Consider the following 461373-nt stretch of genomic DNA (forward strand, 5'->3'; position numbering starts at 1 on the left):
AATGGGTAATGGTCATGGCTGAAGGAACAAAAATCGGCTTTTATGAATCCGATAATCTAAAGGACTGGCGTTACACAGGCGGATTCTTCCCAGAGCAGGCGGGCATGGTGGAATGTCCCGACCTCTACATGATGCGGGCAAGCGACGGAACGAATAAGTGGGTTCTCGGCGCCAGTGCGAATGGCAAACCGTGGGGCAAACCAAATACGTATGCCTACTGGACCGGAAACTTCGACGGAAAAACATTTACGGCGGATCAGACTGAAGCCCAATGGCTTGACTATGGCTTTGACTGGTACGGAGGCGTCACATTTGAAGACGGCAATAGCACAGATCCATTAGAAAAGCGTTATGCACTTGCCTGGATGAACAATTGGGATTATGCCAACAACACACCGACACTAAAACATGGCTTTAACGGGACAGATTCTGTCATACGCGAATTACGGCTGCAAGAGCAGGACGGCATATACAGCCTCATCTCACAGCCGACCGAAGCTTTGGATCAACTGACTGTTTCAACTGATAAAGCAGAGAATCAAGATGTGAACGGGTCAAAAACACTTCCCATTACAGGTGATACGTACCAGCTTGATTTGGACCTTTCTTGGTCAGAGCTAAAGAATGCAGGGGTCAGACTGAGAGAGTCAGAAGACAAAAAAAGTCACATCGATGTCGGCATTTTTGCTGAAGGCGGCTATGCATATGTCAACAGATCAGCTACAAATCAGCCTGACAAAAGCAATACCTATGTCGAAAGCAAGGCTCCTTATGATGTGGATAAACAGCAGGTGCATTTAAAAATCCTCGTCGATAAAACAACGATAGAAGTATTTATCGGCGACGGGAAAGCTGTTTTTTCAAATGAAGTGTTTCCAAAACCTGATGATAAAGGAATGTCTCTTTTTTCAGAAGGCGGCACAGCCACATTTAAAAATATAACGGTGAAGCATTTAGATTCGATTCATGAATAAAAAAGAGGTGCAGCGCGGGCTGCACCTCTTTTTTATTAGAGCGGTATTCTCTTTTACATATTGGGCATTGTAAGGAAGGTAGGACTGGTTTCTAAGGAGGAATCGAATGTCTAAACAAGGAAATTTTCAAAAATCAATGTCGCTGTTTGATCTGATTTTGATTGGGATGGGAGCCATTTTTGGATCAGCATGGCTGTTCGCTGTCAGTAATGTCGCTTCAAAAGCAGGTCCATCGGGCGCTTTTTCCTGGATCATCGGCGGAGCCATTATTCTGTTAATCGGACTCGTATACGCGGAGCTTGGAGCCGCTCTCCCCCGTACCGGAGGCATCATTCGATACCCTGTGTATTCCCATGGCCATCTTGTCGGCTATTTAATTTCATTTGTCACGATTGTCGCTTACACAAGCTTGATTTCAATTGAAGTGACAGCTGTTCGTCAATATGTGGCCTATTGGTTTCCCGGGCTGACCATAAAAGGTTCTGATTCGCCGACCATAGCAGGATGGATCTTACAGTTTGCATTGCTATGCATGTTTTTCCTGCTGAATTATTGGAGCGTCAAAACCTTCGCTAAAGCGAATTTCATCATATCGATTTTTAAATATATTGTACCGATTACCATCATCATCGTGCTCATCTTCCATTTTCATCCGGAGAATTTATCTGTTCAAGGATTTGCACCATTTGGTTTTACAGGTATTCAAGCTGCGATTTCCACAGGCGGCGTCATGTTTGCCTATCTTGGCCTGCACCCGATTGTCGCCGTCGCAGGTGAAGTGCAAAATCCAAAACGCAACATCCCGATTGCTTTAATCATTTGTATCATCGTTTCAACCATTATTTATACAATTCTGCAGGTTACCTTTATTGGGGCCATTCCGACAGAAACGCTAAAACATGGCTGGCCGGCTATCGGGCAGGAATTTTCATTGCCGTTTAAAGATATTGCGATTATGCTCGGTTTGGGATGGCTTGCAACGCTTGTCATTTTAGATGCCATTCTGTCTCCCGGAGGAAACGGGAATATTTTCATGAATACGACATCCCGCCTCGTTTACGCCTGGGCGCGGAACGGCACATTATTCGGCATATTTTCAAAGGTCAATAAAGAAACCGGAACGCCCCGCGCTTCACTCTGGCTTTCGTTTGCCATGTCGATATTTTGGACGCTTCCCTTCCCTTCGTGGAACGCGCTCGTCAATGTCTGTTCTGTCGCGCTCATCCTTTCCTATGCGATTGCCCCGATTTGTTCAGCAGCGCTTAGGGTTAATGCGAAGGACTTGAACAGGCCGTTTTATTTAAAAGGAATGAGCATCATCGGACCGCTCTCCTTTATTTTCACAGCGTTTATTGTGTACTGGTCAGGCTGGAAAACTGTTTCCTGGCTGCTCGGTTCACAGCTCGTGATGTTTTTGATCTATCTCTGTTTCAGAAAATATGCGCCTCAAGAGGATGTCAGCCTTGCCCAACAGTTAAAATCATCATGGTGGCTTGTCGGGTTTTATATCATGATGCTGATCTTTTCCTATATCAGTTCATTCGGAAATGGCGTAGGCATCATCAGCAATCCCGTCGATCTCATTTTAGTCGCTATCGGGTCACTTGCGATTTTCTACTGGGCAAAGTATACCGGGCTTCCGAAAGCCGCTATTGATTATGATAAATAAAGAAGCAAGAGATTTTCTTGCTTCTTTATTCTTTACAAAATAGACATACCGGCGATAAAATGAATGATAGTCAGTCATTACAGGAGGTGTTCCTCTCATGCCAAAACAAACATCAGGCAAATATGAGAAAATACTGCAGGCTGCCATAGAAGTGATTTCTGAAAAAGGTCTCGACAAGGCCTCTATTTCTGATATTGTCAAAAAGGCCGGCACTGCCCAAGGAACGTTCTATTTGTATTTCTCATCTAAAAACGCCCTCATTCCGGCAATAGCAGAAAATCTTCTCACCCATACACTGGATCAAATCAAAGGAAGACTTCAAGGGGATGAGGATTTTTGGGCTGTTTTAGATATATTGATTGATGAGACATTTCTCATTACTGAACGCCATAAGGATATTATCATCCTCTGTTACTCTGGACTCGCGATTGACCACTCCATGGAAAAATGGGAGACGATTTACCAGCCTTATTATTCTTGGCTGGAAAAAATCATTAATAAAGCGATTGCAAACCATGAGGTAACGGAAGGAATCAATGCAAAATGGACGGCCAGAACGATTATCAACTTGGTCGAAAATACCGCAGAGCGATTCTATATTGGATTTGAACAAGATGAAAATATCGAAGTGTATAAAAAAGAAATCTTTACTTTCTTAAAACGGAGTTTAGATACAGCTTAAAAAATGGCTGGGTAACACCACTCATTTTTTAACGGCTCAAAAATGACTGACGTTCATTCATAAATTAGTGAGGTGTTTGATTTGAATTGGGTGCTCGTTTTCATTGCAGGGCTTTTAGAAGTGGTTTGGGCCTCTTCCCTTAAACATGCCGATTCGCTTTTGGATTGGGTGATCATTTTTATTTTAATCGCAATCAGCTTTATCTTGTTGATCCGCTCTTATCAAAAAATCCCGATGGCTGCTGCATACACTGTGTTTGTCGGAATTGGAACCATCGGAACATATCTTACTGGAATTATGTTAGGCGAAGCCTTCTCAGCAGCGCAAATGTTCTTTTTAGCTTTATTGCTGGCCGGTATTTTAGGAATGAAGCGATTCACGAAAGAAACTAAATCGAATCCGGAAGGTGAAAAATAATGGCATGGTTTTTATTAGTGGTTGCCGGCATAGAAGAAATTATCGCGGCAATCGCCATGAAATATATAGACGGAACAAGAAAAAAATGGCCGATTATCGTGATGACTGCTGGATTTGGCTTATCCTTTTACTGCCTCTCCCAAGCGATGCTGGTCCTTCCTGCAGGAGTCGCTTATGCCGTCTGGACCGGCATTGGCAGCACTGGCGTTTCGGCAGTCGGATTTATCTGGTTTAAGGAGCGATTTCAGCTGCCGCAGGTGATTTCCCTTGGCCTTATCCTAGCGGGCGTTATCGGTCTGCGTCTGACGGCTGCCTCATAAGATAAGGGCACATACAGCTGTATATGCCCTTGCCATTAAGCGTCTTGATGTTTTTGAAGATGAAGCGGCGGCGGGATCAGCCAGCCTTTGTTTTTTAGCAGTTTTAAGTATTTCGCGCCGGTTGCCGCTTTCGATATATGAAATTGCCCAAATATCATGGCGATGTCCTCACGAATCGACTGCCCCATTATTTTGCTGCATGTCACAAGGCCTGCAGCATTTTCTGCTGCCGCAGAGGCCGCCACATCCGGATCAAGAAACCGCGCACCCGGCGGGATATCGTTCAGATCTGCTGACGGCGGTTCAGGAGAAGCCGGCGGGAGCGCCACCCCATTTTCCTTCAAGATTGTGCTGACCTGTTTTATTTCATCCTGACCCTTCTCAATCGATTCACGAAGCAGCTTCTTTAGATCATCATCACCGACATGATTCAATAGCATCTGGTAATTGCCGATCATTTTATTGCCCGCCAGCACATAACTCCATAAGCTGAATACCTCACCGTAATGCATCGGTTCATCTTGCGGATTTCCGCTTAAAATACCCATGTTCATCCTCCTTGCAAAATTCAATGTCACACATACCATAACGTGCCCAAGAGGAGGAACAAGTATGTTCCGTTGAGAAAGATTTTTGAAATAAAACAAAAAAAGACAAGAGCGGCATAATGCCAAACCCTTGTCTTTTCTGTTGTTGTATCGGACGCGTACGGAGGACGTATAATATACCTCTCTAAACGTTGATATATAAGTTTTTTTAAGAATACTTGTGTGAAATTTGTGTAAATGTTTATGTAACCCCGATTAGCAAGAAAATGAAAGAATCCGCCTCTTCCCGAACTAAAAAGAAAGATTGGGAAAAGCAAACAAGAAATACGTGAGTCCACAAAAAGCCTGATCCGAAAAGGCGTGCTTTCTTGGGATAAAGAAAAGATAGATTATTTCAAGCCCGCCTTATGAGACGGGCTTTCATTAGTCCTTGTTGGTTACACTGTTTTACAGTTGTTGGTTTTGGGCTGTAATAAGATGGTCAGGGCTATACCTGATGCCAGAGTTAAAAAATAGCCACATACCATAAAATAGGGAGCGATTTCATTTTTGAGAAAATAAAGCCCAAAGAGAATAACGGCTGTACCGATAGTGAAATAAATCGGCTTTTTACTTTTCAAAGTCAAACGGCTTGATTGAGTAAACTTTTTGTAGATTAAAGGCAAACCGGTATAAACCCCTATGAAAAATGTAAATAAAATAGACCAAAGGAAACCGATTGGCGAGAAATAGCTCTCGGAAAATATTCCGTCGAAAGCCCAATTGCTCAACACAACGAAGCCAAATAGATATACAAATGCCAATATGAACTTGACCATGATATCCCTCCTCTACAATCCAATATACACGTGATATAAGGTTGTTTAAATGGGTAAAACCATTCATTTACTTTTCAATATTCCCGCTCCTTCAAAGCCTAATACTTTAATCAATAGCACCATTTGTTACTTTCGTCTCGTTTACCAATATTATACATTGAGATAAGATGGGGACGAAAACATTAAGGAGGGATAAAATGAAAAAGTTACTTGTGGGTGTGGTTTTTGCCCTAGCTTTGAGTTTTTCATCTCTGTTTAGTCTTCAAAGTGCAAATGCTGTCGAAAAAGTGGACAAGAATCCTGATCTGATTATTGATAAGGCGACCTTTCACGAGATAACAAAACAAAAAAACTTGAGAACCTTTTCATCCGAGAAAATCCCAACTGTTAAAGAAGTGAATAAGGCTTTAAACAGTATGCATGTCAGCAAGGATCATCCATATCAAGAAATTGATCTCGGTAATGGTTTCACTGTGGAAATGGGCGTCAGTACAGATATGGGAATGGAAAAGATAAAAACACAGGCCACCCAAAATAAAACTGCAAGTGGCTATTACGCTGTAAAGTTTACAGGGATAAAATTATATGATATTCGAGTAAGTGACAACTATTCATACGAATATGGAAAGAAAATAACAAAGTGGGAAAGTCCGCCAAGTGCATCCGCTTCAGGTTTTGTTGGCTGGAATGGTAAAATCACTTCCAAAAAAATTGCAAACATTGACAAAACTGCTAAAGATGCAATCGCCAATTCTGATTATACGTTTGTAAAGTATGGTGGAAACCGCCACGGCCATATGGAATTACGATTCACAGCAACGGGAAACTGGTACACACATCATGTTTCTATTAAATAAGCAAAGATTCGAGCTTCGCGAAGAAGATACACAAAACACACGCTTGTTTTTTCAACAAATGCTCTCTCTTGAAAAAAACAAGCGTGTAAAAAAAACCGTGTGCAAAATTTGTGTAAAACAATGAAATAGTAACTTTTTTATCGCTTTCTCGGGCTCCCAATAAATCCATCAAAACAAAGAAAAACCCTTGCTCGGCAAGGGTTTTCAACTTCTTTAGGCTTTATTAATCTAAACCTATCTAATGCTCATGACGCGCTCGGAGGGATTCGAACCCCCGACAGACGTGGTACCGGAAACCACCGCTCTATCCAACTGAGCTACGAGCGCATATTCACTGTGTTATAAGAACGTCAGCACAAATCATTATACGATAATTCCATTCAAATAACAACCCTCTATTTCAAGAGCGACCTTTTTAAAAACAGATACATCATCTGATTTGGCAATCTGGCATATGATGGTTTGAACCTCTGTATTTTTGGGGAAAATGGGAAAAAGAGACGACTTTGCATATCCAGCCAGCTTTTTGTTTGACCTTTATTGACCAAAAATGTATCATGTAACTACATACTTACCTAAAAGGTGAAGGAGGAGCATTATGAATTTAATACCTACAGTCATTGAACAAACGAACCGCGGGGAAAGAGCGTATGACATTTACTCCCGTCTATTGAAAGACCGTATCATCATGCTTGGATCTGCGATTGATGACAACGTTGCGAACTCCATCGTGTCACAGCTTTTATTCTTAGAAGCGGAAGATCCTGAAAAAGATATTTCTATTTACATCAACAGCCCGGGCGGCTCTATCACAGCTGGTATGGCGATCTATGATACTATGCAGTTTATTAAGCCGAAGGTATCTACCATTTGTATCGGTATGGCTGCATCAATGGGCGCGTTCCTGCTTGCTGCCGGCGAAAAAGGCAAACGCTATGCGCTTCCAAACAGTGAAGTTATGATTCACCAGCCTCTTGGCGGTGCGCAAGGTCAGGCGACAGAAATTGAAATTGCTGCGAAACGCATTCTCTTGCTTCGCGACAAATTAAACAAAGTTCTTGCTGAACGTACTGGCCAGCCGCTTGAAGTGATCGAACGCGACACAGACCGCGATAACTTCAAGTCTGCTGAAGAAGCGCTTGAATACGGTCTGATTGACAAAGTCATGACTCGTAACACAGAAGAGCAAAAATAATACTGTAACCTGCAAGGGCTATGTCTCTTGCAGGTTTTTTTCATGATAAACCTTTTATTCTGTACTGTTCCCATTCCTCCTTCAACAGCCCAAACGTCAAATCACACGTTTGCCGCACAATGAGGTCAGCACCACACATTGACTGTTCATGACCGACTCCAACCGCAAACATCCCCGCAGATTTGATTGCGCAAATGCCTGCTTCAGCGTCTTCTATTGCCGCGCAATCAGCCGGGGAAACACCGAGAAGCAATGCAGCTGTTAAAAAGATTTCAGGATCAGGTTTCCCGTTTGTGAGAGCAGCCGGGTCAACAATAGCATGAAAAACATCAATGATCTCCAAACGTTTTAAAATCGCGGAAGCATTGCGGCTGGAAGATGCTAACCCGATTTTTATATGCTGACTTTTCAATTCACAAAGAAGCCCGCCGATTCCCGGCAAAAGATCTTCCGGCGTTAATTTGCTGATCAATGTTTGATAATAGTGATTTTTTTGATATAAAAGTTCTTTTTTCTCTGCATTTGTATACCTTGTTTCCGCACCGCCAAAGATAAGCAGGCGTTCAAGTGACTCTTCTCTGCTGATTCCTTTTAGGCTTTCATTCACACTTCTGTCAAAGGGAATATCGATTTGTTCTGCGATATGCTTCCAAGCGAGAAAGTGGTATTCCGCAGTATCTGTTATCACTCCGTCTAAATCAAAAATGACCGCTTTCATGTGCTGATGCCCATCATAGCTTCATAAGGCTCGAGGCAAATGCTCTTCAAGTCGGCCCGCCCCTGCGGATAGTTTGAAATTAACACTTTCCATTGCTTATGAAGCAATTCTTGAGGCATCTCGAACAGAGCTTTAACTGCCGACAAGTTCACAATGACGAGCAGCTTTTGCCCTTGATATTCACGAAGGTAAGAAAAGATTTGCGGATCGTTCTCGTGAAGCAGCTGAAAATCTCCATATATTATAATCTTGTATTGCTTTCGTAATTGAATGAGCTTCCGGTAGTAATAAAAAATTGAATCTTGGTCTGCCAAGGACTCTTTCACATTGATATCGTGATAACGGGAATTTACCGCTATCCAAGGGTTTCCGGCTGTGAATCCCGCATGTTCTCCGTCATCCCATTGCATCGGTGTTCTCGCATGATCCCGTCCTTTTTTTGCCGCGGCTTTTAGAAATTCTTCATCTGACATCGTTTTGTTTTCAATAACCAGCTCACGATACGCATTTTTGATTTCAAGATCGTCATACATCTCCAGCGGCATATCACTGTTAACCATGCCGATTTCTTCTCCCTGGTAAATAAACGGTGTTCCCTTCATACCGTGGAGAACCGTTGCAAATGCCTTTGCACACAGTTTTCTCAGCTTTCCATCATTGCCCCAGCGGGAAATAACCCTCGGCTGGTCATGGTTTTCGAAATACAGGGTATTCCAGCCGGTGTTCATTAACCCGGTCTGCCACCTTGTCATCGTCTTTTTTAAAGCAATCAAATCAAACGGCTTAATCTGCCATTTCCCGTTTGGCGAGTTTTGTTCTGTATCAATATCCATATGTTCAAATGTAAAGATCATATTCAGCTCTTGCCGGCTTGCATCTGTGTACTTTTTCGCCTCTTCAATATCAGAGCCGTTTGCCTCTCCGACCGTCATGCAATCGTAATGAGAAAGCACTTCTCTGTTCATCTCCCGAATAAATTCATGAAGGCGAGGGCCATTGGAATGATAACGGCCGACGATATAGTTTTTGCTGTTATCTGTTTCATAGTCCGGAAAATCGGTGTGCTTGGAAATGGAGCCGATCACATCCATCCGCCAGCCGTCAACGCCTTGATCCATCCAAAATCTCATCACATCATAAACTTCTCGGCGCACGGCTTCATTTTCCCAATTTAAATCAGGCTGTTTTTTCGAAAAATAGTGCAAATAATACTGTCCTGTCCCTTCATCAAACGTCCACGCCGAACCCGAAAAAATCGATCCCCAATTATTCGGCTCTGAGCCATCCGATTTCGGATCTTTCCAAAAATAATAATTCCGGTAAGGATTGTCCTTTGACTTGCGGCTTTCTGCAAACCAAGCATGCTCATCTGACGTGTGGTTCACAACCAAATCCATGACGATTTTCATTCCGCGCTGATGCACTTCATCGATTAACTGAAACATATCTTCATTTGTCCCAAATTTTTCGTACATATTTCTGTAGTCGCTGATGTCATAACCGTTGTCATCCTGCGGGGAATCAAACACCGGCGAGAGCCAAATCACATCTGCCCCGAGATGTTTGATGTAATCCAGCTTTTGAATCACACCTTGCAAATCCCCGAATCCATCTCCATTGGCATCGTAAAAACTGCGCGGGTATATTTGATAAACGACAGCTTCTTTCCACCATTCACTCATCAGGCGTTCTCCTTTCACATTGTCCATTTAAGACAACCGGTTCCTCATACACTTTCATGCGAAGCGGCTCACCTTTTACAAGCTCAAAGACGGCGCTCATTCTGTCAACCGCAACACTGATTAATCGGTTTCGATAATTGATGTTGAACGAATATCCATCCCATTCTTTCGGCATAAACGGAGCGAATGACAGCGTCTCATTCGTGATCCGCATGCCTGCAAAGCCCTGAACGATCGCAAGCCAGCTTCCCGTCATTGATGTGATGTGCAAACCTTCTTCCGTGTCATGATTGTAATTGTCAAGATCAAGCCTAGCTGTACGCTTACATAATTCGAGCGCTTTCTTTTCCATCTTGAGCTCGGCTGCGAGTACCGCATGGACAGAAGGCGACAGACTTGATTCATGAACAGTCATCGGTTCATAAAACTCAAAGTTTCGCCGCTTTTCTTCCATTGTAAAACGGTCATGAAACAGATAAATGCCTTGAAGCACATCTGCCTGCTTAATAAAATTAGAGCGGAGAATTTTGTCCCATGACCAATTTTGATAAAGCGGCCTCTCAGCTGGATCTAACTCGTCCGCAGATTGCAGATCTTTGTCCAAGAATGTATCATGCTGAATAAAAATTTCCAGCTCTTCACTATACGGGTAATACATATGCTGAATGATGTCTCTCCAGGCTTCCAGTTCTTCTTCCCGCACATCAAGCAGGCGGCGTTTTTCCGCTGAAATCCTTTCGAGATTTTCTAATGTATACTCCAATGTCCAAGCTGCCATGACATTTGTATACCAATTGTTGTTGACATTGTTTTCGTATTCATTCGGCCCTGTGACGCCGTGAATCATATATTTATTTATCCGTTTCGAGAAATGAACGCGGTCCGCCCAAAACCTGCTGACTTCCACAAGTACATCTATCCCGTATTCTTTCATATAATCATGATCGCCTGTATATTGGACGTAATGCCAGATCGCATAGCAAATGGCGCCATTGCGGTGAATTTCTTCGAAGGTGATTTCCCATTCGTTGTGGCATTCATCCCCTGTGAATGTCACCATCGGGTAAAGCGCCCCTTTCATCCCCAGTTTGGCAGCATTCCGTTTAGCAGCCTCCAAATGGTGATAGCGGTACAAAAGCAGGTTTTTCGTCACCGCCGGCTCGGCTGTCGCCACATACATCGGAACAGCGTACGCCTCCGTATCCCAATAGGCGGCCCCTCCGTATTTTTCGCCAGTAAATCCTTTCGGCCCGATATTCAAACGGGCATCGGCTCCGTAATACGTCGAAAATAACTGAAAGATATTGTAGCGGATTCCTTGCTGAAGTTCCTCATCTCCTGTAATTTCTATATCCGCTTTTGACCACCTTTCCTTCCATTGCTCGGTGTGCCTCCGTTTTGCTTCCTCATAGCCGTTCTCAAGAACACCCGCCAAAAGCTTCTTGGCTGTCGATAAAAGCTCTGTTTCCCGAACATCACGAGAAGTCGTGACGATAATAAACTTTTTCAATGAAGCCTTTGTTTGGTAGCTGTAGCGATTCTCGACATACATCGCGGCTGTTTGAGAGCTTTCATTAATAAAATCTTCTGTCACGTTAGCCATTGCGGCTGAAACTGTAAAGCGCGGTGTTCCAAACGGATTTTCGATCGTTTTTGTGACCAAATGGCCGTGGTGAGTATCAGCCCCCCTTGCTTCTTCCTGCCAAAACTGTTCCTCGTAATTAGAATCTTCATTTGCGACATGTCCGTCCAGATAAGGCACAAGCGTAATAACAGCATCTTCTGTCAGGCATTCCGCTTCATAATGAATGGCGCAAAGCTCTTTTACGGCAAGGCTAAGAAATCGCTCTGACTTGATTTTGACGACCTTATCCTGAATACGGACAACAGCGCTTCGCCGCAGAATTCCCTCTTTCATATTGAGCTCCAACTTAAATGATTCGATTTGATTTTGATAAAGATCGACTTTTTCACCGTCAACATATAAGCCAATGCCAATAAAGTTCATCGCATTAATCACTTTTCCGAAGTATTCCGGATACCCGTTTTTCCACCAGCCTACTCGTGTTTTGTCAGGAAACCACACGCCTGCAATATATGTGCCTTGATGGCTGTCACCTGAATAGCCCTCTTCAAAATTCCCTCTCACTCCCATATAACCGTTAGCAAGAGAAGTCAGGCTTTCCTGCAGTCTTGTATGCTCCTTTTGAAATGTATGTGTTTTGATTTTCCATTCATCAATCTCAAATAATCGCTGATTTATCATGATTTCCTCCCGAATGTAAGTTTCCATTATAATGGCGGATTTTGGTCAAATATTTAAATACAAAAGAGATCATCAAAGTGACGCCGCACGAATGAATCATCAATACAGTAATCAGGTCAAAATGAACCATACCGACAGCAGCTGCCGTAAATGCCGGCAGTGCTGATGCGCAAACCGCCATAGATGCCGCTTCCTTGATCGACGCAATAGAGATCATGTTTGATTTTTTTGTGATCCAGATGCCTCCCGCAAGAACAGCCGTTACAAAAATCTGAATCATAAACATCACTGCATATGCCAGCACCATGATCATCGGCTTATACTGTGCCAGCCACAATGTATTGATCAACACCTCTATATCATGAACGTTCGGTTCCTTAAGCTCAGTGTCCATTTTTGCATAACCAACAGAAAATCCCGCTCCGTTTTGATCGGTGATCACTAGTTGATCAGATTGAAATACGACGGCATTATCATACCCATTTACTTTCAAGCGGCCATTTTCCCCGCTTGTCTGATATTTATGCCTTTTATCAATCGCCAGCAAATTCCGCCCCTCTTCAACCCGCTCAGAGTTCTTCCCGCCTGTCAGTTTTCCATTTCTGATGTGAAAACCTTGTAATTGATCAGCAAATTGATTATTAACCTGTTGAATCGCTGATGGCATAAAGGATGTAACCCTGTAGTGATCCATTTTCATAAACGAGACCGTTAACGGCGCCATCAAACAGGCTGTTATAAACATAAACAGAAAGAAAAGCTTCAGCCAGCTGAATGTATTCCTGTAACGGCAAACACCTGACGGGCAGAAAATCGCTTTCAAGAAGCAGATAATAAAGCTTTCATTTTGCAGATCATTTTTCATGTCATTACCCCTTTGTTCCGCCGGCTGTCAGCCCGGACACAAAGTTCTTTTGGAGAAAAAAGAACAAAACGCATATTGGCAGAGCGGCAAGTATAGCACCGGCTGCAAACAGGGCGACCTTTTGTTGCTGGGGATTTGAAATGAAAGACTGCAATCCTACAGCGATGGTCAGCCTTTCCGGTGAGCGAAGCAAAAACTTTGCCAGCAAATAGTCGCCGAACGGCGCCATAAACGCCCAAAGCGCTTGTACCGCAAGCATTGGCTTAACAAGCGGCAAAACAATTGAAGCGAAAATCCTCAGATGGCCCGCTCCATCAATGCGCGCGGCTTCATCAATTTCTCTCGGCACAGTGTCAAAATAACCTTTCATCAGCCACGTGTTCATCGGGATTCCGCCGCCAATATAGATCGCAGTCAAAAACCAGTATTGATCGAGTGCGCCTATCAGCATTGCCAGAACATAAAAAGCAGTCAGCGCTGCCATCGTCGGCACCATTTGAATGATGAGAAAGAAGACTAGGCTCTTTTTTCGGCCCGCAAACCGATAACGGCTGTACGTATAACCGGCAAGCGTCACGATCGTCACCTGCAAGACCATGACCGATAGTGCGATGACAAGTGTATTGCTGTACCAATGAAGATAAAGTGTTTCATCAAATAGCCGCTTAAAATGATCCAAAGTCCAAGATCCCGAAAAATCGAGCTGAAATGCCGCTGCATTCCCCACACGAAAAGCGGATGAGGCCGTAATCAGCAACGGATAGATAATGGCAATGCTTAAGAGCGTCAAAAATAAATAGGTGCAGATTCGATTAAGCATTTTGGCCGTTCTCGCGTTCACCTACATCACCTCCTCATTGCCAAAAGCATTTGATTTTTTGAAAGCAATCAGGGAAATTCCAATGACAATGAAGGAAATTAACAGTGTAATAGCCGCGGCCACAGAATATTGCGGTGATGTGCCTGTTGTCAGTTTATAAATCCAAGAAATTAAGATATCGGTCGACCCGGCCCCAGCTCCCGCACTGCCCGGCCCTCCCTCATTAAATAAGTAAATAATCGAGAAATTATTGAAATTAAATGTATACTGGGTAATCATCACTGGTGCTGTCGCAAATAAAATCATCGGGAATGTAATACGTCGAAAACGCTGAATAAAAGTGGCCCCGTCAATCTTTGCCGCTTCATACAATTCACTTGGAATCGCCTGAAGCACTCCGGTTACCATGACATAAATATAGGGAAAGCCGAGCCAGGTCTGAATCATAATGAGGGCTGTTTTTGTCCAGAATGGATCAGTTTTCCACGAGATCGCCGGCAGCTCAACAAACGGCAGATGATTCAATAATGGAATCACCTGTGCATTCACCGCCCCTATGCTGTCGTTAAACATGTTGGAAAAACTCATAATTGTAATAAAGGCCGGAACAGCCCATGGAAATAAGAAAATCATTCGAAATATCCGCTTTCCCCTTATAAAATCCTGATTGACGAAAAGCGCCGTCACGATCCCCAATATGATTTGCAGCGTTGTTGCACAGATGGTCCAGATGACTGTCCAGCCCAGTACATTCACAAACGTCTCACGATAGGAGCCGAGGAAAAATATATTTAAGAAGTTTTTAAAACCGACCCAGTCAATCAGACTATTAGGCGGAATATGATAAAAATCATAGTTTGTACATGCAACAAACAGAGTCACTAAAACCGGAAAAATAATCACAAACACCATCATGATATATGCCGGCAGTGTAAATAAATAGGGAAACCCTTTATCACCCGCATGACGGATCATATCCTTGGCCGTTGCATTGACCTCCATACCCGCCGCTTTCATAGCAGCGATCTTACGTGCATCATGAATGTTAAAGATGTAGAACATAAGGAAAATTACCGTTACGATCAATTGCAGCGTGCCTTCAATCAGCATAAACAGTGAATGGTCTTCACCGGGGACACTTCCCAATGTCATCAATCCGGTGAGCGCCGGAATGCCGAAAACGCTTAATTCAACAGCAAACAAGCTGGTGACGGCAAGAAACAAGAGCCCCTTTGAAACCTGCTGATTTATGATCTGTCCAAGCCCGGGTATGATCGATAAAAGCCCGGCCTTTCGTTTTTGCTTTGCAAGTGTGTGGTGTGTCTTCATTTTTTCGCCCTCTATTCTTCAGGACGCTGTCCCGCCGTTTTATTTCACATACTTTTCTTTGATATTTTCTTTTATGACGTTTACAGCATCATCCGCTGATGTTTGTGCCGATTTCTTTCCTGAAGCTGCATCAAAAATCAAGCTTTCCGCTCCTGTCCATACTTCAGCCATTTCCGGAATATTCGGAGTCGGTGTCGCTGTTTCATATTGTTTTATCACAGCTGATGTCAGCTCATGTTGTTGCTCATCCGCTTTCTTCCTTGCTGCTGTGTTAGCTGGAACTTCGTTTGTATTTTCATAAAAAGTGTAAGCATTGGCATCATCCGCAGCATACTCAAGCCATTTTTCAGCAAGTTCAGGTTCTTTGGTATATGTGGATGCAACCCAGCCCTTCCCTCCGGCAAAAGGGGCATATTCTTCACCGTTTGGCAATGTCGGAATAGGGGCCGCTCCGTAGTCCAATTTCGCCTCATTATAGTTGGCAGCTGACCACGGACCGCCAATGATCGCAGCCGCTTTTCCATCTAAAAACATCTGCTGAATAAAGTCGTCTGCGCTTGAATTGTCTTGCATGCCTTTTGGCCAATATGTGTTAAACCATTTCTCCGCATATTTCACCGCTTCAACAGCCTCTTTATTGTTCAGGCCGATATCATCGGCGTCTGTGCCGTTTTTGCCAAATACATAGCCGCCGTAACCTGCCAATAAACCGTACGACATATAAAAGTCAGTCCATTTCGCTAAAAATCCGGTTGATTTTCCTTTTTCCGAAGCAAACGCAAATCGGGGATCCTCCGTTACTTTTTCAAGATCTTTAAATGTTTTTGGCGCTGTTTGTAAGAGAGCTTTGTTGTAATACAAAACAAGTGTCTCAATGACTAGCGGCATTCCGTACACCTTGCCGTCAATGGTTACCTGCTGCATCTCTTTATCTCCAAAGCTTTTTGTGTGAGATGGCTTAATGTTAAGCAAATGTCCTTGCTGTCCCAAACTGCCGATTCGGTCATAGGCTGCAAGCATAACATCAGGTGCGTTACCGGCTGGGCCATCGAGAGGAAGCGCTTCCAAATGTTCGAACATTTGTTTTTCAACAATTTTTATCGTGACCTTATGCTCTTTTTCGAATGTTGGTCTAATGCTTTCAATGTATTTTTTATAGTTTTCTTCGACAGACACAGTCAATACTTTCTTGCCGTCAGAGCTTGCCGGATCTTTTGAATGAGAACAAGCGGCAAGGCTAATTGCCAGAACTGATGCGGCCAATAAGGCGAACCCCCTTTTAAAAAGGATCATCTCTTTTCCCCCTTCTATTTATGAATCTATTACAATGGTATGATTTCAGAGAAAGCGATTACAACTTCTTTTGAGTTGTTACCGATAACAGAATTTAAACAGGAGCGGAGGCACCCAAAATAAAAAATTCTCCCGGCTGAACAGCAATCACATCGCTAAGTTGAAGGGGCTGCTCTGTCCATACATCGCAGATTCTCTTATTCCTTTCAATATTCAAATCTCGCAAACTGACATGTCGAGTCTCGCCTCCTTGATTAAAGAAGTAAATCAATGTTTTTTCATCAAGAGTCCGCGAAAAGCTAATAAAGTCATTTTGGTCATCCAGCAGATTCCACTCAAGACTTCCCTCAGTCAATAAAGTGTGTTCCTGTTTGCGTAAAGCAATGATCCGTTTCATAAATCGCAGCAAGTCTTGATTCTGCTTTTCTTTTTCCCAGACCATACATTTTCGGCATAAAGGATCATTTTCGCCGTCCAGGCCGATTTCCGTTCCGTAATAGATGCATGGTGAACCTGTCTGGGCAAACATAAAGGCCAGCAAAGCGCGTGCTTTTTTCTCATCATGTTCGCATCTGGTTAAAAGCCGTTTTGTATCATGGCTGTCCAGTAAATTAAACATCACCTCATTAGCCTGCTTCATCCCATTCATCAAATGCGCATTCATACGGCGGGCCATACGAGAGGCCGGAATCGTCCGGTCAGCAAAGTATTCCATCATTGGCTCAGTAAAAGGATAGTTCATCACCGCGTGAAATTCATCACCTCTAAGCCACGGTTCGGCAGAATGCCAGATCTCACCTAAAATATAGACGTCAGGCTTTTCTGCTGTGACGGCTTGCCTGAATAACTTCCAAAAAGTATGATCCACTTCATTGGCCACATCCAAACGCCAGCCGTCAATGTCAAATTCCCGAATCCAGTACAAAGCAATATCAAGCAAATATCTCTGCACCTCGGGATTTGCCGTATTCAGCTTCGGCATATTAGGTGTAAAGGCAAACCTGTCATAATTGTCTTCTTTGACAGGAAAGGAGTGAATATAGAACCAATCTTTATAACGGGATTGTGCACCGTATTTTACGACATCCTGCCACTGCGGAGAAGCGCTGCCAATATGATTAAAAACAGCATCAAGCATAATCCTCATTCCCCTCTCATGAAGCTGGCTGACTAATGTGCGGAAAAGATCGGGATCTCCAAAATGAGGATCAATGGAATAGTAATCCAGCGTGTCGTATTTATGATTAGAAGGCGCGGAAAAGATCGGCGTCAAATAAATTCCGTTCACCCCTAAATCTTCTATATAATCAAGCTTATCAACAATCCCTTGCAAATCCCCTCCAAAAAAATCATTCACGTCCGGGTCCTTGCTCCCCCACGGCAATGCATTCTCCGGTGACAAGTCTTCTCTGCCATTTGCAAAACGCTCCGGGAAAATTTGATACCAGACGGTTGATTTCACCCACTCAGGCGCTTGAAATGTATCAGCCTCGTGAACAAATGGAAGCTTAAAATAATAATGAATTGTCTCCAGTGTTTTTTTGTTATAAGGGCATACACCAGAACTCCCGAAAAAGATGTCTTCATGATGGTCAGTGACAACAAACGCATATTGCAAGCGCCTGAATGGGGGCACCACTTCAGCAAACCAATGATCATGCATGTCTGTTTCAGCTATTTTCCTCATCAGCTGCTCGTTTGCCGACCACCTGCCGTCGTTGTATTCATAAGGATCACCCCAGATTAATGAGATCTGCTCTGCATCACCTTTTTTTGTCCGAATCTTGATATGCACTTTCTGCCCGTCATAAGAATAAGCATCAGAACTGAACGGCTGATGATGTATCGCTGCATACTCCACCCTGTCTCCTCCTTGGACCTCCGTTTTATTAAGGTCGGCTTTTAGTTTGAAAGTATCATGATGAAATAGCAGGAACAATCCTTTTTACCTTGTTATCGATAACAAAATAAGGCCTTACATCGTTGATTCACGTACAATTAACTCCGGCTCAAAAAATAGATTTCCTTGAGCGGCTCCATCTTCATTCATTTTTTTCAATAACATTTTCGCACAGGCTTCCCCCATCTCAACGACAGGCTGTCTGACCGTAGTCAGCCGGGGCGAGGAGATGCGATCAAGAAAAACACCATCATTCCCAGTCACCGCGACGTCTGTCGGAATTCGTTTTCCAAGCGATTGTGCTGCACGAATAACACCGAGCGCGATTCGATCAGAGGCGCAGACAAATGCAGTCTGATGATTCAAGGATGTCAGCACTTCCCTTGCAAGGCATTCACTTTTCTTAGAACTATTGTCAATCCGAAACAGCTTCGTTTTTCTACATCTTTCATTCATCGCCTTCATATATCCCTGTTCTCTGGAACGTTCGAAAGGCTCATCTAAATCAATGCCAATAAAGACAACTTCCCGCTCCCCCAGACTCATCACATGGCGGGTTGCCATAAAAGTGCCTTTCTCGTTATTCACATCGATAAAGTCATAGCCCATTTCATTTTGGCCAAATACGACTAGCGGCTTTTCAAAAGCTTTGATCACCCCCTCAAAATCGCTCTTTCTTAAGCCAGTGGCAATAATACCGTCGCATTGCCCGATATTGAGAGAGTTTCTTGTTACAAGCTGGAGCGCATAATGATTGCGATCGAGTTCCCGGCTGATTCCAGTCAGCAGGTTCATGTAATATGGTTCAGTCGTATCCATTTCCTCAAGAATTAACAGCTTAACAACCTGTGTTCTGTTTTGCACAAGCGCTCTTGCTGCATAATTAGGGAAGTAATTCAGTTCTTTCATCGCAGAATGAACAAGCTTTTTCAATTCATCTGTCACCGTCTCAGGATGATTGATCACTCGTGATACCGTCATTTTCGAAACATTTGCCTTTTTCGCCACATCTGACAATGTCGCCATTTTCATTCCCTCCTTACTGTGCTTATTATCCAAACTAGTGAAAAAGTCCTTTATTACAACTGAATATATGATGCAGCTAAACATAAAAAAAGAGATTTCCTTTAGGAAATCTCACACGTTAAAAAATATAATATTCAGCTGACCTCGCACCCGGCAATACGCTATGATCTTCTTTTCACGAGAAAACCTTTTTAGATTTCTGTCCACTTTTTCTCTAAAATAGGATAAGAGTAGCTTTGCATTTGCTCAATTAACTCAGCCGGCCGTGAAGAGCTGTGGATCAGCTTGAGATGCGAATCATTTGAAAACCCTTCCTGAATGCTGTATTTGATCATTTTCAGCATCGGTTCAAAATATCCGTTCACATTGTACAGTCCGATCGGCTTTTGGTGGATGCCGATCTGCGCCCAGCAAAGCACTTCAAATAATTCTTCATATGTACCGAAGCCGCCCGGCATAGCGATAAAGCCGTCTGCCAGCTCGCTCATTTTGGCTTTACGTTCATGCATTCCGTTTACTTCAATCAGATCAGTCAGATTTTGATGAACAACCTCTCCGCTGAACAAACCGCTCGGCATGACTCCGATTGCACTTCCACCGTTTTCCATTATGGCGTCAGCAATCGCGCCCATCAAACCTAAGCGGGACCCGCCATAAACAAGGCCGATTCCCTGCTCAGCCATGCAGGCGCCAAGCTCTTCCGCTTTTCGTTTATAGTCTTCATTTCCCCCCGGGTTGGACCCCGCAAATACGCAAATTGTTTTCATCTTGTCATCTCCACATCTATATATCGTGTTGATCATTAAAAAATACACTATATATTGTCCCATCATCATGTGATAATATCAATACGAAATACATAAAGAATACAGGAGTGATGATGTTGCAGCTGACTGAGGCAGAAAAATGGATGAAGGATTTTTATGAAAAAAGAGGCTGGACAGACTACGGACCGTTTATTCGAATCGGCTTCTTAATGGAGGAAGCAGGAGAATTGGCACGGGCTGTCAGAGCATATGAAATCGGCAGAGACCGGCCGGATGAGAAAGAATCAACAAGAGCTGAGCAAAAACAGGAATTGATTGAAGAAATGGGAGATGTCATCGGAAATATCGCCATTCTTGCTGATATGTACGGTGTCTCTTTAGAAGACGTGATGAAAGCCCACAAAGAAAAACTGACAAAACGATTTGAGCATGCATAAAAAAGCGGCCGGAATGGCCGCTTTCTTTACCCTGTGATTTCATCATGGTGATCAAAGAAATGCTGTTTTCCTATTTTGTGAAAAAGACCTGTTTTATGCAGCAGCTCCTTCGGCTGTGATTGCAATCCCACAATCATCAGCTTTCCGTTGTGGCGTTTAATCCTGTTCATAATGTTCCCCAGCACGGCTTCAGCCGACGTATCCATGTAGTGCACCTTATTCATGAGCAGAATAAGAGTTTTCGGCTTTTTCTGTACATGCTCCAGCAGTGAAGATTCAAGTGAATCAATTGACCCGAAAAACAGCGGCCCTTCTATGGCATACATGCTGACAGACGGGTCTTTTCTCTTCGCCAGAACAGGATGCGATTCCTGATTGTGGACACGGGTCGCTTCACTCATTCTTCTGATAAAGAACACAAATGCGAGCAGCAATCCGGTTGCCACACCAATGATTAAGTCAAACAGAATCGTAAGGACAAAAGTCGCCGCCAAAATAATGGAATCAGCGTTTTTCAGCCTCAGCATGTTTGCGACTTCCTTGCGCTCACTCATGTTCCATGCGACAACCATGAGAATGGGCGCCATGCTGGCAAGCGGCACATGAGACGCATAAGGTGCGAATACGAGCAGGACAAGAAGAACGACTACACCATGAACGACGCCGGACACGGGGGAAACCGCCCCGTTTTTAATATTGGTTGCCGTTCTGGCGATCGCTCCTGTTGCCGGAATTCCGCCGAACAGCGGCGCAGCTATATTCGCAATCCCTTGGCCGACAAGCTCTTTGTTGCTGTCATGCTTTGAGCCCTTCATGTTATCAGCGACCATCGCGGACAGAATAGACTCAAGGCCGCCAAGAAGCGCGATAACAAGCGCTGCCGGAAAAAGCATAACCATTTTATCCAATGTAAGGTCCGGGAACTGAAATTCCGGCAAATGGCGGGGAATATCTCCATATGTTGACCCGATTGTCGCCATGCGGTCAGGGAAAAAGACAACCGCAACCAGTGTGGAAATAAGAAGCGCCAATAAAGCACCCGGTACTTTAGGCATCACTTTGGCGGATACAAGCAAAATGACGAGCCCGATGACTGCTGTCAAAATGGCATACATGTTAAAGGTACCGAGCTTCTGTGCAATTTCAAACATGTTGTGATGAAAATTCTCATGTTTTTCAACATTTTTCAAACCGAAAAAATTAGCGATTTGCTCAGTAAAGATCAATACGGCAATTCCGGCTGTAAAACCGACGATAACGGGTTTCGGCACAAACTTCATAATTTTTCCGAGCTTAAACAGCCCGAACAGCACTAGCATTATCCCTGCCATAAACCCTGCGATCAGAAGGTTCTCCAAGCCGTACTGCATGATAATACCGAATAGAATGGGGACAAAGGCGCCAGTCGGACCGCCGATTTGATATTTGGATCCTCCAAACAAAGAAATACAAATCCCTGCCACTACAACAGTGTACAGCCCGTATTCAGGCTCGACTCCCGAGGCAATGGCAAACGCCATCCCTAAAGGAATTGCCACGACACCTACTACAATACCTGCGATCAAGTCTTTCTGAAATTTCTGTAAATTATACCCCTTGAATCTCCCTGAGAATCGCATATTTTGCTATAACCTCCCTTATGGATGTGTGTTTATAAGCTCAGTTTCATAACCGTTAATGATCACATCAAGTTTTCCTGTTTCAGGATGAATGACAAGTCCGTGCACCGGCACCTTCTTCGGCAGAAGCGGATGGTTCTTGATCAGCTTCACACTGTGGGAAACGCTTTCTTCCACACTGTGAAAACCGGTCAGCCACGTTTTCAAATCAAGTCCTGCGCTGGTCAGCAAATTCAGGCAATTTTCTTCCACGCCGCGTTCCTTTGCTTTCTCGAGAATCGAAGACGCATTTAATCCGGACATCCCGCATTCATGGTGGCCGACAATGCACACCGCTTCAGCCTGCAATTCATAAATCGCCACCAGTATGCTTCGCATCACACTTCCAAATGGGTGAGAAACGATGGCTCCCGCATTTTTTACAATTTTAGCATCGCCGTTTTTAAGCCCCATTGCTTGCGGAAGAAGTTCTGTGAGCCTTGTATCCATACAGGTGACAATAACGAGCCTTTTTGAAGGGAATTTTGTCGTTTTGTACGGTTCATACTTCTTCTCTCTGACAAACCGCTGATTGTGTTCCAAAATTGATGTTAAAGAAACCATTTGATTCATCCCCATCCATATGATTTTGCAAGCCTTCTTTCCTAGCTTACAGTAAGGAATTATAGCATAGGAACACACCGCGAAAAGGCTTTCAAAAAAAGACACTATAAATGGACAGTAAAATCAAAACATACACATTTATATCTTTCAAAGATAATAAAATTTACATTTATTGAATCCCATAATCTGGTTCTCTCTCGCATACTGATGATTTGTCTGACAAAAAATATAGGTGAATTCAGATAATTAAAAAACTTATTTAAGCGGATTGAGCTGTTTATTCAATTTCAATAGACATTTTAAGTTCAAAAGAACCAGAAATTAAAAAGAACGCAGCTATATTTTTAACATCTAATTATTTCCGATATAATAAAAGAGACAACAGCCATAAAGGGGGAGCCTCGTTGAAACCATTTGTATTGATCACAAAACCGATTCCCGAAGAGATTGAAGCATTCATTGGTGAACATTGCCGTTATGAAATATGGCAGGAGGATACACTTCCAAATGATGTGCTATTTGAGAAAATAAAAGAGGCAGAAGGGCTTTTAACATCAGGAACAGCCGGACCGTCCATCAATCGCAAATTGCTGGAGCATGCGCCGAATCTCAAAGTGGTCAGCAACCAATCTGTAGGCTATGATAACTTTGATATAGAAGCCATGAAAGAAAGAGGAGTGGTCGGGACGCACACACCTTATACACTGGATGACACAGTCGCGGATCTTGCCTTTTCTCTGATTCTGTCTTCCGCCAGACGGGTTGCCGAACTGGACCGTTTCGTCAGGGCTGGAAAATGGGGAACCGTTGAAGAAGAAGCGCTTTTCGGCATAGATGTTCATCACCAAACGTTAGGTATCATTGGTATGGGCCGTATCGGCGAACAAGCAGCGAGGCGCGCCAAACTCGGCTTCGATATGGAAGTGCTCTACCATAACCGCCATCGCAAACAAGAAATGGAAGACAGCATTGGCGTCATGTATGCTGAGCTTGATACATTGCTCGAGCAGTCTGATTTTATTCTTCTCATTACGCCGCTGACTGATGAAACCTATCACATGATAGGCGAAAGAGAATTTAAGCTGATGAAGGATTCAGCAATTTTCGTCAATATTTCCCGGGGAAAGACGGTTGATGAAAAGGCATTGATTCGTGCCCTTCAAGAAGGCTGGATTCGCGGTGCGGGCTTAGACGTGTACGAAGAAGAACCTATCGCAAAAGACAATCCTCTCTTGCAGCTGGATCAAGTGACGTTACTCCCGCATATCGGCTCGGCAACAGCGAAAGTACGCTTTAATATGTGTAAACAGGCGGCTGAAAACATGATCGCAGCCATTGAAGGCCAAACACCAAAAAACCTCACAAGAGAATTTCAATAAACAAAAATCCGGTCTGGATCAGACCGGATTTCCTACTATATATGCTGAAGAACAGCACGCTTATAAATATGACGAGTGACGATATAATAAACAGCCTGAAACACAAAATAAATGAAGAAAACAATTACACCTTCAAGAAACAAGTTGGAATTCAGCATGTTACTTAGCGCCGCATACGCAAAACCGGCGTGAATAGCACCCGCGATAAATGGAATGAAAAACAAAAATCTAATTTGCTTCCCGAGGATAGAGTGAACCTCTTTGTCCGTAATCCCCATTCTCTTTAATGCTAAAACTTGCACTCTCGTATCTTCTATTTCCGTAAACATCCGCAAATACAGCATGCTTCCTTGCACGATAAAAAACAGTACGCTGACAAACAGACCGATAAACAGCATTAATGCGACTCCCTGCTTTACAATTTGAAAACTAGGGGCACGTGTTTGAAAATCAGATGTATGTTCTTTCGGCACCATATTTCCAAGCTTTTCAGAGACATCTACCGTCTCCTGCCAATGCTCAAGCTCATAACCTACCACTCTCATCTGGTTGTTCAGCGGCACATCCCGCGTCAGACTGTCAAAGCTTTTTTCGCTGACAACCAATAAACGGCTGACTTCTCCGACTGACATCAATATCCCTTTGTTTTGCTGCTTTTTCATGACATAGGAAAGTGTTTTTCCTGATTTCATGTGAAAGGCTGCTGTTTCCCCTTCACCAAATGTATCTTTTACCATCATTTGAAACGTAACATTAATAAACGCTTCATTTTCTTGTAAATGAATAACAGGGAAACCTTTTTCCTTTGCCACTTGATTATAAATTTTCTCTGAAATCAGCAAAGCCTCCGCTTCCGCTTTCCTGTTTTCATACGGCAAGTCTGATTGAAAAGTGACAGGAATCCCTGTGGCATCCACCTTATATTTGATATCAGCATCAGCTTTTTTCAATATATTCTCTGCATTTTCAGGCTCCATTACTTGAAAATGAGAAGCGTCTTTTTCCACCCAGGAAACAGATTGAGGAATGCTTTGCTCCTCCTGTCTTTCTAAATCAGCATAAAACATATAGATAACACCAGTAGCGGTTAAAATGACCGCTGTAATGATAGAGGTTAAAAACAGCATGCGTGCATGATCTTTCAGCCTAAATATCATGTTGGAGCGGACAATCATATTCGTACCTTTATAAAAGCTATGTTTCTTTTTGTAAAGCATACGGAAGAACGCCACACTGCTTTGGGTGAAAAAGAAATACGTTCCGATTAACACTAAAATTAAAATGGGAAATACACGAAATACCATATCAATCGCATTCGCTGTGGCAGACAGATAATAACCGCCAGCAAGACACAATAAAGACAGCACAGTGAGCCATTTTGAATAAGCCGGCAAGCTTTTTGGCTTTTGGGCCGACTTCATCAGCTCAATAATTTCCAGCTTGCGAATTCGTGCCAGCGATAAAAGGAGCAGCGTTTGAAACAGGATGAAAAAGCCCGCAGCCGTCATCACAAACGCTTTCGGCACAATGACAAACGAAATCGGCACCTTCACGCTGAGCATCCATGTCATGACCATAAAAAACAGCTTTGAACATAACAGCCCTGTTCCAATGCCGGCCGCAATCGCCGCTAAAGAAATAAGAGACTGTTCATAATAAATCATCTTGCGCAGCTGCTGCTTTGATGTACCAAATAGCGTCAGCAGCCCAAACTCTTTTTTTCTCGCCTGCAAAAACGCAGAGTTTGAATAGGAGATGAAAAAGATACAAAACACAATGATAACGATAAGGGCTGCACCCAAGCATGTTTTGACAAGGCTTCCGCCATATACATTATCTTCGTTGACATCTGGGTGAAAAATAAAAGATGTGAAGACAAAAAACACCGAAACAGCAAACACACAGCTTAAAAAATAGGCGACATATCGTTGCAGATTGCCAAGAATGTTTTTACGGGCGATGGTTCTCAAATTCATGAAAATCGCCTCCCAACACACTCAAGGTATCCAATATACTCTGATAAAACACCTGCCGATTTGTCCCTCTGCGAATCTCTGAAAAGAAACGGCCGTCTTTAATAAAAATAATCCGTTTACAGAAGCTTGCCGCTGTGGCATCATGTGTAACCAACAGAATCGTCGCTTCCTTTTCTTCATTCAGCTGGGCCAGCGTGTTCATCACTTGCTTTGCCGACTTTGAATCAAGGTTTCCTGTCGGTTCATCGGCAAGAATGAGCGCCGGATGGTGAATAATCGCTCTGGCGCAGGCTGCACGCTGCTGCTGTCCGCCCGACACCTCATATGTCCGGTGGTCAAGAATATGCTTGATTTGCAGTGTATCCGCCAATTCTTCCAAGCGGACTTCCATGTCTCTCAGCTTTACCTTATCCAAGGCGAGCGGGAGTAAAATATTTTCCCGAATCGTCAGCGTATCAAGCAGATTAAAATCCTGAAAGACGAAGCCGAGTTCTCTTCGGCGAAACAAAGCCAGGTCTTGATCCTTTAACATTTTCGGCTGAATGCCGTTGATCATCATCTCACCCTGGGTCGGCTTATCAATGGTCGCCAGCAAATTTAGGAGCGTGGTTTTTCCGCTTCCCGATGGCCCCATAATCCCTACAAATTCTCCTTTTTCCACACTGAGGTCAAAGTCGCTGAGCGCTTGGTATGATATCGTTCCTTTATTTGAATAGTATGTCTTTGATAGGTTCGTTGTCTGTAACACGTTCATGTTGTGCTCCTCCTTTTTCTTTATTATAAAAAGGAAGTCAGCATCCTCCCATCGAACTTTCTTGCAATTCCGCTCCCCAGCCTTACAATGCTGTCACATTCACGAGGGTGTCACTTGAAAACACGATCGTCATCACAGTGCCAGCCCCTTCTTTTGATTCCGCATACAGCTTATGGCCAAGCCGGCTGCACACCTGTTTTGCCAAATAAAGGCCCATTCCCGTCGCCTCTGTCATGCTTCGCCCGTTTTCTCCGGTAAAAAAAGCGTCAAAAATCCGCGGCAGATCCTGCGACGGTATGCCGATCCCTTCATCTGAAACCGATAAGCGTGTCTCATGCCCCTCAGTCCCAATTCGGATTGTAATAGAGTCTCCCACACCTTGCTTTGAATATTTTAAGGCGTTGAAGAGGATTTGCTCAACAACAAAGGAAAGCCATTTTTGATCACTGGAAATCTGAACGGCAGTTGGCGGCGCATGTAATTTTGGAAAAAGGCGCCGTTTAATAAACTGCCGTTTTTCCTGATTGATGAGTGATCGGACCAGCTCTGCCAAATCCAAGGTTTGCGGCTTAACATCGAACGCAAATCTCTCCAGTCTGGCTGTTTGCAGCATCATATCAAGTCCATGGCGGAATCTCTCATTTTCATCCTCCAACTCCTCTAAAAATGTCGAAAAAGAGGATGAGGTTCCGTTTTTTCCTTCTTGTATCATGAGAGAAATGACAGATACCGGTGTTTTCATATGATGAACCCATTGATTGGTGAAGGTATAATGCTGTTTTTGCTGATTCAGGTATTGTAAGAGCCTGCTGTCGTATTGCTGCCCAAGTGCATTGATTATTTTCGTCCAAAGCGCTTGCTCTCGTGTTCTTGGCTGTCGGGCTTTCAAAGACTGCCCGATGTCATTTGAAAAAGACGCTTGTTCTGCAAGCTTTTTGACATAAGCCAAAAAGGAAAATTGCCGAATGCAATCAGCTGCAATACCCACAACTAAAAGAACACCGGGCAATACCCATATGTACATCATATTTTCTGCGGGAGGTTCTGCGCCGCTCTCTATGATGCTTAAATACGCAATCAGCATGGCAGTTCCTATCCCTAATAATGAAAATAAAATAATAGCGAAGCGGTCGATGAGATAAGTCTTTAACACTCCAGTTCATCCTTCCGATTGACTTGAAATTGATAGCCTTGTCCTCTTATCGTTGAAATACAATCTTTCAGTCCGGCATTCTCCAGTTTTCTCCGCAGCCGATTGACATTGACCGTCAGCGTATTATCATCAACAAAATCGATGTCATCCCATAAAGTCTCCAGCAATTCATCACGGGAGACGATTTTTTTATGCTTTCTCACGAAAATCGATAGGAGCTGAAATTCTTTTTGTGAAAACAAGATGCGGGTGCTGTTCCACTCGGCCTCATTCTGCTCAGGATAAACCGTTAGCCCGCCAAGCTCCACTATTCTTGATTCCTGTGGCAAAGAGGGTGAATATTCACCATATGTGCGGCGTAGGACGCTTTTAATTTTGGCCATCACTACCTCTAAATGAAATGGCTTCGTGATATAATCATCCCCGCCATTTTCAATCGCCATCACCTGATTCATCTCATCGGTCCGTGCTGATATAAAAATAATCGGCGCATTGGAAATGGTGCGAATTTGCCTGCACCAATAAAACCCATCAAAAAAAGGCAGGTTGATATCAAGCAGCACCAGATCGGGCTTCATTTCTGTAAATTCCAATTTTATATCATTCAGCTGTTCAGCCATTTTCACTTCATATCCGTATTTTTGAAGATGACCGCCCAGCAAAGAAGCAATCCGCTCGTCATCTTCCACAAGCAAAATCCGATACACGTTTATCCCCCTTACTGTACTTCGAGATCATTTTTCTAGAAGATTCCAAAATTATTATAGCATGTGTGGAACAGGGCATACGGTACGGCTTATCAGAAACCACTTTTATTTGTTATGTGATTTAAAATAAAAAAGCTTGTGACTAAACCCAAGCTAATGGATATAATCAACAAGCCAAAATGTTTATTAAATATTCTAACTAGATAAAATTCAAAACTATTTTCCTGTAGTACCGTTTGTAGCTACTAATTTTTTATTTACGATCCTTACTAGACTACCTTGTTTAACCATACTTCTTAAAACACTGCTATATTTTACACTACTATATGTATAATAGTTTTCCATAGCAAGAAATCTCCCAGTTTCATTATTAATAAGATCCATTTCTTTATCTATACCTGAAGATTTTGATTCATGTGCGTTAGCCCATACCTTTGCTCTGTTATACCCATGGCTCGGTCCTCCGCCAAATGATTGGACTAAACGCGCATTCCAATAAGCATGGCGAAATGCGTCTCCATTCCCTTGGTAAAGTTGGCTCTTACCATAATATTTCTGCGCTTCCGTCTTAGCTTCTTGGGCAGCATTTCCATATTTCACAAACTCCATCGGATTGCTTTGGGCTAAACGAATTTCTGCGTCAGTTAATTCTCCAAAACCTGGAATGCTATAACCCATGGTTGAAAAGGAATTTGATTTATTTCTAATTGCTTTTTGAATTTCATTAGCTGTTATTTTATTGAGTTCTTCTTCCGTATAATTTTTGTTGGCTGTCTTTTTTTTCAATTCTTCATAAACTTTGCTTAACATATTAAAATCACTATTTTTAATTTCTTGTTCAGTTAAATAAGTTACACTCTTTTTTGTTCCGTCAGCCTTTGAATTTGTTTTATCTACTGGATACTCTTGAGCTGAAGCTGTTGTTGAAGTGAAAATTGTTGCTGAAAGTGCGATACTTGATAAAAGAATTAAACTTTTTCTCACGATTTTACCTCCAGATTATGTAATAACATGTAAAATATTATCATAATATTAGCGTGTGATCAATAGTAATTTTCTTTATAACCTTTTTTTGTTATAATTGAGGTATTCTATTAAGTGGGTGGTAAACTTGAAAAAACTATTAATATTAATTTCAGTTCTTTCTATTATTTCCGCGTGTGAAAAAAACTACACTGGTGAATACATTCAGTGGGGAGATACACCAACGGAAAACGCCAAAAAATGCCTAAAAGATAATCGTATTCCATATAAGACTGAAAACAGTAAAATTTACATTCCAGAGGATGCTTTTGATAAATCTATTAATGTTTGTTCTTAAAGAAGAATTATAGATTTTAGCTTAATGTTCATGATTACTCCTTAAACAATTGTTAAATTAATAAGATATTTTTTAGTCGGGAAAATTCAAACTGAATATGTTGTGAATTCTTCATTACAACAATAAAAAGCTTGCAGACAGCCTGCAAGCTTTTCATATTACAAAAAATGAGTATTTAATTTCTCTTCAAATTCTGAAGGTGCAATGTCACTTTTTTGACCTTCTCCTCCGTTTTCATGAATGGTGAAATGGCGGTCTGACATGACCATCCGACCTTTTGGTGTCAGCTTTGAGGCGAGCGGTGATTTGTTAAAAGGAGATTTTTCATGAGAGTGTATCATGTCCTTCATGTCATCTAAATCACCCGGATCGCTCTCTTCAAGGGTAAAGGCGTAACCGATTTGCCAGCCTTCCCCTTTATCCATCAACAGAACATGGCTGCCCATTTCTGTCTCTTCTTCTTTCACTCGAAATGACCCGACAGGTGACTGTACCGTTTCTCCAGAAAGCGGTATCGGCTGGAGCGCCAGATTGATGCCGAAGCCGGTATCAACGATGTAATCGCCTTTTTCCGCTGACAGCCATACAGCAGCATGTGATCCTTCTAACGCCCAATCTTCTAGATGTCCTGCATAAACTGTGCCTCGAATGAGCTTTACATGGAACCCGGCCTCACGCAGGATAAAATAAAGCAAACCATTTAAATCGTAGCAAAGACCGCCATGCTGATCTTTGACCAGGCGGCGCCATAGCTCTTTTTTTGTTACCTTATAATTCTCTTTTGCAAGTACGGCACGGTTTTCAAAGGGAAAACGGTAAGCCATTGCTTGGAGAAAAAGAGGGAGATCATTGAAGCTGACATAGTCTTTCTTCCAGTCGATTTTCCGGAAGCAGTCTTTTAGAAAGTCACTCATTTTATCACCTACACTTCCTCTTGAACATAAGCAGCCAGCTGTTCCAGCGCTTCTTGTTCGTCTTCTCCTTCGGCCATCAAGGTAACTTCAGTACCTGTGCTTACCGCAAGGCTCATCAGCCCCATGATGCTTTTTGCGTTTACTTTTTTTCCATCCTTTTCAAGAAACACATCTGACATAAATCGGTTTGCCTCTTGTACAAACAAAGCAGCAGGACGCGCCTGCAGTCCTGTCTTTAAACGAACTTCCACTTTCTGCTGAACCATAAGATTTCCCCTTTTCTTTACGGTTATTTTAAAGTGACGGTTTGCCCTGTCCGCAGCTGTTCTGCGATTTCATCAAGTTTTCTGAGCCTGTGGTTAATCCCTGATTTGCTGATTTTTCCGCTTGTCACCATTTCTCCGAGCTCTTTCAACGTCACTTCCTGATAATCAACCCGAAGCTGTGCGATTTCCCGGAGTTTTTCAGGAAGCGCATCCAGACCGATTCTTTCATCAATGTATTTAATATTTTCTACCTGTCTGAGCGAAGCACCGATCGTTTTGTTTAAGTTGGCAGTTTCACAATTGACGAGACGATTGACTGAGTTTCTCATATCCCTGACAATCCGGACATCCTCAAATCGCAAAAGCGAGTTGTGGGCGCCGATCACATTCAGAAACTCAGTAATCTTTTCCGCCTCTTTTAAATAGGTGATATAGCCTTTTTTTCGTTCGAGCGTTTTGCTGTTTAGCTGAAACTCATTTAACAGGTCGCATAATGAATCATTATGCTCCTTATAAAGAGAGAAAATTTCTAAATGATAAGAGGAGGTTTCCGGGTTATTGACCGAACCTCCCGCCAAAAATGCCCCTCGCATATAAGAACGCTTGCAGCATCTCTTTTTGACCAGCTCTTTCGAAATACTTCGTTCAAACACAAAATTCTCCCCGAGTATTTTTAAATCCTCTAAGATCTCTTTTGCCTTTTCTGAAAAACGCACAATATAGACGTTATTTTTTTTCAGCCGCATTTTCTTTCTGACCAGCAGCTCGACAGATACATCATATTGTTTTTTCAGTAATGTATAGATGCGGCGGGCAATCGCCGCATTTTCGGTTTGAACATCAAGTACGAGATGGCGGTTTGTAAATGATAAAGCTCCATTCATCCGGATAAGCGCAGACAGTTCTGCGTTAATACAGCAGTCTTTCACTTCCAGATTGGTTAATTCTTTTTTTGTTTCTGATGCAAATGACATATAGCCACCTCATTTCTGGCTTCATTCTTTCAGTAGATCGATAAGAAGAGAGGCCACTTTATGTGTATCGTGACGGATTACGTCATTTTTATACGTTGCGATTTGATCTCTGATGACTTCAAGCCCCATTGCTTTCAGCTCTTCAATATCAAACTCAACAGGGCGCGCCGATTCCATTTCGTACTTATGTTTTATTTCGTCAGGAATATCTTCACTGTTCACTAATATCGTATCAATAAAACCGCAGCCCATATGCTGATTGAGCGCTTTCACATGGTCGGCAGCGGTGTAATGGAGTGTCTCGCCAGGCTGAGTCATTACGTTGCAAATGTATACTTTTTTCGCAGACGCCTTCACGACCTCTTCCCCGATTTTTGGGACGAGTATATTGGGAAGAATACTTGTATAAAGGCTTCCCGGTCCAATAATAATCAAATCCGCTTCTCTGATCACGTCAATCGTTTCCGGCAGCGGATCAATATGTTCAGGCGTGAGAAAAACACGCTTAATGCGCTGTCCGTATGCTGGAATCGTGGACTCGCCTGAGATCACGCGGCCGTCTTCCATCTCTGCATGCAGAACGACACTGGTATTGGCAGCTGGCAATACCTTTCCTCTTACATTCAGCACCTTGCTCATTTCTGTGACAGCATGAAAAAAATCACCGGTTATATTTGTCATTGCTGCCAAAATCAAATTCCCGAGAGAGTGGCCTGTTAAGTCATTCCCCTTATTGAAGCGATGCTGAAAAAGATCTTCAACAAGCGGCTCCACATCAGATAAAGCGGCAAGCACATTTCTGATGTCTCCGGGAGGGGGGATTTTTAATTCATTCCGCAGACGGCCAGAGCTTCCCCCGTCATCGGCAACTGTCACAATGGCCGTAATATCAACAGGTTTATGCTTTAAGCCCCGAAGCAGTACAGAAAGCCCCGTACCGCCGCCAAAGATTGCGATTTTCGGCTTTTGATCCATCTTATTTCCGGCTTCTCTTTTCAATGTCCCGGTGAGTAACATGAGTATAGTAATCCTTTTTGAAATAATCAGCTAAATTCTCGGCTAATGTCACAGAACGGTGCTGGCCCCCTGTGCAGCCGATTGCAATGACAACCTGGCTTTTTCCTTCTCTTTTGTAAGATGGAAGCATAAAGCTCAGCAAATCAATTAATTTCTCATTGAATTTTTGCGTTTCATTCCACTTCATGACATAAGAAGAAACCTCTTTATCCTTTCCAGTCAGCGGCCGCATACTTTCGATATAGTATGGATTCGGCAAAAATCTGACATCAAAGACGAGATCTGCATCAATTGGAATACCGTATTTGAAACCAAATGACATGACATTTACGGTAAAAGTCTCCCCTTGATTTGTCGCAAAGTGTTTTACGATTTTTTCGCGCAAATCACGCGGCTTCATGTCTGACGTATCATAAATGATTTGTGAGCGGCCTTTTAATTCCTCAAGCAATTCACGTTCCAGCGCGATCCCTTCAAGCGGCAGACCTGTCACTGCGAGCGGATGCGAACGTCTTGTTTCTTTATATCTGGTGACGAGAATGGAGTCCTTCGCGTCCAAAAATAAAATACGCGGTGTAATCCACGGATTCTCCGCCATATCATCAAGCGCTTCAATCAACCGGTCAAAAAACTCACGGCCGCGCAAATCCATAACGAGAGCGACCTTGCTCATTTTCGAATTGGATTCCTTCATCAGTTCTAAAAATTTCGGAAGCAATGAAGGCGGAAGATTATCGACACAAAAATAGCCGAGATCTTCAAAGCTTTGAATGGCGACAGTTTTCCCCGCTCCCGACATTCCGGTTATAATGACAAGCTGAATATCATGTGATTCACTCATGCTTCTCCCCCCTGACTTGTCTATTTATTTAATATGCTGCGGATCTAAACGATAACTGAGCAGCTCAAAATCCGGTGTATACGTAAATGTTCCGTGCAGCAGCCCTTTTCCCTTCATCATAAAATCAAGGATATGGCCGTCTCCCGGAGCCATCGGCAGGTTTTGAATGTCATTGACATCGTGCCACTGCAGTTTACCTTCCTCTGATTCAGATACATTTTGACCGGTATAAGAATCAGCGATAAACGTAAACATCATCCATTCAGAGACAACTTGGTCACCGTCTTTAATAATAAAGGTAAAAACACCTTTTAACTGAGGGTTTATGATATAGATACCTGTCTCTTCTCTGTACTCTCTAATGACGGAGTCTCTAACTGACTCCCCGCTTTCCATCTTGCCTCCCGGCGCAACCCACCAGCCGCGTCTCGGTTTTTGAAGCAGCAGAACTTTGTCATCCGTCTTGAGCACACAATTTGTCACTCTTTGCAAGTACGTTCACCTAACCTTCTCGTCCTGTCATGGTCTCTTTATTATACCGTTTCAAGATGCCTCTCACAATGAAGAGACATTGACAATCTTTTCTTCTATATTACAGCATATCCATCTCTATGTTCAGATGTTTTGCTGTAACAGGCATCAAGCTTTTATATGTAAACAAAAAAAGGGCACGGATAACTGGAGAATCCGTGCCAAAAAGTGTATTCATTATAAAAAGGGGGTCAATTACTTTATTAATCATACCCGAAAAGCATTACACAACTGTTACAGCTGAATTAAAACCCAGTAACGTAATATGAAACTCGTATGACAGCCCTTTTTTATTTTAACGTTTTCAGCGTCTCTTTGAGCTCTTCGACGTAATGCTGTACGCTTTGTGCCGCAATACTTCCGTCTCCTGTAGCCGTTACGATTTGGCGCAGTGATTTTTCGCGAATGTCTCCAGCAGCGAAAATCCCTTCAACCTTTGTTTCCATGCGGTCGTTTGTTTCGATGTAGCCTTCCTCATTCGTAATGCCTAAATTCTCAAACGGTTTAGACAGAGGAAGCATGCCAACGTAAATGAAGACGCCGTCTGTTTTGAATTCACTTTCTTCTCCAGTTACCGTATCAAGAAGCGTTATATTGCTGACTTTGCCGTTTTCCTCATGAATTTCCTTCACCGTTTTGTTCCATAGGAAGTCAACTTTGTCATTATCAAATGCTCTCGCTTGAAGAATGCTTTGCGCACGAAGTTTATCACGTCTGTGCACAATCGTGACTTTGGAAGCGAAACGTGTCAGATACACGCCTTCTTCAACTGCGGAATCTCCGCCACCGACAACAACAAGCTCTTTGCCTTTAAAGAAAGCGCCGTCACATACCGCACAATACGATACGCCGCGGCCGCCCAATTCTTTTTCGCCGGGCACGCCGATTTTCTTGTACTCCGCACCTGCGGAAATGATGACTGCACGTGTTTTATATTCTTTTGAACCAGCTTTGACCACTTTGTACTCTTTGCCATCAACAATTTCTTTAATATCGCCATAAGCGTATTCAGCGCCGAATTTTTTTGCGTGTTCAAACATTTTGTTAGAAAGCTCAGGTCCAAGGATGCTTTCGAATCCAGGATAGTTTTCTACATCTTCCGTATTGGCCATTTGCCCGCCGGGAATTCCTCTTTCAATCATTAATGTCGATAAATTCGCTCTTGATGTGTATACAGCGGCCGTCATCCCAGCAGGACCCGCACCGATAATAATTACATCATAAATTTTTTCTTCTGACACACGATCCACTCCTTAAACCGTCTTTTCAAAGTCGGGGAACCTTTTCTAATTAGAATCCCCATCAAACGTATTCCTTACCCATATCCTATAAAATCTCAGGATGATACGCTATTTTTTTGCTCAATTTTTTCTTTTTATGATTAATTGTATTTTTTTAAGGGTAAAGATGTTAATAAAGAAAGAGCCTTCTGTTCAGAGAAGGCCCTTGTCTTATTTATTATTGAACAACACGTCTTACATTGCCATTGAAATATTTTTTCCAGTAAGGGTTACTCATAGAATCAATTGACACACCATGTGAAGAATTGTCGTTAAGGAATGTTCCATTCCCTAAATAAATACCAACGTGTCCATTTGTTTTGTATGTGTTAAAGAAAACTAGATCTCCGCGTTTCATTTCTGACGCGCTGACAGCTCTTCCTCTATTGATTAACGTATCAGTTGTTGTGCCGCCGACAGGTCCAAGGTTTACACCTGCAGAAGCGTATGCCCAGCGTACGAATGATGAGCAGTCAAAAATACGGTTGTCGATATCAGACTGACTGCGTCCGCCGCCAAATTGGTACGGAGATTTCCCGACGAGACTTGAGCCAACGCTGATTGCTCCTTCAATTCCGCCTGAGTTGCTGATGACAGTTCCTCCGCCTGAATCGCTGTTTGAGCTGCTGCTCTTCTTAGAAGATGAGCCGTTAGAAGAATGGTCTGAAGAATCATCATTTGATAAGCTTGCTTTTGCTGTTTTAGGTGTAGCCGTTTGGGTTTCAGCTGTTTGTGTCTCATCAGATGCTTTTTGAGCTTCTTCCTGCTTTTTGATTAAAGCAGCCGCAGCTTCTTGTTCTTTTTTGATGCGTGCTTGTTCAGCTTCAGTATCTGCTTTTTGATTCGCAAGTTCAGACGCTTCTGATTTTAATTCAGAAATCGCAGCAGCCGTTTTTTTCTGGCTGTCTTTTGCTTCGTCGAAAAGCTTGTCTTTTTCATCAAGCTGTTTATCAAGGTCTTTTTGCATCGTTTCTAATTTAGCCAATGCTGTTTGAACTTCTTTCAGCTTGTCATTTAAATCCGCTTCAGAATCTTCCAGCTTCGCTTTATCCTGCTCTTGCTGTTTGATTAACTCTTTGTCTGCATCCACAATAGAAGAAACTGCAGTCGCGCGAGAGATAAAGTCACCAAAGCTTGTTGATCCTAAAAGAACATCTATGTATCCTTGAGATCCGCCGCTTTCCTGTAAAGAACGAACGCGTTTTTTCAGAATGCCGTTACGTTTTTCAATGCGGGCTTCTGTCTCTTTAATCTCTTTTTTCAGCTTTTTGATTTCTGCTTTTGTTTTATCGTTTTCTGCTTTTTTATCTTCGATCTTGTTGCTTGTATCAAGCGCCTTATCGTTAATGTCTTGTAGTTCTTTTTCAATCTTTGATTGATTTTCCTGAAGCTTATTTAATTCTTTTTCTTTCGCTTCAATGCTGGAAGCAACCTCAGATTGCTTGCTTTCGATTTTTTGTTTCTTATCATTTAATGTTTCCGCCGATGCAGTTTTACTTGTAAACGGGATCAAAAAGCTGCTTGTCCCGATGACGGAAGCCAAACCAAGTGTTAATAAACTCTTTCTCAATTTTAAATCCTCCCTTTTACTGTGAACCTGTTCTCATTTGGAATCGTATTTTAAACATCAAGTTTCGTTCCTCATACTCTACGAGGAATGATGGTTGTTTATGGTTAATTATTCTGTGTATCTCTTATTCTGGTTGTATAGCGTTTATTTCACATCATATGTAAAAAACACTAATTCCTTATGTACGAGAATCATTATACCATCAAGTTTCGACAAATTAGCGATAAATTTTATTACATTTGTGTTTCAAACAGATGTCATACTGTATATCATTTGTCATTTTTTTTAAATGAGTAAAAAAAACGTCGATATTATTCTCTTAATATAATCTATAAAACCAAAAAAAAGAGCCGATATACGAATCGACTCTTCAAAATATTCTATTCTAGAATATCATCAATATATTTCATATATTTCGTCAGCGTTGCCGGAGAGATGCCAAAGCGGGCCGCTGTGTCTTTTTTCGTATCTTGCTTGCCGTGAGCTTCTTTCCAAATATAACAGATCGCCGCTGCCAAGCCTCTCTCATTCTTCAACGAAGCGGCTGCACGGATTTGCTGGATCACATAAAACACCCAGCAGCTCATAACCTCTGTTTTCATCTCTTCTTTTTCAGCTTGCTCCAATAACTTAACGGTTTGATAGGTAAAAAGTGCATCCTTTGTTACGTCAGCAGCCGCGGACTCCCCGTGCAAAAGGAGTTTCACAAAATGATTTTCGAAAGGAGCAGTAATTCTCTTCGAGCGTAACACCGCTTCAAGATGCTCCGTTTCTCCCTTTGTGCTGCTGATATAATAGGCCGCGAGACGCTGTTCCACAGATGAAGGAAGAGCTTCCCTCCGCTCAATCCAAGGAGCCGGGCGGTCTTCTCCGGGATATTGCGACTCGACTTTTCTCCAAATCGTCTCAGCAAATTCAGTATGTCCCGTAAAATAAGCTGAGCATGAGAGCCAGTAAAAGAATGTGTCATCACCTTCAAACCCGGTTTTATACAATGATTTAAGCCATTTATATCCGATCTCGTAGCGGCCGACAAGCGCCAAAGTGGCTCCCAGTTTATAGCGCTGTTCCAATAGCATCGGATACACATTGGAAAGCTGGCTGCTCAATTCCGCCACTTTTTCATCTTCTCTTTCATAATAGTAGAAAACGAGAAGATTGCATAAGGCGTGAAGATTCCCTTCGTTATGACTGAGCACTTGATAAGCGGTTTGCTTCGCTTTTACGATGTTGCCTGAATAGAAATAGGCAAGTGACAGGTTATTGTATGCTGACCAAAGCTCCGGATACTCGGCTGTGATTTCCTCAAGGGCCGTCACTGCTTCAGCAAGCTGACCGCTTTCCAGCAGGGACTTTGCCCGATCCTGCTTCACCAGCAATTCATCCTGATCATATAATGAATCCTCAGTCCCGTCGTCTCCTAAGTCCAGCAATTCAAGCAGACTATCGTTTTCTTCAGCGAATTCACCGTCAGGATCCGCATCGGAATAAGCGGCCGCTTCTTTATAAGCTTCTTGAAAGAGTCCTAAATGAGCAAAGTTATTCGCTTTAAAGTAATGGCATTCCGGCATTTCGGCCTCCAGATTTGCCATGATATAATCAAATAAATCGTTCGACTCTTGATATTGGCCCATTTCTGAGTAAATGACCGCAAGCTGCGAAAGCATCTCTGAATCCTCCGGTTCCAAATGAACCGCTCGCTGAATCAGTTTGCTTGCCCGTTTCAGATTACGTTCTTTATACGCCTTTAAGCCTTTATGAAAAAAATATTGTCCATCTTGAAGCAGCTGGACAATTTGTGCGTGTTTTTTATGTTCAGAAGTGTGTTTTCCCACAACTACCCTCCGTTTTATACAATGTACCGTCAGTAGTATACCATAAATCTTGAGCCCCTCAATAGTTCAAAAGGAAGGATTGGGAAAATCCCTCCGTTTTTTACTGGCTGATTCGACCAACATTTACCCGGCTTTGTTTTCTAAATCTGCGTTCAATTTCAATTGCTGTTCTGCAAAATCTCTATATAGATCATGGGACGCCATTAATTCATGATGTGTGCCCCGTCCGGTAATTTCTCCATTTTCAACAAACAAAAGCTGGTCCGCGTCTACAACGGTGGATAAGCGGTGAGCGATGACAATTGTTGTGCGCCCCTCCATCAGTACATCAAGCGCCTGCTGAACTGATTTTTCAGATTGGCTGTCGAGACTGGAAGTGGCTTCATCCAGCATAAGAATGCTCGGATCACGAAGAAGTGCTCTCGCAATCGCGATTCGCTGCCTCTGTCCGCCTGAGAGCATAATGCCTCGTTCACCTACTTCTGTGTCAAACTGATCCGGCAGCTCCTTTATAAAATTGAGCGCATAGGCCATCTCCGCGGCTTTTTCAATCTCGGTATCTAATACTTCACGTTGTAACCCGTAGCAAATATTTTCTCTAATCGTTCCTGACATTAACGGGCTTTCCTGTGACACATATCCGATGTGCTCTCGCCATGATTCAAGCGAGTACGAAGCGACCGGCTCAGCGCCTAATCGAATGGTCCCGGCAGTCGGAATATAGAATCGTTCAAGCAGCTTAAACAGCGTTGTTTTCCCGCCGCCGCTCGGACCGACAATCGCTGTTACTTTCCCCGCTTCAATAACGGCGCTGATCTCTTTCAAGATCAGCTGATCAGGCTTATATCCAAAAGACACACGCTCAAGCTGGATAGGCAGATGCGCGTTTTCAATTTGTTTTCCTGCAGCTGTATCTTCCTCTTCCTCTGCCAAAATCTCAATCATTCGTTCTGTTGCGCCGATTGATTTTTGCAGCTGGGTAAAAAACGTTGTAATCTGCCCCATCGGCATAATAATTTGAAATAAATATAAAATAAAAGCCACGAGCGCGCCGGCCGTCAGCTCGCCTGATGACACCTGCATGCCGCCGTATCCGATAACTGCCACAAGCGCCGCCATTACCACAAGTGAGATGAGCGGATCGACAAGCGACTGAACTTTGGCTTCACGAACGCCTAGTTTAAATAATGAAGAAATCCCCATCTTCCCGCGTCCATACTCGACATCCTCCGCATTCGAAGCCTTAACGAGTCTGATTTCCGGGAGAATTTGATTCAGCAGGCCTGTAAAACGGGCTGTTTCATCCTGCGTTTCCCGAGAGATGGAAAACATCTTCCGGCCAATCGGGAATAAAATTAGGGCCGCCAGCGGAACGACAATTAACACAAGCAATGTCAGCTTCCAATTCATAATGAATAAGATGGTCATTGATCCAATAACAGAAATGATCCCTGTGATAAATCCGCTGATATGAGTTGTGATCAGCTCTTTGACCACCATCGTATCGTTCGTTACACGGCTGACCGTTTCTCCGGAAGCGTTAGTATCGAAATAAGAAACGGGAAGTTTAATTAATTTCTTCCATAATAAATCCCGCAGTCCGGAGATGATTTTTTGTCCATTATAGTTAAGCGCATATGTAGCATAAGCGCTCAAACCGGCTTGAACGAAAAATACCAGCGCGATCAACCCAATTTGCGTCCCTGACAGATTTGACATGGAAAATCCGTCGACAAGCTGCTTTGTCAATAATGGAATCATCAGACTGACAAGAGTCGTTACGATACTGAGAATCAATGCAAAAGCAAGCTTCCCGTAAGAAGGATTGGTCTTCTTTACTAATGCAAAAAAGGGTCTCAATTTACTTTTCGATTTTTGTTTCTGGCTTGGCATATATGGTTCCTCCTGTTTCAACTTCAGGTAAAATGGCATAGCAAAAGGATGATTTTAACTCTTTCTTAATCATATCAATGGAGAGAGACTTTTTCAGTATGTTTTTGCTGTCATGAAAATAAAAATCTCCCACTCATTATTTGAATAGGAGATTTTTAGATCAGATGTCTTGAACTGGCTTGTTTTTTCTATAAAAGACGCAGTTTTATATTTTCATAAATATGTTTACTCCCCGGCTTCCCGCTCTTCTAATTGAAGGTGATAGAGTTTAATATTTTTTTCATCTTTTTCTCATCGTCTTTGGGATTTTGCTGACATGTCTGTGTATTTGCTGAACAGCTAAACATAAAAGAATATTCCATACCTAAATCACCTTGTTTTTTTGATTTTATATAACCGAGATAGATATAAGATGGTTTTTCTTCTTTGTCGAAGAATTCTTGTTTTGAAGCAAAGTAAATATCCTTGTCTTTCGCTTCTAATTTTTCAAAATGACCTTTGTATTCATTTTTACCACTAACAATATCCAACATGGTCTCCGGGTTGTTTATAAATGATTCATTTTGATAGAACTTTACTGAAGCATTCATTACTATATTCGTTTTACTATTAATACTGTCGAAAAACAGTGACTCGCTTGTCTTTGAAGTTTCAGAGTCGGAATACTCCCCATCTTCCGGAAACAACATCCTAAATCCTTTCAGCTTAGATTCCAGCACATAATATCCCGGCTCCTCTTCCTTCGTTGACACCATGTACTCTCTCGTTTTCTCGTCTTGAAACGCTGGAACTTGCGGCAGGTCTTTTGGATCCATGTCTTTTGGTTTTACGGCTTCTGTTTTATTGTCATTTGTGGTGTTTTTATCATTGTCGTTCATACTGCATCCGCCTAGGGCAAGCAATAAGCTGATGCAAATCAAGATGATCTTTTTCATGATGAACCTCCAAAGGTTTTCTTGTTTCCCCAAAATCATGCTAATCACTTTATTAGATTTCTATAACTTCTTGCGTTCATTGAGGAAACTATTATTAATGGTCGAATTCTAAATCATCAATGAGCCGTAATGTTTCGCCCTCATCCTCATTTTCCATCTTATTTCTTCTCTTTATCTATTAAAAAGGTGATAGAATGAATCAATTTCTCAACTTTGTTTTTAGCCTTTCCTTCATCTAAATAGCATGATTGATTTTCATTTTTGCATCCGAAAGTAAAGGCATATTCAACTCCTAGGTTATCTTCTTCTGTAGATTTCACATAACCAAAGTAACTGTATGAATCATTATATTTTCTTTCAATATTCTCAAAGATGTCTTTTTTCTTAGCAAAGTAGACGTCCGTGTTCTTATTGCTGCTTTTTTTATATTTGCCTTTATAATCGTTTTTTCCACTTACAATATCCAGCATTGTTTCAGGTTCATTCACAAAGCTTTCTTCTGTGTAATAGGTTACATGCCCATCAAACATTACATTGGTGTCTTTGTCATAACTATTAAATCCAATACTTTCTTTATTTTTCCCAGTTAACGATGATCTTCTTTCTAGATACTTAGCATCCTCCGGAAACAACATCCTAAACCCTTTCAGCTTAGACTCCAGCACATAATACCCCGGCTCCGCTTCTTTCGTTGACACCATGTATTCTCTCGTTTTTTCGTCCTGAAACGCTGGAACTTGCGGCAGGTCTTTTGGGTTTACGGCTTTTGTTTCATTATCATTCATACTGCATCCGCTTGTTAGGGCAAGCAATAAGCTGAAACTGATCAAAATGATTTTTTTCATGAAGAACCTCCATGGGTTTTCGGCTAATTGGCTTTTATGTCCTTAATCAAAAAGTGATTTTTAGCCTTAATTTTAATCTTTATTTTCCGTTTATTTCTCCTGTTTATGATCTAAAAAGGTGATGGATTTCATCTGCTTTTTCACCTGATCTCCTAAATGATCTTGATCTAACGTACAAGGCTTCTCATGATTTGGACATCTAAACATAAATGAAAATACGATACCTGCTTGTTTTTTTTTGGGTGATTTCATATAACCGAAATATCTGTATGAAAAGTTGTATTTGTTTTTCTCGTTTTGAAAATGATTTTTCTTATGAGCAATATAAATATCTTTATCTTCGTTCTCCAGCTTTTCAAACTTGCCTTTATAACCATTTTCACTGCTAACTTGCTCTAACATTGTCTTAGGAGTATTAATAAAAGAAGTTCCTTGGTAATACTCTATTTGTGCGTTTATCACTTTATTTTTTGATTTATCGTAACTATCAAATGCGATTATTTCTTCATTTTCATCACGACTAGACAAATAGCTTGAATATTCCCCGTCCGCCGGAAACAACATCCTAAACCCTTTCAGCTTAGACTCAAGCACATAATATCCCGGCTCCGCTTCTTTCGTTGACACCATGTATTCTCTCGTTTTTTCGTCCTGAAACGCCGGAACTTGCGGCAGGTCTTTTGGATCCATGTCTTTTGGTTTTACGGCTTCCGTCTTATTGTCATTGGTGGTGTTTTTATCATTGTCGTTTATACTGCATCCGCCTGTCAGGGCTAGTAATAAGCTGAAGATGATCAAGATGGGTTTTTTCATGACGAACCTCCATATCGTTAACTGATAGAATCAAACGTACAAAAGACCGCCGCGTTCTCTCGGCAGTCTTGATCAGGCATGATGGTTACTCTTTTCTCGAATAAAATATTCTTGAGATAAACAGGCCGATGACTCCTAACAAGATGAATAAGACAGCTTTCCACACTAGATCAATTGAAGCAGAATCTATTAAAATCATTTTGGCTAGTGTTATGAATAAAAAGATCAGCCCGATTCGGTTCCATATCTTGTCTTTGGTTGTGTAATAAACAGCGTACATCACAATGACAAATATAAACCAAGACAGAGATACACCGACGTTTACTGATACACCGTCAATCCTATCTGTCATCCATATGGATAATTTGCTGAAGAATACAAGCACCAGCAATGAAACAGCTGAGGAAACAACATTCGCGACTTGTTTATATTGTATTTTCTTCGAATATAGGTAGCCGGTAAATAGTGAGCTGATCAGCAGCAGCCAAGAGAAAATGCTGAGAACGTGTAATGAATGCGCTGGATATTGCATGAGGCCGCAGGCTGCCTGGAATAATACAATCACCCCGGCAATGCCGATCAGCCAGCTTCTTTTGCGGTATGACACGTAACACATCATCATTCCTTGCAAGGTGAATATGATGTACAGTAAAATCACCTTTTCATCACATACATCCGCTGCCAACACATGAAAATAAATCATAGAAATGAGAAAAAGCGTATGTTTGATTTCAGCAAAATCTTTTCTTCTCCAAAAGCTTACCAACAGGTAAAACACAAATGCAGCAGTATAAAAAGCGTATAATGCTGTATCATTTTTCATATAGAGGACAATCCCTGTGCTGAAAACGACAAAAGCTCCGATTGAAACGGCTGTGAGATAGACAGCTTTTTTAAATTGGCTGTTCGATCGTAAGGCTGAGAGGAGCGTAATCGCGTGCTGCATCATAAATACAGCAAGTGTCCAACCCGTCACCTGTGCATCTGTAAATGATAAGAAAGCAAAAATCGCTAATATAAATGCATAGTTTGCTATATTCCATGCCACGCTGTACTTTTGTTTGACTGTCTCATACATTAAGCCTGCGAAAACCAATGACTCATATACATAAAAGATATATTCATTTCCTTGCTTCCCGCCAAATAAGAAAGGATACAAGTAAACACCTGCGCCGATAATGGCGATTAGCGTTTGTGATCGGTATTTTCTTGATATGTACACACCGCCCGCAACGCCTGCAGCAAGAAGGATTACTGTAAGTATGGTCGGTATAATCTGGTACAGCATGTTCCCCGCAAACAAAGAAACAATATAGACAATATTACTGCCCGCCAATAATGAAATACCCAATACACTGGCATTTTTCTTATGTAACCTGCTGCCGAGAACATATAGCACAATGGAGACAATAAGCCCTGCCGCTACCCTTATATATGTGTTGATCCAGCCTTTTTCAGCAGCTGCCGCAAACGCCCAAATCATGCCAAGAAGAAAAACAAAAATAAAGATTTTCGGAAGCCAATTTCCCACCATGTTTTCTAAAGTACGGTTTTCTTTTGGCGGAGCCGGCGTCTTTTTTGGAACTTCTTTGTTGATTTTTGGGTGCACTTCCGTTTTGACGATGGCTTGTTCTTTCTTGCCTCTAGCGAGGTATGCGATCTCCCTTTTGACGCTTTCCAGTTCTTGTTCCAAATGTCCAACTCTTTTGTTCAATTCATCAATTTTTTCGTTCACTATTCTCTCCTCATTTTTCGAATAATTAGCAGCCGCTTTTTCAAGATATGACTTTTCCTCACTTTTCTGACCGCTTTGCATAAAATAATCCTAAAGGCCCGTTTCTCATTCGGGATTTTCGTCCTTAGTTATGTTACACCATGGAAAATTTTCGTTAAATAGGGCATTCGATTGATTTTTCCATTTCTTTTATTAGGCTAGACAAATGCTTCAGGCGCAAAGATACATAAAAAAGGAGCTGTCATATACACAGCTCCAATCCTTTTACTTTTCAGAATGGCGTTTTTTCAATACATCAAGTACATCATCCAGCGGCAGAGCTTGTTCTCTGAGCAGGACAAGCAGGTGATACAGCAGGTCTGCCGCTTCCCATTTGAGTTCCTCTTGATCGCGGTTTTTCGCGGCGATGATGACTTCGGATGCTTCTTCCCCGACTTTTTTCAAAATCTTATCGACGCCTTCTCGGAAAAGGTATGTCGTGTAAGCTCCTTCAGGCATTTCCGCTTGGCGTTCCGCGATTACGCGTTCCAGCTCGTTCACAATGTCAAATCGGCCCGCCGCCTGTTCTTCTGATTGTTCTTTTGGAAAACAGCTGTAGCTGCCAGTGTGGCATGCCGGGCCGGATGGTTCTACGAGCACGATCAAGGCGTCTTGGTCGCAGTCATACCGAATCCCCTTAACGGCTTGCGTGTTCCCTGAGGTTTCTCCTTTATGCCATAACGCTTGGCGAGAGCGGCTGTAAAACCATGTTTCTTTCGTTTCCAGTGTTTTTTCGTACGATTCTTTGTTCATATAGGCAAGCGTCAGCACTTCTTTGCTCGCCGCATCCTGCACGATGGCAGGGATTAAACCGTCCTCATTAAAACGCAGTTCATCTGCCTGTTTCATCTCACATTCACCCCGTACTCTTTCAAGTATGATTTCACTTCTTTAATCGATGTTTCTTTATAATGAAAAATAGAGGCGGCCAGCGCGGCGTCGGCTTCTCCTTTTGTAAAAGCTTCAAGCATGTGCTGCGCGTTTCCCGCGCCTCCCGAGGCGATAACCGGGACAGGGACAGCTTCAGAAACAAGCTTTGTCAGCCTGTGGTCAAAACCTTTTTTCTCGCCGTCAGAGTCCATGCTTGTCAGCAGAATTTCTCCGGCTCCGCGTTTGACACCTTCTTTTGCCCAGCTTGTGACTTCCCAATCTGTTTTCTTCCTGCCGCCGTGTGTGTAAACCTTATATGTGTCGGATTCTTGGTCATATTTGGCATCAATGGCAAGGACGATGCATTGGGAACCGAAAAACTCAGCTCCTTCTGTAATCAGCTCAGGGCGGAGAACGGCTGCCGTATTCACCGACACTTTGTCCGCTCCGGCACGCAGAATCGTTTTCATATCGCTGAGCTGATTGATACCGCCGCCGACTGTAAATGGAATGGCGAGCTTTGCGGCAACCTGCTCCACTACGTCAACCATCGTTTTTCGTCCTTCATGGGAGGCGGAAATATCGAGAAAAACGAGTTCATCCGCTCCTTCCCGGTCATACACTTCTGCCAGTTCAACAGGGTCACCGGCATCCTTTAATTCGAGAAATTGAATTCCTTTGACAACGCGGCCTTCTTTGACATCAAGACATGGAATAATCCGTTTTGTGATCATTTGCGCTTCACCCTTTCAAGCGCCTCACTCAGCGCAAATTGATTGGTGTACAGCGCTTTTCCAATGATCGCTCCAGAAACACCGTCCGCCTGATAGCGGGCAAGGGCTTCGAGATCAGCTACAGAGCTGACTCCGCCAGAAGCAATCACAGATTTCCCTGTTTCCTTAGCAAGCTCGACCGTACTGTTAATATTAGGTCCTGACAGCATTCCGTCTGTTGCGATGTCAGTAAAAATAAAGACTTCCGCTCCTTCATTGGCAAGCTCTTTACCGAGTTCAGCCGCCTTTAGAGTTGAAGTTTCCAGCCATCCTTCAGTTGACACAAAGCCGTTTCTCGCATCCAGTCCGATTGCGATTTTATGACCATATTGCTTTAGCATTTTTTTGACGAATGGAGGGTTAGAAACAGCTGAGCTTCCGAGGATGACCCGATCGACTCCTGCTGATAAGTATTCATAGACATCACCTTCAGAACGAATCCCGCCCCCGATTTCAACTTTCAGATTAAGTTTTTGCGAGATTTCGACCACATGACGGTCATTGACTCTTTTCCCTTCTTTGGCGCCGTCGAGATCAACGAGATGGATCCATTCGGCACCCTCACTCGCAAATAATGCGGCCATGTCATATGGTGAGTCGCCGTATATCGTTTCCTTATGATAATCTCCTTGAACAAGCCGGACACATTTGCCGTTTCTCATATCAATTGCCGGATATAATGTAAAAGCACTCATTTTTTCACCTTCTGTTCCGCTGCCATTTTCGTGAATTGAATTAAGATAGACATTCCGACCGTGCTGCTTTTTTCCGGGTGAAATTGGGCGCCAAAAACGTTCCGTTTTCCGACGACAGCAGGCACTTGCATCCCATAATCGGCGCTTGCCAGAAGTGCGTCCTCCTCCATCCCGTCAATGTAATACGAATGCACGAAATAAGCGTAGCCTTGTTCTGTTTCAGCCAGCAGCGGAGATTCGTTATGAAAGGAAAGACGGTTCCAGCCCATATGCGGAACCTTCAGTTTATTCCCTTTCTCATCTTCCGCTTTCAGCCTGACCGCTCTTCCTTTTAACAGGCCTAGGCCTGAAGCGATCCCGTTTTCTTCACTTTGATCAAATAAAAGCTGCATGCCAAGGCAGATCCCGAGCAGCAATCTCCCTTCTGCCACCATCTCGTGAATCAATTGATCGAGCTTCGCGCTGCGCAAATGATCCATCGCGTCGCCAAATGAACCGACTCCCGGCAAAATAAAGGCATCGGCTTCTTTCAGCTCCTCCGGCTTTTCAGAAACAAAGTACGGCACGCCGACACGCTCCAGCGCCTTTGAGACACTGTATAAATTACCCATACCGTAATCTATCACGCCGATCATTTACAGCATCCCTTTCGTTGATGGGATTCCTTTAACACGCGGATCGATCGTTGCTGCTTCATCAAGCGCACGTCCAAGCGCTTTAAAAACCGCTTCAATCATGTGGTGGGTGTTTGTGCCGTAATGTACGATGACGTGCAGATTCATCCGCGCCTCAAGCGCCAGCTTCCACAAAAATTCGTGTACCAGCTCTGTATCAAAGGTTCCGACTTTAGCCGCAGGGAACTCGGCGCGCATTTCCAAGTGCGGACGATTGCTTAAATCAATGACGACTTGAGCAAGTGCTTCATCCATCGGCACAAATGCCGATCCGTAGCGTTTGATTCCTTTTTTATCGCCCAATGCTTCAAGCAGCGCCTGCCCTAAGCAGATGCCGATATCCTCAGTCGTGTGGTGATCATCGATATCAACATCACCTTTTGCTTTAATGGCAAGATCGAATTGCCCGTGTTTCGTGAACAAATCCAGCATATGCGTCATAAATGGCACATCTGTTTTAATATCCGCTTGGCCTTCTCCGTCTAAGGCGAATGCCAGCTCTATATCTGTTTCATTTGTTTTTCTGGCGCGTTCCGCTTTTCTCATTTTGCATTCCTCCGCTCTCTCGCTTCGATTGATCTGGCATGTGCCTCTAATCCTTCAAGTCTGGCAAAAGCCGCAATGCTTTCGGCATGTTCTTCAAAAGCTGATTGGCTGTATGAAATAATGCTCGATTTCTTTTGGAAATCCGTTACGTTTAGCGGACTAGAAAACCTGGCTGTTCCGTTTGTCGGAAGCACATGATTCGGTCCGGCAAAATAATCTCCAACAGGCTCAGGGCTGTATCTGCCTAAGAAAATCGCACCTGCGTGTTTGATTCTGCCAAGCAAAGCTTCGGGAGACTGTGTGATGATTTCTAAATGCTCCGGTGCGAGCGTATTGACCGTATCAATCGCTTCATCCATTGTGTCTGCCACATAGATATATCCGAAATCATTCACTGAAGCTTCCGCTATTTCTTTTCTCGGCAAGGTTTTCAGCTGCTCGTTCACCTCGGCTGAAACTGTCTCGGCCAGTGCCATGGAATCTGTCACAAACACACATGAGCTGAGCTTATCGTGTTCCGCCTGTGACAGCAGGTCAGCGGCAATTTCACGCGGAATTGCTGTTTCATCAGCCAGCACGACAATTTCACTCGGGCCGGCAATCATATCAATATCGACATCCCCGAACACTTCTCGTTTGGCAAGGGCCACGTAAATATTTCCCGGACCTGTGATTTTATCCACCGGCTCAACCGTTTCTGTTCCGTATGCCAGCGCGGCAATCGCCTGTGCGCCGCCCATTTTGTAAATGTCTTGTATGCCCAGCTCGGCAGCAGCGACTAAAACCCCTGGCGAAAGCCGTCCGTCTTTTCCCGGAGGCGTGACGAGAACGATTCTTTCCACTCCCGCTACAAGCGCTGGAATGACATTCATCAAAACAGATGAAGGATATGCGGCCGTCCCCCCAGGCACATAGACGCCGGCAGAATCAAGCGCCGTTACTTTCTGCCCGAGCATTGTGCCATCCTTTCTGTGATAAAACCATGAGGATTGCAGCTGTCTTTCGTGATATTCCTTAATATTTACGATTGCCTGCCTGATCACCTGAAGCAGTTGTGAATCCAATGAGTTGTATGCTTCCTCTGTTTCTTTTTTTGTGACTAGCGGGCTTTCTATTTCGATGCCGTCAAATTTCGCTGTATAGCTGCTGACTGCTCGATCACCGTTTGCTTTGACATCTTCAATAATAGAGCGGACCGTTTTTCTTTGCTCTTCCGTTCCAGCATCTATTGACCGCTTGAGAGAAAGCCGTTTCGCGCCGCTGAGGGTTTTTATCTTCATTTTGCCGGTTCTCCTTCCACAACAAGAGATAAGCGGGACGCCATTTCATCAATGACATCGTCTTTCATGCGATAGCTTACCGGATTGACGATAAAGCGGGACGTAATATCACAAATATGCTCCGTTTCAACAAGCCCGTTTTCTTTCAGCGTCTGTCCTGTGGAAACGATGTCCACAATCCGGTCCGCAAGCCCGATGAGCGGGGCTAATTCAATTGATCCGTTGAGCTTAATGATTTCGACTTGTTCTCCCTGTTCTCTGAAATAACTGGACGCCACATTCGGATATTTTGTCGCGATTCTCGGTGCTACGCCGCTCCAGTCTGTATTCGGGAGCCCGGCGACTGCCAAGTAGCATTTGCTGATTTTTAAATCCAGCACCTCATACACATCGCGTTCCTCTTCAAGCATGACATCCTTGCCCGCAATTCCGACATCTGCCACGCCATGCTCTACATATGTGGTTACGTCCATCGGCTTCGCTAAGATGAAACGGAGGTTTTCCTCGGGCACATCGATAATCAGTTTTCTCGAATCGTCAAACTCCTCGGGAAGCTTGTAGCCCGCCTGCCGCAGCAGCCCTGCCGCTTCTTCAAATATCCGGCCCTTCGGCATCGCCATTGTGAGTAACTTACCCATTTTGCTCTTCCTTTCTGGCACCGATAAAATAGGTGACATTTGCAAAAGTTTTTGTCATCTGATCAATATTTTCAATTCCTGACAAATCTTGAAGAACCACTTTGTTTCCTTTCCTGCGTTCTTCATTCGCATAAGCGATGGCTTGCGCCCGCTGCTCTTTGCTGAAAATCACAGCACCTATTGCAGAAGGCTCACCTTTTAGATGAAGCGCTTCAATCAGCCGGTCGATCCGAAGCCCGAAGCCTGTCGCCGGCGCAGGTGAATCAAAATGACCCAGAAGTTTGTTGTATCGGCCGCCGCTTCCAATCACAAAGCCGACATTTTCGGCGTAAACCTCAAATAAAATTCCTGTGTAATAGCTCATGTGGCTGACCATATTCAAATCAAGGCGGACATTTTCCGTACATCCGTAATCTCCAAGAATGCTCCACAGTTCCTTGAGCTCATCAACTACGCTTTTTCCCTGCACAGAATCGACGATGTTCTCAGCACGTCCGCAAACTTCGATGCCGCCTCGCAGTTCAAGAAGCTCAAGCAGCCGGCTTTTATCAATGGAAGACAGTGTAAGAGATTTGACATGCTCTCTATAGCCAACGTAGTTTTTTTCATATAAAAATCTCCGCAGCACATCAGCCCTCTCAACATTTCCAAGCACCTCAACAAACAGAGCGTCCGCGATACCCGCATGGCCGATAGCAATTTTAAAGGAAGACAGCCCGGCGCTTTTTAACGCACTGACAACTAAAGCAATAACCTCCGCATCCGCGCTTGTCGTGCCGTCACCGATTAATTCCACTCCGACCTGCTCAAATTCGGCGGGACGTCCGCCTTCGCGCTCCTGTGCCCTGAACACATTTGCCGCATAGCCGACTCTGAGCGGATGATCGTGTTTCAGTAGCTTCGATGCCGCCACCCTTGCAATCGGTCCTGTCATATCCGGGCGAAGCACCAATGTTTTGCCGTCCTGGTCAAGAAGCTTAAACAGCTGCTGCTCCTCAATGGCTGACTGTACGCCAACGGTATCGTAAAACTCCAGTGTCGGTGTTTCCATAAATTGATATCCCCATGTATTGATCAAATCGGTTAACGATTGTCTCACCCTTTTTTTCGTTTCATATAAATCAGGCAGTGTATCTCTCATGCCGTGCGGTTTTTCAAACATAAACATCAACCCGAGCACCTCCGTTATGATCTTGTGAAGGAAAATTCCGAATCCTTTAGTTCGCTAATATGATAATATGTTAGCAGACAAAAGAATGAAAAGCAATGCTTAACTTCAATCAGAATGTTTTTAGTCCACATTTCCTTCTCCTCATTTTGAAAAAAATCATGAATCATGCATTAAAGGTGCGTAATATCTCAATTTCCTTATGTTTGGCATGATATAATACAAATCAAATAGAGAACAAGGAGATAAAGATGAAAACACTGCGGACTCTATGTGTCCTGATCATACTGATAGGCATTATTTTTTTCGGACTTAAAATAAATGCAAAAGATATAGATATTCCTTTTTTAAACAGCCTTAAAAAAGTGATTTCTGACAGTAATACAGGAACAGATACAAATAGCAAAAAGAAACTGAAGGGAAGCGCCGAACCGCTGGATGTCGTCCTTTACAATCAGATGGACGCGCCTCGGCTCTATAATGGCTGCGAAGTCACAAGCCTTGCGATGGTGCTGAATCACGCAGGATACAGTGTGACCAAAAACACACTGGCAAACCAGATTGTCACAGTTCCTATGACATACAGCAGCGGATTAAAAGGAGATCCGAATGACGGATTTGTCGGTGATATGGCGAATGGTCCCGGTCTCGGCGTCTACCACGGACCGATCTATCAGCTGGCGAAAGCTTATGCCGGAGACAAAGTGTCTGACCTGACTGGCAAACGTATTTCCGCTGTTTACGAACAGCTAGAGAAAGGCAATCCTGTTTGGGTTATTACGACTTCCAGCTTTACGCCGGTTGACAATATGGAGAAATGGAAAACGCCGAACGGAACGATCGATATCACGTACAGTGAACACAGTGTCGCTGTTACGGGATATGATGAAAAATATGTGTATCTCAATGACCCGTATGGCCATAAAAACAGAAAAACCGACAGAGTCGGCTTTGAAAAAGCGTGGAAACAAATGGGCAGCCAGGCCGTCGTGGTTCAAAAATAAAATCTGAAAGCCGATTTAATCTCGAGCAAATAAAACAACATTCACATTTTTCACTTCAAATGAACATATTCAGGATGGGAAAGTGACTATCGACGGCGGCACTATAGATCATGTCGCTAAAAACTAGATTGGCGTTCAGCTATTTTTGAACATAAAAAAGCCCGCTGTTATGATTCAGCGGGCTTTTTCAATCTTTCTTGCATTTCTTCCTTTGTATAGATGATCCTCATCGGATTTCCGCCGACAAATGCGCCGGCGGGTACATCTTTATGGACAAGTGTTCCAGCGGATACAACTGCGCCATTCCCTATTTCCACACCGGGCAAAATGGTCGTGTTGGCACCGATCATCACTTCGTCTCCGATCAGGACCTTGCCGATCCGGTATTCCTGAATCAAATACTCATGGGCCAAAATGGTCGTATTGTACCCGATAATTGTATTTGTTCCGACCGAGATTTTTTCCGGAAACATAATATCCGGCATCACCATGAGGGCAAAGGATGTCTGCCTTCCGACTTTCATTCGCAGAAATGTACGGTACAGCCAATTTTTCATCCCTATGAACGGTGTATACCTCGCCATTTGAATGACAATAAAATTTTTAACAACCTTTACAAAAGGAACCGTTCGGTAGACTTGCCACAGAGAGTTGGCTCCCGAGACCGGATGCCGATCTGTTTTTCTCACAGATTACTTCACTCCAACGATTTGTAATAGATCACTCATTTTCTCGAGCATATAGTCAGGATCATGCTTCGCCAGTGCTTCCGGCCCTTTAATCGTCCATGCAACTCCGGCCGTTTTTGTTCCGGCGTTTTTCCCTGCCAGCACATCATGGTAATTATCTCCGACCATAATCGCTTCCTCCGGCTCGCTTCCAAGCTGTTTCAGCGCTAATAGCACAGGTTCGGGATCAGGTTTTGCCTTCGTTACATCATCAAGGGTGACGACCGTTTCAAAGAATTCGCCGATTCCTGTCAGCTTGAGGCCCATATTGACAGTATCTCTTAATTTCGTTGTCACGATCCCTAATGTAAAGCCGGATTTTTTTAATGCATCAAGGGTTTCATACACTGTTTCATATTCAGTCACGAATGTATCATGCTTATCATGATTGTACGCTCTGTACATGGCGATCATATCATCGCACTTATCAGCATCCATCGAGGAGAATGTGTCAAAAAGAGACGGCCCGATAAACGCGAGGACATCTTCCCGTTTATACTTGTTCGGATAATAGTGCTCCAGTGTATGTAAAAAGGACGCGATAATTAATTCATTTGTATTAATCAAAGTTCCGTCTAAATCAAACAGAATCGTCGTTACTTGTTTGTCACTCATATTGCTTCCTTTCCAACCACTGAGGGTTTCCATTTTTTCCATGTGTACGCAATAGTCATTGTCAGAAGCACTGCTGTAGTGACACGAATCAAAAGAAGAGGCCAGACCGGTATGCCGAGCGGAATAAAGACAAGTGTATCTTCCACGACCGCGTGGCAGGCAACAAGAAAAACAAATGCCAATGTCATATCCCGCCTGCCCACGCCGTCATCCTCAACAGCTTTGATCATCACACCCGCTCCGTAGGCCAGACCGATTGTCAGACCCGCCACCATCGTCATGGACGTGTTTTTGTTCATGCCAAGCAGCTGTGTAAACGGAGACAGCCATCTGGAAAACCGATGCAGCCAGCCTAGTTCTCTTAAAAACTGAATGATGATCATCAGCGGGATTACAATTGCCACAAGCTGTAAAACACCAAGTCCGGCTTTCATTAAAGCTTCGGCCAGCATTGCCAGCCAGCCGTCAGGAGCCGCATGCTTCGCGGTGATAAAACCGTACTGCGCCGTTTCCTGTCCGCCGTGCCAGATGAGGTTGATGACGAACGCTGACACAGCGGCCAAACCGATGCGCACCGCCAATATAATGCCAATTCTGATGCCGACCTTTGCGGCAACTGTCGATTCGATAATCAAGTTATGACAGAATGAAAGCATGACAGCTAAAATAAAGACTTCCTTTACAGATAAATCCAATGTCATAATCCCGGCAATTCCGGCGTACAGATTCAGCGTATTCCCCAGCACAAGGGGAATAGCCGCTTCACCCGAAAGCCCGAAAAGCCCCATAACCGGTGTGATCAGCCGTATCAGCCAATCCATGACAGGCGTATGCTGAAGTATAGTGACCAATAATGTGACTGGAAAAATGACTTTCCCGAGAGTCCATGTTGTTTGAAGACCCGCCGCAAGACCGGCTCGAAAGATCTTCTGCATTTCTCATCCCCCTTTGTTGACCTTTACTCCGCGTACCGCTCTTTCGAGTATCCCTTGACGCGTCTGAAAATAATGGCTGCCACAGCCAAAACAATCAATACGATTGAAATCACCTGAGCGATGCGAAGTCCCTCAGTCAGCATTAAGCTATCAGTCCGCATTCCTTCTATAAAGTATCTTCCAATTGAATACCAAATGATATAGATCAAAAACATCTCGCCTCTATGTAAATTTGCTTTGCGCAAGGACAGCAAAATGATGACGCCGACAAAGCTCCATAATGATTCATATAAAAAAGTAGGATGATAATATTGTCCGCCAATGTACATTTGATTGATGATAAATTCAGGAAGGTGCAGGCTTTCTAAAAAGGCTCTGCTGACTGCCTCGCCATGCGCTTCCTGATTCATGAAGTTTCCCCAGCGGCCGATCGCCTGTCCGAGCAAAATGCTTGGCGCGGCAATATCCGCAAGCTTCCAGAACGAAAGGTTTTTCACTCTTGAAAACACATAACCCGTTAAAATGGCGCCAATCAATCCGCCGTGAATGGCAATGCCGCCCTTCCAAATCTTAATGATTTCTCCCGGATGTGCCGCATAATAATCCCATTCGAATGCAACATAATAAATTCGCGCGCAAATAATCGCAATCGGAATGGCAAACAAGACAAGATCGATAAACGTATCCTTCTTGAGCCCCCGTTTCTCACTTTCCCTCATTGCAATCCAAAGCCCAAGCAAAGCGCCAAGACCGATAATGATTCCATACCAATGGACGGCCAGCGGTCCGAGCTGAAAAGCTATTGGATTGAGTGGTTCTATCGCTTCATTCATTTAACGCCAACTCCTATTCGTCATGTTCACTGTCTTCAATGACATCCGACAGCTTATTGGTAAATTGCTCAGCAGCGTTCAGCCCCATCCGCTTCAACCTGAAGTTCATTGCTGCCACTTCGATGATGACTGCGAGATTTCTGCCCGGACGGACGGGAATCGTCAATTTTGTAATCTCTGTATCAATAATTTTCATGGTTTCTTCCTCAAGCCCGAGACGGTCGTATTGCTTACCCTGCTCCCAAAGCTCAAGATTCATAATAATTGTAATTCGTTTATTGCTTCTGACCGCACCAGCGCCAAACAGCGTCATCACGTTGATAATGCCAAGCCCTCTGATTTCAAGGAGATGCTCAATTAATTCAGGCGCATTTCCGACAAGGGTATCCTGATCCTCCTGCCGAATTTCAACGCAATCATCGGCAACAAGGCGGTGCCCCCTTTTTACAAGCTCCAGCGCGGTTTCACTTTTCCCGACGCCGCTCTTGCCGGTGATCAGCACGCCGACGCCATAAATATCAACAAGAACGCCATGAATCGCCGTAGTAGGCGCCAGCCGGCTCTCAAGGAAGTTAGTTAAACGGCTTGACAGCCTCGTCGTTTTTAACGGTGATCTGAGAACAGGCACGCCATTTTGCTCTGAAGCATCAATCAGCTCCTGCGGGATCGGCATATCTCTAGAAAGAATGATAGCTGGTGTTACATCAGTGCACAGAGAATTCATTCGCTGCTTTTTATCCTCTTCCGGCAGCTGTGCAAAGAAAGAAAGCTCTGTTTTTCCGAGAAGCTGCACGCGCTCTCTCGGGTAATATGTAAAATATCCGGCAATTTCCATGCCTGGTCTAGATAAATCACTCATTGTAATCGGGCGGTTAATCCCTTCTTCTCCGCTGATTAATTCCAGATTGAACTGTTCCATTACGTCTTTTGTGCGAACCTTTGCCACGATATGTTCCTCCTGTTCCGGGCTGCCCCGAGCTTGCTCACAATACTTTCATTTTATCACTTTCAGGCTTGACCTAAAACAGATTTTATAAAAGACTGGAAAACGCCTTTGCTGGTCTAGATCACTAATCTGAAAAGAAGTAAAATAAATGTATTCATATTCCAGAAAGGCGGCTCATTTATGACAGAAAGTCTTCTTATCAAAGGCATTTCGATCGTAACAGAACAGGAAGTCATCAAAAACGGCTATGTCGGAATCAATAAAGGAAAAATCAGCACAATCTCAACAAAACAGCCTAAAGAGTCTTTTTCAAAAGAGATTCAAGCACCGGCTGATTCCGTTTTACTCCCCGGCATGATTGACATCCATATTCACGGCGGCTATGGCGCAGATACGATGGATGCAAGCTTTTCCGCTCTCGACACCCTGTCATTAAGACTGCCAGAAGAAGGCACGACAAGCTTTTTAGCAACAACAATTACCCAGGAACACGGGCACATTTCTCAAGCTTTAGGAAATGCCAGGGATTGGAAAATAACTGAAGAATCCTCTTTATTAGGCGCAGAACTGCTCGGCATACATTTAGAGGGACCCTTTGTCTCACCCAAAAGAGCCGGAGCGCAGCCAAAGGAATGGATCAGGCCAGCGGATGTTGCGCTTTTCCAAAGGTGGCAGCAGAAGGCGGGCGGACTGATCAAAATAGTCACTCTCGCGCCCGAAGAAGATCAGCATTTTGAACTGATCCGCTATTTGAAAAAAGAATCGATTATCGCGTCGATGGGGCACACAGATGCCGACTCCGCATTACTGCTGGAAGCCGCAAAAGCAGGTGCAAGCCACATGACACATCTTTACAATGCGATGAGTCCGTTTCATCACCGGGAACCCGGTGTAATCGGAACTGCGCTTGCCCATGACGGATTTATGACAGAGCTCATTGCCGACGGTATCCACTCCCATCCTTTAGCGGCAAAGCTTGCTTTTTTGGCAAAAGGCAGCAGCAAGCTTATTCTCATTACCGATTCCATGAGGGCAAAAGGCCTGAAAGACGGCGTATATGAATTCGGCGGCCAAAGTGTGACGGTTAGAGGAAAAACAGCTCTGCTTTCAGATGGAACACTTGCCGGTTCGATTCTCAAAATGAATGAAGGCGCACAGCATATGCGTAAGTTTACAAATTGCTCTTGGATGGATATAGCGAATATAACATCTGCAAACGCGGCCAAACAGCTGGGCATCTTTGACCGAAAAGGCAGTGTGGCAGAGGGAAAAGATGCCGATCTTGTCATTGTCAGCAGTGATTGCGAGGTGATTCTCACTATTTGCCGCGGAAACATTGCATTTATATCTAAGGAGGCTGACCAGATATGAAAGTAATGGAAGTTCAAACATATGAAGAGCTTAGCCAAAAAGCATCCAGCATAGTAGCGGATATCATCAGAAAAAAACCTGACGCTGTTCTCGGTTTAGCGACAGGCGGAACACCGGAAGGCATGTATCGAGAACTGATTCGTCTGCATCAAACTGAAAATCTCTCATTTCGGAATGTCACCACTGTTAATTTAGATGAATACGCCGGGCTTTCAAGCGATGACCCAAACAGCTATCACTACTATATGAAAAGCCGATTTTTCCAGCATATCGACAGTAAGCCGAGCCGTCATTTTATTCCGAATGGACAGGCAGACAATCTCGAAGTCGAGTGCAGACGGTACGAACAAATAGTCGAAGCTCTCGGCGGGACTGACATTCAGCTTCTTGGCATCGGCCGAAACGGACATATCGGCTTCAATGAACCGGGAACACCTTTCAAGTCGCAAACACACGTTGTGACTTTAAATGAACAAACACGCCAGGCGAATGCCCGATATTTCCCCTCAATAGACAGTGTCCCGAAAAAAGCGCTCACAATGGGAATCCAGACAATTCTCTCAAGCAAGCGCATCCTGCTGCTTATTTCCGGCAAAAGCAAAGCAGAGGCTGCGAAAAAGCTGTTAGAAGGTGACATCAATGAAGATTTCCCTGCATCTGCTTTGCACTTACATTCCGATGTAACGGTTTTGGTTGATCGCGAAGCAGCAGCATCAAGGCGTTAAAAGAAACATGGTTGACTGATAAAAATACTAAACAAGCACTTCTCCCCGCGGTTTTCATATATCCTCGGTAAAGCAGTCCTTGAGGTGCTTGTTCCATTTTCAGCTTGCTGACATTAGAAGGAGCTTAGTGAACCGTCATTCGGCATATTCCGCTTATCGGGAGAAAAGCAAGCGATTTCAAGTGCAAAACAGGAGCTTAAACCAAGCTCCCCAACATTTTCACCATTCAAATACGGTTCCTAAACTAAACAACGTTTTTATAGTACGGAACAGCTTTTAAACATGCATACAGAGGCGACTTTCACATTTTCTCAAAAAAATCTCCAACCCCTTTTTTAAGGATTGGAGACATGGCGAAAATCCAACTGATCTGGCGCAGGACGATATGTCTCTTCTTTCGTCTTGAACTTCCAGATCGGTGATCTTGTTTTTCCATTAAAACTGTCTTCTACAATCGTGTACCAATAATAAACAGTATGCGGCTCAAGTTGGTTCCAGCGGAATTCAGCGATATCCTCACTCTTCACTTGCTCCCGTTTTCCAAGCTCTTCATTGGTATATACATTACACTCAAAATAATCGGTTTCCACCTTTTTGATCCTGGGCTTCAAATCAAGAGAAAGGGAAAACTCATCCTTATTGCCGTAGGTATCTGTATCATAATAGTTTTTATCGTTTACATACGGAGAGTACGTCGATACATGCACCATATCATTCGCTTGGTCGAATTGCAGTAATCGCAAGTACCCTTGTCCCCCTTCTGGCCCGCCTTGATAGTCGGCAAGCATTTGATGCACGAGGCGATCTGTTTTTCCATCTCCATCATCATCTAGCTCATCAGTTTTTCTCACCGCGCTATGATAATGTCCGCTCAACACCATCACGACATTCGGATTTGGCTTCACGACGTTTTTGAATATTTTCTCTCCGATCGGGCTTCTGTTTCCGCTGACCAGCAAATACTCATGAAAAGCTAAAACAGCCATCCGGTCAGGGTGCTTCTTCAGCATCTGATTCATCCATGCAATGTCTTCATCGGTAATGCCCCACCCCATGTACAGCATGATATAATCATTGCCTTTGCTTGAAATCAGATCATAATGTCCGCGATTATTTTTATAGGAGCCTCCATAATATAATTTTTTTCCAAAACGATCACTGCCAAAGTATTTTCCAAAGGCCCTGTAGGACCCGTCTTTATGCCCGACATCGTGGTTACCGGCCAGCACGCCGTAAGGAATTCCGCTTTTATCCAGAACGGACATTGACCGATTGGCGTTTTTCCACTGTCTGATATCAGCTGAATCATCTACAATATCACCTGTGTGAAACACATATTTGATATTGAGCCTCTTTTGATTGTCTTTGATCCAAGCAGTTTGTTTATCAAAAATATGCGGATAGCTTTCGGCGTAATACTGTGTATCGGACATCCAGACAAAGGTGTACATATCCTTGGCAGGAGGAATTTCATCTTGTACGATCACATTCATCTTCGACTTCCGCACAAAATCGGAGACGATGACAGACGCTTTCAGCGTAAACGACTTGTCATTCTTTGCAACAAAGCTGTCAACAGGCTGCCACTCGTTGGTCCGGTAATTCCACACATACATCGTTACTTTTCTCCCAGGTAAAGAACTTCCCTTCCAAACCGCTTCCGCCAAATCGTTCTCATCAACTGAAGGATCAACCGTTACTTCAAAACGATGATAAGGAAACAGCTCCTTCTTTTCAGTTGATACAGTCTTACCGTCTGCCGCAGATACCCGCTCCAATTCTTTATTCGTAAACGGCGTCTCACTTTCCGGCATAAAACCTTTCGGCGGTTCAGTCAGTGACGCGTGCTTGAATATTTTCACATTGTTACGTGCTGTATATTGAAATCCTCTATAAAAAGCGACATCCATAGCGTCATTCGTCGGATCTTTCACCCGCACAGATAGCTTAGCCCTATGCGTATCAACTTTGCTATCTATGACCTCCGGCTGATCTGGATGCTCTCGCTCTGTTTTGAACGTCCGCTCAATCACTGTTTTATTGCCAGCGAGATCCACTGCTGTCACTTTTAACGAATGCTTCCCAGGCAAAAGATCGGAAGATGACGTATGGTACGGAAGTGTAATGCTTTCACCGTCTAAAGATGCCTCTGTTTCTTCAATTTTGCTCCATTTATCATACATATCCGCCTGCAGGATGAGGTTTCCTTTATACGTTTGCCCCTCGGTGATATTCGGCTCGATGTGCGGCCCGGAATTATCTACCCGCACAACCAGACTTACATTTTCTTTGCCGTCGCTTACTTGAATATGGTGAGCGCCTTCAGAAAGCTTTGTTGTATCCCACTCCAATAGCTGTGACGTAAAAAGTTCGTCAGGCAGATTGAATTGATATTGCCAGCTTTTATTCGAACGCTGATTATCTCCAATAAACAGTTCTTTCTCAGGAGAAACCCTTTGATCCCTGATCACGGTTCCATCCGATAACACCAATCGGGCATTTTTGACTAAGAAATCGTCACGATTTTCAGCCGTATCAAAAGGAGAGACCTTTGAACCTGACCGTATCGTAATACGCTGCAGCTGCTTCCCTTTACGAAGCATTGTCTCTGGTAATGGAACAGAGTAGGTGCGGTATTTATTTGTTGTATCATCAAACACCTTTAATACTTTGCCTTCCATTGTTACCGCGTTTTTAAAATAAAGATTCGTTTTCCTCGTATCGAACGCAAAAAATACTTCCTTTTCCATAGCAGGCTCTGTCACTTGTTTCTTTCCATCAATCCACAGCTTCATGCTGCCAGTGCGCCCGTCTGTCGTCGCTTTCAGAAACTGGGTTCCCGACAGCGTGTCTCTGTTTTCAATGTTCATCCGCAAACCATGAGACTTGCTGGTTTGTTTAATATCAATCATTTTGACCGGCGTTTTTGCTTCATTGATCCCGTCTCCTGCCGCCACGTAATACTCAAGCTGGTCCATCCCGATCAGCTCAGGTGAATACACAATATAATGGTAGAGATTGTCATTCCGATCTTTTTCAGCAAGAATGCGCTTAAACGGTTTGTTTTCATCTGTCCGATAGTAAAAAGCTGCCGTTTTCACAAGACTTCGATCCTGTATGTCAGCACGCAGCTCCACGCTTTCAGCAGGACGGACAGGTTTGCGGTCCGTTAAATCCTCAATGACCGGTTTTTCTTTATCAAGCTTGATTTTTCGTTTCTGCTCAGGCACCTGCGCCTGTAGTACAGTTCCGGGTGACGGGGTCTTTTCTCCGATTGAAATATTGAGAAGTTCTGCGGTTCCGTCCAGCGGATACTTGTAAAGCACAGACGACAGCCGGCGCAGCGCATGTTTTCGGTAATGCGCAACTGAAATATCTTTACCTGTATTTGTTGCGATCACAACTGCTCGCGGCTTGGTATTGGCCATGCCCTCTGTGCCTTCTATCACCGCAAGATTTTTCCCTTCCGTTAATTGCGTCTGATAATATCGATTGAAATCCTCCGCCTGCAATTCTGGATGTCCGGCAGGCTTCAGCCAAATCACAAACGTTTCCCCGGATGGTATCATGATCCTTTCATCCGGTCTCCAAATCAGATCGGAATCAGGCCCTTCTTTTGGATAGCGATAACGAATGTGATAGTCTTTAAAATCAATCGTTCTGTCAGTTGTATTATAAAGCTCAATAAATTCATAGCCGTCTGCACGTCCCTTGTTCTTTGTATCAACCGCTAGTTCTGTAATCAGAAGCTCAGGAATATGAGCAAGATCAGCCTGATATCCTTCAAGCTTTAGCTTTTTCATCTCCGACTCAATCCGCTGCTTTCCATTGGAGACCACAATGTAATACTCAAGCTCGCTATTCCATATCAGCCGTTTCGGAATTTGCGCGAAAAACTTTCGGACTGCTCCAGGTGTCGGATCCATCGGCACCATTTTGAAGCCCAGCTCACTACTTTGTTTATAAAACAGAAAGGCAGAAAATGCTTGATACTCGTTGTCACGCACTTGAGCCTCAATCATCAGATTGCTTTTCATTTCAGCTTTCACTTCAATTTGAGGAGGATTTTCCAGCAAGGGTATGTAATGAGGCGTTTGGAACGATTCCTGTTTTGTCATAGGGACAGCTTTCGGTTCATGATGGCCGCCAGATAAAACAGAAAGAAAAGACAAAAGCAAAGAAGCGATAACTGTGTAGTTCCTCATCAAAACACCTCCCTTTTCACGTATTTTGCATCTGAACAGGGTAGCTTATGAGTCCATTTTTAAATTTCTATATTGTCAACCAAGAAACATTTTTGTCATTTATTCATAACTTTTTTGACACATACGCCTAAAAGACGTATATTATTATCGTTTACCAGTGAACAATAAACCAAAAAAGAAGGTTGAAACAATGTCCAATTTGACAAAGCAGATGATATACGACGTATACGTGAGACTATTGCACCTTAATGAACAAAAAGCGAACACATCACTTCAGCGATTTTTTAAGAAGGCCGCCAAAGAGGATATGATTGATATCCCTAAAAACATGACAAGTATTCATGTTATTGACTGTATCGGCCAGCATGAACCCATTAACAATGCGGGAATCGCCAGAAAAATGAACTTATCGAAGGCGAATGTCACGAAAATCAGCACAAAACTGATTAAGGAAGAATTCATTAACAGCTATCAGCTGACAGATAACAAGAAAGAAGTGTATTTCAAATTAACCCGTAAAGGCAGACGGATTTTCGACTTGCATGAGAAATTGCATAAAAAAAAGGAGCTGGCGTTTTACCAATTCCTCGACTCATTCTCACAAGATGAGCAAAATGCTGTACTGAAATTTTTAGAGCAGCTGACGTCTTCAGTTGAAGCAGAACAAACCAACGAGACTCCGGACAAATAACACAAAAGGCGGTGTACCAATGGCTCAAACGAAATCAAGGGCGGTATTGATCTTATACACTGTATGCTTCAGCGCGTTTTTTGCATCTTTAAGCCAAAACATTTATTCACCGATTATCCCGATTATTAAAGAATCGTTCCATGTTTCCGCAGCAATGGTCAATCTGTCAGTCTCAGTCTTTATGATTGTGACAGCGATTATGCAAATTATTTTAGGAACCATCATCGATTTTAAAGGCGCACGGTTTGTTTTGATCGCTGGAATTCTGGCAGCGGCAGCTGCCAGCGTCGGCTGTGCGGTGACCACCGACTTTACTTTGTTTCTGATATTCAGAATGATACAGGCGGCCGGGTCCGCAGCACTGCCTCTTATTGCTGCCACAATAATCGGACAGCTGTTTACAGGCAGTGAACGCGGAAGTGCCATGGGAACGTATCAAATGCTCCTTTCCGCCGCTCCAGCTATCGCGCCTGTCCTTGGGGGATTGATAGGCGGAGCAGCCGGGTACGAAGGGATCTTTTGGATGCTTACGGCCGTCTCTGTCATTATGCTGGCGGCAAACACCATGATCTTTCCCAAGGACGCTCCCGCTGAATCTAAGCAGAAAGCTAAGGGAAATGTTTTTGCCCATTACAAATCAATATTTACAAATCGAACAGGAAACGTCATTTTAACCTTAAGCTTTGTCCTCTTTTTCATTTATTTTGCGGTAATCGTCTACCTCCCGATATTGCTGACGGATCATTATCATATTGATGTGAGCATAGCAGGGCTGTTGTATTTGCCACTGGCCCTTAGTACAATCGCAGGTACTTTCTGTTTAAACGAATACAGGCAAAAGTCACGCTGAACACTTTGTTTATCGGCAGCAGTGTGATGGCGGCCTGCAGCATCATTTTATTCGCCGTTACACATTCCGTTTCTCTTATTCTCATGGCTCTCGCACTGGCATTGTTTGGCATCTCAATGGGGGTCATTCCTCCCTTATACTCCACAATGATCACCAACGAATTTGAACACAACAGGGGGAGTGCAATCGGAATGTTTAACTTTATCAGATACACAGGCATGGCGGCGGGCCCGATGATATCAGCCTATCTGCTCACCATGATGCCGTCTGTCATGTCGTTTGGCCTCTTAGGCCTTATATTTGCCGCATTGAGCTTTTCCTTCTGCCGCAATTGTATCCGCCGCAAAAGCGTATAAAACAAAAAAAGCACCACATGTAAAAAAGCTGCCATTGCACGGCAGCTTTTTTATTTTTTTCTAAGAGGATCTAAAATTCCTTTTTGAATCAGCAAATGGAAGACCGACAAGATAACGGATGCCCATATCGCTGCGCCGAAGCCGTCAATTTGAAAACTGTCACCCATAATAGCCGCGGTCAACATCAGCGTGATGGCGTTAATCACAAACAAGAAGAGACCGAACGTCACCATCGTGACTGGCAGTGTAAAGATAATCAAAAGCGGTTTAATCAGCACGTTTAAGATCGATAAAATGAGGCTGGCGATAATCGCCGCCCCGATGCTGCTGATATGGATGGAATCAATGTATCCATCAATAACAATTAATAACAATGCATTTACCAAAATGCTGACTGCCCATTTCACCATATCATTACATATCCCTTTCTGATGGAACGATAAAAATCCAAATGATATAAATGAGCAAAACAGGTAAAACACTTGTCATAACAGCCAGGATGACAGTTATAACTCTGAGAAGCGAGGCATCCCAATTGAAATATTCCGCGAGTCCTCCGATGACACCCGCAATTTTTTTGTTTTTTTCTGAGCGATAAAGTCTATTCATTCAATCACCTCTGTGAGTACTTTAGTTTGATGGCGCCTGTCAATGATTCTGAGAAGACGGTGATGTTTTGATCATGTGCCTGATTTGAAGTGAACATCATTTCTTTTTGAATGGTATCATTCTTTTCTTTCAGCATCTCAACATCCATTAATTCATGGGACAGCGAACCTAGATTGCTTTTCAGCTCCGCCTTCACTGCAAGATCGTCCGGAATCGCAAGCTCCACATTTCCAGTCGTCGTTTTCGTGTAAATAGAGCGGCAGTCCGATTCTGTTACGTTAATTGCAATATTTCCATTAAAGCTTTGCACATCAATCGATTCGCTTCTCCCGCGAAGATCAATTAATCCGTTAATCGTTTCCGCTTCGAGCGTGCCGCAGCTGTGGCTGGCGAGCTTAATTTGCCCGTTGGCCGTTTCCGCTACAGCTTTTTCCGCCGTTAAATGCGAGAACGACAGCACACCATTTGTCGTTTTCGCCGAGAACTCTTTCACATGTAAATGTTCCCCTCTGACCGGACCATTAAACAGCTTCACCCGAATCTTATCATACTCCTTCTGAGGAATATAGAGAGTCACATTGGTTTTCATTGTTTTCTTCTCAGTACGGATAAAAAACTTATTTCCTTTGATTTCACATTCAATATGCTGAAGAAATGCGTGTCTCGCCGCGTCCTGGCTGTCAGCGCGATATACCTTCGCCTGGCATTCCGCCCTGATATCTTCGTCTTCCCAAGGAACGATATTCACGCTTCCGTTAGCAATTTGAAGCTCTACACTGGAAAAGTCAGTATCTTTAAATTGAAAAATATGCTGAACATCATACGCATGGCCAAAGTTCAAATCAAGGTCAACTTCCTTGACCTTTTTCACGGCCGAATCGATCCAGTCAAACAGCTTGGCCCCTAGAGACGGTTTGCTGCTTTCTTTTTTTGCCGTTGTAAACGGCTCTTCCTCTTCATGCATATGAACTGAAAGTGCTGTGATTTTCTCTTCTTTTTCCTTGTAGTCGCTGTCAAGCTTTTCAATCAGTGTCAAAGCCTCTTGGGCTGTAAGCTTGCCTTCCTCAACAAGCTTAAGGATTCGTTCCTTTTCTTGTTTCATTACGATCTCCTCCCCATTGTCTACTTATGCTGTACGCAGCACCTTAATGCCCTGAATCACATTCCAAATCATAATGCCAATAACAACTAAGAAATAAATACCCGCTCCCCCAATCATCACAAATACAGGAAGCACGCTGTCACTATCAATCGCAATGGCTCCGCCCAGAAAAGCAATAAAAAGGACCAGCCAGCCGGCAACAGGAACAATATGAGAAATAAGAGAACGGATGGCATGCCGTTTTGTTTCTTTCTCATCTACAACAAAATAAGCGACAATCGGGACAATGATTGGCGCAATGAACACACTGAAATAACAAAGGGATGCAATAATAGATTGATTACGATTCAATACATGTCACGCTCCTATTGTGAATTTCCCATGACCAAAGATCAGGGACGTTTTGCTTATTTATACGTTTCAAACGTTTTCAGGTTTCAAATTCATTCTTTAGACGTAATCCGATTTACGGAAATTGGATTTTAAAAAGTTTCAGAAGTAGAATCTTTCCGCTGGACCGATTACAATATGTAAAAAGCTTACGGCAATCAAGGAGGCTGGACAAAAAAATGGATAATGATCCCAGTGACTATACAGTAACACAAGAATCGGTGCTAAAGCTGATTCGCGAACAAAAAAGAATGAATCGTGAAATGATCGCCGAGCTTGAAGAGATTCACGGACCCCTTCCGATCTCGCACGATATTCAATACATAAAAGTGCTGCTCGACAGCAGCAACACGCACATTGTTCGAAATTTAATGAGTGTAAGCAAGCAGCTGTTTAAGAAGACGTTGTAATTGTGGGATAAGTTGCATTCATTATAAATGAAACAACGCCAAAGGTTGGATGCATATCTTGCCTTTTTTGTTTGGAAGAAACAAGTGACTCTCTGGATGTCCCACCATCATTGTAACAAAAAAAGCCTGCCGGCATATCCAATGAATGGACACTGTCGGCAAGCTATGGCTACTAAAAAGAACGATAGCCGTTCAAAAATTAACGTAACAATTGAAGTACGTTTTGTGGCTGTTGGTTTGCTTGAGCAAGCATCGCTTGAGAAGCTTGAGAAAGAATGTTGTTCTTTGTGAACTCGCTCATCTCTTTCGCCATGTCAACGTCACGGATACGAGACTCAGCAGCTGTCAGGTTTTCACCAGAAGCGCTTAAGTTGTTGATTGTGTGCTCTAGACGGTTTTGTACCGCACCAAGTTTAGAACGTTGGTTAGAAACTTGTTTAATAGCACCATCAACGATGTCTAATTGATCATTAAAAGAAAGAGCATCTGCTGCAGTTGGATCAGCAAATTGTTTTACATCGATTTTATCAACTGTGTGGTCAGCTACAAGAGCATTGTTCTCGTCAAGAGCACCAAGTTTATCTGAAGACATCGCTTCAATGTTCACATCTAATTTTTGCGCTTTGTTCGCACCAATTTGGAAAGTGAGTTTTTTTCCATCAGTGGAATTGAAATCTCCATTAAGGAGTTTTTTACCATTGAATTCAGTACGATCGGAGATACCGTTTTTACCAGTTCCATTTCCAATCTCTTCAACTAAGTTACCGATTTCTTCTTGAATTGCACCAAGATCTGTATCGTCTTGTGTACCTGTGTTTCCAGCTTGAACAACTAGTTCACGAACACGTTGAAGGATTGCATGAGTTTCAGTTAATGCACCCTCAGCTGTTTGGATAAGAGAGATTCCGTCTTGAGAGTTTTTAGAAGCCATTTCTAAACCTCTGATTTGTCCTCTCATTTTTTCAGAGATCGCAAGACCTGCAGCGTCATCTCCCGCGCGGTTGATGCGAAGACCTGAAGAAAGTTTCTCCATGTTCTTTTGGCTAGCGCCGTTGTTTGAACCTAAACGATTCAATGTGTTAAGTGCTGCGATATTGTGGTTAATTCTCATTTTCTATTACCTCCATGTATGTTATTTGAAACCAAAGACTTCCTTTTCTTTGATTCCTGGCGTATGAGATTCCAGTTTCACTTATGTAGACCCTGTCACAGATTACTTTTAATCCCTTAACAGGACTTTTCTGCTTCATATGGGAACCTTCATCCACCCTTCATTTCATATATCGACAGCATTTTGTAAATGTTTAGGTGTTTTTCCAAAGAAATTTTATCCACTTATAAAACTAACCGATCACAAAGATATTATTTTCCATAAAAAAAGCTTGTCTGCTAAGCCCAAGAATGGACTTGCGACAAGCTCCCTCTGAAAAGAGGGTTTTAAGATGTTGCCGTTTCTTTCGCTTCCAAGAGCGATGTCATTCGTTTTTTGTCACGCTCCATAACAGGCTTCAAATAGCGGCCTGTATACGACTCTTCGACTTGAGTAATTTCTTCGGGCGTTCCCGACGCGACAATAGTGCCGCCCCCGGCTCCGCCTTCCGGCCCCAAATCGACAATATAATCTGCTGTCTTAATAATATCAAGATTATGCTCAATGACCAGCACAGTATCCCCGTTGTCAACCAAACGCTGAAGCACGACAAGGAGTCTGGCGATATCATCGACGTGCAAACCTGTCGTTGGCTCATCTAAAATATAGAGCGTACGTCCTGTTGAACGTTTGTGCAGCTCAGATGCGAGCTTCACACGCTGCGCCTCCCCTCCTGACAAGGTTGTTGCCGGCTGGCCGAGTGTAATATAACCTAAGCCGACATCATAAAGGGTTTGGAGCTTGCGCTTGATTTTCGGGATATTTTCAAAGAAAGCAAGAGCATCTTCAACTGTCATATCAAGTACATCAGAGATGCTTTTCCCTTTGTACGTCACTTCGAGCGTTTCCCGGTTATAGCGTTTGCCGTGGCATATTTCACACGGAACGTACACATCAGGAAGGAAGTGCATTTCAATTTTAATAATTCCGTCTCCGCGGCAGGCTTCACACCGCCCGCCCTTCACGTTAAAGCTGAAACGGCCTTTTTTATAGCCGCGGACCTTCGCTTCATTTGTCTGTGCGAATACATCGCGAATGTCGTCAAACACACCGGTGTATGTCGCAGGATTGGATCTCGGCGTTCTTCCGATTGGCGCCTGGTCAATGTCTATGACTTTGTCCAAATGATCCAAGCCTTTTATTTCTTTATGGCTGCCAGGCTTTGCTTTCGCTTTATGAAGCTTTTGCGCCAGCGCCTTGTGTAAAATTTCATTGATAAGGGTACTCTTCCCTGAGCCGGAAACCCCTGTAACCGCTGTGAACGTTCCAAGCGGAAACTTGGCATTCACTTTTTTTAGATTGTTTTCTGCAGCGCCTTTTATCTCAATGTAACGGCCGTCCGGCTTTCTTCTATCAGGAGGCAACGGGATGAACTTTTCCCCTGATAAATAGCTGCCAGTCAATGAATCTGGATCTTTCATCACTTCTTCCGGCGTTCCCGCAGACATCACCTGTCCGCCGTGAATACCGGCTCCCGGCCCAATATCGATTAAATAATCGGCTGCCATCATTGTATCCTCATCATGTTCAACAACAATAAGCGTATTCCCAAGGTCTCTCATATTTTTCAAGGCACTGATCAATCGGTCGTTATCACGCTGATGCAGGCCGATTGACGGCTCATCTAAAATATAAAGCACACCGGATAGGCGTGAGCCGATTTGCGTTGCCAGCCTGATACGCTGCGCCTCTCCCCCGGATAATGTTCCCGCTGCCCTGCTCAATGTCAGATAATCAAGGCCAACTTTATCCAAAAAGCTTAAACGCTCCACAATTTCGCGCAAGATCAAATTGGCAATCTGCATATCCTTCTCAGAGAGGGTAAGATCTTTGAAAAAAGTAAGTGCGTCGGTTACAGATTGCTCGGTAATTTTTCCGATGTGGCGGCCGTCAATCAATACGGCAAGCGCCTCTTTCTTTAACCGGTAGCCTTTACATGTCGGACAAGCCTTCTGAGACATATACTGTTCCATTTGCTCACGAATGAAATCAGAGCTTGTCTCCTTATATCGTCTTTCAATATTGCGCAAGACGCCTTCAAATTGAATGTCGCCTTCGCGTATTTGCCCAAAGTCATTTTCATAACGGAAATAAATCAAATCATCTCCGCTGCCATACAGCACTTTATCCAGCTGATCCTTCGGCAGCTCTTTTACCGGCACATCCATATCAATCCCGTAATGGGTGCAAACCGCATGAAGGAGCTGCGGGTAATATTGCGAGCTGATCGGTGTCCAAGGAGCGACCGCATTCTCATTTAATGATAATTCTTGATTGGGGATGACGAGATCCGCATCCACTTCAAGTTTCATTCCAAGACCGTCACACGTCGGACATGCGCCAAATGGGCTGTTGAACGAAAACAGCCGCGGTTCAAGTTCGCCAATTGAAAATCCGCAGATCGGACACGCGTGATGCTCACTGAACATCAGCTCTTCCTCACCAATGACATCAATCATAACCCGCCCTTCACCTAAGCGAAGCGCCGTTTCCAATGAATCTGACAGACGGGCTGACACGCCTTCTTTCACCACAATCCGGTCAATAACAACCTCTATCGAATGCTTTTTATTCTTATCTAATTCAATATCATCAGAAAGCTCAGCCATTTCACCGTCAATTCTGACCCTTACATAGCCTTGCTTTCTGATCTGGTCCAGCACTTTGACATGAGCGCCTTTGCGGCCTGAAATAATCGGGGCCAGAACCTGAAGCTTCGTCCGTTCCGGATATTCCAAAATTCTGTCCACCATTTGCTCAATCGTCTGTGACGTAATCTCAATCCCATGCTCTGGGCAATGAGGCTTTCCTACTCTCGCATACAAAAGACGCAAATAATCATAAATCTCAGTCACTGTGCCGACGGTAGATCTCGGATTTCGGCTCGTTGTTTTCTGATCAATGCTGATGGCGGGAGACAACCCCTCAATCGCATCAACATCCGGCTTATCCATTTGGCCTAAAAACTGGCGGGCATAAGCAGACAGCGACTCGACATATCGTCTCTGCCCTTCTGCATATATGGTGTCAAAGGCAAGGGAGGATTTCCCTGATCCGGACAATCCCGTAACAACGACAAGCTGGTCTCTTGGAATCGTTACATCGATATTTTTCAGGTTATGCGCCCTTGCTCCCTTCACCTCTATCCGATCCATAGCCATTTGTTCATCATCCTTCCGCTTTTAGCTCTAAAAGTAAATCGCGAAGCTCCGCGGCTCTTTCAAAGTCAAGCGCCTTGGCGGCTTCCTTCATTTCATGCTCCATCTGTTCAACGACTTTCTCGCGTTCTTTCTTCGTCATCTTAGACAGCTTCGGCGCGACTTTTGTTTTGTATTCCGCTTTATCCTCAGCTGCTACTGTTGCACGAATCACATCGCGAATTTCCTTATTGATTGTTTGCGGCGTAATGCCGTGCTCTTCATTAAACTGCTCCTGCTGCTCGCGGCGGCGTTTTGTTTCATTCATCGCAATTTCCATAGATTTCGTTATTTTATCGGCATACATAATGACGCGGCCTTCAGAGTTCCTTGCCGCCCGTCCGATAGTCTGAATCAGCGATCGTTCTGAACGAAGGAAACCTTCCTTATCCGCATCCAAAATCGCAACAAGCGACACTTCAGGAATGTCGAGCCCTTCCCTCAGCAGGTTGATGCCGATAAGCACATCATGCTTGCCAAGACGAAGATCGCGAATGATCTCAATCCGTTCAAGCGTTTTAATCTCTGAATGTAAGTAGTTTACTTTTATGCCGATTTCCTTCAAATAATCGGTCAGGTCCTCTGACATTTTCTTCGTCAAGGTTGTGACGAGCACCCTTTCATTCCGCTCTATCCTCGCTTGTATTTCGCCAATCAAATCATCAATCTGGCCTTCGATCGGACGCACATCAATAAGCGGGTCAAGAAGACCGGTCGGACGAATGATCTGCTCGACCATTTCATCCGTGTGCTCAATCTCATACGCTCCTGGCGTTGCTGATACATACACGGTATTGTGCATATGCTTTTCAAACTCTTCAAAACGGAGCGGACGGTTATCAAGCGCTGATGGAAGACGGAAGCCGTGATCCACGAGCACCTGTTTCCGAGCCTGGTCTCCGTTAAACATACCTCGCACCTGAGGAATGGTCACATGCGACTCATCCACCACGATCATGAAGTCATCAGGGAAATAATCAAGAAGCGTATAGGGCGTTGAACCAGGAGGCCGAAGCGTCAAATGCCTTGAATAATTCTCAATGCCGGAGCAAAAACCCATTTCCCGCATCATTTCAAGATCATATCTTGTCCGCTGCTCTAAACGCTGCGCTTCAAGCAGTTTGCCGTTTTCATGCATAACCTTCAGCTGTTCATCAAGTTCTTTCTCGATATTTAGAATCGCTTTCTCCATTTTCTCGGCCCGCGTAACGAAGTGGGATGCCGGGAAAATCGCAACATGATCACGGTCGCCGAGAATTTCTCCTGTCAGGGCATCTACTTCTCGGATCCGTTCGATTTCATCCCCGAAAAATTCAACTCTTATACAGTGTTCATCACGGGATGCTGGGAAGATTTCCACTACATCTCCGCGCACACGAAATGTACCGCGCTGAAAGTCGATATCATTGCGGGCATATTGGATGTCTACAAGCTTTCTGAGCAGCTCGTTGCGCTCGATTTCCATTTCAGGCCGCAAAGACAAAACCATTTCTCGATATTCTTCTGGCGAACCGAGACCATATATACAAGACACACTCGCAATAATAATGACATCTCTCCGTTCAAACAAAGAAGATGTGGCGGAGTGCCGCAATTTATCAATTTCATCATTAATGCTTGCATCTTTCTCTATAAACGTATCCGTTTGAGGCACATACGCCTCCGGCTGATAATAATCATAGTAGCTGACAAAATACTCGACAGCGTTGTTCGGAAAAAATTCCTTAAACTCACTGTAAAGCTGTCCGGCGAGGGTTTTATTATGGGCAATTACAAGCGTCGGCTTATTGACTTCTTTAATCAAATTGGACACTGTAAATGTTTTTCCCGTTCCTGTCGCCCCCAGCAGAGTCTGATGCTTCTTGCCCTCCTGAATCCCTTTTACAAGTTTTTCAATGGCTTTCGGCTGATCTCCTTGGGGCTGATATTTCGAGACTAACTCAAAGCGATCTTTCACAAAATAAGCCTCCGTTTCTTTAACGAAATCTTCCTATAGTTATAGTAACACAATGGAATACAAAATCACTAAAAATACGAACTAAAGTTCGGTGGTTTTTTATTTCCAGCTGTTTTCATGTATAAAAAACCTGCTTTTAAAACGTAAAAGCAGGAATCCAGTCTTTATATTCATTATGCCCGATTTATTCCTCTTTTTTCTCAACAGCCTTTTTGGCCATATACAGTCCGCCCGCAACAAGAGACACAATATCCAAACCTACAATAAAATACGTTTCTGTATAGCCTTTTAAATAAGAGGCAAACAACAATGCAGCTGTTAGAGCGATCGCCACATAATGATTAAAGGTAACTCTTGTAAATAGTACAACAAGCATAAAAGGGAAAAACAATGCAAAAACGGCTTTTGTAATCAACAAAAACCCTCCTCAGGGATTCTTCATCTGATCTGATTATAGTAAAAAATAAAGAATCGAACAATCATGCAATCGTTCCCTCTTTCACACCATACCCTTTTTCAGTCGAAATCAATCTTGAAAATATAAATGTATCACCCGAATGAGTATTGCCAGATTTTAAAAATAAAAGAAAAATAGGTATACAGAACCATTCCACCTGTATTTTCCATGATAATGTAACCAACTTAACTATTCACTTTATTTAGGCCTTTCTGCGTTTGACGGCATTTTCCCGAAAATTTACAATTGGATGATAGTGTTTACTATCATTTTTAAACACAGGCTCCATCATAAAAAACTAGAGAGAAAAAACAAATGAAGGAAAGAGGGGTTTTAGATATGTATTCTGTCATATTTCGCCAAGCAGAAGAATCCAGCGAGCTTGCTGGAGCAAAAGGCATGAACTTGATTAAACTGACCAGGCACGGTCTTCCTGTTCCGAACGGGTTCGTTATTCAGACGAATGCACTCGCACGCTTTATGGAGGATAACCAGCTCCATGAGACAAGCGAAAACATCGAAAGCAGAATTATCACAGGCGTATTTACTGAAGAACTGAAACATGAGCTGACAAGTTCCTTTTACGAGCTGAGAGAATCATACCAATCCGTTGCCGTGCGTTCTTCATCTGCTTCGGAGGATTTAGAAGGCGCTTCATTTGCAGGTCAATATGAAACCTACTTAAATATCAAAACAGAAGAAGAGTTTTTAGCTAAAGTGAAAGAGTGCTGGGCTTCATATTTTTCAGGCCGAGTGAGCAGCTATAAGAAAAAAATGAACAATCAAATCGCAGAGCCGTTAATGGGCGTTGTCGTTCAGGGGCTGATTGAGTCAGAAGTGTCAGGTGTTATTTTCAGCCGCAATCCTGTTACCCATAATGATAAAGAGCTATTAATCAGCGCCAGCTATGGTTTGGGGGAAGCTGTCGTTTCAGGAAGTGTCACTCCAGACACATTTATAGTCAATAAATCTTCCTTTGAGATTCAGAAAGAAATAGGCGCAAAGGAAATCTACATGCAGTCTGCGGCAGAAGGAATTGCTGAAAAAGAAACAAGTGAAGATATGAGAAGCCGTTTTTGCCTTACAGATGAACAAGTGATTGAACTGGCTGAAATCACGAAAAAAACTGAAGACCTATACGGATATCCGGTCGATATCGAATTCGGAATCGCTGATCATCAAGTATACCTTCTGCAAGCTCGTCCGATCACAACCATTGAACAGGATAAAAAAGCAGCAGAGGAAAAACGCAGCTTCATGATTACAGACGCTGATATGGATGATTTCTGGATCAACATGGAGTCAAATATTGAAGGCCCGGTAAGTCCGTTATTTTCATCATTCATTGTACCGGCCATGGAATATGGCTTGAAGAAAAACATGCAAAAGTTTCCGCTTGGCGCGGTCGCAGAAGAAGTGAAGCTTTATCGCGGGCACATTTACTCCAAAAACCAAGGCGGGCATCATCCTGATGAGAACTGCGGTAAAGAGATTTTCCCGATATTATCAGAGCGTATGTATGACATCATCAACCACACATACCTTCCATTTTACGAGACGCTGGATCAGCTCGCACAAACGGATCATACTGCTGAAAGCGCGCTTGATGCTTTTAGAAAGTTAAAAGCCTTTTATCTCAGGGCTTATGATGAGCATTTCAATATTGTTTTCCCGCAAATGCTTCTGACAAACAAATTGCAAGCGATGTACCAGCGCATTCAAGGAGAATCCGAAACCGCTCATTTTTACGAAATGCTGACAGGAAAAATGAACAAATCACTGGAAACTGACCGGTGTCTGTGGCTCTATTCGGTTAAAGTACAGGGAAACCCAAATCTGCTGTCCATTTTTGAAAGCGCTGAACCGGAACAGCTCCAGGAAAAATTGGAACAAACAGATGAGGGCAGACATTTTCTCAAGAACATCCATGAGTTTTTACAGGATTACGGGTGGAGATCTGTAAAAAGCCATGATTTAATTGAACAAATCTGGGCAGAAAACCCGTATTTTGCACTGGCCAATATTCAAAATTACGTCCGTAATGGCTATCATTTTGACAATGAATTTCAGAAAACAAAAGAAAAACGAGAGACATTATACCATGACTTCTTGAAAACCATAGAGGATCCTAATGTACGCGACGAATTTGACCGGTATTATCAGTGGACACTGAACTCTGCAAATATAATGGATGACCATCACTTTTATATTGATGCCATGCTGGATGCCAAGGCGAGAGTCTTTCTGCTCAAGGTAGGTGAATTGCTGGCGAAAAACGGGGTCATTCAAGATCGGGAAGACCTTTGGTTCTTGTATGATGATGAAGTGGAAAACGCGCTTCTTCACCCTGTATCCCTGCAAGAAAAAGCTGAAAAACGCAGACAGGACTTTCACGAGTATGAGATTGCCAAAGCACCTGCCTACCTCGGTACTCCGACAAAAGAACAGCTCAAAATTGCTGAAGAAATTGTCGGCGCCGTCATTGAGGATGAAAAAAATACAGAGAATCACATTTTTGGCATTGCAGCATCAAGCGGTATCGCCACAGGTCCGGTAAAAATCATTCGGGATGCCAGTGAATTTTCTCAATTCGCGTCTGGGGACATCCTCGTTTGCAAAATGACCACACCGCTATGGACCAGCCTGTTTCAAGATGCCAAAGCGATTATTACAGACACAGGCGGCATTTTGTCACATGCTGCGATCATTGCCCGAGAATATGGCATTCCTGCCGTTCTTGGCACACGTACAGCAACAGAAAGACTTCGAAACGGTGACATCGTTACTGTGGACGGAAGCAGCGGCAGCATTACGGTCGTCAGCAGAGCCTAATGCGCCCTCCCTCTTTCTGATACAAGCAGGACAGGTGTATACTTCTTGTCCTGCCAGTATATTCGTGAGGTGAACGTATTGAGACCGACAAACAAGAGAATTCTTGACGCCGCCATGCAACTGCTCGTCAAAAAAGGCTACCGCGCAACGACGACAAAAGAAATTGCAGAAAAAGCAAATGTCAGTGAAGCGACGATTTTCAGGAATTTTAAAAACAAACAGGGACTAGTTGAGGCTTTGCTTTCTCAGCATTCTCCAAACAGAAGCAGCATTTTGGAACAAACAGAAGGCGATTTGTACAAAGACATGCTTCATATCGGAACCTGTCTTTTGGAGGAGCTCCAACAAAAAAAAGATATTATTAAAATCAGCTTTCGTGAACCGGCCATGTTTCAGGATATCATCAACCACGTAACAGAATATCATCAATTTATGAAACAGCTATTGATTGATTATCTCAAATCAATGGGCGAAAAAGGGGTGATTCAAACTGGAGATGAAGCGGAGCATGCCGACGTATTCATGTCGATCATTTTCGGTTATTTTATCCATCGTCTCCATTTAGAAGACCGGGCGGCTTCAATGCCTCAGAAAAAAATGCTGGAGCATAGCACAGCTCTATTTGTCAAAGGAATTTCTTGATGAACTCCTTGGCATTACAAAAAGGAGGATCCCAATGAGTTCAAGAAAAGAATGGGCGCTGATCGTCTCACTATTATTAGGGGCCATCCTCGCACCCATTAACTCAACGATGATCGCGGTCGCGCTCTCATCTATATCTCATACGTATAACGAGTCCATCGCAAGCATCACTTGGGTGGTTACCGTTTATTTAATCGTAATGGCAGTCACACAGCCGATTGCTGGAAAACTCGGTGACATGTATGGCAATAAAAAAATGTACTTATGGGGTGTCGGCCTTTTTCTTATCGCTTCCTTAGGCTGCGCACTCTCACCGAGCCTAGTGCTGTTGATTGTCTTTCGGGCGTTGCAGGCTGTTGGAGGCGCACTGCTTACGCCAAACAGCATCGCCATTATCCGTCACGTCGTTTCTGAAAAACGCCTGCCGAAGGTGTTTGGTTTCTTCGGACTTGGCGCAGGACTTGGGGCAGCACTCGGCCCTTTCATCGGCTCTTTGCTGATTGATAGCTTTAGCTGGCATTCGATTTTTTGGGTCAATATCCCATTTCTCGCGATTGCTTTATTTGCGGCATTAACGATGTTCCCTCCATATAAAGAAAATAAATCTAACGCGCCGCTGGACATCATCGGCTCTCTCTTGCTTGCAGGCAGTATTGTTTCGATTATCCTGCTGACGAAAACTGAGGCTTCATGGGGCTATGCAGTATACAGTGTATTCATCCTTCTTTTTGTCCCGCTTTTTTTCAGGAGAGAAAAACGCACACAGCATCCAATTATTGATTTTACACTGTTTAAAAGCTCGACCTTTACAAATGCCAATCTATCAGTCTTATTAAGCAATTTAATGATGTATGCCGTCTTATTGATCATGCCGTTATTCATGACGAGCCAATTCGGGCTCAATACGTCTAACAGCGGCATGGCGCTCTCTGTATTTTCAATTTTCATGTCGGCCAGCAACTGGGCGGGCGCCCAGCTTCACCACAAATGGGGAGCAAAAAAAATCATTTTTCTTTCATTTGCGATGATGGCGGCAGCGAATCTATTATTTTTGTTATTAAGCAGCTCGCACTCGGTCTTATTCCTGATGATTTCTCTCATTCTGGGAGGGCTCGCATCCGGAGTCGGTCTGACCAGCATGCAGGTGTCATCCCTCGCCACGGTAGACCCCGGCATGTCAGGAGTAGCATCCGGCATTTTCTCGACCTTCCGTTATTTTGGAAGCATCATTTCATCGGCCTTGATCGGTCTGATTTCGGGATATCACACCCTATTTATCATTCTCTTTGCTGTCTCCATCATTGGCATTTTTGTCTCATTAGGCATCAAATCGGATGAAACGGCACAGATGAAAAAAAACTCAGCGTAACACAAAACAGCCCGGCACCACATCTCTTTGCGGTGTCGGGCTGTCATTTATGATCCTGACAAAGCGGCTGCTTCGTCTTCACGGTCATCCTTTACGAAAAGGATACCCAATTCATGATGTTCTCCCTCATACGAAGCTCTTTGATCAAAACGAATTTCTCCATTCAAACCTATAATTTCCAGCTTCACATATGCACGGTTAAGCTGGAGTGCTTCATAAAAATCAGATACGTTCTTAACAGGTATGCCATTGACTTTCGTAATGATTTCCCCGATTTTTAATTCCAGATCTTCAGCCGGCGTATTTGGTATAATCCCCAGCACCATTAAGCCTTGATCACGTTTTGAAAAGTAAAACGGAGCAGCGTTGTCATTCACCCGTTGCTTAATGGACAGAAAAATGCGTCCTGCTACAGCCACACAGACAGCTGCACCCGCAAGCGGCGTCCACCATAAACTCCCTGCACCGAGAGCACTAACGGCAAGTCCGAGAATGCAAACCCGTTTCGCTGTGATCCTTATGCTCGTCTCAGGCAGCGATCCCTGCACCCTTTGTCCGAATCCGACAAAGTAAGGAATCCACAGAAAATGGAACGACCCGCCGGGTACAGTAAACACAGGCCACCAGCTAAGATGCGATTCCAATCCGTTACCGGGTACGAGAAGAAACAGCGGCAAAAGCCATATCCGGTTTGCCAGCTGCTGTCCGATCGGCAAACCGCGGCTGCTTACGACAAGTGCCGGTGATGTTCTCACATGTGCGGAGCGAAAAGCAACCGCTCCTTCAATGATCATTAATAAACCTAAAAACACAGCCATAGCCGGCCAAACGACTGCAAATCCTTGCGGAAATCTCTCCAGAAAAGGCTCCGCCTGATACAATTGCAGTCCGAAACCTATCAGCATACTCACGCCGACGATATATGCAGCAGACATCCAGTTTGCGCGAAGAGTAAGCGCTGCTGCCGCAGTGATAACGGCAATAATCGCAAGTAAACCCAGAGGTATCGAGATCCCGAGTACACCTAAAACAACTGACAAAAGGAGACCAGGGATCAGTCCCTTTGTATAAGTAAATTTCAAATCATCATAAATATCTGCTATTTTTGTATGAAAGGTTTTCCGTTCCCGTTTGATTCTTACATAGCCGAAAGCAAGGCTTATGATGATAAAAAACCAGAATAACGGGTGTAAGAAGAACAATCCCGCACTTTTTAACAGTTCAATTCCCCATTGAACAGACACTATCTTTCACCGCCTCAAGCCAAACATGTTACTCATATTCTATCAAATATTAAATGGCTTGGATATCCTCAGGAAGGTTTAATTCTCTTGCGCCATCCACAGCGTGACATTCGATAGGGAAAAATCCTTTAAATAATGGTTCACATCCACATCCAATAACCCGCTAATCAGGTGCATCGATCTTTTTATATCTGTCAGATTGATCCCTAATCGCTTATGGTTTTTCATTAAGTAATTAAAATAATGCTTGGCACATTCTTCATTGATGTCATTTACTGATTCAATATTGGTGTAATTGACCAAATACCTACTGAACAGCATAAGAAGACTTAGTGCTTTTGTAGATGAAAATGTTACGTCTTGTGTTCTGTCTTTTAATTGTTCAACTAATTCATAATATTTTTTTTCACGCACAATACTTGCCCTCTTCAATTGTGAACCCCCATTTTCTTTATACAGATAAAGCACGGGCCAGTATAAGCAGCAGTACTGGCGTGCTATAACAAGCATTCTCGTTAACATTACTCTTCAATACCTGTTGTTCAGCTGCCATAAACCTGATTACTGTTCTTTTTAGAACCTTCTTATATTGTATGAAGTAAACAAAGACTAGGCAACTTGCAAAAGTTTCATTTTAAATGCATATTATCTCGTTAGAAAGTCTCTCTCATATATTGATATCGGGTAATCACGGTCCTTTATAAATGTTTATTTGTGAAAATTTTTTAAATTTCTTGTTAAAAACTGATCTTTTATATTACTTATGACCCATCTTATCGTTAAGTATAAAGAAACAGGAGATGGAATACCATCTCCTTTAATTGGAAAATAATGATTTCAGCGCTGTTTGGAGCTGTAAGTCATTTTTTTCATCAGATTTTTTCTTTTCTATCAGCTGATTTAGTGTCTCTGCAGTGCGAGTGTCGATTACACCTGTTTTATCCAGTTTGTTTTGATCTTGAAAGGCCATGACTGCTTTTTTCATATCATTGCTGAAATAACCATCGTCACGTCCCGGATCAAAGCTGAGACCTTTTAATAAGACTTGGGCATGTTTGACATCTTCATTGTTCATATCCACTTTAAGCGGCTCTTTCAGCTGCAGCGGCCCTGCAGAAAAATAGTCAGGCTGCTTAATCGCAATGGTCGGTTCAATCCCTTTCTTATGAATCCAATTCCCATTTGGCGTCAGCCACTTGTAAAGCGTCAGCTTAATATTGCTGCCGTCTCCCATCGGAACAGCCTGTTGCACCGTTCCCTTGCCAAAAGAAGTATCACCTACAACGTCATAATGCCCTGCCTCCTTTAATGCGCCGGCAAGAATTTCTGAAGCGGAGGCACTTCCTTTATCTGTGATCACATTGACAGGATATGCTTTTTTATGGGCCAATGTTGAAAAGTAACGTTTTTTATCTCCATTGCGTTCTGCAATTTGAATATATGGGTGATCCTTAGTGACGAAGCGCTTAAGAATTTCTTCCACACTTTGAAGATACCCGCCCGGATTGCCGCGTACATCAATGACAAGGCCTTCAATTGCTTTTTTCTCCAGATCTCCCAGCGCTTTTGCAAAATCCTCAGCCGTATGCTCAGAAAAAGTAGAGATGGCGATATATCCGACCGAATGCCCCTGCACTTTTTTCTTTGAAGCAAAAACTGTTTCAAGCGGGATCTCAGCTCTTTTGATCCGGAATGACAGCTGCTTCTTCGTACCAGCCCGCTGAATCTTCATTGAAACGCTGGACCCTTTCTTCCCTCTTATTTTTAACACAGCGTGATTTAAATCTTTGCCGGCCATCGGTTCTCCATTGATGCTGATAATTTCATCATTAGGCTTGAGACCGGCTTTTTCTGCTGGCGATTTCTTAAATGGAGAAACAATAATCATTTTGCCGTCTTGCATTCCAACCTCAGCTCCGATGCCTTCAAACGAGGAATCAAGAGAATCAGAAAATTGCTTAGCCGTCTGCTTGTCCATATAGACAGAATAAGGATCATTTAGCGTAGACAGCATTCCTTGGATTGCTCCCTCTAGGAGCTTCTCTCTATCAACTTTTTCTACGTATTCATTCGAAATTAGCTCATATGCTTTTTCGATTTTGTCCATAGCCTTATCCCGTGTAGAATCAGCTTGTGCCGCCGCAGGAACAGCTGCAGCCTGAGGCTTATCCACCTCAAGCAGGTTCATTCCCGCATATACACCGGCGCCCCCGAACAGCATGCTTCCCGCTGCTATCAAAGCCATTATTTTTTGATTCATCCTTTACTCCTCCTGTATGACAAACTGTCTTTATCAAAAACCTAGAGATAGTATATGTAAAGGATGGAGATTTCATGTAATCATAGAAGAAAAAGAAGACAAAAGAAAAGCCCTCCCGGAAGCGGGACGGCTTTTTTCTCTTTATACTCGCAGAAACTTGCGGATGGAAGTCAAACTTCCCCATACCCCAATTACGGCACCGATTGCAACCAGCACTAACGAAACTTGGAATACAAAAGGATTATAAGGAAGAAGAGAGACAAACGATCCTTGAACTTTCGGAACGACCCATCCGATGACATATTGATAAGTGCTCAGCACCAGTGCGATCGGAATGACTGAACCGAATACGCCAAGCAGCAATCCTTCAAGGAAAAACGGCCAGCGGATAAACCAGTTCGTCGCGCCAACAAGCTTCATGATCTCAATTTCTTTTCTTCTTGCGAAAATAGTAATTTTAATGGTGTTGGAAATTAAGAACATTGCCGTAAATACCAGGCCGACAATTAAAGCAATCCCGATGTTGCGGGAAACACCAACCACTTTAAACAAACGGCTGACCTCTTCTTTTCCATAAGAAACTTTATAGACATGATCCATTTTTTCAATCTTTTTCGCCACATTCGGCGTATCATGCGGATCTGTCGTTTTTACGACAAATGCGTTATTAAGCGGGTTTTCCTGATCCTTCATCGTCAAGGATTTTCCGCTCTCGCCAAAGCTGTCAACTAGCTGGTCAAGCTCTTTTTCTTTAGAGGAAAAAGAGACACTTTCAATACCCTTCAGATCCTTAATATCGCTCTGCAGCTTTTCTTGCGCCTTCTGATCTGCAGTCAGATCAATCAGCACTTTGATTTCGACTTGTTTTTCAGCATTCGAAGCCATGTTATTCAAATTCAGCATAATTACTAAAAACACGCCGACTAAAATCAGTGTAACAGTTACAGCACTAATGGATGCAAACGTCATCCATGTGTTTCTCCCGAGAGATTTAAAACTCTCACGCAAGTGGCGCCCGAGAATTTTAATCATACGAACCATACTCCCCTCTTGACTCATCACGCACAATGATACCATCTTCAATTGCAATGACACGTTTCGTAATGGTGTTTACAATTTCTTTGTTATGTGTCGCCATCACAACTGTTGTCCCGCGGTTATTGATTTCCTCCAGCGTCTTCATGACTTCCCAAGACGTATCAGGGTCAAGGTTTCCTGTAGGTTCATCAGCAATGACTACATCAGGGTTGTTCACAATTGATCTGGCAATAGATACACGCTGCTGCTCTCCGCCTGAAAGCTGGTCAGGGAATTGTCTCGCTTTATGCTTCAGCTGCACGAGATCAAGCACTTCAAGCACCCGCTTCTTAATGACAGACGGCTGTTCTCCAATCACTTCAAGGGCAAACGCCACATTTTCAAAAACAGTAAGTTTTGGAAGAAGCTTAAAATCCTGAAAGACCACACCTATTTTACGGCGCACGAATGGAATTTCTTTTTCTTTAATTGCAGCAAGATCTTTATGATTAATTAAAATTTGTCCTTTTGACGGTTTTTCTTCTCTGAATATCATTTTAATAAATGTAGATTTACCTGCTCCGCTCGGACCGACAACATAAACAAACTCGCCGGGATGAATAGTAACCGAAATTCCATTGATCGCTTTTACGCCGTTCGGATAGGCCTTGTATACTTCTTTCATCTCTATCATGAAATCACCTAATCTTTTATATCATTTTATCTATCACACGGTCATACTCTTCGAACTCATTCGACTATTTATGACCTATTCATTTGTAAAAAGATGAAAAATCTGAAAGTTACATTTTTCAATACACTTCATTATACGTCAAATTTAGACATAATACTATTACAGTTTCTTTTCATTCTTATTGTCACGCATAAAAAATCCTTGCCTCACTGCGGGGCAAGGATTTTCCTATCTTATTTTTTTTCTGACAGCCAATTGGCAATAACGGCGGCTTCCTTATCATTTACAAGCCCCTTCGGCATATTGCCGCGGCCGTTTTTAATAATACTTTCAATTTTGTCTTTGTCGTATTTGCCTCCGACCTCTTGAAGGTTAGGCCCTGACACACCTTCTAAATCTTTGCCGTGACAGCCTACACAGCTTTGCTGATATAATTCTTCCCCTTCAGCTGCAGAGGCTTCAGTCTTGCTGCCGGTGTTAGTTTTTTCTTCTTTGGCATCATTTGAACCGCAGGCAGCCAAGAGAACAGAAAGCGCAAATACAAGCATTAATATCGATAACTTTGATTTCATGTTGAAAAGCACAACTCCTTTACGATCTCTCCCATATTATAACCTCGTTTAAGCGCGTTTGAAACCCTCGCCAAGCACCTCACTTGCATCGGCCACTATCACAAAAGCTGACTCATCAATTTGTTTTACGATTTGTTTCAATTTGGTGAATTCAGTTTGCCCAACCACACACATTAAAATCGGGCGGTCATCATCAGTATATCCGCCGACCGCGGAAATTTTCGTCACGCCCCTGTCAATCTTTTGTAAAACAGCTTCCTTGACAGCCTGCTCCTGTTTTGTGATAATAAGCGCCATTTTTGACCGATTGAAGCCGACTTGAACGACATCAATTGTTTTACTGGATACATAGACGCCAAGCATTGCGTATAAACCTTGCTCAATATTAAATACGATCATAGCCGTCACGACAATTAATCCGTCAATGATGGCAAGACACGTCCCCAATGACAGACCGGAGTACTTATGAATGATCTGTGCAGCCAGGGCTGTACCTCCCGTAGAACCTTTTCCTAAATAGACAATGCCAATTCCGATACCGATACCCACGCCGCCAAATATCGCCGCTAAGAGCTCATGATGGGTGGCGGGCTGAATATCTTTTGTCAAAAACACAACAAGCGGCAAAAACACAGAACCCGCAAGCGTCTTCAGTCCAAATTTCCCCCCGAGTAAAATCACACCGGCAATAAATAAAGGAATATTAATAATCCATTGTACATATGCTGCTTCAAAACCATAAGACTGCAAAATCGTGCTGATTCCGCTGACACCGCCTGCAGCAATCTTGTTTGGAAGCAAAAATACATTAAAGGACACTCCTGTAATCGCTGCTCCTATCAATATGTATATATAATCCCGTATCACTCGATATGTTTTATTCTGTACACCCATCATATATCCTCCGTTTCTTCCTATGCTCTCCGATAGCATTTTAATCCTTCCATGATTAGATGTAAATAACACCCAAATGAAGTGGTAATATGCTAAAGCAGCAATGAAAGTAAGGATATGAAGAAATGAAAAAACACACCTAGAAACATAGGTGTGTTTTTCTCCTTATGATAGCTTAGAGCGCAGGTAGGCATCAATAAATGTATCAATGTCTCCGTCCATTACCGCTTGAACGTTCCCCATTTCTGTATTGGTCCGATGGTCTTTTACCATGGAATACGGATGGAATACATAAGAGCGGATTTGGCTGCCCCAGCCGATTTCTTTTTGTTCACCGCGAATTTCATCCAGCTCTGCCTGCTGTTCTTCAATTCTGCGCTGATACAGCTTGGCCTTCAGCATTTTCATGGCTCTTTCACGGTTTTTAATTTGTGAGCGTTCCGTTTGGCATGTCACGACCACATTCGTCGACAAGTGAGTAATCCGAACGGCTGAATCCGTCGTATTGACGTGCTGTCCGCCCGCTCCGCTTGCACGGTACGTATCAACTTTAATATCCTCCGTACGGATATCAATATCAATCTCGTCGTTAAATTCAGGCATAACTTCACACGATACAAATGAAGTATGACGGCGGCCGGAGGAATCAAACGGAGAAATCCGCACGAGACGATGGACACCTTTTTCTGCCTTCATATATCCGTAAGCGTTGTGGCCTTTAATCAGCAGCGTAACTGACTTAATTCCAGCCTCATCTCCCGGAAGGTAATCGAGCGTTTCTACTTTAAATCCGCGGCGTTCAGCCCATCTCGTGTACATTCTGAGAAGCATAGAGCCCCAATCCTGTGACTCTGTACCGCCCGCACCAGGATGCAGTTCTAAAATCGCGTTATTTTTATCATACGGCTCACTGAGAAGAAGCTGAAGCTCAAACTCATTGAACTCTTTGGTTAATGATTTTAGCTCTTTTTCAAGCTCAAGCTGAAGGTCTGAGTCCGGCTCTTCTTTTAAAAGATCATGAGTCATTTGCAATTCTTCATGCGATTCACTTAGTTTATTATACGAATTGACGTAATCCTTTAAACCGTTTGCTTCATTTATGACTGTTTGCGCTTTCTGCTGATCATTCCAAAATTCTGGATCAGCCATTTGTTCATCTAGCTCAGCAATGCGGGCCTCCTTTGATTCGAGGTCAAAGAGACCCCCTAAAGTCCGCTAAACGAGAAGCCATATTTTCGAGCTCTACCCTAATTTCTGATAATTCCATTCCGATTCACCTCATTGAAAGATCCGCGGACGCCTGCAGGCGCCGCGGTCAATAAACTTGCCTGAGCGAACTATTCAGTCCGGCCGCAGCAATTTTTATATTTTTTTCCGCTTCCGCAGTGGCATGGCGCATTACGACCAATATCAACCACTTTACGAACCGGTGCTTTCTTTGCTTTTTTGTTATCGTCGCCATCTTGCGGCTGATGAGCCGTTGTTTGGCCTTGGACTACCTCTTCACGCTCAAGATTGTTTTCAATCTCAGCTTTCATCACAAATTTTGCGACTTCGTCCTCGATTGATTCAATCATATGCTCAAACATCGCAAAGCCTTCCATTTGATACTCACGCAGCGGGTTTGTTTGCGCGTAAGCTCGAAGGTGAATCCCTTGGCGAAGCTGATCCATCGCATCGATATGGTCCATCCATTTTGAATCGACGGCGCGAAGCACGATGACTTTCTCAAATTCGCGCATTTGTTCTTCGCCGAACTTTTCTTCTTTTTCATCATATTTAGTCATAATGCGGTCCATGATGAGCTCTTGCATTTCATCCGGCTCTTTGCCGAAGATATCGCTCTTTTCAAGCGCGCCTTCGTCAAGGTAAGTCGTGTTGACAAGCTCAACAAGACCGTCAAGCTTCCATTCCTCAGGAAGTTCTTCTCTTGGCGTATAAGCTGCAATTGCACGTTCGAGAGAAGACTGAATCATATTTCCAACGATTTCACGCAGGTTTTCTGATTCAATGACTTCAAAGCGTTGCTTATAAATGACCTCACGCTGCTGGCGAAGTACATCATCATATTGCAAAAGCTGTTTACGCGAATCGAAGTTATTGCCTTCAACGCGTTTTTGTGACGATTCAACCGCACGGGATACCATTTTGCTTTGAATAGGAGTAGAGTCATCCATGCCGAAGCGGTCAAGCATCGCCATTGTCCGCTCAGCTCCGAATCTGCGCATCAATTCATCTTCCATAGAAAGATAAAATTGGGTGATCCCCGGATCTCCCTGACGTCCAGAACGTCCTCGAAGCTGGTTGTCAATCCGGCGGGATTCATGTCGTTCCGTTCCGACAACCGCAAGGCCGCCAAGCTCTTTTACACCTTCACCAAGCTTAATGTCTGTTCCGCGCCCCGCCATGTTTGTCGCAATCGTAATTGCGCCTTTTTGGCCGGCTTCTTCAATGATCTGCGCTTCACGTTCGTGATTTTTGGCGTTTAACACTTGATGGGGAATCCCTTTGTTTTTCAGCAGCTTAGAGATCAATTCTGATGTTTCAACCGCAACCGTACCGACAAGCACAGGCTGTCCCGTCATGTAGCGCTGTGCGACATCCTCAGCAACCGCCTTAAATTTCCCTTCCATTGTGCGATAAATTAAATCCGGACGGTCGTCACGGACAACTGGCTTGTTAGTAGGAATCGTAATAACCTGCATGTTGTAAATGTTACGGAATTCTTCTTCCTCTGTCTTAGCCGTACCCGTCATACCGGCAAGCTTTTCGTACATCCGGAAGTAATTTTGGAACGTAATCGTCGCCAAGGTCATGCTTTCGTTTTGAATTTCAAGCCCTTCCTTCGCTTCAATTGCCTGGTGAAGCCCCTCACTGTAGCGGCGGCCTTTCATCAGACGTCCCGTGAAGGAATCAACAATAACAACCTGTCCGTCTTCCACTACATAGTCAACGTCCTTTTGCATCGCCACATGGGCTTTTAAGGACTGGTTGATATGGTGGTTGAGCGCGACATGCTTCACATCAAACAAGTTATCGATGCCGAATGCTTTTTCTGCCTTCGTCATTCCTTCTTCAGTAAGCTGAACAGCTTTTGTTTTAATATCATACGTATAATCCTTCTCCGCTTTTAACGTGCGGACAAAAGAATTTGCTTGTACGTACAGCTTAGTGGATTTCGCAGCTTGTCCAGAAATGATAAGCGGTGTTCTCGCTTCATCAATTAAAATCGAGTCAACTTCATCTATTACCGCAAAATGAAGCGGACGCTGAACCATCTGCTCTTTATACAGAACCATATTGTCACGCAAATAGTCGAAGCCAAGCTCATTGTTTGTAGAGTAGGTAATGTCAGCAGCATAAGCTTCGCGTTTTTCTTCTTTTGACATTGAGTTTAAATTCAAGCCGACAGTCAGACCGAGAAACTCGAAAATTTTCCCCATCTGCTCAGCATCACGGCTGGCTAAGTATTCGTTGACAGTGACGATGTGTACGCCTTTACCTGTTAACGCATTTAAATAAACAGGCAGAGTAGAGGTTAACGTTTTCCCTTCCCCTGTTTTCATTTCCGCGATATTTCCGTCATGAAGCGCCACACCGCCCATGAGCTGGACTTTAAACGGAAACATGCCGGTTACGCGGCGTGAAGCCTCACGAACAACCGCGAAGGCTTCAACAAGAAGATCATCAGTTGTCTCCCCTTTTTCAAGACGCTCTTTAAATTCAATCGTTTTATGTTTCAGCGCATCATCAGAGAGATTTTCATAGTCTCCGCGAATCGCATCAATATCGTTAGCTATTTTTTCGTATCTATTCAGCGTACGTTTTGTTGGATCAAACATTTTATTTAAAATTCCAAGCATTTATAACGCTCCTCTATCATCACATGTCTGGTTTGCGGTCATGTGTAAATAATTTACTAGTCCATGTATACCTCTCATTATCATATCATACCTTTACTTATTTCCAAAGAATTTGCAAATAAGAAAAAACAAAAACCTTCCGCAGTCATCACGGAAGGCTTCTTGTCATTATTCAGTCGGTTCAATCAAGCCATATTTCCCATCATTTCTGCGGTATACGACATTCGTAAGATTTGTTTCCGCATTTGTGAAAACAAAGAAATTATGGCCGAGCATATTCATTTGCAAGATCGCTTCTTCACTGTCCATCGGCTTTAAATTAAAGCGTTTCTGACGGACGATATCCAAGCTCTCCTCATCTTCTATTTCATCCTGAACCGCAATATCTGTATCAGAGCCAAGACCATTCGCCAATAAATGCTTTGGAGATCCCTGCTCACGGAATTTGCGGTTTACTTTCGTTTTATGCTTGCGGATTTGACGTTCCAGTTTATTTGTTGCGAGATCAATTGCGTTGTACATATCCTCGTTATGCACCTCAGATCGAAGCGCCAGATCTGTCATCGGAATCGTAACTTCAACTTTAGACTCCTTGTCGTTGTAAAACTTCAAGTTGACGTTCACATCAGCATTCACGTTATGGTCAAAATAACGCTCCAGCTTGCCGATTTTCTTCTCGACATGATCCTTTAACGCGGGTGTCACTTCAATATTTTCTCCTCTGATGTTGTAGTTCATCAAAGAACGCCTCCCTTTTATTAAGGATATGTATCTAATTCTTCTTTACCCTTCACAATTCCTGTTGAAACATTAACTTTTTGTGAATATTCAGTGAAATTTGTCGAATTATATTTATATTTCCTGCTGTATTGGCGGTTCGGAGGTATATGTATATGCTGATTGAAAGAAACAAATACCTCACACTCGCCTAATTGATGACAAAGGGTGCCATACATTGATGAATAGACCTCATCCATTGTCTATAATGAATCAGAAAATGTTCTTCTAAATACTCACAGAATGTATGAGAGGGAAAAGAAAAAGAGACCAATTGATCAAACTCCGCAAAAATTTGGTCAAATGCTTTAATACAGATTTCAGCACATCGCGTGTCCATAATAGTGAGCAGTGTTGAATGTGTTGAATCCAAATAAAAAAAGGCTTGGATCAGATCTTGATAGATCCGATCCCCTTCTGTTTTTGACAGGTTCTGTTCAGCCTCTATCAAATAACACAGCCCTTCTTCAATAGTGAAAAGAAGATGATAGTAAGCTGATAAAAGCGCATAATCTTCAATGCTCTTCAAGACACTCACCTATTTACGCTTGTCATAATATCTGCCGTCAATCGTGATGTTGTTATAAGGATTTAAATATGTTGTATGCATCGTCCGTTTTCTTTTCATTTTCTGAAGTTCGCCTGCGATCGACTGCTTCAGCCTTTCCATTTCCTTTACAATGAACTGATCCCAGGTCAGGATAAGTTTCATCTGCTCTTGCTCCTCTTCTGAAAGCGGCAGAGAAATCTCCTGAATCAGTTCAGACCGTTTCGTCACAAAGTCTTCAATTTGCTTTAAAAGTTCATCGCTTTCCGGTGTATCTTGTATGTGTGACAGCATGCCCTTCGTCTCAGTGTATAGCTGCTCTATGTTATTCATGCCATTCCGCCTGATCCGTGCCGGTCCTTCCGTTCACTTTGAATGGCTTGTTTCCATGCATCGCGTAAATCTGTCACATAGCCTTCAACCTCAGCCAGCATACTTGTATCATTTTTGATATTTGCCTGCACCAATCTTCGATACATGTAATCGTACATCGAACCCATTGAAGCAGAAAGCTCTATGTTACGGTTCAATGTGAAATTTAATTCCTGGATGATATTTTGCGCCTTAATCAGATTTTCATTTTTGCGTTCCATATCATCATTTTCAATGGCCTGAGATGCTAGTCTTATAAATTTCAAACAGCCATTATACAGCATAAGCGTCAGTTCACCAGGTGTAGCGGTATTTACTGAATTTTGCTGATAGGCTGCATAAGGATTTTGGATCGCCATGTGTCATCCTCCAAATTACATTTATTGTACAAGAAGCTGTGATAAATAGGACGATTGTTCGTTCATTTTTTGAATCGCAGAATCCATTGCACTGAATTTTTTATAATAGCGATTTTCAACTGTGTTCAATCGGTCCTGCATGTTGATGATATCTGTGCTGATCGTGTTTAGATTTTTACCGATTGAATAGTTATTCGTCCCCATTGTCGAGTTGCCGGCTTTTGCTTCAATGCTTTTCACTGTGCTTTTCAGTGTGTCACCGATGCGTTTCATAATTCCTTTTTCATTATAAGCGCTGCTGCTCGATCCGTTTGTAAATAAGGCGGCAACACCTTCGGGATCTTCCTGTATTTTCGCTTTCAGTTTTTCTTCATTAATCTCTAAATGTCCCCGCAATTGGTAAGTGCTTGAGGTTGTGATGCCAAATTCAGTCAATTGATAATTTTTTCCGTCTGCTGATACTTGAGAATAAAAATCTGTTCTCATTTGGTTCGTACCACCGCTTATGCTGGCATCATTTCTCAGCAAACCGCTTTTCGCTTTCTTTTCCCAGAGTTCTACCTCTTTATCGGACATGGCTTCTTTTTGTTCACTTGTCAGCGGTGTATAGTCTCTGTATTTTTCTTCTTGCAGCTTTTCATTCATGCTGTCAACCAATTCATTGTATTTGTCTACAAAATCTTTAATTTGGTTGTAAATCCCGTCTACATCAGTAGAAACAGCTGTCGTAACAGGGCCTGTGGCTGCAGTTGTATTTTTGATCGAGTAGGTCACGCCATTAACTGTGAAATTGTTTGTCAGCTTCTCCATTTCAAAGCCGTTGATGGTGACTTTTGCATTTGTTCCTTCTTTATAAGCAGTGAGCTTATTATCAGCGTCCAAAGAAAATCCAAGCTGACCAGACATAAAATCAGCTGTAGCCGAGTCAGCTGCCTGTATGCTGCCTCCTGCGCCCGTTTCTTTAGAAGAAAACGCAATCGTTTCTATATACTCAGTACCATTCCAGATTTTATCTTTAAATGCCGATACCTTTAGATCTGATTTGTTAATTTTAGAAATCACGTTATCAATCGTATCAGTACTTGCCACACTAATGTTGACTGTTTTTGCCGTTGTCTCGCCAGGCGCCGTAACGTTAAATGCCAAATTATAATCACCTTGCGTATATCCTGTATAATGATCAGCTTTATATGTTGCCGCTGTTGCCAAGCTTGCTACTTCAACGGTAGAAGAAGAGTTCGGCGCACTTACGGTTCCTGTGGCTGTTAATACAGAATCATTTGAGCTTGTCACGGTTTTGTTCTGATACGTACTCGGATATGTCAATGTATTTTTAGACATATAGTCTTGCATCTCTTTTATTTTTGTATTTACTTCTCGATAGCTGTCACGCTGCCATTCAAGAGTCTGTTTTTTTTGATTCAGCCTGTCAAGCGGCGCTTTTTCTGTCTGCATCAGCTTTGATACGATATCATCTATATCCATTCCTGAAGCCAGGCCTGATATTCTTGTAACCATTTTCAACCACTCCTCATCTACTTTTTTTCATCCACAAATAAGCCAAGATATTCAGTCATAGCCGCATAAAAATCAAGCCACCGTTTTGGCGGAATTTCACGGATGACTTCATTTGTAGAGTCCTCTATTACTTGTACATAGTATTCATTTAACTTCTCATGAAGCTCAAACTTCAGGTGAACTTGCGAAGGTTCCAAAAGCTTGTTCATTTCCCCTACCATTTCAGCGAGATTAGACTGTGAAACTTGATGAACAGGAACCCCGCTCTCATGATCTTTCTGATTATGTATTTGAGTATCATATCGATCCCAAACCGGTTGTAACGTAGTGAGCCTTTCAATGTTCAATTGATCATCCCCTATGCCCCAATCTACAGTTTATATCGACTGAGTCGCGATATTATTACACATATTTTTGGAAAAAAACTCATCTGTTTTAGAATTCTTGTTTTGGTCATACATTTATAAAAAGTTAGTAGAGAATCCAGTTATTATATCATGAGTTAGTAATAGCTTGGAGAATGATTCGAAGTTAGAAATATAAAAGAAAAGACCCCGGCAAACGCCAAGGTCCTTTTTAAAATTAACGTAACAATTGAAGTACGTTTTGCGGCTGTTGGTTCGCTTGAGCAAGCATTGCTTGAGAAGCTTGAGAAAGAATGTTGTTCTTTGTGAACTCGCTCATCTCTTTCGCCATGTCAACGTCACGGATACGAGATTCAGCAGCTGTCAAGTTTTCACCAGAAGCGCTCAAGTTGTTGATTGTGTGCTCTAGACGGTTTTGTACCGCACCAAGTTTAGAACGTTGGTTAGAAACTTGTTTAATAGCACCGTCAACGATGTCTAATTGTTGATCAAATGTAAGAGTCGGTGTAGCAGCAGCAAATTGTTTTACATCAATGTCAGCAACCGATTGGCCAGTTACAAGAGTTCCATCAGCTTGAGTTGCACCAAGCTTGTCAGATGACATCGCTTCGATGTTCACATCTAATTTTTGCGCTTTGTTTGCACCAATTTGGAAAGTGAGTTTTTTTCCATCAGTGGAATTGAAATCTCCATTAAGGAGTTTTTTACCATTGAATTCAGTACGATCGGAGATACCGTTTTTACCAGTTCCATTTCCAATCTCTTCAACTAAGTTACCGATTTCTTCTTGAATTGCACCAAGATCTGTATCGTCTTGTGTACCTGTGTTTCCAGCTTGAACAACTAGTTCACGAACACGTTGAAGGATTGCATGAGTTTCAGTTAATGCACCCTCAGCTGTTTGGATAAGAGAGATTCCGTCTTGAGAGTTTTTAGAAGCCATTTCTAAACCTCTGATTTGTCCTCTCATTTTTTCAGAGATCGCAAGACCTGCAGCGTCATCTCCCGCGCGGTTGATGCGAAGACCTGAAGAAAGTTTCTCCATGTTCTTTTGGCTAGCGCCGTTGTTTGAACCTAAACGATTCAATGTGTTAAGTGCTGCGATATTGTGGTTAATTCTCATTTTCTATTACCTCCATGTATTTGGGACCTGACAGACGTCCTTGTCTGAAAAAAGTCCTTCGTTCTAGGGCTTATCAACCCTGACAATTTAAATATCGGAAAATTTTATAGGATGTTTAGCATTTCTAAGTTTTTATTATTTACCTATCTATATACAAGTTGTTTTTTCAAAAAACTTCCATTGTGATGTGATTCATTTAAATAATTCAAAAGCACCCATATTCCAACTTAAAATATTGGCATCACATGAAGTGATTCACATATGCTCTTCAAAGATCGACTATATTCAATGATGAGTCAACATAAAAAAGCCCCATTAAGGGGCCTCTCATTAACGTAACAATTGAAGTACGTTTTGTGGCTGTTGGTTTGCTTGAGCAAGCATCGCTTGAGAAGCTTGAGAAAGAATGTTGTTCTTTGTGAACTCGCTCATTTCTTTCGCCATGTCAACGTCACGGATACGAGATTCAGCAGCTGTCAAGTTTTCACCAGAAGCGCTTAAGTTGTTGATTGTGTGCTCTAGACGGTTTTGTACCGCACCAAGTTTAGAACGTTGGTTAGAAACTTGAGTGATGGCTTCATCAATTCCGTCAAGTTGATCATCGAATGATGAAGTATCAAACTTTGTTACATCGATATCACTGATTGCTACAGTTGTCCCAAGGTCTGCTGCTTTCATGCTGTCGATATTTACTGTTAATTGCTGTCCTTTATTTGCACCAATTTGGAATGTAAGGTCTGCTGTTCCGCTAGCGAAAGAACCATCTAACAGGTTTTTACCGTTGAATTGCGTACGGTCTGCAATCCCGTTTGCATCAGTACCACCGCCGATTTCTTCTTTTAGAGCGGAGATTTCGTCTTGGATAGATTTAAGGTCATCTGGTTCCTGTGTACCTGTATTTCCTGCTTGAACAGTAAGTTCACGCATACGTTGAAGGATTGCATGAGTTTCAGTCAATGCACCCTCAGCTGTTTGGATAAGTGAGATTCCGTCTTGAGAGTTTTTAGAAGCCATTTCTAAACCTCTGATTTGTCCTCTCATTTTTTCAGAGATCGCAAGACCTGCTGCGTCATCTCCCGCACGGTTGATACGAAGACCTGAAGAAAGTTTCTCCATGTTCTTTTGGCTAGCGCCGTTGTTTGAACCTAAACGGTTTAATGTGTTAAGTGCTGCGATATTGTGGTTAATTCTCATTGTTTTGTTCCTCCCTGAATGTGTTTTTAGGCACGTCCTTGTGCCTCATTTTTGACCGGCGGAGAGTCCTGCGCCTCCTCCGGCTACATCAGTAATATCGGATCGTCTCTGATTTTGTTAATACAAAAATAAAAAATCCTCACTTTTTTTGTGAGGATAATGCGGCGATCACATCGCTGGATAATGCTGCTGCGCGGTTATTTTCTTCTTGAATAGTCAAGTATATTTCTTTCCGGTGAATATCAATATGCTTTGGGGCATCAATTCCCAGTTTCACTTGATCACCTTCAACCGAAATGACTTTCACTTCAATATCAGCACCTATTTGAATCGCTTCGTTGGTTTTTCGCGATAAAACTAGCATGATTCTCCTCCAATCGGATGCTTTGTCATATACGAGGAGTCTTGTAAAACGATTTGCTTTGCCCTCATGTTCTTCCGATTCACAATGACGGGAGCCAATAAATTGGCGGTCGATTTTTCGAATGGCTCTGCCATGGTCAAAATCGTCATCACTTCTACATCTTCAATGTTATCGATATCCAAAAGTCCAGCTGTTGATTCATCAAGGTCAAATTCATAATTTTTAAAAAAGATGAACGGACTCACAACGATGAACGCAAGATTTTCTGTAGTGACGGACTGCAGCGCCACGAATGGAGAGTCTTCTGAAAGCGGCAGGATGACGAATTGTTTTTCTTCTAAAAAGCCCGGAATCCCGTTTTCAAAAAGAATGATTTGTTCTTCTTTTACGTTCATTTGGCCATGGTACTTTGTATGAATGATCATGATTCACGATCCTTTTCTTTTTACTTTTCGAGTGATTCTTTCGGGTACTCTACATCTATATTTAAATCAGGGTATTGAAGCATGTCAACCTGAACGTTTCCAGGCGTATATTCAACAATTGGTTTTCTCGGTTCAGCCTGGATCACAGGCTTTTTCGGCGTAATCTGAATATCAAGTTCCGACGGGGTATATTGTACTTTCACTCTTGAAATAGAAATAGCATAGCGCTCACCTAATTGAATTTGTTTCATCTCAGAGTTCCTCTTTGCTTGTGAAGCGATAGGATTCCCCTTATTTTCAATTCTCATTAGCTCGTCTCCTTCTTGTACAATGCGAGCTATCCCCTCCATTACATCTTCATGCCCTTGCTGGGCGGCTTCTTCAATTCTTTGGAGGATATGTTTTCTGTCTAATTCTTCCCATGCTTGTGTTTGATCAATCGTGAGTTTTCCTGGTTTTACCGATATTTCCATTTCCGCGCTTGGCTGTTCGATCTCAAGATCGGCTTGCGGCTGCTCCATTTTCAAGCTGGCAGGCGTTGTTGTTAACCCAATTTTCCCTTGAACACTGTGCATAATCAATCTAGGAATTTGCATCGTTTTACCTCCTAACTATAAAAAAAGCGAACTCCTGAGAGCCGCTTACTTTAAAAAGTCAATTAGTGTAGGCTGAACAATTTGCGCATTTACAGCCAGAGTAGCCCTGTGCACACTTTGCTGCGCAATAAATTCAGTTATTACTTCTTCCAGTTCTACATCTTCATTGTCTGACAACACTTTTGTCGCTGTTTCTTCTTGAGCTGAAAGCCTTGTATTAACAAGTTCAAGACGATTATATCTCGCTCCAAGATCAGAGCGTTCAGCGCTCATGCCGCCAGAAAATTGATCAATATCATTTAAAACGTTGTCCATGCCATCAGCTGAACCTGAACTTAGTACCTTCTCAATTGAGTCAAGCATTTCAAAAACATTCTGTCCGCTTTCAGAAGTGCCTCCAAAAGCTGATTTTGGATCTGAGTTCACTTTTAATGTCATATTATTCGATATATTGACAACAACATCAGCAGTATCAGAAATTGTATAAGTACCGTTTCCATTATCTGTAACCGGAGGCTTGTCTGAATTCGTGCCGTTAAAGATATATCTTCCGTTCACTTGTGTATTTGCGATTTTTAAAAGCTGATCCTTTAACTGCTTCACTTCAACGCCCATCGCTTGCCGCTCTGCTTCGCCGTTTGTATCATTTTGAGCTTGTACAGCTAAGTCTCTGACCTTTGATAAGATGTCAATTCCTTCAGTAATGTTTGTTTCAGTGTTTTCGAGCCAGGTAAAGGCTTGAGAAGCATTACTTTTATATTGCTGTACTTGAGACAATTGCGTATTATACTTTAAGCTTTTCATCGCTACGACAGGATCGTCAGAAGCTTTTGAGACTTTTTTTCCCGACGAAATCTGCGATTGAAGCTTATCCAGCTTGGAGTAGCTTGAACCGATATATCTCAATGAGTTTTGCTGGATCATTCCTTGTGTTACTCTCATTTGCCTCTACCTACCTTCCTCCGACACCCATGCCGTTGATTACTTTGTCGAGTATTTCGTCTTGTAACGTCACCATTCTTGCAGCAGCATTGTATGCGTGTTGGAATTGAATCATATTGGTCATTTCTTCATCTAAAGAGACCGCGCTCATTTGCTGACGGTTTATGTCCGCATCATTCAGCTGTGTTTCGGTATTAGATGCCAGACGATTCGCCTCTTGAGCACTGATACCCAGCTCGCCAATCAGACCCGCATAATAATCTAACACACTGGTTTCTTTCCCTTTAATGGTGATTTTACCTGTTAAAACATTCGCTAATTTTGTAGCATTTGCATTATCGTTGGCTGCGCCAGTCAATGAGAAAGCGATATTGGCGCCTTTTGAATCTAATATGCTGTCAGCTACTTTAATCTTGCCAGCTGCTCCCTTGGCAGGCTCCGTTTCACCGCCGGTAAAGTCAAAAAAGTTCCCGCCTTGTGCGCCGCTTTTGGTCAAACCATTACTATGCACTTCATTGAAGGCTTTCGCAAATTCAAGTGCCATATTATCAAGATCGGAAAGCATGTCTGGATATACGCCTTTTTCTTTGCCGTCTGATGTTAAATATCCGTAAGACTCTACAAGTCCTAAAAAGGATCCCTTGCCGCTGAATGACTCTACCTGTATAGCTTTATCTCCGATTGAAATACCTGATACTAACCCAGAATCATTGTCATAGTTAACTGCAAGTTGTGAAACCTCGTAATTTTCACCGTTCAAAACAGTCCCGAGCGACTGTTTATTTTTATCAAGGATTTCGATTGATGCAGTTCCTTCAGCAGAAGCAAGTGCATTTCCGCCTGATTTGTTGTAGCTGACTTTAATATCAACCATTGAGGATAATTTATCGATCAGCAAATCCCGCTGGTCATATAAGCCATTCGGAAGAAGCCCGGATGGTTCTACTTGTGCAATTTGCTTATTTAAACTGTTTAATTGAGAAAGCACTGAATTGACGTCCAACACCGTAGTATTCAGCTCTTCTTTTAAGTTCGATTGAACATTTGTAAGTGATTCTGAAATATAATTAAACGTTTCAGCTACAGCTTGTCCTTTTTTGGCAACAACAGAACGCGCGCTTTCTTCATTTGTATTATTCGATAATTCCTGCAGCGAATTCCAAAATGAATTGAGCACACTGTTCAAGCCGCTGTTATCATTTTCATTAAAAATGCCTTCCATTTGGGACAGAGCTTTGGCTTTCGTGTCATAGTATCCGGCACTGTTGTTTTGAAGACGGTATTGGTAGTCAAGAAAGATATCTCTGATTCGCTCAACTGATTTCCCTTGGACGCCCGTTCCCATTTGTCCCGCAGTTTTTTCCATATTTTTCGAGACAGCAGGGAAATAGTCAGTTGCTTCTAGTGAGACCCGCTGTCTTGTATAACCATCAGTATTGGCATTTGCCACGTTATTTGCAGTAGTGCTTAACGCTGCCTGCTGAGCGCTTAACGCCCGCCTTGCAGTTTCAAGCCCCATAAAGGTAGATGTCATATTCCGAATTCCTTTCTGCTAAGCTTTTGAATCAAATAGCTTCATTCGGCTGCTCTTTGGAAGCTCCGCTTTAATTGATTTGCTGTAATTGAAATTATTTTCTTTAGGGACCAGCATATCGTACGAAATAGAGATAAACTGCAGTGCATCTCTCGTCAGCTGTCTATTCATCTCATTCACTTCTTTCAGACGTCCTAAAACGTTAGAAAGGGCTTCATATAGCTGTTCCAGCTCTGCCTTTTCTCTGCCTGCGGTTTTGGCGATACATGCGGAAATGGTGTTGTTTTCGCTGTATCCGAGAAAGGCCAACGTTGCTTTTATCCGGTCATCTTCTGTCTGACCGATTGCTTGAATATACTTTTGCTCTTTTGTCAAAATGTTAGAAAGCTCTTTTGTTTTGCCGGCTTTGAGCGCTTCCGTCTTTTCCTCAGACAGCGTGAGCAGGTGCTCATGCAGAACGCAAAGTCGCTTCAATTGTTCAATAATTGGCTTTGCTGACATGGGCTTTCTCCTTTTTATTGCTTTTTATAAAAATTAACGATATTTTTCGCGATATGATTTGCGTCTACTTTGTATGATCCATTTTCAATTTGCGCTTTAAGCTGCGCAATTTTTTCTTGTCGTGAACCAGTGACTGCATCGGATGCATTTTGCAGTTCCTTAGCCTGTGATGAAATTTCAATTTTATCTTGAGGTTGTGCAGCAGTTTTGTGCATCGCTTGCTTTTCATATTTTTTTTGGTAAGGATTAACGGATTGTGTTCCAAATTGATTGATTTTCATAGGATTCCTCTCGCTTTCCGTTGCAGTCTTTAAACAATCTAACCCTTTTATCGACTGCCGTTTCAGTTAGTTTAGGGAATCAGCTGTTTTTGGTATTATAGGCATAGTATGTGTCTTTTCTACTATTTTCCCTTTCTGTTTTCAGTGTATCCTCATGGTTCAAATGGTCCATTTGAGCCTTTAAATCAGACTGACAAGCCTTGCAGAACTTGCCTTCTCGAATTGATGTCCCGCATCTTTCACAAGGGTATCCCAAATTAGGAAAATGAGTGATTTGAATACGCTTTTGCCTGATAAATTTCAGTATCAGTTCTTCTTCTACACCTGTTTCCTCGGTTACCTGACTCAAAGTTGATTGCCGGTTTTCCTGTTTCCTTAAAAACTTATACACAATCTCAAACAATTTTTCTTCTTCCTTAATACACGCTTGACAGACGGTTTGCAGATTGGTTTTTAAAAATAGAGCATTGCATTTTGGGCAATTCGCCAGTTCTCCCATCTTTCTTCTCCTTATTCGATAATATTCCTGTGTTAATTTCTAGTGATTATATCGGCATAAAATCAAAATCATTTAGCTCCTGATCAAGGTAAAAGATGCTACTGAAGCGGCTTTTCCTTTCTCTAATAAGCAGCGGGCTGCAAAATGCAAAGTGGCGCCTGTTGTATAAAGATCGTCTATTAAAATGATATCCATACCTTCAACTGAGTTGTTTTTCGTATCAAAAATAGACGCTGAAAGCAGGCGTTCTGTTTTCTTTTTCTTAGACTGTTTTTCATTATTCAGGCGGATAAGGGGCTGACAGATAGGTCGATCTAAACATTCTGCCAAGAGCTGAGCCTGATTAAATCCGCGCTCTTCTTTTCGTTCCTTGCTCAACGGAATAGGAACGAGAACAAAATGCTTATCGGGGTAAACCTTTGAAAAGGCAGAAGAAAAATCACTTTTAAAAACATTTATGATTTCCGTATCTCCTCTAAACTTAAACCGGGAGAGCGTTTCTTTCATTATATCATTATATGTGTAAACTGAACGGTTTTGGCGGAGCAGCAATCTGTGACTAACCCTTGATTTCCACGCCTCGCAATCCTTGCATACCGAAGATACAGGCTGAGGTCTGCCGCACTGGATGCAAACATGTCCTGTGATTTTCTTTAATTTGCTTCTGCACGAATGACAGACCTTTTCGTCGGGCTTTAATAAAAATAGGGCTCTCCATGTAACAGGTTGAGACATTTGCGAATCGCACAATAGACAGATCAGTTTATGAGTGCCTCCTCTAGCTTCGTTTGGCATAAATCGCTTGGACTCTCTGATACCACAGCAGCAGATTCAGCTAAAATGACAAGCATAGCCGTATTTTTTTGTTTATCTACCAGCTCAGCTTTCTTAAATGCAATCTTTTTCAGATCAGTGACGTAGGATGGTCTCACTTTGTTCAAAGAAAGTGCCAATACGTCGTTTTTGCAAACTTGGCAAGTGCAGATCATATGAAGCTGGTCCATATATCGGTCGAGCAGTTCTTTCATTACGATTTCTTTAGAATTGACAAGCATTTTTACAGCTCCTCATCGCGTTTATATGAGTATACTGTACCACGTTTTCAAATAAAGGCTAGTCTGTTCATTCAGTTTTCACCGCCAAGTGATTCATTTCTTTTATATGCTTTTTTGCTTCCAGCATACTCTTTGTTTTTCCGTAATGAAAGAAAATAACATCACCATCCGCATGCTCTTTGTGCCGCCCGGTCCTTCCTGCGATCTGTACAAGTGCGCTTTCCGTGAAGATAGGCGATTCCGCCCCTAATACACCCGTTTGTACATTGGGAACCGTAACTCCTCTTTCTAAAATTGTTGTTGTGAGTAAGAGATCAAGCTGACCGTCTCTGAATTGCTGCACTTTTTCTTTTCTGTGCTTATCTTCTGCATGCACTGATGCCGTTCGGCAGCTGCTGCCTGTAAAACATGCAGCTGCCTTTTCCAGCACTGAAACGGAAGGAACAAACAAAAAAACAGGCCTTCCTTCTTTCACATGAAACACTATCCACCTTTTTACCGCTATCGGCATTTTATTTCGGTTTAATTTCTTTTTCCAGTTTCCGCACCATAGAAATCGCGGTTCCGGTAAAGGTTTCTGATGATGTCTTGCTGGAATGCGAATTGTAGGCAGCTGTCCGTTCATTATTTTTCTTTTTAATTGTTTAGACGGTGTTGCACTTAAATAAACTAGAGTGCTGTTTTTCTTTCTAGCTTTTTGAACTGCGAATTGAAGAGTTTGGTCAACAGAATATGGAAAAGCATCAACTTCATCAATGATCATGACGTCAAATGCGTCTTTATACCGCAAAAGCTGATGTGTGGTGGAAATCATAAGCGGAGATAAGCGCCCTTTGTCCTCGCTTCCTCCGTAAAGCGCTGAAATGTCTGCATCCTGAAAGGCAGATTTGAGTCTCGGAGCAAGCTCTAATACAACATCGGTGCGAGGTGTTGCAATACATACACGCAATCCTTGATTTAAGGCAGATTCAATACCGGGGAATAGCATCTCTGTTTTGCCAGCGCCGCAAACCGCCCAGATGAGGAGTTCTTCTTTCTTTGATATCGCATCAATTAAGACATTGGCGGCTTTTTGCTGTCCGCTTGAGAGCTTGCCATTCCATACCAGCTTTATCGGCTGCCGGCTTGGTTCATCCTCCTCTATCCAAGAATATAAAGGCACATCCTCGCTCACTCTTCCCATCATGACACAAGAGCGGCAATACATCTGATGCTTTCCAGATGAGAGATAAAAAGAAAAATACCGCTGATCATCTTGGCCGCACCTATTACACCTATACCTCCCTTTGTTTATGGATATAGATTTTTGAGCGGCAATATAGCCATTCTCGATATGCCATTCAATCAGCTCATCAGAAAATGGGAGTTCATTTCTGAGCAAGTGACGGCTTTGGAGTGTCTGCTGTAATTCTTTTGAAAAAGAAATGTTCTTTTCATTCGGCACAATCATCCTTACACCGCCTCCTTTTGAGACAGTCTGCCCTAATGAAGATTTTCTGTCCAGCAATCAAAATAAGAATATAAAAAAATCTCCGGTGCTAAAACGGAGATTTTACGTTATTTCAAACACCAGCAAACCCCTAGCGCGCCTTCACCTAGATGAGTGCCGATAACCGCGCCAAAATAACTGTTATAAAATTCTACATGAGGATACTTTACAGAAAGCTCTTCAATGATTTTCGCTGCTTCTTCTTCTCGATTAGCATGGATAACAGCAGCACGCATAGGCAATCCTTTACTCGCATCTTCGTCCAAAAGCTCGTAAATTCGAGAAATTGCTTTTTTACGTGTGCGAATCTTCTCAAAAGGCACAATTACCTTATTGTCAAAATGAAGGATAGGCTTTACCTTTAGAAGACTCCCAATAAAGGCCTGGGCGCTGCTTAATCGCCCGCCCCGCTGAAGATGGGCTAAATCATCCACCATAAAATACGCCCGAACTGTTTTTTTCATTTCTTCCAGTTCTTTTATAATATCTTGTGGCGATGATGCTCCCTTTTTAATTAATTCAGCAGCTTTAAGAGCATAAAAGCCTTGAGCCAAGCAGCTGATCTCTGAGTCAAATGGATACACGTCAATATTGTCCACCATGGTGTCAGCCGCTGATGCACTGCTGAACGTTCCGCTGATCCCGCTGGACAGATGGATACTGATGACCGCATCATAAGATCTGCCAAGTTCCTCGTACAAAGCAACCAGCTCACCGATTGGCGGCTGAGAAGTAGTTGGAAGCTCTGCATGTTTTTTCACTTCATCGTAAAAGCTTCTCCAGTCCAATTCGATTTCTTCACGATAAGTTTCTTCACCAAAAACAACCTGGAGAGGAATCATATGTATTTGATGTTGTTCACGCATTTCTTTCGGAATATATGCTGTGCTGTCTGTTACAACTGCAATTTTCATAGCTTTGATACCTGCCTTATTGCTTTATAACTCTATTGTAAGCGAAACAGAAGCCTAAAAAAAGACCTGCCTAGTAAAAGGCAAGTCTCGTATTATACTATCTCATTTCCACCCAGCCATTTTTAATGGCGACCACAACGGCTTGCGTTCGGTCGTTAACATTCATTTTTTGCAGAATGTTGCTCACATGGTTTTTCACGGTTTTCTCACTGATAAACAATGATTCACCAATACCGCGGTTGCTTTTTCCGTCTGCAAGCATCTGCAGCACTTCGCATTCCCGCCTAGTTAAAATATGTAATGGTCTGCGGATTTCAGGATAAACCTCGTGCTGAGGATGTGCAGAAACACCGCTTGTTGCAAGTCGGCGGAATTCGTTAACGAGGTTGTGAGTCACCTTCGGATGAAGGTAAGAACCGCCCTCGGCCACTACTTTAACCGCTTCAATTAATGTATCAGCATCCATCTCTTTCAGCAGATAACCTCTTGCACCTGTTTTCAGGGCATGTGTTACATAATTTTCGTCATCGTGAATTGATAGAATAATTACTTTAGATTCAGGATACAGCTCTACAAGCTGTTTTGTAGCTTCCACACCATTTACGTTCGGCATATTGATATCCATGATCACAACATCAGGATGATAGTGCTCTACAATACGAGCCGCTTCGTCTCCGTCATCACCTTCGGCTACCACTTCAAAGGTAGGTTCAAAATCCAATATCCGTTTTACACCTTCACGAAATAACTGATGGTCGTCGATAATAACAATGTTTACTTTAGTCACAAGCCACGCCTCCTTGTATTATTGTTCTATATACGCTAGCATTCGGTCAATATGTCTTTTGGCTCTATTTTACAAATCATAGTCAAAGAGATAACGGAACCTTGATCATAATAAATGTCCCAAGACCTATTTTCGAATCTATCGTCATCGTTCCTTCCAATAAATCTACTCTTTCTTTCATGCCCAGCAAACCGAATGATTTGTTTTTCTTCTCTTTCGCTTCCTTCAAGTCGAACCCTTTGCCGTTATCTTTTATCATTAAAATCACAAAATCCTTTGTGATCTCAACTTTGACTGTAATTTCTTCAGATTCAGAATGCTTTAGCGCATTAGACACAGCCTCCTGTGCGAGCCTGAAGAGTGCAACTTCAAACTGGGGCGCAAGCCGCTTATCCTCTGTTTCACCAATGCACTGAAAATGTATTTTGACCTTCCCATTATATTCTTCCGTTGTATTTAAATATTTCCTTAAAGTTGGAATCAAGCCTAGGTCATCAAGGGCCATCGGTCTTAAATCATATATAATCCTTCTCACTTCGTAAAGGGCATTGCGAACATTTTGGCGGAGATTTTTAATTTCTTGGAACCCGTCCTCAGTACCCCTGTCACGGAAAATCCGCTCGATTAATTCCGATCTCATCATAACATTCGCCAGCATTTGAGCAGGTCCGTCATGAATTTCTCTTGAGACTCTTTTTCTTTCTTCTTCCTGTGCCTCAATAATTCTTAAGCCGAAGTCCTGTTTTGCCTGAGCATCAGCAAGAAGCAGTCCGACCTCACGCAAATCCTGATTCAAATAGTTCAGCACAACTGTTATTTGGCTTACTAATGATTCAGATCGCTCAATGATTTCTTGAAGCCCCAACAGTCTTCGCTCTAAATCATCCCGGCGTTCGCGCAGCTGCTTTTCACGCTGCTGAATCATCGTCAATTCCACCTGCAGTTTATGGGCTTTTTCGTAAGCAGTCCGGATTTCTTCTTCACTGAACCTATGGAAATTGCGGCTGACCTCGGATAACCGGTTTCTCGCATGGCGGGTTTGCACTTCAAGTTTATCGCCAAGCTCGATCACTTCATACACCTGCTGTTTAATTTGTTTCAGCTCTTCAACCAGCTGTTCATACTGCTGGCGTGACTGCTCCCCGATTTGAAAAACCTCGTCCTTGCTCCCGTCAACGGTTTTCAGCATCTTCATCAAAATAGAATCCAGAACTTTGGAATCCATCTTTGTTTTATTCATAATTTCCCTCCGTCACGGCGTTGTCATATATTTTTATTATAAATGTAATTGATCTGCAAATTACGTCGAATTATAATGAAAGAATGCGTATATTCTAGAAAAAGTAATTTTATTTACCTTCTAGTCTTTATGATAACAAAATACGCACAAAAATTCTAAAGACTGTACGAATTTGTATAAACAGTCTTTTATGCTTAGCAGGGGGTCAGCAAGCATGCTGCATAGCTATTTTACTGTGAAAGAAGCTGGAGAACACGAAATTGTGATAGAAAAATCTCGTTTTATCTGTCATGTAAGCCGTGTTTCTACCGAGCAAGAGGCACAGGAATTTATACAGAAAATAAAGAAACAGCACTGGAATGCGACTCATAATTGTTCGGCTTACGTAATTGGCGAGAACGATCATGTCCAAAAAGCCAATGATGACGGAGAACCAAGCGGTACAGCGGGAGTGCCGATGCTCGAGGTATTAAAAAAACGCGGACTTAAGGATACTTGCGCCGTTGTGACACGGTACTTTGGGGGCATTAAACTTGGGGCCGGCGGATTAATTCGAGCTTATGGGAAGTCAGTGTCTGAAGGATTGAATCATATAGGTGTTGTAGAACGGAAGCTTATGCGGGTCATGCATACTTCCGCAGATTATACTTGGCTCGGCAAGATTGAAAATGAATTAAGAGAATCACCATTTCTGTTAAAGGAAATCCATTACGCGGAAAATGTTGAATTTGAGGCATATGTGGAAGAAAAAGAAACAAAAACATTTTTTGAGTGGATGACAGAACTGACAAATGGAAAGAGTGATATTAAAGAAGGGGAGTTGACGTACCTTGAAAAAGCCGTCAATCACATAAAGGAGACTGAATAATGGCTGAACGTGTTAGAGTGCGTGTGCGCAAAAAGAAAAAAAGCAGACGCAAGAAAATTTTAAAAAGAATCATGTTATTGTTTGTCCTCGCATTGCTGGTAGTCGTAGGACTTGGAGGATATAAACTTTATAAAACCATTAACGCTGCGGATGATTCATACGATGCCCTTTCCCGCGGAGATAAATCAAATCTTCGCAGCCAAGTTGTAGATATGAAGAAAAAACCGTTTTCTATTTTATTTATGGGCATAGAGGATTACGCGACCAAAGGGCAAAAAGGGAGATCAGACTCTCTTATTGTCGTTACCCTTGATCCTAAAAATAAAACCATGAAAATGCTGAGCATTCCGCGTGATACACGGGTGCAATTGGCCAGTAATACAACCGGAAGCAAAACAAAGATTAACGCCGCTTTCAGTAAAGGCGGAAAAGATGAGACAGTTGAAACTGTTGAAAACTTCTTGCAAATCCCGATCGATAAATATGTCACAGTTGATTTTGACGGATTTAAAGACGTGATTAATGAAGTTGGCGGCATTGATATAAATGTGCCTTTCGATTTCGATGAAAAAAGTGATGTGGACGAGAGCAAACGGATCTACTTTAAAAAAGGCGAAATGCATTTAAATGGCGAAGAAGCCTTGGCGTACGCACGTATGAGGAAACAGGATAAACGCGGAGACTTTGGCCGTAATGACAGACAGAAACAAATCTTAAATGCACTGATTGACAAAATGTCCAATGTAGGCAACATCGCTAAGATTGATAAAATTGCAGAAAAAGCCAGCGACAATGTCGAAACCAATATCCGCATTACGGAAGGTTTAGCACTGCAGCAGATTTACAGCGGTTTTGCCAGCAAAAAAATTGATACGCTGAGTATTACAGGTTCGGATTTGTATTTAGGACCGAACAAGACGTATTATTTTGAACCAGACGCCACAAATCTGGAGATTGTCAGAAAAACGCTCCAAGAGCATTTGCATTATACTCCAGATACAAACAGCACCAGCACAGATGAAAGCACAACAACTAACGGTACGACATATTCGAATGACGGCAGCACAAGCTCAAACAACACAACTGATTCATCCTATTAAAACAAGCCCGGTCCTCAGAGGACCGGGCTTGTTTGCGCAGAAAAAAACTCCGGCACATCAGCCGGAGTTTTTTAATTCCTTTTCACGAGCCGTTTATAAAATTTCGTAAACGGCTTAAATCTTTCATTCACGAGTCCTGTCACTTCGGCTATGATCTGCATGAAAATGATTAAAATGAAGATAATAAACAAAGAGAGCCAAATTGTGGCACTTTTCAGTACAATTGCACTTATGCTGAAAATAAAACCAATCAGATAAATCACAATGACTGACATTCTATGGGAAAGGCCAAAGGCCATCAGTCTATGGTGGATATGTGACTTATCGGGTGCCGAAATCGGCTGTTTGTTTAAAATTCTTCTAATGATTGCAAATGTTGTATCAAAAATCGGTACGCCTAATATAATAATTGGGATAACAATACTGAATAATGTTACGCTTTTATACAGGCCTAATAAGGAAAGAATTGAAATACAATACCCTAAAAAAAGTGATCCTGTATCACCCATAAAAATTTTCGCCGGGTGAAAGTTGTAAAATAAAAATCCAAGTGTACTCGCGATAACAACTAATGAAAGTGACAGAATCAGCACTTTTCCGCCAGATAGCGCCATGACAGCGATCGTTGACAGGCCGATAATTGAAAGACCGGCGGCAAGGCCATCCAATCCGTCAATGAGATTAATCGCGTTTGTGATGCCGACAATCCATAATACCGTCAGCGGATAAGCCATCCATCCTAATTCAAATCGTTCTGCTAAAAAAGGCACTGAGAAAAAATCCATTTTTAAGCCAGTGCTTACAATCATGATGGCTACACCTAATTGAACCAAAAACTTAACTTTTGCACTTAATTGAAATTTATCGTCAAGAATACCTAACACAATAATAATGAATGCTCCGACTGTAATGGCTGTCATTCTTGTTTCTGTGTATATGCCGGATGCAAGCACACCTGCTACCACACCGACAAATATGGCCAGTCCGCCCATTCGGGGCATGATTTTATCATGTACTTTTCGATTGCTGGGCTGGTCAACTGCACCTATTTTAATCGCAATCCTTTTAACGATTGGGGTCATGATTAAAACCGTCAGCAGCGAGACAATAAACGCAACAACAATGCGAATCATGCGTTCGTCAAGCATAAAGAAGTCTCCTTTGGAATTAAATGAAGTCTTTATTTTATATAGAGAACCGTTCCTTCCATTATACCTTTTCCTTAGTTATTATAACAAGCTTCATCAAAAAGAAACATGTATAATCAAAAAACGCGCATCCCAAATTATAGGGCTACGCCTGTTTTTGAATCCCTGTATATTTCATCATTTTTGTAAATAAGCACTTCCAATCCTGTGCGCGGGCGATGTTTCGGCGCATTTCTTTATAGGCGTCATCCCCGTTATGGCCGATTACTTTTTCGCACGCGGCGATAAAATCAAGCGGATGACCGCCTTCAACATATTCGTATACATACGGTTTTTGCATTTTTGAGGTTGATGGAAGATTAGAGCCGACGATAGGCTTACCCGCCGCCAAAAATTCAAATAGTTTCAGCGGAAATACGGCTTGATTATACGGTGATTGTTTATATGGCATGATGCCGATGTCGATAAGCTCCATATAATGCGGAACTTCTTTTGGCTCCGCCGGTCCGGTCCATATGACATTGGGAAGCCTGAGCAGTTCTTGGAACGAAACGTCGCCGTTTGTAGCATCCGGTCCGACCCATAAAAATGTCCAATCGGGTTTTTGCAGTGCGGCTTCTTCAATCATTTTAAAATCCAGCTTCGGTTTAATCCCGCCGATAAAGCCTAATACCGTTCCTTTTCTTCCGTGTAATATGCTGCGATCAGGAATCGCTTTATTCGCAGAAAACAACTCATATTCCACGCCGTTTTCGACGGTATGAACCTTGTTTCGTCCCGCAGTCAGCTTTTTGTCTACTTCTTTATGAAGATAATCTGATGAACAGGTAATAGAATCTGCACGATGTATAATTCTCAGCTCTGCCGATTTAATGACCTTTTGCCTGAACTCAGACAGCAGATTTGAACGGCCGCTGATCGGCGCCGCCCATAAATCACTGCAATCATAAATGACCTGATCCCAAGGATACAGTGAGGACAGCAGCGGGAATCCAGGGAACGTATACCATAAACAGCAGCGTTCACCGTTTGCAGCAGCAGACTCCAGCTCATCAAGCAATGGTGAGAGCTTATGCCTGTAAAAGACATCTTTGTATCGGCCAAAACGAAATATTTTTTTTTGCAGCAGATCTTTGACAGCAAATTGCCTGATACCCGAATGAACCTGTTGCAAATCATTTCCCTCAGGATATGGGGCTGGACATACCCAAATGACTTCCTTTGTTTCCTCTTGAGCAGCTAAAAACTCTGCCAGCCGGTGCCTTCTGTATCTCAATTGGTCTTTCCCCCATTGAGCAGTGGCAACAATGACATGAATGATTGCTTCTTTTCCTTCCACCTTCATCACCTTTTCTCTCTGCTTACGGCTATAATCTTTTTTTGACCGCATTTTTTGCATATTGAACAAAACACCATGTTGCTTTCATAAAATGCAGCCGTTCGATCTCCCTGTAAACAAACCATGTTTTTTTCGCAGCCTTCCACTTATTGCTGGAAATTGAGTTGCCTACAAGCCGATATTCAGCCAGACACTCCTTCATTCCATAAGCGGTAAATCCTTTTTTTAAAAGAGACAGCCATGTGGCCAAGTCCTGTCGCGTTCTGATATTCGGCATTTGGATCTGTCCCGTCTGTTCCCTGTCAATCATCACCGTCAAACAGCCGATAATTGTATTTTTCAAGGCATCCTCGTACGTTAGGCTTTCTGGAGCGTGAATAAATTTATCGAGCGGGGTCCCGTCCTGTGTCATTAAGCTGTAGCCTGTGAAAGAAAACGCACAAGAACACTTCATCATAAAATCAAGCTGCTTTTCCAATTTATCCTTTTTCCATTTATCATCACTGTCCAGAAACGCTACATAACGCCCTTGAGCACGCTCCAATGCTTTATTTCTCGCAACCGCGGCTCCGCTGTTCTCTCCCAAACAAACCACATGAATTCTTTCATCTAACTTTTCATACTGCTGTAAAATATCGTGTGTGCCGTCTGTCGAGCAATCATCCACGATAATCATTTCCCATTGAGAATAGCTCTGTTCTAATACTGACTGTATCGTGTCTTCAATATAGTCACGCGCATTATAAGAAGGCGTAATGACAGATACGAGAGGTTTCCACTTGGTCATGATCACATCTCCATCGCATGATTTTAAAAGGATTCCCTGAAAAATTCAGGAATGACAACGAACATAAAGGCAATCGTGAGGCCGATCATAACGCCGAGAACCGCTTTCTTTTTCGGAGACATTCCTCCGCCTGCTGACGCTTCACTTGCGGTTTCAGAATCAGTGATACTGGCTGCTTTCAGATTGAGCTGTGTGTTTTTCAGCTCATACAAGAATCTCTCTTTATCCACTTTGGAATCCTCGCTTACTGTCGCGCCTTCGAGTGCGTCTATGCTGCGGCGGATGACGGATTCTCTTTCTGCATACAGCTTTTGATCGTTTTTGAGAAAGGCAGAAGAAATGCTATTTAAGACGAATTCCGTTCTCTCCTTGCCTTTGTCGCTATAGCTCAATGTCAGTAAAAATTTAGATTCCGTTTTGATGGTTAGCTTTTCTTTGATTTCTGCCAAGCCTTCATCCTTTTCGTCAGGAAGCGCCTCCTTCAAAAAAGAATCACTCTTGAGCAGAAGCGGAATCTCCTCTGTGCTGTTATAAACCGGATGATCATAGCTCCCCAAAGCCAACGTGTCCTCGGCTGTGTAGCTCTTTGGATCAGCGATCTGCGACGGCAGGAAATATCCTACTGCACCTAATATAAGGGGCACTGAAATGATCCAAATAATATTTTTTTTAATGCGCCGGGCTATTCTTATCAATATATCGTTCATATCAGTCTCCCTGCTTTTTGTCGTCTGTTTATCTGTACATCGGTTCAGCCATCTGTCTGGATCGTCTTATCACATTCACAGCGACGATGGCGAGCGCCAGAAACACCCAATGGAAAAATAAATTTGAAACTGAACTTGGGCTGATACTGGATACGAGGAAACTGACCAGAGCGGTAATAAGCCCTTCTGTGATCAGTTTTGACCGATTTTCTAATTTTCTTTCATAAAATGTGTAAAGCACCCATATGAGGTAGGCATAAACAGCAAGATATCCCAGCATGATGAACAAGCCAAAGTTAGCGAGAATTTCAACAAGCCAATTGTGTACCTCTGCCACATTGTCAGTATCATATAAAGCGTGGTGCTCAAGATAATAGGATACATTTCCTGCGCCGACTCCGAATCCATATGAGTCAAGGAAAAAGTGCCATGCGTTTTTCAGCAGATTGGCCCGGGCTACATTTGATGGAAGCCTGTCATGAAATGAATGCAGCGTCTGCGGCGCCAAAAACAGCTCCCAAAACTTTGAATAAATTCGGGTGGCGAAAAGAACGGCAAAAATGGTGATTCCCGCCGCTGACAGCCATATCGCCAGTTTCTTTAAGACAGGCGGCAATACAATGAAGATGTAGACAGCAATACCTGCAAAAACCCCTAGAAGGCTTGCTCTTGAACCGGTGGCAAAAATTAAATACAACGCACTGAGCGAGAGTAAAAGACCGATCGCTTTGAGGTATCCATTTTTTATGTTTTTCACCATTGTGAGGTAAAAAAAGAAGCTGATCGATAAAAAGGTTGCAAAATCATTTTGGTTAAAAAAGACTGAGGTCGGATAATGCTGCTTATATTCCGGCCCGCTGTACAACGTAGAGCTCGAGAGATGATGATGCGTGATATGATTGTAGAAACCAATGATCATCAGGAGTACTGTCATCACCAGCCAAATGGCATAAACAATCAGCAGCCGCTCCATTTTTTGCACGTGCATGACAATGAGGTAAATGAATACGATCCCCATTGCCAATAAGGCCAAATATTTGATCCCGGCTGTGACCGACTTAACCCACAGCAGTGAAACAAGACCGTATATAAACCAAAAGGCGAAAAAGAGCAAAATCCCTTTCACTTGCAGACCGTTCCATCTTTCAATATGTGTCCGGCTCCGTACCATGCCGATTACATGGAGGCACCCCCCAGCAATAAGCAAAAGCCTGTAAAGGAACAAACTAAAAAATCCGAAATGAATAGCGAAAAATGCATGATTTAAAAAAGTACAGGCGATCAAAATATAGATGACAGCCATATAAAGCCGTTCTTTTGTTGTAAATGCGACGGCAAGCGTCAGCGCAAACAAACCGATCACCAACACCGCAAGCACAGCAGCCATCTGCATGAAACCTATATTTTCACGGATAGCTTCCAGCAATAGGACGACTCCAAATATGGCAGCGGCCGATAACGCAAGCGTGTGGACCGCCGAACGTTTGATACTCACATGTTTAACCCCTTTCCTGATGTTTCAGGAGCCGGCGGCCGAGCCAAACAGCCGGCAGCTACAACCAAATAACACGTTTTCTTTTTATAAATTGACGTTTCCGAAGTCTTTAGCCAGTTCCTCGAATTGCAAGCCCTGAAAAGGGTTTTCAGCAGGTTCCGTCCCCCGAACAGCTGGACGTCCGATAGAGTGGTATATGTATCCAGCGGCCTGCATCTCCTCAAGTGAAAATAAATTTCTGCCGTCGATGATGATTGGCTGTTTTAAGAGGGTTTTCACTTTTACAAGTTCCATTTCTTTTACTTCCGGCCAATCCGTTAAGATCAGACATGCATCCGTGCCACAAATCGCATCATACACATTTGTGTAATACTCTGCCTGTTCGCCAAGAATCGCTGAGGCTTCAGGAATAGCGATCGGATCGTACGCTTTTACATGCGCGCCCAGCTGCTCTAGCATCGGGATAATATCAAGAGCAGGAGCTGATCTCACATCATTTGTATTCGGCTTGAAGGCCAATCCAAGAACGGAAATGATTCTCCCTTTGAGGCTTCCCATCACAGTTAAAAGTTTATCTACAATGTGAACGCGCTGTTTTTCATTCGTTTCAATGACAGCTTCAATGAGCTTAAATGGATAGCCGGCTGATTTTGCGATTTGCAGCAGCGCGGTTGTATCCTTCGGAAAACAAGAGCCGCCAAACCCAATACCAGCCTTCAGAAACTTTCTGCCGATCCGGCTGTCCAGCCCGACGCCGTCAGCAACTTTTGAAACGTCTGCGCCGACACGCTCACAAATGTTGGCGATATCGTTAATAAAAGAAATTTTTGTCGCCAGAAATGCATTCGCGGCGTATTTAATCATTTCTGCACTTTCTACGTTTGTTTTAATCACAGGAGCTTGAAAAGGCTGATGCAGCTCTTCAATGATGGCAGCAGCCCTATGGCTTGTTGAGCCAACCACAGCGCGCTCCATATTCATCGTGTCATGAATCGCTGAGCCTTCACGCAGGAATTCAGGGTTGGATACAACATCAAATGCGTATCTTCCTTTTGAAGCTTTTTGAACGATAGATTGAACCAGCTTTCCTGTTCCGACCGGGACTGTGCTTTTATTTACGATCACTTTATAGCCGTTAAGATACTCACCGATCGTTTTCCCTGCCGCTTTGACATACGTTAAATCAGCTTCACCTGTTTTGGACATTGGGGTTCCGACTGCAATATAAATAATGTCTGACGCCCGAATGGCGGACGGAATATCGTTAGTAAAGGATAGACGCTGATCGAGCACATTTTTTTCAACTAAATCGGCAAGCCCTGGCTCATAAATCGGAATCACTCCATTTTTCAGGCTTCTGATTTTTGATTCATCGATATCACAGCAAACCACTTTATTGCCGATCTCTGCAAAGCAAGTGCCTGACACGAGTCCTACATAACCTGTTCCAATGACAGCTATTTTTTTCACAGCGTTCATCCCTCTCCCTATTTATATTGGTCGCAGTTTCTTGCGATTAAACAGACATTTTCACAACCCTCTGATAATGATGATGCAAAGCCTTGGCATTTTTTCCGGCGTCAAAGCGGGCCTGCACGATTCCATACAGATTATCTGCAATTTCCGGCTTCCATATTTGCCCATGCTCATATAGGATAATTGCTTCTGCCAAAGCTTCAGCAGACTTCGGTTTAATCAGCAGATGCCGGTGTTTTCCGAATAACGATGCCACGCCGCCCACATCTGTACAAATGACAGGAACCTTTAAGGCTAGGGCTTCAATCACAACAGTCGGCATTCCCTCACTGTAAGAAGGAAGCACGAATATGTCTGCCGCGAGTAGGTAGTCCCTTACCTGATGATTTGGCACTTGGCCTGTGACGATATGCCCTTTCTGAATCAGCATTGATTTTGCAGGGCCATCACCGACAAAAACCGCCTTAGGAGGTTCCTTTAACGACTCGATAGCTTCAGACAGTTCAAAAACGCCTTTCTCTTTGACAAGCCTGCCCACATAGACGGCCAGACGCTGATCGAGCGGGAGTCCGAGTTTTTTTCTCATTTCTTCTTTTGTCTGCTCATTCTCTTGAAAACGGCTGAGCTGTATGCCGATCGGCAAAACCGAGCTATCAAAGCCGGAAAGCTTTTTGGTTTCTTCTTGGAGCTTGCAGCTGACTGCTAAAACAGCTGATGCGGAACCTACCGCTCGATTGAAGGCCTTAAACGCTCCTTTGCTGTAATGCGGATACACATTCACATCACTGCCATGCAAAGTCAGGACATAAGGAATTCGCACTGACTCCGACACAACTGCGGCGGCCCCACCCGATGGCATAGCAAAATGCGCATGGATCAGATCCGGATGTAAGCCGCGCTGTTTCATCATTTTTAAAACGGCTGATGCAATTCTTCGGTGTGGCTGAGCCCATTTCAGCTGGCCGGGAACTGCCTGATAGAAAGGCCGGTAAATCGGTGTTCCCTTCCTCATTTCGTACTCCGGTCTGGCATCCTTTTTTCGATATGCCTTTTTCAGCATGCGCACAGGAGCTGAATGAAAAGGCCTTGGGCATATCACAGTGATATCAAGCCCGAGTTTTTGCAGCTCTTGCACCTGTGTCTCATGAAACACACCCTCACCTGGTTTTAGACTGCTCGGATATACGCTTGTGATCCACAAAATCTTCATGACAAACGTCCTTTTCTTAGTAGTTTGCTTTTCGTTTGAGGGTACGCTTTTACCAAAAGAAAGAGATAACATAGCGCCCCCGCCGCCACTGAAATGGCCAGCCGCATTTCTGCCTGTAGACTAAAGTGTTCCGTACCTAGACTTACAGCAAACGCGATGACGGCCATCACGGTTGTGATCAGAAACGGCTTCATAATCGACTGGAAATAAGCAGAAAGATGGAGCTTGATGACATGTGCAAGAAGCCAGCGCCCAATCAGAAAATTGAAAACACTGATGACGGCATACACCCATGCGACTGTCAGCAGGCTTCCCGTTTGAACGGCTGCAAACAGTGACAATCCGTATAGCAGCAACACACCGGAATCCCAATAAAACGCTAAATCCGCTCTTCCTTTAGCCAGAAGCACAGATCCATTTGGATTCATGAGCACTCTCAGTATCCCGACAATGGCCAAAACATTTAGGACCGGAACAGCAGCAAGCCATTTTTCTCCGAAAACCGCTGTGATAAAGGCGTCTGACACAGATACGAGCCCTATTAACAGCGGAAATGAGACGAGTGCCAGCATTTTTGTCATATTCAGAAAGCCTTCTCTGATCACACTGTTTTCATATTTGTTTTTTGCGAAAACCGGGAACGCTACTCGTGTCACAATTGGGTTGATCTTCAAAACAGGAATGGTGACAATCTGATAAGCAAGGTTATAAATCCCCAATGCTTCAGCACCGATAAACCGGCCGATCAAAATCATATCGATATTCGCTCCCAGCCTGTTCACAAGACGGGATGAAAGCTGAAAGGCACCGAAGGAAAAGAATTCCTTCATTCCCCTCAAATCAAAAACAAAAGCGGGATGCCATTTTTTCCGGTATACGGCCCAATATAAAATCCCTTTACTGGACTGCAGCAGCACTTGAGAAATGACATACGCCAAAATCGCATCCATCATAAAAACCGCTACCGCCAAATATCCGAATGACAATACATTTGATAAAATCTCAATTTTGCTTAACGTATTAAAATGCAGCTGCTTTTGCAGCATATACTGATACTGCTGTCCGATTGGCGCGATCAAAAACATAATCGCTAAAACCCGAATCAGAAGTGCCAGCTCTTCCCTTTGATAAAATCCCGCAATAATAGGACTGCTCACATCTAAAAGAACAAACAGCAAAACGCCGGTCATCATGTTAAGCCAATACAATGTTGATAGCTGCCGATCCGTCGCATCATCTCTCTGAATAAACGCTGCGCCAAACCCCATATCAAGCACAATTTGAGCGAAAACGATAACCGTTGTGATCATACCGACAAGTCCAAATTCTGTTAAGGTCATCATATTTCCCAGCAGAGCAAATTGAACGATTTGTATGATTGTAATACACATGGTGGAAATACTTGTCCATTTTGCGCCGCTTATGATTTGTTTTGTAATACTTGGCATCATATTCCCTACTTCTTTTTAAGCTCAGATTGATGGTCAATACAAGCCGTATTATCTCGCCCCATCACCTGTCCAGACTACTTTACAAGTTTTCAGCATAATTTTTAACTCTAACGTGAAAGTCAGATTGCGGATGTAATATAAATCAAATATCAGCTTTTCCTTCGGTGTCATATCGTAACCGCCGTTCACCTGAGCCCAGCCGCTCAATCCCGGTTTAACAGCCAGACGCTGTGTAAATCCCGGAATCTCATTTTGGAATATCTCCGTAAACACAGGACGTTCCGGACGGGGGCCGATCATACTCATATCGCCTTTCAGCACATTAAACAGCTGAGGAATCTCATCAATTCTCGTTCTTCTGATAAAAGCTCCGATCCTTGTCACCCGCGGATCTTGCTTCTGCGCCCAAACAGCTCCGGACTGCTCGGCATTTATTTTCATGGAACGAAGCTTATACAGCTTAAATGGTTTCCCGCCTTTCCCTACGCGTTCCTGCGTATATATGGCAGGTCCAGGCGTCTCCAAACAAATCAATACTGAAAATACTGCAATCACCGGCAGCGAAATCGCCAGTCCAATGAGCGCACACCATATATCCATTACGCGTTTTACTGCCAAATAACGAGCCTTCTTTTCAGACAATGTAAAAGAATGTATTTTCTGAACTGAGAATTCACGACTCACATTCATGCTTTTCTCTGCACTCACTGACACACACCTCACGATTTGTTTGGGATGTTATGATGACCTATGCCAGTCAGTTTAGCAGACGGATGTTAATTGGATGTAAATGGTATGTTAATGTTCGTTTGAATATTTCGACTTTTGTTTCTTTATTGTAAATCTATTCATTTCCACATTGGAGAAAGTCTATAATAAATAAATGTACAAAAAAACAGATTAGTCATCTGACTAATCTGTTTTTCTTCTTTTTAATAATAACCCATGATTCCTTCATATATTGCTTGAGCTGCTTTTTCCTGATATAAAGCACTCTTTAACTTACTTGCATCGTTCGCATTTGAAATGAATGCCAGCTCCGCTAAACTGCTCGGCATTGTTGATTCTCTGATCACATGGAAATTCCCTATTCTCACCCCTCGGTTTTGAGTGTTTAGGGCTTTATAAAGTCTATTTTGGATTTCTGTTGCGAGACGTTTGCTATTCGCTGACTCATACTTTGTATAATAGTATGTTTCAGTACCTGTTGCAGCAGGAGTTGCTGAATTGGAATGAATACTCACAAACAGGTTTGCATGATTGCTTTTAGCTTTCGCAACCCGTTCAGAAAGCTCTAAGAAAACATCTGTAGATCTCGCCATAATCGGTATCGCTCCGCCTGCGGAGAGCTTGCTGTTGACAAGCTTTGCCACGGCAAGGTTAACGTCTTTCTCCTTTAAACTATTACCGATCGCTCCGCTGTCATAGCCCCCGTGCCCAGCATCAACAAATACCTTTTTCCCTACAATAGCATTTTTCAGCTGGTTTACAACATTATTAGTAACTGAAATAGTTCCCCCAAGTACAGTGAATGTGTTCTTACTGTTTGATCCAATGACTGTTCTTGTTGCAGTCGGCAGTGAACCCGCATCTGTAAACAGCATTGGCCGATTTTGTTTCGCTGCCAGCACAGATCCCGATAAAGCATCAGCATATTGATAGCCATTGCTGACAAATGCAGCTTTTGAGGAAGAATAATATTTCTTCGCTATATTCGCGGCCACTTCAAAACGGCTGTTTCCGCCTATTCTTGTTGGTGAAGGAAGCTGGCTGTAAACATTTTTAGAAACACTGATTTCTCCCCCGACCACAATAGTCGATCTTGTTCCTTTGCTGCTCATCGCACTTTTCGTTGGTGCAGGAATGGAGCTGGAAGTCGTCAGAAGAATTGGAATGCCGTTTCGCGCAGCATAAGAACCGATTGCCAGACTGTCAGCATATGCCATTCCATTTGCGATTACTGCTTTTGAATTTGAAGACAATTTTTTAGAAATATTTTGGGCAACTTCATAGCGGCTTCTTCCGCCGATCCGTTCTACATTGGAAATCCCTAATTTTTTAATGTCATTTACAGTATTGTTAGAAACACTGATTGTTCCGCCAATGACGATGACCTTGCTCGGTTTGAGCTGGCTGATTCTGTTTTTCGTCGGCGTAGTCAGCTTAGATGATTCCGTCAATAATATCGGAGCATTGTATTTATAAGCTAAAGGAGCAGCTGTTAATACGTCGGCATATGCGTTGCCGTTCGCCACAACAACTGTGTCCGCACTGCTCCAGCCTTGTTTTGAAACATTCACAGCAACTTCATACCTGCTTACTCCATCCAGTCTTGTAACAGAGTTGGCAGCAAATGCATTTGGTACAAATAACACGACTCCTAATATCAACATCGGTATGCTTTTAAGAAAGATCTGCAAAGATAGTCCCTCCAAAGGATTGATAATGATTCATACATTAAATAACGAACGAAGGAGGCAATTTGCCTCCCTGCACTTCTACCAATCATTTAATAGTTTGATAGAGTCGTACCCGGATAGTAAAAACGTAAGATCGTTGTATAGGATTGTCCATCAGCAGCTCTCGCATTGGCGCCGTATTGGCTCATGCCTATGCCGTGTCCGTATCCTTTACCGCTAATGATAAAATCGTTGGTATTGCTTGAGACAGACACATATGTACTCTTCATATTCGAAGCGCCAAGCATTGTTCTCAGCTCTGTTGTCGGTACAGAAATAGTTGTCGTTTTTTCACTCAGGCTACCACTTGAAAGAATATAGCCCTTTGATTTTTCTTTTGCAAAATATGAGAATGTTACACTTGCTGTTTTCGGCCGATGGCCGGCTGTTTTCTCCGTGCTGAATTTCACACTGGATATTTTCGTGATTTTGATAGACTCGGCACTGCTGTATTTATTTTTAATAAACCAGTTTTTTAACCCGCTCAAATATGCTGAGTTTGTTTCATTTTTAGTGTTCCACCAAGATGCCGGGCTTTTGAGATTCAGACCGCTTTTATTAAGCTGGGTTTTACTTAATGACAATGACCAGCTGGTTTGCGGATCGTACGTATCTTTTTGGGCTTTTAAATAAGGAACCTGGCTGCTCCACACCTCGTTGCTTGCTTCCGTGTAGCCGCCGTTACTTGAGGAATATGTAGCTGAAATCAAATTGCCATTGTATTTCAATACTTTTCCTTTTGTAGCTTCTACCACTTCAGAAGTTTTCGAATTCCAGTCATAGCCGCCATATACCTGAAAAGCGGTGGTGTCTTGTACTACTTTCCCAACGGATCTGATGGAATACGTTCTGGCCGCAACTGCCTGAGCTTTTAACGCCTCTTTCTGCCAGCTCGCAGGCATCTCATGAGGAACAACACCTTTTAAATAATCTTCAAAAGGGATATTTACATTAATCGGGCGAACATACTTGCCTGACTCAATCGTAAATTTCATATTTCCGAGATACGATGTTCCATTCAGACTGATAGAATTTGTTTTTGCATATTTTTTAGGATTTGCTGTAAAGGAAGTTCCAAGCGTCTTGATGGCAGTATTGTTTTTATAAAGCACCAAGTTTCCGCCAGACAGCTTGACTGAATAGCCAGCACCTGCAAAAGTATCTGCCAGCTTGTTCTTCAGCGTATCACTGATGGAGATATTTCCTCCAAGAAGCGCAAATGACTGAGTCCCTTTTGATGCCACTACATCAGCAACTGGTGACGGCAGGCTTCCAGGTTCAACCAGCAGTAAAGGGCTGCCCTGCTTCGCGGCAAGTACAGATCCCGTCAATGCATCCGCAAATGTTTGACCGTTTGACATGAATACCTTTGTTGCTTTCATATTTAATTCTTTTATGATATTGGCAGATACCTGATACCGGGAAACCCCGCCAATCCGTTTCACAGCGGCCTGCTTTTTCAATGTGTTTTCCACGCCAGTGCTGACACTCAACGGACCGCCGACAATTGTTACTTTACTCGGAATTTTGTAATCATTTCGGATATTATTGTCTCCCGCAAGTAAAATCGGATAACCGTTCATTGCAGCATATGGCGCGATTGACAGGGCATCTGTAAAGACCATGCCTGTTGCAACTACTGCTTGGCTGTAATTCCCCATTCGGTTGGCTATGTTTTTAGAAACCTCGTAGCGGGTTGCTCCGCCAATCCGATCGATAGAACCGTATTTTTTCAATGTGTTTTCTGTCTTTTTAGAAACACTGATTGTCCCGCCAATGATGAGAATATTGTCAGGATTTAGTTTTGCAATTTCTTTTTCTGTCTTGGGTGTGAGCGAATCCGCGTCTGTTAATAAAATCGGTGCATCGTACTTTTTCGCAAGCGGGGTCGCTGAGAGCGCATCGGCAAAAGCATCCCGATTGACAATGACCACAGTCGATGGATTATTCCATCCGGCAGTAGCTACATTATTGGCGACATCAAAACGGGTTGTTCCCCCATACCGCTCTGTATTCGCAATTCTTGAGCCAGGAATTTCATAGCCGCCTGTAATATCGACATTCAAGCTTGATTTGCTGCCTACATAGTTACTCAGCTTAACCGAAATGGTTTTATCAGCAGCTTTTGCAGACGGCATAATCGCCGGGCATGCAAGAGCTGCAGCAGTAACTGATGTAAGAAGCAAGAACTTCATTTTTTTCAAAAGATAGAACCCCCTAAGAAGTTTTTATTACTTTTCCTCAAGCTCCTTAAGCATTAAGGCGCCATTTGAATCCTTTGTATATTTGACAACAACTTTTTGTCCTTCTGACATGCTGTTCATTTTGTCCTGAAGGTCTGAACCAACCTGAATCGAAGTCTCTTTACCATCAATATCGACTGCAATCGTGTGGCTGTCCGCTAAACCGGCAAATGTGCCTTCCTTCGTGACAGTCTCTTCAGCAGCCGCATTTTTGCTATCTGAATTTGTTTCTGATCCTGATGAGTTCCCAGCTGTGCCGCACGCAGATAAAAGAAGCAGCATTGAGAACATTAAAATAGTAAGTTTTTTCATTTCTATATCACCTCTCCACTTTCTATCGACAATTTTAAGCATATTTTAAGGTGAGAATGAAAACAACGAAAAATTTTTGCGGATTTTCATAAAATACCGAAACATTTTTTACAAGCGGGCGTCTATTGTAAAGAATCAGACAAATTTTAGTTGTTTTCAAATATTAAGAAACTTATAATCGTACTAGATTACAAAAAAGCGAGGACTTATTATGAGAACTGATAAAAGAAAGAAAAAAAGAAAAGCGTTGCTTGTCATTTTAGCCATTGTGGCCGTATTTGTACTTGGCACAAGCTGCTACGCATACTATTTATGGCATAAAGCCGCTTCAACTATGGCAAGTATTCATGAAAGTATTGATAAATCTAATAAAAGGGATACAGAGGTCGACATCAACAAAAAAGATCCGTTTTCCATTTTAATTATGGGTGTGGATGAACGCGACAATGATAAAGGCCGTGCCGACACGCTCATTTATATGACAGTTAACCCTAAAACGAATAAAACTGACATGGTCAGCATTCCGCGTGATACGTATACAAAAATTATCGGTAAAGGCAAAATGGATAAAATCAATCATTCTTACGCATTCGGCGGGACACAGATGGCGGTTGACACAGTTGAGAACTTCCTTGATGTTCCGGTTGATTATTTTGTAAAAGTGAACATGGAAAGCTTTAGAGACGTGGTTGATACACTTGGCGGCATCACAGTAAACAGCACTTTCGCGTTCAGCTATGACGGCTATTCGTTCGGCAAAGGAGAAAACACACTGAACGGAAAAGAGGCCCTCGCTTATAGCCGCATGAGAAAAGAAGACCCGAGAGGCGACTTTGGCCGCCAAGACCGCCAGCGACAAGTGATCGAAGGAATCATTAATAAAGGCGCAAATATTTCTTCCATCACGAAATTTGGAGATATGTTTAAAGTCGTTGAAAACAATGTGAAAACGAATTTAACCTTCGATGACATGTGGGATATCCAATCCAATTATAAAGGCGCGCGTAAAAATATTAAACAGCACGAACTAAAAGGCACAGGAACGAAAATCAATGGAATTTACTACTACCAAACTGATGAAAATGACCTTTCCAATATCAAGAAAGAACTGAAGGAAAGCCTTGAGGATTAAAACAAAAAGAAGCTTTGCACAATGTGCAAAGCTTCTTTTTATTTGCCTGTAAATGAATCCGGATGCTCTTGCCGAAACCCGTAATGAAACAGCAATTCTTCAACAATCCGGCGAGAAGCCTCTCCATCGCCATAAGGATTAGAAGCACGGGACATTTTTTTGTACTCACCATCATCCATTAACAGCTGTTTTGCCAGCCGATAAATAGTGTCCTCATCCGTCCCTGCAAGTTTCAAAGTTCCAGCTTCCACTCCTTCAGGGCGCTCTGTCGTATCGCGCAGCACAAGCACAGGTTTTCCGAGAGATGGCGCTTCCTCCTGCACACCGCCTGAATCTGTCAAAATGAAATGTGATTTTGCCGCAAAGTTATGGAAATCAATGACTTCTAAAGGTTCAATCAGATGCACTCTGTCAGAATCGCCAAAATGCTTCTGAGCCGCATCCCTGACAACAGGATTCAGGTGTACAGGATAAACGACTTGCACATCGTTAAACTCTTCAACAATTCTGCGGATAGCCTTGAACATATTTTCCATTGGCTCACCGAGGTTTTCCCGGCGGTGGGCGGTAAGCAGAATCATCTTATCCCCGCCTACCTGATTGAGAACAGGATGTGAGTAGCCATCCCTCACCGTCGTGCGGAGTGCGTCAATCGCTGTGTTCCCTGTTACAAAAATAGAGTCGGCCTTTTTATTTTCTTTTAATAAATTGTCTTTCGCCTGGTCTGTCGGCGCAAAATGCACATCAGCAATCGCTCCTGTCATCTGGCGGTTGAGCTCTTCCGGGAATGGAGAATACTTATTTCCTGTACGGAGCCCGGCCTCCACATGGCCGACAGCAATTTGATGATAAAAAGCTGCTAGGCTTCCGGCAAACGTCGTCGTCGTATCACCATGGACAAGCACAATATCGGGTTTGATGTCTTTAAACAGCTCATCCAACTTCACAAGTGCGTTTGACGTAATCTCTGCCAGTGTCTGCCGCTCCTTCATAATGTTCAAATCGAAGTCAGGCTTGATGTGAAAGGCATCTAACACCTGATCGAGCATTTGTCTGTGCTGTGCAGTGACCGTCACATAGGAATCGATTTCAGGATATTTTTTCAGTTCAAGCACAAGCGGTGCCATCTTGATCGCTTCAGGCCTGGTCCCGAAGACAGTCATGACTTTTAGTTTTTTCATATTTGTCACCTGATTTCTTTGTTTAACGGGCTGTCAGATAGAATCTTGATTGGTCTGATTGTATAAATAAGTCTATTTTCTTTTTTATTTTAAAGCACCACAGCTTTTTTTCAATATGTTTACTGCAAAAGTACACGCTGGCATCCTTTTTTGGAATCAATGTCGTTTTATATGAATTGATGGATAAAACGATATTCATGTTTTGTAAGTGAGCCGGGGCAAACTTTTGTTCAACTAGATTCCGGTCCAGCTGTATCACAGTCCCATCAGCAGAACTGATTTGATTTTTTATAGGGATTAAAAACTCTTGATTATTGCATTCCAGCAATAATAAGGATTGCTTCGGAAAAAACAATTGGCTTTCAGGGAATACGAACGTTAAATCTGCCTCATTATTTCTGAATTCCACTTTCAAAGCTTCTTGCTTTCTTATATCTATTGACAGATTATCGAAAGTTTTTGTAAAGTACGGCCTTGCGCTAAAAGCATATTCCCCATTATTCCCAATATATTTGGCATGTTTCGAATAGGAATACTTTTCTCTGCTGCTGCCAATTCTGGCACGTTTTTTATAGCCATCTATCTTTGATTCAATAAAGAAGTCCCAAACACCAATATCTTCTTCTTGAATAGCTAAATCAGTAAACTTCGTGAGAAATTCAAATTCTCCATCCTTGACATAAACCGGAGAAATGGTTTTTTCAGTTTTTCGATCACGGTGCACCCAAACGCCTACTAACGTTTGCGAAGCCTGATGCTCTGGTTGTAATGCCGAGTGGATAACCGTTCCTTTTAATGAAAAAGTGTTGTTCTTCATTTGAAATTCGCTCACGTAATGACTGATTTTGTTTCTGTCATCAATGATTCGTTCATTCTCTGTTAACTGATATGGGATAAGGCTTGGATAGTTTGCTATGATATGCCCATTTTTGACAGATGTAAATTGAGTCATATTTTCTTTATCAGCTTCAAACTGTTTCAAACCCTTTAAGTCATTCTGACGTACAAAATATAATTTTAATCGCGTATGAGAATGAACAAGCTTGTCAATTTCATGCGGAATATTTTGTTCAACAAAATGATGCAGTTCTGCCATCCATATTTGCTGTTCCCGTTCATCCTCGATCATTATAGTGAAATCCGTTGTTCTGGAAAAGTCAAAATGGCGATTTAAAAACTTCGCCATAAACTTCATTTTACTGGTATGAGAAAGACGGCTCTCACGAATCATATCTATGATTACCTTCATTGCGCCGTAGTAGTTTTCAGGCGCTACATATGCAAAAGTCATATGCTCGCCATCATGCTGTACAGCGTAGTAATAATCATAGTCAGCCAAAACAGAAATTTTGTCCGCTTCTAAATAAGCTTTCATGACAAATACCTGATCCTCTGTGGCCTGTATATTAGAAGGAAAATATATGTCATGATGTCTTAGCAGAGAAACTTTAAAAAGTTTTGTCGGGCCAATTGAGTAGACAAGCGGAGATTTAACAAGATCCGCTTTAGGTTTTGTTTCTTTAAAAATAGCTTGCGGAACCGCTCTGCCGTTTACACCGACCATTTTTCCAAGCACGATATCTGAATTGTGCTGTTGTGCATATTGATACATTCTCTCGAACGCTTCAATTCCTAAATAGTCATCGGAATCAATAAAAAAGATATATTCACCATTCGCAGCACGTATAGCTTGGTTTCTCGGTTCTCCGGGCCCTCCTGAATTTTTCTTTCGTTCAATAACCGTTATATTAGAATACTGTTCACTGTATTTTTTTAATATGGAGACCGTACCATCCTGAGAACAATCATCTACACAAATAATTTCATATTCATGATTCGGCATGGTTTGTTGAACAAGACTATCCAGGCAGCGGGTGATAAACTGTTCTGAGTTGTATGTGGGTACTGCTGCAGTAATTTTCAACATGCCACCTCTATCCTTAGCCGCTTCTATATCTTCATAAAAGCTCATATAATGAACAAAAATGTATAAAATACACTACTTCGTCATTTCAAATACTTTTTCCCATCTTTCAAACAATCGATCTTCACTATATTCAGAGTCCATTAAGTTCTTTGCATTTTTTCCATATTGAATGGCCTTTTCAGGATTGTCATACAAATAAATAATACTCTCAGCAAGCATTTCAATATGGTCAGGTTCTACAAGCATTCCCGTTTCGTCTTCTTTTATGAGCTCTCTCGGGCTGTATTTGACATCAAAACTGATAACGGGGGTTGCGCACGAAAACGATTCACAGATAGCAAGGCTGAACCCCTCAAATTTTGATGTTAATAATGTGGCAAGCGCCTGCTGATAAAATGGAGCCGGGTTTGCAATATACCCTTTTAAATGCACATTATCCAACTGGAGATCATCAATCAATTGCTGATACTCTTCATAGCCGGGACCGCTGCCATAAATATTAAGGACAATTTCAGGACGCGATTTTTTCACGATTTCCATAGCCTTTATGACCTTATCGATTCCTTTTTCTTCATGATATCTGGCCACCATGACAAATTCGTTTTTCTTCTTTTCATACGTTTGTAATTTTTCAAGCCGTCTTGGAGCATGGGGAATAACAAAAATATTATTGCTGGATTCAAAGTCCTTCATGATATCTTCTTTTTGTTCATTCGTTAAGACGATGAGCCCGTCATAATCTTTAATATGTTCCATCGCGTATTGATGATTTTTCCGAACTTTGCTGCCCAACGTATAAGGATAATCTAAATGATTGGAATGCACACAGTAATAGCGCTTTGCCAATCCTTCTCGCATTTCATTTACTTTTGAAGCACTTCCGACTCCATCGCAGATGATAATAGGGTCCTGTTCTTTTTCGCATAGCTTCTCAAGCCAATGTGTATGAAAGGTGTGTTTATTTTTGAAAAATACGGCTTCCTTTTCACCCCGTTCAAACAGCATAACTCCCTGACTGGCTCCCGTGTGAAAATGGTGCCATTCTGTTAAATAACAAAAACCGTCCGGTGCTGTGTAGTGAATTTGAGTTTGTTTACCGGAACGTTGATCAAAGTATATCCTTTTCATTACATGCTCTTCATAAAATAATTCTCGCTTAGTTCTTTGCATATTCTCATTAAAGTAATCGATATAAAGGAGAGCGCCATCTGAACTCCATTTTTTCTTCTTGATATATAAACCATTCTGAAAATAACTTGCCTCTAATTTCAACTTATCAAAAGAAACAGCAAGATGTTCTTCATGTATGTTCACATTTTGCTGATAATAAAGTTTTTGTTCCGTACTTATCTCCGTCGGTTTATGCTGATTTTTATAATAATCATAAATATTTATAATATTAACATCTGTATGCAATCTTCCTGCATTTTTCAAAGTTCTCTCTATTTCAGCATAATTCTCTTTATGATCTAGTGTAATCAAATCAATATTGAGGCCATGCTCAGCAAAGGTATATGACCTTGACATCATAGAGCTTGTAATGCCACCTTTTTCAATATCAATTTCATAAATTAACGAAAAAATCTTTCTCATTTTCAAGCTCCCTCTTACAAGTTACTTCTTATTAGATAAAAACAAGTAGTTTAACACTCGACGTTTTAAGCCTTCAGCAGTCATTATTACTAAGTGACTGTTTTCCTCTGCCATCTTGAGCCTCCACCCTTTGCTAGCTTGCTCACTCTGATCTATCTTTCCTTCTGTCACACTTAATTTTTCTTCAAAATATTTATTATCCCATTCCACACATAAACAAATGTCAATGTCAGACTGCATGTCCAATACAGTACGCAACGACATATAACCGTTCACTACAAATTCCACATTTGAAACCTCTCGTATTTGGGCAGGTGATATATAGACTCCGTTACTTTTTCGATTCTTTAATTTCCAATAAAACCGGCCGCGTCCCTCAGATTGTTTAGGAAGTTTTCCTTCAAAACAGACCACTGCGGAAACATAGAGATTTAACTTTGTCTGCCATTCAGCGCTTGAAAGAGTAGCGCGCATCTTGATTAAGTGATTATTAAAAGGAACATAATCAATAAGTTCTCGAATAAACCTTTTACGTATAAACGGCTCTTCTGAAACATAAAAAATATTTTTCCTTGGCCCGGTTTTTGCAACTACCTCATTATATCTTTTTAAAGATGGAAGACAGAGCCCGTCAATGTTATTAATTTCTGTTGCTATGTTATTAATCGATTCATTCACTTCTATAAATCCTTTAAATAAAGAGGAATCCTTTGATGGTAAAGAACATATGAGCGAGTACACTTCTGTTTCAGACGTTATAAAAAAGTGATCAGAATCATTTATAAGGTTTTTTAAAAAATATAGTATAAGCTCATTTTCAGAATGAAATATCCGAGATACACTTCCTATATTTTCAAAAAGAATAATTTTTTCAAGCTTTCCATTATTCTTATACCACTTTGACATATAACAAGTGCCGTCTTTTTTTAAGTATAGCTGCTGCTTAGGCTGATTAGTTTCCAAATTCATATAGATCAAGCTGTGTATATGTCCTGATTTTGTGAACTCTTCTCTTTTGAACCTTTGCCTGCTGTCATTAAAATAATCTGCTACAACCAATTCACCCGCAGATGAAAATCGTTGGTATTTTACATACTTCCCATTTTTATAATAACGATATACTGGTTTTTCTGGATCTTTGACATAAGTCAAACCCTCTTCCTCAATTGTATGTTCAATCCATGAATATTCAGGCTCAGGCCCCTTCAAAAAGTCGTACAGGTTTATGACTGGCGATTCTTTATATATGGCCAAAGCATCTGGTTCATATTTAAAAGTCACAATATGTAAAGGATAATGCCAATCGATCGTGCTTACATTTTGTCTTTTTGCAATATTAAGCGCTGAACAAACAAAAGCTAATTGTGGCCTAGGAATCTTTATACTCATCATAGATACGATTACCTTTCTTTTATTAAAAGTAGTACAGTGACGTTCATTTTCAGAAGTTCATTATAACATTTTTCAAATCAAGGCTCTAGCTGATGTACATTCCAAATAAAAACGCCCGAAGCAACCTTCGGGCGTTTCATTTCATTAATTTTTCTCCAATGCATTAAACAGCTGCAGCCATTTGTTCAATACTGCTTCATTTGTATATTCGGTAAGAACCTTTTCACGTCCTTTTAATCCCATCTCTTTTGCAGCATCAGGATTATTTAACAGCTTTATGATTTGATTGGCTAATGCTTTTTGGTCCTTGTGAGGAACAATGTAACCATCTACTCCCTCATTTATCAAGTCTCGAGGACCATAATTACAGTCATAGCTGATAACAGGAGTTCCATTCATAAAAGATTCCATGACAGAAAGGGGGAAGGCCTCATAATTAGAAGACAATAAAGTGGTAAGTGAGCTTCCCATTTCTTCTCTTACATTTTTTGCATAGCCTTTAATAAAAACATTCTGTTGCAGATTCAATTCATTAATCAATTGTTCTAATTTAGACTTCTCAGCACCGTGACCGAAAATTTCAAGTCTGGCATCTGGCACCTTTTTAATAACCCTCACAAATGCTTTAATTGCCTCATCAATAGCCTTTTGTTTATTATATCTTACAAACATGCTGACTTTTTTATTATCTTTTTTTATGTCTGGCAAATCTGTATATGGCATTGAATTAGGAATAATAAAAATGTTTCCATGTTCACCAAATTGTTTTTCTATATCTTTCTTTTGATCATTTGTAAGCACTACGAGCGCATCAAGTTTATCAATATTGCTTAGAAAATCAATATGATCCGGTTTTACTTTACTTCCGTATGTAAACGGAGATTCAAAATGATTGATGTGCACCATATAAATTCTATGAGCTAGTTCTTTTTTCATTCCTCTGACTTTTCCGGTGCTTCCCGGTCCATCACAAATAAAAATTGGTTTTTCATTTTCTGCTGCAGCTATTTCGTTTAACCAATACGTATGAAATTCAGCATTATTTTTAAACATTAGAACCTTATTGCTATTTTTGTTAAAAAGAAAAACTTGCTGCTGTTTCTCGGTTTCACTGTTATACCATCGTATGAGGTAACAGAACCCATCAGGCGTAAAGTACTTCTCATAATTCATTTTGTTATTAGCAGGATCAAAACCGATCTCTCTATGTTTATACTTGTTTTTATGGAATTCTTCTCTTTTAACCCTTTGTCTATTCTCATTAAAAAAATCAATATGACTAAGGTGTCCATCCTCAGTCCATTTCTTATATTTCACATAAGAACCTTGTTTAAAGTATCTGATGTACTGTTTTGTATCATATTCCGAATCCTGAATGAAATACCCTTCCTGTTCTGTTTTTGCTTCATTTTCATAATAGGAAGGATCAATATTTCCGTCAGTATTCAAATCTCGATAGTAATCATTTACATTCAAAATATTAACATCTGGATCTAATTTACCAATCCGTCTTAATTCAGATGTTATATTCTCATAGTAAGGATTATAATCAAAAGTAACTAAATCTGACTTATATCCATTATGTACAAGCATTTTTGACCGGTTTAGCATGGCGGTTGTCATGCCGCCTTTGTTTACATCAATCGTATAAACTACCATAAAAACCGTTTTCATCCGTGCACCTCTTATTAGAATTGATATTCAAAATGAAATAGGTAACCCCTCTAAAATATGTATACCCTATTTGTTCTATTTTAAACTTAGCATATGATTTGCTCAATATCATTTTTTTGTTTTCAACAATTTTAAGGTTACTTTAAGTTAACTGCCTTAGATAATAGACTAACTCTTGTTTAAAATTGGATTTTCTTATATGATTAACGTGTTTAGAATAGATGAAGTTGGGTAAAGAAAGATAAGTCTATTTTATTATATCAGCTATGTGTAATCACTGCGCTGAATATAAAGCATAATACAAGGAAGGTGCTTTGACATTGAAAAAAGTACGTAAAGCCATAATCCCTGCCGCAGGTCTCGGAACGAGATTTTTGCCGGCTACGAAAGCAATGCCGAAAGAAATGCTTCCTATCGTTGACAAGCCAACCATTCAATACATAATTGAAGAAGCTGTTGAAGCCGGTATTGAAGATATTATTATTGTAACAGGTAAAAGCAAGCGGGCGATTGAAGATCATTTTGATTACTCTCCTGAGCTTGAAAGAAACTTAGAAGAAAAAGGAAAAACCGAACTTCTTGAAAAAGTGAAAAAGGCTTCTAACCTGGCTGATATCCACTATATTCGCCAAAAAGAGCCTAAAGGGCTCGGACACGCTGTCTGGTGCGCGCGTAACTTTATCGGTGATGAGCCATTCGCGGTTCTGCTTGGAGACGATATTGTTCAGGCAGAAACACCAGGATTGCGTCAATTAATGGATGAATACGACAAAACACTTTCTTCTATTATCGGTGTTCAGCAGGTGCCTGAAGATGAAACACACCGTTACGGCATTATTGACCCGCTGACAAGTGAGGGCCGCCGTTACCAGGTGAAAAACTTCGTCGAGAAGCCTTCTAAGGGCACTGCACCTTCTAATCTTGCCATCTTAGGCCGTTACGTATTCACACCTGAGATCTTCATGTACTTAGAAGAGCAGCAAGTCGGCGCAGGCGGAGAAATTCAGCTGACGGATGCTATTCAAAAGTTAAATGAAATTCAAAGAGTGTTTGCTTACGATTTTGAAGGTAAGCGCTATGATGTTGGTGAAAAGCTTGGCTTTATCACAACAACTCTCGAGTTTGCGATGCAGGATAAAGAGCTTCGCGAGCAGCTCACTCCATTTATGGAAGCTCTGCTAAACAAAGAAGAACTCTAAACAAAAAGGCTATTGGACATCCATCCAATAGCCTTTTCTTATTTCGACATCAAGGTCAGCGTATGCTTATCATTATCAACTGCAAAGGCCAGGTCAGCTGTATTCACAAGAAAACGGTCCTTGCTGCTGTCATACAGTACATCCCTGTCACTTAAAGACAATGACGCCGGTGTAACGGGGGCAATGTTATGAAAGATAAGCTCTGATGCTTTACCGTTCTCCAGCACATAGCTGATTTTTTCATAATCAAAATCCAACGTCTTTCTTCCGTCAGCTGTATCCTCTTCACTATATCCATTCAATTTCGATTGAATGCTGCCGCTGCTGTCTCCCAAAAATTTCAGGAAGTATTCATAGGAAGTTGCTGCATTTTGCGTTACATAAGGCGTAAAGGCAGCTGCTCGCAATTCAGCATGTTTCATGTTTGTTGTAACAGCGCTCTTTTTCACAAAATAAGCTTGTCCGTCAAGCTTTATTTTCGCTGTTTTTTTGCCTTTTGCAGCTACCGTCACTTCTGTGCCAAATCGCAGTGTAACATCCGCCTTCTTTTTCAAATCTTGATCCTTATAAACAGACGGTTTTTCAGCTGTAATAAACCCTTGCTTATTGACTGCGGTTAAGCGTTCCTCTGACTCACCTTTTACATTGCCATGATGATTCTTCACTTCATTTTGCGGAATAGCCCCAAACGAAGCAATTGTACGAAGAGGGGCATTAAAGAACATCGTTCCCGCAGTAAAGACCGTCAGAATGGACAAAATAGCAATTTGAACGGCATTAGCCAGTGATTTGGGCTTTTTCTTTTTTTTACGAAAACGGGCAAACGCTTCAGGACTATCTTTCTTCCGCTCCTCCGTCTGCTCTTTTTTATATGTTTCTTTTTCTGTTTTCGAGAGTTTATTAAACCAGTCAATAAACGCTTTGTACTCTTTGACAACGGTTTTTGTTTCATCAAACATGCGAAGCTCACCATAGTGCATCCAAGCAACGCGGTCACACATTTTTTCAATCTGTCCGATGGAGTGGCTGACAAAGAAAATTGTTTTCCCTTGTTTTTTAAACTCATTTATTCTGTCAACACACTTCTGATAAAACGTTTGGTCCCCTACAGAAAGCGCTTCGTCAATAATTAAAATATCAGGGTCAATATGCACGGAAATCGCGAAACCGAGACGCGATTTCATACCGCTGGAATAGTTTTTAACCGGCTGATTAATAAAATCGCCAATCTCGGCAAATTCCACGATGCTGTCATACATATGATCAATTTCTTTATTTGTTAAGCCCATCATCAAACACTTGAGCCGGACATTATCCCGGCCCGTTAATTGATTATTTAAACCGGCCGCAATCGCAATCAGCGACGGCTGGCCGTTCATTTCGATTTCACCGCTGGTCGGTGGAATAATTTTAGCCAGCAGGTTTGACATGGTCGATTTCCCTGACCCGTTTATCCCTACAAAGCCAATTGTTTCTCCTTCATACACGTCAAAGGAGACATTCCGCACAGCAAAAAAACCATTATCCTTGGCCGGAAAAAACAATCCTTTAATCTTGTCCGATTGTTTTTTATACAAATGATACTGCTTTGAAACATTTCGAAACGAAACTTTTAGTTTCATCGTACAATCTCCTTACGTATTAAAGAAAGTCAACAAACTTGTCTCTGAATTTCATATGCAGGATAGAACCTACTAACAATAATAGGAACGTGAACAGCCAGAAATACAGCGTGTATTTCATGTCTTGGAAGAACCACTTTCCGTCTAAAAAGCTGTTTCGGAATCCTTCTATCAGATAAAAAATCGGATTCAGCTTAAGCACAGGCAGAAGATTCGGATGGTTTTTCCCAAGCTGTTCAGAGATATTCCAAAAAATCGGAAGTAAAAAGAACAATAATCTGGTGACGGCCTGCAGCAAAAATTGATAATCTCTGACAAGCACGCTGATTGTAGAGTTAAACAAACTAAATGAAAACATAAATACAATCATGCAGATTAAATAGTAAATATATTGTATCCAATGCAAGCTAGGGTAAACGCCGCTTGCCAAAAGGACAATGACATAAATGCCCATCATTACAAAATAACTAAATAAATTTGAAGCAATCACGACAGAAGGCAGCGAACTGATCGGAAAATTCATTTTCGCGACCATATTGATCCGCTTAAATACACTGTTTGATCCATCGAGAATCGTCGGGCTAATAAAAAACCACGGAATCAACCCAGCAAGCATCCAAACAATAAAAGGTACCTCTCCGACGCCCGTTATGACCGGCTTACTGTTACGAATTCCCATACCAAATACAAACCAGTACGCCAGCATTTGAATGAGGGGATTTAAAAACTGCCATAATACTCCAAGATAATTCATCTGGTACTGAGACTTTGTCTCATACGAAGCCAAGCGCAAAATTAAAGGAAACGATGTCACTTGCTCTTTTACGATTCTTACTAATGCATTCATTGTTTATCTTCCTTAGACTTAAATGATTTTTTGGATCTTTCGGTTAAAGAATTTGAAAGCACCGGTGAATATTGTAACAGATGTTGAGGTTTTTTTCACTTTTAAATAGCAGGGAGAAGTTCCGCAGAACTTCTCCCGTAATTTAAAAGTGTCATTTCAGATCAAACCCAAGCTCATTTAGCTACTTTACTATTTTCTAATTGCACAATAGCATTATAAATACGTTCCCTATTATTTTTATCAGTATATGCAAAAAAGTTATCCACTCTTTTTCTATACTTATCTTCCATACGACTATTATTTTTCATATAATAAATAACTTTATCAACCAGGCTATTATGATCTTCTATTACATCGCCAAAGCCCATTTTCTTATAATCATAGTAATCAAGTTTAAAATGGTATGACTTTTCGTATTGGTAATAGATTACAGGCTTTTTCTCGTATGCAAAATCAAATGCAACCGATGAAAAATCAGTAATCATTATATTAGAAGAATTAAATAACATTTGATAGCTGCTATTATAATCCGCAAACTTTACATACTCATGTTTTTTAAAATCTGTAATCTGTTGTTGTATGTCTGGATGCGGGAAAAAGGTTATCTTATAATTATTATCTTTAGCAAAATTGATCAGTCGCTCATCATTAATCAAGTCATTATATCTAGCAAAGTATTCACTATCTTTAAATGTCGGGTTGTACGGTCTTACTCCTTTTGCCTGATCTTTCGGTAATACTATATCTTTTCTCCAAGTAGGCATTATTAGAAGCTGCTTTTCTCCTTCACTCTTCTTAAGATTATCGTATCTCGGAAATCCACCCAAAAAAATATTTTCTTTTTTATAATTATAATTCCCTTTCACAATAGACCGATATTCAGGTTTTGCTGAAGTGACTAGTAATTTGATATTTTTACTGTATTTATTTAACCATTCGGAATGATCAGCCATTGTTATTCCATGTTGTAAAAAGACAAACTGAAAATTAAATAAATCTCTAAAATAAACTTCCATATTGAAAAATGGATTTACAACCCATAAATCTGCATGTGTCGATATTACCTTGGAAGATGATAAGGTCAGAATTTTATGCCTAAGAGACCTGTATGGTATAACATTTCCGTATTTTTTGATTCTGTTGTAATCTTTGCTATCCTTTTTTATTATAAAGTATTTTTTTACCCCATCATTTTTACTGATGGCATATTTAAAAAGGTGCTCAGCATTATCATCGGCTTTATCCTGTCTGTCTATGAATAACCACACTGGTTTTCTGTTGAAAATAGTAAAAACATGGTGTGCCATCCTAGCAAGCATAGCCTTTTTAATAGCTGATTTTCGTCTCTTTGATTTACCTCTTAACTTATTTAGAGATTTTAAGAAACGAAACTCTTTTATAAGTCTATTTTTAACATTATTTTCTTCAAAGATTAGTTTTTTATAATTATAATAAAAGATATAATCTTTTTTAGCCGCATAAGAGTTGACTAAATTATTTGACAAACCTGAATGTTTAAAGAAACGAAGCTTTGCCATTTTTCTTTTTTTACCTTTAGTTATGAAAAATTCAATATGCTGATTGTTTGCAAGATATTTTTTGGGAATTTCTACAGAAAAACCAGGATACTTTTTTATTACTTCTCCTAAACTAATATAATCATTATGCCGTCTATTTATATTCTTTGCTTTTATCTTTGTTTCCCCAATCTTAGCATAAAAATTAAACCCTTTAGAATCAAAGAGAGCACTCCAAAAGCCTTCTATAAGAATAGAATCCTTGTTTTCCTCTAAAATCTCAATAGTTAGAGTTTGGTTTGATAATTTGGAAACAATTTTACCTTCTCTGTATAAAAAATAATCTTGTTCAGTTTCTCTTTCGTATACATACCTACTATAACTTTCTCCGTGTTTTAATTTCAAGGCATGGTATAGATAGAAATGGCTTACACTTTTTGTTGCAATAATGACATCATTCTCAATATATGACAATACTTCTCGAATCAACCTTAAAAATTCACGGTATTCATTTTCATCTAAAGGTGTTTCACTAATATCCTTAATCATTAATTTCCATTTCAAATCATGCATCAACATATATTGAAGAAATAAAGGTATTTTCCGTTCATGATTCTTTGTGGACTCGATTAAATTCTTGGAAAAAGTGTAAAGAGAATGGTTAAACCAATTCTTGTTTGCTTTAGCAGTTTGCATCGCAGAAGATCCATTTTCTCTAACTCTATAGTGGTATTTTGCCTCTTTAACCAGACCATATTTTTTCTTTTGAGATATAATTAAATTGACTAGTTTGGCATCTTCACCTATTTTACAGTTTTCGTCAAACCAAATATTTTTCAAGACTTCTTTTTTTATAAATGTAGAACAGCAATGAGTTAATATATGATGTGGTTCTTTTCCTACATCTAATATTCTTGTGCGAGAAAACTTATTATTTAGATTATGTTCCCCGGTTCTTCCTTCTTCAAAGAAAATGGGAATTGCTACAATATCAATCTCATTCCCATGTTGGTTAAAGAAGCTTAAAACATTTTCAAAAGTTTCTTTTGAAATAAAGTCATCTGGATCTAAAAATTGAATATACCGACCTTCAGCATAATTCAATCCATAATTTCGGGCACTACTCACTCCGCCATTCTGTTTCTTGACGTATACAATATTATTTGGATATTTTTGAGCATATTCTTTACAAATGACTTCACTTTTATCAGGACTATCGTCATCGACAAGTATTAACTGAATGTTTTCAAAACCTATAGTCTGTTTAACGACGCTTTCTATAGCCTCGGTTAGATATAATTCAACATTATAAATTGGCATTATAACACTGAAATCATAATTAAAACTCTTTACGTTCATAAAAGATTACTCCTAACAAAATGTTTATATGAATAAAGATCGGGGTAAATAAAAGACATAAAGCCGTTAAAATACAGAATGCTAATTTTTTAAAAAAACATCATTACTCTAGTAAAATGAATTAAAAGCATTCCTCACTATTTTTTCAAAAACTTCGTGTGTAAACTTTTAAAAATATTTACTTTGTTAAGTTCTAAAGTATCATCGGTTGTTTTTACGACAAAGCCAAAAGAAAAGGCCCAAATTGGTATCTCAACAACAAAGCCAGCATATCTAAAATCTCTTAATTTATATCCCCATACTTCAATTGTTTTTCTCAATTCTTTACGTTTGCATTTTTTTAATCTATTAAAATATTTTATATAGACCTCGTCATTCTCTTGCATCTCATAGTACTGATTAATAAAGTGCCCTGTTAATTCAAGTTTAAGCCCTTTTATTTTTGTTGAAGTAACAGTACATGTACTTTGTAGTACTTTTTCTTTTTTTATAGCTTCAAGAGCATCTGTATTTACTCCTAATAAATGAAACATAAATTCTTTATAATACATAGGCATATCTTGTTCTTTTATATATTGTGGGTCAATAAACTTTAGAATTTTAATAAAATCATCTATAAAATCTTTTTGTTCTTGATGATTTAAAACAGAGTTATAAATATCTCTATAATTAGGATATAAAAATAATTTCATATGATATATAATTAAAAATTGGAAATAAGGCAGAGCTCTATCATACATTTTTATTGAATCCATCAACAAAGTCATATAACATACATTCAGCAAATACGTGTACCTTTTTTTATCAAACCATGAACAATCAACTAATGAGTTTTGTTCTTTTCGTTTTCTATAAAAATACTTTCCTTCAGCAACTGCTCCATAACTTTTCTCTTTCAGCAATAACTGATTAAAAAAGATAGCGTCTTCCCAAAATTTTATTGATTCATTAAACAGAGTGGTATTATTTATTGTATGTCTTCTATAAAAAGTACCACCAATATAAAAATGAATAGCTTTATATTCATTGATGATATTTATAACTCTAGTTCCTTTTTCAAACCTATTATTTAATTTATGTTCCCCTTTTTTTTCACCTGTGTAATAAACAGGCAACACAGCAATATTTACATCTCCGAAATCACAAAAAAATCCATAAATACTACTGAGCGCATTCTTGGAGAATGCATCGTCAGAATCTAGAAAACCAATATATTTAGATTTTTCACTTACATTTAATAATCCATAATTTCTTGCAGCGGAGGGACCGGAATTCTCCATTTTTAAGAATTTAATATTATTAGGAAATAGGTTTTTAAAGGATTCACAAATTTGAGGGCTATTGTCATAACTGCCATCGTCTATTAATATAAGTTCTATATTTTCCTTAAACCCAATTGATTGGTTAATGACACTCTCAATTGAACCTCTTAAATAATTCTCAGAATTATATATTGGCATTATTATAGAAAACATGTTAGTACCTCTTTATTTAGAAGTTAGAGAATTGTTTCAATTACTCTTTTAGAAGCCTTGCCATCTTCTAAATGGCAAAATTCATTATAAAATTTCTCATAGTTATGATCTATATGAGGATTATACAACAACTCTTTTGCTGTCTTTATAAGTTCTTCACTGGTTTGAACCAAGTTCCCGGGCGTTCTCTCTTGGAAATTAAAATAAAATCCTCTTATAGAGTCTCGATAAGCCGGGAGATCATATACAAAAAACACCACAGGTTTTTTTAAATTCATATAGTCAAAAAAAACAGATGAATAATCTGTAATTAATAAGTCACTAATTAAATATAGATCTCGAATATCTTTATATAAAGAAACATCTTTAACAAATTCTTTATAATTCGCTAAATTGAATTTTTCTGATACTAAATAATGCATTCTTAGAAGAATGACTACTGAGTCTCCTAGCTCCCTCTTCATTTCTTCTAAATCAAATTGCAGTTTAAATTTATACTGTCCAACTTTCTTAAATTCGTTATCTCTCCAAGTTGGTGCATATAAAATTATTTTTTTATCTTCGCCAATTCCTAGCTCTTGTTTTACCTTTTTGATTAATGATTCTTTATTTGAAGAATATAGTATGTCATTTCTCGGATAACCAGTCTCTAAAATTTGTTTGTTAAATTGAAACGCTCGTTTAAAAATTTCTGTGGAATAGGCATTAGGAGAAATTAAATAATCCCATTTGCTTACTTCCTGTAAAAAATTCTGTTTATACTTCTCAGTGGTGGTTCCAGGCATGTGTACTTCGTCCATATCATTGGCAAGTTTTTTTAACGGAGTTCCATGCCATGTTTGTACATACAATGTGTTTTTAGGTTTCGGAATCCATAGAGGAAGCCGGCTGTTTGTAATCCAATATTTTGCTGTTGCCATGTACCAAATCCACTTAAGAGAAAACCTTTTTATATATGCCGCTTCAACACCGTCTAATGCTGATAAATACCGTTTATCAATACTCCAAATCAATTTATAATCATATTGATCTCTATTTTCCTGCAGATATTCGTAGATTGCGCGGGGGTTGCAGCTAAATTGCTTTCCAGAATAGCTTTCAAACAAAATCAATTTGTTGTTTCTTGGCAGAAGAGCAAAAATCTTAAAAAGAACTGAATAGCCCCTGATTAATAAACCCCTGCATTTTTTAAAAATAAAAGATTTCATTATGAACTCCTTAAAGAGTGAAAAATTTATATTTGTGCAAACAAGAAAAAAAGAAGCAACTGAATTACTTCAAGCCTCTTTTAATTAGTACTTCTATAAACTAGCCATGTCTTTTTTGATTTGGGTAGTTGAAATACCTTCTGTTCTTGGAAGGTATATGACCTCACAATATTCCTTTAAGAAGTCAAACTTCCCTTCCCAATCATCACCGATGACAAATGTATCGATGTTGTGTTTTTGAATATCTGAGATTTTTTGTTCCCAGCTTTTTTCAGGAATCACTTCATTCACAAAATCGATTGTTTCTAAAATGAATTTTCGATGTTCATAAGAATGATGCGATTTTTTTTGTTTTTGAAGATTGAATTCATCTGTAGACAGACCTACGATTAAATAATCACCCAGATTTTTTGCTCTTTCCAAAAGCTTCATATGTCCGTAGTGAAATAAATCAAATGTTCCGTACGTTATCACTTTCTTCATTAGATAACATCACCTTCCAAGCGTTCTCAACTGAGGGTATCTAGAAAAAAAAACAAAAACCTAATCGTTTATAATTTCGACATATTTTTTACGTATCATTAATAATGAACAATAATAGCATAAGTTCCTATAAAAGTTAAGGCTCTTTAAAAATGTCAATCACAAGAATTTTCTGGTATCACTGTCGGATTGATATACAACACAAACAGGTCTTATGACCCATCCGTAAACATCACATCAAGTTTTTCATACAGAAAAAATTGATTCTTTTGTCTCCCTTTTAAGTGAAACGATTTTCTTTTCTGCTGCGTCATTTATTCTGTACGCCCTCCTCATATTCATTCATCGTCAAAATGCGAAGGAATTGTAATGTGAATGTTAAAAGTTCCTAAAGATTTTTGTGGTAAGATAGAGTAAGATGTTTTCAGACAAAGAGACTTTATTCAAACTATACGAATGGCACTTGTTTTTTATAGACATATAGATGAAAAGGAGGGTTGGTTACGATGCAAACAAAACCCATTAATCAATTAGATTTTGTAGACGGTGAACTAACTTCATTTGTATCACATTTAGAAACGTCATACTTGGACCAAAATAGAGGTGCGTTCATCGTAACAGCGAATCCTGAAATCGGTTTTGAAGCGATGCAGAATCCCCGTTATGAAACGGTTCTTTCGTCTGCTGATTTTATTTTGCCGGACGGCATCGGGGTTGTGATGGTTTCCAAATTAATTGGTAAGCCGCTTCAATCCAGAATAGCCGGTTACGATTTGTTTACATCTCTATTAGAAAAAGCTCATCAAAAGAAAAAACGGGTTTTCTTTTACGGTGCTGCTAAGCATGTCATTTCACAGACAATTGAGCGCGTCGAACGTGAGTATCCAGGGATTGAAATTGCCGGATACTCTGACGGCTATGTGAAGGATCAGCACGAGGTGGCGGACAAGATTGCGGCCTCAAATCCTGATATGGTATTTGTCGCGTTAGGTTATCCTAATCAGGAGTTCTTTATCCATCAATATCGGCATTTATTCCCTCAGGCTGTTGCTGTGGGGCTGGGCGGAAGCTTTGATGTGTTCAGCGGCAATGTGAAAAGAGCGCCGTCATTTTTTATCCGTTTACATCTCGAATGGATGTACAGGCTGATCACCAATCCTACGCGCTGGAGAAGAATGCTCAGCATTCCTAAGTATGTTACAGCTGTGCTGAAACAAGAAAGAGCTGCAGCAAAGCCGCAATATACAGAACAGGTCAAAGATCAATCACGCCATCTGTAATCGGCCTTAAAGGAGCTATGGTATGTAATGAAATGCATGAATTTCCCGCTGACCATGCGGACGATCTCTGACAGCTGTTTTGGGCTGATGACAGAATGAAATCCTGGATTGCGCTTTTTTATAATGTGTTTGTCAAAGTCATTGGCATATTGCTGTTTTGGGTCAAGCCAGGCAATCAAGTGACGCTTCTGGTTTCCTTTCCTGATAATGCCCGTGCAATATTAAAGGAATACCAGAAGGGACGCTTTTCATTTCCCATTCATGTGCTGCTTACTCAGCACGCCAAGTCGCTGGAAAAAGAATTTCCAGAGCTTACTGTTTCAGTTATTAACGAAAAACATCCGCTTCATATATGTAAAGCGGTCTTTTCTATGCTGAGCAGCAAAACTGTGATTGTTGATAACTATTTTGTTTTGACAACCGTTCTGACCAGCAGGCCTGGTACCGAGTGTATTCAAGTTTGGCATGCGAATGGAGCATTTAAGCGATTTGGGTTGAAGGATATCAACACACTGAATCGTTCACGGTCCGACATAAGACGTTTTCGCAAAGTATATGCCTCATTTGATCGGATTGTTGTCGGCTCTGAACATATGGCTGATATTTTCAAGGAGTTTTTCGACATAAAAGGTGAGCCATTTCTTCGGTTCGGTGTGCCTTTAACCGATGCTTACTATGAGACGATGGATAACACTCATGACCTTAAAAGCAAATATCATCTGCCGGAGGAGAAAAAAATCATTTTATATGCGCCGACCTTTAGGGACAACCAGTTCGAAAGCTTTTCGCTGCCATTTTCAGAAAAACACTTGCAACATGATTTAAAAGGTGAGTATTTACTTGCAGTAAAACTGCATCCTGTTATGAAGCAATCTGCTGAATTACCTGAGGGCAGTGCGTGGATAAAAGATGTATCAGACCTCCCTCTTGCAGACCTTTTAAAAGTGAGCGATCTGTTAATATCAGACTATTCTTCTGTTCCATTTGAATTTGCGCTGCTGGACAAACCTATTTTGTTTTATACGTATGATATGGAAGCTTACGATAAAACCCGCGGTTTGATTCAGAATTATGCTGAGGTGATCCCAGGGGTGCCTTGCTGTGATTCAGGAGCGCTCCTGAATCAGCTGAAAGATATGGACAAGCTTCAATCTGAAGTGGAGCGTTTTTCACATGAGTGGAATTTGTACTCGAGAGGGAATGCCAGTAAGCAGCTTTTAAGCTATATAAATGAAAAATCAAGCTGATCTTTATATATAATAAAGACCGGTATTGCAAATAATATGAAAACCTTTTATAAAACATTATGAGTTGTAGTAAGGAAGGAGTCATTTTATGATTTATGCTGAGATTCTAGCCGGTGGAAAAGGTTCCCGTATGGGGAACGTCAACATGCCGAAACAGTTTTTACCGTTAAATAAACGCCCTATTATCATTCATACGGTTGAAAAGTTTTTATTAAATGACCGGTTCGATAAGGTTTTAATCGTTTCACCTAAAGAGTGGATTAACCATACAAAAGACATTTTAAAGAAGTTCATCGGGCAAAATGACCGCCTGATTGTTGTTGAAGGCGGAAGCGACCGGAATGAATCTATCATGAGCGGCATCCGCTATATTGAAAAAGAATTTGGCATCCATGATGATGACGTGATCATTACTCATGATTCTGTGCGTCCATTTCTGACTCATCGCATTATCGAGGAAAACATTGATGCGGTTCTTCAATACGGCGCGGTCGATACTGTTATCTCAGCCATTGATACGATTATTGCCTCAGAAGACCAGGAATTTATTTCTGACATTCCTGTCCGCGATAACATGTATCAGGGGCAAACACCGCAAAGCTTTCGGATTAGCACATTGGTTGAGCTTTATAATAAACTGTCCGATGAACAAAAAGCTGTCTTAACCGATGCTTGCAAGATCTGTTCGTTAGCAGGTGAAAAAGTGAAGCTGGTCCGCGGTGAAGTTTTTAATATTAAAGTAACGACACCATATGACTTAAAGGTGGCTAATGCCATTTTACAGGAGCGAATTTCACAATGATTAATCAAACATATCGTTTAGTTTCTGCCCGACAGTTTGAAGTGACATATAAAGATAAAGTTGTCCATTCTGATAAGGTCGTCATCCGGCCTACCCATTTATCCATCTGCGCTGCCGATCAGCGCTATTATACCGGCTCACGCGGCAAAGAAGCGATGGATAAAAAATTGCCGATGGCTTTGATCCATGAAGGAATCGGGAAGGTCATGTTTGATCCGACAGGCACATTCAAAGTCGGAACCCGGGTTGTTATGGTGCCGAATACACCGGTTGAAGAGCATGAAGTCATTGCGGAGAATTATCTGCGTTCCAGTAGATTCCGTTCAAGCGGCTATGACGGATTTATGCAGGATTACATGTTCATGGCGCCGGATCGGCTCGTTGAACTTCCGGATAGCATTAATCCGCATGTCGCAGCTTTTACTGAGCTTATTACCATTGCTGTTCACGCGCTTTCCCGCTTTGAACGCATGGCACACAAGAAGCGTGACACATTCGGTGTCTGGGGAGATGGAAATCTCGGATTTATTATGACGCTTCTTCTGAAGAAGAAGTACCCTGACAGCAAAGTGTTTATCTTTGGGAAAACGCCTTACAAGCTTGATCACTTCTCTTTTGTAGATGCAGCTTATCAAATTAACGATATCCCAGAGGACGTCAAACTCGATCATGCTTTTGAATGTGTAGGCGGACGCGGCAGTGAAAGCGCAATTGGGCAAATCATTACCCAGGTTCATCCTGAAGCATGTGTGGCGCTCTTAGGTGTATCTGAATACCCTGTTGAAATTGAAACAAGAATGGTACTTGAAAAAGGAATTACGCTGATCGGCAGCAGCCGAAGCGGCCGCGAAGATTTTGCCCGTACTGTGGACTTTTTAGCTCAATACCCTGAAGTCGTTGATTATTTAGAAACATTAGTGGGCGGCCGCTTCCCGGTACGCAGTATTGAGGAAATTACCAACGCGTTTGAAGCAGATTTGACTTCATCTTGGGGAAAAACTGTCATCGAATGGGAAATTTAAACAGTGAAAATATTCCTTACTAGAATCGTAAAAGGAGTCTTCAGCACTGCTTATAAACTATTGAGCGTTTTATTACCAGTACAGCACGACAAAGTGGTCATAGCTTCGTATCGTGAGGATCATTTAAGTGATAATTTTAAAGGTGTTTATGAAAAGCTGAAGCAAGATCCGTCTCTTCGCATCACCCTGCTTTTTCGCAAGATGGATAAGGGATTGATCGGACGAGCTGCATATATGCTTCATCTTTTCAGCTCGTTATATCACCTTGCTACTTGCCGTGTGCTTTTGTTGGATGATTATTACTTTCCTTTGTATGTTGTGCCAAAACGAAAGGAAACTGTCACCATCCAGCTTTGGCATGCTTGCGGCGCGTTTAAAAAATTCGGCTACAGCATTGTGAACAAGCCATTCGGCCCATCTCCTGATTACCTGAAGATTGTTCCCGTGCATTCCAACTATGATTATGCCATCGTCAGTGCACCCGCTGCCGTGCCGCATTTTGCCGAAGCTTTTCAAATGGAGCAAAAACAGATATTGCCGCTCGGCATTCCAAGGACAGATTATTTTTATCAGAAGGAACATATTCGCACTGTGCTTGATGAGTTCCATCTAGCTTATCCCGAGCTCAAGCATAAGAAAAAGCTTCTGTATGCTCCTACCTTTCGAGGCAGCGGACATCATCAAGAGGGTGACGCTATCCCGCTTGATCTGCTACAATTAAAATCGGCGCTACATCAGAAAGATTATGTCGTGATGCTCCATCTTCATCCGTATATGCGTAAACATGCACACACGGAAGAGGATGATTTTGTGCTGGATTTAACCGATTCGTACTCACTGTACGATTTGATGGCGATTTCCGATGGGCTGATAACCGATTATTCTTCAGTCATTTTCGAATACAGCCTGCTGAAACGTCCGATGTATTTTTACTGCCCGGATTTAGAAGACTACTTGGAAGAACGTGATTTCTACTATCCGTTTGAATCATTTGTACCCGGGCCGATTTCGAAGAATGTTCTATCACTTGTACACGATATCGAGAGTGATCACGGGGCAGAAGATATGAAACAGATTGAAGCATTTTCACAGACGTTTATTACCCATCAAGACGGCAAATCTTCAGAACGGGTAGCCAATTTTATTTCATCATTTTTAACATCTGGTGCCGATTAGGAGAAAGTGAGGTACAAAGTGAAGCTGGCAAGAAAGATTAAGAACAGACTTTTCAGATCAAAGAAGAAAACGCAAAAAGAAAATGCAGCTGTCATTGTCCATCCGACAGATAACAGGGTTTTTTCACTTTTTGATAAAACGAAACGAATTGAAGAAAACCAGCAAGTCCCTGTCAGAAAAATTTCTGAGTTTTCTTGGAATGGTTCAATTCTTAAAATTGCGGGATACATGTATATCAAGGGCCTACCGCTTCAAAAAGAGGATCAGGTTCGAAAACGTTTATTATTGGTACATAACGGTGTGTTATTCTCTGCTGTTTCATTGCGGGATGTACCAGTTGATCAGCTGTCAATTGACAATGCAAATGTGCCCGGAACTTATAAATGGGCAGGATTTTCACAGCAAATTAACTTTTCTAAGCTGATAAATGACAAACCGCTTCCGCAAGGCGAGTATAAGCTGTTTCTCGAAATTGAAGCTGTGGATGACCAAAATGTAAAACACCAAGAAGTGCATACGGTAGGAAACGTCAGCAATTTCCTCTCTAATGATGTGTATGCCACAAAGATGGAATTTCACTCGGCTAAAAAACTGATGAAGTTCAATTTGATTGTTAACTATGATGAGGGCGAAAAGACCATTAACTTGTCTTGCAACAAGCTGCAGGAAATTGATCCGAGCCTTTTGGAGCTGGATACTGGAAAAGAAGCAAATCGCTTTTTGCGCAAGCTGAATACGAGCTTGTTCCATTTTGCATATGATGTGTTCCGTCTGCTCCCTATTAAGTCCAATAAAATCGTCTTTGCTTCTGACAGCCGGCTTGATTTGACAGGAAACTTCGAGTTTGTTTATGAAGAACTGCTGAAACGTGAAGAAAACTTTGATTTCAAATTTTTCTTAAAGAGCAGTATTCGAGATAGAAAAAGCCTGTCTGAGCTGATTTCTATGGCTTATCATTTTGCGACAAGCAAGATCATTTTTATTGATGATTTTTATCCGATCATTTATCCATTAAAAATCCGTAAAAATGCTGATCTTGTCCAGTTGTGGCATGCTGTCGGTGCCTTTAAGACATTCGGCTACAGCCGAATCGGGCTGCCGGGCGGACCGTCACCTCATTCGAAAAACCATAGAAACTACACGAAGGTTATTGTCAGCTCTGAAAATATACGGAAGCACTATGCAGAGGGCTTTGGTGTAGACATAGAGAATGTCATCGCTACCGGCGTACCACGAACAGACTTTTTCTTTGATGAAGCGAAGAAGGCATTTGTGAAAGAACGTCTTTATACAGAGTATCCGTTCCTGAAGGACAAGAAGGTCATTCTTTTTGCACCTACCTTCCGCGGGAACGGTCAACAATCCGCTCACTATCCTTTTGAAGTGCTTGATTTTGACCGTCTGTATCGTGAGCTAAAGGATGAATATATCTTTTTATTTAAGATTCATCCCTTCGTACGAAACGATGCCAATATCCCTTATCAGTACAGTGATTTCTTTTATGATTTCTCTTCATTCAGGGAAATTAACGAACTATTACTAGTTACAGATGTCCTGATTACGGATTACTCTTCTGTCTGCTTTGAATATGCTTTATTAAATAAACCGATGATTTTCTTCAGCTATGATGTAGATGATTATATTCGCAAACGTGATTTCTATTATGATTACTTCGACTTTATTCCTGGTCCGCTTGCGAAGACGTCCGATCAAATGATTTCAATCATTAAAGAAGAGAAGTATAACTTTGAGCAAATAGATTCATTTGTCCATTATTTCTTCGATGATCTTGACGGTAAAGCAAGCGAACGTGTGGTAGATCAAATTGTCTTTCCTCAGGAAGAAGAACCATTAGAAGATAAAGTCCTTAATAGATAAATCAAAAACACCTTTTGCAGCTGCAAAAGGTGTTTTTTTTATTGATATTCCGGAACATCAAAGTACAGCGTATAACCATCAAGCAATGAATACAGACTGTACATCCGGTTTACTTGTTTATACGCCCAGCCGATATCTGTTGCGTATTGGTGTGTCGCTGCGGCTGACCATCTCATTTTGTACAGTGTGTCCTGATTGTAGGCTGTGTTATGAATATAGGAAGAACCTATGAATTTCGCTCCGCCGATAATGGCCGCTTCTGGTGTGAACCAGCCTTGCTCGTATGCATATTTAGCACCGTAATAATTCGGGTTGCTGTCGTAGGCACCAATTCCGTACATGTTGTATATGGTCTTTCCGTTATAGGTTAAGCCATTGGCTAAAGCGGATGTTCCATTTCCTGTTTCAAGGAGAGCGTGTGAGATTAAATACAGCTCGTTGATGCCGTATTGATTGGCCGCATCGATAAATGCTTTTGCTTTCCCTGTCAGGATGCCTTTACCTGAGAGCACTTTCTGATTAACTTCAGCAGTACTTAATCCGGCTGTCTGTGACAGCTTGAGAAATTGGAAGTAGGATTTGCTGTCTCTGGCAAAGTGATTCGGGTCCACGTATTGAACAACTTCATCACTGCTTGCGTTTCGCCAGCCCAAATTGATTTTTGCCCAGCCATTTGTCTGGCCGATGATTTTTACCTTGTCGCCTTTTTTAAATTGGCCGATCACATTTGTCGGAGTGACACCCGGCGTTGAACGGATATTTAATACGTCAGCCGTAACCGTTGAGGTTGCTGTATTAATATAAGTAAGCGATACGTAAGCCGCCCCGTCTGTTTGCGGGCTTACTTTCATTTGTTTTTGGACCATATCACCAAGTGAGAGATTGTAATTTGTTTTCATGATTTGCGGGCCGTTTTTGATTTTCACGAGAGACGATGTCCATCCATATAATTGTTTTAGCTTTGCTGATGCGGCAGCTGCTACATCATTGCCTGTAAATTGTTCATTAACGCTGATTTTGTAAAGCGTATTGCTTTTCGTAGTGTAGGTTGGGCTTACATGTTGTGCTTTTAGATAGGTTAATCCATTGTTCAATGCTGTTTTGCTGGCAAGCTGAGCTGTGACAATTTTGTATTGTGTATATGCCGTTTCGCCTGTTTTTGCCGTTGTGCCGGCGGCATTGTTTTGCTTAAAAAACGATAACACACGGTCAATTTCTTCTTGGCTGATGATGGCCCCAGTTACAATTTTATAGCTGCTTGCTGCGGTCTGACCGGTTTTCCGGCTTGTTGCTGATATATGATTCGACTGAAAAAACATGAGTGCCTGATTGACTTTCGCTGTATCAAGCAAAGATTCAGTTGTAATTTTAAACGTGTTAGCTGTTTGTTTTTTGATTGGTTTTACAGAAGCACTGAGCTGATTTTTCTTCAATGCGTTCAAGCCCTTTGTGATTTTGGCTTGATCTGATGTTTCTTCTGAGATGAGTTGATATTGGTTTTCTGCTGTTGCACCGGTTGCTTTTTTCGTTGCTTTGACTTTTTTCTGAGTAAAGAAGGCTGCGGCTTGATTTGCTTGCTGCTCGCCTAAAATCTTTGCTGTCGTTATTTGATAGGCTGCAGACGTTGTCGTTTTTTTGACGCTGGATGACGTATAACGCCATTTTTTCTTTTTAAAGAAAGTATCTACTTTTTGCAGCTGTTGTTTCGATAAACCTTTCATATTCACAATATATGATGTGCTTTTGCCAACATGTTGATAACTGCCGGATACGCCGGTATTTTTCTTGATTTGGCTGATGGCGTCTTTCACTGTATTCAGCCCTTTGAAATAAGCTGATTGAGCATTGTATGATTCAGCAGTTGTTTTTTGATTGATTGACTTGTAGCTTCCTGTAATACCTGTACTCTGTTTCAGCTGATTTAATAGATTCTTGGCATTCGCTTCACCTGAAATGGCGGCTGTTGTGAACGTATAGCAGGCTTGTCCTTTCACCGTTTCTTTTAATGATGCCTTCAAGCCCGATTCCTTTTGGAATGCGCTTTTGATCTGCTTAGCTCTGTTGTTTCCTACAATTGTTCCTGACTGAATGGTTGTGACGGAGACTGTGTGCGTGATAGGCTGATATGAACCTTTAATCCCCGTTTGCTTAGTCATGCTCTGCATAAGCGCCTTGACTTTTGTCTCGTCAGCGATCTCTGAAGTCGTAACGTTCATATAGGGTTGTGCTGCTTCGAACACTTTTACAGTGCCAGTCACTCCTGTCTCCTGTTTAAGCTTTGTCAGCAAAGTGTTCGCCTGTTTTTCTCCATTAATCGCTCCTGATGTAATGGTGACATACGGCTGCTTGCTTCCGACAGGACTTGAGGTGCCTGTAATCGCTGTCTGTTTGGCAAGTCCGCTCAGTATGGTTTTCGCTTCTGCTTCGCTTTGTATGCCAACAGCAGAAATTTGGTAGGTTGTTGTTGTATCTGAAGATTGATAGGAAGCATTCCAGCCAGTATCTTTTTTCAATTTGGCGACAGCCTGGGAGGCTTGGCTTTCTGTACTGAACGTTTTTGACGGCTTTACTTCATAAATCGAGTAGTCCGTATACGCTGCCGATTGGGCAGAGCCGGATATGGCAAAAAAGGCTAGGGACGCGGCGGATAGAAGCATAGGTGCGATTAATCTCTTTTTCATTCCTTCTCCCTCTTTCTTATTCAATAAGTATATAAAACTAGTTTATTTATCGGCACGCGTAAGTTTCATTTATAGGTGAATCACTTCCATTTAAAAAAATTAATCTTGAATGAGATAAAGGAAGAATAAACAGTAATAGATAAGTAAAATAGAGGGATTTTTAATGAAACTAGGGGGGATAATTCACAGATGTAAGTCTAGGATGAAGATTTTGCAGAAGCTCCAAGTTTGTGGTTAATCATTTTAGGGCGAATCTTTTGGAGGATATTTTGATGTCTCCATTCGGGTAACATCACAGTATTTTCACTAGAAAAAGCCCCCCTTTATAATAAACAGATTGAGACGCTTTCTTTTCTGTTTATGAAAGGGAGGACTTCTATCATCTGAAAAAGGGTTATCACAATCAAGCTGAATCGAAACATTACTGCTTAGGTGTTAGTGAATGACATCATGTATGTTCGTTACATGGGCATTGCCTTCCAAATCAGCATATATGGTCACAACTTTACAACCATGCATTGGGGGGTTAGTAGTTGCTGTTGTTTTACAGACAATACAATAGTTATGACCAGAAACCAACTGAGATGCCACATAAAGAACAGGGACATACTTTACACCTACAATCCCGTCAATAGCTTTGCTAAACGCTGTTGCTACAGGTTGAGGTAAATGACAAGCTTGCATTTCTTGATAATTCCATTCTCCGGTATTAGTTGACATCGCAAACAACACATCTTTTCCATGTATAACTTATTTATCTCCTCTCTTTTTGCTTTTATACAATCTCACTAGGAAATGCATATAAAAGTTCACCTTCTCTCTCAATGCTTAAACCAACTCCTGCCTTAAACAAATAGCCGCATAGTGAGCAAGCCTGTTTAGGAATATGATGTTCGTTTTTAAAAGAAAAAAGCCTGTAAATGCGATGACAAGCTTTAGCACCTTACCGTAATCTTTTTTTTGCTTTTGACATACATAGAAAAAGCACACGGCAGTCAGCCGAGTGCTCAAATCGTTTACATATGAGACACGATCAGTGTACATGTTCCTTTCACTGTAAAGTCGGGCATTTGAGCAGGCAGTATAAAATGATGGCCTTTTTGAAGCGGACATGATTTGTCTTCATACATGAGCAAACCGCTTCCTTCTATCACGCTGCAAAGCAGGAAGCTTTCATCCTGAGACAGCTCAGCCTCACCTTCGATGTCCCATTTATATACCGAAAAATATTCTCCTTGGACAAACGTTTTAATGGTGACTCCTTTTCTCGATTCAGTCGATTCATCTATATACCCGTCCACATGCGGAACTGTGGCCGCATTGACCGCTTTGGCAAAATGCAGCTCTCTTGGACTTCCGTCGCTATCTATCCGGTCATAGTCATACATCCTGTATGTGGCGTCAGAGTTTTGCTGTATCTCTAAAACAAGCGCTTCCTTACATAAGGCGTGCACTGTACCGCTCGGCACATAATAGAAATCACCCGGTTTAATCCTGAATCTTCGCAGCAGGCCATCCCAGTCACCACTATTGATCATTGTGACAAGTTCGGTTTTTGAGCGGGCTGTATGCCCGTAAATAATCTCCGCATTTTCTTTACAGTCGATAATGTACCAGCATTCCGTCTTGCCGAGTTCGTCCTCTTCATTTTCGCCGGCATAGTAATCGTCGGGGTGAACTTTAATGGCCATATCTTCCTTCACGTCCAACAGCTTTGCTAAAAGCGGAAATCGATCCCCCTCCACACCGCCGAAAACGTCCCGATGCTCATCCCAGAGCTCAGTCAGTGTTTTTCCTTTATACGGGCCATTCGCTACAATGCTCGGCCCTTTTGGATGAGCGGAAATGGCCCAGCATTCCCCTGTTTTTTCTGAAGGAATACCGTAGCCAAATCTATCTCGTAAAGCGGTGCCGCCCCACACTTTTTCTTTAAACACAGGTGTTAGAAAAATCGGTGATTCCGTCATGATCCGTACCCCCCCCTGTCAATAACTGCTCATTATTTTCCCGGTGCATCCCCCTTACAAACGCTCGTATAAGCTGTCTTTTTCCTACCGCAAACGTATGTACAAAGCATCATCTTTTGCAGCTCTCGAAAGAAAGCGTTTCCTTTTTATTATATCATGTCGAAAAGAAGCTTTGTTTCAAGCTTTTCCTCGATAAGAATAATTCCCCTTTTTTGATACAAATTAATAAAAACCGTCAACCTGAGGCTAAAGGAGAGAAACTATGCAAATCGACTCTGATCTCCAGAACAATTTAGACACATTGAAAAAAAAATTCGGACAAAGCGACGACATGATGTTTTATACGTTTCCATTCGGAGACAAGAGGCAGAAGGCTTGTTTACTGTATATTGACGGTCTGACAGAGAATAAAATACTGGCGCAATACGTCATTTCCCCTCTGCAAAAAGAGGCATTAGCCCATAAGGAAAGTTCGATTGAAGATCTATCCGCCTTCTTATTCGGTTTCCATCACAAGGTTGTTTCTACAATGCAAGAAATAGAACAGCTCGTTTTTGCAGGCCAAGCCGTATTGCTTGCGGATGGCTATAGCGGTGGACTAGCGTTTGACACGAAGTCAGCAAAAACGCGCAGTCTTGAAGAACCTTCCTCTGAAATCTTGGAGCGCGGCCCGAAAATTGGATTTATTGAAAAACTGCGGACAAACACAGCTCTTTTGCGTGATCAGATAGGTGATCCTCATCTCGTTATAAAGGAAATGACACTCGGAAAAAGGACGAAAAAGAAGGTCGCTGTCGCTTATATTCAAGATGTTGCCCCTGATTATGTTGTGAAAGAAGTGTTTAAAAGGCTAGATTCAGTCAAGATAGATGATTTGCCAGAATCGGGCACACTTGAACAGCTGATTGAAGATGATCCTTTTTCGATTGTTCCCACGATATTAAGTACAGAACGGCCAGACCGGGTTCAAAGTTCTCTATTGGAAGGACGTGTATCCATTTTAGTAGATGGTACGCCGTTTGCTCTAGTGGTTCCCACTACGGTTGATGAATTTATACATTCACCCGACGATTACAGCCAGCGCTGGATTCCCATGTCACTGATCCGTATTCTCCGTTATTCCTGTATCCTGATCACGATTTATTTGCCCGGTCTGTATATTTCTCTCGTTTCTTTTCACCCCGGGCTTTTGCCAACGAAAATGGCGATTTCGATTGCCGGAAGCCGGCTTAATGTACCATTCCCGCCTTTTGTAGAGGCCTTTATCATGATCTTTACGATTGAATTGATACGGGAAGCCGGCTTAAGGCTACCCAAGCCAATCGGCCAGACGATTGGCCTTATTGGAGGCGTTGTCATTGGACAGGCGGCTGTACAGGCACAAATTGTCAGCGCACTGATGGTCATTGTGGTATCCGTTACCGCATTGGCATCCTTTACTGTTCCTTCATACACCTATAACTTTCCGTTGCGGATTATCCGGATTGTAGTCATGATAAGTGCGGCCGCGCTTGGCATGTATGGGGTGATCATGGTCTATCTTTTCGTTATCGGCCATTTAATGCGCCTGAAAAGCTTTGGCCAGGATTTCATTATCCCAATCATGGCGCAGCCCGGACAGGATTTGAAAGATACAGTCATTCGCATTCCTACTATGTTTTTAAAAAGAAGGCCGACACGAAATGATCCTGAAGACAATATTAGACAAAGGTGATCGCTATGAAGAAATCAGAACATAAACTGACATTTATGCAGACAATGATTATGATCAGCAGCACACTGATAGGGGCAGGCGTCCTGACCCTTCCCCGCTCAGCTGCCGAATCCGATAGCCCGAGCGGATGGCTTATCATTCTGCTGCAGGGCCCTATTTTTATTGCCATCGCTCTGCTTTTCTTGCCTTTTCTTCAAAAAAACAGCGGGAAAACCATTTTTAAGCTTAACAGCATTGTAGCTGGGAAGTTCGTGGGTTTTTTATTAAATTTGTTTATCTCTCTTTATTTCATTGGGATTGTTTGCTATCAAGCACGTATTTTGGGAGAGGTAGTCGGATTCTTTCTGCTGAGAAATACGCCGATGTCTGTTGTGGTGTTTATCTTCCTTGCCGTTGCCATTTATCATGTGGGCGGGGGCGTTTATGCGATTTCAAAGGTCTATGCTTATATATTTCCTATAACCCTTGTTATTTTTATGATACTCCTGATGTTCAGTTTTCGCTTGTTCCAGCTTGATTACATCAGGCCTGTTTTTGAGGGAGGTTATCAGAGCTTTTTCGATTTAATTCCAAAAACACTTTTGTATTTCTCAGGATTTGAAATCATTCTGTACCTCATTCCGTTTATGAGAAACCCGAAGCAAGCAAAAAAAGCTGTCGCTTTAGGGATCATGACTTCCACAGTGTTTTACAGTATTACTTTATTAATCGTGATTGGCAGTATGTCTGTGGCTGAGGCCAAAACGGTAACATGGCCTACCATCTCTCTTATTCACGCTTTAGAAGTTCCAGGCATTTTTATTGAACGGTTTGATGTATTCTTACAGCTGACCTGGACCGCCCAGCAATTTGCCTGTATGCTTGGCTCCTTTAAAGGCGCCCATATCGGTTTAACGGAAATCTTTCATCTGAAAAATAAAAACAATGCATGGCTGCTTACGGCTATGCTGGCTGTGACATTTTTCTTAACATTATATCCTAAGCGCCTGAATGACGTATTTCATTACGGGACACTTCTTGGATATGCTTTTTTGATTGTAATCGCAATCCCATTCTTCATTTGGTTTTTGAACTGGATACAGAAAAAACTGGGAAGGGGGCAGCTTCAATGAAGACAATAATAAAGCTGGCGGCAATGTTTCTCATGCTGCAGGCGCTCTGCGGATGCTGGGATGTCAAAAATATTGAAAAGCTATCCTTCGCCAGAGGACTCGCAATCGATGAAACAGATCATCATCATTATAAATTAATGTATCAAAATCTTCTTCCCCAAAGTGAAAACAGCCAAGCTGCGGGAAAGCCTGAGTTTATCAATATGACATCTTATGGGAAAAATATTCTCGAAGCGATCAGTGATGTATCGATTAAGGATCCTCCTATTTACAGTGATCACTTGAAAGTGATTCTTTTAGGAGAACAACTGATGAAACATCAAAATATTGATCAAGTGTTAAATCACTTCATAAGAGATGATGAATTAAGACGAAGCAGTTATTTAATTGCTGCAAGAGGAAACGCCAGTGATCTTTTTGCTAAAGGCAGCTCAAATCAGCAACAGCCCATGCCTGTCGAAAAACTGATTGATTTGACAACTCACATGGGATATAACGGAAAAATTATGTTGCCTCTGCGAATCGGAAGAGCTTCTCTTTATTGCCAGAACCACTACAGCTTTCTCATCCAAGCGGCGAAAAAACAAAAGGGAAAAATTATGTATGACGGGGCAGGCATTATTAAAAGCCACAGCAATAAACTGATTGGATTTCTTTCAGCTGATGAACTCCAACCACTGACATGGGTCATGGGAACAATCCAAGGCGGCGTCTTGCCGGCGACAGACAAAGGACGTCCAATTACCTTTGAGATAAGCAAGTCAAAAACAAAAATTAAGCCGGAAATTAAAAATGGAAAGCCTGTCTTTCATATTTCTGTTAAAACAAAGGGCATCCTCACAGAAGACCAAAATCCAAATGAAGACTCCTTTAGTCAAAGCTATTTGAACAGACTGGGGCGCATTTTCGAGAAAAAACTTGAACGTGATGTGAAAAAGGTGATGGATAAATTGCAGCATGAGTATAAAGCTGATCCGGTCTTTTTATCTGAACGAGTCCGTGTTCAATATCCTGACTACTGGAATAAAGTAAAAGGGCATTGGGATGAAGTATTTGCTGAAGCTGATTTCAAGTATGATATTTCATTCGATATTGTTAATTTCGGGACAGTCGGAAAGTGAGCAATCAACGGGGTGCGCGATTACGCGCACCCTGTTTTATGTTTCGACAGTCTGCTGTTTTCCAGCCGAACCGCCCTGTCCGTTTTTATCTCGTAAATCCTGTTCAATTTCTTCAAGGCTTTTTCCCTTCGTCTCTGTCACTTTAAATCGGACAAATAAGAAGGACATCATACCGATGGCGGCATAAATCAGGAATAAATAACTGATGCCGATCGCTTCCATTAATATTGGATAGGTTAGTGAAACGATCAGTGTACCAACGTGCAGCATCAAAGTCGAGACCCCAGTCCCGATTCCTCTGACATGGAGCGGGAACAATTCAGGAAGCATCACCCAGACAACCGGGCCCCAGCTGACTGCAAAGACAACGATAAACACGCCTAAACAGATGACAGTTGTCCAGGAGGCAGCCGGTGTGTTATCGAAAAAGAGATTCACCAGCGCCAAAACGATTAAGCTGATCACCATCCCGGCATTTCCGAATAACAATAGCGGCTTTCTTCCAATCTTGTCGATGATTTTAATCGCTACTAATGTCATGAGAACATTAACTGTGCCGATTCCAACTGTTCCTAAAATCGAAGCGGAGTTTCCAAACCCGACGTTTGTGAAGGTTTTTGGCGCATAATAAATGATCGTGTTCGTTCCGATAAACTGCTGCAAAAACGCCAGTCCTAAGCCCGCAATTAACGCAGGGCGCACCCAAGGATCAAACAGCTCCTTCAAGCCGCCTTCATCTTGCTTTTCCGCTTCTTGAATATCATGTATTTCCTGATCAATATCTTTCGTACCACGCAATTTTTTAAGAATTTTCTTCGCTTTGTCCTCATCGCCGTTCGTGAACAGCCAACGGGGACTCTCAGGCATAAACAAAATCCCAATGAGCAAGAGCACCGACGGCACAGCGGCCAATCCAAGCATCCAGCGCCACGCTTCGGCATCTGCAAATATGTAATTGACAATGTAAGATAGAAGAATGCCGACTGTGATCATCAGCTGATTCAACGATGAGAGCGCCCCGCGTTTCTGTTTTGGCGCCAGTTCAGATAAATAGAGAGGCACGATTGTCGTCGATGTTCCGACAGCCAATCCTAAAATGATGCGAAATAACACCATAACTCCCGTATTCGGAGCCAATGCCACACCCAATCCGCCTATACAAAAAAGCAATGCGGCCGCCATAATGGCTTTTTTTCTTCCAAAACGGTCTGTCAGCTTGCCAGCCGCTCCCGAACCAATTATTGCCCCAACCAATAAGGAGCTGACAACAAGCCCTTCCGTAAATGCACTCAAGCCTAAGTCCTTTTTCATAAATAAAATAGCGCCAGAAATCACTCCAGTATCATACCCGTATAACGCGCCTCCAAGAGCGCCGAAAAAATAAAGCCATATATTTGACTGCTTTTTCATAAAAATGACTCCCTTTCTCCATCAGCTGGGATCAATTTGTCTGTGGCGTTTTTTAGAAATCTTTTAGCCTCTTTTTCTGACTATTAAACCTTTTCATTCTTGCTGGTGATAAATTTCCAATCATTCACTTGCATTTTTTCAACATGATCGAAACGTTTTATCTATTGCGGCGTCTAATATAAGGTGATTCGCACATCAAAAATAACTATTTTCAAGAATAGAATCTAATAAATATAGGAATATTTATCGAAAAATGTTTATTCAAGAGTTGCCCTGCTGCAAAATGAATGGTACGCTACAAATAGTAAAGAAACGAGAGGTATTGACATATGGAAGAACGATCAAAACGCAAAAAGAAAAAGAGAAAACTGAGAAAATGGGTAAAAGTTGTTGTTGGTTTAATCGCCTTTCTAGTCATTGTAGTAGGATCTGTCGGCGCCTACGCTTTTGTAAAACTAAACCATGCGTCAAAACAAGCCCATATTGACTTAAATGCTAATGGCCAATCCGTTAAACGCATTAAAGAGTTTGATCCGAAAAAAGACTCCTTCACTGTACTGCTTCTAGGAATTGATTCAAGAGATTCAAAGGGTGAGACAGTTAATGATGCTAGAAGTGATGCCAATGTGTTGGTTACCTTTAACCGAACAAACAAAACAGCTACAATGCTAAGCATTCCTAGAGACTCTTATGTGAATATTCCAGAATACGGATATGATAAATTTACGCATGCTCATGCATTTGGGGGCGTAAAAACCTCGGCAAAAACAGTAGAAAACCTGCTAGATATTCCAGTAGATTATGTAGTAGAAAGTAATTTTAATGCCTTTAAAGATGTGGTTGATGAGCTAAATGGTGTAAGTGTAGATGTAAAAAGTGAAAAAGTTGCTAATCAAATTAAAAAGGACACAAAAGGAAAAGTTGTGTTAAAACCTGGTGTCCAAACACTCGACGGTGAAGAGGCCCTTGCGTATGTAAGAACGCGAAAAGCCGATACAGACTTTCAACGCGGCCAAAGACAAATGGAAGTCTTAAATGCAATTATTAAAAAATCTAAATCATTAAGCTCTATTCCAGCCTATGATGATATTGTTGATAGTCTTGGGAAAAATCTAAAGATGAATTTATCATTAAATGATGCCATCGGATTATTCCCATTTATAACGTCTTTAAAATCAATTGATACTGAACAGCTTACCGGGTCAGACATGTATGCCTACAACCCTCGCGAAGGAAAAAGACTTTATTATTTAAAACTTGATGATGAAAAACTTGAAAAAGTAAAAACTGAACTAAAAGAAGCCCTAAATAACTGATTTTAACGGAATGGCAAAGGCCATTCCGTTTTTTTAGTTGAAAATGATCATAGTAACGTTTAGCCTTAATTTATATGGATGATGTTTCGCAGAAAAGCGGAACATACTACACCAAGCAGCTTTATTTTTAAGGAGGTTCCACCTGCATATGAAATGTATTGCGATTGATTTAGACGGTACACTATTGAATAAAGAGAGCGTGATTTCTGCAGAAAACAGAGCGGCAATCAAACGGGCTGTTGATGCCGGCATTCTCGTCACCATTTGCACAGGAAGGGCTACATTTGATGTAAAAGCATTACTGAAAGACTTGGACATCCCCATCATTGCGGCTAATGGCGGAACGATCCACGATACCGGTTACCGTTTAATCAGCCGAACATTAATGGATCAGGAAGCCGGAAAAGCAATCGCTGATTACTTACTGTCTAAACATATTTACTTTGAAGTATATACAGATGACTATCTGCTTTCTCCTTTTGACGGCGAAGCGAAGCTGCACGCGGAGCTTGATATCCTAAAGAGCGCAAATCCAAACGAAAAGACGGACGAATTATGGCAAGGAGCCATGACTCAGTTCAAACAGTTTGGCATTAAACCGATTCCTCATATCGAATCGGTCTTTGACGGCAGCGAAAATATTTATAAGCTGCTTTGCTTCTCATTTGATATGGATAAGCTGAAACAAGCGAAGGAAGAGCTGAAGCATCATAGCAAACTGGCGCAAACCACTTCTGGAAAACATATTATCGAAATCCTGCCGGCCAATTCAGGAAAAGGACGCGCGCTGACAAAGCTGGCTGACATATATGGGATTGAAACACGGGATATTTATGCGATCGGCGACAGTCCGAACGATTTGTCTATGTTTGAGGTCGCCGGACACCGTATCGCCATGGAGAATGCGATCGATGAATTAAAAGAAAAAAGCACCTTCGTCACAAAAAGCAATGACGAAAATGGTGTGGCCTACTTTATTGACCAGCTTCTCTCCGGCCAATATGCATAAAGAAAAGACTCCAGGCATTCTGGAGTCTTTGTCTTATTTTACCCGTATACTTCCCGCGTATTTATCCTTCCAATACGTGCTCGTGTTCATATTGGTGATGGTCACGCCGTTTGATAATGTGACATGAACAACTTGGCCATTTCCGATATAAATGGCTGGATTCAGGCTTGTGGATTGGAAGAACACAATGTCTCCCGGCTTCAAGTCAGCCTTTTTAATCTTTGTTCCTGCTTTGTACTGGCTTGCTGCGTACCGAGGCAGGGAAATTCCCGCTGCTTTCTGGTATACATACTGGACAAAACCAGCTGTATCAAACCCAGTCTTTGGTGACACTCCGCCTTTTTTATAAGGAACTTCTCCAATATAAAGCGTAGCTTCAGAAACGATCTTGTTTTCTTTCGGGATTGCCAAGTTGTCAAATCGGCGAATGCCTGTCATCTTCGATTTCCAGTACTCCCCTGACAAGTAGGAAATGGTCACTTTTTCTGACCGGCTTGCCTGAATAAACCTTCCTCCGCCTGCATAAATGCCTGCATGTGAAATTCCTGATTTATATGTGTTGCTAAAATAAATGACATCGCCAGGCTTTATGTTCTGAGGCGCCACCTTTTCGCCCGCTTCCCATTGCTGTTCGGCTGATCGAGGCAGATAAATGCCGAGTGCCCGCTGAAACACATACTGCACGAGCCCTGAGCAGTCAAAGCCCTCTGAAGGTGTATTGCCGCCAAACACATATGGAATGCCCATATATTTTTCTGCCTCCCGAACGACAGGAACATCCGCAATGGCCGGATCTGTTGCGATTCGTCTCGCCCCAAGATAAGAGCCGCTCCAATAGCTGCTTTTTTTGTAATTGGTGATGATGACCCCTTTTGATTGCGTGCTGTGAATCACCTGGCCGTCTCCGATATAAAGAGCGTTATGCGTCGCAATTGTCCCGCTGCTTCCCTCTTTCTTGAAAAACAAAATATCACCCGGCTTCACATCTTCAGACTTTATCGCCGTTCCGACTTTACTCTGATCCTTCACAGATCTCGGCAGATGAATATCTGCCTTATTGAAAACATATTGAATGAACCCTGAAGAATCGAAGCCCTCTTTCGGCGTTTCACCGCCGTATTTATACTGATACCCAAGCAGTTTTTTTGCTTCGCTGATTATCTGCTCAGATGACATATCAGCCTCTGCAATTTCCGCTTTTGTAATAATTGAACCAAAAAAAACAATGATGACTGCCACAAGCAAAAACCTCTTCCAGTTTGCTAGTGTCTTCACTTTTATTATCTCCTCCTCTTTTTTGCAATCTTAACATCGGTATTTTTTTGTATATATTAAGAGACTTGTTGATTTTTTTACATAATGAATGTGCCGGGCAAATAAAAAGAGAATGCCTCATCAGGCACTCTCTTTTTTGAATCATTTATTTGCTTGGTTCTTCTTGCTGCTGAATTTTATGCATTTCCGTATCAATCTTCTGCTTTTCCTGATCTGTCAGCTGATCATTGAATTTAAAAGCTGACATAAACATGAATACGATAGCTACGGCAACAAACGGCCAAAAGGCTTTGACAAATTTCATCTTTATCACTCCGATTATTTAGATTTTAGTTTGCCGCTATGATCAACATCAAACGTCAGTTTACCGTCTTCTACTTTCCATGAGAAATTAGAGTCTTTCGTGAGTTCACGAATAATTGTTTTTTGTTTAAAGCTGCCTTTTTTGACTGGTGCAGGTGTCGCTTCATGGATATCAATCGGCGTCACTTCAAAACGGCCTGTGCCGTTTTTCTTCAGGTGATACTGAACCAGCGCACTATCTCTCGTTCTTGTCCAGCCTTGATCAAAGACAAAGTTGCCGAGACTGTAGAAAATGACGGTTCCGTTATACACTTCAATCGGTTCTAAGACGTGCGGGTGATGGCCGACAATGATATCAGCTCCCGCATCAGACATGGCTCTTGCAAGCTGGCGCTGGCGGTCGTTTGGATCATTGTCATATTCTTGTCCCCAATGTGACTGCACCACAACGATGTCCGCACGTTGTTTCGCTTCTGAAATCATAGGGATGAAGACTTCAGGATCTGCGGGCAGTACGCCCGGCGTTTTCCTTTTAGCCCCAAAGCTTTTTCCAGATACATCGGTAAAACCGAGCGTCGCGATGGTCACCCCATTGACTTTCTGGTATGAAATTTTCTTTTTCGCATCATCCAGATTGTATCCTGCTCCAACGATATCAAGATTTTGCTTTGAAAATTCTCCAAGCGTATCTTTCATACCTTCCACGCCGTAATCCATTGAGTGATTGTTTGCGCTGTTGAGAACCGTAAAGTTCATATCCTTTAAGACTTTCACTGATTCCTTATTCGTCTGCAAATGAATCTTTTTCTTGGCTTGTTTATAATCCTTTTGATACGTTACCGTATTTTCAAAGTTCCCAGCTACATAATCCGAGCTTTTAAAGATCGGTTCAACATATTGAAAAACACTGTCTGCCCCTTTTTGTTTCGTTACTTTTTCAACATAACGGCCCATCATAATATCGCCGACAAAAGAGGCTGAGAGAACATCATCAGCATACGTTTTGACCTTTGGCTTTTCTGCTTTTCCCGCCCACATAAACGTGAACATGAGAACAAAAACGATCGGAATGGCAATAAATACGTGCTTGTTGGTTTTCTTTTTTTGCTGTTTTGTCAGCTTTAGCAGCTTTTCATGAAAGCTCAGTTCTTTTTTCATCGTTTGACACACCTTACATTAAATTAAGTAGTAAACAAACATGATAGCAAATGTCGCTCCGCTCAATAGCAGCGTGCTTCCGAACGTAATGGTTAACCCTTGTTTTTGAATGGTATTGGCAATTAAACCGGGCACGATGATGCCGATTCCTCGAAATTCCGCGATTTCAAATGGAACAATCGGGTATAGAAAATCAAACGCGATTTTCAGGACGATTCCCGTTATCAGCATGGCAGCGAATTTTCTGCGTCCGTACAAAATCATAAATTTGGATAAACCGTATTTCACAATGACATAAGTGAGCAGGCTGACTAACAATACGAGTAAAATAAAGACCGGCTGATTAAACACAAGTCCTAAATATCCCGGTACAACCAGTCCTGCCGGCACGATTCCTGTTTTTTCTGCAAAAATCAAACTGAGTAGCACACCTAAAATAAGTGCAATGTATAAATCTGATCCGAACATGTCTGCGTTTCCTCCTAGCTTACGAGCTGCTTAACCTTGTATTCGTGGATTTTTTCAATTAAAGGCTCTGCGGCGCCATGAATATTGCCGACGCCATATATGACACGGTTGTGCATTCTTTTCTTTAACAATTCCATAATTTCTTCTGTTGACTTGTACTCGAGATCATGCAGTTTATCTGCAGGAATTTTGCCTTCTTCATAGGCTTTTACGATTGGTTCTGTTGTTTCACCGATTAAGATCAATTCACTTGCTTCAATATAAGGCAATACGTCATTTGCGAATTGCTGTGTCCGATCGACACGGTCTGCGCGGCAGTTCATGATGATGATCGGATCATCGGTTGGGTACCCGATTTCTTTTACACGTTTCCATATATTCAAAGTAGAAGAAGCGTCGTTTGCGGCAAACCCATTAACAAAGTGCCCAGGCTCGCTCGGACTGATCAGCGGAAGAATTCTCATCGCTCCCGGATCTGGCGGCGCATTCAGCATTCCTTTAAACGCTGTTTCTTCGTCAATGCCGAGTGCTTGAGCCACACCCAGTGCAAGAGAAGCGTTATCTGGGAATACCATATATTCAAATTTACGCAAATATTCATCTGTTATTTTTGAGTTATCAGCAATGATGACTTTTGTGTTTCGTTCTTTTGCTTTTTGTTGAAAGAACTCAGTATATTCACTATCTGTAATGACAAGATGGCCATTATAAGGAATAGTAGCGGTAAACGCTTCTGCAATTTCATCAAGCGTCGGTCCCATGACATCCATATGATCTTCTAAAACGTTAACAATAACACCGATATTGGCTTGCAGAAGTTCATCCTGAAAGATAATTTGATAATCCGGGTTAACAGCCATACATTCACTGACGATAGCATTAGCCCCTCTTTCTACTGTTTCTTTCATTACTTCTTTTTGCTCTCCGATATTCGGTCCTTGAGGCTTCCGTTTAATCGGTTTTTCTTCCGGTGTGTCCCAGTAAATCATTCTTGCATCTGTCCCTGTTGTTTTCCCAACAGTTTTGTAACCGGCTTCTATTAATATTCCGGTTGTCAGCCTTGTCACAGTCGATTTTCCCCGAATGCCGTTAATATTCACTCGCACAGGGAGGGCATCAATGTTCTTCTGATGTCGTCGCTTTTCTAATATTCCGATGACCAGTATGACAGCACAGGCTATAATGAGTAACCACATTGCTTATCGACATCTCCTTCTATATTGTTGTAAATTCATTCATCAGTATATAGAATCACTATGATTTCTCAATCGGCATTATGTAACATAATCGCTCATGATTCACTGAGCCAAACTTCTCTTTTGAAAGAGATATTGTACCTACAATCCGCTTTCTTTTTTTGGAAAACAGCAGGACTTACACCTTACCCCTTTTTTTAAAAGTCGAAAGGAATGCGCTTTCATTATTCTCCTGACATGCTTCTGGACGTATAGTCTCACTTCACTGTTTACATTTAATATGCATTTCAAATCAATCTTTTTTTAAGCCCTGATTATCAAGCTTTTCTTGCTGTCATGCGTGTTTCCGGTTCTTATGAACACAAAATCGTTTCGTCTGTTTCTTAAGGACAAGGTCATCATGTCATCCTTTCTGCACGGAAGAGGGAAAAGCAGTCCTATTTCAAAATGACTATAGAGATCATATATGAAATTGCTAAATATAGAGGTCTGTATTCTCTAACATAATTAAACATTTTATAAGCGGATAGTCTTTCCCCGTTTTTCTCGTTTACAGGTCTAAACGCATGATTTTGAAACATTTTTAATAAAACTTAATATTTATTCAAGAATTCTTTATCCAAATTTGTGAAGATCGTGTCAAAAAAGAGCGAAAATCTTAAAATTTCATAATTTTGTATACAATTTATAATAGATTTCGATATTTTTATTGCCAACTTTTAATAGGTCATGATAACCTATTTTCGTAAACGGTTACATAATAGGGGGAACATTTTTGTCTACAATTAAAGACGTCGCCGGAGCGGCGGGAGTTTCAGTTGCGATGGTTTCCCGCGTCCTGAATTAACGGCGATGAAGAAGTTGAATGATTCCCCGAATGAAGCCTTTATAAAAGAGAATCCCGGCTGATCGGGTTTTTTCCCATATAGCCAAAACCCTTTCTTCCCGCAGCTGGCACGCGGCGCAGAGGATGAATTGAATCGAGAAGGATATCACCTTATCTTCAACAATAGTAATTAAAAAAGAACTTGAGTACCTTCAACCCTTTTAGCAAAATTATGTTGCAGGCACTATTGCCGCAACGATGAATTACCCGAATCTTGAGGAATACAGCGGCATAAAGCATCCAGTCATTTTTTTGGCAGAAAACCTGAAGGCGCTCCTTCTGTGTCCAGTGACGATTGTACAGGAGGAAAATTAGCAGCAAAACCATCACTCACGGAAAAAGACGGCTCATCGCTCTTCTGAGAGGTCCCGCCCATGTTAAACGGTGCTTTGGAGACCTTACAGCAGGCTGAATTGATTTTCAGGTCACTGAGACGGCTTTCTTTTCTTCTAAAAGCTCGTAATCAATGGCGAAAGGGCTATTTGCCGCTTATCATGAGACAGATGATGCGATAGCGAGTAATGATATTAAAGCCGCTGCAGTATTACATGAAGCATTAGATCGCGCAAAAAATGTGCCGAAGGACATTAAAATTCTCGGCTATGACGACATTGCGCAAAGCGAGCTGCTTTTGGGCACCATCAAAAAACAGGCGCTGACAGAAATGGCGATTCAAATGCCTGCACCTATATAAGAAGAAAGACGACAAGAAAGGAAGATCATGATGCGTAATATTTGTGTGATTGGAAGCTGTTCTATGGATATAGTGGTCACCTCAAACAAACGCCCAAAAGCTGGAGAAACGGTGCTTGGCACATCGTTGCAAACGGTGCCCGGCGGTAAAGGAGCAAATCAGGCCGTTGCTGCTGCAAGACTCGGAGCACATGTGTTTATGGTCGGCAAGGTTGGAGATGATCATTATGGAACAGCCATTTTGAATAACTTAAAAGCAAATGGCGTTTGCACAGACTATATCGAATCGGTTACACATAAAGAAAGCGGAACCGCCCATATTGTGCTTGCTGAAGGTGATAACAGCATTGTCGTCATCAAAGGGGCAAACGATGACATCACTCCTTCATATGCGATAAACGCGCTTGAACAGATTGAAAAAGCCGACATGGTCCTGATTCAGCAGGAAATTCCGGAAGAAACGGTTGATGAGGTGTGCAGTTACTGCCATTCTCATGACATTCCGATCATGCTAAACCCGGCACCAGCCCGCCCGTTGAAACAAGAAACAATTGATCATGCCACCTATCTCACGCCGAACGAACACGAAGCATCACTCTTATTTCCTGATCTTACCGTTTCCGAAGCCTTGGCGCTTTATCCGGCGAAGCTCTTTATTACGGAAGGAAAACAAGGCGTCCGCTATTCAGCCGGAAGCAGGGAGCGTCTCATCCCGTCCTTCCCTGTTGAGCCCGTTGATACAACCGGAGCCGGAGATACCTTTAACGCAGCCTTTGCTGTGGCACTGGCTGAGGGAAAAGACATTGATGCCGCACTGCGGTTTGCCAATCGTGCCGCCTCCCTTTCCGTCTGTTCCTTCGGTGCGCAAGGCGGAATGCCCACAAGAAATGAAATTGAAGAGCTGCTGTCCTGAAAAACAGCATACTGACGGCCGTCTTACCAAGCTGTTAGCCGCCCCTGGCTATACTGACAAAGTTGTGATCACAGATGCAGGGCTGCAAAATCCATTCCCACTTCTATAGAAAGCTCTCAGCCACTGTCGCTCAGCAGCCTGAATTGATCGGTAAACCGGCCATAGAAGCAGCCGATAATGTTTTGCGCGGACAACAAGTGAAAGCCTGTCGAACGAAAAACATAAAAATAATGGCTGCGGATCAGATGTTCATCTGATCTTTTTTGATGTTTAGGAATCTGTGAAAACGTGAATAGGGATATAAAATGAAAATTATTTCTCTTACGTGAGGAGAGGAACGAAATGAACAAAACAACAAAAATACTATCAACTTTAGCACTTGCAGCCGGAATGACTGCAGCTTCTGCAGGGGGCGCAAGCACGATTCATGCACAACAGCCAGACACAGCTGTAAGTATTGATGATTTATATAGCTATCCGATTGATTCTTATTTGGTGTCAGCAGAGGCGCTAAATGTCAGACAAAAGGCTTCCGCATCAAGCAAGAAAGCCGATACGCTGCACTTAGGCGACAGCTTAAAGCTGATCTCCTTCGCAAACGCTGACTGGGCAAAGGTTCATTATAAAAACGGAAAAACAGGCTTTGTCTCTACTCATTACATTGTAAAAGCAGCGACCACCGTAAAAACCAAAACAAAAACAAAGGTATATTCATCTGCTGAAGGAAAAAGCATCAAGACTATCCCCGCAGGCACAAGCGTTTCTTTTTTAGGCTGGAGTAAAACGAAAAAAGGCGGTTTTGATTTTAACTGGGTGAATGTTGATTATGGCGGTGCGACAGGTTATATGAAAACAAAGGATTTACACATGACAAAATAACTCAGAGGGATTCCTTTTTATACGGAATCCCTTTTATTTATGTATAGATTTGTCACATCTCCAAGATATTTCTCAGGAAATATTGTCATAAGCTGTGTCGAAACCGTACATGATTATCGACATTTTTGCTCACGTTACATATTGGAGGTGTGAATATGAATCAATTTGAAGCGGCGTATGAATCGTATAAAACCCGGCAAACAACTTGCCGACCAGCAAACTATTTCCGAAAAAGAAGAAATTATCGCCGTTAAAAGAAATGAAGAAAATAATATTATTGCAGTAAAAACAAACGAGGGAAGAGAGCTTGACTATCCCACTGCGCTTTCAGAAGCAAAAGCGGGCAAACTCGCTCATGTTGATGTTTTTTATAAATATGGACGTGACATTTTGAGAAGTGAACCGGACGGCATAAAAGAAAATAACCTGTCCGAGCTTCCGGATTTTTAATCATAAAAAGCCCTGCCGCATGCCGGCCAGGGCTTTCTTTTAAGCAAAAGGCTTCTGAATGTAATCGGCTAACCGTTTTGCACTGAGAGAAATATCCTCCACACTGGCATAAGACACGCCATAGAACACATATGGCGGGAGGTATTTCATACCAGTCAGATTGCTCGTAGCCTGAAATGGTTTCAAAAGCTCACTGATTGAGTAATGATTAGCCCCGCCAGCCTGATATTTTTCTGCTTCGGCGCCAGTTGAAATAGCCAGCATCAGTTCCTTACCATGCAAGGCGTTTCCTTCTGAACCGTAGGCCCAGCCATACGTCAGCACAAGATCCTGCCATTTTTTCAAGAGGGGCGGAGAACTGTACCAATAAAGCGGAAATTGAAAGACAATTCGGTCGTATTGCTCGCACAACTGCTGCTCCTTCGCAACATCTATCGCTTCATCGGGATATTCCCTATAAAGCTCCCGTACTGTGATATTGTCATGTTGACTTAATTCCTCTGTCCATGCTTTATTAACAACTGAGTTTTCCATATCAGGATGAACTGCTAAAACCAATACTTTCATCAGACCACACCCTTACCCTTTTGGCGTTATTTTATCCAAAGCCAGTAAAAGTTTCAAATAAAAAGAAAGCCTCCGCACAGGAGGCTTTCTTTTTTCTTTATTCAGGGCTTCCTTCAGTTGTTTCGATATCTTTAGCAAAATCAGGATTATCCAAATTCGCATTAAAGAAATCAGCAGTATTCGGAAGTCTGAGATTCATGTTCATTTTTTTAGAAATCGTAACCGTGCAATCCTCAAGCACATAGTCAAAAACGTGTCCGCCTGAATTGCGTTCTTCGTCAATGAAGTGCAGGTGATAGCCAGAAACAGCGATTCCATTAGCGTAGGAAGGTGTTAAGAAACCTACGATCGTTCCTCTCACATTGTCGAAGTTGAAAATCGGTTGTGTTTTGACAGCTTCAACCATCGGCACATAAGGTTTTTCTTGCAGTTCTACCGTTCTTGTCTGCACTTTTTTAAACAATCCGTCAATGCGGATAGCGTAAAATAAATTTTTGCTTGGCAGAATGCTGTTGATCTCTTTTTCAAATTCTTCACGTGTTGTTTTCGCATCAATTTTGTGCGTCATGTCCGGTGTGAAGAACGTAAATGAACAAAATGGAGAACGATCTCCGTCTTGGACCGGTGTCGCAGTTCCGTCTGATCGGAGACGGTAAAATTCACCGTCAAATCCAATCAGCTCACCATCAAGCTTATTAAAGGTCCCAATACCGAAGTCTCCGTATTTTGGAATCTCTGACAGTTCAAAATCTCCGTCATATACTGCATCTAAAAGAGAAGTCATTGTTGATACTTGATAAATCTGGCTCACAGGCTGATCTTTCTGGCCGCGGCTGAGCACTTGAGTATTGCTTTCGCCTTTCATAATTCCCTTCACTCCTTTTATTTGGTTCTGTTTATAAAACAGGTGGTGACGCGCAGAGTGAGTGCTAGAGAGCTTTCGTTTTCATGAGTTCCCCGAATTCTTTCGGAAGCTTATCACTTGCTAAATTAACGTTATCACTGTAGTCAACCGGTATATCAATGATGACAGGACCCTCAGCGTTCATACCTTGACGCAGTACATCTGCCAGCTGGTCTGGTGATTCTACACGCAGGCCAGTTGCTCCGAAGCTTTCTGCATATTTCACGAGATCGATATTTCCAAAATCGACCGCAGATGTACGATTATATTTTTTTAATTGCTGGAATGCAACCATGTCATATGTGCTGTCATTCCATACAATGTGTACAATTGGTGCTTTTAAACGGACTGCTGTCTCTAATTCCATTGCTGAGAATAAGAAACCGCCGTCACCAGAGACGGATACTACTTTTTCTCCCGGTTTCACCAATGAAGCGCCGATTGCCCAAGGAAGCGCTACGCCGAGTGTTTGCATGCCGTTACTGATCATTAATGATAATGGTTCATAGCTGCGGAAATAACGTGACATCCAAATCGCATGTGAACCGATATCGCACGTTACTGTAACATGGTCATCGACTGCGTTTCGCAATTCTTTCACGATTTCAAGAGGATGCAATCTGTCTGATTTCCAATCAGCAGGCACCTGTTCACCTTCATGAAGATATTGTTTTAAGTCAGAAAGGATCTTTTGCTCACGTTCAGCAAAGTCCACTTTCACAGCGTCATGTTCGATATGATTGATCGTAGATGGAATATCGCCGATCAACTCCAGCTCCGGCTGGTAAGCATGATCAATATCTGCCAGAATTTCATCTAAATGAATGATTGTCCGGTCTCCATTGACATTCCAGAATTTCGGATCATATTCGATTGGATCGTAGCCTATTGTCAGAACAACATCAGCCTGCTCAAGCAGAAGATCGCCCGGCTGGTTGCGGAATAGTCCGATTCGGCCGAAGTATTGATCCTCTAAATCTCTCGTAAGAGTACCTGCAGCTTGATAAGTTTCCACGAATGGCAGCTGAACCTTTTTCAACAGCTTGCGAATTGCTTTAATCGCTTCCGGTCTTCCGCCCTTCATGCCGACTAATACGACAGGAAGTTTCGCTGTTTGGATTTTTGCAATGGCCGCGCTGATTGCATCATCGGCAGCAGGACCAAGTTTTGGCGCTGCGACAGCACGCACGTTTTTTGCGTCTGTAACTTCATTGACAACATCTTGCGGAAAGCTCACAAAAGTGGCCCCAGCCTGACCTGCTGACGCTATCCTAAATGCATTTGTAACAGCTTCCGGTATGTTTTTTACATCTTGAACTTCTACACTGTATTTTGTAATCGGCTGAAATAGCGCCGCATTATCCAAAGATTGATGTGTCCGTTTGAAACGATCTGCACGGATCACGTTCCCAGCTAGTGCAACAACAGGATCACCTTCAGTGTTTGCTGTCAGCAGCCCTGTAGCTAAATTAGAAGCACCTGGTCCTGATGTGACTAACACAACTCCCGGTTTTCCAGTTAAACGCCCGACTGCCTGCGCCATAAATGCTGCATTTTGTTCATGCCGAGCAACGATAATTTCTGGCCCTTTATCTTGTAAAGCGTCAAATACCGCATCAATTTTTGCACCTGGAATGCCAAATACATGTGTGACACCTTGCTCCACTAAGCAATCAACAACAAGCTCCGCCCCTCTGCTTTTTACAAGGGATTTTTGTTCTTTTGTTGCTTTTGTCAACACCCTCACTCCTTATTATGCATTTTAAACATAAAATTTTAAATATTTCTTGTGATACTTTTCACTATACACTCTTTGGAAATTGACCTCCAATATCGATTCGCCTTATGATTAATATGTATTACGAATTATTAACCTATGGAAAGGAATGCATATTGAATGGAGCTTCGCCATCTTCAATACTTTATCGCAGTAGCCGAAGAGCTTCATTTCGGAAAAGCTGCCCGGCGGCTGAACATGACACAGCCTCCCCTCAGCCAGCAGATCAAACAACTGGAAGAAGAAGTCGGGGTGACACTTTTAAAGAGGACAAAACGATTTGTTGAGCTAACCGCGGCTGGCGAAATCTTTTTAAATCACTGCCGGTCAGCTTTGATGCAAATCAGTCAAGGAATTGAACTTGCCCAGCGGACGGACCGGGGCGAACACGGGCATCTCGTTATTGGTTTTGTCGGATCAGCCACCTATGAATTTCTGCCGCCGATCATCCGGGAATACCGAAAAAAGTTCCCATCTGTAAAAATTGAACTGAAAGAAATCGTTTCTTATCGGCAGCAGGAGGATTTACTCAAGGGAAATATCGATATCGGCATTCTCCATCCGCCATTAGAGCATCCCGAGCTACAAATTGAAAAAACCCAGAGCAGTCCATGCATCCTGGCATTGCCGAAGCAGCATCCGCTTGCATTAAAAGAATCAATTGACATTACCGATTTGGAAGACGAACCGATTATCACCCTTTCCAAAGAAGCGTGGCCCACACTATATAACGACTTTTCAAAGCTCTGTGAAGACGCAGGTTTTGTGCCGAATATCGTTCAAGAAGCGACAGAATATCAAATGGTGATTGGGCTGGTAACAGCGGGCATCGGCATTACCATTGTCCCCTCCTCGGCCAGAAGGCTGTTTAATCTGGATGTCACGTATCGCAGCGTTGATCATTTTCAGCTCAAAGCGGAATGGGTGATCGCATATCGAAAAGACAGCCAAAACCCTGTATTAAGGAAGTTTGTCGAAATATCCAAATCATTAAATGAACGATAAATAAAAAAGGCGCTCCGTTCTCCGGAATCCGCCCGTTTATCATCAGGATAAAAGATCAAGCTCACTTTTGAGGTAATCAGCTCTTTTTATAATATAGTCGCAAATCACATCTGGCTCACGGTCAAAACGCTCAATATCATTCTTTTTATATGGGTCCATCAGAACAAACGGCCTGATTTTCTCATATATCGCCATTATTTTCGGTTTCATATATTCTATTGTAAAAAGAGATTGGAGCGTTTTTTCTAACAGATGCTTATAGGCCTTGCGAAATTCGGGTACATCCAAAACCCGGGCGGTTAGTGTATTAAATCCTTGAATTCTTACATAATCGGCAGCCATCCGCTCCCCATGGATATCCCTGCCCCAAGTCGCATCATAATCCCAAGGAATCACCTCAAATAATCCTGTTTCACTGCTTCTGTACAATGAGTAGTTGTGGACAAAGCCATCATAGTTTGAGGTGAATACAATGCCGGCGAGCCAGCGCAAATATTTATCTACATCTACATGTTTTGTCACTTCTGATTTAAATTGAGCTTTAGGGACAGTATTAATTTTGAAGATCATATCCTGTAAATAAAAATCGTCTTCCTCAGTCCCTGTCTTCTTTTCATATCCATGCTCAAGCGACGTCTTTGTTTCCCTTTCTAAGTCGCTCATCAGAGAGAAATTAGCATCATCATCTACCGCGTAAAAAATCGCACCATCCGCCAGCTTCCTTTTCGCTAAATAATATTCATCGACGGATTCCAGTTCAAGATAAACCCCTTCATTTTTCCCATTCAACTTCACAAACACAAACTCTGCCTTTGGAGACAGCGTCCCAAGCTCAGCAAAAAAATCCAGAGACAATTTGTTTCTCATCATGGAAGGATCTTTATACTCCGCATTTAAGTGAACCTCTCGTGCGCCGCGGAAAGTTTTCGGCTGGTAAAACGAAATATGGTATGACTTCTTTTTGAAGTCTCTGATATGGGAGCCCCGATAAGCGATGTCAATATCCATCCTTTTTTGATTGACCTTCAACACAGCTTCCACTGGCTCATCGTCCCATATGTCCTTTTTTAATTCACGCAAATCTTTCGGATGAACAAACAGCTGATAAAGCGGCAAATTAGATTGATTCTTCATCCATGATCCTCCTAACAAATTTTAGGCTTTTATTTTTGTGAGATATCAGCGGAACACTTATACACTTTTTTAAACCGTGCGTACTATGAGTGTAGTAAGGATCTTCATCCTTAACATCATTTTTAAAAAGGAGGATATCAAATTGGGCCACTATTCCCATTCTGACATCAAAAAAGCGGTGAAATCTGCAAAAAAAGAAGGGTTAAAGGACTATTTGTATCAAGAGCCTCATGGAAAAAAATGCAGTCATAAAAAATCGCACCACTCTCACAAAAAGTCATACTCTTCTCATAAGAAGTCACACAGCTACAAAAAATCGTACTGCTCTCACAAAAAATCTCGCAGCTACAAAAAATCATACTGTTCTCACAAAAAATCTCGCAGCTACAAAAAGTCATACAGTTCTCGTAAGAAAACATATCTAAGCCACAAAAAAGCATACTGCTCTCACAAGAAAAAATATCAAAGCTACAAAAAGTCATATTCTCACAAGAAAAAATCCCGCAGCCATAAAAAGTCATACTCTCACAAGGAAAAATCTCGCAGCCATAAAAAGTCATATTCTCACAAGAAAAAATCTCGCAGCTACAAAAAGTCATACCGTTCTTACAAGAAAAAATCTCGCAGCTACAAAAAGTCATACTGTTCTCACAAGAAAAAATCTCGCAGCTATAAGAAGTCATACTGTTCCCACAAGAAAAAATCTCGCAGCTATAAAAAGTCATGCCGCACACAGAAAAAACCATATTGCTCCCATAAGAAAAAATCCTATAAGAAACACTACAAAAAAGAAGATGATTATCATAGCAAAAAAGAGTTCTGGAAAGACGGCAATTGCTGGGTAGTCAAAAAGAAATACAAATAAACAGAAATTTCATCTCAATAGGCTGCCGGCAAATGCACGGAGCCTATTTTTCAATTTTCCCTTTATTAGATATATGCCATGACATAACATATGCAACCCGCATCATTTGGTTTCCTTGAAACCATTTCGTTATAATCAAGGTATTCTAATCATAAAGGCGGTTGTTGCTATGTACATATTTAAAGCGGATCAGCTTAATGCCAAAGACACATACAAGCTATTATCAGGTGCTGTCATTCCCCGTCCCGTTGCATTTGTAACCACCCTTTCTTCAAACGGAGCGGTAAATGCCGCACCTTTCAGTTTTTATAATGTGGTCAGTTCAGATCCTCCGCTTCTCAGTGTCTCTGTTAACAGAACCGAAGGACGTCAAAAAGATACTGCCCGAAACGCAGTAAAAACCGGAGAATTTGTTGTTCATGTCAGTGATGAAGCTATTATTGAAGATATCAATGAAACGGCGGCAAGCATAGGGCCGGACGAAAGCGAACTCACGCGCACCTCGCTTCATTCCGTCGAAAGCAAAAGCGTTTCAGTTCCCGGCATTAAGGAAGCACGCATTCGATTTGAATGCACATTAGAGCGGCATATCACGTTTGATAATGACCAAGGTGTGACCACAGCAGATTTGCTTATCGGCAGAGTGGTCTGCTTCCACCTCGATGAAAAGGTGTATGATGCGGAAAAAGGGTATGTTTTGGCGGATGAATTAAAGCCTGCCTCAAGGTTGGCGGGAAACCACTATGCGAAGCTGGGCGAAGAATTTACGCTGATTCGTCCGAGTTAAAATAAGGAGGACTATTTAAATAGAAGAAACTAGTCAATAAGACCTTGTTTTCGTTAAAAAACGCCCGGATAAATCTCCGGGTGTTTATGAATGAGAAGGTAAGAAGGAGGGATTGAAATGGAAGGCACTCATTTTTTGATTGTAATGCTGACCACTCTTTTTATCACGATTGCTTTTTATAGCTATATCCAAAAAAAACTGGGAATCCCTAAACCGCCTCGGTGGTATCAACCTGTCAATAGCATACATAGACTGCTGGACATCCTCTTGCTCATATTATTTGGTTTTTCCTTGTTTCGTTTTCCTCCAGAGAATATGCTTATCTTATATCTATTCTTGATGAATGGTTTTCGTGCATTTATGGAGTGGAAATATAAGCGTGAAGAGAAGCAGTATGTATACTATTTATTTGGCACCGCTCTCTTTCTAACCGTTTTTATTTATATTTGTATTTTCTTTTAATATCTCATATTCCCACAGCTATTCCATCTCCGCGCGGATCGGCTCCGCCTTGAAGGAAGCCTTCTTCATCAACTTTGATGGCTGCTGCGTGTCCCATGAGCGAATCATAGTCATCGACAACCTCAACAAAATGTCCGCTGGCTTGCAGTCTTTCAATGGTTGCTTCTGAGACTCTGCCCTCGACTCTGAGACCTTCATATTCCTCTCCCCATGTTCTTCCCCACACCCAGCGCGGTTCGCTGATCGCCTGCTGAGGGTGCATTCCATAGTCCAGCATTCTGGTAATAATCGCCGTTTGGGTCTGCGGCTGGCCTTCACCGCCTTGTGTGCCGTACAGAATTTTCGGTTTCCCGTCTTTGCAGACCATAGCCGGCATAAGTGTATGGAAGCTGCGTTTTCTAGGTTCAAGCGTATTGACATGATCTTGATCTAATGAGAAAAATGACCCGCGGTTTTGCAGCAATATGCCTGTATCACCCGCAGTAACTACCGAGCCAAATTCAAAGTACAGGCTTTGAATGAATGACACTGCGTTGCCTTCCGCATCGATGACGGCCGCATATGCCGTATCACTTCCCACCGGCCTGCTTTCTGCCGGTCCCGCCATATGACCGATTTCTACCGCCAATCGTTTCGCATAGCTTTTGTCCAAAAGCTTATCAAGCGGAATATCAGCAAACGCCGGATCAGTCAGAACGGCATTCCGATCTACAAAACTCTTTTTCAGCGCTTCCACAAGCACATGATAATACTCGAACGACCCATGCTCAATGTGAGTAAAATCATAGTTTTCCAGAATGTTCAAAGTTAACAAACCGGTAAATCCCTGAGAATTCGGCGGCGCTTGGTACACACTGTATCCTCGGTAATCACTTGATACAGGCTCCATCCACTCGCCTCGGTGCGCTCTAAAGTCATCGAGTGTCATGTAACTGCCATTATGCTGTACATACGAGACCATCCGCTGCGCGATATCTCCTTCATAGAAGGCGCTTCTTCCTTTCTCGGCAATCATATTCATGCTCTCTGCCAGCTCTCTTTGCACAAATCGCTCTCCCGGAATAGGCGCTTTGCCGCTTCTTGTAAAAATCTCGGCCGTGTAAGGCGTGGAAGCCAACAGCTCAAGATTCGTTTCTGTGTGACGGCACTGATCAGTTGATACTGGAAAACCATTTTGGGCATAGTCGAGTGCAGGCTCCATAATCTCTGCAAGAGACATACGTCCGTACTCCTTCAATACGGCATCCCAGCTATCAACCATCCCCGGCACTGTAATGGCACTGCCTATTCCCCTCAGCGGAATCGCGCTTTTTCCCTTGTATACTTCTCTCGTGACATTTTTTCCTGAACGGCCGCTGCCATTGTAGACTCTTGCCGCCTTCGTTTCCTCGTGAAAGGTCAGCCAAAAGGAATCCCCTCCAAGACCCGTCATATGCGGATACACAACTGCCAGACAAGCACTCACAGCAACGGCGGCGTCAAATGCGTTTCCTCCCTTGTCCAATATTTGGTTTCCGGCTTGAGAAGCGAGATAATGCGGGCTGACAACCATTTGTTTTGTACCAATGACAGATTTGTTCATCACGCATCCCCCTTTTTTAGAGATTTTCTCCAGTATAAGGAGGCTTGGTGCCATGCCTCTATAGGTTCGGAAGATAAACTGACAAACTTTTTCCGTTCCGAAATTAAAAAATCATTATTTCATTCATTTCGAAAACAATAATCAAATCGAACTTTCTAAACGTAATTTTTATGATAAAATACAATGTAAAAGGCTACGAAAGCAGGTGGAACAATTGAGTCATAGTCATGACTATCAAATCCCCAACCTTGTTCTGGATGAGATTGACAAGCAGATCCTCACAATTTTGCACGAGGAAGGCAGAATATCTTATACGGATCTTGGCAAAAGAGTCGATTTGTCACGGGTTGCTGTCCAGACTCGAATTAACCATTTAATCGAAGCTGGTGTCATTGAAAAATTCACCGCTGTCATTAATCCCGCAAAAATCGGCATCCATGTATCCGTGTTTTTCAATGTCGAAGTCGAACCGCAATTTTTAGAGGATGTCGCGCTTAAGCTTGAGGAAGAACCTGCGGTTACCAGTCTCTATCACATGACAGGTCCAAGCAAACTGCACATGCATGGAATCTTCGCGAATGATCAAGAAATGGAAGAGTTTTTAACAAAACGGCTGTATCCGCTTGAAGGCGTCGTCAGTGTTGATTGCCAAATGCTGATTAAACGATACAAAAGCCGAATGGGAATGAAGCTGTAAAGGAGAGAAATAAATGAAAAACCATCCTTATCGGGATATGATGGCCGCCATGGTTCGCACCGGCGTATTAGGATTCGGCGGCGGGCCTTCCGTGATTCCGCTGATCCGCCATGAAGCGGTCAATAAATATAAATGGATTGATGATGATGAATTCGGAGAAATACTGGCAATCGCCAATGCGCTTCCTGGACCGATTGCCACAAAAATGGCTGCGTATCTGGGATTTAAACTAAAAGGCACGCTGGGCGCAATCGTGGCGACCCTCGCTCATATTTTGCCTACATGCATCGCTATGGTCGGCTTGTTTGCCGCTGTAAATGTCCTAAGCCACTCAGCAATTGTTGCCGGCATGATTGGCGCCGTAACGCCAGTGATAGCCGTCATGCTCGGCATCATGGCATACGAGTTTGGCCAAAAAGCGCTTAAAGGCTTCGGCTGGGTCACCGGCATCCTGTTTTTTATCATCGCTTTTATCGGCCTGCAAACGTTACAGATCAATCCCGGCCTTGTCATTATCATTTTCCTGGCGTACGGCGCGTTTCATTTTAAACTGAAAGACAAAATCACAAATAAACATTCAAAAGATAAAGGAATGTCAGCCTCATGATCATGATTTATTTATTTATGGCATTTTTGATCGCAAACCTGCTCGGGTATGGCGGCGGACCTGCGTCTATCCCGCTGATGTTTGAAGAAGTCGTCAACAGATACAGCTGGCTGTCAAATGACCAATTTTCAAACATGCTCGCCCTTGCGAACGCATTGCCGGGCCCGATCGCAACCAAAATCGCCGCATATGTCGGCTACAGCGCAGGGGGATGGCCCGGCTTTCTGATTGCACTGATCGCAACCGTCGTACCGTCAGCGCTCGCCTTAATTGTCCTGCTTCGCATGATTCAGCGCTTCCGCCAATCACCCGTCATCAAAGGAATGACGCTGTCCGTTCAGCCAGTCATCGCTGTCATGATGCTTATCCTTACTTGGCAAATCGGCGCCGACGGCATCAAAGCCATCGGCTGGATCCAATCTCTGGTGATTGCGGGAATTTCCCTCCTTGCCATGACAAAATTCAAGATGCATCCGGCATTTCTGATTATCGCGGCATTTTTGTATGGAGGCCTCGTGATTCCTCATTTGTAGAGAAAAGCACCTATCTAGGTGCTTTTTTATTTAGGGCCAGAAATTCCATTCGTAATGACAGCTGTTTCTTTGCCTGTATCATTTTTGTACATGTGCTTGATTTGCAGTGTGGTTCCTGCCATTCTTACAGATTGCTGAATGTGAGGCGAATTGGTTTCAACCGGCACCCAATCAGGAGACTGCTCATTCCAAGATAAAAAGCATGCAAGGATCAACAGACCAGCGATAATCGACAGCATTATCTTCATATCGCATCACTTCTTTTCAATAAACTGCTCGCCGCGTACAGCGCTTGAGTATCATGAAGAATGTCACCGGGACGATTGCCTTCTCCCAGCACATAGCCTTTAAAAGACATTCCCATAAAGTCAAAAATGAGTTCAAACTGCTGAATCAGCGGAAGCCCTTTTGTCTTAGGCTTGTCTCCGCCGACTGCTATCACATATGCCTGCTTCTTCGTCATTTGCTGTTGAAAATTAGGAAACCCAGGATCTCTCAATGTCTGTGACCAGCGATCAATAAACTGCTTTAATGTCCCTGACATGCCAAACCAATAAATCGGGGTAGCGAATATGAGAATATCGTACGGCAATATCTGTTCAATGATAGAATCGTAATCATCTTGAATCGGACGGAAGCCGCCTTGAGCGTGACGCATATCTTCAATTGGCTGGATATGATATTTTCTCAAATCAATGTGTTTGGCACCGAATCCTTGTACTGCCTTCTCCGCAAGAATGTCCGTATTTCCGCCACACCGGGTTCCGCCATTTATGACCGCAATTTCCATGATGCATCTGCTCCTTTGTTTACGAATCATTTTCTTCATCATATAATGGATTCACCGATCAATACAGATGAATATTCCGATCAATCCAATCGGCAAAACCGATTTAGAAAGAGAGAGACAAATGGAATTAAAACAGCTGATCACCTTTATTACAGCGGCAGAACATGTAAACTTTACCCTTACCGCCAAGATACTTAACTATGCCCAATCAAGCGTTACCGCTCAGATCAAATCACTTGAAGAAGAAATCGGGACGCCTTTATTTGAACGGCTCGGCAAGCGGCTCATCCTGACAGAGGCCGGCACAACGTTCAAAACGTATGCGGAGAAGATCATCGCGTTAACTGAAGAAGCCAAAATGGCGGCAAATCATGCAAGAGAAACAACGGGAACGTTGAAAATTGGAGCTACGGAAAGCCAGTGTACATACCGCCTTCCGCCTATTATTAAAGAATTTAAACAGGCTTTTCCCCAAGTAAAGCTCATATTCAAACCGTATGTTTCCAACGAACAAGTCAAAGAACAGCTTTTACAAGGCCAGCTTGATATCACCTTTGTTTTGGATGTAAATCGTCCGGACGACGCACTACACATTGAATCTCTGGTGCAGGATGAGATAAAAATGGTAGCGGCAAATGACCATCCTTTATCTGGACATTTACCAGTATCATTGAAGAATCTTCAAAACGAAACTCTTCTGCTGACAGAAGACGGCTGCTCGTACCGTATGCTCTTTGAGGACACTTTACATGACGCCGGTGTTCACCCTAATAAATTGGAATTTGTCAGCATAGAAGCCATCAAACAATGCGTAATGGCCGGTCTTGGAATTGGCATATTGCCTGAAATGACTGTAAAAGACGATATTGCAGCAGGCAGGATGAAAGAACTCAATTGGCGGAGTGAGTGTCCTGTTTTTACCCAATTGGCATGGCATAAGGACAAATGGATGTCTGCCCCATTGAAGGCTTTTATCGAGTTGACGCGGAGCACTTTTAAATAAAAATGTTACTGGCCAGCACAACCTGGAAAAATCACACAGCATACAAAAAACACTTGCTGACTCAGAGCCGCAAGTGTTACGTGTGATCTTTCTGATAAAACGTTCGTAAGACATGTGTTTCAAGGTAACAATAAGTTCATTCATACTTTTTTTGATCTTTTAATTGTCTTGTAAACTCTCCGGAGTCATGTTTATCATTTCTATAAAGTTAACTTTAATTCTTTATTTTTGGTACATCATTCAATCACTCGATTTTCGAGAGTTACAAATAATCTATGAAGGCAGAGCCATCTTTACTTCATTCAAGGCAAGCAAATAAGCACTTGTTGCCTAAAAAGACAATCAAGTGCTTTATTGTTATCTAATATTGGAACTCTAATTTAACTTACTCGGCAGATGGGTTATAATCTATCTCAACTTTACTAAGACCCACTAATACTTTTTCTATCCTATTAGTTAAATCTGCTATTTCCTCTTTTGTCAGTTCATTTGAAGCATCTATATCTTTATACTTGCTTAATCTCCTTGTTATACCTTCAATAAGCCCAATAAAAACTTTATCATGTCCAATTGCAATCTCACCAATAGCAGTATCAACAATAACATCTTCTATCTTACCTAAGTTATCAAACTCATCTGATAGTTTTGCTATAGCATACTTATATCCCCTATCTTCATCTAACAACTCTTCATATGTCTCCTGAATTGCTTCAAATAATTCATTATACTCCCAATCTTTCATAATTACTTTCCTCCAAAGAATTTAGTTTAAGAAATAATTCTATTACCATTGTTGTGTACGACTTCTAATTCAATATTTTTATATTTAGCTGCAAACTCTGCTATAACTTTATTACAACTGTCGCAAGTATCCAGTTCTGTAAATAACTTAATTCTACCACTAGCTTGTGTATTATCCCCAAGCCTAGAAGCTATATCATTTAGTATTTTATACTCAGTATCTGTATTCCTTAAATAATTAAATCCATTTTTACCAACTGCTTCTGTAGCCTTAAACATTGGATTTTCAGGTTGTAAAGAAATATCAGGCACCTTATGCTCAAGACTTCCCTTAAGTTCATTTATGCTACTTTGAGCATAAAATTCTGATTTGCTTATCCCACTGACATCCACTTCGGCAACAGCAAAATTACCAGATTTCTTATATTTACTCGATAAATTTCCTCTTAGTTCCTTCACTCTATCAATTATATGCGCTTCTGTTACTGAATCTATTTGTCTAGTTGGATATACTTTACCCGTACCCTTAACACCTTTACCATCACTAGCCATCTTCACAATCCCAAGATCCTTCACAGCCGTCTTTTCCACATCTACACGGACTGTCGGGATTCCGAACGTGGAGCCATCTGGAGTTACGGGGCGTTCTGCGTACAGGCGGACGTTGGTTGGAACTTTAAATTGTTTGACTTTTTCTAGTGTCTTGTTCGCTTTTTGAACTTTTGAATGAGTTGCAAGGGGTATGCCTTTATCTGCATGCTTCGCCAGCGCACCGGCTCCAACCAAGCTCAGCGCTGCTTCCAGCGCACCCTGCTTCCGCTTCTCCTCTGACACTTCGTTACCAAACATATCCCGTCCAGTAACTGCTTCTGAGAAACCGTTAGAAGCAACGAGGCCGTATGCGCCCATTTCTGACATTTTGAGAATGTCTAAGGATTTTCCGGTTTTGTAGGCGTCTAAATGCGTGTTCGGCAGCAATAGCCGCTTTTCCGGTTTTGTAGATGGCTTTTCCGCCTTTGAAGGCGCGGCCTGCCCAGCCGACGACTGGGATGTACCCTGCGGCTGCCATGGCGCCGGCTGTGACGCGTTCGGCTGTGGTGAGTTTTTCTCCTGTGACAGGGTCGCAGTAAAGTCAAACAAGTTATTAGAAATTATAAAACATGAAAAACAATTTATTTAAAAAAACCTTGATAGGCTTTAGTAGCCAATCAAGGTTAATAATTCTTCTAACCATTCTCTCTCTTACAAACCTAATCCTCTATTAAATCTATAAAATATTCGTTATCCTTGAGAAACTTTTTAAAAAAATCCTCTAATGATTCAGCTATTTGAGTATCAAAATAAAATACTGGATTGTTGATTAATTGTAAATCAATAGAAATATAAACACCTTCGTTTACTTCAAAAAAAATAAGTTTATTTTCATCATCATAAAGTTCATCTAAATCTGGGTCAAATTCAAAAATTCCTTTTCTTAGCCTAATGTCAGCTACAGCCCCTGGCCCCAATATTCTATTTATTGCATTATCACTATTACCTTTAATAAAACCATAACCGACTTCTAAATATAATTGTTTTAAATCATTGGGAATTTTCATCTCCATTCTTTGTTCAGCTTTTAATATAGCCTCTTCAGATACCTTATATGTTTTATTTTCTAAATGATTAATAAATTCAAATCCAGCCATATACTAATCTTACCTCCTTGGAAAAAGTTTTCCTGATGGTGCTCCCTTTCCATGTATACCTGCTTGGTGTTCATCCGGATATTTTGCTGGATGGATATTCCACCATTCGTGAGGGCCACCAAAATTGTTTTCTATGATATGATGAGCGTCATACGGTTGACCAATACTTCGGGCAACTTCTCCATACTGATCAAAAACCTCTTCTGTATATCTAGGCCACTTTTGATTGGTTTTTTCTTCCCATTCTGCAATCAGTCTATCTTTCAAACTTGATGTGAATTTGCTCCTATGCTTAGCCGTTTCTTTTGGTGTTAATTTTTCATAGTTATTGTTTCTCAAAGCTTCTTTTAAATGGTCAATCTGCTCTTTATTGACCTTCCGCCCTGTTTTAGCCTCTATATCTCTTAAATAAGCTTTCGCTAAATCTTTATTAAGTTCACCGGTAGCTTTAGTACCTTCACTATGAACTTCTATTTGTTGCTTCTCGACTTTCCGCACTTTAGGCTCTTCTACATGCTTTATTTTTGGTTTTTTTGCGAATCTTCCATCACTTGTGCGGAACACTTTCGACGTGGCATCATAGAATACCTTTCCGGTTTGTGTAATATAGTGGATATGGTCATTAGCCACTTGTTTTAGGTAATTCGCTGGATACTGCGCGACTTTCTTTACAGCTTCTTTATTAATCATACTCTCGGTATGTTGGCCGCTTTTGGCATATGCATATGCTGGCTGATGCCGAGATGAGCCCATCAGCTGTTTTGCAAAACGCACAGTTTCACCGACTGATTCTATCACCGATAGCGAGCGTTTTTTGACTGATTGATAGGTTTGATGCGTTACTTTTTTCATATGGGTAGGATTCACAACATACCGTATATCTGATAGTTTCGTTTTAACTGTTGAACCTTTGTCCATATTCCGATACATTGATACACTATGATCAACAGATTTAGCAAGACCGCCTGCACCAACCATCCCCAAAGCTGCTTCCAGTGCGCCTTGCTTCCGCTTCTCCTCTGACACTTCGTTACCAAACATATCCCGTCCTGTGACCGCTTCAGAGAATCCGTTTGATGCGACGAGGCCGTATGCGCCCATTTCTGACATTTTGAGAATGTCTAAGGATTTTCCGGTTTTGTAGGCGTCTAAAGCGTGTTCAGCTGCGATAGCCGCTTTTCCGGTTTTGTAGATGGCTTTTCCGCCTTTGAAGGCGCGGCCTGCCCAGCCGACGACCGGGATGTACCCTGCGGCTGCCATGGCGCCTGCTGTGACGCGTTCGGCTGTGGAGAGTTTTTCTCCTGTGACAGGGTCGTAGCCTTCGGTTGCTCTTATCGTATCATAATAGCCGGTGACTTCGCCTGTGAAGGTGCAGACGCCATCCCATGTTTTTTCATACCATGGTTTATTCGCTTCTTCTTCCGCTTTTTCTTGAAGCTGCCTTGCTTCTGCTTGCTGTTCTTTCGCCTCGATATAAGAAGCCGCTTGTTTTTCCGCTTCTATCGCACCCTTATAAACTTCGCTGGAGGTGAATGCTTTTTTGTTGTAGTGAAGAGGAGCGGCACTTTTTCCTTTGCTTGTTGCTTGCATTAAAGCGGTGTACTTAGCAAGCACGGCATTATCGAGCGACTGCAGATTTTGATATTCTGTGGTCAGCGACTCGTCCAATTCATCAACCGCTGTAATCGTATCGCGCCGGATTTTTTGTGCGTCGTACATCTTGTCTGCGTAATCGTTAAGAGAATAAGAGGATAAATCCAAAATGCCGACAAGACTTGAGAGAATATTATCAATCTCTAATTTATGGGCAGAAACAATTTCTAACGCCTTCAAGCTCCCGTTTGGCAGCTCATTTTCCAGATAGGACGTTTCTACATAATGATCAGTTAATTCCTTCTCTTTGACATCTCCAGAGATTCCTTTTAGAAAAGAGATCTGGGCTGAGACAAGCTTCAGCCACGTATCGACAATGTCAGCTTGTCCCTGAAAAAAATCTTTAATATTGTCTGCGCCTTTTCCTTTAAAATCGTCGCCTAAATCAGCTACAGCCTGAAACGCTTTTTTTAAGGTTTCTAACTGCTCTTCAAGCGTTTCATATTGTTTTTTTCTGCTCTTCGCTTCTTTGATTAAAGCCTTTGCTTCAAATACTTTACTCATTGCACAGCCCTTTCTATGCTATTTTGCGCCAATTGCCTCGTCCTGCTCCTTCAATGAGTCGACATTGTCTTTTGTGTCTTCTATGTTTTTTTGGACGGCTTTTTTATAATCGCCCAGCATCGTTTTAATGCTTGCCTCACGCTCATGGTACTTTTTCGTATATTCCAGCTTGTTCTTGCCATTTGATCCGGCGGCGCCGATTGATACATCAGCCAGCGCATCTTTGACAGAATCCAATGTTTTGATGACTGTGTCGTACTTCAGCTTAATTTCTGACATAAAAAAAGATCACCACCATTTTAGTTGTCTAATTGTATTTCCGACTTCTTCCGCGAATTCTTCTCCCTTTTTAAGAAGATTTTCTGCACCATTTGCTATGAACAATTCCGACGCATATTTGGATTTTTCCACTTTAAGATCTAAAATTTCCCTGTTAATAGAAACCATATACTCGTTATATTTATCATTCACAATTTTAGAAGCTTCCGATTTCGCCTCTTCTCTGCCCTTGTCGAAATCATTCGCTTTTGTTCCCGTCCAGTGCTTGTCCAATTCCGGTTTCACGATATTTTTGATTTCGGTAATAGCCTCTTCTTGCAGTGTGTGTATGTCCTTTTTTGCCTTTTTCAGCTTCTCGATCTTATCTTCCGTATCGGAAATTTTTCCGTTGAGCGAACTTTTGATATCCGCAAGCTTGCTTTCGTAACCCATCTGAATCACCTCTTAATACTCAAAAAGTCGTATGGAGGGGCTCGTGAAGATAGACTTTTCCATACTTTATTTCCATATATTATATTTTAAAATAGCCAGAAGGCGGCATAAATAGGGTAAACGACTTAATTTAGGTGTGTGACGCTCTTAAAATGTAGGTCTATAATCTCGTTTTTGTTCGTTATATAACTAATGAAAGCGCCTCACAAAACGAAAACTCCTAAAGTCGTAGTTACAAAGACACTTGCAAGAGGCAGATATTGATGATCCGTCTCTTTAGTTGGGTATGTTGCATGCTTGAAAAAATAGACATATCATGTGAAATAGACGAAAAAAAGACTGGTGCGCGCGCAACCAGTCTCTCCTTTTATATTTATTGCAAGACACCAGACGGAATAACCGCCTTGCGTCCCACGGAATAATACTCCACTCCTGCGGCGGCAGCTTCATCCAATGTGTAGCAGTTTCTACCGTCAAATATGAACGGCGTTTCCATTAAGTTCTGATACGCCGCGAGCGGGAATTGTTTAATGTCGGCCCAATCGGTCAAAATCATGACGGCATCGGCCCCTTTGACAGCTTCCTCAATCGTCTCTTTGTATTCAACAGCTTGCGGGAGAACACGCTTCGCTTGGCCGGCGGCAATAGGATCGTAGGCTGTAATATGGGCGTCGAGCGCAGCGAGGCGCTCTGCAATGACAATTGACGGCGCTTCCCTCATATCATCTGTATTCGGTTTAAATGACAGCCCCAAAAGGGCAATCGTTTTCCCCGTCACCCCGCCGAGCCTGTTCAGCGCTTTATCAACCAGCATTGCCTGTTGATTGTTGTTCACTTTGATGACTGATTTCAGCAGCTCAAAATCATGCTCGACATTGCCGGCAATTTGCACGAGGGCGTTTGTGTCCTTTGGAAAACAAGAGCCGCCGTAGCCTATGCCAGCTTTTAAAAACTGGCTACCGATCCGTTTATCCTGTCCCATGCCGTGTGCAACTGCTTCAATATCAGCACCGACTTTTTCACATATATTTGAAATTTCGTTTATAAAGCTGATCTTCGTAGCCAGAAAAGCATTTGATGCATATTTGATCATTTCGGCGCTTCTGATATCCGTTTGGTAAATCGGAATTTGAAACGGACGGAAAAGCTCCTCAAGCGTTTTAGCTGTTTTCTGATCTGCTGTTCCGATCACGATTCTATCACCATGAAACGTGTCATAGATCGCCGACCCCTCACGTAAAAATTCCGGATTGGATGCGACCGCAATGCTGACAGGCTCCGAAAGATGTTCAGTGATCAGCTCATTAATCAAATCGTTTGTCCCGACAGGCACTGTGCTTTTCGTTACCACGATGATATCCCGTTTAGCATACTGGGCGATGCGTTTGGCGGCATCCGTAATATGCGCCAGATCCGCGTGCCCGTCGCTTTTCTGCGGTGTGCCGACCGCAATAAAAATAATGTCCGCCTGTGCCAAACCTTTCTCATAGCTCGTTTCAAAATCCAGCCGTCCTTCCGCTGAATTTTTTTTCATCAGCTCTTCAAGGCCTGGTTCAAATATGGGGGAAATCCCCTTTTTCATTTCATCAATCTTGTGAGCGTCAATATCAATGCAGGTTACATGATGGCCAATCTCAGAAAGAGAAACACCTGTCACAAGACCGACATAGCCTGTTCCGATGACTGTTATATTCATTGTTTCCCTCCAACAGTTAAATTGCTGCTTTGCAGCTTCCGTATTATCGTATGAGAACATCCTATCATGAATGCGGATAATCTCCTACATAGCCTGTCGGGTACAGCCTGTACAGATTTCTGAAATGTGATTCAATCCTACAATATACTATTATATCGCTCTGAAAAAGAAAGTGGTGAAATGCGAACCAGCTGTGCGGAACTGTCTGAAGATCGTCTGGTTCAAGGGAGAAACTCGGCATTTCCCGTCAGCATATAAGGATATTCCGAACGTATCCTTTCTTAAGTACATGAAGAACGTAATCCCTCGTTTTCAGATTATGAGTATGTGATGATTCAAATCGGCTCGTGCAAACTAGAGAGAAAATGCTTTCGCTCTTTTTTCAGAAGGTAATACAGCTGGCAAAGATTTTTACTAATTTCTATGTTGTGTTCAGGACGGGCAATACTAAAAGTGCGGCTCCGCATATCAGAGAACCTGATCGATCAGGATGGATTTCATATCATTCAGTGAGAGTAAATTGCCAAAGATTATGATCTCCTGCTTCGGAAGCACGGTTAACAGGATATCTTCTTTAATGAAACGTTTGTTTAACTGATATGCGCTTCTCTGTCTGCGGATGGCTCGTTATTCTGATGATGCGGCAGCGGGGTAATGATCCGGACGGACACAGCCTTGCCATTTTCTATGCTGTCGGCCGACGCTGCTGCCGAAACAAGGTGACAGTGAATATCCGTCTCCCTGCTTTCGCAAAAAAAATAACGGGCAAGATGCCCGTTAGTATGACATGTTCCTTATTTCTTTCGAAAGCTTTTTCCCATTCATAATCGTCCCAAGGAGCTGGCTATTGCACGATTCAAGTACCTCTTTCGCTTTTGCAGCCTGTTCCTTTTCTGTTTTCCCGCTTGAAATAACCAGAACAGAACAGTCTGCTACATTGCCTAACATTTTTGCATCCGCTGCGGCGAGAATAGGCGGCGTATCAAAAATGACCATATCATATGCCGCACACGCTGCATCCGCGACCTCTTTCATTCCTTTTGAGGAGAGGAGCTCTGCCGGGTTTGGCGGGATCGGACCGCTCGTCAGCACGTCAAGGCGTTGTTCATTTGAGGCTTGTACAGCCTGATCCAGTGAGCTTTTCTTACATAAAACAGATGTGAGGCCAATCCTATTTTCCAAATGAAAGGCCGTATGTATTGTGGGTTTTCGCAAATCAGCATCGATCAGAAGCACTCTTTTTCCCTGCTGGGCATATACGACAGCCAGGTTAGCCGCCGTTGTTGATTTTCCTTCTCCGGAACAGGCCGATGTGATCATCACTGATGTCATTTGTCGATCCCCTAAAGCAAATTCTATATTCGTACGAATCGTCCGATATTGTTCAAAGTTTAAGGTTTGCGGCTTTGCCATCGCAATGACCTTCCTGCACACGCTAGAGCTTTTGCTTTTTCTAAGCGCCAAAATGTCCACTCCCTGTTGTTTCAGAATGGATACCGTGTGAGCCTTTCGCTGTTTTCGTCTCATTGGCAAAGCTGAAAACCGTTCCTAAAACCGGGATGTCCAGCAAGGATTCGAGCTGCTCTTCTGATTTGATCGTATGATCTAAATACTCAAGCAGAAAGGCCAGTCCGATGCTTCCTGCCAACCCTGCCGCAAACGCGATTGCAATGTTAAGAAGCGGCTTAGGCGATATAGGTGACGGATGTGCCGAAACTTCAGCTTTTGACAGAATATTGACGTTGTCAACATTCATAATAGATGTGATTTTGTCTTGAAAAACAGAGGCGACGGTATTGGCTATATGAGCCGCTGTTTCCTCGTTTTCATCCCTGACGGATATGTTGACCACTTGGGAGTCCTGTTCGCTGGATACGGTAATTTTGTCATTCAGTTCTTGCGATGTCATTGACAGGCCCATTTCTTTAATAACTTCGTCTAAAATGGCAGGGCTCTTAATGATGACGTTGTACGTGTTGATTAACTGAAGATTGGCTTGCACATCTTTAATTTGTACTTCTTTTCGTTCGTTTTTCAATTGATTGACCAGAATCTGAGTTGAGTTTTCATAGATGGGTGTAAGTGCGAAGAAACTGATGAGTCCGCCCGCGGCAGTCACAGCTGCGGTTACACTCATAATCAAAAGCAAGCGTTTTGTTAGTATTGATACGACCTCTTTTAAACTAGTAGATTCTCCCATGATACCTCCAAATCTCTTATAACATTCTTTTCCATCTATGATTATACAACGTAGAAACCGTATTTTCCCAGCTTTTCATGTGCCATAATGCGACACTTTTTTTACTCTATTTACTGTCTAGTCATCTCTCTTGTTCAGGAAATCACGTATTTACACATAAAAAATCCCGCAAAAAGGCGTGCGGGATTCTTATGTTGCATATCCATTTTTAATATGTGAAATCAAATTTTCAAGCATTTCCTTCGTCGTCATCTCAGATGACTGCTCACCTATTTCATGTGCATGCATCAAAATTTTCAGAAATTCCTCTTGATTTAATTTCTTTTCATTCATTTTTTTGTTCCTTTCAGCTTCCATTAAGTTGAAAACACGATTATTATATGATGCCGGTTGTTAATTTGCAATCTCTAATACATCATTCGACACATTCCATTTTTTATGTCCTTTTTTAGGAAAAACTTTTTCAAGACGATGTGTTGCGATATAATAGAGAAATTGGATCTTTTTATTAAGTGACTCGGTTAGGAGCGATAATCATGCTTCAGAATATAATTTCTAAAGACGATGTGCTGGCATCTGCTGAACAGTTGAAGGAACTTATTCCTTATAATGAGGAAAATGTCCAGCTGATCAAAAAGGCCCTTATTTTATATCGGCAGGATTCAGTTTATCGTTTACAAGCAATGAGTCCGACGGAAGTTACGGCTTACGTGCAGGATGTTGTGCCTGTGCGGGTCACATTGAACTTGTTTGTCATAGCCAAAAGCGGCTGTTCATGTCCGTCCGGAAGAATTTGCCGCCATATGCTGGCTGTTTTTTTATATGTATATGCAATGTTCGAGCGAGTGGGTACTTTTACAGAACACTGGCTCGAGAGGGAAAAACTTGAGGAAAGCAAAGAACTCGTCCGCCGCCAGTTTCAGGAAAAGGTGCTGCCTAATGAAGAATCGCTTTCAAGCTGGCTCGCTTTTTTCGATGCAGAATTTTCTCTCTGGAAGGCGCGTACACCGGAAGGCAGCCAAAATATGCAGGGTCTCTATTACGGCTACTTGTCCGCCTTAAAAAAACATGCGCCGAACAAACCCGAGCTGAAAAGCCTGTATCAGATTCATTCCTCGATTGCGGTTTGGCTTCGGATGTTCACATTGATTGAAGCGGGCAAGCTGAACCCCGAGCAAGACTTTTATTCCCTCAATCCGTATGTTGAACAGCTGATGGATACGATCTACAGCTCAATTGATACATTAAAAACATACGCGCTGTCATTTGCGCTTGATCCGTTTTTGGAAAAAACGCCGGAAGTGATCCGGAACTTGCTGTTGAAAGAAGATGTTTTTCAATATGAACGCATCCGTATTTTCGCTGAAATTTGGAGCACGCTGCTATCGAGGCAAAAATGGGTGTCGCACGAACAGGAGATTTTAAAAAAAGAAGCCAAACGGCGTTTTTCACCTGAATTGCAATTCGGACGCCTGCATCTGGATTTCTTGCAGAAGAATGATGACGTTATTTTTGCGGAAGCTGATCAATTCCCGCCTGAAGCGCTGCCGTATACGTTTCAGTGGCTGGGTGAAATGACTGCCAAGAAGGATTGGAAACGGCTGAAAACATGGTACCAGCGGATTGAACCGATTGCGCTGGGTTATACGAAACTGGATAAACCGTTTAAAGAAATTCGCGACGTGATCGGCGAGCTGCTCCTTCTACTGAACGCCTATGTGAAGCAAACCAATGACCAAGCGCTGTTTGAACGCTATGCCGCGGGCTGTCTGCCGTATACGTTCACAGAATACAGCCATCATTTATATGAGAAAAAACGCTATGCCGAGTGGATTGAAATTCACAGCCTTGTCGGCTTTTCCATCTATGAAATGGATAAAATCATGTTGAAGGAAATTACAGCGAGTGATCCGGAGGCGCTGATTCCGGCTTACCACAGAGAAGTGTCCTTTTTTATCGATCAGAAAAACCGCAGTTCGTATAAGGAAGCCGCCCGGTATTTGAAAAAACTGCGCACCCTATACAGAAAAGCGAAGAAACTGAAGGTATGGGAGCGGTACATTCAGCAATTGAGCTCGCATTACAAGCGACTGCGCGCACTACAAGAAGAACTGCAGAAAGGAAAGTTGATTGATGGCGAGTCTTAAAGAAATTCTTATCCACGTCGAACAAATGGAAGATGGGTCATTTACGCTCTCAGCCTTTGATGAGAATGAACAGCCCCTTCCCTACAGCCATATGAAAAGGCATTTGTTCCAGTGGCATGAATCCTCATTTTACGGAACCTTCCTTGAGGATGTCAGCTTCATCGGGACAACCGCTGTTTTGCTTTCTCCATGGATGACTGTAGAACTTCTCGGCAAAAACTCGTTCAACTCATTTAGCTCCGTGCAGCTTACAGAAGAAACGGAGCCGCTGATCGAGGCGGCCTCGACCATCTATGAATTTATCGCAGACGGTGATTTTCTGCCTGACTACGAAGCGTGGACAAACGGTGTTTTTCGTTGGAAAGACCGCGACAATATACTGGAAGGTTTTACCGCGGATTGGTTTTCCGCAGCAGTGCAGGATTACATCCAATACGATGATGACCTGCGGGAGAAATGGGAGCACATTAAGGAAAAATCGCCTGCGATCACGACATTCCGCGGACATTTTCTCGATGAAGAGGATTTTCTAGTACGGATCGGCTGGATTGACGATCAATCTCCATTTACAGTCGGCCTGCGCTTAAACGAACCAGACTTTGACGGTGACGAATGGAAAATTGAGATATTTTTACGAGATAAAAAAAGCGGCGCTGTCGAATTCTTTGACGGCCTAAAGAGCCTCAAAAAATCGTGGCAGGCGCACAGTGACAAAATTGCGCGTGAACAGGACCGCTTTCACAGAACAGTTCCGTGGCTGTCATTTGATTCTGGAACAACATTGATCTCAGAGGAAGAAGCCTGGCTCTTTCTGTCAGAAGCAAGTGAGACGCTTGTCGACATGGGCATTGAAATTCTTCTGCCGTCCTGGTGGCAGATTGTCAGAGACAGCAACATGATGCTGAAGGCAAAAGTGTCTTCTGCCCCGCGCGGCGAGTCATTTGTCGGCATGAATGCGCTGCTTGATTTCAACTGGCGGTTTGCGACAAATGGGATTGAGCTGACTGAGGCTGAATTCGATGAGCTTGTCGCCAGCAATAGACGCCTCGTGAATATTCGCGGGCAATGGGTAAAAATCGACCCGCAGTTTATCAAACAGATGAAACGCCTGATGGAAAAAGCGGAATCAGAAGGACTTCACATGTCTGATGTTCTGGCGCGCGAGCTAATGGATCAGGGGGAAGGCGGGCTTGAGGAGTCAGATCTAATTGATGCATCTGCTTTTGCCGGCATCCAATTTGATCTGTCCAAACAGCTCAGGTCACTGATTCGGAAGCTCACGACCGCGGAGAACCTGCCGGAGCATGAAGTCAGTCCTTCTTTCAAAGGGACGCTTCGCCCCTATCAGATATACGGCATGAACTGGCTGCTGTTTCTGCGGGAAAGCGGTTTTGGCGCCTGTCTGGCTGACGATATGGGACTTGGAAAAACGATTCAAATGATCGCCTATTTCCTGCACGTGAAGGAAAGCGGGCAGCAAACAACGCCGAATTTGATTATTGCGCCGACATCCGTACTTGGCAACTGGCAGCGGGAGTTTCAAACCTTTGCCCCTGATCTGTCTATCGCGCTTCATTACGGGCCGCGGCGTCCAAAGGGTGATGATTTTGCTGCTCACTACAAACACGCCGATGTGGTACTCACTTCATACGGGTTGTCTCATGCTGATTCGGAAGAGCTGGCTTCTGTGACATGGAACACAATCTGCCTTGATGAAGCACAAAATATAAAAAACGCACATACGAAGCAATCACGTGCCATCAGAAAACTGAAAGGGCTGCACCATATTGCGCTGAGCGGCACGCCGATGGAAAACCGCTTGACTGAGCTGTGGTCAATTTTTGATTACATGAATAAAGGCTACCTTGGCAGTTTGACGGGTTTTCACAAACGCTATGTGCTGCCGATTGAAAAAGACCGGGACGAAAAGATAATCGGACAGCTGCAGCAATTAATTCGGCCGTTCCTTCTGCGGCGGACGAAACGGGATGAGGAGGTCGCCCTTAATCTTCCTGAGAAACTGGAAGAAAAAGAATTTATCCCGCTGTCAGCCGAACAGGCGTCACTTTATGAGCAGCTTGTCAAAGACACATTTGACCATATGACATCACTGACCGGCATGCAGCGAAAGGCGCTGATTCTTAGCATGCTCGGACGGCTCAAGCAAATATGCGATCACCCCGCGCTCTATTTAAAAGAAGAGCAAACCGAGCTGCTGGCAGGCAGGTCAGTCAAGCTTGAAAAATTGCTTGAGCTCATGACAGCGATTCGCGCTCAAAACGAAAGCTGTCTCATTTTCACGCAATACATTCAGATGGGGAACATGATGAAGCGGCTGCTTGAAAAAACGTTTGGTGAACCTGTGCAATTTTTAAATGGGAGCCTTTCCAAGCAAGAGCGGGATTCCCTCGTTGAAAGATTTCAGAAGAAAGAATACCCGACGCTGATTCTTTCACTCAAAGCTGGAGGCACCGGGCTTAATTTGACCGCCGCCAACCATGTCATCCATTATGACAGATGGTGGAACCCGGCGGTTGAAAACCAGGCCACTGACCGGGCGTACCGCATTGGCCAGGAGCGCTTTGTCCATGTTCATAAAATGATTACGACGGGAACAATCGAAGAAAAAATCGATGTCATGCTCGAATCGAAGCAAACTTTGAACGATCAAATTATTCAAAGTGAAAACTGGATTACCGAGCTTTCCACACAGGAACTCGAAGAATTGTTTACATTGAGCGCTTCAGCGCGATGAAATAACAAAAAAGCTGGCTCCTGAATAGAAAGAGCCAGCTTTTTTCCGTTCATGACCGTCACGCCGGATGTCCAAGGAATCCGTTACGCCGGTTATCAACAGGATGCACGCTGGATGCAGCATATAAACCTGCAGCAAGTTTTTTATCATATGTGGGGCGTCGTGTTCGTCATTGGTCAAGGTGACAGCGTCGGCCATCTTTTCCGGTAAAATGGCACCGCCCCTTTTTGCGGATGATGACATTCTGTTTCTCCAGCTTCACAAGATCCCGTCTCGCTGTATCCCTTGATACTCAAAAGAGCGTACAGATCTGCTCTGTCGTAATACGGTTATGCTGTTTTTTAAAATCCAAAATCGCTACTAATCTTTCTTCTTGGTACACGCCCTCATTCCTTTTCTTCAATCATCTTTAAGAGATTATAAGTTTTCAAGTAGATGTGTTCAATGCTTTTAAGTGAAAACGTGTCATTATAACCGTTTTTTTCTAAATAATAAAAAACCAGTCTGTGCGACTGGTCAATTTTGAGGGGGATGAAGCGGAGATCCTGTAAACATGAATGGATTGAAAACGGGAGGATCAGGGAGATGTCAATCGGCAGCTTTTTCCCGGGGTTTAGGGTCCATAAAACGAATAGTGTCAGCCAACACTTCTGTTACATAGACGGTAACACCTTCTGCATTTTCATAGCGCCTTGTCTGAATCCGCCCATTTACGCCGACGAGAGAACCTTTTTGACAATACAATGCTGTATTTTCAGCTGTTTTTCTCCAAAGCGTACAATTAACGTAATCGGCCTCGGTTTCACCTGAAGCGTTTTTGAAGCTGCGGTTTACCGCGAGCGTAACGTGTGCAACTGCGGCACCAGCGGAAGTGTAACGAAGTTCAGGATCTTTGGTAAGACGTCCGACAAGCATGACCTGATTGAACATGCGATTCCTCCTCTCCTTGCGGTTATGTGTATTGTAGTTGATGCAATAAGAAAAGAAAAACGCTTAAAAATTACTTTCAGCCTATGTTTTTATCTTTCGTTTTCATTTTTCCATCAGTTAAAAACATCTTTTGTTTTTTTCCTCTAAAGAAATATGTACTTTTTAAAAACCAGAAAAATATTTGCTTTGTCAGCCCATTTTGCGTATTCATGCACACGTAGGAAGAACCATCCCATGCAAACCATTGAAAGCTCAGTTTTTTTTCCGGCATCGACAGCTCGATTTTATACTGCTCCATGCCGTCATGCGTTTCGTATAGGAAGCTTATCCTTCCTTTTTTGTTCAAATGAACCTCAAACACATCTTTACGGCTTAACATATATGCTTCATCCTTTTGAAGCAGACGATTTTCAGAAGGAGTGCCGTCAATGTAAATTTCTTTCAAACGAAATTGATTCATACACATCTCTCCGTAATCCATAGTCAGTTACAGTATAATGAAAAAATTGAAATTATTAAATGTTTCATCAATACGAAATGCTCTGGCCCCGCGTTGCTGCGTTTTTTCCTCTAAAACGTTTATGTTATAATGAAAGACAGAAATCTTTGGAAGCAAGCGGGGTGAGAAAAGAAATGAAAACCTTTAAACTGGTTGACCTGAATGTGGAACGAGTGGACAAGGAAGAAAAATCAATTGAACAGTTTCCCCTTCTTGACGGGCTGATTATCAATAAAGAAGACGGTGAAAATCACTGGCTGATTGAAGCGCTTGTAGCGAAAGAACACCTGTCTTTTTTTGAACAGCTTCAAAACAGCCAAACGGAAGCCAAAGTATTTGTAACGATCACGAAAAAAAGCAATCGCCCCGCCCAACTGACAGCAGCAGTGAAAAACATCATCGAACTGGAAGAAAGCATACAGGTTTTAATCTACGGACAAATGGTCACAAGAAAACAGCAAGGCACTGAAACCATTCTGAAATCTCTTATAAAAGAAGGCTATACAGGCACAGAACTGGTTGAGGCGTTTAAACAAAAAATGTAAAAGTTGAGAGGGACGTATTCCCTCTCCAAGTGCTGAGGTGAAGATATTGAGCAAGCGAAAGATGCAAGCAGTCTTTGTATCACTGATCGGTACGGCACTCCTCATGACATCCTGCTTACAAACACCTGCAGAAGCTGTAGCCGCAGAAAAAAATGCAAATATGAAAAAGCTGAAGGCTGATGAGTTTTTCACAGACCGCGACGGCACATTTATCATGCGGGATCTCAAACATGATAAAACATTCGTCTATAACGATCAGCACGCAACCCAAAGATTCGCGCCGCAGTCGACGTTTAAAGTACCTAATGCCCTTATTGGGTTACAAACGGGTGCTGTTAAAGATGAATATGACATCAAATACTGGGACGGTGTGAAGCGGGAACTTGATATTTGGAACCAAGACCACACGCTTGGCTCAGCTATGAGATATTCAGTTGTTTGGTATTACCAGGCAATGGCCCGTGACATCGGTGAAAAACAAATGAAGGAATGGGTTGAAAAATTAGGGTATGGCAACCAAGATATCAGCGGCGGGATTGATCAATTCTGGCTAAGCAGCACTCTCAAAATCTCTCCGTTCGAACAAATAGACTTTATGGAATCGTTATACAAAGAAAAACTCCCATTCGACAAAAGCGTCATGAAAACGGTAAAACGAATGATGATTCAAGAAGACGAAGATCACTATACGCTTTATGGAAAAACCGGTTCTGGCTCAGGCATCGGCTGGTATGCGGGCTTTGTCAGCACCGAGCATGGAGCATACAGTTTCGTAACAAACATTGACGGAACCGGCACTGAAGCGAAAAGCATCACTATGAATATGCTGAAGCAATATGTTCTGCATTAAAAAAACCGCCGTATCAAAACGGCGGTTTTCTTTATTCCGGCGACTTTGTTTGCTGCTTCAGCAGATCTCTGATTTCTTTCAGCAGCTCCTCTTGCGCATCCGCTGCTTCCTCCGCCGCCTCTTCTTCCGCTTCTTTTTTGCGCCTTATCCCATTTAAAGTCCGAATGACAATAAAAATGGAGAACGATATAATTAAGAAATTCACAATCGTCTGTACAAAGCTGCCGTACTTCACTACAGCATCGCCAAACGTAATCGACAGGCTGGAAAAATCAAGCCCCCCCAGCAGTAAACCCACCAAAGGCATGATGATGTCATTGACGAGAGAAGTGACGATTTTCCCGAACGCCCCGCCTATTACCACACCGATCGCGAGGTCAACGATGTTTCCCCGCATGGCAAAAGCCTTAAATTCATTCCACATACAATCACCTGCCTTCCTCATGTTTTGAAAGTAAAAAAGACAAATGTGCCGCTGCCCATCTGCCTTTTTTCATTTATTCTCCGAGAGCAAAAGTCAATTCCGCTTCACAAACGACTTCACCATCAACAGTGGCAATGCCTTTACCGCGCCCGATTGACCCGCGCGCGCGAATGACTTCAAGCTCAAGATGAAGCTGATCACCGGGCTTGACTTGTTTTTTAAATCGGCAATTATCAATGCCTGCAAAGAATGCCAGTCTTCCGCGGTTTTCTTCTTTAATCAGCATCGCTACAGCTCCGACTTGAGCAAGCGCTTCTACAATTAATACGCCGGGCATGACTGAATACTGAGGAAAATGCCCGTTAAAAAACTCTTCATTTGCCGTTACATTTTTATAACCTTTTGCCCATTTTCCCTCTTCAACTTCTGTAATTCGGTCTACAAGCAAAAACGGATAACGGTGGGGAATAATTTCTTTAATTTGCTGAGTATCAAGCATTCTCTTGACATCTCCTTTATCTGCATTAGTATGTATAGCAATCATCAAAGATCAAATCTCTACATTTGAAAAGTATATTATGAATTAATCTCTTTTTCAACTGCGCTAAAATGTGTAACCTACTGTCAATGAGAGCCGTCAAAAGTTATGATATGATAATTATAGATTTTACCAATAGCAAAGAGGTAGGAAAATGATTTCGAAGTTTATTGAAAAAAAGATGCAAAACATGTTAAACGAGTGGTATTCCGCAATGAGCAAACGCAAAATGAATCATGTTTGCCCGCTGAAAGAAAAAGTTGACCGGCACCTTCCGAAGATCAAAAAGAACCCAAAGCTTTGGATGCGTTATCAATTGTTTCAAGCCCGCCATCAGCTGCTTTTTGAAAATCAGAACAGACTTGATTTATTATTCGATGATCTATACAGTTTGGAAGACAAAATGGATGATGAATTGAAATATTATCTGTATTTTTTCTCAGGATTATACGAAATGGTAAAAACAGCTCCGAAACATGCAGTAAATCATTTTAAAAAAGCGGAACAATATCTGGATGCTATTCAAAATACGTTTGAAGCCGCTGACTTATATTATCAAACCGCCGGCGCCTATTACATGATGAAATCACCGCCGCTTTCCATCCAATACGTCAAAAAAGCATTACACATCTATTTACACCAATTTGGTTACATCAAGAAAGTGATCACCTGCAAGCTTTTGCTCGCCGTTAATTATATTGATCAAGAACGCTATGAAAAAGCGGAACAGCTTTTCAATGAAATCATTAAGAAAACCCAGCAATTACATGACGAAAATCTGCTATGCCACGCTTATTATAACCTTGGCTTTTTAAAAGCAGCCGAAAAAAAAGATCAGGAAGCGCTTCTTTATTTTAAAAAAGTGTTAAAGAACGAAGAATTTGAAACGAATTCTCCCGTCTCGTATCTGCACTGTGTATACGAATCTGTCAGAGCGCTGTTTAAAACAGGAAATACCGCAGAAGCGAAAGTTTTTCTGCAAAAAGGCAAAGAATTGTCTAAAATAGTAGACATTCAAACCATTTACTTAAAATTAAAAACACTCGAAGCCCTTTACACATCAAATGAAGACCCTTATGATCAGCTGCTTGAATATGTACTTGAATTAGAAAAAATTGAAGCATGGGTGGATTTAGAAGTGCTTTTAGAAGATATTACGGAATACTACAAAAAAAAGGACGATTTCGAAAAAGCCGCTTTTTTTATTATGCGCGGCTGATGGAAAACGCCCAAATTATTATTATCTGACTGAATTGATTAAACCGAGCATTTGATCTCCCATTGTAATCGTTCTGCTGTTCAGCTGATATGAACGCTGGGACGTGATCAAGTCTGTCATTTGTTCTGAAATATCGACATTGGACATCTCAAGTGAACCCTGCTGCACGCCGATGTTTTGTCTATTTGCGCCATTCAGCTCTTCAAAAGCCGCTGCGTTTTCAATAGAGAAAAGGTTATTTCCTTCCGCTTTCAGCTCTTGAGGGTTATTCACTTGGATCACTCCGAGATTAAACCGCTGAACAGTGTTTCCGTCAGATGCGGTTAATGTGCCGTTTTTATTGATGGCGATATTTTTCATTGAACTGTTGATGTTTACTGTATTTCCGTTTTCATCAAGCACCGGATTCCCATTTCCAGTCACTAGCTGAAGCTGGTTGGGATTCGCAGCTGAAGGCGTTACATATAACGCACCGTCCCTCGTGTACTGGCGTTTCCCATTTACATTCACTTGAAGATATTGAGATGAAGACGTAAACGCGATATCCAGATCGCGATCCGTCTTCTGAATGCTTCCTTGATCAGATACAAGACGCGTGTTCATCATCGCTCCGACGCCAAGGCGCAAGCCGGGCGGCGTTTTCCGGGCTTTTGCCACTTCCTCATTTTTTTCATCAACCTGATCGAATTGCTGTCTGACAAGCTCAGAAAAATTCGTATCTTTTGCCTTATAGCCGGTTGTGTTGCTGTTTGAAAGGTTGCTGCTGATTGTGTCAATCTGCTGCTGCAGCTGGTTCAAGGTTGTTGATGCCGTTAACATTGACCTGAGCATAGTTGATATCCCCCGTTTTTTCTTCCGTTATCTTAAATTTTTCCGATTTCATTGGCTGCTTTATCCATACTTTTATCGTAAGCCTGAATCACCTTCTGATTGGCCTCAAACGATCTGTACGCTTCAGTCATTTCTGTATAAGCGCTTGTCACATCTACGTTTGAGAGCTCAGAGACGCCTTGTTTTAATGAATAAGAGACCTGGTTATTACCGGCTGCGCTTGGCAGATCATTGCCGTCCGCTGTGCTGTACAGATCGTTTCCGTCCCGTTTCAGGTTGCGGACATCCTCTGCCATTCTGACATCAATCTGGCCTGCTGTCCGTCCGTTCGTTGTCACAGTACCGTTTTCAGACACAGTGAAGTTCTCATTATCTACAGTAATCGGCTGGCCATCCGTCGATAAAACAGAACGTCCGTTAATCGTCAGCTGATTATTCTCATTTAATGAGAACGTGCTGCTTTTTGAATAACGGATGCCGTCGGCTGTCTGAACCGGGTAAAAAAGCGCCGCGTTTTCATTGGTTTCTGTATTAACAGGAACTTGGTTTTCGACCAATGTGATGTCTGTAGGCTGATCTGTAGACTTCAAACTTCCCTGGGTAAGCAGAGGCTTAAGCTCCTGCATATATACACCCGTATTCACGGAACCGATTTCCGTCTTCGATGTTCCGGCCGGAGATTTTGATTCTATTCTGCTGAGCAGCATTTCAGGGAACGCGCGCATTGAGCCTTGATCTGCTTTATAGCCGGATGTATTGGCGTTTGCAATATTATTTGAAAGCATTTCTGTTCTTCGCTGCTGGGCAATCATTGCAGATGTTGCTGTATATAATCCTTTTAACAAATTTTCCACCTCTAAAATGGCATTTTTTTCAGTTGTCACACAGGAACATTCGTTCTATAATATAAATCAGTATTTTATCTTATTATCGTCATAACTCATTAATTCGTGAAGGCTTTTTCATAAAAAAACCCCATCCTTTTTCAGAATGAGGTTTGTGACATCAGCTTAGTTTGCGTTTAGGAAGCTTGTCCATATTATCAAGCATGACGCCTGTGCCGATGGCTACGCAATCCATAGGATTTTCAGCGACGAGAACCGGAACCTTCAGTTCTTCAGCAAGCAGCTGGTCAAGGCCGTTTAAGAGCGCTCCCCCGCCGGTAATAATAACGCCGCGATCAATAATATCAGCGGAAAGTTCAGGCGGTGTTCTTTCAAGCACTTGTTTCGCAGCCTGCACAATAACAGCGACAGATTCACGAAGGGCTTCTTCCACTTCTTTACTGTTAACTGTAATGGTTCTTGGAAGACCAGAAACCATGTCTCGTCCGCGAATGGAAATTTCTTCGTGACGTGCGTCTGGGAAAACCGTTGCAACTTTAATCTTAATATCTTCCGCAGTACGTTCGCCGATCAGCAGCTTGTACTCGCGTTTGATGTAATTCAAGATTTCCATGTCAAACTTGTCCCCAGCCATTTTAATAGAAGAGGAGGTGACAATATCGCCCATTGAAATAACCGCGATATCCGTCGTTCCGCCTCCAATGTCTACAACCATGTTACCGCTTGGCTGGAATATTTCCATACCCGCGCCGATAGCGGCAACTTTAGGTTCTTCTTCAAGGTACACATGTTTACCGCCGCTTTTTTCTGCAGCTTCTCTGATCGCTTTTTGCTCAACTGATGTAATATTCGTCGGGCAGCAAATGAGCATGCGCGGTTTTGAGAACAGGCCTTTTACGTTCAGCTTGTTAATAAAATGCTTCAGCATTGCTTCTGTAACTTCAAAATCAGCAATAACTCCGTCTTTCAGCGGGCGAATCGCAACGATATTCCCAGGTGTACGTCCAACCATTCGTCTAGCCTCTTCGCCAACCGCAAGCACTTTGCCGCTGTTTTTATCAAGTGCAACTACGGAAGGTTCATTCAGAACAATTCCTTTACCTTTAACATGGATCAGTACATTTGCAGTACCGAGGTCAATACCAATATCCCTTGCAAACATCTATTTATATCCTCCTTGAAAATCTGTTTCACAGTAAATATCCACATTACTCCCTAATTATATATATTATCATAAAATACAGAAAAAAAGTTGGAAGCACATTAAGTTCTTTACAATTTTTTGCGGATGTTTTATGAATGATTTCAAGAAGCCAATTCTAGCTGATTATGATTGCTGGACAGGCTCTCCTTCGAGAATTTCATCTTTTTTATATTTGAGCTTTGTCGCTTCTCCTCCTCTTAAATGCCTGATGGATTTATGATAATCAAGTATTTCTTTCACTTCGTTTGCCAGATCAGGGTTAATTTCGGGCAGACGCTCTGTTAAATCCTTGTGTACTGTACTTTTGGAAACACCAAATTCCTTCGCAATGACACGAACGGTTTTCTTTGTCTCCACGATGTACTTCCCTATCTTGATTGTTCGCTCTTTGATGTAATCGTGCACACCACTCGACCTCCCTAAAATGGATGTGAGAAGTGTGAAATGAGATCCGTATTCTGTAAAGAGTCGTTCATTATGCCGCTTCTTCGTTGTATGGTTTTAAAAGTAGGTTTGTGAAATATGCCCACGATCCCTCACCTCAAACACTCTCTTTGTTAGGTTTGTAACAGTGTATTAGCATTCTTTTGGGAATATGCTAAAAACTCAATAAGGACAAGGGGTGAAACGAACTTTTTCAGCTCATTAATTTATTTCGGGTCACTAAATTTATATCTTTACATCTAACCAACGCTCCTGTACAATAAAGAAAGCAATTAGTTACTTAGGTAAGTTTTTTAGAAGGAGCTCAAAATGACCTACGTCAACAGACACCTCATTCATCAAATCAACCAAAGCGCCCGCCTGATTGCAAAAAAAGCCAATGAACAGCTTGAGCCATTCGGCCTTTACTCCTCTCAATGGTCAGTTTTATATTGTTTGCGCACGCTCGGACCAATGACTCAAAAAGAGATTTGGTCTTATTTAAATGTGGAAGCGCCGACTGTGACGCGGACGATCAAACGCCTGGAGGAAAATGGTTGGGTAGAGAGATGGCAAGGTGAAGACAAACGGGAAAAACTTGTTGTCCTCACAAAAGAAGCTGAGAAAAAATACGAAGATATCAATGTGAAAATGCTGAAATTCGAGGAAGAGCTGCTTGCAGATTTCCGCGATGAAGATAAGGAAGCTTTTTCTCATTTATTCCGCATGTTTTTACATCAATGAAAATAAGGAAGTGACTTACATTTGAAAAAAGCAGATGCGATATGGACCAAGGATTTTATTATGGTCCTGCTTGTCAATTTATTTGTGTTTGTGTTCTTTTATACATTTTTAACTGTACTGCCGATTTATACGCTTCAAGAGCTTGGCGGAACAGAATCCCAAGGCGGGCTTTTAATCAGCCTGTTCCTTCTGTCAGCGATCATTACACGGCCTTTCTCCGGAGCCATTGTTGAGCGTTTCGGTAAGAAAAGAATGGCGATTGTCTCAATGGCGTTATTCGCCCTTTCATCTTTTCTGTACATGCCGATTCATAATTTTTACCTGCTGCTTGGCTTAAGGTTCTTCCAAGGGATTTGGTTCAGCATTTTAACGACTGTTACGGGTGCAATCGCAGCGGATATCATTCCGGTCAAACGCCGCGGTGAAGGGCTTGGCTACTTTGCAATGTCTATGAACCTCGCCATGGCAATCGGGCCTTTCCTTGGACTGAATTTGATGAAGGTTGTCAGCTTCTCTGTACTTTTTACAGCCTTTGCATTGTTTATGGTTGCAGGCTTGCTTGTTTCATTCTTGATAAAAGTGCCTCAAAACCAAGACAGCGGCACGACTGTATTCCGTTTTTCATTCTCGGATATGTTTGAAAAAGGTGCACTTAAGATTGCGACGGTCGGTTTATTTATTTCTTTCTGTTATTCAACTGTTACAGCGTATTTGTCTGTATTCGCCAAATCAGTTGACCTTTCGGATATCAGCGGTTATTTCTTTGTTTGCTTTGCGGTGACAATGATGATTGCTCGACCGTTCACAGGGAAATTATTCGATAAGATCGGACCTGGCGTAGTCATTTATCCTTCTATCTTTATTTTCTCAGTGGGACTTTGCATGCTGTCCTTCACACACAGCGGCTTGATGCTTCTGCTTTCAGGAGCAGTTATCGGTCTCGGATACGGTTCAATCGTTCCTTGCATGCAAACGCTGGCGATCCAGAAATCTCCGGCTCACCGCTCAGGTTTTGCGACGGCAACGTTCTTTACCTTCTTTGATAGCGGAATTGCTGTAGGATCGTATGTATTCGGATTGTTTGTAGCATCTGCCGGCTTCTCTGCCATTTATTTATCAGCAGGGCTGTTCGTTCTGATTGCTCTGCTTCTGTACGCATGGAGCCAGAAAAAACCTTCTGAGGCTGAGGGAAAAGTCTCTATTGCAGAATAAATGAAAGACTGCCGGAATGTGCCGGCAGTCTTTTTTTCAATTTAAAAACGGCGTTCCCTTAAAGAACGCCATTTATGACTATGATTCAATGATCGGCCGCGCAGGCGAATCAGGTTTTAACGTAAAGTCATAGGATGCTTCATCACGATACAGCGGATCGGCATAAATGGATTGCTGATCATTATTTGTCGCTTTTTGATATGACGAAAACGAATCGTATTCTTTCTTTTTCCACATCCATAAGCCCTCTTGACCCGCTTCTTTATGGTAGACGTTATGATTGACTATATTGCCTTCATTTTCTGTAAAATCGTTTCCGATAAATAATCTTGAATCACCGGCCGTCAAAATATTCTTTTCGATTGTATTGTTTTTCGTGTCGTACTGAAGCAGCAGCTGTCCGCCGTACAAACCCTTTGTGTCATTCCGATACATAATGTTGTGGGCAATCAGAGAATTGCTGGTACCGCCCCGCTTTTTGTCATACCCTCCGATCGAGATACCGGTGTAGGCATTGTTGTATACTTTGTTGTCTGTAATTTGAATCTCATTTGCATATTTCCCTTTGTGTTCAGATGTTGCCTCAATCCCAATATCGTTATCATAAACTGTGTTTTTCTTAATCTTGATACTTTGTCCGCCATCGACATATATCCCGCCTGCTGAGTAATCATCTCCATATGCAGGGTTTCCGTAAGTCGAGTTTTGATAAACCGTATTGTTTTCTATAACTCCGTTTCGCGCGTAATCGTTTTTGTCCGCGGTTCCCTCATAACCGATAAGATCGATTCCGATGTTGTTATTGTTGCGGACGATATTGCCCGCAATCGTGAAGCCGTCAATATTCCCGTTTAGCACAACCGCTTCACTCGCTCCAAGCGTCAAATTCTCAACCGTATTGTTCTCAATTTGAATGTCTTTCACGCTGCCTGAACCATAGACTGCAATTCCGTGAGCATTTCCTTCATCTGCCGTTGTCTTAATATTCCTGACATGATTGTTTTTGATGGCAACATGACTGCTTGATCCTGATACATAAATCCCCATAGCTGTTGCTTCCTCAGATGAAACAGACAGATCTTGAATCGTTAAACCGCTGATAACAATGTCATGTTTATCGCGAATAGAAATGAGCGGTGTTTCATATTCTGCATTTGCAACGGATTTCCCGCTAATCACGACTTTTTCATTTTCATAGTTTCGGAATGTGATAGGTTTTCCGTCCGCACCGCTGTGTTTTACCTCAAGGATTTCACGATACGCGCCTTCCCGAATCATAACGGTTGTGCCGGCTACAGCCTCCTCTGAAGCATGTGCCAGTGTACGAAACGGCTTTTCTTTCGTTCCTTCATTTTGATCACTGCCATTCGGCGAAACATATAAGTATTCCCCAGAGACTTCCTCACTCGCTTTTGTCTTATCATAAACGAAAGCGAGGATGACGGACGTTAAAACACCTGCCAAAAGTATAAAATACCATTTTCTCATGTTCGATTCCCATTTCATTTTAGAATTAGATGTCTAAAATCATTATAAATGTTCTATTTATGGAAAACCATTTCAAAAATATGAAAATGTACCACACGCGTCTTATTCAGCCTGGCGAACCCGCACAGTTTCAACCGTTTCAATTGCCGATGATGCCGGCGGGTGAATACGCATCAGACCAATATAGGAAAGAAATGAAATCAGCACACCGACAAACCAAGAAATATCGTATAAGCTCTTCAATGCGGGAACATACATGCCAATCAGCGAGATCAGCGCACCTAAAATCGTGGCCGCGAACGCACGGTAATTGTAGCCCTTCCAATACACATACCGCCCTGTTTCGGCATATAAGTCATCGACCGAGAGCTCACGTTTGCGAATGATAAAGTAATCAGCCATCATGACACCCGCCACCGGACCAAGCATGCCGCCAATTAAGCCGAGAAACGCATATACACTTGTCGCGCTTTCCATCAGCTTCCACGGAACCGTAAATAAAGCAAGCAACGCCGTGATAAAGCTGCCGCGTTTGAAATTAACATATTTCGGCAGGGCATTCGCTATATCATAAGCGGGCGATACGATATTCGCCGCAACGTTGACAGAGATCGTGGCGATGCAGAGCGTAATCACGGACAAGGCGATAACATAAGGGTTATCAAATCTCGCCAAAATATCGACAACATCCCAAATCGGCTCTCCGAAAGCAACCTGCGAACCGGAAGTCACAGTAATGCTGGCAAACGCAAACAGCGCGAAGGTTCCCGGCAAACCGTAAAATTGCCCTTTTATTTGCTCCTTTTGTGTTTTAGCAAACCGTGTAAAGTCAGGGATATTTAAGATCAATGTTGCCCAAATGCCAATGATGCCGGTAACCCCGGCAGCAAACGGCCAGAATGCTTCGGAAAACGTATGGAACTTTCCTGGCTGAGCGTATATCGGCCCCAATCCCCCGGCAATATCAACGGCCCACCATACCATGCCGCCAAATACCAGATATACCAAAGGCCCTGCCCACACCTCAAAGCGTTTAATCGATTCCATTCCATGGTGTAATACGAGTAAATGAATGCCCCAAAAGAAAACAAAAGAAAGCAAACCGGATAGGTGAATGCCGAGAATATTCCACCCGCCGCCAACTTGTCCCCAGCCAGGCCATATATTTAAAAGCAAAATATTCAGCGCCGTGCTTCCCGCAAAGGTTTGAATGCCGAGCCACATGATGGCTGTAAACGCCCTTAGAAGCGCAGGGATATTCGCGCCGTATATTCCGTAAGAAGCCCGGATGATCACTGGAAACGGCAGCCCGTATTTTGTCCCGGCATGGCCGTTTAAAGCCAGAGCACCAAACAAGATAAGCGATGCCGTAATAATGATCGCCAGCACCTGCCAAGGCGAAAGACCGATCGCAATTAACCCGCCCACCGTCGCGTAGGTCGGTATATTATGTATACACCCCATCCAAATAGATGCAAAGTTCATTGCCTTCCACGTCCTTTTTTCCTGTCCCAAAGGCAGCAAATCTTCATTGCTCAGTCTGTTGGATTGATGCTGGCTCTCTTTTATTTTCATAGCCGGCTCCCCTTTCAGTATTGTCATATGTTTAGTTTTCTGACATTTGATGTCACTTAATATAACTGAAAAGTCAGACAATAACATTGGCTACGATATACAATTTCCCTGTTTCAATTTGAGCAATCTAAACAAGAAAAAAAGACAGACGCAGTGCCTGTCTCTTTTTTTCATGATGCAGTTTTCATTAATGCGGCAAATCTCACTGCCATAAACAAACTTATTCCGCCCGCTATGATCATGAGGATTCCCATCATATCAAAATGAGCCGCTGTGATTTCTTTCCCAAACAAAAGACCCAAGATCACCGAAGACAAAATCGACCCTAGGTAACGGCAGGTTTGAAACAGTCCCGAAGTCGTTCCTACCATGTCGGAAGGGCTCGTTTTCAGCATAGCTGCCTGAAGTGCGACATTTCCAAGTCCGTAGCCTATACCCAAAATTGACAGGATAAGGCCTTTTCCGATCACCTGAGCATTGATAAAAAAGACAGTTAAGAGCACAGCTCCAGCCATCATCAGAAGCGCCCCCGTAAAGATCGGTTTGACTACGCCTGATCGGTCAATCCATTTGCCTGTGATAGGCGATACTACGATGCTCATGCCAGACATAAACAGCATAAACAGTCCGCTCGTTTGAACAGAAAGATGCATTTCATCCTGAAAATAACTCGGCAATCCGAAAAATAAACAATAGAAGAAAACATTCAGCAAAATAAACTGGATATATACGGCCGATAGGCTTCGCTGCGTTTTAAACAGACGAACATCAATGAATGGCTTTTCTGTCTTCAGTTCACGCCAAACAAATGCTCCGAGCAGCAGCACGCCAAGCACACCTTCTGCCACATGCGGCGACGTGCTGAAGGACAGCAGAAAAGAGAGAAGCAAAATGATTCCCCCGGCAAACAAAATAATTCCAAGGATATCGAGCTGCCGAATAATCGTTTTGATGCCAGCTCCTTTTTTCTGGTCCTTTGGGAACATATACATGCCTAAAAAGAAGCTGAGGATAATAAACGGCAAGTTGACAATAAAGATCGCCGGCCATCCGCCCCAAACAATCAAAAAACCGCCGACTGTCGGTCCAAGCGCCGTCATGGCAGACGCAAAAATAGAGAGCACAGCCAAGGCTGATGCCTGCCGTTCATGAATATGACTACGAATCAGCCCGACTCCCGACGGATAAATCGCACTGCTCCCTACCGATTGAAACAGCCGCATGACCAATAATGTCATAAACGTTGGCGCAAACGGCGCCCCGACAGCAGAAACCGCCACAAGGATAAGCCCGGCTAAAAACAACCGTTTCCGACCGATCAAATCACCGAGCTTTCCCGTTACAGGCTGAGCCACGGCACTTGCCAAGTAAAACGAGGAAATCAGCCAGGAAACCGTTGTAAAGGACAGATGAAACTCATGCTGGATGCTATGGAGCGCAAGAGATATCATAGACGAGTTCAGCGGATTCAGCATCGTACCCGAAGCCACCGCTGTTAAAAAAACAGCACGGCTTTTTTTTGATATCATTATTTCACTTGCGCCAGAAATTCTTCCGTTGTCCGCAATTTACCAATTTTAGGAAAAATAAAGCGCAGTGTAGCTTCATGTTCTTCCTCGCTAAACGTAGACATGGCATCTGTAATAAAAATCTGCTGATAGCCAAGCTGGAATGCCTCGCGCGCAGTGCTTTCCACCCCGATGTTTGTCGCGATGCCGCACAATACGATCGTATCAATGCCGCGGCGTCTCAGCTGCAAATCTAAATCTGTACCGAAGAAAGCACCCCACTGCCGCTTAGTCACAGTGTAATCTCCATCCTGCACACCGATTTCCGGAACAAATTCGGCCCAGTCCGCCGGCATTTCCCCCGAACCGCCCTGTGCAGGCTCATCCGTTTGCGGCTTCAGCGCATCCGCCCCGTCATGAAAGGCAACATTCACAAAGCTAATAAACCCGTTATGTTTCCGAAATTCATCGATAAGTTTTTTCGCATGTGGGACAACCTGCCCGCTTTGATCTATCGGCACAATCCCTTTTTGCAAATCAATAATAACCAAGGCTGTTTTTTGAAAATCAATATTAAGTGTATCCATTATAGTCTCCTCCTGATGCTGTTAGTGTTTCTCTCATTGTTTATTTTACTCTTCACTTCGCCTAAGTTCTTTTATAATGCTTGTGAAACTCTCAGAAGGAGCGTTTTTTCATGATTTTTTATGCATTCATACATTTAAATAGTCCCGCCAGCACTTTTTCATAAAGTGCGGCATCACTCATTACCTGCACCAACGCCCCTTAATACTCGACATTAATATCATGCTAAAATTCTGAACGCCAATATGAAAACAAGCATGAACCAAGAGGAGGCTCACAATAATCGGCAGAAAAATCACCGCCCTCATTCCTTTTATAGATATAAAGTCTCATATCTCATAAAGGGGCATTTCTCATTCTTTATATCCCTCGATAACATTCCCTAAAAAACCATGTTAGGAAATCTAACATGAACATGTTTTATCATTCTTTTTTCTCTATAATGAAGAAATATAATAATTCTGAAAGATACGGAGGAATGAGACATGCAAATGGGCGATACAGTTTTTATGTTCTTTTGCGCTTTACTCGTGTGGCTGATGACCCCGGGATTAGCGTTATTTTATGGAGGAATGGTAAAAAGCAAAAATGTGCTGAGCACTGCCATGCACAGTTTTTCTTCCATTGCCATCGTTTCCATCGTTTGGGTGCTGTTCGGATATACACTTGCCTTCGCACCAGGCAATTCAATCATCGGCGGACTGGAGTGGGCCGGTCTAAAAGGAGTCGGGTTTGAACCCGGAGCTTACAGTGACACCATTCCCCACTCATTATTTATGATGTTCCAAATGACGTTCGCTGTTCTGACTACAGCGATTATCTCCGGGGCTTTTGCAGAACGGATGCGATTTGGCGCTTTTCTTTTATTTTCAGTTTTATGGGCTTCTTTAGTTTACACACCCGTTGCGCATTGGGTATGGGGCGGCGGCTGGATCGGCCAGCTTGGCGCGCTCGATTTCGCCGGCGGCAACGTTGTTCATATTTCCTCCGGGGTGGCAGGCCTTGTTCTCGCTATTGTGCTCGGTAAACGAAAAGACGGCACAGCGTCTTCACCGCACAATCTCATTTACACCTTCTTAGGAGGCGCTTTGATTTGGTTCGGCTGGTTCGGTTTTAACGTCGGCAGCGCCCTAACCTTGGATAGCGTCGCCATGTACGCCTTCATCAACACAAACACTGCTGCTGCAGCCGGGATTGCCGGCTGGATTTTAGTAGAATGGATCATGAATAAAAAACCGACGATGCTCGGAGCAGTATCCGGCGCAATTGCCGGGCTTGTGGCGATTACACCGGCTGCCGGATTTGTCACACCTTTTGCGTCTATTATTATCGGCCTCATTGGCGGCGCGGTTTGTTTCTGGGGTGTATTTTCACTTAAAAAGAAATTCGGATACGACGATGCGCTAGACGCCTTTGGCCTGCACGGCATCGGCGGCACATGGGGCGGAATCGCAACGGGGTTATTCGCGACAACCTCTGTTAATGCTGATGGCGCGAACGGTTTATTTTACGGAGACGCAAGCTTAGTATGGAAACAAGTCGTAGCCATCGGCGCCACTTATATTTTTGTATTTATTGTCACTCTCGTTATTATTAAAATAGTAGGCCTCTTCCTTCCCCTTCGCGCAACCGAAGAAGAAGAAGCACTTGGGCTTGACTTAACGATGCACGGGGAAAAAGCATATCAAGATTCTATGTGAGGAGTGATGGTATGAGCGGTCAAATGTTCAAGGTGGAAATTGTAACGCGTCCGGCAAATTTCGAAAAGCTGAAGGAGGAACTCGGAAAAATCGGAGTTACCTCTCTGACCTTCTCAAATGTTCACGGCTGCGGCCTGCAAAAAGCACACACGGAGCTCTATCGAGGGGTTAAAATCGAAAGCAATGTATATGAGCGTTTAAAAGTCGAGATTGTGGTCAGCAAGGTTCCTGTTGACCAAGTGACAGAGACGGCTAAAAGGGTTCTGAAAACGGGATCACCGGGTGACGGTAAAATATTTGTCTATGAAATCAGCAATACAATCAACATCCGTACAGGCGAAGAAGGACCTGAAGCACTGTAATTATTCGGAAGAGATTCGACATGTCGAATCTCTTTTTTGCTTATAGAAAAAGCCCCCAGAAACTCTGACACCCCTCCGAATTCTTTTCAAGCATCACACTTTTTGGCAAACTCTATTTTAATTGAAACTTTTTCGGTGTAAGATTAGTCTACTTATTATTAAAATGTAAAAGGTGATATATTTGAATTACGAAATCTTTAAAGCAATCAATGGATTATCTCATCACAATGCGATTCTCGATTCCATTATGGTCTTCATCACGGAATACGCGATTATCGCCTATGCCCTTATCTTATTGGCAATCTGGCTGTTCGGAAACACGCAAAGCAGAAAAAATGTGCTTTATGCGGGGCTTACAGGAATCGCGGGTCTTATCATCAACTATTTGATTACACATGTTTATATTGAGCCGCGTCCGTTCGTTGAGCATACAGTGAATACGCTGATTCCGCATGCTGCAGATGCGTCATTTCCGAGTGACCATACAACAGGTGCGTTAGCGATTTCGATTGCGATGCTTTTCAGAAACCGCAAAATCGGCTGGCCGCTTGTCATTTTCGGGCTTTTGACAGGTTTTTCAAGAATTTGGGTAGGACATCACTACCCGATAGATGTATTGGGCAGTCTTGTTGTCGCTATCATTATCGGGTTCCTTTTCTTTAGATTTTCAAATCTGCTTCGCCCATTCGTCGATTTCATTGTGAAAGTTTATGAATCCATCATCAATAAACTGACGAAAAACACAACCGATCAGAATTTTTAAGAAAGACAAAAGCCGGTGTCTGAATCCAAGACAGCCGGCTTTCACATTTTTTCATTCATTTCATGGTTTTTCCGCTTCACCAACACAAATATTCCGTAAAACAAGACAATCCCAACAGCATCAATGAGCACATCTCGAATGCATCCGCCCCTGCTGAAGAAGAGCTGCAGCACTTCTGTGAAAAAAGCAAACATGAATGAGACCGCTATCGCCAATTTTATGCTGCCTCTCTGTTTCCACAGCAAATACGTCAGCACAAAAAAGGAAAATGCGTGCCCGCTTTTTTGAATAGCCACTTCAGGTATAGTAATTTCAGTAAAATCCATGTCTAAAACATGAGACAGATCAGGGTGCGGCTGAAAATGAAAAGCCACCGTTTGCGACATGACCATGCCGCTGAAGCTTTCCGTACAGACAGAGATCAGAATAAAAAGGATCCATCCCGCGAGCAATAGACGGTTCATGACATAACCCCCTTTATAGCGAACGTGCCTATGTATAACTACATAGACGATGACATGATGCAAAAAGTAACAGAAAAAAACGTCCATCACATGGATAGACGTTTTCTTCATTAAGACTGTTCAGAGTCTTCTGTCGTGCTGCTTTCTTTAGAACCAGATTTGTCAGTTGAATCATCCTTTTTCTCACCGGATTTTTCTTCTGTTTCTTTTTCAGTTGGTCCTTCCTTTTTCTCGGAAGATTGCTGAATAGATCCTTCTGTTTCTTCAGTTGCCGCTTTTTCTTCAGCAGCTGCTGCTTTTTCGATAGAAGAAACCGGCTTGTCCATAAAATTCAGCGGGTTCATTGCGACTCCGTCTTTACGGATTTCAAAATGCACATGGTTTCCGCTGTCTTCGCTGTATAGATTTTTGCCAGACTTTCCGATCACTTGGTTCTGTTTTACTTTATCGCCTTGCTCAATACTTATTTCAGAAAGAGCTTGATACACAGTCGATAATCCATCGGCATGTTCTACTTCTACAACATATCCAAGCACTGGATCTTTTTCAGCTTTAACAACCGTACCGCTTAGAGAAGCAGAAACATCGAAATCTTTTCCGTCTTTCTCAGCTAAGTCAATTCCTTTGCTTAAGCTGTACGTGTTATTATAGGTAACGAGTGCTGCTTCTTTTTCTTCTTTTGCGGCATCGGTTTCATAGAACTTTTTCACAACAGAAACGTTTTCAGAATCAACAACCGGCATTGCGACATTTTCCATTGACTTTCCTACTTCAACTGCATCGTCGTTGTTGTCATATGCGGAGTTTCCGCCGTTATCAGCTAACTGGTCCTTTACATCCTCATTTGAAACAGATTGATACCAAAGGACAGCTGTTAAAATGACGGCCGCACTGACTAAGTAGATTGCAGGGAATACCCAGCGTTTACGAAAAAACTGCTGAAGTTTTTTGATTTGAGAAGTTTTCTTTTCTTCCTCTCTCATTGTTCATCACCTCAGCAACATTCTGAACACTTTTCTGAAAATATATACACTAATTCAAAAAACTTTTTTAGATGTAGTTTGCGCAGACTGATATAAAAATATGTCATTTTTTTGAGAGGAGTGCCACAAACATATGGATATGACATTGCGTCTTGCTGAAAATAAGGATCTGGAGGCTGTTGTCGCGATTTATAATTCAACGATTGCTTCTCGAACAGTAACAGCCGATACTGAACCGGTAACTCCTGAAGATCGGAGGGAATGGTTTTTGGGTCATACCGAGGCACGTCCGCTCTATGTAGCCGAGGACGCTAGCGGAAACGTCGCTGCCTGGATCAGCTTTGAAACATTTTACGGCAGACCCGCCTATAATAAAACAGCGGAGATCAGCATATACATTGACGAAGCATGCCGCGGCAAAGGCGTTGGATCATATTTGCTTCAAGAAGCGCTCCGCATCGCGCCGAGTCTTGGAATTCGCTCACTGATGGCCTTCATTTTCGGACATAATAAACCAAGCCTGAAGCTGTTTGAAAAGCACGGGTTTGCAGAATGGGGACTATTCCCCGGCATCGCCGAAATGGATGGCAACAGATACGATTTGAAAATTTTAGGGAGAGAGTGTCATGATTAGTCTGGATAAAGATGAAAACGAAATTGAAAATCATAAGGAAGAAATTATTCCTGCTGAACAGGAGATTGAACCTGCAAAAAACGAAAACCGCCCATTGAGCCCTTCTGCTGTCAAGTCGCTAGCAGACATTGCTAAATGGGGCAAAGTTTCAGGGGTTTTATTGATCATTATGGGATCGCTTGTCACACTGTCTGCTTTGATGACAGTGATCGGTGCCATCCCGGGCGTATTGCTCATTATTTCAGGCGTCTTTCTGATGCGTTCTGCAAAAGCTGCTGCGGAGGCCGAAGGAAATCTTGCGGGCAGCGCTGGCGAAAGCATGCTTGAGAATTACAGAACGTTTATAAAAATGCAGCTGTTCTACGCAGCATCCAGTATCGTCACTGCTCTGATCGGGATCGTTTTAGCCATTTTCGTGCTTGTGGTCATCGGTATTGCTGCTTTTGAAAACACTGATTCGTACGAGGACCCGGGTTCTTATTATTATGAGGATGATCCGGTGTTCGAATAGCACCACTGATACCGGGCATGTGTTCCAAGAAAAACGGAACCATGCCTTTTTTGTTTGTCACTTTTTCTATATCTAAGGCTGGTGTAAGAACCGCATGCTTTGTCAAGCATATAATTCAATCAGGAGTGACTCCTGCTAACATTGCATGACCGCAGGATTGTCTCAATAACGTTAAGGAGTGGGACATGTGGAAACGAGCAGCTTGCCGGGAAAAGTAAAAATCATCGCCGAAATCGCAAACGCTCATCAGGGAAAAGAGGAGAATCTTAAAGCACTCATCAAAGCTGCCGCAGAAAGCGGAGCAGATGGTGTGAAATTTCAGTGGTTCAAGTATGACTGTATTGCAACGCCTTGTTTTTCTGCCTACGAATCGTATATGAAGCTGTTTTTAAGTGAAGACGTGTGGAAAAATTGTGTCGCCTACGGCAAAAAACTTGGATTAGAAATATGGGTGGATCTTTTTGATTCATGGGGGGCAGAGCTCTTTTTTCGCTTCCAGCATCATATTGATGGGATAAAGCTTCCAACGACTATCCTTCAATCCACGGAAATAATGAAAACGATTGGTATGACAGAGAAACCTGCGCTTATCGGAATTGGGGGATGGTATGAGGAAGAGATCGATCAGATGATGTCGCTTGTAAAACAGCATATGGCGAATCAGCTTATTCTCATGCACGGATTTCAAGGATATCCGACAAAACTGGAGGATATTAACCTACAACGGATCCAGCACTTAAAAGAAAGATACAAGGTTCAAATTGGATTCGCAGATCACATCGACGCCGATCATTCGCTGGCGGCCGACCTTCCTGTCTATGCATTTTTCTCGGGCGCATCTGTAATTGAAAAACATATTACTTTAGATCGGACAGCTAAAGGGTTCGATTATTATTCTTCATTAGAGCCCAATGAATTCAAACTGATGACGAAAAAACTCCGGCAGGCTCAAATTGCAGCTGGTTCAACTGAAGTAAATGAATCCGAAAGAAAGTATTTGTATGATTCATCTATACGTGTGACAGCCAATCGGACAGTCAAAAAGGGAGAAATCATCACATTGGACAAAACGAGTTACAAAAGATGCGGAAATGAGAATGCATTGATGCCTTTACAAGCTGAGGCTGCATTGCCTCAAGTAGCAACTGCTGATTTATCGGTAAACCAGCCAATTACATGTAACGAGATCAAAAGTCCAAGAATTGCGATCGCAGTAATATGCCGGCTAAAATCGACTCGCTTGCCGAAAAAAGCATTGCTTCCGATTTACGGAATCCCATCTGTGGAACGCTGTTTAATCAATTGCCTGGCTGTTCCTGAAGTTCATGAAGTGATATTGGCAACCTCAAATCTTCCTGAAGATGATCCGCTTGAAGCTTACACTCTAAACGGAAAGGTCAAAATCGTGAGAGGCGATCCGGATAATGTAGCAGAAAGAATGCTTGAAGCCGCAGCGTTAGCAAATGCTGATATCATCATCCGTGTAACAGGTGATTGTCCAGCCGTTTCACCTGAAGTGCTTCAATATTTAATTGATCGTCACTTACAAAAAGGAGCCGATTATACCCAGGATTATTCAAGTTCAGCAGGAATATCTGGCAATATCATTACAGTTGAAGCTCTTCAGCGGCTTGTGCAGCAGCCAAAACCGTTAACCCATACAGAATATTTGTCTTTTTATTTTTTAAACAACCCTTCCTTATTTTCCCTCAATCAAGTCAGCCTTCCAAAAGAACTTCATTATCCGTCTTGGCGTTTAACCCTTGATGAACCTAAAGATTTAGAGTTGTTTGAACAAATATATCGAGACCTGGATGTCAAAAACGAACCGCTCTATTTCAGCCGGATAAGAGATTATTTATCAGAAAACCAGCACGTTTCAAAGATCAATCACGATGTGTCTACCAAATGGATTGATCAGACATCTCTAGTTGAGGAAATCAATAAAGCAACGCTGTTACCGCCAGATAACAAGTAACATTTCGCTAAGCAAACTGTGCATGTGTTCGGAACCATTTCAAATCCATGCTTTTTGTTTCGACTGTCTCCTCTCTATTGCCGCAAATAAAAAACACCCGATTGTCAGGCAAATCCCAACATTCCGGGTGCAGTTCTTATTCATACAAATTTTTGCGTCTGTCTTCCTCAGTCAAAAATTCAACAAAACTCCGCATCGCAAACGGTTCTTCCTTAATCTGTTGCGTGTAGGAGTTTTTTCTATCTTCTGAAAGAATTTCGCTCTTTTTAATCCTGTTCAGCATATAGATGTATATCGTTTTTTGAATTTGTTTATGCTGATAGCCCGCTTCTTTGAAAAATGCCAGTCCCAGCGCCGCCAAAAGAGCGAATAAACCCGCGTTGATCAGGGACTTCCAGTCTGCTGAAGCGTGAAAAAGAAAAACAGCTAATTGAAAGAGAGAGAATGCAGCAATCGGAATGGCAAGAAAACGATAAACGACGGTTTTTTTCATAAAAGGCTGTACGGCCTTTTGAATTTTTTGCATTTCTGATTTAATGAACCCCGGCATTTGTTCAACTCTGTAAAAGTTCATGTAATCCTCCCCCTTTATTTGATGCTGCAAGGCTTCACGAACGTTATCATATGTGTTTATTTTAACGCAGGTGCAAGCTGGTTTTAAAGAAATCTGCCCGTATTTTTCACAAAGAATCTGGATCGCCGCTCTTTATTCTTTTAAAATGTGAGTGTTATAATTTGTAATGAGAATCAGATCGCTGTTAATCATGGAATACTAATGGCAATCTTCTTGATAAATATGAATGAGCGGGGTTACAAAGTGAGTATTTCTTCCATCCTTTTGTCACTTTTTTTTATTTTAAATATTCTTTTGGCTATCATTGTCATTTTCAAAGAACGGCGCGATGCCAGCGCATCTTGGGCATGGCTACTGGTTCTTTTCTTTATTCCCGTTATAGGCTTTATTTTATACTTATTATTCGGCCATAATCTTAGGCGAAAGCAGTTATTTCAATGGGAAGACCGAAAAAAAATCGGTATTGAAAAGCTATTGAAGCATCAGCTTAAGGAATTAGAAACCAAGCAATTTCAGTTCAATAACCGGGCAACCTTTGATAACAAGGATTTAATTTATATGCTTATCATGAATAATCACGCTGTGTTTACAGAGGATAATTCGGTTGACGTGATCACAGACGGGCGGGACAAGTTTCAACGGCTGCTACATGACATTTTGAAGGCTAAGGATCATATCCACTTACAATATTATATTTATAAAGGTGATGAATTAGGCAAAAAATTACGGGACGCTCTCATCAAAAAAGCAAAAGAAGGCGTTCAGGTCAGGGTGCTTTATGATGAACTCGGATCAAGAACGCTGAGAAAAAAGTTTTTTAAGGAGCTCCGCGAGGCTGGCGGGCATGTGGAGGTCTTTTTTCCTTCAAAGCTCAGGCCGATTAATTTGCGGCTGAATTACCGGAACCATCGCAAGCTTGTGATCATAGACGGAATCACCGGTTATGTCGGAGGATTTAACGTTGGAGATGAGTATCTAGGGCTTAACCCGAAATTCGGCTATTGGCGGGATACGCATATCCGGCTGCAAGGAAAGGCAGTGCATGCCATCCAGACACGTTTTATTCTTGACTGGAACCAAGCTTCCCATCACCATACACTGACATATATCCCGAATCACTTTCCTGATTACGGCCCAAAAGGCAATGTCGGGATGCAGATTGTCACGAGCGGACCCGATTCCGAATGGGAACAAATTAAAAATGGCTACATCAAAATGATTTCAAATGCCAAGCGTTCCATTTTGATTCAAACGCCTTATTTTATCCCGGACGCAAGCCTGCTCGATGCTTTAAGAATCGCGTGTTTGTCGGGCGTTGATGTCAACATTATGATCCCGAACAAGCCTGATCATGCCTTTGTATACTGGGCGACACTTTCGTACATCGGCGATCTGCTGAAAGCCGGAGCCACTGTCTATATTTACGATAACGGCTTTATTCACGCGAAAACCATTGTTGTGGATGATGAAATTGCATCAGTTGGTACAGCGAACATCGATGTTCGAAGCTTCAGGCTGAATTTTGAGGTGAATGCATTTATTTACGATATCACCATTGCGAAAGAATTAGCTTCTACATTTAAAGAAGATTTGCTCGTATCCAGGAAATACACCTATGAGGAATATCAGCAGCGCTCCCTGTGGATTCGAATGAAAGAATCCGTCTCGCGCTTATTGTCACCGATTTTATAAGATGCGCCAAAACCCCCGGCCTTTAGGCCCGGGGGTTTTTCTGATGGTCACAGTAAATAATGATCGCCTCCCGCAAAAAAGCGGCCAGACCTGCTCCATATTGATTGATTGAGTCAGTAAATCGCTCATCAGTGATATACACTTCCCCAAGCCCCCTGAAAATATCGAGCGTGCAATCGTAATGATATTGGCAAATATGATCGCGAAATGCCCCCACAGCGGCCTGAACCTCTGTATCATCGGGTCCGTATTCCATTCGCGCCGCAATTCGTCTGTAAATCGAATCAAATTCAGCCATGATCGCACGCCAATCGTCTGATGAATATGCAGATGTCCTTTTCTCTGTTTCTTCTGCGATTTCCCTACCATACAGATTTCTGACTTCATCCGCGTATGCCTTCTGGTACTCTTCAATATCTTTCATGCTTAATCCGGCAAATAAATCCCGCTTATTCATAAGTTCTCCTCCCTCAATGGACTGAAGCGTCCTATCAAGCGTCTGTATCATCTCTTCCATTCTTTGTTTTTTCTTCATCAACATATCCTTTTGCGACTGAAGTGCCGCTTTCCGGTTAAAATTCGGCTGATCCAGCATCTCTTTCACTTCATCCAGCCTAAACCCAATTTCCTTAAAAAATAAAATCTGCTGCAGTCTTTCCAGATCTGCATCACTGTACAATCGATACCCTGCGTCAGTAAGAGCTGAAGGATTCAGCAGTTGAATATTATCATAGTGATGAAGCGTCCGAATGCTGACTCCCGCCATTTCCGCTACATGCTTAACTTGGTATTTCATTCATAACACCTCCTCTTCTTTTATCGTAAACAATTACGCAGCGTCAGGGTCAATCCCTAAAATATGATTTTCTTTATACAAAACTTCTCACAAATAGTGTATAAAAGAAAGGTGAGTATTTTTTTATAAAGGAGCAAGTATACATGAATCCTGAAACAGTGAACAAAACCCTCATCAGCATTTCAAAATGGGGAAAAGCAACGGGAATCTTATTTATTGTGATGGGCGCAATTACCGCGCTTTCGGGCGCGTTCTTTTTTCTAATCGGTGCCATACCGGGCGTACTGCAAATTATCGCTGGAATCTTTTTGATGCGATCAGCCAAAGAAGCAGGACAAATGGCTGAACACAAAAGCGGACAGGCTGAGGATTTAATGCTGGAGAATTACGCGAAGTTTGTGAAGATGCAAGGAATCTATTTAATCGTAAGCATTTCTATATCTGTTCTTGCGATTATCGCCTTCTTCATCTTTTTAATGCTTGGGATTGCTGACGGCATCTTCAACGATTATAGTACGTACAACAGTTATTAATCAGGAAAAACCCGGAGCTGGCTCCGGGTTTTTTCAATTCGCTTCACTGCACTGTGAAGCCGATGAGGCCGGACGCACTCCGGCCGCGTCTTGTCAAAATAAGAAATATCTTTGTCCAAGCGGAACGTAATCGACAGGCTGGCAAGACAATTCCTCTCCGTCAGCGAAGACCTGATAGGTTTTCGGATCAACCTCAATCTTCGGCAAAGCTGCGTTCAATTTCATATCCAGCTTGCTCAGCTTTCTGATATGTTTGACCGGAGAGATTCTTTTTTCCAAGCCTAATTCTTCCGCTACACCCCGCTCAATGCTAGCCTGAGACATAAATGTAATGGAGGTTGAGCGATTGGCTTTTCCGTAAGACGCATACATCTGGCGCATAAACACCGGTTCCGGCGTCGGGATGGACGCGTTCGGATCCCCCATTTGCGCACGTGCAATCATTCCGCCCTTCAAAACCAATTCCGGTTTCACACCGAAAAATACCGGGTCCCACAGAACGAGATCAGCGAGCTTCCCTTTTTCCACCGAACCGACTTCATGGCTGAGCCCGTGCGTAATCGCCGGATTAATTGTGTATTTGGCAACATAGCGTTTTGCGCGCATATTGTCGTTTCCGTGTTCTCCAGCAAGAGCGCCGCGCTGCTTTTTCATTTTGTCTGCTACCTGCCAGGTGCGGATGATCACTTCACCGACCCGTCCCATCGCTTGGGAATCCGATGATGTCATGCTGATCGCTCCGATATCATGGAGAATATCCTCTGCCGCAATGGTCGCAGCCCTGATTCTGGAATGGCTGAACGCCACATCTTCGGGCACCTTCGCATCTAAATGGTGGCAGACCATCATCATGTCAAGATGCTCCTCCATCGTATTGACGGTATAAGGAATGGTTGGCGTTGTGGATGACGGCAGAATGTTCGCATAAGAGGCGAGCTTCATAATATCCGGGGCGTGGCCGCCGCCTGCTCCTTCAATATGATAGGTATGAATGACCCGATCCCCGATCGCGTCAAGCGTGTTTTCCAAAAAGCCCGCCTCGTTAAGCGTATCGGTATGGATGGCAACTTGAATATCAGCTTCATCCACCACTTCCATGCACGTTTTAATGGCGCGCGGCGTCGTACCCCAGTCTTCATGAAGCTTAAGGCCGATGGCGCCTGCTTCCACCTGCTCAATCAGCGGCGCTTTATCAGATGCATTCCCTTTTCCTAAGAAGCCGACATTGATCGGAAACTCCTCGGCCGCTTCCAGCATCCTTGCCATATACCACGCGCCGGATGTACATGTTGTCGCTTTGCTTCCTGTAGCAGGTCCTGTTCCGCCACCCAAAAGTGTCGTCACACCTGAAGAAAGCGCAACCTCCATCTGCTGAGGGCAAATAAAGTGAATGTGCGTATCCACTCCTCCGGCTGTTACGATTTTGCCTTCACCGGAAATCACCTCTGTGCCCGCGCCGATGACCATATTCGGAGCGACTCCGTCCATGATATCAGGATTTCCGCTTTTTCCGACGCCGACAATCCGGCCGTCTTTCACACCGATATCCGCTTTGACAATACCTGTGTAATCTAATAGTACGACATTGGTGATGACCAAATCCAAAGCGCCGTCTTTTGCTGTGATTCTGCCGTTTTGGCCCATGCCGTCGCGGATCGTTTTTCCGCCGCCGAAGATCATTTCTTCACCATATACAGTAAAATCCTTTTCGACTTCGATCCATAAATCTGTATCGCCCAATCTGATTTTATCGCCCGTCGTCGGGCCAAACAGCTCCGCATATTGCTCCCGTGACATGTTCATCGGATCACCTCCTCCATCCAGCCCGCTTGATGTAAATTGGCTGACGTTTTTCCTTTGCCGCGTTCATCGATAAACGTGTCGGCCATTCCGTTCAGGCCTCTGATTGTCTTACGTCCTCCGATTTCCACGAGCGCAACCGTTTTCTGCTCGTCCGGCTCAAAACGGACCGACGTGCCTGATGGAACATCAAGACGCATGCCGATCGCCCGCTCCCGGTCAAATGATAATGCCCCGTTGGCTTCAGCAAAATGAAAATGCGAGCCGACTTGAATTGAGCGTGATCCAGTGTTTTTTACTGTTACCTCCCGTGTCTCGCGTCCTTCATTAATCGTAATGGTTCCCTCAGCGATTTGGAGTGCTCCCGGTTTCATGACTTCACCTCCGCAGAAATGGGCTGATGTATCGTGACAAGCTTCACTCCATCAGGAAATGTGGCCTCTACTTGAATGCTGTCCAGCATCTCAGGCACACCCTCCATCACGTCTTTTTCCGTTAACACATGTCGGCCGGCTTCCATTAACTCCGATACACGCTTCCCATCACGTGCGCCTTCCATAATAAAACAGGTGATATAAGCAGCAGCCTCAGGATAGTTCAGCAGAACGCCCCTTGTTTTTCGCTGTTTGGCTAATTCTCCCGCTGCAAAAATGAGCAATTTCTCTTGTTCAACCGGTGTCAGTTTCATCTGTCGTCCTCCTCTTTTTTCATATAAAGCAGATTCGCTTACTGTGAATTTGCAGAACATGCAGGCGGGACATCACCTCCCTTTCTTCAGGTGTGAAAATCATACAGTAAGATGCCTTTCAATGCGGTGAGCTGTTTCTTCATCAGCTTTCCCATAGTCAACAACCGTTCCCCTGCCGATTACATAAAGGTAGCCAGCACATAATAATGCGTTTTCCAGCCTGTGCTCGACTAATATAGATCGATTGATGTTACAAAAGTTAACAACTTATGTCATTATTATATAGAAAAGGATTATAAAATAATAGAATATTGAAAAAATTTAGATGGTTTAACTAAATCGATTTCTATTTTTGTTACATTTATTCACATCAACAAAGTTTCACAAAAAAAGACAAGAAACATATCGTTTCCTGCCTTTTCCGTATGATTAATCTTTATTTGTGAATGTATCCTTTGCTTTGCCGACATCCTTTTGGATCTCGCCTTTCGCCTTATCTTTTTTGCCTTCAGCCTGCATGTCCGCTTTATTGGTCATGTCCCCGACTTTATCCTTTGCTTCTCCTTTGGCTTTATTGAAGCCGCCTTTCATTTTATCTTTTACACTATCGTTACTCATGTTTATTCTCTCCCTTCATTTATGTGTGTACTTGTTATGTTCCCGATTCAAGAGACAGTAAACATTTGAAGGTTAATGATCGATCTCATAGCGCTCTCCGTAGCGAAGCACCTTGTAAATCGCAAGCCCGTCTGATGACTTTTTCTCTGAATACCGAACCGGCAGCAAGGCGAAAAACACATAATACGTAGAAAAGTAGACAAACTGATAAAAAAACATATTCGGTGTTAATACACTGTGTGTAATCAGAAAATTGATCGCAAAAATTGTGATAAGGTTAAACAAGCTGCCTCCCCCATACACGAGTGCACGCGATAAACGATTGTCAGTTTTCAAATCACCAAACCTGCAAAAGGAATCTATGAAATAGATCGCTCTGACCCGGATCGGCCCAATCTTGAACAGCGTTTTTCCCATCCCAATATCCAATGATCCTTTTCCGCCAAAAATAAGGGCCATGAAGCTGTGCCCTGAAACATGAATGATCTGTACAAGCGGCAGAACAATGAGGAAAGACCATAAAAACTTCACCATATCATTGAAACCAAACATCAAATTCCCCCTCACGCCTATCAATGAACCATGCATCATCTATCTAAATCCGACTATATGAATGTGATCAAAAGCATATATATCGATTTTTCCTGTTCTGTCTGGAAATAAACGTTCCGATGCTCACCTTTTTTTGTATAAAAAAAAACCATCTGCCAGCAGATGGTTTTATTTCACACTTGATATAAACAGTCATTCCTTTGGATCATCTTTCTCATGCTGTCCGCTTTTTCATAAAAATACACCGCTTCTTTGTAGTGTTCATGATGACTGAGGTAGGAGGCAGCATCCAAAGCGAATTCTTCAATATATACGAAAAGCCCTTTTTCTTCCATATAGTGGAACACTTCTTGAATCATATCCATATTGACAGACTCCACATATAAGGCCTGCAAAAATTTATATTTCGCCAAACTGAAAAAGTCATTTCGCTTTTGTGCAATAGCAATCCCTTTTTCATAGTAATGCATCGCAGCTTTGATATCTTGCTTTTTGAAAAGAACGCGAGTCAGGCTGAAGAGTGCTTTGGGGAGCTGTTCCAGCTGATGCTCTTCAAAGACAGGGAGTGCTTTTTCAAAGTATTCCGCAGCTTGATCCAGGTCTCCTTTGTCATCATAGCCATTCCCGATATTATAGAGGGCTGCTCCGATCAACCGAGGCTGTCCTTCCAATAAGGCAAGGCGATACGCGTCATTCAAATGTACAAGCGCTTTTTCATAGTTTCTATAGTCAATGTAGTTTCCTGATATGACGAAATGACATTGAATTCTTCTAACTCTGTAAAAATCGTGAGCCTTGTACGTCTCAAGCGCCTGTACGGCATGGTTCATAGAAAAATGCGTTTGCTTCATGATATAAAAAACTTCCGCGACTTTGAAGTGAAATTCCGCTCTTTCAATTTCATCTTCTACAAAAGCGAGCATCTTCTCAGCTTTTCGATAAAAGGATATGGCCGAGATGTAATTGTTTTGTTCAAATTCGTACATTCCTCTGAACAAGTGAAAATAGTACTCAGATAATCCTGAAATGCTGTTCTGATTGCTTTCCAGCGTTTTAATCAATTCACGATATTGAAGCTGGGATTCCTCGTGCAGGTCAGGCTTTACATAATCCAGCATGATTTGGTGCCGATAACTGATGAGCTGATAATACAAGAGAAGCAACTGGTCCTCTTCCATCTGTTCTATGTCTTGATCAATCTCTTCCTTCAGCTTAACGGCATCAGCCACTTGAAATGCTAAAATGCGCTTATACCACTTATTGATTTTCACTCCTACTTGAGATGACGGGATTTCGTACGCGGCCATGCCCCTCCAACCCTTTCTATTTTCTAATTGGTTATATTTTATCATAATGTATGGCTTTGGAATTAAAATTTTCTTACAATGATTCCTTCCTTTTGCCTATCTTTATATACTTCGGTTTTTGTAAGTATTTTTTGCACTTTAATGTCTATAAAAAAAGCTTACCGGAAAGTGCCGATAAGCTTTTTACATTTAACCGCCGATATAAGACATTTCCACTTTCTTTTTGTCCGATGCTTTTGACAGCGTACGGTCGACTGAATACTGATCAATCCGGTTTTTCCATACGGTGCCGATCATTTCTGATAATTCGTCATCGCTTAATTCTTGCCGAACCGGTCCTCTGAGGTCATATCCGCTTGAGGCGAATAAGCAGGTAAACAGCTCCCCTCTCGCAGATAAGCGGGCCCTGTTGCACGATCCGCAGAACGCATCGGATACAGACGATATGACGCCGATTTCTCCAGATCCGTCTAAGTAGCGGAATCTGGAAGCCACTTCACCTTTATAATTCGGCGCTATCTGTTCAACCGGCATGTGTTCATTGATCAATTCAATGATTTCCGCCTTAGTCATGACATCTTTCTTTTCCCATTGATTGGTGTTTCCTACATCCATAAATTCAATGAATCTCAGAATATGCCCTTTTTCCTTAAAATAACGGGCCATAGGCAGTATATCTTTTTCATTGACGCCCTTTTGGACGACCATGTTGATCTTCACACCGAGCCCCGCTTGCTTCGCCGCTTCAATGCCTTCCAGCACCTTGCTGACCGAAACTCCGCGTCCGTTTATCTTTTTAAAACGCTCGTCCTCTAAGGAATCGAGGCTGATCGTGACCCTTTTCAGACCGGCTTCCTTGAGCCTTTCCGCATAAACAGGCAGCAATGATCCGTTTGTTGTCATGGCAATATCACGTACACCCGGAATGCGGGCGAGTTTTTTGATTAATTCCGGCATATCCTTTCTCATGAGAGGCTCTCCGCCTGTTAAACGGATTTTTTCAACGCCGAATTTTGTGACAAACAGTGTCGCAAGCCGCTCCATCTCCTCAAACGAAAGCAGCTCCTCTTTCTTTAAGAAAGGATAATCCGGGCCGAATAATTCCGCAGGCATACAGTACGTGCATCGGAAGTTGCAACGGTCTGTAACAGAAATACGAAGGTCTCTCAGCGGTCTGTTCCTCTTATCCAGCATCTGATGCGATTCTGTAACCATAGCTACAGCCCCTTCCTATCCCCTGATTCTCTCGGGATGTGTATATACATTAAATGATTCGTTTCTGACAAATCCGATCGCTGTGATATTTAATTCCTCCGCCATTTGAATCGCAAGCTCTGTCGGCGCCGATTTGGAAATGACGATCGACACGCCGATTTTTGCCGCTTTCAACAGAACTTCTGATGAGATTCTGCCGCTAAATACAATCAGTTTGTCACGGACGGACATCCCGTTCAGAAGACAGTGGCCGTATAATTTATCAAGCGCGTTGTGCCTGCCGATATCTGTGCGCATCAACAGCAGCTTTTCTGTGTCGCAAAGCGCCGCATTGTGGACGCCTCCCGTATCTTGAAATGTTCCGCTCCCTTGCTGCATGTCTTTCATAAGCGCTAGACATGCTTCAGGTGATACCTTGATTTGGCTGACAGCCGTTTTAGCGGTTTTGACATCCTGCTGAAAATAAAAATGGCGGCCCTTTCCGCAGCATGAGCCGATCACCCGTTTCGTATAATCCTTTTGATCTAATGTCTCCGGATGAACGAGATCGACATAAACAAACCCGAGACTTTCATCTATTGTAAACCTTTTAATCTCTTTTTGAAATCGAATTACACCCTCAGATGCTAGAAATCCGATGACAAGCTCTTTGATATGCTCCGGCGTACAAACGAGCGTCACAAATTCACTTCCGTTCAGTATCACTGTCAAAGGGTATTCTGTCACCATTTGGTCTTCTACTTTGCTGATTTCCCCTTGTTCATAGCGCCATACATCCCTAACCGCAGTTACTTTATCGTTCAACTTCTCTTCCCCTCCACAATGTTCCTGCCATTATATTTTTTCATAATCCACGGATTTTGTCGAATTATGATACATACAAATAGCCCTTTATATAAAGGGCTTTCACAGGATGTGATAACAGCGTATCAAGGAACGGCGCCTAAACATTTAGCCGCCGGTTCCTTGATACGCTGAGAGCCCTCTGTATAGAGGGCTCTATGTTTGATTGTGCTGCTGATTCTTTTTCAAGACCACAAACAGCACAATAGCTGCAACTAATGTGAGAATGCTGACAAAAAAGAAGGCTGCCAGTTTCAGAAAAACACCGAGCAATACGAACGCCACGGCGGCAATAAGAAAAAGCACTCCTAATAATTTCATATGTTCAACCCCTTTTAAAGGGTATCATTCCCACTCAGGCTGCTTTTAAACCAAAGAAAAAAGGCGCCTGGAGAGCGCCTTTAAAAATCGTTACTCATTAAACTTCTGTGCTTCTTTTTCCCAAGTCTGTTCAAACTCATCCGCGCTGTCCGCTGAAATATATTCACCGCCGCCAGCAACAGCCGCCTGTTTCATTTTTTCATTTCCTTTCATATCAAAGTTGAAACCAATGATGTTAACAATGGTTTCTACATTAGATTCACGAAGCTTTTCAATTTCCGCTGCAGGGTCTCCGCCGCATGTTTCTTCACCATCAGTGATGACGTACACTACGTTTTTTCCATCAGCATCAAATGATTCAAATTCTTTTCTTGTATCTGCAAGGGCTTTAGCAATCGGTGTCCAGCCAGTCGGCTTGATCGCACTCAATGAATTGTCAAACAGCGACCCTTCATATGGATGAAGAGCATAAATGGTTTCTGTCGTGCTGCATGAGAGAGCTTTGCCGGACAGCTTATTATTCCCTGCATGTCCGAAAACCCGAAGCATAAGATTTGTATTCTCGGGAAGCAGATCAGCAAATGACGTTACTGATTTTTTGGCAATGTCTATTTTGCGCTCCCCCCCTGTTTTTTGATTCATACTTCCACTTCCATCAAATAAAACAGCAACATTTGTGTCAGCTTGTTTCTCAGCGGCAAATGACGGGAATGCAAAGGAGACAGTCAGCAATCCAATGAGACCGGCAGCCAGAAATTTTTTCATATTAATCTTCCTTTCTTTAACTTATTTTCCAACTATATCAGTTGGATTCCTCTTTATGCTAGAATACGAAAATGAAAAAAGATATAGGGCAAGCTGCCTTTTGTGCTGCTTCCCCCTCTATTCACCATCGCTTGAGTGCCGGTGATTTTTAGCCTTTTTCGCCCAGAAAACATATATAAACTGAGACATCATTCATTCTTTTTTCGTCTTGATTATGACAGAGAAACGAAAATCTGCTACTATGCTACAGGCAGAAAGCTACTTTTCACATACAAAAAAAGAGGCTGATCACTATCAGCCCTCTTTTTTCTTATTTAGATAACATTAGGGATTGCTGCGTGAAGATTTTCTCAACATCTTCTTGCGTATAAGCCGGGAAGTATTCACCGCCGCCTACTTTTGCAATTGCGTTCAGCTGGCCTTTATAGCCCTCTTTATAATCAAAACCGATCACATTAACAGTGATATTGTCTTTTTGCAGTTCTTCTGCTGTTTTAATCGGGTTTCCTCCGCACGTTTCCTCACCATCTGTCAGCAGGTAGACTACTTTTTCCCCTTCTGTATCAAGCTGATCAAAAGAAGATTTCGCCTCATTCAGCGCTTTGGCAATCGGCGTCCAGCCAGTCGGTCCAATTGTATTAAGAGAATTGAGGAAGCTTTGCTCGTTAAAGCTTTGGAAGCCGTATACGTTACGGATCGCTTCACATGACTGAACTTTTCCGGAATTTTTATTGTTTCCTTCTGAACCAAATACACTCATTTTCACCTGAGTTCCTTCCGGCAGCGAGCTTGCAAAATTAGAAATTTCTTCTTTAGCTGAATTAAATTTAGATACACCGTCTATTCTTTTCGCCATACTTCCGCTGGCATCAAGCAAGACTGCAACATTTGCCGGAGCTTCAGCCTCCGATTCTTTCTTTTCAGCCGCAAAAGCAGGTGAAGCTAATCCGAATAACAAGCCTGTCATCATGATCAATGAAAATCTTTTTTTCATATCCTTACCCCTTTACATTTACAAGTTTGTTTCTACGCGCAGTTGTTCAACGCTGAACATAATTAATCGTAATCGACAAAAACAGAGAATGAAATAGGGCGGCCTTCCCCATTGCTGTTGTTTACTTTTGCATAGAAATCTTGGTTTTATTAGTGATTTGCACCTAACACTATCATGAAAAAAGAAGATTGCCGGTCTTTCGGCTTTCGTTATATGAGTCTGTCGAAGTCTGTCGCAATATGTGGATTACTTTACCACAGGAAAAAAGGATCAATTCCCTTTATCATCATTAAGACTGTCAGGAGCTTATCTAAATGGTTTCATTCGTCCTAAGACCAAAGATACTCATAACAGAAAAAAGACGCTTCATTGAGCGTCTCTGCTTATTTCTTCGCCATATATTTATTCAAAAATGAGTTTGCGTCAGATATTTGTGTGCCTTTGTAATAGTACTTCACAATTTGATCAACCGTTTTGCCTTCTTGCGCCATAAAATTCGCACCATATTGGCTCATGCCCACACCGTGTCCGAATCCTTTTGTCGTGACAGTGATGGTATCTCCGCTTCGCTTCCATTCAAAGTCCGCTGAATTGAGACCCAGCTTTTCACGTATGTCTCTTCCTTTCAGCGTCTTGCCGTTAATGATGGCTGTTGCAACCTGACGGCCCGGTGTCTCTCCGGTGATCTGTCCGACTGCACTGGCTCCATCCAGTTTGACGCCAAGTTTTTGCTCAAATTCTGTTGCTGTGAAAGTTTTCGTGGCCTTAAATTTCGGGGACTTTTTATCCCATGAGCTTTTGACGCTTTTCAAATACGGGATGACACTTGTCCAATAGGCTTCTGCATTCTCTGTGTAGCCATTGCTTGTAGAGAAAAAGGCAGCTTCAATCGGCTGGTTATTGTACGTTAAGATTTTGCCTTGCGTGCTGGCTACCGCATCTGTGATCTTCTTCAATTTTGCTTCATAGCTGGAGCCCCACTGTTTTTTTAGCTCTGCTTTGCTTTTATACACTTGGAACATCTGTGTATCATCCACCAGCGATCCTTTAGGAGCCTCTACTGCTGAATTCGACACCATCAGTCTGACGATGAACGTTCTGGCGGCGAGAGCTTGGGCTTTCAGCGCTTCAGGTTTAAAGGTTGCCGGCATTTCAGAGGCAACGACTCCAATGACATACTCTTCAAGCGGAATCTCTTCTACGGATTGTTTTGCGGTTCGATAGACGGGAATAGAAACAGGCGACGCCTTCAATGTTGCCGTTCCTTTTGATACTGGTTTCGTCCTGATTGCTGCTTTACTTGATTCTACAGCGGCCCCCGCTTCTTTATTATGCTGGTACGGAATGACCAAAAGCGTGGGTACTAAGAGAATCAAAGCACATAGTACAGATAGTGTGATTACGAATTGTTTCATATTCAGCTGCCTCCTGCTCGGGATTCGACTCTAGTCTAGTCTATGGGCAGGGACATGCTAATATGACTCTCGTTTTGGACAGAAACTTTATTTGTTATTTACGTATTCTTTTTTGTTGCATTGCGCATAATGATGATAGTACAAAAAAATAAAAAAGCAGTATGTCAGATTGACACACTGCTTTTTACATCCTTTATGCGTTTAAGTCAGAAACAACTTCTTTGTTCTCTTGCTCAGAAGCAGACTCATCATTTACACGTTCGATGTCTGCGCCAATAGCTGCAAGCTTCTGATGGAAGTCAACGTAACCGCGGTCTAAGTGCTTCAGTTCAGTAACACGTGTATGACCTTCAGCTACTAACCCCGCAAGAATCAGCGCTGCACCTGCACGCAAGTCAGTCGCTGCAACTTCAGCTCCCTGAAGCTGTACAGGACCATTAATGATGACAGAACGACCTTCAATCTTGATATCACCATTCATACGACGGAATTCTTCCGCATGCATAAAACGGTTTTCAAAAACGGTTTCTGTAATCATGCTTGTGCCGCTTGCACGAAGCAAAAGCGCCATCATTTGTGACTGCATATCAGTCGGGAAGCCTGGGTGAGGCATTGTTTTAATGTCGATCGGTTTGAGTTCTTTCGGACCGATGACACGCAGGCCTTCACCTTCATCCTTAATCGTTACACCCATTTCTTCCATTTTGGCAATTAAAGAAGTGAGGTGTTCAGGAACCGCACCTTTAACTAATACGTTTCCTTCAGTGATTGCAGCGGCAACCATAAATGTGCCCGCTTCAATGCGATCAGGAATAATATGATGTTTTACACCGTGAAGCTTTTCGACTCCTTCAATTTTGATGGTGCCGGTGCCAGCTCCGCGGATTTTTCCGCCCATTCCGTTGATATAGTTCGCTAAGTCAACGATTTCGGGTTCTTTCGCCACGTTCTCCAGCGTTGTGGTTCCCTCAGCTAGAGCTGCTGCCATAATAAGGTTCTCTGTAGCTCCTACACTCGGGAAGTCCAGATAGATTTTTGCGCCTTGCAGACGGCCTTTTACTTCAGCTTCGATGAAGCCATTGCCGACTTTGATTTCTGCGCCCATTGCTTCAAAACCTTTTAAATGCTGATCAATCGGTCTGGAACCAATTGCGCATCCGCCTGGAAGCGCAACTCTTGCATGACCTGTACGCGCAAGAAGCGGCCCCATGACAAGCACAGACGCACGCATTTTACGCACATATTCAAAAGGTGCTTCAGTTTGCAAAGCGTATGAAGCATTTACAGTCACTTCATTATTCTCAAAATGCACATCTGCTCCTAAATGACGCAACACTTCGTTAATTGTATATACATCGGAGAGCGTAGGTACATCACAAATTACGCTTTTTTCTTCACTTGCTAATAAAGCTGCAGCGATAACAGGTAAAACGGCATTTTTAGCGCCTTCAACTTTGACTGTGCCGTTTAACTTTTGACCGCCGCGGACGATGATTTTTTCCAAGGTATTCCCCTCCGCGTCCCTAAATTCTCTATATTAATATTCAGTCGTAACGATCGGTGTGCCAACCGTAACGGTATGTTTTTCGCCCATTCCTGCACTTCTAAGTGCAATTTGCAAATTCATTTTATGTCTCGAAGTCATGATCGACTCTTCCCACTCATCTGTCAACGCAGAAATAGAAACGAAATTTGGCTCAACTACATGTTCTACAGATCTTGCTTGAAATTCGTTTGATAACTGACTTGCTTTTTTTTGCAAAACAATATTCATATTATCATTTAAATGACCATTTAGACAAGTAAAAATAACTACTTTTTCTTGGAATATCCCGAGTGTCTCCCGTTCAAACTGTTCATATGTATCATTCCAGCTCATCGGTATCTCAAGACTCATTTGCTCATATAATAAATACGAAGTTGGGTTGTGTTTTTTGAGGGTTGTGACAAGCTGCAGTTTAAAAGAAGTGCGATTTTTTTTGTCATGATATGTGCCAATCGCCTTTACAATTTTATCTTCCTGGGCAATCGCCCAATCATATTGACGATACTTTGATTTTAAACGTTGCACTTTTTGATAAAATTCTTTTTCGCTCAGCGACAAGTTTTGTTTTGCATGCAATGTCCACTTATCTATTGACACACCTTGGCGTTCCATTCCCCCTGCTATTTGCGCTAACGGTGTTAACTCACTCGCATGGATGGTATGGAAAACAGCTATAACAAAGCTAAGCATGACAGAAATGATAATAGCATGGCTTACTTGTTTTTTCTTCATATTCATCTCTCCCCCTTATCCCCAGTTTTACCGGAGGCAAGAGGCGCCATACGTAAAAATCTTCGTCAAAACTCGAGCTCTATACTACAACCCGCTCCCCAACCATTCCCGTAATGATAGAATACAAAACTATTAAAACAGGTAGGGAAGCTGCTGTGAATAATTAAGGTAATCTAAAAAGAAATTCGCAACGGCCGTTCCAATGGCGATTGTCAGTAAAATCATCAGGAGTCTCGCCTGTATGACTTTTCCTTTTTTAATTAACGGATCGATATTGACGGCTTGGAGCGCCCACCAAGTCACCGCTATAAAAATCAGATGAACGACAATACCAATTGCAGCCTGCTGTCCCAATACACTCATCTCATCGCCTCCTTTTATCCTTTCTCGCATTTATACCCTTTCTTATTATATAAGAAGTAACGATAAAGATGATACTTTTAGATCGAACGGAATAATCATCCAAATCTAGGGCTAATCCCCGCTTAAAGTACGATTCTTTTACATGATATACTTTACTGGAAAGGAGCTGGCAAATGTGAATCCTTCTTTTTTTCAGCCTGAAAAGCAATACGGTGATGATCTGCCAATTTTTAAACAGGAATGGGAAGCAATTGCATTCTATTATGATTATAGACAGTCGCAGATTGAAGAACTGAATGAATTGTGTCGGTTTTATAACATTTCTCTTACTTATACGAGAGAAAGTATTGAAGAGCTTGAAAACCTTTATTTTCAAAGTTTACAAGAGCTTTTGCTTGCTGATTGGAATCTTCCTATTGAAGAATTCGAGAAAATGATCAGTGTTTACCTTATAGATTGCGTGATAGCCCATCATGAAGATGCTGAATGGGTAGTGAAATCTTATCCGTATACAGACGGAGCTTATACAATGGGCTTCAGAAGACATCGAAAATCATGGCATACAATGAATTGCTGTGACCGTTTATATATGAGGCAAAAAGAGAGTCAGCCGCTTCTGTCGCTGTTTGATTCTCTTGTGCGTTCATAAAAAAAATCCTTCTCTTATGAGAAGGATTTTTTTCTTATTTCCCTGCTACATCCAATCTGTTCAAAGCCCGCTGTAATGCAAGCTCAGCCCGACGAATGTCAGTATCATCTGATTCAGAATTCAAACGCTCCTGCGCCCGCTGACGTGCAGCTTCAGCGCGCTCTTGATCGATGCCTTCCGCTGTCTCTGCAGCTTGAGCAAGGATGGTAACCTGTTCAGGACGGACTTCTACAAACCCGCCGCTGACGGCAACCAATTCAGTCTGTCCGTCTTTTTTCAGGCGGACAGCGCCGATTGTAAGAGGAGCCACGGTCGGAATATGGCCTGGCAAAATACCGAGATCGCCGCTTTCGGCTCTCACGCTCACCATTTCGATATCCGCATCGTATACTGGGCCGTCGGGAGTAACGATATTGACTTTAACGGTCTTCATGCTTTTACCCTCCTAGGACCAGATTAAACTTCTACACCCATTTCTTTTGCTTTCTCAATAACTTCTTCGATACGGCCTACAAGACGGAACGCATCTTCAGGAAGATGGTCGTATTTGCCGGCTAAGATTTCTTTGAAGCCTTGAACCGTTTCTTTTACAGGCACGTAAGAACCTTTTTGTCCAGTGAACTGTTCAGCCACGTGGAAGTTTTGAGAAAGGAAGAACTGAATACGGCGTGCGCGTTGAACGACAAGCTTGTCTTCATCACTCAATTCATCCATACCGAGAATCGCAATGATATCTTGAAGTTCTTTGTAACGCTGAAGCGTAGACTGTACTTCACGGGCAACCGCATAATGCTCTTCTCCGACAATTTCAGGAGCAAGGGCGCGTGATGTTGAAGCCAACGGATCAACCGCAGGGTAAATACCCATCTCAGTTAATTTACGCTCAAGGTTTGTTGTCGCATCCAAGTGAGCGAACGTTGTTGCCGGCGCCGGGTCAGTGTAGTCATCGGCAGGCACGTAGATCGCCTGGATAGATGTAACTGATCCAACGTTGGTAGACGTGATACGCTCTTGAAGCTGACCCATTTCAGTCGCAAGCGTCGGCTGATAACCAACCGCTGAAGGCATACGGCCAAGAAGGGCAGAAACCTCTGAACCCGCTTGTGTGAAACGGAAAATGTTATCGATAAAGAACAGTACGTCCTGTCCTTGTACATCACGGAAGTGCTCAGCCATTGTAAGACCTGTCAAAGCAACACGCATACGTGCGCCCGGCGGCTCGTTCATTTGTCCGAATACCATGGCTGTTTTGTTGATTACGCCAGAGTCGCTCATTTCGTAGAAAAGGTCGTTTCCTTCACGAGTACGCTCCCCTACACCGGCGAATACAGAGATACCGCCGTGCTCTTGCGCGATATTGTTGATTAATTCCTGGATTAATACGGTTTTACCTACACCGGCACCGCCGAACAATCCGATCTTACCGCCCTTGATGTACGGAGCGAGCAAGTCAACAACTTTAATGCCTGTTTCAAGAATTTCAACTTCTGTTGAAAGCTGATCAAATGAAGGCGCCTGTCTGTGGATCGGATCCTTTTTCGCATCCGCAGGAAGCGGCTCATTCAAATCAATATTTTCTCCGAGTACGTTAAATACACGGCCTAATGTTACATCACCAACCGGTACTGAGATTGGCGCTCCTGTATCTACAGCTTCCATTCCGCGCTGAACGCCATCCGTAGATGCCATTGCGATTGTACGGACTGTATCATCACCTAAGTGAAGAGCGACCTCAAGCGTCAATTCAATACCTACTTCGTTTTCACCAGCTGGCTGTGAAATGTTAATCGCATTATAAATTTCAGGCAAGTGACCGTCTTCAAAACGCACGTCGACGACCGGTCCTAATACCTGGCTAACGCGTCCTTTCTTCATCGCTATCCCTCCTGACAAAATCTTTCTATTCTAAAGCGGCTGCTCCGCCGACAATTTCCGTAATTTCCTGTGTGATAGCTGCTTGGCGAGCGCGGTTGTAAGAAAGCGAAAGTGAATCAATAAGATCCTTCGCGTTGTCTGTCGCGTTTTTCATCGCCGTCATTCTCGCAGCGTGCTCACTTGCTTTACTGTCAAGAAGCGCACCGAAGATTAAGCTTTCTGCATATTGAGGAAGCAAAACCTCCAGAACCTCCTCTTCAGACGGTTCAAATTCATAAGACGCCGTTCTCTTTGTACCGCCGCTGCCCAAATCAGATAACGGCAGAAGTTTTTTCTCCGTTACTTCTTGAGAAATGGCACTGACAAAATGGTTATACACAAGGTGCAGTTCATCAAACGCACCATCTATAAACATTTGGATTGTTTGCCGGGCAAGATCCTTAATTTCTGTGAATGTTACTTCATCACCAAGTCCTGTTAACTCGGAAATGATCGGAACCTCACGTTTTTTAAAGAAATCACGGCCTACTCTTCCGATGGCGATTACCGCATACTCATCCTTAGATTGATGACGTTCTTGCATAGCCTGATAAGCACTTCGTAATACCGAACTGTTAAAAGCGCCAGCAAGACCGCGATCAGACGTAATGACAAGATATGCCGTCTTTTTCACTTCTCTGCTGAGAAGCATCGGATGCTTCACATTGCCGGAAACTCTCCCGACATTTGACACAACCTCTTGGATCTTATCCATATATGGTACAAATGATTTTGCATTGTTTTCAGCACGATTCAGCTTAGCAGCAGATACCATCTGCATAGCTTTTGTAATCTGGCTCGTTTTTTTCGTTGACGTGATCCTTGACTTAATATCGCGTAATGAGGCCAAAGATTTCACCACCTTTTCTCTTCATCTGCGTAAAAAGAGAGAAAAAGAGAACCTTTTTCTCTCATCAGCATTCGAGTTAGTTGCTTGGTGCAAATGTGCGTTTGAAGCCTTCGATTGCAGCTTTGAAGTCTTCATCAGCAGGAAGGTTTCCTGTTTTCGCAATTCCATCAAGCAGTTCTTTATGGTTTTGGTCAAGGTACATGTAGTACTCTTCTTCAAAACGTCTGATATCCGCTACAGGAATATCATCAAGATATCCTTTTGTCAGCGCATAAAGAATGGCTACTTGCTTTTCAACCGGAAGCGGCTTGTTCAGATCCTGCTTCAGCACTTCAACTGTACGCGCACCGCGATTCAATTTCGCCTGAGTCGCCTGATCGAGGTCAGATCCGAATTGAGCGAATGCTTCCAGCTCACGGTATGACGCAAGGTCAAGACGCAAAGTTCCAGATACTTTTTTCATCGCTTTGATCTGCGCTGAACCGCCGACACGAGATACAGACAGCCCGGCGTTGATCGCTGGACGTACGCCTGAGAAGAACAAATCAGATTGCAGGAATATCTGTCCGTCGGTGATGGAAATGACGTTCGTCGGAATATAAGCAGAAATATCTCCGGCTTGTGTTTCTACGAACGGCAGAGCTGTAATTGATCCTGCGCCTTTCGCGTCGCTAAGCTTTGCTGCACGCTCAAGCAAACGGGAATGAAGGTAGAATACATCCCCAGGGAACGCTTCACGGCCTGGCGGACGGCGAAGAAGCAAGGACAGCTCACGATAAGCAGCCGCTTGTTTAGAAAGATCATCGTATACCACAAGAACGTGCTTGCCGTTGTACATGAATTCTTCTGCCATTGTAACCCCTGCATACGGAGCCAGGTACAGAAGCGGTGCCGGCTGTGACGCAGACGCCGTTACAACGATTGTATAATCAAGCGCGCCGTGCTTACGCAATGTTTCTACGACACCGCGGACTGTTGATTCTTTTTGACCGATCGCTACGTATACGCAAATCATATCTTGGTCTTTTTGGTTTAAAATCGAATCGATCGCAACAGACGTTTTACCTGTTTGACGGTCACCGATGATCAGCTCACGCTGGCCGCGGCCGATTGGAATCAGGGCATCGATCGCTTTAATACCAGTTTGAAGCGGTTCATGAACGGATTTACGGTCCATAACACCTGGCGCGTTGCTTTCGATCGGACGTGTTTTGCTTGTAAGAATCGGGCCAAGTCCGTCTACAGGCTGGCCTAATGGATTCACAATACGGCCGATTAGTTCTTCACCGACAGGAACCTCCATGATGCGGCCTGTTCTTTTCACTTCGTCTCCCTCACGGATCTCACCGAAAGGTCCTAAGATGACGATACCTACGTTTGATTCTTCAAGGTTTTGAGCCATACCCAAAACACCGTTTGAAAATTCGACAAGTTCACCGGCCATACAATTGTCAAGGCCATGTACACGAGCAATACCGTCACCGACTTGGATGACTGTACCTACGTCTTGAACTTCAATATCAGATTGATAATCTTGTATTTGCTGTTTTATCAGCGTGCTAATCTCTTCAGCTTTGATGCTCACTTAGGTTTCACCCCTTCTATCGATTTTCCCCGGCTAGTTGACGTTCAATGCGCTGAAGCTTTCCGCTTACGCTGCCGTCAAAAATCCGGTTTCCAATGCGGACTTTAATGCCGCCTATTAAATCCGTCTGCACTTCATTTTTCACTCTTAATGAAGCCACTCCGGCTTTTTTTGCAAACACTTGTGATAATGATAAAATCTCCGCATCCGTCAGCTTTTTCACTGAATATACGGTTGCATCTTCTATTTGACGAGCATCATTTGCGAGTTTGATAAACTCATCTGTGAGCTCGGGCACGATCGCGGCACGATGGCGGTCAATCAAAAGAAAAATCGTATTGAGCACAGACTGTGACAAGGAGCCAAATGCATTTTGAATCAGCTCTTTTTTCTTCGCAGCCGGCACCTTCGGATGGTTTAACACATCATTAAGCGCTTTTTCATTTTGAAATACTTGTTTGACAACGGTTAGCTCTTCTTCAACTTGATTCAGCTGAGCTGACTCATTTGCAATATCAAAAAGAGCTGACGCATATCGTTTAGAGACAGCAGATCCACTCATCGGCTTTCTCCTACCTCTTTAAGATAGTCCTGGATCAATTTCTCTTGAGCTTGTTCATCCAGTTCTTTTTCGATCACTTTCGATGCAATCATGACAGAAAGAGACGCTACTTGCTCGCGGAGAGCAGAAACCGCCTGTTCTTTTTCCTTCACGATTTCAGTTCTTGCTGCTTCTTTCAGACGTTCAGATTCTGCACGCGCAGCCTGAATAATCTCTTCTTTTTGGTTTTCTCCCAGTTTCTTTGCGTTTTCGATAAGAGTCTGGGATTCCTGTCTTGCTTCTTTTAAAAGAACGCGCTGCTCTTCAATCAGCTGCTGCGCTTCTTTATTTTTTGCTTCAGCAGACGTAATTTCTCCAGCGATGTGGTCTTCACGCTGTTTCATTATGTTTAATAGCGGCCCTAAAGCGAATTTCTTCAGAAGCGCTAATAAGATTAACATAGCTAACAGTTGGAACAGGATATCTCCGCCGTTAAACGACAGTCCTAGTTCAAGTGGTAATTGAGACATCTACTACGGCAACTCCCTTCTGCAGGTTTTTCTTTGCTGATCCAGCAGCCGCACTTGTCTCTTTTCAGCCGGCAAGGCGGGGTGCTTATCAGACATAAAGCAATGGCGAAGGTTCTCTTGGAATGATCTTCGCCATTTTTAGTTCATATAAGGCTTTTATGCTTATCTAAAGAACGCTAAGAATGCGATAACGACAGCAATAATAGGAAGGGCCTCAACCAATGCGATACCCATGAACATAAGTGTTCTAAGTTCTTTACCTGCTTCCGGCTGACGGGCAATCCCCTCTACCGTACGTGAAACAATCAAACCGTTACCAATACCTGCACCAAGTGCGCCTAAACCAATTGCAATCGCAGCTGCTATTAAATTCATGAAAAAGTTCCTCCTTTAAAATGTTATCCGTTTGGATATAATGTTTTAGTGATCATGACTGATTTTATGAGACATGTACACCATCGTCAGCATTGTAAAAATAAACGCTTGGATGGCTCCTATAAATAAACTGAATGCTTGCCATGCCAGCATTGGCAGAATTGCGCCGATTGTACCGACAAGACCGAGAGCCACGCTTTCTGAATAATGGCTTGTCGCTAATCCCGCAAGCAGACCGAGAAGAATCTCACCGGCGAAGATGTTACCATAAAGCCGCAAACCGAGAGTCAGCGTATTCGCAAATTCTTCGATGATTTTCATCGGGAGCATGAATGGAACAGGTCTTAAATAGTCTTTAGAATATTCCTTGAGCCCTTTCATCTTCACACCATAGTAGTGTGTTAAAGCAACAACCATCACAGCTAACGTTAATGTAATGGCAGGATCGGCTGTCGGAGATTTCCACCAGAGCTCATGGCCGATTGTAATAGAGAACGGCAGACCCATCATATTCGACACAAATATGTACATCAGCAATGTGACACCAAGTGCCAAGAAGTTAGCCCCTGTTTTCAAATCCATTGTACTGCCAATAATATTGCGGACGAAATCCACAATCCATTCCATAAAATTCTGGGCTTTTCCGGGACGGATCGAAAGCGTTCTTGTCGTCAGTATAGCAATCAATAAAACAATCACACTCGCCACAGTAATCATCAGAATGTTTGTGAGATTAAAAGTAAGACCTAAAAAATCAATAGTTCTGTATTCATGATTCAAAGGGTTTTCACCTCTCTTCCATTGATGAACGTTTAAGCTGGATATAGGAATCTATCATAATGACAGGGTATATTGTCATTAATCCAATAACTGTGCTTGCCATATCAAAATGCTCGGGATTTTTATAGGCAACAGCCGCAGCAAGAATCGCATTGCACCACCGCGCTGCGCTCCCAAGAGATCGTATGGACTTTCCTTTCTCAATGGCTCTGTCAAAAGCGTTCATTCTCCTGACGAGCAGTAAAAAATTAAACAAACTGAAAACAGTTCCCAGAATAAGGCCTAAAAAAACGGTTTTATACGCTGTTAAACCATAACCCAGTACATACACTGCCAAAATAAACAATATATATTTGCGTTGTCTGCTAAATGTAAGCTTGGGATCGTCCATCAATTATCTGTCTCCTGATGAAAAAAATAATATATCTTAGATACGGCAAAAATCAGCGGTTAACCCTAGTAGAAGACCTTTTTTGACCGGCAAAACGGGCCTGTTCGAAAAAATCATTCATCCGCAAGCCTAGCAGGGATGCTGTTTCATTCGCTTAAATAAATCCTCATAACACGGGTTTTCTAAGAGGATTCACATTGAGGATGAGGACTATAATGAAAGCTATGAAAACCTTCTCATAATACCCTCGTTTAGCATACAATAGCGCCTGAACGTGTGTCAATCTGTTTAAAGTTAAAAAACTTTTTATAATTTACGCCTCCACAGAATGTTCACATTTTCACCTATAATTGTATACAAGCTGACCGAATATCAAATAACTGGACAAAAAAGAAAACCCTTTCCGGGGTTTTCACTTTTATTTTGTTCCAAACATACGATCTCCCGCGTCTCCAAGACCTGGAACAATATAACCTTTTTCATTTAATTTTTCATCAAGCGCCGCAATGTAAATATCCACGTCTGAATGATGCTTCTGCAATTCTTCCACACCTTCAGGCGCCGCCACAAGACACATGAAACGAATATGTTTCGCACCGCGCTTTTTGAGGCTGTGAATGGCTTCAACTGCAGAACCGCCTGTGGCCAGCATCGGGTCCACCACGATGAATTCACGTTCTTCCACGTCAGAAGGAAGCTTGACATAGTATTCTACGGGTTTTAAGGTTTCGGGATCGCGGTACAGGCCGACATGTCCCACTTTTGCCGCAGGAATCAGCTTTAAGATACCGTCAACCATTCCTAATCCCGCTCTGAGGATAGGAACCACTCCAAGTTTTTTACCTGAGATGACTTTCGATTTAGCAGCCTGAACCGGTGTCTTGATATCCACTTCTTCTAAAGGAAGATCGCGGGTAATTTCAAATGCCATAAGAGTGGCTACTTCGTCCACAAGCTCTCTAAAATCTTTCGTACCTGTATTTTCATTCCGTATATATGTCAGCTTATGCTGAATTAAAGGATGATCAAATACATAAACCTTTCCCATACTGTGTTTCAGCTCCTTTTTTATTGTCACATCGACAATTTCACACTTCTATTGATTCTACAAAAAAAGACATGGAGTTTCAAGAACATCGTCAAAAAACCCGCGGCCAAAGCCAAGCGGGTTTTTTAGGTCTTAGTAGTCTAATTCTTGATACAAAGGAAATTGATCAGTCAGAGCAGCTACACGCTGTCTTGCTTCTTCAAGTTTTCCTTTATCTTCGTGGTTTTTCAATGCAAGCGCAATGATGGCACCGACTTCGTCCAATGCGTCCCCGTCAAAACCGCGGCTTGTCACAGCAGCTGTACCTAGACGGATACCGCTTGTGACGAATGGTTTTTCAGGATCGTATGGGATCGCGTTTTTGTTAGACGTAATGCCGATTTCATCAAGCACGTGCTCCGCAACCTTACCTGTCAGTCCGAGAGAACGAAGGTCAACAAGGATAAGGTGGTTGTCGGTTCCGCCCGAAACAAGCTGAACGCCTTCTTTCGTTAATGCTTCAGCCAGGCGTTTCGCATTTGAAATGATGTTTTGTGCATATGTTTTGAAATCGTCCTGCAATACTTCGCCGAATGAAACAGCTTTTGCGGCAATCACGTGCATCAGCGGGCCGCCTTGAATGCCAGGGAAGATTGATTTATCAATTTTCTTGCCGAACTCTTCACGGCAAAGGATCATACCGCCGCGAGGTCCGCGAAGTGTTTTATGAGTTGTTGTCGTCACAAAATCAGCGTAAGGAACCGGGTTTGGATGAAGGCCCGCCGCAATAAGTCCTGCGATATGCGCCATATCCACCATGAAGTAAGCGCCGACTTCATCTGCAATTTCACGGAATTTTTTAAAGTCGATTGTACGAGGATACGCACTTGCTCCTGCTACGATGAGCTTCGGCTTATGAGCGAGAGCTTTTTCACGCACGTCATCATAATCAATATATTGCGTTTCTTTATCTACGCCGTACTCAACAAAGTTATATTGCACACCGCTGAAGTTGACTGGACTTCCGTGTGTTAAATGGCCGCCGTGGGAGAGGTTCATCCCAAGCACAGTATCGCCTTGTTCTAAGATCGTGAAGTATACTGCCATGTTTGCTTGCGCACCTGAATGCGGCTGAACGTTTACATATTCCGCTCCAAAGATTTCCTTCGCACGGTCACGAGCGATATCTTCAACGACATCGACGTACTCACATCCGCCATAGTAGCGTTTGCCCGGATATCCTTCAGCGTATTTATTCGTCAAAACAGATCCTTGTGCTTCCATAACAGCTTCACTTACAAAGTTCTCAGAAGCAATCAATTCGATCTTAGTCTGTTGGCGTTCACGCTCATTTTTAATGGCGTTAAACACTTGTTCGTCTTGCGCAGGTAAATGTTTCATCAGCGAGATCCTCTCCTATCCGTATCCTGTTCTTTGTTTTTACCATCACTATTGTACATGGTTTTTTAGACCAATGTAAAAGATTATTTTTTAAAAATTTGAATTTATATTGGTAAAAACGAATATTAACAACATATATTTAAGCTAAAGTTCGGAATTTATTTTTCTGCTTAAAAAGAAAAGACTGGCCATGCAGTCCTTTCATTCACACCCATAAACCGCCCGCATTCCGCCAATCAGCTTCGGCCGTGTACGCGCTAAGGTCACATGCGCTGCACCGAGGCTGTTTTGAGAAACACGCACAGGCACAGCTACCGACTTCAGATGCATGCCGATAAACGTATCGCCGATGTCTATTCCGGCATCAGCCTGAATGGTCTCGACAAGAACAGGAGACGCCATCCGCTTAAATGCATAAGTAGCCATCGCGCCGCCCGCTTTTGGAACGGGTACGGCAAAGACTGTTGGGAGCCTGAACAGCCTAGCTGTTTCTTCCTCGACAACAAGCGCTCTGTTCAAATGCTCGCAGCATTGAAACGCGAGATGGATTCCCGTCTTCTCCTTAAGCTCAGCAAGTCCGCTGTAGATGCTTTCCGCGATGTCTACACTGCCCGATGTTCCGATCCGGCTGCCGGCCACTTCGCTTGTACTGCATCCTAGGACAAAAAGCTGATCCGGCTTTAATTCCGCTTGTTCCTGAAACTTAGACAGCATCCTACTCCACGTTTGTTTGATCTCATTCATTGAACAGCACCCCTATAGGTTTTTCTCTTCATAATCTGAGATTTTGCTAATACGAGTCTGATGTCTTCCGCCGGTAAACTCGGTAGTCAGCCAGATTTTTGCGATTTCCCGCGCCAAACCAGGGCCGATCACCCGTTCACCCATCGCGAGGATGTTTGTGTCATTATGCTCTCTCGTTGCCTTCGCGCTGAATGTGTCGTGTGCCAGCGCGCAGCGGATGCCTTTGACTTTATTAGCGGAAATACTCATACCAATGCCTGTCCCGCAAATTAAAATGCCGCGGTCAGCTTCGCCGCTTACCACTTTTTCGGCTACCGGAAAAGCATAATCAGGATAATCGACAGATCCGCTGTCGCCGCAGTCACAGCCCATATCAATATATTCAATTTGCAATTCGTCCATTAACTCTTTGATTTCATTCCGAATGTGAACGCCGCCATGATCCGATGCGATGGCTACTTTCATCTGCTTTTCCTCCCACGTGTGTAATGCGGTCCCGCCCGCTATATTGGCCGCGCAGCCTGTCCGCTCTGGTTCACACCATATGATGTGCTTTTCACTTTATTCTACTCCTTCACGCAGGATTTGCAAATGACCTGTTTGCAGATTTTCTGACAGCCTACTTGCCTTCTTTTTTCAGCTGTTTTGCCAGCCGCCAAAGAAGCTCTTCAAGCTCATCTCTCGTTTGTTTATAGATCTCAATTGAACCGCCGAACGGATCGATAACATCCCCGTGGGTGCCTGTAACATATTCTTTTAGCGTAAACACCTTATCACGGTACCGTCCAAATTGACTGGCAATGATCTGTTTGTGCTGATGAGTCATAGTCAGAATTAAATCAGCCGATTCCATATGTTCTTCAGTTAATGGAGAAGACACGTGATTCAAGGCGATGTGCTTTTCAAACAGCGCTTCGACCGCATGAGACGTCGCTCTCCCATTAGGCGAAGCAAAAACACCTGCCGAGCGGACACTGACATTCAGCCCTTCCGTTTCTGCAATTGATTTAAAAAGCGCCTCAGCCATCGGGCTGCGGCACGTGTTTCCTGTACAGACAAAAATAATATTCACGTTAGTCACCCCTTATTTTCTCTATTATATATGAAGAAAAAAGAAACGGCGACTTCGTTTCTTTTATTGAAATATCAAATTGGCAAAAGAAGCTTTAAGCCAAAGGCGATGAGTATGATGCCTCCGAGCGCTTCGCTGTATGAGCCAAGCCATGACTGTACTTGTTTTCCGATCAGCAAGCCCAGCCATGTCAATATCATGCTGAACAGCCCAAACAGGGTAATGGTGAGGAGCAGATGCGAGCCGTATATCCCCAAGCTCAAACCGACGGAGAAGCTATCAAGGCTGACGCCGATTGCAAACAGCAATAAGCCCGGCCCTGCCAGCGACATGAATCGGTCTTCTGACTGTTTAAAAGAAGCCATAAGCATTTGAACCCCAAGAACCAAAAGCAGCGAACCCCCGATATAAACCGCTAACACACCTAAGAGCCCCGACAACATGCTGCCGGCTGCCATCCCTGCAAGAGGCATAACGACGTGAAAGAGGCCGATAATGAAACCAATGTAGAATATCTGCTTTTTCCTGAGTTTGACCATGCCCATTCCGAGACCGACAGAAAAAGCATCCATCCCTAAAGCAAACGCCATGATGCTTAAAGTCACCAGCTCTCCTATGAACAAATCCGACATACATAAATAACCCCCTTGGACACGCCCTGCTTTTTTAGCCTATGCGTGTCCAAAAAGGGTTAGAACATCTGACTGTATTCAGCAAATCACTCTTCCTCCGGCAGCTTTCATCAGCCTGTTCATAACGGCGAGACCGACGCCCGTGTCAGGAAAGGATTCCGCAATAATAAAGTCCACCTTATTTTCATCAAAGCTGCGCAGCGCATCATACAGCGCCGCCGCAACAGTCTCAAGCTGTGACCGTCTGCCGCAGCTCTTCACATAATCAGCGGAATATACGTCCGCGTTTTCTTCTGTCGTCAGGACGCCAACTCGTCTGCCGCCTTGTTGAAATTCTTGAATGAGGTGCTGAACGCGCTCTGGTCCGCCTTCGCAAATGGCAAGCGGCGCTGTCGGCGCATAATGTGTATATTTCATCCCTGGAGAAATCGGCTTCTCATTTTGATCGCTGAGTCCTTTATCCACAAGGATCGGTCCTACCTCCGCTTCAATTTGTTCTTTCGTAACGCCGCCCGGGCGCAGGAGGACAGGAATGTCGCCCGCACATGAAAGTACAGTTGATTCGACCCCAATCCCGGTAGGACCTCCGTCCATGATTCCAGCTATTCGGCCTTCCAAGTCATGAGCCACATGCTCGGCCTTTGTCGGACTTGGCTTGCCTGACAGATTGGCGCTAGGTGCCGCAATCGGCAAACCAGACTCACGAATCAGCGCTAGAGCAAGCGGATGATCCGGCATCCTAATGGCAACCGTTTCAAGCCCTGCCGTTACACGGGGGGAGAGCGCATCAGGTTTACACGGCAGGATGAGCGTTAGTGCACCCGGCCAAAACCGTTTCATCAAGATTTTCGCCTTTTCCGGCGCCGGGCCGGTTAAATCGGCAAGCTGACTGATATCCGCAATGTGGACAATGAGGGGATTATCGCTCGGCCGCCCTTTCGCCTCATATATTTTTTTGACAGCTTCTGTGTTTTTCGCGTTTGCGCCGAGACCGTATACCGTTTCTGTCGGGAATGCAACGACTTCATTTTCTCGGAGCAAAGCGGCTGCTTGTGCAATTTGTGGATCATTTGTGGATAACTCATCAGTTACATCCACAAACCATCTTTTCGTTTTCATTTTCAGACCAAACTCCTTATTCACAACGATAAAACGATTGTTTTTCGCGTGTAATCCTTTTGAAAGTATAAAAGATGTCCTGTAATAAAACAAGCGTTATCCACAAATTGTGGACAACGCTATTGAAGAAGTGGATAAGTATGTGTATAAATCGTACTTATCCAGATGCTTTTTTCATCAAGACGGCTCCTTCTCTTTGCTGCGATTCACAGAAATGACCAGAAGAACACAGCTCTTCAGGTACACTTTCAGCTGGTTCAAATCCAAGCGCCGCCAGAAAGTCGGCGGAGGAATGCTGATTCGCTATTAAATATACTGTTTTGATCTGATGCTTTTCGCACAACAGCTCCATGCTCTGAAAGAGCGTCACAATATGACCTTGATGAAGCTTGTCCGATATGACAAGTGATCGCAGCAATCCTTGACCACAGCTTATTTTTTCAATTCCGAGACAGCCGGCAATGTTTTTTTCGCTGTCCTCCAGCATAAGAAATTGAGTGAAGTTCTCTCTCACGCCTTCACAGCTGGTTTTCGCCTGTTTCAAAAATGCCTCGAGTCCTTCTCCGTCTTTTTCCCTTGCCACCCGCAGTTGATAAAACATCCGTTCACCCCGTTTTTGCGTTCTTTCTTCCAATCTATGAGGCGAATCTATTTTTAGACCAGGTATTAGGAAAAAAGGCCGGAAATCCATTCAACTAAGAAGAATTTCACCTCTGTGTCGTCTTCCTTTTCTTCTTTTTTGGCATTTTTCGCTTTAGCGGTTACGTCCTCGAGCACTTTTTCGGTTTGTTTTTTCGAGGCTTCTTGATCTTCTTGTTCTTTGACGGCTTCCCCGTTAGAAAAGTCGAGAAAGCAGAGCGGCGGAAACAGCACACACCACCAGTTAGCTCCTTCTCCTTTTCCAAGCGTAATCAAAATCGCTTCATACTCACCGGCTGGATACACCATGTTTCCGTAAAGCTTTGTCGGAAATGAGACGTTGTTAAAATCAACGGATATCGATTGGTCCGCTCCTTCTTTCTTCATTGTTTCCTTTGCAATTGCTTTAATTTCAGGCAGCTTTGAGCGAATCAAACGCCGTGCTTCATCTATAGAAGTAATATTCTCTACCCAGATTGTGATTTCTTTATTGACCGCGTCTCTGATATGCCGCTTTAATTGCTGATCTTTCTCTCTATCGCTATTTGCCAATATTCTCAGACGAATCGCCTCATCTGGTATGACCACCGGCTGATTTTCTGATTGCCGGGCCGTTTCTTCTTTTGCCAGCCCTACAAGCGCTCCAGATAATAAAAGAAAAATATATATGAATATGATGACAGTTTTTTTCATCGGTCCCCACCGTTCCTCTCCGTCCTTTGGTTCTAGCCCTATTATGGACAAGGAGAGCTTAAGATAAACGTATAGGGTGAAAAAAATCTAGCAGGCTGTTAATCTAATTTATGGTACGATAGTATTTTAGGAGGTTTAAAATGAAATATAATTATACAGTGCTGTTATCAGCATTCACGATGTCAGTTCTTTATTCGATTATCTATATTCATTCATTTATCATTGCCGCTGTCATCACGATGGCATTTTATTTCCTTTTTCCTTATTTACTATTTGCGCTGCCGCTTCAATTCATGATGAATAAAAAACCGAAACGGTTCAGCCCTTTGTATCTTCTGTATTACCTTGCCGCAGCATTTATTGCTAACGCGATCATTTTCGGCGTGCTGCAGCCTTCAAGCCAATCTTTGTTTCAAAATACTGCCTTCTATCTTTTTTCTGTATTAACAGCTCTCGTCTATTGGCTATGGGATTCTGTTTTACTGCAAAAAAAGGAAGCCTAAACAGGCTTCCTTTTTTATTAGAACAAGACCGTGAGCAAATAACATAGAACAGAAGGGATCGCCGCAACAAGCAAAGCAGCCGATATTTTCAAGCGGGCTGCTCGGCCTTCTTTCGTTTCTGAATGATAGTTTGCTCGCTGATCGCTTCCGCTCACAGCCAAACCCGATGTGATCACCGCAAGCCCAATCAAAACGAGAGACGCAACGCCAAACATCGTTTCATAGGAAAGAGCCTGCGGAAAAATAGTGCCAATCATGCTCTCAATCGCAATGAGCAAAATTCCTGCTGCCAGGGCTTTTTTCATTTTGTCATCCCCTTTGCCGGTGTTATAGCTTGATTCATCAACTTGCCAGCAAGCTGGTTATATATTTTTATGAATCACGGCGCATATGGTTCTGTCTTTTCCGTTAATATCTTTCAGCACTTCCACTTTCGCGTCCTTAAATGCTTTGAGGAACAGCTCTTTGATTGCTTCTCCCTGTTTCCAGCCGATTTCAAAAACAACAAACACTTTATCCTTCATGATTAGCGGAATGTCTTCCATAAACCGCTTATAAAATTTCAGTCCGTCTCCGCCATCAGTGAGAGCGTGCAGCGGCTCATGAAAACGGACAATTTCCGACAGATCAGCCATTTCTTCTTCTGAGATATATGGAGGATTTGAAACGATAATGTCGGCTTTTTTTCCCGCCTTAATAAAAGGCTCAAGCAGGTCGCCCTCATAAAAGCAAACATCTGCTCCGAGCTTTTCCGCATTAGCAGAAGCAACTTGCAGCGCCTCTTTTGAGATATCGACAGCCGACACGGAAAAGTTTTGATTTTCAAGCGAAAGCGTGACAGCTATTGCGCCGCTCCCTGTACCGACGTCAACAACCTCAAGCTTGTCGCCCTCAGAAAAGATATGCTTATATTTTTCAAGCAGATGATAGACAACCTCTTCTGTTTCCGGCCGCGGGATCAGCACATCATCATTCACCATAAATTCCCGGCCGTAAAAAAATTCTTTTCCGATAATGTACTGAACCGGCACGCCCTCTTTATGCATCTCAACGTGGCGCTTAAAGCGATATAGCTCGTCTTCGCCGATTGGTTCCCGCAAGTTAGCAAGCAGCTTGCTCCTGTCCATTCCAGTATCATTAAGCAAAAGAAGCTCAGCCGCATTTTCTTCTCTTCCCGCTGCAGTTAAATAAGAAGAAGCCCATTTCAGGGCTTCAAATATTGTCTTCATCTTAGCCTTCCGACTGCTGAAGCTTGCTTGCTTGATCTTCAACGATCAGCGCTTCAACCACTTCATCAAGTTTTCCTTCAAGGATCTGGTCAAGCTTTTGAATCGTCAGGCCGATTCTGTGATCCGTCACACGGTTTTGCGGGAAGTTGTATGTGCGGATACGCTCAGAGCGGTCACCTGATCCAACTGCTGATTTCCGTGTTTGATCATATTCAGCTTGGGCTTCCCGCTGAAATTTATCATAGATTCTGGCACGGAGAACCTTCATTGCTTTTTCTTTGTTCTTGATTTGAGATTTTTCATCCTGGCATGATACAACAACACCTGTCGGCAAATGGGTCAGACGAACCGCAGACATTGTTGTGTTAACGCTTTGTCCGCCCGGTCCGCTTGATGCAAACGTATCGACGCGGATATCCTTCTCATGAATGTCAACCTCTACCTCTTCTGCCTCAGGAAGACATGCTACTGTTGCAGTAGAGGTATGAATACGGCCGCCTGATTCTGTTTCAGGCACACGCTGCACGCGGTGGGCGCCGTTTTCGTATTTGAGTTTCGAATATGCACCGCTTCCCGTAATCATAAAGATGATTTCTTTGTAGCCGCCCGTTCCGGTTACACTCGCTTCCATGACCTCTGTTTTCCAGCCTTGAAGCTCTGCATAGCGGGAATACATTCTGTACAGGCTGCCCGCAAATAAAGCGGCTTCCTCGCCTCCCGCAGCTCCGCGGATCTCCATGATAACGTTTTTGTCATCATTGGGATCTTTCGGAATGAGGAGCACTTTCAGGCGCTCGGACAGTGTTTCCGTTTCTTTCTGAAGTTCAGAAATCTCTTCCTTCACCATATCGCGCATCTCAGCGTCCAGCTTATCTTCAAGCATCGCTTTTGCATCAGTCAGCTGTTCCGACGCATCTCTGTATTGTCTATATACGTCAACTGTTTCTTGTATATCAGATTGCTCTTTTGAATATTCTCTTAGCTTTTTCGGATCGTTGACTACTTCTGGATCGCTTAAAAGCTCATTTAATTTTTCGTATCGTTCTTCGATTGACTTTAAACGGTCTAACACGGTCTTCACCTCTGTTTTCCTGTGCGTAACATTCTCATTATAGTATAGTGATGAACCCCAGTCAAAAGCATTTCAATCCCAGATGCAAAAGCCCCCTCTGCTATACTGGGAATCAAGGAGGGATCATGTTGCTGAAATCGATACATCATATTGCAATCATATGTTCAGATTATGAAAAGTCGAAAACTTTCTACGTACATAAGCTTGGTTTTCAGGTGATTCAAGAAACGTACCGCAAAGATCGCGGCTCTTATAAGCTTGATTTGTCGCTTAACGGCTCGTACGTCATTGAGCTGTTCTCGTTTCCTGATCCGCCCGAACGCCAAACTCGGCCTGAAGCAGCAGGCCTGCGTCATCTCGCCTTTACAGTCAGCAGCTTGGATGAGGCGGTTCAGGAGCTTCATGAAAAAGGAATCAAAACGGAGCCGATCAGAACAGACCCGCTGACTGGCAAGCGGTTCACCTTCTTTTTTGATCCTGACAAGCTTCCATTAGAACTGTATGAACAATAACGGTTTTTGAAGAAATTAAGGAGAACTCCACTTTCTTTGCCGAATCTTTTCTTGTTTTGTCTAACCGGAAGGGAACCGCATTCTATGGTCGAATACCTAGGCTAAAAAGGAGGTATGGGATCATGAATACAAATAAGGTAGCAAGTGAACTCGGCGTCTCCGCAAAAACGGTGCAGCGATGGGTAAAACAGCTGAATCTTCCAGCCGAACGCAATGAGCTCGGGCATTATTCGTTTACTATAGAAGATGTGAAGGTTCTCAAATCTGTTCAAAAGCAAATTTCTGAAGGCACCGCCATTCAGGATATTCATGTGCCGCAAAGCGTTAAAAAGCGCAGAGGTTTCATTGTCCAAAAAACAAATAACGGTTCGGAACGAAGAATTGAACAGCTCGAACAGAAACTCGACACGCTATTACAGCAAAAACAGGACGAAAATGAACTGCTTGCAAGGATCGGTGAACTGGAACGCCAGCTGAAACAAAAAGCCGATGAGGGGGTGTCTTATCAGCTGCTTCAGCATCGAAGAGAAATTGATGACATCCTTGGAGATCTAGAGGCACTGGCCTCACAAATGAAAGAATTCACCGCCCAGCCGATCCCCGAGACCGCCGCTGCTTCCGAAAAAACCAAAATAAGAAAAAAACCGCTGCTGTCACTGTTCAAATTTCAAACTTAAAGCAAAAAGCTCCCCATAAAGGGAGCTTTTTGTGATTTACGCAGTAAGCGCAATAATAATCGGAAGTGAAATCAATGACAGAACCGCACTGATTACAAATGCAGAAGCTGTTTCTTCCTCTTGTTTCTCGAAACGAGTTGCAATCATGGCTGCTACGGCAGAACCAGGGAATGCAACAAGCAGAATCGCTTTTGTCATTTGGTCAGCTGGTAATCCGACTGCAAGAGCAATCAAGAACATTAACGCAGGCTGAACCGCAACTTTAAGCAGCGCAATTCCAAATGCCGGTATGCTGAATTTGATGCTTCGGATACCAACAGTAACACCGACTGCAAATAGAGCCACACCAGAAGTAGTGCTTCCAAGCTGATCAAGCATTTTAACTGCTAGATCAGGAAGAGTGAAGTTGAAAATCAGCACGATAAGCATACTGATTAACGGAGCAGCTGCAAGCGGCTCACAAAGACCATGCAGGATGGATTTCCCTGTCATCTTCCAGAAGCTGTCATCGCTGTCTTCGTTTTTCTTAGACGACTCACCGACAGTAGCGATAATGATCGCAAGCGGATCAAGAATGGCATTAACAACGATACCTGTTACCGCGATCGGAATCGCGACTTCACTCGCACCGAACAAGCTTCCCAATACAGGAATACCCATAAAAGCGAATGTCGGCTGTGCAGAGTTCAAAGAAAATACGGATGAGTTCGTTAAGTCATATTTAAACACAAATCTGCAAATCAATAAAATAACGATGTAGAAACCAACAATCCCAATGATTAAAGAAACCATTAATGGTACTTGAGATAAAAATTCACTTCTAGAAGTTGTCAAAATACCCGCGATAAAGTGAGCTGGAAGTGCGTATTTCGTTACTAACGTACTTACCCCTTTTGCTGACTTGGCATCATAACTTCCAAAATGTCCTGCAAACCAACCTAGCACGATAACAAAGAAGATCGGTGCCAGGAGGATTAAGATATCTAAGATGCTCAAAATATTCTCCTCCAAATCCTATGTCCGTATACTTTAGCTTTACAAAAAGCTTTCCCTCGGACGAATAAATTTACTCGCTAATTATTTCGCGATGACTTTTTTGTATTCCGGTGTCCACATTGCATCAAGAACCGCTTGTTTCACATCTTCAGGCTGACGATTTGCTACGCCATCTTTAATTGCCGCTTCAGCAACTGCAATCGCAACTTCAATAGAAACTTCTTGAAGCTTGTCAATGCTTGGAAGCAATCCTGCTCCAGGTGTTTCAAAGTCAACCATTTCAGCAATCGCATCAGCAGTCGCAGCAAACATAGCAGGCGTTATTACACTCGCTTCCGCTACGATTGAACCAAGTCCAAGACCAGGGAACGCGAATGCGTTGTTAGATTGTCCAATTTCATAAGAAACACCGTTGTATTCTACATTGTCAAATGGGCTTCCTGTTGCGATAAGCACTTTTCCGTCAGTCCATTTGAAGAGATCTTCTGGTACAGCTTCAGCAAGGTGAGTCGGGTTAGACATCGGCATGATAACCGGACGATCTGTGTGAGATGCCATTTCTTTTACAATTTCCTCTGTGAACGCACCTGAAACCCCTGAAGTACCAATTAAGATTGTTGGTTTCGCTTGACGAACCACTTCATCGAATGGAATTTGGCCTTTTTCATCGCGTTTCCACTCTTTCACTTCATCTGTAGTGCGAAGGTAAGGTTTTTGGAAATCAAGGATGCCTTCGATTTCTTCAGTCAGCAAGCCTCTGTAATCAATTGTGTAGAAGCGTTTGTTAGCTTCTTCTTCAGATAATCCAGCAAGCATCATTGTGTCACGGATTTGGTCAGCAATACCGATACCAGCAGAACCAGCACCGAAGACAACAACACGCTGATCTTTAATAGAAGCGCCAGTTTTCTTCATAGCGGCAAGCACACCAGCTAGTGTAATCGCGCCTGTACCTTGGATATCATCATTAAATGTAAGAATGTCATGGTTGTATTTTTTCATGATATTGCGTGCATTTTTGTTGCCAAGATCTTCCCAGTGAAGAAGCGCTTTAGGGAAGTATTTCAATGCCGCTTTCACATAAGCGTCAACGAATTCTTCATAACGTTCGCCTTGAACACGTTCATGCTTGTTACCAATATATAAAGGATCATTCAGAAGTTTTTCGTTGTTCGTACCGACATCAAGTACAACCGGGATAACACGGCTAGGGTCAATACCAGCAGCAGCAGTGTAAACAGCTAATTTACCGATCGCGATGTTAATACCGCCTACTCCCCAGTCACCGATACCAAGGATACTTTCAGAGTCAGTAGCAACGATAAGATCGATATCTCCCGCTGTCGCATGAAGGTTTTCGAACGCTTTTTCGATGCCGTCAATGTTGTCGATTGACAAGTAGACACCTTGTGGTCTTCTATATTCATGGCTGTATTCCTGAATCGCTTCACCAACTGTTGGTGTATATACAACAGGAAGCATTTCACGAAGATGGTTTTTCAGCAATTTATAGAAAAGAACTTCGTTACGGTTTGCAAGATCACTTAAGTAAACATTTTGACGAAGACGGTCAGGCTGCGCTTGGAATTGCTCGTATGCGCGTTGTGCCTGTTGGTCAAGAGAAAGTACAGTTGGCGGCAGAAGTCCTTCCAAGCCAAGCTCTTGTCTCTCTTCTACTGAAAAAGCAACGCCTTTATTTAAAGTAGGGATAGATAAAACTTCTTTTCCTCTAAGAGTTGTTTCTAAGTGGCCTTCTTGTGTTTTTTTTATGTTATTCAAGCAAATCTCCTTCTTTCATGAAATTGTTAATCAAGTTAAGTAATAACCCATCCAAAAAATAAGATCATGATCTTTATACCGACTTTATGACAATTATTCGAACAATGTCTAAAAACTATTTACATTACGTAAGCTATTGTATGCCTGTCAAAATCAAAATTCAAGAGAAGAAAATTACTTAATTTTTTAATACACTTAATTAAATTTTTTAATTAATTATTATCAGAATATAAAAAAAACACCGGTATTCCACCTGGTGTTTTCCATCTATGTGCCTATGTTTTGGGCTATTTTGTAAATTTATCCGGGACTTCGTGATGGTGTCTGCATCTTGCTTCATATGATTCGGATGCGCCCACCATGATGACCGGATCATCGTAAGAAGCTGGTTTGCCATCAATCAGGCGCTGTGTCCTGCTCGCCGGTGATCCGCAGACGGAACAGACAGCTTGCAGCTTTGTCACACTTTCTGCAATCGCCATAATTTTCGGGACGACGCCGAACGGCTCTCCTCTAAAATCCATATCAAGACCCGCTGCAATCACACGGTAGCCTTTATCAGCAAGAGAAGATAAGACCTCCACAATATTCCTGTCAAAAAACTGCACTTCATCAACAGCAATCACATCCGTATTTTCACTGATGTGAGTCCAAATGTCCGCAGCAGAAGAAATAGCATAGCTCGTCATGGATGTTCCATTATGGGAAACAACTGCATCTTCGCTGTATCGATCATCAATTACAGGCTTAAATACTCTGACTTCCTGCTTGGCGTAAGTCGCTCTCTTTACTCTTCTGATCAGCTCTTCAGATTTTCCTGAGAACATACTGCCGCAAATCAGCTCAAGCCACCCGCTTTGTTTCATTATGTACATAAGCTCCGCTCCCCTCTCTCTGCCAGCTTGTGTTTTAGACAATATAAAAAACAGGCAAGAGTGCTTCTTGCCTGTTGAAAAATCTATTATTACTTAAGACCGTATTTTTTGTTAAAGCGATCAACACGACCATCAGCAGAAGCGAATTTTTGACGGCCAGTGTAGAATGGGTGGCATTCAGAGCAAATCTCAACGCGTACCTCTTCTTTTACTGAGCCTGTTTCAAATTCATTTCCACAAGCGCATTTAACTGTTGCTTTTTTGAAATTAGGATGAATTCCTGCTTTCATTGTATCCATCTCCTTCCGCCCTGAATCCCGTGTGGAAACAGAGTTATTATTTCGGATCATTGTCCGAAACGCATATGAGAAAATTATATCAGTGATTTACTTCTTTTGCAAATACAATTTATCGTCTGGCAGATGATAGATTTGCTTGTTTCCATTCTTGATTGAGTATATCGAAGAATTCCTGGTTCGTTTTGGTTTTTTTCATTTTTCTCATGAATTTTTCTGCGAAATCCGGTGAATCAGACATCGTTTTGCGAATCGACCATAAACGATCAAGGTGCTCTTTAGGCACAAGCAGCTCCTCCTTACGCGTTCCTGAACGGCGGATATCGATGGCCGGGAAGATGCGGCGCTCTGCCAGAGAACGGTCAAGATGAAGCTCCATGTTGCCTGTTCCCTTGAATTCTTCATAAATCACATCGTCCATACGCGATCCTGTATCGACAAGAGCCGTAGCAAGGATCGTTAAGCTGCCGCCCTCTTCGATATTTCTCGCAGCTCCGAAGAAGCGTTTCGGGCGGTGGAACGCTGCTGGGTCGATCCCTCCGGAAAGCGTTCTTCCGCTTGGCGGAATCACTAAGTTGTAAGCGCGGGCAAGACGTGTGATACTATCCATCAGAATGATGACGTCTTTTTTGTGTTCTACTAGACGCATTGCGCGCTCAAGCACAAGCTCAGCCACTTTAATATGGTTTTCCGGCACTTCATCAAACGTTGAACTGACGACATCCCCGGCTACAGAGCGCTCGATATCGGTCACTTCCTCTGGTCTTTCGTCAATCAAAAGCACAATCAGCTCTGCTTCAGGCTGGTTCGCTGTAATACTGTTGGCAATTTCCTTCAGCAGCATCGTTTTGCCGGCTTTTGGAGGTGCAACAATCAAACCGCGCTGGCCAAATCCAACCGGCGCCATCATGTCCATAATTCTTGTAGACAAGAAGTTTGGTTTTGTTTCAAGCACCATTTGGCGGTCTGGATAAAGAGGTGTAAGAGCCGGGAAATGCACACGCTCTTTTGCAGATTCGGGATCATCCCCGTTTACCGCTTCAACGTGCAAAAGTCCATAGTAGCGCTCATTTTCTTTTGGCGGGCGAACCTTGCCTGATACTTTGTCTCCGTTTCGCAAATCGAAACGGCGGATTTGTGAAGCTGAAATGTAAATATCTTCTGAGCTTGGAGAGTAGTTGATCGGTCTCAGGAAGCCGAAACCTTCGGACTGGATGATTTCAAGAACGCCTTCCATAAACAGCAGATCTTCCTGTTCTGCGTTTGCTTTTAGAATAGCGAAAATGAGTTCTTTTTTTGTCAGTTTGCTGTAATAGGAGATTTTATAATGTCTTGCAAGTTCATAAAGCTCTTTCAATTTCATATTTTCCAAAGAGGAAATGGATACGTTTTTCATAAAAACACCACGCTTTTCATAGTCAATATCTTACTCTGCACATATAACCTGCTGCTTTTGCACAACATCCGCCAAAGCACATTCTTTTTTTAACATAAAGGAACTTCTATCGGTAACACTTCCACCCATGATCGGCGCTTTTGTTAAAAGGATTGTCTTAATGAGTTTTGAAGGAAGCGAGGACAAAAACATGAGAAGATCAATACTTATATCGTCTGTATGCGGTAGAAATTGAAATTTTCCTAGTGCTTAAAAGAAGGAATTACGCAGTAAAATTCGCAGCACTCTTTATTTTTACCTTATTTCAGAAAATTATTCAACTGAAATAAGGTTTTGACATGGAATTGATAGAGTTGACGCTTTTCTGCAAAGGAAAAGCGGGCGCACACCCGCTATTTTTGTTTCTTAAGGCTGAATTACAACATTTTAACGCAGCAGCAGAAAGCTCTCTCCTGATCCATAGTCGTGTTGATGGCGCCTGCGACATCGCTAACGTTGATCAAATTAATTCTGGTGCCGGCCTCCCGAAACTTAGATGTCTTTCGTGGCAACGACGTCTTGTTTTTCTTTCGCCACAACTTTTATCAATGTCTGATGCTTCAATCTCAATGCAGCCCACCGCTTTCGATTTTTCGCATATTTATGCCAGGGCCGCGGACTGGACCGTCAGCGACGCTTGCTAAAAGGTTTGTGCCTTCAAGCGAGTCAGCTGCGACATCGGTGCGGGCCCGTTTCCGAGTCCCCTCCGATATACAGATTGGCGCTTCGGTCGCACCCACCAATTCCATAGATAAGATAAACTTTTTCCATGCCCACACGATCTCCTCAAACAAGAAATCATTATGAATTTTGAAGCTGTTCTATTTCTTCGTCAGTCAATTTTTCACGCCAGATTGTCGCTCCAATCCCTTCAAGCTTCTTCTCAAGGTTGCTGTATCCGCGGTCTATATGCTCCAGACCCGTAATTTCCGTGACACCGTCAGCCATCAGGCCGGCAACGACCAGACAAGCTCCCGCACGCAGATCACTCGCTTTCACCTTTGCGCCTTGAAGCTCGACAGGACCAGTGACGATGGCAGATCTGCCTTCTACTTTCATGTTGGCACCCATCCGTCTCAGTTCATCAATATGCTTAAACCTCGCCGAGTAGATGGTGTCTGTGACGACACTCGTCCCTTTTGCCCTTGTCAGGAGCGCTGTCATCGGCTGCTGTAAGTCAGTCGGAAAGCCTGGGTATACAAGGGTTTTGACATCAACCGGCTTTAAGTGTTTCTGCCTGTTGACAATAAGAAGCTGGTCGTCACTTGTTTCGATATGGTAGCCCATTTCTCTCAGCTTTGCCGTTAAAGACTCAAGGTGAGTGGGAATCACATTATCAATAATGACTTCCTTGCCCATTGCAGCCCCTGCAATCATAAAGGTTCCAGCCTCAATTCTGTCCGGAATGATCGTATGCTTACAGCCGTGCAATTCCTTCACTCCGTCAATTCGGATCACATTGGTTCCCGCGCCTTTGATTTTGGCGCCCATGCTGGTAAGCAGTGTCGCGACATCGATGATCTCAGGCTCCTTGGCAGCATTTTCGATGACTGTTTTCCCTTCTGCCAAAACAGCGGCAAGCATAATATTAATGGTTGCCCCTACGCTTACGACATCTAAGTAAATACGTGCGCCTCTCAGCCTGTCTGCACGCAAATAAATGGCTCCCTGCTCATTGGTCACTTCAGCACCAAGCGCTTCAAAGCCTTTAATATGCTGATCAATCGGACGGGGGCCTAAGTGGCAGCCGCCAGGCAATCCGATGACAGCCTGTTTGAAGCGGCCGAGCATCGCCCCCATTAAATAATACGACGCGCGAAGCTTTTTTACTTTCCCGTTAGGAAGCGGCATGCTGATCATTGAGGCGGGGTCAACAACCATTTCCCCATTCTCAAAATGCACGTTGCCGCCGATTTCCTTTAACAGGTCACGCAGCGTTTCAATATCTGAAATCTCTGGAAGCCCTTCAATTGTCACCTCGGAATTCGCCAAAATGGTTGCAGGTATTAAAGCAACAGCACTGTTTTTAGCGCCGCTGATATGTACTGTACCGTTTAACGAGTCACCGCCGGCAATATTCAACTTTTCCATGATAGTCTCCTTCCATAAGAAGATAGCTGCGGAGCTAAATAAAATGTTATTTTATTCTGTCTCTGCAAATAAAGCTCATGTCCAAAATCTAGCCAATTCGAAGAGAAAGAATACAACACATTGTAAAATATCAGAAGAAAATAACGAAGCTTTGCGGGGCACAAATTTCGAAAGTTGCACAGAGACCCGCCGGCTTAAGAGACATTGATGTCATCCGGCAAAAAGCGGTACGCAAACCCTTCGTTCCGATATCAGCTTCTGCAGCCCAATCATTCCTTTTCTGTTAAGTTGCGTCTGCATCTGCAAGTCCGCTGAATCAGGACGATGAAAAAACAAAAGCCGCGGCAAACAGAGATAAAGCGGTTTGCCGCTGTTTGCCATTATTTGTTCCAGTCTGCCAGGAATTGTTCGATTCCTTTGTCTGTTAGCGGATGCTTCGTAAGCGCATGAATGACTTTCAGCGGCATTGTGCCGATATGAGCCCCTCTTAGCGCTGCCTCTGTCACGTGCTGCGGATGACGGATTGACGCTGCAATGATTTGTGTGTCAAGACCATGAATGTCAAAAATCCGTCTGATATCTGAAATCAGATCAAGACCGTTGTGACCGATGTCATCTAAACGTCCCAGAAAAGGTGATACATACGTTGCCCCTGCTCTGGCAGCGAGCAACGCCTGGTTGGCATTAAAAATCAATGTGACGTTAGTTTTGATGCCTAAGTCAGTAAGTGCTCTTACCGCTTTTAAACCGTCAGGCGTCATCGGGATTTTCACCGTAATGTTTGGAGCGATTTTCGCCAGTTCTTTTCCTTCTTCAATCATTTCCTCTGCTTTCAAAGAAATAACCTCTGCGCTTACAGAACCTTTCACAACGTCTGTAATCTCGCGAAGACGGTCGTGGAATGATACGTTAGCTTCTTTTGCTACTAAACTAGGATTCGTCGTTACACCAGCAAGAACTCCTAATTCATTCGCTTCTTTGATTTCATCAATATTGGCTGTATCAACAAAAAATAGCATGACCCAAAAGCCTCCCTGAAAAAGAAATTTTCTGAACAGTGGATATGATTGCGCTTTCTAATGATAGACAGAAAACCGCCTGTCAAGCTGTCAGGCGGCTATAAACGTTCAAATTGAATTAAGCTTGGTTTGAAGAACCAAATTCACGCATTTTACCGATAACTGTTTCTTTGATCGCATCACGAGCAGGTCCAAGATATTTACGAGGATCGTATTCGTCAGGCTTTGCTGCCAATGTTTCGCGAACAGCTTTTGCAGAAGAAATTTGGTTTTCAGTATTCACGTTGATTTTAGCTGTACCAAGTGAAATTGATTTTTTAATGTCAGCAGTCGGAATTCCAGTACCGCCGTGAAGAACTAATGGAAGACCAGTTGTTTTACCGATATCCTCCATTTCCTTGAAACCAAGGTTTGGTTCACCTTTGTAAGGACCGTGAACAGAACCTAATGCAGGTGCAAGGCAGTCGATGCCAGTGCGCTCAACAAGCTCTTGGCACTCCTTAGGATCAGCGTAGATTACGCCTTCAGCGATAACGTCATCTTCTTGTCCGCCAACTGTTCCAAGCTCAGCTTCTACAGATACTCCGTGGAAATGAGCAAGCTCAACAACTTTAGAAGTTGTTGCAATGTTTTCTTCAAATGGATGGTGAGAAGCGTCGATCATAACAGATGTGAAACCTGCATGAATCGCTTTCGCACAAGATTCAAAGCTTGAACCGTGGTCTAAGTGGATCGCAACAGGAACTGTCACTTTGTACTCTTCCATAAGTGCTTTTACCATAGCTACGACTGTTTTGAAGCCGCCCATGTAGCGTCCCGCACCTTCGGAAACACCAAGGATCACTGGAGATTTTTCTTCTTCAGCTGCTTGTAAAATTGCTTGAGTAAACTCAAGGTTGTTTAAGTTGAATTGTCCTACTGCATAACCTTTTTCTTTAGCTGTATTCAACATTTCTGTCATTGAAACTAAAGGCATGTCGAACGTCCTCCTTATGTAGCCTGATTGTCTTCTAGCGAAAAAAGCTCTCCATCCTAGCATGACCCATTTAATGCTGTCATATGTAAATACCAGATCGCTTTTTCTCCATAACTAGAATACCAACTTTTCGACAAATCGGCAACATAATGACATGATTCATTTGTTTCTTCTTTATGTCAGTTAGACTTCAGAGGCAAATATTTTTTCACTGCATCTCGGATTTCATCAATGTCAAACGGCTTCGCAAAGTGCGTCAAAGCGCCCAGTTCCTTCGATTCCTGGATCATGTCGAGCTCTCCGTATGCCGTCATGATAATTACCCGGATGTTTTCGTCAATGACCTTCATCCGTTTCAAAATTTCGATACCATCCATTCCGGGAATTTTCATGTCGAGAAGCACAAGGTCAGGCCGTTCTTTTGTCACAATGTCAAGTGCCTGCAGACCGTTTGCAGCCTGAAACGTCTGGTAGCCTTCTTTATTGAATACTTCGTTAAGCAAAATACGTATGCCGTATTGATCATCAACGATTAAAATTTTTTCATTCATCATTTTACACCCCAATATTATGATTTTCGTCAAAAGTAAGCAGTAGTGTATGTATTCTGTTTGATTTTCCTATTTCCTTTAATTATAATAGTCTACTTTACGACATTTTCTGCGCATTTTCTCTTTTGTTGTATACTGATATTGTACGTTATAAAGGAGGATTCACTTATGTTGAAAATATTCACGACGCAGTTAACAGGTATTTTTTCCCGCATTCAGGATAAGGAATCTGACGCGATTGAAGATGGGGCGCGGCTGCTTGCTCAAGCAGTGATTAGCGGGCATTCCATTTATTTATACGGAGCTAATGAGCTTCAAGGCGTCTTTTATGAGGCAACCGAAAGTAAAGAACCATTCCCATCTGTCAAAGCCTTTCCAGAAAGCGCTGAGGACGTGACTGAAAGCGACAGGGTACTGATGTTTTGTTCAGGATCGGGCACAGCTGAAGAGCAGGCGCTGGCGAAAGAGCTTTTTGAAAAAGGTGCAGGGGTCGTATGCGTATCACCGGCAGCTAATGACAGTGCGGGAATTGAACAATATTGTGATGTACATATTGACTCTAAATTAAAAATGCCGCTTGTTCCTGATGAAGACGGCACCCGTTACGGATTTCCTTCTTTAATGACGGCATTGTATGTCTACCATGCTTTATCGTTTACATTAAAAGAAATCCTGCAAGAGTATGCATAATATCTTATTGTAATGCTGGATCTTACAGGAAACAAATAAAAAAGACTTGCCCGCTTTTGACAAACGGCAAGTCTTTTTTTATCACTTCTGGTTTGCAGCTTCGACAGACGCTCCAATAAAGCCTTTGAATAGAGGCTGAGGTCTTGTCGGTCTTGACTTGAACTCTGGGTGGAACTGAGAAGCCACGAACCAAGGGTGATCTTTCAGTTCGATGATTTCAATAAGGCGTCCGTCAGGGCTTGTGCCCGAGAATACGAAGCCTTGATCTTCCATTTGCTGTCTGAATTCGTTGTTGAACTCGTAGCGGTGGCGGTGGCGCTCGTACACCACTTCATCCTGATACACTTCAAAGGCTTTTGTGCCTTCTTCAAGCTTACAAGGGTAAAGACCAAGCCGTAGCGTTCCTCCGAGATCTTCAATATCTTTCTGTTCAGGAAGAAGGTCAATGATCGGGTATTGAGTTGATGGATCAATTTCCGCTGAGTGAGCGCCATTTAAGCCCAATACATGTCGTGCGTATTCAATTGACGCAACCTGCATACCTAAGCATATGCCAAAGAATGGAATGTTGTTTTCACGCGCGTATTTTGTGGCGACGATTTTTCCTTCAACACCGCGGTCTCCGAATCCGCCCGGCACGATGATGCCGTCCGTTCCGTTTGCGAGTTCTTTGATGTTGCTTTCTGTCACTTCTTCAGCGTTGATCCATTTGACTTTGACATCTGTGTCAAACGCATAACCCGCATGGCGGAGTGATTCAACGACAGAAATATATGCGTCAGGAAGCTCAACGTATTTACCGACAAGGCCGATCGTAATCGTTTGTGATAGGTTGCTGACTTTGTTCACAAGCTCTTTCCACTCAGACATTTCCGCTTCTTTACATTCCAATTGCATGTGATTGCAAACTAGTTTATCAAGCCCTTGTTTTTGAAGCTCGAGCGGAATGGAGTAAAGGTTGTCCGCATCTTCACACTCGATCACCGCTTTTGTATCGATGTCGCAGAATAACGCGATTTTATCTTTCATATCTTGAGATATCGGCATTTCTGTGCGAACGACGATGATGTTTGGCTGAATGCCTAAGCTGCGTAATTCTTTTACACTGTGCTGTGTCGGTTTTGTTTTCAATTCGCCTGCCGCTTTAATGTAAGGAACAAGCGTACAGTGGATGTACATCACGTTTTCGCGGCCGATGTCACTCTTCATTTGGCGGATCGCTTCAAGGAATGGCAGTGATTCGATGTCTCCGACAGTACCGCCGATTTCTGTAATAACGACATCCGCGTTTGTTTCTTTCCCCGCACGGTAAACACGGTCTTTCAGTTCGTTTGTAATGTGCGGGATGACTTGTACAGTTCCGCCAAGGTAGTCTCCGCGTCGTTCTTTTTTAAGAACTGTTGAATAGATTTTACCTGTTGTCACATTGCTGAATTTATTCAAGTTGATGTCGATAAAACGCTCATAGTGACCAAGGTCCAAGTCTGTTTCAGCGCCGTCATCTGTTACAAATACTTCACCGTGCTGGTATGGGCTCATTGTTCCCGGGTCAACGTTGATGTATGGATCAAATTTTTGAATCGTCACGTTCAGCCCGCGGTTTTTCAGCAAACGTCCCAATGAAGCTGCTACAATACCCTTTCCAAGTGAGGATACGACTCCCCCGGTTACAAAAATATATTTCGTCATTTCGTTTGCTCCTCTCTTCGCTCTTAGCTACATGCTTAAAATGTACTGTTTTATAGAAAATCATTTAGCCTTTTAAATGATTTATAAGAAAAAATGAGGGGTGAAAATAAGAAAGCTCCCTTTCAATTTCTTGAAAGGGAGCATAACGCACTATGTTCTCTCTTCGTTTTTGAAGAGCCCAAAATACATACTACATAGTTCGACTATGAAAGTCAAGATCGTTTTGATGAGGGCGTTTTACTATTTAAGGTCCTCATCTTCTTCGTCTTCGTCTTCATCTTCTTCATCAACGATATCCTCTTCGATCTCAAGGCCGTCATCGTCTTCATCGTCAAAGTCATCATCGGTGTCAATGTCAAGTTCTTCTTCAACTTCATCCACATCAATATCGTCTTCATCGACCTCTTCAAATTCGTCAAGATCAAGATCTTCTTCGACTGCTTTTTTTGCTTTTTTCTTTTTCGCCTTAACTGTCGGCTGCGTTTCTTCGTCAAGCTGATCGTACGGATACCAGCTGCGAAGCCCCCACGTTTGATCAGACAGAGCTAAGAAGCGGCCGTCAATATTTAAATCTGTATAAAATTGAGCGATGCGGTCTCCTAGCTCTTCTTTTTTCACGCCGAGCAAAGATGCAATTTCATTTAAAAGCTCCTGAAAAGGAACTGGTTTTTTATGTTCTTCAAATAATTCGTGAGCGATTTCAACTAAAGCCATTTCCTTTAGCTCTTCCTGTGAATATTGTTTGATACCCAAGGTCGGACACTCCCTTTCTATTACTTATATGTATCTGTTTTATCAATAATGAAAGCATTTTTGTATCGTTCTTATACAAACCATACCTCTCATTATAAACAAAATAAAACAGAATATGCTACCCTTAACAGCGTTAATTTAAATAATTTTACAAGAGTGATCCGACTGATAGGTGTTTTCTGTCAATCCGCGAGCATTCTGGAGATGACCAGTCTTTGAATTTCTTGCGTGCCTTCATAGATTTGCGTGATTTTTGCATCACGCATATAGCGTTCAACCGGATATTCTTTAGTATAGCCGTAGCCGCCGAAAATCTGCACAGCTTCGGTCGTAACCTTCATCGCCGTATCCCCCGCCAGCAGTTTGGACATGGCGGAAGCTTTTCCATATGGAAGACCCGATGATTCAAGCCACGCCGCCTGATAGGTCAATAGCCTTGCAGCTTCTATCATTGTAGCCATATCAGCCAGTTTAAAAGCGATGCCCTGCTGCTCGGCAATAGATTTTCCGAATTGCTTTCTCTCTATTGCGTATAGAAGCGCCGCATCAAGCGCCCCCTGAGCAATGCCAACGGCTTGAGCGGCAATGCCGTTTCTTCCTCCGTCAAGTGTCTTCATCGCGATTTTGAAGCCTTCACCTTCTTCTCCGAGGCGGTTTGCTGCGGGTACTACACAATCTTCGAACATGACTTCCGTTGTGGGAGACGAACGGATGCCCAGCTTCTTTTCTTTCTTCCCTGTCAAAAATCCTTCAAATTCCTTTTCTACAATAAAAGCGGAAATGCCTTTTTTCTTTTTCTCGGGATCGGTGACTGCAAAAACAATATAAATATCCGCGATGCCGCCGTTTGTGATAAACACTTTTGAGCCATTTAGCACATAGTGATCGCCGATTCGTTCAGCAGTTGTTTTCATGCTGCCGGCGTCAGAACCGGCCCCTGCTTCAGTTAGGGCGAAAGCGCCGATTTTTTCTCCGAGGGCCAGCTGTGTTAAGTATTCTGTCTTCTGGTCTTCCGTTCCAAATGCAAACAGCGGCCAGCTGCAAAGGGAGATATGGGCGGAGAGCGTCACACCGGTGGAGGCGCACACTTTTGACAGCTCCTCCACCGCGATGACGTAGGCCAGATAGTCACTTCCGATACCGCCGTTTTGTTCAGGCCACGGAATTCCTGTCAGCCCCACATTCGCCATTTCTCGGAACAGCTTCCGATCGAAGCGCTCCTGCTCGTCGCGTTCTGCCGCTGTCGGAGCTATCTCGTGCTTCGCGAAATCACGGACTAATTTTCTTATCATCTCGTGTTCTTCTGATAATGAAAAATTCATGGCTTCTCCCCCGTTTTCATATCAGCGCCTAAGACAGATTGAGCCAGAAGTTCGGCGACGTCATACGTTTTGACTTGGTCTTCGGCTTCTTTCGCCTTCGTGCCGTCCCCGAGCATCGTCAGACAGTACGGGCACCCTGAACTGATCACCGATGGTTTGACTGCGAGCGCTTGCTCTGTCCTGGCGACATTTATTCTATTTCCCGTTTCTTCTTCCATCCACATTAATCCCCCGCCGGCGCCGCAGCACATGCCGGTTTCCCGGTTTCTCTCCATTTCAATCAGCCGTACGCCCGGAATGGCGTTCAAAATCTCTCTCGGGGGATCATAAACGTCATTGTACCGGCCCAAATAGCAGGAATCATGAAAGGTAATCGTCTCTTCAAGGGGGTGCTGCGGTTTTAATGTCCCGTTTTTCACCAGTTCTGCCAGCACTTCTGTATGATGATAAACCTCGCCTTCAAAACCGAAATCAGAATACTCGTTTTTAAATAAATTGTATGCGTGCGGATCAATTGTAACGATTTTTTTAATATGATTTTTTTCAAATTCGGAAATATTCTTTTCAGCCAGCTCTTGGAATAGAAATTCATTTCCAAGGCGGCGCGGCGTATCCCCTGAATTTTTTTCTTTATTGCCGAGGATCGCAAAAGACACGCCCGCGTGATTGAGCAGCTTAGCAAAGGAAATCACGACCTTCTGGCTTCTATTATCATAAGACCCCATGGAACCGACCCAGAATAGGTACTCAAATTCTTTCCCTTCTTTTTTCATTTCTTTTACGGTCGGAATCTCAGCATCCGGCGCCGAGTCACGCCAATTTTCACGTTCCTTTCGATTGAGGCCCCACGGATTTCCCTGCCGCTCGATGCTGGTCATAGCGCGCTGTGCATCACTGTCCATTTTTCCTTCTGTCAGTACGAGGTAGCGGCGGAGGTCGATGATCTTATCCACGTGCTCGTTCATGACAGGACATTGGTCCTCACAATTCCGGCAAGTGGTGCAGGCCCAAATTTCTTCCTCTGTAATGACGTCGCCGATCAAACTCGGATTGTAATCCAGCGCCGCCGCGGCTTCCTGCGATCCGCTGCCTGTTGACTGCGCCGCCAGTTGATTTCCTCTCGTATGGCGGAACGCTGCCTCGGGGACCCATGGCGAGCGCGAGGTGATGGCGGCGCCTTTTTCGGTGAGATGGTCTCTGAGGCGCAAAATCAAGTCCATCGGTGACAGCATTTTTCCCGTTCCTGTTGCAGGGCACATATTGGTGCAGCGGCCGCACTCAACACATGCGTACAGATCAAGCAGTTGAGACTGCCGGAAATCTTCAATTTTACCTGCTCCGTAGCTTTCTTTCGTTTCGTCGGTAAAATCAATTTTTTCAAGCTTCCCGGCTGATTCCATTCGATTGAAAAAAACATTGGCAGGCCCTGCGATTAAATGGGCGTGTTTTGATTGAGGCACGTACACTAAAAAGCTCAGCAAAAACAGAAGATGCACCCACCATGCGATATAGAAAATCACCGCGGCGCCTGTTTCTCCGATTCCGCCAAGCAAAAACGCGATACTTGAGGCAATCGGCTCGCTCCACGAAAGTACGTGCCCATGCCAAATCAAATTCATCCCGTTCCCAAGCAGCACCGTCAGCATTAATCCCCCGATAAAAATGAGGACCAGTCCTGCTTTGAATCCGCGTTTCAGCCTGACGAGCTTTTCGATATAACGCCTGTAAAATGCCCAGCCCACAGCGATTAAAATGAGAAACGTAACGATTTCCTGAATAAAGGTGAAGGCGGGATAGCCAGGGCCGAGCGGCAGATTCCGGCCGGGAGCCAACCCTTTGATAATAAAGTCGATCGCTCCGAACTGAACCAATATAAATCCGTAGAAAAACATGACGTGAATCATTCCGCTTTTCTTGTCCTTGAGCAGTTTTTTCTGTCCGAATACATTCACCCAAATAGCCTGAAGCCTTTCCTTAACCCGTTTATCGAAATGTTCTTTCTGTCCGAGCCTGATGTAAGCCAGCCTTGTTTTAACCAAGTAGACAAACAAATAGACAGAGTAAGCGGTTACAACAAGAAATAACAATGCATTCGCAATGAGAAAGCCGCTCATTCCAATCCCCCCTTTTTACTGATGAAGACCGTGATTCCCTATCCTCGAATCTATATAAGATTATCTTCATGATAAATAATGAATGAGTGTTCAGTCAATAATTAAATTCCTGCGGTTCGGGCATACTACCGTTACTACGGAAAGGAGTGCCGGCATGAAGATATTTTTCGTCATTCTCATTATTGTCATCATCCTATTGGCTTTCATTCTGTTTGATATCTTCATGGGATATGCTGTTTATAAAAAAAACGCCTACGAGCCTGTCTTTTCAAAAAAGAAGAGTGATATCGAGTTGATTCACTGCGGCGCTGACCTAGTGGAACGGATGATGGAAGATATCCGCCAGGCCATTTCTTCTGTTCACATGATGTTTTTTATTATGAAAAATGATGAGGTCAGCCACAATATGTTTACATTGCTGAAAGAAAAAGCGAATTCCGGTGTCTCTGTTTATTTGCTACTGGATTGGTCCGGCAGCCAAAAAATAAAAAAACCAGCTCTGAAGACGTTGAAAAATGCCGGAGTTCATGTTCATTTTTTAAACAAGCCCCGCTTCCCTTTTTTCTTTTTTCATATACAAAAACGAAATCATCGGAAAATCACTGTGATAGACGGAAAAATCGGTTATATCGGCGGGTTTAATATCGCTGAGGAATATCTGGGAAAGAAAGCGAAGTTCGGCAATTGGGAGGATTATCATCTGCGTATGAAGGGAGAAGGCGTGCATGACCTTCATACGCTTTTTGCTTCTGACCTAAAGCGAAATACCGGAATTGAAATGGGGGCGAAAGTTTGTCCGAAGCTCCAGCAGGGGAATATCTCTCATAAGATTTATGCGACTGACGGCTATTCGCTTGAAAACATGTATTTGGCCAATATCGCGCAGGCCAAGAATCGCCTTACTATTTGCACGCCTTATTATATCCCGTCAAGACCGCTTCGAGAGGCCCTGCTTAATGCGAGAAAAAACGGCGTTTCCGTGAGAATCATTGTACCGATGAAATCAGACCATCCGCTGGTACGAGAAGCGGCTTTTACGTATTATTCGGAGCTTTTGGATGCCGGCTGTCTGATTTATCGCTATTATCAAGGGTTTTATCATGCAAAAGCCGTCATCATAGACGACCATCTCAGCATCATCGGAACAGCCAACTTCGATAAGCGCAGCTTATTTTTAAATGAAGAGGTCAATGTCGAAATTGACGACGAAGCTTTTACAGGTGAGGTCTACGCCACAATCAACGAGGATATGAAAAAGTCGGAGCTGCTGACCAAGAAGGCTTTCAGCAGCCGCACATTCAGGCAGCGCCCGGCGGAATGGCTTGGCCGAGCATTATCTTATTTTTTATAAAGGAGAATTCCTATGATTTTCAGATTCGGGTTCGTATCAAACGCGATGAGCCTTTGGGAGGCGTCTCCCGCTAAAACATTGACATTCGCGCGTTATTCCAAGCTTTCAACGGATGAAAGAAAAGAAGCACTGCTGACTGTGACAAGAGCCAACTTGCACAATACGATGAGAACCCTTCACTATATCATCGGTCATGGCATTCCTTTGTACCGTTTTTCCAGTTCAATTGTGCCATTGGCCACGCATCCCGATGTGATGTGGGACTTTGTCACGCCGTTTCAAAAGGAGTTTCGGGAGATTGGAGAGCTTGTCAAAACACATCATTTGAGAACAAGCTTTCACCCAAATCAATTTACCCTATTCACAAGCCCAAAGGAATCTGTTATAAAAAATGCGATAACCGATATGACGTATCACTACCGCATGCTTGAAGCCATGGGCATTGCTGATCGCTCTGTTATTAACATCCATATAGGCGGCGCTTACGGAGATAAAGACACAGCAACTGCACAGTTTCATCAACATTTGAAGCAGCTGCCGCAGGCGATCAAACAGCGGATGACACTTGAAAACGATGATAAAACCTATACGACGGAAGAAACGCTTCGAGCCTGCGAAAAAGAGAATGTGCCATTTGTCTTTGACTTTCATCATTTCTATGCCAATCCAGATGATGACGCAGACCTAAATGAAGCCCTGCCCCGGATGATCAACACATGGGAGCGAATCGGCCTGCCGCCGAAGGTGCACCTGTCTTCCCCAAAATCGGAGCAAGCCATACGCAGCCACGCCGATTATGTTGACGCGAATTTTTTGCTGCCGCTCTTGGAACGCTTCAGGCAATGGGGAACCAATATTGATTTCATGATTGAAGCAAAACAGAAAGACAAGGCTCTTCTCCGCCTGATGGATGAATTAAGCTCCATTCGCGGTGTCAAACGTATTGGCGGCGGCACGCTGCAATGGAAATCTTAAATGTGCCATATCAGGTTTACGGCTCGTCCGCTTTGGGAACATACCCTATATAAGACAACAATCGATGGAGGAGAAAGATTATGAAAAACATCAAGTCTCTGAAAGTAGCCGCACAGGCATTTACTTTAAGAAATTTGATTCATCTTTATAAAATGTGCCATTCTGGAAGCCACGAGGTTTATATTTATTCAAAGAAAACGATGTGCAAAATCAAAAACTTAATCGAGCTTGAAACATTCCGCATGGCTCATGATGAAAAGGAATATTTGATTGTAGTAGAAGGAACAAAAGCACCGCAGCTTGTTGAAAAATTCCAAAGTATGATTGAACCCGCTGAAAGAGAAGCGCTTTAAACTTACATATAAAAAAGGATAGACATCTTGTCTATCCTTTTTCTTATGTTCTTACATAATGGAGCTGAACCGCCTGTCCGAATTGTTTCATTCAAATTTCACCATAACAACATGAAAACATTGGTGCCAAAGCTGGCGAACGAAAATGCAAGTCGGAGAACTTGCCTATCATGGTCCCTTCTTACAAAACACCTGAAAACAGGCGGGCGAAGGATTCCTTTGTCCGATCGATCATTCCCCTTTTATAAAAGCCGACAGGGCTGAGTTTTTCACTGTCCAGCATATCCTCTTCATAATGGTCTTCAAGGGTGCGGATTGCTTCGGCATCCGTAAAGAACACGTTCACTTCAAAATTGAGCTGGAAGCTGCGCATGTCCATATTTGCGGTGCCGACAGAGGCTAGATCACCATCAACGATCATGACTTTTTGATGCATGAAGCCTTTTTGGTAGGAATAGACTTCAATGCCTTCGAGAAGAAGCTCCGGGAAATAGGATCTCGACGCGTACTGCGTCAAAAAGCTGTCGTTCTTCTCCGGCACCATGACCCTTACTTGCACGCCTTTTGCCGCTGCTGCTTTCAGCGCTGTACGAATGGATTCATTCGGAACAAAGTAAGGGGTGGCGATCCATATTGATTTCTGTGCCGAAGCGATCATTTCATAATAAAGGTCGCTCATGCTTTCCTTCATGTCAGGGCCTGTCGCGACAACTTGATAAATGCCCTCTCCTTCGACTGGAACTGGAGTATTGTATTCCTCTAGATCAATTAATACTTCGTTGGAGACATATTCCCAATCCAGCATAAAGATGGCGTGAAGCGTTTGCACAATTTCTCCTTCCAGCCTTAGGTGGGTGTCTCTCCAAAAGCCTATATACGGATCTCGGCTGATATATTCCTTCCCGACATTTAATCCGCCCACAAAACCGATTTTCCCATCAATGATCACGATTTTTCGGTGATTCCTAAAATTCAGCTTTTGATTAAAGAATCCGTATTTCAGCGGAGAAAACGGAACAATGTCCACTCCCGCCTGTTTCATTTTCACGATATCTCTTCCAGCCAGTTTGATGCTTCCTGCAGCGTCATATAAAAACCGCACGTCGACACCTTGGCGCGCTTTTTCCATCATAATGTCCATCATCCCGCGGCCGAGCATATCTGATTTAAACATGTAGTATTCAATATGTATATAAGATTCTGCCTTCCTCATTGCTTTGAAAATATCCGGGAAGGTTTCTTCGCCGTTTTTCAGTACTTTGATATTGCTTTTCGTATTGATATTCATATGGGCGGCCTTGATAGAGTATGTAAAGAATCTTTTCTGATTGTCCTTCAGCTCTGTGACTGGCGGCGTCTCTTCCATATCAAACAGCTTCCTGAGCTTTTCCCTGTTGTACATTCGTTTTGTCTTAAACAGCTTTCCTTTTACATACAGCTGTCCGGAGAATAGATAAAACATGTAGCCGGCGATCGGAAAAAAGATAAGAATGTGGATCCATAACAGCGTGTGCTGCGAGGTGCGGTTTTCAAGAAGTAACGAATAGATGCTGAACAAAATAATGCTGACATAGCAAAGCAATCCTCCGTAAAATTCAAGTCTGGAAACCGGAAAAAACCATATGACATATGCCCCGATAAGCATGAGATATAAAAAGAAAAATTCCAGTCTCCTTTTCAGCATCCTGATTCTCCCCAATCTGATTCGATTACCTCCGTATTCCCTCTTTTCTATAACCGGTAAACCTTTTATATAAAAAAAGCCTCTCCGCTAAGTGCGGAAAGGCTTATGATGAAGCTTCCTGAGATTGGCCGGGTGTGATGTTCTGGAGCAAGGCCGGCTTGAGGGAATAACTGCTTTTGATTTTATTTTTGAAGAAGCCGACGACCAGGCCCGTAACTGCAATCGATACAAAAGAGAAGATCCCTCTCAGCAATCCCACTGAAAAAATCCCGGCCAGCACTACACCAAAATCAAAGAGAAAATTAACCATTCCCGGATTCCATCCGCAGCGTTTTTGCAGAAATAATGCGAGAATATTGGCACCGCCCAGCGATGCTTGATGATAAAACATGAGTGACAGGCCAAGCCCGATCAGCGCCCCGCCGCAAATCGCCCCGGCAAGCGGCGGAAAAGAGACAGGCGGCAGCCAGTGATCCGCGCTTGTAAACAGAGTCAGCGCTGTGACTGCAAATATGGTGGATAGAGTGAATTTGATGCCCATTCTGATGAGAGAAAACACATAAAACGGGATATTGATCAGAAAGAAGATGATGGCAAACGAGGAATGAAATAAATATGTCAGACTTAGTGACAGTCCGGCTGTGCCGCCAGTTAACACATGAGAATGTCTGAGGGTCAGGACCCCGGCGCTTGTGATCAGACAAGCAATTAAAATGAGTAAAATCCGCTTCATTCTTCACGCTCCTTCTAGATCATGTTGTTTCCACCTACAAACATAACAAACTTTCTCACCGCCCAGCCATTTCATTGGCAGAAAATATTACACGATTATGAAAAAAATCCCCCTTTTGCAAGGGGGATTTTTCACGAGCGTTTCCGATATACGACATAGCTTCGTGTCAAATACTTGAGCGGCAGGCTGAATACGTGAACCAATCTTGTAAACGGCCACAGGATAAAAACAACGTATCCGATTATGATATGAAACTTAAACCATAGCGGGACACTCTCCATCAAAGAAGCGTCAGGCCGGAACAAAACAATTTCCCTGAACCATGGCCCGACTGTTGTCCTGTAATCAAATCCTTTCGAATCAATGTTGAGAAACGTGGCCGCAACCCCCGTCAGCATCATGAACAGCAGCAGGATGAGCGTCAGGATATCCGTTGGGGAGCTGGTTTTGCGGATTCTTTTGTCAAACAGCCTTCTGTACGTCAGGATAACGAGTCCGGTACATGCCGCAATCCCCGCTGGCAGGCCTGCGCCAATCGCCATTTTGTGATACATATGCTCTGAAATGCCAAGGGAAGAATACACGGCTTCCGGAATAAGAATGCCCATGACGTGCCCGCCGACAACGCACACGAGGCCCCAATGAAAAAGTGTACTGCCCGCCGCCAGTTTTTTCTTTTCTAACAGCTCACTGGATTTCGCCGTCCAGCCAAATTGGTCATGCTGATAACGGTAAATATGGCCGCCGATAAAGATTGTCAAAACAATGTATGGCATTACGCCCCACAGGATTTGCCCGCTCATGCCTGAACAGCCCCTTCTTCAGTGCTTTCACGCACCCCGATGTTTTCCAGGGCGTCCTGCAGCACATGCAGCAGCTCCGCATATATGCTGTTATTTATTTCGAGACGGGAAGCCAGCTCCCTAACATTGGACAAATATTTTCCAAACACACTTCTCGCTGCTTCAACCTCTGCTACTGCGGCAAATTCCAGCATAAGCGGCAGGTAATCAGGCAGCTCTTTCTCTGTCGGCAGGAAACCGGATTCCTGGTAAGTGTTTTTTAAATGCAGCAATTCAATCCCGCGTTCCCTTTGCTCTCCTGAGTTAAAGTAGGTCACATACATATTCGTTTTTTTTCCGAAGTCAAACGTATAGACATAGTGCTCGATCAATGCTTCTTGAGAGAAGCTGGATGCCCCCTTGAAAAAGTGCAGCAGCTTCTCCCTGATTTGCTGGTTGCTGATTTCATGAATAAGAGCCTTCCAATCAGGAAGCTCAGCTCTCCACTCTTCATCTGGATAGGAAAGAAGGCAGGAAAGAGCGGAGAACGTCATTTGCCGGTCTGTGGTGTTCATCTTGTTACACCTCATTTATCAAAAGTTAGAAACAAGAGCCGGGGCCGCCTGAAAATGATAAGCCGCAGCTTCCTTGTTCAGCGTATAAATCTGACACATCTTCTCGGTGGCTGCTTGGGATCACAAAGCGGTCATCATATTTAGCGATGGCAAGCAGCCGATACATGTCTTCAATTTGCTGTTCCGTTAAGCCGACACTGGATATGAGATCCGGGTCGACGGATTTATTCGTCTGGACTGCTCTCATATACTGGCGCATGACAGACATTTTCTTTAAAGTTGAACGAATATGGTCTGTATCACCAGCCGTTAATAGCTGCGCCAAATAGTCAATCGGGATTCTCATTTGGTCGATAGCCGGAAAAATGTCTTCCGCCGTTTGCTGGCTTCCTTTCCCTTCAAAGAGATTCATAATCGGGCTCAGCGGCGGAATGTACCAAACCATAGGCAGTGTGCGGTATTCAGGATGAAGCGGCAGCGCAATCTTCCAGTCGATGATCATTTTATAGATCGGCGATTGCTGCGCGGCCTCGATCCATTCAGCCGGAATGCCTTGTTCTTTTGCCTGTTTGGCAACCTCAGGATCATTCGGATCAAGAAAAACGTCTAATTGTGAATGGTACAGATCCTTTTCATTTTCAACAGATGCCGCTTCCTCCACTTTGTCCGCATCATACAGCATGACACCGAGGTAGCGGATTCGGCCTACACACGTCTCGGAGCAAATGGTCGGCAGACCCGCCTCCAAGCGAGGAAAGCAGAGTGTGCATTTTTCCGCTTTGTTCGTTTGCCAGTTAAAATAAACTTTTTTATAAGGGCAGGATGAGACGCAATATCTCCATGAACGGCATGCGTTTTGATCCACAAGCACAATGCCGTCTTCCTCGCGTTTGTACATAGCGCCGGACGGGCAGGATGACACGCAAGCCGGGTTGATGCAGTGCTCACAAATACGCGGAAGATACATCATAAAGACTTCATCGAATTCTGTTTTGATCGATTCCTCCATCTTTTGCACGTTTGGATCCTCAAGCCCTGTAATGTGGCCGCCCGCGAGATCATCCTCCCAGTTCGGCCCCCATTCGATATTCATGAAATCTCCCGTCAAGGACGATTTCGGCCGCGCCACCGGCTGGTGTTTTTTCTGCGGGCTGTTTGTTAATGTTTCATAATCATAGTTCCAAGGTTCATAGTAATCATCAATCGTCGGCTGGTTCGGGTTATAGAAAAGGCCTGCGAGCCGGTTTGTTTTCGGGCCTGATTTCAGTTCAAGCTTGCCCTTTTTCAATGTCCAGCCGCCTTTATATTTATCTTGGTCCTCCCATTGCTTCGGATAGCCGATGCCCGGCTTTGTTTCTACATTGTTAAAGTACATATATTCCGCACCGGCACGGTTTGTCCACGTATTTTTACAGGTGACGCTGCACGTGTGGCAGCCGATGCATTTATCTAAGTTCATGACCATACCGATTTGCGCTTTAATCTTCAAGCCAATCGACCTCCTTCAGCTTGCGGATGACGACGTTCAGGTCGCGCTGATTCCCTGTTGGACCGTAATAGTTAAAGCCGTAGCTGAGCTGGGCATAGCCCCCGATCATTTGTGTCGGCTTGACGTGAATCCTTGTCGGGCTGTTGTGGGTGCCTCCGCGGTTATTTGTCAGTTTCGTGCCGGGCACGTTGATGTGGCGGTCTTGGGCATGGTGCATAAATGCCATTCCTTTAGGAATCCGGTGTGACAAAACCGCTCTCGCGACGACTACGCCATTTCGGTTGAAGCATTCAATCCAATCATTGTCTTTAATATCCGTGTCTCCCGCGTCATCTTTATTCATCCATACAGTCGGCCCGCCGCGGAACAGCGTCAGCATCGGCAAAGAATCAAAATACATGCTGTGGACAGACCATTTATTATGCGGCGTCAAATAATTAAGAACGATTTCTTTGCCTTCTTGGTCAGGCCGCTTGCTTAGGAACGGGCGATGCTGGAGAATCGGTTTAAATGTCGCCATCGTTTCACCGAATTCCATCATCATTTCATGGTCGACATAATAAGATTGTCTGCCGGTCAGTGTTCGCCACGGAATTAATTTTTCTACGTTCGTCGTAAATGGCGAGTACCTGCGTCCCCCTTTTTCTGAACCTGTAAATGCCGGAGACGTGATGACCGTTTTCGGCTGGGCAGTGATTTGCTCAAACGTAAAGCATTCTTCTTCCCGTTCTTCCGCCAAGTCTTTCAACTCTAGATTTGTGATATTTTCAAGCGATTCCCATGCCTTCACAGCGACTTTTCCATTCGAAGTAGACGATAGAGTTAAAATCGCTTCTGCTGTCTGCTTTGCTTCGCTTATATTCGGGCATCCTTTCGCAATGCTGTCCGAGGTGATTTCTCCCAGCCTCTTCTTGAGTGATTCATATTCCTCGGCAATCGACCAGCTCATCCCTTTTGTTCCGCTCGGTTTTAAACCGGTGTGAGGCCCGAGCGCGGTCATTTTATGATAAATGTGTTTGTAATCCCGTTCGACGACTTGAATGTTCGGCATCGTTTTTCCCGGAATAGCTTCACATTCGCCTTTGCTCCAGTCATTGATTTTACCGAACGGCTGAGCCAACTCCTGCTTCGTATCGTGAAGAAGCGGTGTCGCTACAACTTCTTTCACCGGCTCCATATCGACTTCTTCTGCCAGAACGGAAACGGCTTTTGACAGTGCTTTGAAAATATCCCAGTCCGACTTTGATTCCCACGGAGCCGAGATGGCCGGGGCGAAAGGATGAATGAACGGGTGCATATCTGTGCTGCTGAGATCGTGTTTTTCATACCATGTCGCCGCCGGCAGCACGATATCGGAATACAATGCCGTACCAGCCATTCGAAAATCAAGATTGATTAATAAGTCGAGCTTTCCTTCAGGTGCCTGCTCCCGCCATTTGATCTCTTCAGGGCGGATGCTTTCGCTGTCGTCATTCATCAAACCGTTCGTCGTTCCCAGCAGATGCTTAAGAAAATATTCATGTCCTTTTCCTGAGCTTGAGATCAGATTCGCCCGCCATACGAAGAGATTTCTTGGAAAATTGGCTTCATTATCGGGATCTTCAATCGCGAATTTCAGCTTTTTCTCTTGAAGCTGTGAGGCCACATATGCACCAACAGCTTCTGGTGTGGCTGCTCCCGCTGTTTCAGCTTCTTTGTATAGGTCAATGCCGTTTTTATCGAAAGTCGGGTAGGACGGCAGCCAGCCTAAGCGTGCTGCCATCACATTGTAATCGGCATGATGCTTGTAACGAGATGACCCAGCAATCGGTGAAGCCAAGTCACTGACGGGCTGGTCCTCATACCGCCACTGGTCTGTCGCAAAGTAGAAAAATGAGGTGCCGTTTTGCAGCTTAGGTACACTCTCCCAGTCCTTTGCATTTGCAATCGTCTGCCAGCCTTCAGCAGGACGAAGCTTTTCCTGTCCCACGTAATGGGCCCAGCCTCCGCCGTTTACGCCTTGAGCGCCTACTAGTAATACAAGATTTAATACAGCCCGGTAGATCGTGTCGGAATTGAACCAGTGGTTAATCCCTGCTCCTACGATAATCATGGACCGGCCGTCTGTATCGATCGCATTTTGAGCGAACTCTCTGGCAATCTTAATGACAGCTTCTTTTTTGATTCCTGTCATTTGTTCCTGCCATCCTGGTGTAAACGGCTGAGGATCATCATAAGAGACAGGTGATTGGTCACCGATGTCCCGGTTCACGCCGTAGTTGGCCAGTATCAAGTCAAACACAGTCGTGACACACACCTCTTCGCCGTTCAGATCCAGTTTTTTAATCGGAAGATCCCGCTCAAGCACTTTGTTTCCGTCATTTGAAAAATACGGGATGCGCACTGTGCCGATTTCGTCTTCTATTCCGAGCACAGAGAGACGGGGTTCAATCGACTCTTCGGTTTCTTCATCGATCATGTGCAGGTTCCACTTCTGCTGTCCGTCCCAGCGGGAGCCCATGGTTCCTTGCGGTATGGCAAATGTGCCTGTCTGGTCATTCCAGACCGCAGGCTTCCACTGATCATTTTTTGTCTGCCGTCCGATGTCATTCGCATGCAGAAACCGGCCCGCTGCGTATACGCCATTTTCTTTTGACAAGGTAACGAGGAATGGAAAATCCGTGTATTGCTTCGCGTATTCAATGAAACGTTCCGTCTCTTGATTCACATAAAATTCCTGCAAAATGACGTGGCCCATTGCCATCGCAAGCGCCCCGTCAGTCCCTTGACGGATACTCAGCCAGTCATCCGCAAACTTTGAGGATTCCGCAAAATCAGGACTGATCGAAATGACCTTAGCGCCTTTATAGCGGGCCTCAGCCAAAAAGTGCGCATCAGGCGTTCTCGTTAATGGCACGTTGGATCCCCATGTAATGATATAGCCTGAATTGTACCAATCACTGCTTTCCGGAACGTCCGTCTGGTCACCCCATATTTGCGGAGATGCCGGCGGAAGATCCGCGTACCAATCGTAAAAACTGAGCATAGGGCCGCCGATTAATGACATAAACCGAGAGCCTGAGGCGTGGCTGATCATGGACATGGCCGGTATCGGAGAAAAACCGACATTCCGGTCAGGCCCGTATTTCATGACTGTATACAGCAAAGAGGCTGAAATCAGCTTCAGCACTTCAGGCCATTCAGCGCGCACAAAACCGCCTTTCCCTCTTGCTTGTTTATAGGAGTTCGCTTTTTCAGGGTTTTCAACAATTGATTTCCATGCATCCAGCGGATTTTGATGCTCCTGCAATGCTTCGCGCCACAAATTGATCAGTACACTACGCACGTAAGGATATTTCACACGGAGCGGGCTGTAGATATACCATGAAAAACTGGCCCCGCGCGGACAGCCTCTCGGTTCGAAATCTGGCATATCCGGGCCTGTTGATGGATAATTCAAGTTTTGTCCTTCCCATGTGACAATTCCGTTTTTCACATAAATGTTCCAGCTGCAGGACCCCGTGCAGTTGACGCCGTGGGTGGAGCGAACGACTTTGTCGTACTGCCATCTGCTTCTGTATACATTCTCCCAATCGCGATCTTCGCGGGTGGTTTGGCTATGTTTATTTGAATGGTGTTCGATAGGAGAGAAATAATTCAATCTCCTAAACAACGGACTCATTTTCTTTTTCTTCATGAGAGTTCACTCCTTCCGAGTCAGGTGATGCTACGTTCACTATAAACAGAGACCGCAGATTTCCTTGTGAACTATGTCACACACTCCGCTTTTTTCACAAAATATTCACATTAGGGAGAAGGAAGAGCTTTTACAGGAAGTGATGAAAGCGGTATTCAGGCAGGACGCTTAAATCAATTAGCAAAAATCAAAAAACCGGCTCTATTTAAGAGCCGGACTCAGCATTTTCATCCTGTGATGTATGCAAATAGCGCAAAAATAATTGATAGGAGCAAAAGACATTTTGCTGAAGCATGGCCAAAAAATTCATTTGCAGCCGCGAGTTATAAGACATCATTTTTTTAAATATACGGTAAGGGATATTGAGAATCAGAATGTCTGAAGCGGCTTGGACTGAGATAAAAGGCGATAAATACATTTCTCCTTTTTCATCAATCGGGAACACATCGCCCTTTTCCCATAGCGCAACGGTTTTCGAGCCTTCTGGGAGCCTGCTGTCCATAAAACGGACACTGCCTTTTAATACAATATAAACAGATTGAGAATGAAGAAAGGATGGAGACTGACTGGACGATCCGCTGATAAACGTCCCGTTTTTCAGCAAGGTTTCAACAATGGATAGAGGCACTTCATTAAACATAGGAAGTTGTTTCAAAAATAATAAATAGTCACACTGTTTCATAGGAAAGCCTCCTGTGCTAAGGATAGCTTTAGTGTAGCTATATTGAACCTATATAGCAGTGATATATTTCACAACCTGTATGATGAATGTCACTTATCTGGAGGTTGGCTGCCTTTATAATAGAATAAAAAAGGAGAATTTCGATGAAAACGCTGATTCCAAAGCAGCACGGCGCATGGGCAATGCTGCTGATTCCCTTTTTACTCGGCATGGCCAAGGGCGGTCCCGTTTTCTGGCATATTCCGCTCTTTTTAGGCTGGCTTTTCCTGTACTTAGCCGTGTATCCCGTTACGCTTGCCATGAAAAAGAAACAACTCATCCCCTATCAAAAGTGGATATGTTATTACAGTGCTCCGGCCTGTTTCTTTTTGATCATTTCTGTCTTTCATATGCCGCCGCTCATCTGGATTGGTGTTTCTTTATTGCCGCTGTTTCTCATCCATATGTATTTTGCCCGCCGAAAAAACGAACGGGCGCTTGTGAATGATATCGCAGGAGTCTTGTTTTTTTGTTCGGGTGGGCTTGCGAGCTGTTGGCTGGGGACGGGAATCCTTGACGGCTCGGCTTGGTTTATCTTTTTCCAATCCGCTTTATTTTTTATCGGGAGCTCCTTTTTTGTGAAATCAATGATCCGAGAAAAGAAAAACAAAAGATTTGCATACTGGTCATGGGGATATCACCTGCTGCTCCCCTTTTTATCCGCTCTTTTCGGAGCAGGATGGGCTTTTCTCGGTTTGATTCCAAGCAGTTTGCGTGCATGGTTTTTCCACGGACGAGATTGGCCTGTGAAAACGATCGGCATTTGGGAACTCGTGAATGCCTGCTTCTTTTTTGCTGTCATGTATGTGTTGGCCACAAGATAAAAAACCCAAGGACCGCCGGCGGCCTTTGGGTTTTTTAATCAATATTGCAAATCTCCAGCGGACAATTTTCACACTCAATCTCACATCGCAAATAATCCCGTTTGTGCAAAATAATTTTTCCTGATTCGTCTATCGAAATCACCCCTTGTTTGCGGAGATCTCCCAGCATACGGTTGACGCTTTCCCTTGCCGCCGCGCAAAACTTTGCCAAATCTTGATTTGTCAGCACAATGTTAATCAGAATGCCGTCGCTTCGTTCCACTCCGTAGCTGTTTGATAAGCGGATAAGGGTCGAGTAGAGCGCTCCCTTCTTGCCATGAAGAAGCAGGTCTCTGATTTTAGACTGGATTTTTCGAAGATGGGTGCTCATCCATTTCATAAATTCAAATGTCAAAGCACCGTTTTGAATTAATTCTTTTTCCAGCTTGTTTTTATTAATGACGAGCACCTCGCCATCCTCTAGCACTTTTGCACTGAGCATATATCTCGGCTCTTCAGTGAAAAGCGTCAATTCACCGACGATATCATGCTTTTGGCAAATTCTAAGTGTCAGGTCTTTTCCGTCAGATGTCAGCTTGCCAATCTCAATGAGTCCTGATTGAATCAGGTAAAGCTCTTCTGCATCCATTCCTTCCCGAAACAAATACGTGTGTTTTTCCATTTTTCTTTTCGTGCTGATTGATTCCAGCAATTCATGCAGATCGCTGGAAATCAGATCACTATCAGATGGTCGTCGAACAGAGAGAAAATTCATGAGCTCACCTCGAAGAAAGTCACGTTGCGTATGTTTATTGTAACGTGAATTGATTGGCACCCATCGAGAAAAAAATAACAATCTTGTGAATGCCCAGTGTTAATTGACGCTCTGACTGTTTCTCTCCGTGTGCGTTTTCACTTTTTCCTGCCAATACATCCAGATGACAAGGACAAAGCTTGCTAACGCCACTTCCGAAAGCGCCATAAAACCGATCGCGTATTGGCCTGTTGCCTGAAATACACTCGCCAGGATTAACGGAGGGAAAAATCCGCCTAATCCGCCCATCGCAGACACAATCCCATTGGCAATTCCCGCTTGCTTCGAAAAGTAGAATGGCACGAGTTTAAAAACAGTTCCGTTTCCTACACCTGAGCAGACAGCGACAGTTAATGTCCCAAACGTATAAAGGCCGATCGTCGGCGAGAACGATAAGATAATGCCTGATAATGCAAGTCCTGCAAAAACGACCATCAAGATGCGGAGCGGGCTTATTTTATCAGCCAGGAATCCGCCTACAGGTCTGAGGAGCGTCGATACGGCAATAAAGCCAGCCGTTCGCAAACCGGCATCCGCAGGACTCAGCCCAAAGTGCTCCACCAAAAAGTTCGGCAGATAAATGGTGAAGGCAACAAAGGCGCCAAATGTAATAAAATAAAACAGGCTCAAAAACCACAGCACATGATTTCGGTAAACGGCTTTGATTTGGGTTTTTATGGAAACATTCACTTTCTTCTCATGGCGGTCGCCGAACAATACGTGCAGCAATGCGAAAACGGCCAGCAGAACCATATACATCTGCACAGTTGCTTTCCACCCCACAGCTTGTGCAATAACCGGCGCGGCAAATGTGGTAATCGCGGTTCCAATATTTCCGGCTCCATAAATCCCATTGACGACACCGTGCTTTTCTTTCGGATAATATTTCGGAAGAGAGGTCACCCCAATGGAGAATACCGCTCCCCCGATCCCTAAGAAAAACCCGCCTGCGATTAAATCAAACAGAGAGTCTGCGATACTGATCCAAAACACAGGAATCAAAAGCAGGATAAAGCTGATAATAAACATCAGCCGCGCCCCAAACCTGTTCGTTAAAAACCCTAAAGGAATGCGGAGAAGCGACCCGAGGATGACGGGAATCGCTGTTACTAAAGAAATCTCGCCTTTGCTTAAATGAATATCTAATGTCATTTGGGTAATGAGTGATGAAATCAATACCCACACCATAAATCCTGCCACTAAGCTTAATGACTGTAACGATAATTGAATATGTTGACGGTTGATCATTCGGCTTGCCCCTTTCAATGATTCAATATCAGCCTTATCATACAAAAACTCAGCAAACAGGATTGTGAAATACATCACACGTTTTTTTATAAAAAAAAGACAAAGCCCGAAGACTTTGTCCTTTGATCATGATTACATTTTTTCCGGAGCCGATACACCGATCAGCTGAAGCGCATTGTTCAGCGTAATTTGCGTTGCCTTCATTAAAGCCAGGCGCGCGCGGCTCTTCTCTTTATTTTCTGGATCGATGACTTTCTCCGCATTGTAGAAGCTGTGCAGAGCAGAAGCCAGATCATAAATATAGTTTGTGACACGGTGCGGAATTCGTTTTTCCGCCGCTTCTGCCACTGCCTCTGGGAAGCCGCCAATCGTTTTCAGCAGGTCATATTCTTTTTCTGATTGAATAACGCTGAAATCAAGATCCGCCGCCGGCTTAAGTCCCTGCTCTTCCCCTTGGCGGAGCATGCTGCAAATACGGGCATGTGCGTATTGCGCATAATAAACAGGATTTTCGTTAGATGTTGATACCGCAAGATCTAAGTCAAAATCCATATGCGTATCAGCGCTGCGCATCGCAAAGAAGTAACGCACGGCGTCCAAGCCGACTTCTTCAATCAGGTCGCGCATCGTTACCGCTTTACCCGTCCGTTTGCTCATTTTCATTTTCTCACCGTTTTTGTAAAGGTGAACGAGCTGAATGATTTCGACTTCAAGCGTCCCTTTTTCATAGCCAAGCGCTTCGATTGCCGCTTTCATACGCGGAATGTAGCCGTGGTGATCGGCTCCCCACACGTTGATCAGCTTATCAAAGCCGCGGTCAAGCTTGTCCTTATGGTATGCGATATCGGGCAGGAGGTACGTATACGTTCCGTCCTTCTTGATCAATACGCGGTCTTTATCATCGCCAAACGTTGTGGAGCGGAACCAAGTCGCACCGTCTTCGTCATAGACATGGCCTTTTTCGCGGATCGCTTCAAGCGCCTTGTCGATGTTTCCGTTTTCGTACAATGATGTTTCGGAATACCATACATCAAACGGCACACGGAAGTTTTCCAAGTCCTTGCGCAGTTTTTCCAGCTCGTATTTCAGGCCGTATTCACGGAAAAACGCAAGGCGTTCGCTCTCCTCTTCGTTGACGAAGCGGTCGCCGTATTCCTCAGCGAGACGTTTTCCAATCGCAATGATATCCTCGCCGCGATAGCCATCCTCCGGCATCGTTTTTTCTAAACCGAGCGCTTCAAAGTAACGAACTTCAACAGAAAGCGCCAAGTTGTTGATTTGGTTTCCGGCATCATTAATGTAATATTCACGGCTCACATCGTAGCCCGCTTTTGAAAGCACATTGCACAAAGAATCACCGACAGCCGCACCGCGGGCGTGGCCGAGGTGAAGGTCTCCCGTCGGATTCGCTGATACGAATTCAACCTGAACTCGTTCACCGTTTCCGATGTTCGTTTCTCCGTATGCTCCACCTGCTTCCAATACAGACGGAATCAGTTTCGTTAAATATTGATTGTTCATATAGAAATTGATAAAGCCCGGGCCGGCGATATCGAGCTTTTCAATCGAAGCCTTTCCTTTATCAAAATGAGCGACAATCTCTTCAGCGATTTGGCGCGGCGCTTTTTTTGCGATTCTTGCCAGCTGCATCGCCATATTTGTTGAATAATCACCATGTGTTTTATCTTTCGGTGTTTCTAAAACGACATCAGGAATCTGGCTTTCTTCAGCCAATCCCGCTTTCAGAACGGCCGCTTTGATTTCTTCTTTCAGCACGTCCTTCATTTGTTCCGCAATGTTCATGCGTGAGTTCCTCCCTCATACGTGATCGTCATATTATGTAAATGCTGCTGCTCGTCTCCGACATGCATGTCATATGCGATGCTGATTCGGCCTTTTTCTTCACCGAGATCAGATTGAATCGATTTTGTGCTTGTTTCCAGCTCAAGCTCACCAAATGACATTTTATATTTCGCAATTGTGGAAGCTCCCGTTATGAAACGCTGATTCATTTTAACAGCGCCTGACCTCATGATCAGAACTTCACCTTCGCTCACCTTCACAATCGTTTTTACTTTGCCTAAGTCGTGTTCCTCATAATAAGATAGATACACTTTTTGTTGTTTTACATAGTAAAATCCGGTGGTGCGGAATTCGATGACTTCCTCATTTCCGTCATCCTCGATCACAGACTTCACATGGAGTGTTATCGGTGTCTCTTGCTTCATTTTGACACGTCCTTTTCATCATTCCACTTTGACTTGAATAGTATAATCATTCAGTTTGTAAACTTCAACTGCTTCTATCTTACCATCATTGCTCATTAGATTTGAAGATAAACCTCATAAAAAGCAGTTCTTTAATAGAAGAGAAAATCAGATTACTGCATTGCCTTTAAGAAATATTGTATTTTTCTAAATTTTATCATTTGCAATTAATGTTTCATTCAAATAAATGTATAAAAATGGGTACTAGCAAAGCTCACTATGTCACTTCCGTTTTGTTATTTCTACACCTTTCTGCTCCCTCAAACACCAATAGGGCAGGTTTCAAAGCGTTTTTTTATTTTTTCAGACTCATGCGGTGTAACGAAAGAAAAAGATTGCGGTTTTTTTGCGCTTCTCTCAAGAATGAAAATGATAAAATATGACATATATAGAATAATGAAGGGAGGGATTTGCAAACGTGGCAGGTGTCATATCTTCTTCTTCCGTCGGAGAAAAGATTAACGAATGGTATATGTACATACGCCAATTCAGCATACCCGATGCAGAATACTTGCGAAGTGAAATCAAACAAGCGCTGGATCAAATGGAAGAAGACCAAGATCTTCATTTGTACTATTCACTGATGGAATTCCGGCACAACCTGATGCTTGAGTACCTTGAACCGCTAGAAAAAATGCGGATCGAGGAACAGCCCAGACTGTCTGAGCTGCTGGTTGAGATTGATAAAAAGCAGGCTCGTTTAACCGGAGTCCTTGATTATTACTTTAATTTCTTTAGGGGTATGTATGAGCTGGACCAACGGGAATATCTGTCTGCCATTAAATTTTTCAAAAAGGCCGAAAGCAAGTTACTATTCGTTAAGGATCGAATAGAGAAAGCTGAGTTTTTCTTTAAGATGTCTGAGTCTTATTACTATATGAAACAAACGTATTTTTCAATGGACTATGCGCGACAGGCATATGAAATATATAAAGAACATGAAGCTTACAATATAAGATTGCTTCAGTGTCACTCTTTATTTGCTACCAATTTCTTAGATTTAAAACAATATGAGGATGCTATATCACATTTTAAAAAAGCTTACTCCATGGCGGAAGCTGAGAATCAACCCCAATTGATGGGGAGAACCTTGTACAACATCGGGCTTTGCAAAAACAGTCAAAGCCAGTATGAAGATGCCATACCGTATTTCAAAAGAGCAATAGCTGTTTTTGAGGAATCGAATATTCTTCCTTCCCTGCCCCAAGCTTATTTTTTGATTACACAAATTCATTATAAATTAGGAAAATTGGATAAAGCTCATGCATATCATAGCAAGGGGATGGCTTATTCTCAAAAGACCCGAGATTCAATTTATTTATCAGAGTTTGAATTTTTGAAACATTTATACTTATCAGGCCCTGATGAAGAAGCAATTCAAAGATTCTTTGATTTTCTTGAAAGTAAAATGCTGTATGCTGATCTTGAGGATTTCGTTCTTGATGTGGCCAAGTATTATCATGAACGTGAAAATTTTCAAAAAGCTTCTACTTATTTCTTAAAAGTGGAGCAAGTAAGGCAACTTATTCAAGGAGGAGTGAACTTGTATGAAATTGAAGTCTAAACTATTACTCTCTTGTCTAGCCCTGAGCACTGTTTTTATCACAACGAATTTTGCAAATGCACCTACACAGCAAATTGAAGTTGCACAGCGAGGAATGATTTAATGCAAACAACCGGTATTTACTGGTTGTTTTTAAATTTAAAATATCAATTACTAAACTATTTTAAATTGGTTTTCCAATCCAGAAACATAATAAATAAGATAATTTTAATATTATAAATGAAAAACTTGTTTAATTTTCCTTTTTATTGAACTATTATATACAAGACTTAAGTTTAGTACAACTTCAATTGAAGCTTAAAAATGGAGGGTTAATTTTGAAAGTTCAATTCAAAAAAAGGATTAGTTTACTCATTATCATGTTTGGGCTTGCTGTTTCCTCACTGGGTGTTACACAGGTGGTTCATGCAAAAGCTAATACGAGCGATTCAAGGGTGCATTTTACTTTCACATGGTACAGCCATTACGACTATACAACTGCTCGAAGAAAACAAAATAGAAGCTACATGTATATGCGTCTTCTAAAGAAAGACGACGGGGGTAAATTTGATGTATGGGCTGAGGCAGATAAAAATGTTCACTCTGGCGGGCGCGACTGGCACAATGTATCCGGTGATGGAAATCATGAAGGAACAGTAAAACCGGGTCATACATACTTATTTTCCAACACTGCTGTTGAAAATTACGGGAGAGATGTACCTGTAAGATTTGGCGGCTTCAGCTACAGTGGTGATTCCTATCCTACTGATTGGAGTCCAGACAGCGTAAAACCTAAGGGAAATTACACAATCTATTAATACCTTTCTCTCAAAACCAAGCGATCTTACATATTTAATGTAAGATCGCTTTTTAAGGTAAAAATAATATCCACTCTTCCATATTTTTTATTAAAATAAAATTATCCAAAACTCACACAGAGTTTTAATAAAAAAACAGGAGCATTGCCCATGATTTCTTTCTTTTTAAAACGTTTATTAAAAAATAAAGAGATTTATTTCTCTTTATTCATTAGTATCATTCTTATGATCGTCAGTTATCTAGGTATTCTCTTCTTTCAGAAGAAGATCAATCTTCCTTATGAAATTCATAACTCACCGTTTTTATCGAATATTGCAGAAGGACATTCAACCTCAACTCAGCTTATCTGGATTCTCATTCTTCCGTTATTAGCCTCACTTCCAATGTCAGGTATGTACCGTGAAGATAAAAACACTGGATTTTTTATGAATGTCATAACAAAAACAACTAAAAAGAAATACTTCACAGTATTATTCGGGTTGAACTTTATAATTTCATTTTTCGTCATTATTTTACCATTATTATTAAATCTTTATTTGCTATCGATGACATATCCTTTGGTAAACCCAGACGGGATCGTCAATTACATGGACCCCATCGTTACAGGCGGAACAGACTTAGCAAATCTGTATTACGAACACTCATTAATATATACTCTTATCCTTTTTGCATTAAATGGGTTGTATGGAGCTGTTCTTTCTTCCATTGGATTGGCTTTATCATTTTTTATTAAAAAGAAATATTTTGTTTATATCATACCTTTCTTAATCAATTTAATAGGTTTTACTTTACTCAACAACCATTACAATCCACTGAAATATATCATTAATGATGGAGGATTCTTGAGTTTAGATAAGTTTATTTATTTGAACCTTGGAGTGCTCATTGCAACTATTTTACTTTATATGTGGGGAAAAAAACGCCGTGTTTTATTATAATACTTTAAAATCAACATTAAGAATGAAGTGGCCGGGTATCATCGCCGCTTTACTGCTGCAGTTAAGTGCTGTTTATTTCTTCTTTTATCAAGAAAATGGTAGTGGTGATGGTTTTGTACTGGGAAATATTTTTTCCTATTGGCATCTCGTTTCTATTTTATGCCCTGCTGCCGTGATATTTTCTGTTTTGATTTCCTCAGATTACTTTTCAATATATACTGTAATCCGAGTAAACAATGCACCTTATCTAACATTGGTATACCTGTTCAAAACTCTTTTATTTTCAGCAATATACGGTATTATCATTATGGGTGAATTGTATATTTTATGTATATTCAATAATACGGGGCTGTTGTATTTGACCCCTATATCCTTTATCACTCATGTGTTTGCATTTATTTTCATTTGTTATGTTGTTTCATTTACTTTACTGTATTTGAATCAAATCTTTGTAGTTTTTCTATTCATTCTTTTATTTTTGATTGATTACCTTGCATGTAATGGTATGCTCTTTTTAAACGGTTTTGTACTAGAATTTAGTGATTTGGCTGAATTATTATTGATTAGATTAGGGATTATGTTGTTATTATTCGGGATTTCTATTGAATCTATAAAGCGACGCAATTATTTACAGCAGGTTGAGGAGAAAGGAGCAAACTGATTGTCTTTTATGAATATGCTGAAACGTGATATTGTCATGCGTTTCACTGAAAGTAAGGTTACATACTTTGTCATTAGCTTAGCTATTGCCCTCCTTCTTTTATGCTTCCTCTGGGACAGCAATAAGACAGGACAGCTAAGCCATCAAAGTTTTTCCGACAGCCTGACCACACTATTTCATTCAATGAACTTCTTTGATATACATATCTTATATACACAGCATAGACTATCTATTCCTCTACAATGGATTAGTTTTCAAGTGCTGCCTTTGATGATTGTGGGTAATTTTATGTTTCGTGACATTCAAATTTCAGGAGCTTATATCCTCCCGAAACTCCCCAAAAAAGGAGTATTTGTATTCAGCAAACTTTTATCACTGTTTGTTCTGATTGTATCTATATGGTGTGTATGGCTTTTTATATACATTATGTTATTTATCTCATTTAAAGGCTTTACAGCAGAACTGAACAGCAAGGTAATATTATTTATGTTCATTCAAATAGTAGTTTCGTTTTTGTATGCAGTTATGCTGGAAACTTTAACTTTCATGATATCTTTTATATCAGCATTTATTATTATTGTTGCTTATGTTGTAATATCTATTTTTTTTCATAGTTCTTTATTCATTGCTTCATTTGCTATGGCTGGAAAGTGGGCTTTTATTGATTATTCACGCATGAACGTTAACTACTCAGATGGTCGTTTTTTTCATGCCTCCGACTTTTTATTAATTGCACTTATTTTCTGTGCAGTCTGTACTTTTATCAGCCTAGTTTTTATTAAAAAAACAGACATTTTAGGAGAGTAATTATGACATCGTATATCGAATGTAAAAATATGGTTAAAAAATTGAAAGGAAATCATGTGCTAGATGATATCAGTTTTTCAATACAAGAAAATGAATTTGTCGTGTTAAGAGGCCATAATGGATCCGGAAAGACAATGATTTTAAGAGCCATCGCTGGACTGTTAACATTAACAAAAGGCGCAGTTTCTGTTAACGGCCTCGTGATCGGAAAAGATATTGACTTCTCTGAGCATACAGGTCTGTTAATTGAATACCCAAGCTTCATCCCTGTCTATTCAGGATTTCAAAATCTGAAATTCCTTGCTTCAATTAAGAAAAAAGTATCTGAGGAAGAAATAAAAGAAGTAATACGAAAAGTTGGGTTAGACCCTGAAGATAAGCGTAAAGTCAAACGATACTCATTAGGAATGAAGCAACGCTTAGGAATTGCCCAAGCAATAATGGAGAAACCCAAATTACTTCTTTTAGATGAACCGACAAATGCCTTAGACAAAAAAGGGATTAATCTTATATTGGATATCCTAAAAACTGAAAAAGAAAACGGCACAACAATTGTAGTGGCTAGTCACGATGATACACTATGTGAAAATAGTGTTGTTGACAGAATTATTGATATTAATGAAGGTAAACTGGAGGATACAGATGAATAAGCGTTGGATTTTCCTTATTGTTTTATTAATAATAGTAGCATTCAGCTGTGTTCGTTTCTATACAGTGAACGCCCAAAATGATAAATACACTCCAAAAAATATTAATATTTCAGCAAACCAAACGATCGATACAGGAAAAGGAATAAGATACCACGCAATAAAACCATTAAAGCCGGTTAAATCATTTGATAAAGAAACAAATTCCATAAAATATATATACATTTTGTCTTTTAATGCTGAAAATACTTCTAATCATAAAATTGCTCTAGAGGATCTTTCACCGGACGGAAAAAACTTTTTATTTTTTGGTCAGTATCAATATAATAAACAATTGATGCCTTATAATTATGATTTACCGGATAAGTATCAATTCAATACAGAGATTCCATCAGGGAAAACTGTACAAGGATACGTAGGACTAAGTTTGTATCCCGATGAAAAAATAAATTATAAAAATTTTAATCCTGAATCATCAAACGTATCTGCTTATTATACTGTTATAGACGAAAAATCTAATAAAAGAATTTCTTATAAAATGACTTTAAATAATTAAAAGATAAAAAAGGGACTGAATATAATTCAGTTCCTTTTTTAAAAACTATTTCACAAACCCAAGCAGCATTTCACGGATGATTTTGCTGGCTGTGTTTGCCGTTTGTTCTGAGTGGTCATACACTGGTGCGACTTCCACTAAGTCGGCGCCCTTCACATTTACCTCCGAACGTGCGATTTCATGGACGGATGCTAGCAGTTCTTTAGATGTGATGCCGCCGGCGTCAACCGTTCCTGTTCCCGGCGCGTGTGCAGGGTCTAATACGTCAATGTCGATTGTGACATAAACCGGACGGCCCGCAAGTTTTGGAAGCACTTCCTTCAGCGGTTCAAGCACTTCAAATTTTGAGAGGTGCATGCCGTTTTCCTTCGCCCATTCAAACTCTTCCTTCATGCCGGAACGAATTCCAAATGAATATACATTTTGCGGTCCGATTAATTCTGCCGCTTTGCGGATCGGTGTGGAGTGAGAAAGCGGTTCTCCCTCATAATCAACACGAAGATCTGTATGTGCATCAAAATGGATAATCGCAAGGTCTGGATACTTCTTGTGCATCGCTTTTATGACAGGCCATGTCACGAGATGCTCCCCGCCCATGCCCATTGGGAATTTCCCTTTTTCTAAAATGCTGTCCACATATTCTTCAATCATATCAAGGCTTCTTTGCGGATTGCCGAACGGCAGCGGGATGTCGCCGGCGTCAAAGAAGTTCAGATCGGCTAGATCACGGTCTAAGTACGGGCTGTATTCTTCAAGGCCGATTGACACCTCGCGAATTCTGTTTGGACCAAAGCGTGAGCCCGGGCGATAACTGACCGTCCAGTCCATCGGCATGCCGTAAAGGATGGCATCCGCCTCTTCCCACTCGGGACGGCTCGCGATAAATACTTTTCCTGAATAAGCTTCATCAAATCTCATCTATAATATACCCTCGCTTTCCTGTAAAAAAGCGCAAGATTCGCTCCTGCGCTATATCACTATTATTTAATCAGGTCACTCACAAATTTCGGCAAAACAAATGCCGCTTTATGAATATCTTTTGTGTAATATTTTGTCTCAATATCGAAGAAACGGCTGTCTTCCACTGCAAGCGGATCATATTTTTTCGAACCGATTGTAAATGTCCACAAACCGCTCGGATATGTCGGAATGTTCGCCGTGTACAGCTTCGTAATCGGGAAGATTTCCTTCACGTCACGCTGTACATTGGTGATTAATTCAGGTGTAAACCAAGGGTTGTCAGTCTGAGCGACGAAAATGCCGTCTTCTTTCAGCGCTTTCGCGATTCCTGCGTAGAATCCTTTTGTAAACAGGTTTACAGCCGGTCCGACAGGTTCAGTTGAATCAACCATGATGACGTCGTATTGATTTTCAGATTTCGCAATGTGCATAAATCCGTCGTCTACCTGCACGTCAACGCGCGGGTCATCCAGTTTGCCTGCGATTGAAGGAAGGAACTTTTTAGAGTATTCGATAACCTTGCCATCGATATCAACAAGTGTCGCTTTTTTCACACTCGGATGCTTCAGAATTTCTCTAATGACGCCGCCGTCACCGCCGCCGACCACAAGCACGTGCTCTGGATTCGGGTGTGTGAATAATGGGACATGCGCCACCATTTCATGATAAACAAATTCGTCTTTTTCAGATGTCATAACCATGCCATCTAAAAACAGCATGTTGCCGAACTCTTCTGTTTCTACCATTTCTAAATGCTGAAACTCCGTTTGTTCTGTATGTAACGTTTTGTTAACCTTCATCGTAATGCCAAAATTTTTCGTTTGCTTCTCTGTGTACCAAAGTTCGCTCAATTGTCATCTCCCTTTCAAGGCTGTATTCATTTATTGTAAGCGTCTTATCAGCTTTTATTCCCGGTTGAAATCTCATTTTCACCTAAGGAAAAAGTATAGAGGATGGCGGGGAAAAAGTAAAGATGCGTCCCGTTTTGCGATGTTTAAAAACGATCTTTTTTTCTCATAATAGTAGAAACATAAAAAAAGGGGGAACCCGTTGTGGATGCCATGACAAATAAACGGCTGAGAATGACGCTGAAAACCGTTCGCGCCTTCATCTTTTTAGGCGCTTTTGCGGTCTTGGCGGCAGCGGCTGTGTTTATGACTGTCATTTTGATAGCCAAATACCAGGGCGCTCCCTCGGTGCAAGTGCCGCAATCCACGATTTTGTATGCGAATGACGGTTCAAAGCTGGGGGAAACGAATTATGGCGAAAAGCGCTATTGGGTTCCCTTACAGGACATGAACCCGACGATCGCAAAGGCGACAGTGGCGGTTGAAGACCAAAATTTCTATCATCACCACGGTTTTGATTATAAACGCATGGCTGGGGCGGCGCTTGCTGATTTGAAAGCATTTGCCAAGGTTCAGGGCGCAAGCACCATCACCCAGCAATATGCGAGAAACTTATACCTTGAACACGATAAAACGTGGAAACGAAAATGGAATGAGGCATTTTACACGATTCGTCTGGAGCAAAACTATTCTAAGGACGAGATATTAGAAGGCTATTTAAATACGATTTACTACGGGCACGGCGCCTACGGCATTGAAGCCGCTTCCCGCCTGTATTTCGAAAAGCATGCGAAAAACCTGACGGATGCAGAGGCGGCGCTTTTAGCGGGAATCCCAAAAGGCCCTTCCGGCTATTCTCCCTATGTTAATGAAGCAAAGGCTAAGGAGCGCCAGAAAACAATTGTGCGGATGATGGAAAAGCAGCGGATGATCAGTCATCGAAAAGCAGATGAACTGATCAAGGAACCCCTTTCCTATCAGCCTTTGAATAAACAAGTTTCCAAGAGAAAGGCTCCTTATTTCTATGACAATGCGATGAGAGAGCTGGAGAAAAAGCTCGGCATGACCAGGGAGCAAATTGAAACGAGCGGGTTAAATGTCTATACAACGGTAGATAAACGGATGCAGCGAATCGCCGAGAAGACCATTGCCGAAACTGTCAACGCTGGCTCTGACATTCAAGTCGGTTTTTCAGCCATTGATCCCCGCTCAGGTAACGTTCTCGCCCTTGTCGGCGGCAGGGATTATCAAAAAAGCCCATTTGACCGGACGACACAGGCGAAACGCCAGCCTGCATCGACGATCAAGCCGTTACTGTACTATAAAGCGATTCAGAGCGGGTTTACGCCCGTCACCTTGATGAAAAGCGAAGAAACCGAGTTCCAAATTGATGCGAAGGGAGAAACCTATTCTCCAAGCAACTATAACGGATACTACGCAAACAAACCGATTACGCTTCTGCAGGCGCTGGCGCTTTCTGACAACATTTACGCTGTGAAAACACATCTCTTTCTCGGCACGAACAAGCTTGTACAGGCAGCAAAGGAATTCGGCATCACCGCCCATCTTCAAGCATTGCCGTCGCTGGCGCTCGGCACCGAACCCGTGCGCCCGATTGAAATGGTCAACGCCTACGCTATGCTTGCAAATGGAGGAAAGCAAATCGAACCGATCTTCATTTCAAGAGTCACGGACGCGGCTGGACATGTGCTGTACGAAAATTCAAATCAGCGGAAACAGATGCTCGATGAAAAAGCTGCTTTTGTCACAGCGAATATGATGACAGGCATGTTTGATACTGATTTAAACGGCTATACCTCGGTAACCGGACGAACGATAGCCAACCGCCTGACAAGGACATATGCCGGAAAATCAGGAACGACAAGCGCAGACAGCTGGATGATCGGCTTCAATCCGAAACTGACCGCAGGGGTTTGGACAGGCTATGACAAAAACAACACTATCGACTCGGTCGAAGAAAAAAGCTACGCCAAAACGATTTGGGCGGACTTTATGGAAGATGCGCTCAAAGGTGAACCAGAAACGGCATTCAAACCGCCAAAAGGCGTAACCGGCGTATACATTGATCCAACAACAGGCTACACATCCGGTCCAGGATGCGCAGCCAAGCATTACACGTATTTTGTAAAAGGAACCGAACCGGCAAACGTGTGCTATGGGGCAGAACCCGCTAAACAAATAAAAGACCGGCCAGTCAAAGAAAAGCCCGCTTCCGAGAAAAAGTGGTGGGACAAATGGCTGGGACGGAATCATTAAAAATAACCCGGCTCCTCGGAGACCGGGTTATTCGTATGGTTGATCTCAATGACCCATGGAAGAAGCGTAACTCAATCAAGCTGAATAATTGGCTTCGGGAAACCCTTAGGAATATAAATTTGGTGTTGCGGCACTGAAAATGAAATATGCCAGGAAAAATCAATCCTTTTCGGGTTTAATTCTTCTTTCCCCTCAACAATACTGCCTACTATAAAATAACTCGCTATATAAAAGTGCAAATGACCTTTTATCCCATGGTAATTTATGTCTGTACATTTGGCTGGAAAGAGACCTAAGCTCTCTAATACTTGAGCTTTTTGAACCGGCAGTTCATTCACTGCCTCATAGTAGTTAAGACAGTTACCGCATTCACACATATCCTCTATATCTTTCTCATACTGCTTTCTCGTTTCTTCCACGTCGGCTTTTATGACCCAATCGCCGACTCGAATGGTTTCGTACATCATATCCCCCTAAAAATGAAAAACCCCGAGTCTTGTTTCGGCTCGGGATTTTCCATATCCTATTTCTGTATCACCAGTTTACTCACTGTTTACAATAAATAGTTCAAATATTCTAATAGTTCACATAAAGTTCACAAATTAGTTATCTTCCGGAAGCAGCCCTGTTTTTAATTCATCTGCAGACCGGTCCCATAGGCCCTGATCATGATTTTTCAAAAACTCGCCGAGCACACGCTTTGAGCTGTCGTCCATATTATCAATCATAATGTTCCGTTTCATGGATTTATCCATCAGATTCACATGCTCAGGCAGCGATTTGTAGCCTCTTCTGATGCTTCTGTCGACCGTCAGTTCACAGGCTGTCACCCCTGCGTAATAAGGCCCCTCTTCTCTTCTGTCAATCGTCACCCATACGAGCCAGTATGGTTTGCCATTTGGAACTTCTTCTTTATTCGGCAGAAATTTAATTCCTTTTTCAACAGTGCTGCGGGCGTGCATCGCACCAATGTCCACGAACGCTTCTTTTTCCTCTACATCGACGAATACGGGGGAAATGTTATCAAGGCTGAGTGCCCCTACACCGAAACCGCCGTGTCCGTCTGTCGGATCACTTTTGATAATATTAAATCCGATTGACTTTTTCTTTTTTTCTTCCATGAGTTCACCCTCCTACAAAAGCGGTTGAAAAATTGCTGAAAACAGCTTTAAAATCTGATTTCTTCCTGCATTAAGCAGCGGCCAAAGCACGTAAGAACCGAGCGGTGTCACGAACAAAACCAAAAAGACGATAAAGCCGTAGTTCTCTGCCTGCGTCATCTTGGCACGCACCCCCGGCGGTACGAGATCTTCGATAATCCGATAGCCATCGAGCGGCGGCAGCGGCAGCAGATTAAATAAACACAACACAAGATTCAGCTGTATCCAAATGGAAAAGAACTGATCAAGTCCCGTGCTGAATGCCGCAAGCGTCTCCATTCCGTATACATGCATCAACACTAACAAAAAGAAACCGATAAACGCAAGAATCAGGTTACTGACAGGCCCGGCAACTGACACGAGTACGCCGGCGAGCCGCGGCTTCTTAAAGAAGCGGCGATTCACGGGAATAGGACGCGCCCATCCGAAGCCGGCCACCAAAATCAAGATGGTTCCGAACGGATCAAGATGCTTAATCGGATTGAGCGTCAGTCTCCCTTGTTTTTTCGCCGTATCGTCACCGAATTTGTATGCGACATAAGCATGAGCAAGCTCGTGTATCGTAAATGACACGATTAACGTGATGACGAGGTATGGCATTAAAGATAACGGATAATATAAAAAACGGTCCAAATGAAATATCCCTCTTTCTAAAAATGCAAGAATTTACTTTATTCAGTATACTATAAGAAGCCTCTTTTTCTAAAGAGAGGAAACGAGATAAAGGAGGATTGGGCACCCATGCCATACGTAACCGTCAAAATGCTTGAAGGCCGTACAGACGAGCAAAAGCGCAACCTTGTCGAGAAAGTAACAGAAGCCGTAAAGGAAACAACCGGTGCTTCTGAAGAAAAAATTGTTGTGTTTATAGAAGAAATGAGAAAAGACCATTACGCCGTCGCAGGCAAACGCCTGAGCGATATGGAGTAACCTCTAAAGCCGGCGCTTCGCGCACCGGCTTTTTTAACTCCTATTGGGTCAGCTTCTCAATAATCACAAGCAACGACTTTTTCTCTTCGGCTGTCAAACGTTCAAACATGCCGTCAATCAGCTGCTGGCGGTTGTCGATCATTTGTTCAGCCGCTCTCCGGCCCGATTCAGAAAGCGCAATCCATACAGTGCGGCGGTCATCGTTATTTCTGGATCTCTTAATAAACCCCTCCTGCTCTAAATGATTCAGAGCGGTGGTTGTGGCAGAGGGAGAAAGTGTGACCTCCTTCAGAATATCCTTTATGGTGCAGTTGCCATGCCTGTATATGATCCGCAGAATAAATCCTCTTATATTATTCACGCGTTTCGGAACGGTTTCTTCATCTAATTGCTTCGTGCTTTTCAAATATTTTGTCAGTGCGTGATCCAGCAAATTTGCTTCCAGTTTGTCATGGTCCATGTCAATTTCCCCATTTCAAGATGCAATTCATAACATACGAACGATATGATTTACTTATTATTTTACTGATTCCTGATGGGGAAAGTCAAAAAAGCAAAATGAGAATTCACAGCTTTTTTCCTAGATATTTCGATATTTCACCTGTTTGACAAGTTTATTTTTAAAAGCCTGAAAAAGAACGTGTTCATTCTGCTGGTCTCCAAATTGACGGACATTTACCGCGCCTTCCTGCTCTTCACGATCTCCAAGCACTAGCACGTAAGGGACTTTCTGCACCTGCGACTCTCTGACTTTGTAGCCGAGCTTCTCATTGCGCTCATCAATGTCTGCCCTTATTCCCAGCTGTTTCAGCTCTGCCTGCACCTTTCTGCAATAGGCCAAGTGAACATGTGAAACCGGTATGATTTGAACCTGGACCGGTGCGAGCCAGACTGGGAAAGCTCCGCCGAAATGCTCGATCAAAATGCCGAAGAAACGGTCGATTGAGCCGAATACCGCTCTGTGGATGACAACAGGACGAACCTTCTCATTGTGTTCATTGATATAAGTTAAATCAAATTTTTCAGGCATTTGAAAATCAAGCTGAATTGTCGCGCATTGATGGCTCCGTTTCAAGGCATCTTTTATGTGAAAATCAATTTTCGGCCCGTAAAACGCTCCATCGCCTTCATTCACCTCATAAGGCAGGCCAAGCTCCTTAAGAACGTGTGCCAAGGCACGTTCGGACACTTCCCAAAGGCTGTCATCGCCTAATGAGTCATCAGGACGAGTCGAAAGCTCAACTGAATAGTCGAATCCGAATGTACGATATACCTCATCAATCAGCCGGATCGCTTCTTTGATCTCACTCTCAATCTGATCCTCCCGAACGAAGATATGGGCGTCATCCTGGCAGAACGTCCGGACGCGAAGCATTCCGTTTAAAGCGCCGCTGTATTCGTGGCGATGCACCTGTCCGAACTCCGCCATCCGAATCGGCAGATCCCGATAAGAATACAGACTGTTTTTAAAGATGAGCATATGGCCGGGACAATTCATCGGCTTCATTGCGAATCTTGTATCATCAACTTCTGAAAAATACATATTGTCGCGATAATGATCCCAGTGGCCTGACTGCTCCCATAACCGCTGATTCATCATAAACGGCGTACGCACCTCATCGTAGCCGGCCTTTGTTTGCAGCTCACGCGAGAAGCGTTCCAGCTCATTGCGGACAATCTGCCCTTTCGGCAAATAAAACGGCATCCCCGGCGCTTCCTCAGAAAACATAAACAGCTCTAATTGTTTGCCCAGCTTGCGGTGGTCTCGTTTTGCCGCTTCTTCCAGCATATGAAGATGTGCATCGAGATTTTTTTTCTTTTGAAACGCAACCCCGTACACCCGCTGCAGGACTTCATTTTCGCTGTTTCCGCGCCAATACGCGCCCGATACTCTTGTCAGTTTGAACGCTTTGATCCTTCCTGTAGAAGGAAGATGCGGCCCGCGGCACAGGTCAACGAATTCTCCCTGCTGGTACAGCGTGATAGCCTCCCCGCGCGGTATATCGTTCAAAATCTCCAGCTTAAACGGTTCGCCTTTTTCAGCAAACAGCGCTTTTGCCTCTTCGTAAGAAACCTCAATTCGCTTGATTTCCAGATTCTCAGCTGTAATGTTCTTCATTTCTTTTTCGATGGCCTCTAAGTCTCCTGATGTCAAGCTTTGCTCCAGCTTCATGTCATAGTAGAAGCCGTCTTCTATCACAGGCCCCACCCCCAATGACACTTCGCCGTAAAGCCGTTTCACCGCTTGAGCCAGCACGTGCGCCGTTGTGTGGCGAAGCACCTGTAAGCCTTCTTGTGAATCAAGTGTGACAATCGAAAGCTCGGCATCCTCCTCCAGCCTGAAGCTGAGATCAACGAGCCTGCCGTTGACCCGTCCCGCAGCCGCCTTCTTTTCCAGACTGGAGCTGATAGCACCAGCCGCTTCCTTAATTGTGACGCCTTTCCGATATTCTTTTATTTGTCCGTCTGGAAGCTGAATGTGTACATAGTTACTCATTTTAAACACTCCTTCATTATTTTTGTATAAAAAAACACACCCATCCCTCTAAAAGGGACGAGTGTGTGATTAACCCGTGGTTCCACCCAAATTCCCGACAAACGCTATGTTTATCGGCTTGGTGCTGTAACGCAGCATAGACGGCATTGGATACTGTAGTTCCCCAATGCTGCTCCAAGGCGGTAAATGATCGTCCTAAGCTGGGAAGCTCCCACCTTTTCTTCCCTCTCTGAAAACCGTAACGATCATTCATATCCTTTTCTTCGCATGTATTCAAATATAAAAAAACACACCCATCCCTCTAAAAGGGACGAGTGTGTGATTAACCCGTGGTTCCACCCAAATTCCCGACAAACGCTATGTTTATCGGCTCGGTGCTGTAACGCAGCATAGACGGCATTGGATATTGTAGTTCCCCAATGCTGCTCCAAGGCGGTAAATGATCGTCCTAAGCTGGGAAGCTCTCACCTTTTCTTCCCTCTCTGAAAACCGTAACGATCATTCATGTCCTTTTCATCGCATGTATTCAAATACAAAAAAACACATCCATCCCTGTAAAAGGGACGAATGTGTTTATCATCCGTGGTTCCACCCAAATTCCCGATCAACACACATGGTGTATCGGCTTTAAGGTGCTGTAACGCAGCATAACGGTATCAGATACTTCTATTTCCCCGATACGGCTCAAAGGCGGTAAGCTGCTTTCCCTGCGTTAGGAAGATCTCAGCTGTTCTTCCCTCTCTGGAAACCGTAAAAAGCATCTCATGTCCTTATCAGTGCCTATATACATTACTTATTGTTTGATCATTTCATATATCTTACAATATATTTTTTTAAACAGCAATCTTATTTTGTAAAAAAAAAGCAAAAGAAACCGATCATTTCTTTTGCTTGCATCATTAACAAATCTGCTTCAGTTCCTCTATGTATTGAAGCGCTTCGTCATATTCTTCATTTGTATATTTTTGCTTACTTTTAATCGTGAAGACTTTTTCTTTCTTTTCCTCAGCCTCAAGTCCATCAAAGTAAAGGATCGTGGAAACCAACTCTAAAAACCGAGATGAACGGCTGTTTACATTGTCGATATACCCTTTGATATCCGGCATATCCAGATCAGCATGGTCTAAAAACGCGGAGCCTGTCTCAGTCAGCGAATAACGGTATTGAAAGTAGCCGCCCTTTTTTTCCTTCACCTCATGCAGAAATCCAAGGTTGCACAGCTCTTCAATCTGGAGCGTCAGTTCCTCTGAATACGGTCCGTAAAAGTGAAAATCATATTTCTCATAGAAAGGAAACTGCATTTTTTTTGCGATATAAATCATTTTCTGCAGCTTCTTCCGCCCGATGATTTCTCCAGAATCCGAGAACACCTTCATCAGTTTTGCATGTTCTTTCAACAAATTCCCGACATCTCCTTTTTCCTTCTTTCCAGTTTCTATGTCAGTCCCAGCAGCTGCCGGATTTTCATTTTCGCTTCCGGATGTTCAGAGCTATCACAAATCAAGTCCTTCGGATAATACAGTTTGTGGTCCGTCCGCCGTTTTCCGGAAATGGACTCTACAATAGCAGATTGTCTGGACAGCTCTTTAATTTGGCCGTTTTGCGTCAAAAGGTGGATCGGCAGACGCTCCTCTTCCTCCCCCGGACGGTAAAAGTCGTACGGCAGGTCTGAAGAAGAATCGACGACCAAATAATAATTCGGATCGATTCCCGCCTCTTTGAACAATGAAGTCAGCTCAAAATAAGCCGACATTTCTTCATTCGGATTGAATTCAACGTATTGGAACAGCTGGCGGTTAATGAACCTGCGGCACAAATCGGACAAAATCTCGTCCTCTTCATCCTCCCAAGCCTGGAAATAATATAAAATAATAGATTCATCAAGCTTCACATAATCCTCCAGTATCAATTTCCCTTCAAAAATCGAATAGAAGTGAACCGGAGCGTGAGTGAAGACATAGCCTTCATCATGCAGCTGCTTCGCTCTGTGAAGAATCTTCGTTAAAATGACCTCTGCACTTCTTGTCACAGGATGGAAATACACTTGCCAGTACATTTGGTAGCGGCTCATGATATAGTCTTCGACAGCGTGCATCCCGCTTTCTTTAATAACGATCTGATCCTCACGCGGCCGCATCACCCGAAGAATCCGTTCCATATCAAAATGGCCGTAGCTGACGCCCGTATAATAAGCGTCACGCTGAAGGTAGTCCATGCGGTCTGCATCTATCTGACTCGAAATCAGGCTGACCACTTGTTTGTTTTTATAAGTTTTGGCAATGACTTCAGCAACATCCTGCGGGAAACTCGGACTCACTTTTCTAAGCACCTGATTGACCTCTGTGTCCCCCAAAATAATATCTCTTGTAAATTCTTCATGGTCAAGATGAAAAACTTTTTCAAATGAATGCGAAAACGGCCCGTGCCCGAGATCATGAAGCAGCGCCGCGGCCAAACAGAGTTCGCGCTCACTGTCATCCCATTCAGGGCGGCCTTTAAAGACGTCATCAACCATTCTCCTGACAATTTCATAGACACCGAGAGAATGATTAAACCGGCTGTGCTCAGCCCCGTGGAACGTCAAATACGTCGTGCCGAGCTGCTTAATTCTGCGGAGACGCTGAAATTCGCGGGTTCCGATCAAATCCCATATCAGCTTGTCCCGCACATGAACATAACGGTGCACCGGATCTTTAAACACTTTTTCTTCTGATAATTTTCCATTTGGATACGCCATCGTCATTCCCTCTTTTTTTTAGCCGTGTTTCTATTATATCGACTCTATTCTTTGAAAACATCCTTGAATTTGCCCGGCGATTTGTTCCATCTTTACGAAAAAGACATAATGTGAAGCAAAAAAGCCTGACCTGAGGGCCAAGGCTATGAAAAAATAAGTTTTGACTATTTAATTTTCTTTTTTACTTTGTCAATCAGCTCATCCTCTGTCGGAGCTGACAGCGGGCGATTGTTTACAAAAGCAAATGATTTTTTTCGTCCGGGCCCGCAATAAGATTGGCACCCTACCTCAATCTTTGCATCCGGGTCCACTTCTTTTAAACGCGGCAGCAATGTTTTGATATTAGTGGCTTGGCAATCATCACACACTCGAAATTCATTAGCCATGACGTACGCTTCCCTTCATTTCTATGTTCATCTATGTGCATAACCTAAAATCGCTTTTCAAAAAAATCACATCACATGTCATTTTACAAGGATTCAACTGTTCCTGCAAGCCGCTCCTTCCTTCGTATCTCCTATTCTTTCAGCCAACTTGTATAAATATTTTTCAAACTGGACATTCTAATACCATGAAAAGAAAAATGGGAGTTGAGATAAATGACAAAACAGCGACAAGACGCTTGGTCAGAAGAAAATGATCTGCTTTTAGCCGAAACAGTGCTTCGGCATGTGAGGGAGGGCAGCACTCAGCTGAACGCCTTTGAAGAAGTCGGAGATAAATTAAACCGGACTTCTGCCGCGTGTGGATTTAGATGGAACGCGGTCGTCCGCCATCAATATGAAAAAGCGCTTCAGCTTGCGAAAAAACAGCGAAAGCAGCGGATGAGAGCGCTCGGGAACGGGCAGTCAGCGAAAAAAAGACTATTATATCAGCCTCCTGCGGTTGATCCTGAAATCATTCAAGAAACTGCTGCAGAGGAACCGGTTAAAACAAACACCCCGGCAGCTGAACATGAGCAGCAGCCTTTCATGTCAGGCGAACACATGCCTTTTGTGGATGAAAGCTTTAAGGAAGAGTTAGCTAGTTTATCACACTTATTGTCTCCTCAAGCACCTGCAGCCGCGCCGGAGCTCACGATGAATGATGTAATCCGCTTCCTGCAGAATTACGAAGGCAATAACGAGCAATCATCGGCATTAAAAATGGAAAATGAGCGCTTAAAGAAAGAAAACCAGGCATTACAAAGCAAAACGGAACAGCTTGAGGCAGACGTCCAAAAGCTTGAAAAAGACCAAAAAACAATCCAAGAAGATTATGAAACCTTGGTGAAAATTATGAATAGAGCCAGAAAACTAGTTTTATTTGAAGAAGATGAACATGCCTCTCCGTCCTTTAAAATGGATCGGAACGGCAATTTAGAAAAAATGGCAGAATGAGTTTATAAAATCCCAAAACACCAGTTGGTTTTGGGATTTTCGTTCTGTGCAAAATCTCCTTTTTCTTTTGAAAAAAGAAGATTTTAGCATTTTGCAGCGGCTCGTTATTCTTGTAAAATGAGGCCAAGCTTATGGGAATCTATTAAGTCACATGGGCGGTCTCAGCCGTTTTTTGTTTTCGAGGCATGGCGGAAATGACGAGAAGCCCCAGAAGCATCAGTGCGATACCGAACCACGAAGAAAGTGAAAGCCTTTCTCCGATGAAAAACACACCCAGCAATGAGGCTGTCAGTGGTTCAGCTAAAGACAGCGTAACCGCCGCAGAAGCCGGGACTCCGGTAAGCCCTTTCGCAAACAAAAAGTATGCGGCGCATGTTGCGATTAGACCGATGTAAAGACTCGTTCCCAATCCTCTCGGTGTCCATATCCACGAGATATCCGACTGCCATAAAAGCGGTATCAGCATGATGGCGCTAATCATAAAGACAACGGCGGAAGTCGCTCGCGGAGACTGGTTTTTCATCATCACTTTACTGATGAGCGTATAGCCTGCAAAAGAAGCTCCAGCCCCAAGTGCCATACAAACACCAGCTACATCAATCCGAATGTTCGAACTGTCGGAAAACAGGAGCCAGCAACCCGCTAAAGCCAGTACAGTCGCGAGCCACCAAGCGTTTCGCGGGCGTTTTTTCAATACAGCCCACTCTATGCTTCCGGCAATGATAGGCGCACTGCCGATCGCGATCACAGTCCCGACCGCAATTCCCGTTTCTTGAACAGCTGTGAAAACAGCGCCTGGTAGCATGCCATACAAATCGCTGCTGATAATACGAGCGGCCATGACCAATTTTTTATGTGAAGCTCCCGGCTGATCCAAACGGCAAGCAGCATGGCGCTTCCTCCTATTAATAATCTGAACGCTCCGAAAGCCAGTGGTGTAGAGCTTTCCGGAGCCAGCGCCTGAACAGTTCCCGTCGTTCCCCACAAAAAAGCTGCGATCAACACAAACAAGCTGTAAACATTCCCTTTCATCTGCCTCTCCCCTTTGTATATGGATGCCGATATCGTTTTTCTTTTTAGTCACGGTTGTCTGTACGTAAGAAGGGTTTATCTGAAAATAAGATTATTGAGGATAAAATGCCGCTGGAAATAAAAAATGCATGCCGGCCTGATACAGCTGGCATGCGAAGAACGCTCAGCCAAATACCTTTGCATTCCGCTCAGCCATCCGGATGAGGTTTTTCTCAAATTCTATTTCCTCATCAGTGGACAATCCTGCTGAATAAAGCTGACTGCTTAACGCTTTTAATTCGGTCAGCAAAGCGAGCATTAGGTCTTGTACGGAGATGTCTGTTTGCAGAAGCTCGCTTAAGGACGCCATCGTTTCCGGCTGAATCTCCGGATAGACGCCTTTTTTATCGTTTTGTTTGTCCTTTAGCGCCGCTTGGTAGAATCGTCTGATCAAATCAGCTCTTTCACTGCCGCTCTTATCCGCGCAAAGATAAATCTGAACAGCGACTCCGCCGCGAACGCGCCGTTGTGAAATGCCGGCGAATTTTTTGCCATTGATGCTGAGGTCATAGCTTCCGGGACAATAAGATCCTGCAATTTCATATGCTTCGATCTTTGCGTTGTATGGCTTTAGCATCCGTCTCATCAGCTCAACCATCGCTTCGTAGCCTTTGTCTATGTCGATGCCTTTCTTTTCGTCCTTGAATATGAGAGAAATATTTAACACGCCTTCATCCAAAACGACGGCAAGACCGCCTGAATTGCGTACGATGACGCGGTGTCCTTCGTTCTCCAGCAAGGAGATGCCATCCTGCAAAAACGGGAGGCGCGTATCCTGAATTCCAAGGACAATTGTATCGTGGTGCACCCATGAACGCGCTGTCGCCGGCGACATGCCTTTTCCGACGGACAGGCACAGCGTATCATCCATTGCGAAGGATTGCTTCGCGTCAAATAAAGGGCCGAGACTGGATTGGTCAATGACTCTCCATGTCGGCTGCATCAGTAAATCAATCGGTTGGTTTGCCATCTATGTAAAACCCTTTCATGTTAGGCTTTTAAACGAAAACTATTATATCATTTCAGCTGCTGTGATTGAAAATTGCTTTTCAGCATCGTAATAAAAATTTCTTTATTTTTCGTATTTTCCATAAGTGGAGAATGAATATACGACAGCTTGCGCTTTAACGAGATGTCTTTTATATGAAGAATTGAAATGTCACGGTGAATCAAATCCTTATGCAGCACGCTTCTGGATAGAACGGACAGCCCCATGCCGCTAATCACCGCTTCTTTTACGCCTTGATTGCTGCTGATGGTGAACATTGACTTCGGCCGCAGTCCATTAGAGCTGAGCACATGATCGAGATACTCTCTCGTTCCGGATCCTTTTTCCCTTGTTACCCATGCTTCGTTTTGCAAATCGGTGATTGAAATGTCTTTCTGTCCGGCCATCGGATGCTGATTAGGCGCAGCGATGCACATTTCATCCTCCATGAACGGTTCAATTTCCAGTTCGTTTTCGTTTGTATGTCCTTCAATCAGCCCGATATCAGCCTGCAGCATCCGCACACGCTCACTGACCTCCTTTGTATTGCCGATCATGACATCGAGGTTCAGCTCTGGATACAGTCTCTGCAGCTGGGCCAGAAGCGGTGGAAGAATATACTCTCCGATCGTAAAGCTGGCAGCGATTTTCAATTCGCCCTTCACATAGTGATGATGCGCATAGATTTCAGTCTTTGCTTGTTCATAGAGAAATACCATTTGCTTTGCTCTTTGATACAATATGTCACCTGTGGGCGTTGTCGTAAAGTGCTTGGGCGACCGGTTCAGGAGAGCCGTTTGAAATTCCTTCTCAAGATTTTTGATATGCAGACTGACGCTGGGCTGGGAGATCATCAGCTTTTCCGCCGCTTTTGTGAAGTTTTTTTCTTCTACTACCGCTATAAACGTTTTCAGCACGTCATAATACAAAAACCCCACCCCTGTCATTAATAGAATAATGGTTATGATCAGTTTTCTTTATTGTACTTATATCATCTGGCTTGGTAAAGAAGACGATTCGGAGGCGCAAAAAAAGGCAGCCCTCCGAAGAGAACTGCCATCGTCTTCATTTTGATTACAATGCTTGCACCGCTGTAATTAATGCGAGGTTATAAACATCTTCTGCGTTACACCCTCTTGAAAGGTCGTTTACAGGCATATTTAAACCTTGCAGGATTGGTCCTACAGCTTCAAAATTACCCAAACGCTGAGCGATTTTATAGCCGATATTTCCTGCTTCAAGGCTCGGGAATACGAATACGTTAGCATTCCCTTTAATCTCGGAATCCGGTGCTTTTTTCTCTGCTACAGACGGAACAAACGCGGCATCGAATTGGAATTCGCCGTCAAGTGTCAATTCAGGCGCTTTTTCCTTCGCGATTTCCACAGCATTTGCTACTTTTTCTGTTTCATCAGACTTTGCTGAGCCTTTTGTAGAGAAGCTTAGCATAGCTACGCGCGGCTCAATGTCGAACATTTTTGCCGTATTGGCGCTTTCTATCGCAATCTCGGCCAGATCCTGGCTGTCAGGCGCAATGTTGATGGCACAATCTGCGAATACGTATTGCTCTTCTCCGCGAGCCATGATAAATACGCCAGAAGTCTTTTTCACGCCTTCTTTTGTTTTAATGATTTGAAGAGCCGGACGAACGGTGTCGGCTGTTGAATGCGCCGCTCCGCTAACAAGTCCGTGTGCAAGGCCTTTATACACAAGCATTGTACCAAAGTAGTTCTCGTCTAATAACGCTTTTCGAGCTTGTTCTTCTGTCGCTTTGCCTTTACGGCGCTCCACGAATGCTTGGACAAGGTCTTCCATACCTTCATATGTATGAGGATCATAAATCTCAACGCCATTAAGCGTCAGGTTTAGTTCTTTTGCTTTTGTTTGGATCTCATTTTCATTGCCGATCACAATCGGATTCAGCACTTTGTTTTCTGCAAGCTTGCTGACCGCTTCTAAAATACGCTCATCTAATCCTTCAGGGAATACAATTTTAACGGCTTTTCCAGCTACTTTTTCTTGCACTGTTGAAAATAAATCTGCCACAATAAAACCTCCTCAAAAAGTTACAAAAACGCTTTCTTTACTAGCATACTCTTCTTCCAATCAAATTCAAACAGCCAACTTTCATTATAGCGCTTTCACGAAAAAATCCTATTTTTTAAATTAATTAAAGCAGCTCCATTTTCCCTTATAGTTTCTCTTATTTTTATGGAGTTATACAGATGGGATGTTCAAGGTTTCTCCACAGTAGAATCGGATAAACTATGGTATAGTGAAGGCAACTATGAAAAGACAATAGGAGTGAAGATAAATGAGTGAACAGCAAATGACAAATGAAGCTGCGAAAACGCTTGACGGCTGGTATGCGCTTCATGATTTCCGCACAATGGACTGGACTTCCTGGAAGATGCTGTCCAGTGATGAGCGCCAATCTATCATCCATGAATTCACAGGATTGCTTGAAAAGTGGGGAGTGGCCCAAAAAGAAGGAAAAGGATCACAAACTCTTTACAGCATCGTCGGTCAAAAGGCTGATTTTATGCTGATGATTCTTCGCCCTACAATGGAAGAATTAAATGAAATTGAGCTCGAATTCAATAAATCAAGACTTGCTGAGTTCACCATCCCGGCTTACTCCTACGTATCAGTGGTAGAGCTGAGCAACTACTTGGCAAGCGGTGACGGCGACCCATACGAAAATCCTCATGTGCGCGCACGCCTTTATCCTGAACTGCCTGAATCAAAATATGTGTGCTTCTATCCAATGGATAAAAGAAGATCCGGCAATGACAACTGGTACATGCTTTCAATGGAAGAACGCAGAAACTTGATGAGAAGCCATGGCTTAATCGGCCGCAGCTATGCGGGTAAAGTCAAGCAGATCATTACTGGCTCAGTCGGCTTTGACGATTACGAGTGGGGCGTTACTTTATTCAGCGATGATGTGCTTCAATTCAAAAAACTTGTGTATGAAATGCGTTTTGACGAAGTCAGCGCCCGCTACGGTGAGTTCGGTTCATTTTTTGTCGGCAACCGCCTTTCGCTCGATACACTTTCTCAATTTCTACATGTATAATATTCTCCTCCCGCCCAAGTCGGCGGGAGTTTACTACCTTCATTTATCAGAATATACACAAAATTCATTATTTTACGATTCGAAGGGGTGGAAACCAGAAAAGCAATCTTCTTTCATCATTAGCGAAGCTTGGACAATAAGGGCTTTTATATAGAAGGTTAAAAACTTTGTTTATTGAAATCAGGCTGATCAACTTTCTGTTCATACTTGCCGTACTTTTTATACGCCCATACGCTGAGCACAAATCCGAGCACTGTGATAGCGGCGCAAATCAACCCGACTGCTGCATACCCGTACCCCACATATACAGGTCCCATCAAAGCAGATCCTAATGTCACAGCCAGATTCGAGGCGAGGCTGTAAAACACCATGACTTTTCCACGATGACGCTCTGAGCAGTCACTTAAAATGGTGCTGAGCAGTGTCACCGTCAAGCTTTGCATTAGGCCCCAGATAAAAAGGCTGACAATAAACAGAACCATCGAAGCCGGTGTATACGCTAAACATGCCAGCAGCGCACTGATGACTCCCAGTGCAATCAAAAGGGAACGCATTTTTCCGATACGATCGGCAATTTTCCCTGTAATGACACTCATGGAAAACCCGACGCCGTAAATCATAATAAATAAGCCCGCAGCTGTATTTCCTCCGGTGAAAATGCCTTGAAGGTAGGAGCCTAAGAATGAATACATACCGTAAAAACCGATCATATTACAAAAGGTTATTGTGATATAAACAGGCACGCGGGGAACTTTCAATGCGTCCCTGAATGTCCCAGCCGACTCTTCTTTTGCTTCCTTGCCGCTGTTTTTATGTCCATCATGACGGCGCATCTCAAGCAGGATCAACAGAACAACCAGAACGCCCATCAAGGCAAAAATCCAGAATGTCCATCTCCAATGCAGGACGCCTCCGATCAATGATCCGAGCGGCACACCGAAGATCAGTGCCAGTGACCAGCTTGAAACGATCAGCCCCATCACCTTGCCCCGATATGTATAAGGAACACGATCTCCCACAATTGCGTAAGCGGTCGGCACAAACGCTCCCGCAGCCAAACCCGACAGCGCACGCCCTAAAAAAAAGAAGAAGACATTTTGAGCTAAAGCACATATCACAGTTCCGATGATAAAGATCATAAGCCCCGCCAGTAAGCTTAGTTCTCTGGAGTATTTATCACCTAAAGGAACCAGCAGCGGCGCACCGATAAAAATCATGACGCCGTAAATACTGATAGATAACGCAAGAACACCGACATCTGAGCTAAAGGCTGTTGCTAAATTCGGCAGCAGCGGGGAAATCACAAGTTCTTCAGATCCAGCCGCAAATACCCCCATCGTTAAAGCCAGTGCTAACAATAGCGGAAAATGATGTTTGGTATGGATGTTATCGTTTCGTTTACTGTTCATTCTTCATCAACTACCTCTTCCATAATCTTCTTATTATGAATTATAGTTTAGCATTGCTTTTTTTAAATCAAAATCGCAAACGAGATGTTTATGTATTTTATTATTTTCTTTTGAATGTAAATATGTATTTTATGTTTCTTTTTGATAAAGAAAACCGGTGACACTAGCTTACTCGACATGATTTATCCAGATTATCCGAATACCCCTGCTTACAGATTGTTAGGTATGGTTTCGATACTTGAAATTCTTTAAGAATTCTAAGATGCAATTTTCTCCGATTTTCCCGCCTGTTGTTTTATCCTTATTTTGAAAATAGGGCAAAAAAAGACGAAGATGCCTCCGCTCTTCGATTAACACATTCCTCTTTTTATCTAAAATTAGTATTCCAGTTAAACCCAATCTCCTCATCATTCCACGGAATTCTTTTTTCATCAGGCTGATCCGGGTTATACGGCATAGTAGTGAAGTAGATAATCGTCAGCGGCGTCTCTCCCAGCACTCTGTATCCGTGGGCAACCCCTTTTGGGATCAATAACAGCATCGGATTGTCTTCACCCATATAATAGACGTCTGTTTCCCCTTTAGTCTTTGAGCCCTCGCGCAGATCGTATAGGACAACCTGAGCGTGGCCTGTTGGGAAGAACCAGAGATCATCCTGCTTCTCATGATAATGAAATGCTTTAATTACGCCTGGATAGCTTTTTGACCAAGACGCCTGCCCGAAATGCTCAAGAAGATGTTCATCATCTCGAACCAGCTCAGCAAAAAAACCCCGGTCATCATTATGCTTCGTCAATTTTTTCACCTTGACCCCATTAATCACGGGCGCTGCTCCTCTCCTGTACATACTCCCGTAGCGCTTCCCGCCAATGGCGGGGGCGAATACCGGCTGCTTCAATGGCCTGATGACTCAGCACGGAGTAAGCCGGACGGGGTGTTTTGTTCCCGTATTCTTCTGTTGTGACAGGCAAAATGACTGTAGACAGCCCGCTTTCTTCCATAATCGCCTTCGCAAATTCATACCAGCTGCACATGCCTGAATTGCTGACATGATAGATGCCCGGAGGATGGCTGAACAGCTTAATGACCGCTTCTGCTGCATCCTTCGTATAGGTCGGTGAACCAATTTGATCGTTTACAACCTGCAGCTCATGTTTCGTTTCAGCAAGCTTCAGCATGGTCTGAACGAAATTGCTGCCGCCATGTCCGTACATCCATGACATTCTGATAATCGTGCTGTCTTTTGTCGCTAATCGAATCAATTCTTCCCCGAGCTTTTTACTTTTGCCGTAGATGGTTTTTGGATCGAGGGGATCGTCTTCCTTGTATGGCTGGGTTCCTTTCCCATCAAATACATAATCCGTACTGATATAAACATATTGAGCGCCGATGCGGGCTGCTTCAAGCGCCGTATAATAAGCGCTGATTCCGTTTATCAAATAGGCTTTATCAAGTTCTGTCTCGCATTTATCAACCGACGTAAATGCGGCCGTATTGACCACGATATCCGGCTGATAATGATCGAACGAATGCCGTACTGAACGCTTGTCAGCGATGTTCATCATCTTCTTTGTTAACGCAATAACCTCATATCCGGCTTGCTTCAGCTGGCGGCACAGTTCCAGTCCAAGCTGTCCTCCCGCACCAGTCACCAATACCTTTGTCAATCGAATCACCTTCTCATCGGTCATTGTCTGTATACCAGTGAATTGTACGAGCAATGCCTTCTTCAAACGATACTTCCTGCCGCCAGCCCAGTTCGTTTTTCAGCTTTGATGCATTGATCGCATAACGCCGGTCATGTCCTTTTCGATCTTCCACATGGGTGAACAATTCCTCACAGCCCATATACCTCATGATGATGCTCGCCAGCTCTTTATTCGTACGTTCATTTCCGCCGCCGATGTTATACACCTCGCCGTCTGTTCCTTTTTCTAAAATCAGCTTGATGGCGCGGCAATGATCCTCCGCAAACAGCCAGTCTCGGATCTGAAGCCCATCGCCGTACAACGGAACCGGCAAACCTTGCTTCGCATGGCGGATAATTGTCGGGATCATTTTTTCGCTGTGCTGGTAGGGGCCATAATTGTTGCTGCAACGTGTGATAACGGCCGGAAGCTTGTGGGTTTTCATATAAGACAACACGAGCAAATCAGAGCTTGCTTTGCTGGCTGAGTATGGGTTGTTAGGGGAAAGCGGCGTCGTTTCAGTAAACGCGGGATCATCCGGTTCTAAATCCCCGTAAACCTCATCTGTTGAAATATGAATCAGTTTCTTAGCTTTTCCCCGCAAAACGGCTTCCGCCAATCGGTATGTCCCCATGACATTTGTAGTGATAAACGGCTCCGCTTGCGAAATGCTTCTGTCAACATGCGATTCCGCAGCGAAGTGAATCACGCCGTCATAGGTCTGATCAAACGCGCGGTCGATATCCTCCTGAATACTGATATCCCCTTTTACAAAACGAAATCGGCTGTTTTTCTTTAATATGCCGATTTCCTCCGGGTGGCTGGCATACGTCAGTTTATCTAAAACGGTAATGCGGGCATCCGTTTCCTTCAGCATCAGCTTTGTAAACGTGAGTCCGATGAAGCCGGCTCCGCCTGTAATTAAATATGATTTTGCCATCTCTTTTCGTCCTATCCTTTCTGTAAAGCCCGGTGTACAAGCTGAGAGGCGAGATGAAGCGATTCGTGAGTTCCAGCATCAACCCACCAGCCTGATAACACATCATACGTAAGCTGGCTGTTTTCAATGTATAGATTATTCACATCGGTGATTTCCAGCTCGCCGCGCTTTGATGGTGATATTTGTTCAATATATGAAAACACCTCCGCATCATACATATAAATGCCGGTTACACAAAGATTGGTCGGCGGATGCGCGGGCTTTTCGATAATGGAACGAATCCGCTTGTTTTCCTCATCAATCTCAGCAATCCCGAAGCGTTCCGGATCATCAACTTCTTTGAGCAGCACCTTTGCTCCTTTACCCTGCTGTTCAAAGCGTTCCTTATAAGGCTTTAATGAATCTTCGAATATATTATCACCTAATAATAAAAGGAAAGGGTCTTTTTTCGTAAAGCGTTTTGCATAAGACAGTCCATCCGAAATGCCTGATGCGGCCGGCTGTACCTGATAAGTGATGGTGACGTCAAGCTCTTCCCCGTTCCCAAGCAGCTTATAAAATTGCGGCATATGTTCTTTTTGGCTGATGAGTAAAATGTCTTTTATTCCAGCTTCCTCAAGCTTCATAATCGACCAGTAAATCATCGGATACGGGCCCACAGGAAGCAAATGCTTGTTGACGGCTTTCGTTAAGGGCATAAGGCGTGAGCCGTTTCCACCGGCTAAAATAACACCTTTCACATTAACACTTCCTTACATTATGCTTTTTGATCATACAAGTCTTGGAGAATAGCTGATACCCGCTTGATGCCTTTGCCATCCACAAGCGGTCTCCCTCTTTTGTGCAAAGAAAGGCGAAGAGGATAGCTGCTGATGAGTCGTGACATCTGACAAATGAGCGTTTCATCTGATACAAGCTCTCCGAGGTCAAGGTCAAGAGCGGCGCCTTGCTCAGCGAATGTTTTGGCTGTTGCTGTTTGGTGTTCAACCTGGGAAAGAACAAGGCACGGCACACCGATACAAACGGCTTCATAAAGAGAGATGCCCCCGGCGACGATGGCTGCATCCGCTTGTTTCATCAAACCCGCCATATCATTTGTCTGCCTGATCATCGTGTACTGCGGCTTCATTTGAATCTGCCTGCGGACCGCCTCTTGATGCGGTGAAGCGCTCCCCATCACAAACATCGTGTTTTTGTCCTTCATGGCAGGGATTTGATCGGCTGCAGCCAGCACTTTGAAAACAAGCTGTTTCGGATCACTTCCTCCTAATGCGACAACGATATTGCGGCATTTTTTCTTCAGTGTATAATTATTTCTCGCGGTCTGGAAGGAGGGGTGAAGAATAAGATAGTCCGGGCCTTCGTAGACGCGTGTGTTTCCCTGAACGTACACTCTGCCCTTGATATCGCCGCAAATTCCGTTGATGACTGCATCACTATAATGAATTGCTTTTTCGTTTTTCTCTTCAAAAAGTACAATTTTCGCATCAGTTTCTGCCTTTATTTTCGTTAACAGCTCGGAAGGCGCGCCGAGAATATCAAACAAAAGCAGATCAAGTTTCCTGCTTTTTATTTCCTGGAGAATAAATTCGTGCTGGTGCATCTTTGGCTTTATGATGACATGCCAATGGTCTTCAAGAAGAAATGATTCAGACTCCTGGTTCGTATAAAACGTAATCAAGCAGCGCTGTTTGAGTTCTTCCGCCAGTCTTTTCATCCTGACAACATGACCCATGCCCTTTTCATAGCCGCCGTCTGCCAAGATCCCAATTCGCATGGTTATTTAGCCTCTCGTTCAATCGCCGCAGCGAAGTTTTGGTTCAGCTTTGGGGCAGATACATCGAGATTCTCGCCTGCTTTTTGATATAGAATCTTTATCGATCCATCGTTTTCATTTGTATCAATGTCCAGACGATATTGAGGGATGCGACATCGGTCCGGCGACTCTAAAAATGGAAGGCGTGTTGAACCCATTTTGGCTTGAATGATTTCATTCATGAAGCGGGCTGTCCTTCATTAAAATGTCATCCCAGACAATGCCTGTGTCAGCCTGAATGTCTCTCACAGCCCGAACACCGCCGGTCAGCAGCTCGAAAAACCTTGGGTGCAGTCCCTGCGGCTTTTTTCCGGGGCGAAGCACTGCGATATTGTCTTCACTAAAGGCTTCACCTTTTTGAATCGGAGCTGTTGAAAAGATCCCTCTGTATGCAAAATTTCGGATTTCTCCTTCAATCGCTGTCGTTGTTTTGTATGAACTGCCTAGGAGCTTTTCAGAGACTGGGCGCCTGATTCCTTGTTTCATCTCGGCTTCGGTTATCCTGATGCCTTTAACCATTTCTCTCAATTCCTCAGGATTCAATGCAAACGAGTGGTCGGCGCCCGGCAGGTTTTTATCGATCGTAAAATGTTTTTCTATTAGTTTCGCTCCTTGCCGAACAGCGGCACATGGCGCTTCTGTCGGATGCTCACTATGATCGGAGAAGCCAATTACCGCATCAGGAAAAGCGGCGGCAAGCATCGGAATAACACTGAGGTTGCTGTACTCAAGCGGCGCAGGATATTTCGCCACACAATGCATAATAGCAATTTGATCATTGCCCTCTGCCTTGATGGTTTTCCAAGCTTCGTGAATATCAGAAATTTCCGCTCCGGCTGTCGAAAATATCATCGGCCTGTTCATTCGGGCGACATATTTGAGCAGCGGGAGATGGTTAATTTCATAGGATGCCATTTTAAAAGCGCTCGGCGAGGTGGACTGAAGCAGGTCAGCTGACCCTTCGTCACATACTGTGCTTAAAAAGATCACCTGCTTTTTGCGGCAGTAATCCAATAGCGGGGAAATCCACTCAGCCGACATTTCCATAGATTGAACCAAAGAAAAAATAGAGACGTCCTTACCCGCCGCTGTTTTGTACAGACCCGGGTCTTTCTGATACATCTTATCAGCCTGAAACAACTGAAATTTCACGGCATCCGCTCCCGCTTCGGCCGCTGCATCAATCAGCGCAAAGGCCTGATTAAGCTTTCCATCATGATTAATTCCCGCTTCCGCAATAATAAATACTGGAGCGCCGTTGCCCACTTTTTTATTCGCGATCTGAAATTCTGCCATTATCTCGCCCCCTTACCCGGCCAAATATGATAATAGTAATACGATTGTACAGCGGTGAAGCCCATTCTTTCATAAAGGTGGATCGCCCTTACATTGTGAAGCTGCGTCCCCGCTGTTACCGTTTTATGCTTCTGGGTCGACGGGTGTTCTATGAGATTCGCCAATAAATGAAACGCGATACGTTTTCCTTCAAATCCCGGCTTAATAGCCATCAAATCGAGAACGAATTCATCGCCTCTTGGCAGACCTTGAAGGTAGCCGATGACCTCGCCATTGTGCTTAGCGGCAACATTAATCGCCCTTCCATTCAGGTTGTTCCGTGTCCACTCTCGAAAAATCTTATTTGCTGCTTCGCGGCTGAGAAGAGGATCTTGAAAATATCTGCTTTTTGTAAATGCGTCTCGAGACAGCTCACAAATCGCTTCTGTGTCCCCGGGCTCAGGCGGTCCCAGCTCAAAAAATGACGGTGTTTTGTCATAAAAAGACGGGAAATTCGCCAGCTTCAAAAAACCGCCGACAAAGTAAGAGGATGGCTGTTGCTGTATTACATGTGCGGCTCCGATATCTTCAGCTGAAACACGAACAAAGACCAAATCCGTTTCATCCATTTGCCGTACAGAATAAAAAGCTTGAAACAGCTCCTTCAGCTGACCGGATCTGTTTGCCGTAAGAAGCTTGACGTTCATAATTTTTTTCTGAAGTATCTGGCTTTCCCACAAAGAATTTTCATAAAGCAAAACGCCTTGGAGCATACCGTTTTCAAACAGACCGAGGGAAAATTCATATGGAACGTCCAGTGTAAGCTGCCTGCTTTGGAGAAAACCCTCAATCTCCTCTTTGGAGACATCTTCTTTTATTTTATACACTTAATCAGCTCCTTTTACGATAGCCCGCACTGCTTCTATGACATCATGTACATCTTCGTCAGACATTGATGGATAGAGCGGGAGCGACAGGGTTCGTTTATAGTAATTCATGGCGATCGGAAAATCCCATTCTTTAAACCCGAATTGCTTTTGATAATACGGATGAATGTGTACCGGGATAAAATGAACGCTTGCGCCGATATTGTATTCATCCTTTAAAGCCATAATCATTTCGTCGCGCGTAACACCGGCCTGTTTTTCATCAACTTGCAGAACATATAAATGCCAGGCGTGCCTGCCGTCATCATGAACAAACGGTGTGATCAGCCCCGGAATCTGCTGAAATGCGGCTTGGTAGCAGCCGGCAATCTCTTCTCTTCGCTTTTGCATATCATCCAGCCGTTTCAGCTGATGAAGACCTAGAGCAGCCTGCAGATCAAACATGTTCATTTTATAGCCGGGCAATTCGACTTCATAATACCAGCTGCCTTTTGAAGAATAACGGTTCCAAGCGGCCTTGCTCATGCCGTGAAGACTCAGCACCCGGATGTGATCGGCAAGCTCCTCATCATCTGTCGTCAATATGCCGCCTTCTCCTGTCGCTAAATTTTTGGTAGCGTAAAAGCTGAACGCTGTCGCATCTCCTATAGAACCGATCATTCTTTGCTTATAAGTCGTATATACCGCATGTGCCGCATCCTCAAGTACAAATAAGCCCTGCTTTTGGGCAATTGCCAATATCGCATCCATATCGCAGGACTGCCCGCCGAAGTGAACGGGTACAATGGCTTTCGTGCGCGATGTGACGGCCGCCTCAAGCTTTTCCGGGTCAATATTGAGCGTGTTTTCGTCAATGTCCGCAAACACAGGTGTCGCTCCTGTATGAATAATCGTATTAGCAGTTGAGCTGAATGTAAGCGGAGAGGTAATGACCTCATCACCAGGCCCGATCCCTTTTGCTTTCAAAGCCAAAAATAAAGCAGCGGTACATGAATTCAGCGCTACGGCATGTTTCGCCCCGACAAACACGGCAAATTCTTTTTCAAACTGCTGAACCTTCGGGCCTTTGGAAAGCCATCCCGATTCAAGCGTTTCTGTGACCTCCTGAATTTCTTCCTTGCCGATTAACGGCAATGAATAAGGAAGAAAATGATCTCTTTTTTGCACCATTTCTTTTGCGCTCCTATCATTTTATTCAGTATCTTCCCGCCTGTAATCAACCCCTGTTTTGGCTTTCAGTTCTGCAAATAAAGCGTTTGTTGATTCTGTCACCGGATAGTTGGCTGCTGTGAATGCCAGACGCGCCTCTTCTGCTTTTTCCTGCACAGCGGGACTTCGAAGAACCTCAATCAAGGTGCGCGCCAGTTCATCCGGCTGGTCAAACATAAAATCGCCAAGAGATTCATAATACGGATATATGCGGCTTCCAGATGATTTCCCGATCAGCGCAGTTTTTTGAAACAGCATGGCTTCAAGTCCGACCGTTGAGGCTTGCGTCACTGCCGCATCAGCATATGGCAGCATATCATACAGATCGATCTCCTTTTTGATGACTCTGCATGCTTTATGTTTTTTTGCTGCATCGTAATACAAATCAAGCTTATTTTTCCCGATTTCCCAAGGGTGGGGTTTGATGATGATTTGCAGCTGTTTCTGATCTGACAGTCCTTCTAGCACGTCAGAATAAAAGTCTTCTGAAAATGGCTGGGTCGCAATGAGCACGATTTTTTTAGTCGGATGGAAAGCAAGTTTTCGATAGAATGTGGACATATCTATAGGGGCTCTGGTGAAAATTTGATCGAAGCGGGGATGTCCCGTTACGAGAATCTGATCAGGTTTACAGCCTTTTCGTTTGAACCACTCCGCTTCATACGCACCAAAAACAGCTTGATAGGCTGTAAAAACAGGAATAAAAGCTTCATCCCCCATCAATGCGCCATGCTGAAGGCAAATACTGACGACTCCTTTCCTTCGGCACATGAGAGCGAGCACTCGGCTGTAAATATCCTCAGTCGTTCCGACGACAACAGCCGAAATCTTCTCCTGCTCAAACAGCGTATCAACAGCATCAATAGCTTCCATAAATAAAGGAATATCTCTGTAAAGCCGATCGCGAAACGCCTGATCACCGAATGCCGGGTGGTCATTAAAAGGAGCTAAAATTGAATCTGCTGTTTCAAGATATGGCTTCGGATCGCCTTTTTGGCATGATTCCGTAATCACACGTTTGCTAATCACAGGCAGATCACAATGATGCGGCAAACTCCATCTAGCCAAAATAGCTGTTTTTTCAGGAGCAAATTGATAGTAATTTTCATTTGAAAAACGCAGGTAATCAAAGTGCAAAATGACCTTTCCCTTAACAGGTTTACTGTTTATTTTGACTATCTTTTGTATTTTTTCTTCAAAATACGGCTGAATCTGCTCTTCGTTGATATACTGCTCTGCCGGTCCAAATATCTCTGGTTCTTTTTCCATCATCTCCCTCAGCTCTGGACTGATATACTGATAAAAATTACTGATAAGTCCTAGCGGAATCCCCTTATAGCGAAAACTGTCAAAAAGCTCGACATACTTCCGGTACAGCACCCAATAATTGCTTAAATAGAACGACAAGAGCTCTCACCTCATTCTCAGCTTTTTTAAGGATTCACGCAGCTCTTGACAATTGCGCTGCGGAGGAAGATTTCTGACGAATTCATTTTTTTCTGATGCAAACAGCTGATAGTGAATCGATTTGTCGGTGATATAATTCAAATCAAGCTCCTCAGCCAGGGGATAAAACGGATAAAAATGATTGACCCTCCAAAAGAACCTGGCATCCCCGATTCGGTAAAATGCCGGGTTTTCATCCCAATAAGAGCCAAATTTCTCCTTTACCTTTTCCAGCACAGAAAATCTATGCATCACCGAACAATGGTCGATGGCGCATGGCGCGTTCCATATCACTTGAGCGGCAGGCCTGGCAGTTTCTTTTACAATGTCGCCATTTTCGTTTAAATGATAGGTTTTGGAGGCTGAGTAAATCACAGCTTTTTCAGGAGAAGCATCGAGCTCCCGAACCATTTTCAGGAGCCGGTCCGGCATATAAATGTTGTCATCCGTCGCATAGGTGATATATTCACCCCCCGCCATCTCAATCGCCTGATTGATCAGCGCCGCGTACCTCGTTTTTTCCGTTCTTTCTTTCACTTCTGATATATCGCTTTGATAAAAACGAACTCGGTTATCATTCAAAAAAGGGCGGATGACATTCAGTGTCTCTTCGTTGGAGTTGTCATCCATTATAAACAATTCAAAATCTGAAAATGTTTGTGAGAGTATACTGGAAATGGATTTTGCCACATAATCGCTTTTGTTATAGCTCGTCATCACGACTGATACTTTCGGCAAATCCTACACCTCCTTCTTGAAACTTCACATCTGAAACTAACGTTATCTTATGTTGGTTATATACAAGTTGCGATAGGGATACAAACCAATATGTGAAAAGTTCGTGCATGTCTGTGAAAAACAGCGATTGTCCGGATCGAATTCTGTGCGGGCTGCTGTTCTTTTTCCGCATATTCCAAGCATTTGCCTCATAAGGTGAAAGAGATAAAAATCGCACCAGCGACTAAGATCGTTTTCCATCGGAGGTGAGTCATCGCGGAGCGTTCATCTATACATCCCGAACTGTTTTAAATGGTTTTCATAAAAAGGAGGAACGATATGAAACCGAAAAAAAATCAATATCAGCAAATGCAGGGATTTGATAATATGCAGGGGTATCAGCCTCAGTACGGCGCCAATCCGTACCCGCAGCAAGGCCAAGGCGGACAAATGCAGATGATGGGGATGCAGCCGATGATGCCAATGCAGCAGGGGCAGCAAGGACAGCAGGGATTCGGATTTTCAGGCCAGCAGCAGGGCGGCGGGTTTCAAATTCCATCAGGTCCGACACCGTCAGCGCCGGGCCAAAGCGTTCCCGGCATGCTGCCTGTTGAAGAATCATATATTGAGAATATTTTGCGGCTGAACCGGGGGAAGACAGCGACCATTTATATGACGTTTGAAAACAGCAAGGAATGGAGCTCAAAGATCTTTCGGGGCGTCATCGAGGCTGCAGGACGTGATCACATTATCCTGAGCGATCCGAAATCAGGAACACGCTACCTGCTCCTGACAATCTACCTCGATTACATTACATTTGATGAAGAAATAGCATATACGTATCCATACTCCATGTCGTCTTATTCGCCAAGATAAAGAAAAAGCCAATCTCTCATATGTTGAGGATTGGCTTTTTTGTTTATAGATATTTGACAGCTGCGACGACGATCATAATCCAAGAAATAATAAACGCCACACCGCCGAGCGGGGTAATCGCCCCAAGAATGGAAACTTGCGTTAAGCTGAGAATATATAAGCTTCCGGAAAACAGCACAATTCCCGCGAACATCAGCCAGCCGGCTGCCGTCACATTGCCGATGCCGGATAATTTATCAGCGAGAAATGCGACAACGAAAAGCCCAAGGGCGTGATACATATGATACTGCACGCCTGTGTGCCAAACCTGAAGATATTTATCAGGAATTTTCCCTTCTAATCCGTGAGCGCCAAATGCTCCGAGCCCCACGGCAAGCAGGGCATTAATAGCCCCTAATATGATAAACACTTTCATCTATCTCTCCCGCCTTTTCGTTAAACTCCTATCATTTATCTTATCGTACCTGTACCAAAATTCAACGTTTGTTCTCCGATGACACGAGATTGTCGGATTTTCTGCCGCGCCAAAGCTGGAACTGGTCTGCCGCTATTGCAGCAAGCGTCCCTAATACGAGCCCATTGCTTAACAGAGAAATCAATATCGGGTGCAATCCCTTTAATGCCGTTTCAGGAACAAACATGAAACCGACCCCTGTCAGCAGTGAAATGCCGATCACAGACCGCACCCTTTTCCGTTCTGCTTTCTCGTACGAATCAAATTCGGCAAAGGCCAGCCCGCCCATTGCGGAGAACACCACAAAGTTTACCGCAAATCCAACGGGTGACGGCAGACTCGCAAACGCATTCATAAAAAACGGAATCACGCTGATCACGACAACCAGCATACTGCCGACCATAAACGGTTTTTTAGAAGACATTTTAGTCGTCTCAATAAAACCCGCGGCTCCCGAAATCGGAACTGGGGCAATGCCTCCCGTCAAACCGCTCAGCAGATGGCTGAAGGAGGCGGCAAAACCGGCGTGTCGCTCACGCCGCTGACCATCCGGCTGTTTGCCGAACTTCTTCACAGCGATATCCACAACTTTCATGCTAGCCAGCATATTCACAATCAGCAGGATGGTAATAAAAATGGAGGTGATGATCAAGCCGCTGTTAAATAGCGGGATGCCAAAAGGAAACAGGGATGGCAGCTGAAACAGCCGATCCGGCATTTCCATCGGCTTTGCGGCTCCGACAGCGGCAAACAGCACCCACCCGCCGAACAGGGCCAACAAAATCGAATATTGCTTAAAAAACATGATGTTCGAATTTGTCATCATAAAGGCAGCCGCGATCACAATAAGTGCCAAGCCAAACACAAGACCATCCACACCGTCCTTACGATAGCCAATGCCAAGAATCCCCTTTATAATGGGCTGACTCAGCTGCATCACCAGCAGCAATAAATAGACGCCCGTTACAACCGGCGTAAACAAGGCGGCAAGCCGATCTATGACCTTGAAAATACTTAACAAAAAGAAACATACAGCGCTTACAAGAAGCGCTCCTTGCAAACCTCGCAGTGTGTCCCCGTATGTCGCAAACACAGTTCCCGTCAGTCCGGCGTAGATGGTATACACACCCCACCACAAACCCGCAGGACTTTCATTGATCGGCAATTTGTGCCCTTTTAAACACTGAATGACGGCGGCAATTCCCAGTACAAAAAAGGTGCTTTGGATCAATCTCGCAGAATCAGAGTGATCCAGATGAAACGACTGGGCAACAGCCACCGGAACAACAATTGCCGCTGCAATGATAAACGCTGTCCATTGCAGCGCGCCAAGAACCAATCTCACGTGATCTCAACCTCTTTCATTAAAAATCAAATAAAGATTCTCCGTTTCCGTCCTCTTCCTTCTTCTCTTTTTCCTGCTTTCGATATTTATTTAATCCGGCGCTTCCCATCATTTTTTTCATCATTAGCTGTTCTGTTGATGGCGGTGCGACAGAACTCGGCGTGCTAGTCGGCTGCTGCTGTATGCGGGGCGCGCTCGCAGTCTCCGGATGATCCAGCACAATGTCACACAAAGAACGGACAACCGCTACATAACGCTTCAGCTCCTCATCCCGTTCAGCTGTCTTTGCTTTTTTCAGCTCCTCTTCCATCTTTTGAATCAAAGCAGATATATGAATGTTCATCAAGAATCCTCCAAGCCATAATTATCGTCTTCCCTGCATTTTATCAAATTCCAGCCGCAAACGCAGATATGAGTTTGTTATTTTATCCGACAAACTTTGCACATTTGACAAGCAGACGAGATGTTCCACATAATAAATCACCATACCTAACAAAAAAGGAGCGATAGGAATGAACAGCATCTCCTCTATCGTCAGCAAGCACAAAGCCTATTTTGCAGCGGGTCGTACGAGACCGCCAGAAGCGAGACTGGACATGCTGCAGAAGCTGAAACAAGCCATCAAAATACATGAAGCCGATATAACAGCCGCTCTCTATCAGGATCTCCATAAATCCGAACAGGAGGCGTATACGACAGAAATCGGCATTGTACTGAAGGAAATCAGTTTTGTGATGAAGCGGCTGAGAAAATGGGTCAAGCCGAAACGAGTTAAAACGCCGCTGACTCATTTAGGCTCCAAAAGCATCATCATCCCTGAGCCGTATGGAACCGTCTTAGTGATTGCTCCTTGGAACTATCCCTTGCAGCTGGCGCTTTCACCCTTGATCGGAGCCATTGCGGCCGGGAACACGGTCGTTCTCAAGCCATCGGAATATACGCCCGCTGTTTCCGCTGTTCTTTCTCACCTCATCAGCAGCGTTTTTCCGTGTGATTATGTCGCTATGGCGGAGGGCGGTCCCGACGTCAGCACAGCGTTATTACAGCAGCCCTTTGACTATATCTTCTTCACCGGCAGCGTTAATGTCGGGAAAATCGTCATGGAAGCCGCCGCAACACAATTAATTCCTGTTACCTTGGAGCTTGGCGGCAAAAGCCCTTGCATTGTCCACAAGGATGCTGACATACAGCTGGCCGCAAAACGCATCGTCTTTGGCAAATTCACTAATGCGGGCCAAACCTGCATCGCACCTGATTATGTATTTGTCCACGAAGACATCAAAACGAAGCTCACAGAAGAAATGAAGCGTGCGATCAGTGAATTTCACGGCCCTCAGCCTGAACAAAATCCGCAGTACGGCAAAATCGTCAGTGAACGCCACTATCAGCGGCTGCTCAGCTTTCTAAATGATGGCGTCCCGCTCACAGGCGGACAGTTTGATCATGATCATCACAAAATAGCGCCAACCATCCTTGATCAAGTAAAGGATGACTCTCCCGTAATGCAGGAAGAGATTTTTGGGCCGATTCTTCCGCTCTTTACGTACGCTGATATCGGCGAAGTCATCGAGAAAGTTCAATCGCGTCCAAAACCGCTCGCCCTGTATATTTTCACCACAAATCAAACAATCGAGCGGACTGTTTTAGAGAATCTGTCGTTTGGCGGCGGCTGTGTCAATGACACATTAATGCATGTCGCGACACCGTATTTGCCATTCGGCGGCGTTGGAGAAAGCGGCATTGGCAGCTATCATGGATTTGACAGCTTTAACACCTTCACGCACAAAAAAAGCGTCGTCAAACAAACGAACCGCTTCGACTTCGCTTTCCGATATCCTTCCTCCGAAAACGGGCTGCGGTTGATTCGGAAAATACTTAAATAAAAAAGCGCAGGGCAGCTGCGCTTTTTACAAATTCTCTATACACCAATTAATCGGTTCGTCTCCCAATTTCTCCAAGCACGCATTCGCCCGGGAAAATGGTTTACTCCCGAAAAATCCATTTCTTGCAGAGAATGGGCTTGGGTGTGTGGATTCGATGATAAAATGCTTGGACGTGTCGATCCGTTCTTTTTTCATTTGGGCATGCCGGCCCCATAAAATAAAGACAACCGGCCGCTCTCTTTCATTCAGCACGTCAATCACCCGGTCTGTCAGACGCTCCCAGCCTTTTCCCTTGTGGGAATTCGCCTGTCCGCGCCTTACGGTCAGCACAGTATTCAGCAACAGAACCCCTTGCTTTGCCCAGCTGACAAGCGACCCGTGATTCGGGATGCTGCACCCGATATCCTGCTGTAGCTCAAGAAAGATATTCCTTAATGAAGGAGGCTGCTTCACACCCGGCTTTACGGAGAAGCTTAAGCCTTGAGCCTGTCCCGGCCCGTGATACGGGTCTTGGCCGAGGATGACGACCTTGACATCATCATATGAGGTATAATGCAGCGCATTAAAAATATCCTGGCTATCCGGATAAACCGTTTGCTCCGCGTATTCCCGCTTCAGCATGTCTCTCAGCTCTTGATAATACGGTTTCTCAAACTCTTCCTTCAGCTGATTCCACCAGCTGTCCTGTAAAAGCTGTTTCAAGATTCAGGCCTCCCTTTACGAACGATGAAGTCTGGAATAGACAGGTTTGCCATCCCAAACAATCTCGCTTTTTGCTTCCCGTCTTTTCATCTCAGGCTCTTCAAGCAGGACGGCAAAATTTTTCGTCGGCAGTTCCCCGAGTCCGTGCTTTTCACTTAAACGATCCAAATATTGTTTCCGCTTGGCGCCAAGATCCGCAGATTGATTGTCCCCCGCGTCACTGAAGGCATAAATCACACTCGCGCAAGGGACACGCTTTACCCGGTACTCCTTCGCCGCGCGTAAATAAAAGTCCCAATCCCAATAATTATGAACATCAGCATCGAAATACCCGATTTCCTCATGCAGAAAACGTCTGTACATGCTGCCCGACGGCACGTATGTAGAGAACACTCTCATATCCTCATAGTCAGCGGTATAAGCAAACAGCTTCCGCGAAACTGGATATCGCGTTCCATTTTTTTCTTCAAAAGAAACAATTTCAGCATCAGAATGAACGAAATCTGCTGTTTCGATTTCTTTCACCATTCTCTCCACATGCCCCGGTGTAAAGAAATCGTCGTCATCACAAAGCATAATGCAATCACCAGACGCCTCTTTTACTCCGGCATTTCTCGCAGCCACATGCCCCGCATTTTTTTCTAAATTGATAACGGCAATTGGCAGCTCCGAATACAGTGCTTTGACCGGTACGACTGATTCCCCGGCATCATTCACAATAATGATTTCATATGGCTTCAAGGTTTGCTGTGCAATCGACTCCAGAAGTTCACATAAAGCCGGAATCCGGTTATAGGTCACAATTACGATAGAAATCTTCATGATGCTCTCCTTTTCCTTTTCATAGTCACGTACTATTAAAACATATATTGGACATGATATCAGTGGGAATATCCTACCGAAACAGTAAACTAGAATGACAGAAACAGTAATGTGACACCAATCAAAACCAGCATGAGCAGTGCGAGATCGCCAAATACAAGAAAGAGACCTTTCAGGCGGACACCGCTCGGAAGGATAACATGCCACAACTTAGATTGATAGACCGGCAGCAGCACCAGCGCATAAGAAAAACACAAAAACATAAAAGCCGGCGGAACAAAAGCACAGCTTTCATCATCCCAATTCCTGACTATATCTGTCACGCTTGATCCATCTATTAAAAACATAGATATCATGATGGCCAGCAACACAAAGGACCCCAATTGAAGCTCGAACAGACGCATGTTCCGGTTATATGCAAACCGAACCGCCAAAAACCAAGCATAAGCATATGAACATAACAGCATAAGAATGGCACCAGCTGTAAAAACAACATCAGGCAATCGATCTAGCAGAAAAACAAAAGGCAAGCTGGCCGCCATAGCCGCAATCAGACAGGCACCAGTAAACAAAAATACTGCGCCATGAACGACCACACCGTATAAACATGAGCTACTCTTCACGACAAACACCTCCATTACATAGAATCTCTATGTATATACCTAAAAATTCAGGCAAGCTACCGCCTGCCAATATAACAGCCCAACCGGCCAAATAACGGAAATAACAGTGTAACACACGCACAAGCCCCCACAAACCAAGGTGTCAGCAAGGATTGAAACAGTGCCGCAGGAATCACTTGAAAGAGAAATACAAACATAAAAATGACGTTTGGCACCATGCAGATCAGAATCGTATGGTACACAAGCTGCTCTCCGCGTTTTCCAAACTCCCTCACCCCTTGATAACCAATCAGCATCCAGTAGATGATATATACAGCTAAGATTAGCCACACAGAAACAGAAATGCCTCTCCATACTGCATGAATAATAGGTGATTCAAACCAGACATACATCATCGTAATGGCGATACCGGCAGCGAAGAGTGCACTGTTAAAGAAAAGATGAAATATCAAAAACGCACGAAACGTGACAGGCTGCTCTTTCTTAAAAAAAGAAACAATGTCAGCTGGTGTTCCGAACTCCTGCATGAAAGTCCGCATAGCTTCCTCCTCACTCTTCCCTTCCTGAAAAGAGTGGAACAAATGATGTTCAATATGGTTTTCAATCTCTTCTATCATCATTTCTCCCTCTGGAAGCGATTTAAGCCCATTTTTTATTTTTGACACATATGTTTCTTTATCCATTCTGCCCGCCCCGTTTCAGCATTCGGTCCATCATAGCCGAAAAAACGTTCCACTCCTTCGTGCGTTCCGCCAGCACCTCTTTTCCTTCATCTGTAATCCGGTAGTATTTGCGGTCCGGCCCTTTCTCCTGCTTCTCCCAATAGGATGAAATAAGCCCTTGGCGTTCAAGCTTATGAAGAGACGGATACAAGGTCCCTTCCTTCATCTGGAGTTCATTTTCGCTGCGGTTCCCCATTTCTTTGACAAGCTCATAGCCGTACATCGGCCGCTCGTCAAGAAGCGTCAAAACCAATATCACAGTGCTGCCTTTAACCAGCTCACGATTTAACATCATAAAACCCCTACCTAGTTTTCTTATGTAGCATTTTACGAAAGCCCCTCGGGATTGTCAAATGATTCCTACGCTCTTTTATATTGTGATACAGAGAAAATCTAACTATAATGAAAGATAAAACATAATGGAGGTTCAAGACATGTCTATGCATAAAGCACTCACCATTGCCGGCTCAGATTCCAGCGGCGGTGCTGGAATTCAAGCTGATTTAAAAACATTTCAAGAAAAAAACGTATACGGGATGACCGCTTTAACGGTGATCGTTGCGATGGACCCGAACAACAGCTGGGACCATCAGGTGTTCCCGATCGATACTGATACAATCCGCGCCCAGCTTGCGACGATTACGGACGGCATTGGTGTGGACGCCTTGAAAACAGGAATGCTGCCAACCGTTGACATTATTGAGCTTGCGGCAAAAACGATCAAAGAAAAACAATTAAAAAATGTGGTGATTGACCCAGTCATGGTTTGCAAAGGAGCAAATGAAGTCCTTTATCCGGAGCATGCCAAAGCCCTGCGTGAACAATTAGCGCCGCTCGCCACTGTCATTACGCCGAATCTATTTGAGGCCAGCCAGCTCAGCGGAATGGATGAATTAAAAACAGTTGACGATATGATCGAAGCCGCGAAAAAAATTCATGCACTCGGCGCTCAATATGTTGTCATTACAGGCGGAGGCAAACTCAAACACGAAAAAGCCGTTGATGTTCTCTATGACGGAGAAACCGCGGAAGTTCTAGAAAGTGAAATGATCGATACACCATATACCCATGGCGCAGGCTGTACCTTCTCGGCTGCCGTGACAGCGGAGCTCGCCAAAGGTGCGGAAGTCAAAGAAGCCATTTATGCAGCGAAAGAATTTATTACCGCTGCCATTAAAGAATCATTCCCGCTCAACCAGTATGTAGGACCAACGAAGCATTCCGCGCTGCGTCTGAATAAATAATCATAAACAAAAAAATGCTGCCTTATAGAGAGGCAGCATTTTTTATGACCGAAGACTTTTCACTGCCAAATCCCATCGACAGCCTGTTTATTTGATTTTCATGTTATTCGCAGATTTCCTCAAAAATGCTTCAATCGACTGAACAAAAAGTGAATATTCTTTCATTTGTTCATATGCTCGCGTAAGAACTTCTGCCGTTTCACTGTACGGCGTTGCCTCGTCCAGCATTTTTTTCATCCGCAGCAGCACATCCTTATACTCTTCACGCTTATCTTCAACTTGGTCCGCTGCCTTTTCCAAACATTCTGGTGTTATCTTCTGCTCATGTATATTCAAGAAAACAACTCCTTTTACAGTAAAAAATAGTAGGTTATCGTTGAAGAATAGCACATATGACACGGATTTCACATAAGAAAATAGGAGTATTTTCTGCATAAACGTCCAAATCACGACGATAAATTCAGATTTTTCTGTCGAACTCGCCGTCATTTCCCGGGAAAGAAAAGTATCTCACACCGAAGACCTCTTCCCGTTTATCGATAAAGATTTCCACAAATGCGTTGAAGCTCGTTCACTCCAGTGAAAAAGCAAAAACATAGCCGTATCCGCGCTAATCCCCTCAGAAGCTCAATAAGGCATTTTATCTTTTATGCAAACAAAAAAGACCTAAAATTCGCCAATGAATAAAGGGTACAGCGATCCTTTTTCATGTACGCGAATTTTAGGTCTTGCCTGCTTTACCAGTTACAATCCCGCTTATTCAGATTGAATACGCTCTTATCATAAATTATGATATCGCTTTCGTCAACCATTTTTCAATTATGCTGTTTGATAAAACATATAGACAAAAATTCGCAACATGGTATTGCGAAACACTTCACAATACCATCGCTATAATATGCTTAATCATCTTAGAAAGCGGGAAAAACAAGCATTGCAAAAGGTCGAACAGTACGCTTTGAAAAAACAAAATATATCGTAATGATGGCTACACGCTGAATCCCGATCAATAAAGAAACTTCCAGAGATCACTCCCTGCAAGTATAAACGGTTATTCCGAGAGATCTTGAAGACGCTGGGCACGCAGCGTGATTTAACCGGCCTCGGGTACCAGCAAACATAATTGATATTCATTTTTCAAAACTCCGCCAGCTTCAGCACACATTGATAGGCAAATGAATACTTATTTTGGATGAAATAAAGCATCTCCTCATCGACCATATGATGGAGCGCTTCATTTGATTCCAACCGACTGACCGCGTATCGCAAATGCGTGACAAGGCATTGATAGGAAGGGCTATTTTCATCCTCCTTTCGATTAAAGTATGTATTTATTTTCTCTATCATTTTATTAGTCGTATGCTTCCGCTGAATCCATCAATCTTCAGTCAGGGACACGTCCCCATGTTTGTTTTACGTGACCGATCACCTATAGGCCCCTTTTTAAAAAGCGCTTTACAATTTATTCTGCCAACTCTTTCGATCGACTATAAATGTGATCGCTCGGCGGCGCCGCGAGCTCTCCTTCTGCATCGCTGATGATATTCTCAGCTATTTCTTATGCTCTCCAGCTGCGTCGGATCTATTTGAACTTTTCATTTTCCATTTTATTTATAGGGATGAGATCATTTTTCTTTTTTTGAAAAGCAATTCCCGGCCCCATTATGATTTTTTCCTGACCACTTCTTTTCTTAAGGGCGCCTTCTTCAAGAGGCGATCCCTTTCGCCAATTTGCTTTTGACTGAGGTTTGCTTCCATGTAAAGGTGCGGGCCAGCTCTCTCCTGTTTTGGTGATTCCTTGAAAGCTTGCAAACATCTTCTTTTATAAAGCGCGGCGGCTTTTGCTTTCTGCTTTTCTTCGTCATTCACCGCCATCCGCCATTCATAAAACGAAACAAGTCCCGCGGCCTGCATAGCCGCTTTTCTTTGGTATGTACGCTGAGCCGAATAGACCGCAGCAGCCGAAGTTGTTCTGTCCGGCGTCACCCAGTTCATCAAAAAGACCATCCACACCCGTAACGATACAAGCAAACGTTTCATATAAAAACATCCCTCCGCTTCTTTTTGGCAGGCAGCCTTTTAGCAGCCCATTTTCTCAGCAGCAGCCTGCGGGAAAAGACGGCCGATTTCTTTTCTCGCAAACTAGCGGCTCTAGCAAACTCATGACTCTATGATAGACCTTGGAAAGGAAATTCTTTGTCACAATATGAGTGAAAAAACCAACTAGTTTTCAGAAGTTTTGTTGAAAGCTGAAAAAAATGAAGTGAAAATTGGAGAATCATTTTAAAATGTTATACACAAGTTATCCCAAAGTTAAGAACAGCTTAATCACAAGAGATATCCACATGTCCACAAACTCTATCTATATTTTGTATACGAACATATATTCCTAACTATATATATACACAGATTTATTCACTTATACACAGGGTTCTGTGCATAACTCCTTCTTTATACACAATTAAAATCCATTAAATGGTTCAAATGACACAAGGAATTTATTGAATTTTCAAGAAATATATACTGGATCATTCATATTTTTTCTATCCACAAAGGGGGAAACACATTGAAAAAGGAGATCATTCGCTTTCTGCTTCTAAGTTTTGTTTTATTTTTTGCCTTATCCACAGGTATGACAGGCGTGCAGGCAGCTCCGTATTCTTCAAAAACATCAGCTGACCTAGAAAAAGCCGAGATATTCGGTGATATTGACATGACGACAAGCAAAAAAACAACCGTTATCGTGGAATTAAAAGAAAAATCCTTGGCAGAGGCGAAAGAAGCTGGAGAAAGCCAAACGAAACGAAAGCTGCAAACTGCTCGCACCACAGCAAAAAACAAAGCTCTCAAAGCGGTGAAAAATGGGAAAGTAAATCGGGAATATGAGCAGGTATTCTCAGGTTTTTCTATAAAGCTCCCAGCGAATGAAATTCCAAAACTTCTCGCGGTAAAAAACGTAAAAGCAGTATATCCGAATGTCACGTATCATACAGACAACCTAAAGGGTAAGGATGTGACGATTGCCAAAGATGCCGTATCCCCACAAATGGATGACAGCGCACCTTATATCGGAGCAAACGACGCATGGAATTTAGGCTACACAGGAAAAGGCGTCAAGGTGGCAATTATCGATACTGGTGTGGAATATCATCATCCAGACTTAAAGAAAAACTTCGGACAATATAAAGGATACGATTTTGTAGACAATGATTACGATCCTAGAGAAACTCCAACCGGCGATTCTAGAGGCGGAGCAACTGACCATGGCACACACGTAGCCGGTACTGTGGCCGCAAACGGAACGATTAAAGGCGTTGCGCCTGATGCCACACTTCTTGCTTACCGCGTGCTGGGCCCTGGCGGAAGCGGTACAACGGAAAACGTCATTGCCGGCGTGGAACGCGCTGTGCAGGATGGAGCAGATGTGATGAACCTGTCTCTCGGAAACTCTTTAAACAACCCGGACTGGGCGACGAGTACAGCGCTTGATTGGGCCATGTCAGAAGGCGTTGTCGCCGTTACGTCAAATGGCAACAGCGGTCCGAACAACTGGACAGTCGGATCACCTGGCACATCACGAGAAGCAATTTCTGTCGGTGCGACTCAGCTGCCGCTCAACGAATACTCCGTCAATTTCGGATCCTACTCTTCAGCAAAAATGATGGGCTATAACAAAGAGGACGATGTCAAAGCGCTGAATAACAAAGAAGTTGAGCTTGTTGAAGCAGGAATCGGTGAAGCAAAGGATTTTGAAGGAAAAGATCTGACAGGCAAAGTTGCTGTTGTCAAACGAGGCAGCATTGCCTTTGTGGATAAAGCCGATTATGCGAAAAAAGCAGGCGCCATCGGCATGGTTGTGTATAACAATCTCACTGGAGAAATTGAATCCAATGTGCCTGGCATGTCTGTGCCAACCATTAAGCTTTCATTAGAGGACGGTGAGAAACTCGTCAGCGCCATGAAAGCCGGCGAGACGAAAGCAACATTCGGGCTAAGCATCTCAAAATCTCTCGGTGAACAAGTGGCTGATTTCTCATCCCGCGGCCCTGTGATGGATACGTGGATGATTAAGCCTGATATTTCTGCGCCAGGCGTCAATATCGTCAGCACGATTCCGACACACGATCCTCAAAACCCATATGGCTACGGATCAAAACAAGGAACAAGTATGGCATCGCCTCATATCGCCGGAGCGGTTGCCGTGATCAAACAAGCCAAACCGAAGTGGAGCGTTGAACAGATCAAAGCCGCCATCATGAATACCGCTGTCACCTTAAAGGATGGCGACGGAGAATTGTATCCGCATAACGCCCAAGGCGCAGGCAGTGCAAGAATTATGAATGCGATCAAGGCTGACTCGCTCGTCTCGCCTGGAAGCTATTCATACGGCACATTCTTGAAGGAAAGTGGAAGCGAAACGAAAAAAGAAACATTTACGATTGAGAACCAATCTTCTATTAGAAAATCATACACACTTGAATACTCATTTACCGATAGCGGAATCACCGCATCCGGCACAAGCCGTGTTGTGATACCCGCGCATAAAACCGGAAAAGCCACTGCAAAAGTAAAGGTTAATACGAAGAAAACAAAAGCCGGCACCTATGAAGGAACGATTATCGTCAGAGAAGGCGGAAAAACAGTCGCCAAGGTGCCTACATTGCTTATTGTCAAAGAGCCGGATTACCCGAGAGTCACATCTGTCTCCGTCACCGAAGGGTCTGTACAAGGCACCTATCAAATTGAAACCTACCTTCCTGCGGGAGCAGACGAGCTGGCCTTCCTCGTCTATGACAGCAACCTTGACTTTGCAGGCCAAGCCGGCATCTACAAAAACCAAGATAAAGGCTATCAGTACGCTGACTGGGACGGCACAATCAATGGCGGAACTAAGCTTTCTGCCGGAGAATACTACTTGCTCGCCTATGCCGCGAACAAAGGCAAATCAAGCCAGATTCTGACTGAAGAGCCGTTTACTGTTGAATAAGAAGAAGCCCTGCCGACCGGCAGGGCTTTTCAGGTTATTTCGCAAATGCCTCCTGCAGCAAGCGGTAAGAATGAAGCTTATCTTCAAAATGATGCGTAATGGTCACCGCCATTATTTCCTCTGTTCCATACGCATGACTCAAAGCTAACAGCTGCTCCTTCACCTGTTCTTTCGTGCCGACAATCATGCGATTTCGATTATCTGCAATTCGTCTCTGTTCATACGAGGAATATGTATTTCCCCGAACAGCTTCGAATGAAGGAACTCCTTCTAAAGGAATGCCCTGCTCTCCAGCCAGAAGTGTAAAATCAAGCACAGCCGCAAGCTCTTCTGCCTTCTTCTCCGTGTCAGCACAAAGAACAAAAACAGCGACTGCCGCTCGGGGCGCATCCCCCAATACAGACGGTTTAAATCGTCTATGATACTGTCTGACTGTATCCTCGCCGCCCTCTCCATTGATAAAGTGGGCAAACATATAGCCAGCGCCTGAATCAGCGGCAAGCAACGCGCTTTCTCCCGATGAGCCGAGCAGCCACACATCCGGTGCGGTTGAAATATGCGGTGCAGCCGTGAGATTCGGAAAACGGTGTTTATCATCCGCCAAATCATGCAAATACATGGTCAGCTCCTTGATTTGCTGCGGATACTGATCGGCATTCCGCTTTCCGCCGTCATTCAGCGCCCATGATGCGATCGGCATTCCGCCCGGTGCCCTGCCAAGTCCAAGATCTATTCTTCCCGGAGTCAACCCTTCCAGCACCCGGAAATTCTCAGCGACTTTATAAGCGCTGTAATGCGGCAGCATGACCCCGCCTGATCCAACGCGAATTCGCTTTGTTTTCGCCGCGATATGACTAATCAGTACCTCGGGGCTTGACCCTGCCAACCGCTTTGAAAAGTGATGTTCAGACACCCAAAATCTCTTATATCCAAAGTCCTCAGCAGCTTGCGCCAGCGCAACAGTTTGCTGTAAAGCGGTTTCTGCACTGCTGCCCTCTGTCACTGGGGACTGATCTAATATACTTAATGAAATCATCGCTACCACCTCCTCACCATCGTATCACTGATTCCTTATTTTTTCTCCAAAACCGCTCACTCTGCTTATCAGTGTCTCCCGATTATTTGTCATTTATTTGTGACAGCATGTCTCTATTTGTCGGAATATGTTACACGTGAAACATAAAAAACCTCTCCAAAGCGGAGAGGTTTATTTTAGTTTTTATTAAAGCCTTTTTCTTTCACATAATCATTTAAATACGTACGCGGCTTCTGCTTCATAAAGTTCAGAATTTGATCAGACCATGTTTCTTCTCGTTTTCCGTTTGTTCTTTCTCTGTAATAATCAGAGATTGTTTGATCATACGCATTCATGGTTTCACGGAAATCGTCTATGTTCTTATTATACGTATTCTCATGATAGACAGCCTGCTTTGGCAATCTCGGCTTTTTGCCGGATACGTTCGCAGGGTGGCCTACTGCCAGTCCGAAAAGCGGGAGCACATGGTCAGGTGTTTGCAGCACCTCTGCCACCTTGTCCAGGTCATTCCGAATACCACCGATATAGCAAATACCGAGTCCCATCGATTCAGCGGCAATGCTCATATTTTGCGCTGCCAGCGCCGCGTCAATCGAGCTGACCATAAACATTTCCGTATTCTCAAGCAGTTCAGAAATATCTTCGCCTTTTTCTGCAGCCAGTTGTTGATGACGGTACAAGTCCGCACAAAATACGAAAAAGTGTCCGTTGTTCTCAACGTAAGGCTGCGGTCCTGCAAGCACAGACAGCTCACGTTTCTTCTCAGGATCGGAAACACCGATAATGGAATACGCCTGCACATAGCTGGACGTAGACGCAGCCTGCGCACTTTTTACTAATGTATCAATTTCTTCACCTGTCAAAAGCTGATCAGTAAATGACCGAATTGACCGGTGGTTCAAAATGGTTTCAATTGTGTTATTCATCACAAGAACCTCCTTATCTCTTTTTATCATATCCGAAAAAAACGAAACTCAAAAGCAAAATGCTCTGCAATAAAAAAAGACAGCCTCCAAAAAAGCTGTCTGCATTAAGAATTAAAAAGATAACTTCTGTATTTCGTCAGCTGCACACTCGCGTTATACACAATACCGAAGCCGATTAGCGTAGAGAGTGTCGAGCTTCCCCCGTAGCTGATAAACAGCAACGGAATCCCGGTAACAGGCATGATGCCGATGTTCATTCCGATATTTTGAAATGTATGAATCACAATTAACGCCGTAAATCCAACGCAAAAGAAAGATGCAAAACGGTTATACGGATGTATCTTATCAATCAATACGACAAGTCTGTAAATTAAGAAGAAGAACATGATGACGACAAAAGCACAGCCTAAAAATCCAAAAGATTCACCTATTATAGAGAAAATGAAGTCAGTCGTACTTTCTGGAACATAAACCTTTAAATGAGAAATACCATTTCCTAAAATGCCGCCAGATCCTATAGCCATGACAGCTTGATCAACTTGCCATCCGCTATCATCATTCTGTGTCTCATTTGAATTAGAAACCCAAGAGGTAACCCTCTTAATTTGATATTCCTGTATTCCGACTGATTGAGCAGCGTCGGGAAAGTTTATCATTACTAATAAAACAATTGAAATGAGTAAGATACCTGAACCAGCAATGATTGTAATCAGCTTCCAATTGATCCCCGACATAAAAACCATTACAAGAACGATAAACATACAAATACCCGCTGTCCCCGCATCTTGCATCAAAATAAGAACAACTGGGACAACTGCAACACCCGCGATCTTTAATAAGAGGTATACATCATCTCTTAGCGTCCGAACTCCTTTAGGATTAGCTTTTCCGATGACTGAGGCAATCATCATAATCAAACCGACCTTCATGAACTCTGAAGGCTGTATGGTTAACTTCCCAAATCTAAACCAACTTTTTGCTCCTTTAATGACCGGTGCAATGGACTCAGGGCTGATTTTCAAAATAATCAAAGATAAAATACCAATGATAAAAATATATAAACTTAATTTTTCAAGCTGTTCTAAATCAAAGTACAAAATCACTGTGATGGCAATAGCCCCTAACAGATAAAACACAAGCTGCTGTATCCAGTCTGAGCTCCCATACTGCCCAAATTGACCGGCAGCATAGATTGATACTACACTTATAATAAAAAACACACTAAATATAAAAATCAAATCCCCCTGATAAAAGGGGTTTTGCTGTTTCTTATATCGACTCATTCTATCCCGCCTTACATTTTCATCGGAAAATCACTAATGTTTATTATACATGAACCATCTTCAAGATGACACGTGAAGCTCGTTTCCATTTATGTTTTTTGCGCATTTGTGGCGCTTTTTCAGCTACACGAAATATGACGTATCATAAACTGAAATGTTTCGATTGACACAAAACTTTTCAAATAAAAAACTCCCATAAAGGAGGTTCTGTGTTAGAAAATATGCAAATTCATTAAAACTTCAGCATCTATACATTCTCCTGCCAAATGTCTCTCTAAAAATAAGACGATAGGTCCAGACCTTTTCCGCAAAAGCGTATATCAATTTATGGAAAACATGGTATAATATTTGTTACATAATGTTCAAAAAACAATCACAAAACAGACACAACTCAGTTCCCTTATTTCATTTTTGTAAACGTTATCAAAAAATGAAAGGAGACGGGTATAATGGACATGTTTTTTGCTTATTTACTGGTTGCCAGCGCAACCCCCCTCTTTATTTGGCTTGATAACAAAAAAGTCGCACTCTCAGCCATTCCGCCAATCATTTTAATGTGGGTTTTCTTCTATTTTTACGCAACAGAAAGCCTTTCTCCACTCGGACACACTCTCATGATTGTCTTGTTTGCCGTCAACGTCATTGTCGCTCATATCGCCGCATTTATCATTTACGGACTTCCGTATCTTCGCAGAAAGCGAAGCAGCTGAAAACAGCAAAAAACCCTCTTCTAACGAAGAGGGTTTCAGCGTGTCGACAAACCCTTGCATTCGTTGTCAGTCCTGTGCGTCGGTGCTCACGAATTAGAATATTCGCTGTGCTCCGATGCTCGTCCTTCCTAGACTTCAAGGGTTTTCAATCACGCTGAAAAGATGACAAAGTCCTAAAAAGAAAACGTTTTAGGACTTTGTCAACAATTAAAAACCCTCTTCTAACGAAGAGGGTTTTTGTATTATTCGTTATGACCAGAGTGCTCTGAGTGTTCAGTGCCTCCAGGAGGATTTCCGTCCATATGGTCACCATGATGGTAGTGAGCCGCGAAAATCCAGATTGAGCCAAGTACGATAACGATCGCGCCGAAAAATCCGAACAGCGTGTTTCCGACTTGAATCGTGCCGTTTTCGCTCTCTCTCATGTGCATGAACATGAGAAGCTGCAGCGCCGCCTGAATAAAGGCGAAGCCGAAAATGATCCAAAGTTTAGCTGATGGACTCAATTCAGTATACACTGCAATCCAAAGAGCCAGCAGGGTCAAAACGATAGAAAGTGCAAAACCTACAACGTGCTTCCATGGAAAGTGACTGTGTTCAGCAGATTTGTTTGCCATTTTACAGACCCCCCAATCCCATGAGATAGACACCTGTAAAGATGAAAATCCATACAACATCTAAGAAGTGCCAGTACAAGCTTGAGATAAAGATTTTAGATGAAGTTTGCGGAGTTAAGCCGCGTTTCTTCAACTGAATCAGAATTCCTGCAATCCAGAAAATACCGATTGTTACGTGAGTTCCGTGAGTTCCAAGTAATACAAAGAATCCAGACCAGAACGCACTTGTACCGAGAGATGCTCCTTCATGTACATAGTGGACAAACTCGTTGATCTCGCATCCGACGAAGCCAGCACCGAGAAGAAGAGTGATAATTGTCCAAATGACTACGCCTTTTAAACTTCCGCGGCGCATTTCATGAACAGCGATCCCGCAGGTGAAGCTGCTGATAAGCAGCAAGAACGTCATAATCATTACCAGATTGACTTCAAACAGTTCGTCCGGTAAGACACCTCCTGCTGTTCTGTTTTTAAGAACGAAGAAGGTTGCAAATAGTGTTGAGAACAACACAATTTCTGCCCCTAAAAAGATCCAAAACCCGAGAATATTAAGTCTGCCGGTTTCAGATTGATATTCCATAGGCGCGTTAGAATTGCCGTGTTCTGCATGTTCCATAACTCACGCCTCCTTATTCGGAAATCTTTCTTTCCGTCTCTTTTATTTCATCAACACTAACGTAGTAGCCGTTGTCGTATTCGAATGAACGCAGAACCATGCAGAGCAAGACTCCAATCAATCCGACTACGCCCATCCAGTACCATTCAAAGACAAGTCCAAAGCCGGCGAGACCGAAGGCAACAGACATAAAGAACGGTCTGCCTGAGTTGCTTGGCATATGAATTTTCTTGAATTTGCTTTCAGGGTATAATTCAGTTTTTTCTTCTTTCATATGCAGGAATGCATCTTGAGATTTAACTTCAGGAAGCACCGCAAAGTTGTAATGCGGCGGAATCGCAGAAGAAGTCGCCCAATCAAGCGTACGTCCCACACCCCATGAATCTCCGCTGATTTCACGAGTAGAGTAACGGAAGCTGTAGTAGATGTTATAGCAAAGGATTAAGAATCCTATACCCATCATGAAAGCTCCGACAGTTGAGATAAAGTTCAATGTTGTCCAGCCGTCATTCGGTCCGTATGTGTAAATACGGCGAGGCATGCCTTGAAGCCCCAAGAAATATTGAGGGAAGAAACATACATTGAAACCGATCATAAAGATCCAGAAGAACCATTTTCCGATTCTTTCGTTCAGCTTGTGACCGAACATTTTTGGATACCAGAAAATAAATCCTGCGAAACAAGCAAATACAGTACCCGCAATCAGCACATAGTGGAAGTGAGATACAAGGAAGTACGTATTATGATATTGATAATCCGCTGCTGCCATCGCAAGCATAACCCCTGTAACCCCGCCGATCACGAAGTTCGGAATGAACGCAAGCGCCCACAGCATAGGCGTTGTAAAGCTAATTCGGCCTTTATACATTGTAAAGAGCCAGTTAAAGATTTTAACCCCGGTCGGGATTGAGATTGCCATTGTCGTAATTGAGAAGAATGAGTTAACGGACGCACTGTTCCCCATTGTGAAGAAATGGTGAGTCCAAACTAAGAAACTCAATACGGAGATGGCGATAATAGAACCAACCATCGCTTTGTAACCAAACAATTGTTTTCTTGCAAAGCTTGAGATGATTTCTGAGAAAATACCGAACGCCGGAAGAATAACGATATATACTTCAGGATGTCCCCAAATCCAGAACAAGTTAGCCCAAAGCATTGGCATACCGCCCGCTTCCAATGTGAAAAAGTGAGCGCCGAACAAACGATCAAATGATAAAAGTGCTAATGCTACTGTAAGAACAGGGAACGCAAACACGATAATAACCATTGTGATCAGTGTTGTCCAAGTGAACATTGGCATACGCATTAATGTCATGCCTTTTGTTCTCATTTTTAAGATTGTTACCATAAAGTTGATCCCTGTCATCAAGGTACCGATACCTGCAATCTGAAGTCCGAGGAGGTAATAGTTCTCACCCGGCCCAGGGCTCATGTCGTTACTTGCAAGCGGCATGTAACTTGTCCAGCCTGCATTCGGAGAACCTCCGATAACGAAAGAAATATTGAAAAGCATCGCCCCTACGAAGAACGTCCAGAAGCTTAGGTTGTTCAAGTAAGGGAACGCAACGTCGCGCGCACCGATTTGAAGAGGTACAACAACGTTGATAAGTCCGATTAAGAACGGCATCGCCATGAAGATGATCATGATTGTACCGTGTGTTGTAAAAATTTCATTATAGTGGTTTGAGTCTAAAAAACTGTTATTCGGAAGCGCTAGCTGGGCGCGCATCATCACGCCGTCGACACCACCGCGGAAAAACATAATTACAGCAGATATAATATACATAATTCCGAGTTTTTTATGGTCAACGGTAGTTATCCATTCAGACCAGAGCCATTTCCATTTTTTGAAGTAAGTCAGTACAAAGATGATGGCAATGGTTGAAAGCGCAATGGAAACTTGTGCGCCCAAAATTAATGGGTCACCAGTTACGAAAAATTCGTCCCATCTCATTTTCATGCGGGCTTCCTCCTTTCCTGATCAAATATCATTCTTCTGTATCATCAGACTTCTTAAATTCATTTTTCTTTACGTTTTCAAACGGATCTGTTTTAGAGTGCGGAGAAACAGCTTGATAGCCTAGGCGTTTGCGCGCTTCCATCGCGTACTCAGCATCTTGTCCGTGATCAACGTATTTTAAGTGAGTGGAAGAGAACGTTAATTCGTCCACATTTTCAGGAAGCATCAATTCATCATACTTCTCTTTTGTCAGCTTAGGAGACTCTTTCTGAGTCTTTTTCACCCAGCTGTTAAAGTCTTTTTGCGTGACTGCATTTACATCAAACTCTTGGTCTGCAAAATGTTCACCTGTGAAGTTCGCGTTGCGGCCTTCGTAAGTTCCCACTTTATCGGCCTGTAAGTATTGATCCATCAGCATGCCTGCCATCGCGTATTTTTGTCCTCCAAGCTGAGGAATCCATAGCGAAGCCATAGAATCTGCAGATGCGATTTTAAACAAGATCGGGCGGTCGACAGGAATGTTTAAGTAGTTGACCGTTTCAATATCTTGTTCCGGGTAGCTAAATACCCATTTCCAGTCTACCGAAGTAGCATAAACAACAAGAGGCTCTTTGTCCTTTGTTGCTTCAGGAGCTTTTTCTAATGAATATATCGTCTGTACGGTTGGCACAGAAAGTGCAATGACGATTAAAATTGGGATCACTGTCCAGACTACTTCTAAGAACGTGTTACCATGAATTTTTGGGTTATAAGATCCATTATCTTTGCCTTTACGGTCGCGGTATTTTACTAAGATAATGGTAAATAGAACAAAGACAACCCCGACAATAAACAGCATAAATCCGATAGATAACAGGATTAAATCACTTTGCTGTTCAGCTACAGGTCCTTTTGGATCTAATACTGAAGCATTGCTGCATCCCCCAAGGACGAAAACCACAGTTAACAGCGCTAATACAAGCAACGGTTTTAATGCTCTGAACAAGAAGATCACCATCCTTCCTATTGGTGTAATAAATCTGAAGTGCAACTTCCTCAAAATCTTTTCTTTACTTTGTTATGCTATCAAAAAGTTCACATATTAGCTTTATTTTTTTCTAAACTTCATCCCTTTTTCGCTTAAATGTCATAAAATCGACAAAAAATGCTCCAACTTTATTCACATCTATCGCTTAAGATGAAAAGTTTTTAGATATTTCCGCATATAAGTAAAGAAAGATAGTGAAGAATTATTTCTGACAAGTAAAGGTTTACCATAATAAAAAACCTAGGTCAATCAAAAGTTTCATTTTGTTAAACTTTTTAGATAGAAATGATTTTTCCTTCTCTAGTACCATTTCACACAGTTACCATTTTAACGCAACCATTTTTGAAAAAAAAGGTTTAGTAAAGCGTCGATATGCTCTGAATTGTTTCCATTTTTTATGAAAGCATTCAAATGTTTATCAAATATCAAACAGTGGAATGATATAAACAAATAAATCGAAATAGGATGTGTTATATGATGAGTTTCATTATTTCTCTTATTGTCGCTATTATTATCGGTTGGCTTGGCAGCCTGTTTGTGAAAGGAGATATGCCCGGAGGAATTATTGGGTCTATGATCGCAGGCCTTATTGGTGCCTGGATTGGACATGGGCTTCTTGGAACATGGGGGCCGCATCTAGGAGGATTTGCGATCATTCCTGCGGTAATCGGCGCAGCAATTGTTGTATTTCTAGTAAGTCTATTAACCAGAAGAAAAGGCTAAAAATAACGATGCCCAAAGTGTCAGCGCTTTGGGCATTTGTTTTGCGAGAAAACCAGAAAAGTCTCAGCTTTCATGGCTGAGGCTTTTGACTCGTTTGACGCCTAAATGATTGATAAACCTTTTGAAGGCCTGTTTGCCCTCCGGTGTCTGTTTAAATACACCTGCGTGTTCAAGAATGCGCGTGAATACGTGTCCAAGCTCTTCCTTTACGACAAGATCCGCATTCTCTTTTGTTATTGTTCTTTTTCCCCTCAACTGAAGAGCCCATTCCTTATGCTTTGCTGTGAGCGGGTTTTGTTCTAAAGCTGTTTTCGGATCAGCAGAGCAGAGCGCCGCTGCCGTTTCTTTCATTTCTTCCTGTAAACGGCCCGGCAATATCGCCAATCCCATGACTTCAATCAGGCCGATATTTTCCTTTTTAATATGGTGGACTTCCTGATGAGGATGAAATATTCCTAATGGATGCTCCTCATCCGTCCGGTTGTTTCTCAGCACGATATCGAGCTCGTACAAGTCCCCCCTGCGCCGCGCAATCGGTGTGACCGTATTATGGGGCGTATCGCCTGTAGATGAGGCGATGCCTGCTTTTTCATCGGAATACGTTTTCCATGTGCGGAATATATGATCAGCAGCTTCGGCGATACGATCTGGATTGTTTCCTTGGAGTCTGAGCACGGACATCGGCCACTTCACTAAGCCCAGCGACACGCCGGGATAATCATTTAATTCATAAACGTCTTCTGCTTGTGCACGCGCCATCGGAAAATCGTGCGCCCCGCCTTGGAAATGGTCATGGCTTAGGATACTGCCGCCGACAATCGGCAAATCCGCATTCGAACCGATAAAGTAATGGGGATATTGCCTGAGAAATGACAGCAGCCTTTCAAATGTTTTTCTGCTGATCTCCATCGGTTCATGCTCACCCTTTAAGACGATGCAATGCTCCTGATAATAAACATATGGCGAGAACTGCAAGTACCATTGTTCGCCTTTAAGGATGACCGGAATGATTCTGTGGTTTTGCCGAGCTGGGTGATCCACGCTTCCCTCATACCCGACATTTTCTTTACACAGCAAACACAGTGGATAATTTACCTGCTTCTGCTCTTTTGCAGCGGCAATCGCTTTAGGGTCCTTTTCAGGTTTTGACAGATTAATAGTCATTTCCAGCTCACCATATTCGGTTGACACCGTCCAATGAACGTTTTTGGCGATCCTGTCAGACCGGATATAATAGATATCCTCTGAATATTGATAAAATTCCTTTGTCGCCTGTTTTGGTCCGTATAATGCTTTTGTCTCTTCAAATTTGCGGATGACCTCAGATGGCGCAGGCACAAAACATCCCATCAGCTTTGCGCTGAGCAGGTCGCGGTATGTATCTGTATCCGCTTCCATTCTCCCGGTTTCCACAGCCCATTTGTAAATAGGAGCAAGCAAATCCGGCAGGCGTTGCGCCTGTTTGATCGATGTGCGAGAGACCGGCGCGGGAGGTTTAATGTCCAATGCTTCATAAAGACGGTTTCTCGTATATGCCTGATCCCATATCGAAATCAGTTTTCGTTCCAGCCCATATTCCAACAGCTGTTCCAGATGTTCAACGATGCTCATATGTCATTCCCCCTTCAGTTCTCTCGCTCCCTCTCCGATATCAGCGACATAAAAATCCGCTTTGAGTCCTGTTTTTTCTTGATATCTATCTCCAACCTGCTGGATAAAATCATCCACAAACGCATCCTTTACAATGCTGATGGTGCAGCCGCCGAAACCCGCTCCCGTCATTCTTGATCCAATTGCGCCTTCATGTCCCCATGCCGCAAACACAAGCTCATCAAGCTCTGGGCAGGTCACTTCATAATCCTCCTTTAATGAAAGGTGGGATTCCTTCATTAACCGCCCAATTTCGTCTATATTGTTTTCTCTGAACATACGGGCTGTCTTGATGGCACGTTGATTTTCATATACGGCGTGCTTTGCACGGCGCCTGTTCGTTTCATTTTGAATCAGGCTGGAATGGGCGGCGAAATCAGCGGGCTTGATGTCGCCCAATGAGGCAATATCAAGTGCTTTTTGCAGATCAAGCAAGGCGTCGCTGCATTCTTTGCGTCTCTTATTATAGCTCGAGTCTGCCAATGTCCTTTTTTTGTTGGTGTTTGCGATGACCATCGTGAGATCAGAGACATCGAGTTTGCTATATTCATAGTCGAGTGTGTCGCAATTCAGAAGTATCGCATGATGTTTTTTCCCCATTCCGATTGCGAATTGGTCCATAATCCCGCAATTGACACCGATGAATGAATTTTCCGCATGCTGCGCCATTTTGACAAGCTCCAGCGCACCCACTTCAGGATGAAAAAGGCTTTGGAGCACGACTCCCATCAGCAGCTCAATAGAAGCGGAAGATGAGAGTCCCGCCCCATTTGGAATATTACCCCAAAATACAATGTCAAAGCCGCGGGGGATGGAATAGCCTCTTTGCTGAAATTCATAAATGACGCCTTTCGGATAATTCGCCCAGTCGTCTTCTTTTTGATAGCGGATGTCGTCAAGGCTGCATTCCTTGATACTTGCGGCCTTAAAGTTGTCTGAATACATCCTGACCATCCTGTCGTTTCTCTCTGCAACAGCAGCATATGTACCTATTGTAAGCGCGCATGGAAACACATGCCCGCCGTTATAGTCTGTATGTTCGCCAATCAGATTCACTCTTCCAGGTGCGAAAAAAAACCGCAACCCCTCTTTTTCTCCGAATACACTGGAAAATATCGCCTCTAGCCCTGCCTGCATGCACAATCACCTTTCATGGTTTTTATTTATTATTTCCCCCTATTTCTTCAGGGAAAACGGTCTTTTATACTGATGACCCTCTCATACCCCTTCTTCTTTTGTCTTTTTAAAGACAATCCATTTACTTGCCACATAGTTCACGACAACAATGACCGCGTTGTCGAGTATTTTTGCCAAGGTTTCATTTGTGTTGAACAGGCTGACAAGAATGATCATCATGCCTAAATCTATACCGAGAGACAGGACGCGAACACTGAAAAAAGCAGTGATTTCTTTCAACAGGCTCTGCAGGTCATGTGTTTTTTGCTGAAACACATATAATTTATTTGTAATGTATGCAAACAGCACGGACAAGATCCAAGCGACAACAGTAGCGGCTTTGTAATCCATATCTATGACCTCTGCAAAAATATAAAAGCTGGCGATATTCACAATGGTAGTGAAAACCCCCATAATGATATACATAATCATTTCTCTATACTTCACTGATGTTCCTCGCTTCCTGAAAAACTTTTCAACATTTTCGGGCTCGTGTGCTCTCTTTCAGGCGTAATGAAGACAGAAAGTGCGTCTGAAAAACTGCGAAAGGCGGCGGGCTTGCCCAATACGTATGATCGCTTGATGATTCCGTCGAGCACTGCACATATTATTTTAGCCGTATATCCCGGTTCAATACAGGAGTCAATCAGCTTTCTCTCCTTCAGCCACTTCATATATAACGCATTTTCTTCCACCCACAATTCGTACAGCCGGACATAGGCCTTGCACGTCTAAAGGACTTTATATGTCGGCATATTCATAGCAAAAGACGTAATGTCCCAAAACGGCTTATTGATGTAATAGGAATAAAGCAGCTCTGCGGCATGTATTGCAGCGTCGTCCAATGCGAGCGGGTTCACTGACATCTGTTCCTTTTGATCAAGATATCCTATAATGATCTCCTTATTCATCTGGCGTTTTTCGAGAAGAAGCTGCAAAAAGTCCTCCTTGCTGACAAAATGAACATAAAATGCTCCTTTTCTGTACCCAGCCGCTCTGCTGATATCCTCTACAGAAACCGGATCATACGCTCGGTTAATCAACAAACTCAGGCCAGCATCTAAAAAACTTTCAAATGTTGCTTCCCTTTACATTTGAAAGTTTTTTTCATATTTTCTCCAGACAGTATGATTATCCTTATCTTACACCGGAACAATCTTTAGCGGTATTTATTTCTTTAAACGGCTATGCTAATCGGTTTCGCCGAGGTCATTTTTAATAGGCTAATTGATTTATTTTCATTTACATACTATCCAGTCAGTATTTAATTGTTTATTATTATAAATAAGATTCATTGGTTATATTAGTCAATTTTTTAGGGAATAGGTAGGTGGTTTTTCCTTCAGTTTGTGAATACCGAGCAACTATGTGTGAAATTTGTTGTACTCGCCTCATCATCGCGCCGGCTTATCAATATGCCCGCATGTTGCAGGAGAACATTTTATACAATTGGAGGTTACTATGAAAACTCATATTAAAAAAGAATTGGACAAAGATTGGCATATGTTAATGCAAGAAGCTAGATCCATTGGGTTAGGCATTCATGATGTGAGACAGTTTTTGGAATCTGAGACAGCATCAATAAAAAATCATCCTAAAAAAACCGTCCGCCAAGACTAATCCGAACAGGCGGATCTATTACCTCTGGCTTTTCTATCATCTGATCTGAGTTTTCACCATATCCTCTATTCGAAAGCGAATGCTGCGCCGCCGGGCTTAGAGAACGGTGTGTCAGCTCCTCTACGACAGACAGCCGGTGATGTATAACCGGGCTCTGGCAAACAGCAGCTTCGCTGAGAACAAGCTGCATTCGGTGAGGTTTTGATAGCAGCTACGTTTATATGCGGCCGAGTTGGAAAACCTTCGTCTGTCTTCATACACTCCCATTCCTAGCTTACGACTTCCTTTATCATTCTCCAGATACTCATTATCAACGCATAAATCAGACTTTCAGTACATACCTATTGGTGTACCTTTTTACTTACTTTTAGCGAATGTAAGGGAGGATAGCCATGAACAAAACTGATTACAAACAGATTGCTGCAACACCGTCTTTTCAAGCTTTTTTAAAGCAGAAACGCGCTTTTATTGTTCCTTCTGCGATTTTCTTTTTTGTTTTTTATTTTTCACTTCCTGTTTTGACGTCTTATTTTACCTTTTTGAATGCTCCGGCCATCGGAGCTGTTTCATGGGCTTGGCTGTTTGCCATCACCCAATTCGCGATGACCTGGATCCTGAGTACGGTATATTCCCGAAGAGCAGCTCATTTCGATCGTTATGTAAGCGCTTTAAAATCAAGTCTAAAGGGTGAGCAAACATGAATATGACGGCTTTTCTTTTATTTTTAGCAATTGTCGCTCTGACGCTTATTATCACATATTTTGCCGCGAAACAGACGAAAACGACGAGTGAGTTTTATACAGCAGGCGGCGGGCTCACCGGTGTTCAGAATGGACTGGCAATTGCCGGCGACTACATGTCCGCTGCCTCTTTTCTCGGGATTGCCGGAATGATTGCGTTATATGGGTTTGATGGGTTCTTTTACAGCATTGGTTTTTTGGTGGCTTACCTCGTTGTCTTATATATCGTGGCGGAACCGCTGCGGAATCTTGGGAAGTACACCATGGCGGACATGATCGCTGCTCGTTTTAAAGAAAAGAAAATCCGCGGTGTCGCAGCTCTCAATACCATTGCCATCTCCACTTTTTATATGATCGCCCAGCTTGTGGGAGCGGGTGCGCTGATCAAGCTGCTGCTTGGATTGGATTATACCGTGGCCGTCCTCATTGTCGGAGTGCTAATGACCATTTATGTCGTGTTCGGCGGCATGATTGCGACAAGCTGGGTTCAAATAATTAAAGCTATTTTACTGATGGCCGGCACACTCGTCATTTCGATCATCGTGTTTTCAAAATTTGGCTTTAGCCTTAATACCATGTTTGAGCAGATGAAAACGGCAACTCCGCTTGGCGCTGATTTCTTAAACCCCGGAAATAAATACAAGGTGCCGCTTGAGACCCTGTCATTAAACTTAGCACTCGTGCTGGGAACCGCCGGCCTTCCGCATATTTTGATCCGGTTTTATACCGTTAAGGATGCCAAGACCGCCCGGACATCTGTTGTATCAGCGACATGGATTATCGGTGTATTTTACATTATGACGGTGTTTCTCGGCTTCGGCGCCGCTGCTTTTGTCGGTTATGAAGCGATTACGGCGGCAGATCAAGCGGGAAATATGGCGGCGCCTCTTTTGGCAAAAGCGCTCGGGGGAGATTTTCTGTTCGCATTCGTGTCAGCCATCGCTTTTGCCACCATTTTAGCGGTCGTGACAGGATTGGTGCTGTCGGCGGCCTCAGCATTTGCTCATGATATTTACAGCCAGATCATCAGAAAGGGAGAAGCAACTGAAAAAGAACAGATGAAAGCGGCCAGATGGGCTTCTGTCACCGTGTCAGTGCTCTCGATTCTCCTCGCGATTTTTGCACAATCATTAAATGTGGCATTCCTTGTCGCACTTGCATTTGCGGTAGCGGCAAGCGCTAATCTCCCGCTGATTGTGTTTACGGTCTTCTGGAAGAGATTCAATGCCTCAGGCGCTTTGTGTGGCAGCCTGACAGGCCTGATCAGCGCGCTTGTGCTTGTGTCGATGAGTCCTAGTGTGTGGGATCCGTCCGGAGGTGCCATTTTTACCGGAGACCCGCTTATCCCGCTTTCTAATCCGGGCATTATTTCTATCCCGCTAGGCTTCCTCGGCGCGTGGCTCGGAACAGTACTGTCGCCACATAAAATGGTTGATGAAGAGACGTTTGCGGAAATACAGGTGAAGGCGCATACGGGTATTCATATGGAGCAGGAGTAAATTGAGAGCAGGATGTGGGCGGCGGCGTTGAGACAGACCGTCTAAGCCAATCTCAACGGCCGCCCCCGCCAACGCTCCTCATTTGAGGAAGTCGCGTCTTTGAATTTGTTGTTCATGCTGTTCCAAAATTCCTTTTATAGCACATTTGCAATCTCTGACATTTATCTTCCCGCTTTAAATGTTTGTATGTTTTCGCGAAACGTGCGTGCGGCGCCTTCTGGATCCTCCGCCTGGCTGATGGCGCTGATCATACTGACACCGTCAGCCCCAGCTTGGATAACAGGAGCGGCATTGTCGATTGTGATGCCGCCGATGCCGACAATCGGTATTCCAATACCTTGGCGGCGAACTGCTTCGATAAGAGATACCCCCTGTACGGCTCTCGTATCCTTTTTCGTTTCTGTCGGATAGATTGGCCCGAGTCCAACATAATCGGCCCCATCCTCTTCAGCTTTCTTTACCTCAGACATTGTATGGGCGGAAACACCAAGAATCATATCACCTATCGCATTTCTTACTTCTGTTGCGTTTGCATCTTCCTGCCCGATATGGATACCGTCAGCCTTCAGTTTCAGTGCAAGCTCTACATCATCATTGACAATAAACGGAACACCGGCTTCACGGCAGGCTTCCTGCACATTTTTAGCGAATTCAATCCGCGCCTCTCCTGTCAGCGCGTCACTGCCCTTTTCACGAAATTGGTACAAAGTGGCGCCGCCTTTTAATGCTTTTTGTATGACGGTAACCGGAGCGGCTTTTGTATTGTTTGATCCCATAATGAAGTAAACAGACAATAACTCTTTCATCATTTCCCGAGAAATACGTGTCATGAGACAGTCACCCTTTCTATTCTCGCCAGTTCTTGGACATCTTGTTCAGTAACAGATGAAAGCTTGTTCAGCAATTCACTCTGAAAGCTTCCCGGCCCTTTATTAGCTGTCTCCTGCGCGGCAAGCTGAGCTGCAACTCCATAAGAAGAAATAGCAGCGAGAACCGCAGACAATGAATTTTCTTCCACAGCGCAAAATGCACCGACAACAGACGTCAGCAGGCAGCCGGCACCCGTCACTTTCGTCAGCAGTTTGTGGCCATTACGAAGGGTATATACACTCGACGTATCGGCTACCACATCTGCTTCGCCGGTAATCGCAATGACTGTATTTAGTTTTTGTGCCGCCTGCTGGGCCAGCCGGATGCTGTCCCCTCCGCCTTCCCCCGCGTCAACACCTTTAATCAGCCAATCGGTCACGCCGACGGTATGGGCAATTTCAGCAGCATTTCCTCTGATCGCAGAGAGACGCACCTCACGAATGATGTCACGCGCCGATTCGGTACGGAACGGTGTGGCTCCAGCGCCGACAGGATCGAGTATGACGGGGACGCCATAATCATTGGCTGATTTTCCCGCAATGACCATGGCTTCGACTGATTCCTTGCTCAGCGTTCCAATATTTAAAACGAGTGCACCCGCCATCTTTGCCATATCGGCAACCTCTTCTTTTGCGTATGCCATGACAGGTGATGCGCCGAGGGCGAGCAGGCCGTTCGCTGTAAAATTCGTTACAACATTATTGGTTATGCTGTGTACCAGAGGGCAGTGCTGACGGACAGCAGTAAGACATTTTGCTGCTGATTGTGCATCCATTTTTCATCATCCTTCACTCTCTTTTTTCGAGTCCCATAAATACGATTTCGTATGGTCGAGCCAAGCTCTGGCCGCAAAGGGCAAGTAGCGGTCCTTTCTCCATATAATGGCCAGGTGCCAAGGAATAACTGGATCAATAAGCGGAATGATCTTCACTTTTTCCGGGTCAAGCCCGCGGCAGATTCGTTCCGGTAAAAGCCCGATTCCAAGGTTGGCTGACACCATCTCACTGATAAAATCCCATTGCGAGGTTTCATAAATGATATGAGGCCGGAACCCAGCCTTGATACATTCCGTCATAATTCGATTGTGCAGGACAAAATCCTCCCTGAAGAAAATAAAGGGCTCGTCCTTCAGCTCCCAGAGCCGGCACTCTTTTTCGTCAGCCAGCCGGTGGGAAGGGTGAACGACAAGCATTAAGGTTTCTTTTACGATTGTAAACGAATGAAAGATATCTTCGTTTGCGGGAAGAACAACAACACCGATATCAAGAGAGCCGTCCCCGACACCTTCTTGAACTTTTATAGAACCGTCTTCGACCAGCTGAAAAGTGATATTCGGATAATTTTCGCGGAAATTGCCGAGCACTCGCGGGAAAAATCCCGACCCGATCATCGGCGGCAGTCCAATCCGAACGTGTCCTTTCTTGACCTCCATAATATCATTTAGTTCTGATGTCAGGTTTTGAAATGATTTAATAATTTCCTGCGCCTGTACATACATACTTTGGCCGGCGTCAGTCAGTTCCACCTGTCTGCCGTTTCGGTAGAACAGTTCGATCCCAAGCTCTTCTTCTAAATTTTTGATCATTTTTGATATCGTCGGCTGAGATACGTAAAGGGATTGGGAAGCCTTCGTAAAGCTTTTTAAACGGGCGACTTCCAAAAAATATGTTAAATGGCGGATATCCATGTACTTCACCCTTTCTATAGACAAAAGGAATACTTATTATTCTTTATATATATTTTACCTATAGCGAGACATTATGTACAATATGAATATAAGGGAGGCATCAATATGAAAAAACTGTTGCTAACCGTTATTCAAATCGCTCTGTTATTTATATTTGCTCGGCTGATTAATTGGGTGACAGCCCTTCTTCATATAAATATTCCCGGCAGTATAATTGGGATTGTGATCCTTTTCACATTATTGCACTTTAAGATCATCAAGCTTGAATGGGTAGAGCTTGGCGCTGCGTGGCTTCTCGGGGAGCTGCTTTTATTTTTTATCCCGTCTGCCGTCGGAGTGATTGAATACGGAGACATTATGTCGAAATTTGGTGTCAGCATTCTGCTCGTTGTCATCATCAGTACGTTTGTCGTGATGGTGTCTACAGGAACGCTTACACAAATCATTGCAAAAAGAAAGGAGAATAAGCATACGTGTTCATCGGAATTGTAAGTTTGTTTTTAACGGTTTTGGTGTATTTAGGAGCTAAAAAGGTATATCAACGCTTTCCGCGTGTCTATACATCGCCGCTATTGGTGACACCTGCTGTGTTAGTCGGTCTGCTGCTGGTAGTGAATGTTCCGTACGAGTCATATAATCTTGGCGGCGGCTTTCTGACCGATATGCTTCAGCCTGCCACCGTGGCATTCGCGATCCCGCTATATAAATATTTCCCTGTTTTAAAGAAATACGCAGTGGAAATTATTTTGAACGTGGCCGTCGGCTCATGCATCGCGATTATTTCAACCGCTCTTATTGCAAAATGGCTTCACCTTGGCACAGGCTTAATTGACAGCCTCGTTCCAAGATCAGTGACAACGCCGATTGCTATGAACGTATCTGAAATGATCGGCGGTATGCCTGCCGTAACAGCCGTGTTTGTCATTTTAACCGCTTTGCTCGGTACAGTGATCGGTCCAATGGTCATCCGCTATTTCCGCATTGATAACGAGATTGCGCGGGGCGTGCTGCTCGGCACAAGCGCACACGGAGCAGGAACGTCTAAAGCATTTGAACTCAGCTCTGTGTCCGGCACGATTTCCAGTGTGTCGATGATCTTAGCTGCGATCATGACGCTTTGTGCGGCGCCGATTTTACTTTCGTTTATGTAAAAAAACACCATTTCTTAGTTAATAAGAGAAATGGTGTTTTTATAATTACTCAATGATACTAGGAAGCCGTTACGCTGCCCTCTTTCACTTCATATATTTCGTCACTAATTAATTCCAGAAAATTTTTGTCGTGACTTGAAACAAGGATTAACTTGTTTCTTTTTTTATATTCGTTCAAAAATATCTTAATTCGTTCAATCGTTGCTTCATCCAATGCATTTGTTGGTTCATCAAGTATTAGAAGATCAGGGTTTTCCATTATCGCTTGGCCTATAGCTAATCGTTGTTTCATTCCTAATGAGAACTTCTTATATTTTCTTGAGTCATTCTTGTCCAAACCAACGACTTCTAAGGCATGGTCTATATCTGCATCTGTAGCCTTCTTTTTTATAGATGCAAGCACTTTTAAATTTTGTTTACCAGTTAAATGAGGAACAAATTCTGGGTTTTCAATAACAATTCCCATGCTCTCCGGAAACGAAATATCCTTATGTAAAATATCCTCGTTTACAGTTATAACCCCTTTGTCCGGCACTAGCAGTCCAGAAACAACTCTGAAAAGCATTGATTTTCCTGAACCGTTAGAACCTCTAAATCCATATATTTTTCCTGATTCTAATTGCAGTGAAACATTGTTTACTACCTTGTTTGAATTCAATGTTTTTGTTACATTCTCTAATGTTACTGAAAAAGACATATTGTTCTCCTTTAGAAAAAGTTTTGACGACCAATTCTCCTTATCGCTAAAAATACCCAAACTATTATTGTAAGAAAAAAGAAAAGCAAATAACTATTATGAACATATCGCGTAAACGCGTAACTGACAAAAGAGTATTTACCTGGAAAAGGAATGTTTACCCAAACCGGTAGTATCAACAAGCCATAGATTATAATGAAGGACAGAATAGGTTTTACCCTTAAGGTCAATACAGACTGACATATACCACAAATTACAAATGTTAAGAACACTGTAAAAAAGGTGTAGATTGTAGCATTGTTATAGTGAAAACTTCCGTGTTTTAAAAAAACAGCTATATGCACTAATAAAATCAGTAACAGACAATAAATAAAACATAATAATATAGTGTAAAGCAGTTTACCAAATAACCAACATTCTCTTGATGAAAATCGAGTAAGGGTAAGAGAAAGCATGTTGCTTCGTTGATAATATAAATAATTACCGTTTAATAACAAATAAAAGCCGCAAATAAAGAAATAAGGGAAAGGTAGAGAAAAAACTCTATTTCCCATCATTGACTCCCAAACTGAGTTAATATCAATTATTTGAAGGCTGCTAACAATTAGAAACAGCAAAAAAATATTAACAACAAGCCAAAAAATCCATAGCCATTTATTTTGTCTCCAAACATTTTTCATGTCATATAAATACATTCTTTATTATCTCCTCAACGTTTGAAAAGATTTTGTTAATTTCAAGCAAATTAAGGTCAGAAAAACAATTACAACAAAAAGATACAGCCTGTCATAAAACAACGTATCAAGTGAATAATCAAAGGTTGAAGATATTGCTTGAATGAATAAAATAGAAAAAGAGTCGTATATATCATTAAATAAAATCAAAAGTACAACAGCTGAACCAATTAAAATTCCATAAGTAGGCGAGATCAATTCAAATATTAAAATAATCAGTTGCACAATAAATAAAATCATTAACCATCCTACTAACAAAAATATGATTTGCATGATTTCATTTTTATTAACCATCTGAAGGCTATTCATAACCCTATCAGGTTTTAAAATGAATGCAGTAAGGAACGTTGTTAGTATTGATAATACTAAAAATACAGTAGTTCTTAACAGAACAAGCACTAATAGAAATCGAAAAAAAATCATTCTATTATTGAAGCGCGAAACAACGTAATTCGAAAAATGCCAGCTATTCATATTTAATAAAAAAATACACACTGTTATAAAACTTGTAGGTGAGCCTAATATATTAGAAAGCATTTTAATTAAGCTAATATTTGTTACTTCGTTAATTGTATTATTATAAAACACGCTCATATTCAACAACATTAAAGATATAAGACTTAAAACAATCTTTTTGCGATTTATTTTTAGAATGTAATACAAAAAATTATTTCTGGACATATTTTTTCATTCCAATAAAACAGCCTATTAAAGATACTATTAAAACGAAAGATGGCACTGCTAAAACATAAAATACCGACATTCCTGTAATTGATTGGATAGGGTTCATTAATAATATTGGTGATAACTGCGGATAAAAAATTTCAAATACAGGTTCTAGAACTAAAACAATAAGAAATGGAGACAAATATGCTAAATACCTATTCTTTAAAAAAGTAGATAGACATACCCCTAGAATTGCAAAAGATCCTGCATAATAAAACAAAATGAATATGTATATTAACATGTATATATTTGGATGATACCTCGCAATTTGATGAAACAGATGATAGTTTTCAACAAATTGTCCGCTTGTTAAGTTATCCCCAAACATGATTGCCATTAGTATAAATGATAATAAAAATGGAAAAACAAACAGGAAACCGCCGCTAATAAATGATGTTATTAATTTTGCTCCAAAATATTTGATTGCAGAACTTCGGGTTATAACAAATTGAAAATAACCGCTTTTCTTTTCTTCTAATACACTTGTGCTATAGGGTAAACAAGAAATTAAAGCAAATAATAATATTAACATCCCGCTAATTACTGAATCATTTGTACCAAGCCAGAAATATAGAGAAAAGCTCAAATGAGACTTATCAAAATAAGGCATATTGAATTTTTGATAGACAGACACAAAAATATCTATCCCAAAAAGGAGAATCATGATTAATAAGGAGAATTTGTATTTATTCGATCCAAAAACATCTTTGATATTATTTTTTAACAGTTGGTAAAACAAAAAAAAACCCCCAATTCAAATAACTAGAAAGAATAAAGCTCTTTCTAGTTACTTGTGAAATTATACCTATCGGTGACTATCAGGACTCCAGACTCCTTTTGCCGAAATAACAACAGCGTTTGGAGTGCCTCTGACCTCTCCAGCAGCTCTAACAGAAGTCTTGCCTCTCTTCTCATATGCAGCACTTGGAATGTTCTTATGCTGACCGTTAGTAACATCTACATAGTGACCGCCCGATATAGTATCTTCTTTATCTTTATCAACAATCCATAAACGTAATGTTCGATCTTTACCTATCCAAGAGTTTTTTTGATATACAGAAGAATCATTATACTTGGTTCTTGCTGGCGTATATGCATTAACATGGCACCCTTTTGGCTTTCGAGATAATAATCAGAGTCTTTTGTACCTTCTTTTGCTAATACATTAGTGGTTATAAAACCAGATAAAAGAACCATTGTCCCGAGAGAATATGTAAATATACTTTTCATTTTCACTATTAAATTATTCTTTTGTATTAGATATATAAGGATTATATACATATAGTTTCTATTTGTAAAATATTAGTTTTTGTTTTTAATCAAACAACTCTTTCCGCAGATAATGTATCCGCTCAATGGTCGTTCTCAATTTCCACACGGGGCGTGCTGCTCGGCACAAGCGCACATGGAGCAGGAACGTCTAAAGCATTTGAACTCAGCTCTGTGTCCGGCACGATTTCCAGTGTGTCGATGATCTTAGCTGCGATCATGACGCTTTGTGCGGCGCCGATTTTACTTTCGTTTATGTAAAAACTGTCCTTTTCAAGGACAGTTTTTTTTATGTGCTTCTCCTTATTGAAAAGCTGCAGAATTCCAATATAATGTATTTGTGGATACTAAAGGAGGCACCCCCATGCACAACTTGCAGGTGAGACGGCATTACGCCGCGTTAAAGGGATTTTATTTGTTTGCGTTTCTTGGCACAGGCAGCATTATCCCTTTACTCAGTATGTATTTAACGAAAGAACAGCATTTGAGCGGATCACAGGTTGGTTTGATTATGTCCCTCGGCCCGATTGTGATGATTTTCTTTCAGCCATTTTGGGGCATGCTAAGCGATTATACGCAAAAAACAAAAAGCCTGCTTGCGGTTTGCACATCGATTACGGGTATCATTGGTTTAGGCTATATTGCATTTGACGGCTTTCCGCTGCTTATTTTGATAGCGGCCTGTTTTGCAGCCTTTCAAAGCACAATTATTCCGTTATCGGACAGCATTTCGCTAAGGTACACACACGAAACAAACGGAAACTACGGCGGAATCCGCCTGTTTGGTTCTCTCGGTTTCGGACTCGCAGTGTTTGTCATGGGGCAGGTAACAAATCAGCTGTATCCCCTTCACGTGATCTTTATCTTTGCCTGTGTCTTTCTGTGCGTTGCCGCCATATTGGCCTCCCAAATGCCTGGCCAGCAGAAATCAAAAACAAAGGCCAATATCCGCAAAGGATTCCGGGAGCTTATCAGTAACAAAACGTTCCTCATCTTTATGATCATCACCTTTACGACATTTGCTCCAAACTTAGCGAACAATACGTATTTCAGTCTTTTTCTGGACGAAAGCGGCGCATCACTTTCCGCTATCGGCGTTTTATTTTTCATTGGCGTGATTTCGGAAATTCCATTTATGCGATTTGCCCAAACATTGATAGATAAAATGGGGCTGCTCAACATCATTATGCTGTCAGGCGGAATTTCATTATTCAGGTGGGTGCTCTATTTCACTGCGCCTTCATTATGGATCATTTATGCGACAGTTTTTCTTCAAGGAGCCGCCATCGGTTTATTTATCCCGGCGGCGCTTCAATATGTGAAAAAAATTACCCCAAGCCACGTGGAAGCGACGGCGCTGACCATGTACGCCGCTATCGGCAATGGATTCGGCAACTGGTTCTGCACATTTGCAGGCGGATATATTTTTGACTACGTGTCAATCTTTGCAGTTTACTTGCTTTTTGGCATTCTGAGCATAGCAGGCTTTGGACTGACATTATATTTAATGAAGGCTGAAAAAAACAAACATACTCTTCATCATCAAGCTGTTACTTTTAAACCATAATGACGATAATGAAAAAGAGAGAGGATGTGCACGATGAACGGACAAGAGCGAAACAGCATTTCAAAAGGAGTACAGGTTGATATTGTATTGAAAGCAGATCAAAAAACAGGAAAACTGACGAGAGGGACAGTGAAGGATATTTTGACGAAATCAAGCTTTCATCCGCACGGCATTAAAGTCCGGCTTGAAGACGGCCGCATCGGCCGCGTCCAGAAAATCATTTCCACATAAAAAAAGCTGCTCCTAAAACGGGCAGCTTTTTGCTTTATTTTTTCTGGAGAAAGACCACTTTTAAATAGTTGCCTTCCGGAAATGCCGAAGTTGTTTTGAAATCCTCTGGCAGTGTAAATTCCTCAATGATGGTGTAGCGTTCATTTGTTTCTTTAAAGGCAGCATCAATAAAGCCTTTGAATTTCTTCATGCCGAAGGCGCTGCTGTTTGTGGAAGCAACGATGATGCCCTTGTCAGCTGTGATCGCGATCGTTTCCTTTAACAGGTTTTTGTAATCCTTGGCCGCGCTGAAGGTGCGCTTTTTTGTCCGTGCAAAGGAAGGCGGGTCGAGAATAATTAAATCAAAACGGAGATTCTTTTTCGCCGCGTATGAAAAATAGTTAAACACGTCCATTACCTTAATATCGTGCGCCTCGTAATCGAGCTTGTTCACGCTGAATTGCTCGATCGTTTTGGCCAGGCTTCGGTTTGCCACGTCCACGCTTGTTGTTTTTTCCGCTCCGCCAAGCGCCGCTGCCACGGAGAATGCACCCGTATAAGAAAACGTATTTAACACTGTTTTTCCTTTAGCATACCGGTCTCTGATCGCCTTGCGCACATGTCTCTGATCCAAAAAGATACCCGTCATGGCGCCTTCATTTAGATCAACCGCGTATTGAATGCCGTTTTCCTGAATAATGAGCGGGAATTCGCCTCTTGTCCCTTTCACGAAATCATCATCTTCAACATACTGTCCAGCCGTGTCGAAGCGCTTTTTCTCGTAAACCGCTTTATAATCAAGATTCAGTTCATCCAAAGCGGAAATCAGCATGTCTTTAAAAGTGTAAATGCCTTTGCTGTACCACTGAACCAGCAGGTAGCCGCCATAATAGTCGATTGTGACGCCGCCGATGCCGTCGCCTTCGCCATTGAACAGGCGGAAAGCCGTTGTATCTTGGGCGGTGAATAGTTTGGCGCGCGCTTGAACCGCTTTTGTTAATTTGCCGAGAAAAAATGCTTGGTCAATCTGTTCATCTTTGTTGCGGGTGAGCGTCCAGCCGACCCCTTTGTTTTGCAGACCATAATAGCCTCGCGCGAGAAACTCGCCGCTTTCTGACACGATATCAATGAGGTCTCCTTCTTTCACATGTCCCGCACTCCCTGCGAGAGCTTCCTTATCGATGAGCGGATAGCCTTTTTTGATTTTTGCAGCGTGTGCTTTCTTTAAGGTGAGTAGCTTCATATCTGTTCGTCCTCTTTCTGTTTGCTTTCCCTTATCGTACCACAAAACGCCAAGATGTCTGCATTGACAGAAAGGAAAGGTTTTTCTACGATAGACAAATAAGAGTTACGAGGAGGAACAGCATGGCAAAACGAATTGATCATACAGGCATTATGGTAAGAGATATGAACGCGTCCATCACATTTTATGAAGAGGTTCTCGGCATGAAATTGAAGGATCGCATCACACATACGAACGGTGTGATCGAGCTTGCTTTTCTCGGCTTTGAAGACGGCCCGGAAACAGAAATTGAACTGATTCAAGGCTACAGCAGCGAGCTTCCCGCCGAAGGAAAAGTACATCACATCGCCCTGCTGACGGATGACATCGCGGCTGAATATACAAAAGCGGAAAGAATGAACGCGAAATTTATCGATAAAGAGATCACAACACTTCCAAACGGATACCGTTATTTTTATATCGAAGGTCCTGATGGTGAGTGGATTGAGTTCTTTCAGCGTTAAAAATAAAGAACGTACATGCTGAGATGTACGTTCTTTTTTCATCTATACCAGCTCATATACGTTGACTCATCGCAAATCATGGCTCCCCAGCCCATACGCAGAATCAATTCATTGATGTTTTCACCTTTAACACCCATAAACACAAAGTCCTTTTTATCAGTCAAGATGAACTCTGTGACAGCAATATCAAATCTGTCTGCAAGTTCGACTCAGTTATGTTCGGAAAACAGCTAGAGGACATATTTCCCTTACATGAAACAGATTGCCTTTTCCCCTTATTTTTTTTTCGATCACATAACATTCTTCTCCCCTGCTTCAGCCGCACTCTCTTCCTTCCATTTTTGATAGTCCCATATTCTGAAAAACGGATAGTAGAGGACGCAGGTGATCAGCAGATTCACCAGCTGCATAACGGCGCCTGATACTTTTCCGCCTGTCGCCAGGTAGCCTGATATGAGCGGCGGCATTGTCCATGGCACGGCGATGCCGGCCGGCCTAGCCACCAGTCCAGTGCTCATGCCGATATAAGTTGCGGTTATTGTAAGGAGCGGTGCGATGATGAACGGAACGATAAGAAGCGGGTTCATGACAAGCGGCATGCCGAAAATGATCGGCTCGTTAATATTAAATAGCGCAGGGCCAATCCCCAAGCGGCCAAGCTGCTTCATTTGTTTGCTCCGTGAGCGTACCAGCATAGTCAGGACAAGCGCCAGCGTCGCTCCGCTTCCGCCGACATTGATCCAGATTTGAAAAAATTGAGTCGTAAAAATACTCGGAAGCGCCTCACCCGCCTGAAACGCGAGACGGTTAGCATCCATCGCGCCATACCAAATCGGCGCCATAATTCCGCCGATGATGGAAGCTCCGTGAATCCCGCATGACCAAAGCAGCATCTGTACAAATTCAGCGATCAGGCTTCCGCCGAGACTGCCGCCAAGAATCGAAAGCGGTGTGCCAAGCAGATCTCCTACGACATTGTGCAGGCTCTGAAATGGCGTCATTTCAATCAACAGACGTGCCAGCCATACGAAAAACACAATGATAAAGCCGGGAATCAGCGCGACAAATGATTTACTTACCGCCGGCGGCACGCCGTCTGGCATTTTGAAAACGATATTTTTTTGAATAATGTACCGGTACATTTCCGTTGAAAACAAAGCGATCAGCATAGCGACAAATAAGCCTTTGCTGCCAAGCAGTGTAATTGGGATTCCGCCGCCGACTAATGTGGATTCGGTTGAACCATCCGGCGTAAACGGCACCTCAAACGGTGTTGCCAATAGAAATGCTGCAATTGATATCGCGCCAGCCGAAAGAGCATCAACGCCATAGCTTTCCGCAAGACGATAAGCGATGCCAAAAGCGGCGATCATCGCCATAATATCAAATGAAGCATTAACGGGATAACTGAGCTTATCCGCCCACTCTTCCCCAAACACACTCGCCATGAAATCTGCATAACCCGGAATCGGCAGGCTCGTTAAAATCAAAAAGACAGACCCGATAATAATCAGCGGCATGGTTAGGATAATTCCGTCACGCAATGCGCTGAGATGCCGCTGTCCGGCAATTTTCCCGGCGACAGGCATTATTTTTTCTTCCATCACCCGAGTGAATGCGGTCATCTGAATAGCCCCCTTTTTCATTGCTTTGTGAACAACCTTCGCAATGTTTTCTTTATCTTATTTTGTAAACGCTTACATATTCATTCGAAAAATTTCCTCTTTCTCCGGAAAAAATCTAAATGCTGCTAAACAACCCTGTTCATTAAAAATATCCCCCTTACTATTAAACTCTGTTTTTTCTCCGATATATATATCAAACATCATAGAAAGAGGAGATTCATCATGAAAAACATGTCTTGCAAACTTGTTGTATCAGTCACTCTGTTTTTCAGTTTTCTCGCCATAGGCCCTCTCGCTCACGCGCAAACAAGCAGCGAGAAAGAAGTTATTGTGGTTTATAAAAATAATGCCGGCAAAGATACCGTCCTTGACAGCGATGCTGAGATTGGACAGCAGTATAAGCACCTTCCAGCTGTAGCAGTCACAGCAGATCAGGAGACAGTAAAAGAATTAAAACAAGACCCTGATATTTTGTATGTTGAAAACAATGTTTCATTGACCGCAGCGGGCGGCACAGATATCAAAGTGCTTTCAGGCAGCACTAAGGCCTCTGACAACTTCGGGCAGTGGAACCTTGAACCAATTCAAGTAAAACAGGCTTGGAAAGCGGGACTGACAGGCAAGAATGTCAAAATTGCAGTCATCGACAGCGGGATCTCCCCCCATGATGACCTGTCGATTGCCGGCGGGTTTTCAGCTGTCAGCTATACCTCTTCTTACAAAGATGATAACGGCCACGGAACACATGTCGCAGGGATTATCGGAGCTAAGCATAACGGCTACGGAATTGACGGCATCGCACCTGAAGCACAAATATACGCGGTTAAAGCGCTTGATCGGAACGGTTCGGGGGATCTTCAAAGCCTTCTTCAAGGAATCGATTGGTCGATCACAAACAGGATGGATATTATCAATATGAGCCTTGGCACGACGGCAGACAGCAACATCCTCCATGACGCCGTGGACAAAGCATATGAGCAAGGCATTCTGCTTGTTGCCGCAAGCGGAAATGACGGAAACAGCAAGCCAGTGAACTATCCGGCCGCGTACAGCAGTGTCGTTGCGGTTTCAGCAACAAATGAAAATAATCGGCTTGCCTCCTTCTCAACGACTGGGAATGAAGTTGAATTTTCAGCGCCGGGAACAAATATCACGAGCACTTACTTAAACCAATATTATGCGACTGGGAGCGGAACATCACAAGCGACACCTCACGCCGCTGCCATGTTTGCTTTGTTAAAACAGCGTGATCCTGCCAAGACAAATGTGCAGCTTCGAGCGGATATGCAGAAAAATATCTTTGATCCGGGAGCCCCAGGCCGCGATCAGCAATTTGGCTATGGCTTAATCCAGTATAAAGTGCAGAAATCAGACTCAGGGTACACGACGACAGAACAAGCAGTAAAAAAAGCGGAACAAACAAAAGCACAAACCGATATCGACAAAGCGAGAAAGCTCGTCAGCAAGCTTCCGAATTCCAACGCCAAAACAGCCCTGCAAAAAAGACTGGATAAAGTACAGTCATACAGAGATGTAAAAGATGCGAAAGACAAAGTGGCAAAGGCGGAAAAATATAAAACACAGCAGACCGTTGATACAGCACAAACTCCTATTAATAAGCTTTCAAACGGAACAGATAAAAAGAATCTGCAAAAACGCTTAGACCAAGTAAAACGCTACATCGCATCAAAGCAGGCGAAAGAGAAAGTGGCGAAAGCGGAAAAAAGCAAAAGGAAACCAGATGTTGACAGCGCACAATCAACAGTCAGCAAGCTTCCGGCAGGTTCAGAAAAAACGGGCCTGCAAAAACGCCTGAACAAAGTGAAGAGCGCCAATTTGAAAACAGCGCAGCAATCTGTATCTGCGGCTGAAAAGAAGCCAACCGATGCAAATACGGCAAAAGCACAATCAGCAGTCAATCAGCTACAATCCGGCAAAGACAAAACGTCATTGCAAAAACGGGTAGATAAAGTGAAGAAAAAAGCGGCAGCAGCCAAAGCAAAACATATCGAAACTGCCAAAACCAAAGTTAAGAAAGCGGAAAAAGACAAAACAAAAAAATCAAAGAAATCCGCTCAATCCGCAGTGAATCAGTTAAAAGCATCCAATGAAAAAACAAAGCTGCAAAAACGGCTGAATGCCGTTAAACCGAAGAAGTAACCAAAAAGCCTGTAAGACTTATATTTTAGGGTCTTAGAGGCTTTTTTTTATTCAAAAAAACAACCATACGCAACCTTTTTCCCATTTTACCCGCAGGCTTTTTCTACTATTGCTATCAAGCGATGAACATCATAAAATGAACGTTATTACAGTTATCACCACATATGGAGGGATTGTGACTGGCAGGCAGGCAAGCCCCAATGATGCAAAGGGAGTATAAATGCCTAAAAACAGGGCATTTTCAACTCTTCTTTTCGTGTTGGACTCATAACGGCGCCATGGATACCCCCTTATTCTCATGCTCCGTCACCGATGCGGGCATTTTTTGTGCTGTTCCTGCACGTTTTGTCATTTTCAGCCGGTATTTCTCACTTTTTTCACTTTGATTGTCAACTTTTCATTTGATACGATAAACAAGCCGACTTTTCTTCTGCAAAGGAGGTTTTGATTGCTTGCAAAAAGAAATCGCAAAAGAACTAGTGCTCCTCGCAGGAGGAAAAAGCAATATTATCAGCATCAGCCATTGTACGACTCGTCTTCGTTTTAATATAAAAGACGAGACGAAAATCGATATACAAGCCATAGAAAACCTGCAAGGCGTACAGGGCACCTTTTTTCGATATGGGCTATTCCAGATTATCTTTGGAGCGGGCGTCGTTCATAAAATATATAAAGAAGTCGTTCAGATGTGGGAGGCCATGCCTTCTAAAGAACCTGTTCAACAGAAAAAGGCCAGCCGAAAGCTGAACCCTGTCGCAGCATTTGCAAAAACACTATCCGATATCTTTGTGCCGATCATCCCTGCAATAACGGCAAGCGGCCTGCTCATGGGAATGATCGGGATGATTAAGGTGTTTCACTGGTTCGCAGCGGGAAGTCCGTGGATCAAAATACTTGATCTCGTGTCCAGCACAGCCTTTATTTTGCTGCCGATTTTGGTCGGCTTCAGTGCCGCACGGCAATTTGGCAGCAACCCTTATTTAGGGGCAGTGCTGGCAGGGCTCCTGACGCATCCTGATTTGCTGGACCCATCTATGCTCGGCAGTAAAACTCCCGCTTTCTTAGACATGGGAGGGCTGCATATTCCGTTGATGGGCTATCAGGGTTCCATTATACCGATTCTTCTCTCCGTTTATGTCATGAGCCAAATTGAGAAGCTCTTAAAATTGATTGTGCCGAAGTCGCTTGATGTCGTCATCATTCCTTTTATTACAGTTATGGTGACAGGGTGCCTCTCACTGATAATGATGAATCCCGTTGCGTCCATCATCGGCCAGATCATGACACAGTCGATTGTCTATATTTATGATCACGCCGGCATTGTTGCCGGAGCCCTGTTCGGCGGCATTTACTCCACTATCGTTCTGTCTGGCCTGCATCATAGCTTTTATGCGATTGAGGCAACGCTGCTTGCTGATCCGCATGTCGGCGTGAACTTTTTAGTGCCGATATGGTCGATGGCGAATGTGGCTCAAGGCGGAGCGGGCCTTGCGGTTTTCTTCAAAACAAAACAATCAAATTTGAAGAAAATTGCGCTCCCCGCTTCCCTGACCGCGTTTTTAGGCATTGTAGAACCGATTATATTCGGAGTAAATGTCAAACTGATCCGTCCCTTTATCGGAGCCGCCATCGGCGGCTCTATTGGCGGAGCATACGTGGTTGCAGCTCATGTCGTTTCGAATTCCTATGGGCTGACAGGCATTCCGATGATTTCGATCGTGTTGCCGTTCGGCGCCGCCAATTTTGTTCATTATATAATCGGTATTTTGATCGCAGCCGTCTCTGCTTTTATAGCTACATTGTTTCTCGGGTTTAAAGAAGAGACAGAATAACTGGATTTATTCGTTTTCATTCATAAAACGGGGGATGAAAGGACAAAAAAGCTATGAAAATTAAAAGAATTTTAAATCATAATGCTATCGTCGTAAAGGATCAAAATACAGAGAAGATTCTCTTAGGTGCAGGAATCGCGTTCGACAAAAGGAAGAATGATATTGTCGACCAGTCAAAAATAGAAAAAACGTTTGTCAGAAAAGATACAGATGACTATAAGCAGTTCGAAGAGATTTTAGAAACATTGCCGGAGGATCATATTCAGATGTCCGCGCAAATTATTTCCCATGCTGAAAAAGAGCTGAACATCAAAATCAACGAGCGAATTCACGTCGCCTTTTCAGACCATCTTTCCTTTGCGATCGAACGCCTGAGCAAGGGAATGATCATTAAAAACCCGCTGTTAAATGAGATCAAAGTTCTTTACCCGAAGGAATTCCAGATCGGCTTGTGGGCCAGAGCCCTGATTAAAGAGAAAACAGGGATTCACATTCCCGATGATGAAATCGGCAATATCGCCATGCACATCCATACAGCAAGAAACAATGCAGGGGATATGACACAGACGCTTGATATTACAACGATGATCCGTGATATTATCGGGATTATTGAAATTCAGCTGTCGATCAATATTGTGGAGGATACCATCTCTTATGAACGGCTTGTGACCCATCTCCGCTTTGCCATTCAGCATATCAAAGCGGGCGAATCCATTTACGAGCTGGATGCGGAAATGATCGACATTATTAAAGAGAGGTTTAAAGATGCCTTCCTGTGTGCCCTAAGCATCGGCACATTTGTGAAGAAGGAGTACGGCTTTGAGTTTCCTGAAAAAGAATTATGTTATATCGCCATGCATATTCAGCGGTTTTACCAGCGGTCAGTTGCACGCTGAGACAAAACAAAAACGCTTTTGAGATGATCAAAAGCGTTTTTACATTTATTGGTTCATTGCCGGATTGCTGATCGTACTCCACTTCGTATATGACATGTAGTGGAAATATTGATCGCGATACGGGTGTTTCGTATTGGAATTCCAAGGCTTTTCTCCGCCGCAGAAGTGAACAATAGCTGGGTTCTCTCTCGTTTCTCTATATTGCTTCTGGCCTGACAGTGTCGCAGGCTTTTTTTGTTTTAAAATGATATAAGTTTGAGCGTTCCAACGCGGATGAAGTTCATACCACTTATCATACAAGATCGCATTCAGTGCATCTTGGTCATGCAGCACAAGAAAATCTTCGTCAGGGTGTTCATTGATAAAGTCGATAACTTTTTCTGTGATGTTTTGCTTTCTCCAAGGTTCAAAGTCAATAATCATGATACCTGAGTTAAAATACTTCCCTGTATCACTGACGTTCATTTCTTTCAAGCGTTCATGCTGTCCCGCATCCTCAACAGCAGCAACTGTATACGGCGCAATATCCAAGTCCCACAGTTTTGAAACATCCTCAAGAATCAGCGCATCACAGTCGATATAAATCATTCGTTTGATGTTCTCATCCTTAATTAAGTCAGGAATTGAAATGCGGTAATACGCCGCTTTTGTAATATGGGTGCTCTCTACCGCATGTTCATACATATTGGGGTCCACTTCTAAAAACTCAATCGGCACGCCGAATTTCAAAGTGGTTTCTTCCAGTCTCTTTTTGTTATCAGGTTCAATTCCGCCATCAATGACGTATAATTTTACCGCTCTCTCCTGATCCATATTTGTCAATAAAGAAACGAACATTCCACCTAAATGACGAGCATAATTATCATCTGCGCATGACACGATATGCATAACTTCATCTTTCTTCAATGGTATTCATCTCCCTTTGTGTTGTACAAGTTACATTCCCGATTTCAAAAAAATAAACACCATTCATCCAAAATTTTTTTGATAGAATGTGCTGTACAACAAAAAGGGTGTCATGTCTTGAACATCCGATAAAGCCAAAAAAGGGCAAAAAAACTTACGAGCATAATCGCTTCAGCAACGGGAATATACCACGGCCAAGTCCCGAGAACATCCAAAAGAGAAGCTCCGCTCGGTTTTTTCGTCAAATACATATAATTCGCGTCAAGCCACCGGTCAAGCAGATAAATACAGACTCCGTACATATTAACAATGAGAACTGTCTTCCATAAAGAACGCTGCCTGAGCCTGAACGTCCCAATTACCGACATCAGCAGACAAGACAGAAACACGGACCCATGCGAAATAAAAAAGAGGATATAACGGATATGCGGAAATGAAAACATCCCGAGATCAGGAGTGGCAAGCGCCTGAATTGAGCTGCTGATGCCGGCAAAATACAAAAATACAAACAGCACCCTGCTCTTGGTCAACAGCATGATGGCTGACAAATACACCGACAGGTCACTGAGCTGGAGGGGCAATGAAGTGCGCACCGACCACATGCCTGCGGCGATCATCCATATATGATAACCGATTTGCGAACCAAGCAGCAGAACCACCAGCAAATGACGTAAAAAACGGCTGATCTTAAAGCGTTGGACCATCCCTCGGAACAGAAACAACAGCACGGCCAAAAGGGTGATGATCGACAATGTCACCACGTGCTCTGCTGAAAAAAGCTGGAATGGGTCATGTTTATAGACGGATTGAACATATTTTTGCAAGACTGCACCCCATTTGCGGGTTTTTGTTTATTTTGGCGTTATTCGGGCTTTTTTTATTCAATCAATAACGATAGTCGACCTGTCCGCCCTTAAAGCACTTTGTACAGGTATAAAGAATGATCTTTTCAAAAACACTCCTATCTTGCAGGGAATTCCTTTAGCATCCCGAAATATTCCCCATCCATACATTAGGGGAGGTTTTATTCTGATGAAAAAGCTTTTGACTGTAATGACAATGGTCGTTGTAACTGCCGGCACGATTTTCACGCCGACACAAAGTGTCACCCCTGCTGCCCGCGCTGTTCAAATAGCAGATAGTGAGCAGGAGCTTCCATTCCAAGCAAAGCGGGCGTACTCCACCATTTCCCAGCTCAGTGAAGCAATCGGCCCCAGAATAGCCGGAACTGCCGCTGAAAAAAAGAGTGCCCTATTTATCGCCTCGGCCTTGAGAACACTAAATCTGGATGTGAAGGTTCAACGATTCAGTATTCCTGACAGGCTTGAGGGAACACTTTCTTCAGAAGGACATGATATTCTTCTTCGAGCGGCATCCGGCTCAGCCCCAACTGAGAAACAAGGGCTGACGGCGCCGCTTTACAATGCCGGCTTAGGTTATCCAAAGGACTTCACCGCTGACATTAAGGGCAAAATCGCCTTAATCTCCAGAGGAGACCTGACATTTTACGAAAAAGCCAAAAATGCCGAAGACGCCGGAGCGAAGGCCGTCATCATTTATAACAACAAAGAAAGCCTCGTGCCTGTGACGCCAAATCTGTCAGGAAATAAGATTGGCATCCCTGTGGTCGGTATTAAAAAAGAAGACGGTGAAACCCTTACTCAGCAGAAAGAAGCCACCTTAAAACTAAAAGCAATCACTAACCAAACCTCCCAAAACATCATCGGAATCAAAAAGCCCAAAAATATCAAACATCCAAACATTGTGTATGTGACAGCCCATTACGATAGTGTGCCTTTTTCACCCGGAGCAAATGACAACGCCTCGGGAACCTCTGTCGTGCTGGAAATGGCGCGTGTCTTAAAAAGTATTCCTTCTGATAAAGAAATCCGCTTTATCGCTTTTGGCGCTGAAGAGCTCGGTCTGCTCGGCTCCTCTCATTATGTAGATCACCTATCTGGAAAAGAGCTGAAAAAAAGCGAAGTGAACTTCAACTTAGACATGGTAGGCACAAGCTGGGAGAAAGCGTCTGAGCTGTATGTCAACACATTGGACGGCCAACCGAACGAGGTTTGGGCATCCAGCCATACCGCTGCTGAAAAAATTGGATTTGACAGCCTGTCTCTCACACGGGGAGGATCTTCTGATCATGTGCCGTTCCACGAAGCCGGCATTGATTCGGCTAACTTTATATGGGGTGACCCGGAAACTGGAGAAGTCGAGCCATGGTATCATACCCCGGAAGACTCGATCGAGCATGTCAGCAAAGAACGCCTCCAGCAAGCGGGTGATCTTGTAACAAACGCTGTCTATCAAGCTGTGAAAAAAGAGAAGAAACCGAAAACCATTAAGAAACAAACGAAGGCGGAAACCTCTGATATTTATGAAGATATCAAATAAAAAAAGACGGCGCATCTGCCGTCTTTTCAGCGTGATATTTCTCTAATCTACTTCTTTCTTAATCCCCAGCATTTTCTCGTCTAAGTAATGGGCGATCTCCGCGGCTTCCTTCAGCTCATCTGTTAATTGCTTAGGAACGTCATTGTTCAATTTGTAGTAAATTTTATGTTCAAGGCTCGCCCAGAAATCCATCGCGATCGTCCGAATTTGAATTTCTGCTTTGACATATTCCACGCGGTTCGTTAAATTCACAGGCATCTCAATAATTAAATGCAGACTTCGGTAGCCGTTCGGTTTAGGCGTCTGGATATAATCTTTCACTTTTACAATTCTCAAATCTTCATGCTGCTTTAAAACATTCACGACATTATAAATATCTGAAATAAAGGAACAAATAATGCGTACACCGGCAATGTCATTAATGTGCTCCTTCATTTCCTTCGTCGTAATCTCACAGCCCTTTCTCATTAACTTATTCACAATACTCTCAAAGCTTTTGACACGGGATTTCGTATGTTCAATCGGATTATGACCGTGTATGAGGTTATATTCCTGGCTGATAATTGAAAACTTTGTATCCAAGGCATCCAGCGCAAATTTATAAACTAATAATTCATTTTTCCAATCTTCCATTACTGTTTTTAAATCGTCCATATGCGTTACAGATAAATCCATTTTCATCATCTCCTTTAACGGATATTTATCCGCTGTCCATGTACTAGACGTGTCTGGCTGCTGCAAGGTTTTGTGAATTTTTCTTCACAAAATGCAATCAAATGTAACAAAAAAAGATCGCCCAAACGAGCGATCTTTCTTTTCATCGGAAGTAACTGATCAATAATCCGATCGAGAGCAGGAATCCGAAAAATGTATTTGTTTGGGCTGTTGATTTCATTGCGATAATCATATTCATCGGCATTTCTTTTTGGACGAAGCCCTTCACTGCCTGAACCGGCTTAGGCACGCTCAAAAAGACAACAAACAGCCATGGGCTTGCGGCACCGGTGATGACCAAGCCGACAACCCAAATATAAGCGACAGCAAACGACGCAGCCAAGAGAGTAACAGCTCCCTTATGCCCCATCAAAATTGCCAATGTTTTGCGCCCGCCTTTTTTGTCCTCTTCAATATCGCGAATGTTGTTCGACAGGTTAATCGCGCCGACAAGAATGGCAATTGGGATTGAAATCAAAATGCTTTGCATATAGATCTTATCAGTCTGAATAAAAAACGAAATCAGCACAAACATCGAACCCATGCAAATGCCTGAGAATAACTCACCGAACGGCGTGTATGCAATCGGCAGCGGTCCGCCTGTATACAGGTAACCAATCGCCATGCCGACAAGGCCGATCACAGCGAGCCACCAGCTGCTGTTCGCGCAAATATAGACGCCGAGCAGGATGGCAATCCCGTATGACGCGAGAGCTAATTGCAAAATCGTCTTAGGCTTCATTCCGTGACGTACAATGGCTCCTCCGATTCCGACAGACTCTGCTGTATCCAACCCGCGTTTAAAATCATAGTATTCATTAAATAAGTTCGTCGCGATCTGAATCCATAAGCAAGAAAACAGCATAGCCAGAAACAGCAGCAGATCAACTTTCACATAAAACATCGCCAAAACCGTTCCGAGCAGCACAGGCACAAACGATGCGGTTAACGTATGAGGACGGGTTAACTGCCAAAGGATCTGCCCCATGCTTTCTTTTTCCGGCGCTGTCTGACCCTTATTTGTTTGGTTCATCTTCCTCTTCCTTTCTATTAAAAGGCTTACTTTTTTTCAGCCGGCAGCTTTGATAAAAACTCCTTTTGCTTCCTTATCTATCATAATGACTTCTCCCCCATTTCACAAGATACCGCAAGAAGGCGTTTTCTTTCTTATTATACGCTTTCTGTCCCGATATCATTAGGTTTCCGCTCTCACCTGAACAAATAGGTACAGAAAAATTTTTTTAAATGCATTACGCTTTTTAAAAGTTAAAGAAAGATCTTTTGACTCCAGTGATCTTTCCCTTTATGATCAGCAAGAAGCTCCCGTATGATAAAGATTCACTTTCAAAAGAAGACGCCGATATATTAATCTGAGGGAGATTAGGGAAAAAATGAAACTTTTTGATGATTTATTCGTCAATACTCATGTAATTGTCGAAAAAACGGGAAGGGAATTTTTGATATGCTGCAATTGATGAAACAGCTGTATGAAAAACCCGCTGTCAAGTGGGCATGTCATACAGGATTTTATTTGATGATACTGCTCGTTTTGTTTTTTATGTATGGTTTTCACACCGCGAATACCGGTTCATATATTTATAACGATTTCTAAATGGAGAGAGAATAATGATGAAACTTTTACATGCTATTCAAACAAATGCGGAATCTTATCCGCAATCGGATGCCTTCCGCTCTCAAGGCCAGTCGCTCACATATCTGGAATTATGGGAGCAGTCTGACCGCGCGGCTGCCGCGATCCAAAAACGCATATCCGGAGAAAAGAAATCTCCTATCCTTGTGTACGGCCATATGGAGCCGCACATGATCGTTTCCTTCTTAGGGAGCGTTAAGGCAGGACACCCTTATATTCCGGTTGATATGTCCATTCCGTCCGAGCGGATTGCGAAAATTATCGAAAGTTCTGGAGCAGAATTGCTGATCCATACAGCCGGACTTCCAATTGATGCAGATATTCAGACGGTTTCTGCGGAAGAACTGCTGGAAAACACGGACGGCCCTGTCAGCCAAGATCAATGGGTCAAGGAACACGAGACGTTTTATATCATTTACACTTCCGGAAGCACAGGAAATCCTAAAGGCGTGCAGATTTCCGCTGCGAACCTTCAAAGCTTTACAGACTGGATTTGTGCTGACTTTCCAGTTAACGGAGGAAAAACATTTTTAAACCAAGCACCGTTTTCATTTGATTTATCTGTCATGGATCTTTATCCGTGCCTTCAATCAGGCGGGACTTTACACTGTGTAACAAAGGACGCTGTGAATAAGCCGAAAATCTTATTCGAAGAGCTGAAAAAATCCGGGCTGAATGTGTGGACATCAACCCCTTCCTTTGCACAGATGTGCCTGATGGACCCAGGGTTTTCACAGGAGCTGCTGCCTGAAGCAGACACATTTATGTTTTGCGGAGAGGTTCTGCCGGTTTCTGTTGCAAAAGCGCTGCTTGAGCGTTTTCCGAAAGCAAAAATCTTTAATACGTACGGTCCGACTGAAGCGACAGTGGCTGTCACATCTGTTGAAATTACAGAGGACATCATCAGCCGCAGCGAATCGCTGCCAGTAGGCTACGCGAAGCCAGATATGAACATTATCATTATGGATGATCAGGGACAGCCGCTTCCTGATGGAGAAAAAGGAGAAATCATCATTGCAGGGCCTAGTGTAAGCCAAGGCTACCTTGGAGAGCCCGAGCTGACTGATAAAGCGTTTTTCTCTTATGAAGGCGAGTGGGCGTACCGAACTGGCGATGCCGGCTTTATCCAAGATGGTCAGATTTTCTGCCAAGGGCGTTTGGATTTCCAAATTAAACTTCACGGCTACCGAATGGAGCTGGAGGAAATTGAGGTCCATGTCAGACAGTCTCAATACGTTCGCTCTGCTGTCGTGATCCCGTATCAGCCAAACGGAACCGTTGAGTATCTGATCGCAGCTATTGTGCCTGAGAAGCATGAGTTCCAGAAGGAATTCCAGCTGACAAGCGCCATAAAAAAAGAGCTTGCCGCTTCCCTTCCGGCGTATATGATCCCGAGAAAATTCATTTATCAGGATCACATTCAAATGACGGCTAACGGCAAAATTGACCGAAAACGCATCGGTGAAGAGGTTCTTGTATGACGCCTTACAGCTCGTTTTTATTTTTTATACTGCTTGGCATTCTTCTTCTGCCGACAATCATACTCGGCTTGAACGGAAAAAGATTTCAAGCATACAACATGTTCATATCTATCGTTATATTGGCTTTGATTTTTTCGCACGACTTACACGGGGCCATCGCGCTATGCCTGTTTACGGTATGGCAGGTGCTCCTGATCAGCGGCTATCTGGCATACCGGCAGAAAGCGAATAGCGGCTTTGTTTTTTGCGGAGCTGTTATCGCGTCGATTCTGCCTTTATTCTTGTCAAAAATATGGCCGTTTCTTTCACACCCGCAGCCGCATCAGCCGACACTTAACCTGATCAGCTTTTTAGGGATTTCGTATTTAACCTTTAAAGGCGTTCAGCTGATTATGGAGGCAAGAGACGGCCTGCTGAAAGAACAGCTGCCGCTGCACCGCTTGCTGTATTTCATCCTGTTTTTCCCGACGATTTCTTCCGGCCCGATCGACAGATACCGCCGATTCGTCAAGGATGAACAGAAGGCTTGGACAAAAGAAGAATACGCCGACCTATTGTATACTGGAATACATAAAATCTTTATCGGTTTCCTGTATAAGTTTATAATCGGTTATGCGATCAATACGTACTTCATCATGAATCTTCCCGCGATCACGCACAATAAGATTCTCGGGAACTTGCTGTACATGTACGGCTACAGCCTGTATTTGTTCTTTGATTTCGCCGGCTACACCATGTTTGCCGTCGGGGTCAGCTATATCATGGGTATTAAATCACCGGAAAACTTTAATAAACCGTTTATCAGTAAAAATATTAAAGATTTCTGGAATCGCTGGCATATGTCTCTGTCATTCTGGTTCAGAGATTATGTGTTCATGAGATTCGTATTTTGGATGACAAAGAAAAAGTGGATCAAAAACCGTATGGCCACCTCAAACATCGGGTATTTCCTGCTGTTTATGCTGATGGGGGTTTGGCACGGGCTTGCGCCGCAATATATCATCTACGGCCTCTATCATGCCGTGCTGATGACGTGCTACAACTTTTTCGAGAAATGGAATAAGAAATACAAATGGCTGCCGTCCAACCGGTGGACAACGGTTCTTGCGATTGTGATCACGTTCCATTTCGTTTGCTTTGGATTTTATATTTTCTCAGGAAAACTATTTCATCATCATTAAAGGAGATTAGAAAGCTATGGAATTTAAACAAGAGGTATTAGACGTTTTAGCAGAGGTTTGCCAGGATGACATCGTAAAGGAAAATCCTGATATTGACATTTTTGAAGAAGGTTTGCTTGATTCTTTTGGAACAGTAGAATTGCTGCTTGCGATTGAAAACCGTTTTGATATTTTAGTGCCGATCACTGAATTTGATCGGGATGTTTGGAATACGCCTAATAACATTGTAAACCAGCTGTCTGAGTTGAAATAATGAAAAAGCGTTTTTTCGGTCCAATTATTTTGGCGTTTATTCTATTCGCAGGCGCCATCGCAATTCCATCTTCATGGCTGACAGGCTTCATTACCGATAAACGGGTGAAGGAGTCAGCAACAGCCTTGAATCCAAGCATGTTTCAAGGGCTTTATTTACAAGATCAAGCACTCGAAGATCCGGCATATCTTCCGATTTACGGATCTTCTGAGCTTTCTCGGCTGGATGAATTCCACCCATCTAATTACTTTCAAGTAAACAATGAAGGGTTCACGCCATACCTTGTCGGCAAAGGCGGATCCCAGTCGTTGATTCATTCCTTAAACTTCGCTGCCCATAAGGATCAGCTGAAGGGCAAAAAAATCGTATTCATCGTGTCCCCGCAATGGTTTATTAAGCGCGGATCTGATGAACAGCATTTCGCGCCGAATTTTTCCGCGCTGCAAGGGCTTGATTTGGCATTTAACGAGCAGATCGATCCCGATGTGAAAAAGTACATGATGAAACGCATGCTGCGCTTTAAAGTCGTGAAAAACGACGCGGTTCTTTCCGAGCTGTATAAAGCAATGATAAACGGTCAGACATGGAAAGTGAACGCGCTGAAACCGGCGGCAAAAGTCTACTACAGCATGCTGGAAAAGAAAGACTTGTATTATTCAACGATGGAATCCTCCGGGCCAAAGCGTTATATCTCGCAGTCGGTAAAGGACAAGTCATGGTCTGAATTAAATAAACTCGCAGATCAATCAGGCAAACGCCACTCCGGATCTAACGATTTTCACATCGACAACCCCATTTATAAAAAGCTAAAGCCGAAAGTGCCTAAGCTAAAAGGGACAAACAAAAGAAAATCGTATGCAGTGTCACCGGAATACAAGGATTTTGAGATGATGCTTGATATCCTGAAGGATGCGGGTGCAGAGCCTATGTTTGTCACCATTCCTGTTAACGGAAAGTGGTACGACTACACGGGCTTCCCGAAAAAAGGACGCACTGACTATTACAAAAAGGTGAATAAACAGATCAGAGCCAAGGGCTTCCAGGTTGCTGACTTTTCAGGACATGAATATGATCCGTATTTCATGAAAGATACCATTCACATCGGCTGGAAAGGCTGGGTGCATGTCGATAAAGCAATCGACGAGTTTTACAAAACCGGAAAAGTCACTTCATCCTGAGCATCTCTTAGGACGCGGCTGCATATTTCCTGCTAAGATTTGAAATAGTAAAGGAATCACAGCCAACAGATAAGAGGTGTTACATCTATGAAGATGACAGGCAATACGGTGTTAATTACAGGCGGTTCCGCCGGCATTGGGCTTGAACTGGCCAAAAGGCTGCTGGAGCTCGGCAATGAAGTCATTATTTGCGGACGCAGCGAAACACGTCTAACCGAAGCGAAACAGCAGCTCCCGAACATCCATACTAAGCAGTGTGATGTTGCGGACCTTTCTGAACGTGAAGCATTATCTGAATGGGTACTAAAGGAATTTCCGAATCTGAATGTTCTCGTCAACAATGCAGGCATTCAAAAGGAAATTGACTTCAGAAAAGGGACAGAGGAGCTTTTCGTGGACGGAGATGAAATAGAACTCAATTTTCAAGCGCCTGTCCATTTATCAGCCCTTTTTACTCCTCATTTGATGAAGCAGTCCGAGGCGGCAATTGTTCAGGTCACATCAGGGCTTGCGTTTAACCCGTTAGCAGTTTATCCGGTGTACTGCGCAACGAAAGCGGCGCTTCACTCATTCTCGCTTACGCTGAGACACCAGCTTCGCAAGACGAGCGTGGAAGTAATAGAAATGGCGCCTCCTATGGTGGACACAGCATTAAACCAAAAATCACGTGATAAACAAGGTCTGACGTACCGCGGCCTTTCAACTGAAGAATATGTTCAGTATTTCTTGGAGGGTCTAAAGGAAGGCAAACAAGAAATTACAAATGAACGCGTCGAAGGACTTCGGAATGCCACTCGCGCTGATTATGACAAGGTGTTCGAGCAAATGAACACGCAGGAGAATTAATTTCTCCTGCTTTTTTCTTATGAATTTCTTGCAAATTTACGTAAACCTATTGCGAATATTTGTTGAAGGTATACAATAGAATATAAATTATTTTCAAATAAGTTTGATAATATAAACAATTTAACAACAGGGAGATTGACCATGACTAAACAAACGATTCGCGTTGAATTGACATCAACTAAAAAACCGAAACCAGATCCAAATCAGCTTTCGTTCGGAAGAGTGTTTACAGACCACATGTTTGTAATGGACTATGCGGCGGATAAAGGGTGGTACGACCCAAGAATCATTCCTTATCAACCCTTTTCAATGGACCCGGCGGCAATGGTATATCACTACGGCCAAACCGTGTTTGAAGGGTTAAAGGCTTACGTGTCGGAGAATGACCATGTCCTGCTTTTCAGACCGGAAAAAAATATGGAACGCCTGAATCAATCAAACGACCGCCTTTGCATCCCGCAAATCGATGAAGAACAAGTTCTGGAAGGTTTAAAACAGCTTGTTGCCATCGATAAAGACTGGATTCCGAATGCAGAGGGCACATCTCTTTACATCCGTCCGTTCATCATTGCAACCGAGCCTTTCCTCGGCGTTGCGGCATCTCATACGTATAAGCTCTTTATCATTCTCTCTCCGGTCGGTTCTTATTATAAAGAAGGCATCAAACCAGTTAAAATCGCTGTTGAAAGTGAATTTGTCCGCGCGGTAAAAGGCGGAACGGGAAATGCCAAAACCGCAGGGAATTATGCTTCAAGCTTAAAAGCTCAGCAGGTTGCTGAAGAGAAAGGATTTTCTCAAGTACTCTGGCTGGACGGCGTTGAGAAAAAATACATCGAAGAAGTCGGAAGCATGAACATCTTTTTCAAAATCAACGGAGAAATTGTAACACCGATGCTAAACGGAAGCATCCTTGAAGGCATTACACGCAATTCCGTCATCGCCTTGCTTAAGCATTGGGGCCTGCAAGTTTCAGAACGAAAGATTACAATCGATGAGGTCATCCAAGCCCATAAAGACGGCATTCTGGAAGAAGCCTTCGGAACAGGAACAGCAGCTGTTATTTCCCCAGTTGGCGAGCTGATCTGGCAGGATGAAACACTGTCGATTAACAACGGTGAAACAGGAGAAATCGCGAAAAAACTATATGACACAATTACAGGCATTCAAAAAGGCGCTGTCGCAGACGACTTCGGATGGACAACCGAAGTCGCAGCGCTGACTGAAAGCAAGTAAGCAAAAAGCCGGCAATGAATGCCGGCTTTTTTTACGCTTCAATTTTGTTAAAGAACTGCGGCAGGTACGCTTTGTGCGCCTCCAGCATTTCGTCTAAAATCTGTTTGGCCACAGTATCGGATGGGACGAGCGGATTAATCGTCATGGCGAGGAGCGCTGTTTGATAGTTGCCTGTGACCGCCGCTTCTGCCGCGACACGCTCAAATGATTTAATTTGCTGGACGAGGCCTCGGACAGATACCGGCAAGTCACCGACAGCAATTGGCTGAGGGCCGTTTTTCGTCATCACGCAGTTTACTTCAACCGCTGAATCGTCTGGGATGCTGGCGATTGCCCCGTTATTCACCGTGTTTACCGGCTGAATGTCGTGTTTATCATTGTAAATAGAGCTGATTAAATTACAAGCTGCATCGCTGTAGTAAGCGCCTCCCCGCTTTTCCAGCTGTGGCGGTTTGATCGCAAGGTTTGGATCTTTATAAAGCTCAAACAGCTCTTTTTCGACCTTCTGCACCACTTCAGCACGGGTGCCTTCTGTTTGTGATGCTTCCAGCTCGTGCTCAAGCATCTCTTTTGTTTTGAAATAGTAACGGTGATAGCCGCAAGGAATGATATCAAGCGCTTTTAAAAATTCCGGCTCCCACTCTGCGCCTGAAATATTTTTCATCGTCATCGCGTTTTCCGGATCACCCATCGCTTCGATGACTCGATCCTTCACACTGACGCCGTCCAAGAAAACATCGAGCCCGAACACCATATGATTCAGTCCGGCGAATTGGACTTCTACACGGTTCACATCTACATCAAGCGCTTTGGCAACACCCATTTTAATGCCGATTGGAACGTTACAGAGACCGACGACTTTCTTCAGGTTAGAGTAGCGAAGCAAGGCTTCTGTCACCATGCCGGCAGGGTTTGTGAAGTTGACGAGCCATGCGTCCGGGCAAAGCTCCTCAATGTCTTTCGCGATCTCCAGGATAACCGGAATCGTACGCAATCCTTTAAACAGACCTCCCGGGCCGTTCGTTTCCTGACCGATAACCCCGTATTTTAAAGGGATGCGCTCATCCTTGGCTCTTGCCTGCAGAAGCCCGACGCGAAACTGGGTCGTCACAAAGTCTGCACCCTTCAACGCTTTTCTCCGGTCGAGCGTAAGGTGAATATCGATCGGGACTCCAGCTTTTTCAACCATTCGTTTGGCGAGCGTACCGACAATATTCAGCTTTTCTTCGCCTTCAGGGATGTCAACGAGCCATAATTCTCGGACAGGCAGCTTATCATACCGTTTAATCAACCCTTCCACTAGCTCAGGCGTGTAGCTTGAACCTCCGCCAATCGTGACAATCTTCAATCCTTTTGTCATATGCTTGCTCCCCTTTGTTCGGTGATTTTTTCATATAACTCAATGAACTCCGCCGCCAGATCCTTCACTGTCATCGCATTCATTAAATGATCCTGTGCATGCACCATCAGAAGTGTCATTTCCGTTTTTTCTCCGCCCGCTTCATTTTGGATCAGCTCTGTCTGATAATGGTGGGCTTTTGACAATTCTTCTGCGGCGTCTTGAAGCTTTTTCCGCGCTTCTTCTGCATCACCGCTTTTCGCAGCGGCAATGGCCTCCATTGCAGAGCTCCTTCCATTTCCTCCGTGAAGAATCATTTGAAAAATAATTTGCTCCATTTTTTCACTCACGCGATTCACTTCCTTTCTCTATAAAGCCGCTTCTTTGTCATCTGATGCTGCAGGCGTTTGAACCAGCTCTAGATCGTTTTCTTCTTTCAGCTTCTGTTTATCCCACATTCTAAAGAACGGGTAGTAGACGACAAAGGATACGGCGATATTAATGACTTGCATAACCGCACCTGAGACCTTCCCTCCTGTCGCCAGATAGCCTGAAAAGATCGGCGGCATGGTCCACGGAACCGCGATCCCCGCCGGCTTAGCAACAAGGCCGGTGCTCATCCCGATGTAAGTAAGGACCACTGCGACAAGCGGGGTGATGAGAAACGGAAGCAAAAGCATCGGGTTCATAACGATTGGCATTCCGAAAATAATCGGTTCATTAATATTAAAGACGGCCGGGCCGATCGCAAGCTTTCCGAGCTGCTTCATTTGCTTGCTTCGTGCGCGCAGAAACATCGTGACAACCAGTGCCAAGGTAGCGCCGCTTCCGCCGATATTGACCCAGATATCGAAAAACTGCTGGGTAAAAATCTTCGGCAGCTCCTCACCGGCTTGGAAGGCGATCCGGTTGATATCCATAGCGCCGTACCAAATCGGTGCCATGACGCCGCCGACAATGTTTGCGCCGTGAAGACCGCAGGCCCATAAAAGCATTTTGACAGCTTCTGCAACAAGGCTTCCTCCGAGGCTTCCGCCAAGAATGGAAAGCGGGGTTCCCAGTAAAACGCTTACAATGTTATGAAGACTCTCAAACGGTGTTGCTTCCACAAGAAGCCGGGCTGCCCAAATCAGAAAGATGACGGCAAAGCCGGGAATTAACGCGACAAATGATTTGCTGACTGCCGGGGGAACGCCATCCGGCATTTTGAAAACCAAGTTGCGCTGGATAATAAGCCGGTAAATCTCAGTCGACACCATCGCGATAATCATGGCGACAAACAGGCCTTTGCTTCCCATCAGCGAGAGCGGAATTCCGCCGCCGACCATGATTTCTTTCGTCGTACCGTCTGGTATAAACGGCACTTGATAAGGTGTTGCCAACAGAAATGCTGCAAGTGAAATGGCTCCGGCTGACAGGGCATCAACGCCGTATTTCTCGGCGAGCCGGTAGGCGATGCCGAATGCGGCGACAAGGCCCATAATTTCAAAGGTAGCGTCGACTGGATAAGCCAGCTTTTCAGACCATGAACTGCCAAACGTTTTTGCCATAAATTCAGCGTATCCCGGTATCGGGAGGTTGCCGATGATGAGGAAAAAGGAACCGATGATAATGAGCGGCATCGTGAGAATGATACCGTCACGAAGCGCCTGCAAATGGCGTTGGCCCGCAATTTTCCCCGCTATAGGCATGACCTTTTCTTCTAAGAATTGATTGATTTTATTCACATAGCCCGCCCCTCTCTACGACACCTGTCCAAGCAGTTCAGCTGATTTCAGCACTTCCGCCCCGTTGCACGTGCCATAATGGACAGAATTGATAACGTCTACCGGAACCCCCTTTGTCTCTCCTAATTTTTTCAGCTGCGGAAGCATGTAACGGACTTGCGGGCCGAGAAGCAGCACATCCGCTTTATCGATATGATTCTGTACAGAATCGCCTGAAACTGCCCAAATGGTATATTCTTTCCCTTGTTCCTGCGCACTTTTTTCCATTTTGCTCACCAGTAAACTTGTAGACATACCTGCTGCACAAACGAGTAATATATTCATGTAAAAGACCCCCTAGAGTTTAATCAATTTTGTTAAGTCCTGCTGTTAATATCATCATATTATGAAATCGCTTTCATAAACACTCAAGGTTTTTCCGCAAGAAACGGAAAAAAGGTATATACAGACTGTCCGCTTAACGATTTTGGTCAAACACCTCTAAAAGTTCTTGATACGAACGGCTTTTGATCAGCTGGTTCACGGCTGCCGGATCGTCCAAAATGCTGCCTAGTAGTTTATACATGTTTTGCAAATCCGCTTTGTTCTCCTTTTCGACACAGAGCAAACAGACAAATTGAACACGCTGATTCTCCCAATCTATCGGTTTTTTTAACGTACAGACGGTCCAAAATGTTGTTTTTGTCTGCGGGACGAGCGGGTGCGGAATGGCAACAAGATTGCCAAAGCACGTTGGCGACATGTCTTCTCTTTCAAAAATTGAATCTATGATGTCGTGATTGGCATAGCCGGAATTAACCGCTTTTTGCCCTAAAAACTGAATCACTTCTTCTTTTGAGCGCATATCCTTCTGAAAAAAAACAAGTTCTTCTTTTAGATAGCGGGCCGCTTTTGCTTTTTCGTCACTTAAGATGGATTCAATTTTCACAAAGTCGGTGCCGCCCAAGAGTGTATTGACCTTCAGCACTGGTACAGGGAGAGCTTTTTTGATCGGGATGGTGCTGAGGATCAAATCAATCGATTCAAAGGACATTTGGTCAAGACTATAATACTCAGCGGTTCCTAAAATATCGAGCCGCTTGCCGAAATGGGAGCGGAGTTTTTCGCGCAGCAGCTGAGCGCTCCCGGCACCAGATGCGCACACAATGATACAGCGCTTCGGCGGGCTTTCTGTTTTTTTTCGTTCAATGGCGGCACCGAAGTGGAGAGCTAAATACCCAATTTCATTTTCATGAATATCGATACCCGTTTGTTCCTTTATGACTATTCCCGCAATGATTCCAGCTTCAAAAGCGAGAGGATAATGCTCCTTGATTGCTGCCAGCATTGGGTTTCGCAGGTTCATGCCGTATCGGTTGCGGCTGATCGCCGGCTTCACATGCAAAGCCAAGCCGATTTTCAGCTCGTTGTCATGCAGAATGCCAAACTTCAGTTCTCGATCAACAGCTTCCATCATCGTTAATATTAGCTGATCAGTTTCTTTGTCTATTGAAAATGAGTTCTCCCCGCATTGCAGCTGTGTCACTCGTTTTGTGCCGAGGAGATGCATAGCGATATAGGCCGTCTCGTCTTTCGGAAATGTAACAGCTAACGCTGATTCCAGCTCTTTTACAATGGCTTCAGCAGCCTGATATTCTTTTTGATGCAGGATATGATCCATATCTTCCGGGAAAAGAGATACATAGTTTTCCGTTCTAATCCGTTTACAGGCGATAGCGATATGTATGATGAGGTTATTCAGACCTAAGCTGGACAGAGGAATGCGGTCGTTTTTGATTTTTGTCAGGATGGCGGAACGGATGATGTCGATTTCTTTAGTTGGCAAAATATCAGCCTTTTCATTCAGAATATCAAGCTCTGTTTCTCTTTCATCGACGATGTACTCCGCCATACAAAACCTCATCTGCACCTCGTCCCCGCGCAGCTTAAAGCCATAATTCGGACGTGTTTCCATAACGATGCGGTAAGGAAGCAGCCGTTTCTTCACTTCTTTTAAATCGGCTTGGAGTGTGGATTTTGAGATATACAGTTCTTCAGCCAGTTCATCAAGCTTGAGATAATGCTCAGCCAGCAGCAGCCTTTTCAAAAGATAGGCCATTCTCTCCTCCGGCAGCACCGGCAGGCCTTTTTTTTGCTGAAACACATCTTGCAAAAGCATTCTGAATGTCTGCTCGTCATGAATGCGGAGTTTGTAACCGGAGCCTCTTACCGATTGGACAAAGGCGCCATGACTGCTCAGCACGCTTTGCAGTTCCTTTATGTCATTGCGGACTGTCCGCGTCGTCACGTTTAATTGCGCAGCAAAAAACGAGCTTGTCACCGGGGCTTCAGCCGCCATCAACAAGCGCAGAATATCACGAAGTCGCCCATGAAGCATGAGAAAAACCTCCTATCAAGTAGAAATGCACGGATCAAATGAATAGGCAGAAAGGATCGAGAAGGAATACGAAATGTATATAAATTCTATAATGGGGAGAATTTCAAGTCAATGAACATCGGCGGGACGAGAGGGAAAATTACCCATAATAAAAAAACAGCCGGCTCAGCCGGCTGTTTTGGACACCTTGCGATCCTTCATGATTTTTCGAACAATCGGATATATGATCGGCGCCCACTTGATAACGGTTTTAATCATTTTTTTCAAAGCTTCGATTCTCCCTTCTTTTTTCTCAACCATTCCCCTGATTGCCTTTTGTTTAAACATGCTAACGCGAGACGTACCTGTTTCCCGTCACCCAAAACCGCCACGGATAATCGCGCGCCTCTCCGCTATTGTCGATGCCGATGCGCGGGCCGGTTGAGATGTCTTCCGGTGTATACCCGCTTTCAATATAAAGCGGCTGTTCCGTGATCCAGCGTCCGTAGTCATTCATCGTGACACCAAGCGCTTTCGTCAGCTTTCCGGGCCCGTTTGTCCATTCTCTCGGACGGCGGCCTGTCCTTCTCTCCTCCATTAACAGCTGACCTTCATGCGGCTCAATCGCTCTGATTAATACCGCTTGCGGGACATCTGTTTCTGCGGCAACAACATTCAGCAATGTATGAGTGTGCATCACATATGTATACACCCGCCCAGCTTCTGCAAACATAATCTCTGTCCGCTTCGTACGGCGGTTGTTAAAACTGTGAGCCGCTCTATCTTCGGCACCCATGTAGGCCTCTGTTTCCACAATATAGCCTGACGCTGTGCCTTCGTCTGTTTCTTTTACTAGAAGGCAGCCGAGAAGCAACGGGGCAAGCTCAAGAGCGCTTTTTTGATAAAACGTGATGGGCATCGGCTTTATTTCTCTCGTCACGAATCGACCTCTCCTTTTACCATTTTGTGTACATTGTACCATTCCCGAAGCAGCTGAAAAAAAACGGCGGTTTTAAAATCTTTCCATTCAGGGCATATTGTTACCGTTCAAAAAAGGAGGGTCAACGAATGAAAGATGATCATCGGAAAAAACATCACGGAACAAATGCACAGGGCAGCGAGGATGCGCTTTCTCATAAGACATCAGGGAAAAACGAGTCAGAGGATACCTTAACGAACAGACAAGGGCATCCTGTAACTGACAACCAAAATGTGAGAACAGTCGGGAATAGAGGGCCTACAACACTTGAGAACTATGATTTTCTCGAAAAAATCAGCCACTTTGACCGCGAGCGTATTCCTGAGCGGGTTGTACATGCAAGGGGAGCGGGTGCACACGGATATTTTGAAGCGTATGGAAGCTTTGGAGACGAGCCAATTTCAAAGTACACCCGTGCCAAGCTTTTTCAGGAAAAAGGCAAAAAAACGCCTGCATTTGTCCGTTTTTCTACTGTGAATCACGGAAAACACTCACCTGAAACATTGAGAGACCCGCGCGGTTTTGCCATTAAGCTTTATACCGAAGATGGAAACTGGGATTTGGTCGGGAACAACTTGAAAATCTTTTTTATCCGCGACCCGCTGAAATTCCCAGATCTTGTGCACGCATTTCAGCCTGATCCAGTGACCAACATCCAAGACGGTGAACGTATTTTCGACTTCATTTCTCAGTCTCCCGAAGCGACACATATGATTACCTTCTTGTTTTCACCTTGGGGCATACCGGCCAACTACCGGCAAATGCAAGGCTCCGGTGTACACGCTTATAGGTGGGTGAATGAGGAAGGCAAAGCTGTTCTCGTGAAATACCACTTCGAACCGAAGCAGGGCATCCGCAACCTGACACAAAAGGAAGCAGAAGATATCCAAGGGAAAAACTTTAACCATGCAACACAGGATTTATATGACGCGATAGAAAATGGCGATTATCCGGAATGGGAAGTGTATGCCCAGATCATGAGCGATGACGCTCATCCTGAACTGGACTTTGATCCGCTTGATCCGACAAAGCTTTGGTATAAAGACGATTTCCCATGGAAGCCGATCGGTAAATTGGTTCTTAACAAAAATCCGGAAAACTACCATGCGGAAGTGGAGCAAGCCTCATTCGGAACGGGTGTGCTTGTCGACGGGCTTGATTTTTCAGATGACAAACTGCTCCAGGGGCGGACGTTTGCCTATTCTGATACGCAGCGCTACCGTGTAGGTGCCAATTACTTGCAGCTTCCGATCAACTCGCCGAAAAAACATGTCGCCACCAACCAGGAAGGCGGGCAAATGCTGTACCGGATGGATAGAGCAGAAGGACAAAACCCGCACGTCAACTACGAACCTTCCATTACAGGCGGGCTGAAGGAAGCGAAGCAGGATGGAAAAGATCATACGCCCCATGTCGAAGGTGATGTAAAGCGTGAAGCGATCGACAGAACGAACAACTTCGGACAAGCCGGGGAGACGTACCGGAGATTCACTGAGTTTGAACGAAACGAATTGATCACAAACCTGGTGAATACGCTTTCCACATGTCAAAAGGAAATCCAAGACCAAATGATTGAGAACTTTACAAAAGCTGACCCTGACTACGGAAAACGCGTAGCGGAAGGATTGAAAAAAGTCTCCGAAACCAACAACAACGGACCGATCGGCACAACTAAGACTGAACAGGCCGCAAAGCAGGCTGAACAGGAAAGTCACCCGTCTGATCCGTATTAACAAGCAGGAAACAGGGCGTTTGTTTAAGTCCTGTTTTTTTCCAGTATTGCAGCACTTTCCACAGGAAGGCTGAGAGAAATGATGGCGTTACAGCAGAACATCATTCCTTTCGATCGCGCCGTTTGTTATGTATGGCATTTTGTTTTTGGTTTTCAAGCCTGTAAGAACATTTGCACTTTTCATGCGATGCAGCCGGCATCCGGTATTCGCCGCCTTTCATATGTTGCTCGCACAAACGTGTCAAAACGAACAATTAATAGCTTTCATACCGCCGAAAGCGCCACACAGAAAACATGGCCAGAAGCAGAATACACAAAATGGAAAATGCGAGTGACCACCCGAAATAATCCGCCCTTTCTCCGTGAAGAAGGATATGCTCTGCCTGCTTGCAAAGCTCAGCAGGAAGCCACTTCGCACCCTCAGGAAATATCGAGGCAACAAAGGAAACGGCAGCTGTCAGCCCAATTCCAAAAGCCGCGGCTGCTCCTAAAGATCGAAACATCGTGCTTCCGGCAAGGCCGGCAGTTACGATAAACAGGATCCAAAGAGCGTAGAGGCCAAAACTTTCGGCAAAATGGCTGAATGATGTGTGCTCAAACAGCAGCCGGACGTAATAATAAGCAAGTCCGTATCCAGCTGCAAACGATACGATCCCAATCACGCTTTGGATGAGCCATTTGCTCATTATATAATGGACTGCCCTCACAGGCCGCGACATGATCAGTGACGTTATCCCTTGGTTTCTTTCATTCGCCACGCTCCCCATTACACTAAAGATGACCAGAGCCATGCCCAGCGTGTTGAATTGAGAAAGCGTGCTGACCATCACTTCAGGCCCGGAAGGCGTCGTAAAACTGATTTTCATGCCGTCAGGAAGGTTTCCTCCGTGTTCAATGATTTCCGGCAGATAATAAATGGTCAGCGGCTGTGTCAGTCCTACGATCATCATCGCAATCGGCAGCCAGATCAGCTTGCCGCTTTTCCACCCTTCCAGCCATTCTTTCTGCAATAATGTCATCGTTACCTTCATGCGTGCACCACCTTTAAATAGACGTCTTCAAGAGATTCCGTTTTCTGTTCAAACCGAGTGATGGTCAATCCTGCACGGATACAATCACTCAGCAATGTCCGGCCATCTTGTATACCCGGCAGCTCAAAAACAGCTTGAGACGGATTGATATAGACAATAGCTGAGACATAAGGCTGCTCTTCAAGCCAGCCCTTAAGCTTTTCTTTTACAGCAAGGATAAATACATTCGTTTGATGCTGTTTTTTTAGCTGCTGTAACTCGCCATTCCATGAAACCTTCCCGTCTTTCATGATGACCACTTGATCACACACTTGCTCCGCATCGTGCAAAACATGGGTAGAAAACAGAACAGCCATATGCTTCTTCAGCTCCCGCATCATCTCCAGCACTTCGAACCGTCCAGACGGGTCAAGAGCAGACACCGGTTCATCCAAAATCAGCAGCTTCGGCTTATGGAGCAGCGCCTGTACCAGCCCAAGTCGTTGTTTCATGCCGCCTGAATAACTGCCGATTCTGGTATGCGCTGCTTCCTGCAAACCAACGAATTCCAGCATCCTTCCGATCTCCTCTTGGCACTTTTTCTTCGAAAGACCGGACAGTCTCCCCGCAAATGTTAAAAATTCGGCTGCCGTCATCCACGAATAGAAAGCCGGATACTGCGGGAGGTAGCCAATCAAACGCCGATCGATTTTTTTCTCTCCTAACATCTTGATTGTTCCAGAAGTTGGTGAAAGCAGCCCGGCCAGCATTTGCAGCGTTGTGGTTTTACCGGCTCCATTTGGTCCTAATAGTGCGACACACTCGTTTTCATTCACATGAAAACTGATATTTTCTACAGCTTGATGGTGCCGGTACAATTTGTATAATGACTCAATAGACAGCATACCCGATCACCTTTGCTTTCTGCCGACGGTAAAAAATAAAATCGGTCCAATAATATTGATACACACAATGACCGCTGCCCACATCCACTTTGGACCGTTTGTCCGCTCTTCCTTTATACAGCTGATAAGCGCAAACACTGCCAAAACCAACTGTAATACAATCAGCGGCAAAATCATTTCCCAAGAAATATTCATGGCTTAATCCCCCTTTTCTGCCGGTCCGGTTTAATGACAAAAAAGTAATAGCAAATGATTGGCATCGGCGCTTGAATCAATCCGACAATCCCCCAAACCCATGCCATGCGATCCCGTTTTTTGGCATCAATAAACAAAAAGATTCCCTGTGCCAATACGATAAGATAAGCCACCACAACCCCGACAATTTCTGTTTGTGTCATCGGCGCTCCACCTCGCATTCGCCGAGACTTCTTTTTTTCTCAGCAATAATCAAAATCGGTAATACCGTAAGCACACAAACCTGAAGCACAATAAATACAGTGAAAGCCTGAGTGAACGCTAGAATTGCCGCACTCACAACCATCATGGCGCAAAGTACAAATAAGATGATCTCTTTCAGCAGTTTTTTTCTTCGTTCAGCTCTCATTTGTAACAGTTGGCGGAGCAGTTCTTTTTGATCCGGTACAGAAGGATTGGCTGCTTGATCTATTTTCTGCCATTCTGATTTTAAATGATGAGAAAGCTGTTCTTTATTCATCGTTCCACTCCTTTCTGATTTGCTTAAGCCCTTTATGAACTCTGGACTTCACAGTGCCTTCTTTGATCCGCAGCATCAGCCCGATTTCGGCGTAGGTATAGCCGTAGTAATGCCTTAATAAAACCGGTGTGCGCAGTTTAGGGTCCAGCATTGAAAACAGATCGAGCGTTTCGCTCCATTCTTCTCCTTTAACCGACACGTCCCACTTGATCTTGCGGATTGTTTCCTCCGCAACCGTCTGATTCCGTTTCCATTCTCTCTTTCTCTTTTTCTGGTAATCAAGGTAGAGTCTCGATGCAATGGAGATCAGCCAGGTGGAGAATTTGGAACGCCCCTGGAAGCTTCCTAAGTGAATGTACCCTTTCAGAAAGGTTTCCTGAACAAGTTCCTCGCTGAGATCTGGATGGAGGGAAAGCTTTAACAAGTATTTATATAAAAATGAATAATGATAATGGAAAAGGGCTGTAAACGCCTCGTCGTTTCCCTCTTTCGCCTGCTGAATCAGCTGCTGTTCTTCATATGCATCCAATGGCCGCGATCCCCCTTTTTTTGTTCTTCTGTCTTATGAGACGACACCGGATTCAAAAGCGTTCAGCTTTTTTACAATTCTTTTCAACCATTGACAGATCAATCTTCACGGCCGTTTGGCTGTACATCTGCATTTGTAAACCCCCTTATAGTCTGTTAAGCTATGACTTTATGTCGATTTGAAAATAACATCCAATATGGAGGACGATGCATTGAAAGTAGAAAGGCGAACGATTGAATATATTCCGAATGAAGAAAGACATGGTAAAGCAAAAGATTTATTTCCCGTATGGTTCGGGGCTAATATGCATATCACAACGTTGGTGACCGGTACGATTCCAGTTGCAATGGGACTTAATCTATTTTGGAGTGTTGCCGCTATTATTTGCGGAACCTTAATCGGTGCCATATTTATGGCTTCTCATTCCGCGCAAGGCCCTCAGCTCGGCATCCCGCAAATGATTCAAAGCCGTGCCCAATTCGGCGTAATCGGAGCGATTCTTCCCCTCTTCTTAGTTATGTTTATCTACCTTGGTTTCTTCGCAAGCAGCACGATTCTGGCGGCTGGAACCTTAAGCAGCTTTGTTCCCATCCCGGGCTCATGGAGCATTATAGGCTTAAGCGCCGTATGTTTTTTACTCACGATTTTCGGCCATGATTTAATTCACAAAATGCAAAAAATCCTTTCTTGGACCTCTTTTGCTGTGTTTTTTGCTGCAACAATACTCATTTTTCAACTGCCGATCCCGGCAGGCAGCTGGATTCCCGGTGCGATTAATCTGCCAGTTTTCTTAGTGGCAGTCAGCGCAGTCGCAACATGGCAGCTTGCCTATGCACCGTATGTTGCCGATTATTCAAGATATCTGCCAATTAAAACACCAGCGTCTAAAACATTTTGGTACAGCTATGCAGGTACATCTGTCAGCTCCATCTGGATGATGCTGCTCGGTGCTTTGCTGACAACAGCACTGCCTGACTTTACAGCAAACTCAGGCAGCCAGATTGTGCAGTTGTTCGGACCCTTCTCGTTCATTATGCTGATCATTGTGTTATTTGGACAAATGGCGATCAATGTCTTTAACCTGTATGGCGCTTTCATGTCGACGACAACAACGTTGGAGCCGTTTCTGAAGCTAAAGGTCACGCCCAACGTCAGAATCATCATGATCCTCGGCGTCACGCTTGTCGGTACAGTTTTAAGCCTTCTCGGGCAAAGTAATTTTATGGAGCTGTTTTTGAATTTTATCTTTTTCATCAGCTACTTCTTAATTCCTTGGACGGCAATCAATTTAGTCGATTACTACTTCGTTCGCCACGGGAGCTATCAAGTCAAAGCCATGTTCGATATGAACGGGCCGTACGGAAAGGTCAATTGGATTACCACGATTGCGTTCGTCCTGTCCATCTTGCTAGAAATTCCGTTTATCAATACGTCCTTTTACATTGGGCCGCTGGCCAAAATGTTTGGGGGCGGAGACATCGCATGGATTGTCGGCTTGGCCGTGCCTTCTGTGCTTTACTATGTATTAATGAAACCTCGTCTGAAAAAACAGGCGGGCTATCAAGAAAAGCTGTCTTCTCTATGAAGACAGCTTTTTATCATTCAAATCGTTTCCATACGCGAGGCAGCATGTCAGAAAGCTCGTGTGCGAGCAGCGTATGAGCGGAATGCTCATCCGTCCAAAGCTCAGCGCACACACCGTGCAGATAGACTGCGTTTAATATCGCGTGTTTTGGATCATCATGACAGCAGAGCATGCCCAATATCATGCCCGTCAGCGTATCACCGGTTCCGCCCTTGGCGAGTGCCCCGCTTCCAGTTTGGTTAAGCCAGCAATCACCGTCGGGAAACGCGATAACGGTTTGATTTCCCTTTAATACAATGACAGCTTGCAGCTGAGCCGCCCATTCCTTTGCGTGTTCTGCTCTTTTGTTTTGTAATTCTTTCACCGGCACCCCCGTCATGCGGGAAAACTCACCCGGGTGCGGCGTGAGGATAATGGGCGCCTCCCGTTTCGGGTATGTGCGCTTCACCAGCGCTCCCGCATCCAAAATGACGGGGCAATCCGCCGCAAGCACATGATCAACTGCCTGCTGTACGCTTTCGGTTTGCGGCAGACCCGGTCCAATGGCGATGGCTCGGTACGCCTCTTCAAGCTGAGACTCAGCCGTTTTTTTCCAGCCGTCACGCCAATAGGTCGCCTCGGGCAGAACAGGCACAATCAGCGGGATCACGCTTTCAGATGTACCAATGACCAGCTTTCCGAGACCGCTGCGCATCGCCCCAAGCCCCGCAAGAATCGACGCGCCCGGCATGTCGTCGCTTCCCGCCAGCAGCAAAGCTGTACCGAATGTACCTTTATGGCTCTCCGCCTTTCTTTCAGGGAGTGATGCCCTCACATGCTCTTCACTCCAGACTGGAACATTCATCTCTATCCCTCCTCTGTTTTCTCTTCCTATTTTTCCTGTACCTTTTCTATTTCAAACAAAAAAGACAGCCTGAAGGGCTGTCTTTTATTTTACAGGAACATCAAGATGATACAGGCGGCGATATCGTTCATTTCCCGCCAGCAGCCCCTCATGCGTTCCTTCCATTTCTGTTTTTCCATTTTCAAGAAACACGATTTTATCGGCCGCTTCCACTCCTGCGAGATGATGCGTAATCCATAAGATCGTTTTTCCTTTCAACACTTCAAACACCGTTTCCATCAGCTCGCGTTCGGTGATCGGGTCGAGGCCGACTGTCGGCTCATCAAGGATGATGATCGGCGTATCCTGCAGCAAAATCCGAGCGAGTGCGATTCGCTGGCGCTCTCCTCCGGAAAACCGGATGCCGGTTTCTTGAACGGAGGTATGATATCCGTCAGGCAGTGACTCAATATAGTCATGCAGCTTCACCTGTTTTGCGGCGCGGCGCACATCTTCGTCGCTTGCCTCTCCGTTTCCAAGCCTGATGTTGTTCAGAATGCTTGTATCGAACAGATGGGGCTTTTGGTTTAACACAGCCACCGCGTCAGCAATCTGATCCTTTAACAGCGCTGTCTCTACTCCGTTTAACGTCACAAATCCTGCATCAGGTTTCAGGACGCCTTCAATTAAAGCGAGCGAGGTTGATTTTCCAGACCCGCTTCGGCCGAGCAGCGCCATTTTTTCCCCTTGGCGCAGAGTGAAGGAAAAATTGTGCAGCACCCGGCTGCTGTCATCATAAGAAAACGTCACATCGCGAAATGACAGTGTGACATCTTGAAGATCTAATGCTTCAGCTGCTAATTCCGGTTGTGATGCCTCCGGCTGAGCAGCCACTCTATTCATTCGTCTGATGGAATCCTGATAGCCGGGCACTTCGCCCAAAGCATCTGAAAGAGGAAGAAAGGCTTCCGTCAGCGGGAAGACCACAAGAACAAAAGCAGCAATCATTGTTTTAGCAAGGCCGCCGTCTGCATGCTGACCCGCCGTCCAAAACAGCATCATCAAAATAAGACCGGCGACAAGACATTGTGCAGCAAAGTCCCGCCACCTGATAAAGTGTTGCTTTTTCCGTTCAAGCTCAAACCAATCATGTTCCTCTTTTTCATAGGAATCAATAAATGCATGACGGCGGCCGCTGAACATCCAGTCGCTGACACCCATCACAGCATCTGTCAGACGACTGTACAGCATATTACGCCCGCTTTTCAGCTTCGCATTTTTGGCCCTTGTGACAAGCAAAGACACAACCGGAAACAGCACCACAAGAACAAATAAATAAAGCGCAAGCAATATAGCAAACGGCCATGAGAAGAACCCGAGCGCAATCACAGAAACAGCGTACAGAAGCAAGGCAGAAATAGCAGGAAAAATCGTTTTTAAGAAGGCATCCTGCAAATGCTCAATATCCTCAGACAAAATGCCGAGCATATCTCCTGTGCGAAAACGGGAACGCAGCATCAAGGCGCCTGGCTCAAGCATGTTGTAAAGACGGACACGCATGTCGGACACGATTTTCAAAATAATATGGTGCCCAACGAGGCGTTCCACATATCGTGACACAGACCGCGCAATTCCAAAGGTGCGCACAGCGACAATCGGCACATAAATGAGGAGAATATTCTCCGGTCTTGTCGCCGCCTTAGAGATCAAAAATCCTGAGGTGAACATAAGAAAAGCAGCAGAAAAAATCGTCACCGCACCCAAAAAGATGACCAGAACGAACAGGCGGGCATTTTGCTTGATATACGGCAGAATCCATTCTTCTTTCTTCATGCTCTTTCCCCCAGTTGTGCCTCCACGAGTTTGGTATACACACCATTTTTCTTCAGCAATTCATCGTGAGTCCCGATTTCCGTAACCCTGCCCCCATCCAGCACGATAATTTCGTCCATATCGAGCATCCAGTGAAGGCGGTGAGTCGCGAGAAAGACGAGCTTATCCTCAAATAAATCCAGCATCGTTTCTTTTATTTCATATTCTGTTTCGATATCAAGGTGGGCAGTCGGCTCATCCAGCAGCAGAATCGGGCGGTTTCCCAAAAAGGCGCGGGCAAGTGCGACACGCTGCGCCTGGCCGCCGCTGAGCGCCCGGCCGCCTTCCCCAATTCGTCCCTCTAACCCATTTGGAAGCTTGTCCATCATCTCCGTCAGCCCCGCCGCGGCAGCGGCGCGGGCTGTATCCTCAGCAGAAGCGCTTGGATGATAAAAGCGAATGTTGTTCGCCAGCGTATCATCAAAAATGTACGGATGCTGCGGGATATAGAGAAGGTTTTTCTGCCAGCTGCCGTCCTGCAAATGGGACCTGCCTGAACCATTAACTTCTATCGTACCGCCATTTGGTTCCAAAAAACCGCCGAGAATATCAATTAATGTTGATTTTCCGGCACCGCTTGCTCCGATGATGCCGATTTTTTTCTTCCCTTTGAATGATAGATCAATATCGGACACCGATCGGCCGACTGACACGCCTGACAGCTTCAACTCATCTCGATCAGACCACGTCCCAAGCTGAAGCGGCGCCTCTTCTTTAAAGCCAGGCTGTGACAGAATCTCTTGAATAGCTTTGCCTGCTTCCTGCCCGTTCAGCGTTGCATGATAATCATTCCCCACTTCCCGTACTGGCAGAAAATATTCAGGCGCGAGAATAAGCGCCGTTAAAGCGGGACCAAGCAAAATATCTCCTTCAATGAGACGCAGGCCCAAAAATACTGCGACTGTCGCCACCGACAGCATTGTAAAAAAATCGAGTGCAAAGGAAGATAAAAATGCCACTCGAAGCGTGCTCATCGTTGCTTTGCGATATCGCTCACTCACGTAGAAAATATTTTTGCTGTGCGACTTGCTCAAACCTAGGAAACGCAATGTCTCCAGTCCGCGAAGAGAATCAACAAAATGGTTGGAAAGTCTCTGATAGGATTTCCACTGACGATCCGCCTTTCTCTGTGCGACAAGGCCGAGGAGAATCATAAAGATGATCAGAATCGGCAAAGCAGCGACTAAGATGACAGCTGATGTCCGGTCCTGAAAGAACACATAAATGACAACCGCCGCAGGCACAATGGTCATGCTGACCATTTTCGGGAGAAACAGCTCCAAGTAGCGGCGGAACTGGCTGATGCCTTCCATCGCCAGCGTCACCATTTGCCCCGTTCCCTCTTTCTTAGCAAAGCGAGGGCCTAACCGGAACAGCTGATCAAGAAAACTTTTTCTCAAATCGGCCCCTGTCCGGGCGGCATATTGATAGACCATTTTCTGGCGCGCCACCGTCACCGCGTGCCGTGCGACAAAAGCGATAAGGAAAAAGCCGATCACCGGGAACAGGGAGGCTATACTCTTCCCGTTGAACAGCCCGGTTACGGCTTTACTCAGCCACTCTGCCTGCATAATAATAGCGGCTGTCTGAATTAGCGTTAAACAAATAATCACAGTGAGAATCCGCTTCATTCCTTTATATCGAAACAGGTCTTTTCCCATTAATAAGTCATAGGCTCCTTATGACTGACGCGCTTCCGGAAGACGTAGTAGCTCCAGATCTGACTGCCGATGACAAACGGCAATAGCGTTAATGCTGCAATTGACATCACTTTAAGCGAATAATCCCCGGAAGAAGCGTTAGCTACTGTTAAATCGTACGCGCTTTGCAGCGAACTGACCATGACCCGAGGGAATAAGGAAATAAAGATCATTCCTACAGTCAGCGCCAGCCCTGCGCCTGTCATCCCAAATGTCCAGCCGTCTTTTTTCTTACGGATAAATACAGCTGCAAGCATAAAGCAGATGACGATCAAAATAACGAGCGGGATGGTAATCTCGCCGCGGCGAGTAAACATGTCTGTCTGATAGGCAGAAAGAGCCGCGAAGGCAAGAACCGCCACAAAAACAACACTCATTATCTTTTGCGCCATTTTTCGGGCGCGTTTTTGCAAATCACCAATCGTGCGCAGCGTGATAAACATTAATCCATGCTGGAAGCAAAGAAGTGTTACGGTCACACCGCCAAGTACAGAGTATACATTTATATAATCGGCTAGATGTGCGTGAATGTTCATATCGGCATCAATCGGCATTCCTCTGAATAATGTCGTGAACAGCACACCAAGCACAAACGGGGGAATCAGACTGCCGAAGAAAACAACCCAGTCCCAAACCTTTACCCATTTTAAATGTTCGACCTTGCCGCGGAACTCAAACGCGACCCCGCGGCCCATTAACGCAAGCAGCACAACGACAAACGGAATGTAATAACCGCTCAGCATCGTTGCATACCAGTTCGGAAACGCTGCGAAAATGGCGCCTGCACCAGTCAAAAGCCATACTTCATTTGCGTCCCAAAACGGTCCGATCGTATTGATCAGCACTCTGCGTTCTAATTCATTATGGCCAAGAAAACGTGTCGCCATGCCGACACCGAAATCAAAGCCTTCCAAAAAGAAAAATCCTACAAACAATACAGCAACGAGTATAAACCAAAGATCATGAAGAGATGCCATGGTATACCTCCTGACTAAATGGGTCTGTTGATACAGGAACATCATGATGATCACTATGATCTGCACCTTTTTTAATTTCACGGATGAACAAGAAGACAAGCAGTGCACCCAGAATCATATACATGACACCGAAGGCGATAATTGAGAATAACAATGAGCCTGCCGTTACGTTAGGCGACACAGATTGAGCAGTTGTCATCAAGCCCATGACTGTCCACGGCTGACGTCCGATTTCCGTCATAACCCAGCCCGCAGAGTTCGCGATAAACGGGAAGGAAATCAATGCGATCATGATGCGCAAATACCATTTGCTCGTTTCAAGCTTTTTGCGGCGGTTTAACCAAAGCCCGCCTAACGCAGCAAGAATCATGACAACACCTGCGCCAACCATGATGCGGAAGCTCCAGAATGTCGTTTTTACGGGCGGAATGTAGTCGCCTTTTCCGTATGTTTTTTCATACTCAGCCTGAAGAGTTTTCATCCCTTTGACACTTCCGCTGAATTTCTGATAAGCCAAGTAACTCAAAGCATAAGGAACTTCGATTTCATTTGAGCTTTTTTCATTTTTTGTATCGATCGTAGCAAAAGCGGTCCAAGCAGCAGGGTCACCGCTGTCTTCCCATAAGCCTTCACTGGCAGCCATTTTCATCGGCTGTGATTCCATTAAATGCTCAGCCTGCATGTGTCCGCTCAGGCCGACGCCGAGACCGGCACAAAGGCCGACGATCATTGCGATTTTAAAAGATTGTTTAAAGAACGGCACTTCTTTTTTCTTCAATAGTTTAAAAGCACTCACTCCGGCGATAAAGAAAGCCCCTGTCGCGAGCGCCCCAAAAATAACATGCGGGAATTCAACCCAAAGCTGCGGGTTTGTAATCAGCGCGGCAAAGTCATTCATTTCCGCGCGGCCGTTTTTGATTGTAAAGCCGACCGGCTCCTGCATAAAGGAGTTCGCTGTTAAAATCCAGAAAGATGACATGATCGTTCCGAATGACACGAGCCAAATGCAGAGAGCGTGAATTTTTTTCGGCAGGCGATCCCATCCGAAAATCCATAATCCGATAAAAATAGATTCCATAAAAAATGCCAATAATGCTTCAATCGCTAGCGGAGCGCCAAATACATCTCCGACAAAACGGGAATAATCAGACCAGTTCAGTCCAAACTGGAATTCTTGCAAAATCCCCGTGACAACACCGACAGCGAAATTTATTAAAAATAAGTGTCCCCAAAACTTTGCCATCTTGAGGTACAGCTCATTTTTCTTCACAAGATAAAGAGTCTCCATCAACGCAACCATAAACACAAGCCCGATAGACATCGGCACGAACAAGAAGTGAAACAACGTTGTTGATGCAAATTGAATGCGGGCTAATACCAATTCACTCATGCTTTCTCCTCCATTTCCCGTTGAAACTGCATTTACTTTGCTCACTACTTCACATACAAAACCGGAAACTTTGATCATTAATTCACAAAATAGACGAAAAAAATATATATTGCTCAATACTTCACAAACATGTCAAAAAGCTATTCCATATGATGCTAGATTGCCAGACTGACCAAATGACATATTCTTTAACTGGTTCATATTAAGTACTTTACAACGATTTATTTTAAAAAGAAAGTCCAAAATAATCAAAAAGACCTAAATGATGTGACGGATTGTTGTCTGTTTTGTTGCTGATTTATGGCGGACGCTAGGATAAATGACCCTTTTTTATCGTACATCAACACATCGTTTCTTGCGAATAAAATGCTTGGCAGGCTCTTGTGTTCATTTCTCATTACTCTGTCATAGGCCGATTTTAGTCAGATTGTCTCTTTCCTGGTGAACCGAAAAGTTGTGACAAGCTGAATAGTACATTTTTAATATATTCATTATTTGAATTTTTCAGTATGATTAACGTAGTGAACAATTCAATGCATCAAGAATAGGGGGAGGTTTTTCAATGGAAGAGCTTCAAACACAAGTGCAGTTGCAAACGGATACAATTTATAAAGGAGTTCGAAAAGAAAATGTGTTTGCCAAAGCCATGAATATAAAAGTAGGCATCATACCGCTTCCTGTGTATGCCTTGCTGTTTATATTAATCACCGTATTTGTTATGCATCACAATGTAAAAAGCGACATTTTGACATCCATTGCCGTTATGGCATTTTTCGGGTTTACCTTTGCCCAAATCGGCAAATCGATACCGATTGTTCGTTCAATCGGCGGCCCTGCCATCCTAGCTACTTTTATTCCGTCCGCTGTCGTCTACTATCACCTGCTGCCTAATGATATCGTCAAATCCACCACAGAATTTACAGAAAACTCAAACTTTCTATACTTATTTATCGCCGGGATTGTCGTCGGAAGCATTCTCGGCATGAAAAGAGAAACACTCATAAAAGCATTCATGAAAATCTTTATTCCGCTTATTGCCGGTTCTGTCGCGGCTGCTCTTGTCGGTCTGGCTGTCGGCACAATTCTTGGGCTCGGATTCCAGCACACACTGCTGTACATCGTCATTCCTATCATGGCTGGCGGTGTCGGAGAAGGCGCTATCCCGCTGTCGATCGGCTATTCTGACATCATGCCTATGTCTCAAGGAGAAGCGTTCGCCCTTGTTCTGCCGTCAATTATGCTAGGCAGCCTGTGCGCGATCATTCTAGCGGGTTTGCTGAACAGAATCGGAAAGAAAAAACCGGAATGGACAGGCAACGGTAAAGTGGACCGGTCAGAACAAGAGTCCCCTGCGCTGCAGGAATCACAAAGCGGACAGCAAATGTTCAACCTTTCTTTATTTGCGTCAGGCGGAATTCTTGCAGTCTCTTTATACTTAGTCGGCATGCTCGCTCACGACTTTTTCGGTTTCCCCGCACCTGTTGCGATGCTGTTGCTGGCTGTCCTGATTAAGCTGTTCAGATTGGCGCCTGCCTCAATCGAAAATGGCGCATTTGGAGTGTCCCGCTTCTTTTCAACTGCTGTGACCTATCCGCTGCTCTTTGCAATCGGAGTATCCATGACGCCGTGGGACAAGCTTATCGCCGCCTTTAATATCAGCAATATCATTACGATTTTGTCTGTCGTTATAACCATGATGGCCGTCGGCTTTTTCACCGGAAAATGGCTGAACATGTACCCGATTGAAACCGCTATTATCAATGCGTGCCATTCAGGACAAGGCGGCACCGGGGACGTCGCTATTTTAAGCGCCGCAGAAAGGCTTGAATTAATGCCATTCGCCCAGGTATCCACCCGAATCGGGGGAGCGATTACAGTGTCCTTAACCTTATTGCTGCTGCATCTATTTTATTGAGACACCTCAAGCAAGTTCTTCGCAAATCGGAAGAACTTGCTTTTTTTTGCATGTCAGTGTTTTTCCAACTTCCCGCATCATGCTATAGTAATAGTTGGAAATACTAGATAGAAAGGACTTTGGCATGCCTATGGGAACACATCTATTTCTTTTTGCGATTCTCGGGCTGGGACTTTATTTTATATCAGCCCTCGCAGCAAAACTCATTCCGGCCATAGACTTTTGGATTGATATTGTTCTGTGGATCGGCGCTGCTGTTTACATCTTCTCTCATCAATCATTTATGGACGGTATTATCTCGATTGCGATCATGTTCACCTGCTACTGGACCGCATTGGATCTCACTGTTTCAGAGCAGGCAGCAAAACCTTCCGGGGATTGGGAGGAAGTCGAGCTTGCCAGAAACAAAACACGCCTCCTGTCAGACATCACACTGACAGCCGTCGTGTTTGCGGGCGCCGTTATTTTTTTCATCTATGGGCCTGACCCAAGCCCCCTCAAATATGTGATCCTTTTCGGCATGATTTCCGGCGGAGGGGCACTGGTGAAACGAATATGGAATGTTTTTAGTGCGAACGTTATGTATTCAGCTTCCTTAGAAACATTGCACATCAGCTCTCGTTATGAAACCCGTACATACCCGCTTTCTGATTTGAAAGACATTCAGCTTGAATCTACGGTTGATCTTTTAAAGCTCCATCCGCTTTTGACAATGTATTCATCCCTTTTAGATCTGACAACAAGCTTTCAGCAAGTCATCAAATTGTCTTTTCCTGGTGAAACACTATTTCTGACGGTAAAAGAACCGCAAAGATGGAAAGCAATCTTCGGCGAATACATCGATTCAGAAAACAACGAGAACACTGTGATTTCTGTTTTGCCGTTTTATCATAGAAAAAATGTGAAGCGGCTGCTTGGGAAGCTGTATTTTGCTGTCAGCGTAAAAGGCGTATCAGCATATGGGTTATTGGTGCTTGCTTTATACGCACTACATGCCTCTCCATGGATCATGGCTGGTGCTGTGATGCTGTACTGGGTATTCAACATGTATCTGTCAGACCGTGTGCTGCGGGCGGCAATGGATGCCAAGCCTTGTCATCAGCCGCACGTACAGGCAGCGGCCGACAAGATTTTTCGCAAGGCCGGCATTTCCCATGTCCGCATATATGAAACGGAGAGTGAAGATTACAACGGAATGGCAGTGGGCATGAATGTCGGAAGGTCAATGGTTATTTTGACGAGCGCTACCCTAACCCTTCCGCTGCATGTTATCGAAGGCATTCTGGCCCATGAGGCAATTCATATTAAAAAACGCGATGTTCTGTCATCACAACTTTTACGTTTTCTATATCTCGGAGCCGTCGTGGGAATCATCCTCCTCATTGAGCAGCATATCACCCATCCGCAGGCTCACAAAGTGACACTTTGGGTTTTCATTATGGCCATCATCATCCTATTTCAGCTCTATCAATCCTTTTGTTCACAGTGGATGGAGGTTCGTGCTGACAACCTTGGCGCATCAATGCTGGAAGGCGGGTACAAACAAATGGCCGAGGCCTTGAGGATCTTGGCGGTTCGGCAGGATGAGGATACACAAAAACGAAGCGCTTACAGCTCTGAAGCAGACGAGGACGAGCTTACCATCGACTCTCTCACACGCGATAAAAGCTGGTTTTTCAGATTAATTGATTTTCAGTTCGCTCCTCATCCCCCTATGTATTGGCGTGTCAGCACATTATTGTCTAACAGAGGCCAGGGAGTAGTAAAGCGCTGGCTCAGAGACCGGCTGAAAGAGTCCATCTCTTTGAAATGAAACCGATCAGCGTTTGACCCGTATAACAAATATGGTGAAACAAGGGAGTGATGAGAAGTGATGGTGATCATTTTATTGATTATCTCTATTATTGTTTTTCTTTACATCATTCAGCCGCAACCTTCGAAAAATAGAAGCCGTCAGCAAGCTGATAGCGGGTTTTCGGTTATTCAGACAACGGCTCGCATCATGATGGATGCGGCAGTGACGGAGGTTTCAGTGATTCCGGCTGCGGGGGCGGCGATTGAGCGCCGCCTTTTTTCATTTCATTGATTCGATGTACGCACCAAAAGACGCACCCGACATGCCCGGCGACACGCGCACGCGATGGAGAGCATACATTCCTTGGTCTCTCGATGCCGCGCCAGATTCTGTCGTCACGCCCATTTGATAGCCCGTATCTTTGGCGGCCTTCAGCGTCTCCTCATTGTAGCGCCCTACCGGATAGCTGATGATAGAAGTTTGCTGATGAAACATCTGATCAAACAGTTTTTTCGAATCATCCATCTCACTATGCTGCTGTTCAGGCGTTAACCCATTCAGCTCAAGATGGTCAATCGTATGGCTTTCAATCGATACGCCATGCTTCGCCATTTCCTTCATTTGCTTCTCTGTAAGATGATTTTTATGTCCAATCGATTTGCCTATCATAAAAATTGTCGCCTTCATTCCGTACTTTTTTAGCACTGGATACGCATCTTGATAATTGTCGGTATATCCATCATCCAATGTAATCAATACGCATTTCTCACTCGGCTTTTTATCCTGTGTCAGCATGAGGTACGCTTCTTTCGGCGTTAATGTCCGATAGCCGTTTTCGTGAACCCACTTCATATGCGCTTCGAACTCTTCCTTCGGGACACGGAGGCTGTTTCCAGAGGAAATGCTATGGTACATCAAAATCGGCAGCTTTGCCGGTTTCTCTGTTTTGATCCATGCGGACGTATCGTCTTCTTTTTTCTGAACATGCACTGCCTTTTTTTCCGGTTTCTTTTGTTCAGCTTTCGGCATCTGAGGCTCCGTGTTTGCCTCTTGATCAGCGCAAGCCGCGAGAGCCAAGCAGCTTCCTAAAAGAAAAATGCTTAGAATAAAACGTTTCAATCGATTCCCTGCTTTCTGTCTATTTCTTCCTCCTTTTTCATCGGTTGATTTGTTGGATTTTCAAGAACAACTTTAAAACACACATGATAATTGAATACGGAAGAAATCGAATCGTTTACTTGCAATAAAAAATGATATAAAGAGGAATCGATTTGAAACCGAACAAAAAGAGAGCGCGTAAACCGCTCTCTTTTCAATATTTTCCAGATGTTAACAGGCAGTACAGTGATGAAACCTATGATTGGAACACTGTTTTCCTACGCCTCGCAGCCGCTAGCTCTGCTTGTATTCTGATTTTTTGTAGTCACCTAGAAACCACGTACGCAAAAACCATAAACGACTTCTCCCATCCGCATACCATACCTCCCCTTTTTTTATGTGAATCGCAAAAAGGGCACTCGAGAGTTTTGAACTCAACGAATTCTCACTTCTGTCTCACTGTCAAAGAAATGGCCTTTATTCATGTCAAACGCAACCGTCAGTTCATCACCTGATTGAATATCGAGACGGGCGTCAATCCGTGCGATGAAGTCTTGGCTGCCGATCTGCGAATAAATCATGATCTCAGAACCGAGCAGCTCTGCGACATTGATTTTCGCTGTAATGGAAGAGTCCTTATACGATTCCACGACAATCAATTCATCATGAATATTTTCAGGACGGATGCCGAAAATGACCTCTTTGCCGATGTAGCCTTTTTCCCGCAGCACCTTCATCTTCCCTTCCGGCACGGTTAATGCCGCAGAACCGATTTTGATGACACTGTCCGTCAGCTTCCCTTTGAAAAAATTCATCGCTGGTGAGCCGATAAAACCGCCGACAAATACGTTTTCAGGGAATTCATATACTTCCTTTGGCGTCCCGATCTGCTGAATTTTCCCGTCTTTCATAACGACGATTCGTGTCGCCATCGTCAACGCTTCTGTCTGGTCATGCGTCACGTAAATTGTTGTGGTTTGCAGCCTCTGATGGAGCTTAATAATTTCCGCCCGCATTTGCACCCTCAGCTTTGCGTCCAGATTCGACAAAGGCTCATCCATCAGGAATACCTTTGCATCCCGCACAATTGCACGGCCTAGTGCGACCCGCTGTCTCTGACCTCCGGAAAGCGCTTTCGGTTTGCGATGCAAATAGTCCTCCAGCCCGAGAATTTTAGCGGCCTCTTCCACCCTTTTCTTGATTTCTGGCTTTGGCATTTTTCGAAGCTTCAGTCCGAATGCAATATTATCGTAGACCGTCATATGGGGATAAAGCGCGTAGTTTTGAAATACCATCGCGATGTCCCTATCCTTTGGCGCCACATCGTTGACCCGTTTTCCTTCAATATAAAAATCACCTTTCGAAATTTCTTCAAGGCCCGCGACCATCCGCAGCGTCGTTGATTTCCCGCAGCCGGACGGGCCGACAAATACGATAAATTCCTTATCGTCAATATGAAGGTTAAAGTCGTCAACAGCCGCTTCCTTCTGATCATAGTATTTATAAATGTGCTCCATCCGCAATTCAGCCATTTCACATCCCCCTTTTTATGTAAACGCTTTCCTAAATTGAGTGTAACAACCTTTTCCTACCACGGGAATAGGCAGCTTTCATAAAATCAACCAGCTATTTTTCGTGCATATTTCCAATTTACTCTGAAGCTTCACTTTGCAGGCAGATAAAATAGGCGAGCAGTGAGCCTTTATACGTTTTAATGTCTATCCCCGATCGCTCAATAAATTTATCAATCCGATATTGCAGACTGTTGCGATGCAGATGCAGTTTTTTCGCCGTTAACGTCACATTTGAATTGTTTTCAATGAACAGCTTAATCGTTTTCCTCAACTCAGATTCATTTCCAAATAAAATCTCAGCTTCTTCAGAGAGCAGCGTTTCAAGCTTTTCTTTTTCAGTTTCTAATAATAAAAAAGGAAATATCATCTCAAAGGCTACACTCTGCATCTGGGGCAGCCGTTTTTCAGCAAATAAGAAATACGTCTGTTCCCGGGCATAATGGTTACGCAGACTCTCATCCGGTTCATAAAATCTCCCGGCATAAAAACGGACACTGGAGTAGAAATCACCCTCAAGAACCTTAGCGAGTGATTCTAGTTCGTCCTTGCCCGCTGCCGCTTCACTTTCCTGCTCGACAACCACGCCTCTGTCCTCATGCATCCACACAATCACAAAAGGCACCGGCCAAAAATGGCGAACTGCTTCCGCAAAGGATGTCCGTTCTATTTTACCGAGCAAATGAAAATGAACAAATCTCGTCCGTTTTTTTATGCTCTCCGGCACTTCTCCTTTAGAGAAAAGAAACGCAAACCACTTGTTTTCCTCCGGCGACTTTAAAGACAATTGATTGACCCCATCCACAGGTGTTAAAAAAGACTGCAGCAGCAAGGCCTCTTTATCGCTGATCTCTGTTTTCGGGATGGAGATATATCTCTGACTGCTCTCATCAAAAAAGCATAGACAGTCTTCCTTTACGCAAAGCTTCTCAGATACAATCGAACTGGGATATACAGCCAGAAGCGATTTCATAGAGTCTCCTCTCTTATGTAAGGATCTGTATATTCAGTATAAGGCGAAATTCACTGGTTCTCCAATAAAAAAAAGGCGATGATAAAATGAAAGCGTTCGTTTACTGATTAATTCCAGTGGAAACAGTAAGGGGTATGCAGAACTAAAGGAGGATGATCATTAATGAGTTTAGAAGCGTTAAACGAAAGTTTTATCAACGGAAAATGGATCAAAGGGGCAAGCGGGCGCACGGAGGACATTTTGAATCCGTATGACCAGACTGTCATCACAACAGCCACTCTGGCAACATGCAAACAGCTGGAGGATGCCTTTGACATTGCACAGCAGGCGCAAAAAGAGTGGGCCAAGAGCACAGCAGAAGACCGAAAAGCAGTCCTGCAAAAAGCGCGCGGCTACTTACAGGAAAACCGTGATGACATCATCATGATGATTTCCCGCGAAACCGGCGGTACAATCATAAAATCAACGATCGAGCTTGACCAAACAATTGCGATTTTAGATGAAGCGATGACATACACCGGCGAATTAGGCGGCGTCAAAGAGGTTCCATCCGGTATTGAAGGGAAAATCAATAAGATTTACCGCCTTCCGCTCGGTGTCATTTCATCGATTTCTCCATTTAATTTTCCAATGAATTTATCCATGAGAACCATTGCTCCGGCAATTGCGCTGGGAAACAGTGTTGTTCACAAGCCTGATATCCAAACCGCTCTTTCCGGCGGAACCATCATTGCGAAAGCGTTTGAACACGCCGGTCTTCCTGCGGGTGTCCTCAACGTCATACTGACGGATTTAAAGGAAATCGGAGACGGCATGCTGACCAATCCGATCCCGAAATTAATCAGCTTTACAGGATCAACCGCTGTCGGGCGCCGCATCGGTGAAATCGCCGGGCGTGACTTCAAGCGGATGGCCCTTGAGCTCGGCGGCAACAACCCCTTCGCCGTTCTTTCTGACGCAGATGTCGACCGTGCTGTGGACGCGGCGATTTTCGGGAAATTTATTCACCAAGGGCAAATCTGCATGATTATCAACAGGATCATCGTTCATCAAGAAGTGTACGACGAATTTGTCAAAAAATTCACCGCCCGTGTCAAACAGCTTCCATACGGTGATCAAACCGACTCGAAAACCGTTGTCGGCCCGCTGATCAACGAGCGCCAAATCGAAAAAGCGCTGGAGATCATTGAGCAGGCAAAGGCAGACGGCATCGAACTTGCGGTTGAAGGAAAACGTGTCGGGAACGTACTCACACCGTACGTCTTTGTCGGTGCCGACAACAACAGCAATATTGCCCAAACGGAGCTGTTTGCCCCGATTGCAACCATTATCAAAGCCTCCAGCGACCAGGAAGCGATTGACATGGCAAATGATACAGAATACGGCCTTAGCTCGGCAGTTTTTACTTCTGATTTAGAAAAAGGTGAAGCATTCGCCCTGCAAATTGACAGCGGCATGACCCATGTCAACGACCAGTCCGTCAATGACTCGCCGAATATCGCCTTTGGCGGAAACAAAGCCAGCGGAGTCGGCCGCTTCGGAAATCCGTGGGTGGTCGAGGAATTTACCGTAACGAAATGGATTTCGATACAGAAGCAATACCGCAAATATCCGTTCTAAACGAACGAATCCCTCTGCTTTGCACGCAGAGGGATTTTTCATTATTTCGATATATCAACAAAGCCTTCACCGAATACATCGCGTACGTCATGAACGATCACAAATGCTTTTTTATCGCAGCTTCTGATGATTTTCTTCAGCATGGACAGCTCCTGTTTATTAATGACGATATACAAAATTTCTTTGGATTGGCCCGTATAGTTTCCCTTTCCCGATAAAATCGTCACTCCCCGGTCCATCAAGGTATTTACCTGCTTAGCAATCTCACTCTTATGTTCCGAAATAACCGTAATGGCTTTTTTCGTATTCAAGCCTTCAATAATGAAGTCCATCACTTTCGTACCGATATACAGCATCACGATGGTAAACATCATTTTTTCCGTGCCAATGATAAAATATGAGCTAAATACGACGAGTAAATCAAAAAACAAGAGCGCGTAGCTGACATTCCAGTCTAAATATTTATTAGCAATTCTGGCCAAAATCGCGGAACCAGCTGTCGTCCCGCCAACCCGGATAATGATCCCGATCCCGACTCCCGCAAAGACACCTGCGAAAATTGTATTGATGATCAATTCATCAGACGGAATGCTCCACCCGTGTGTCAGATGCAGGAAAAGCGAATTCGCCGCTACGGCAATGATGGTATAGATAGTCGTTTTACCGTCCAAAAATTTGTAGCCGACGACAAGCAGAAACGCATTTAAAATAAAGTTCGTTATCCCGGGAGACCATTGAAACACATAATACAAAATCAGCGTAATCCCAGTGACCCCGCCTTCTCCAAGGTCATTGGGAATCGCAAACAAATTCACCGCAAGCGCGAAGAAAAAAGCGCCAATCACAAGCATCAGCACATCAAGCATTTTCTTTTTCATCACAAAACACTCCTTCTCCAGATCCTATCAACAAAAAAACCCAGGAGTACGCTCTCGTAAAAGAGCAGAAACTCCTGGGCTTTTATCCCACCGTGTCATAACAGCCGGGCTGCTATGTGTTTTCTCTCGGTCACAGTCCAATTTCCATTGCGGAACCCTAGAAAACCAATGTTATTATCCTATCATTTTTTCTTTCTGATATTAGCATTATAAGTGACGGTTTGGATTGATTCAAGGGGTGTTTGCGGAGATTTGGTCAGTAAATTAAGAGAAAGAAAAAGACATTTAACTGTTAATAAATGAAAACTTTTAACCGATATGATAAAAAGCACCTTTTCTAAAAATTAAAATTTAAAATTTTATCTGTAATTTATCATTGACTATACGAAAATATATAGGCAAAATAGAACATATATTTTAAGCATTTAATTACATAGGAGGAAATAAAATGTCAGGTAAACTAACACACTGTAAAGCTTGCGGTCAAGAGATTGCAAAAGGTGTTAAAAAATGTCCGAACTGCGGTAAGGATCAACGCAACTTTTTTATGAGACATAAAATCATTACATTTATTTTAGCGATCGTTATCATTTTCATCATTTTTGCAAATATCGGAAACGATACAGACTCTCAAGCTTCTACCAGCTCCGACTCTAAAAAGTCAGCGAAAACAGTACAAAAGGCTGATATGGAAAAACTATATACCAATGCCGATCAATTTAAAAATTATAAAGTTGATCTATATGTTAAAGTTTTTGACGTTGAACAAGACGAAAATGGTACATACCTTCAAGGCTATAACAATCCAGAAAAGTTAAGCAAAAATACTATTATTATGAGTGACGATTCTAATTTAGATATTAAAGATGACGATATTATTCATGTAGTCGGTACAGTGAAAGACAAATTTGATGGCGAAAACGCATTGGGTGGATCTGTTTCAGCACCGAGAATTGTTGCCGATTCCATTGAAAAAAGCGACTATGCAACAGCTTTTGCTCCAGCTCAAAAAACAATTAACGTGAATAAAACACAAAACCAGCACGGATTTGCACTTACGCTTCAAAAGGTTGAACTTGCTGAAAAAGAAACTCGCCTATATGTAAATATAGAAAACAAATCAAAAGATGAAATCAATTTTTATAAATTCAATGCCAAAATTACAGCTGATAATAAACAAATCGAGCCTAAATCCGACCTTTCAGAGTATCCTAAAATTCAAAGTGAAATCTTACCGGGCGTTAAAACTGAAGGCGTTATTGCTTTTCCTAAAATCGAAAGCAAAACAGCGAATATTATTTTAGATGGTTCTTCCGAAAACTACGATATTACAATCAACCCATTTACATTTGAAGTAAACTTGGATAAATAAAAAGAAGAGCTAGGGAAAACCCTAGCTCTTCTTTTTATGCTTTCGCACTCTTATACCCATTCACATTAGAAGACTGCCATCTCCAAGAGTCGGCACACATTTCTTCCAGGCCTCGTTTTGCTTCCCAGCCCAGTTCACGCTTTGCTTTCGCAGGATCTGCGAAGCAGGTGGCGATGTCTCCAGGTCGACGGTCCGCAAAACGGTACGGAACTTCTTTCCCTGACACTTTTTCAAAGGCTTTGACCATTTCAAGCACACTGTAGCCTGTACCCGTTCCGAGATTATAGGCATCTGCTCCTGTGGCATTCAATACTTTTTCCAATGCTTTGACATGTCCTTCAGCGAGATCAACGACATGAATATAATCGCGTACCCCTGTCCCATCTTTTGTCGGATAATCATTGCCGAATACGCTTAATTGATCAAGCTTGCCGACAGCTACCTGCGCCACATACGGCATGAGGTTATTCGGAATGCCGTTCGGGTCTTCACCGATCCGTCCGCTTGGATGCGCACCGAATGGATTAAAGTAACGAAGCAGCGCGACGCTCCATTCATTGTCGGCTGTATGCAAATCACGCAAAATTTGTTCAAGCATGAGCTTCGTCTGCCCATAAGGATTTGTCGCGCCTAATGGAAAGTCCTCCGTAATTGGCGATGTTTCCGGAACGCCATACACCGTGGCAGATGAACTGAACACGATTTTCTTGACGCCGTACTTCTCCATGACCTCGCATAAAATAAACGTACCCGTCAGGTTGTTATGATAATATTTGAGCGGAATCGCAACAGATTCACCGACTGCTTTTAACCCCGCAAAATGAATTACAGCTTCGATTTCATTTTCTGCAAAAACGGAATCTACCGCTTTACGGTCCAACAGATCCGCTTCATAGAATGTTAAATCTTTTCCCGTAATCTCCTTGACGCGGTTCAGCGCCTCCGCCGAACTGTTGGATAGATTGTCAAGAACGACAATGTCATAGCCGCTATTTAATAATTCAACACATGTGTGGCTCCCGATGTATCCCGCGCCGCCTGTTACAAGTATTGCCATGATGTAAACCCTCCTAAAAAATGACCTGGGATCATTATATAATGTTTAAAACGGGTCCGCATCCATTTTCAAGAAGTTTAATCATTGTTTCATATTATTCCGGCCAAGTTGGCAGAGGACAGATCAGAAAAATCAATCTGCCGGTTGACGTTTTTTTTCTGCATATTCGCTATGCTTAATGCAGAAAGGATTTGATGACATGGCGATGAGCCCTTATATTTTTATAGTCTTTATTCTTATTGTTTTATCGATGTATCGAGAAAGAACGGTAAAGCCCGGGAAGCTGCTGATCATTCCGCTCTTGCTGTTATGGGGCGTATCAGCATCATTTCAGCCGGCGTATTTTCATTCAGCTTTACACGTTGCGGTCAGCGGCCTTTTATTACTGATCGGGCTGGCCTGCGGGTTTGGCATCGGAAGAATGGTAAACGTCCGGATTCACCCGGAAACCGGAAAGGTCACTTCACGCGGTTCCCTTGGAAGTGTTATCCTCATTCTAGTGATACTTTCTTTGCGCATGGCCGCGAGAACATGGCTTCCTGAGAGCAATGAGATTTTTATTGCCATTATTCATTCTATGTTCTTCATTCCCCTCGGCACCATCACAGCCCGCAACATCATGCTTTACAAAGCTTACAGACGGCTGACCGCTGGCAAAGTATCCATTCAATAACTGAAAGAAGGACCAGCATGAACCGACAATCTCCGGCTCGGCACTACATGAAGCTTGTGCCGAGCCTTATTCTCATTTTGAATTGCATACAATTTTTATTTCATCCAGGTCAAGCTAATTCTATTTTGTTAGCGTTTGTGTTTGCGGTGTACTTAGCATTCATTTGGATCATTCGCTATGCAGCATCCGTAGCTGTCAAATTGAGCATATTTATCGGGCTTTGGCTCCTTACCATTTTTCTTTGGCTTGATACAGGTCAAGAACAGGGAGCCGCCTATTTTTTGATTGTATTTTTAATGATTTATGCGGCCTTTTGGCTCCCTTCACGGTTTTCCATCATATTTACAGCATGTATAATTGGCGGCAATATACTTGTGCTATCCATACATGGCGGGAACTTGGATACCATCATTGGCAACATCTCGATCATGATCGGACTGTACGTCTTTTTCTCCTCCGTTCGTTTCAGGCGAGAAGCGAGAAGAGAGGCCGAACGGAATCATGCTGAATTGGCGAAAATGCATGAGCAGCTGGAGCAGGCGCATGAAGAACTCCAGAAAGCACACGCAGAGCTGCAGGAGGCTTCTGTTCTTTCTTTAAGATACGCGGTCCTCGAGGAGCGTACAAGAATTGCCCGCGACATTCATGACAGCATTGGTCATGAGCTGACTTCTGTGATTGTTCAGCTTCAATCTCTTCCCTATATCCTGAAAAGCAGCAAGGAGGATTCAGAAAAAGTCATTCAAAATGTACTGACTGTCGCCAGAGAATGCCTTCAGGAAGTCCGGTCTGTCGTTCACCAAATGGGCCGAAGTGAATCGCTGGTCGGTCTTACGGCTTTGCGGGGACTTATTCATCAAGTGGAGGAACGGAGCGGTTTGCACGTTTCGTTAGACACTGCTGGCCTGTCAGAAGAGTCTTGGCCTCAACATGTAAGCGAAACGATCTATCGCATTTTGCAGGAAGGCCTGACCAATACGATTCGTCATGCTCACGCTGACCAAGCGGCTGTCGTCCTATCTAACGACGAAACCCATCTCTACCTTACCATCACCGACGACGGGCAATTCACCGGCAATCTTACTTGCGGATTTGGGCTGACAGGAATGAAAGAGCGCGCTGAAATAGCAGGTGGCTCTCTTTCTTTCAGCGCCGTACAGCCGAGCGGCCTGCAAATTGAGCTGGCATTGCCGTTGACGATAACGAATAAGGAGAAAAAAGATGAACAAAGATAAAATACGCGTCGCACTTGCCGATGATCAGCCGCTTGTACGCGAAGGCTTCCGTTACGTCATCAACGCACAGCCGGATATGGAGGTTTCCGGTGAGGCTGGCGACGGATACGGCATTATTGCGCTGGCAAAGCAAACAAAACCCAACGTCATCCTGATGGATGTCCAAATGCCGCATCGCTCAGGCATTGAAGCGGCGAAAGACATTATGTCCGCACTTCCAGATACGAAAATTGTCATTTTAACAACCTTTGATACCGAAGAATATGTCTTTGAAGGAATTCGCGCAGGCGCAGTCGGCTATCTGCTGAAAGATACGCTTCCTGAAGAATTGATTGACGCCATTCGCGCCGCGGCCAGAGGCGAAGCAATTTTTCGCACAGCCACAGCGGCTAAAATTATCAGCGAGACATTTCGCTCGAAGCAGCAAACTCAAGCCGAAGAACCGGCAGATCCGTTTACTAAAAGAGAGCTCGAAGTTCTTCAGCAAATGGCCTACGGGTTGAGAAATGAAGATATTGCGGAAGCGCTTTTCGTCAGTGAAAGCACCGTAAAAACCCATGTGCACCGCATTCTCCAAAAGTGCAATGCCCAAGATCGGACACAGGCAGTCGTTTTTGCTATTCGAAACGGTATTGTGCAATAGAAATCTCTCATCCCGCCATGATAAAATAAGACAAAGGAGATGATTGGAAATGAAAGAAGACATCATTGAACGGTTTACTACATACGTAAAAGTCGACACGCAGTCCGATGAATCCGTCGACACTTGCCCTTCCACATCCGGCCAGTTGACGTTAGGAAACATGCTCGTTGATGAATTAAAATCAATCGGCATGCAGGATGCAGCTATTGATGAATATGGCTATGTCATGGCGACTCTTCCCTCCAATACTGAAAAAGACGTGCCGACAATCGGCTTTCTAGCCCACGTCGATACCGCCATAGACTTTACTGGCAAAAACGTCAATCCGCAAATCATTGAAAGCTACGACGGAAAAGACATTGTTCTCAATGAAAAGCTGCAGGTCACCCTGTCGCCTGATCAATATCCGGAACTGTCCGGCTATAAAGGCCACACACTCATCACCACAGACGGCACCACCCTTCTCGGCGCAGACAATAAGGCCGGGATCGCAGAAATCATGACAGCTATGGATTACCTCATCAAACACCCTGAGATCAAACATGGCACGATCAGAGTCGCCTTTACGCCCGATGAAGAAATCGGCAGAGGCCCGCACAAATTTGATGTGAAACGATTTAATGCGTCCTTTGCCTACACAGTTGACGGCGGCCCTCTCGGCGAACTTGAATACGAAAGCTTCAATGCCGCTTCAGCAAAAATCACGATCAAAGGAAACAACGTACATCCCGGCACGGCAAAAGGGAAAATGATCAACTCTGCAAAAATCGCAATGAAGCTGAACAGCCTGCTTCCGGCAAACGAAGCGCCTGAATACACAGAAGGCTACGAAGGCTTCTACCACCTGCTGTCGATGCAAGGGGATGTAGAGGAAACAAAACTCTATTACCTTATAAGAGACTTTGACAAAGATCACTTTCAAAACAGAAAACAAACAATGAAGCGTGTCGTTGAGGAACTTCAAAACAAATATGGCCAAGACCGGATTCAGCTTGATATGAACGATCAATACTACAACATGAGAGAGAAAATCGAACCTGTCATTGAAATCGTCAATACCGCCAAGCAAGCAATGGAAAACCTCGGCATTGAACCAAAGATTTCTCCAATCCGCGGCGGCACGGACGGATCCCAGCTGTCCTACATGGGACTCCCCACACCAAATATCTTTACCGGCGGGGAAAACTTCCACGGCAAATTTGAATACATCTCAGCCGATAACATGGTCAAAGCCGTAAATGTCATCGTTGAGATTGCAAAACTGTTTGAAGAACAGGCGTAATGCGGAAGACCAGTCCAAAAAGGGCTGGTTTTTTGCGTAAAAACGAAACATTTCGAATACTTCCTCCGTAAAACAAGTATTGACGAATGAGGAGGAAAAACCGATGACCAAACATGCAATCGCCGCTAAGAGTCTATTGAAAAAATGGATGACAGCCAGACCGCTTAACACCCAAAAGAAATCGAGTCCCTTTCAAAAAATCAGAAAGATGTTCAAACGCTTCTTTTGATCAGTCACTTATATCTCCCCAAAAAACAACCCGCGTTCACTCCCATCGCCCAAATACTCCGTCATTTGGGTTTTTTGTGTTCAATTACGAAAAATAGGGTATAAACCAAACAAGCAAGCGCCCCCACCCAGAAAACAGGCAATAGGAATTAGTTTAATTTAGGTTAAAAGTTATATAAAGGAATTTAACCACCCGCCGATAGTAACTATATAACCAATCATCAACAAGAGAACTCACCATTTTATAAGACTATTTTCAGATTATCAGGTTAGACTGTTTTTGAGGGGCAGCTATTTATTTTTTGTAGATTAAGAATTTTTTGAATACTTATTGGCGTTTTATCTGTATAATAGAGAATACCAAAACAATTTTTGGGAGGTATGTAAAATGATTCTATTTATTATCATCGCATTATGTGGCTATCTTCTTTTTTCTTTCAGCAAGGACAATCGCCGCAAACCGCAAAAGACAAGCCCTCTGCCAGCAGCCGCACCTCATCAAAACAACCTAATCGACCTTGACGCCATCCGCCAAAAACGCCGGATGCATCTTTCCTAAACCTATATTTCAAGGAAAAGGCTGCTGACCAATTGCAGCCTTTTTCATTTTAAAAACATAACTTGAAACCTTTTTACCCCCTGTCCGTAATCTTTTACAAGGCGAATTCAAAGGAGACTGCGCAATGATCGATTTATTTATGAAACAAAAAATGTTCTCGTTTAAAGATGCATTCCACATTTATGACCGGGATGAACAAGAGAAATTCAAGGTAGAGGGCCGGTTTTTTTCGTTAGGCGACTCGCTGCAAATGACAGATTCATCCGGAAAATCGCTCGTTTCTATCGAACAAAAAGTAATGTCTTTTTTGCCGAGATATGAGATTTCAATTGGGAATGAATTGGTTTGTGAGGTGACGAAAAAAGTAACATTTTTCAAACCGAAATTTGAAATTTCCAAGCTCAGCTGGGAAATCGACGGTGACTTGTGGAAAAATGAATTCCAGATAACAGATGGAGAGAATGTCCGAATGTCAGTCAGCAAGAAGTGGCTCAGCTGGGGTGATTCCTATCATTTGCAGATTGCAAACGAAGAAGATGTGCTGATCTGCACGGCTATCGCTATCGTGCTTGATATGGTGTTATATGAAGATAAAGATGACCATATTTTCTAAAATATCATTGACAATTGATCTAAAAGTAATAATATTAAGATAATTGAAATTTGAATATGCAGATGTACCTTATCAAGAGAGGTGGAGGGACTGGCCCTATGATACCCGGCAACCGCTGTTTCACAACAGAATGGTGCTAAATCCTTTAGAACATTGCGTTCTTGCAGATGAGGCGGAGATTTGATCATTCAAGCTCTTCCTTACTCGAAGGAAGAGCTTTTTTATGTTCAACACATTTCAGAAAAGAGGCGAATGACATGGCTCAACAAACAAATGGTGCGGGACAAAAACCAGCAAAACAACACAGCGCTCCCTTCCGTGCCGATCATGTTGGCAGTTTACTGCGATCTGTTCCGGTGAAAGAAGCACGGCAGAAGAAAGCGGCCGGCAAGGTCACAGCAGAACAGCTTCGTGAAATCGAAAATCAAGAAATCATCCGGATTGTAGACAAGCAAAAAGAAATTGGCCTTGAAGTGGTAACTGATGGGGAATTCCGCCGTTCTTGGTGGCATTATGATTTCCTGGAGGGGCTTGACGGAGTGGAACCGTTTATTCCGGCGGAAGGAATTCAGTTCCACAATGCAAAAACAAAAGCACGCAGCATCAAAGTGACGGGAAAACTCGATTTTACGGATCACCCAGCGCTTGCTGATTATCGATTTTTACAAGAAATTGCTGGAGATGCGACACCAAAACTGACGATTCCGAGCCCGAATATGCTGTTTTTTGGTGAAAAGGCGGATAAAAAAGTTTATGACGACCAAGAGGAATACTTTCATGATCTGGCCCAAGCGTACAAAAAAGCAATCAAAGCCTTTTATGATGCCGGATGCCGTTACCTTCAGCTTGATGATACGTCATGGTCCCTTTTCTTTGAGGAAAAAGGCAGAGAAGTTGTCCGGGCACTCGGCGGCGATCCAGAAACATTGCCTGCCTTGTTCGCCAAAACGATTAACGAGGCAGTGGCAGACCGGCCTGATGATTTAACAATCACGATGCACATTTGCCGGGGCAACTTCCGTTCAACTTGGGCGGCATCAGGAGGCTATGATGCTGTTGCAGAAACGATTTTGGACGGCTTACACTTGGATGGACTGTTCTTGGAATACGATGATGACCGCTCTGGAAACTTTGATCCTCTCCGTTTTGTGAAGCGCAAGGATCTGCACATTGTGCTCGGTTTGATTACATCGAAATACGGCGAGCTTGAAAATCCTGAAGATGTGAAACGCCGAATTCATGAAGCCGCGCGCTTTGTCAGCCTGGATCAGCTGTGCCTCAGCCCGCAATGCGGTTTCGCCTCTACAGAAGAAGGCAATCTTTTGACAGAGGAGCAGCAATGGGCGAAGCTGCGTCATGTCATCAACATCGCCAATGATGTGTGGAGATAATCTATCATTGACAGAATCAGAAAATGTGTGAATAATAGATAATATCAGAAAATTTCATAAAAGGTTTTCCTTATCAAGAGAGGTGGAGGGACTGGCCCTGCGATACCCGGCAACCGCTGTTTAACAGAATGGTGCTAAATCCTTTAGAACAATGATTGTTCTTGAAGATAAGGTTGAGATTGTCAGACAAGCTCTTCCTTATCCCAAGGAAGAGCTTTTTATATTTGAATGGAAAGAAGGAATGGACAACATGCCACAACAAAAAACACCCGCAGAACAAAAATCACTTCAAAGAAAAAAACCGCCGTTTCGCGCGGATCAAGTCGGAAGCTTGCTGAGATCAGAGCCCGTTAAAAAAGCGCGGCTGCAAAAAGCGGCCGGCGATATAACGGCTGAGCAGCTTCGCCAAATCGAAAATGATGAAATCATCCGCATCGTGGAAAAACAGAAGGAAACCGGCCTGAACGTCGTGACAGACGGTGAATTCCGCAGAGCATGGTGGCACTTTGATTTTCTGGAAAATTTGGATGGCGTTGAGCCGTTTACTCCTGAGCAAGGGATTCAATTCCATAACGTACAAACAAAAGCACGCGGCATTAAAGTCACAGGCGATATCGACTTTTCAACTCACCCAATGCTCGAAGATTACTCATTTCTCCATAGTATTGCCGGTGATGCGACGCCTAAGATGACGATTCCGAGCCCGAATATGCTGTTTTTCCGCGGAAAACTGGAAAAGGGTGCATACAAAAACGACTATCACCTTTTCCAGCACGATGTGTCCCAAGCATATAAAAAAGCGATTCAAGCGTTTTATGACAGAGGCTGCCGTTACCTCCAGCTTGATGATACAGCATGGGCTGTTTTCTTATCAGAAAAAGGCTTAAAACAAATCGAAGCGTTCGGAACAACACCTGATGAGCTACGCCAGCTGTTTGCGAAATCGATTAATGACGCGATTGCAGACCGTCCGGATGACCTGACAGTCACCATGCATATTTGCCGCGGCAACTTCCAGTCCACTTGGACAGCGGAAGGCGGCTATGACGCAGCAGCTGAAACCATTTTTGACGGCTTGAATCTTGACGGGCTTTTCTTAGAGTATGATGATTCACGCTCCGGCGGATTTGAGCCGCTCCGTTACGTAAAACGGCCTGACCTTCAACTAGTCCTTGGCTTAGTGACATCTAAATTCGGTGAGCTTGAACACCCGGATGATGTGAAACGCCGGATCGAAGAAGCGTCTCGTTATGTAGGCTTAGACCAGCTTTGCCTCAGCCCGCAATGCGGATTCGCTTCAACTGAAGAAGGCAACAAGCTGACTGAAGAACAGCAGTGGGCGAAGCTCCGCCATGTGGTTGAAATCGCTAACGATGTTTGGAAATAAGCAAAGAAAAACACACTTGATTCCATTGCGGAGCAAGTGTGTTTTTTTTCAGCTGTTGCACCATCCTGAGTGGCACACGGCTCTTATCAAAATCAGACAGAGCAAAATCTGCAAACAAATTGACTGCATGAAATGGATGACACACGAACGTGTTATTCCTTTATTTTCTCATGCCGCAATATTAATTTTATTATTGTGAAAAAAGTTAAAAAGGTTGATTTTCAAAAAATGAAAGGATAAAATACTGCTATCATCTTAGAAAAAGACATTCTTGTATATAATCAGTAATATGGTCTGATTGTTTCTACCTAGTAACCGTAAAAAACTAGACTACAAGAAAGTTTGATTAAATTTGAACGAGTTGAAAAGGACAAGTTCTTTTCTGTTTGCTCTTATTTTTCACACTTTCTGTATTTCCAGAATTTGTGAGGGATAAGGGCTTTTTTCGTTTCCATAATAAACCACATAGGAGTTGCTATCATGTATTTTTTATTAAACCTTATCGGTCTCATTGTGATTATGGCAGTTGTATTCCTATGTTCTCCGCAGAAAAAGAAAATCAAGTGGCGTCCGATCATTACGTTAATTGTGCTGGAATTGCTGATTACTTGGTTTATGCTGGGAACAAAAATCGGAAGCTGGGTCATCGGAAAAATTGGTGAATTCTTCACTTGGCTGATTGCTTGCGCCAGTGACGGTATCGCGTTTGTCTTCCCGTCTGTTATGGCGAATGAAACAGTGGACTTTTTCTTCAGTGCACTTCTTCCAATCATCTTTATCGTCACATTCTTTGATATTTTAACCTATTTCGGCATTTTGCCTTGGCTGATTGATAAAATCGGATGGGTGATTTCAAAGGCTTCCCGTCTGCCGAAATTAGAAAGCTTCTTCTCTATTCAAATGATGTTCCTGGGAAATACCGAGGCTCTTGCGGTCATCCGCCAGCAGCTTACGGTATTAAATAACAACCGTCTGCTTACTTTCGGCTTAATGAGCATGAGCAGCATCAGCGGCTCCATTATTGGCTCTTACCTGTCAATGGTGCCGGCGACATATGTGTTTACAGCGATTCCTTTGAACTGCTTAAACGCGCTGATTATCGCGAACCTGTTGAACCCCGTTCATGTGCCTGAGGAAGAAGATATCATCTATACGCCGCCTAAAGAAGAGAAGAAAGACTTTTTCTCTACAATTTCTAACAGTATGCTTGTCGGCATGAATATGGTTATCGTCATTTTGGCAATGGTGATCGGATATGTCGCGCTAACGTCAGCAGTCAACGGCATTCTCGGCATTTTCATGCAGGGCCTGACCATCCAGACGATTTTCGCTTATCTCTTCAGTCCGTTCGCATTCCTGCTTGGACTGTCGGTACACGATGCGATGTATGTCGCTCAGCTGATGGGAATGAAATTGGCGACAAACGAATTTGTTGCAATGCTTGACTTGAAAAACAATCTTACATCACTCCGCCCTCACACAGTTGCGGTGGCGACGACATTCCTGACGTCATTTGCCAACTTCAGTACGGTCGGCATGATTTACGGAACGTACAACTCGATCCTTGACGGTGAAAAGTCAACGGTGATCGGGAAAAACGTATGGAAGCTGCTCGTCAGCGGAATTGCGGTATCTTTACTCAGCGCTGCGATTGTCGGCCTGTTTGTGTGGTAACAACATTGAGCCATATCCCTTTAAAGGATATGGCTCTTTTTATTGATAAATAGTGGCTGGCACCTGCACATCCCGAATTCCGGCTACATAAGGTCCCAAGTCATACTGGCCGAAAACAATGGCGATCCCGTTATTTGTAAAATAAAACATTGTGTCTTTGTTAAGGGCTATATCCTCTTTCTTTACATCAGGGAAAAACAGTTCATCGTGTTTTTTAATATAGCGGTACAGATAATCTCTCGTTTTGCTGACTTTTGTTTTGGTGTTCAGAATCTGATTCAGCGTCACCCGCTTTTGTGTTTTCAAGTCATAGTTGAAGGACTGGACAGACGTCAAACCGTGGGCGCCGCCTGAATAAATATAATTGAGCGTTTGAATACTGAGTTTGTCTGCCGCATTGAATTTGACGCTGAAGGTTGTTTGATATTCCGTTTTGAAGCCCTGCTGTTCGCCTGCTTTTTTGTTTTTTAGATATTCCTGATACGATTGTTCAATGTAGGTTTTCAGCTCTTGATTGATTTTCTTTTCAAACGCGGCATTCCCGAGGTGATGCACTTGTGGATACTTTAATTCTTTGATGTTTTTGTACGTATGGCTGCTGACAATCGGCGTTTTCGCTTGAACTGCTTTTAAAGATGGGGCCGCATATACGAATACAGAAAAAAGCAAAACCGCAATCCCCGCGGCTTTTGGCATGTGATGCCATTTCATACGATCTCCTCCTTTGATGTCGTTGTTTATCATTCCCTTTTTTAAGCAAGGTACACCTTAATAGACTGACCAAATCAGTTTCTAGATCTAACAGTTCGATTCTTCCAAATAAAAAAAGAGACAATTCAATGTCTCTTTTTCTGGTTGCGTTCAAAAATCGCTTCATGAACCACTTGAGCCAAATCTGTATTTCCAAACATCTCTAACACCGCAATGAGAGTCTGGTCCGGAATGTGTTCTGATTCGTGTTTCGGCACGACCAGTTCATCCATCGTTTTTTTCAAGCTTTCATTGAGTTTTTGCTGCGGATAGGCTTTGGTGTACAGCGCCATTGGATCAAGATCATGGTTCACACACCATTGGGCGAACACCAAAACCATCATATTTTCATCGCGTTCGTAAGCTTCAGCGAGCTGTTTTTCATTCATTTGTCATGCTCCTTATGAAAAGTATCTTCCTTTACGATACAGGAGCAGGTCAAATTCGTCTATCCCAATGACGGTGGGCGGCGACTGCCTCGATAAACGTCTTGCTGAAATCAGTGTAATCAGCTTCATCTTTCGCGGTCACGACGCCCGGCCCCTCTGTTGTGCCGACAGCTGCCTGAAGAAGGTCAACTCCTTCATTTGCCGCACTGATCGCCTTATAGTGGCTGTAGGCTTCTTGTATAAATGCCATCGCTTGCTTGTTGTCTTTTAGCGCTGGTCCTCCTGCGGCGTAAACAGCATCATACAGAACAGAATCAGTCGTCAGGAACGTGCCGCTGGCCTCAAGCTGCTGTCCGTTGCTGCTTGTGATGTATCCCAGCGTTTGGCTGATAATATCCACCGTGATCCCTTCTTTCTTTAAGGCATCCAGCACTGTTTGAAGCTCTTTTTCATCGAATCCGTTTCCGACGAGAACAGCAACTTTTCTCGACAACGCGGTTGTCACGGTACGGGCTTGGCTTAACGCTGGTGAGGTCAGAATCTCTTTTGATTCTTTCTGTTTTGCCGGCGGCTCCACACCTACTCCTTTGGCGATTTCTTCTGCTAAGTCTGCATCGACATTGCTGAAAACGTCAACGACCTGCCGCTGCACGTCCTTGCTTTTAACCTTCCCTACCTCGAAGCAGAAAGCAGAGATGATATGCTGTTTCTCGACAGGAGACATACTGTTCCAGAACAGCTTCGCCTGTGAGTAATAATCGTTAAAGCTGTCGCTCCGCTGGCGGATTTTTTTGCCTTCTACTTTTTCCTCATAGTGGACATAGCCGCCTTCTTCTGCTGTCGCAGGCGACGGATCATTGTTTTGCAGAGAGTTTTTATGATAAGCGACTGGTCCCTTATTGATCGTCATTCGATGATAGCCGTCGTATTGGTTGTTATGGAACGGACAAACCGGACGGTTAATCGGAAGCTCATGGAAGTTCGGGCCGCCGAGACGAATCAGCTGTGTATCTGTATATGAGAAAAGTCGTCCTTGCAATAACGGATCATTTGTAAAATCAATGCCCGGCACAACATTTCCCGGGTGGAAAGCGACTTGTTCCGTTTCTGCAAATACATTGTCCTGGTTGCGGTTCAGCGTCATTTTCCCAATAATTTTCACTGGTACAAGCTCTTCCGGCCACAGTTTTGTCGGATCAAGAATATCAAAATCAAATTTGAATTCATCTTCTTCATCAATCATCTGAACGCCGAGTTCATATTCAACTGTGCCGCCGTTTTCAATGGTTTCCCACAGGTCGCGGCGGTGGAAATCCGGATCCTTTCCGGCAATTTTCTGCGCTTCATCCCATACGAGAGAATGCACGCCTAAAACAGGCTTCCAGTGGAATTTCACGAAACGCGCCTTTCCTTGTTCATTGACAAAACGGAACGTGTGAACGCCGAAGCCCTCCATCATTCTGTAGCTGCGCGGGATGCCTCGGTCTGACATCGTCCACATCACCATATGAGCTGATTCAGGGTTGTTGGCGACAAAATCCCAAAACGTGTCATGGGCAGTCGCAGCCTGAGGCATTTCATTGTGAGGCTCAGGCTTAAACGCGTGAACCAAATCCGGAAATTTGATCGCATCCTGAATAAAAAACACAGGGATGTTATTGCCGACTAGATCGTAGTTTCCTTCTTCCGTATAAAATTTCGTCGCAAAACCCCGGGCATCGCGCACTGTGTCGGCGGAACCTTTAGAACCTGCGACCGTCGAAAACCGGACAAATACGGGTGTCTTCACTGAAGGGTCTTGAAGAAATTTGGCCCGTGTGTACTCTGTCATCGGCTCGTAAACCTGAAAAAAGCCATGCACGCCATATCCGCGCGCATGCACGACACGCTCTGGAATTCTCTCATGGTCAAAGTGTGTCATTTTCTCCCGGAAGTGAAAATCCTCCATTAGCGTCGGGCCGCGAACCCCTGCTTTTAACGAGTGCTCATCCTCTGATACCCGCAGACCTTGGTTTGTTGTCATTTTCTTCCCGCTGTTATCGCTCCTGTACTGCTCAAGCTGCTCATCCTTTGAGTGTTCATTTACACGTTTATTTTGATCATCACTCATGTCAGTTCCCCCTTTTTCCAAACAAAACATTCTACAGCACATTTACCCGCAGCATTCTTCATATAAACTGCTAATCTGCTTAATAGGATTTTAGGTCTACACCTGCATACGGGGTCATACATATTTGAAATAAGCCTTCCTGGCAGAAAAAACATTTGGAAGCGCTTACTAATTTTATTGTTAAACGAGGGAGGTCATATCGTGCTTGCTGTACTTGGTTTTGTGATGATCATTGTTTTTATGTACCTCATTATGTCTAACCGGCTTTCCGCTCTTATTGCGTTGATTGTTGTTCCTGTTGTGTTTGCATTGATCAGCGGCTTTGGCAAAGATCTCGGCGAGATGATGATTCAGGGTGTTACAGACCTCGCTCCTACCGGAATCATGCTGTTATTCGCCATCCTGTATTTCGGTATTATGATTGACTCAGGTTTGTTTGATCCTCTCATTGCAAAAATCCTATCGCTTGTCAAAGGAGACCCCTTAAAAATCACTGTAGGAACTGCGGTGTTAACGATGACCATTTCGCTGGATGGAGATGGAACGACAACCTACATGCTTACCATCGCAGCGATGCTGCCGCTTTACAAACGGCTCGGCATGAATCGTTTGGTGTTAGCGGGAATTGCGATGCTCGGTTCGGGTGTTATGAATATTATTCCGTGGGGCGGACCGACGGCGAGGGTTTTGGCTTCCTTACAATTGGATACGTCGGAGGTCTTTACGCCGCTGATTCCCGCCATGATCGCCGGCATTCTCTGGGTAATCGCCGTTGCTTATATTCTTGGAACAAAAGAACGGAAGCGGCTCGGCGTCATTTCGATTGAATACGCGCCGTCTTCTGATATAGATGCACCGCCGCTCAAACGTCCCGCTCTCCAATGGTTTAATCTGCTGCTGACTGTCGCTCTCATGGCGGCTCTAATCACCAGCCTGCTGCCGCTCCCTGTTCTTTTTATGACCGCGTTCGCCATCGCCTTGATGGTCAACTATCCAAATGTCAAAGAGCAGCAGAATCGGATTTCGGCGCATGCGGGAAATGCGCTAAACGTTGTTTCGATGGTGTTTGCGGCAGGTATTTTCACAGGCGTTCTCTCCGGCACAAAAATGGTCGATGCGATGGCACACTCTCTCGTTTCACTCATTCCAGATGCCATGGGCCCGCACCTGCCGCTGATCACAGCCATTGTCAGCATGCCTTTCACCTTTTTCATGTCGAATGATGCCTTTTACTTCGGGGTCCTTCCCATCATCGCAGAAGCCGCTTCCGCTTACGGAATAGACGCCGCTGAAATCGGAAGAGCCTCTTTGCTGGGCCAGCCGGTGCACCTGCTCAGCCCGCTTGTTCCTTCCACCTATCTATTGGTCGGAATGGCAGGTGTCAGCTTTGGCGACCATCAAAAATTCACCATCAAATGGGCCGTGGGGACAACGATTGTGATGACGATGGCGGCGCTATTGATTGGGGTTATTTCGTTTTAAAATAAAACGCCGGTGGAAATCCTCTTGTACTGTATCAATCTACAATGAGTAAAGTGGCAGCATAAGGGTCACAAAGAAAGAGCCTGGCTATATTGAGGCAGCAGGCTCTTATCACATTTAATATTATTTTTTTGTATAACGTACCCAGTCATAATGAGCGTATAGCGGTGTTACTCCATTGTAGGAACCGAGCCAGTCATCGACACCTGTACCATTCCACAAGTTCATCATGATCTTTCCTGGCGTAGTCGGAATTTGGCTTGTCGCGGTATGCTTTAATTGTCCATCGACGTACCATTTAATAGAGTTTGGCTGCCAATCAAATGCATACGTATGATAGGAGTTGGCAGCATCAAATCCGAGATCCACAAGCTTCTCATGGTTTCCTGCACCATTCGTATAATAGTTAAATTGGACCTTTGTTGTGTCTTTTCCTAAAAATTCGATATCAATCTCATCCCAAGGAGTTCCATCCGTTGGACCTGTGTAAGTGAAGAACGAAGAAACGATCCCTACATTTTTTGCTGGTTTCATCCTGACTTCATAAAGCCCATAGCCATATGTTTGAACTGAGCGGTTTTCCCCGCAGTCAAACTTGTTATAAGACGGACTTGTCAATGCCAAACGCAGTTCACCTGCTGACGTCATTGATACGTTATTTGCACGCCAAGTGCAGTTGAACATATCCCCATTCGAATAACCATTTGCTTTTTGCCATAAACCAGAGTTATAGCTGTTAAAAGGGTCATAAAACGATCCGCCTGTTTGAGCCGAGGCAGTAGAAGTGACTGCAGACAAACTTAGAAACAATCCAGTGACAAGAAGCAACAACACTCGTTTCATACGATAAGACATGTTGGCATCCCCCTTTGTTTGAAAGCGTTTTCCTAAATAATCATACATGATTCTTTCAAAAGGGAACATCAGTCAAAATAATGATAATAACGACTTGTACTTACTAGAACCCTGTTACTATCATTTTCAGCTTAAAAAGTAATTAGACTCAGCTTTTTTAAACATAAAGGTAATGAGGCGGATCGAATTCTAGGGAACATGTTTGGTATCCCTTCTTCAACACGGCGGTTTTATCAAAAGAGAAGGAAAATGAATCGATGTACTACCAGTCAAAGAGTCTATTCAATATAAAAGTCTACTCGCTAAGGCTAAAAGAAATATGATCAAGGGATATCTTGCGATGTTGCAAAAAAAATAATTTACAGTCACAAATTCATCTCGGCTGACGTAAGGAAATCAATTCAATGGCTCACTTCTAGCTGTTTAAAAGCGCCAATCCCGTTTTCTATGGTGATGAGTGGAGAATGCCCTTTGTACATTCTTTTGGTGTCAGCCAATATCATCCGGGAAAGGCGGGAATGGTCAATACAATTCATTCAGCCCCGGCTGCCCGGGCTGTTTTTGAAGCAGCGTCTCCAAATGGCGTTTAAATGATGCCTTGTCAGCTCCCTGCTTCTTAACAATACTGTTCATGATTTTCACGCTTTCGGCGCTGTATTGCGTATATTGTTTTTTCAGCTGATCCAGCTGCTGTCTCGTCTGCTTCGCGTTTTTCGTTGTGACCTGGCTGATGAGCGTCATCATACTGTCAGACACCTCAAAAAAGGCATCTCGATTATCATTCAGCTGCTGCATTTCAGCGCGGCTCATTTCTTGGTTTCGGGTTTTTTTAAGCAAAGCGATTGCCTCACTGTTTTGTCTTTTTAGCGATTTGTTTTCGAGTTGAATCGATTCAAGGTTCTCCTTCGCCTTGTTTGCTGCTTCTTCAGTCATGCTGCTCCGCACGAAATATTCAGGATTGCCGATTCCATAATCAAATGCTTCGCTTACACGTATCATGGCACTGAATACAATCGCCAGCTGCATATCGCTCGTGAGAATTTTGAACTCCTGATTATTCTTATTGCTCATCGGTTTCGCTGCGGTATATTTTACTGTCTTTTGGCCGCAATCTGCAAACGTCTGAGCCTCGCCATCACTTTCGCATGCGCTCATCACAAGAACTGTGACCAGCAGGCTTATATACAAGCCTATTCGCCTCATGCTCTATCTCCTCTCTGCTGAATCTCTTCTGGAAAATGCGGAAAATATAGTGAAATGGTACCAGATATTCCGACGCTCATCAATAAACCAAAAGTATGATTTAACAGCCAAAACATAAACAGTTTGTAAAATTAACGTGCATTTCATTCTTTTCATAATTGATCCTCGTACAATGGTAGTATCGTTTCCGGAGAGGGGCTCTGATGATGAAGCGTTTTACGAAACAAGAAAACAGCTGGATGTTATATGACTGGGCAAATTCCGCCTACTCGATTGTCGTGACCACCGCGGTGTTTCCGTTGTTTTATAAATCAGCGGCTTCGGAAAGCGGTGTCGGCGCCGCTCAATCAACTGCCTATTTAGGCTATACTATTGCGATGTCGACATTTATTCTCGCCATGCTCGGACCGATTTTAGGCACGATCGCCGACTATGACGGGTGCAAAAAACGGTTCTTCGGTTTCTTTGTGTCTGTCGGTGTCGCCAGCACTGCGCTGCTTGCCTTTATCCCGAGTGAACATTGGCTGCTTTTATTGCTGTTTTATACGATATCAGCTATCGGCTTTTCCGGCGCCAACGTGTTTTATGATGCCTTTCTTGTTGATGTTACGTCAGAAAAACGCATGAATCTCGTTTCGGCACAGGGCTTTGGCTTAGGATACATCGGAAGCACCATTCCATTTATCATCAGCATCGCTATCATCCTGCTCGCTCAAGCAGAGATAATTTCGTTGTCTGTACCGGCCGCAAGTCGGCTCGCCTTTTTCATAACAGCTGCCTGGTGGGGTCTGTTCACCATCCCGATGCTGAAGCATGTCCATCAGCGCTATTCCATCAAAAGAGAACCCCGTATCGTTATCAACAGCTTTAAGCGGCTCGGCCAAACGATGAAGCGGATCAGACAGTACCGGGCGCTGTTCCTCTTTTTGCTTGCTTATTTCTTTTATATCGACGGAGTCGGCACGATCATTACGATGTCGACATCCTACGGATCTGATTTAGGGATCAGCCCCTCAAGCCTCCTGATTATCCTGTTTATCACTCAGGTCGTCGCCGCGCCGTTTTCCATTGTCTACGGAAAACTGGCAGAACGCTTTACAGGGAAGACAATGCTGTACGTCGGGATCGTCATTTATATGATTGTCTGCGTATACGCTTATTTTCTGGAGACAACACTGGATTTCTGGATACTGGCTATGCTTGTCGCTACCTCGCAGGGCGGCATTCAAGCCCTAAGCCGTTCTTATTTCGCCAAGCTTGTGCCTAAGCGCCACGCCAATGAATTCTTCGGCTTCTACAACATTTTCGGAAAATTCGCCTCGATTATGGGGCCGCTGCTTATTGCCGTTACCGCCCAGATGACCGGAAAATCCTCGACTGCGGTGTTCAGCCTGATTGTGCTATTTGTAATCGGAATTGTGATTCTCGCGTTTGTTCCCGAAGAGGCCAGCGCCGATGTCAGCCGGCAGAAAAATGACCTGCCCCTTTAAGAGGGAGCAGGTCACTTCATCATTTATTCGCTTTATTCACCTTGAGCTTTTTCCCTTTAACGGTTGTGTCCTTCATCACCTTAAGAACATGAGGGCCTTTACCATTTAAAATCTCCACATAAGAGGCGTTATCCATAATCGTGATGATACCGATATCATCAGCTGACACGCCGTCAATTTTGGCAATCGTTCCTACAAAATCAACCGCTCTGATTTTCTTTTTCTTTCCGCCGTTAAAATACAGCTTCATAATGTCTTTATTCAGCTCTTCGCTTTTGTCCTTTTTGATGTCCGGACGATCATTTAATTTAGATAGAAAATCAGGTTTCTTCTTTGCCACTTCCTCTTGAGAAGGCGCTTCTATTTTTTGAATGTCAAAGCCGATATATTCTTCAATGTCGGCTAGAAACCGTTTTTCGAACGCGGTGACAAACGAAATGGCCTTCCCGTTATTCCCTGCACGCCCCGTCCGGCCCGTGCGGTGGACGTAGCTTTCCTTTTCGAGCGGCAGGTCGTAGTTGATGACAAGGGAGATATTTTCAATATCAATCCCGCGCGCGGCGACGTCTGTCGCGACTAGGTACCGGTAATCGCCCCGTTTAAATTCATTCATGACGTCAAACCGATCTTCCTGAATCATTCCGCCATGAATTTTATCGCATGGATAGCCTAAGTCATCCAATTCATCGGTCAGCTGGTTGACATGCTCTTTCGTCCTGCAGAAAATGATGCAGCTGTCGGGATTTTCGGTCATCAGCACATCTTTCAGCAAAGCAAGCTTATTCTCTTCTCTTACTTGAATCACCGCATGTTCAATATTCTTTGTGGTTAGTCCTGCCGCTTTGATTTCAATATGCTCCGGATTTTGCATATATTGACGGCTCAGCTTCTCAATATCCCCCGGCAGCGTCGCTGAAAACAGCATCGTCGTGCGCTCAGTCGGCAGATGCTTGATAATCGCCTCCACCTGCTCGATGAAGCCCATATTCAGCATCTCATCCGCTTCATCAATAACCAAATAGGAGAGACGGTCTAACGGCAGTGTGCCCTTTTCGATATGATCTAAGACACGCCCCGGTGTGCCGACAACAATATGGCTTTTTTGCTTAAGCTCAGCCTTTTGTTTGTCAAAGGATGATTTTCCAAACACGGCTGTCGCTTTGATCCGTTTGAATCTCCCAATGTTCGTAATATCCTCTTTTACTTGCACCGCCAGCTCACGGGTCGGTGTCAGGATCAGCGCCTGCGGCTTGTTTTCATCCCAATCCGCCAGCTCACAGAGGGGAATCCCAAACGAAGCTGTTTTCCCGCTACCCGTCTGTGATTTGACGACAAGATCCTTTCGTTCAAGGGCAGCCGGAATCACGCTCTGCTGTACCTTCGTCGGTTCTGTATATCCCAATCCTTCTAATGCTCGTAAAATGTCATGACTGATTTGATAGTTTTTAAAATGACTCATGTATAAACTCCTGTCTCTTGCAGATGTTCTCATTATACTCTAATTGGCGAAGGCATATGTGTTTTGTCGAAAAATGATGCAGTAAAACCAGCAATGTCGCATTAGTGCGATTTCCGGGTGGTTGGATACAGCGTATCTCTGGCCATATAACGCAAGGGATTGTCCGGAGCGTTCAATATAAAGGATACTGATCTGAAAACACCCAAGTTAATGTGGTGTGTTATTTCTCTTGGCTAAAGTCAAGCGCACCATCCTATGAAAAATGCATACTCGACAGTTTTCTCTTTATAACAACTGTAGGCAGAACGAAGCCGATTTACTCCGACCGTTCAACCATGATTGATAAATATAAACAAAGTGAATATATCCTTCGCTATATCACATTGTTTATGCTCTGTCTTACTGCGGCTTTCACTATCATCAGGAGTATGCTTATTTCTGATGAAGCTTCCATACTTAATAACACCATTCACACCCTTTTTATCTTTCTCATCGCCATTACTATCCCGGCTATCCTCACTTACAAAGCCTCTGTCTTTAGAATTTGGCGAGTCAAGCGCAGAAACCCCAACCTTGAGTGAAGGCTGGGGTTTGCTTTTTAATAACTGTTCTAAATACATTTTCTAAATTTATAATATCATTTCAAATTGAAAGTAGTACGTACCTATTTCTTAAAGTGCTAGCTAATTAGAAATTATATTAATTAATAATCTCCTTGCTCGCTCGTGTAGTTCTAGTTCTCGCTTTAGTGCAGGATAGTTTTCTAAAATTCCATTCATTTGAGAGTACCTTGGGTATAGTTCAAAAAAAGATCTTGATAATGAATTAAGTTGGCGTTTGGGCAGTTTTTTATCTGCTAAAACATAACTTAGACTTCCAACAATGAGCATAAAAAATTCATAAAAATCTTCCGCTGAACAAAATTCATTATAATCGTCCTCTAATTTCTCAACATCAGAAGGAAATGGACCTTCTAAATCTCTTTTAATTCTCTCAAGAGTGGAAATTAATTCATTATCTAAATTGTAACGCTTATACTTTTTAATTATTATCCCTCCCCAAATAATTTCTGTCTTACAAAACACTATCTTCTTTTCTTCCAACCGTTATGCCAAAATGTAATAATTTTACCGCGTCTCGTATAATACCCTCCTCTTTTGCCATTCTTAATTTTATAGCCTTTTTTTCCGTTAGAAAGAACATGTTTTTGTCTTAAATGTTTATTAGATCTATAAAAAGCCCTAGCTGCATTAGTGTACCTTTTTTTACCGTAAGATCTCCCTTTCCAAACGACATGTTTTTTATGATGATATTTTAAAGAAGCCTTTGCACTCTTAAAAGTGCCTTTACTCCAATATCTAGTCGTAGTAGCCCATTTCCCTATCCTACTAGCAATTTTTAACCTTCCCCCACCAATAAAACCAAATGCTGCAGCTTTAGCAACACCTCGCCAGCCCTTACCAGATTTATATGCTTTGTAAGCATCATAAGCCGCAAATCCAGCATTAATGGCAAGCCATACCCAATGCCCATCCGGATCAACATTCATCACCGGGTTATTATTTCCATAAGCATATCCATTCTGATCCAATGAATCTCCGTCACTGCCCGGGTCCGGGTCGAGTGATAAGAACACGCCGTTTCTTGGCTCGTAGTAGCGGGCCATGAGATAGTACAGGCCGGTTTCTTCGTCGTATTGGTAGCCTGCGTAGCGGTAGCGGTTGTCTTTTACTTCATCATTTGCTTCAGTTTTTGTTGGATTTCCCCATGCGTCATATTGATACTTGGCAACAGTTTTTCCAGTGGTGTCTGAGATTGCAATGACGTCACCGTGTGCGTTGTAGTGATAGAAGTATTTCTTGCCATTCTCTGTATAGGATAACAGCTGGCCGCTGTCCCCGTACGTGTATGATTTTGTTACTTTGTTGTCCGCGTCGGTTTCATACAAGACGTTCAAGCTGTCTCCGTCATAGAAGTAGTTCGTGACTTTTCCGTTGACGGTTTTTTGGATTCTGTTTCCTTTTTCGTCATACTTATATGTTGCGAATGGCTTGTCTTCGCCTTTTTTCGTAACGGCGGTCAGGTTATCTTCTGCATCCCACGTATATGTGAATTTGCTGTCGGATGTGCGGTTGCCGTTTTTATCGTAGGAGATGCTTTCATCATTGACTTTTGTCAGCTGGTTCATGATATTGAAGGAAGCGTTCACCGTTTTGCTTGAACCGTCTTTTACGGTTGTAACGGTTTTCCGGTTCCCGAATCCATCATATGTGTATTCAATAACAGTACCATCTTCATGGGTTTCTTTGACAAGCTGATTCAGCTTTCCATACTCATACTTCACCTTGCCGCTTGCTGAGCTGTTTATCGTTGTGCGATTGCCGTTGGCGTCGTATTCATAGCTTTCCGTCAGAATGCTTCCGCCATTTTTGTCACCGATATGCAGCGAGCTTACAAGATTTCTTTCATCATATGAAAAACTTGTTCCGCCGCCGTTGCCCGTAATAAAGGTTTGGACGTTGCCATTTTCATCATAATCAAATGAATAGGAAGATGTACTGTCTTTCATCTCAACCATTTGATCAAGTTTGTTATACGTAAATTGATTCGTTCCTTTTTGGTCCCCATGAGTCCACGAGAAGGTTTTCAGCTTATCGGAGTCACTAGGATATGTCCAAGTTTGGCTGCCGCCGCGGTCTGTCAGTTCGGTTAAGCGGTTTTTGTTGTCAAATGTCCGTTTCTTTGTGGTGTTCTGCTCTTTATTGACGACCGATGTTTCATTTCCATTTTTGTCATACGCAAAATTGTATTTTTCTGTACCGTTATACGATTTTGATTTCACCCGGTCTGTTCCATCATAAGAAAGAGACACTTCGTTGCCATTCGGCGAAATGGTTTTGGTCAGGTTGCTGTTGGCATCATATTCGCTTGCTAGCACATTGCCGAGAGGGTCAGTTGTTTTGACAAGCTTGCCCATCACATCATATTCATATTTATAGGTTTGATCTGCTCCCGCCCGGATGGTTTTGCTTACCTCATTGCCTTCCTTATCATAGCTGTGAAGGATAGACGTGCCGTTGGAGAGCATCATGTTTGTCAATTGGTCTGCCTGATCATACGTATAGGTTGTTTTTTCACCTTTTGCATCCGTTTCAGACGTTTTCTTACCAGTTTCATCATAATCAGTTGAAGTAGAGTATCCTAGTTCATCTTCTTCCTTGGTCACATAGTTTCCATTGCTGTCATACGTGCTTTTTGTCAGAAGGCTTCCTTCAATCAGACGGATATCATCAAACCAAACTGTTCCTGTCGCACTCTTTTGGAACAGAATGCTGATATCGACTTTATTGATCGGTTTTGTTTTTGGTATGACAACTGCAGCCCGGTTCCATTCCTGTGTTCCAGAAGGGAATTTGGCATTGTAAACACCTGTACTGCCATCCGCATAAGTGACATTCGCTTGCAGAGAATAGTCTTTTTCATCTGTAAATTTGACACTGCTGGCTTTCGACATTCCTGTCAATGTGAGATAAATCGGTTTGTCGTTTGCGCTTTGCCCTAGGACAACCGTTTGTTTTGTTACTGATCCGGCTTGGGACGCACTTGTCCGGGCAGCTTTTAATGATACGTCATCATTAAAGCCTTCTTTAGAATCAACGGATGCCCCGCTTGCGCTCCAGTTTTCCGTTGCTGATGTGAAGCTGCTGTTTTGAACTGGATTATAGCTTGACGATACTTCGCCTTTTTCCAGCTGGACTTCATCAAACCATGCTTTTCCTTTGCCATCTTTATCTTTATGATCCACTTCCATATACACAACGGCTTTTCCTGCATTTGCCGGAGTCGTAAAAGTGATTTGCCGTTTTGTCCAGTCATTTTTTCCCGCTAATGCACTGTATTCATTGTGAATCCATTGTATCCGCTTTTGATCTTTGTCTCGCAAGTCAATATTAAAGTAGGCTCTTGATTTCGCTAAATCTGTTTTGATTTTCCCGCTTAATGTATAGGTTGTATTCGGCTCCAGTACAACTGTTTGAGTCGCTGACGAATACCCGTGATCTGTTCCAACGGATGTTGATTGGCTCAAGACTTCCAATACCTTTGATCCGGAAAGAACCCCGCTCTTATCGGCGATCACTGAAATTATGCCGCTGTCTTTAGAGGCAGTCAGATTCCAGCCGGATTTTTGCGCTTCAAAGCTTCCATCTTTCAAAATATTAGTTGAAGCTGATAAATCTTTGCTCGATTGAATCTGATTTCCGTATTTATCATAAACAGCAGCTGACGATGATTTTCCGCTCTGATCGGTTTCGGATACGGCATCCAGTCCGTCATAAGCAATATCCGTGACATTGCCCTCGGTATCCTTCGACTTTGTGACATCGTTGTTTTTGTTGTATTCGTATGTCTCCGTTCCATATGCGTCTTTAACGGATGTAACGTTGCCGTCTTTGTCATATTGATAGCTTTCCGTTGCTTTTCCGGTTCCGACGTCGTTTGGATCTACATCTTCTATGACATTATTGCCTTCATATTTTGTATTTGTGGTGATTTTTAACCCTTCCGCATCATCAATGACCTGAATCGGATTTCCCGCTTCATTATAGCCGTACTGTACTTTCCGGCCATTTGGCTGTGTCATAAGAAGCGTCTTTTTATCAGCATCATAGCTGTAGACATATGTTTCTTTTTTAGCGTTGATCGCTTTTTCGAGACGGTATCCGCTATACTGATATTCGGTAAAGACAGGCTTTGCCTCGGTGCTATTGGCTGAATACTGTTTGACAAGACGCCCTTCCCCATCATAGTCATAGCTTGTGACAGCCCCGTCTGTATCCGTCACTTTCTTCAGCAAATCATTCTCATATGAATAGGTGACTTTCTTATTTTTAGGTCCGGTGATGGAGATCACATGCCCATTTTTGTCATATGTGAATGTAAGCTTGCGGCCTGATGCATCAGTAATGGCTGTCAGTTGATTCTTGATATTATAAGTGTAGACAGTTGCATTGTTGTGGCCATCCACTACCTTTTGAAGCTTACCGCCTTTTTTATTGAAATAAGCGTTCGTTTGATCCTTTGTTTTTAATATGAACTGATCAGCTGTTTCTGTTAATTCAAGATATACACCGGTCGGCGGTTGATATGTGCCATCAGATTTTTTTGTGAATCGATGTGTCGTAGCGTCTTCATCGATATACATTGCCCCGCCATCCGTTGAGATGACAGATGTTTCTGCATCAGCATACCAGCCTTGTCCAAATAAATGATCGGAGCTGTCAAGACTGTTGTAGGTTCTTGATAAGCCAAGTCCCGGCCCGCGTCCGTCAATTGACAAATCTTCTTCATTTACAATGACGTTGCCTGTCGCACCATTTAACTGGCCGTTTGGGATATCAATGATAGACCAGTATTCTTCTGTTCCAAGGAACTCAGCGCCTTCATGGAACGTTGGGTTAAAGGGAGCCGTCGGAATCGTTTCACCATTCGCATCATAAGCGGAAAGTGTGAAAGAATAATTCTTCTTCCCTTTGTAATTCCCATTTGCATTGTTATAGACAGGTGACGGATCAAGTGCTAATTCCCGGCCTTTTCCGTCTGTATGCAGCTTGTATTTCCCTGCTTTGATTTCCTCCGACGTCGGCCAGATGTTTTTATTTTGAGTTGTCCAATGATCCGCGTCACCAACATCATAGGACTGGTATTCTTTTCCGTTATAGATGTTAACTTTGTAGCCTTTCGCATTTTGAACCTTTTCCCATATTAAATTCACATAGCCTGTTTGACTTGATTTTGTGTTTGTATACAAATAGCCAGTTAAATTTTTCGGCTTAGCGATATCAGGAAGTGTCGGGTTAGCAGCCGGTGATGCAATGGCTTCGCCGTTTTTGTTATATGCGATCAATTTAAACGAGTAATTTTTTTTGGCTCCATCTCCCCCGGCATTTTTATAGGTCGGGCCAGGATTGATTGGCAGCTCTTCTCCTTTTCCATCCTTTAGATGAAGAGCATATTTTCCCGCTTTGATTTCAGCACTTGTCGGCCAGATCTTTTTCCCCTTGGTGCTCCATGACGTCTGATTTCCGAGATCAAGTGTCTCAAAGCCTTTCCCATTGAACATCTGAACTTTATAGCCGGTTGCACCTGATACAGCTTTCCAAGAAAGATTGAAGTATCCTGTTGCATTCCCATTATTAAAGCCCTTTGTTGACGGCGCTTGCGCTTTTCCTACATTAGGGATAACAGGCTTTGCAGGTGTGGACATCGCTCCTTCGCCTTGATCAAATATCGCACTGACGCCAATCCAATAGTTTTTGCTTGTGGCATAGCTTCCGCCGGAATTTTTATAAACTGGGGATGGGTCTAGCGCCAATTCAGCCCCATTCTTGCCGTCCACATGCAGTTTATATTTCTTGGAAGCAATTTCTGCACTCGTAGGCCAGATTTTTTTTCCTTTTGTGCTCCATGACGTGACGTTGCCTGCAGAAATCGCTTGATACTCTTTACCATTATAAATCCATACTTTATATCCTTTTGCACCTTGAACCTTTTTCCAGCTGATATCAAAATAACCAGTGGAATCACCGTTGTTATAGGCTTTAATAGAAGGGGTGCTTCCCTTTGGTATGGTATACGTCACTTCAATATACGGTTTATGTGAGGAGTTCGCTGATGAAATCAGTTTTTTCCAATACTCCTTGCCGTTTCCATTTGCATGAAGCTTAAATCCATAGTTGGCTCCGCCGGAATTCCATGACTTTACAGCAGCAGTCACATCGTAGCTTGCCCACTGTCCTTTATGAACCTCAGCTTTGCCGATATTTTTCGATGCCGGTTTGTTGTTCCATGTCACTTTTCCATTATCGTAATTGCTATTGACTGTATCCAGCCAAAGACCAGTTGCCTTTGTTCCATAATAGGAATGGGCGACGTATGTTTTTAATGAAGCCTTGGTGACAGTCATATTTTTAATTGGTTTTAGGTTGTTAAATTTCATGAACGCGTAATTGGTGCCTGTTGTTTTGTCATAGTAGCCCGTTTTCAGTACATAAGACTTTAAATTAGCATCCCATTTTTGAGTGGCCGCCGAATAGTTCGTCGTCGGATAGGCACTCATGACAAATGTGTCTGAAGAAATAGATAAAGATGTTGATGGATCGATAGAGACTGGATATACGCGTTTTGGGTCCTTCAGCCAATTCTCATCTGCTGTAAGATGAAGCAAATATCCTTCTTCATTCTTTTCCAGCTTATAGCTGACTTTGTCTGACCGTTCAACCTCGCCGGAAAGCTCATCTACGTTTGAATCCGTCATAAAAGGCTTAGGCACAGAAAAAACAACTTTTCCTTTTTTATCAGAAAAATCAATGGATCCATCCTCTTGTTCTTTAGCCTGCAAATCGGTTTTCAATTGAAATGTAAATGTATTGTACCCATCATATTGATGAAGGACTAAATCTTCTTTAATGTTTTCATTGAATGTGAAAGTTTGAAGATCGATGTTCGGAAAAACATCCGGATAAACAATCTCATTACTATCAGTCTTATAATCTGCTGAGGTATCTTTCGGAGTAAATGAAGTTTTATTTGGGCCTTTCGCTTCTACAAGTGAATACGCAACCTTATGGTCATTATGCTCGAAAGTCGCATAAAGCCCGTTCTTCATTTGCTTTTGAAAATCCGAATTCAAAATGGCATTCTCTGTCTCGACTTGCTTGCTCGTCGATTCTTTTAACTCAGGAGAAATATCTTCCCAGTCAGCATTCGGTGTTTCCTTTGTATGAATAGGGTCAGGGTATACTTCCTGTTTATAAACCCCATCACCTTCATAATAAAGCTTTGTATTTGCTGTTCTTTCTGAGGTGATCTCTCCCTCTTTGTTTATATCTTTTTGATTGAAAGGTACAGCTTGCTCTGCTTGTTCATTCTGAAGAGCTTCTTCTGGATCAGAAGCTGCAACACGTTTTCCCTTCTCTTCTTCTATGGTTTTTGCTAAGACATCTATTGGCAATAAAGAAATCATTAAAGCCAATACTAAAAATGCTGCAATAAACCTTTTAAAGTTCCGCCTCTTTCTTTTTTTCATTTCCTCTCTCCTTTTTGTAACAAAAGTAATATTTTCTAAATAATATTAATAAAATCGAAATGTAGTTGCAATATTTTTCCGGAAAGTTTATCTTACTTTAAGAATTAACCAGAGTCATTTGACCCAAAATAAAAAAAGGCCACTTAGGCCTTTTTACATTCTTTCTATTATTGTTGAATTTGTTCCATATCCTTATCTTCAGCCATAACTTCCGCTTTCCCTTGTCTTCTGACAAGCGTCAACGCCATGCCCGCAAAGATCATTACAATGCCAAGTGTTTGATAGAGGTCTGGGCGAAAGCCTGTGAAGACGGTATCGAGTACAATTGCGACAGCTGGGTCAAGGAAGACAATGATTGAAATAAATTTCGTTGATAAAAATCGCAAACTGTCAAAAAACAGCAAATACACAATACCTGTATGAATGATACCGGTAGATACCACCATGATCCAGTTTCCTTGAGACAGATTAGCAAAAGTGCCGAAGTGAATAAACGGAATCAGGATAACAACCCCTAAACCGGTTTGCAAAAATGTGGTCGTGTAAGGGCTGAGGTTTTGAATGCCTTTCCCTAATAAAGTAGTAAACGCATAAAACAGTGCGGCGAGAACTGCCCAAATGATTCCTGACCCCATCAGCTGTGTAAATGAAGTACTGCCGTTAATTCCGGAAATCAGCGCCGTTCCTAGAAAACAGATGACAATGGAGCTGACGGAAATGACATGTAATCTCTCTCTGTAGATGATGCTCCCCAGAAGAAGGACAAGCACCGGCGCAAGGTGATAAACAGAGATGGCAATCGTAACAGATGTTTCTTCAAAAGACTTAAATAAAAACACCCAGTTGAATACAAGAAAGAAACCGCATGCCAATGTTTGCAGCACATCCCTCTTGCTCCACTTTTCGGCTTTATACTGACCGGACGCCAGCCAGCAGAAGCTTAAAAATAGCGTCGCGCAAAGGCAGCGGACAAATACCAGTTCAAATGACGGCAAATTGGTATGCTCTGAGAAAAAGCCGATTGAACCGAAAATCACCATGGAGATGACCATTTTCAGCACGGCTGTTGATTTTTGTTTTTGTGCCATTAAGAGATCTTGCTGCATCAAGCGTATTCTACCTCCAGTTATGTATAGGGAAAAGCACCCCACTGCAAGGTGCTTTTCCTTTTTTATAGTTTCTTGCCAGCCGTCCAGCCTCCGTCTATGACAAAGTTTGAACCTGTAATAAAGTGCGCCTCATCAGAAGCCAAATACTTCATACAGGAAACGACATCACTCGGTTGCCCCCACGTATGCAGGGCATGGTTATCTTTAATCAGCTGAACCATTTCTTCGTCTTGAAAATACGCTTCCGTTAATTCTGTCTGGATCACGCCCGGCGAAATGCTATTCACCCTGATTCCCATTGATCCGAATTCCATAGCAAGCTGCTTTGTCAATCCGATAACCGCATGCTTGGAAGACACATAGGCAGCCCGAGCAGGCTCTGCCATCAGCCCGGACACAGAGGCGATGTTGATCACACAGCCTCGTATTCCCCGCTTAGACCATAGCCTTGCCGCATCTCGTGAAAGAATAAAAGCTGCCGTGAGATTAATGTCTATCACCTTTTTGAATGCATCTGCTGATAATTCAAGAACAGGGGTGATTTCCCTTATTCCTGCTGCATTCATTAAGATGTCAGGAATCAATCGGCTTTGTTCAAGCTTTGGCAGCAAGGATTCCGCCTGCTGGACATCAGACAAGTCTGCTTCTTCCATGTGAAAATCATTGTTAACTATAAATTCTGACATTTTATTCGTTTGAATATCTACTCCAACGACCCGAAAGCCGTCTGCTAGAAATTGCTGTACCGCCGCAAAACCAATTCCGCTATTTGCCCCAGTAATCATTATAATCTTTTTTTTCGTCATTTTACATTCTGCCTTTTTTCATTTTGGTAATTCGAAATAATCTGAATAATAATATTTGACAACATATTACAAATATTTTAGCATGGTGTTACATCCTCTATTTTCCACATTTTCTATCATACAGGATATGTTCGAAAAAATCATCTACTTTTTAAGGAGAGATCGATATGGTACAAGTTTCAAAAGAGTTACAATCTGATATTGCTAACTATGCTTCTTATTTAACGGAAAACGGCTATTCTTATATTCCAGCAGATTTCTACCAGCAAAAAACAAAAGACAGCGCAGTGCGCGAATTACAGCTTACATATGATGATTTGAAAGCAGACCCTAAAGGAGGCGGCCGTTACAGAGCGCACTCTCGCTATATTCTGGCCCCTCACTCTGACACCCTTGAATTAGATCCTGATAATGGATATTTCCAATCAAAAGAATATAATTATGATGACGGAGGTATTGTCAGACAATTCGATAAAATATCAGACGAGTTTCTGCAGCATCCAGTGACGCAGCAAATGATACATTCAAACGTAGAAATAGCCCGTCAAACCGATTTAGTCGATTGGGAGAAGGAAGTGATCGTCGGGCTCCATCAAGTCAGATACCGTGTAACTCCTGAGACACCATCATACAGTTCTCCTATTTGGCTGCACCGCGATGATGAACCGCTTGTATTCGTCCATTTGTTTCAACTGAGCGAAGATGCTATCGGCGGCGATAACTTGATTGCTCCGTCTGTCAAACAAATTGATAAAGTGCTGCGGCTGACGAACCCGCTTGAAACACTCGCTCTCGGACAAAAAGTCTTTCATGCGGTAACACCAGTCGGCACTGCCAATGCAGATGGCGCGCATCGAGATATCCTTTTGGTTACCTTTTCTAATAAATAAAAGACAGACATATAACCATTTTAAAATAACCACAAAGCATGTTCATTATTCCAGATTTCAGGTCATTACAATGAAGAGAAGAATGAACAAAAACCGTATAAAAAAGAAAGATACCTACGATGAAATGACTAGATGATTTTTTTCATATTTATAAATTTTCTGTTTCAAAAACGCCCCGGCTTCTCTGCGAGCCGGGGTGTTTTTTACCAGCACGAAGGAAGAACCAATAAATACTATTATGTTCAATGGAGTTAACTATTGACAAGAGGGGTAATACTGTTGATACAACTTACATTTTAGAAAGGAAAGATGTTGATGGAGTCTATCTGGCTGGAATATGCCTGGACATTGTTAATTTTAATCGGATTAGAAGGACTGCTGTCAGCAGATAATGCTCTTGTACTGGCAGTTATCGCCAAACATTTACCCGACGATCAGAAAAAAAAAGCAATAAATTATGGAATTATCATGGCATTTGCCTTCCGGTTTGCAGCGCTTTTTGCCATTTCGTTTATCGCAAATGTTTGGCAGATCCAAGCAATAGGAGCTGCTTATCTTCTTTACCTGGGCTTAAAGCATGTGATAAAGGCCCAGTTTGGAAAAAAAAATGAGAACATTCATAAGGAGGACAAAGAGGAGGCTGCCGGGAAAGGCTTCTGGCCCACAGTCGGGAAGATTGCTTTAGCGGATCTCGCTTTTGCCATTGATTCGATACTGGCTGCAGTTGCTTTAGCACTCGGTCTTCCGGATTCACCGCTTAATGATTTCGGCGGCATGGATGGAGGACAATTTATTATTGTTGTCCTCGGAGGGATTGCCGGCCTGATCCTGATTAAGTTTGCAGCAACCTGGTTTGTCAAGCTGCTTAATCAGCGCCCTGCACTGGAAACAACCGCTTATGCCATTGTGGCCTGGGTCGGAGTCAAACTGGTGGTTATTACCCTTGCCCATGAAGATATTGGAATCCTGGACCACAACTTTCCGCATGGCACAACCTGGACGCTGATCTTCTATGGCGTCTTAGTAGCCATTGCATTATTCGGTTGGTTTGCGCCGGCCAATAAAGCAGCGAATAAATAGAAGATTTAAAAGCATCAATGGAAAGAAAGGATATGATAAGCTACTTACCTTCGAATAAAAACTCAGAAAGTCGGGGACTAAACTTGATAGCCAGTTAACCAGATGGAGGCGGCTTTCCTTACCTTATTGGTCAATGAAAGGCGCCTCTTTTGGTAAAACTGTTTTACAATTTTAATTTTATCAACGAACAATTAAAACCGGGCAAGGCGATAATTGTGATACTTTATGGCTGACGCTTCCAAGCATTATTTCTTTCAGGCCGCTGATGCCTCGGCTGCCGACAACGATAAGACTGATGCCTCTCTCTTTTGCCGTATTCAAAATTTCATGAGCCGGCTCGCCATTCACGTAGATCGTTTCAGCTTGAACATCGTTTTCAGCTGCATTTTCTTTTGCATTCTCGAGGATTTTCAGACCTTCTTTTTTAACCTCGCCCCTGATTTCTTCAATAAAATGTTCAGGCACATAGGTCATTCCCGTCAGAGAAGAAGTCGTGACAACGGCTTCTCTTCCCACATGAAGGATGCTTAGCTCCGCCTGCTGTTCATTAGCCAAATGCACTGCGGCATCAAGCGCTTTCGCACTCATATCTGATCCGTCAATCGCAACTAATATTTTGTTAAACATGCTCATCCCGCCTTTCGGATCGTGGGTGGTTCATCTTTCTCTTTTATTGTCCGCCTGCTTCCGGCTATTGTCAATTGAAGTGCGTGAGTTTTCAATAAGTTGTCAGAGACTCTCTCCGTTTGTGGCGATGACCTGCTGATACAGCTGACGCTTTTTTTATTCCCGCAGTGGATGTGCTAAGTGGGCCCCATGATGTGTAGCCGATTAAGTCAACGCCGTCCGGCAAGCAGTGTTTCTGTTGTCTGCATTTTGCAGATTTCTTTCACCGGCGGAATTTTAGTTTATGTTGGTCGAATTGTTAACGCAGACTATAACTAAGCGAATAACTTTTATAGCGGTTAGTCATTTTGTTTTTCCGCATAGTTTATTACTGCAATTTGTTTATCCAACCTTTCTTCAATCCATAAAGAGTATTCAGTCGTGAGTTACATGATGTACTTTGAAAGTATTTAAGGTGATTTTCAATTTCTAACATCCTTACATTTCATGTATCATTAAATAAAAATAATTCCAAGTTGATTTTTAAATATAACCTTTACCTTTGGTTCGCTATGAATATATATATAAATAAAGTAGAATTATACTTCTTTAATTGAGTAACATTTATAAATTCAGATTCAAAAACAAGCAACTCATTGAAGGTGAGACTTAGATTGCACTCCAAAGCGTATACATCCATTGTCAGAATCAGTTTAAAGCCTTTCATATCTTGGATAGAGTACATGAATATTTCTGCAAGGGGATCACTCGACACGCTGATTGGCTCGCTATCAAACAGTTCTAATAAATCATATTCATTGTAAGTAGTGAACATTTTAAACTGACCCTTACCTTTTTATTTGTTTTTGCTAGAAAAGGATGATAATTGTGAAAAACCTTGAAAGGTTCACCTTTCAAGGTTTTTCTTTATTTTAACGCCTCTTCTAATATGTTGATTTCAATAATGATTCAGTTATTTATCTTAATAAAAATTCTCTATCATTAACGTAAATAAAAAGTCATTTTTTCAACTGTTGTTCAATATATTAAACCTTCATTTTTTGTTTTTTTCAGATAATCCCCAGACACAAAATTCATAGTGATATTCTGTCCGTTCTATACATAATCCGAATTTAAAATCTTCTGATGTAAGAATAAAATCTCCATATCCAATTGAAAATTTTGTGATTTTGAGCACTTTTTCCAAATTCATAAATATCTCGTCTAAAGGTAATAAAACAGCCTCTATTTCATTTTCTCTAAAAAAGAGTAACCTTGCTTCCTTTGAGCCCGATTCCACATTTCCAAAAGTATCCTTTAATAATTGGGTGGATTTTTGAATGTTCTCTATATAATCAATACCTTGTATTTGTACTTTATTCTGCTTTGTATCAAGAATTGAAAATACTTTTTTGCAGAACAGCTCGTTTTCTTCAATATCTAAAAAGGAATCCTCATTAATATTTAAAAAACCTAATTCTCTAATTAAATTTTTTCTTCTACTTTTTCTTTTTAGAAGTTCCATCTTTTTAACTCTCTCGTTATTCAAGTTTTAATCACCTTTTTTCTTAAACTTTCCTTTATTTTTATAACCTTCAAAATCTTCTGGTGAATGACCAGGATACTGATTATATCTTCCTTTTTCTAGCGGATTACCTTTTAAATCATCAGCACCGTGAAAATGGGGACCACGACCAAGTTTATCTTCTCTATGCTCTATAATATATTTTTTCTTACCATCTACTTCAAATTCATATACCCTTCTATTCTCACTCGTTCCATCAAAAACGTCTACTGGCTTCTTATGCTGAGAAGTATTAGGTATTCCTGCTCTCCTTTTAGCATCTCTAAATGCTCCATTTTTGGTTAGTAGCTTGTCATTTTTATTTATACTTTTTTCAACCTTAGAAGCCTTCTTCGTCTTTTTCTCACCATTAATTAACTTATATATATTGAATTTTTGCAACTTAGCTATTTTCGAAATTGGCACTGTATGAACAGTTGCAATAATGCGATCTTTACTTGAGATTTTTTCGCCTGTTATAGGGTCTCTGCCTGTAACAGCTCTAAACAGATCATTTACACCAGAGAACTCCACAGCTGTCTCTAAAACTTTCACATATCCGCTCTCATCCACTTTAATGTCCGAAAGCGAGACGACAGGTTCAAGTTTCATATTATTACCTGATATATATACATTATAAAGTGTATCATTATAAACAACTTGTTTAACTTCTGCATTTGAGAAATCCGTTTTGACATGTTCTACATGTTCACTCGTATGATACACTTTACCATTAATAACAATAATATTTTTATTTACCTTTTTAGAATGATCCGTTCTGACAACTGAATCGACTTTAGACTTTTCTTTCTCGTCTAATTTCTTCAACATCATCTCCATCGGTGAATCAACCGCCTGCTTCATTTGCGGGTTAATCGCGCCGAAGGTTTGGTTTATGTTTTCTTCTTCCTGTGATTTCAAGATAAAGCCGCTTTTGTAGCCTGTGATTTCGATTTTCGGACCGGTGTACATGGTTTCGAGCTGATCAATGTATTTTTTCATCGTTTGAAAATCTGATTTTGCTGTTTCTAGTGCTTGGGTTTGCTTGCCGTCAAATTGAAAGAGCTTATGCAGGGTGTCTGAGATCAGCCGTTCAGCCTGTTCTGTTTCCACCCGAAAGAAGGAGTCATTGACTGTCGGCAGGCTGACGATGTGGCCGATGGCTGATGTTTGGCGATTCACTGCGTCTGTGAGCTGTTCTGTTACTTCACGCGCATGCTTGACCCCGTGTCTCGCGTCGTGTGAGAGAAAAGCCTCTGCGATCATGCCGTGGGAGTCAGATTCTACCGAGGAAATCGCATGCTGTGTTTGTTTCAGCACTTTTTTGTATTCGTCGATAAACATGCCAAAGAAGAGGAGAAAAGGCTTGTGGCACTCCTCGTAAAAAGTCCGGATGGCGTCTCCGCCTTTTCCTTTTAGCGCGTCCTTCATGCCTGCCAAATGCTCAATGCTTTTTTCCAGCTTTTCCAGCTGCTGTTTTTGCTTGTCCAGTTTCTCAATCGTATGCTGAATGCCCTCGTGAAGAGCGTGGACATCTAATGTTTTCAATCCCTTGTCCTCCCGCGCTTTATTTCATGGAAGATGATATATTTTCGTCCGTTTCCTTCATGGCGTTTACCGCGCTTTCCGTTTGTGCGATATGTTTGGCCAGAACGGACGCATATGCTTCAGTGAGCTCTTTGATGTCCTCATTTAATTGCTCGATGGACTTCACAACGTTTAAATGGTTTCGGCCTGAGATGTGGACGGGAACGGAGGATTTGAGTTCAGCTGAATTCTTGAGCTGTGAGAGCCCTTGCTTCACTGTGCCATACACCATTTTAATTTCCTGTGCCATTTGTGCTCACCTCACTTTTTATGTTTTTCCTTCTCTATTTCATGCTCTATTCTTGTGATTTGGCGTCTGATGGAATAGACATCGCCCTCTAAGGAGTGGATTTTTCCTTCGATGCTTTCGATGATTCCGCTGACTTGATCGCTTTTAATTTGCTGATATGCTTTGTTCATTCCTTCACGAATATCTTCGAATCGCTCCGCATGTGTTCCTCTCCATGCCTCTCGGTTAAGATGAGGCCGGTGAATGAGATGCTGGGCCTCGGAAAATTCGTGTTTGATTTGCCTGATTTCGTGCAGCACTCGTTTTAATTGATGGATCTGTTCCTGTTTTTCATGTAAGTCGGCTTTTACCGAATGTAACAACATTTCACTATGCATGCCGCAACACCTCGTGTTTCTATCAAACTGTGTCAATTCTTTACAATACAGACTATTTTCATATTACATGATGGGTCATATCGGATAAATAGGTAAAAGGGATTGTCTTGAAGAGGACACAAATAAGTATATTTATCTATTATTCTTTTCATTCCACTTTCTCTCGAGTGAAACTCAGCTTACACAGGACTATAAGCGCAGGTACAATTATCCTCATTTGATGCGCGATGCCATTTGCAAATATCTGTTACCTAAAGTCAATAATAATGATAAAATCAAGATATCTATTTAAATATGGAGAGAGAAAAAATGACAAAAAACAGTGGTTTTCATGAAGAATTGCAAGAAAAGCACAAGCTTTATCCGGTTGAACATCGATTTCAGCCTGTTTTACTGAAAGGGGAATTTTAATTTTGGAAGAATAATCTTAAAATTTCAAAACTAATCAAGCTTGGATTAATAATCTTAAGTTAGGATGTGCTCTAAAACACAAACTATTCTTTTGATTTTATAATTTTAATCCACTCTTCTATTTCATCTATTTTTTGAGAAAATTTCTTTTTATTTAAATCATGTTCCCATATACGTAGTATATTCCACCCTTTTCTTGTATAATGTTGATTTATGCTTTTATCTCTTTCTATATTTCGTTTTATTTTATTATTCCAAAACTCAACGTTTGATTTAGGTATCCTCCCGTGTAACGGACATCCATGCCAGAAACATGAATCAATAAAAATAACAATTTTATATTTCTTTATTGCAATATCTGGTTTTCCTTTTAAATCTTTTACATTTTTTCTAAACCTAATTCCTCTTCTCCAAATTTCTTTAGATACAACTTTTTCGATTTTTGTATTTTTTGACTTTACCGCTTTCATAGTATTACTTCTTTTTTCTTTTGATACATTATCCATTTAAATCCTTCCTTTATATTTAAATTATTTTTATATTATTAACCTTTTTTGACACAAAAAAAACACCTACTTATCAGTAGGTGGTAACTGTCTGGTTTTTCAATATAGAAATGTCATGTTCTTTTTGAGATAATGTGTAATACGCCGCTCTTGCTATATGCCAAGCCATTACTGGTGGAACTGCGTTGCCAATCATTTTATACGCACTAGAAGCAGAAACAGTGAAATTGAACTCATCAGGAAAAGATTGAAGTCTCGCACACTCGCGTATAGATAATCTTCTCCAAGAATTCATATCTTCCTCGTCTTCTGGATTATTGGTTCTATAGTGTGCTTCAATATTTCCATGATGCTCAGCTCTTATAGTTCCCGCAGGTTTATGAGCGGAAATTCTATTATTTCCTTGCATTTTTTTCCCTGGATAGAATTTAGCTTTTGAATAGTCCTTACTAGTATGATTTAAAAAATCCGGACTATCTATTTGCCCCCACAGATCATCTATAGCTTCTTTAGCGCTTACCCAAGGTAATCCGAATAAACCTTCTTCACTATGGGTAGGTTCTGGATAATAGATTTTAGAAGAAATATCTTTTCTAATTCCAAATATGATAACTCTCTTCCTGGTTTGTGGAACTCCATAATCAGCTGCGTTTAAAACTTTATACTGTACAGTATATCCCGCTTTTTCAAAGTCTTCTAGAATAGTATCAAGAGCTGTAACATCCACGTTAGCATGAGCCTTATTCGTTCGTATACCATCTACATTCTCAGCAACAAACATTTTAGCATTACAATGTTTAATTACTCTTATCATGTGCTCGTAAAGTCTTCCCCGTTCACTAGTTAACCCTTTTCTTTTTCCCGCCAGACTAAAGTCTTGACACGGAAATCCCCCAATAACGAGATCAGCCTCTGGAACAATGTTTAGATCAATATCCGCAATGCTGTCTTGAATACCTTTGTGACCAAAATTATGCTCATAAACTTTCATAGCTGCAGAGAATATATCATTTGAGAAAACAATATCGAATGGGTTTTCTTCATAATCTTTTTCTAAAAAACGAAAACCACCTTTGAAACCAAGGTCCATGCCCCCACATCCACTAAAGAGAGAAACAACTCTAATCTTTTCTTTCTCTTTCAGAGAAAGTGCTCTAGCATTTACTTCAAGAGGGCTTTTTTCAAAAAAAGTATTTGCTGGCATCTAAGCCACCTCCATTTATTAATATAGTATAATTGATATCGAAAAGCCACTTGTTTATTCTAAAAGGAGGATGTTTATGATTGAAAATCTTTTAGATTCACTAAAAAACAGAATAGAAAATGACAATAGCATTTTTCATAGTGTAAACTCAGGATTTGATTTCGAAAAATATATCATTCGAAATTTAGAAGAATTGAAAATATATGGACATATTTTCGACTTCAAACACAATGGGCCTCACTCATTTCCTGACCTAACAATTAAGTTTCCCGATGGATCTTTATTTGGGTTGGAAATCAAATTTTCTAGTTCAGGAAATTGGTATTCCAAAGGAAATAGTGTATTTGAAACTCATTCAAATAAAGAAAATGATGAAGGGTTGGCCTATAAAGAAATATACATTCTATTTGGAAGAAGACCTAAACCAAAAGAGAATAAGACTAATTGTGAGATTAGATATTCGACATACAGTGATAGCATTAAGAAAATTGAAGTTACTCATTCACCCCGTTTTGCAATTAATATGAGTACCGAACAAAAGGATATATTCACAATTATAGATCCAGAAGATACATATTTAAAATTTAGAGTGAAAAGCCCTTCGGAGAAAACCGAATTCATAAAAAAGTATTTCAGTAAACTCACTAAAAACAACAACCAAGACAAGTGGTATATAACAAATGAAGATGAAACTCAAATAAAACCAATGAATTTTTCCAAATTGAACAAAGCTGAAAAGTCAAGGATTCTAGCAGAATCATTTATTTTATTTCCATATGATTTATTTCAAAAGGAAGCAGATTACTCAGAAGTCGGAGCAAATATGATTACGAGACATTTTGTTTATAGTACTTCCTTAAGAGATAGCTTTTCGGCAGGAGGAAAAATTCAAATTTTTGAGAAAAGTGACATTCGTTATCCAAAAATACTCAAGACTTTTCGAGAAAAACAAGAAGACATTAAAAAGTTACTAAATAACCCTCAAGATAACTTGGAAGAAGTTTGCTTTACAACCTGGGAATCTAGACTTAAAGATTCTCCATTAATTAAAATAGACAAGTCATTGAGTTTATTAGAAAATTACACAAATATCATTTTAAATCTTAAACCGGAAATGAAAATAGGGCGTATAAATTCTAAAGAACAATCCATAAAAAAAATAGACCTCTCTTTATTTTGGTCAATTAGTTAAGATCTTTATCTAATTATAGAACAAATGTTCTCTATTTTCAATATTAAAAATCAAAAGTCCTTTTTCTTGTAAAGTAGATTTAGTTCAAGGACTTTTGATTTATTGATTTTAAACTGTTTTATAAGTTCATTAAATCACTCATTTAGCTAACAAACTTCAAATTAAAATTTTAAAGTTCAAGACGTTATTTAGATCCCCAAACAGCCTCACCGCCCACTCAACACACTAAACGTCACGACGTTCTTCTCTCTCATCGAATCCCATTGGCGTACAAATACGCCATTATACTTCTTGCCAGCTAACGTAATATCGGCTGTGTTTTTCCTGTTTTCTTCCATGTCCTTGTAATTCCCTAGAAATGGTGTGGTTTTTGTTGAGCTGGATGGTGGTGGCTTTTTGATGCCGGTTGAGATGTCTTTTCCGTGCGAGTATGGAATATTAATAGGAGCTTTGTTAAAGCATGCGGGGTTATGGTCTGATTGGACGTATCCCGCTCCTTTTTCATTTCTGTTTCAAATGAATAACTGTCCATGAGCTTTACGCCGAATGCTATGATGGAGCGGTCGTCGAAGAATGTGACTTCTTTGCCATGGAGGTCAGTCTATTCAAAACAAAACAAAAAAAACAGATCGCTGCAAAACACGATCTGTTTTTATCTTAATTTTATCCCGTAATCACCGTATGAATCAGCTTCGGCGCCTTCGCTTCCGCTGCGATGCGGATGTTTTCATAGACTTTTGCGATGACTTCATCGACGTTTTCGCGGTTGGCGTAGAGGGTGACGAGCGGGTCGCCTTTTTCTGCCTTGTCGCCGACCTTTTTGCGGAGCATGATGCCGACGGCTAAATCGATTTTGTCTTCTTTTGTGGCGCGTCCGGCACCCAGCAGCATCGCAGCGACGCCGATTTCATCCGCGACGATTTCGGAGACGACGCCCGCTTCTTTGGCAGGCACATCAATTTGATATGCAGCTTGTGGAAGCTTAGACGGATCGTCAACAATCGAGCTGTCGCCGCCTTGGTTTTTCAGGAAGTCCTTGAACTTCTCAAGCGCTTTGCCGTTTTTCATGACCTCTTCCAGCTTTGCTCTCGCTTCGTCTAAAGTATTGGCTTTTTTCGCAAGCACAACCATCTGGCTTCCGAGCGTTAAGACAAGCTCATGAAGATCCTCAGGACCTTCGCCTTTGAGCGTGTCGATCGCTTCTTTCACTTCAAGCGCATTTCCGATCGCAAAGCCGAGCGGCTGGGACATGTCAGAAATAACAGCCATTGTTTGGCGGCCGACGTTATTGCCTATGCGCACCATCGCTTTGGCGAGTTCAGCCGCGTCTTCTTCCGTTTTCATGAAGGCGCCCGCTCCCGTTTTCACGTCGAGCACGATGGCATCCGCCCCAGCAGCGATTTTTTTACTCATAATCGAGCTTGCAATCAGCGGGATGGAATTGACCGTTCCCGTTACATCACGAAGCGCGTACAGTTTTTTATCAGCAGGCGTTAAATTGCCGCTTTGGCCGATGACGGCGACCTTGTCGCGGTTCACAAGCTTAATAAATTCGTCCTTCGACAGTTCCACGTGGAAGCCTTCGATTGCCTCTAATTTATCAATCGTTCCGCCCGTATGGCCGAGGCCGCGGCCGGACATTTTGGCAACCGGCACATCAAGAGCCGCAACTAGCGGAGCGAGAACGAGTGTTGTCGTGTCGCCGACGCCGCCGGTAGAGTGTTTGTCGACTTTAATTCCTTCAATGGCAGAAAGATCAATCGTTTCACCGGAGTTCACCATAGCCATCGTCAAGTCCGCGCGTTCACGGTCACTCATATCCTGAAAGAAAATCGCCATAGCAAGCGCGCTTGCCTGATAATCAGGAATGCTTCCGTCCGTATAGCCGTTCACGAAAAACTGGATTTCTTCTGTGGTGAGTTCGTTTCCGTTTTGTTTTTTGATGATGATATCTACCATTCTCATGTATAGTCACCGATCCTTTTCGATTATGTTCAGTAAATCAAGCCCACAATTGCCGCTGATAAAAAGCTGACAAGCGTAGCGCCGTATAATAATTTCAGACCGAAACGAGCGACGACATTTCCTTGCTTTTCATTCAGTCCTTTCACCGCTCCGGCAATGATTCCGATCGAGGAGAAGTTTGCAAATGACACAAGGAATACCGATACAATCGCTGTTGTACGGCCGCTGAAATGGAAGCCGTTTTGCGTGAGCGACGTCATGGCGACAAATTCGTTGGATACCATTTTTGTTGCCATAATGCTTCCCGCATTAACAGCTTCATTCCATGGGATACCAACAAGGAAAGCAAATGGAGCAAACACATATCCAAGGATGTCTTGGAAGGAAATACCGAATATCGCGTTAAAAATGCCGTTAATGAGGGCGATAATCGCGACAAATCCAATCAGCATCGCAGCGACAACAACCGCTACTTTGAAGCCGTCAAGGATGTATTCTCCGAGCACTTCGAAGAAGGATTGTTTTTCTTCTTCTTCAACACGAAGCATATCCTCTTCTTTGGCAACCTCGTAAGGATTGATAATGGAAGCAATAATGAAACCGCCAAATAAATTCAAGACCAGCGCTGTTACGACATATTCCGGTTTCAGCATCGTCATATACGCACCGACGATTGACATGGATACGGTTGACATTGCAGAAGCGCACAATGTATACAAGCGCTGCTGATTTAAAAGGCCAAGTTCTTTCTTCAAGGAAATAAATACTTCCGATTGCCCTAAAATAGCAGAAGCAACTGCGTTATACGATTCCAGTCTTCCCATACCGTTTATCTTGCTGAGGGCAAGACCGATATATCTGATAATGAAAGGAAGAATCTTCCACTTTTGCAAAATCCCGATCAGAGCGGAAATAAACACGATTGGCAAGAGAACATTCATAAAGAATGTCGTTTGATCCGCATTCACCAGACCGCCAAACACAAAGTTGATTCCTTCTCCCGCGTATCCGAGCAGGTAATCGAATCCTTTCGCAAACCCTCCGACGAGGAAATTCCCTATTCCGGTATTGAGGAGAATGTAGCCAAGAATAAATTGCAAAATGAGCATAATAACAATTGGGCGGATCTTAATTCTTTTTTTCCCGCTGCTTGCGATCCATGCAAGGCCTAAAAACACGATTAAACCGATAATCCCAATCAAATACTTCATATGTGTTCTCCTTTATTTGTATTAGCTTGCGAAAATTTTTCCCTCAGAAAATGGAAAGCAGTCTGCCCACCAGCTTTTTAGTAGTTGTCTCCGCCTGTTGCATGTTCTCCTTTGACAATAGAGACACCTGCGCTGGCGCCGATTCGGCTTGCGCCCGCCTCGACCATCGTGTCTACATCTTCTTTCGTTCTGACACCGCCGGATGCTTTCACGCCGATATCAGGCCCTACTGTTTTTCGCATTAAGGCGATGTCTTCTTTTGTTGCGCCGCCTGTAGAGAAGCCTGTTGATGTTTTTACAAAATCCGCGCCCGCAGAAACGGCTAAACGGCAAGCACGTTCTTTTTCCTCATCAGTCAGAAGGCATGTTTCGATAATGACTTTGACAAGCGCTTTTCCGGCTGCGGCTTCCACCACACCGCGGATATCCGCTTCCACCACGTCATCTTCTTTATCTTTCAAAGCGGCAATATTAATAACCATGTCCACTTCAGTGGCGCCTTTTGAAATCGCGTCTTTTGTTTCGAACGCTTTTGTTTCCGTTGTATTGGCACCGAGCGGGAAGCCGATGACCGTACAAACGTCAACTCCAGTTCCCTTAAGCTCCTTTGCAGCAAGCTCCACCCAAGTCGGATTAACACATACTGACGCAAATTTGTATGCTTTCGCTTCTTCGATTAATGTTAGAATGTCCGCTTTTTGTGTATGCGGTTTCAAAGCTGTATGATCAATTATGTGAGCTAATGACATCCTTCGCACACTTCCTTTTTTGTTAAGATATTTTTTAGCATAACCGACTTTTGAACATATGTAAATTAGTAAATGAAATTTTGTTCAGCGAACGGTTTGCGCGTGTCACAAACCATTAACAAGCGCCCTTGCGGTGTGCTGGTCAATGATTAATACGTTGGCATATTTTCCAGTTAATGCACCATGTATGGACGACACTTTTCTGCTCCCTCCAGCCACTAAAATGGAGCACTCCTTCAGCCTGAGGTCTTCAAGCTCGACACCGATGGTCCGGTCATTGATAGCCTTGCTGCAAACATTCCCTCTCGCATCAAAAAAGCGTGAACAGATATCTCCGACGGCCTGTGTTTTCAGCAGTGCTTTCTCTTCTTCATTAAAATAGCCAAGCCGGAATAACAGGGCTTCATCACGGACAGTTCCCACTGTAAAGAGAGCGATATTTGCCTGTTTGCCCATCTCAATGATCCGCTCAATATGACGGTCTTTCTCTACCATTCGCTTCACATCCGCATGATCAAACACGACGGGAAGCGGGAGATAACGCGGAACCGTTTGAAAAGCCTCTGCAAACAGCTGAATCGTTTCGGCGGAATACGTGTTTACCTGAGAGTGGCTGATGCCGCCTTTCAGCTGAACGACCTCAACGCCTTTCACCTGCTTTGGCAGCATGTTTTGCGCGATTTGGTACATGGTGGTTCCCCAGCTGACACCGACAATGTCGCCGTCATTGACCGTTTCATGAATATATTCTGCACCATAGCGGCTTAGGTGATGTGTGATTTCTATATAATCGGGTGTCGGGGAAAAGACAACATGCGCCTCGAGAAGCCCGTATTTCTCTTTAAGCATGGAACCGAGCGCATCCAAATCCTCAAAAGGGTCGATGACGCGAATCTGGACAAACCCTTTTTCCTTTGCATATTGCAGCAGCCGGGAAACGGTCGGCCTTGAAATGTTGAGCTGCTTAGCAATTTGCTGCTGACTGTAGTCAGACTGATAGTAAAGCCTTGCCGCTTCTATGCTTAGTTGTTGTTTTTCCCGATCCATTCCGCACCTCCTTGTGGATCAGTTCATGATGAAACTGCTCTCGATCTGCTTTTATTATACAGGCTGGCCCCCGCTTTCATCCACCTGATTTCTGAGAAACTGAAAAACGCTCTGGACGCGTTTGCCCAGAGCTTATTCCTCCCATGTCATATGCTGATAAACGCCTTTCATAATCGCGTACAATCCATATAAAATCAGCCCGCACGCCAAAATAGACAGCATCATTTTGCCATGCGGCTGCTGTGCGAGTTCAGCGAGTGCACCGTCAAAGCCTCGTGTATCGTCAGGATCAGCGGTCATGGCTGTTTTTATGAGAAAATAGCCGATGGCCGAGAAAATAATTGCGCGGGCGATATTGCCTGCGCGTCCGATGTTTTTCGTAATGCATATCATCTGTCTATTCATTTTTGACGTATCGAATTCTTTCATAAAAGTAGCCCGGACACTTTTCAAAAATTGAACAATCGCAAATACAATAAAGCCTGCACCTGCCAGCCCTGTGAGCCCTCGACCGAATGGCTGCGCCAATACATAAGCGGACCACGTCTGTTCAGAAGTGCCGCTGTCGCCATGGCCAAACACTAATCGCAAGGCATTCCAAGCAATGGATGCGTAAACAACGGCACTGAGAAAATTCCCCATTCTCCGTGACAGGCCGCGCCTGCTCGTTCCGTGACCCTCCGTATCCTTGAGGGCGCTCAGCACCATCCAGATCACATAACCGATGAGACCGACGCCAATGAAAAAAAGCAAAATGGATCCGTACGGCATGTGCGATAAGGTGCGGAGCGCTCCGTTCGAATCTTTTGCGCTGCCTGCACCTGATGCCGTCATAAACGCCAGAATCCCGAGCAGGATAAAAACACCGCCGAATGAAAAATAACCAAGCCGTCCAAATCGCTTGACCCAAGGCTTGGTTTCCTGTTTGATTTTTGACAAGTACTGGTCTTTCACTTCCATGTGTCCAACCCTCTTTCACAGACAGAATCATTACATCTACATTCCCGATTACATAAAGCTTGAAACAGTTTCTGCCTTAGCCGTTTTTCGGCTGAGACATGTAGTTGCCGATCAAAGAAATGATATATTCCCTTTCTGAATATTGCGCAATGCCAATCGTTTCAACGGAGTGAATATTCTCATTGTGTGAGACCGATAAACAAAAACCCAGCCTTTTACAAGGCTGGGTTTCATTATTTCGCCAAAACAAGCTCATGAATCGCGTGCGCAACACCATGTTCATTATTGGAACGTGTTTGAAAGTTTGCAGCTTCCAATACTTCCGGGATGGCGTTTGCCATGGCAACGCCACAGCCCGCCCATTCAATCATTGTCAGGTCGTTTCCGTTGTCACCTATGCACATGACTTCGGCCTGCTCAATTCCGAGCAGCTGCGACAACTGGCGCACAGCATTTCCTTTGCTGGCTTCGGGATGAAGAATTTCATAAAAGAAAGGCGCGCTTCTAACCATCGTGTATTTTTCCCTCACGTCATTTGGAATCGAGGTAATGACGCGGCTTAAGTTCTCCGGTTTATCAATAAACATCACTTTCGGAATGAGGATATCTTTTGGCACTTCATCCATCTTGCGGAAATGGAGCGGCACTTGTGTCACATACGATTCGTATACAGTAAATTCGCTGATATCGCGGTTAGGCGTATACAGGTTAGATGAATCAAAGAAATGCATCGGCGTCTTCAGCTCTAGGCTCAGGTCATATAATGAAGTCAAATCCTCATAACCGAGAGACAGCTCCGTAACCACTTCATTTGTATGCGTATTTTGAACAAGCGCTCCGTTATACGCGATGACATAATCGCCTTCTTCAATAAGATTCAATTCATCTAAGTATCTTCGCACACCCCCGATAGGCCGGCCGGTGCAAAGCACAATTTTCACGCCTTCCGCTTTTGCCGCGTGAAGCGCGTCGCGGACTTCCTCTGTGACTTCATGACGATCATTTAAAAGGGTTCCATCCATATCAATTGCAATTAGTTTATACATTCCGCATCTCCTTCGTGTCGTTTTCAGGCTATAGTCTCATCATATCGTTTTTTCTTTTTGATATTCAACTGGAAGAGATGGTTTTCTCCGCGTTTTATGCAGACGCCGCCCTTGTCTTCGGATGCGTGTGCGCGGTTTTTGCTTTCTTTCTGTCTCCATGCCGCCGTTTTCTGCTTTTTCCTGTTTCATCAGCAGGAAGCCGGCAGCTATAAAAGGAATACCGGTGATATTCAAGACGGCAAGCTTCACACCCGCCGCCGTCAAAAAGAATCCCCATGCAGAGGCGGGA

At 43.1% G+C, this 461373-nt stretch carries 442 protein-coding genes, 1 tRNA gene, 20 pseudogenes, 4 riboswitches and 3 other annotated features (2 of these 470 cut by a window edge); of the genes and pseudogenes, 132 read left to right on the forward strand and 331 right to left on the reverse strand.

Annotated elements, in window-relative coordinates; all coding sequences use genetic code 11:
- The 5 genes from AAGG74_RS11420 to AAGG74_RS11440 form a co-directional block, all read left to right on the forward strand.
- Window positions 1–974 carry the 3' portion of a glycoside hydrolase family 32 protein gene (locus AAGG74_RS11420; RefSeq protein ID WP_429675495.1) on the forward strand. 577 nt of this gene lie to the left of the window's left edge, so 974 of the gene's 1551 nt are visible here — the last part of the coding sequence; its start codon lies off the left edge, out of view; it ends in the stop codon at window positions 972–974.
- Window positions 975–1080: 106 nt separating this feature from the next.
- A complete protein-coding gene (gene aspP, locus AAGG74_RS11425) occupies window positions 1081–2643 on the forward strand; it encodes an aspartate/proton symporter AspP (RefSeq protein ID WP_429675496.1) in 1563 nt (520 codons plus the stop codon).
- 97 nt (window positions 2644–2740) lie between these two features.
- Window positions 2741–3325, forward strand: coding sequence for a TetR/AcrR family transcriptional regulator (locus AAGG74_RS11430; RefSeq protein ID WP_429675498.1), 585 nt, complete (start codon window positions 2741–2743; stop codon window positions 3323–3325).
- An 81-nt stretch (window positions 3326–3406) separates the two neighbouring features.
- Window positions 3407–3742, forward strand: a complete 336-nt coding sequence (locus AAGG74_RS11435; protein ID WP_162101832.1) for an SMR family transporter — start codon at window positions 3407–3409, stop codon at window positions 3740–3742.
- Complete coding sequence (locus AAGG74_RS11440; protein ID WP_429675499.1) at window positions 3742–4062, forward strand: DMT family transporter; 321 nt, start codon at window positions 3742–3744, stop codon at window positions 4060–4062. Before AAGG74_RS11435 ends, AAGG74_RS11440 begins: the two co-directional genes overlap by 1 nt.
- Window positions 4063–4097: 35 nt before the next feature.
- On the opposite strand, the gene AAGG74_RS11445 is transcribed toward AAGG74_RS11440, so the two are convergent.
- Together AAGG74_RS11445 and AAGG74_RS11450 are read right to left on the reverse strand one after the other, a co-directional pair.
- A complete protein-coding gene (locus AAGG74_RS11445) occupies window positions 4098–4610 on the reverse strand; it encodes a DUF3231 family protein (protein ID WP_162101834.1) in 513 nt (170 codons plus the stop codon).
- A gap of 437 nt (window positions 4611–5047) precedes the next feature.
- Entirely contained in the window at window positions 5048–5428 is a 381-nt protein-coding gene (locus AAGG74_RS11450; protein ID WP_429675500.1) for a hypothetical protein, read from the reverse strand.
- 197 nt (window positions 5429–5625) lie between these two features.
- Here AAGG74_RS11450 and AAGG74_RS11455 point away from each other — a divergent pair, with 197 nt between their 5' ends.
- Window positions 5626–6285 (forward strand): hypothetical protein, encoded by a 660-nt coding sequence (locus AAGG74_RS11455; RefSeq protein WP_429675501.1) that lies wholly within the window; start codon window positions 5626–5628, stop codon window positions 6283–6285.
- A 251-nt stretch (window positions 6286–6536) separates the two neighbouring features.
- Here AAGG74_RS11455 and AAGG74_RS11460 read toward each other — a convergent pair.
- Window positions 6537–6612 (reverse strand) — tRNA-Arg (locus AAGG74_RS11460).
- Between the two features lie 271 nt (window positions 6613–6883).
- Between AAGG74_RS11460 and clpP the strand changes: the two genes are divergently transcribed.
- A complete protein-coding gene (gene clpP / locus AAGG74_RS11465) occupies window positions 6884–7480 on the forward strand; it encodes an ATP-dependent Clp endopeptidase proteolytic subunit ClpP (RefSeq protein ID WP_162101838.1) in 597 nt (198 codons plus the stop codon).
- A gap of 40 nt (window positions 7481–7520) precedes the next feature.
- Here clpP and pgmB read toward each other — a convergent pair whose 3' ends face one another.
- From pgmB to AAGG74_RS11515, 10 genes are all read right to left on the reverse strand, one after another.
- On the reverse strand, window positions 7521–8198 hold the full coding sequence (gene pgmB / locus AAGG74_RS11470) for a beta-phosphoglucomutase (protein WP_429675503.1): 678 nt from the start codon (window positions 8196–8198) through the stop codon (window positions 7521–7523).
- On the reverse strand, window positions 8195–9880 hold the full coding sequence (locus tag AAGG74_RS11475) for a glycoside hydrolase family 13 protein (protein ID WP_429675505.1): 1686 nt from the start codon (window positions 9878–9880) through the stop codon (window positions 8195–8197). Before AAGG74_RS11475 ends, pgmB begins: the two co-directional genes overlap by 4 nt.
- Entirely contained in the window at window positions 9873–12146 is a 2274-nt protein-coding gene (locus tag AAGG74_RS11480; protein WP_429675507.1) for a glycoside hydrolase family 65 protein, read from the reverse strand. The genes AAGG74_RS11475 and AAGG74_RS11480 overlap by 8 nt, the downstream gene beginning before the upstream one ends.
- Complete coding sequence (locus tag AAGG74_RS11485; RefSeq protein ID WP_429675509.1) at window positions 12124–13011, reverse strand: DUF1189 domain-containing protein; 888 nt, start codon at window positions 13009–13011, stop codon at window positions 12124–12126. The genes AAGG74_RS11480 and AAGG74_RS11485 overlap by 23 nt, the downstream gene beginning before the upstream one ends.
- Before the next feature lie 4 nt (window positions 13012–13015).
- Complete coding sequence (gene mdxG, locus AAGG74_RS11490) at window positions 13016–13852, reverse strand: maltodextrin ABC transporter permease MdxG (protein ID WP_429675511.1); 837 nt, start codon at window positions 13850–13852, stop codon at window positions 13016–13018.
- Window positions 13853–15160: a maltodextrin ABC transporter permease MdxF gene (gene mdxF / locus AAGG74_RS11495; RefSeq protein ID WP_429675513.1), complete on the reverse strand. Its 1308-nt coding sequence runs from the start codon at window positions 15158–15160 to the stop codon at window positions 13853–13855.
- A 39-nt stretch (window positions 15161–15199) separates the two neighbouring features.
- Window positions 15200–16453, reverse strand: a complete 1254-nt coding sequence (locus AAGG74_RS11500) for an extracellular solute-binding protein (RefSeq protein ID WP_429675515.1) — start codon at window positions 16451–16453, stop codon at window positions 15200–15202.
- Between the two features lie 94 nt (window positions 16454–16547).
- The gene (locus tag AAGG74_RS11505; RefSeq protein WP_429675517.1) at window positions 16548–18314 is read right to left on the reverse strand and encodes a glycoside hydrolase family 13 protein; all 1767 of its coding nucleotides are present in this window, start codon (window positions 18312–18314) and stop codon (window positions 16548–16550) included.
- Between the two features lie 114 nt (window positions 18315–18428).
- Window positions 18429–19379: a LacI family DNA-binding transcriptional regulator gene (locus tag AAGG74_RS11510; protein WP_162101847.1), complete on the reverse strand. Its 951-nt coding sequence runs from the start codon at window positions 19377–19379 to the stop codon at window positions 18429–18431.
- Between the two features lie 191 nt (window positions 19380–19570).
- On the reverse strand, window positions 19571–20146 hold the full coding sequence (locus tag AAGG74_RS11515) for an LOG family protein (protein WP_429675520.1): 576 nt from the start codon (window positions 20144–20146) through the stop codon (window positions 19571–19573).
- A gap of 116 nt (window positions 20147–20262) precedes the next feature.
- On the opposite strand from AAGG74_RS11515, the gene AAGG74_RS11520 reads away from it, so the two are divergent.
- Window positions 20263–20583 carry a MazG nucleotide pyrophosphohydrolase domain-containing protein gene (locus tag AAGG74_RS11520; RefSeq protein WP_429675522.1) on the forward strand — a complete coding sequence of 107 codons (321 nt, stop codon included), beginning with the start codon at window positions 20263–20265 and terminating at the stop codon, window positions 20581–20583.
- Window positions 20584–20609: 26 nt separating this feature from the next.
- Here the strand turns inward: AAGG74_RS11520 and AAGG74_RS11525 are convergent, their stop codons facing one another.
- The gene (locus tag AAGG74_RS11525; protein WP_162101850.1) at window positions 20610–22202 is read right to left on the reverse strand and encodes a SulP family inorganic anion transporter; all 1593 of its coding nucleotides are present in this window, start codon (window positions 22200–22202) and stop codon (window positions 20610–20612) included.
- Between the two features lie 18 nt (window positions 22203–22220).
- Window positions 22221–22814 carry a beta-class carbonic anhydrase gene (locus AAGG74_RS11530; RefSeq protein ID WP_162101851.1) on the reverse strand — a complete coding sequence of 198 codons (594 nt, stop codon included), beginning with the start codon at window positions 22812–22814 and terminating at the stop codon, window positions 22221–22223.
- A gap of 395 nt (window positions 22815–23209) precedes the next feature.
- Between AAGG74_RS11530 and AAGG74_RS11535 the strand changes: the two genes are divergently transcribed.
- Window positions 23210–24184 carry a 2-hydroxyacid dehydrogenase gene (locus tag AAGG74_RS11535; protein ID WP_429675524.1) on the forward strand — a complete coding sequence of 325 codons (975 nt, stop codon included), beginning with the start codon at window positions 23210–23212 and terminating at the stop codon, window positions 24182–24184.
- 35 nt (window positions 24185–24219) lie between these two features.
- Here AAGG74_RS11535 and AAGG74_RS11540 read toward each other — a convergent pair whose 3' ends face one another.
- The 5 genes from AAGG74_RS11540 to AAGG74_RS11560 all read right to left on the reverse strand — a co-directional run bounded on the left by AAGG74_RS11540 (window position 24220) and on the right by AAGG74_RS11560 (window position 29758).
- Window positions 24220–26160, reverse strand: a complete 1941-nt coding sequence (locus AAGG74_RS11540) for an FtsX-like permease family protein (protein ID WP_429675525.1) — start codon at window positions 26158–26160, stop codon at window positions 24220–24222.
- Window positions 26135–26914, reverse strand: coding sequence for a lantibiotic ABC transporter ATP-binding protein PsdA (psdA, locus tag AAGG74_RS11545; protein ID WP_162101854.1), 780 nt, complete (start codon window positions 26912–26914; stop codon window positions 26135–26137). The genes AAGG74_RS11540 and psdA overlap by 26 nt, the downstream gene beginning before the upstream one ends.
- An 82-nt stretch (window positions 26915–26996) precedes the next feature.
- A complete protein-coding gene (locus AAGG74_RS11550; protein ID WP_429675527.1) occupies window positions 26997–28067 on the reverse strand; it encodes a HAMP domain-containing histidine kinase in 1071 nt (356 codons plus the stop codon).
- Complete coding sequence (gene psdR / locus AAGG74_RS11555; protein WP_429675528.1) at window positions 28061–28774, reverse strand: two-component system response regulator PsdR; 714 nt, start codon at window positions 28772–28774, stop codon at window positions 28061–28063. Before psdR ends, AAGG74_RS11550 begins: the two co-directional genes overlap by 7 nt.
- A gap of 216 nt (window positions 28775–28990) precedes the next feature.
- Window positions 28991–29758 carry a DUF6973 domain-containing protein gene (locus AAGG74_RS11560; protein WP_429675529.1) on the reverse strand — a complete coding sequence of 256 codons (768 nt, stop codon included), beginning with the start codon at window positions 29756–29758 and terminating at the stop codon, window positions 28991–28993.
- 118 nt (window positions 29759–29876) lie between these two features.
- On the opposite strand from AAGG74_RS11560, the gene AAGG74_RS11565 reads away from it, so the two are divergent.
- Window positions 29877–30095, forward strand: a complete 219-nt coding sequence (locus tag AAGG74_RS11565; RefSeq protein WP_429675530.1) for a hypothetical protein — start codon at window positions 29877–29879, stop codon at window positions 30093–30095.
- A 158-nt stretch (window positions 30096–30253) separates the two neighbouring features.
- Here AAGG74_RS11565 and AAGG74_RS11570 read toward each other — a convergent pair whose 3' ends face one another.
- From AAGG74_RS11570 to AAGG74_RS11675, 22 genes are all read right to left on the reverse strand, one after another.
- A complete protein-coding gene (locus AAGG74_RS11570; protein ID WP_429675531.1) occupies window positions 30254–31009 on the reverse strand; it encodes an arylamine N-acetyltransferase family protein in 756 nt (251 codons plus the stop codon).
- Between the two features lie 8 nt (window positions 31010–31017).
- The gene (locus AAGG74_RS11575; protein WP_429675532.1) at window positions 31018–31275 is read right to left on the reverse strand and encodes an HPr family phosphocarrier protein; all 258 of its coding nucleotides are present in this window, start codon (window positions 31273–31275) and stop codon (window positions 31018–31020) included.
- A 23-nt stretch (window positions 31276–31298) separates the two neighbouring features.
- The gene (gene whiA, locus AAGG74_RS11580; protein ID WP_162101860.1) at window positions 31299–32249 is read right to left on the reverse strand and encodes a DNA-binding protein WhiA; all 951 of its coding nucleotides are present in this window, start codon (window positions 32247–32249) and stop codon (window positions 31299–31301) included.
- 21 nt (window positions 32250–32270) lie between these two features.
- Window positions 32271–33224, reverse strand: a complete 954-nt coding sequence (mgfK, locus tag AAGG74_RS11585; protein WP_162101897.1) for a gluconeogenesis morphogenetic factor — start codon at window positions 33222–33224, stop codon at window positions 32271–32273.
- 1 nt (window position 33225) lies between these two features.
- A complete protein-coding gene (gene rapZ / locus AAGG74_RS11590) occupies window positions 33226–34107 on the reverse strand; it encodes an RNase adapter RapZ (protein ID WP_162101861.1) in 882 nt (293 codons plus the stop codon).
- Window positions 34108–34131: 24 nt separating this feature from the next.
- Window positions 34132–34599, reverse strand: coding sequence for an 8-oxo-dGTP diphosphatase (locus AAGG74_RS11595; RefSeq protein ID WP_162101862.1), 468 nt, complete (start codon window positions 34597–34599; stop codon window positions 34132–34134).
- Between the two features lie 329 nt (window positions 34600–34928).
- Complete coding sequence (gene trxB, locus AAGG74_RS11600) at window positions 34929–35879, reverse strand: thioredoxin-disulfide reductase (RefSeq protein WP_429675535.1); 951 nt, start codon at window positions 35877–35879, stop codon at window positions 34929–34931.
- 217 nt (window positions 35880–36096) lie between these two features.
- Window positions 36097–37488 carry a peptidoglycan DL-endopeptidase CwlO gene (gene cwlO, locus AAGG74_RS11605; protein ID WP_429675537.1) on the reverse strand — a complete coding sequence of 464 codons (1392 nt, stop codon included), beginning with the start codon at window positions 37486–37488 and terminating at the stop codon, window positions 36097–36099.
- 380 nt (window positions 37489–37868) lie between these two features.
- Window positions 37869–39323, reverse strand: coding sequence for a tetratricopeptide repeat protein (locus tag AAGG74_RS11610; protein WP_429675539.1), 1455 nt, complete (start codon window positions 39321–39323; stop codon window positions 37869–37871).
- Window positions 39324–39446: 123 nt separating this feature from the next.
- Entirely contained in the window at window positions 39447–41216 is a 1770-nt protein-coding gene (bmrA, locus tag AAGG74_RS11615; RefSeq protein ID WP_429675541.1) for a multidrug resistance ABC transporter ATP-binding protein/permease BmrA, read from the reverse strand.
- Between the two features lie 248 nt (window positions 41217–41464).
- Window positions 41465–42151, reverse strand: a complete 687-nt coding sequence (locus AAGG74_RS11620) for a lipoprotein YvcA (protein ID WP_429675543.1) — start codon at window positions 42149–42151, stop codon at window positions 41465–41467.
- Window positions 42152–42309: 158 nt separating this feature from the next.
- Window positions 42310–42996, reverse strand: coding sequence for a lipoprotein YvcA (locus AAGG74_RS11625; RefSeq protein WP_429675545.1), 687 nt, complete (start codon window positions 42994–42996; stop codon window positions 42310–42312).
- 90 nt (window positions 42997–43086) lie between these two features.
- The gene (locus tag AAGG74_RS11630; protein WP_225493282.1) at window positions 43087–43809 is read right to left on the reverse strand and encodes a lipoprotein YvcA; all 723 of its coding nucleotides are present in this window, start codon (window positions 43807–43809) and stop codon (window positions 43087–43089) included.
- A gap of 85 nt (window positions 43810–43894) precedes the next feature.
- Window positions 43895–45544, reverse strand: coding sequence for a DUF2339 domain-containing protein (locus AAGG74_RS11635; protein WP_429675548.1), 1650 nt, complete (start codon window positions 45542–45544; stop codon window positions 43895–43897).
- A gap of 264 nt (window positions 45545–45808) precedes the next feature.
- Complete coding sequence (hisIE, locus tag AAGG74_RS11640; protein ID WP_429675550.1) at window positions 45809–46432, reverse strand: bifunctional phosphoribosyl-AMP cyclohydrolase/phosphoribosyl-ATP diphosphatase HisIE; 624 nt, start codon at window positions 46430–46432, stop codon at window positions 45809–45811.
- Window positions 46429–47187, reverse strand: coding sequence for an imidazole glycerol phosphate synthase subunit HisF (gene hisF, locus AAGG74_RS11645; RefSeq protein WP_429675552.1), 759 nt, complete (start codon window positions 47185–47187; stop codon window positions 46429–46431). The genes hisIE and hisF overlap by 4 nt, the downstream gene beginning before the upstream one ends.
- Window positions 47184–47921 carry a 1-(5-phosphoribosyl)-5-[(5-phosphoribosylamino)methylideneamino]imidazole-4-carboxamide isomerase gene (gene hisA / locus AAGG74_RS11650; RefSeq protein ID WP_429675554.1) on the reverse strand — a complete coding sequence of 246 codons (738 nt, stop codon included), beginning with the start codon at window positions 47919–47921 and terminating at the stop codon, window positions 47184–47186. The genes hisF and hisA overlap by 4 nt, the downstream gene beginning before the upstream one ends.
- Window positions 47918–48556: an imidazole glycerol phosphate synthase subunit HisH gene (gene hisH, locus AAGG74_RS11655; RefSeq protein WP_429675557.1), complete on the reverse strand. Its 639-nt coding sequence runs from the start codon at window positions 48554–48556 to the stop codon at window positions 47918–47920. Before hisH ends, hisA begins: the two co-directional genes overlap by 4 nt.
- Complete coding sequence (gene hisB / locus AAGG74_RS11660; protein ID WP_429675559.1) at window positions 48557–49141, reverse strand: imidazoleglycerol-phosphate dehydratase HisB; 585 nt, start codon at window positions 49139–49141, stop codon at window positions 48557–48559.
- Window positions 49138–50421 carry a histidinol dehydrogenase gene (hisD, locus tag AAGG74_RS11665; protein ID WP_429675561.1) on the reverse strand — a complete coding sequence of 428 codons (1284 nt, stop codon included), beginning with the start codon at window positions 50419–50421 and terminating at the stop codon, window positions 49138–49140. The genes hisB and hisD overlap by 4 nt, the downstream gene beginning before the upstream one ends.
- Window positions 50418–51059: an ATP phosphoribosyltransferase gene (gene hisG, locus AAGG74_RS11670; RefSeq protein WP_162101878.1), complete on the reverse strand. Its 642-nt coding sequence runs from the start codon at window positions 51057–51059 to the stop codon at window positions 50418–50420. Before hisG ends, hisD begins: the two co-directional genes overlap by 4 nt.
- Window positions 51052–52227, reverse strand: a complete 1176-nt coding sequence (locus AAGG74_RS11675; RefSeq protein ID WP_225493277.1) for an ATP phosphoribosyltransferase regulatory subunit — start codon at window positions 52225–52227, stop codon at window positions 51052–51054. Before AAGG74_RS11675 ends, hisG begins: the two co-directional genes overlap by 8 nt.
- A gap of 251 nt (window positions 52228–52478) precedes the next feature.
- On the opposite strand from AAGG74_RS11675, the gene AAGG74_RS11680 reads away from it, so the two are divergent.
- Complete coding sequence (locus AAGG74_RS11680) at window positions 52479–53231, forward strand: C39 family peptidase (RefSeq protein ID WP_429675563.1); 753 nt, start codon at window positions 52479–52481, stop codon at window positions 53229–53231.
- A gap of 167 nt (window positions 53232–53398) precedes the next feature.
- Here the strand turns inward: AAGG74_RS11680 and hprF are convergent, their stop codons facing one another.
- From hprF to hprK, 5 genes are read right to left on the reverse strand one after another with little or no spacing between them, the layout of a single operon-like run.
- On the reverse strand, window positions 53399–53920 hold the full coding sequence (gene hprF / locus AAGG74_RS11685; RefSeq protein WP_429675565.1) for a heptaprenylglyceryl phosphate O-acetyltransferase: 522 nt from the start codon (window positions 53918–53920) through the stop codon (window positions 53399–53401).
- 3 nt (window positions 53921–53923) lie between these two features.
- Complete coding sequence (ppaX, locus tag AAGG74_RS11690) at window positions 53924–54574, reverse strand: pyrophosphatase PpaX (protein WP_162101882.1); 651 nt, start codon at window positions 54572–54574, stop codon at window positions 53924–53926.
- Entirely contained in the window at window positions 54571–55509 is a 939-nt protein-coding gene (locus AAGG74_RS11695; protein WP_429675567.1) for a nucleoside recognition domain-containing protein, read from the reverse strand. The genes ppaX and AAGG74_RS11695 overlap by 4 nt, the downstream gene beginning before the upstream one ends.
- Window positions 55510–55532: 23 nt before the next feature.
- Window positions 55533–56342 (reverse strand): prolipoprotein diacylglyceryl transferase, encoded by an 810-nt coding sequence (gene lgt / locus AAGG74_RS11700; protein WP_162101884.1) that lies wholly within the window; start codon window positions 56340–56342, stop codon window positions 55533–55535.
- A 13-nt stretch (window positions 56343–56355) separates the two neighbouring features.
- Window positions 56356–57288: an HPr(Ser) kinase/phosphatase gene (gene hprK, locus AAGG74_RS11705; RefSeq protein WP_162101885.1), complete on the reverse strand. Its 933-nt coding sequence runs from the start codon at window positions 57286–57288 to the stop codon at window positions 56356–56358.
- Window positions 57289–57468: 180 nt separating this feature from the next.
- On the opposite strand from hprK, the gene nagA reads away from it, so the two are divergent.
- Both nagA and nagB read left to right on the forward strand, forming a co-directional pair.
- The gene (nagA, locus tag AAGG74_RS11710) at window positions 57469–58659 is read left to right on the forward strand and encodes an N-acetylglucosamine-6-phosphate deacetylase (RefSeq protein ID WP_429675570.1); all 1191 of its coding nucleotides are present in this window, start codon (window positions 57469–57471) and stop codon (window positions 58657–58659) included.
- Window positions 58656–59384 carry a glucosamine-6-phosphate deaminase gene (gene nagB, locus AAGG74_RS11715; RefSeq protein WP_429675572.1) on the forward strand — a complete coding sequence of 243 codons (729 nt, stop codon included), beginning with the start codon at window positions 58656–58658 and terminating at the stop codon, window positions 59382–59384. Before nagA ends, nagB begins: the two co-directional genes overlap by 4 nt.
- Window positions 59385–59719: 335 nt before the next feature.
- Here nagB and AAGG74_RS11720 read toward each other — a convergent pair whose 3' ends face one another.
- Complete coding sequence (locus AAGG74_RS11720; protein WP_429675573.1) at window positions 59720–63589, reverse strand: lamin tail domain-containing metallophosphoesterase family protein; 3870 nt, start codon at window positions 63587–63589, stop codon at window positions 59720–59722.
- 190 nt (window positions 63590–63779) lie between these two features.
- On the opposite strand from AAGG74_RS11720, the gene AAGG74_RS11725 reads away from it, so the two are divergent.
- Together AAGG74_RS11725 and AAGG74_RS11730 are read left to right on the forward strand one after the other, a co-directional pair.
- Complete coding sequence (locus tag AAGG74_RS11725; protein ID WP_225493268.1) at window positions 63780–64280, forward strand: MarR family transcriptional regulator; 501 nt, start codon at window positions 63780–63782, stop codon at window positions 64278–64280.
- A gap of 19 nt (window positions 64281–64299) precedes the next feature.
- A pseudogene (locus tag AAGG74_RS11730) lies at window positions 64300–65509 on the forward strand (MFS transporter).
- A 27-nt stretch (window positions 65510–65536) separates the two neighbouring features.
- Here AAGG74_RS11730 and AAGG74_RS11735 read toward each other — a convergent pair.
- Genes AAGG74_RS11735 through AAGG74_RS11750 form a run of 4 tightly spaced genes read right to left on the reverse strand, consistent with a single transcriptional unit; the run spans window position 65537 to window position 67548 of the window.
- A complete protein-coding gene (locus AAGG74_RS11735; protein WP_429675575.1) occupies window positions 65537–65896 on the reverse strand; it encodes a phage holin family protein in 360 nt (119 codons plus the stop codon).
- A 4-nt stretch (window positions 65897–65900) separates the two neighbouring features.
- The gene (locus tag AAGG74_RS11740; protein ID WP_162101892.1) at window positions 65901–66095 is read right to left on the reverse strand and encodes a PspC domain-containing protein; all 195 of its coding nucleotides are present in this window, start codon (window positions 66093–66095) and stop codon (window positions 65901–65903) included.
- 4 nt (window positions 66096–66099) lie between these two features.
- Window positions 66100–67197, reverse strand: coding sequence for a DUF4097 family beta strand repeat-containing protein (locus AAGG74_RS11745; protein WP_429675576.1), 1098 nt, complete (start codon window positions 67195–67197; stop codon window positions 66100–66102).
- 24 nt (window positions 67198–67221) lie between these two features.
- Window positions 67222–67548, reverse strand: coding sequence for a hypothetical protein (locus AAGG74_RS11750; RefSeq protein ID WP_225493260.1), 327 nt, complete (start codon window positions 67546–67548; stop codon window positions 67222–67224).
- Between the two features lie 218 nt (window positions 67549–67766).
- Between AAGG74_RS11750 and AAGG74_RS11755 the strand changes: the two genes are divergently transcribed.
- Entirely contained in the window at window positions 67767–67997 is a 231-nt protein-coding gene (locus AAGG74_RS11755; RefSeq protein ID WP_429675578.1) for a hypothetical protein, read from the forward strand.
- Window positions 67998–68196: 199 nt separating this feature from the next.
- Here the strand turns inward: AAGG74_RS11755 and hag (AAGG74_RS11760) are convergent, their stop codons facing one another.
- The 4 genes from hag (AAGG74_RS11760) to AAGG74_RS11775 form a co-directional block, all read right to left on the reverse strand.
- Window positions 68197–69108 (reverse strand): flagellin Hag, encoded by a 912-nt coding sequence (hag, locus tag AAGG74_RS11760; protein WP_225493259.1) that lies wholly within the window; start codon window positions 69106–69108, stop codon window positions 68197–68199.
- Window positions 69109–69434: 326 nt separating this feature from the next.
- A complete protein-coding gene (uvrA, locus tag AAGG74_RS11765) occupies window positions 69435–72308 on the reverse strand; it encodes an excinuclease ABC subunit UvrA (protein WP_429675580.1) in 2874 nt (957 codons plus the stop codon).
- A 7-nt stretch (window positions 72309–72315) separates the two neighbouring features.
- On the reverse strand, window positions 72316–74301 hold the full coding sequence (gene uvrB / locus AAGG74_RS11770) for an excinuclease ABC subunit UvrB (protein WP_429675581.1): 1986 nt from the start codon (window positions 74299–74301) through the stop codon (window positions 72316–72318).
- Between the two features lie 184 nt (window positions 74302–74485).
- Window positions 74486–74716, reverse strand: a complete 231-nt coding sequence (locus AAGG74_RS11775; protein ID WP_162104192.1) for a CsbA family protein — start codon at window positions 74714–74716, stop codon at window positions 74486–74488.
- Window positions 74717–75097: 381 nt separating this feature from the next.
- On the opposite strand from AAGG74_RS11775, the gene AAGG74_RS11780 reads away from it, so the two are divergent.
- The 3 genes from AAGG74_RS11780 to AAGG74_RS11790 all read left to right on the forward strand — a co-directional run bounded on the left by AAGG74_RS11780 (window position 75098) and on the right by AAGG74_RS11790 (window position 79601).
- On the forward strand, window positions 75098–77590 hold the full coding sequence (locus AAGG74_RS11780) for a PEP/pyruvate-binding domain-containing protein (RefSeq protein ID WP_429675582.1): 2493 nt from the start codon (window positions 75098–75100) through the stop codon (window positions 77588–77590).
- A gap of 78 nt (window positions 77591–77668) precedes the next feature.
- Window positions 77669–78232 (forward strand): TetR/AcrR family transcriptional regulator, encoded by a 564-nt coding sequence (locus AAGG74_RS11785; RefSeq protein ID WP_162104190.1) that lies wholly within the window; start codon window positions 77669–77671, stop codon window positions 78230–78232.
- A 34-nt stretch (window positions 78233–78266) separates the two neighbouring features.
- Window positions 78267–79601: an MFS transporter gene (locus tag AAGG74_RS11790; RefSeq protein WP_162104189.1), complete on the forward strand. Its 1335-nt coding sequence runs from the start codon at window positions 78267–78269 to the stop codon at window positions 79599–79601.
- 47 nt (window positions 79602–79648) lie between these two features.
- Here AAGG74_RS11790 and minJ read toward each other — a convergent pair whose 3' ends face one another.
- The 31 genes from minJ to degS form a co-directional block, all read right to left on the reverse strand.
- The gene (gene minJ / locus AAGG74_RS11795) at window positions 79649–80845 is read right to left on the reverse strand and encodes a cell division topological determinant MinJ (RefSeq protein WP_162104188.1); all 1197 of its coding nucleotides are present in this window, start codon (window positions 80843–80845) and stop codon (window positions 79649–79651) included.
- Window positions 80846–80923: 78 nt separating this feature from the next.
- Window positions 80924–81277, reverse strand: a complete 354-nt coding sequence (gene swrA / locus AAGG74_RS11800) for a swarming motility protein SwrAA (RefSeq protein ID WP_162104187.1) — start codon at window positions 81275–81277, stop codon at window positions 80924–80926.
- Between the two features lie 385 nt (window positions 81278–81662).
- On the reverse strand, window positions 81663–83105 hold the full coding sequence (gene ctpB / locus AAGG74_RS11805) for a carboxy-terminal processing protease CtpB (RefSeq protein WP_429675585.1): 1443 nt from the start codon (window positions 83103–83105) through the stop codon (window positions 81663–81665).
- A gap of 141 nt (window positions 83106–83246) precedes the next feature.
- The gene (gene ftsX / locus AAGG74_RS11810) at window positions 83247–84137 is read right to left on the reverse strand and encodes a permease-like cell division protein FtsX (protein ID WP_162104195.1); all 891 of its coding nucleotides are present in this window, start codon (window positions 84135–84137) and stop codon (window positions 83247–83249) included.
- Window positions 84130–84816 carry a cell division ATP-binding protein FtsE gene (gene ftsE / locus AAGG74_RS11815; RefSeq protein WP_162104185.1) on the reverse strand — a complete coding sequence of 229 codons (687 nt, stop codon included), beginning with the start codon at window positions 84814–84816 and terminating at the stop codon, window positions 84130–84132. Before ftsE ends, ftsX begins: the two co-directional genes overlap by 8 nt.
- Window positions 84817–85049: 233 nt before the next feature.
- Window positions 85050–85388, reverse strand: a complete 339-nt coding sequence (cccB, locus tag AAGG74_RS11820) for a cytochrome c551 (protein WP_429675586.1) — start codon at window positions 85386–85388, stop codon at window positions 85050–85052.
- A gap of 48 nt (window positions 85389–85436) precedes the next feature.
- On the reverse strand, window positions 85437–86282 hold the full coding sequence (locus tag AAGG74_RS11825) for a YitT family protein (protein ID WP_202923615.1): 846 nt from the start codon (window positions 86280–86282) through the stop codon (window positions 85437–85439).
- Window positions 86283–86447: 165 nt separating this feature from the next.
- Window positions 86448–87549, reverse strand: a protein-coding gene (prfB, locus tag AAGG74_RS11830; protein WP_162104182.1) for a peptide chain release factor 2 whose coding sequence is annotated in 2 segments (ribosomal slippage) — window positions 86448–87476 and window positions 87478–87549 — 1101 coding nt in all. Because the reading frame shifts where the segments join, the coding sequence is not laid out codon by codon here.
- A 70-nt stretch (window positions 87550–87619) separates the two neighbouring features.
- Entirely contained in the window at window positions 87620–90145 is a 2526-nt protein-coding gene (secA, locus tag AAGG74_RS11835; RefSeq protein WP_162104181.1) for a preprotein translocase subunit SecA, read from the reverse strand.
- Window positions 90146–90313: 168 nt separating this feature from the next.
- Window positions 90314–90883 (reverse strand): ribosome hibernation promotion factor, encoded by a 570-nt coding sequence (hpf, locus tag AAGG74_RS11840; protein ID WP_162104180.1) that lies wholly within the window; start codon window positions 90881–90883, stop codon window positions 90314–90316.
- 190 nt (window positions 90884–91073) lie between these two features.
- A complete protein-coding gene (locus AAGG74_RS11845; RefSeq protein ID WP_429675588.1) occupies window positions 91074–91451 on the reverse strand; it encodes a DUF8042 domain-containing protein in 378 nt (125 codons plus the stop codon).
- 9 nt (window positions 91452–91460) lie between these two features.
- On the reverse strand, window positions 91461–91802 hold the full coding sequence (fliT, locus tag AAGG74_RS11850) for a flagellar protein FliT (RefSeq protein ID WP_162104178.1): 342 nt from the start codon (window positions 91800–91802) through the stop codon (window positions 91461–91463).
- Window positions 91799–92200 (reverse strand): flagellar export chaperone FliS, encoded by a 402-nt coding sequence (fliS, locus tag AAGG74_RS11855; RefSeq protein ID WP_162104177.1) that lies wholly within the window; start codon window positions 92198–92200, stop codon window positions 91799–91801. Before fliS ends, fliT begins: the two co-directional genes overlap by 4 nt.
- 21 nt (window positions 92201–92221) lie before the next feature.
- Window positions 92222–93718 carry a flagellar hook-associated protein 2 gene (locus AAGG74_RS11860; RefSeq protein ID WP_162104176.1) on the reverse strand — a complete coding sequence of 499 codons (1497 nt, stop codon included), beginning with the start codon at window positions 93716–93718 and terminating at the stop codon, window positions 92222–92224.
- Between the two features lie 17 nt (window positions 93719–93735).
- The gene (gene flaG, locus AAGG74_RS11865; protein WP_162104175.1) at window positions 93736–94065 is read right to left on the reverse strand and encodes a flagellar protein FlaG; all 330 of its coding nucleotides are present in this window, start codon (window positions 94063–94065) and stop codon (window positions 93736–93738) included.
- A 235-nt stretch (window positions 94066–94300) separates the two neighbouring features.
- Window positions 94301–95206, reverse strand: coding sequence for a flagellin Hag (gene hag, locus AAGG74_RS11870; RefSeq protein WP_429675589.1), 906 nt, complete (start codon window positions 95204–95206; stop codon window positions 94301–94303).
- 330 nt (window positions 95207–95536) lie between these two features.
- The gene (hag, locus tag AAGG74_RS11875) at window positions 95537–96400 is read right to left on the reverse strand and encodes a flagellin Hag (protein ID WP_162103982.1); all 864 of its coding nucleotides are present in this window, start codon (window positions 96398–96400) and stop codon (window positions 95537–95539) included.
- A 139-nt stretch (window positions 96401–96539) separates the two neighbouring features.
- Window positions 96540–96764: a carbon storage regulator CsrA gene (csrA, locus tag AAGG74_RS11880; protein WP_429675590.1), complete on the reverse strand. Its 225-nt coding sequence runs from the start codon at window positions 96762–96764 to the stop codon at window positions 96540–96542.
- Window positions 96758–97189, reverse strand: coding sequence for a flagellar assembly protein FliW (gene fliW / locus AAGG74_RS11885; RefSeq protein ID WP_162103980.1), 432 nt, complete (start codon window positions 97187–97189; stop codon window positions 96758–96760). Before fliW ends, csrA begins: the two co-directional genes overlap by 7 nt.
- A 20-nt stretch (window positions 97190–97209) precedes the next feature.
- Window positions 97210–97785 carry a DUF6470 family protein gene (locus AAGG74_RS11890; protein WP_162103979.1) on the reverse strand — a complete coding sequence of 192 codons (576 nt, stop codon included), beginning with the start codon at window positions 97783–97785 and terminating at the stop codon, window positions 97210–97212.
- Between the two features lie 45 nt (window positions 97786–97830).
- Window positions 97831–98727, reverse strand: a complete 897-nt coding sequence (gene flgL, locus AAGG74_RS11895) for a flagellar hook-associated protein FlgL (protein ID WP_162103978.1) — start codon at window positions 98725–98727, stop codon at window positions 97831–97833.
- 10 nt (window positions 98728–98737) lie between these two features.
- On the reverse strand, window positions 98738–100261 hold the full coding sequence (gene flgK, locus AAGG74_RS11900) for a flagellar hook-associated protein FlgK (RefSeq protein ID WP_225493249.1): 1524 nt from the start codon (window positions 100259–100261) through the stop codon (window positions 98738–98740).
- A gap of 18 nt (window positions 100262–100279) precedes the next feature.
- A complete protein-coding gene (gene flgN, locus AAGG74_RS11905; protein ID WP_429675591.1) occupies window positions 100280–100762 on the reverse strand; it encodes a flagellar protein FlgN in 483 nt (160 codons plus the stop codon).
- A gap of 14 nt (window positions 100763–100776) precedes the next feature.
- Window positions 100777–101043: a flagellar biosynthesis anti-sigma factor FlgM gene (flgM, locus tag AAGG74_RS11910; RefSeq protein WP_162103975.1), complete on the reverse strand. Its 267-nt coding sequence runs from the start codon at window positions 101041–101043 to the stop codon at window positions 100777–100779.
- A 79-nt stretch (window positions 101044–101122) separates the two neighbouring features.
- On the reverse strand, window positions 101123–101542 hold the full coding sequence (locus AAGG74_RS11915; RefSeq protein WP_162103974.1) for a TIGR03826 family flagellar region protein: 420 nt from the start codon (window positions 101540–101542) through the stop codon (window positions 101123–101125).
- 72 nt (window positions 101543–101614) lie between these two features.
- Window positions 101615–102337, reverse strand: a complete 723-nt coding sequence (locus AAGG74_RS11920; protein ID WP_429675592.1) for a double zinc ribbon domain-containing protein — start codon at window positions 102335–102337, stop codon at window positions 101615–101617.
- The gene (gene comFB, locus AAGG74_RS11925) at window positions 102301–102597 is read right to left on the reverse strand and encodes a late competence protein ComFB (protein ID WP_162103972.1); all 297 of its coding nucleotides are present in this window, start codon (window positions 102595–102597) and stop codon (window positions 102301–102303) included. Before comFB ends, AAGG74_RS11920 begins: the two co-directional genes overlap by 37 nt.
- A 67-nt stretch (window positions 102598–102664) precedes the next feature.
- On the reverse strand, window positions 102665–104047 hold the full coding sequence (comFA, locus tag AAGG74_RS11930) for an ATP-dependent helicase ComFA (RefSeq protein WP_429675593.1): 1383 nt from the start codon (window positions 104045–104047) through the stop codon (window positions 102665–102667).
- 107 nt (window positions 104048–104154) lie between these two features.
- Window positions 104155–105000 (reverse strand): DegV family protein, encoded by an 846-nt coding sequence (locus tag AAGG74_RS11935; RefSeq protein WP_162103970.1) that lies wholly within the window; start codon window positions 104998–105000, stop codon window positions 104155–104157.
- A 97-nt stretch (window positions 105001–105097) separates the two neighbouring features.
- Window positions 105098–105787 carry a two-component system response regulator DegU gene (gene degU / locus AAGG74_RS11940; RefSeq protein WP_003219701.1) on the reverse strand — a complete coding sequence of 230 codons (690 nt, stop codon included), beginning with the start codon at window positions 105785–105787 and terminating at the stop codon, window positions 105098–105100.
- Window positions 105788–105869: 82 nt separating this feature from the next.
- Window positions 105870–107027, reverse strand: a complete 1158-nt coding sequence (gene degS, locus AAGG74_RS11945; protein ID WP_162103969.1) for a two-component sensor histidine kinase DegS — start codon at window positions 107025–107027, stop codon at window positions 105870–105872.
- Between the two features lie 214 nt (window positions 107028–107241).
- Here degS and AAGG74_RS11950 point away from each other — a divergent pair, with 214 nt between their 5' ends.
- Window positions 107242–107895 (forward strand): YigZ family protein, encoded by a 654-nt coding sequence (locus tag AAGG74_RS11950; RefSeq protein WP_162103968.1) that lies wholly within the window; start codon window positions 107242–107244, stop codon window positions 107893–107895.
- Window positions 107895–108995, forward strand: a complete 1101-nt coding sequence (locus AAGG74_RS11955; RefSeq protein WP_162103967.1) for an LCP family protein — start codon at window positions 107895–107897, stop codon at window positions 108993–108995. The genes AAGG74_RS11950 and AAGG74_RS11955 overlap by 1 nt, the downstream gene beginning before the upstream one ends.
- A 71-nt stretch (window positions 108996–109066) precedes the next feature.
- Here the strand turns inward: AAGG74_RS11955 and AAGG74_RS11960 are convergent, their stop codons facing one another.
- The 12 genes from AAGG74_RS11960 to AAGG74_RS12015 form a co-directional block, all read right to left on the reverse strand.
- Window positions 109067–110143 carry an MraY family glycosyltransferase gene (locus AAGG74_RS11960; RefSeq protein WP_162103966.1) on the reverse strand — a complete coding sequence of 359 codons (1077 nt, stop codon included), beginning with the start codon at window positions 110141–110143 and terminating at the stop codon, window positions 109067–109069.
- Between the two features lie 145 nt (window positions 110144–110288).
- On the reverse strand, window positions 110289–111482 hold the full coding sequence (gene tuaH / locus AAGG74_RS11965) for a teichuronic acid biosynthesis protein TuaH (protein WP_429675907.1): 1194 nt from the start codon (window positions 111480–111482) through the stop codon (window positions 110289–110291).
- 28 nt (window positions 111483–111510) lie between these two features.
- Entirely contained in the window at window positions 111511–112269 is a 759-nt protein-coding gene (tuaG, locus tag AAGG74_RS11970) for a teichuronic acid biosynthesis protein TuaG (protein WP_429675595.1), read from the reverse strand.
- Window positions 112270–112292: 23 nt separating this feature from the next.
- Window positions 112293–112976: a teichuronic acid biosynthesis protein TuaF gene (gene tuaF / locus AAGG74_RS11975; protein ID WP_429675596.1), complete on the reverse strand. Its 684-nt coding sequence runs from the start codon at window positions 112974–112976 to the stop codon at window positions 112293–112295.
- Window positions 112977–113004: 28 nt separating this feature from the next.
- Window positions 113005–114471, reverse strand: a complete 1467-nt coding sequence (gene tuaE, locus AAGG74_RS11980) for a teichuronic acid biosynthesis protein TuaE (protein WP_429675598.1) — start codon at window positions 114469–114471, stop codon at window positions 113005–113007.
- Between the two features lie 84 nt (window positions 114472–114555).
- Window positions 114556–115941: a UDP-glucose 6-dehydrogenase TuaD gene (tuaD, locus tag AAGG74_RS11985; RefSeq protein WP_429675600.1), complete on the reverse strand. Its 1386-nt coding sequence runs from the start codon at window positions 115939–115941 to the stop codon at window positions 114556–114558.
- Between the two features lie 46 nt (window positions 115942–115987).
- Entirely contained in the window at window positions 115988–117157 is a 1170-nt protein-coding gene (gene tuaC, locus AAGG74_RS11990) for a teichuronic acid biosynthesis protein TuaC (RefSeq protein ID WP_429675602.1), read from the reverse strand.
- Window positions 117154–118605 carry a teichuronic acid biosynthesis protein TuaB gene (gene tuaB, locus AAGG74_RS11995; protein ID WP_429675908.1) on the reverse strand — a complete coding sequence of 484 codons (1452 nt, stop codon included), beginning with the start codon at window positions 118603–118605 and terminating at the stop codon, window positions 117154–117156. The genes tuaC and tuaB overlap by 4 nt, the downstream gene beginning before the upstream one ends.
- 51 nt (window positions 118606–118656) lie before the next feature.
- Complete coding sequence (locus AAGG74_RS12000) at window positions 118657–119316, reverse strand: exopolysaccharide biosynthesis polyprenyl glycosylphosphotransferase (protein WP_162103959.1); 660 nt, start codon at window positions 119314–119316, stop codon at window positions 118657–118659.
- Between the two features lie 224 nt (window positions 119317–119540).
- The gene (locus tag AAGG74_RS12005; RefSeq protein WP_225493245.1) at window positions 119541–121028 is read right to left on the reverse strand and encodes an N-acetylmuramoyl-L-alanine amidase; all 1488 of its coding nucleotides are present in this window, start codon (window positions 121026–121028) and stop codon (window positions 119541–119543) included.
- An 89-nt stretch (window positions 121029–121117) separates the two neighbouring features.
- Entirely contained in the window at window positions 121118–123271 is a 2154-nt protein-coding gene (locus AAGG74_RS12010; RefSeq protein ID WP_429675604.1) for a SpoIID/LytB domain-containing protein, read from the reverse strand.
- A 27-nt stretch (window positions 123272–123298) separates the two neighbouring features.
- Entirely contained in the window at window positions 123299–123622 is a 324-nt protein-coding gene (locus AAGG74_RS12015) for a hypothetical protein (protein ID WP_162103956.1), read from the reverse strand.
- 211 nt (window positions 123623–123833) lie between these two features.
- On the opposite strand from AAGG74_RS12015, the gene tagU reads away from it, so the two are divergent.
- Window positions 123834–124754, forward strand: a complete 921-nt coding sequence (gene tagU, locus AAGG74_RS12020; RefSeq protein ID WP_429675606.1) for a polyisoprenyl-teichoic acid--peptidoglycan teichoic acid transferase TagU — start codon at window positions 123834–123836, stop codon at window positions 124752–124754.
- Window positions 124755–124792: 38 nt separating this feature from the next.
- Here tagU and wecB read toward each other — a convergent pair whose 3' ends face one another.
- The 5 genes from wecB to AAGG74_RS12045 form a co-directional block, all read right to left on the reverse strand.
- Window positions 124793–125935 (reverse strand): non-hydrolyzing UDP-N-acetylglucosamine 2-epimerase, encoded by a 1143-nt coding sequence (gene wecB / locus AAGG74_RS12025; protein ID WP_429675607.1) that lies wholly within the window; start codon window positions 125933–125935, stop codon window positions 124793–124795.
- 22 nt (window positions 125936–125957) lie between these two features.
- Window positions 125958–127862 carry a glycosyltransferase gene (locus tag AAGG74_RS12030; protein ID WP_429675609.1) on the reverse strand — a complete coding sequence of 635 codons (1905 nt, stop codon included), beginning with the start codon at window positions 127860–127862 and terminating at the stop codon, window positions 125958–125960.
- A gap of 72 nt (window positions 127863–127934) precedes the next feature.
- Window positions 127935–129455, reverse strand: coding sequence for a glycosyltransferase (locus tag AAGG74_RS12035; RefSeq protein WP_429675611.1), 1521 nt, complete (start codon window positions 129453–129455; stop codon window positions 127935–127937).
- Between the two features lie 21 nt (window positions 129456–129476).
- Window positions 129477–130847 carry a hypothetical protein gene (locus AAGG74_RS12040; RefSeq protein WP_429675612.1) on the reverse strand — a complete coding sequence of 457 codons (1371 nt, stop codon included), beginning with the start codon at window positions 130845–130847 and terminating at the stop codon, window positions 129477–129479.
- A gap of 144 nt (window positions 130848–130991) precedes the next feature.
- A complete protein-coding gene (locus tag AAGG74_RS12045) occupies window positions 130992–132440 on the reverse strand; it encodes a glycosyltransferase (RefSeq protein ID WP_429675614.1) in 1449 nt (482 codons plus the stop codon).
- A gap of 401 nt (window positions 132441–132841) precedes the next feature.
- Between AAGG74_RS12045 and galU the strand changes: the two genes are divergently transcribed.
- The gene (galU, locus tag AAGG74_RS12050) at window positions 132842–133720 is read left to right on the forward strand and encodes a UTP--glucose-1-phosphate uridylyltransferase GalU (protein WP_162103949.1); all 879 of its coding nucleotides are present in this window, start codon (window positions 132842–132844) and stop codon (window positions 133718–133720) included.
- 38 nt (window positions 133721–133758) lie between these two features.
- Here the strand turns inward: galU and tagH are convergent, their stop codons facing one another.
- The 6 genes from tagH to tagD form a co-directional block, all read right to left on the reverse strand.
- Entirely contained in the window at window positions 133759–135342 is a 1584-nt protein-coding gene (gene tagH, locus AAGG74_RS12055) for a teichoic acids export ABC transporter ATP-binding subunit TagH (RefSeq protein WP_429675616.1), read from the reverse strand.
- A 19-nt stretch (window positions 135343–135361) separates the two neighbouring features.
- The gene (tagG, locus tag AAGG74_RS12060) at window positions 135362–136189 is read right to left on the reverse strand and encodes a teichoic acids export ABC transporter permease subunit TagG (protein WP_087987252.1); all 828 of its coding nucleotides are present in this window, start codon (window positions 136187–136189) and stop codon (window positions 135362–135364) included.
- 173 nt (window positions 136190–136362) lie between these two features.
- On the reverse strand, window positions 136363–139065 hold the full coding sequence (gene ggaB, locus AAGG74_RS12065) for a poly(glucosyl N-acetylgalactosamine 1-phosphate) glucosyltransferase (protein WP_429675617.1): 2703 nt from the start codon (window positions 139063–139065) through the stop codon (window positions 136363–136365).
- A gap of 137 nt (window positions 139066–139202) precedes the next feature.
- Complete coding sequence (locus AAGG74_RS12070; protein WP_429675619.1) at window positions 139203–140540, reverse strand: glycosyltransferase family 2 protein; 1338 nt, start codon at window positions 140538–140540, stop codon at window positions 139203–139205.
- A 23-nt stretch (window positions 140541–140563) separates the two neighbouring features.
- Window positions 140564–141748, reverse strand: coding sequence for a CDP-glycerol glycerophosphotransferase family protein (locus tag AAGG74_RS12075; RefSeq protein ID WP_162103945.1), 1185 nt, complete (start codon window positions 141746–141748; stop codon window positions 140564–140566).
- Between the two features lie 93 nt (window positions 141749–141841).
- Entirely contained in the window at window positions 141842–142231 is a 390-nt protein-coding gene (gene tagD, locus AAGG74_RS12080) for a glycerol-3-phosphate cytidylyltransferase (protein ID WP_162103944.1), read from the reverse strand.
- A gap of 506 nt (window positions 142232–142737) precedes the next feature.
- On the opposite strand from tagD, the gene AAGG74_RS12085 reads away from it, so the two are divergent.
- From AAGG74_RS12085 to AAGG74_RS12110, 6 genes are all read left to right on the forward strand, one after another.
- Window positions 142738–143511: a WecB/TagA/CpsF family glycosyltransferase gene (locus tag AAGG74_RS12085; protein ID WP_429675620.1), complete on the forward strand. Its 774-nt coding sequence runs from the start codon at window positions 142738–142740 to the stop codon at window positions 143509–143511.
- A 95-nt stretch (window positions 143512–143606) separates the two neighbouring features.
- Window positions 143607–144758 (forward strand): CDP-glycerol glycerophosphotransferase family protein, encoded by a 1152-nt coding sequence (locus tag AAGG74_RS12090; protein WP_429675622.1) that lies wholly within the window; start codon window positions 143607–143609, stop codon window positions 144756–144758.
- An 88-nt stretch (window positions 144759–144846) separates the two neighbouring features.
- Window positions 144847–145560 carry an IspD/TarI family cytidylyltransferase gene (locus tag AAGG74_RS12095; protein WP_162103941.1) on the forward strand — a complete coding sequence of 238 codons (714 nt, stop codon included), beginning with the start codon at window positions 144847–144849 and terminating at the stop codon, window positions 145558–145560.
- A complete protein-coding gene (locus AAGG74_RS12100) occupies window positions 145557–146582 on the forward strand; it encodes a ribitol-5-phosphate dehydrogenase (protein WP_162103940.1) in 1026 nt (341 codons plus the stop codon). The genes AAGG74_RS12095 and AAGG74_RS12100 overlap by 4 nt, the downstream gene beginning before the upstream one ends.
- A 3-nt stretch (window positions 146583–146585) precedes the next feature.
- Window positions 146586–147758, forward strand: a complete 1173-nt coding sequence (locus AAGG74_RS12105) for a CDP-glycerol glycerophosphotransferase family protein (protein ID WP_429675624.1) — start codon at window positions 146586–146588, stop codon at window positions 147756–147758.
- A gap of 18 nt (window positions 147759–147776) precedes the next feature.
- Window positions 147777–149636, forward strand: coding sequence for a CDP-glycerol glycerophosphotransferase family protein (locus tag AAGG74_RS12110; protein WP_162103995.1), 1860 nt, complete (start codon window positions 147777–147779; stop codon window positions 149634–149636).
- A 38-nt stretch (window positions 149637–149674) separates the two neighbouring features.
- Here AAGG74_RS12110 and AAGG74_RS12115 read toward each other — a convergent pair whose 3' ends face one another.
- The 3 genes from AAGG74_RS12115 to manA all read right to left on the reverse strand — a co-directional run bounded on the left by AAGG74_RS12115 (window position 149675) and on the right by manA (window position 154284).
- Window positions 149675–152317: an N-acetylglucosaminidase gene (locus tag AAGG74_RS12115; RefSeq protein ID WP_429675625.1), complete on the reverse strand. Its 2643-nt coding sequence runs from the start codon at window positions 152315–152317 to the stop codon at window positions 149675–149677.
- A gap of 435 nt (window positions 152318–152752) precedes the next feature.
- Complete coding sequence (locus tag AAGG74_RS12120) at window positions 152753–153046, reverse strand: hypothetical protein (RefSeq protein ID WP_429675626.1); 294 nt, start codon at window positions 153044–153046, stop codon at window positions 152753–152755.
- Between the two features lie 287 nt (window positions 153047–153333).
- Window positions 153334–154284 (reverse strand): mannose-6-phosphate isomerase, class I, encoded by a 951-nt coding sequence (gene manA / locus AAGG74_RS12125; RefSeq protein WP_429675627.1) that lies wholly within the window; start codon window positions 154282–154284, stop codon window positions 153334–153336.
- 262 nt (window positions 154285–154546) lie between these two features.
- Between manA and gerBA the strand changes: the two genes are divergently transcribed.
- Genes gerBA through gerBC form a run of 3 tightly spaced genes read left to right on the forward strand, consistent with a single transcriptional unit; the run spans window position 154547 to window position 158231 of the window.
- Window positions 154547–155998 (forward strand): spore germination protein GerBA, encoded by a 1452-nt coding sequence (gene gerBA, locus AAGG74_RS12130; protein WP_429675629.1) that lies wholly within the window; start codon window positions 154547–154549, stop codon window positions 155996–155998.
- Window positions 155999–156003: 5 nt separating this feature from the next.
- Window positions 156004–157110, forward strand: a complete 1107-nt coding sequence (gerBB, locus tag AAGG74_RS12135) for a spore germination protein GerBB (RefSeq protein ID WP_429675630.1) — start codon at window positions 156004–156006, stop codon at window positions 157108–157110.
- The gene (gerBC, locus tag AAGG74_RS12140; protein ID WP_429675631.1) at window positions 157107–158231 is read left to right on the forward strand and encodes a spore germination protein GerBC; all 1125 of its coding nucleotides are present in this window, start codon (window positions 157107–157109) and stop codon (window positions 158229–158231) included. The genes gerBB and gerBC overlap by 4 nt, the downstream gene beginning before the upstream one ends.
- Before the next feature lie 36 nt (window positions 158232–158267).
- On the opposite strand, the gene AAGG74_RS12145 is transcribed toward gerBC, so the two are convergent.
- Window positions 158268–159641: a sugar porter family MFS transporter gene (locus AAGG74_RS12145; RefSeq protein ID WP_162103932.1), complete on the reverse strand. Its 1374-nt coding sequence runs from the start codon at window positions 159639–159641 to the stop codon at window positions 158268–158270.
- Window positions 159642–159970: 329 nt separating this feature from the next.
- Between AAGG74_RS12145 and AAGG74_RS12150 the strand changes: the two genes are divergently transcribed.
- Together AAGG74_RS12150 and ywtE are read left to right on the forward strand one after the other, a co-directional pair.
- A complete protein-coding gene (locus AAGG74_RS12150) occupies window positions 159971–160957 on the forward strand; it encodes an LCP family protein (RefSeq protein ID WP_162103931.1) in 987 nt (328 codons plus the stop codon).
- 148 nt (window positions 160958–161105) lie between these two features.
- A complete protein-coding gene (gene ywtE / locus AAGG74_RS12155) occupies window positions 161106–161966 on the forward strand; it encodes a 5-amino-6-(5-phospho-D-ribitylamino)uracil phosphatase YwtE (RefSeq protein ID WP_429675632.1) in 861 nt (286 codons plus the stop codon).
- 33 nt (window positions 161967–161999) lie between these two features.
- Here ywtE and AAGG74_RS12160 read toward each other — a convergent pair whose 3' ends face one another.
- From AAGG74_RS12160 to pgsB, 5 genes are all read right to left on the reverse strand, one after another.
- Window positions 162000–163241, reverse strand: coding sequence for a C40 family peptidase (locus AAGG74_RS12160; protein ID WP_429675633.1), 1242 nt, complete (start codon window positions 163239–163241; stop codon window positions 162000–162002).
- 145 nt (window positions 163242–163386) lie between these two features.
- Window positions 163387–163545, reverse strand: coding sequence for an extrachromosomal elements maintenance protein EdmS (gene edmS / locus AAGG74_RS12165; RefSeq protein ID WP_162103928.1), 159 nt, complete (start codon window positions 163543–163545; stop codon window positions 163387–163389).
- Between the two features lie 14 nt (window positions 163546–163559).
- Window positions 163560–164702, reverse strand: a complete 1143-nt coding sequence (gene pgsA, locus AAGG74_RS12170; protein ID WP_429675635.1) for a capsular polyglutamate synthetase PgsA — start codon at window positions 164700–164702, stop codon at window positions 163560–163562.
- Between the two features lie 18 nt (window positions 164703–164720).
- Entirely contained in the window at window positions 164721–165170 is a 450-nt protein-coding gene (gene pgsC / locus AAGG74_RS12175) for a poly-gamma-glutamate biosynthesis protein PgsC (RefSeq protein ID WP_003227889.1), read from the reverse strand.
- 14 nt (window positions 165171–165184) lie between these two features.
- The gene (pgsB, locus tag AAGG74_RS12180; protein WP_162103926.1) at window positions 165185–166366 is read right to left on the reverse strand and encodes a poly-gamma-glutamate synthase PgsB; all 1182 of its coding nucleotides are present in this window, start codon (window positions 166364–166366) and stop codon (window positions 165185–165187) included.
- A 775-nt stretch (window positions 166367–167141) separates the two neighbouring features.
- Here pgsB and AAGG74_RS12185 point away from each other — a divergent pair.
- The 5 genes and pseudogenes from AAGG74_RS12185 to AAGG74_RS12205 all read left to right on the forward strand — a co-directional run bounded on the left by AAGG74_RS12185 (window position 167142) and on the right by AAGG74_RS12205 (window position 170187).
- Window positions 167142–167984, forward strand: a pseudogene (locus AAGG74_RS12185) (LacI family DNA-binding transcriptional regulator).
- Window positions 167977–168858, forward strand: coding sequence for a ribokinase (gene rbsK / locus AAGG74_RS12190; protein WP_429675637.1), 882 nt, complete (start codon window positions 167977–167979; stop codon window positions 168856–168858). The pseudogene AAGG74_RS12185 and the gene rbsK overlap by 8 nt, the downstream one beginning before the upstream one ends.
- Before the next feature lie 107 nt (window positions 168859–168965).
- Window positions 168966–169115 (forward strand): annotated as a pseudogene (locus AAGG74_RS12195) (hypothetical protein); the annotation flags it as partial.
- An 85-nt stretch (window positions 169116–169200) separates the two neighbouring features.
- On the forward strand, window positions 169201–169737 hold the full coding sequence (locus AAGG74_RS12200; RefSeq protein WP_429675638.1) for an SH3 domain-containing protein: 537 nt from the start codon (window positions 169201–169203) through the stop codon (window positions 169735–169737).
- Between the two features lie 155 nt (window positions 169738–169892).
- A pseudogene (locus AAGG74_RS12205) lies at window positions 169893–170187 on the forward strand (DUF3892 domain-containing protein).
- Window positions 170188–170226: 39 nt separating this feature from the next.
- Here the strand turns inward: AAGG74_RS12205 and AAGG74_RS12210 are convergent.
- The 3 genes from AAGG74_RS12210 to alsS all read right to left on the reverse strand — a co-directional run bounded on the left by AAGG74_RS12210 (window position 170227) and on the right by alsS (window position 173396).
- On the reverse strand, window positions 170227–170754 hold the full coding sequence (locus AAGG74_RS12210; protein ID WP_429675640.1) for an NAD(P)H-dependent oxidoreductase: 528 nt from the start codon (window positions 170752–170754) through the stop codon (window positions 170227–170229).
- Between the two features lie 97 nt (window positions 170755–170851).
- Window positions 170852–171619 (reverse strand): acetolactate decarboxylase, encoded by a 768-nt coding sequence (gene budA / locus AAGG74_RS12215; protein ID WP_429675642.1) that lies wholly within the window; start codon window positions 171617–171619, stop codon window positions 170852–170854.
- A 64-nt stretch (window positions 171620–171683) separates the two neighbouring features.
- A complete protein-coding gene (gene alsS / locus AAGG74_RS12220) occupies window positions 171684–173396 on the reverse strand; it encodes an acetolactate synthase AlsS (RefSeq protein WP_162103920.1) in 1713 nt (570 codons plus the stop codon).
- Window positions 173397–173555: 159 nt separating this feature from the next.
- Between alsS and alsR the strand changes: the two genes are divergently transcribed.
- A complete protein-coding gene (alsR, locus tag AAGG74_RS12225) occupies window positions 173556–174440 on the forward strand; it encodes an acetoin biosynthesis transcriptional regulator AlsR (RefSeq protein WP_162103919.1) in 885 nt (294 codons plus the stop codon).
- A gap of 42 nt (window positions 174441–174482) precedes the next feature.
- Here the strand turns inward: alsR and cotH are convergent, their stop codons facing one another.
- On the reverse strand, window positions 174483–175574 hold the full coding sequence (gene cotH, locus AAGG74_RS12230) for a spore coat protein CotH (protein ID WP_162103918.1): 1092 nt from the start codon (window positions 175572–175574) through the stop codon (window positions 174483–174485).
- Window positions 175575–175716: 142 nt separating this feature from the next.
- Here cotH and AAGG74_RS12235 point away from each other — a divergent pair, with 142 nt between their 5' ends.
- From AAGG74_RS12235 to AAGG74_RS12245, 3 genes are all read left to right on the forward strand, one after another.
- Window positions 175717–176439: a CotG/ExsB N-terminal domain-containing protein gene (locus AAGG74_RS12235; RefSeq protein ID WP_429675645.1), complete on the forward strand. Its 723-nt coding sequence runs from the start codon at window positions 175717–175719 to the stop codon at window positions 176437–176439.
- A gap of 169 nt (window positions 176440–176608) precedes the next feature.
- Window positions 176609–177226, forward strand: coding sequence for a flavin reductase family protein (locus tag AAGG74_RS12240; RefSeq protein ID WP_162103916.1), 618 nt, complete (start codon window positions 176609–176611; stop codon window positions 177224–177226).
- A gap of 117 nt (window positions 177227–177343) precedes the next feature.
- On the forward strand, window positions 177344–177688 hold the full coding sequence (locus tag AAGG74_RS12245) for a DUF4181 domain-containing protein (protein WP_429675647.1): 345 nt from the start codon (window positions 177344–177346) through the stop codon (window positions 177686–177688).
- 4 nt (window positions 177689–177692) lie between these two features.
- On the opposite strand, the gene ggt is transcribed toward AAGG74_RS12245, so the two are convergent.
- Window positions 177693–179270 (reverse strand): gamma-glutamyltransferase, encoded by a 1578-nt coding sequence (ggt, locus tag AAGG74_RS12250; protein ID WP_429675649.1) that lies wholly within the window; start codon window positions 179268–179270, stop codon window positions 177693–177695.
- 214 nt (window positions 179271–179484) lie between these two features.
- Here ggt and chrS point away from each other — a divergent pair, with 214 nt between their 5' ends.
- Genes chrS through chrA form a run of 3 tightly spaced genes read left to right on the forward strand, consistent with a single transcriptional unit; the run spans window position 179485 to window position 181107 of the window.
- On the forward strand, window positions 179485–179967 hold the full coding sequence (chrS, locus tag AAGG74_RS12255; protein WP_162103913.1) for a chromate efflux transcriptional regulator ChrS: 483 nt from the start codon (window positions 179485–179487) through the stop codon (window positions 179965–179967).
- Between the two features lie 13 nt (window positions 179968–179980).
- Complete coding sequence (chrB, locus tag AAGG74_RS12260; RefSeq protein WP_429675650.1) at window positions 179981–180574, forward strand: chromate efflux transporter subunit ChrB; 594 nt, start codon at window positions 179981–179983, stop codon at window positions 180572–180574.
- Entirely contained in the window at window positions 180571–181107 is a 537-nt protein-coding gene (gene chrA, locus AAGG74_RS12265; protein ID WP_429675651.1) for a chromate resistance efflux protein ChrA, read from the forward strand. The genes chrB and chrA overlap by 4 nt, the downstream gene beginning before the upstream one ends.
- Before the next feature lie 26 nt (window positions 181108–181133).
- Here the strand turns inward: chrA and AAGG74_RS12270 are convergent, their stop codons facing one another.
- Entirely contained in the window at window positions 181134–181355 is a 222-nt protein-coding gene (locus tag AAGG74_RS12270) for a hypothetical protein (RefSeq protein ID WP_162103910.1), read from the reverse strand.
- Complete coding sequence (locus AAGG74_RS12275) at window positions 181352–181897, reverse strand: flavodoxin family protein (protein ID WP_429675652.1); 546 nt, start codon at window positions 181895–181897, stop codon at window positions 181352–181354. Before AAGG74_RS12275 ends, AAGG74_RS12270 begins: the two co-directional genes overlap by 4 nt.
- A gap of 121 nt (window positions 181898–182018) precedes the next feature.
- On the opposite strand from AAGG74_RS12275, the gene AAGG74_RS12280 reads away from it, so the two are divergent.
- A complete protein-coding gene (locus AAGG74_RS12280; RefSeq protein WP_429675653.1) occupies window positions 182019–182900 on the forward strand; it encodes a LysR family transcriptional regulator in 882 nt (293 codons plus the stop codon).
- Between the two features lie 385 nt (window positions 182901–183285).
- Here the strand turns inward: AAGG74_RS12280 and AAGG74_RS12285 are convergent, their stop codons facing one another.
- From AAGG74_RS12285 to AAGG74_RS12335, 11 genes and pseudogenes are all read right to left on the reverse strand, one after another.
- Window positions 183286–183642 (reverse strand): Imm3 family immunity protein, encoded by a 357-nt coding sequence (locus AAGG74_RS12285; RefSeq protein ID WP_225493227.1) that lies wholly within the window; start codon window positions 183640–183642, stop codon window positions 183286–183288.
- A 26-nt stretch (window positions 183643–183668) separates the two neighbouring features.
- A pseudogene (locus AAGG74_RS12290) lies at window positions 183669–184184 on the reverse strand (deaminase domain-containing protein); the annotation flags it as partial.
- 204 nt (window positions 184185–184388) lie between these two features.
- Window positions 184389–184764 (reverse strand): annotated as a pseudogene (locus AAGG74_RS12295) (pre-toxin TG domain-containing protein); the annotation flags it as partial.
- Between the two features lie 127 nt (window positions 184765–184891).
- Window positions 184892–185329 (reverse strand): SMI1/KNR4 family protein, encoded by a 438-nt coding sequence (locus AAGG74_RS12300; RefSeq protein WP_429675654.1) that lies wholly within the window; start codon window positions 185327–185329, stop codon window positions 184892–184894.
- Window positions 185330–185338: 9 nt separating this feature from the next.
- Window positions 185339–187486, reverse strand: a complete 2148-nt coding sequence (locus AAGG74_RS12305) for a ribonuclease YeeF family protein (RefSeq protein WP_429675655.1) — start codon at window positions 187484–187486, stop codon at window positions 185339–185341.
- A gap of 18 nt (window positions 187487–187504) precedes the next feature.
- Window positions 187505–187765 carry a YwqI/YxiC family protein gene (locus tag AAGG74_RS12310; protein WP_162103904.1) on the reverse strand — a complete coding sequence of 87 codons (261 nt, stop codon included), beginning with the start codon at window positions 187763–187765 and terminating at the stop codon, window positions 187505–187507.
- A gap of 9 nt (window positions 187766–187774) precedes the next feature.
- A complete protein-coding gene (locus AAGG74_RS12315; RefSeq protein WP_429675657.1) occupies window positions 187775–188197 on the reverse strand; it encodes a YwqH-like family protein in 423 nt (140 codons plus the stop codon).
- Between the two features lie 373 nt (window positions 188198–188570).
- Window positions 188571–189893, reverse strand: coding sequence for a UDP-glucose dehydrogenase family protein (locus AAGG74_RS12320; protein WP_429675658.1), 1323 nt, complete (start codon window positions 189891–189893; stop codon window positions 188571–188573).
- Window positions 189894–190670: 777 nt separating this feature from the next.
- The gene (locus AAGG74_RS12325) at window positions 190671–191357 is read right to left on the reverse strand and encodes a CpsD/CapB family tyrosine-protein kinase (protein ID WP_429675659.1); all 687 of its coding nucleotides are present in this window, start codon (window positions 191355–191357) and stop codon (window positions 190671–190673) included.
- On the reverse strand, window positions 191347–192093 hold the full coding sequence (gene tkmA / locus AAGG74_RS12330) for a protein-tyrosine kinase activator TkmA (protein ID WP_162103900.1): 747 nt from the start codon (window positions 192091–192093) through the stop codon (window positions 191347–191349). The genes AAGG74_RS12325 and tkmA overlap by 11 nt, the downstream gene beginning before the upstream one ends.
- 189 nt (window positions 192094–192282) lie before the next feature.
- Complete coding sequence (locus AAGG74_RS12335; protein ID WP_162103899.1) at window positions 192283–192426, reverse strand: YwzD family small protein; 144 nt, start codon at window positions 192424–192426, stop codon at window positions 192283–192285.
- 203 nt (window positions 192427–192629) lie between these two features.
- Between AAGG74_RS12335 and AAGG74_RS12340 the strand changes: the two genes are divergently transcribed.
- Complete coding sequence (locus AAGG74_RS12340) at window positions 192630–194240, forward strand: SWIM zinc finger family protein (protein WP_429675662.1); 1611 nt, start codon at window positions 192630–192632, stop codon at window positions 194238–194240.
- Window positions 194227–196995, forward strand: a complete 2769-nt coding sequence (locus tag AAGG74_RS12345) for a DEAD/DEAH box helicase (RefSeq protein WP_429675664.1) — start codon at window positions 194227–194229, stop codon at window positions 196993–196995. Before AAGG74_RS12340 ends, AAGG74_RS12345 begins: the two co-directional genes overlap by 14 nt.
- A gap of 204 nt (window positions 196996–197199) precedes the next feature.
- Here AAGG74_RS12345 and AAGG74_RS12350 read toward each other — a convergent pair.
- The 3 genes and pseudogenes from AAGG74_RS12350 to AAGG74_RS12360 all read right to left on the reverse strand — a co-directional run.
- Window positions 197200–197377, reverse strand: a pseudogene (locus tag AAGG74_RS12350) (DeoR family transcriptional regulator); the annotation flags it as partial.
- Window positions 197378–197583: 206 nt separating this feature from the next.
- Window positions 197584–197925: a single-stranded DNA-binding protein SsbB gene (ssbB, locus tag AAGG74_RS12355; protein ID WP_225493218.1), complete on the reverse strand. Its 342-nt coding sequence runs from the start codon at window positions 197923–197925 to the stop codon at window positions 197584–197586.
- A gap of 76 nt (window positions 197926–198001) precedes the next feature.
- Window positions 198002–198385, reverse strand: a complete 384-nt coding sequence (locus AAGG74_RS12360) for a hypothetical protein (RefSeq protein ID WP_162103895.1) — start codon at window positions 198383–198385, stop codon at window positions 198002–198004.
- A 173-nt stretch (window positions 198386–198558) separates the two neighbouring features.
- Between AAGG74_RS12360 and AAGG74_RS12365 the strand changes: the two genes are divergently transcribed.
- A complete protein-coding gene (locus tag AAGG74_RS12365; RefSeq protein ID WP_162103894.1) occupies window positions 198559–198969 on the forward strand; it encodes a YwpF-like family protein in 411 nt (136 codons plus the stop codon).
- 46 nt (window positions 198970–199015) lie between these two features.
- Window positions 199016–199819 carry a class D beta-lactamase gene (gene blaOXA, locus AAGG74_RS12370; RefSeq protein ID WP_429675668.1) on the forward strand — a complete coding sequence of 268 codons (804 nt, stop codon included), beginning with the start codon at window positions 199016–199018 and terminating at the stop codon, window positions 199817–199819.
- A gap of 31 nt (window positions 199820–199850) precedes the next feature.
- On the opposite strand, the gene mscL is transcribed toward blaOXA, so the two are convergent.
- Together mscL and fabZ are read right to left on the reverse strand one after the other, a co-directional pair.
- On the reverse strand, window positions 199851–200243 hold the full coding sequence (mscL, locus tag AAGG74_RS12375; RefSeq protein ID WP_162103892.1) for a large conductance mechanosensitive channel protein MscL: 393 nt from the start codon (window positions 200241–200243) through the stop codon (window positions 199851–199853).
- A gap of 73 nt (window positions 200244–200316) precedes the next feature.
- On the reverse strand, window positions 200317–200742 hold the full coding sequence (fabZ, locus tag AAGG74_RS12380) for a 3-hydroxyacyl-ACP dehydratase FabZ (RefSeq protein ID WP_429675671.1): 426 nt from the start codon (window positions 200740–200742) through the stop codon (window positions 200317–200319).
- 193 nt (window positions 200743–200935) lie between these two features.
- On the opposite strand from fabZ, the gene rapD reads away from it, so the two are divergent.
- Window positions 200936–202000 carry an aspartate phosphatase RapD gene (gene rapD / locus AAGG74_RS12385; protein ID WP_162103890.1) on the forward strand — a complete coding sequence of 355 codons (1065 nt, stop codon included), beginning with the start codon at window positions 200936–200938 and terminating at the stop codon, window positions 201998–202000.
- Window positions 202001–202021: 21 nt separating this feature from the next.
- Here rapD and flhP read toward each other — a convergent pair whose 3' ends face one another.
- The 5 genes from flhP to AAGG74_RS12410 form a co-directional block, all read right to left on the reverse strand.
- Window positions 202022–202831, reverse strand: coding sequence for a flagellar hook-basal body complex protein FlhP (flhP, locus tag AAGG74_RS12390; RefSeq protein ID WP_162103889.1), 810 nt, complete (start codon window positions 202829–202831; stop codon window positions 202022–202024).
- Between the two features lie 32 nt (window positions 202832–202863).
- Entirely contained in the window at window positions 202864–203676 is an 813-nt protein-coding gene (gene flhO / locus AAGG74_RS12395; RefSeq protein ID WP_429675672.1) for a flagellar hook-basal body complex protein FlhO, read from the reverse strand.
- Window positions 203677–203836: 160 nt separating this feature from the next.
- A complete protein-coding gene (mbl, locus tag AAGG74_RS12400) occupies window positions 203837–204838 on the reverse strand; it encodes a cell shape-determining protein Mbl (RefSeq protein WP_315949802.1) in 1002 nt (333 codons plus the stop codon).
- A gap of 165 nt (window positions 204839–205003) precedes the next feature.
- The gene (spoIIID, locus tag AAGG74_RS12405) at window positions 205004–205285 is read right to left on the reverse strand and encodes a sporulation transcriptional regulator SpoIIID (protein WP_003221804.1); all 282 of its coding nucleotides are present in this window, start codon (window positions 205283–205285) and stop codon (window positions 205004–205006) included.
- A 14-nt stretch (window positions 205286–205299) separates the two neighbouring features.
- The gene (locus AAGG74_RS12410; RefSeq protein WP_075748643.1) at window positions 205300–205410 is read right to left on the reverse strand and encodes a protein usd; all 111 of its coding nucleotides are present in this window, start codon (window positions 205408–205410) and stop codon (window positions 205300–205302) included.
- Between the two features lie 223 nt (window positions 205411–205633).
- On the opposite strand from AAGG74_RS12410, the gene AAGG74_RS12415 reads away from it, so the two are divergent.
- Window positions 205634–206047 (forward strand): MarR family winged helix-turn-helix transcriptional regulator, encoded by a 414-nt coding sequence (locus AAGG74_RS12415; RefSeq protein WP_429675674.1) that lies wholly within the window; start codon window positions 205634–205636, stop codon window positions 206045–206047.
- A gap of 21 nt (window positions 206048–206068) precedes the next feature.
- A complete protein-coding gene (locus tag AAGG74_RS12420; protein WP_162103885.1) occupies window positions 206069–207259 on the forward strand; it encodes an MFS transporter in 1191 nt (396 codons plus the stop codon).
- 78 nt (window positions 207260–207337) lie between these two features.
- On the opposite strand, the gene AAGG74_RS12425 is transcribed toward AAGG74_RS12420, so the two are convergent.
- The 4 genes from AAGG74_RS12425 to AAGG74_RS12440 all read right to left on the reverse strand — a co-directional run bounded on the left by AAGG74_RS12425 (window position 207338) and on the right by AAGG74_RS12440 (window position 212420).
- The gene (locus tag AAGG74_RS12425; protein WP_429675675.1) at window positions 207338–208747 is read right to left on the reverse strand and encodes a right-handed parallel beta-helix repeat-containing protein; all 1410 of its coding nucleotides are present in this window, start codon (window positions 208745–208747) and stop codon (window positions 207338–207340) included.
- Window positions 208748–208849: 102 nt separating this feature from the next.
- Window positions 208850–210322 carry an allantoin permease gene (pucI, locus tag AAGG74_RS12430; protein ID WP_429675677.1) on the reverse strand — a complete coding sequence of 491 codons (1473 nt, stop codon included), beginning with the start codon at window positions 210320–210322 and terminating at the stop codon, window positions 208850–208852.
- A gap of 170 nt (window positions 210323–210492) precedes the next feature.
- A complete protein-coding gene (locus AAGG74_RS12435) occupies window positions 210493–211851 on the reverse strand; it encodes an MFS transporter (RefSeq protein WP_429675679.1) in 1359 nt (452 codons plus the stop codon).
- A complete protein-coding gene (locus tag AAGG74_RS12440; RefSeq protein ID WP_162103994.1) occupies window positions 211851–212420 on the reverse strand; it encodes a hydrolase in 570 nt (189 codons plus the stop codon). The genes AAGG74_RS12435 and AAGG74_RS12440 overlap by 1 nt, the downstream gene beginning before the upstream one ends.
- A gap of 480 nt (window positions 212421–212900) precedes the next feature.
- Here AAGG74_RS12440 and amtB point away from each other — a divergent pair, with 480 nt between their 5' ends.
- The 3 genes from amtB (at window position 212901) to AAGG74_RS12455 (ending at window position 215240) form a co-directional block, all read left to right on the forward strand.
- Window positions 212901–214115 carry an ammonium transporter AmtB gene (amtB, locus tag AAGG74_RS12445; RefSeq protein WP_162103881.1) on the forward strand — a complete coding sequence of 405 codons (1215 nt, stop codon included), beginning with the start codon at window positions 212901–212903 and terminating at the stop codon, window positions 214113–214115.
- An 11-nt stretch (window positions 214116–214126) separates the two neighbouring features.
- Window positions 214127–214477: a P-II family nitrogen regulator gene (locus AAGG74_RS12450; RefSeq protein WP_162103880.1), complete on the forward strand. Its 351-nt coding sequence runs from the start codon at window positions 214127–214129 to the stop codon at window positions 214475–214477.
- Between the two features lie 181 nt (window positions 214478–214658).
- The gene (locus tag AAGG74_RS12455) at window positions 214659–215240 is read left to right on the forward strand and encodes an undecaprenyl-diphosphatase (RefSeq protein ID WP_162103879.1); all 582 of its coding nucleotides are present in this window, start codon (window positions 214659–214661) and stop codon (window positions 215238–215240) included.
- Window positions 215241–215281: 41 nt separating this feature from the next.
- Here the strand turns inward: AAGG74_RS12455 and AAGG74_RS12460 are convergent, their stop codons facing one another.
- Window positions 215282–215704: a VanZ family protein gene (locus AAGG74_RS12460; protein WP_429675682.1), complete on the reverse strand. Its 423-nt coding sequence runs from the start codon at window positions 215702–215704 to the stop codon at window positions 215282–215284.
- A 110-nt stretch (window positions 215705–215814) separates the two neighbouring features.
- Window positions 215815–216687, reverse strand: coding sequence for a stage II sporulation protein SpoIIQ (gene spoIIQ / locus AAGG74_RS12465; RefSeq protein WP_162103877.1), 873 nt, complete (start codon window positions 216685–216687; stop codon window positions 215815–215817).
- A gap of 139 nt (window positions 216688–216826) precedes the next feature.
- Between spoIIQ and AAGG74_RS12470 the strand changes: the two genes are divergently transcribed.
- The 3 genes from AAGG74_RS12470 (at window position 216827) to AAGG74_RS12480 (ending at window position 219810) form a co-directional block, all read left to right on the forward strand.
- Complete coding sequence (locus tag AAGG74_RS12470) at window positions 216827–217321, forward strand: GNAT family N-acetyltransferase (RefSeq protein ID WP_162103993.1); 495 nt, start codon at window positions 216827–216829, stop codon at window positions 217319–217321.
- Window positions 217314–217832, forward strand: a complete 519-nt coding sequence (locus tag AAGG74_RS12475) for a DUF5362 family protein (protein ID WP_162103876.1) — start codon at window positions 217314–217316, stop codon at window positions 217830–217832. Before AAGG74_RS12470 ends, AAGG74_RS12475 begins: the two co-directional genes overlap by 8 nt.
- A gap of 187 nt (window positions 217833–218019) precedes the next feature.
- Entirely contained in the window at window positions 218020–219810 is a 1791-nt protein-coding gene (locus tag AAGG74_RS12480; RefSeq protein ID WP_429675685.1) for an N-acetylneuraminate synthase family protein, read from the forward strand.
- Window positions 219811–219946: 136 nt separating this feature from the next.
- On the opposite strand, the gene AAGG74_RS12485 is transcribed toward AAGG74_RS12480, so the two are convergent.
- Window positions 219947–220384, reverse strand: coding sequence for a DUF5392 family protein (locus AAGG74_RS12485; RefSeq protein ID WP_162103874.1), 438 nt, complete (start codon window positions 220382–220384; stop codon window positions 219947–219949).
- Window positions 220385–220627: 243 nt separating this feature from the next.
- Between AAGG74_RS12485 and cls (AAGG74_RS12490) the strand changes: the two genes are divergently transcribed.
- Window positions 220628–222076: a cardiolipin synthase gene (gene cls / locus AAGG74_RS12490; RefSeq protein ID WP_429675687.1), complete on the forward strand. Its 1449-nt coding sequence runs from the start codon at window positions 220628–220630 to the stop codon at window positions 222074–222076.
- Window positions 222077–222098: 22 nt separating this feature from the next.
- Here cls (AAGG74_RS12490) and AAGG74_RS12495 read toward each other — a convergent pair whose 3' ends face one another.
- On the reverse strand, window positions 222099–222872 hold the full coding sequence (locus AAGG74_RS12495) for a MerR family transcriptional regulator (protein ID WP_429675688.1): 774 nt from the start codon (window positions 222870–222872) through the stop codon (window positions 222099–222101).
- Window positions 222873–223015: 143 nt separating this feature from the next.
- Between AAGG74_RS12495 and AAGG74_RS12500 the strand changes: the two genes are divergently transcribed.
- Window positions 223016–223405, forward strand: coding sequence for a DUF5362 family protein (locus tag AAGG74_RS12500; protein ID WP_429675690.1), 390 nt, complete (start codon window positions 223016–223018; stop codon window positions 223403–223405).
- 93 nt (window positions 223406–223498) lie between these two features.
- Here the strand turns inward: AAGG74_RS12500 and ureC are convergent, their stop codons facing one another.
- The 15 genes from ureC to AAGG74_RS12575 form a co-directional block, all read right to left on the reverse strand.
- Complete coding sequence (gene ureC, locus AAGG74_RS12505) at window positions 223499–225208, reverse strand: urease subunit alpha (RefSeq protein WP_429675692.1); 1710 nt, start codon at window positions 225206–225208, stop codon at window positions 223499–223501.
- Entirely contained in the window at window positions 225205–225579 is a 375-nt protein-coding gene (ureB, locus tag AAGG74_RS12510; RefSeq protein ID WP_429675694.1) for an urease subunit beta, read from the reverse strand. Before ureB ends, ureC begins: the two co-directional genes overlap by 4 nt.
- Window positions 225576–225893, reverse strand: a complete 318-nt coding sequence (ureA, locus tag AAGG74_RS12515; RefSeq protein WP_429675696.1) for an urease subunit gamma — start codon at window positions 225891–225893, stop codon at window positions 225576–225578. Before ureA ends, ureB begins: the two co-directional genes overlap by 4 nt.
- 429 nt (window positions 225894–226322) lie before the next feature.
- Window positions 226323–226511 carry a stress response protein CsbD gene (csbD, locus tag AAGG74_RS12520; protein WP_162103867.1) on the reverse strand — a complete coding sequence of 63 codons (189 nt, stop codon included), beginning with the start codon at window positions 226509–226511 and terminating at the stop codon, window positions 226323–226325.
- 72 nt (window positions 226512–226583) lie between these two features.
- The gene (locus AAGG74_RS12525; protein WP_202923608.1) at window positions 226584–227063 is read right to left on the reverse strand and encodes a hypothetical protein; all 480 of its coding nucleotides are present in this window, start codon (window positions 227061–227063) and stop codon (window positions 226584–226586) included.
- A gap of 173 nt (window positions 227064–227236) precedes the next feature.
- Complete coding sequence (locus tag AAGG74_RS12530; RefSeq protein ID WP_429675698.1) at window positions 227237–228370, reverse strand: response regulator aspartate phosphatase; 1134 nt, start codon at window positions 228368–228370, stop codon at window positions 227237–227239.
- Between the two features lie 189 nt (window positions 228371–228559).
- The gene (moaA, locus tag AAGG74_RS12535) at window positions 228560–229585 is read right to left on the reverse strand and encodes a GTP 3',8-cyclase MoaA (protein ID WP_429675699.1); all 1026 of its coding nucleotides are present in this window, start codon (window positions 229583–229585) and stop codon (window positions 228560–228562) included.
- A 15-nt stretch (window positions 229586–229600) separates the two neighbouring features.
- Window positions 229601–230389 carry a formate dehydrogenase accessory sulfurtransferase FdhD gene (gene fdhD / locus AAGG74_RS12540; protein WP_162103864.1) on the reverse strand — a complete coding sequence of 263 codons (789 nt, stop codon included), beginning with the start codon at window positions 230387–230389 and terminating at the stop codon, window positions 229601–229603.
- A gap of 195 nt (window positions 230390–230584) precedes the next feature.
- Window positions 230585–230749, reverse strand: coding sequence for a hypothetical protein (locus tag AAGG74_RS12545; protein WP_162103863.1), 165 nt, complete (start codon window positions 230747–230749; stop codon window positions 230585–230587).
- A 90-nt stretch (window positions 230750–230839) separates the two neighbouring features.
- Window positions 230840–231514, reverse strand: coding sequence for a vWA domain-containing protein (locus AAGG74_RS12550; protein WP_429675702.1), 675 nt, complete (start codon window positions 231512–231514; stop codon window positions 230840–230842).
- Window positions 231515–231824: 310 nt separating this feature from the next.
- Window positions 231825–232508, reverse strand: a complete 684-nt coding sequence (locus tag AAGG74_RS12555; protein ID WP_162103861.1) for a vWA domain-containing protein — start codon at window positions 232506–232508, stop codon at window positions 231825–231827.
- A gap of 383 nt (window positions 232509–232891) precedes the next feature.
- Complete coding sequence (gene spoIID / locus AAGG74_RS12560) at window positions 232892–233923, reverse strand: stage II sporulation protein D (protein ID WP_162103860.1); 1032 nt, start codon at window positions 233921–233923, stop codon at window positions 232892–232894.
- A 193-nt stretch (window positions 233924–234116) separates the two neighbouring features.
- Entirely contained in the window at window positions 234117–235427 is a 1311-nt protein-coding gene (gene murA, locus AAGG74_RS12565) for a UDP-N-acetylglucosamine 1-carboxyvinyltransferase (protein WP_162103859.1), read from the reverse strand.
- Between the two features lie 33 nt (window positions 235428–235460).
- Window positions 235461–236201, reverse strand: coding sequence for a YwmB family TATA-box binding protein (locus AAGG74_RS12570; protein WP_429675705.1), 741 nt, complete (start codon window positions 236199–236201; stop codon window positions 235461–235463).
- Between the two features lie 132 nt (window positions 236202–236333).
- Window positions 236334–236564: a DUF1146 family protein gene (locus AAGG74_RS12575; protein ID WP_162103857.1), complete on the reverse strand. Its 231-nt coding sequence runs from the start codon at window positions 236562–236564 to the stop codon at window positions 236334–236336.
- A 175-nt stretch (window positions 236565–236739) separates the two neighbouring features.
- Here AAGG74_RS12575 and AAGG74_RS12580 point away from each other — a divergent pair, with 175 nt between their 5' ends.
- Entirely contained in the window at window positions 236740–237213 is a 474-nt protein-coding gene (locus AAGG74_RS12580) for a hypothetical protein (RefSeq protein ID WP_162103856.1), read from the forward strand.
- Between the two features lie 34 nt (window positions 237214–237247).
- On the opposite strand, the gene AAGG74_RS12585 is transcribed toward AAGG74_RS12580, so the two are convergent.
- The 18 genes from AAGG74_RS12585 to spoIIR all read right to left on the reverse strand — a co-directional run bounded on the left by AAGG74_RS12585 (window position 237248) and on the right by spoIIR (window position 251506).
- Complete coding sequence (locus AAGG74_RS12585; RefSeq protein ID WP_162103855.1) at window positions 237248–237646, reverse strand: F0F1 ATP synthase subunit epsilon; 399 nt, start codon at window positions 237644–237646, stop codon at window positions 237248–237250.
- 23 nt (window positions 237647–237669) lie between these two features.
- The gene (gene atpD, locus AAGG74_RS12590; protein ID WP_162103854.1) at window positions 237670–239088 is read right to left on the reverse strand and encodes a F0F1 ATP synthase subunit beta; all 1419 of its coding nucleotides are present in this window, start codon (window positions 239086–239088) and stop codon (window positions 237670–237672) included.
- 25 nt (window positions 239089–239113) lie between these two features.
- The gene (gene atpG / locus AAGG74_RS12595) at window positions 239114–239977 is read right to left on the reverse strand and encodes an ATP synthase F1 subunit gamma (protein ID WP_429675707.1); all 864 of its coding nucleotides are present in this window, start codon (window positions 239975–239977) and stop codon (window positions 239114–239116) included.
- 76 nt (window positions 239978–240053) lie between these two features.
- Complete coding sequence (gene atpA, locus AAGG74_RS12600; RefSeq protein ID WP_162103852.1) at window positions 240054–241562, reverse strand: F0F1 ATP synthase subunit alpha; 1509 nt, start codon at window positions 241560–241562, stop codon at window positions 240054–240056.
- 16 nt (window positions 241563–241578) lie between these two features.
- Window positions 241579–242124, reverse strand: coding sequence for a F0F1 ATP synthase subunit delta (locus AAGG74_RS12605; RefSeq protein WP_162103851.1), 546 nt, complete (start codon window positions 242122–242124; stop codon window positions 241579–241581).
- Window positions 242121–242633, reverse strand: a complete 513-nt coding sequence (atpF, locus tag AAGG74_RS12610) for a F0F1 ATP synthase subunit B (RefSeq protein WP_162103850.1) — start codon at window positions 242631–242633, stop codon at window positions 242121–242123. Before atpF ends, AAGG74_RS12605 begins: the two co-directional genes overlap by 4 nt.
- A 162-nt stretch (window positions 242634–242795) precedes the next feature.
- Window positions 242796–243008: a F0F1 ATP synthase subunit C gene (gene atpE, locus AAGG74_RS12615; protein WP_044159733.1), complete on the reverse strand. Its 213-nt coding sequence runs from the start codon at window positions 243006–243008 to the stop codon at window positions 242796–242798.
- A 45-nt stretch (window positions 243009–243053) separates the two neighbouring features.
- Window positions 243054–243788, reverse strand: a complete 735-nt coding sequence (gene atpB, locus AAGG74_RS12620) for a F0F1 ATP synthase subunit A (protein ID WP_162103849.1) — start codon at window positions 243786–243788, stop codon at window positions 243054–243056.
- Between the two features lie 7 nt (window positions 243789–243795).
- Window positions 243796–244179, reverse strand: a complete 384-nt coding sequence (gene atpI, locus AAGG74_RS12625) for an ATP synthase subunit I (RefSeq protein WP_162103848.1) — start codon at window positions 244177–244179, stop codon at window positions 243796–243798.
- Between the two features lie 418 nt (window positions 244180–244597).
- Window positions 244598–245227: a uracil phosphoribosyltransferase gene (gene upp, locus AAGG74_RS12630; protein ID WP_024713806.1), complete on the reverse strand. Its 630-nt coding sequence runs from the start codon at window positions 245225–245227 to the stop codon at window positions 244598–244600.
- A gap of 132 nt (window positions 245228–245359) precedes the next feature.
- Entirely contained in the window at window positions 245360–246607 is a 1248-nt protein-coding gene (glyA, locus tag AAGG74_RS12635) for a serine hydroxymethyltransferase (protein WP_429675708.1), read from the reverse strand.
- A gap of 201 nt (window positions 246608–246808) precedes the next feature.
- Window positions 246809–247351, reverse strand: a complete 543-nt coding sequence (locus tag AAGG74_RS12640; RefSeq protein WP_429675709.1) for a TIGR01440 family protein — start codon at window positions 247349–247351, stop codon at window positions 246809–246811.
- Between the two features lie 12 nt (window positions 247352–247363).
- Window positions 247364–247816 carry a ribose 5-phosphate isomerase B gene (gene rpiB / locus AAGG74_RS12645; protein WP_162103845.1) on the reverse strand — a complete coding sequence of 151 codons (453 nt, stop codon included), beginning with the start codon at window positions 247814–247816 and terminating at the stop codon, window positions 247364–247366.
- Window positions 247817–247970: 154 nt separating this feature from the next.
- Window positions 247971–248423 (reverse strand): low molecular weight protein arginine phosphatase, encoded by a 453-nt coding sequence (locus AAGG74_RS12650; RefSeq protein WP_162103844.1) that lies wholly within the window; start codon window positions 248421–248423, stop codon window positions 247971–247973.
- Window positions 248424–248497: 74 nt separating this feature from the next.
- A complete protein-coding gene (locus AAGG74_RS12655) occupies window positions 248498–249055 on the reverse strand; it encodes a manganese efflux pump MntP (protein ID WP_429675710.1) in 558 nt (185 codons plus the stop codon).
- Window positions 249056–249133: 78 nt separating this feature from the next.
- Window positions 249134–250174 (reverse strand): L-threonylcarbamoyladenylate synthase, encoded by a 1041-nt coding sequence (locus AAGG74_RS12660; protein WP_225493214.1) that lies wholly within the window; start codon window positions 250172–250174, stop codon window positions 249134–249136.
- A 157-nt stretch (window positions 250175–250331) separates the two neighbouring features.
- Window positions 250332–250775 carry a GNAT family N-acetyltransferase gene (locus tag AAGG74_RS12665; RefSeq protein WP_429675711.1) on the reverse strand — a complete coding sequence of 148 codons (444 nt, stop codon included), beginning with the start codon at window positions 250773–250775 and terminating at the stop codon, window positions 250332–250334.
- A 65-nt stretch (window positions 250776–250840) separates the two neighbouring features.
- Window positions 250841–251506 carry a stage II sporulation protein R gene (spoIIR, locus tag AAGG74_RS12670; RefSeq protein WP_429675712.1) on the reverse strand — a complete coding sequence of 222 codons (666 nt, stop codon included), beginning with the start codon at window positions 251504–251506 and terminating at the stop codon, window positions 250841–250843.
- 140 nt (window positions 251507–251646) lie between these two features.
- On the opposite strand from spoIIR, the gene AAGG74_RS12675 reads away from it, so the two are divergent.
- Entirely contained in the window at window positions 251647–252009 is a 363-nt protein-coding gene (locus tag AAGG74_RS12675; RefSeq protein WP_162103840.1) for a UPF0715 family protein, read from the forward strand.
- Window positions 252010–252026: 17 nt separating this feature from the next.
- Here AAGG74_RS12675 and AAGG74_RS12680 read toward each other — a convergent pair whose 3' ends face one another.
- The 3 genes from AAGG74_RS12680 to prfA are packed head-to-tail and all read right to left on the reverse strand — an operon-like array spanning window position 252027 to window position 254310.
- Window positions 252027–252314, reverse strand: coding sequence for a DUF5316 family protein (locus AAGG74_RS12680; protein ID WP_429675713.1), 288 nt, complete (start codon window positions 252312–252314; stop codon window positions 252027–252029).
- 57 nt (window positions 252315–252371) lie between these two features.
- Window positions 252372–253238 (reverse strand): peptide chain release factor N(5)-glutamine methyltransferase, encoded by an 867-nt coding sequence (gene prmC / locus AAGG74_RS12685; RefSeq protein WP_429675714.1) that lies wholly within the window; start codon window positions 253236–253238, stop codon window positions 252372–252374.
- A gap of 1 nt (window position 253239) precedes the next feature.
- Window positions 253240–254310 (reverse strand): peptide chain release factor 1, encoded by a 1071-nt coding sequence (prfA, locus tag AAGG74_RS12690; protein ID WP_162103990.1) that lies wholly within the window; start codon window positions 254308–254310, stop codon window positions 253240–253242.
- Window positions 254311–254435: 125 nt separating this feature from the next.
- Here prfA and gloA2 point away from each other — a divergent pair, with 125 nt between their 5' ends.
- Window positions 254436–254822: an SMU1112c/YaeR family gloxylase I-like metalloprotein gene (gene gloA2, locus AAGG74_RS12695; RefSeq protein ID WP_429675715.1), complete on the forward strand. Its 387-nt coding sequence runs from the start codon at window positions 254436–254438 to the stop codon at window positions 254820–254822.
- Window positions 254823–254944: 122 nt separating this feature from the next.
- Window positions 254945–255499 carry a chromosome-anchoring protein RacA gene (gene racA, locus AAGG74_RS12700; RefSeq protein ID WP_429675716.1) on the forward strand — a complete coding sequence of 185 codons (555 nt, stop codon included), beginning with the start codon at window positions 254945–254947 and terminating at the stop codon, window positions 255497–255499.
- A 36-nt stretch (window positions 255500–255535) separates the two neighbouring features.
- On the opposite strand, the gene AAGG74_RS12705 is transcribed toward racA, so the two are convergent.
- From AAGG74_RS12705 to spo0F, 11 genes are all read right to left on the reverse strand, one after another.
- The gene (locus tag AAGG74_RS12705; protein WP_162103835.1) at window positions 255536–256495 is read right to left on the reverse strand and encodes an AEC family transporter; all 960 of its coding nucleotides are present in this window, start codon (window positions 256493–256495) and stop codon (window positions 255536–255538) included.
- An 81-nt stretch (window positions 256496–256576) separates the two neighbouring features.
- The gene (gene malS, locus AAGG74_RS12710; protein WP_162103834.1) at window positions 256577–258274 is read right to left on the reverse strand and encodes an oxaloacetate-decarboxylating malate dehydrogenase; all 1698 of its coding nucleotides are present in this window, start codon (window positions 258272–258274) and stop codon (window positions 256577–256579) included.
- A 287-nt stretch (window positions 258275–258561) separates the two neighbouring features.
- Window positions 258562–259149 (reverse strand): thymidine kinase, encoded by a 588-nt coding sequence (locus AAGG74_RS12715; protein ID WP_162103833.1) that lies wholly within the window; start codon window positions 259147–259149, stop codon window positions 258562–258564.
- 89 nt (window positions 259150–259238) lie between these two features.
- Window positions 259239–259439: a 50S ribosomal protein L31 gene (rpmE, locus tag AAGG74_RS12720; RefSeq protein ID WP_003151132.1), complete on the reverse strand. Its 201-nt coding sequence runs from the start codon at window positions 259437–259439 to the stop codon at window positions 259239–259241.
- Between the two features lie 118 nt (window positions 259440–259557).
- Window positions 259558–260841 carry a transcription termination factor Rho gene (gene rho / locus AAGG74_RS12725; protein ID WP_010328939.1) on the reverse strand — a complete coding sequence of 428 codons (1284 nt, stop codon included), beginning with the start codon at window positions 260839–260841 and terminating at the stop codon, window positions 259558–259560.
- A 30-nt stretch (window positions 260842–260871) separates the two neighbouring features.
- Window positions 260872–261033 carry a hypothetical protein gene (locus AAGG74_RS12730; protein WP_162103832.1) on the reverse strand — a complete coding sequence of 54 codons (162 nt, stop codon included), beginning with the start codon at window positions 261031–261033 and terminating at the stop codon, window positions 260872–260874.
- A 413-nt stretch (window positions 261034–261446) separates the two neighbouring features.
- Entirely contained in the window at window positions 261447–261659 is a 213-nt protein-coding gene (locus tag AAGG74_RS12735) for a hypothetical protein (RefSeq protein WP_429675717.1), read from the reverse strand.
- A gap of 22 nt (window positions 261660–261681) precedes the next feature.
- Window positions 261682–262971 (reverse strand): UDP-N-acetylglucosamine 1-carboxyvinyltransferase, encoded by a 1290-nt coding sequence (murA, locus tag AAGG74_RS12740; protein ID WP_429675718.1) that lies wholly within the window; start codon window positions 262969–262971, stop codon window positions 261682–261684.
- 380 nt (window positions 262972–263351) lie between these two features.
- Window positions 263352–263990, reverse strand: coding sequence for a fructose-6-phosphate aldolase (gene fsa / locus AAGG74_RS12745; protein ID WP_225493211.1), 639 nt, complete (start codon window positions 263988–263990; stop codon window positions 263352–263354).
- A 118-nt stretch (window positions 263991–264108) separates the two neighbouring features.
- Window positions 264109–264966, reverse strand: coding sequence for a class II fructose-bisphosphate aldolase (locus AAGG74_RS12750; protein WP_162103828.1), 858 nt, complete (start codon window positions 264964–264966; stop codon window positions 264109–264111).
- A gap of 179 nt (window positions 264967–265145) precedes the next feature.
- The gene (gene spo0F, locus AAGG74_RS12755; RefSeq protein ID WP_003227621.1) at window positions 265146–265520 is read right to left on the reverse strand and encodes a sporulation initiation phosphotransferase Spo0F; all 375 of its coding nucleotides are present in this window, start codon (window positions 265518–265520) and stop codon (window positions 265146–265148) included.
- A gap of 165 nt (window positions 265521–265685) precedes the next feature.
- Here spo0F and AAGG74_RS12760 point away from each other — a divergent pair, with 165 nt between their 5' ends.
- Window positions 265686–266207 carry a DUF2529 domain-containing protein gene (locus AAGG74_RS12760; RefSeq protein WP_429675719.1) on the forward strand — a complete coding sequence of 174 codons (522 nt, stop codon included), beginning with the start codon at window positions 265686–265688 and terminating at the stop codon, window positions 266205–266207.
- Window positions 266208–266288: 81 nt separating this feature from the next.
- Here AAGG74_RS12760 and pyrG read toward each other — a convergent pair whose 3' ends face one another.
- From pyrG to AAGG74_RS12780, 4 genes are all read right to left on the reverse strand, one after another.
- Window positions 266289–267896 carry a glutamine hydrolyzing CTP synthase gene (pyrG, locus tag AAGG74_RS12765; RefSeq protein WP_429675720.1) on the reverse strand — a complete coding sequence of 536 codons (1608 nt, stop codon included), beginning with the start codon at window positions 267894–267896 and terminating at the stop codon, window positions 266289–266291.
- 240 nt (window positions 267897–268136) lie between these two features.
- Window positions 268137–268649 (reverse strand): DNA-directed RNA polymerase subunit delta, encoded by a 513-nt coding sequence (gene rpoE, locus AAGG74_RS12770; protein ID WP_429675721.1) that lies wholly within the window; start codon window positions 268647–268649, stop codon window positions 268137–268139.
- 182 nt (window positions 268650–268831) lie between these two features.
- Window positions 268832–269971 (reverse strand): acyl-CoA dehydrogenase AcdA, encoded by a 1140-nt coding sequence (gene acdA, locus AAGG74_RS12775; RefSeq protein WP_429675722.1) that lies wholly within the window; start codon window positions 269969–269971, stop codon window positions 268832–268834.
- Complete coding sequence (locus AAGG74_RS12780) at window positions 269968–272085, reverse strand: heterodisulfide reductase-related iron-sulfur binding cluster (RefSeq protein WP_429675723.1); 2118 nt, start codon at window positions 272083–272085, stop codon at window positions 269968–269970. The genes acdA and AAGG74_RS12780 overlap by 4 nt, the downstream gene beginning before the upstream one ends.
- A gap of 154 nt (window positions 272086–272239) precedes the next feature.
- On the opposite strand from AAGG74_RS12780, the gene cls (AAGG74_RS12785) reads away from it, so the two are divergent.
- The 3 genes from cls (AAGG74_RS12785) (at window position 272240) to AAGG74_RS12795 (ending at window position 274764) form a co-directional block, all read left to right on the forward strand.
- Window positions 272240–273436, forward strand: coding sequence for a cardiolipin synthase (gene cls / locus AAGG74_RS12785; protein WP_429675724.1), 1197 nt, complete (start codon window positions 272240–272242; stop codon window positions 273434–273436).
- A 12-nt stretch (window positions 273437–273448) separates the two neighbouring features.
- Window positions 273449–274411 (forward strand): UV DNA damage repair endonuclease UvsE, encoded by a 963-nt coding sequence (uvsE, locus tag AAGG74_RS12790; RefSeq protein ID WP_429675725.1) that lies wholly within the window; start codon window positions 273449–273451, stop codon window positions 274409–274411.
- An 80-nt stretch (window positions 274412–274491) separates the two neighbouring features.
- The gene (locus AAGG74_RS12795; protein ID WP_162103820.1) at window positions 274492–274764 is read left to right on the forward strand and encodes a hypothetical protein; all 273 of its coding nucleotides are present in this window, start codon (window positions 274492–274494) and stop codon (window positions 274762–274764) included.
- Window positions 274765–274945: 181 nt separating this feature from the next.
- On the opposite strand, the gene cls (AAGG74_RS12800) is transcribed toward AAGG74_RS12795, so the two are convergent.
- The 7 genes from cls (AAGG74_RS12800) to AAGG74_RS12830 form a co-directional block, all read right to left on the reverse strand.
- Window positions 274946–276448, reverse strand: a complete 1503-nt coding sequence (gene cls, locus AAGG74_RS12800) for a cardiolipin synthase (protein WP_429675726.1) — start codon at window positions 276446–276448, stop codon at window positions 274946–274948.
- Between the two features lie 103 nt (window positions 276449–276551).
- Window positions 276552–277181 (reverse strand): YitT family protein, encoded by a 630-nt coding sequence (locus tag AAGG74_RS12805; RefSeq protein WP_162103818.1) that lies wholly within the window; start codon window positions 277179–277181, stop codon window positions 276552–276554.
- 131 nt (window positions 277182–277312) lie between these two features.
- Window positions 277313–277984 carry a respiratory nitrate reductase subunit gamma gene (gene narI, locus AAGG74_RS12810; protein WP_162103817.1) on the reverse strand — a complete coding sequence of 224 codons (672 nt, stop codon included), beginning with the start codon at window positions 277982–277984 and terminating at the stop codon, window positions 277313–277315.
- Window positions 277981–278538, reverse strand: coding sequence for a nitrate reductase molybdenum cofactor assembly chaperone (narJ, locus tag AAGG74_RS12815; RefSeq protein WP_429675727.1), 558 nt, complete (start codon window positions 278536–278538; stop codon window positions 277981–277983). The genes narI and narJ overlap by 4 nt, the downstream gene beginning before the upstream one ends.
- A gap of 25 nt (window positions 278539–278563) precedes the next feature.
- Window positions 278564–280027 carry a nitrate reductase subunit beta gene (gene narH, locus AAGG74_RS12820; RefSeq protein WP_429675728.1) on the reverse strand — a complete coding sequence of 488 codons (1464 nt, stop codon included), beginning with the start codon at window positions 280025–280027 and terminating at the stop codon, window positions 278564–278566.
- Entirely contained in the window at window positions 280017–283703 is a 3687-nt protein-coding gene (locus AAGG74_RS12825; RefSeq protein ID WP_429675729.1) for a nitrate reductase subunit alpha, read from the reverse strand. The genes narH and AAGG74_RS12825 overlap by 11 nt, the downstream gene beginning before the upstream one ends.
- 205 nt (window positions 283704–283908) lie before the next feature.
- Window positions 283909–284385: a cyclic nucleotide-binding domain-containing protein gene (locus tag AAGG74_RS12830; protein WP_429675730.1), complete on the reverse strand. Its 477-nt coding sequence runs from the start codon at window positions 284383–284385 to the stop codon at window positions 283909–283911.
- Between the two features lie 143 nt (window positions 284386–284528).
- Here AAGG74_RS12830 and AAGG74_RS12835 point away from each other — a divergent pair, with 143 nt between their 5' ends.
- Complete coding sequence (locus tag AAGG74_RS12835; protein ID WP_429675731.1) at window positions 284529–285248, forward strand: YwiC-like family protein; 720 nt, start codon at window positions 284529–284531, stop codon at window positions 285246–285248.
- 34 nt (window positions 285249–285282) lie between these two features.
- On the opposite strand, the gene fnr is transcribed toward AAGG74_RS12835, so the two are convergent.
- From fnr to AAGG74_RS12855, 4 genes are all read right to left on the reverse strand, one after another.
- The gene (fnr, locus tag AAGG74_RS12840; protein ID WP_225493207.1) at window positions 285283–286002 is read right to left on the reverse strand and encodes a fumarate/nitrate reduction transcriptional regulator Fnr; all 720 of its coding nucleotides are present in this window, start codon (window positions 286000–286002) and stop codon (window positions 285283–285285) included.
- 99 nt (window positions 286003–286101) lie between these two features.
- The gene (narK, locus tag AAGG74_RS12845) at window positions 286102–287289 is read right to left on the reverse strand and encodes a nitrate transporter NarK (protein WP_429675732.1); all 1188 of its coding nucleotides are present in this window, start codon (window positions 287287–287289) and stop codon (window positions 286102–286104) included.
- 132 nt (window positions 287290–287421) lie between these two features.
- Complete coding sequence (gene argS, locus AAGG74_RS12850) at window positions 287422–289092, reverse strand: arginine--tRNA ligase (protein WP_429675733.1); 1671 nt, start codon at window positions 289090–289092, stop codon at window positions 287422–287424.
- Window positions 289089–289517, reverse strand: a complete 429-nt coding sequence (locus AAGG74_RS12855; protein WP_016937596.1) for a YwiB family protein — start codon at window positions 289515–289517, stop codon at window positions 289089–289091. The genes argS and AAGG74_RS12855 overlap by 4 nt, the downstream gene beginning before the upstream one ends.
- 457 nt (window positions 289518–289974) lie before the next feature.
- On the opposite strand from AAGG74_RS12855, the gene AAGG74_RS12860 reads away from it, so the two are divergent.
- From AAGG74_RS12860 to AAGG74_RS12895, 8 genes are all read left to right on the forward strand, one after another.
- Window positions 289975–291120, forward strand: coding sequence for a response regulator aspartate phosphatase (locus AAGG74_RS12860; RefSeq protein WP_429675734.1), 1146 nt, complete (start codon window positions 289975–289977; stop codon window positions 291118–291120).
- Window positions 291104–291223, forward strand: coding sequence for a PhrC/PhrF family phosphatase-inhibitory pheromone (locus AAGG74_RS12865; protein ID WP_429675735.1), 120 nt, complete (start codon window positions 291104–291106; stop codon window positions 291221–291223). Before AAGG74_RS12860 ends, AAGG74_RS12865 begins: the two co-directional genes overlap by 17 nt.
- Before the next feature lie 214 nt (window positions 291224–291437).
- Complete coding sequence (locus AAGG74_RS12870) at window positions 291438–291917, forward strand: DUF2712 domain-containing protein (protein ID WP_429675736.1); 480 nt, start codon at window positions 291438–291440, stop codon at window positions 291915–291917.
- 150 nt (window positions 291918–292067) lie between these two features.
- On the forward strand, window positions 292068–292856 hold the full coding sequence (locus tag AAGG74_RS12875; protein ID WP_429675737.1) for a hypothetical protein: 789 nt from the start codon (window positions 292068–292070) through the stop codon (window positions 292854–292856).
- Entirely contained in the window at window positions 292843–293517 is a 675-nt protein-coding gene (locus tag AAGG74_RS12880) for a hypothetical protein (protein WP_429675738.1), read from the forward strand. The genes AAGG74_RS12875 and AAGG74_RS12880 overlap by 14 nt, the downstream gene beginning before the upstream one ends.
- A 9-nt stretch (window positions 293518–293526) precedes the next feature.
- On the forward strand, window positions 293527–294324 hold the full coding sequence (locus AAGG74_RS12885) for a hypothetical protein (protein ID WP_429675909.1): 798 nt from the start codon (window positions 293527–293529) through the stop codon (window positions 294322–294324).
- Window positions 294325–294326: 2 nt separating this feature from the next.
- The gene (locus tag AAGG74_RS12890) at window positions 294327–294974 is read left to right on the forward strand and encodes an ABC transporter ATP-binding protein (RefSeq protein WP_429675739.1); all 648 of its coding nucleotides are present in this window, start codon (window positions 294327–294329) and stop codon (window positions 294972–294974) included.
- Window positions 294967–295527: a hypothetical protein gene (locus AAGG74_RS12895; RefSeq protein ID WP_429675740.1), complete on the forward strand. Its 561-nt coding sequence runs from the start codon at window positions 294967–294969 to the stop codon at window positions 295525–295527. The genes AAGG74_RS12890 and AAGG74_RS12895 overlap by 8 nt, the downstream gene beginning before the upstream one ends.
- A gap of 45 nt (window positions 295528–295572) precedes the next feature.
- Here AAGG74_RS12895 and speB read toward each other — a convergent pair whose 3' ends face one another.
- Both speB and speE read right to left on the reverse strand, forming a co-directional pair.
- Complete coding sequence (gene speB / locus AAGG74_RS12900) at window positions 295573–296445, reverse strand: agmatinase (RefSeq protein ID WP_429675741.1); 873 nt, start codon at window positions 296443–296445, stop codon at window positions 295573–295575.
- A gap of 62 nt (window positions 296446–296507) precedes the next feature.
- Window positions 296508–297338, reverse strand: coding sequence for a spermidine synthase (gene speE / locus AAGG74_RS12905; protein WP_003227543.1), 831 nt, complete (start codon window positions 297336–297338; stop codon window positions 296508–296510).
- 201 nt (window positions 297339–297539) lie between these two features.
- Between speE and AAGG74_RS12910 the strand changes: the two genes are divergently transcribed.
- The gene (locus AAGG74_RS12910) at window positions 297540–299612 is read left to right on the forward strand and encodes a transglycosylase domain-containing protein (protein WP_429675742.1); all 2073 of its coding nucleotides are present in this window, start codon (window positions 297540–297542) and stop codon (window positions 299610–299612) included.
- A 71-nt stretch (window positions 299613–299683) separates the two neighbouring features.
- Here AAGG74_RS12910 and AAGG74_RS12915 read toward each other — a convergent pair whose 3' ends face one another.
- The 3 genes from AAGG74_RS12915 to AAGG74_RS12925 form a co-directional block, all read right to left on the reverse strand.
- On the reverse strand, window positions 299684–300076 hold the full coding sequence (locus AAGG74_RS12915) for a hypothetical protein (RefSeq protein WP_429675743.1): 393 nt from the start codon (window positions 300074–300076) through the stop codon (window positions 299684–299686).
- 138 nt (window positions 300077–300214) lie between these two features.
- Window positions 300215–300733: a YwhD family protein gene (locus tag AAGG74_RS12920; RefSeq protein ID WP_162103804.1), complete on the reverse strand. Its 519-nt coding sequence runs from the start codon at window positions 300731–300733 to the stop codon at window positions 300215–300217.
- Between the two features lie 12 nt (window positions 300734–300745).
- Window positions 300746–301405 carry a site-2 protease family protein gene (locus AAGG74_RS12925; RefSeq protein ID WP_162103803.1) on the reverse strand — a complete coding sequence of 220 codons (660 nt, stop codon included), beginning with the start codon at window positions 301403–301405 and terminating at the stop codon, window positions 300746–300748.
- A gap of 108 nt (window positions 301406–301513) precedes the next feature.
- On the opposite strand from AAGG74_RS12925, the gene thmT reads away from it, so the two are divergent.
- Window positions 301514–301702, forward strand: coding sequence for a 2-hydroxymuconate tautomerase (gene thmT, locus AAGG74_RS12930; RefSeq protein WP_003222038.1), 189 nt, complete (start codon window positions 301514–301516; stop codon window positions 301700–301702).
- Between the two features lie 40 nt (window positions 301703–301742).
- On the opposite strand, the gene AAGG74_RS12935 is transcribed toward thmT, so the two are convergent.
- The 5 genes from AAGG74_RS12935 to AAGG74_RS12955 form a co-directional block, all read right to left on the reverse strand.
- Window positions 301743–302162 (reverse strand): MarR family transcriptional regulator, encoded by a 420-nt coding sequence (locus tag AAGG74_RS12935; RefSeq protein ID WP_162103802.1) that lies wholly within the window; start codon window positions 302160–302162, stop codon window positions 301743–301745.
- A gap of 120 nt (window positions 302163–302282) precedes the next feature.
- Complete coding sequence (thrS, locus tag AAGG74_RS12940; RefSeq protein ID WP_429675744.1) at window positions 302283–304199, reverse strand: threonine--tRNA ligase; 1917 nt, start codon at window positions 304197–304199, stop codon at window positions 302283–302285.
- A 50-nt stretch (window positions 304200–304249) separates the two neighbouring features.
- Window positions 304250–304472: a binding site (T-box leader), on the reverse strand.
- 30 nt (window positions 304473–304502) lie between these two features.
- Window positions 304503–304725 (reverse strand) — a binding site (T-box leader).
- A gap of 30 nt (window positions 304726–304755) precedes the next feature.
- Window positions 304756–304985: a binding site (T-box leader), on the reverse strand.
- Between the two features lie 113 nt (window positions 304986–305098).
- The gene (locus tag AAGG74_RS12945; RefSeq protein ID WP_162103800.1) at window positions 305099–305599 is read right to left on the reverse strand and encodes a YwgA family protein; all 501 of its coding nucleotides are present in this window, start codon (window positions 305597–305599) and stop codon (window positions 305099–305101) included.
- 35 nt (window positions 305600–305634) lie between these two features.
- Complete coding sequence (locus tag AAGG74_RS12950; protein WP_162103799.1) at window positions 305635–306936, reverse strand: HD domain-containing protein; 1302 nt, start codon at window positions 306934–306936, stop codon at window positions 305635–305637.
- 164 nt (window positions 306937–307100) lie between these two features.
- On the reverse strand, window positions 307101–307322 hold the full coding sequence (locus AAGG74_RS12955) for a YuzB family protein (protein WP_162103798.1): 222 nt from the start codon (window positions 307320–307322) through the stop codon (window positions 307101–307103).
- 213 nt (window positions 307323–307535) lie between these two features.
- Here AAGG74_RS12955 and rsfA point away from each other — a divergent pair, with 213 nt between their 5' ends.
- Window positions 307536–308315 carry a prespore-specific transcription regulator RsfA gene (gene rsfA / locus AAGG74_RS12960; RefSeq protein ID WP_429675745.1) on the forward strand — a complete coding sequence of 260 codons (780 nt, stop codon included), beginning with the start codon at window positions 307536–307538 and terminating at the stop codon, window positions 308313–308315.
- 142 nt (window positions 308316–308457) lie between these two features.
- Here rsfA and AAGG74_RS12965 read toward each other — a convergent pair.
- From AAGG74_RS12965 to pta, 4 genes and pseudogenes are all read right to left on the reverse strand, one after another.
- Window positions 308458–309347 (reverse strand): annotated as a pseudogene (locus tag AAGG74_RS12965) (carboxylate/amino acid/amine transporter).
- A 163-nt stretch (window positions 309348–309510) separates the two neighbouring features.
- Window positions 309511–310356, reverse strand: coding sequence for an octanoyl-[GcvH]:protein N-octanoyltransferase (gene lipL / locus AAGG74_RS12970; RefSeq protein ID WP_162103795.1), 846 nt, complete (start codon window positions 310354–310356; stop codon window positions 309511–309513).
- A 47-nt stretch (window positions 310357–310403) separates the two neighbouring features.
- On the reverse strand, window positions 310404–311303 hold the full coding sequence (gene cysL, locus AAGG74_RS12975; RefSeq protein ID WP_429675746.1) for a cysJI operon transcriptional regulator CysL: 900 nt from the start codon (window positions 311301–311303) through the stop codon (window positions 310404–310406).
- Between the two features lie 145 nt (window positions 311304–311448).
- Window positions 311449–312420: a phosphate acetyltransferase gene (gene pta, locus AAGG74_RS12980; RefSeq protein WP_162103793.1), complete on the reverse strand. Its 972-nt coding sequence runs from the start codon at window positions 312418–312420 to the stop codon at window positions 311449–311451.
- Between the two features lie 268 nt (window positions 312421–312688).
- On the opposite strand from pta, the gene hemQ reads away from it, so the two are divergent.
- Window positions 312689–313453: a hydrogen peroxide-dependent heme synthase gene (hemQ, locus tag AAGG74_RS12985; RefSeq protein WP_162103792.1), complete on the forward strand. Its 765-nt coding sequence runs from the start codon at window positions 312689–312691 to the stop codon at window positions 313451–313453.
- Between the two features lie 158 nt (window positions 313454–313611).
- Here hemQ and AAGG74_RS12990 read toward each other — a convergent pair whose 3' ends face one another.
- The 12 genes and pseudogenes from AAGG74_RS12990 to AAGG74_RS13045 all read right to left on the reverse strand — a co-directional run bounded on the left by AAGG74_RS12990 (window position 313612) and on the right by AAGG74_RS13045 (window position 324861).
- A complete protein-coding gene (locus AAGG74_RS12990) occupies window positions 313612–314862 on the reverse strand; it encodes an MFS transporter (RefSeq protein ID WP_429675747.1) in 1251 nt (416 codons plus the stop codon).
- A 367-nt stretch (window positions 314863–315229) separates the two neighbouring features.
- On the reverse strand, window positions 315230–315685 hold the full coding sequence (locus tag AAGG74_RS12995) for a dTDP-4-dehydrorhamnose 3,5-epimerase family protein (protein ID WP_225493201.1): 456 nt from the start codon (window positions 315683–315685) through the stop codon (window positions 315230–315232).
- On the reverse strand, window positions 315678–316529 hold the full coding sequence (gene rfbD / locus AAGG74_RS13000; RefSeq protein ID WP_429675910.1) for a dTDP-4-dehydrorhamnose reductase: 852 nt from the start codon (window positions 316527–316529) through the stop codon (window positions 315678–315680). The genes AAGG74_RS12995 and rfbD overlap by 8 nt, the downstream gene beginning before the upstream one ends.
- Window positions 316530–316542: 13 nt before the next feature.
- Complete coding sequence (gene rfbB, locus AAGG74_RS13005; RefSeq protein ID WP_225493200.1) at window positions 316543–317490, reverse strand: dTDP-glucose 4,6-dehydratase; 948 nt, start codon at window positions 317488–317490, stop codon at window positions 316543–316545.
- 11 nt (window positions 317491–317501) lie between these two features.
- Window positions 317502–318230: a sugar phosphate nucleotidyltransferase gene (locus tag AAGG74_RS13010; RefSeq protein WP_162103788.1), complete on the reverse strand. Its 729-nt coding sequence runs from the start codon at window positions 318228–318230 to the stop codon at window positions 317502–317504.
- 17 nt (window positions 318231–318247) lie between these two features.
- Entirely contained in the window at window positions 318248–319267 is a 1020-nt protein-coding gene (locus AAGG74_RS13015; protein ID WP_225493199.1) for a PseG/SpsG family protein, read from the reverse strand.
- Between the two features lie 2 nt (window positions 319268–319269).
- Window positions 319270–319452, reverse strand: a pseudogene (locus AAGG74_RS13020) (spore coat protein); the annotation flags it as partial.
- A gap of 28 nt (window positions 319453–319480) precedes the next feature.
- Complete coding sequence (locus AAGG74_RS13025) at window positions 319481–320602, reverse strand: N-acetylneuraminate synthase family protein (RefSeq protein ID WP_429675748.1); 1122 nt, start codon at window positions 320600–320602, stop codon at window positions 319481–319483.
- Complete coding sequence (locus tag AAGG74_RS13030; RefSeq protein WP_429675749.1) at window positions 320602–321468, reverse strand: GNAT family N-acetyltransferase; 867 nt, start codon at window positions 321466–321468, stop codon at window positions 320602–320604. Before AAGG74_RS13030 ends, AAGG74_RS13025 begins: the two co-directional genes overlap by 1 nt.
- Window positions 321469–322638 (reverse strand): DegT/DnrJ/EryC1/StrS family aminotransferase, encoded by a 1170-nt coding sequence (locus tag AAGG74_RS13035; protein ID WP_429675750.1) that lies wholly within the window; start codon window positions 322636–322638, stop codon window positions 321469–321471.
- Between the two features lie 21 nt (window positions 322639–322659).
- Entirely contained in the window at window positions 322660–324084 is a 1425-nt protein-coding gene (locus AAGG74_RS13040; RefSeq protein ID WP_429675751.1) for a CDP-glycerol glycerophosphotransferase family protein, read from the reverse strand.
- Between the two features lie 6 nt (window positions 324085–324090).
- Window positions 324091–324861 carry a glycosyltransferase family 2 protein gene (locus AAGG74_RS13045; RefSeq protein WP_429675752.1) on the reverse strand — a complete coding sequence of 257 codons (771 nt, stop codon included), beginning with the start codon at window positions 324859–324861 and terminating at the stop codon, window positions 324091–324093.
- Between the two features lie 318 nt (window positions 324862–325179).
- Between AAGG74_RS13045 and gerQ the strand changes: the two genes are divergently transcribed.
- Window positions 325180–325716 carry a spore coat protein GerQ gene (gerQ, locus tag AAGG74_RS13050; protein ID WP_162103781.1) on the forward strand — a complete coding sequence of 179 codons (537 nt, stop codon included), beginning with the start codon at window positions 325180–325182 and terminating at the stop codon, window positions 325714–325716.
- Window positions 325717–325759: 43 nt separating this feature from the next.
- Here gerQ and AAGG74_RS13055 read toward each other — a convergent pair whose 3' ends face one another.
- From AAGG74_RS13055 to AAGG74_RS13065, 3 genes are all read right to left on the reverse strand, one after another.
- A complete protein-coding gene (locus AAGG74_RS13055) occupies window positions 325760–326131 on the reverse strand; it encodes a DUF423 domain-containing protein (RefSeq protein ID WP_162103780.1) in 372 nt (123 codons plus the stop codon).
- Between the two features lie 61 nt (window positions 326132–326192).
- Window positions 326193–327515, reverse strand: a complete 1323-nt coding sequence (locus AAGG74_RS13060) for a purine/pyrimidine permease (RefSeq protein ID WP_429675753.1) — start codon at window positions 327513–327515, stop codon at window positions 326193–326195.
- A gap of 19 nt (window positions 327516–327534) precedes the next feature.
- Window positions 327535–327858, reverse strand: coding sequence for a YwdI family protein (locus AAGG74_RS13065; RefSeq protein WP_429675754.1), 324 nt, complete (start codon window positions 327856–327858; stop codon window positions 327535–327537).
- A 169-nt stretch (window positions 327859–328027) separates the two neighbouring features.
- Between AAGG74_RS13065 and AAGG74_RS13070 the strand changes: the two genes are divergently transcribed.
- Window positions 328028–329398, forward strand: a complete 1371-nt coding sequence (locus tag AAGG74_RS13070) for an aldehyde dehydrogenase (RefSeq protein ID WP_162103777.1) — start codon at window positions 328028–328030, stop codon at window positions 329396–329398.
- Between the two features lie 24 nt (window positions 329399–329422).
- Here AAGG74_RS13070 and AAGG74_RS13075 read toward each other — a convergent pair whose 3' ends face one another.
- From AAGG74_RS13075 to AAGG74_RS13095, 5 genes are all read right to left on the reverse strand, one after another.
- Window positions 329423–330100, reverse strand: coding sequence for a uracil-DNA glycosylase (locus AAGG74_RS13075; RefSeq protein ID WP_429675755.1), 678 nt, complete (start codon window positions 330098–330100; stop codon window positions 329423–329425).
- A 15-nt stretch (window positions 330101–330115) separates the two neighbouring features.
- The gene (locus AAGG74_RS13080) at window positions 330116–330922 is read right to left on the reverse strand and encodes a glycosyltransferase family 2 protein (protein WP_162103775.1); all 807 of its coding nucleotides are present in this window, start codon (window positions 330920–330922) and stop codon (window positions 330116–330118) included.
- 89 nt (window positions 330923–331011) lie between these two features.
- Window positions 331012–331545 (reverse strand): hypothetical protein, encoded by a 534-nt coding sequence (locus AAGG74_RS13085; RefSeq protein WP_429675756.1) that lies wholly within the window; start codon window positions 331543–331545, stop codon window positions 331012–331014.
- Between the two features lie 56 nt (window positions 331546–331601).
- On the reverse strand, window positions 331602–332228 hold the full coding sequence (locus tag AAGG74_RS13090) for a permease prefix domain 1-containing protein (protein ID WP_429675757.1): 627 nt from the start codon (window positions 332226–332228) through the stop codon (window positions 331602–331604).
- Window positions 332221–332559, reverse strand: a complete 339-nt coding sequence (locus AAGG74_RS13095; protein ID WP_162103772.1) for a PadR family transcriptional regulator — start codon at window positions 332557–332559, stop codon at window positions 332221–332223. The genes AAGG74_RS13090 and AAGG74_RS13095 overlap by 8 nt, the downstream gene beginning before the upstream one ends.
- 142 nt (window positions 332560–332701) lie before the next feature.
- On the opposite strand from AAGG74_RS13095, the gene AAGG74_RS13100 reads away from it, so the two are divergent.
- Window positions 332702–333511 carry a bifunctional hydroxymethylpyrimidine kinase/phosphomethylpyrimidine kinase gene (locus AAGG74_RS13100; protein WP_162103771.1) on the forward strand — a complete coding sequence of 270 codons (810 nt, stop codon included), beginning with the start codon at window positions 332702–332704 and terminating at the stop codon, window positions 333509–333511.
- 87 nt (window positions 333512–333598) lie between these two features.
- On the opposite strand, the gene AAGG74_RS13105 is transcribed toward AAGG74_RS13100, so the two are convergent.
- From AAGG74_RS13105 to AAGG74_RS13115, 3 genes and pseudogenes are all read right to left on the reverse strand, one after another.
- Window positions 333599–333847 carry a hypothetical protein gene (locus tag AAGG74_RS13105; RefSeq protein ID WP_429675758.1) on the reverse strand — a complete coding sequence of 83 codons (249 nt, stop codon included), beginning with the start codon at window positions 333845–333847 and terminating at the stop codon, window positions 333599–333601.
- 757 nt (window positions 333848–334604) lie between these two features.
- A pseudogene (locus AAGG74_RS13110) lies at window positions 334605–335210 on the reverse strand (PRD domain-containing protein); the annotation flags it as partial.
- Between the two features lie 56 nt (window positions 335211–335266).
- Window positions 335267–335551 (reverse strand): annotated as a pseudogene (locus tag AAGG74_RS13115) (hypothetical protein); the annotation flags it as partial.
- 526 nt (window positions 335552–336077) lie between these two features.
- Between AAGG74_RS13115 and AAGG74_RS13120 the strand changes: the two are divergent.
- Window positions 336078–338498: a S8 family serine peptidase gene (locus AAGG74_RS13120; RefSeq protein WP_429675759.1), complete on the forward strand. Its 2421-nt coding sequence runs from the start codon at window positions 336078–336080 to the stop codon at window positions 338496–338498.
- A 34-nt stretch (window positions 338499–338532) separates the two neighbouring features.
- On the opposite strand, the gene AAGG74_RS13125 is transcribed toward AAGG74_RS13120, so the two are convergent.
- The 3 genes from AAGG74_RS13125 to AAGG74_RS13135 form a co-directional block, all read right to left on the reverse strand.
- Window positions 338533–339534: an LLM class flavin-dependent oxidoreductase gene (locus AAGG74_RS13125; RefSeq protein ID WP_162103768.1), complete on the reverse strand. Its 1002-nt coding sequence runs from the start codon at window positions 339532–339534 to the stop codon at window positions 338533–338535.
- A 176-nt stretch (window positions 339535–339710) separates the two neighbouring features.
- A complete protein-coding gene (gene nfsA, locus AAGG74_RS13130; RefSeq protein WP_429675760.1) occupies window positions 339711–340460 on the reverse strand; it encodes an oxygen-insensitive NADPH nitroreductase in 750 nt (249 codons plus the stop codon).
- 104 nt (window positions 340461–340564) lie between these two features.
- A complete protein-coding gene (locus tag AAGG74_RS13135; protein WP_429675761.1) occupies window positions 340565–341743 on the reverse strand; it encodes an FtsW/RodA/SpoVE family cell cycle protein in 1179 nt (392 codons plus the stop codon).
- Between the two features lie 446 nt (window positions 341744–342189).
- Between AAGG74_RS13135 and ywcE the strand changes: the two genes are divergently transcribed.
- Window positions 342190–342453: a spore morphogenesis/germination protein YwcE gene (gene ywcE, locus AAGG74_RS13140; RefSeq protein WP_162103987.1), complete on the forward strand. Its 264-nt coding sequence runs from the start codon at window positions 342190–342192 to the stop codon at window positions 342451–342453.
- 242 nt (window positions 342454–342695) lie between these two features.
- Here the strand turns inward: ywcE and qoxD are convergent, their stop codons facing one another.
- Genes qoxD through qoxA form a run of 4 tightly spaced genes read right to left on the reverse strand, consistent with a single transcriptional unit; the run spans window position 342696 to window position 346643 of the window.
- On the reverse strand, window positions 342696–343070 hold the full coding sequence (gene qoxD / locus AAGG74_RS13145) for a cytochrome aa3 quinol oxidase subunit IV (protein WP_162103765.1): 375 nt from the start codon (window positions 343068–343070) through the stop codon (window positions 342696–342698).
- A gap of 1 nt (window position 343071) precedes the next feature.
- On the reverse strand, window positions 343072–343686 hold the full coding sequence (gene qoxC / locus AAGG74_RS13150; RefSeq protein ID WP_162103764.1) for a cytochrome aa3 quinol oxidase subunit III: 615 nt from the start codon (window positions 343684–343686) through the stop codon (window positions 343072–343074).
- 13 nt (window positions 343687–343699) lie between these two features.
- A complete protein-coding gene (gene qoxB, locus AAGG74_RS13155) occupies window positions 343700–345649 on the reverse strand; it encodes a cytochrome aa3 quinol oxidase subunit I (protein ID WP_162103763.1) in 1950 nt (649 codons plus the stop codon).
- A gap of 28 nt (window positions 345650–345677) precedes the next feature.
- A complete protein-coding gene (gene qoxA, locus AAGG74_RS13160) occupies window positions 345678–346643 on the reverse strand; it encodes a cytochrome aa3 quinol oxidase subunit II (RefSeq protein WP_162103986.1) in 966 nt (321 codons plus the stop codon).
- A gap of 510 nt (window positions 346644–347153) precedes the next feature.
- On the opposite strand from qoxA, the gene AAGG74_RS13165 reads away from it, so the two are divergent.
- Window positions 347154–347399, forward strand: coding sequence for a GlsB/YeaQ/YmgE family stress response membrane protein (locus AAGG74_RS13165; protein WP_162103762.1), 246 nt, complete (start codon window positions 347154–347156; stop codon window positions 347397–347399).
- Between the two features lie 63 nt (window positions 347400–347462).
- On the opposite strand, the gene galT is transcribed toward AAGG74_RS13165, so the two are convergent.
- From galT to AAGG74_RS13185, 4 genes and pseudogenes are all read right to left on the reverse strand, one after another.
- A complete protein-coding gene (gene galT, locus AAGG74_RS13170; protein ID WP_429675762.1) occupies window positions 347463–349010 on the reverse strand; it encodes a UDP-glucose--hexose-1-phosphate uridylyltransferase in 1548 nt (515 codons plus the stop codon).
- A gap of 3 nt (window positions 349011–349013) precedes the next feature.
- The gene (locus tag AAGG74_RS13175; protein ID WP_429675763.1) at window positions 349014–350186 is read right to left on the reverse strand and encodes a galactokinase; all 1173 of its coding nucleotides are present in this window, start codon (window positions 350184–350186) and stop codon (window positions 349014–349016) included.
- Window positions 350187–350267: 81 nt separating this feature from the next.
- Window positions 350268–350651 carry a GtrA family protein gene (locus AAGG74_RS13180; RefSeq protein ID WP_162103985.1) on the reverse strand — a complete coding sequence of 128 codons (384 nt, stop codon included), beginning with the start codon at window positions 350649–350651 and terminating at the stop codon, window positions 350268–350270.
- Window positions 350652–350668: 17 nt separating this feature from the next.
- Window positions 350669–351313: pseudogene (locus AAGG74_RS13185) on the reverse strand (helix-turn-helix domain-containing protein); the annotation flags it as partial.
- Between the two features lie 373 nt (window positions 351314–351686).
- Between AAGG74_RS13185 and slrA the strand changes: the two are divergent.
- Window positions 351687–351845: a transcriptional regulator SlrA gene (gene slrA / locus AAGG74_RS13190; RefSeq protein WP_429675764.1), complete on the forward strand. Its 159-nt coding sequence runs from the start codon at window positions 351687–351689 to the stop codon at window positions 351843–351845.
- 65 nt (window positions 351846–351910) lie between these two features.
- On the opposite strand, the gene AAGG74_RS13195 is transcribed toward slrA, so the two are convergent.
- Window positions 351911–352102 (reverse strand): hypothetical protein, encoded by a 192-nt coding sequence (locus AAGG74_RS13195; RefSeq protein WP_162103758.1) that lies wholly within the window; start codon window positions 352100–352102, stop codon window positions 351911–351913.
- A gap of 135 nt (window positions 352103–352237) precedes the next feature.
- Between AAGG74_RS13195 and AAGG74_RS13200 the strand changes: the two genes are divergently transcribed.
- Complete coding sequence (locus AAGG74_RS13200) at window positions 352238–352546, forward strand: DUF485 domain-containing protein (protein ID WP_429675765.1); 309 nt, start codon at window positions 352238–352240, stop codon at window positions 352544–352546.
- A complete protein-coding gene (locus AAGG74_RS13205; RefSeq protein ID WP_429675766.1) occupies window positions 352543–354084 on the forward strand; it encodes a solute symporter family protein in 1542 nt (513 codons plus the stop codon). The genes AAGG74_RS13200 and AAGG74_RS13205 overlap by 4 nt, the downstream gene beginning before the upstream one ends.
- 161 nt (window positions 354085–354245) lie before the next feature.
- On the opposite strand, the gene thiE is transcribed toward AAGG74_RS13205, so the two are convergent.
- The 3 genes from thiE to cidR are packed head-to-tail and all read right to left on the reverse strand — an operon-like array spanning window position 354246 to window position 356641.
- Window positions 354246–354914, reverse strand: coding sequence for a thiamine phosphate synthase (thiE, locus tag AAGG74_RS13210; protein WP_429675767.1), 669 nt, complete (start codon window positions 354912–354914; stop codon window positions 354246–354248).
- The gene (gene thiM, locus AAGG74_RS13215) at window positions 354911–355729 is read right to left on the reverse strand and encodes a hydroxyethylthiazole kinase (protein ID WP_429675768.1); all 819 of its coding nucleotides are present in this window, start codon (window positions 355727–355729) and stop codon (window positions 354911–354913) included. The genes thiE and thiM overlap by 4 nt, the downstream gene beginning before the upstream one ends.
- 6 nt (window positions 355730–355735) lie before the next feature.
- Complete coding sequence (gene cidR, locus AAGG74_RS13220; RefSeq protein WP_162103753.1) at window positions 355736–356641, reverse strand: cidABC operon transcriptional activator CidR; 906 nt, start codon at window positions 356639–356641, stop codon at window positions 355736–355738.
- Window positions 356642–356746: 105 nt separating this feature from the next.
- On the opposite strand from cidR, the gene AAGG74_RS13225 reads away from it, so the two are divergent.
- Together AAGG74_RS13225 and AAGG74_RS13230 are read left to right on the forward strand one after the other, a co-directional pair.
- Window positions 356747–357133, forward strand: coding sequence for a CidA/LrgA family holin-like protein (locus AAGG74_RS13225; RefSeq protein WP_162103752.1), 387 nt, complete (start codon window positions 356747–356749; stop codon window positions 357131–357133).
- A complete protein-coding gene (locus AAGG74_RS13230; RefSeq protein WP_429675769.1) occupies window positions 357115–357792 on the forward strand; it encodes a CidB/LrgB family autolysis modulator in 678 nt (225 codons plus the stop codon). Before AAGG74_RS13225 ends, AAGG74_RS13230 begins: the two co-directional genes overlap by 19 nt.
- Window positions 357793–357850: 58 nt before the next feature.
- Here the strand turns inward: AAGG74_RS13230 and AAGG74_RS13235 are convergent, their stop codons facing one another.
- The 3 genes and pseudogenes from AAGG74_RS13235 to AAGG74_RS23535 form a co-directional block, all read right to left on the reverse strand.
- Window positions 357851–358489: an ATP-binding cassette domain-containing protein gene (locus AAGG74_RS13235; RefSeq protein WP_429675770.1), complete on the reverse strand. Its 639-nt coding sequence runs from the start codon at window positions 358487–358489 to the stop codon at window positions 357851–357853.
- Between the two features lie 1401 nt (window positions 358490–359890).
- The gene (locus AAGG74_RS13240) at window positions 359891–360688 is read right to left on the reverse strand and encodes an ABC transporter permease (protein ID WP_429675771.1); all 798 of its coding nucleotides are present in this window, start codon (window positions 360686–360688) and stop codon (window positions 359891–359893) included.
- Window positions 360689–360754: 66 nt separating this feature from the next.
- Window positions 360755–360988 (reverse strand): annotated as a pseudogene (locus AAGG74_RS23535) (hypothetical protein); the annotation flags it as partial.
- A 338-nt stretch (window positions 360989–361326) separates the two neighbouring features.
- Here AAGG74_RS23535 and AAGG74_RS13245 point away from each other — a divergent pair.
- From AAGG74_RS13245 to AAGG74_RS13255, 3 genes and pseudogenes are all read left to right on the forward strand, one after another.
- A pseudogene (locus AAGG74_RS13245) lies at window positions 361327–361479 on the forward strand (LrgB family protein); the annotation flags it as partial.
- Window positions 361480–361582: 103 nt separating this feature from the next.
- The gene (locus AAGG74_RS13250; protein ID WP_162103750.1) at window positions 361583–362785 is read left to right on the forward strand and encodes an MFS transporter; all 1203 of its coding nucleotides are present in this window, start codon (window positions 361583–361585) and stop codon (window positions 362783–362785) included.
- Window positions 362786–362818: 33 nt separating this feature from the next.
- Window positions 362819–363016 (forward strand): YwbE family protein, encoded by a 198-nt coding sequence (locus AAGG74_RS13255; protein WP_162103749.1) that lies wholly within the window; start codon window positions 362819–362821, stop codon window positions 363014–363016.
- A 34-nt stretch (window positions 363017–363050) separates the two neighbouring features.
- On the opposite strand, the gene AAGG74_RS13260 is transcribed toward AAGG74_RS13255, so the two are convergent.
- Window positions 363051–364238 (reverse strand): class I SAM-dependent rRNA methyltransferase, encoded by a 1188-nt coding sequence (locus AAGG74_RS13260; protein ID WP_225493188.1) that lies wholly within the window; start codon window positions 364236–364238, stop codon window positions 363051–363053.
- Window positions 364239–364360: 122 nt separating this feature from the next.
- Between AAGG74_RS13260 and glxA the strand changes: the two genes are divergently transcribed.
- Window positions 364361–364741: a glyoxalase GlxA gene (glxA, locus tag AAGG74_RS13265; RefSeq protein ID WP_225493187.1), complete on the forward strand. Its 381-nt coding sequence runs from the start codon at window positions 364361–364363 to the stop codon at window positions 364739–364741.
- Window positions 364742–364779: 38 nt separating this feature from the next.
- Here glxA and AAGG74_RS13270 read toward each other — a convergent pair.
- Together AAGG74_RS13270 and celB are read right to left on the reverse strand one after the other, a co-directional pair.
- Window positions 364780–364961 (reverse strand): annotated as a pseudogene (locus AAGG74_RS13270) (DUF2711 domain-containing protein); the annotation flags it as partial.
- A gap of 70 nt (window positions 364962–365031) precedes the next feature.
- Entirely contained in the window at window positions 365032–366366 is a 1335-nt protein-coding gene (celB, locus tag AAGG74_RS13275) for a PTS cellobiose transporter subunit IIC (protein WP_225493186.1), read from the reverse strand.
- A gap of 222 nt (window positions 366367–366588) precedes the next feature.
- Here celB and epr point away from each other — a divergent pair, with 222 nt between their 5' ends.
- The 3 genes from epr (at window position 366589) to sacY (ending at window position 371254) form a co-directional block, all read left to right on the forward strand.
- On the forward strand, window positions 366589–368526 hold the full coding sequence (gene epr / locus AAGG74_RS13280; protein ID WP_429675772.1) for a minor protease Epr: 1938 nt from the start codon (window positions 366589–366591) through the stop codon (window positions 368524–368526).
- 452 nt (window positions 368527–368978) lie between these two features.
- Entirely contained in the window at window positions 368979–370358 is a 1380-nt protein-coding gene (locus tag AAGG74_RS13285) for a sucrose-specific PTS transporter subunit IIBC (protein ID WP_225493184.1), read from the forward strand.
- 53 nt (window positions 370359–370411) lie between these two features.
- A complete protein-coding gene (sacY, locus tag AAGG74_RS13290; RefSeq protein ID WP_162103743.1) occupies window positions 370412–371254 on the forward strand; it encodes a transcription antiterminator SacY in 843 nt (280 codons plus the stop codon).
- Window positions 371255–371299: 45 nt separating this feature from the next.
- Here the strand turns inward: sacY and AAGG74_RS13295 are convergent, their stop codons facing one another.
- Window positions 371300–372160 (reverse strand): glycosyltransferase family 8 protein, encoded by an 861-nt coding sequence (locus tag AAGG74_RS13295; protein WP_429675773.1) that lies wholly within the window; start codon window positions 372158–372160, stop codon window positions 371300–371302.
- A gap of 110 nt (window positions 372161–372270) precedes the next feature.
- Complete coding sequence (locus AAGG74_RS13300; protein ID WP_429675774.1) at window positions 372271–372984, reverse strand: YwaF family protein; 714 nt, start codon at window positions 372982–372984, stop codon at window positions 372271–372273.
- Window positions 372985–373192: 208 nt separating this feature from the next.
- Between AAGG74_RS13300 and AAGG74_RS13305 the strand changes: the two genes are divergently transcribed.
- Window positions 373193–374560 carry a M28 family metallopeptidase gene (locus AAGG74_RS13305; RefSeq protein WP_429675775.1) on the forward strand — a complete coding sequence of 456 codons (1368 nt, stop codon included), beginning with the start codon at window positions 373193–373195 and terminating at the stop codon, window positions 374558–374560.
- A gap of 42 nt (window positions 374561–374602) precedes the next feature.
- Here AAGG74_RS13305 and ywaC read toward each other — a convergent pair whose 3' ends face one another.
- The 3 genes and pseudogenes from ywaC to AAGG74_RS13320 all read right to left on the reverse strand — a co-directional run bounded on the left by ywaC (window position 374603) and on the right by AAGG74_RS13320 (window position 376606).
- Window positions 374603–375235: a GTP pyrophosphokinase YwaC gene (ywaC, locus tag AAGG74_RS13310; RefSeq protein ID WP_003222250.1), complete on the reverse strand. Its 633-nt coding sequence runs from the start codon at window positions 375233–375235 to the stop codon at window positions 374603–374605.
- Window positions 375236–375377: 142 nt separating this feature from the next.
- The gene (locus AAGG74_RS13315) at window positions 375378–376307 is read right to left on the reverse strand and encodes a 1,4-dihydroxy-2-naphthoate polyprenyltransferase (RefSeq protein WP_162103738.1); all 930 of its coding nucleotides are present in this window, start codon (window positions 376305–376307) and stop codon (window positions 375378–375380) included.
- A gap of 162 nt (window positions 376308–376469) precedes the next feature.
- Window positions 376470–376606 (reverse strand): annotated as a pseudogene (locus AAGG74_RS13320) (hypothetical protein).
- A 130-nt stretch (window positions 376607–376736) separates the two neighbouring features.
- On the opposite strand from AAGG74_RS13320, the gene AAGG74_RS13325 reads away from it, so the two are divergent.
- The 7 genes from AAGG74_RS13325 to AAGG74_RS13355 all read left to right on the forward strand — a co-directional run bounded on the left by AAGG74_RS13325 (window position 376737) and on the right by AAGG74_RS13355 (window position 383097).
- On the forward strand, window positions 376737–376886 hold the full coding sequence (locus AAGG74_RS13325; protein ID WP_162103735.1) for a teichoic acid D-Ala incorporation-associated protein DltX: 150 nt from the start codon (window positions 376737–376739) through the stop codon (window positions 376884–376886).
- Window positions 376887–376903: 17 nt separating this feature from the next.
- Complete coding sequence (dltA, locus tag AAGG74_RS13330; protein ID WP_162103984.1) at window positions 376904–378406, forward strand: D-alanine--poly(phosphoribitol) ligase subunit DltA; 1503 nt, start codon at window positions 376904–376906, stop codon at window positions 378404–378406.
- Window positions 378403–379587, forward strand: a complete 1185-nt coding sequence (dltB, locus tag AAGG74_RS13335) for a D-alanyl-lipoteichoic acid biosynthesis protein DltB (protein WP_162103733.1) — start codon at window positions 378403–378405, stop codon at window positions 379585–379587. Before dltA ends, dltB begins: the two co-directional genes overlap by 4 nt.
- 16 nt (window positions 379588–379603) lie before the next feature.
- The gene (gene dltC / locus AAGG74_RS13340) at window positions 379604–379840 is read left to right on the forward strand and encodes a D-alanine--poly(phosphoribitol) ligase subunit 2 (RefSeq protein WP_039075079.1); all 237 of its coding nucleotides are present in this window, start codon (window positions 379604–379606) and stop codon (window positions 379838–379840) included.
- Complete coding sequence (gene dltD, locus AAGG74_RS13345) at window positions 379840–381018, forward strand: D-alanyl-lipoteichoic acid biosynthesis protein DltD (protein ID WP_429675776.1); 1179 nt, start codon at window positions 379840–379842, stop codon at window positions 381016–381018. Before dltC ends, dltD begins: the two co-directional genes overlap by 1 nt.
- 87 nt (window positions 381019–381105) lie before the next feature.
- Window positions 381106–381864, forward strand: a complete 759-nt coding sequence (locus AAGG74_RS13350; protein ID WP_429675777.1) for an SDR family oxidoreductase — start codon at window positions 381106–381108, stop codon at window positions 381862–381864.
- Window positions 381865–382005: 141 nt separating this feature from the next.
- Window positions 382006–383097: a branched-chain amino acid aminotransferase gene (locus AAGG74_RS13355; RefSeq protein ID WP_162103720.1), complete on the forward strand. Its 1092-nt coding sequence runs from the start codon at window positions 382006–382008 to the stop codon at window positions 383095–383097.
- Window positions 383098–383128: 31 nt separating this feature from the next.
- On the opposite strand, the gene licH is transcribed toward AAGG74_RS13355, so the two are convergent.
- The 7 genes from licH to AAGG74_RS13390 all read right to left on the reverse strand — a co-directional run bounded on the left by licH (window position 383129) and on the right by AAGG74_RS13390 (window position 389459).
- A complete protein-coding gene (gene licH / locus AAGG74_RS13360) occupies window positions 383129–384457 on the reverse strand; it encodes a 6-phospho-beta-glucosidase LicH (protein WP_429675778.1) in 1329 nt (442 codons plus the stop codon).
- Window positions 384454–384786 (reverse strand): PTS lichenan transporter subunit IIA, encoded by a 333-nt coding sequence (licA, locus tag AAGG74_RS13365; protein ID WP_225493181.1) that lies wholly within the window; start codon window positions 384784–384786, stop codon window positions 384454–384456. Before licA ends, licH begins: the two co-directional genes overlap by 4 nt.
- An 18-nt stretch (window positions 384787–384804) precedes the next feature.
- Window positions 384805–386163, reverse strand: coding sequence for a PTS lichenan transporter subunit IIC (licC, locus tag AAGG74_RS13370; RefSeq protein WP_162103713.1), 1359 nt, complete (start codon window positions 386161–386163; stop codon window positions 384805–384807).
- A gap of 15 nt (window positions 386164–386178) precedes the next feature.
- A complete protein-coding gene (gene licB / locus AAGG74_RS13375; RefSeq protein WP_162103710.1) occupies window positions 386179–386487 on the reverse strand; it encodes a PTS lichenan transporter subunit IIB in 309 nt (102 codons plus the stop codon).
- 133 nt (window positions 386488–386620) lie between these two features.
- Window positions 386621–388540, reverse strand: a complete 1920-nt coding sequence (gene licR / locus AAGG74_RS13380; RefSeq protein ID WP_429675779.1) for a transcriptional regulator LicR — start codon at window positions 388538–388540, stop codon at window positions 386621–386623.
- A gap of 165 nt (window positions 388541–388705) precedes the next feature.
- On the reverse strand, window positions 388706–388840 hold the full coding sequence (locus tag AAGG74_RS13385) for a hypothetical protein (protein ID WP_429675780.1): 135 nt from the start codon (window positions 388838–388840) through the stop codon (window positions 388706–388708).
- Between the two features lie 28 nt (window positions 388841–388868).
- Complete coding sequence (locus AAGG74_RS13390) at window positions 388869–389459, reverse strand: DNA-3-methyladenine glycosylase (RefSeq protein WP_429675781.1); 591 nt, start codon at window positions 389457–389459, stop codon at window positions 388869–388871.
- Between the two features lie 128 nt (window positions 389460–389587).
- On the opposite strand from AAGG74_RS13390, the gene katX reads away from it, so the two are divergent.
- Window positions 389588–391231: a catalase KatX gene (gene katX / locus AAGG74_RS13395; RefSeq protein WP_429675782.1), complete on the forward strand. Its 1644-nt coding sequence runs from the start codon at window positions 389588–389590 to the stop codon at window positions 391229–391231.
- A 253-nt stretch (window positions 391232–391484) separates the two neighbouring features.
- Here katX and AAGG74_RS13400 read toward each other — a convergent pair whose 3' ends face one another.
- The 6 genes from AAGG74_RS13400 to sigY are packed head-to-tail and all read right to left on the reverse strand — an operon-like array spanning window position 391485 to window position 394389.
- The gene (locus AAGG74_RS13400; protein WP_429675783.1) at window positions 391485–392261 is read right to left on the reverse strand and encodes an ABC transporter permease; all 777 of its coding nucleotides are present in this window, start codon (window positions 392259–392261) and stop codon (window positions 391485–391487) included.
- Window positions 392258–393145 carry an ABC transporter ATP-binding protein gene (locus AAGG74_RS13405; protein ID WP_429675784.1) on the reverse strand — a complete coding sequence of 296 codons (888 nt, stop codon included), beginning with the start codon at window positions 393143–393145 and terminating at the stop codon, window positions 392258–392260. Before AAGG74_RS13405 ends, AAGG74_RS13400 begins: the two co-directional genes overlap by 4 nt.
- Before the next feature lie 6 nt (window positions 393146–393151).
- Window positions 393152–393340: a sigma Y negative regulator YxlE gene (gene yxlE / locus AAGG74_RS13410; RefSeq protein ID WP_162103693.1), complete on the reverse strand. Its 189-nt coding sequence runs from the start codon at window positions 393338–393340 to the stop codon at window positions 393152–393154.
- Window positions 393337–393543, reverse strand: coding sequence for a sigma Y negative regulator YxlD (gene yxlD / locus AAGG74_RS13415; protein WP_162103690.1), 207 nt, complete (start codon window positions 393541–393543; stop codon window positions 393337–393339). Before yxlD ends, yxlE begins: the two co-directional genes overlap by 4 nt.
- Entirely contained in the window at window positions 393540–393860 is a 321-nt protein-coding gene (locus AAGG74_RS13420; RefSeq protein ID WP_429675785.1) for a YxlC family protein, read from the reverse strand. The genes yxlD and AAGG74_RS13420 overlap by 4 nt, the downstream gene beginning before the upstream one ends.
- Window positions 393853–394389 (reverse strand): RNA polymerase sigma factor SigY, encoded by a 537-nt coding sequence (gene sigY / locus AAGG74_RS13425; protein WP_429675786.1) that lies wholly within the window; start codon window positions 394387–394389, stop codon window positions 393853–393855. Before sigY ends, AAGG74_RS13420 begins: the two co-directional genes overlap by 8 nt.
- Before the next feature lie 211 nt (window positions 394390–394600).
- Here sigY and AAGG74_RS13430 point away from each other — a divergent pair, with 211 nt between their 5' ends.
- Window positions 394601–395974, forward strand: coding sequence for a cytosine permease (locus AAGG74_RS13430; protein WP_429675787.1), 1374 nt, complete (start codon window positions 394601–394603; stop codon window positions 395972–395974).
- Window positions 395975–395987: 13 nt separating this feature from the next.
- Here AAGG74_RS13430 and AAGG74_RS13435 read toward each other — a convergent pair whose 3' ends face one another.
- The 5 genes from AAGG74_RS13435 to cydA all read right to left on the reverse strand — a co-directional run bounded on the left by AAGG74_RS13435 (window position 395988) and on the right by cydA (window position 402736).
- Window positions 395988–396818, reverse strand: a complete 831-nt coding sequence (locus AAGG74_RS13435; protein ID WP_429675788.1) for an NAD(P)H-hydrate dehydratase — start codon at window positions 396816–396818, stop codon at window positions 395988–395990.
- A gap of 84 nt (window positions 396819–396902) precedes the next feature.
- Window positions 396903–398630: a thiol reductant ABC exporter subunit CydC gene (gene cydC, locus AAGG74_RS13440; RefSeq protein WP_429675789.1), complete on the reverse strand. Its 1728-nt coding sequence runs from the start codon at window positions 398628–398630 to the stop codon at window positions 396903–396905.
- Window positions 398627–400330 (reverse strand): thiol reductant ABC exporter subunit CydD, encoded by a 1704-nt coding sequence (gene cydD, locus AAGG74_RS13445; protein ID WP_429675790.1) that lies wholly within the window; start codon window positions 400328–400330, stop codon window positions 398627–398629. The genes cydC and cydD overlap by 4 nt, the downstream gene beginning before the upstream one ends.
- On the reverse strand, window positions 400330–401346 hold the full coding sequence (cydB, locus tag AAGG74_RS13450) for a cytochrome d ubiquinol oxidase subunit II (RefSeq protein ID WP_162103669.1): 1017 nt from the start codon (window positions 401344–401346) through the stop codon (window positions 400330–400332). The genes cydD and cydB overlap by 1 nt, the downstream gene beginning before the upstream one ends.
- Window positions 401330–402736: a cytochrome ubiquinol oxidase subunit I gene (cydA, locus tag AAGG74_RS13455; RefSeq protein ID WP_162103668.1), complete on the reverse strand. Its 1407-nt coding sequence runs from the start codon at window positions 402734–402736 to the stop codon at window positions 401330–401332. Before cydA ends, cydB begins: the two co-directional genes overlap by 17 nt.
- Window positions 402737–403298: 562 nt before the next feature.
- Here cydA and cimH point away from each other — a divergent pair.
- The 3 genes and pseudogenes from cimH (at window position 403299) to AAGG74_RS13470 (ending at window position 406712) form a co-directional block, all read left to right on the forward strand.
- Window positions 403299–404651, forward strand: a complete 1353-nt coding sequence (cimH, locus tag AAGG74_RS13460; RefSeq protein WP_429675791.1) for a citrate/malate transporter CimH — start codon at window positions 403299–403301, stop codon at window positions 404649–404651.
- A gap of 124 nt (window positions 404652–404775) precedes the next feature.
- Complete coding sequence (locus AAGG74_RS13465) at window positions 404776–406464, forward strand: M56 family metallopeptidase (protein ID WP_429675792.1); 1689 nt, start codon at window positions 404776–404778, stop codon at window positions 406462–406464.
- Window positions 406465–406521: 57 nt separating this feature from the next.
- Window positions 406522–406712: pseudogene (locus tag AAGG74_RS13470) on the forward strand (hypothetical protein).
- A gap of 13 nt (window positions 406713–406725) precedes the next feature.
- Here AAGG74_RS13470 and AAGG74_RS13475 read toward each other — a convergent pair.
- From AAGG74_RS13475 to AAGG74_RS13485, 3 genes are all read right to left on the reverse strand, one after another.
- Window positions 406726–407565, reverse strand: a complete 840-nt coding sequence (locus tag AAGG74_RS13475; protein ID WP_429675793.1) for a polysaccharide deacetylase family protein — start codon at window positions 407563–407565, stop codon at window positions 406726–406728.
- A 413-nt stretch (window positions 407566–407978) separates the two neighbouring features.
- A complete protein-coding gene (gene msmX, locus AAGG74_RS13480; protein WP_162103663.1) occupies window positions 407979–409076 on the reverse strand; it encodes a maltodextrin ABC transporter ATP-binding protein MsmX in 1098 nt (365 codons plus the stop codon).
- A 118-nt stretch (window positions 409077–409194) separates the two neighbouring features.
- A complete protein-coding gene (locus AAGG74_RS13485) occupies window positions 409195–410088 on the reverse strand; it encodes a PucR family transcriptional regulator (protein ID WP_429675794.1) in 894 nt (297 codons plus the stop codon).
- A gap of 162 nt (window positions 410089–410250) precedes the next feature.
- Here AAGG74_RS13485 and AAGG74_RS13490 point away from each other — a divergent pair, with 162 nt between their 5' ends.
- On the forward strand, window positions 410251–411708 hold the full coding sequence (locus tag AAGG74_RS13490; RefSeq protein ID WP_429675795.1) for an aldehyde dehydrogenase family protein: 1458 nt from the start codon (window positions 410251–410253) through the stop codon (window positions 411706–411708).
- A 41-nt stretch (window positions 411709–411749) separates the two neighbouring features.
- Here the strand turns inward: AAGG74_RS13490 and AAGG74_RS13495 are convergent, their stop codons facing one another.
- Window positions 411750–412586 carry a YitT family protein gene (locus AAGG74_RS13495; RefSeq protein WP_162103660.1) on the reverse strand — a complete coding sequence of 279 codons (837 nt, stop codon included), beginning with the start codon at window positions 412584–412586 and terminating at the stop codon, window positions 411750–411752.
- A gap of 69 nt (window positions 412587–412655) precedes the next feature.
- Window positions 412656–412758: riboswitch (guanidine-I (ykkC/yxkD leader) on the reverse strand.
- Between the two features lie 276 nt (window positions 412759–413034).
- Between AAGG74_RS13495 and AAGG74_RS13500 the strand changes: the two genes are divergently transcribed.
- Window positions 413035–413958 carry a zinc ribbon domain-containing protein gene (locus AAGG74_RS13500; protein ID WP_429675796.1) on the forward strand — a complete coding sequence of 308 codons (924 nt, stop codon included), beginning with the start codon at window positions 413035–413037 and terminating at the stop codon, window positions 413956–413958.
- Between the two features lie 34 nt (window positions 413959–413992).
- On the opposite strand, the gene galE is transcribed toward AAGG74_RS13500, so the two are convergent.
- Complete coding sequence (galE, locus tag AAGG74_RS13505) at window positions 413993–415015, reverse strand: UDP-glucose 4-epimerase GalE (protein WP_429675797.1); 1023 nt, start codon at window positions 415013–415015, stop codon at window positions 413993–413995.
- A gap of 41 nt (window positions 415016–415056) precedes the next feature.
- Between galE and AAGG74_RS13510 the strand changes: the two genes are divergently transcribed.
- From AAGG74_RS13510 to AAGG74_RS13560, 11 genes are all read left to right on the forward strand, one after another.
- Window positions 415057–415194 carry a hypothetical protein gene (locus AAGG74_RS13510; protein WP_429675798.1) on the forward strand — a complete coding sequence of 46 codons (138 nt, stop codon included), beginning with the start codon at window positions 415057–415059 and terminating at the stop codon, window positions 415192–415194.
- A gap of 20 nt (window positions 415195–415214) precedes the next feature.
- Entirely contained in the window at window positions 415215–415688 is a 474-nt protein-coding gene (locus AAGG74_RS13515) for a CcdC protein domain-containing protein (protein WP_429675799.1), read from the forward strand.
- Between the two features lie 17 nt (window positions 415689–415705).
- On the forward strand, window positions 415706–416923 hold the full coding sequence (locus AAGG74_RS13520) for a sensor histidine kinase (RefSeq protein ID WP_429675800.1): 1218 nt from the start codon (window positions 415706–415708) through the stop codon (window positions 416921–416923).
- On the forward strand, window positions 416910–417566 hold the full coding sequence (locus AAGG74_RS13525) for a response regulator transcription factor (protein WP_429675801.1): 657 nt from the start codon (window positions 416910–416912) through the stop codon (window positions 417564–417566). Before AAGG74_RS13520 ends, AAGG74_RS13525 begins: the two co-directional genes overlap by 14 nt.
- Before the next feature lie 49 nt (window positions 417567–417615).
- Entirely contained in the window at window positions 417616–418848 is a 1233-nt protein-coding gene (pepT, locus tag AAGG74_RS13530) for a peptidase T (protein ID WP_429675802.1), read from the forward strand.
- Window positions 418849–418951: 103 nt separating this feature from the next.
- Window positions 418952–419077, forward strand: coding sequence for a hypothetical protein (locus tag AAGG74_RS13535; RefSeq protein WP_258894769.1), 126 nt, complete (start codon window positions 418952–418954; stop codon window positions 419075–419077).
- A 330-nt stretch (window positions 419078–419407) separates the two neighbouring features.
- Window positions 419408–419635: a hypothetical protein gene (locus AAGG74_RS13540; protein WP_429675803.1), complete on the forward strand. Its 228-nt coding sequence runs from the start codon at window positions 419408–419410 to the stop codon at window positions 419633–419635.
- Between the two features lie 124 nt (window positions 419636–419759).
- On the forward strand, window positions 419760–420248 hold the full coding sequence (locus tag AAGG74_RS13545; protein WP_429675804.1) for an LURP-one-related/scramblase family protein: 489 nt from the start codon (window positions 419760–419762) through the stop codon (window positions 420246–420248).
- Between the two features lie 66 nt (window positions 420249–420314).
- A riboswitch (SAM riboswitch) is annotated at window positions 420315–420422 on the forward strand.
- An 83-nt stretch (window positions 420423–420505) separates the two neighbouring features.
- The gene (locus AAGG74_RS13550) at window positions 420506–421639 is read left to right on the forward strand and encodes a 5-methyltetrahydropteroyltriglutamate--homocysteine S-methyltransferase (RefSeq protein ID WP_162103652.1); all 1134 of its coding nucleotides are present in this window, start codon (window positions 420506–420508) and stop codon (window positions 421637–421639) included.
- Between the two features lie 67 nt (window positions 421640–421706).
- Window positions 421707–421813: riboswitch (SAM riboswitch) on the forward strand.
- Window positions 421814–421889: 76 nt separating this feature from the next.
- Window positions 421890–423026 carry a 5-methyltetrahydropteroyltriglutamate--homocysteine S-methyltransferase gene (locus AAGG74_RS13555; RefSeq protein ID WP_429675805.1) on the forward strand — a complete coding sequence of 379 codons (1137 nt, stop codon included), beginning with the start codon at window positions 421890–421892 and terminating at the stop codon, window positions 423024–423026.
- 251 nt (window positions 423027–423277) lie between these two features.
- Window positions 423278–423379: riboswitch (purine riboswitch) on the forward strand.
- Between the two features lie 127 nt (window positions 423380–423506).
- A complete protein-coding gene (locus tag AAGG74_RS13560) occupies window positions 423507–424700 on the forward strand; it encodes a NupC/NupG family nucleoside CNT transporter (RefSeq protein WP_162103650.1) in 1194 nt (397 codons plus the stop codon).
- A 39-nt stretch (window positions 424701–424739) separates the two neighbouring features.
- Here the strand turns inward: AAGG74_RS13560 and AAGG74_RS13565 are convergent, their stop codons facing one another.
- The 3 genes from AAGG74_RS13565 to AAGG74_RS13575 form a co-directional block, all read right to left on the reverse strand.
- Window positions 424740–425411 carry a DUF3298 and DUF4163 domain-containing protein gene (locus AAGG74_RS13565; protein WP_162103649.1) on the reverse strand — a complete coding sequence of 224 codons (672 nt, stop codon included), beginning with the start codon at window positions 425409–425411 and terminating at the stop codon, window positions 424740–424742.
- Between the two features lie 125 nt (window positions 425412–425536).
- The gene (locus AAGG74_RS13570) at window positions 425537–425839 is read right to left on the reverse strand and encodes a hypothetical protein (RefSeq protein ID WP_162103648.1); all 303 of its coding nucleotides are present in this window, start codon (window positions 425837–425839) and stop codon (window positions 425537–425539) included.
- Between the two features lie 49 nt (window positions 425840–425888).
- On the reverse strand, window positions 425889–427949 hold the full coding sequence (locus tag AAGG74_RS13575; protein ID WP_225493165.1) for a catalase: 2061 nt from the start codon (window positions 427947–427949) through the stop codon (window positions 425889–425891).
- Between the two features lie 201 nt (window positions 427950–428150).
- Here AAGG74_RS13575 and citH point away from each other — a divergent pair, with 201 nt between their 5' ends.
- Entirely contained in the window at window positions 428151–429431 is a 1281-nt protein-coding gene (gene citH / locus AAGG74_RS13580; RefSeq protein WP_429675806.1) for a citrate transporter CitH, read from the forward strand.
- Window positions 429432–429554: 123 nt separating this feature from the next.
- On the opposite strand, the gene bglS is transcribed toward citH, so the two are convergent.
- The gene (gene bglS, locus AAGG74_RS13585) at window positions 429555–430286 is read right to left on the reverse strand and encodes a beta-glucanase (RefSeq protein ID WP_162103645.1); all 732 of its coding nucleotides are present in this window, start codon (window positions 430284–430286) and stop codon (window positions 429555–429557) included.
- Between the two features lie 522 nt (window positions 430287–430808).
- Window positions 430809–431489 carry a hypothetical protein gene (locus AAGG74_RS13590; protein ID WP_429675807.1) on the reverse strand — a complete coding sequence of 227 codons (681 nt, stop codon included), beginning with the start codon at window positions 431487–431489 and terminating at the stop codon, window positions 430809–430811.
- Between the two features lie 203 nt (window positions 431490–431692).
- Between AAGG74_RS13590 and AAGG74_RS13595 the strand changes: the two genes are divergently transcribed.
- Window positions 431693–432979 (forward strand): MFS transporter, encoded by a 1287-nt coding sequence (locus tag AAGG74_RS13595; protein WP_429675808.1) that lies wholly within the window; start codon window positions 431693–431695, stop codon window positions 432977–432979.
- 19 nt (window positions 432980–432998) lie between these two features.
- Here AAGG74_RS13595 and dbpA read toward each other — a convergent pair whose 3' ends face one another.
- The 6 genes from dbpA to AAGG74_RS13625 all read right to left on the reverse strand — a co-directional run bounded on the left by dbpA (window position 432999) and on the right by AAGG74_RS13625 (window position 444439).
- A complete protein-coding gene (gene dbpA, locus AAGG74_RS13600; protein ID WP_429675809.1) occupies window positions 432999–434438 on the reverse strand; it encodes an ATP-dependent RNA helicase DbpA in 1440 nt (479 codons plus the stop codon).
- A gap of 329 nt (window positions 434439–434767) precedes the next feature.
- Complete coding sequence (locus AAGG74_RS13605) at window positions 434768–435058, reverse strand: hypothetical protein (RefSeq protein WP_429675810.1); 291 nt, start codon at window positions 435056–435058, stop codon at window positions 434768–434770.
- A gap of 63 nt (window positions 435059–435121) precedes the next feature.
- Window positions 435122–435523 carry a YxiJ family protein gene (locus AAGG74_RS13610; protein ID WP_429675811.1) on the reverse strand — a complete coding sequence of 134 codons (402 nt, stop codon included), beginning with the start codon at window positions 435521–435523 and terminating at the stop codon, window positions 435122–435124.
- Window positions 435523–442524, reverse strand: a complete 7002-nt coding sequence (locus AAGG74_RS13615) for a DNRLRE domain-containing protein (RefSeq protein ID WP_429675812.1) — start codon at window positions 442522–442524, stop codon at window positions 435523–435525. Before AAGG74_RS13615 ends, AAGG74_RS13610 begins: the two co-directional genes overlap by 1 nt.
- A 167-nt stretch (window positions 442525–442691) precedes the next feature.
- Window positions 442692–443630, reverse strand: coding sequence for a DMT family transporter (locus tag AAGG74_RS13620; protein ID WP_429675911.1), 939 nt, complete (start codon window positions 443628–443630; stop codon window positions 442692–442694).
- Window positions 443631–443695: 65 nt separating this feature from the next.
- Window positions 443696–444439, reverse strand: coding sequence for an SDR family NAD(P)-dependent oxidoreductase (locus AAGG74_RS13625; protein ID WP_429675813.1), 744 nt, complete (start codon window positions 444437–444439; stop codon window positions 443696–443698).
- A gap of 167 nt (window positions 444440–444606) precedes the next feature.
- Between AAGG74_RS13625 and AAGG74_RS13630 the strand changes: the two genes are divergently transcribed.
- Entirely contained in the window at window positions 444607–445329 is a 723-nt protein-coding gene (locus tag AAGG74_RS13630; protein ID WP_429675814.1) for a 2OG-Fe dioxygenase family protein, read from the forward strand.
- Window positions 445330–445644: 315 nt separating this feature from the next.
- The gene (locus AAGG74_RS13635; protein ID WP_162103639.1) at window positions 445645–446409 is read left to right on the forward strand and encodes a TerC family protein; all 765 of its coding nucleotides are present in this window, start codon (window positions 445645–445647) and stop codon (window positions 446407–446409) included.
- A 180-nt stretch (window positions 446410–446589) separates the two neighbouring features.
- On the opposite strand, the gene AAGG74_RS13640 is transcribed toward AAGG74_RS13635, so the two are convergent.
- From AAGG74_RS13640 to AAGG74_RS13680, 9 genes and pseudogenes are all read right to left on the reverse strand, one after another.
- On the reverse strand, window positions 446590–447036 hold the full coding sequence (locus AAGG74_RS13640; protein WP_225493154.1) for a universal stress protein: 447 nt from the start codon (window positions 447034–447036) through the stop codon (window positions 446590–446592).
- A 102-nt stretch (window positions 447037–447138) separates the two neighbouring features.
- A pseudogene (locus AAGG74_RS13645) lies at window positions 447139–447259 on the reverse strand (hypothetical protein); the annotation flags it as partial.
- 810 nt (window positions 447260–448069) lie between these two features.
- Window positions 448070–448564 (reverse strand): YxiF family protein, encoded by a 495-nt coding sequence (locus AAGG74_RS13650; protein ID WP_429675815.1) that lies wholly within the window; start codon window positions 448562–448564, stop codon window positions 448070–448072.
- A gap of 3 nt (window positions 448565–448567) precedes the next feature.
- On the reverse strand, window positions 448568–448840 hold the full coding sequence (locus AAGG74_RS13655) for an HNH/endonuclease VII fold putative polymorphic toxin (RefSeq protein WP_309456928.1): 273 nt from the start codon (window positions 448838–448840) through the stop codon (window positions 448568–448570).
- Window positions 448841–450127: pseudogene (locus AAGG74_RS13660) on the reverse strand (T7SS effector LXG polymorphic toxin); the annotation flags it as partial. It abuts the gene before it with no gap.
- A gap of 19 nt (window positions 450128–450146) precedes the next feature.
- On the reverse strand, window positions 450147–450416 hold the full coding sequence (locus AAGG74_RS13665) for a YwqI/YxiC family protein (protein WP_429675816.1): 270 nt from the start codon (window positions 450414–450416) through the stop codon (window positions 450147–450149).
- Window positions 450417–450427: 11 nt separating this feature from the next.
- The gene (locus AAGG74_RS13670; RefSeq protein WP_041334052.1) at window positions 450428–450793 is read right to left on the reverse strand and encodes a YwqH-like family protein; all 366 of its coding nucleotides are present in this window, start codon (window positions 450791–450793) and stop codon (window positions 450428–450430) included.
- Window positions 450794–451287: 494 nt separating this feature from the next.
- Window positions 451288–451710 carry a very short patch repair endonuclease gene (locus tag AAGG74_RS13675; protein ID WP_429675817.1) on the reverse strand — a complete coding sequence of 141 codons (423 nt, stop codon included), beginning with the start codon at window positions 451708–451710 and terminating at the stop codon, window positions 451288–451290.
- A gap of 73 nt (window positions 451711–451783) precedes the next feature.
- Window positions 451784–452914 (reverse strand): DNA cytosine methyltransferase, encoded by a 1131-nt coding sequence (locus AAGG74_RS13680; RefSeq protein ID WP_429675818.1) that lies wholly within the window; start codon window positions 452912–452914, stop codon window positions 451784–451786.
- A 76-nt stretch (window positions 452915–452990) separates the two neighbouring features.
- Here AAGG74_RS13680 and AAGG74_RS13685 point away from each other — a divergent pair, with 76 nt between their 5' ends.
- The gene (locus tag AAGG74_RS13685) at window positions 452991–454106 is read left to right on the forward strand and encodes a hypothetical protein (protein WP_429675819.1); all 1116 of its coding nucleotides are present in this window, start codon (window positions 452991–452993) and stop codon (window positions 454104–454106) included.
- 184 nt (window positions 454107–454290) lie between these two features.
- On the opposite strand, the pseudogene AAGG74_RS23540 reads toward AAGG74_RS13685, so the two are convergent.
- From AAGG74_RS23540 to AAGG74_RS13725, 8 genes and pseudogenes are all read right to left on the reverse strand, one after another.
- Window positions 454291–454704 (reverse strand): annotated as a pseudogene (locus AAGG74_RS23540) (lipocalin-like domain-containing protein); the annotation flags it as partial.
- A 65-nt stretch (window positions 454705–454769) separates the two neighbouring features.
- Window positions 454770–456071: a pyrimidine-nucleoside phosphorylase gene (locus tag AAGG74_RS13695; protein WP_429675821.1), complete on the reverse strand. Its 1302-nt coding sequence runs from the start codon at window positions 456069–456071 to the stop codon at window positions 454770–454772.
- A gap of 29 nt (window positions 456072–456100) precedes the next feature.
- Complete coding sequence (gene nupC / locus AAGG74_RS13700) at window positions 456101–457282, reverse strand: nucleoside permease NupC (protein ID WP_429675822.1); 1182 nt, start codon at window positions 457280–457282, stop codon at window positions 456101–456103.
- 77 nt (window positions 457283–457359) lie between these two features.
- Window positions 457360–458031 carry a deoxyribose-phosphate aldolase gene (gene deoC / locus AAGG74_RS13705; RefSeq protein WP_162103631.1) on the reverse strand — a complete coding sequence of 224 codons (672 nt, stop codon included), beginning with the start codon at window positions 458029–458031 and terminating at the stop codon, window positions 457360–457362.
- Window positions 458032–458136: 105 nt separating this feature from the next.
- Window positions 458137–459078: a DNA-binding transcriptional repressor DeoR gene (gene deoR / locus AAGG74_RS13710; RefSeq protein WP_429675823.1), complete on the reverse strand. Its 942-nt coding sequence runs from the start codon at window positions 459076–459078 to the stop codon at window positions 458137–458139.
- Window positions 459079–459210: 132 nt separating this feature from the next.
- Window positions 459211–460038 (reverse strand): DUF1206 domain-containing protein, encoded by an 828-nt coding sequence (locus AAGG74_RS13715; RefSeq protein ID WP_429675824.1) that lies wholly within the window; start codon window positions 460036–460038, stop codon window positions 459211–459213.
- Between the two features lie 233 nt (window positions 460039–460271).
- Window positions 460272–461084, reverse strand: a complete 813-nt coding sequence (yidA, locus tag AAGG74_RS13720) for a sugar-phosphatase (protein WP_429675825.1) — start codon at window positions 461082–461084, stop codon at window positions 460272–460274.
- Between the two features lie 39 nt (window positions 461085–461123).
- A protein-coding gene (locus AAGG74_RS13725; RefSeq protein WP_429675826.1) for a hypothetical protein crosses the window boundary here: on the reverse strand, window positions 461124–461373 show its 3' end. 311 nt of this gene lie beyond the right edge of the window; 250 of the gene's 561 nt are visible here — the last part of the coding sequence; the start codon falls outside the window, past its right edge; its stop codon occupies window positions 461124–461126.

The sequence above is a fragment of the Bacillus mexicanus genome, assembly GCF_050445615.1.
GTDB lineage: Bacteria > Bacillota > Bacilli > Bacillales > Bacillaceae > Bacillus > Bacillus mexicanus.

Coding starts and splice junctions, on each gene's coding strand:
- aspP (WP_429675496.1), top strand. CDS start 1,081: ATGTCTAAACAAGGAAATTTTCAAAAATCAATGTCGCTGTTTGATCTG.
- AAGG74_RS11430 (WP_429675498.1), top strand. CDS start 2,741: ATGCCAAAACAAACATCAGGCAAATATGAGAAAATACTGCAGGCTGCC.
- AAGG74_RS11440 (WP_429675499.1), top strand. CDS start 3,742: ATGGCATGGTTTTTATTAGTGGTTGCCGGCATAGAAGAAATTATCGCG.
- AAGG74_RS11445 (WP_162101834.1), bottom strand. CDS start 4,610: ATGGGTATTTTAAGCGGAAATCCGCAAGATGAACCGATGCATTACGGT.
- AAGG74_RS11450 (WP_429675500.1), bottom strand. CDS start 5,428: ATGGTCAAGTTCATATTGGCATTTGTATATCTATTTGGCTTCGTTGTG.
- AAGG74_RS11455 (WP_429675501.1), top strand. CDS start 5,626: ATGAAAAAGTTACTTGTGGGTGTGGTTTTTGCCCTAGCTTTGAGTTTT.
- clpP (WP_162101838.1), top strand. CDS start 6,884: ATGAATTTAATACCTACAGTCATTGAACAAACGAACCGCGGGGAAAGA.
- pgmB (WP_429675503.1), bottom strand. CDS start 8,198: ATGAAAGCGGTCATTTTTGATTTAGACGGAGTGATAACAGATACTGCG.
- AAGG74_RS11475 (WP_429675505.1), bottom strand. CDS start 9,880: ATGAGTGAATGGTGGAAAGAAGCTGTCGTTTATCAAATATACCCGCGC.
- AAGG74_RS11480 (WP_429675507.1), bottom strand. CDS start 12,146: ATGATAAATCAGCGATTATTTGAGATTGATGAATGGAAAATCAAAACA.
- AAGG74_RS11485 (WP_429675509.1), bottom strand. CDS start 13,011: ATGAAAAATGATCTGCAAAATGAAAGCTTTATTATCTGCTTCTTGAAA.
- mdxF (WP_429675513.1), bottom strand. CDS start 15,160: ATGAAGACACACCACACACTTGCAAAGCAAAAACGAAAGGCCGGGCTT.
- AAGG74_RS11500 (WP_429675515.1), bottom strand. CDS start 16,453: ATGATCCTTTTTAAAAGGGGGTTCGCCTTATTGGCCGCATCAGTTCTG.
- AAGG74_RS11510 (WP_162101847.1), bottom strand. CDS start 19,379: ATGGCGACATTGTCAGATGTGGCGAAAAAGGCAAATGTTTCGAAAATG.
- AAGG74_RS11515 (WP_429675520.1), bottom strand. CDS start 20,146: ATGAAAACAATTTGCGTATTTGCGGGGTCCAACCCGGGGGGAAATGAA.
- AAGG74_RS11525 (WP_162101850.1), bottom strand. CDS start 22,202: ATGCGATTCTCAGGGAGATTCAAGGGGTATAATTTACAGAAATTTCAG.
- AAGG74_RS11530 (WP_162101851.1), bottom strand. CDS start 22,814: ATGAATCAAATGGTTTCTTTAACATCAATTTTGGAACACAATCAGCGG.
- AAGG74_RS11540 (WP_429675525.1), bottom strand. CDS start 26,160: ATGAATTTGAGAACCATCGCCCGTAAAAACATTCTTGGCAATCTGCAA.
- psdA (WP_162101854.1), bottom strand. CDS start 26,914: ATGAACGTGTTACAGACAACGAACCTATCAAAGACATACTATTCAAAT.
- AAGG74_RS11570 (WP_429675531.1), bottom strand. CDS start 31,009: ATGAGTGACTTTCTAAAAGACTGCTTCCGGAAAATCGACTGGAAGAAA.
- AAGG74_RS11575 (WP_429675532.1), bottom strand. CDS start 31,275: ATGGTTCAGCAGAAAGTGGAAGTTCGTTTAAAGACAGGACTGCAGGCG.
- whiA (WP_162101860.1), bottom strand. CDS start 32,249: ATGTCATTTGCATCAGAAACAAAAAAAGAATTAACCAATCTGGAAGTG.
- mgfK (WP_162101897.1), bottom strand. CDS start 33,224: ATGGATCAAAAGCCGAAAATCGCAATCTTTGGCGGCGGTACGGGGCTT.
- rapZ (WP_162101861.1), bottom strand. CDS start 34,107: ATGAGTGAATCACATGATATTCAGCTTGTCATTATAACCGGAATGTCG.
- bmrA (WP_429675541.1), bottom strand. CDS start 41,216: ATGCCAAGCCAGAAACAAAAATCGAAAAGTAAATTGAGACCCTTTTTT.
- AAGG74_RS11620 (WP_429675543.1), bottom strand. CDS start 42,151: ATGAAAAAGATCATCTTGATTTGCATCAGCTTATTGCTTGCCCTAGGC.
- AAGG74_RS11625 (WP_429675545.1), bottom strand. CDS start 42,996: ATGAAAAAAATCATTTTGATCAGTTTCAGCTTATTGCTTGCCCTAACA.
- AAGG74_RS11630 (WP_225493282.1), bottom strand. CDS start 43,809: ATGAAAAAACCCATCTTGATCATCTTCAGCTTATTACTAGCCCTGACA.
- hisIE (WP_429675550.1), bottom strand. CDS start 46,432: ATGAAACAGGCAGATGAACTGCGTTTTAATGAGGACGGTTTAATCCCT.
- hisF (WP_429675552.1), bottom strand. CDS start 47,187: ATGATCACAAAACGGATTATTCCATGTCTTGATGTCAAAGAAGGCCGC.
- hisA (WP_429675554.1), bottom strand. CDS start 47,921: ATGAGTGCTTTTACATTATATCCGGCAATTGATATGAGAAACGGCAAA.
- hisH (WP_429675557.1), bottom strand. CDS start 48,556: ATGATCGGCGTGATAGATTACGGTATGGGTAATTTATACAGTGTCTCA.
- hisB (WP_429675559.1), bottom strand. CDS start 49,141: ATGAGAAAAGCGGAACGCGCCAGAAAAACAAATGAAACAGATATAGAG.
- hisD (WP_429675561.1), bottom strand. CDS start 50,421: ATGAAGATAAAAACCCTCAGCGGCGCGAAACGGCTTTCTCTCAAGCGG.
- hisG (WP_162101878.1), bottom strand. CDS start 51,059: ATGGGTAAGTTACTCACAATGGCGATGCCGAAGGGCCGGATATTTGAA.
- AAGG74_RS11675 (WP_225493277.1), bottom strand. CDS start 52,227: ATGTTTATGTTTGAAAAACCGCACGGCATGAGAGATACACTGCCTGAT.
- AAGG74_RS11680 (WP_429675563.1), top strand. CDS start 52,479: ATGAAAACACTGCGGACTCTATGTGTCCTGATCATACTGATAGGCATT.
- ppaX (WP_162101882.1), bottom strand. CDS start 54,574: ATGAGTGACAAACAAGTAACGACGATTCTGTTTGATTTAGACGGAACT.
- AAGG74_RS11695 (WP_429675567.1), bottom strand. CDS start 55,509: ATGCAGAAGATCTTTCGAGCCGGTCTTGCGGCGGGTCTTCAAACAACA.
- lgt (WP_162101884.1), bottom strand. CDS start 56,342: ATGAATGAAGCGATAGAACCACTCAATCCAATAGCTTTTCAGCTCGGA.
- nagA (WP_429675570.1), top strand. CDS start 57,469: ATGACAGAAAGTCTTCTTATCAAAGGCATTTCGATCGTAACAGAACAG.
- nagB (WP_429675572.1), top strand. CDS start 58,656: ATGAAAGTAATGGAAGTTCAAACATATGAAGAGCTTAGCCAAAAAGCA.
- AAGG74_RS11720 (WP_429675573.1), bottom strand. CDS start 63,589: ATGAGGAACTACACAGTTATCGCTTCTTTGCTTTTGTCTTTTCTTTCT.
- AAGG74_RS11725 (WP_225493268.1), top strand. CDS start 63,780: ATGTCCAATTTGACAAAGCAGATGATATACGACGTATACGTGAGACTA.
- AAGG74_RS11735 (WP_429675575.1), bottom strand. CDS start 65,896: ATGGTGAAATGGGCAGTCAGCATTTTGGTAAATGCATTGTTATTAATT.
- AAGG74_RS11740 (WP_162101892.1), bottom strand. CDS start 66,095: ATGAATAGACTTTATCGCTCAGAAAAAAACAAAAAAATTGCGGGTGTC.
- AAGG74_RS11745 (WP_429675576.1), bottom strand. CDS start 67,197: ATGAAACAAGAAAAGGAACGAATCCTTAAGCTTGTTGAGGAAGGCAAG.
- AAGG74_RS11755 (WP_429675578.1), top strand. CDS start 67,767: ATGGATAATGATCCCAGTGACTATACAGTAACACAAGAATCGGTGCTA.
- hag (WP_225493259.1), bottom strand. CDS start 69,108: ATGAGAATTAACCACAATATCGCAGCACTTAACACATTGAATCGTTTA.
- uvrA (WP_429675580.1), bottom strand. CDS start 72,308: ATGGCTATGGATCGGATAGAGGTGAAGGGAGCAAGGGCGCATAACCTG.
- AAGG74_RS11780 (WP_429675582.1), top strand. CDS start 75,098: ATGTATTCTGTCATATTTCGCCAAGCAGAAGAATCCAGCGAGCTTGCT.
- AAGG74_RS11790 (WP_162104189.1), top strand. CDS start 78,267: ATGAGTTCAAGAAAAGAATGGGCGCTGATCGTCTCACTATTATTAGGG.
- ctpB (WP_429675585.1), bottom strand. CDS start 83,105: ATGAATCAAAAAATAATGGCTTTGATAGCAGCGGGAAGCATGCTGTTC.
- ftsX (WP_162104195.1), bottom strand. CDS start 84,137: ATGATTAAAATTCTCGGGCGCCACTTGCGTGAGAGTTTTAAATCTCTC.
- ftsE (WP_162104185.1), bottom strand. CDS start 84,816: ATGATAGAGATGAAAGAAGTATACAAGGCCTATCCGAACGGCGTAAAA.
- cccB (WP_429675586.1), bottom strand. CDS start 85,388: ATGAAATCAAAGTTATCGATATTAATGCTTGTATTTGCGCTTTCTGTT.
- AAGG74_RS11825 (WP_202923615.1), bottom strand. CDS start 86,282: ATGGGTGTACAGAATAAAACATATCGAGTGATACGGGATTATATATAC.
- secA (WP_162104181.1), bottom strand. CDS start 90,145: ATGCTTGGAATTTTAAATAAAATGTTTGATCCAACAAAACGTACGCTG.
- hpf (WP_162104180.1), bottom strand. CDS start 90,883: ATGAACTACAACATCAGAGGAGAAAATATTGAAGTGACACCCGCGTTA.
- fliT (WP_162104178.1), bottom strand. CDS start 91,802: ATGAATAACATAGAGCAGCTATACACTGAGACGAAGGGCATGCTGTCA.
- fliS (WP_162104177.1), bottom strand. CDS start 92,200: ATGGCGATCCAAAATCCTTATGCAGCCTATCAGCAAAATTCAGTAAAT.
- AAGG74_RS11860 (WP_162104176.1), bottom strand. CDS start 93,718: ATGGTTACAAGAATATCAGGCCTGGCTTCAGGAATGGATATAGATGAT.
- hag (WP_429675589.1), bottom strand. CDS start 95,206: ATGAGAATTAACCACAATATCGCAGCACTTAACACATTGAATCGTTTA.
- hag (WP_162103982.1), bottom strand. CDS start 96,400: ATGAGAATTAACCACAATATCGCAGCACTTAACACATTAAACCGTTTA.
- csrA (WP_429675590.1), bottom strand. CDS start 96,764: ATGCTAGTTTTATCGCGAAAAACCAACGAAGCGATTCAAATAGGTGCT.
- fliW (WP_162103980.1), bottom strand. CDS start 97,189: ATGATCATTCATACAAAGTACCATGGCCAAATGAACGTAAAAGAAGAA.
- AAGG74_RS11890 (WP_162103979.1), bottom strand. CDS start 97,785: ATGCAAATTCCTAGATTGATTATGCACAGTGTTCAAGGGAAAATTGGG.
- flgL (WP_162103978.1), bottom strand. CDS start 98,727: ATGAGAGTAACACAAGGAATGATCCAGCAAAACTCATTGAGATATATC.
- flgK (WP_225493249.1), bottom strand. CDS start 100,261: ATGACATCTACCTTTATGGGGCTTGAAACTGCAAGGCGGGCGTTAAGC.
- flgN (WP_429675591.1), bottom strand. CDS start 100,762: ATGTCAGCAAAGCCAATTATTGAACAATTGAAGCGACTTTGCGTTCTG.
- flgM (WP_162103975.1), bottom strand. CDS start 101,043: ATGAAAATCAATCAATTTGGAACACAATCCGTTAATCCTTACCAAAAA.
- AAGG74_RS11915 (WP_162103974.1), bottom strand. CDS start 101,542: ATGGGAGAACTGGCGAATTGCCCAAAATGCAATGCTCTATTTTTAAAA.
- AAGG74_RS11920 (WP_429675592.1), bottom strand. CDS start 102,337: ATGCCAAACGAAGCTAGAGGAGGCACTCATAAACTGATCTGTCTATTG.
- comFB (WP_162103972.1), bottom strand. CDS start 102,597: ATGCTTGTCAATTCTAAAGAAATCGTAATGAAAGAACTGCTCGACCGA.
- comFA (WP_429675593.1), bottom strand. CDS start 104,047: ATGATTGTGCCGAATGAAAAGAACATTTCTTTTTCAAAAGAATTACAG.
- AAGG74_RS11935 (WP_162103970.1), bottom strand. CDS start 105,000: ATGAAAATTGCAGTTGTAACAGACAGCACAGCATATATTCCGAAAGAA.
- degS (WP_162103969.1), bottom strand. CDS start 107,027: ATGAATAAAACAAAGATGGATTCCAAAGTTCTGGATTCTATTTTGATG.
- AAGG74_RS11950 (WP_162103968.1), top strand. CDS start 107,242: ATGCTGCATAGCTATTTTACTGTGAAAGAAGCTGGAGAACACGAAATT.
- AAGG74_RS11955 (WP_162103967.1), top strand. CDS start 107,895: ATGGCTGAACGTGTTAGAGTGCGTGTGCGCAAAAAGAAAAAAAGCAGA.
- AAGG74_RS11960 (WP_162103966.1), bottom strand. CDS start 110,143: ATGCTTGACGAACGCATGATTCGCATTGTTGTTGCGTTTATTGTCTCG.
- tuaG (WP_429675595.1), bottom strand. CDS start 112,269: ATGACCAAGTGGAAACCTCTCGTATCTGTCATTACGCCTTCTTATAAT.
- tuaF (WP_429675596.1), bottom strand. CDS start 112,976: ATGAACGATATATTGATAAGAATAGCCCGGCGCATTAAAAAAAATATT.
- tuaC (WP_429675602.1), bottom strand. CDS start 117,157: ATGAAGATTTTGTGGATCACAAGCGTATATCCGAGCAGTCTAAAACCA.
- tuaB (WP_429675908.1), bottom strand. CDS start 118,605: ATGCCAAGTATTACAAAACAAATCATAAGCGGCGCAAAATGGACAAGT.
- AAGG74_RS12015 (WP_162103956.1), bottom strand. CDS start 123,622: ATGAAAAAACTTACTATTTTAATGTTCTCAATGCTGCTTCTTTTATCT.
- tagU (WP_429675606.1), top strand. CDS start 123,834: ATGAGAACTGATAAAAGAAAGAAAAAAAGAAAAGCGTTGCTTGTCATT.
- wecB (WP_429675607.1), bottom strand. CDS start 125,935: ATGAAAAAACTAAAAGTCATGACTGTCTTCGGGACCAGGCCTGAAGCG.
- AAGG74_RS12030 (WP_429675609.1), bottom strand. CDS start 127,862: ATGTTGAAAATTACTGCAGCAGTACCCACATACAACTCAGAACAGTTT.
- AAGG74_RS12035 (WP_429675611.1), bottom strand. CDS start 129,455: ATGAGAAAGATTTTTTCGTTAATTTATGAAATTGATATTGAAAAAGGT.
- AAGG74_RS12040 (WP_429675612.1), bottom strand. CDS start 130,847: ATGATGAGTATAAAGATTCCTAGGCCACAATTAGCTTTTGTTTGTTCA.
- AAGG74_RS12045 (WP_429675614.1), bottom strand. CDS start 132,440: ATGCTTGTACATAATGGATATAAGTCAGATTTAGTTACTTTTGATTAT.
- tagH (WP_429675616.1), bottom strand. CDS start 135,342: ATGAAACTAAAAGTTTCGTTTCGAAATGTTTCAAAGCAGTATCATTTG.
- tagG (WP_087987252.1), bottom strand. CDS start 136,189: ATGAATGCATTAGTAAGAATCGTAAAAGAGCAAGTGACATCGTTTCCT.
- ggaB (WP_429675617.1), bottom strand. CDS start 139,065: ATGAACGTAAAGAGTTTTAATTATGATTTCAGTGTTATAATGCCAATT.
- AAGG74_RS12070 (WP_429675619.1), bottom strand. CDS start 140,540: ATGTTTTCTATAATAATGCCAATATATAATTCTGAGAATTATTTAAGA.
- AAGG74_RS12075 (WP_162103945.1), bottom strand. CDS start 141,748: ATGAAATCTTTTATTTTTAAAAAATGCAGGGGTTTATTAATCAGGGGC.
- tagD (WP_162103944.1), bottom strand. CDS start 142,231: ATGAAGAAAGTGATAACGTACGGAACATTTGATTTATTTCACTACGGA.
- AAGG74_RS12085 (WP_429675620.1), top strand. CDS start 142,738: ATGCAAACAAAACCCATTAATCAATTAGATTTTGTAGACGGTGAACTA.
- AAGG74_RS12090 (WP_429675622.1), top strand. CDS start 143,607: ATGAAATCCTGGATTGCGCTTTTTTATAATGTGTTTGTCAAAGTCATT.
- AAGG74_RS12095 (WP_162103941.1), top strand. CDS start 144,847: ATGATTTATGCTGAGATTCTAGCCGGTGGAAAAGGTTCCCGTATGGGG.
- AAGG74_RS12100 (WP_162103940.1), top strand. CDS start 145,557: ATGATTAATCAAACATATCGTTTAGTTTCTGCCCGACAGTTTGAAGTG.
- AAGG74_RS12115 (WP_429675625.1), bottom strand. CDS start 152,317: ATGAAAAAGAGATTAATCGCACCTATGCTTCTATCCGCCGCGTCCCTA.
- manA (WP_429675627.1), bottom strand. CDS start 154,284: ATGACGGAATCACCGATTTTTCTAACACCTGTGTTTAAAGAAAAAGTG.
- gerBA (WP_429675629.1), top strand. CDS start 154,547: ATGCAAATCGACTCTGATCTCCAGAACAATTTAGACACATTGAAAAAA.
- gerBB (WP_429675630.1), top strand. CDS start 156,004: ATGAAGAAATCAGAACATAAACTGACATTTATGCAGACAATGATTATG.
- gerBC (WP_429675631.1), top strand. CDS start 157,107: ATGAAGACAATAATAAAGCTGGCGGCAATGTTTCTCATGCTGCAGGCG.
- AAGG74_RS12145 (WP_162103932.1), bottom strand. CDS start 159,641: ATGAAAAAGCAGTCAAATATATGGCTTTATTTTTTCGGCGCTCTTGGA.
- AAGG74_RS12150 (WP_162103931.1), top strand. CDS start 159,971: ATGGAAGAACGATCAAAACGCAAAAAGAAAAAGAGAAAACTGAGAAAA.
- ywtE (WP_429675632.1), top strand. CDS start 161,106: ATGAAATGTATTGCGATTGATTTAGACGGTACACTATTGAATAAAGAG.
- edmS (WP_162103928.1), bottom strand. CDS start 163,545: ATGAAATTTGTCAAAGCCTTTTGGCCGTTTGTTGCCGTAGCTATCGTA.
- pgsA (WP_429675635.1), bottom strand. CDS start 164,702: ATGAAAAAAGAACTGAGCTTTCATGAAAAGCTGCTAAAGCTGACAAAA.
- pgsC (WP_003227889.1), bottom strand. CDS start 165,170: ATGTTCGGATCAGATTTATACATTGCACTTATTTTAGGTGTGCTACTC.
- pgsB (WP_162103926.1), bottom strand. CDS start 166,366: ATGTGGTTACTCATTATAGCCTGTGCTGTCATACTGGTCATCGGAATA.
- rbsK (WP_429675637.1), top strand. CDS start 167,977: ATGCGTAATATTTGTGTGATTGGAAGCTGTTCTATGGATATAGTGGTC.
- AAGG74_RS12200 (WP_429675638.1), top strand. CDS start 169,201: ATGAACAAAACAACAAAAATACTATCAACTTTAGCACTTGCAGCCGGA.
- AAGG74_RS12210 (WP_429675640.1), bottom strand. CDS start 170,754: ATGAAAGTATTGGTTTTAGCAGTTCATCCTGATATGGAAAACTCAGTT.
- budA (WP_429675642.1), bottom strand. CDS start 171,619: ATGAAAGGCGAAAGCAATACTCAAGTGCTCAGCCGCGGCCAGAAAGAT.
- alsR (WP_162103919.1), top strand. CDS start 173,556: ATGGAGCTTCGCCATCTTCAATACTTTATCGCAGTAGCCGAAGAGCTT.
- cotH (WP_162103918.1), bottom strand. CDS start 175,574: ATGAAGAATCAATCTAATTTGCCGCTTTATCAGCTGTTTGTTCATCCG.
- AAGG74_RS12240 (WP_162103916.1), top strand. CDS start 176,609: ATGTACATATTTAAAGCGGATCAGCTTAATGCCAAAGACACATACAAG.
- AAGG74_RS12245 (WP_429675647.1), top strand. CDS start 177,344: ATGGAAGGCACTCATTTTTTGATTGTAATGCTGACCACTCTTTTTATC.
- ggt (WP_429675649.1), bottom strand. CDS start 179,270: ATGAACAAATCTGTCATTGGTACAAAACAAATGGTTGTCAGCCCGCAT.
- chrB (WP_429675650.1), top strand. CDS start 179,981: ATGAAAAACCATCCTTATCGGGATATGATGGCCGCCATGGTTCGCACC.
- chrA (WP_429675651.1), top strand. CDS start 180,571: ATGATCATGATTTATTTATTTATGGCATTTTTGATCGCAAACCTGCTC.
- AAGG74_RS12270 (WP_162103910.1), bottom strand. CDS start 181,355: ATGAAGATAATGCTGTCGATTATCGCTGGTCTGTTGATCCTTGCATGC.
- AAGG74_RS12275 (WP_429675652.1), bottom strand. CDS start 181,897: ATGGAAATTGCGGTCATAAATGGCGGAACCCGGTGTGGCGGAAATACG.
- AAGG74_RS12280 (WP_429675653.1), top strand. CDS start 182,019: ATGGAATTAAAACAGCTGATCACCTTTATTACAGCGGCAGAACATGTA.
- AAGG74_RS12285 (WP_225493227.1), bottom strand. CDS start 183,642: ATGAAAGATTGGGAGTATAATGAATTATTTGAAGCAATTCAGGAGACA.
- AAGG74_RS12300 (WP_429675654.1), bottom strand. CDS start 185,329: ATGGCTGGATTTGAATTTATTAATCATTTAGAAAATAAAACATATAAG.
- AAGG74_RS12305 (WP_429675655.1), bottom strand. CDS start 187,486: ATGAGTAAAGTATTTGAAGCAAAGGCTTTAATCAAAGAAGCGAAGAGC.
- AAGG74_RS12310 (WP_162103904.1), bottom strand. CDS start 187,765: ATGTCAGAAATTAAGCTGAAGTACGACACAGTCATCAAAACATTGGAT.
- AAGG74_RS12315 (WP_429675657.1), bottom strand. CDS start 188,197: ATGGGTTACGAAAGCAAGCTTGCGGATATCAAAAGTTCGCTCAACGGA.
- AAGG74_RS12320 (WP_429675658.1), bottom strand. CDS start 189,893: ATGAATATAACAGTCATCGGAACAGGCTATGTCGGTCTTGTGACAGGT.
- tkmA (WP_162103900.1), bottom strand. CDS start 192,093: ATGGGAGAATCTACTAGTTTAAAAGAGGTCGTATCAATACTAACAAAA.
- AAGG74_RS12335 (WP_162103899.1), bottom strand. CDS start 192,426: ATGAATGAAAAGAAATTAAATCAAGAGGAATTTCTGAAAATTTTGATG.
- AAGG74_RS12340 (WP_429675662.1), top strand. CDS start 192,630: ATGCTTCAGAATATAATTTCTAAAGACGATGTGCTGGCATCTGCTGAA.
- AAGG74_RS12345 (WP_429675664.1), top strand. CDS start 194,227: ATGGCGAGTCTTAAAGAAATTCTTATCCACGTCGAACAAATGGAAGAT.
- ssbB (WP_225493218.1), bottom strand. CDS start 197,925: ATGTTCAATCAGGTCATGCTTGTCGGACGTCTTACCAAAGATCCTGAA.
- AAGG74_RS12360 (WP_162103895.1), bottom strand. CDS start 198,385: ATGAATCAATTTCGTTTGAAAGAAATTTACATTGACGGCACTCCTTCT.
- AAGG74_RS12365 (WP_162103894.1), top strand. CDS start 198,559: ATGAAAACCTTTAAACTGGTTGACCTGAATGTGGAACGAGTGGACAAG.
- mscL (WP_162103892.1), bottom strand. CDS start 200,243: ATGTGGAATGAATTTAAGGCTTTTGCCATGCGGGGAAACATCGTTGAC.
- fabZ (WP_429675671.1), bottom strand. CDS start 200,742: ATGCTTGATACTCAGCAAATTAAAGAAATTATTCCCCACCGTTATCCG.
- rapD (WP_162103890.1), top strand. CDS start 200,936: ATGATTTCGAAGTTTATTGAAAAAAAGATGCAAAACATGTTAAACGAG.
- flhP (WP_162103889.1), bottom strand. CDS start 202,831: ATGCTCAGGTCAATGTTAACGGCATCAACAACCTTGAACCAGCTGCAG.
- mbl (WP_315949802.1), bottom strand. CDS start 204,838: ATGTTTGCAAGGGATATTGGTATTGACCTCGGTACTGCAAATGTACTG.
- AAGG74_RS12415 (WP_429675674.1), top strand. CDS start 205,634: ATGACCTACGTCAACAGACACCTCATTCATCAAATCAACCAAAGCGCC.
- AAGG74_RS12425 (WP_429675675.1), bottom strand. CDS start 208,747: ATGAGAAAATGGTATTTTATACTTTTGGCAGGTGTTTTAACGTCCGTC.
- pucI (WP_429675677.1), bottom strand. CDS start 210,322: ATGAAAATAAAAGAGAGCCAGCATCAATCCAACAGACTGAGCAATGAA.
- AAGG74_RS12435 (WP_429675679.1), bottom strand. CDS start 211,851: ATGATATCAAAAAAAAGCCGTGCTGTTTTTTTAACAGCGGTGGCTTCG.
- amtB (WP_162103881.1), top strand. CDS start 212,901: ATGCAAATGGGCGATACAGTTTTTATGTTCTTTTGCGCTTTACTCGTG.
- AAGG74_RS12450 (WP_162103880.1), top strand. CDS start 214,127: ATGAGCGGTCAAATGTTCAAGGTGGAAATTGTAACGCGTCCGGCAAAT.
- AAGG74_RS12460 (WP_429675682.1), bottom strand. CDS start 215,704: ATGAACCGTCTATTGCTCGCGGGATGGATCCTTTTTATTCTGATCTCT.
- spoIIQ (WP_162103877.1), bottom strand. CDS start 216,687: ATGAGAGAGGAAGAAAAGAAAACTTCTCAAATCAAAAAACTTCAGCAG.
- AAGG74_RS12470 (WP_162103993.1), top strand. CDS start 216,827: ATGACATTGCGTCTTGCTGAAAATAAGGATCTGGAGGCTGTTGTCGCG.
- AAGG74_RS12475 (WP_162103876.1), top strand. CDS start 217,314: ATGATTAGTCTGGATAAAGATGAAAACGAAATTGAAAATCATAAGGAA.
- AAGG74_RS12485 (WP_162103874.1), bottom strand. CDS start 220,384: ATGAACTTTTACAGAGTTGAACAAATGCCGGGGTTCATTAAATCAGAA.
- AAGG74_RS12495 (WP_429675688.1), bottom strand. CDS start 222,872: ATGAAATACCAAGTTAAGCATGTAGCGGAAATGGCGGGAGTCAGCATT.
- AAGG74_RS12500 (WP_429675690.1), top strand. CDS start 223,016: ATGAATCCTGAAACAGTGAACAAAACCCTCATCAGCATTTCAAAATGG.
- ureC (WP_429675692.1), bottom strand. CDS start 225,208: ATGAACATGTCACGGGAGCAATATGCGGAGCTGTTTGGCCCGACGACG.
- ureB (WP_429675694.1), bottom strand. CDS start 225,579: ATGAAACCGGGAGCACTCCAAATCGCTGAGGGAACCATTACGATTAAT.
- ureA (WP_429675696.1), bottom strand. CDS start 225,893: ATGAAACTGACACCGGTTGAACAAGAGAAATTGCTCATTTTTGCAGCG.
- csbD (WP_162103867.1), bottom strand. CDS start 226,511: ATGAGTAACGATAGTGTAAAAGATAAAATGAAAGGCGGCTTCAATAAA.
- AAGG74_RS12525 (WP_202923608.1), bottom strand. CDS start 227,063: ATGTTTGGTTTCAATGATATGGTGAAGTTTTTATGGTCTTTCCTCATT.
- AAGG74_RS12530 (WP_429675698.1), bottom strand. CDS start 228,370: ATGGCCGCGTACGAAATCCCGTCATCTCAAGTAGGAGTGAAAATCAAT.
- moaA (WP_429675699.1), bottom strand. CDS start 229,585: ATGGTTACAGAATCGCATCAGATGCTGGATAAGAGGAACAGACCGCTG.
- AAGG74_RS12545 (WP_162103863.1), bottom strand. CDS start 230,749: ATGAAATTATTAGGAGTGCTTTTTCTTATTGCCGCCGTGGCGTTCGTA.
- AAGG74_RS12550 (WP_429675702.1), bottom strand. CDS start 231,514: ATGAAAAAATTTCTGGCTGCCGGTCTCATTGGATTGCTGACTGTCTCC.
- AAGG74_RS12555 (WP_162103861.1), bottom strand. CDS start 232,508: ATGAAAAAAAGATTTTCATTGATCATGATGACAGGCTTGTTATTCGGA.
- spoIID (WP_162103860.1), bottom strand. CDS start 233,923: ATGAAACAATTCGTAATCACACTATCTGTACTATGTGCTTTGATTCTC.
- AAGG74_RS12570 (WP_429675705.1), bottom strand. CDS start 236,201: ATGAAGAAAAAACAAGTAAGCCATGCTATTATCATTTCTGTCATGCTT.
- AAGG74_RS12575 (WP_162103857.1), bottom strand. CDS start 236,564: ATGAGTGTATTGGGACAGCAGGCTGCAATTGGTATTGTCGTTCATCTG.
- AAGG74_RS12585 (WP_162103855.1), bottom strand. CDS start 237,646: ATGAAGACCGTTAAAGTCAATATCGTTACTCCCGACGGCCCAGTATAC.
- atpD (WP_162103854.1), bottom strand. CDS start 239,088: ATGAAGAAAGGACGCGTTAGCCAGGTATTAGGACCGGTCGTCGACGTG.
- AAGG74_RS12605 (WP_162103851.1), bottom strand. CDS start 242,124: ATGAGTGGATCTGCTGTCTCTAAACGATATGCGTCAGCTCTTTTTGAT.
- atpF (WP_162103850.1), bottom strand. CDS start 242,633: ATGTCTCAATTACCACTTGAACTAGGACTGTCGTTTAACGGCGGAGAT.
- atpE (WP_044159733.1), bottom strand. CDS start 243,008: ATGAATTTAATAGCAGCTGCGATTGCAATTGGTTTAGGCGCACTTGGT.
- atpI (WP_162103848.1), bottom strand. CDS start 244,179: ATGGACGATCCCAAGCTTACATTTAGCAGACAACGCAAATATATATTG.
- upp (WP_024713806.1), bottom strand. CDS start 245,227: ATGGGAAAGGTTTATGTATTTGATCATCCTTTAATTCAGCATAAGCTG.
- glyA (WP_429675708.1), bottom strand. CDS start 246,607: ATGAAACATTTACCTGCGCAAGACGAACAAGTGTTTAACGCCATTAAA.
- AAGG74_RS12640 (WP_429675709.1), bottom strand. CDS start 247,351: ATGAATGAGATCAAACAAACGTGGAGTAGGATGCTGTCTAAGTTTCAG.
- rpiB (WP_162103845.1), bottom strand. CDS start 247,816: ATGAAAGTAGCCATCGCATCGGATCATGGCGGCGTTCACATTCGGAAT.
- AAGG74_RS12655 (WP_429675710.1), bottom strand. CDS start 249,055: ATGTCGGATTTGTTCATAGGAGAGCTGGTGACTTTAAGCATCATGGCG.
- AAGG74_RS12660 (WP_225493214.1), bottom strand. CDS start 250,174: ATGAAAACGAAAAGATGGTTTGTGGATGTAACTGATGAGTTATCCACA.
- AAGG74_RS12665 (WP_429675711.1), bottom strand. CDS start 250,775: ATGTTTTATCAACTGCGGGTGGCAAGGGAAAAAGACGGAGAAGGACTC.
- spoIIR (WP_429675712.1), bottom strand. CDS start 251,506: ATGAAAAAAACTGTCATCATATTCATATATATTTTTCTTTTATTATCT.
- AAGG74_RS12675 (WP_162103840.1), top strand. CDS start 251,647: ATGAAATATAATTATACAGTGCTGTTATCAGCATTCACGATGTCAGTT.
- AAGG74_RS12680 (WP_429675713.1), bottom strand. CDS start 252,314: ATGAAAAAAGCCCTGGCAGCAGGAATTTTGCTCATTGCGATTGAGAGC.
- prmC (WP_429675714.1), bottom strand. CDS start 253,238: ATGAAGACAATATTTGAAGCCCTGAAATGGGCTTCTTCTTATTTAACT.
- gloA2 (WP_429675715.1), top strand. CDS start 254,436: ATGTTGCTGAAATCGATACATCATATTGCAATCATATGTTCAGATTAT.
- racA (WP_429675716.1), top strand. CDS start 254,945: ATGAATACAAATAAGGTAGCAAGTGAACTCGGCGTCTCCGCAAAAACG.
- AAGG74_RS12715 (WP_162103833.1), bottom strand. CDS start 259,149: ATGTACATAATGAAACAAAGCGGGTGGCTTGAGCTGATTTGCGGCAGT.
- rpmE (WP_003151132.1), bottom strand. CDS start 259,439: ATGAAAGCAGGAATTCATCCTAATTTCAAAAAAGCAACAGTTAAATGC.
- rho (WP_010328939.1), bottom strand. CDS start 260,841: ATGAAAAACGTATCCATTTCCTCTTTGGAAAATATGAAATTGAAAGAG.
- AAGG74_RS12730 (WP_162103832.1), bottom strand. CDS start 261,033: ATGTTTTTGTCCTCGCTTCCTTCAAAACTCATTAAGACAATCCTTTTA.
- murA (WP_429675718.1), bottom strand. CDS start 262,971: ATGGAAAAGTTGAATATTGCCGGCGGTGACTCGTTAAACGGTACAGTA.
- fsa (WP_225493211.1), bottom strand. CDS start 263,990: ATGCTATTTTTTGTTGATACAGCCAATATTGATGAAATCAAAGAAGCG.
- AAGG74_RS12750 (WP_162103828.1), bottom strand. CDS start 264,966: ATGCCTTTAGTTTCAATGACAGAAATGTTGAATACAGCTAAAGAAAAA.
- spo0F (WP_003227621.1), bottom strand. CDS start 265,520: ATGATGAATGAAAAAATTTTAATCGTTGATGATCAATACGGCATACGT.
- AAGG74_RS12760 (WP_429675719.1), top strand. CDS start 265,686: ATGTTGAAAATATTCACGACGCAGTTAACAGGTATTTTTTCCCGCATT.
- pyrG (WP_429675720.1), bottom strand. CDS start 267,896: ATGACGAAATATATTTTTGTAACCGGGGGAGTCGTATCCTCACTTGGA.
- acdA (WP_429675722.1), bottom strand. CDS start 269,971: ATGAATTTTTCATTATCAGAAGAACACGAGATGATAAGAAAATTAGTC.
- AAGG74_RS12780 (WP_429675723.1), bottom strand. CDS start 272,085: ATGAGCGGCTTTCTCATTGCGAATGCATTGTTATTTCTTGTTGTAACC.
- cls (WP_429675724.1), top strand. CDS start 272,240: ATGAAGATATTTTTCGTCATTCTCATTATTGTCATCATCCTATTGGCT.
- uvsE (WP_429675725.1), top strand. CDS start 273,449: ATGATTTTCAGATTCGGGTTCGTATCAAACGCGATGAGCCTTTGGGAG.
- AAGG74_RS12795 (WP_162103820.1), top strand. CDS start 274,492: ATGAAAAACATCAAGTCTCTGAAAGTAGCCGCACAGGCATTTACTTTA.
- cls (WP_429675726.1), bottom strand. CDS start 276,448: ATGCTGAAAAGGAGACTGGAATTTTTCTTTTTATATCTCATGCTTATC.
- AAGG74_RS12805 (WP_162103818.1), bottom strand. CDS start 277,181: ATGAAGCGGATTTTACTCATTTTAATTGCTTGTCTGATCACAAGCGCC.
- narI (WP_162103817.1), bottom strand. CDS start 277,984: ATGAGCGGGCAAATCCTGTGGGGCGTAATGCCATACATTGTTTTGACA.
- narJ (WP_429675727.1), bottom strand. CDS start 278,538: ATGAACACCACAGACCGGCAAATGACGTTCTCCGCTCTTTCCTGCCTT.
- AAGG74_RS12825 (WP_429675729.1), bottom strand. CDS start 283,703: ATGAAGAAAAAGAAAATGAGTCCGTTGTTTAGGAGATTGAATTATTTC.
- AAGG74_RS12830 (WP_429675730.1), bottom strand. CDS start 284,385: ATGAAACAGTGTGACTATTTATTATTTTTGAAACAACTTCCTATGTTT.
- AAGG74_RS12835 (WP_429675731.1), top strand. CDS start 284,529: ATGAAAACGCTGATTCCAAAGCAGCACGGCGCATGGGCAATGCTGCTG.
- fnr (WP_225493207.1), bottom strand. CDS start 286,002: ATGAATTTTCTCTCTGTTCGACGACCATCTGATAGTGATCTGATTTCC.
- narK (WP_429675732.1), bottom strand. CDS start 287,289: ATGATCAACCGTCAACATATTCAATTATCGTTACAGTCATTAAGCTTA.
- argS (WP_429675733.1), bottom strand. CDS start 289,092: ATGAACATTGCGGAACAAATGAAGGACGTGCTGAAAGAAGAAATCAAA.
- AAGG74_RS12855 (WP_016937596.1), bottom strand. CDS start 289,517: ATGAAGCAAGAGACACCGATAACACTCCATGTGAAGTCTGTGATCGAG.
- AAGG74_RS12865 (WP_429675735.1), top strand. CDS start 291,104: ATGAAATTGAAGTCTAAACTATTACTCTCTTGTCTAGCCCTGAGCACT.
- AAGG74_RS12875 (WP_429675737.1), top strand. CDS start 292,068: ATGATTTCTTTCTTTTTAAAACGTTTATTAAAAAATAAAGAGATTTAT.
- AAGG74_RS12885 (WP_429675909.1), top strand. CDS start 293,527: ATGAATATGCTGAAACGTGATATTGTCATGCGTTTCACTGAAAGTAAG.
- AAGG74_RS12890 (WP_429675739.1), top strand. CDS start 294,327: ATGACATCGTATATCGAATGTAAAAATATGGTTAAAAAATTGAAAGGA.
- AAGG74_RS12895 (WP_429675740.1), top strand. CDS start 294,967: ATGAATAAGCGTTGGATTTTCCTTATTGTTTTATTAATAATAGTAGCA.
- speB (WP_429675741.1), bottom strand. CDS start 296,445: ATGAGATTTGATGAAGCTTATTCAGGAAAAGTATTTATCGCGAGCCGT.
- AAGG74_RS12915 (WP_429675743.1), bottom strand. CDS start 300,076: ATGTACGAAACCATTCGAGTCGGCGATTGGGTCATAAAAGCCGACGTG.
- AAGG74_RS12920 (WP_162103804.1), bottom strand. CDS start 300,733: ATGGAAGAAAAAAAGAAAAAGTCAATCGGATTTAATATTATCAAAAGT.
- thmT (WP_003222038.1), top strand. CDS start 301,514: ATGCCATACGTAACCGTCAAAATGCTTGAAGGCCGTACAGACGAGCAA.
- AAGG74_RS12935 (WP_162103802.1), bottom strand. CDS start 302,162: ATGGACCATGACAAACTGGAAGCAAATTTGCTGGATCACGCACTGACA.
- thrS (WP_429675744.1), bottom strand. CDS start 304,199: ATGAGTAACTATGTACACATTCAGCTTCCAGACGGACAAATAAAAGAA.
- AAGG74_RS12950 (WP_162103799.1), bottom strand. CDS start 306,936: ATGGCGTATCCAAATGGAAAATTATCAGAAGAAAAAGTGTTTAAAGAT.
- AAGG74_RS12955 (WP_162103798.1), bottom strand. CDS start 307,322: ATGGCTAATGAATTTCGAGTGTGTGATGATTGCCAAGCCACTAATATC.
- rsfA (WP_429675745.1), top strand. CDS start 307,536: ATGACAAAACAGCGACAAGACGCTTGGTCAGAAGAAAATGATCTGCTT.
- lipL (WP_162103795.1), bottom strand. CDS start 310,356: ATGGCAAACCAACCGATTGATTTACTGATGCAGCCGACATGGAGAGTC.
- hemQ (WP_162103792.1), top strand. CDS start 312,689: ATGAGTGAACAGCAAATGACAAATGAAGCTGCGAAAACGCTTGACGGC.
- AAGG74_RS12990 (WP_429675747.1), bottom strand. CDS start 314,862: ATGAACAGTAAACGAAACGATAACATCCATACCAAACATCATTTTCCG.
- rfbB (WP_225493200.1), bottom strand. CDS start 317,490: ATGGCAAAATCATATTTAATTACAGGCGGAGCCGGCTTCATCGGACTC.
- AAGG74_RS13015 (WP_225493199.1), bottom strand. CDS start 319,267: ATGCGAATTGGGATCTTGGCAGACGGCGGCTATGAAAAGGGCATGGGT.
- AAGG74_RS13025 (WP_429675748.1), bottom strand. CDS start 320,602: ATGGCAGAATTTCAGATCGCGAATAAAAAAGTGGGCAACGGCGCTCCA.
- AAGG74_RS13035 (WP_429675750.1), bottom strand. CDS start 322,638: ATGGTGCAAAAAAGAGATCATTTTCTTCCTTATTCATTGCCGTTAATC.
- gerQ (WP_162103781.1), top strand. CDS start 325,180: ATGAAACCGAAAAAAAATCAATATCAGCAAATGCAGGGATTTGATAAT.
- AAGG74_RS13055 (WP_162103780.1), bottom strand. CDS start 326,131: ATGAAAGTGTTTATCATATTAGGGGCTATTAATGCCCTGCTTGCCGTG.
- AAGG74_RS13065 (WP_429675754.1), bottom strand. CDS start 327,858: ATGAACATTCATATATCTGCTTTGATTCAAAAGATGGAAGAGGAGCTG.
- AAGG74_RS13070 (WP_162103777.1), top strand. CDS start 328,028: ATGAACAGCATCTCCTCTATCGTCAGCAAGCACAAAGCCTATTTTGCA.
- AAGG74_RS13080 (WP_162103775.1), bottom strand. CDS start 330,922: ATGAAGATTTCTATCGTAATTGTGACCTATAACCGGATTCCGGCTTTA.
- AAGG74_RS13090 (WP_429675757.1), bottom strand. CDS start 332,228: ATGGATAAAGAAACATATGTGTCAAAAATAAAAAATGGGCTTAAATCG.
- AAGG74_RS13095 (WP_162103772.1), bottom strand. CDS start 332,559: ATGTTAAATCGTGAGCTGGTTAAAGGCAGCACTGTGATATTGGTTTTG.
- AAGG74_RS13100 (WP_162103771.1), top strand. CDS start 332,702: ATGTCTATGCATAAAGCACTCACCATTGCCGGCTCAGATTCCAGCGGC.
- AAGG74_RS13125 (WP_162103768.1), bottom strand. CDS start 339,534: ATGATTTCATTAAGTATATTAGATCAGTCCCCAGTGACAGAGGGCAGC.
- nfsA (WP_429675760.1), bottom strand. CDS start 340,460: ATGAATAACACAATTGAAACCATTTTGAACCACCGGTCAATTCGGTCA.
- AAGG74_RS13135 (WP_429675761.1), bottom strand. CDS start 341,743: ATGAGTCGATATAAGAAACAGCAAAACCCCTTTTATCAGGGGGATTTG.
- qoxD (WP_162103765.1), bottom strand. CDS start 343,070: ATGGCAAACAAATCTGCTGAACACAGTCACTTTCCATGGAAGCACGTT.
- qoxC (WP_162103764.1), bottom strand. CDS start 343,686: ATGGAACATGCAGAACACGGCAATTCTAACGCGCCTATGGAATATCAA.
- qoxB (WP_162103763.1), bottom strand. CDS start 345,649: ATGAAAATGAGATGGGACGAATTTTTCGTAACTGGTGACCCATTAATT.
- AAGG74_RS13165 (WP_162103762.1), top strand. CDS start 347,154: ATGAGTTTCATTATTTCTCTTATTGTCGCTATTATTATCGGTTGGCTT.
- galT (WP_429675762.1), bottom strand. CDS start 349,010: ATGAGCATCGTTGAACATCTGGAACAGCTGTTGGAATATGGGCTGGAA.
- AAGG74_RS13175 (WP_429675763.1), bottom strand. CDS start 350,186: ATGCAGGCAGGGCTAGAGGCGATATTTTCCAGTGTATTCGGAGAAAAA.
- AAGG74_RS13180 (WP_162103985.1), bottom strand. CDS start 350,651: ATGTATATCATTATGGGGGTTTTCACTACCATTGTGAATATCGCCAGC.
- slrA (WP_429675764.1), top strand. CDS start 351,687: ATGAAAACTCATATTAAAAAAGAATTGGACAAAGATTGGCATATGTTA.
- AAGG74_RS13195 (WP_162103758.1), bottom strand. CDS start 352,102: ATGAAGACAGACGAAGGTTTTCCAACTCGGCCGCATATAAACGTAGCT.
- AAGG74_RS13200 (WP_429675765.1), top strand. CDS start 352,238: ATGAACAAAACTGATTACAAACAGATTGCTGCAACACCGTCTTTTCAA.
- AAGG74_RS13205 (WP_429675766.1), top strand. CDS start 352,543: ATGAATATGACGGCTTTTCTTTTATTTTTAGCAATTGTCGCTCTGACG.
- thiE (WP_429675767.1), bottom strand. CDS start 354,914: ATGACACGTATTTCTCGGGAAATGATGAAAGAGTTATTGTCTGTTTAC.
- thiM (WP_429675768.1), bottom strand. CDS start 355,729: ATGGATGCACAATCAGCAGCAAAATGTCTTACTGCTGTCCGTCAGCAC.
- cidR (WP_162103753.1), bottom strand. CDS start 356,641: ATGGATATCCGCCATTTAACATATTTTTTGGAAGTCGCCCGTTTAAAA.
- AAGG74_RS13225 (WP_162103752.1), top strand. CDS start 356,747: ATGAAAAAACTGTTGCTAACCGTTATTCAAATCGCTCTGTTATTTATA.
- AAGG74_RS13235 (WP_429675770.1), bottom strand. CDS start 358,489: ATGTCTTTTTCAGTAACATTAGAGAATGTAACAAAAACATTGAATTCA.
- AAGG74_RS13250 (WP_162103750.1), top strand. CDS start 361,583: ATGCACAACTTGCAGGTGAGACGGCATTACGCCGCGTTAAAGGGATTT.
- AAGG74_RS13255 (WP_162103749.1), top strand. CDS start 362,819: ATGAACGGACAAGAGCGAAACAGCATTTCAAAAGGAGTACAGGTTGAT.
- AAGG74_RS13260 (WP_225493188.1), bottom strand. CDS start 364,238: ATGAAGCTACTCACCTTAAAGAAAGCACACGCTGCAAAAATCAAAAAA.
- glxA (WP_225493187.1), top strand. CDS start 364,361: ATGGCAAAACGAATTGATCATACAGGCATTATGGTAAGAGATATGAAC.
- celB (WP_225493186.1), bottom strand. CDS start 366,366: ATGACCGCATTCACTCGGGTGATGGAAGAAAAAATAATGCCTGTCGCC.
- epr (WP_429675772.1), top strand. CDS start 366,589: ATGAAAAACATGTCTTGCAAACTTGTTGTATCAGTCACTCTGTTTTTC.
- sacY (WP_162103743.1), top strand. CDS start 370,412: ATGAAAATTAAAAGAATTTTAAATCATAATGCTATCGTCGTAAAGGAT.
- AAGG74_RS13305 (WP_429675775.1), top strand. CDS start 373,193: ATGAAAAAGCTTTTGACTGTAATGACAATGGTCGTTGTAACTGCCGGC.
- ywaC (WP_003222250.1), bottom strand. CDS start 375,235: ATGGATTTATCTGTAACGCATATGGACGATTTAAAAACAGTAATGGAA.
- AAGG74_RS13315 (WP_162103738.1), bottom strand. CDS start 376,307: ATGAACCAAACAAATAAGGGTCAGACAGCGCCGGAAAAAGAAAGCATG.
- AAGG74_RS13325 (WP_162103735.1), top strand. CDS start 376,737: ATGCTGCAATTGATGAAACAGCTGTATGAAAAACCCGCTGTCAAGTGG.
- dltA (WP_162103984.1), top strand. CDS start 376,904: ATGAAACTTTTACATGCTATTCAAACAAATGCGGAATCTTATCCGCAA.
- dltB (WP_162103733.1), top strand. CDS start 378,403: ATGACGCCTTACAGCTCGTTTTTATTTTTTATACTGCTTGGCATTCTT.
- dltC (WP_039075079.1), top strand. CDS start 379,604: ATGGAATTTAAACAAGAGGTATTAGACGTTTTAGCAGAGGTTTGCCAG.
- dltD (WP_429675776.1), top strand. CDS start 379,840: ATGAAAAAGCGTTTTTTCGGTCCAATTATTTTGGCGTTTATTCTATTC.
- AAGG74_RS13350 (WP_429675777.1), top strand. CDS start 381,106: ATGAAGATGACAGGCAATACGGTGTTAATTACAGGCGGTTCCGCCGGC.
- AAGG74_RS13355 (WP_162103720.1), top strand. CDS start 382,006: ATGACTAAACAAACGATTCGCGTTGAATTGACATCAACTAAAAAACCG.
- licH (WP_429675778.1), bottom strand. CDS start 384,457: ATGACAAAAGGATTGAAGATTGTCACGATTGGCGGAGGTTCAAGCTAC.
- licB (WP_162103710.1), bottom strand. CDS start 386,487: ATGAATATATTACTCGTTTGTGCAGCAGGTATGTCTACAAGTTTACTG.
- licR (WP_429675779.1), bottom strand. CDS start 388,540: ATGCTTCATGGGCGACTTCGTGATATTCTGCGCTTGTTGATGGCGGCT.
- AAGG74_RS13385 (WP_429675780.1), bottom strand. CDS start 388,840: ATGGTTGAGAAAAAAGAAGGGAGAATCGAAGCTTTGAAAAAAATGATT.
- katX (WP_429675782.1), top strand. CDS start 389,588: ATGAAAGATGATCATCGGAAAAAACATCACGGAACAAATGCACAGGGC.
- AAGG74_RS13400 (WP_429675783.1), bottom strand. CDS start 392,261: ATGAAGGTAACGATGACATTATTGCAGAAAGAATGGCTGGAAGGGTGG.
- AAGG74_RS13405 (WP_429675784.1), bottom strand. CDS start 393,145: ATGCTGTCTATTGAGTCATTATACAAATTGTACCGGCACCATCAAGCT.
- yxlE (WP_162103693.1), bottom strand. CDS start 393,340: ATGAATATTTCTTGGGAAATGATTTTGCCGCTGATTGTATTACAGTTG.
- yxlD (WP_162103690.1), bottom strand. CDS start 393,543: ATGACACAAACAGAAATTGTCGGGGTTGTGGTGGCTTATCTTATCGTA.
- AAGG74_RS13420 (WP_429675785.1), bottom strand. CDS start 393,860: ATGAATAAAGAACAGCTTTCTCATCATTTAAAATCAGAATGGCAGAAA.
- AAGG74_RS13435 (WP_429675788.1), bottom strand. CDS start 396,818: ATGAATGTTCCAGTCTGGAGTGAAGAGCATGTGAGGGCATCACTCCCT.
- cydC (WP_429675789.1), bottom strand. CDS start 398,630: ATGAAGAAAGAAGAATGGATTCTGCCGTATATCAAGCAAAATGCCCGC.
- cydD (WP_429675790.1), bottom strand. CDS start 400,330: ATGGGAAAAGACCTGTTTCGATATAAAGGAATGAAGCGGATTCTCACT.
- cydB (WP_162103669.1), bottom strand. CDS start 401,346: ATGGCATCTCTTCATGATCTTTGGTTTATACTCGTTGCTGTATTGTTT.
- cydA (WP_162103668.1), bottom strand. CDS start 402,736: ATGAGTGAATTGGTATTAGCCCGCATTCAATTTGCATCAACAACGTTG.
- cimH (WP_429675791.1), top strand. CDS start 403,299: ATGGAAGAGCTTCAAACACAAGTGCAGTTGCAAACGGATACAATTTAT.
- AAGG74_RS13465 (WP_429675792.1), top strand. CDS start 404,776: ATGCCTATGGGAACACATCTATTTCTTTTTGCGATTCTCGGGCTGGGA.
- msmX (WP_162103663.1), bottom strand. CDS start 409,076: ATGGCTGAATTGCGGATGGAGCACATTTATAAATACTATGATCAGAAG.
- AAGG74_RS13485 (WP_429675794.1), bottom strand. CDS start 410,088: ATGAAATCGCTTCTGGCTGTATATCCCAGTTCGATTGTATCTGAGAAG.
- AAGG74_RS13490 (WP_429675795.1), top strand. CDS start 410,251: ATGAGTTTAGAAGCGTTAAACGAAAGTTTTATCAACGGAAAATGGATC.
- AAGG74_RS13495 (WP_162103660.1), bottom strand. CDS start 412,586: ATGAAAAAGAAAATGCTTGATGTGCTGATGCTTGTGATTGGCGCTTTT.
- AAGG74_RS13500 (WP_429675796.1), top strand. CDS start 413,035: ATGTCAGGTAAACTAACACACTGTAAAGCTTGCGGTCAAGAGATTGCA.
- galE (WP_429675797.1), bottom strand. CDS start 415,015: ATGGCAATACTTGTAACAGGCGGCGCGGGATACATCGGGAGCCACACA.
- AAGG74_RS13510 (WP_429675798.1), top strand. CDS start 415,057: ATGTTTAAAACGGGTCCGCATCCATTTTCAAGAAGTTTAATCATTGTT.
- AAGG74_RS13515 (WP_429675799.1), top strand. CDS start 415,215: ATGGCGATGAGCCCTTATATTTTTATAGTCTTTATTCTTATTGTTTTA.
- AAGG74_RS13520 (WP_429675800.1), top strand. CDS start 415,706: ATGAACCGACAATCTCCGGCTCGGCACTACATGAAGCTTGTGCCGAGC.
- AAGG74_RS13525 (WP_429675801.1), top strand. CDS start 416,910: ATGAACAAAGATAAAATACGCGTCGCACTTGCCGATGATCAGCCGCTT.
- pepT (WP_429675802.1), top strand. CDS start 417,616: ATGAAAGAAGACATCATTGAACGGTTTACTACATACGTAAAAGTCGAC.
- AAGG74_RS13535 (WP_258894769.1), top strand. CDS start 418,952: ATGACCAAACATGCAATCGCCGCTAAGAGTCTATTGAAAAAATGGATG.
- AAGG74_RS13545 (WP_429675804.1), top strand. CDS start 419,760: ATGATCGATTTATTTATGAAACAAAAAATGTTCTCGTTTAAAGATGCA.
- AAGG74_RS13550 (WP_162103652.1), top strand. CDS start 420,506: ATGGCTCAACAAACAAATGGTGCGGGACAAAAACCAGCAAAACAACAC.
- AAGG74_RS13555 (WP_429675805.1), top strand. CDS start 421,890: ATGCCACAACAAAAAACACCCGCAGAACAAAAATCACTTCAAAGAAAA.
- AAGG74_RS13560 (WP_162103650.1), top strand. CDS start 423,507: ATGTATTTTTTATTAAACCTTATCGGTCTCATTGTGATTATGGCAGTT.
- AAGG74_RS13565 (WP_162103649.1), bottom strand. CDS start 425,411: ATGAAATGGCATCACATGCCAAAAGCCGCGGGGATTGCGGTTTTGCTT.
- AAGG74_RS13570 (WP_162103648.1), bottom strand. CDS start 425,839: ATGAATGAAAAACAGCTCGCTGAAGCTTACGAACGCGATGAAAATATG.
- AAGG74_RS13575 (WP_225493165.1), bottom strand. CDS start 427,949: ATGAGTGATGATCAAAATAAACGTGTAAATGAACACTCAAAGGATGAG.
- bglS (WP_162103645.1), bottom strand. CDS start 430,286: ATGTCTTATCGTATGAAACGAGTGTTGTTGCTTCTTGTCACTGGATTG.
- AAGG74_RS13590 (WP_429675807.1), bottom strand. CDS start 431,489: ATGAGGCGAATAGGCTTGTATATAAGCCTGCTGGTCACAGTTCTTGTG.
- AAGG74_RS13595 (WP_429675808.1), top strand. CDS start 431,693: ATGATGAAGCGTTTTACGAAACAAGAAAACAGCTGGATGTTATATGAC.
- dbpA (WP_429675809.1), bottom strand. CDS start 434,438: ATGAGTCATTTTAAAAACTATCAAATCAGTCATGACATTTTACGAGCA.
- AAGG74_RS13605 (WP_429675810.1), bottom strand. CDS start 435,058: ATGTATTTAGAACAGTTATTAAAAAGCAAACCCCAGCCTTCACTCAAG.
- AAGG74_RS13615 (WP_429675812.1), bottom strand. CDS start 442,524: ATGAAAAAAAGAAAGAGGCGGAACTTTAAAAGGTTTATTGCAGCATTT.
- AAGG74_RS13620 (WP_429675911.1), bottom strand. CDS start 443,630: ATGCAGCAAGATCTCTTAATGGCACAAAAACAAAAATCAACAGCCGTG.
- AAGG74_RS13625 (WP_429675813.1), bottom strand. CDS start 444,439: ATGACGAAAAAAAAGATTATAATGATTACTGGGGCAAATAGCGGAATT.
- AAGG74_RS13630 (WP_429675814.1), top strand. CDS start 444,607: ATGGTACAAGTTTCAAAAGAGTTACAATCTGATATTGCTAACTATGCT.
- AAGG74_RS13635 (WP_162103639.1), top strand. CDS start 445,645: ATGGAGTCTATCTGGCTGGAATATGCCTGGACATTGTTAATTTTAATC.
- AAGG74_RS13640 (WP_225493154.1), bottom strand. CDS start 447,036: ATGTTTAACAAAATATTAGTTGCGATTGACGGATCAGATATGAGTGCG.
- AAGG74_RS13665 (WP_429675816.1), bottom strand. CDS start 450,416: ATGGCACAGGAAATTAAAATGGTGTATGGCACAGTGAAGCAAGGGCTC.
- AAGG74_RS13670 (WP_041334052.1), bottom strand. CDS start 450,793: ATGCATAGTGAAATGTTGTTACATTCGGTAAAAGCCGACTTACATGAA.
- AAGG74_RS13675 (WP_429675817.1), bottom strand. CDS start 451,710: ATGGATAATGTATCAAAAGAAAAAAGAAGTAATACTATGAAAGCGGTA.
- AAGG74_RS13680 (WP_429675818.1), bottom strand. CDS start 452,914: ATGCCAGCAAATACTTTTTTTGAAAAAAGCCCTCTTGAAGTAAATGCT.
- AAGG74_RS13685 (WP_429675819.1), top strand. CDS start 452,991: ATGATTGAAAATCTTTTAGATTCACTAAAAAACAGAATAGAAAATGAC.
- AAGG74_RS13695 (WP_429675821.1), bottom strand. CDS start 456,071: ATGAGAATGGTAGATATCATCATCAAAAAACAAAACGGAAACGAACTC.
- nupC (WP_429675822.1), bottom strand. CDS start 457,282: ATGAAGTATTTGATTGGGATTATCGGTTTAATCGTGTTTTTAGGCCTT.
- deoC (WP_162103631.1), bottom strand. CDS start 458,031: ATGTCATTAGCTCACATAATTGATCATACAGCTTTGAAACCGCATACA.
- deoR (WP_429675823.1), bottom strand. CDS start 459,078: ATGGATCGGGAAAAACAACAACTAAGCATAGAAGCGGCAAGGCTTTAC.
- AAGG74_RS13715 (WP_429675824.1), bottom strand. CDS start 460,038: ATGGAAGTGAAAGACCAGTACTTGTCAAAAATCAAACAGGAAACCAAG.
- yidA (WP_429675825.1), bottom strand. CDS start 461,084: ATGTATAAACTAATTGCAATTGATATGGATGGAACCCTTTTAAATGAT.